This is a genomic window from Halobacillus amylolyticus, from assembly GCF_022921115.1.
GTDB lineage: Bacteria > Bacillota > Bacilli > Bacillales > Halobacillaceae > Halobacillus_A > Halobacillus_A amylolyticus.
The window spans coordinates 634,386-1,095,758 of record NZ_CP095075.1; the positions used below are offsets into that span (position 1 = coordinate 634,386).

The window sequence follows — 461,373 nt, forward strand, 5'->3', positions numbered from 1 at the left end:
CCTGCTACAATAATTCTCATAATCTACCTCCTAGTTCCATATCAGCAAATATTAATTTTTTTGAATTTAACATCCTTATATAGGATAACATTCTTTTAAAAGCGATGGTAATAAAAAATGTTTACAGACTTAACTGGAAATATTCGTTATTAACCCTCAGTCTACTTTCGATTTGACTTTATCACTAAATGAAGGACAAAACAATAAATTATACCTTTGCAAATGAAAAATATAATCAACTTACGATTTACAACAAAATATTTTGCAAAAATACTGAACTATCATTCATTTATGTAGTGTTTTTAGTTATACTTAAATTAGCATATTTCTGATAATTTACACCCTTTAGGAGGATGATTATGTCTACATATGAAGCTGCATGGTTTCCTAGTGATAAACAAAAAGAAAACACTCGTCTATACAAGTGGATGAAGAAACATGGATATGAAAATTATGATCACTTTCAAAAAAAATCCACAGAAGATATTGCATGGTTCTGGGATGAAGCAGTTGCTGAATTAGGCGTTGAATGGGAACAGCCCTATACACAAACACTCGATCTTTCTTCAGGTATCAAATACCCGGAATGGTTTTTGAATGGAAGAATGAATGTTGTGCATAATGCCCTCGATAAATGGGCTAGTATGGAAGGGAAAAAGGATGATGTCGCCCTTTACTGGGAAGGTGATGATGGCACGAAACGCACGTTTACTTATGTAGAGCTTTACGAAGAAGTGAATGCGTTTGCAAATGGACTTGAAAAGCTCGGCATTGGAAAAGGCGATGTCGTCACAATCTATCTGCCCATGCTTCCTGAAACATTGATTTCAATGCTTGCCGTTTCAAAAATCGGCGCGATCTTCTGCCCTACTTTTTCTGGATACAAAGCAGAAGCCATTGCGACGAGAATACAAGCAGCTAAATCAAGGATACTCATTACGGCCGACGGATTTTACCGAAGAGGAAAATCCATTAATATGAAGGATGAGGCTGACCTGGCTGCGAATCAGTGTGACAACCTTGAGAATGTCATCGTTGTTGAGCGTACGAAACAGGATACGTCCTGGAATGAGAATCGCGATCTTACATTTGAGCAGGTCAAAGATAAAAATCAAATCTATAAGACGAAATCGACAGACGCAAACGAACCCTACATGCTTATTTACACATCTGGTACAACTGGCAAGCCTAAAGGGGTCCTACACACGCATGCCGGCTTTCCGATCAAGTCTGCCTTTGATGCCGGTCTCTGCATGGACGTTACCTCTGACGATACGATCTTTTGGTTCACCGATATGGGCTGGATGATGGGACCTTTCCTCGTTTACGGGGGGTTAATGAACGGAGCTGCGATTGTCATGTTCGAAGGCACGCCAGACTATCCGCAGCCTGACCGTTTATGGGAACTGGTTGATCGTTATCAAGTCACTCACCTGGGGATCTCCCCTACTTTGATTCGTTCGATGAGCAAGCACGGGATAGGGTGGATTGAAAAACACGACATATCTTCACTAAAATTGATCGGATCAACAGGTGAACCGTGGAATCCTGAACCGTGGCATTGGTTATTTAAAAATGTTGGCAACTCTAGTATTCCGATTTTTAATTACTCTGGTGGAACAGAAATTTCCGGCGGTATTTTCGGAAATGTTCTCGTTAAGCCAATTCAACCGGTTACCTTTAATGCAGCCTTGCCCGGCATGGATGTAGATGTATATGATGACGAAGGAAATTCACTTACAAATGAAGTCGGCGAACTCGTCCTTAAACAGCCTTGGGTCGGAATGACGAAAGGTTTTTATCAGGACAACGAACGTTACGAACAGACCTATTGGAGCAAGTTTGACGATACGTGGGTTCATGGAGACTGGGTAACCGTTGATGAGGATGGATATTATACAATTACCGGCCGATCTGATGATGTTTTAAATGTTGCAGGAAAACGGCTTGGACCAGCTGAGGTTGAATCTGTCCTTGTATCACATGATGCTGTTATTGAAGCAGGTGTCATCGGCGTGCCCCATGATGTTAAGGGGGAAGAAGCCGTTGCCTTTGCTGTATTAAAAAATGACCAAACGGAATCATTGATCGATGAGCTCAAGCAGTATTTGGCGCTTAAATTAGGGAAGGCTCTTGCCCCTAAGAAGGTTTTTGCTGTAAGCGATTTACCAAAAACAAGAAACGCCAAGGTGATGCGTCGCGCGATTAAGTCAGCTTATTTGAATGAACCTACAGGCGATTTAAGTGCCCTTGAAAATCCGCAAGCCGTTGAAGAAATCCGCTCCATTGGACATGATCAACCGTTAAATAAATAACAAAAAAATCCACTGCCTTTTTCATTGGCAGTGGATTTTTTCTATTTAGATCTGTTTAGAAGTACCAGGGACAACACCTCAAACACTTGGCTTTATACAGGATAAACCCCATGTTTACGCTCTGTGAAGGTTATATTTTTACTTTCGTAAGCTTCAAATCGTAAGGATAACTCATCTCTTAAACGGTCTGGCTGGACAATTTCGTCAACAACCAATTCTGAAGCTAATCGATAGATATCGATATTTTCTTTATATTCCTCATGCTTCGCTTTTATAAAGGCCGGCCGATCCGCTTCATCCAGCTCAGCAATCTTATTTGCATAAACCGCATTAACAGCTGCTTCAGGCCCCATGACAGCAATTTGCGCTGAAGGAAGCGCTAAGCAGGCATCTGGTTCAAATGCTGGTCCTGCCATTGCATAAAGTCCCGCTCCATAGGCCTTCCTAACAATCACAGAAATCTTAGGTACGGTCGCTTCACTCATGGCCGACAGCATCTTCGCTCCGTGGCGAATAATCCCTGCCCGCTCGACTTTCGTGCCAATCATAAAGCCTGGAATATCCACAAGAAACAATAGTGGAATGTTAAAAGCATCACACAACTGCATAAATTTGGCTGATTTATCAGCTGAGTCTGGGAACAAAACGCCTCCCTTAGCACGTGGCTGATTGGCAATGATACCTACGGTGCGTCCGTCAATCCGTGAGAGTCCTGTGATAATCTCCGGAGCAAATTTCTTTTTTATTTCACAAAAAGAACCTTCGTCGATCAAGCGCTCAATCAGATCGTACATATCAAAAGGCGCATTTTGATTTTCAGGGATGATCTCTGAAATCGTTTTTTCGACTGTAGCAGGGTTCAGCGGTTCTTTTCGCTTTGAAGCATTTCGGAAGTTCGCGGGGAAATAAGACAAATAGTTTCGAGCATAAGCAATCGCTTCGGGTTCATCTTTAGCAAGCACATCCCCGCATCCAGAAACGGAACAATGCATATTCGCTCCGCCCATTTCTTCAAGACTGACCTTCTCACCAATTACTTTTTCAGCCATACGAGGTGATCCTAAATACATCGAAGCATTACCGTCAACCATAACGACAATGTCACAGAAAGCCGGTATGTACGCTCCTCCTGCAGCGGAAGGGCCAAATAACAGGCACACTTGCGGTACACGTCCTGACAGTTTAATTTGATTATGGAAAATCCGACCCGCTCCTCTGCGGTTAGGGAACATCTCAACCTGATCTGTGATCCTCGCTCCAGCTGAATCGACGAGGTACAGCATCGGTAGTTCAAGCTTCATAGCCGTTTCCTGAATACGAATAATCTTTTCAACTGTCCGTGCTCCCCAGGAACCCGCTTTGACAGTCGAGTCGTTTGCCATCACACAAACTTTCTCGCCATTGATTTTGCCAATCCCTGTGACAACACCATCTGCAGGCAGGGAACCATCCATACAATTTGCAAAAAATGCATCCTCCATATTTAAATCATCGTCAAATAATTGTTCCAGACGTTCGCGGACAAACATTTTTCCTTTTTCACTATTCTTTTCGTGATATTTTGCCGAACCACCTGATGCTACTTTATCTCTGATATTCTCTAAAGTTTCATTCATTTTTGTTCCTCTCCTCCCTTTTATTTTCCTGTATAATTAGGTTTTCGTTTTTCCTTAAAGGCCTGCAATCCTTCTTTACGATCTTTTGTCGGAATCGTTTTTTGGTAACACATCCGTTCGATCTCAAGTCCTGTTGTGATATCCGTTTGGATCCCATGTTGAATCGCTTTTTTAGCTTGTTTTAAGGCAAACGGACCGTTTTTCGTAATTTGGGCGGCAAGAGCATGGGTTTGTTCCTTTACTTCTTCTTCGTTTGCATAAACCCCTTCTACTAAGCCAATCGTCAATGCCTTGTCAGCGTCGATTGGCTTGGCCGTAAAAATCATTTCTTTGGCCCTGCCTAACCCAATCAACCGTGTTAACCGCTGTGTGCCGCCAGCGCCTGGAATAATAGCAAGTGACGTTTCAGTTAACCCTACCTTCGCGTCAGATGTCATCACCCTTAGGTCGCAGGCAAGAGCAAGCTCAAGTCCCCCGCCATACGCTGCACCATTGATCATAGCAATCGTCGGGATTTCAATTTGTTCCAGCATACGGATGGTGTCACCAATTTTCTCAACCGTACTAACTACCTCATCCTCTGACATCCCAGCTCTTTCCTTCAAATCAGCCCCGGCACAAAACGCTTTCTCACCACTTCCCGTTACAATTAATACATTAACATTTGATTGTTTTACTTCTTCAAGCGTATTGGCAAGTTCATCTAGTAAAATAGTAGATAGACTATTTGCCGCCTCTGGTCTATTTAACGTAAGATATCCGATTTGTTCATCGGTGATTTCAAGATTGACTAGTGGACTCAAAAAAAGCGACCTCCTTAACTAGATTCGGTTGTTCACTTGCATTTGATGACTTGGCAGAGCTTTACCAAGCTTCTCTTGGATGTAGCTTGCTGCTTCTAGTAGTTTTCCTTGATGAATCCCTGTCTGAATCCCCATGGAATCAAGCATATAAACTAAATCATCTGTAGCTAAGTTCCCTGAGGCACCTTTGGCATATGGACAGCCGCCAAGCCCCCCTAATGAACCATCAAACAACGAAATATCGTGCTGCAGCGAAACGAGCACGTTTGCAAGTGCCATCCCCTGCGTGTTATGAAAATGCATCGCCACTTTTGAAAAATCAAGCTTATCTTTTAAGTAATGAAGCGTTTGGTCCACTTGCTTCGGATCAGCAACACCGATCGTATCACCTAGGGATAGCTCATCAATTCCCATATCAAACAGGCGGTTAGATACTTCCAACACTTGACTTGGCGGAATGTTCCCTTCATATGGACAGCCGAACACTGTTGAAACGTAGCCGCGTACCGGTTTATGATTCGACTTCGCCTCTTTGACCACTTCTTCAAGCACAGGATATGTCTCTTCAATGGTCTTATTGATATTATTTTTATTATGAGACTCACTTGCAGACATGAAGACAGATACTTCATCAACATTTGTTTCAAGTGCCACTTCAAGACCTTTCATATTTGGCACGAGGGCCGCATAGGTGATTCCTTCTTTACGTGTAATCCCTTCTGCCACTTCTCTTGCATCTTTAAGCTGTGGAATCCATTTCGGATGAACAAACGAACTGATTTCAATATAGTCATAGCCTGCCTCAGATAATTGATTGATCCATTCAATTTTATCCTCAGTAGCGATGCTTCCTTTTTCGTTCTGCAGTCCATCGCGAGGCCCCACTTCTTTAACTGTGACTTTATCCGGCCACTTCAGCATTCTACCCGCTCCTATTTATTCAATGATCGCAATAACGTCGCCTTCATTAACAAAATCGCCTTCAGCTACCTTCAGCTCTTTTACAGTGCCGTCTGCCTCAGAAGGAATCGGGATCTCCATTTTCATCGATTCTAAAATAGCGACATCTTCACCGCTTTTAACTTGTTCCCCTTCTTTTGCAACAATCTTCCATACACTACCTGCCATCGATGCTTTTACTTCGTTCATTGTTTCATCCTCCTTAGTGATTCGTTAGTGTCGGTAAATAGTAGTTTTCAATAAATGATGTCTTCGTTTCGCCCTGTTTGAACTTTTCGTGTGTAATGATACGTTTTAACATCATGACATTACTCTTTATTCCTTGAACTTCATATTGGTGAAGCGCTGTTGTCAACCTTTCAATAGCTTCCTCTCTCGATGTTCCTGTAACGATAAGCTTTGCTATCATAGGATCATAGAAAGGAGTAACCTGTGATTGGCCATGAACAGCCAACTCATGGCGTATTCCTTCTCCTTGTGGCAGTACTAGATTGGTTAACTGGCCTGGAGATGGAAAGAAAGTATTGGAGTCTTCGGCATAGATACGAACCTCAATGGCGTGACCATTGATAGATAGGTCTTCTTGTCTGATAGCCAACTTCTCTCCAGCAGCCACACGCAGCTGTTGTTCAACAAGGTCGAGCCCAGTAATTTCTTCGGTAACAGGATGCTCCACCTGCAATCGTGTGTTCATCTCAAGAAAGTAGTAATTCTCCTGTTCATCAACTAAAAATTCAATCGTACCGGCATTAGCATATCCAAGCGTCTGCACAGCCTTTAGGGCACTTTCTCCCATGCTTTGTCTCGTTTGATCTGAAAGAAATGGGGAAGGGGCTTCCTCCACTACTTTCTGATGCCTGCGTTGAATTGAACACTCCCGTTCAAATAAATGAACCGCATTTCCGAACTCATCTGCTAGCACTTGTATTTCGATGTGGCGCGGGTCAACAATTTGTTTTTCCATAAACATTTTTCCATCGCCAAAAAAGGTTTCGGCACGTTTTTGGTTGCCTTCAAATGCTTTCTCAAGCTCTCCGTCATTTTTTACAGCCTGCATGCCAATTCCACCGCCGCCCGCTGCTGCTTTAAGCATAAGAGGGTACCCCATTTGTTTGGCGATTTCTTTTGCTTCTTCTGTATCAGCTACGGCTGCCTCTGTACCAGGTACAATCGGGACACCTGCTTGTTGCATTTCGCTTCGGGCTGCGATCTTATCACCCATTTTAGCAATAACTTCTGAAGAGGGGCCGATAAAAACAAGTCCAGCTTCCCGTACTCTTTTTGCAAAATCAGCATTTTCACTTAACAGCCCATAGCCAGGATGAATCGCTTCAGCGCCTGATTTTTGTGCGACTTGTAAAATCTTATCGACATTTAAATACGATTCATTAACGCGCGGCTTCCCGATTAAGTAACTCTCATCTGCTTCCTCAACATAGGGTGCTTGTTGATCGGCCTCAGAATAAACGACCACTGTTTTAATATTTAATCTTGCACATGTACGGATAATTCGTGAGGCGATTTCACCACGATTGGCAATTAATACCTTTGAAAACAAAGCTATCCCTCCTATTTATGAATGAGCATTAATAAAGTCAACGGCATCTTCTCTAAGCTTGAATTTTTGGATTTTACCGCTGGCGGTCATCGGATATTCATCTGTAAACCGAATGTACTTGGGAATCTTATGTTTAGAAATTTGCCGTTCACAAAAAGCACGGATGTCTTCTTCACTGACTTCTGTTCCTTCTTTCGTAATGATAAAGGCCATGATTTCTTCACCAAACTTCTGATCAGGCACACCGATGACTTGGACATCCAGTACGTCAGGATGTTGGTATAAAAATTCTTCGATTTCACGTGGATAGACATTTTCACCACCACGGATGATCATATCTTTCATTCTACCAGTTATCTCCAAATAACCTTCCTTATCCATCACAGCAATATCACCCGTGTGCAGCCATCCATCTTGATCAATAGCTGCCTCCGTAGCTTCTTCATTCTTGTAATAGCCTTTCATAACTAAGTAGCCACGGGTGCACAGCTCCCCTGGAATACCAGGTTCGATTTCCTCCCCTGTAGCGGGATCCACTACTTTCACTTCTACATTTGGATGGACACGACCGACCGTTCCGACTTTTCGTTCAATTGGATCATCTGTTCTCGTCTGGGTAATAACAGGAGAAGATTCAGTTTGTCCATAGGCAATCGTAATTTCACTTGCGCCCATTTTATCAATTACATCCTTCATTACTTCCATCGGACAAGTCGATCCTGCCATGATCCCTGTTCTCAACGTTGTCGGCTTATATTTTTCAAAACTAGGATCATTTAACTCGGCAATGAACATTGTCGGCACACCATGAAGTCCTGTACACGATTCTTCACTTACAGCTTTCAACACTTTTTCCGGGTTAAACTGTTCTAAAATAACCATGGTTGACGCCTTCGAAACAGCCGCCATTGTACCTAACACACACCCGAAACAGTGGAAGAATGGAACAGGAATACAAAGACGATCCTCTGGGGTTAGTTTCATAGAATCAGCCACTTGGTTCCCGTTGTTGACAATGTTGTTATGACTGAGCATAACCCCTTTAGGAAAACCTGTTGTTCCAGAGGTGTATTGCATATTGATCACGTCTTGATAGGATAAAGAGCGTTTCCTCACTTCTAGTTCTTCTGTTGATGTTGAACGGCCCATATCAACGAGGTCCTGCCAAGAAAAGCAACCTGGGTACTCTTTATCACTCAGTACGATGATATTCTTCAAATGCGGCAAGCGCTCACTTTGTAAATCACCTTTAACAGATGAGTCCAGTTCCGGACAAATTTCTTTTAAAATATTAATATAGGAAGTACCCTTAAACTCTTCGGCCAGGATAAGTGTTGTCGCATCCGATTGTTTAAGCAGATATTCAAGTTCCTGGGCTCGATAATTTGTATTGACGGTTACTAGGACTGCACCCATTTTCCCTGTGGCAAATTGCGAAACCAACCATTCAGGTTTGTTATCTGACCAGATAGCAAGATGTTCCCCCTTCTCGACACCTAAAGCCATCATTCCTTTAGCAGCTTGATCTGCCATTTCATTAAATTCCTGGTAAGTTTTCCTTATCTTTAATTCCGGGTAAACCATCGCTTCGTTGTCTGGAAACATTTCAGCCTGTTTCTCTAATAATTCACCTACTGTCATTTGTAAAAGGGACATGTATGAACCTCCTTAAAATGTGTGTTCAAAAAGTTGCCAAATTAGAAGCAAGAAGGTCGAGGCGGCATAGCTTTGAGCAACGGAACGTATGCTTCATGATACGTGAGTAGCGGAAAAGCAAGCCAACGAAGAGATTCGCCGCTTATCATTTGGTGACTTTTTGAACATCCTCTTAAATGTATTAACAGCCTAACTGACGAGCAATGACCAATCGTTGAATTTCGGATGTACCTTCACCAATCTCAAGTAATTTCGCATCTCTTAAATACCTTTCCACTTCATACTCACGCATGTAACCATAACCGCCATGAATTTGAATGGCTTGGTTGGCTGAGCGAAAGGCCGTTTCCGAGGCAAATAATTTGGCATAGGCCGATTCTTTTGTAAACGGTTTCTTTTGATCCTTCAGCCAAGCTGCTTTTAACACCATATTGCGGGCAAGCTCTACTTCCATTGCCATATCAGAAAGCTTAAATTGAATAGCCTGAAAATCTGAGATTGGTTTTCCAAACTGTTTTCTCTCTTTTGCATAAGCAAGCGCTTTGTCTAAAGAGGCCTGTGCAATACCAACCGCAAGAGCAGCAATTGAAATTCTTCCTCCATCAAGTGTATGCAAGAACTGTTTGAACCCACCCTTTTCATCACCGAGGATATTTTCTTTAGGAACTTTTACATCTTCTAAAATAATTTCACACGTATTGGAACCGCGGACCCCCATCTTTTCATATGGACTGCTGATCTTCATGCCAGGGGTATCTTTAGGAATAATAAAAGCAGAGATAATGTTTTTACCATCTTCTCTTTGACCTGATACGGCTGTTACGGTAATAGTTTCGGCATATTCAGCATTGGTGATCCAGCATTTTTCTCCATTGATAACATAATGATCTCCTTGTAAAACTGCACGTGTTTGCGTCCCACCGGCGTCAGATCCAGCATTAGGCTCTGTTAAGCCGAAAGAACCAAGCGTTTCCCCTTTGGCTAACGGCGTTAAATATTTTTGCTTTTGTTCTTCGGTTCCGAAATAGTAAAGCGGACTAGCGCCAAGAGAAACAGCAGCTGCATAACTTAACCCCGTCGAACCGCAAACCTTAGCGATTTCCTCAACAGCTAATGCATACGTAATCGTATCTCCACCTGAACCGCCATATTCTTCAGGAAAAGGAATTCCGAGCAAACCAAGCCTGCCCATTTCATCAAAAATATCTTTCGGAAACTCTGCATTTACATCAATATCAACCGCTCGCGGACGAATCACACGATCAGCAAAATCTCTCACCATTTTCCTTGTCATTTCCTGTTCTTTCGTTAATTCAAAATTCATGGAGCTCCTCCTTTATGAAAGACCGACTGGTTGGTCTGTTTGAACCAAAAAAATAATGTGTAAGCGTTTACTTTGCAGCGTAAAAAAAAGGGGCTTTCAGCATTGTCTGTTGATATTCGTCTTCCTTTTCTGAAGGAAGCAAAGAATGAAGAATTAAGTCAACATACACATCGGCAATTTCATCAATCGTGTATTGTCCATCATCTTTATACCATTTGTAAATCCAATTCACCATCCCTAGGATCGCCATACTTGTAATGATGGCAGGCAGCTCTTTTCTAAAGTCTCCTAATTGCTGACCTTCCTCAATCACACGTAAAACCATCTGCTTAAATTGATCACGCTTGTATTTAATCTGTTCTTCATATTTCGGCTTCAAGTACAGGTTCTCTTGATAAAAGACGGAGATATGAGGTTTATACAAATCAAACACCTTTACGAAAGCACGAATGATCGATTGGATTTTATCAACAGGGGAAGTGTGTGTGTGATTAGCTGTCTTTGCTTCTTTGAGAACGTATGTAATAAAGGTATCGTGGATGACAAAAAGAAGCTCATCTTTAGATTTAAAATGGTGATAGAACCCTCCCTTTGATGTATTCGAAGATTTTACAATTTGATTGACGGTTACACCATGGAAGCCATTTTGTTCAAATAAATTGAGAGACGTTTGGATGATCGTTTCTCTTAAATTAGCCATACACCTACCCCTCATTTATGAATATACATTCAGCTTATCACATTTTTCAGAAAAAACAATAGAAAAGCGGAGGCGTCTTGGTCAGACTCCAAAAGCATAAGCAGAGCGGCACAGTCAGGCGGTCTTCCCCCACGTAGGCGAACTGCTTATATAGTCTAGTCGCCGGTGCTAGATAATAAGAAAAGCAGAGGCGACCGGGAGACACGACAAGCATAAGCGAAGAGGGGCGTTTAGACCTTTCTTACATATTTCCAGAAGCCATTCATATAAAAAACCCCTCTCAGTGAGAAGGGTCAGCTTACTATTCATTGTTTTCATCCGCAAAAGGAATCTCATACTCAGGCTGTACCCAAGCTTCAATGACTTCACCGCTTTGTTCCGTATCCATAACATATGATCCATTACTGTAACGGTCATTTGCTTTAAAATCCATTGGGTTTACAGTTATCAATTCCTCTTTTGCTGTTTTTAACACCAGTTGATCCTGAGCTGAAACCATATGCAAATCAATGAGTCTATGAGGATTACTTTTCAACTCTCTTAGCATGACGACACCACGTTTCGCTCTGGAAGTTTGTTCAAACTCCTTCAATCGCATCCGTTTTACTGCTCCACGATGGGTCGTGATGATGATTGAAGGATCTCTTGAGGCATCAAATGTTTGACCGGAAACCACTTGTTCTCCATCTTTTAGCTGGATGGCTTTCACACCGGCTGCCCGTTGTCCAACGGCGTTTACTTCTTCTTCATGATACCAGAGACCATAGGCTTTATTTGATGCAATGAACAAATGTGAGTCCCCTGAAGTCACGTGGACATCAACGACCTCATCCTCCCCTTTTAAGTTAACCGCTACTAATGGTTTAGAATGGCGCTGTGCATGGTACAGTGGTAAATCACTCTTTTTAACCATCCCGTTTTTCGTAAAGAAGATTAAATAGTTTCCTTCTTTAAATTCACGAATCGGAATCGCTTCGACAATAAACTCATCTTTCTCAATCGAAACAAGGTTAGCGATGTGTTGACCGAGGTCTTTCCAGCGGATATCTGGCAGCTTGTGCACAGGAATAAACAGGTATTTTCCGAGGTTCGTAAACAGAAGCAGGTTATCAGTTGTATTGATTTCAAAGAGCCTGAGGATATGATCTCCATCTTTCATAGCAAAATCCTTGCCATTTGAAGCCGCATAGGAACGCAGGCTCGTCCGCTTAATGTAACCATCCTTAGTGACAGTAACGAGAATGTCTTCACTCGCAACGGTTACTTCGAGATCGACCTTCAATTCTTGCACCTTTTCTTCGATTTGGGTTAGACGATCATCGTTGTACCGCTTCTTCATTGCTCGAAGATCTGCTTTAATGACTTTAAATAATTCGTGCTCACTAGCAAGTAGTTTTTCTAAATAGCTGATCTGTTCTTTTAGCTCATCTGCTTCCTTTTGCAATTCTGTAATATCCGTGTTTGTTAATCTGTAAAGCTGCAAGGTTACAATCGCTTCAGATTGCTCTTCCGTAAAGTCGTAGGCTGCAATCAATTGCTGTTTTGCATCCTGTTTATCATTTGAACTACGAATTGTGGCAATCACTTCATCTAGTATGGAGATCGCTTTAATAAGCCCTTCAACAATATGCGCACGGCGTTTCGCTTTATTTAAATCGTAGAGGGATTGTCTTGTCACGACTTCCCGCTGATGCTTAATATAAGCATCTAACATCAGCGGCAGGCCAAGTAATTTAGGTGTACGTTCATGGATTGCAACCATGTTAAAGTTGTAAGCAATTTGAAGGTCAGTATGTTTGTAAAGGTAATTTAAAACCCCTTCACTGTTGGCATCTTTTTTCAGTTCAACAACGATTCTCATCCCTGTCCGATCGGTTTCATCGCGAACCTCTGATATTCCTTCAACCTTACGATCAATACGTAACTCATCCATTCGTTTTACTAATGTAGCCTTGTTTACCTCATATGGAATCTCATCAATTACAATCTGCTCACGTCCGCCGCGTACAGAATGGACAGCTGCTCGCCCGCGCAGGACAATTTTACCTTTCCCCGTTTCGTAGGCTTTTCTTAGACCTTCAATCCCTTGAATCGTTCCACCTGTGGGAAAATCAGGTCCTTTTAACTTCGTCATTAACTCTTCAACTGAAGCACTTGGTTTATCAATTTTCATAATAACAGCATCAATGACTTCCCCGAGATTGTGTGGAGGGATTTCAGTTGCATACCCCGCTGAAATTCCTGTCGATCCATTGGCAAGTAAATTAGGAAACTTTGCTGGCAATACGGTTGGTTCTTGAATGGTATCATCAAAGTTCGGAATATGTTCAACGGTTTCCTTCTCAATATCTCTTAGTAATTCAGAGGAAATACTTGATAATCTCGCCTCAGTATAACGCATGGCGGCAGGTGGATCTCCATCCACACTCCCGTTGTTCCCGTGCATTTCAATTAACGATTTACGAACTTTCCAATCTTGACTTAGCCTTACCATCGCCTCATACACAGATGAATCCCCGTGCGGATGATAATTACCAATCACCGTACCGACGGTTTTAGCTGATTTCCGGTACGCCTTATCATGTGTATTCTTTTCCTGGTGCATCGCGTATAAAATTCGGCGTTGAACAGGCTTCAAGCCATCTCTGGCATCAGGAAGCGCCCGTTCCTGAATAATATACTTACTGTAACGGCCAAATCGGTCGCCCAGTACTTCCTCTAATGGTAAATCTAAAAACTTTTCTGCCTCAGCCAACAGAAAATCCCCCTTTTATGTCTGAATTTTATCGTTTTCTAAAATGTTTGCTTCGTCTTCAAGACCAAAAGCAACGTGGGATTCAATCCATTTGCGGCGAGGTTCCACTTTATCCCCCATCAGCGTTGTCACCCGACGTTCTACCCGAGCAAGATCATCAATCGTTACACGAATGAGCGTTCTCGTTTCCGGATTCATTGTCGTTTCCCATAGCTGACCGGCGTTCATCTCACCTAGACCTTTATATCTTTGAATCGTATAACCATTTTTAAACTCTTTCAGGAGTTTTTGCATGCCTTTTTCATCCCAGGCATATTCGGTTCTCTCTTTCTTTCCCTTTCCTTTTGATACTTTAAAAAGTGGTGGGAGAGCAATAAATATTTTGCCTGCTTCCACTAATGGACGCATGTACCGATAAAAGAACGTCAGCAAGAGCACTTGAATATGCGCCCCATCCGTATCGGCATCAGTCATGATAACAATCTTATCATAATTGCAGTCTTCTAACGTAAAATCTCCCCCGACCCCTGCACCAATGGTATTAATAATCGTTGAGATCTCTTCGTTTTTGAATATATCAGCAATCTTCGCCTTTTCAGTATTAATGACCTTACCCCGTAAAGGAAGCACGGCCTGAAACTTGCGGTCACGTCCTTGTTTAGCAGAACCGCCTGCCGAATCACCCTCAACGAGGTACAATTCATTCTTCTCTGCATTTTTCGATTGAGCTGGAGTCAGCTTTCCGCTCAACAAGGCATCCTTCCGTTTCTTTTTCTTCCCTGACCTGGCATCCTCCCGCGCCTTTCTAGCCGCTTCTCTTGCTTCCTTAGCCCGAATCGCTTTTTTAATCAGCATGGATGCGATATCTGGGTTTTCCTCAAGGAAGTAGGAAAGTTGTTCTGCGACGACAGCATCGACGGCTGAGCGGGCTTCCGATGTACCAAGTTTACTTTTCGTTTGTCCTTCAAACTGCAAAAGCTCTTCAGGAATTCTTAATGAAATGATGGCTGTGAATCCTTCACGGATATCGTTTCCTTCTAAATTTTTATCTTTTTCCTTTAACAACTGTGCTCTTCTTGCATAGTCATTAAACACGCGCGTTAGAGCAGATTTAGAACCTGACTCGTGTGTACCGCCATCTTTTGTGCGTACATTGTTAACAAAGGAAAGAATGCTTTCTGCAAATCCATCATTGAACTGAAAAGAAAAGTCTACTTCAATAGTTGCATGTTGACCCTCAAACGAGACAATAGGATGAAGGGTATCCTTCTCCTCATTCAAGTAGGCGACAAAGGATTCGATCCCGTCGTTATATTGATAAGATTCTTTTATGTCCTCACGCTCATCTACTAAATTTATCCGAAACCCTTTCAATAAAAAAGCGGCTTCCCGCAATCGTTCCGATAATGTTTCAAAGTTGAATTTTTTCACTGAAAAAACCGTTTCATCGGGCTTAAACCGAATCGTCGTCCCAGTCTTTCTTGTGGCACCCTTATTTTCAAGGGAAGTTACAGGAATTCCACCACGCTCAAATCGTTGATAAAATTTCTCGCCGTCCCGGCAAATATGCACTTCTAACCACTCGGAAAGAGCGTTGACAACGGATGCGCCAACACCATGTAATCCTCCGCTTGATTTATATCCACCTTGACCGAACTTACCACCTGCGTGAAGTACGGTAAGAATAACTTCAGGTGTAGGCTTCCCTGTTTTGTGCATTCCTGTAGGCATTCCACGGCCTTCATCCTTCACAGATACACTTCCATCTTTATGAAGAGTGACCGTCATTTGCTCTCCGAACCCAGCCAATGCCTCATCAACAGCATTGTCTACAATTTCAAAAACTAAATGATGCAAACCTCGTTGATCAGTGGACCCGATATACATCCCTGGCCGCTTCCGTACGGCCTCCAGCCCCTCTAATACTTGTATGGAATCATCTGAGTACGTCTGATTTTGTTTCGACAATTTTCCATCGGCTCCTTTCTAAAAACGACACGATCTACATCTATAATAGAACAAACGTTCGTTCATGTAAACGTCCATATAAATACATCACTTGTTATATTGTAGCGGTTTTATTGAAATCCGCAAATACAATTATCAATAATAACGAGAAAAAATCCCTGCCACAGCAGGGATTTCACCTAAAATATTTCATTTTTCGCCCAAAATCGCGTGGGCCACTTTGATACACATATCCATAATGACGAGGCCGTCATGATTTTTTAATGCTTCGTAGGCCTCTTCATGAATGACACCTTGCTGCCCCCAGAATGCCTTAAAATCAATATCAGCTGCTTCTTGAGCTATCTTAGGCAAGAAATCAGATCTTCTGAACACATTAACAATATCAATCGGCTGATCTACGTCACTCAGCCGTTGATAAGATTTTTCCCCAAGAGATTCTGTAATCGTAGGATTTACTGGGATTATTTTATAACCGGCACGCTGCATAGCTTCACTTACTTGATAGGACGTTCGATGGGGCTTATCAGACAGTCCGACAACAGCAATGGTTTTTGAATCCCTCAACAGTTTCTTTATTTGCTCCTGATCTGGATTGGTAAACATCTGTTCATCCTCCTTATTCCTCAAGTAATCCTTCACTAACAAGGTATTCACGTGCTACTTTAGCTGGGTCACGATCTTCAAAACTTACCTCATAGTTCATTTGACGCATTTGATCCCCTGTGATTTTTCCGCCTAATTGATTTAGCACATCTGCAAGTTGAGGATATTTATTAAGAGTTTCCTGTCTCATCAATGGTGCACCTTGGTATGGCGGGAACAAATTTTTTGGATCTTCTAGTACTTTTAGATTAAGGTCAATCATATACCCGGCAGTCGCATAAGCGTCAATGACATCGACTTCACCGCTTGAGATCGCCCCTTGTCTTAAGCCAGGATCCATCGTAATGACTTCCCCAAAATTAAGATTATAGACTTCTTTCATCCCTTGATAACCATCCTGCCTATCCTTAAATTCCAACGTGAAACCGGCAGTAATTTGATTTTCTATAGGCTTTAAGTCGCCGATGGTCTCTAAATTATACTGCTCAGCCAACTCTTGAGTTGTAGCCACCGCATACGTGTTATTAAATTGCATCGGCTGCAGGAAGGCTAGGTTATATTCCTCAGCCATGCCCTGTTTCGCTTGCTGGTAAACTTCCTCGGGATCGTTGCTCTCCGCCTGTTGACCTAACAAGGAAACAAGCGCCGTTCCCGTAAACTCTGGATAAATGTCAATACTCCCTTCCTGCAGGGCACTAAACACAAGGTCAGTTTTACCTAAATTGGGTTGTAATCCTACATTCAAATCTGTTTCTTCCTCAATCAGCATTTTATACATATTAATTAATATGGCTGGTTCTGAACCGATTTTCCCACCGATAACGAGATCATTCTTAGCTTTCCCCCCAAAGGCAAGTGGACCAACTGCAACAAGCGCTGCAATAACGAGTAAACTGACAAGGGAGCGGAAGCCGGATTTCGCAGAGGTTCGTTCAAACAAACGAAGAATAAAATCTAGTATGATGGCTAATAATGCTGCTGGTATGGCACCTAAAAGAATTAAGTTAATATCACCGCCTCGGTCAAGTCCGAGCAGGATCAAATCACCCAATCCTCCCGCCCCGATCAATGCTGCAATTGTTGTTGTTCCAACTATTAATACCATTGATGTACGAATACCAGCCATAATAACTGGCATAGCTAACGGAAGTTCAACCTTTGATAATCGTTTAAATGAACTCATGCCCATCCCTGTAGCCGCTTCCTTTAAAGCGGGACTGACTTCTTTAATACCTGTGTACGTATTCCTTATAATAGGCAGAAGCCCATAAGCTGTTAATGCAATGATAGCTGGTGTTTTACCAATTCCAAAAAACGGAATAAGAAAGGCTAATACGGCTAGGCTCGGTATGGTTTGCATAATAGCAGTGACCCCAATAATAGGCTCAGCAACCCGTTTGTTTCTTGTCAATAAAAGACCAAGTGGAACAGAAATTAATGTGGCGATGACTAATGCAATAATAGAAATTTGCAAATGCTCCCATATTTTTTCATAAAAAACATCTTGTCTTTGTTGATATACTTCTATAAATGTATTCATGTCTGCACCACCCCGTTAGTCACCTTCATTTGTTTCTTGAGGTAAAGCACCATGTCCCTATACGATAACGTTCCAATCAATTCCCCATGATTTACGACTGGGAGAACTACATAGTCTGTATTTTCAAAAACCTGGGTTGCCTCTCTTAAAGTCATTCCATGCTGCAGGAGCGGCAGATCTACTTTATCTCCATTGTGGACACCGTAAGCAAGCTGATCTTCCCTGTCTTTAATTGCATACGTCCCTTGATTCGGAACGATCCCTGCTTCATGATCTTCTGTCGTATAGACTTGTGACCTCGTCTGATTAATAATGACATCGATAGCTGTTTGCCATGGAGACTTTCTTTCACCTATGAAATCCTCAACAAAGGAACTTGCGGGGTGTAAAATTAAATTTTGTGGTTTATCAAGCTGGATGATCTCTCCTTCTTTCATTAAGCAGACGCGATCACCAATAGCCATCGCCTCATCAATGTCGTGGGTAACAAAAACAATTGTTTTTTTAATTTCCTGCTGCAACTTGCGAATATCCTTTTGCAGGTGTTCTCTGCTGATAGGGTCTAGTGCGCTAAAAGGCTCATCCATTAGGATAATGTCTGGATCAGCCGCTAAGGCACGAAGCACCCCCACTCTTTGCTGCTCCCCTCCAGATAGTTCGCTCGGCTGTCGTTTTCTATAAGTCTCAGGCGCGAGCCCGACCATATTCATTAATTCGTCAATCCGATTTGTGAGCTTTTGTTTTTTCCACTTCTTCATTTCTGGGACAATAGAAATGTTCTCTTCTATTGTCATATGTGGAAATAGTGCAATTTCCTGTAATACATAACCAATATTCCAACGGAGCTCATGGATGTTATACTCCCTTATATCTTGATTATGTATCATAACAGCTCCTTCTGTAGGCTCTATTAAGCGATTAATCATTTTCATCGTTGTTGTTTTGCCGCATCCACTAGGACCAATTAAAACAAGTAGTTCCCCTTCCTGAACCTCCAGTTGAATGGATTTGATGGCAGTGGTTCCATCAGGATATGTTTTTGTTACATCATTGAACGTAATCATGCCCTTCCCCCTAACTTAGTAAATAAATATCAAATATATGTTCCCACATTTTCAGGATTCGAAACATTTTGTGCCGTTTCGACAAAAAGCCTCATTCCTAATAGGAAAAAGGCTTCCGATTCATTCACTTAATTTTAATTGTTCATCTATAAAGGCCCATGTGTCTTCATTAGCAAAATATACACTCCAAGAAGCAATTCCTCCCAGATCGTACTTCCTCATTAATTCAATGCGCTTTTTCAATGACGTTTCATTCTCAAGCCACATCTTGTAGGTCGTCCCATCTTTTGTTGTATGAACAAAATGTTGGCCGGACGACTCATCAAGTTCAGGTGTAAGCCCATTGGCCTCCACCCACTGTTCTGCTTCATCCATTGTCATCGAGGTTGAACTCACTTCCCCATTCTTTTCCTCCCATAACCGTGTGTATAAAGGGATGCCAAGAAGTAATTGCTCATTTGGAACTTCCTCAAGTAAGGTTTGCAAGTTGTTTTCAACCCATGGAAGACTAGCGACACTGCCTGCCGTAGACGATGTTGCCCAGTGCTCGTCGTAAGCCATCACCGCAATAAAATCAGCTGCTTCAGCAAGTTCCGCTCGCTCATAAAATCCAGACCACTGGCCGCTGCTCGAGATAAAGGTTACATCGACAGATACCACTAACCCTTGCTTATGGGCCCGAGGAGTAAGCTCCCTTACGAATTGAGTAAACCACTTTCCGTCCTCTTCATATACATTTTCAAAGTCTAAATTCAGTCCATCCAGCTTGTATTGCTTTGCATACTGTAAAAGTTGTTCAATCATGTGTGACCTCTTTTTGTATGAAGGCAGTACCATTGAGGTAAGCTCTGGATCAAAGCCATTAGAGAAAAGCGCCCAAACTTTGTCGCCATTTGCGTGAGCAGATTGAACGTATGAAGCGGCAGCTAAACTTTGGATATCTCCATTCTCGTTCGAAAGGGTAAACCATGTAGGCGCCAGCACATCTACACTTGGATATTGCCGGACCTCCTCAGGATTTGCCTCTTGTGTATAAATGCCATCCCATGCTAAATGAATCGGTGGCGTGAGCTCGGTTACCTTCACCGTTTCCTCAGGAGCTATACGTGTTTTCACAGTTGCTTCTCCTTCTATTGTAAGAGCATCTTGTGAAATGTAGCCTGTGTACCCCTTATTCGTGACAATAAGATAAAAGCCACTGTCTTCTTGCAAAACTTGTACCTTGTCTAATGCCTGAAGACTGGTATAATAGGGTGTCGTTACGGTAGGATCACTTCTTATATCATACATATATTCTTTTAGATCACTTTTAACGGTCGCAGTTTTCTTTTCAAATCCATGCGGTAAAATATGAACGGCCCCGTTTGTGTACGTTTTTACCGAGAGGGCATAGATGTCTTGCAAAAAATCAGCTGCCAGCCATCGCTGACCGTCCTCCCGAATTAATGGCTGGTAAGGGTGATCTATCTTTCTATCGTTCTTTCGGTAAAAGACTTCCGACTGCGGGATTTGATAGACATTTTGTGCCTTAGTTATAATTAAAGATTGGCTTTTCTCATCGTAGACGATATGGGGATCAACCACATTTTTGATGTAATCAACTGGTACATATAAACGATCTTTTTTTATCATACCGTTGAACTGTTCGGAACGATCTCCTTCGTAAAAGAGCGGATAGGCTGAAGGGGAAAAAGCAACCTTTTTTGACGAAGGAAAAGGGTATAGCCATAAAATAAGACAGGTAATAAGCATGCCTAACGTGACGACCCAGATCAATGTTTTCTTACGTGATGATTTCATTTCATTCAACTATCCTTTCTCGGTTCATCATAAAGGAAATTGTCGAATATTAAAATCAAAACATGTATTCATGCTTGTTCATTTTTTTGTTCTTTATTGCTAGATATAATGATAAACTTACTATAAGTGAGTGTTCAAAAAGTTGCCAAATTAGAAGGTCGAGGCGGAACTTCAGAGGATATTCTTCTTCGCTGCCTTGCACCGAAGAATTTACTTCTTGAATAGGCGCGTAGACGCAGGTGCTCACGCTCTTCAAAAGTAAGCCAACGAAGAGATTCGCCTCTTATCATTTGTGACTTTTTGAACATCCTCTATAAGAACTACCTTAAAGAAGGAGTTAAGGAGCTGTACACATATGGACTACGTCATTTATATCCTCATTGCTTACTTACTAGGAGCAATTCCCTCAGGTCTAATTGTTGGTAAAGTTGGCTATGGTATCGATATTCGTGAACACGGAAGCGGAAATCTTGGGGGAACAAACACCTTTCGTGTATTAGGGGTTAAAGCTGGGTTGCTTGTTACCAGCGCTGATATATTAAAAGGAACGATCGCGACGGCCCTTCCTTTCTTTATGGGAGCGGATGTCATCACTCTTATCATCGGAATATTTGCTGTTTTAGGGCACATGTATCCAGTATTTGCCGGATTTAAAGGTGGAAAAGCTGTAGCAACGTCTGGCGGGGTTATTTTAGGAATCAACCCTATTATTTTTGTTATTATTCTTGCTACCTTCTTTCTTGTCCTTTATATTAGCAAATATGTATCGTTATCCTCTATGATTACGGGGACTGTCGCTGTAGTTGTTTCTATTCTGTTTCAAGACTACGGACTATCTATTCTCATCACGCTTTTAACTATATTCGTTATCTACCGTCACCTCGCAAATATTAAACGGATCATCAACAAAACCGAACCTAAAATTACATGGATGTAATACAGTCTATGACATGATACATGTCGTAGACTTTTCTCTTTGAAAGAGGAACAGCACTAACCTTAAAGCATTAAATTGTATAATTAATGTCACATATTGTATACTTTGTCGTATAAAGAAGGATAAAAAGGAGTCATAGCTATGAACAAAACCGAATTAAACAAAAACAAGCAACTCCCTTCTAAGAAGGAACGCCATAAATTATTCGGATCAGTAGACCCAGGTCCTCGCACGAAACCAGAAGAAAAAGACAAGATGGTAGACCTGCAAAATTCTAGGGAAGATTTCTTATTCAATATCGATATGGTCGGGATTTCAAATGTAAAACACCCGATTCAAATACCTAGTCAGCTTGCCCCACAGATTCAAACGACGATCGGAACGTTTTCTTTTGGCTCTTCTATTGCTCAAGGAAGTAAAGGAACAAACATGAGCCGATTTACTGAACAGCTTGATAAATACCACAATGAGGGCTTTGCGATTGATATAGAGACACTGAAGAAGTTTACCAAAGAACTTGCAGGTCGATTAAAACAGGAAGATTCTGAAGTTGAAGTATCCTTTCCTTGGTTCTTTGAAAGAAAAGGTCCTTATTCCGACCTGACCGGCATGAACCATGCAGATGCTACGATTAAAGTGCTCTATGATCAAGCAACGGGCTATGATATTACGGTTGAACTAACAGGGAAGATTACGACACTATGCCCATGTTCTAAGGAAATCAGCGAGTACAGTGCCCATAATCAACGTGGAAATGTTACGATGAGCGTGAAATTAACAGAAGACTTTGATGAACAGCAAGTTGACTGGAAAGCAGTCTTACTTGAAGCTGCTGAAAGCAATGCAAGCGCCCGTATTCATCCTGTATTAAAACGTCCAGATGAGAAAATGGTGACAGAGCAAGCTTATGAAAACCCACGCTTCGTCGAGGACATCGTACGCTTAGTTGCTGCTGATTTATACGAATATGATTTTGTTGAAGCATTTGAAGTAAGCTGTCGTAATGAGGAGTCGATTCATTTACATGATGCTGTAGCAACTCTGAGTTATGATAAAAAACAGGAAGATTCTGCCGAGTAAGGTGATTTTATGAAGCAAGTCTTGATTGGGCTGATTACGTTTTATCGCAAGTTTATAAGCCCTATGACCCCGCCGAGCTGCCGCTTCCAACCAACTTGTTCTGAATATGGGATAGAATCCTTAAAACGGTTTGGCTTTTTAAAAGGAACCTATTTAACGATAAAACGTCTGGGGAAGTGTCACCCCTTTCATAAGGGTGGTTTTGATCCTGTTCCCCTAAAGCACGACGACCAAAAAGATGTTCCGTACCGCTAAAGGGACGGGACATTTTCTTTTATCGATGTTTACAGTGCCATGGTTAAGGATAGACAACAATTACACGATCTGTATTTAGGAGATGAGTCCATGAACTTACATGTAACAGAAGCAGCAGCTAAGTGGTATGAGAATGAATTAGATATAGAAGGTGAGACATCCATCCGCTTTTATGTACGCTATGGAGGAGTTGGCGGGTTACAACCGGGTTTCTCCCTGGCTATTCGCGAAGACGTAAAACAAGAACCTATCGCCTCAACGAAAGTGAATCAAATCGAATATTTCGTTGAAGAAGACGATGAGTGGTATTTTGATAACCTCTCATTAAAAGTACTGCTTAATGAAAAATGGGATGAACCCGAATTTGAGTATGAATGAAAATAAGACACCTTTATAAAAGGGTGTCTTATTTTGTGTCTAAGGAAAATCGCTTAATTTGTTCCCATTGTTGTTCTTTTTTTAAGATATTATATTGCCTGTCGCCGAAAAGATCAAAATGCGGGAAGTTAGGGTCATGATGAATCCATGCCTTCTTTAAATTGTATCGTTTCCCCCACGCAGCCAGCTTATCTACATTTGCACAGCCTACCTTTGTTACTGTATCACAACCTGGAAATCTATCATCAAGCCAATAATGTGTCAGAAAAGCAATATGACCATTTTGAACTTGACTTTTCCACCTTTGCAGCTCTTGTCTTTTTACACCAAAGGCCATTATTCGTAAGACTCCATTGCCTCTATATAGGCATCATGCCAATCAGGGAAACTTCTGCGAATGGATACCGGCCGAAAGCTGTCTTGTTTAACGATGACATGCTTCGTTGTACCTTTCACAGCCACTCCCCCTTCCTTATACCTCACTTCATAGCCATACGTAACTCTAAGTCCATCATAGTCATCGACCCATGTAACAACATGAACATCATCTCCATAGCGAACGGGTTTTTTATAGTTGATCGTCACATCTACGACTGGAGAATAAACACCTTGCTGCTCAATTTCATGATACTTAAATCCCAAATCCTCAATAAAGGCTGTCCGACCTATTTCAAACCAGACTAAATAATTGGCGTGATAGACTACCCCCATCATATCTGTTTCCTGATAGCGAACATTAATTGTTGTTTCGTTTATTTTCATCCTTAAGACTCCCTCCGAACAATGCGCCAAGCATTTGTGATGTCACCATGTGTGATTGTGTGCAAGTCTTCTTCTTCCTTGTCTATTAAGCGAATCGCTTGATATTGGATCGCTTCATTAACTAAATTGTTGATGAATCGTCCATTTCCTTCTACTTCGTGCGATTGAAATAAGTCCAGTAAAAGCTGTTCAACATGATCACCAAGCTTATAGCCGTACTGCCCTGTTTGGTAAGCGAGCATGTCGAAGAGCTCGTGTTCGTCATAATCAGGAAAGGTTAAATACTTTTTAAATCGAGATGATAATCCAGGGTTGCTAGCGATCAGTTGCTTGATTTCCTCCTTATACCCAGCCAAGATGACGACTAGGTTTTCATTATGCCGTGTCATCTCATCAACGAGGGTTTCGATCGCTTCTTTTCCAAAATCATCACGTCCCCCGTTATATAAGGCATAGGCTTCATCGATAAACAGCACGCCGCCGAGAGCTTCACGTACTTTACGTTTCGTTTTCATTGCTGTCTGCCCAACATAGCCCGCAACAAGATCACTTCTTGAAGCCACGACCATATGTCCACGTTTCAAAAGACCGCATTCCTTTAGAATCTGTGCATAAATGTCGGCAACAGTGGTCTTACCCGTACCAGGGTTTCCTGAAAATACCGAATGAAGCTGAATCGGTACTACAGGATACCCGCGCTTCTTCCTCTTCTGCTGGGCCTGTACAAAGGAGGAGAGTTTTTCAACTTCTTCTTTCACACTGTTTAATCCAATAAGTGAATGAAGTCGATCTATGGGTGAAGAGGATTCGTCATCGCTTGTTTCGTCAAAATTTAAATCCTGCTCACTTATTCTCATGTGATCTAACCAATGCCGCTTATCCTCTAGCTGTTCGGAGGCACCCTTTTTAAAAATCGTTTTCAACACGAGGTTACGAACGGTTCGTGCGTTCCCAAATGAATCATCAACCCGTTCTTTTTCAATAAGGGATTCAAATAACATCAGTGCACGTTCAGTAAAGAAAAAGTCATTCTCAAGCGCCGCATCCTCAGCAATTTGTAAGAGCTCATGAAGCTGATAATCAGGCAGTTCAATGTGATTTTGTTCGGGAAATCTGCTGCGAAGACCAGGGTTAGACCAAAGAAATTGACGCATTTCTTCTGGATAACCGGCTAAAATAACGGCGAATTTTCCGCCATATTCCTTACTGGTCATGGCAGATACTAGGGTATCGATAACAGCTTGTCCATAATCATTCCCTGTCTGCCCTTCTCTCTTCAAACTATAGGCTTCGTCGATAAACAGAACCCCGCCAACAGCTTGCTGAACATAATTCATCGTATTCTCTTCACTTTGCCCCACATATGAACCAACAAGATGGGAACGATTGACTTCGACCACCTCTTTTGTATCCAGGATTCCGAGTTCATAATAAATGTTCGCCAGTAATCTAGCGATTGTTGTTTTACCTGTACCAGGATTTCCAGTCATAATCATGTGGAGGCCGGGGGCATCAACCATAGAAAACCCAATATGACGCCGATATTGTTGATATTTTAAAAACTGATAATAATGCTTAATATATTTCTTCACATCAGATAAGCCCACCATTTGGTCAAAGGACTCAAGTGGATTCTCATTTACTGACAATGTTAAAAATTGTGGAAGGCGTTGATACAATTCATCTTGATATTCAGTGAGTTTTCTCGTTTTCTCATTAACTTGTTTAACCGGAATATTTATCCGCCGATGTTCAATTGAATCGAGGGCTTCCGTTAGTATTTCTTTTAAAGATAGTAAGTGCTCGTACACTTCTTGATACAATTTAAGACGACGGCTTGTCGCATCAACAATATTTTTAGTGGCAAGCTCTTCATTCCACTGTTCCTGCACAACCTCCACTTCATCATACATGACCTGTGCTTTTTTTCCTTTTGCGGAATCATGATCGGTTTCATGAAGGATCCATTGTTCATATGGTGTTTCCTTTAAAAGTGTATAAGCTTTAAGGAGCTGAATCGACTCATATAAATCACGAACTAAAGGATTGTCAGGATCGATCACCCGTGCTTCATCAATAAATTGATCAGCAAGTGGATCCTTGTCTCTATGTCGCTTCATCCGATGATAGGCAAGGACAATATAAAGGAGTGCTTTTATTTCTTTATCCATAATTTGCTCATCATTCATCAAACGTAATGCTTCAATTTCTGTAACTTGTGGCTCTTGATCAAGGCTGTTCCACGTTTTAAGAATTGATTTATCCACGGCTTCACTTCCTTCCATCATCACTTTTTCAATTTTATCATAGTCTATTTCTTATGTAGATTAACATGCCCATACCAATCACCCCTTCAAAGAACAAGCGCTGTAACTGGTTATAATCAACATCATGTAATCATGCCCACAGTCAAATATTTTTATTGTACGCTAAAAGTAAAAAAGCAGATCCCTTATTTTACGAAGGGATCTGCTTCATACGATTGTGATGACGTTGTTCAATTCGTTCATCAATTTGGTCGAGCAGCTTTTGGTCAGCTTTTATTAAGCGAATATTCTCTTGAACACGCTCGCTATAGGTTATTTTTTGTCTTCTTCTCATAAGAATCGCTCCTTTTGTTATAAAAGGATTCCCATGTTTAAAACAAAATATTCCTAATTTAACGCATTCTTCATTTTCACCATAAAGTCATAAGTCATCGGCCCGACCTTACGTGGCTGTTGAATGACACCATCCGTCCCGATGAAATATGTAGTCGGAAGGGCGATCGCTTGATAATCGTTGTTCACGTTAAGTTCCTTGTCTAATACGACTGGAAAAGTATATCCACCCTCTTCTATATAATTTCTCACTTTTTTTATACTGCTTTCGGAACCTGTGGCATTAACAGCGACAATTTGAATTTCGTCACCGTATTCTTGCTGAAACTTTTCCATTCTCGGCATTTCTTCACGACATGGGGGACACCATGTTGCCCAAAAGTTTAATATCACCTTCTGTCCACGTAAGTCGGATAAACTTAAAGTCTCCCCTGCAAGGGTCTCTAAAGTGAAATCAGGAGCTTTTTCTCCTACTTCGAGGCCATCTGGAGCGTTGGGTGGTGTGATACTTGTCCCTTCCTGTGAAGAATCTCCCGTGACGTTATACTCGACAACTTCACCTTCTGAAGATTCTCCCTGGTCCTCACTAAAAACATTAAACACTACAACACCTATTAAAACCATTAAAAAGAGCCCCGCTCCGATTTGTTTAATCATTCTAACCCATCCTTTTTAAGTATAAAGTTCAAAAAGGCAATAAAAGGAGTACCCCTATTATACATATCACACCAAGCGAGCAGACATGCCTTTACAATCCTTAAAATTATTTTTAACTGAATCAATTTCATGATTTAGGTGCCACGTGCCCCAAGGGATTCAAAACGTAAAAAAGAAAGCACCTCCCCAAGTTTAGTCAAGTTTTTGAAATCATTTTTATTAGGTTAAGGGCAGTAATCTGGAAGGCTCAATCTCAAGAGAGGTTTCCGTTGCCTTGGATGAAAAGGAAGGTCCGGGAAATCACTCGCTTTCCGGGGCGATGTGGAGCAACACGGATAGAAAAGTGATCAGACCTCTTTATAAAACTGAAACTAAAATCTGCTGGATAAGAATCCATTTTGAACCTTTTCGGAAAAGAGCCTTCTATTCTGCCAGTCTTTGGCATTTCAAAAAAGAGCAATTATTAAATTGATTCACCTGGTAAACTATTTATCCTTTATACATAACAATATAGATGTTTGCAATGTCTTGTAAAGCAGTCAGACCCATTGTTTGAAAAAATGTCATGAGGAAAGTCCTTGTGTTCATATTAAAAGGCCGCTCATTGAAGAGCGGCCTTTTAATATATTATTTAGCTTAATTTGTTACGTAACACCATTTGGAGAATTCCACCATGACGATAGTAATCTACTTCTACCTCACTATCAAAACGAGCAACGACGTCGAATTCCTTCTTATTCCCCTCTTCGTCTGTTGCCGTTACTTTTACAAGATCATGAGGCTTAACAGATTCATCAACTTGAACATCAATCGTTTCACGACCTGTTAATCCTAGAGATTCAATCGTATCTCCTTCTTTGAACTGCAATGGAAGAACACCCATCATCACAAGGTTTGAACGGTGAATACGCTCAAAGCTTTGAGCAATAACCGTTTTAATTCCTAGAAGATCTGTTCCTTTAGCTGCCCAGTCACGAGAGCTTCCCATGCCGTAATCATTACCAGCAATAACAACTAGAGGCGTTTGATCCTCTTTGTATTTCATTGCTGCCGTGTAAATAGGCATAACTTCCTCAGTCGGCCAGTACGTAGTGTAGCCACCTTCTGTATCTGGAGCTAACCCATTACGGATACGGATGTTACCAAACGTTCCACGCATCATCACTTCATGGTTTCCTCGGCGTGAACCGTAGGAGTTGAAGTTACGAGGTGACACGTTATTCTCCTGAAGGTATTCCCCTGCCGGCATATCTTTAGGAATAGCACCAGCTGGAGAAATGTGGTCAGTTGTTACGGAATCACCAAATTTACCAACAACGCGCATGCCATTAAGAGGTTTAACGGTTTCTGGATCACGAGATAACCCTTCAAAGAACGGCGGGTTCTGGATATACGTAGAATCATCGTTCCAATCATATAGAGGCTCATCTGTTGTGTCGATCTCATTCCATTTTTCGTTCGAGTTGAAGACATTCTCATACTCTTTACGGAAAATTTCAGGTGTGACCGCACGAGAGATTTCAGCTTTGATTTCCTCTTGTGTTGGCCAAATATCGTCGAAGTAAACAGGCTCGCCATCCTTATCAGTACCAAGCGCTTCCTTCTTGAGATCTATATCAACCGTTCCAGCCAGCGCGTACGCGACAACAAGTGGCGGTGAAGCCAAGTAGTTTGCTTTAACAAGCGGGTGAATACGGCCTTCAAAGTTACGGTTACCTGAGAGAACAGAAGAGGCTGTTAAATCATTATCAGCAATCGCCTTTTCAATCTCAGGAAGCAGTGGACCGGAGTTCCCGATACAAGTTGTACAGCCGTATCCTACTAAGTTAAAGCCTAACTGGTTCAAGTATGGCATTAACCCGGCATCTTCAAGGTAACGTGTAACAACTTTAGAACCTGGGGCAAGTGACGTCTTCACATATTCAGGCACATCAAGGCCTTTTTCAATTGCCTTTTTAGCAACTAACCCTGCTCCCAGCATAACGTGCGGGTTAGAAGTGTTTGTACAAGAAGTGATGGCGGCAATGGCTAAAGCACCTGTTTTCATAACTGCTTTCTTGCCATTGGCAAATTCAACTTCTGCCTCTTTATCAAACTCAGACTTGTCTAAGCCAAAACCGTGGTTTCCGGCTGGACCAGTAATCGCTTTAGTAAAAGATTCTTTCATTTGAGAAAGTGGAATTAAGTCCTGTGGACGCTTAGGGCCAGATAAGTTTGGCTCAAGGTCACTTAATTCAATTTCAACCAATGATGTGAATTCAGGATCTTCTAGAGACGGGTCATACCAAAGATTGTTCTCTTTGCAATATTTTTCGACAAGATCAATTTGCTCTTCACTGCGTCCTGTTAAACGCATGTACTCTAGAGATTCGCCGTCGACCGGGAAGAAACCACACGTCGCGCCATATTCTGGTGCCATGTTTGAGATCGTTGCGCGATCGGCAAGCGGCATTTCCTGTAAACCAGGCCCGAAGAATTCAACAAATTTACCAACAACGTTTTGTTCTCTTAGCTTTTGTGTAACTTTTAACGCTAAGTCAGTAGCTGTTGTTCCTTGCGGGAAACTTCCGTTAAGTTTAACACCGATAACTTCAGGTGCAGGGAAGTAGGACGGCTGTCCTAGCATGCCCGCTTCCGCTTCAATGCCGCCAACACCCCATCCAAGCACGCCAAGACCATTGATCATTGTCGTATGGGAGTCTGTCCCGACAAGTGTGTCAGGGTAAGTATCAACAGTACCTTCATCGTTCTCTTTCGCATGAACGACGTTTGCAATGTATTCTAAGTTTACTTGGTGAACGATACCAGTTGCTGGTGGAACAGCACGATAGTTATTAAACGCCTTTTGAGCCCAGTGTAGAAATTCATAGCGTTCCTGGTTCCGTTCGAATTCTAGCTCCATATTTGCATTTAACGAGTCAGCTGTACCGTATTTATCAACCTGTACAGAGTGGTCAATAACTAAATCTACCGGAACCTCTGGATTAATCTCATCCGGGCTTCCTCCCATATCAACCATTGCTTTACGAAGTGAAGCAAGGTCAACAACAGCTGGAACACCAGTGAAGTCTTGTAAGATTACACGGGAAGGTTTAAATGGAACATCTTCCCCTTTTGATTTACTAGTTCCCCAGTTTGCTAGACTCTCCACGTGACCATCATGAATCACACGTCCATCATGCTGACGAAGCAGAGATTCAAGCAGAATACGAATGGAGAAAGGCAGACGGGAAATCTTGCCATGTCCCGCATTTTCTAAGGCTTTTAGATCGTAATAGTTGTACGTTTTGCCATTTAAGTCAAATTGTTTGCGAGCATTAAATGCATTGCTAGCCATATTCCTTTTACCCCCTCATCAAAATTAAACGGCGAGGCTGTGTACCAGCTTCCCCATTCCCCAAAAAAAATGTTCATTTGTATCCTTTTATATAAAAGTTCACAAATATGCACCCTTTATTTTAAATGAAAACGATTAATATGTAAAATATTTAGACATCATTTTTATAACTTCGACAATCCTCTTACCATGACACCTTATAAAGCTCACACTTCTTCTTGTCTTTCCCTGCCTAAACTTTTATAATTATAATTGTAATCTACGTTAAACTATTTAAATTATGAAACAGGTGATATTATGTCAGGTGGCTTTGCCCTATTTATTGTCGGGTGGATTGTCATCATGGTCACGCTTATGGGAATTGGCGGTTTTTTCATGTTTCGCAAGTTCCTTAAGCGAATGCCAAAAGAAGATGGAAAATCAACCATTGATTGGGAAGAACACTATATAGAGCGGACGCTCCATATGTGGAAACCAGAACAAAAAGCATTGCTTGAAGAACTTGTTTCCCCTGTTCCTGAGTTATTCCGAGACATTGCTAAGCAGAAAATTGCCGGGAGAATTGGACAAGTGGCCATAGAAAAGAAATGCTCCAAGATCACACAAGACGTCATCATAGAAGGGTATATTCTCGCTACACCTAAACGTGATCATAAATTTTTAATCAAAAAGCTTAACGAAAAAGAAATTGACATTACACCATACCAGCCTTTATTTGACCGCTAAAAAGCTCATGCTATTGAAATAGCACGAGCTTTTTTAAATTCAAAAAAGTATATTCTGCGAGCTGAGAAACCTCCTGTCACGGTCAAGAGGCTTTAATTTAACTAGTTATAATGTTCTTTCTAGTTGTAAGTATTGCCTGAGCATGGCTAAACGCCATGTTACGATCATGCCAAGGGCCAGCAGGAAGAACATCCCGCTCATTTGCCCGAAAGCTATCGTCTGCCCGATGATAAGCTTAAGTACAATACGCAATATAAGTAGTCCAAATAAAATAAAGACGAACGCTTTTGACGGCTTTAAATAAATCTGATCCTCCCGCACTTCAAATTTTGATGTACGGATGAGAAAAAATGAAAAGAGAATCCCCACACAAACTGCCTCAGCAACCTGGCTCCACTGCACGCGAAAAACCGGAAATAAAAACATGAGCGCCCCCGTACTCATAAAAAGTGGAGGTAAGATAATCTTTTTCACGCTGGCAGGCCTTCTAGCGGCCCGAAGCCGGACAAATATCATTACAGTAGCCATAAACGCAGCTACCACTGTGCTTGCAATAATCCAAAACATAAAGATTTCACTCTTTCTAACAATTCCATAATAAGTTAATTCAACACTCGTTCGATCGCCTCTAACACATGCGGTTCATCAAATGGCTTCACAATGAAATCTTTTGCCCCCATTTCAATCGCTTCAACGACCATCTTCTGCTGTCCCATAGCTGAACACATAATTACTTTTGCACCTTTAAAAGCAGACTTAATTTGTTTGAGAGCATCGAGGCCGCTCATCTCAGGCATGGTTATATCCATCGTTACTAAGTCCGGATTTAATTCATGAAACATCTCAACAGCCTCTTTGCCATTTTCTGCTTCCCCAACTACATGGTGCTGAGCTTTCTGTAAAATATTAGTCAATGTAGCCCGCATAAACTTTGCATCATCTACGATTAGTATTCTAGCCATCCTGCCCCTCCTTACCGAATATTACTCGGTATCATTCGCGACCGTTAAAATGATGGTCATGGAGATACCAATTACGGTCAAATACACCCCTAAATCAAATAATAGAGCGGTAGCTAATTCTGTTCTCCCTAAAATAGGCAGCTGGAAATAAGCGAAAGTTTGGCTTAAGAATGGTTCGCCAAAGGCAAACGAGCCTGCACCTGTAGCAACAGCAATTAGCAGCCCGGTAAAAGTCATGTAGCGAAAGTTAACGCGAATCACTTTTTCCATCGCATTCAGGCCATAAGCCATATACATAAGAACAAGGGCCGCAGCAGCCATCAATCCTCCGATAAAGCCTCCACCAGGAGCATTGTGCCCAGCAAAAAATAAATAGACTGAGAACCCAAGAAGGATAAAAGCAATAATGGATGTCGTCGTTCGTAGTATTAAATCGTTTGTCCTAGTCATAAACAAGCTCCTTCAAAAAGTTTCAATATGTTTATCATAATACAAAGTTCATTGAATTGCCATCTAATTAAAAACCTTGGAAGCCGAATAATCCCGCAAGATAGGAAGTTAGTTTCGTCATCCAATCGAAATACAACGCGATCCCCATGAAAATCATAATATATCCGCCAATTTTCATAATTTTGCCGCTATGTCGTTTGATCCAGTCCAATTTCCCAATAAAGAAAGAGAGGACTAAAAATGGAATAGAAAATCCGAGGGAGTAGGATATCATCATCACAAGAAATAAGTCCGGATTATCAGCTGCAAGCGCCAATACGGAAGCTAATATCGGCCCCATACAAGGTGTCCAACCTAGTGAAAATGTCAGCCCGATAATAAATGAACCAAGATAACCGGCAGGACGGTTTTTAAAAGTGATTTTGCGATCCTTCATAAGAAATTGGAAGTTGAACACCCCGATGATCACAAATCCGAAAAAGATGATCAGAATGGCTCCCACTCTCCGGATAATCTCCTCATTTTGAATGAAAAACTGGGAGAATAAAGATCCTGAAAATCCTAAAATTATAAAAATAATTGTAAAACCAAGCAGGAACAATATTGTGTGAGTGAGGCTCTTCTTCTTAAGCATTCCATTATCTTCTTTTAATTCATTTATGCTCATCCCCGTTATGTAGGATAGAAAAACTGGATACAAAGGAAGAACACATGGTGATATAAAAGAAAGAAAGCCTGCACCAAATGCTAAAAATATATTTATATCTGACATAACAACACCTCCACGTTCAGACTCGAGTCCTATTGTATCAAAACAAATTCAAAAAAACGATTATTCAGTTGTGAACATCTGTTGACGTTCGTTTAGAAAAAAGCAGAAATAGGCACTAAGTATTCTCTATGGCTTTCTCCCTTTTAATGCTAGGGGATCTGGATCGCAGCTAGATCCCCTTTTGCAAATCAAAAACCCTCTCTTCCATATGTATGGAAGAAAGGGCTTAGCAATTATCATTTATTCTGTTGATTATTCATCGAACGCATCATCTGATTAATCTTCTTCTGTGATGGCTTTTGACCCATTTGCATCATCATTGTGCGCAACATTTGCTCATTAATTGGCGGGTTCTTCTTTAAATAGTTCATCATATATCTTCTCGCTATGAAAAAGCCCAAGGCTACTCCGCCAATGAGAGCCAAAACGGCAATGATGATCACCCATACTATGCCCAAAGTCATTTAAACGTCTTCCTCCTTCGTATTGTCTCCCATAACAGTATAGTAAAATGCTCATAGGAATACAATAGGGCATTTTACGATAACAGACGCTGACTTGAAAGAGGGGAAACCCATCCATAATGCTCTCCGTTTTCCTCTACAATAAAAAACGTTTGATCACACATTCTTAGTGGTTGAAATAGAACCCTTTCTGCCTGCCAGAGGCTGTCACACTGCAATAGACAACAGCTTTTCTTATTTACGATTATATCATAATTTTGTTCATAATTGAATAAATGCCCATTCTTATTTATAGAGAATGGGGTTACCTTTGATCCCTTACAAAGATCTCCCAGCCATTCATTAAAAGAGAAATCTTCGGTTATATAATCCAATTGTTTTTGATGTAATTTTGATTGAGGGAGACGCATGCACTCCTGGAAAAATCGTTTTAACATTTCTACTTTATAGTAATAGTGTTCACAGACTTCTTGTCTAATTGCATAGATCACAAATTGCATAGCTCCATCACTCCTTGTTCTTGATTATACAGAGCCTCGAGCGAACAATTTGTCACAATATGACTAACTAGTCCAACGATTTTTGTCAAAACTGAAAAACTTAAAAGCGGACTACTGTATTTTGATATACAGTAGTCCAATTCTATTTATTTATTCATTAAGCTTTCCGCGTGTTTGACTACATTTTCTACGGTAAAGCCATAATTTTTAATGACAGTCTCTCCTGGAGCGGACGCGCCGAATGTATCGATGCCGATGATAGAGCCATCAAGGCCGACATAACGCTCCCAGCCAAAAGATGCACCCATTTCAACCGCAAGACGGTTTCTCACTGCATTCGGCAATATTTTTTCTTGATATTCTCTTGATTGATTATTAAAACGATCGAATGATGGAATACTTACCACTCGTACATCATAACCTTTGGTCTTGAGTTCTGATTGTGCTTGTACAGCTAGCTGTACTTCAGATCCCGAGGCCAGCAAGATCCCATCAGGTGTTTGTTTATCGGAATCACTTAGAATGTATGCCCCATGTTTCACTCCCTCGTAAGCTTTTTCACTTGTACCTTCAAGTGTCGGCAAGCCCTGGCGAGTCAGTACAAGTGCTGTTGGAGTTGTATTTGACTCAAGAGCAATTCTCCAGGCTGCACTTGTTTCATTTCCGTCTGCAGGACGAATTAAGGAAAGGTTTGGCACGGCTCTTAGGGAAGCCAGTTGTTCAACAGGCTCATGAGTAGGCCCATCCTCGCCAACAGCTACAGAGTCATGCGTAAATACATAGTTTACAGGCAGATTCATAATAGCAGATAAACGCAAGGCTGGACGGAGGTAATCACTGAAAACAAAGAACGTACCAGCATAAACTTTTAACCCACCATGCAGTGCCATACCGTTTAGCGCACAAGCCATGGCAAACTCACGGACACCAAACCAAATATTACGACCTGCATAATTTTCACGTGAGAAGTCCTCTTCTCCTTCTACCGCCGTTTTATTGGAGCCGGCAAGATCGGCACTTCCACCAAAGAAGTAAGGTACAACTTCGGATAATGAATTAATGACCTTTCCTGAGGCTGCACGTGTTGCCGGGCTATCCTCTGCAGTAAATGTTGGCAGGCTGTCTTGCCATCCTTCAGGAAGTTCGCCATTAATGGCTTGTTCCAATTCTTTACCAAGTTCAGGATATGATTCCTTGTACTGTTTCATTAAATCATTCCACTGTGCTTCTTTATCTTCACCATTCGCTTGTACTTTCTTTTTGAAATCTTCATATACTTCTTCAGGAACTTGGAACGGTTCATGTTCCCAGCTATAATGTTGTTTCGCTGCTGTAACCTCTTCTTCTCCGAGCGGTGCCCCATGAGAAGCAGACTTACCAGATTTATTAGGTGAGCCATAACCGATCACTGTTTTAACTTCAATCATTGTCGGCTGTTCGGTGTTTTGTTTTGCTTGTTCAATGGCTTTGCTAATATCTTCTGTATTCGTTCCATCTTCTACACGAATGACTTGCCAGCCATAAGCTTCATAACGTTTCTCAACACTTTCACTAAAAGAACGATCAAGATCCCCATCCAATGAAATATCATTAGAATCATAAAGCACGACTAATTTCCCTAAGCCTAAGTGACCTGCTAAGGAAGCGGATTCTTGAGATACGCCTTCCATTAAATCACCATCGCCACAAATCGCGAAAGTGTAGTGATCAACGACGTTGTATTGTTCACGATTATATTTAGCCGCTAGATGTGCCTCTGCCATAGCCATTCCTGTTGCCATTGAAATTCCCTGGCCTAATGGTCCAGTGGTTGCTTCCACACCGTCTGTATGATGAACCTCTGGGTGACCGGGTGTTTTTGAATCCCATTGACGGAACGATTTAATATCATCTATCGTTACGTTATATCCTGAAAGGTGCAGCAAGCTGTATAACAGCATTGATCCATGACCTGCTGATAAAACAAAACGATCACGGTTAAACCAGTGTGAATTTCCTGGATTGTGGTTCATAAATTTTGTCCAAAGGGTGTAAGCCATTGGGGCCGCTCCCATGGGCATCCCTGGATGACCTGATTGCGCTTTTTCAACTGCATCAATAGTAAGTGTTCGGATAGTATTAATAGATGTTTGTTCAAGGCTTGAAGCCATGTCAACATTCTCCTTTCGTCTTCCCATATATGTATCATGTATTATCCTATAATGAAAATGAGCAAGTGACAAGCATTGTTATTGTTATTCACCAATCTTCTTAATAGACATCCATTACTTTTCCCTAGATTCACAAAGCTAAACAAAAAACCGTACCCACAATGAGTACGGTATATGATTTAATGTTTTTTTTCATTTTCCTGCATTTCTTTCAGCTTTTTCGGTGTAACGTCCTTCCCGTTTGGGTCCACAACAGTCATACCTTTCAACTGATTTTTAAAGGATTTACGAACATTCTTTAAATATTCTTGACGAAGTTCTTGCTGCTCCGTCTTTTCAGCTTTATTTAAACCTTCACCTTTAGATTTATTAGCTAATTCATTAATTCGTTTCAGTTTTTCATCTGCTAACATTTTCACATACCTCCTTAACTGGTATTGGCCATGAAAAAGACAAGCGTCATATGACACTTGTTATATAGTAATATTACCTATTTTTCTGTTGTTTTTCAAGCGTAATGAACTCTTGGTATCGACGATGCACAGTAGCCTTAGAGACATCGTAACCCAGTCCTCTTAGTGTCGCTGCGATCTCGTTAAAGGTTAGTTTGTTGTTTCTTAAGCGAACAACTTCTTCAACTGGAAAATCAACCCGTGCTCTGCCGGGAGCAAGATGTTGATTCGATAAGTTCTTAGATGGATCGTATCCACTCTCAACGGCCTTCTTCATCCCTCGCCTAATCTTCATATTATGTATTTTGCGCTGGTATTCTTCAACAACTCCTACAATCTGCAGCACCATGGAATCCGATTCAGAAAATTGCAGTTCCCCTTCGTGTGATAACGAATAGATACGAACATCCAGCTTTTGAAGTTGATGAAAAAGTGCAATTTTGGTATTTCCTCTGCCCAATCTCGTCTCATCTTGAATAATAAGAACATCTGCTTTTCCATTTGAAAAATGGTCCAGCAAGCGGAAGACCCCTTCACGTTCAATATCATATCCGCTTGCTTGCTCTTCAATACAATCTACCACTTCGATTGATTGGTGTTCGGCCATCGCCATTAATTCAGTCCGTTGTCTTTTTAATGAAGAAACTTGTGCTTCTTTCTCCGTGCTTACACGGCAATAGAGAATTGCTTTCATGCTGTACCACCTCTTGTTTTTTCAACCCAAGGATAACTGATTTATATACTTGTGACCATAGAGTAATATAAAAAGGCTAGACCAGCGGCAAATAATAGAATATACGTGATATCGAGTTTTGAAAGTTTGTTGAACATATAATATACCCCCTATTAAGGAACAACCGTTCTTAGAAACGTTTGTTCGTGTTTGTTAATTTTAATTATATACGAACAAAAGTTCCTGTCAACTGTTTTTTCGAACGCTTGTTTGTATTTTTTGAAAACGCATGGTACAATGTGGTTATTATAATTCTATGTACGAGGTGGCAATCTATGAATAAACTTTCGAAACGTCAACAAGCAATACTAGACTTTATTAAAGAGCAAGTCTTACTAAAGGGGTACCCCCCATCCGTAAGAGAAATCGGACAATCCGTCGGGCTTGCTTCGAGTTCAACCGTGCACGGACACCTTTCCCGCTTAGAAAAAAAAGGCTACCTTCGACGGGACCCTACGAAACCCCGAGCGATAGAAGTCATTGATTTAGAGGAGAACCAAAGCGTTCCCCGCACCGAAGCATTTTACGCACCGGTAATAGGTAAAGTTACGGCTGGCTCCCCCATTACAGCAATAGAAAATATCGAGGAATACGTCCCTCTTCCTGACTCATTAGCAGGGTCAGATGACAATACGTTTGTTTTAGTTGTACAAGGTGATAGTATGATTGAAGCGGGTATCCTGAATGGAGATATGGTGATCGTTCGCCATCAACAGACAGCCGAGAACGGGGATATTGTTGTGGCTATGACAGAGGATGAGGAAGCCACAGTGAAGCGTTTTTTCAAAGAAAAGAAGCATATTCGACTACAGCCTGAAAATGCAACCATGGAACCGATTATATTAAATGATGTTTCAATACTAGGTAAAGTAGTCGGTCTTTACCGCACCGTTCATTAAAAAAATCCGAGAGCTAAATCAATTGCTCTCGGATTTTTAGTTTAGGAAAATTTATCACGCTAACGTGGTGACTTGTAATATTGCTGACCTTTATAGTTTTTTCCGCATCAAGTTAGCAGCTTAAATTGATGCATAATCTATGCCTCTGGTTCAATTGCTGATATTTTATGAAAGTCTGACAAATGCCCTCTACATTGCTATAGTCATTACATATAATGAACTATTAACTGATAAAGGAGGTATAGATATGAGTTACGGCAATTACGGATCAGGATTTGCCTTGATCGTGGTTCTTTTCATTCTTTTGATCATCGTAGGTACTGGCTTTAACCGCGGTGGATACGGTGGTGGATTTGGTGGAGGTTTTTAATAAAAACTCTCCAGTAGTTTTTGAGGATAGATCTATTATCCTTCCTTCATAACTAGTATTTTAGCCTATCCAGAGTAACAAGTAACCCCCTAAGCTTAAACATTTCCGTTGAAACGTTTACCTTCTCTCACCTTTGACGATGGTACAGACGATAAAGGGACAGTGACCCGCATCCTCTGTACCATCTTTTGCAATGATAGCTTTATACCTGGCCCTCCCGCAAAAATCCAGAGCTCTGTTGTTATGCCTGCTTTTGTTAGCGATTTAATTAAAAAACCTTGACGCTCCCAGCGCCAAGGCATTTCAAAGTTTAATAAGTTTGTAGATATTGCTCGCGCTCCCATGGATGTACCTGAGTACGGAACATATCCCACTCTATTTCTTTCGCTTCAATAAAGTGTTCAAACAAGTGCTCTCCAAGCGCTTTTACCATGACTTCATCTGATTGCAGCTCAAGAAGTGCATCAGAAAGTGTTGCAGGCAGATCCTTAACGCCGTGGGCTTCACGCTCTCTTTTGTCCATTACATAGATGTTACGATCAACTGGTGCTGGTGCCTCAAGCTTGTTCTCAACACCATCAAGACCAGCAGCAAGCAGCACTGCCATAGCCATGTATGGGTTTGCCGCAGGGTCAACACTACGCACTTCAATACGCGTGCTTAACCCGCGAGATGTCGGCACACGAACGAGTGGACTACGGTTTTGACCTGACCAAGCAACATAACAAGGTGCTTCGTAACCAGGTACAAGACGCTTATAGGAATTGATAGTCGGGTTGGTTACGGCTGTGAAGTTAGTCGCATGCTTTACAATTCCGGCTGTAAATTGATAAGCGACATCAGATAACTGCTCTTTTCCATTTTCATCAAAAAAGGCATTGCCATCCTCAGTGAATAGTGACATGTTGGCATGCATACCAGATCCGTTCACACCAAACAATGGTTTAGGCATAAAGGTTGCATGTAATCCATGCTGGCGTGCAATGGTCTTAACTGCCAGCTTAAAAGTTTGAATATCGTCGCAGTGTTTTACTGCATCAGAATATTTGAAATCGATCTCATGTTGTCCCGGAGCCACTTCATGGTGAGAAGCTTCGATTTCAAAACCCATCTCTTCAAGCTCAAGCACAATATCACGACGGCAATTTTCACCTAAGTCTGTTGGTGCTAAATCAAAATACCCGCCTTTATCATTAAGTTCCATCGTTGGTTCGCCATTTACATCCAGCTTGAAAAGGAAAAATTCAGGCTCTGTTCCGATATTAAAGGCCGAGAAACCTAGTTCTTCCATTTTCTTTAAATTACGCTTTAGATTGTAACGTGGACATCCTTCAAATGGTGTCATATCAGGGTTATAAATATCACAAATAAAGCGTGCTACCTTACCTTTTTCAGATGACCACGGGAAGACAACAAATGTATCAAGGTCTGGTACTAAGTACATGTCTGATTCTTCAATACGAACAAATCCTTCGATGGACGAACCATCAAACATCATCATTCCATCAAGAGCTTTATCTACTTGACTTACTGGTATTTCAACATTTTTAATCGTGCCTAGCATATCCGTGAATTGCAAACGGACAAACTTTACATTTTCCTCGTCAATCTTCTTGAAAATTTCTTCTCTCGTGAATCCCATTTGTCTCCTCCTATGCTACTTTAGTGGAAGAATCGTGATAATTCTCCCTGTCTTATACTTGCCTTCCCTTGCCTTCCCGCGGTGAACAGTTCTCGCTGTAACATACGGCGAAGCTCTTTGTCAGTGAGTTCATTATGAACTTCTTCCATTTGGTCTCCACTGTATGGCTCATTCTCCGGCTGATGGGTAAGCGTAAGCACCTGTTTAATTCCAGCCATATTCACGCCCTTTTCAATAAGCGCTTTAATCTCAAGCAAACGATCAACATCATTAAAGGAAAAAAGCCGTTGATTGCCGTTTGATCTAACTGGATTAACTAACTGATGCTTTTCGTAATACCTGATTTGCCGGGCTGAAAGATCAGTCAAGGATTGTACAATCCCCATCGGGAACAACGGCATCGAACGACGAACTTCATCACTCATCGATTTGCCACCCCCAAAAGAAATTCTAATTACATTATACGACAGTCATTATAGATGTCAAGAGATGTTAAGTAAGTTAACATGGAAATTCACAGAAAAAACTGAAGAATGAATGTCCTTCAGTTTTTATGTATTGATCAACATTCTCTTAATTTAATTGTTGCACTGCCTGTGAGACAGCGATTTTAACGTGAGCATACGTGAGCCCACCTTGAACAAAGGCGGTATAAGGAGGGCGCAGCGGACCATCTGCTGTCAATTCGAGACTCGCACCTTGAATAAAAGTTCCCGCGGCCATAATAACATCACTATCATAACCAGGCATCGGGCTTGGATGTGGCTTTACATGGGAGTTGATCGGCGACGCCGCTTGGATAGCTTGGCAGAAACGGACCAGCTGCTCATCCGTATCGAAGTTTACAGATTGGATCAAATCTGTTCGCTTAGCATGATAACTTGGTGTTGTTTTAAAACCAAGAGTTTCCAGCAATTTAGCGGTAAAAATCGCTCCTTTTAATGCTTCTCCGACAACATTCGGGGCCAGAAAAATACCTTGGTACATTTCCTGTAAAGTATTCAAACTAGCCCCCGTTTCTTTTCCTAGTCCAGGAGCTGTTAAGCGATTTCCGCACAGTTCGATTAAATCCCCTCTACCTGCGATATACCCACCTATCCTAGCGATCCCGCCACCTGGATTCTTAATCAGCGATCCAGCAATCAAATCCGCTCCAACTTCAATCGGCTCATTCTCCTCAACGAATTCGCCGTAGCAGTTATCGACAAAGATGATGACATCTTCTTTTATTGACCTGACAAAAGCGATCATCTTCCCTATTTCCTCGATTGAAAAAGAAGGACGATCCGCATAACCTTTGGACCTTTGGATGGCGACAACCTTTGTACGTTCTGAGATAGCAGCCTCTACTTTAGGCTGATCAATCTCTTGATTATTTTTTAAAGGGATCGCTTGATAGGTCACGCCAAAATCCGTTAACGAACCCTTATCTTCTCCACCTTGTTTTCCGATAACTTCCTCGAGCGTATCATACGGTTCACCAGTAATATACACCAGCTCATCCCACGGACGCAACACACCAAACAACGCCGTTGTAATGGCGTGAGTTCCTGAAATGAGCTGGTGTCTGACTAAAGCATCTTCCGCTTTAAAAATTTCAGCATATAATTCCTCTAAAGTATCTCTGCCGAAGTCGTCATATCCATAACCTGTGGTGGGGTTAAAATGCGAGTCTGACACCTTAAGCTTTTGAAACGCGTCTAATACTTTTCGCTGATTTTTCTCAACTAAGGCTTGTACGTTTTCATGCTGCGAGCGAATTTGTTCTTCTACAGCTGACACTAGTTCGTTCATCTTACTCTTCCTAACTATTGTAATATCTTGTTTTTTAGAGGGTGTTCAGGATGGATATACCCATGCAAAGCGTACCCTTCTCTATCTTCGTGAAATTTTATCGTTGTTACAATGCTCCCACTCTTGAATTGTTGCAGACGTTTACCTTGGGAAGCAGGAATGAATAAGCTGTATTCATACCATTCCTCTTTAAGTACTTCTTCTACTTTATCAAGGATACGCTTTATATCAATGCGATCATGCACACTTACAGAGAGTGATGGAAACGTACTAGGTATAAAATCATCACGAAGTAAATCTTTTTTATTGTAAACAGTAAGTGTCGGCAAATGATCTGCCTGTAAGTCTCTGAGCAACTTGCCGACCGTTTTTTCCTGTTCTTCGTGATCAGGATGGGAAGCATCGACCATATGAATGATAAAGTCAGCTTCCGTTACTTCTTCTAATGTTGAACGGAAAGCTGCAATTAATGTTGTCGGCAAATCCTGAATAAAACCAACCGTATCGGAAATCAACGCCTTAAATCCAGAAGGAAGGCTGACTTGCCGCGTTAAAGGGTCAAGGGTAGCAAACAGTAAGTCTTCTTCAAATGAATCGCTGTCTGTTACTTTGTTAAAAAACGTGGATTTCCCGGCATTCGTATAACCTACGATCGCTATTTGGAACGCATAATTATCTTCACGCCTTTTCCGATATTGATTCCGCTGTTTAACAACAGTTTGCAAACGGCGCTTAATATCATCAATCCGGCGCTGAATATGACGGCGGTCTGACTCGAGCTTCGTTTCCCCGGGACCTCGTGTACCAATCCCCCCACCAAGCCTCGAAAGCTCCGTTCCTTGCCCAGCGAGCCTCGGTAATAAATATTGCAGCTGGGCAAGTTCTACTTGAAGCTTTCCTTCCTTCGTTCTTGCACGGCTAGCAAAGATGTCTAATATTAACTGACTGCGATCGATCACCCGCCGCTCTAAACGATCGGAAATATTTCTTAACTGCCCCGGTGACAATTCATCATTATAGACAACGATTTCTGCTTCACTTTCATCGATTTCTTCCTTGATCTCTGACAGTTTTCCTTCACCAATATACGTGGCGGGGTGAATGCGTTCCCGTTTTTGAATCATCACTTTGCATACTTCGCCCCCGGCTGTTTCGGTTAACGATTTAAGCTCCTGAAGCGAGGAAGTGAACCTTTCTTCCTGCTGCGCAGGATCTCTTCTAGCGACTAAGACGACTTGTTCTTTCATTGTTATTGGATTCATCCTTTTCATTATGAAAACCGTTTGCTTCTATCATACCAAAAAGCCGTGAAGAGAGCACATTCCCTCTCTTAATGATAGTTAGTTTTTTCATTTATTTGTTGAAAATCTTCCGCCTCAAGCGTAATCAAGGTTGTTCTTTCATGGTCCGAACTCCCAGCCACTCTATAGGCATGTTTTCGTATCGCTTCTTCGATTACATTCCTAACATATCTCGCATTTGAAAAATTATGCTGCGATTGGTAACAAACAGTCACTAAATGTTCGTATAATTTCTTACTTGCCTGAGGAGAAAATACATAATCCCTATCTTGCACCATGACATCTGCAATGGCAGATAATTCCTTCGCTGAATAATCATCAAATTCAAGTTGGATAGGGAAACGTGAAGCTAAACCTGGATTTATATTCAGAAAATCGTCCATTTCATACGGATAGCCAGCCAAGATAATCACCAGTTCATCATGATGATCCTCCATACACTTAACGATGGTATCAATGGCTTCCTTGCCAAAGTCTTTATCGCCGCCCCTGGCCAGGGAATAGGCTTCATCGATAAATAATACGCCGCCAATTGCCTTCTTTATTAAATCTTTTGTTTTTTGAGCGGTATGACCAATATATTCACCAACGAGATCACTGCGGTCAGCCTCAATAAAATGTCCTTTTTCTAATACTTCCATCTCCTGAAATAGTGTAGCAACCATTCGAGCAATCGTCGTCTTTCCCGTTCCAGGGTTACCTTTAAAGATCATGTGTAACACTTGACCATTTGACTTCAAGCCCAAATCCTTTCTTTTCTGAGCAATGAGTACTTGAGCATAGATCTCTTTTACACGGACTTTCAATTCCTGCATCCCTATAATCGGGTTAAAGTATTGGTCAATTTTGCGAAAAGGTGCCATATGCTTCCCTTTGACAGAAGGAGAATTTACGGCATCAGCCTTCCCTTTTGCATCGTTTAATACAATGTTAATCGTTCCCGGGCGCGCCGCTTTTGCTTGTGGATACACATTGATCCCTCCTCATTTCCAAGTATCATACGCGAAAACACAAGAATTTGTGACATCCGCCTATTAAGAAAAGCGAAAAGGGACGCTTAGATCTGCCCGCTACGGCTAAACAAAAAGCGAAATGTTCCGATGATAATAATTACATGTCCGTCTGGTGGCGCGAAGTATTATCGCAGTTAACCTCCATTATTGTACAAATGGCGTTGATGGTTGCCATAACAGAAATTTTAACGAGTGACAGTTTTACATGGTGGAAATTCATGTTGTTGATTGGAATGTCTGTATTACTTATTCGTGGACCATTTGTACTTCGTCATATGTGGTATGGCACAGGCTCTTCAAGGGGACTCATTAACGGAGGGAAAATGGCTACTCGCTTTGCAATGGCTAAAGGGCTCACGAGATAGTGTTTTCTTATCTGTTTTCAGGTGATTTGACGGAGGTTCTTGCTAAGATCATTCTCTTAGGAGCTGTGGCTATCGTTTTTGGAAAACGGATTAAAGCCCATATTCGGATGATTAAAGAGGATAATGAAGAGAATCACACATGGGAGAAATTCAAGACAGATATTCATATGATGAGAGAATTTGTTAAAACGCCGGAGTTTAGGAAAGAGTGTCGGAAATTAAAAGAACATTACATGAACAAGTTGAAAAGCTTTTTTCAAAATAAATAAAAGGAGAGATTTAAGATGAATCAAAGAATTATGAATGAAGCTATGGAGCAGCACGGTCAGGAATTAGTGAACGTCATTAACCGTCAGTTGGAAGCAAAAGATAACGGTCAATCTTTATTAAGTGAAAATCAAGTGAATCCATGCTAGATAAGCATTTCGAGAAGGTTGAGAGTTTGCTTGAATCTTATACACAACAACAGCAAAAAAATAAAGGGGTTTCCGTATCAGAGTGGATTCAAGATTTTCAAGAAAAATTAAAAGAACTGGCCAATGAATTTGCCAAAACGTTTAAGGCAAAGGTTTTGGAATCGAAGAATAATGTTGCTGAAAAGACCCGAGGAAAAGTCGAAGACGTACAAGAGAAGGTTAATGAGAAAGTAGACCATGTTAAAGAGCGTGCTCAAAGCAAAGTCGACAATGCAGTTTTAAATTTGAATGATAGAGTGAAAAAAAAAAACTCGAAATGTAGAAGATCACTTCAACCATAAGGAGGAAGTGCAGCCACAACAAAGTCAATCAAATAATGACGAACAAACATCTAAGGCTTCGGAAATTGCAGATTTAAAAGAAGAGATCAGGAATTTAAAAAAGGAAAATGAAGCCCTCTCTAATGCGAATAAAGGGCTTCAAGGTAAGATGGATAAGGTTCAGGAGTTTTTTAACGAAGATCAGAATGCCCGTCAAAGTTTAAATCAGTTTTTAACAGGCAACGAGCCGAAACAGGAAAAACAGCAGGATAGGAAAAGAGAAGTGACGGAGGAAGTCAAGCAAGGTATCAAATTGTAATAGAAGGGGTGCAGCTCTTGTGATACCAGCCGTATCTTTGTGATATATTACACTTAACAATCGGGGCGCTTTTCTGTAACAAGATCAGCGCCCACTTTTTATTTTTCGGGTCATATTTGAAGTGTTATATAGAGGAGCTACAATATAGAGCAGACTTGGAAGGCAAAGGCATAAATGGTCAAGTTCATATAAATAGAATCAAAAGCAGAACCAATATTCTTCTGATCCCTTAAAAAATAAAATGACTTGATCAGTTTTTTCCAAATAGAATATGACTGAAAAATCACCTTTACGGTCAGTTACTTGTTTCCCCGAAGGATAAGCTGGATAAGATTGGACACTTACCTCTTCAAGGTCGAAACAATTTTCAATGCACTCGGTTACTCGTCGATGTGTATAAATAAGTATCCCCCGCAATATTTTTGTTCGTATCTATCTTTTCCCTAAGAATAGAGGAGGTAACCATGAAAGATACGGTGGATAAAAAGCAATTTATTTTATTCAATAATACGAAGGGCGTGATTGTTGAGCAGCACAGGTAGAAAATAATCAACTTTTTTATAAAAACCAAATTGAAATCTGGGGCCGGCAACAGTTTGATGGCTTATTCTTTAGCGTTTTGCAGTTCACTCATTTCATTACCTCGCCTTATTATTATTTTTTGTCTCCTAAATACTTCTAGCTTTCCTTAATGTCATCCTCTTTTTTGTCGATTCTTCCATTCTTGCAGCAAGGTTTTGAATATAGGATTCTGTTAATTTGTGTGGGATGTATCCAATCCGTTCGCGTATCAGATTTTCTAGTACAAGGCACTTTCTTGTCCAGTAATCATACATATCATAGGTGTAACGTTCACCGTTTTGAAACTCATCAGCACCCGTTTTCATGGCTTGAATAAACGTATGACGAGTATGGTAGGTGTCTGATCGCTCTTTACGAGCGATTTTGAGCATAAACATAAGTTCAATGGTTGTATAGGTCATTAATTCAGGTGTGGACTTCTCTGCATCAATATTGGATGGTTGGGATTCTTGCAAGAAGTTTTTGCGCTTGCCGTCTTGTTGTACATTTGCCTTTCCAATTTTCATTTCACAAAAATCACAGTAGTAATGTTGTTCGTTGGGTTCAATCTGACTTCCGCAGTAACAGCACGTTTTCATCATATCAAAACTCCTTTTTATTGTAGTAGAACAATTTAATTTGCTTTAGATTTGTACAATGTTCGTCTTTCCAGCGCAATTTTGTTGTTTTTGTCCAGGAATACCAGGACAATTTTATTCAAAAAGACGAACAATATTTTGCCCTGGTTGATTGGCCACGTCCGAAAAAGCGAACAATGATTTTTGGCCATGATTCCGAGATAGAAAAGTCGAATGTTTAATGCTTTTCTAGGGTTATATCACAGTCACCACATTTTACATTCACTTCTTGTTTTGATGACCGCATAATAAGCCCACAGCCAGAACATACCCATTTGTAGGATGATGGTTTGCCTGCCGATGACGTTTCCCTCCCTGATTGGGTTTAAAGCGCAAATCTCACTCCATAATTGTAAATTGTACTCTTTACTTAAATTATTTTTTCATAGTGGCCCCTCAATCCTCGAATCGTTTCCGTACCCCATTTTTCGTTGATAAGCAAATCACCAAAAACACTTCCCGATCACCTGAAGGCGATGCTTGCACCGTCTTCAGGTGATCGAATAGCATCGACATTCGATAATTCTGCTTCCCTTACCACTTGCTTAATTCGTACAATTTCATTAATCGTTTCCATTCATAACACGCTCCTAAAATTTGTAATAAACTAAAGTACATGAGAAAAAGGGAAGTTGCACCTTCCCCTCGTTGGATTACAAGTTGTTTAACTGATACAAGATGTAATCCGCAAACCAATAAAATAGCATGAAAACAGTAAACAGTCCGTATCCTACAATCAATAGGGTGCGGACTGTTTCATTTTCAAAGAAATCATACAGCTGCAAGAAAACTAAACACCCTGCAACTATGAGAATGACTGTGATTAATAATTCGATAATCATTTGATTCACCTCACTTTCTTTTTTGATGGCTCCCCACCACATTTTTGTGAGAACGTAATCAAGGGTCGGCTTGAATTGTAGCCGACTTGCCAGAAAAGCATAGGAGACGTATGCACAAATCAACATATTAGCTCTCATATGGTGTGTCCGTTGGAAAACAAGCAAGACCCAATGACTTACTGGCAATTGACAAAGCGTACTTTGCTTTGCCAGTGCCAGTTAGCCAACTTGGTTTTGCCGATTTCCTTTGCTTTTCGCCTGCCCTTGATGGAGTTACGAACAAAGAATGTAGAATTGGGAGACACAAAGAAGAAAGGTACAAAATCACAAGCATACAAAAACCGTAAAGAGACAGCTTTTTTCTTTTTCAAGGGTTCGATGCCCGCAGAAAAAGAATGAAAGCGAAAAAATAATGCTGCAGCCAATGGTTTTTATTGGCCGCAGCATTACGATTTTGAGTGAACTATTTCAGCGCACTTTTGAAATAGTCGGTTTTGTGAGGGTCCGATGCCCGAAACAAAGCGTATAAAGTTTTTAGTTCAATAATTGGAATCAAATTAGAGTAAACGACACGATTCCTGACGTAAGGAAGTTACCATGCCTTACTAAAAATAAAAAGTGCACATGAAAACACACCCCATAAATCATTTAAAAAAATGTAACTGGGTAAATGAATGATGCAGAGGCGTAATTATTCACGTAAGATAAATAGAACAAAAGCTGTTTAGCATCGGGTTATTATTTAGTCAACGAAGTGGAGGGTTAGCCCCTCCACTTTGCTTTAAAGAAAGACCAAGAAGTATACCGTTCTAGCGCCCCTATCGTATATATGGAAGACTCAGTATCAAAATAGATTGCAAAACAACTATGTTGATTTTCCTTTTTTCCTGTGTGAGAGGATGTTTGGAGAAGGAACATTCGTTTAAAAAACTTCAATAAAGCCAATAATTGTAAGGTGGATGGAGGAGAGGAACAAAATGAAAAATGGCAACTATAAATCTCCCATATCAGCATTATTATGGTCAATGGCTTTTCCAGGTTTGGGGCAGTTATATAATAAAGAGTATGTAATAGGACTTGTTTTCATTGGACTAGAAGTTTACTTCAATCTGATGTCTAACATAAATATGTCTCTTATTTATACCTTTAAATGGGAGCTACATAAAGCCTTAGCAGTAGCTAACATTAAATGGGGGCTTTTTTACCCCTCTATATATGCCTTTGCAATGTGGGATGCCTTCAATAAAGCAAAGAACATCAATCATACCCTTGATATTAAAAATGGTAGTTCAACTATGGCTGAAAAAAGAACTTACTACACAGGGTTATTTTTTGGGCTAGTCGTTGGTATGGTTTTTGGCTTGAGTATTAATTTTCTAATTAGTCCAGTGTTAAGTGGCATTTCAACTGGTATCGTTGGGGCAATTTTGGGAAACCTCATTGAAAATTTGTATATTAAACACAGAAAGAGATAGGCTTTTTGCATGTCGTTCTACCTGCCTCCTCATATTATGCAACTTTTCTTAACTTTTAACAGCCTCTTTACTTGTGAATCCCCTATTCAAAGTTACCTTAATCATTTCCCGTCTTGTTTTGTATATATACTGTAATAACTTTTCTTCTGCTTTCAAAATATAAAACCCTTTTCCTTGAGATAACATAAGAATTAGGGAGTACGGAGTACTTTAGTTTTTAATTGAAATAGCCTAGACAAGAATAGTCATTCTTAGACAAAATCAGATCATAAAAAAGTCTTAAAGACATTCACTTACAAATATGCTCTTCAAAAACCACAGCTTCTCTGCGATTATTCTGCATCTCCAGTGTTTGAATATATTCTCTTAAAGAACCATTTATAATATGAACGTGCCAAAAAGAATGTTACAAATAAAGTTATCCAAGTCCAGTACCAAGACCAATGGATATACTCAATTAAATTAGTATTTATTTCAAGTATTACCTCAATGACTGTAATGACTGAAGTATATAGAGCATAGTAACCAAATTTAGCTATTTTATTTTTTCCTTCTGGATAATAAACATTAAAGATGGCACAGATTGCAGGGTATGCAAAAAATTCAAAAGTAAAACTTGCCTTGGTTGCATAATCAAACAACCTGACAGGATATTTAATCAGCCTCATCTCAACAACAATAATACCAAACAACCATGTTATACACTGCTTAATATGAAAGGCTACTAAGGCATGAAGAATCTTATCTTTTGGAATGAGTATTAAGAGGGCAGAGAAAGCTACTATCCAAACCGTTAATAAAATAACATGTTCTATGGACATTACAAAACTGCCCCCCTCTAAAAGTACTGGCCGAACTAGTATGCCCATTATTTACCTTTATTATGAAAAAAAGAAGGGTATATCTTTTCCTTGCTTATCTTTAAAACGTTCGTTTTTGATACTTTCCAACCTCAAAAAATGCAAAAATGAAAATCCCATAAATTCCACCTCCCTACAGTTTCAAAACCCGTATCAAAAATAAAGTATTAGTATGTACACTAAATAACCTTTTTGATAACATAAAAGTAACGAAATTCAAGGGAGTTACAAAATATGTTATTTGGATATGCTCGGGTCAGTACAAAAGATCAAAATTTACATATGCAGTTTGACGCGTTAAAGCAATATGGATTAGAAGAGAAAAATATTTACTCAGAAAAAATCACGGGAACGAAACAAGATCGGCCGGCATTTTCGGAAATGATTAAATATCTACGTGAAGGAGATACGGTGGTTGTTTATAAACTCGATCGAATTGGTCGTAGCACAAAACATTTGGTGGACCTAATCAATGACTTCCAGGATAAGGGCATTAACTTTGTTTCTATTAATGAAAATATCGATACGACCACAGCAATGGGGAAGCTGGTCTTTACGATCTTCAGTGGTCTGGCTCAGTTTGAGCGTGACATTATCTCAGAGAGAACCAAATCAGGATTGGATGCAGCGAGAGCACGTGGAAGAAAAGGTGGCCGACCAAAAAAAGACCAATCCAAGTTGGATATGGCCTTTCGGATGTATGACAGTAAGGAATATAGTATTCAGGAGATCTTGGATGCTACTGGTGTAAGCAGAGCCACATTTTATCGTTACCTTTCTAAGAAGGGGTAAATTCATCTAATTTTATTAGTTTACTGTTACTATCTGAACATTACTTATTTCACACAGTTATGCAGCATTAGTCCACTTATAGTCGTTCTTTAGGAAAGCTAGTTTTGTTTCCATAAAGGTTGTTTAGCTTTTTTTCAAACAGCTTTAAATCGGTTACTTCCATGATAATGTCTAAATCAGATTTTTCTAAATCAATACCAATATAACTTAAAGGAATGAATTCTTTTCAACCCAATTACCATTTTCATCAAAGTTTAAAGACCTTTCAAAACCACAGTGATTCCATAAATAATCAAAACTATCTTTCATTATTTCGTCGATATTATCTCTAGAAGAATTTAGTATAGCAACAGGTAGTTTTAAAGTGTCTACTTTTATCTTTTCTCTAGGGTACTTCGGATTAGCAGAAACGAAGTAATCACAAATATCTAATAAAGAAATGCTGATCGCAACAGGAAATTTAAGACCTACATTATTTATTGCTTCAATATAAGTTTTAATATGCTTTAGAATGTCTTTTTCAAACTTTACATATGGTATGAATTTGTCACTGTTAGCTTCTAAAATGCCTGTATCCACAGCCTCAATAATCCCATTTCTGAAGAACTGAACATAACCATGAGGCAATTTACTTTGTGGCCATTTTGCAAAAGTACAATATCCGTCTTTATTAACTTTGTAATCCCAGCCAGTAGTATAAAATGGCATTAGATTTCTCGGCTGCTTTAATTCTTTAATTGGTATGTTAAATTCTTTGTTTATGGATGCTAATGGGATTATGTGTAGCACTAACTTTGCGCCTTCCATTATCTCATTAGAAAATTGATCATCATTAAGCGAATCAATTCTATTATCTAACCATTGTTGGTACCAATCTGTAGGGATTATTTCAACAGGCTTTTCTACTGCAGGAATTTTTCCTGGAAATTTAGGAGCTTCTAATGGTTTCTTTCTATCCATTTGAACTCCTTTTAGAAGTTCTCTCTTTGCCTCACCTTCATCTTTTCCAACAAGATCAATATGAATAATCTGCGGCAACAATCCATCTAGTTTAATATCTTGTATTCTTACAGGAATAAACTTTCTATTGGTGCCTTTAGGGTCAGCTCCAAAGGCTGCAGCCCATTCTGGTTGAGTGAAATCTGAGGATAAATAACTTTCAGAGAGTAGCGCTAATGTTTTGTCAGCATATGTGGCACCTTCTTGCATAGCAAGAATGAAGTTGTTTCCAGCAGTAAAATCCCAGGCTTGGATATATGTACTATATCCTGCATCTTCGAGTAGCCATGCAATCCACTCCGCGTAACCTTTATCTTTATGATTATAACTAATGAAAAAATCATATTTAGGTTCATTTAACATACAAAATCAACTCTTTTCTAAAAATTATTATGTATCTAGGCAATTACAAAATAGCTTGTATCCATAAGACACACATTGTAAACAAAACGGTAATCCTTTCATCCATCTACCTTCAAAGTACTCGAATCAGTTAATTTTAGTCGTCTGGCATATAAATTAGAAAAGGGACAAACCATTGGTTCTAGATTTGCCCCCTTACAGAAAAACTTGATTTCAATGCCTTTCTTATTTCATTTTATTTCTAAGCAGGTTCATAATTTTTCTACTAGAGGATAAGACATTACTTTCACTAAATTTTTTTGAATGTCTCTTGCATTTTCAAAATGATTTATAACTTTACTCATTTTTTCAAAAATCCCATTTTCCTTAAGATAGATTCGATCATCTTCATTAAAATTCTTAAGTTCTTCTGTGTAAGTTTGCTCTAGTATTTTTAATTTAGCCTTTTCAGAAAGTTCTTTATATTGTATGACATTATCGAATCTAGAAAATAAAGCTGCACCTAACTTATCTTTTATATCTTTTTCAGATTGATAATTTGATGTACAAAATATTATAGTATTATCCAAATTTACCTTATAGTACTTGTCTTCAAATTTTCCTTCATCAAACATTTCAAAAAATGCGCTATAAAATAAAGGATGTGCTTTATCGAACTCATCAAGGAGTATTATATTTGTTCTTCGATCGATTAAATCTTTCGCCAGAGAGTACACTTTATCTCCAAATATATATGAGTAAATATTATCGTTGTGAAACATGGACAGCTGTTTTCTAAAGAGTGTTCCCTTATCTAATACTCTGTTAATCAATTTTGCAGTCTCTGTTTTACCAACACCTGGTGGACCATATAGCATCATAACCTTTGGCCTGTTATTTCTCAAGTTTGTTAAAGGATATATTGTTTGAAGGATTTCATTTTTTACATGTTCCTGACCAAAAACATTTAAATCAAACTCTTCTTTGACCTTCCTTAATTTTTCTTTTGTCATACTTTTATACTGATGGTAATTAATGTCCAATGTAGTATCTGAATTGTGATTCTCCAATTGCTCTAAAATCTTTTTAGGAGGGTTATGTAAAAACACCTCTTCAAAATCTAAGCTACTTGAATAAAGAAGTATGTAATTTATAAACCCCTCAATGAAATGCTCTTTTACACCCGAATATTCGTTAGAATACACTACAAGAGTATCAAATACATCGAGGTCTAAATCGTTCCCTCTTAGGGCTGAATCCATAGTAGTAACGACACGAGTAAGAGAATTGGTACCATCTTTAGGTATAAACTTTTCAAATTCTTCTAATGGTCCAATAAATGCGTTAAACTTCATTGGTATCACCAGTGACTCCAGTTAATAAAATATCAAATATTTCTAAGTCCTTACTTTTCTCGTCAGCGATCTGTTCATTAAATATGTCGCCAGCTGTAAATGTATTAGTTTCCTCTTCTTTCGGAAATTCATTTTCTACAAATAAGTCCTCGATATTGCATTCTCCAACTTTTATCCCGTAATATGTCAACCTCATTTTTGTTAAGTCTGTTAATGTGTAACTATTTCTAAAAGCGTTAATATTAAAGCGGAAAATTGCCCTCTCGTCCCCTCTAACTGCTAATAATTCATAGTACCCTTTTGCACCATCTAAAATTTCGCCAATGTCAATAAAGTTAAAATCAGCTAAATCCTGAGTATATTCAGTGTCTTCTTTTAAAAGTTTTATATACGGGGCATACATTTTTATGAAGGCGAAAGAATTACTTATGGAATCCACTTTATAACCTTCAAAAACCTTTATTTTGTTTTCATTTTCTTCACTTTTTGCAAAATCAACAAAATCCGATAATAATGTATTTGTAATGGTCGATTTTAAAATTGAGTCTTTTCCCTTCTCAATACTGCCACTACCACTCAAGGAGAAATTTGCCTTTATTAATGACAAGAAACTGTTTCCTACACCAACCTTAGCATCAGTAGATCCTTTTAACTGATAAGAAAACTTCCCACTATCCTCATCTACAATTTCAATATTACCCCCGTAATGAATTTGAATAAAGTCTGTGGCAGACCCTTCATCAAAATATACTACTTTATACAAAACACCACTCTCCTTGTAAGAACAAACATGTAAAGTTAATGTGATAATCCATCAAAATATACCACCATTTTATCACACTAATAGTAATTAATAATTATGTTTTTACAACAATATGTAAAATTCAACTTAACTAGCGAAAACAAAATGATAAATTCAACTCAAAAAAATTGATAACTAAAGAAGGCAAACCTTTGACACACAATGGTTTGCCTTCTTTCTATCTAACGAAACAAAATGTCTATTTTGTTAAGTTCGGTTACGACGATAAGTATGTTATTTCACACAAACACAAAAAACATTTTATAATTAGGTTTCGATCTTCAACAATCGCCCCCAATTCTGGAATACTTGGTTTCGAGATATTCAGTTGTGTGCCTACTACTTATTTAACTTGTACAATTCAGATTTGCCAAGGTAATTGATTCCATTCTGCTCACAAAACATTCTTAAGGTGCCATTAAACCACTCTGGTGCAAAGGGGTTTAGCATAACTGATTTAATAAAATTATCAATATGTCCATAGTAAACCTGAAACGTTTTATCCTTTTGATTTAAATTTAACTTTGATATTATTCTTTCTACTTCAGTAGAAATTTCTTCAATTCCAGAATTCTTATTTGATTCGTAGTCTCCACTTAGCTTTAAATAGTCTTTTATGTGTTCTTTAGCGTCTTCGGTCCCATTAAATTTATAATGAGTCAGTAATCTAATTTCATTTTCATGTGCGAACGCTTTTCTTTTGATTTTAATCAAATCATAAAAGGAGTCTTTTTCTACTATTGTAATAGGGTCGTCCACATACTCTACTTCTAAATCTTCAACATTTTCGAGTTTTGAAATGTCATTTAAGTCAACTTCAATACGTACTGAAGTGTTATTATTATTATAGATTCTCCATAAAGCATCGCTCTCATTTAGTTTTGTCCAAGATTGGCAATATAACTTATTCGTTATAATTTGTTGAAGTATAGTCTCTAAAGCACGTTCTGTAGATATTGAATCGGAAGAATCGATTGTTTTTTTAAATTTAGATTCAATTAAATTTAACTCATATGGATCATCCCAAAGAGTGGGATGCACAAAAGTTAATGATTGTTTCATTATCATATCAACAAAAGACTCAAAACTGATAAATCTATAAATTTTAGACATGACTTCCTCCTGTTTATTACGTAACAATTTGTCAGAGACCAATACCTTTTGTTAAATTGCCCCCATTACTTATAGCCTTGAAGACTTGAAACCAAGATATTTATTCGAATATTATGCCTCTTCCTTCTCTTTTTCCAGAAGAAACTTCTTGGAAACTAAGTACCCAATATCTATTAAGGAATTTTCCTCTCTACAAGAAATAAGATGTTTTTGTAGTTCTATGTTGCCAGGTGTATTCAGAATACACTCCCTCAACCATACGTTATACCTGTCTATATCTCCTTCATTGTGAAATTTGTTTACTAAATTTAACATTATTAGTAACTCAAAATATTTCGGTATCTTAATTGAAGAAGGATTATATTTACTTTTATCGTACTTTAGGTAGACATCTTCTGATTGGAAAGTATCATAGGGTAACTCATGACTCACTATCGCATAGGTTAATAACCCCTCGATTGAAGGATCATCTAAGGCACTTTGGTTTGATTCAATTACCTTTTCATAACCACTAACCCTTAGTTCCTCTTTTAATTGTAAGTTGTACAATATATAAGTAGAAATCATAGGAAGCTTATATTTCTTTTTGCTTTGAGGAATCTTTTCCTGATATATTTTCATTAAATCAGTTAATTCAGTTAATGGTTGCTCATAAATAAACGCCATCTCAAGTTGAGATAAGAAACCATTTAGTTTAGGAATTGATTGCTCTTGAGAAAACTCATCAGTATTACCTATCCAATATTTTGCGTCTAGTTCTACTTGTACAACTCCTGGAAGATCATCCCTCCAATTATAGCTTTCCGATTCAAGACATTCTTGGGACTCAAAAAAATTTTTAATTACATGATGGGTTAATCTAAGTAAACCTTTATAGGTAATCTGAGGATTACCTCCCCAACTATATACTTCACCTGAACCTATACTTGGCATCTTCAGTTGTTTCATTATTGATTGTAAAGAATGCACATACTTAGACCTTATACCATAAGCGTTTTTTAACAATTGGTTAATGTGTGACTTTCTTAACGGGACATTAATGCCCTCTGCTTCTTCAACAAAAAAGGAATCGTCTATATTTGAAGTAATAAATGTAATGAATCTTTTCTGTAGTTTCAAATGTCTATTTTCAAGTAATATACTTTTAATTGCATCTGATTGCTCTTCTTCGAGTTCGCTAAGAACTTCATCTATCTTTAATTTTTCTCTTTGGTCATAGTCATCCCATGTGGGTTCATAACTATCAAATGATTGGCTTATCGATTCTAAACAATAGATAAGTAAAGAATATGCTAACTCAAAATTATAGTTTAATGCTACTAAAGAATTATTATATGCTTCTAAGCATTGAACTAGTTGTTTATATTTGTCTCTTTCTAATCCCATCAATCTCTCCAAAAAGACATTAAACTCTTTTACCTCCTGTTCGTTACCATTAATTTTAGGTTCAAAATTTCTACCAGCGAATTCATAAGGTAGAAATTCATCATTCATATTTCTTTTATTTTTCCGACAGTTCATTTCAACTGCATTTCTATCCGGATCAGTAAAACACTGAAAGAAAAATGAAAATATCAATTGGAATTGTTCTATAATCTCATGATCCCCTGTCCTTACTAAAATACCGCCTTTCTCCATCCTGTTCTCATAACAAAAAACATATGCTGATATATTCCCGTGATTATCGACAGGTTCTACTTTACCTACACAAGTATCAATAGAATCTCTCCAAGAGTAATTTGAATATAAAATCCCCTTACCATCATTGATATATAAATCATCTTTCTCAAAAAATTTCCCTGTAGAAATCTGTAACAATATAACCTCTCCTTTTAAAAGTGGTGATTTAATTATTACATAAAAATCCAGAAACGAGTGTGTATATTTAGTAGAATGAGGAGTTTAGGTGTTACTAAATATAAATATAACGATATATTCATTAATTTTATTTACAGCAATATTGCACATAAAGATATTCTTATTTATTAATTATCTCGAAACTGAGTCTTCCGCAATCCTGCCCGTTTACTGTTTATGGCACACTAGAAATGTAGGAGATGGCATGCCTTTCATGTAGGCCCCCGCGGGGCCTACATGAAAAAAAGCCACTTGCGAACATTCCTTAAATTAAATACACTCCTGTTGGACCCAATTAAGGCAGGAGGTAGTTTTAAGGAGATGTTACAAGTGACCGATATTAAGTATATCAGACAAGAAGTAAACACAAAAGGGCATTCCTATGCGGAAGTGGCTAGAAGAACAAACACTGATTATCGAACCGTTCAAAGATATGCGGACCAAGAAGAATTTCAACCTAAAGGGCAAAAGAAAAAGACTCAGCCCTCACCGGTGATGGATCCTGTAAAGAATATCGTAGATCAATGGTTAAAAGAAGATTTGAATAAGAAAAGAAAGTATCGTAGAACTGCCAAACGTATTTGGCAGTTACTAGAGAAGGAATACCATTTTAAAGGTTCTGATCGAACAGTTCGATCCTATGTCTCTCATCGAAAAAGGGAGCTTCTAGAAGAAAGTGATGAGGCAGCTATTCCATTAGAAGCTAAACCAGGAGAAGCACAAATTGACTTTGGGGAGGGACCTTTTAAGAAGAAGGGAGAGATCGTTGATCTTCCATATCTTGTTCTTTCGTATCCGTATAGTAACGCTTTTTATGTTCAGGTCTTTGAATCACAGAACCAAGATTGTTTCCTTGAGGGAATGAAGCGATTCTTTCATCACATCGGCAGTGTGCCAAGAACCATTCGATTTGATAATCTATCACCAGCAGTGAAAAAGGTGTTATCACATGGGCAACGAGATTTGACGGAAGGATTTGAACAATTCGCCCTTCATTATGGTTTCGGTTATGAATTTTGTAATCCAGGTTCCGGAAACGAAAAAGGTCACGTGGAGGCGATGGTGAAATATGCGAGGAATAATTTCTTTCTACCAGAGCGGACCATCTATGACGTCGAGGATCTGAACCATGTGCTATGGCAGGAGATAGAAGCAGACCGTCATCGTCCTCATTATGAAAAGAAAAAAGAGATTGCTAGATTACATGAGGAAGATAAAAACGCGTCACTAGTTCTTCCAGCCAAGGAGTATCAATGCATTCGGTACGAGACCTTGACAGCGGACAAATTTGGTTATGTAAAGGTAGATACGAAAAAGTATTCTACATCTCCAAGGTTCGCTAAACAGAAAACGCTTGTAGGGATTACCTATAATCGAATTGATATTTTAACCGATGATCACGAAGTTATTGTCCGACATGATCGTTTATATTATGAGGATGCCAAATCTATGAATTGGCAACCCTACCTTACTCTGATGGCTAGGCGGCCTACAGCTCTAAAATATACAACATTCTATGATCAACTTCCGGTAATTTGGCAACGTTATTTACAAGATTGTACCAAGGTAGAAAAGAAAAAAGCGCTGGACCTCCTTTCCAAGATCCTGAAGGATCATGATTTTAAGAAGGCAGAAGAAGCTCTTCAAGTCGCATCGGAGTTTGGTCATCCTTCGTCAGAAACGATCCACCAAGTCTATCATCAAATCGTTCATGGGCGAGGGTATCGCGAAACGCTAAACATGAAACATTCGGTTCCAGAAATGCCTCTGGCATCTAGAGGCATGAATCAGTATGATGTCTTCTTTTCACAAGAGAGGGGGCACTTAGAATGAACGATTTAATTCAAGAGTATGCGAAGAGACTGAAGCTAAGTTGGGTCCGCGAGCACTATCATGAAGTGGAAGCCGCAACTCAAGAGGAATTTTTGCTTAAGCTCTTCGAGAAAGAAATTGAACAGCGAGAGGAGCGAAAAGTTAACCTTCTATTAAAGGCGGCAACCCTGCCAGAGTTATTTGGCAAACCTTTTGACTGGACAGAGATTGAGTTAGGTCAAGAGTTGAACCAGGAGTCACTTTTAGAGGGAACGTTTATCGAGGCTAAGGAGAATATGATTTTCTATGGAGGGGTTGGAGCCGGAAAGACCTACTTATCAACGATAATTGGGTTGAACGCGATTCGGAATCAGGGAAAGCGTGTAAAGTTCTACACTGTGGCTTCCCTCGTGAATCACCTCTTAGATGCCCATGAAAAAGGAACCACGAATAAACTGTTTAAGCAGATTGAGAAACTAGATTTGCTTATCCTCGATGAACTGGGCTACATTCCTTTGCATAAGCAAGGGGCTGAACTCCTTTTTCAGGTGATTACCTTGTGCTATGAAAAGCGTAGTCTTATCATCACAACCAATCTACAGTTTGGTCAGTGGAATCATGTCTTTGGTGATCCGATCTTAACGGAAGCTGTTGTCGACCGCTTGATCCACCATTCACACCTTGTGCTATTCAAAGGTGACAGTCATAGATTAAGGGAATCCATGTTTAACAAAGAGTAAAAATGGAACGTTGGTAAGTGGCTACAAAAAGGGTTGCCGTTTTATACATATTTCTCTTGCCAAATACACCGTTTACGGAAGAACAAACCCATTCATAAGAATCCAATTAAATATCCTTCTCCTTAAGCTCATCCTTAATTGAGTAAATCGTATTACGAGAAAGACCTGTCCTTCGGTGAATGTTCATCACGGATTCTTTTTGATTAAGCAAACGAACGACTTCATCATAAATCACTTTATCCTTTCCTTTAGCCCCCGCATAATATCTTTTCTTTCCACCTTTATACGCCCCTTTCTTTTTGGCAATTTCAATCCCTTCACGCTGGCGCTCTTTAATCATTTTCCTTTCAAATTCTGCTGTTGCAGAGAAAATAGAGACAATTAAGTCGCTATATGGATTATCCTCTCTTGTATCAATTCGTTCTTTTAACGTTACTAATCCTGCTTTCTTTTCACGTAATTCTTGAATCACTTGTAAAATATGAATCTGTGATCGACCAAAACGTGTTAAATCATGACAGACCACCACATCATGTTTACGAATCTGATATAAGAGCTTTTCAAATTGTGGTCTCTCCATAACTCCACTTTCTTTTTCAATAACAATATCTTCACAACCGTAACCTTCTAATTCTCTAATTTGACGTTCTAAATTTTGCTCATTAGAACTCACTCGTGCGTAGCCAAATATCATTATTTTCACCTCAGTTGGGTTGAACAACCCTGAATGAACATTTTATACCTTGATATTACAGGATTTTATTATGTATGTACAGGGTGTACTCTAATTGAACATAAAAAAAGACTGGATGGCAAAAACCAGTCAGTCTTAAATATACTTTATTCAACTAAAGTGAGGACGGTATTTAACCCTGCATAAAGCACATTTAATTCCAAATAATAACTAGCAAGAAAGTTATTAAAAAAGGAGGGTTTTATGTGGAACAGGGAAAACAAATAAGACTCACAGCATCAGAAATCTCCCAGCTTTGGGCGCAATACATGAATGATTCTGCAAGTATCTGTCTGTTGACATATTTCTTAGAAAAGGCTGAGGACACTGAAATAAAGCCGATCATAGCTCATGCCTTAGAATTATCTCAGGCCCATATTCAGAAGATAACTTCTATACTTACAGAGGAACAGAATACAGTCCCTCACGGTTTTAAATTAGATGAGGATGTTGATTTAACTGCCCCTAGACTGTACCCTGACAGTTATGTTTTAAGCTTTATATCTCAAATGGCTCAAATTGGGCTTACTACTTATTCAGCTAGTGTAAGTCTTTCTTCAAGATCAGATATCACTGCTTATTATAATGAATGCCTAAAAGAAACAATGGAGCTATATGAAATGTCAAAGGATTTACTATTACAAAAAGGTCTTTACCAGCGGCCACCAAATATATCTAACTTAGAGCAGGTTGAATATGTAAAGAAGCAAGGGTTTGTTTGGGACTTATTTGGAGAAAAAAGACCTTTATCAGCATTAGAAATAGCTAATTTAATTCCTAACATCGAAAGGAATGCTTTAGGCGTAGCCACCTTAATTGGATTTAGTCAGGTGGCAAAGTCAAAAGATGTTACACAATTTTTTATTAGGGGCATAGAAATTGCAAAAAAGCATATTCAATCTTTTGGGAAAAAATTAGGGGACAACAATCTCCCTGTACCAATGACAAGGACAGATGTAACAAAAAGCACGGCCTACACATTTTCGGACAAAATTATGATGTTCTACACCACTGCTCTGATTGGCTTGAGTATTGGTTACTATGGCACAGCTATTGCCCAAAGTCCTAGATTGGATTTAGGGGTAATGTATAATAAGTTGGAACTAGAAATACAGAAATATGCAGAGGATGGTTCTAATATCATGATTAAAAATAAATGGTTAGAACAGCCTCCTATGGCTGCAAATCGTAAAGATTTAGCAAAAGATAATTGAGGTTAAGGTGGTTCAATGAAATGATATGGCAAATAAGGACGCAATCGAAAAACTTTTATGGAGTATTGCTTTACCAGGCTTTGGTCAATTATTAAACGGAAAATATATCAAAGGGATTGTATTGATTTTTTTAGAGTTTTTGATTAATGTTCAGGGAAATTTTAACAAAGTCATCCTTCTAAGTTTTCATGGGGAAATGGAAAAAGCGATTCAACAAGCCGATTTCCAATGGCTCATGTTTTATCCTTGTTTATACTTTTTTGCAATGTGGGATGCTTACAAAGATGCAGGTGGAGGGAAAAAACCTTACTCGTTTTTGCCGTTTGTATTTTCAGCCTATTTCGTGACGGTAGGAACTATCTATTCGTCTAAACTCACTCTATTCAGTGTATTGCTCGGACCAATTTGGCTTCCGATATTATGTGTGATACCAGGTTTGCTTGTGGGATTTTTATTACAAAGGATTCTAAGAAAAAAGCTGCCCATTTAGTGATCAGCTTTTTTACCATCATCAAAAACTCTCCCTTTGTTAAAAAATTACCTTATCCCTTTTCGCTTTCGTTGATTTTGCAGACGGTTCATTTCTTGTAGCTTTTCTCGTTCGTCATAATCAGCTTGCTTTAAACTATTTTCCACAATATTTTGAGTCGCTTGAATCATGTTAGATAGCGATGTCACTTGTCTTGTATCATTGAAGGAAGTATACTCCTGATGCCTATCGTCATAAGAAGATAAAATATCCTCTAATTTAGATTGCGTGTCCGCGTCAAAGTCTTTTGTCTCCAAACATTCAGCAATAAAGAAATGTTGAATAGATGCGCTTCCGGAAAGAATGTCAGCGAACCTTGTTTCTGTGTCGAGTTCTGTGTTCAGATGACCGTTTTGATAATCATGCAGCAAGTCAATGATTTGTGCTTTTTCATCGGTGCTAAATTTGAATATTTCGTTAGAATGATCTTCACTATTCAATGGCACGGTCTTATTAAAATACTCATTGTAGCCGACAACTAATTCTTTTTCATTGATGGTCATTTGCTTGCTAACATCTTGATCATACATCCGTGTGATCTGGTCATTATAATGCGTTTCCAAAAAGGTAACAGCTTTCTTTGTAGATTGGAGCATTTCATGCGTTGATCAGATGTCATTTTGTACATTTTTCGTTAAAGTGGAGTGTTTCCATCTTGCTAACATCTTTTCTTTTTCATTAATATTTCTAAAGGACACAAACATTTTTAGTGATTTGGCTGCTTTTGAAATATCCTTCTTTTCTTTTGGAGAAAAAGAACGTGAAATCTGTTCAGCTTTTTCGATTTTTTTTCTTGCTTATATTCATTTAGCAATTGAACTTTGTCATTATGTTTTTTCACTCGTTCATTGATTACTACACGATCTGATTGATCCCCCATTTGTCTGGCTTGATAACCCTCATGAATGGACGGCAATTCTTCTTTGTTTAATGACTCATGAGAATGATGCGTTATTTTTTCATTAACTCCATTTTGTTCTAACGATTGATTCGCATAATTTGCCCATTCTTTACGCCATCTATTGAATGTTTCACGGTCGCCCCAGTTGTTTTTATTAATACGTTGTTGTTTACCATTATCTAATTTAATTTTGATGCTTTAGCATCCCATTCTCCATTTTCTTTAAACCCTCTTGTAGTCAGCATGACATGAAAATGAGGATTATTAACATCATCCCTATGAATGGAAAGATCAGCTACCATACCTTCTTGAACAAATACTTCTTGAACAAATTCCTTTGCTAATTTACTTTGTTCTTCTCGATTTATTCAACTGGCAAAGCTACGTTAAATTCTCTTGCTAACTGAGAATTCTTTTGCTTTTCAATTTTCTCCACTTCATTCCAAAGACGCCCTCTGTCATTTGCCCATTCAGGCGCATGTTTAGGCTTCATCATATAAGTTTCAGGTTGTACTAGACGTTTGTATTCATTGGTTTTATTGTATCGTTCACTATGTAATTTCTCACCAGAACGATAAGCAGCAGCAGCTGTAGCCGACTGCCCCTTTCCTCTCGAAATCATTTGACCTGAAAAATGATAAATAGCCATACATGAGCCCTCCTTTCTCCTCAACATGAGCGAAGCGAATTTTACCGCAAATCTTTTGAAGGTGTTAGCCTTCTCAAACGATAGTTTTGACAGGCACGGTGCATAAGTGCGAAAAGCATTTGTATAAAAAACCAACAGTAGAAGTCAGCTTCAAATTTTCCCCAAGAAAAAACGAGCGCGAATTCTGCACTCGTCATTATCCTCTATTCTTTATCAAGAGCAATATTTTTCGCGGGTGCGAAAGTTGAAATTGCATGCTTGAAAATTAGCTGTTGTTTACCGTCTGTCTCAAGTAGAACAGTAAAATTATCAAAGGCTTTAATGACACCGCGTAACTGAAAGCCATTTAGCAAAAATACTGTTATTTGCATACGTTCTTTTCTTAATTGATTTAAATAATTGTCTTGAATGTTTACGGATTGAGCCATGAATCTTCCTCCTCTTTTCTATCTATATTAATACCATTCTAGCTTTTTCCCAGCATTCCTGCTAAATCATGTAATATTTTTTCAAATTTAATCTCATAGTTATCTGGCTGAATGTCGTACCAATGAACATTCAGCTTATTCCTGAAATAAGTGTATTGCCGCTTAGCGTAGCGTCTGGAATTACGTTTTAGCAGCTCAACAGCACGATCAAGCTCATATTCTCCCTTAAAGTACGGGATGAATTCTTTATAACCGATCGCACTCATCGATTGACACCCTTCCAGGCCGCGCTCATATAAGCTGCGGACTTCATTTACTAAATCTTCTTCGATCATTTGGTCAACACGGTTATTAATCCTTTTATAAAGAAGCTCCCTATCCATCTCAAGCCCAATTAAAATGGGATGAAACGGGGAAACGGAACTTTGTTGAGACTGAAGCTCACTCATCGTTTGACCTGTTGACTCATATACTTCAAGGGCTCTTAGGACGCGTCGCCCATTATTCGGGTGAATCTTGTCTGCTTGAACAGGATCAATACTCACCAACCGATTATACATCACTTGAATCCCTTGCTCTTCCGCTTGCTTTTCAAGCTTCCTCATGATGTGTTCGTCTTTTTCTTCTGATGAAAAATTGTAATCAAATAGTGTCGCTTGTATGTATAACCCTGTGCCTCCTACTAAAACAGGCACCTTCCCCCGCTCATAAATAGCAACAATAAGTGATTGTACCTTTTTTTGAAATTCAGCGACAGAAAAAGATTGATCAGCATCCTTTATATCAATCATATGGTGAACAACTCCATCCATCTCTTTCGCTGTCACTTTCGCCGTCCCAATGTTCATATCGCGATAAATCTGCATTGAATCCCCACTTATGACTTCTCCGTTGAAACGCTTAGCTGTTTCAACTCCAAGTTTTGATTTCCCAACCGCAGTAGGGCCGACAATACTGATCACCTTAGGTTTCAAAAAATCACCCTCCTTTCTTATATCGATAATTATACACGAATCGCTCTATGTTCCCATATGATTCAGCCGACTAACTAAACCCGTTACCTAAACTAACGTCCTACGTTAGTCAATTTCAAAGAATCCGTTATTTTTTATATCGATTTTCGTTAGTTGTGTGGTATAATCAAGGAAAGGTGGTGTTGACGTGATTAATCAACGCATTCGGTCATTAAGAAAAGAGAGACGTTTAACTCAAACGATGTTAGCAGAAAAGGTAGGCGTTTCCGCACAAGTTGTATCGAATTGGGAACGTCATTACACCTCACCAGACCTTGATGATCTCTCGAAAATTGCTTATGCACTGAACACAACGGCTGATTACCTATTAGGGCTAAGTGATGAAAAGGAAGATGAAATGAGGGAAATTAAGTTATTCTTGAAGGATAAAGGCTATGAGAAGACGGTTATTTTTGATAAAGAAGCATGGCTTAATGTGCAGCCGGAAGAAATAAATCAAATCGATAACTACTTTCGTTTTCTATTACAACAAAAACATCCATCATAATTTCCGTGAAATGTATTATGTAAACAGTTGGTCATAAAAAAAGAAGCTGAACTCCCATCGAAGAGACTTCAGCTTCTTTTTAGTGTCTATAATTGTTTTGCGAATAATAAAAACCATGCTACTCTATCTATTGCGCCTATCCAGACTCCGCTAAACCCCCTTGCGTTTTTACTTTAAAATTAATAAGGATCGGCCTCGTGGCTTTTCTTCACAGCATCTTTTGTTGCTTCGTTCTCAGCTAATGAACCTTGACCATATTTCGATTTACTTGCTTCGCGGCCCGGAACTTTGTTATCCGTCTCCGTCTCTTTCATTTCTTTCATTTGCTTTTCGATACCTTTCTTCACACGGCGACCATAGTCTTCATCGGCTTGTGTGAAGTGCTCAATCATGGCATCTTGAATTCGTTTGTCACATACTGCTAGCGCTCCGGAGAGATTGTTGATCAATTCATCGCGCTCCCAATCTTCAAAGCTGCGGTACGTTTCGCCCGCTTGTCCGTAGTTGTTAGGACGATCAATTGGCTCACGCATAGCCGCTGCATTATACGTTGGACGGTGCTGTGGAGGATCTTCAGTACCTGCTTCCTGATAGCCTCCGGTCATCGATGGCTCATAGTCAATATGTGGATTATCTCCAGACTCTTTCGGGTCACGGATATCCATTTGACCGCGATGCTGGTTCGTACGAACAGGCACTTTCGGTGCGTTCACAGGTAATTTTAGATAGTTCGCACCTACACGATAGCGCTGCGTATCGGAGTACGAAAAGGTACGACCTTGCAGCATTTTATCGTCTGAGAAATCCATTCCATCGACAAGAACCCCTGTACCAAACGCGGCTTGCTCAATCTCCGCATGGAAATCCACTGGATTGCGATCAAGGACCATACGACCGACCGGCAACCAAGGAAACTTATCCTCCGGCCAAAGTTTCGTATCATCGAGCGGATCAAAATCGAGTTCCGGATGGTAACCATCTTCCATGATCTGCACAAAGAGCTCCCATTCCGGATAATCTTCACGCTCAATCGCTTCGTATAAATCTTGTGTCGCATGGCCGACATTCTTCGCTTGAATAGCGTTTGCCTCTTCTTGTGTTAAGTTACGGATACCAGGCTTCGGCTCCCAGTGATACTTCACCAACACAGCCTCGCCTTTGTCATTTACCCATTTATAGGTGTTTACACCAGAACCCTGCATGTGGCGATATGTCGCGGGAATACCCCATGGAGAGAATACGAATGTAATCATATGCGTAGCCTCAGGTGAACGGGAAACGAAATCAAACATCCGCTGAGGATTGGGTACGTTCGAAGCCGGATCAGCTTTAAACGCGTGAATCATATCAGGGAACTTCATCGCATCACGGATAAAGAAAATTTTTAGGTTGTTCCCAACTAGATCCCAGTTGCCATCTTCTGTATACATCTTTATCGCAAAGCCGCGTGGGTCTCGTTCTGTTTCCGGCGAGTCTTTCGCTCCTGCCACTGTGGAGAAACGTACCATTAACGGCGTTCTCTTCCCAGCACCCGAAAATACTTTTGCGCGAGTATACTTCTCTACCGGTTCATCTCCAACTTTTCCGTACGTTTCAAAATATCCAAATGCTCCAGATCCACGCGCGTGTACTACACGCTCCGGTACCTCTTCCCGGTCAAAGTGGGAAATTTTTTCAATGAAATCGTAATTTTCAAGGGTGGCTGAACCACGATTACCAATTGTACGGATGTTTTGGTTATCCGTTACAGGACGGCCCTGGCGCGTTGTCAACGTCTCACGTTCCACATCTTGTCTGTTTGAAGCATTCTTATCTTTGTTCTCTGCCAAAATGAAAACCTCCTAAAAATTTGCTCCCCCTATCTTACCTCTTATTAGAAAAATTATGCAGAAATGACAGTGCTCAATGTTTACAAAATATATCCACGCTCTTCATTATACTCGGCAACAATTATGCTTCAGTGAGGAGAATATGCTAAGGTTGTTTCTGATAAGTTGGGCCACGCTTCGTGCTCCAAACACACAAATATATTCGGCAGTGAGATTGAAGGAGCATCGAAAAAACTAATTTGAAATGAATGTAGTCAATTGATAGTCACTTATAAAGTAAAACAAGCGCAAACCCATAGTAAATCAAGGGTTTGCGCTTTAAGTTCTTACATCACTCTTTTAAACATCTTTTCCATTTCGTATTCAGAGAAAAACACAATGATTGGTCTCCCATGCGGACATGTAAAAGGATCCGTTGATAATCGTAAGTCTTCGAGCAGTTGAAACATGTCGGTTTGATTCAAGTAATGATTCGCTTTAATGGAACGTTTACATGACATGAGGATCGCCGCTTCTTCTCTTAGTTTCGTCACGTTAATCCGCTCATCGCTCATCAATTGTTCTACCATTTCCTGTATAACCTCCTCTTCAAAACCTTGAGGAAACCATTGAGGATGTGATCGGATAATGTAACTGTTATCCCCGAATGTTTCAAAAAAGAGGCCGACCCTTTCCAACTCTTCTTTGTATTCTTCGATTCGTAGGGCTTCCTGTTTTTGGAATTCGAACGTCAGCGGTACGAGCAATTCTTGTACTTCTTGAACGACTTCACCAATTTGATCCCGAAAAAACTCATATTTGATGCGCTCTTGAGCTGCATGCTGATCTACGATGTACATGCCCTCTTCATTTTGCGCTAAGATGTATGTTCCGTGAAGCTGGCCGATTGGATACATCGTCGGTACACGCTTTTTGTCCTCCTGCTTTTCTTCAGCATAGGATGCTTCCGTTTCTAATTCCTCCATCCGCGGCTCTGGTTGTGCTTGCATTTCTTTGACAACGGAATGCTGCTGATCAACAAACGAGCTGGCTTCAGTTGTCGGATTCGCAGAGGTCGCAGTCGCTGGTGGTCTGTTCTCAGGCTGTGCCTGGTAAAGGTCGAAACTCCCTTGTTCATTGGATGGTATCGGTGGATTTTTTTCCTTTTTTTGTTCTACTTTGGGAATCAATGTCTGTTTCCTGAAGGTTTCGCGAATCGTCGTCTCAACAATCTCGTAAAGTTCTTTCTCTTTAGAGAATCGGGCTTCTAGTTTCGCGGGATGAACATTCACATCAACCAAGATCGGATCCATTTCTACTTTTAAGACAACAATTGGACTTTTCCCGATTGGAAGCAATGTGTGGTACCCTTGCTGAATGGCCTTGTTGAGGGCAATGTTTCGAATATACCGATCATTAATAATGGTAGATATATAGTTTCTCGATGCTCGGTATACTTCTGGTTTAGCGATATAGCCAGTTACCTTAAAATCGAGCGTCTCCGCTTCAATCGGCACCATATTTTTTGCTACATTCATACCATATATTTTTGCAATAACTTGCAGTAGATCTCCTCGTCCATTTGTTCTAAATAATTCCTTATCATTATGGGTGCATGTAAATTTAACATCAGGATGAGCTAGGGCCATGCGATTCAATACATCTGTGATATGGCCGAGTTCTGTATGGATCGTTTTCATATATTTTAAACGAGCGGGTGTATTGAAGAAAAGTTCCTCGACAAATAAATCTGTACCTTGCCTAGCGTCACTTTTCGATTCTTCAATGACCTTGCCGCCTTCAAATTTAATTTTTGTTCCAGCTTTTTCCCCTGTTGAGGTTTGAACCGTTAGTCGGCTGACGGCAGCTATACTTGCCAGTGCTTCTCCTCGAAAACCTAGGGTACGTACATGGAATAGATCATTTTCATCCTTTATCTTACTTGTCGCATGACGGTGGAAGGCCTTTTCGGTATCTTCTTGATCCATGCCATACCCATTATCGGTAATCCGAATCTGCTGCAGGCCGGCTTCTAAAAGCTCAATATTCACCCATGTACTACCGGCGTCAATGCTGTTTTCAACTAATTCTTTGACAACAGAAGCCGGGCGTTCCACCACTTCGCCAGCAGCGATTTTGTTAGCTAAGTGGTCAGGCATTAATTGAATTCGTGCCATGAAAGGTCCTCCTTCCTTACGACTTAATCTGCTTTTGCAAGCGGTGAAGTTCATTCATCGCATCCATAGGGGTCATTTGCATTAAATTTAAATCCTTGAGCTGTTTCTCAATTCCCGAAGGCTTGCTTTGCCTGGTAGGCTTCGGTTCTTCAACAAACAAACTTAATTGTCCGTCATCGGTTGAAGCGGCCACTTCAGAACTGCCAGCTTCCAAATGGCTTAACAAGTACGTCGCTCGTTCAATGAGCGAATCCGGTAAATCGGCTAATTTGGCCACATGAATCCCATAACTCTGATCAGCCGCCCCTTCTTGAATTTGGTGAAGAAATACGACATTTCCTTCATATTCTTCCGCCCGTACATGAATATTTTTCAAACGGTCCAGCTGATCTGTAAGGGAAGTTAGTTCATGGTAATGGGTGGAAAACAGTGTCTTCGCACGAATTTTTTCATGAATATGTTCAACAATCGCCTGCGCAAGAGCCATGCCGTCATACGTACTTGTCCCACGGCCAATCTCATCTAGTAAAATCATACTTTGCTCTGTCGCATGGCTGAGGGCATGATTAGCCTCAAGCATTTCTACCATAAAAGTACTCTGCCCTGAGACAAGGTCATCCGCCGCCCCTATCCTTGTAAAAATCTGATCAAACACCGGCAGTGAAGCAGCTTCACACGGTACAAAACTGCCCATTTGGGCCATAATTGCTGTTAAAGCAAGCTGCCTCATATAGGTGCTTTTCCCTGACATGTTCGGGCCAGTAATCAGCAAAACATCTGTTGAGTCATCCATATAAATATCGTTCGGGACAAATGACTCTCCCTTCATCACTTGCTCCACAACTGGATGTCTACCTTGTTTAATGTCAATGATACGTTCATTAGTAAATAAGGGACGGCTGTAGCCATTCTGATCAGCACTTTGTGCGAAGCCTTGCAATACATCAATGCGGCTGATTTGTTCGGCTAATTTTTGCAATTCCTGGACATAGCTTTTTACTTGCTCGCGGACGTCTAGAAATAGCTGATATTCAAGGTCAACACTTTTTTCTTGCGCTTCCAATATTAATGTTTCTTTTTCTTTAAGCTCTGGGGTAATAAACCGTTCAGCATTTGTTAACGTCTGCTTGCGCTCATATCGATCTTCCGACAGGTGGGGCAGGTTTGCTTTTGTGACTTCAATATAGTAACCAAACACACGGTTGTAGCCGATTTTCAATGATTTAATTCCAGTTTCAGCACGTTCTTTCCCTTCAAGCTCAGCAATCCACTTCTTGCCGTTTTTTGATGCATCTCGGTATTCATCAAGTTGACGATTGTAACCATCACGAATCATGCCGCCCTCTTTAATTGTGATAGGCGGATCATCAGCTAAACTTTCTTCCAGCAGTTGTTTTAAGGATTCCTGTTGATCAATTTCCTTATAAAGATTCGTAAGAGAGGGATGATCAAATTGCCCAAGTGTTGTTAAAATCTCTGGAATTTTTGCCAGAGAATTTCTAAGCTGAATTAAATCCTTAGCATTGACATTACCAAAAGCAACGCGTCCTGCTAATCTCTCCAAATCATAAACAGAGGTAAGTTGTTCACGCAGTGTTTCCCGTTCAAAAAACTGTGCTAGCAAGCCCTCGACCTGGTCGTGCCTTGTATTCATCTCATTTCCGGACAACAACGGTCGCTCGAGCCACTTTTTAAGCGTACGAGACCCCATCGCTGTAATCGTATGGTCAATAACAGAAAGAAGGCTGCCCTTTTTCCCCTGTTTCCTTAACGTTTCAACAAGTTCAAGGTTACGCTTAGAATACATGTCAAGCGACATATATTGCTTCAACTCAATGGGCTGAACCGGGCGCAGGTGGTCTAATGAACGCTTCTGTGTATGTTCAATATAATGAAGCAGACGTCCAAAGCCCTGCACGAATTTGTCTTGATGAATCGCTTCTATTAAATGGTTAAACTCGTCTTGGACTTCGGTTTGATCACAAAAAGAAACCGTATAGCCTAGCCGCTCCTTGAGCAGTATCTGACGGTCCTCATCGAAATCACTGGCCACCACCACTTCTTTAACAGGCCTGTTGAACAGTTCACTCATGACGGCATCAAACCCATTTGAAATGAGGGCGATACTATTCTCCCCGTGGTTAAATCATTATAGCTTACCGTGAACGTACCATCGTTGAATTCACTTACAGAAGCAAGATAATTGTTCTCTTTTTCATCAAGCATACTCCCTTCCATTACCGTTCCTGGAGTAATTAATTGAACAACCTCTCGCTTCACAACGCCTTTTGCAACCTTGGGATCTTCAACTTGTTCACAAATCGCTACTTTAAACCCTTTTTCTATCAGCTGCTTTATGTAATTTTCTGCAGAGTGATACGGAACACCACACATTGGAATCCGATCCTTATCTCCGCCATCACGACTCGTTAATGTAATTTCAAGCTCTTTTGACGCGTTGAGCGCATCGTCAAAAAACATTTCATAAAAATCTCCTAATCTAAAAAACAAAAAAGCATCCTTGTGCTCCGCTTTCACCTTCAAATATTGCTGCATCATAGGCGTGTATTGTGCCATTACTACAATCCTCCAAAACGTACGAAATTCTACATATCGTCATTATATCACATCAATCGCCACCTCTTGAACGAAAGACATACGTAAATGATGGTAAAAAAAAAGAATGCCCCGCTGAATCAGCAAGGACATTCATATTCACTCTTCACTGCTGCTACTGCTGCTGCTTGGCAGGAAATCAGTCTCAATATCAGAGAAATCATCAGAAGATAAATCATACTCGTAGTCATCGTCTTTTTCACAACCGTTTGGATCCACTTTTACGCATAGCTTCGTTTCACCAATAACATCAACGATAAATTCGCGTTCAACTTCAACAACAATTTTCTGTCCTTGGGCTGCAATCTTGCATTCTAAACAATTAGGCTGTTGAACAGCTTTGGCAACAACTTCTAAATCATCGCTGATACAATTCTCGTCTTTCACGGATAATCGCACATGATCACAATAATTGACGCGTTCCGTTACAACTTCTGTCTTTGTATTATCATTATAAGAGTACCAAACGTTTATATCGTAACTTCCCGTGACTTCAACATGGTCGCCTTTCTTCTTAGCATTGTAAATATGATTGATTACCCAGCAGCCTAAAATACTAGTTGGACGATGAGATGGGCTGATCGTGTTGGTTGCTTCGGTGAATTTTTTACCTTTTCCACATACAGCCTTTGTAATAATTTCGCGATAATCCCGTTCAAAGAATGACATAGCAACACTCCTCCTTAATCTACGACCCATTTTATGCAGGTCATGGGCGAATGGTGATACAAAAAAAGAATCGATGACTACAAAACGTTTGTACTCCCATCCTATGCAAACGCCCAGGAAATTGTACCAAAAAAAGCGAAAGTGCCTTGGGTAGGCTTTAAAAAGAATAGGCAGATGCCGCAGCGGGGCGGTCCCATAAGGAGTTACATAAGTAAAAGTGTGAAATATATGTTTTCGTGTAAACACATTCAAAAAAGAAATGGGAGAACCAAAACGACACTAAGATCGACCTAATCTATGGAGCGCCTATTTGGGTCACAAGGTTGTGTCATAAAAAAACCGCCGGATAGAGGACTACCCGGCGGTTTTTTCTAATTAATGTCCACAAGCTTCATTCTTTTGTTTTGAACCCGTTTCGCCACTTAGTAAGTCTCCACCAGTTGAACGAATGACTTCGTTTGTCACTTCACGCGAAATGGTGCTTGAGATCATTTGCAAAATATCATTAATGACCATTTGCGAATCCTTAAATTCAGCTACAACAGGAATGCTGTCAAGCTCATCTTGCAAGCGATCAATTTCTTTTTCTACTTTTTCAAGGGCTTCTGTTTTACCATAGGCTTGAAAATTGACGGCTTGTTTTTGCAGGGCTTTTATTTTCTTAATATAGCTCTGGACTTTAGTGTTGTCATTTAATTTCGCTTCCAGTTGTTTAAAGCGGTCGATCTCTTCAATGTCTGCCATCATCTTTGCAAGTTTATGGGCTTCGTCTACCACTTGCTTTCGTGTGTATTGTGCCATTATTTCACCTCTATCGTTTCTTCGACCATCACACCATCTAAGGACCATGTCTTCGCTTTATTGATTTTTACTTTTACGATGGTTCCAATAGATGAACGTGGACCTGTAAAGTTTACCATTTTATTTCGTTTCGTATAACCAGCTAACACTTCACTGTTTTTCTTACTTTCGCCTTCCACAAGAACTTCAACGACTTCGCCTTCATACTTCTTCATTGCTTCAGCAGATTGATCATTGACGAGCTTGTTCAGACGCTGAAGGCGATCTTTCTTCTCTTCCATTGATACATTATCTGTCATACGAGCAGCCGGCGTACCTTCACGAGCTGAATAAATAAACGTATAGGCCGCTTCAAATCCTACTTCTTCCATAAGTGACATCGTATCCTGGAATTGTTCTTCCGTTTCATTTGGGAACCCGACAATAATATCTGTAGTCAGTGTAGCATCAGGCATGGCTGTACGAATTTTACGAACAAGCTCTAAATATTCTTCACGCGAATATTTCCGTCCCATAATTTTCAATATATCAGAGTTTCCAGACTGGACCGGTAAGTGAATATGGTCAAGCATATTCCCGCCTTTAGCCAGTACTTCAATTAGACGATCATCGAAGTCACGCGGGTGTGAAGTTGTGAAACGAATACGTGGAATATCAATTCCTGTCAACTCGTCCATAAGGTCGCCCAGTCCATAGCCAATATCGAGGTCTTTTCCATAAGCATTGACATTCTGTCCGAGCAGGGTGATCTCCTTATAGCCTTGGGCAGCCAGATGACGTACTTCTTGAATAATATCTTCAGGTAAACGGCTGCGTTCCTTTCCTCGCGTATAAGGAACGATGCAGTACGTACAGAACTTGTCACACCCATACATAATGTTGACCCATCCTTTAATTTTCCCTTTACGGGAGCGAGGAAGGTTTTCAATGATATCGCCCTCTTTAGACCATACGTCAATAACCATCTCTTTGCCAAACATCGCTTCTTTTACAAGCTGTGGCAGACGGTGAATGTTATGTGTTCCAAAGATCAAATCAATGAACGGATGTTTCTGCAAAATTCGATTAACGACAGATTCCTCTTGAGACATACATCCGCAAACACCGATGATCAAGTTCGGATTCTCAAGTTTAAGCGGCTTGAGATGACCGATTTCTCCAAATACCTTATTTTCGGCATTTTCACGGATGGCACACGTGTTAAGCAGAATGATATCCGCTTCTTTCGTGTCACTTGTTGATTCATAGCCCATTTCCTCAAAAATTCCGGCCATGACCTCGGTGTCGTGTTCGTTCATTTGACAGCCGTATGTGCGAATCATATATTTGCGTCCGTGACCTATGTTATCCAAATCTTCAGGAATCGTGAAATCATAGTGAACCTTTACATCTTCTTTCCTGCGGCGCTGCGCCTTTCTTAAGGAAGGAGGCTGATACGTCGTTTCAAAATATTTCGTAAAGTCTTCACTGCTCTTCTGTTGAATTCGCTCGAGGTTGTCCTGGTCGGATTTTACGTCCGCTGGCGTCCCTTGACGAATTTGCGACATTTCTTTGCGTTGTTGTTCGTTCATTACGATCTCCTTTCAAACAGACCATGCTAACTGTCTCATTATATCAATTTTACATGCAAATATTAAGGGCTAACCATAATTAATAGGATTTGTCACACAATCGTACGCTCGCTAGCATAAGGAAAGCCACTATGCTCTCTATCATAGTGGCTTTAGACCCTTTTTACAAAATATCTAATCTTTTTCCAACGGTTTCAAACGCATGTAACGCTTCTTGAAGCTCTTCCTCCGTGTGTTCAGCTGTTACGATTGTACGTATCCGTCCTTTTCCGCGTTGTACTGTTGGGAACACAATCCCTTGGGCGAACACACCTTCTTTAAACAGTTCATCAGAGAATTTATGTGTTAAGGCATCATCACCAATCATAACAGGGGTGATCGGTGTTTCACTAATTCCTGTATCAAAACCTAACTTTTCCAAGCCATCTTTGAAGAATTTTGTATTGTCCCATAGCTTTTCAATCAACTCCGGTTCTTCAAGCAGCACATCAATCGCCGCATCGTTAGCTGCTGTGACGGCAGGGGGATGTGAGGTACTGAATAAGAACGGGCGACCTTTATGAATTAAATACTCACGGAGTGTCTTTGTGCTTGCCACATAACCGCCTAGCACGCCAATCGCTTTACTTAATGTCCCTACTTGAATGTGGACACGGCCATCAAGACCGAAATGGTTAACGGTACCACGACCGTTATCCCCTAACACACCACTGGCATGAGCATCATCGACCATAATAAGTGCATCATATTTTTCGGCAAGCTCAACGATTTGTGGGAGTGGTGCAATGTTTCCATCCATGGAGAACACACCATCTGTTACTACTAGACGTGTTCTGAAGTCTGAGCTTTCTTTCAGGGCCTGCTCCAATGAATCCATGTCAACGTGCTTGTAAATTTTACGGGATGCTTTCGTCAGACGAATGCCATCGATAATCGATGCGTGATTCAACTCATCAGAGATCACGACATCTTGATCACTTAAGATGGATGAAAGCACACCCTGGTTTGTTGTAAAACCAGATTGGAACACAAGGGCCGCTTCGGTATGCTTAAATTCTGCCAGCTTTTCTTCAAAATCTTCATGCATTTGCAGTGTCCCTGCAATCGTACGAACGGACCCTGTACCTACACCATACTTTTCGTTGGCTTCATCGGCCGCTTTTTTCATTTTTGGATGGGAGGTTAACCCTAAATAGTTATTAGAAGAAAGCTGGATCACTTCTTTTCCTTTAATGACGACTTTAGAGCCTTGTGCCGATTCTAACGGGATCAGTTTTCTGAACGTGCCTTCATCCTTCATTTCATCCAGCTGTTCCTGTAAGTATTCAAAACCTTTCATGACGATCATCCTCCTTCATAGTTATGGGTGTAACACTACTTTACCGCATTTTCCATCATTCATTAACTGAAAGCCTTTCTCAAATTCTTCAAGGTCAAAGTGGTGTGTAAGGATCGGCTTCACATCCACTTGCCCTGAATCTAGCAAACGGGAAACTTGCTGCCATGTTTCGTACATTTTACGTCCGGTAATTCCCTCAACATGTACGCCTTTAAATACAACATCATTGGTAATATCAAGCGTTACAGGTGTAGTTGGAAGACTCAAGATTGAGACTCTTCCTCCATTTGTAATCATTTTAAACCCTTGATCCATCGCTACCGGGTGTCCGCTCATTTCACAAACGACATCGACACCATGTTGATTCGTCCGTTCTTTCGCTTCCTTTACGGGGTCTGACTCGCCAGAATTGATGGTCGCCGTCGCTCCCATTTCTTTTGCTAGTTCCAAGCGGTAGGCATTTAAATCAAACGCGAGCACTTGAGAGGCACCTGCTGCCTTCGCCACACCTACAGCCATTAAGCCAATCGGTCCGCACCCGATAATAGCTACCGTTTTACCGGCTACATCACCGCTTAACACCGTGTGAACAGCATTTCCCATTGGCTCCTGGATGGAAGCGATATCTGTCGGTAAGCCCTCCGGATTTCTCCAGAGGTTGCTTGCAGGCAAGGCTACATATTCAGCAAAACAACCCTGGGTATCGACACCGATGATTTGTGTATTTTCACAAATATGGGATTGGCCTGTTAAACATTGGGGGCAATGACCACAGACGAGGTGTGTTTCTGCACTCACATAATCACCGATAGAAAAGTTATTGACCTTTGAACCAATCTCAACGATTTCACCAGCAAATTCATGACCAAATACATAGGGTGGATTCACCCGGCTCGCTGACCATTCATCCCAATTATAAATATGAACATCTGTACCACAGATGGATGTAGCTTTTACACGAATAAGTACTTCACCCTCCTGAATGCTGGGTATAGAAACTTCACGAAGTTCTGCACCAGATCCATGATGATGCTTCACAATAGCTTTCATTGTTCCATTCACAGAGAACACTCCTATCTACTCAAACAAGGATTTATTCCTTTTATATTAACTATAATATCATGGATCGGTAAAACAGCAAACCGTACTGTGTTTTTTGAGTGGACATTTGGTTTCTTTGTGAAACGCTTACATTTATTCGATTTAAATAAGGAGCCGAGATCCGTTTTCTCACACTAAAAAAACCGCACATACTCACCATTTGAGCGTGCGGTTTTACTACATTTTTATTTGTAATTATGAAGACGATGAAATTAACGTGGCTCGACAATCAGTTTAATCGCCGTACGTTCCTCCTCATCAATCATGATATCGGTAAATGCGGGAATACAAATGAGATCAATTCCGCTTGGTGCAACAAACCCCCGAGCGATCGCAACCGCTTTCACAGATTGATTAAGTGCACCTGCCCCTATAGCTTGAATCTCGGCTGTTCCACGTTCCCTGATAACATTTGCCAGGGCTCCTGCTACTGAATTAGGTACGGATTTAGCTGATACTTTTAATACTTCCATTACTAGCTCCTCCTTCATTCACTATGGTTGTTCCATAATTACTATATTCTGTGCAGATGTAGAATATTCCCTTTTCATTATGCAGGAATTTTTCACAAAATTCAAACAATCAGCCAAAGAACGGATGATCCTCATTAATCTGAATCCGTTTTACTTTTGTTGCACGGCCAGTCGCTTCATCCACATCTACTAAAAATCCACTTAGTTGTGTTCTTCCCTTCTTTGGGACTTCAAAACGTACCGGCAAATTGGTTAGAAATCTTTTTAAAACGGCTTCACGCTCCATACCGAGAATGCCATCATAGGGTCCAGTCATACCGACGTCGGAAATGTAAGCTGTCCCGTTTGGTAAAATGCGCTCATCTGCCGTTTGGATATGTGTATGTGTTCCAACGTTTATACTGACACGTCCATCCACATACCATCCCATTGCTTGTTTTTCACTTGTAGCTTCCGCATGAAAATCCAAGAAAATGATAGGCGTTCTCTTTCTTGCTTCTGCAATCAGGTCATCAATTTTTCTAAATGGATCATCATTGGGAGCTAAAAAGGTACGTCCTTGTAAATTGATGACGGCCACTTCTGTTTTCGGTGTTTTTACATAGGTAATTCCTTTCCCTGGCGTGCCTTCTGGAAAATTGGCAGGACGTACTAAGTAGTCCGCATGATCAATAAACTCAAAGATTTCTTGTTTATCCCATGAATGATTTCCCAGTGTAACCGCTTGAGCACCTTTTTCCAAAAATCTGCGGTAAATTTTTTCCGTTATTCCTTTTCCAGCTGCTGCGTTCTCCCCATTAATAATCGTCACGGCTGGCTGATACTTTTGTTTTAATTTTGGTAGATATTCATCAACCATGTCCCGGCCCGGGGACCCTACAACATCACCTATAAAAAGTATTCGCATTGATCGATTCCTTTCTTCATACGATAGAATTCTGTGTTATAAAATGAAAATGAAGCGGCCAGTGAAGACCGCTTCATCTACTATTTCGCATATTCCACTGAACGTGTTTCACGAATGACTGTCACTTTAATATGACCTGGATAATCGAGTTCACCCTCGATCTGATTACGTATATCCCTAGCCAGGCTTGTTGCTTTTAAATCGTCAATTTCATCCGGGCGGACAATAATTCGAACTTCCCGTCCCGCTTGAATAGCAAACGATTTTTCAACACCGCCATAAGATTCACAAATCTCTTCAAGCTTCTCAAGACGTTTAATATAGTTCTCAAGTGTCTCACTTCGTGCACCTGGACGTGCGGCTGAAAGGGCATCAGCTGCAGCAACAAGGACAGCAATTACAGACGTAGGTTCTTCGTCACCATGGTGAGAAGCAATCGCATTAATTACGACATCGTTCTCTTTATATTTGGTAGCTAATTCCTTACCAATTTCCACGTGACTTCCTTCCACTTCATGGTCAATCGCTTTACCTATGTCATGCAATAGTCCTGCACGGCGAGCCAGCGTTTCATCTTCCCCTAGCTCTGCTGCAAGAAGACCAGATAGATAGGCCACCTCTGTCGAGTGCTTAAGAACATTTTGTCCGTAGCTTGTACGATATTTCAGGCGACCAAGAATTTTAACGAGATCAGGATGTAAACCGTGTACCCCAATTTCAAAGGTCGTTTCTTCCCCAACCTCGCGAATGTAATCATCCACTTCGCGACGCGATTTATCAACCATCTCTTCGATGCGTGCTGGATGAATTCTACCATCCTGAACGAGTTTCTCTAAAGCCATCCTTGCTGTTTCCCGACGAATAGGATCGAAACCTGATAGTATAACAGCTTCAGGTGTATCATCAATAATGAGATCAATACCAGTAAGTGTTTCTAACGTACGGATATTACGTCCTTCACGACCAATAATCCGCCCTTTCATTTCGTCGTTAGGCAAGTTAACTACTGATACAGTAGTCTCAGCCACATGGTCAGCGGCACAGCGTTGAAGGGCAAGTGAAAGAATGTTCTTCGCCTTCTTATCAGCTTCTTCTTTAGCACGATTTTCTGCTTCTTTAACCATAAGTGCTGATTCATGAGAAACTTCCTGCTCCACACGCTCGAGAATGACTTGTTTCGCTTGGTCTGATGTTAGACCAGAGACACGTTCAAGCTCTGCTTGCTGTTCTTGAAGCATCGCTTTCACTTTGCTTTCCATTTCTTCAATTTGTTGTTGTCTTTCGGCAAGAGTCCCCTCTTTCTTTTCGAGTGATAAGTCACGTTGATCTAAAGTTCCACTCTTACGATCAAGATTCTCTTCTTTCTGTGTTAATCGATTTTCAGTTTTCTGCAATTCCAAGCGGCGTTCACGAATCTCGTTTTCTGCTTCTTGACGAAATGTCTGATTTTCTTCTTTAGCTTCTAGAAGAGCCTCTTTCTTCGCAGAATCAGCATTGCGTCGACCTTCTTCAACAATTTGTTTTGCAAGGTCCTCCGCACTTGAGATTTTCGCCTCCGCAATAGATTTCCGAACGAGATAACCAACAACAGAACCGACGATAAGGGCAAGCAAACTGAAGATGATGGATATCATATCCATAGTTTCACCTCCTCTTGCTATAAACTTGGTCCGTTTGTCGGCATGTACAAACGATTCATTTTCAGTTTCATTACGTTTTAAATAAGATATAAATATGAAAATGATACACATTCATTTTATGCCTGAGAGTAAGGATTGTCAAGGAATCGTCAAATCTCCACCCCCATTAAACAAAAAATTGTAAACAGTCTGTCTACTTTAAAGAGAAACGGGAGGCATCCTCACTGACACGTTAGAGGAATTTCGACTAAATACGGCACGTGTTACGCTGAACAACTATACTCAAAATTTATAGCTTTTTTGTAGAAAACAAAAATAGCCCCTCTTTTCAAACAAGTGCGATAGGCACGCGTTTGTTTAATCAAGGGACTATCCATCTTTCATCTATACATCGAGAGATTCTTGACTCTCAGAAGCTTTTTCATTCTTCTCTTCGGCAGAGGAGCCATCCATATCATAATGCGCACGGACTAACCCTTTAATTTCTTGATATACCTCTTCATTTTCCTTCAAGTATTTTTTGGCATTTTCTCGTCCCTGACCCATTCTTTCATTATTATAAGAATACCAAGATCCACTCTTTTGAACCAAATCTAGATCAGTACCGATATCTAGTAATTCACCTTCTCTTGAGATCCCTTCCCCGTACATAATGTCAACTTCAGCTTTCTTGAATGGAGGGGCTACCTTGTTTTTAACAACTTTTAATCTAGTTTTGTTCCCAACCATTTCATCGCCTTGTTTTAATGTTTCAGCACGGCGTACTTCTAGTCTTACAGATGAATAGAATTTAAGTGCACGGCCACCAGGTGTCGTTTCAGGGCTCCCAAACATCACACCGACTTTTTCCCGGATTTGGTTAATAAAAATTGCTGTCGTTTTCGATTTATTAATTGCACCGGATAGTTTTCTCAAAGCTTGGGACATTAAACGTGCCTGAAGACCAACGTGGGCATCGCCCATCTCGCCTTCTATTTCAGCTTTTGGTACAAGTGCAGCTACTGAATCAATGACAACCATATCAACAGCACCGCTGCGTACTAATGCCTCGGCAATTTCCAATGCTTGTTCTCCTGTATCGGGCTGTGACAGCAAAAGCTCCTCAATATCTACACCAAGTGCTCGTGCATAAACAGGATCAAGGGCATGCTCGGCATCTATGAAAGCCGCTTGTCCACCTTGTCTTTGAGCTTCGGCAATTGCATGCAGTGCAACTGTCGTTTTACCAGAGGATTCTGGTCCATATATTTCAACAATTCTGCCGCGAGGATATCCACCTACACCTAGTGCTACATCAAGGGCAAGCGACCCGCTGGAAACTGTACTTATTCTTTGTTCAGCTTGTTCCCCAAGCTTCATAATTGATCCTTTACCAAATTGCTTCTCAATTTGTCTTAATGCCATATCTAACGCTTGCTTACGATCACTCATAATATTCCCCTTTCAAAATTACTATCCTCATCATAACTTGTTTTTTACTATTTGCCAACTAAAACGCGAATAAATGTTCCCTTTTTAAACCTGGGCATCCCTGTGACTTTTCATTTTTCCCTTAGCAAAAGAGCATGTATTTATTCCAAGGTGTGGTGAATCATTGCTTTTTTAAATGACGAAAAATAATTTCATACCCTTTTTTTACAGCACGAGTGCGAACTTTATCTCTTCCGCCTTCAAAATGATGCCTCTCAACAATAGGATCTCGCCCGACTATTTGAAGGGCAATATAAACCACCCCTGGCTCCTGGCCTTCACTATTGTCTGGACCTGCCACTCCTGTGAAACTGATCGCTGTATCTACGCTTAGACGCTTTTGCACCTGGGAGGCCATTGCTTCTGCACATTCCTTGCTAATCGTACCATGTTGTTTAATAAGATTAGCAGGTACACCGATCACATTTTCTTTTGCTTGAGCCGTATAAGCAACGAGGCTGCCTTCGCAGACAGACGATGCTCCAGGCAGTGCTATGAGCCGTTCGATAAACTTACCACCTGTCAGGCTCTCGGCAGAACCTAATGTCATCCCTTTGTCCTTAAGCAGGTCCCTGACTTTTTCTTCAATTGTCATGTCATCACTGCCATAATAATAACGGCCGACCCTTTGCAAAACGTCTGCTTTTAAAGTCGCAATCTTGGCTTTTGCATCCGCTCCTGAAGCCGTGAGCCTTAGCCCAACCTCTCCTTCTGCCGCAAGTGGGGCAATCGTCGGGTCTTGTTGATATTTGATGATATCTTCTAGTTTATGCTCAAGTGTCGATTCGCCAATGCCTATAAACCTGAGCATTTCTGAAACAATTTCTGACTCCAGCTGAAAAGCATCGATTAAATAAGGGAGGACATGCTCTTCCATTAAACTTTTCATTTCAGAAGGCACACCAGGAAGAAAAACAAATAAAGTCTGATCATGTTCAACTAGTTGCCCTGGAGCCATCCCTTCTGCATTTGCCAGTACCCTAGCATGCTCGAACACCAATGCCTGCTTACGATTATTCGCTGTCATCTGCCGGTTGTTTTTCTTATAAACAGCCTCAATTTTCGCAAGTGTGTTTTCATGAATCACTAAGTTTTGTTTCAACAAAGGTTTAACCGCGTCGCGCGTTAAATCATCTTCTGTAGGACCAAGTCCACCTGTGACGATAATCACGTCTGAACGTTCACTCGCCACCTCAAATGTTTTAATAGCACGCTCCATGTTATCTCCCACCACACCATGGAAATACACCGGCGCCCCATACTTGGCTAGTTTTTTTGAAATCCATTGAGCATTCGTATTTGCAATTTGTCCTAATAAAAGCTCTGTACCTACGGCTATAATTTCTGTTCTCATTTTGAATCCCTCATGACGTGCCAGTTTTTCACAAAATAATCATATCCAGAAACAACCGTAATGATTAAAGCCGCATAAAGTGCGATCTGTCCGAGCGGAAAGCCAACATAAGCGAGCGGCCAGTTGTGCAGTAAGAGAATAGAGATCGCAACAATTTGAATCCAAGTTTTGAGTTTTCCCATCTGACTTGCGGCAAGAACACTGCCTTCCCCTGCAGCCACAAGCCGCAATCCTGTGACGGCAAACTCACGACTGATAATCAAAATGACAATCCAGGCTGGAGCCAGACCTATCTCCACTAATAGAATCAAAGCAGCACTTACTAGCAACTTGTCTGCCAGTGGATCAAGGAATTTCCCTAAATTGGTAACAAGATTATGTTTCCGCGCAATATAGCCGTCAATCCAATCCGTTGTAGAAGCAATAATAAACAGCAACGCCCCAGCTAAATGGGAGATGGGCAAAGATTCATCCCCCATTTGGAAGGATCCCCATTGAAAAGGGACACTCATTAAAATAATAAATACAGGAATTAGAAAAATTCTTGATAATGTAATCTTATTTGGCAAATTCAACTGTACTTCCACTCCTATCGAAAAAACAGAAAGCTGTCCTTCATGGGATAAAAAGAATCCCCCATTCGTTTAAAGGACAGCATCATGTTCATCTGTTTATTTAAAGTTAATTAATAGTTTTTGTGTTACGACATCTGCAGGAAACTCGATGACTTCATCATTTATTTTCACAGTCAGACCAGGAGCTGATCCTGTACGGATATAAACCTGATCGTGCTCGGATACGTCCACATTCACAGTCTCATCATCCGCGGAATATTCTTTAGCGGTTATAAGATCCTCACCGCCTTGTGGAGCGGTGACTGCTAAATAAGTTCTTCCTGAAAATTCAATGGTAAGCTCCCTCTCCTCAGCGCCGGTGATTTCATACGTATGCTCAGGAAAGGAACCCGTCCCTGTTTCTACAAGATTCGCTTCAAGTGCTGGCTCCTCCTCAGCAGGTTCTTCTTTCTCTTCTGCCGGTTTCTCTTCCGGCTGATCATCCGTTGAATCATTGGATCCTTCTTGTTGTTGACTATTTTCAGAATCAGACACTTGAGCGTCCGTACTCGTCCTCACATCCACCTGGTCTTCACTTTCCGTTTGAGTTGTACCTTCATTAGAATTCGTTGCTTCTGTATAAAAATAATAAAATACAAATAAAGCACCAATAATTAATACGATTGATATAATTCGCGGAAAAGCTTTGGCAAAACCACCTGCTTTATTCGAAGATGATTCATTTTTTGATCTTTGCACACGACTGTACGTGACAACAGGTTCCTCTTCTGTAGAAGGGAGCTCACTTCTGTGCTCCTCCATTACCTGTTCAGGGTTGAGACCAACCGCAGAAGCATATTCTCTAATGAAAGCCCGTGTATAAAACTTTCCAGGGAGTGTCCCAAATTCGTTGTTTTCAATTGCTTGAAGATATCTTTTTTGAATCTTCGTCGTACTTTGTATTTCTTCAAGCGTTAACTTCTTTTCCTCTCTAGCTTCTTTTAGTCGAGATCCTATCTCCATGTGTAACACCATCCATTTTTAAAAATCAAACATAGAAAAGCCGTCTTTCTCCATTGCCTGCTTCTCCACCGGCTCATAAGTGATTTCCTCATCTTCATTACTTCTGAGCTCGATAATATAATCAAAGTCATCCATTTTATACTCGGTCTCTTGGACGAAAATATCCGGATGCTCGATCACTTTAGTTGCGGGAAGGCGCATAATTTCTCTTACAAGCTGCCAATGTCTCTCATTTGCTCTTTTTGCGGAAACAATCCCATCTATGATATATAAATTATCTTCATTATATTCCTCTTCTATTAACTGATTCCTTACTGTCTGTTTAAGCAATGTACTCGAGACAAATAACCAGCGTTTATTTGCAGACACACTGGCAGCCACGATCGATTCTGTTTTTCCGACACGGGGCATCCCGCGAATTCCAATCAGCTTATGCCCTTTTTTCATAAACAGTTCTGCCATAAAGTCGACTAGCAATCCAAGGTCTTCACGGTTGAAGCGGAAGGTTTTTCTATCATCAATATCACTATGTATATACCGACCGTGCCTTACCGCTAAACGATCTCTTAGTTTCGGCTTCCGTAATTTCGTTATTTTAATTGTGTCCATTGTATTTAATATCGATCGAAGCCGGGTAATTTGGTCTTCGTCTTTACAAAGCAGCAGCATCCCGCGATGCGAATTTTCCACTCCGTTTATTGTAACAATATTGATCGCCATCATTCCAAGAAGTGACGAGATATCCCCAAGCAGACCAGGACGATTATACTGGATTTCATACTCTAAATACCATTCTTTTTTCTCCATGATACATCTCCTCTGGAAAAAATGTCGCATTTTGCCAAATTAAAAATCATTCTCCCTCTATATATCATAAATCATTTTACCCTAATAAGAAAGACTGGAAACAAACATCTTGGAAATTTCACAAAACACAGGATGCTAAACGGTTGGAGACGGGTTTTGCTAAACATTAGATTAAGGATCAGCTACCAAAGCAAATTTTAAAAACCGCCCAGAAGATCTGTGGCGGTTTTTGTCTAATTACTGTTGATTTCCGTTATTTTGAACAAGTTTAACCATCATGTTCGCAATAGCGTGCTGCTCTTTATTATCAGCAACACTCCATAATTCATGAAGGACAGTTTCTTGGTCATTTTTAGCATCCACATTATTGGATAAATAGTCACCAATCTCATAAGCAATCTCATTTACAGAGTTCTTGTTCATCCCTTGTCCTTCTGCTTGATTTAGACGGTCACCAAGGAAAGATTTAAAAGAATCGAAGTTGTCAAGTACAGACATTATCGTTACCTCCTACTGTAGATTTTTTTCATTCTTAGTATGAGGTGAACACAATGTTTCTATACACAACATTTAATACCAGCCGCCGTTTACCCTCAGGGTGTGCCCCGTAATATAGCCTGACTGTTTATTTAGTAAAAATAAAATCGCCTGAGCTACTTCTTCACATGTCCCCGGACGGCCTAATGGAATTTCATTTTTCAACATATCCATATCCTCAGAAGACAAGTGATCATTCATTTTGGTTGCAATCAATCCCGGAGTCACGGCATTCACACGAATGTTGCTTGGAGCAGCTTCTTTTGCCAATCCTTTAACAAAACTGATTTGCGCCCCCTTGACGGAGCTATATACTACCTCAGTGCTTGCTCCCTCTTCTCCCCAAACAGAAGATACCACAACAATGGCCCCTGATTTGTTTGAAATCATCGAAGGCAGCAATTTGTTTGTGATCAGCCATAAGGATTTGACATGTACATAATACATCTCATCCATTTCTAAAGAGGTAAGGTCCTGCAGCAGTTTGCTTGAGTGATTTCCTTGAGCAAAAACAACTGCATCGAAGTGAGCAGGAAGCTTGTTAAGCAAGTCATCTAGCCCGCTCGCTGTAGACAAGTCTCCCTTATAGGCCCCAAGCCACTTCTCACTTGCAATCCGCTGCTTTAACTCATCTATTGCCTTGTCATTTAAATGGTAATGTACAGCTACTTCATATCCTTCCGCCGCCAATAATTCTGTTGTTTTACAACCAATTTCGCCACTTGCTCCGATAATTAAACAACGCTTAGGCATTGGGTTGGGGTTTCACCTGGAATACAGAAATACACTCTTCTTTAATCCAGTTTTCAACGTACTGATCTACGTCTTCTGTCGTTAATGACTCAATCACTGGAAGGACGTCGAATAAATCCACACCTAACGTATGATAATGGGTAAATTGATTGGCAATGAACTCTAAGGAATTCAATGCACGCATGAATTGACCGATTTTTTTACGTTTCATTCGCTTAAAGTCTTCTTCAGAGATGCTTTCTTCTCTCAGTTGATGCAGCATTTCTTTCACGCGTTTCGCTAACTCGTCAGGCTTCCTTGAATCCCCGCCGAGAATTGTGAAGCCGAATTGACGGTCTAATTCCGTTTCATATTGAAAACTTGAGTCAATTAAATCTTCTTTATAAAGTTGTTCATAGAATGCACCGCTTTTGGAGAAGTAAAAGTCAAGAATCATTCCTGATAACAATTCTGCACGCAAAAGTTCTTCGCCTGTAAGGGAGGAAACATTTTCTTTTACACCTATCATTGCTTTGGCTGTCGTGACAGGCATGGTAATCGAGTCCTCAGCCTTCGCCACAGCCACAGGCTCATCAGGATAGGAGCGTTCGATAGTCGGAATCTCCTTAAACTCTTTACTATTTTGATTGGTGCGAATTTGTTCCATCATTTTTTCCGGATCAATGTTACCGGCGACAAATAGAACCATGTTGGACGGGTGATAAAACGTTTCATAACAAGTGTAAAGGTCATCCTTCGTAATATCCTGAATCGAGTCAACCGTTCCTGCAATATCCACCTTGACCGGATGCTTATGATATAAGCTTTGAATCGTCCCGAAAAAGGAGCGCCAATCTGGTTGATCATCATACATACGAATCTCTTGACCGATAATCCCTTTTTCTTTTTCAACAGATTCTTCAGAAAAATACGGATCTTGTACGAAATCTAACAGGGTCTCCACATTTTTTTCAATTTGACTTGTTGCTGAAAACAAGTATGCCGTTTTCGTAAAAGAAGTAAAGGCGTTTGCCGAAGCACCCTGTTTAGTAAAATCCTGAAATACATCACGGTCTTCTTTTTCAAAAAGCTTATGTTCTAAAAAGTGGGCAATTCCCTCTGGAACCGTTACTTTTTCATCTTTCCCAATCGGTGTAAAAGTTTGGTCAATGGATCCGTAGTTTGTTGTGAAAATGCCGAATGTCTTGGCCATCTCAGGCTTAGCAAGCAAAAATACTTTTAGTCCATTATCCAACGTTTCCTGATACACCGTTTCATTCAGCTGCTTATACGTAAGTGTCTCCATTATGCTTCCCCTCCCTCTTGACTCGTTAAGAAGTAAATCGTATCAAGTTCAATTTTTTCTGCGACTTTGACAACATCCTCTTTTGTTACCTTTCGAATGTTCTCCATAAGTTCATGAGCTGGAATTTCAGCACGTGAAAGCATTTGGTGATATAACACTTCAATTAAACCGTTTGCATTATCCATCGTTTCTTGAAGTTGATTCACGACCTGCTCTTTCCCATCCTCTACTTGCTCTGTTGTGAAATCTCCTTGCTTCATGGCTTCCATCTGTTCTAAGATAATCGACTTGGCCTGATCATAGTCTTTCGGATCAACCCCACTGAAAACGAGTAGCAGCCCTTTGTGGCTTTCAAAGCGTGAGGCAGCATAATAAGCGAGACTGTGTTTTTCTCGTACATTCATAAATAATTTGGAGCTAGGAAAGCCCCCGAATAACCCATTAAAAATTTGCAGGGCGAAATAATCATCATCGCCAAATTTAATGTGCGTGCGGTAACCAATGTGAAGCTTTCCCTGGTTTACTTCTTCACGTTCAACAATTTCTTTTGCTTCATTTGGAGTAATTGATTTTGAATCCTGGTGATCACTGCGATTATCGCTGTCTCCACGTGAAAACGTTTGGTCTGCAAGGGAAACAATTTCCGTATCATCTACTTCACCAATTATATAAACATCCAGCTCATCATTGTTAATCATGGACTGGTAATATTCATATAAGGACGTTGCTGTAATCTTCTGTAAATCATCAAGATACCCGTGTACATGAAGAGAATAAGGCTCTCCTTCACACATATGGTCAATAAGGCGTAGGTTAGCATAGCTCATTTTATCATCTTTAATGGAGGTAATCTTTTGTTCAAGTGTTTGCTTTTCTCTATTTACAATTGACTCATCAAAACCGCCATTCACCACTTTTGGATCGAATAGAACGTCACGGAAGATGTTTAATGCTTTTTCAAGGATCGGTTCACTCTCATTCAAGTAAGATTCATTAACCACTTCCATCCTAAACGAGATGACATGGTTCTCACCTTTTTTTGCCCCGTCGCTTGAAAAGCCGGTGCCGTAGAGATCTTCTAAAGCAGATTGCAGTTTCCTTACATTAGGAAGATTATTTGTTGCTTTGTGAAGAACATGAGGTAATAGAGCTCGCTCTGTTACCCCCTCTCTTTTAAGCGGCGCTTTAAATTTAGCTACAATCGAGACGGTCTTATATTTCGAAGTTGGTAAAATATGTAGTCTATACCCTTGTTTCTTGTGCACGGTTTCTTTCGTTATTTTCATTTTTCCATCCTCCTCATCATTACTCTTATATTATGAACGTACTTCCGTTTATTCATCCATATGAGGTTAATTCTTATGCTAAGATAAATCATGGAAAAAGTAAAAAATAAAACCCGGCACAACCAATGGTACCGGGTAAATCAATTAGCGGTTTCCTTTAACATAGGATTCTCCAAGTGCTTTAGGTGCTTCTGCTCTGCCAATGAAACCTGCTAAAGCTAGGATTGTCAGAACATATGGAGCAATCAGTAAGAAAATTTGTGGTACATCACTTAGTAATGGAATACCTGAACCAACAATGCTTAAGCTTTGTGCGAAGCCAAAGAACAAAGCGGCCCCAAGCGCCCCCAAGGGATGCCATTTTCCAAAAATAACAGCTGCAAGAGACATAAAACCTTGCCCAACTATCGTAGCATGGGAAAAGTTTAAAGCGATCGTTAAAGCAAAAACTGATCCACCTAGACCACCTAAAGCACCAGAGATCATTACGGCCACATAACGCATGCCATATACGTTAATTCCGTTTGTATCTGCCGCCATCGGATGTTCACCAACAGACCGTAAGCGCAAGCCAAATGGTGTTTTAAATAATATGAACCAGGCAGCGAATGCCAATATAATAGCCAAATAGGAAGTTAAATACATTCCGGAAAAAAATAAGTCGCCAATAATCGGGATTTTACTTAACACAGGAATATCTGTCGTATAAAAAGGACGCTCAACCATATCCGTCTGTCCTTTATCATACCATTGCTTTGTTAAAAACAGCCCGATCCCTAAAGCCAGAAAGTTAATCGCTACGCCACTAACTACTTGATCTGCCCTAAAGGTAATGGATGCGACAGCGTGCACAAGGGCGAAGATGGCTGATACAACCATGGCTGCCAAGATGGAGACCCATGGTGTCCAGTTCCCGAATACATCGACAAACGCCAGGTTAAAAACAATTCCTACAAAAGCCCCCATAACCATTAACCCTTCAAGACCAATGTTTATAATACCCGAGCGTTCACTGAACACCCCGCCTAAAGCTGTAAAGATAAGAGGGGCCGCAAAGAAGACGGCTTGCGGAATAATGGATTGTAGTATCTCAAAGAAGCTCATTTATTTCCCCTCCTTCTTAAAGCGCAGGATTATCCAACGAATCATATAGCTTGAAGCTACGAAAAATATAATTAAGGCAATAACAATCTCAACAAGCTCTGTTGGAACTCCGGAGGCTGTCGGCATGTTTAAGGCACCAATTTTTAATGTACCGAATAAGAAGGCAGCTAACACTACCCCGAGTGCTGTGTTAGCACCCAGCAACGCTACAGCAATTCCATCAAACCCAATATTGGTAAACCCAGATTTTACAGAAAGATACCCAAATGTGCCGAGCCCTTCCATTGCGCCGGCAAGTCCTGCAAATGCTCCTGAAATCACCATGGCTAAAATAATGTTTTTACTTACATTCATCCCCGCATACTGTGACGCATTTTGGTTAAAACCGACCGAACGCAATTCAAATCCTGTTGTCGTTTTATTCAAAAGGAACCACATAATAAAAGCCACAAACAGGGCGATAAGCAGCCCATAATGAAGGCGGGAATAAAATGTCATTTCAGCTAGCCAAGGGGATGCGAGTGATGCTGTCTCCGCAATTCTTTCTGTTTTATCTTCCCCATCCGTTATCACATTTCGAACGATTTCATTGGTAACATATAAGGCAATGTAGTTCATCATGATGGTTACAATAACTTCATGCACGCCTAATTTTGCTTTTAAAATACCTGGGATAAACCCCCAAAAAGCACCCGCTAGTGCTGCAGCAATAATAGCAAGTGGCAGGTGGATAATGCTTGGAAGCTCAAAGGCTACCCCGACCCAAACTGATGCAAGCCATCCTACAAATACTTGCCCCTCTACACCGATGTTTAATAAACCGGTACGAAGGGCAAAAGCAACCGCAAGGCCTGAGAGGATATATGGTGTCACCTGTCTAAGCGTTTCTCCAAAGAAATACAAATCTCCAAAGGCACCATTCCAAAGTGCTGCATAACCAGCAACTGGGTTATAGCCAAAGGCAAGCATGATAATCGCTCCAGAAAGCAGGCCTAGCAGCACCGAAATAATCGGTATTAAGATATTTACTGTTCGATTTGAAAACATCTACTCAGCACCTGCTTTCTCAACCGTGTTCCCCGCCATAAGGAGACCAAGATTTTGTTCATCTGTCTCTTCAGGCTTGACGTCGGCGACGATTTGACCGTCAAACATAACAGCAATACGATCACTTAAATTCATAATTTCATCTAATTCAAAAGAAAGGAGCAATACTGCCCTGCCTTTATCACGTTCTTCAATTAATTTTTGATGGATAAATTCAATCGCCCCAACGTCCAGGCCACGCGTCGGCTGGGCAGCGATAATTAAGTCTGGGGAACGATCAACCTCACGACCGATGATCGCCTTCTGCTGGTTACCGCCCGAAAGAGCACGGGCCTTTGTGTATTCATCAGGTGTGCGCACATCGTATTCTTCTATGAGTGATTTGGCCTTTTGATAAATATTTTTGTAATTCATAACCCCTTTTTTCGAAAAAGGTTCTTGATAGTACGTTTGAAGGACCATATTCTCACCGATTGGAAAATCTAACACCAACCCAAATTTGTGGCGGTCCTGAGGGATATGGGAAATACCCGATTGTGTAACTTTTCGTGGTGATAAATTGCTGATCACTTTATCATGTAAAGAAATTTGACCTGAAGTGCTTTTACGCAGACCGGTTATGGCTTCGATTAACTCAGATTGACCATTGCCGTCTACACCAGCCACCCCTACAATTTCTCCTGCCCTGACATCAAGATTTAGACCTTTTACCATCTCTACACCACGTATATCTTTGACACGCAAATCCTTAATAGATAAATAGATTTCCTTAGGGTCTGCTTTTGTTTTTTCAGTTGAAAAATTAACTTCACGTCCTACCATAAGGGAAGCTAGTTCATCCGGATCTGTATCTTTTACATCAACTGTCCCTATTCCCTCACCTTTTCTAATAACCGTACAACGATCACAAACTTCCATTATTTCTTTAAGTTTATGAGTGATCAATATAATCGATTTACCTTCATTTACTAAGCTTTGCATAATCCCAATCAATTCTTTGATTTCTTGCGGTGTTAAAACAGCCGTTGGTTCATCAAGGATTAAAATGTCTGCACCTCGATAAAGTGTTTTTAAAATTTCCACACGCTGCTGCATACCTACAGAAATATTACGAATTTTAGCCTTAGGATCCACATTCAATCCGTAACGTTCAGACAGTTCCTTCACTTGCTTTTCGGCCTTTTTAATATCAACTGACGCGCCTTTACGCGGTTCGCTTCCAAGCACAATATTTTCCGTCACTGTGAACGTATCTACGAGCATAAAATGTTGGTGTACCATTCCGATCCCCAACTTGTTCGCGATATTAGGGTCTGTAATAGCAGCTTTTTCACCTTTCACTCGAATCTCGCCTCTTTCCGGCTGGTAGAGACCAAATAACACATTCATTAATGTAGATTTCCCAGCACCATTTTCCCCTAGCAACGCATGAATTTCGCCTTTTTCCACTTGAAGTGTGACATTATTATTTGCTACAACACCGGGAAATTCTTTCCGAATATTGAGCATCTCTATAACGTAATCCATTTTTTCTCCCCCACTCTCTATTAACCCATTCGTCTTGAAAAAATCATCAAATGAAGAGGGCCGGAATATGCTCTTCATTTGATGATTTCATATATTCGGCTTTTGGGGCTTATGTTTCACGAACCCCAAAAGCCAAACTTTCTTGCCGAAAGAAATATCTAGTTTTACAATCTAATTATCTATCTTGCCTCTGATTTTAGTTCATTGGTAAAAGGGCTGACCTTAATACATAGACGGATTAGATCTAAGCTTTCCTTTACATTTACTTATAATGAATCTACATATGTTTTTAGTTCGTCGCGAGTGCTTGGTACCTCTACCTCACCGTTAACAATCTTAGCTTTCCACTCTTCGATAGCAGAAAGAATGTCCTCTGTCAGTGCTTCTTCATTCGTACGTGCGATACTGATGGCATCATCAGCTAAACCGTACTCAATGACTTCTCCACCAGGGAATTCGCCATTCATAGCTTGTGTAGCTACGTCTTGAACGGCAATATCAACGCGCTTAACCATAGAAGTAAGTGTTACGTTGTTTTCCCCGATTTGGCCTTCTTCATACTGGTCACGGTCTACACCAATCACCCATACGTTCTCTTCTGGATTGTTTTTCTTAATGTCTTTTGCTTGGGCAAATACACCGTTTCCTGTAGCACCTGAAGCGTGGTAAATAACATCAATACCTTTAGAATACATATTTGAAGCAATCAGTTTCCCTTTATCCGCAGCTGCAAAGCTTTCCGCATACTGTACATCCACTTCGATATCAGGGTTTACGGATTTAGCACCTGCAACATAGCCAGCTTCAAACTTATTAATTAGATCTCCATCTACCCCGCCAACAAAACCAATTTGGTCAGATTCCGTTTTGTGTGCTGCCGCTACACCAGCCAAAAACGAACCTTGGTGCTCTTTGAAAGTGATACTAACAATATTATCTCCTTCAGCTACAGCATCAACAATTGAAAAGTTTGTGTCCGGATATTGTCCGGCAACCTCTTCAATGGCAGGCTGGAGAAGATAGCCAATTCCGAAAATAAGGTTGTAACCTTGACGCACAAGACGGTTTAAGTTTGTTGTATAGTCAGCATCACTTTCTGACTGTGCATAGTCAAACCCTTCACCCTCGGTAAGACCATTTTCTTCACCAAAAGCTTGTAGGCCTTCCCATGCAGACTGGTTAAATGATTTATCATCAACACCGCCTATATCTGTAACCATGGCCACAGAGAAGTCCGAGCCTCCACCTTCACCGGACTCTCCACCTTCGCTGCCACCATTATCTCCGCCTGATCCCTCTTCATTAGAAGATCCTCCACAAGCTGCAAGAACTAAACCTAAAGACAGTAATAGTGCAAAAACTAATATAAAGCGACGATTTTTCAACATGAATACCCCCTAATTTGTTAAGTATTAAAAAAATTCAAACAATCAAAATTTTTTACCCCCACCGAGCAGCAGCCTGCCTCACCCCCTCAACTACTATAAATGTTACATACTATTGAAAGCCCTTACACCCTTTTTCGTAAAACGTGGAAGCTAAACTTATCTGCCCTAAAGTAGTTGGAAGATAGTAAGATAGGTTCGTCTTCTTTCGTATAGTGCATCTGTTTCAATAATAGTAAGGCCTGATCAGGTTCACTGTTTAATATCGGCGAAATTTTTTCATGATAGCCGATCGGTTCAATATGAGTAACAGCATAGCTGATCGTCTTCCCGGTGTACCTTTCTAAGATGCCAAATAGGGAGTCTGCTTCTCTAACATGTTCAAGTGGAATAAGTCCTTCGGGGATTCTGTCTGTACAATAAACAACAGGCTGTTCATCAGCTGTTCGGACTCGTTCCACTCTCGCTAATTTATGTAAGTCAACTGGCGAGAAGCGTTGGCGGTCGTCCTCTGTCGGCTCCACAAGTTCAGCTGAAAGGTACTGGGATCCTGGGGTCATGCCGGATTTTCTAATCATGCCGGTCACACTGTCCAGTTCTTCGATTCCAGAAGTGAAAACAGGTTTAGGGTTTACAAAAGTACCCACACCATGTCTCCTCGTTACAACGCCTTCTTCCTCCAGAATTCTTAAGGCTTCTCGTAAAGTTGCTCTGGAGACACCTAATGTTTTGGAAAGCTCAAACTCTGATGGGAGTTTTTCTTTTTCCAGAAAGATACCATTTTCAATATCGCGCTTAATCTGCTCGATCACCTGTAAATACAGATGACGAGTATCTTGCCTGATCGACATAACCTTCACTCCAAGTCTAATTGCCTATAGGTAAGAGATCTGACATCTGACGTTCGACACATCATATTCGTGAATAATATAACACTATTATCAAAATAAATAAATAGAATTAGGACATTTTTATCGAATAATGTACATGTTTGTTTAATCCGAATTTTTAGACTCTTTATTATTATAAATATTCCTTTACTTGAACAGATTTGCTAGCCAAATAGGTAAATACTTCTATAAGAAAGCTGCCGTACATAAGTACGACAGCTTAGCTTGGTTGTTCTTCTTTTAATTCAGAAACAAGCACATTTCTAGGTTTACTTCCTTCATACGGACCTACAATTCCATTGTCTTCCATGGCATCTATTAAACGTGCCGCCCGAGTATAACCTACTCTGAATCGGCGTTGAATCATGGAAACACTTGCACTTTGCATTTCAATGACCATTTGTACGGCGTCTGGATACAGATCATCATCTACTTCCTGTTTTACTTCACTTTCTTCTTCAGGAATCATCTCTTCCTGGTATTGGGCTTTCTGTTGTTCCACACAGAAATCGACGACTCGTTCGACTTCTTCATCTGACAAAAAGGCCCCCTGAACCCGTGTTGGTTTTCCAGAACCTACAGGAGTAAACAGCATATCGCCTCGGCCAAGCAGTTTCTCAGCCCCACCCGAATCCAAAATCGTTCTCGAGTCCGTTTGCGAGGAAACACTAAATGCAATACGCGAAGGAATATTTGCCTTAATAACCCCTGTGATAACATCAACAGATGGACGCTGCGTGGCAATGATCAAATGGATTCCTGCTGCACGCGCCATTTGCGCTAATCGGGTAATGGCATCTTCGACATCATTTGAAGCAACCATCATTAAGTCAGCCAACTCATCAACGAGCACAATGATGTAAGGTAAAAATGGCTGATCGTCCTCATTCTCTTTATTATGCTTACGAATATATTCATTGTAACCTTCTATATTTCTTGTCCCTGAATCGGAGAACAAGTCATATCTTCTTTCCATTTCCGAAACGACTTTCATTAATGCTCTTGAGGCTTTCTTAGGATCAGTTACTACAGGTGCTAATAAGTGCGGAATCCCGTTGTACACATTCAGCTCAACCTTCTTAGGATCGATCATCATCATCTTCACCTCATGAGGCTTTGCTCTCATTAGTACACTCGTAATAATTCCGTTAATACAGACACTTTTTCCGCTTCCTGTTGCACCAGCTACAAGCAGGTGGGGCATCTTATTCAGCTCCGCCATCACGGCTTCACCAGAAATATCTCGTCCTAAAGCAAAGCTGAGTTTCGTATCTGGCTTCGCTCTGCCTGTTTCTAGTACTTCACGTAAAGATACCATGGAGACTTCTGTATTCGGCACTTCAATTCCAACAGCTGATTTGCCTGGAATGGGTGCTTCAATACGAATATCCTTCGCAGCAAGCGCTAAGGCGAGATCGTCATTAAGGTTCACGATTTTGCTAACCTTTACGCCTACATCTGGATAAACTTCATATTTCGTAACGGCCGGGCCAACATGAACCTTGGTAACTTTTGCCTTAACACCGAAGCTTTGGAACGTTTTTTCAAGCTTTCTGACTGTCGCCTGAATATGAGAACGTCCTTGGCTCTGGGTACTTGATGTCGGTTCATCGAGGAGGTCCATTCCAGGAAGCTTATAATCTGGATTTTCAAGTTCAGCTGTTGAAACTGACTTTTCTAGGGCCTGTTCCTCTTGCGCATCACTTGCCTTAGGTTCACTCTCCTGTGGCTTTTGGTAGGCTTGTTCGGTGAAATCCTGAATGATCGGCTCAGGATATTCTTCTTCTATATCAGTTGGATTGTTTTCAATCACATCGATCGTACCGACAGCTTCGTCCTTAGGTTGTTTCTCTACTGTTTTTTTTGCTTCCTTATTTGTTCTATATTGTTCTCTAGCATGGATATAGATTTCTTTTGACTTAGCACCTATTTTTGCAAGCAAGTCACCAATTGAACGTTCAGTGACAAACATGGTGCCGACAAGAAACAAAAATATAGAAACGATAATAGAACCTATCGATGAAAATAAATAATACGTGATAAGCAAGAGAAAAGCCCCAACTAAACCGCCGCCAATACTCGTAATAGATGCCTCACCTGCCATCATTCCAATTAAGCGATTCCACGTGAGTCCAAATACCGATCCAGTACCATTTTGCAAATCATCTGCCAACGTTTCAACGTGCGTAAACAGCAGCAGAGATGTAAAAATAAAAAATAACCCAATCATCCGTTTATGTAGAAAATATGGCCATTTCCGTTTAACCATTAAATAAATCCCTGTAATTAGGAAAAATAAAGAAGCAACAAAATACCATACCCCAAATATAAATTGCCAAAAGTGTTCTAGCCCCCCGGGATAGCACCATCACTAATAACAGAAGCCCCGCTCCCAAATACGGCAATAAACAAAAACAATAACCCGATCAGTTCAAGTTTGACTTGCTCCTTCCATGCTGACCGTTTTTTCCTTGATTTACTTTTCGCTTTTTTCTTTTTAGCCATTGATCTACACACCTCCTATGCCACTGAAAAGAACAAGATGTCGCTTGCTACTGCATAGTAGTAAAAGCGACATCTCGAATTCCATTCTATCTTACCCTATTATAGCATAGGCGGGCATTTGTTACGAGCCCAGCCATTGTCCTGGCTGTAAAGTAGGATCCATGTAATCGTTCGGATTTGTAGAGAACACTTGAATAATTTGTTTTTTGCCATCCCCTTGATCCAAGCACTTTACCTTGCAATTTTTATAGTTCTCATAAACAACTTTCCCGTCTTTATTTTCCTGTGGGAATATATCATGTTCACTTAAAGGGGTGTACAGAGTCATTGGATCACCTGCTCTTGGTTTCCTTTTTGATCATTAATAAGTTCATTAAGTTTAGCCATTGCTTGCTGAACTCCACCTACATCGTCAATTAAACCAATGTCAACAGCCTGTTGCCCGACAACGTTTGTTCCGATATCACGCGTTAAGTTACCTTTATCAAACATGAGTTCTTTAAAAGCCTCTTCCTCAATATTGGAATGACGAGTAACAAAATTTATGACCCGATCCTGCATTTTTTCCATGTATTCAAAGGTTTGCGGTACGCCTATGACTAAGCCATTCATTCTTATTGGATGAATGGTCATCGTTGCAGTTTCGGCAATGAACGAATAGTCTGATGCCACAGCAATAGGCACACCTATTGAATGGCCGCCTCCAAGCACGATCGAAACGGAAGGTTTGGACAACGATGCGATCATTTCTGAGATCGCAAGCCCTGCTTCGACGTCTCCACCTACCGTATTTAATAAAACAACCAACCCCTCAATCTTGGGGTTTTGTTCAATAGCAATTAATTGGGGAATAAGATGCTCATACTTGGTCGTTTTATTTTGCGACGGGAGCTGCACATGGCCTTCCACCTGTCCAATAATCGGAAGTACATGAATATTTGAATCTCCTGGCTGTGGAACATTGGATTGGCCAAGCTGTTGTATTTTATCTACTAGCGAGGATTTGGACTGATCATTCTCTTCTTGTTGTTCTTTCTCTTTCATGATTCATTTGCCCCTTTCACACTTTTTCTTAGTATGAGACAGAACAAGCGAGGACATACCAAGAAAAGAGGAAAGAAGCGGTTAGATATTACACGTATAAGTAAAGCGGTGTATGAAGAAAGGATTCAGGGTGTCGTCTTAAACTGAAACGACCTGTTTTAAGACAAAATAGTCCACCTCCTGCACTGTGGGGAATAAATTTAGTGGAATCTCAGGGAAAGCTTCGGTTCTCAAGAATGCTAAAGCACAACGAAAAAAGTTATTAGCTAACCTTCAGAAAGATTATAGTCAACATTCGAAATTCCTGTTAATATATAGTCAAAATCATTGGAGGAATAGCCCGATGGAAAACAAATCCGCATTACTATTTATTGGTGTCGGGGCATCGTTATGGGGTTTAATCAGTGTATTTGTAACGTATCTTTACAAAATGGGCTTTACCCCAACACAAGTTGTTACAATGCGTGTTCTATCCGCAACTTTATTTCTAATCATTTACGTCTTTTTTAAGAACCGTCAGCTTCTGAAGATTAAAATATCAGATAGTAAATACTTTGTAGGAACCGGAATCTTTAGTATTGTCCTTTTTAATTGGTGTTTGTTCAGTGCAATTGAAGAAACATCAATTTCCATTGCATCCATTCTTCTTTATACGGCACCTGCCTTTGTTACTCTTTTTTCAAGACTCATATTTAAAGAATCACTAACAACACGAAAAATTACAGCTTTAGTTATAACGTTTGTTGGTTGCTCTTTTGTTATTGGTATATTACCAAAAACAAATGGATCGATATCTTTATATGGGTTAATCCTTGGTCTTGGTTCAGGATTCTTCTACGCGCTTTATAGTATATTTGGAAAGTTCGCACTCAGAAAGTATAACTCTTTGACCGTTATTGTCTATACCTTTTTGTTCGCAACTATTGCAATTACACCTTTCAGTGGGTTGTGGTCTGTCATACCTTTATTTTCAGATAATACAGTATGGATTTATATAATAGGTCTCGGCTTTCTCTCAACGATGCTACCATTCATCTTTTACACAAAAGGATTAAACACGGTAGAATCAAGTCAAGCATCTATAATTGCAACAATCGAACCAGTGGTTGCCTCTCTAGTAGGTTTTTTAATCTTCAAAGAAAAATTAGATTTGTGGCAGTATCTTGGTATAGTTATGGTGATTGCTGCCGTTATTATTGTTCAAGAATCAAAAAGGAGCTCTAACAGGAAATCATTGATATCCAATGCATCTTAGTCTAGATACAATATATCTGATTCAACCGCCTCCGTTTATACAATCCCTTACTGTTAATCTAATGCAATTACAATAATATATAATGCCCAGCAAGAAGCAAAAATAAGGAGCCTTCTTTATTTAAGAAGGCTCCTTATTTCCATTCTGTTTGAAGGAGTGAAAATATCAAAGCGTCGTGAGATTGATTATTCTGGTATAGATAACCCCTTAGCAGACCTTCTTCTGTAAATCCCAGTTTCCTCAGTAACAAAATAGACGGTTCGTTCTGAGGATAAGTAATAGCTCCCATCCTATACAATTCTAATTCATCAAAAGAATATTTTAACACTGCTTTTATTGCTTCAGATGTAAAACCTTTTTTCCAATGGGAAGGATGCAACTCAAAGCCAATCTCAGCCTTTTTACTCCATGTACTAAGGTTATTAAGACCTAGTGTACCAATAAAATCTTCTGTCTCCTTTATTACTATCCCCCATCTGATGCCACGTCTGTTCTCAAAAGTATTCTGGAAAGACTCTACGATTTGTGAAGCATCCTCAATACTTTTCAGACTCTCCATCCCATAATATCTTGCAACTTCATCTCGTGCCATTATTTCATAAAAACTCTTTATGTGTTCCTTACTTACTTGAACCAATTTTAGTCGTTCTGTTTCTAATTCAGGAAACTTCAATTACTTTGTCCTCCCCAAAACTTTTTCGAATGCCACTTCAACGGAACTAAGTCTGGTTTTTCACTTTTCATTTTCAATATTATATTTCTTCATTAGCTCTTGAGCTTGTTTAATACCATCCTCAGTTAAATGAACAGATTTAGAACGTTTGCTTCCAACAATATATTTATTCTCGTTCAATTCGTTCAATGATTCAAAAGGATAACCTTTCCAACTCCTTTGACCTTCTCCTAAACCATAATCATCTGTAAATGAGGTTAAATACAATAGCAGCAATGTAAGTTCATCAATTTGATCTTTCATATTAATAGCTCCCTTATTTTTTACCACTCATCCTCAATGTTATATAGTGCCATTATACAAAAGTCTAATTGTTCAGTGCTATCTGAAAAAATTAGATTGTCGGCACCCGACTAGTTATGAGCGTTATTAGTATCACTTAAAGTTCAAAAAAGGAACTTCAATCAAAGTTCCCTCTGTTTAATTAATTTTTTATTTTCACCTTTTTTGGATAAGGCCAAAGCCAATACCCGTAGGATCAACTAAGTAAGCAAGGAAAAATTCATCAAACTCCATCTTATCTCTAACCACTACTGCTCCATTGTCTTCTGCTTTAAGCATGGCATCATCTAAGGAAACTACCTCTAATTGAATGCGTGTACCGTGAGGATAATCAGCAGGACCTTTACTTATTCCACCGTTTAAAGAAGTTGTAGTATCTTGGTTTGGAAAAACAGTTCTATAATCCCATTGAGGGTCAGAAATTCCCCACCCAAAAACTTCGGAATAAAATTTTGCTGCTTTATCCGGCTCTTGGCTATTTAGTTCAAATCCAACAACCTTCCCCATTTTTCATTTCACCTCTAATAAAATCTAAGATTATCCATTTTATATACTTCTCTATACTAAGTCGAACACCTTTTTATTTATTCGAGTAACCCACCAATTTTTTAATGGAATACAACACTTGCCCAGATTTTGTTTAAATCAAAGGTCTGTTTCTTCCCTCATTAAACATAAAAATTTTGGGATCAGAGAGTCATTTTGCCAACAAGTATTTATCACTTACATGTAATAGACGAACTGTTCCCTTAACCTTTTGAAATAACATATTGTTTTCCCCACCTTCTCAAATTGGTGAATGAAATTAAACAGTTAATCCAAGGGGTTTATAATAGCTAACACCTGATGATCTTCCCATTTTCCATTTATCTTAACATTTTTTTTAGCTATTCCTTCTTTATGAAAACCTGATTTCTCTAACACTCGAATTGATCCAATATTGTGAGGCATCACTCCTGCTTCAATTCTATGCAACTTAAGATTAACGAAACCATATCTTACAATCAATTGGACAGCTTCTGTAGTGTAACCTTTACCATTATGTAATCTATCTAAAAAATATCCAATAAAGGCACTTTGTAGCGACCCACGAACTACTTGAAATAGGGCTATCGTCCCCACTAGACAATCATTATCATTTTTAAATATCCCAAAGTTATAATCTTTATCTTCACTCCTATTGTTTTCAAACACTTGGATTCTTTCTTTCTGAGATTCAAATGTATAGAAGTCGTCATCACGCGCCATAGAAAACTTTTCGAAAAAATCTCGGTTATCTTTTTGTAATTTAAGCAACACCTCAGCATCTTCTGGAATAAGTTTTCTTACATAAATACTTTCTCCTTTAATGCTCATAACCCCCTATGTTTAAATTTCAAAAAAGAATAGGTATCTAGCAAAATATGCCTCTATTCAGACAGCAAAAAGCTACGATCTTACAAAGCAATCGCGACTCTACTCTTGAAAATCATAGCCCACTATCTCTTCTACTTTCTCTTTTACGTAATCCTTTATTGATAATAATTCATGCGCCTCAAAAGGCTCGTTATATTTGTGGTTTTGATAATGACTTATGACTTTTCGAATAATGATCTTGTATTCATTTGGTAAATGGGAAAGCCCCCATTCACCACCTTCTAGTTTGGAAGAGATCTCATGTTCTTTAAAATAACGATAAACTCTAAGTAAATTTAACGTACAGTAAACAGGATCCTGTTCAATGTTTTGTAAACAGCTTTGGAAATCACCCAGTATAGAAGATATATAGTGTTCACGAGGGATTCGGGGAAATACGTCGATAATCGGATTTCCTAATAAACAAATTCCTCTGTAATTTGTGATGGTAATATGAGCGGCTAAATCCTTATCCTTCCTATCACCATCATATAAATAAACTTCTGCTCCAGTTTGTGATTGATTCTCAAAGTAACTTCTCCAAAATTCACTAAAGTGAAAGTCAAAATGGCTAGGATGCTGCCACTCTCTCAGTTGCTTCTTATTCAAAAAACTTATTTCAATCGGAAAAGGTTGATTCGAGCACTTCAAAAGTAACTTTTTCAACTTCAAGGCGTCCTCATTTGCCAATGGAACTTTTGTTACTCCTAAAAGGTCGATATCACTGTTTGCAGGGTTAAATCCTCCCATAGCCAACGAGCCATGCAGATATAACCCAATTAAGTTATCAACTAAGATATATTTTATTTCATCCATCAAAGAATGGACAAATTCATATGTAGCCGGTTGGCATGTGTCCAAATGATCACTCATTAACTAAACTCCTCTATTGATTAGCTTGTTATTATTTAGCCACATCCTCTTTGTTACATGAAAGCACCCCGATTGCTAAGATGAACAACTAAGGATTTCGATTAGTTCATCAAGGACTTCATTTTATTTAATGACCACTCAATAGTTGTAGTGCAAATACTGATTCCTCTTTTGACTCTGCTTTCTATAAAAGGTCTAGTAAGGATATACGACAGTATGCAAGAAACAAGCACATAAATAACTATTGATACGGTGGATACACTCGATGAGATAAGCGTGCTGCTGATTATGTCAACATCATAAAGACTCCACCAGCTTCGCGGATCAACAAATCCAGATGAACTACAAAATAATACGATAAAAACCAATACAAAGTACGAATATAACCTCATATTTGATCAACACCTCCTCCCGTTTAATACATTATTCACTTCTGTTTTCATCCTAAAAATCCCTTCTTTTAATTAAAAATGATCCCATTATTTAGAAAGCTCGTTGGATTTTATATTTATAAAAACCGTTCCACCCCTGGATACTTTTCACCCAAGCCTGTTATTTCGAATCCAGATCCATAATTCCAATAAGACTTTACTGCGTCTGAAGGAAATTAAAGCCTTTTCCCTAAGTGATCCGTTCTCAGACCCTCAGCGAGCCACGGAACCCTCTGGCACCATAGTAAGAGGACGCACCGTTGTGATACACGAAGACGTGCCCGAAGCGATAATCGCAAAAAAGGGCACCGCCGAGTTCTCTAATATCAGAGGGGGTTTGCACCCAACTTGACGTTTTCTTATCGAGGTTTTCATGTTTCTGCAACGCGCGATATTGTTCTTCCGTTAAAAGTTCAACACCCATGGCAGTTGCCATATCAATAGCGTTATTATCCGGTTTATGCTTTTTCCTTGACTCCAGCGCTTCACGGTCGTAACAAACACTTCTGCGACCTTTAGGACTTTCCGCTGAACAATCATAAAAAATGTATTCGCCCTTGTTTTTATCATAATCAACAACATCTGGTTCACCGCCAGTTCTCTCCATTTCATTAAGCGACCACAGCTTTTCAATATTATCATCCAGCTTTGCTTGGACTTTAGCCCATTCAAGGCCTTTATGGCGGTTCATGTTTTTCTCAAAACGGGCTTTCAATACTTTGAGTAATTCTTCACGTTGTTCTAGTGACAACTCCTTTTTATTGCTGATTTTACTTTTCTCTGTCATGTTAGTTAGTTTCCCCCTTATTGTTTTTACTCATAATGGTTTAAGTATATATAAATACTTGTTTTGTAATAAAGCGTTTACACAATAGTGTGAATTCAGTTTAAAATAAATTATGTGATTAAGTAAATCAATTCCTCATGAACATAAGAAAAGCGGAATAAAGATTTAAATACAAAAGCCAGCAGCCAATATCACAAGCTGCTGACTCCTTATTAAATCGAGTCCACCAATTGTTGAATCACTTTTCGCTCATCTGGAGTAAGCGGAACCAAAGGAAGCCTGACTCCACCTGTATCTAGCCCTTTCATTTGCAAAGCCGTTTTGATTGGTGTTGGAGAAGGAGCGCTGAACATCCCTTTTAAAACCGGAAGCAGTTTTCGGTGAAGCGCTGCAGCTTCCTTCGTTTTTCCTTCATCAAATAACTTAAGCATGTCACCCATTTCACGCCCGACGACATGTGCTGAAACTGAGACAATGCCATTCCCGCCAATTGCATAAATCGGTAATGTCATATTGTCATCTCCACTATAGAGTGAAAACGAGTCATCTGTACTTTCAATGATCTGAGCAGCTGCATCCAAGTCTCCTGTTGCTTCTTTCACGGAAACGATATTGTCTACTTCAGAGAGTTTAACAATGGTTTCCGCGTCCATCCGAACAGCTGTACGCCCGGGGACATTATATAGCATGACAGGTTTATTGACGGATTCGGCTATCGTCCTAAAATGTTCATAGAGTCCGCGTTGACTCGGCTTATTGTAATATGGGGCAACGAGCATAATGGCATTTACTCCAGCTTTCTCCGCCTTCTTTGAGAGCTCGATGGAAGCTTGCGTATTATTACTGCCGCTGCCTGCAATGACTGGAATTCTGCCGTTGACAACTTTGACCACATGTTCCCAAAGAGCCACTTTTTCTTCTGAAGTAAGTGTTGGTGATTCTCCTGTTGTTCCAGCCACAACTAACCCTTCTGTACCATGATCGATTAAATAATCCACCAAAGTCGATGTTTTATTTAGATCAATGTTTCCGTGGGTGTCAAAGGGTGTCACCATAGCTGTTAGTACTTTACCAAAATCCACGTCCTAAATCCCCTTTCATTGTTCCATATTCAATTGAAAGATATCATGCAGGGCATTGACAGCTTCAATTAAATCTTCTTCTTTTATCAGTACCCAAATCGTCGTATGTGAATCCGCGGATTGCAGAATTTGCACACCACGTTCAATTAACGTCTGAACGATTTCAGCTGTAACCCCAGGAACCCCTGTGATACCAGCTCCGACGGTCGATACTTTCGCACAACCTTCTTTCACTTCTGGTTTATAGCCAAGATTGTTTAGAATGTCGACTGCTCTTTCGGTAAACATTCCATCAATCGTATAAATCACTCCACTCGGCGAAATATTAATAAAATCTACCGAAATGTTTGCCTCAGCCATCGATTTAAATACTTCCGATTGCAGCCTTGATGGATCTTCTTTTGATTGAACCTTAATTTGAGTGATCCCGGACATGTGGGCAATTCCTGTCACGAGGCGATCGGGAAGGTCGTTACCTGCCTCTCCTTCTTTCGATGCCGCCACAAGTGTTCCAGGTAAATCTGAATAGGTGGATCGTACACGAATCGGTACTTTTGCGTGCATCGCAATTTCAACCGCACGCGGGTGAATAACCTTTGCACCTTGATAGGCTAGATTACAAATTTCATTATATGTTACCACGTGAAGAGCACGTGCCGATTCTACCAACCTTGGGTCTGCCGTCATAATTCCTTCGACATCCGTAAAAATATCAATGTAATCCGCATTGAGCGCGGCACCGAGCGCAGCCGCACTCGTATCACTGCCCCCACGGCCAATTGTCGTCGTATCCCCTACCTCTGTTTTTCCCTGGAAGCCAGCGACAACCACGACATCGCTCTTTTCAAGCTCCGCTAAAATCCTTGTAGGATCCATGCGTAAAATCTTCGCTCGTGTAAAATCATCCGTCGTTAAAAAACCGGCTTGGGCACCTGTTAAGGCGGCGGACGTGATCCCTTCTGAAGCAAGTTCATTTGAAAAGACTACAGATGATATTGTTTCACCGCATGACAATAGCATATCCTGCTCTCGTTCAGATACACTTGTATGAGGGAATTGAATCAAATCAAGTAATGTATCTGTTGCATAAGGATCACCTTTACGTCCCATCGCCGAGACCGCAACGACAACCTTGTATCCTTCTTCCCGTGCCTTTTTAATATGGGAAATGGCCCGTGATCTGCCTTCTTTATCACGGACCGATGTTCCTCCAAATTTTTGTACGAGTAATTTCAATGTAGACACCTCAACCTATTAGATTTACAGCCATTGATTGGCAACGACTCGTTCAGCGATCTGAACTGAATTCCAGGCAGCTCCTTTTAATAGATTATCAGAAACTACCCAAAGATGAAATCCATTCTCTTGGTCGAGATCTTTACGAATACGGCCTACAAATACATCTCGCTTTCCAGCCGAGCTTAATGGTGTAGGATAGACTTGAGTTGCCGGATCGTCTTCAAGTACTACACCTGGAGCCTTGCCAATGAGATCTTTCAGTTGTTGTACAGTAACGGCCTTCTCCTCTACCTCCACATACACACTTTCGGCATGGGAAGTAAATAACGGCAGGCGAACACACGTAGCTGAAATATGAAGAGCAGGCGTGTGCATGATTTTTTTCGTTTCATTAATCATTTTCATTTCTTCAAACGTGTAGCCATTCTCCTGAAATTTATCAATTTGCGGCAGTGCATTAAACGCGATCGGATAGTGTTTCTCATCACCTTTAACCGGTAGAATGCTAGCTTCCAAGTCTTCCCCATTTAAAAACGACTGTGATTGCTCACGAAGCTCTTCCGCTGCTTCATTGCCGGCACCGGAAACCGCTTGGTACGTTGAAACAATGACACGACGCATACCAAGATGCTGTTTAACTGGCTCTAGGGCAGCAACCATTTGAATCGTTGAACAGTTTGGATTAGCAATAATACCTTTGTGGTTCTTAATGTCGTTTTCATTGACTTCCGGTACGACTAGAGGTACATTCTCATCCATTCGGTAAGCACTCGTGTTATCGATTACAAGGGCGCCTCGTTTTACAGCTTCAGGAGCCAATTTTTTTGATACAGACCCCCCAGCAGAAAATAAGGCAATATCGATCTTTTCAAAGCTCTCAGGCGTTGCTTCTTCCACTGTATATTCCGTTCCTTTAAACATCAACTTTTTTCCAGCGGAACGACTTGAAGATAATAGTTTCAATTCATTTATTGGAAAATTTCTATCTTCCAGGGTTTCTAACATTTTTTGTCCTACAGCACCTGTTGCACCTACTACTGCAATATTGTATGTCGTTGCATGACTCATGATCATATCCCCTTTCTCTAATTAAACTTTGTGTATTTGCCTCGTTTATCGAGTCACTATTGTGTTATTTTATCACATTTCCTGTCACATCTGTTATCAAAAAGTGAATTACTCCGAGTATCTTTCAATCAGTAAAGGCTGAAGCTGCTTTCCAGAAATCGCCGCTTCGATTGTTTTTGGAATGAATGTCATATCGGCCACTAGTGAATTCGGCTTTTTATATGGGTGATCTTGCCCTAAGGGAACGAAATAAATATTTTTCGCAGCCATTAACTTCATAATGTTTACCCCATTCATCCCTAAAGCATCATTTGTAGAAATGGCAAGCACGACTGGGCTTTCATTCCTTAATGTTGCTTTTGCTGCCATTAACACAGGGGAATCCGTCAGGGCGTTGGCAAATTTACTTGTTGAGTTCCCTGTCATCGGTGCAATCACCATACAATCAAGCGGATTCTTTGGACCAAGAGGTTCGGCATCAGGGATGGTCATAATCGCTTCTTTTCCTGTAATCTTCTCAATTGTTTTCAAATGCTCTGCCGCTTCCCCGAATCTTGTATCCGTTTTTTGAACGGTATGGGATAAAATTGGAATCACATCTGCTCCAAGGTCCATAAGCTCCTGCAGCACAGGGAACACTTCATGATAGGTGCAATGGGAACCTGTTAAGCCAAATCCTATTTTTTTACCTTTCAAATTAACCATTAGTCATCCACCTTTCGATTACTTCTTAACAATTGCTGTGAAATCACATTTGCAATAATTCTTCCTGCTGTTTTTGGTGCAACAATCCCCGGCAACCCAGGAACTAATATCGATTTAATCCCTCTTTTTTCTGCATAGCGAAAATCTGTTCCGCCTGGTTTTGAAGCAATATCGAGGATTAACGCATGGGTCGGCAGCTTCTTGATAATTGAAGCATCCACCACAGAAGCAGGAACTGTATTGAGTACCAGATCAAACGTGAGGTCGTGTAATGGCAGCGTCTCTATATCAAGTGGGGTCATCCCCATCTCATAAGCCCTGGCAGCATCTTTTGACGAATGAACGGCTACCGTAACCTCTGCTCCTAATTGGTCAAAAGAACGTGCTAAACTCATTCCAACTCTTCCTAAACCTAATAGAAGTACGTGTGATCCATGAATGGTGAAATCTGTATGCTGGATTGCCATCATAATCGTGCCTTCTACTGTCGGTATCGAATTATATATCGCCACATCATCACGATTCATTAGCGGGATGAGCGACCTTTTTGACTTGTGAACAATTTGAGTAAGTGCCTCGTTTGTAATACCAGTAAATACCATACAATTTTCAGGGGTACGACTTAACCATTCTTCCTTTAATGGGATGGAGCGATTCGTAAAGACGCCATCTACACAGCCGTTTTCATCCGTTCCCGAAACAGGAAGAATGACAGCATCAAGCCTTTCTACCTGATCACTGTCAAATTCAAGTTCGGTCGCTTCTGTAAAACTCCCGTTTAATTGGTCAAATCCGGCTAAATAGACTTGCACACCCCACTCATTTAATCTTCGTATGATCTCAATTTGCCGGGCATCGCCCCCTATGACCGCTACATGATATCCTGTAAGCATGCCGGATGTCTCCTTTATAAGTGGTGTACTCTCCTTTTATCGTATGCAGAAAACCATTCTTAGTGATTTGCAAATTTTGCTCAAAAAAATAGCCGCAACATTGAGTTGCAGGCTTTTAGCGATGTTTCTTTAATAAAATTGTGTCTTCACCTATAATCGATATTTGCTTCCACTCAATCTCGATGCTATCGCGACTCTTGAATAACCCCTCATTCAAAATAATTAGCGACTGTATCAAACCGTCTGGGTCAACAATTAAATCCGCCTTACCGAGGATTCCAAGTTTCTTTCCTTCCTCAACATCAATCACTTCTTTCTGGGAAAGTTCTCTTAGTCGCAACGTTTATCATCCTCCTCTTTTTTCACTCATCAACTCGTTCAACGTACCAATTTTATAGTTTTTTTGAATAGCTGTAACCAATTCCCCAAGACCCGCCGCAGTAACTGCTGTAGGATGCAGTAAAATGGTGGCGCCATTATGCAGCTTGCTGGTGACACGATGGAGAAACACCTCTTCCGTTGGATTTTTCCAATCGATGGAGTCGACTGTCCAGAGGATTGTGTGCATATTCTGCTCACGTGCTGCTTCAACGGCAGCCATCGTAAAACTTCCTGAAGGCGGAGCAAACCATTCAATATCCTGATCAATTAAACTTGACAAAATACTGTTCGCTTTTTCTAGATTTGCTGAGGCTTCAGCTTTTGACATCTGGGCAAAGTCTTTATGGTTATAACCATGACTACCAATCAGATGCCCTTCCTCTTCAATCATTTGAATAAGGTCCTTATGCTTAGCAGCAAAGGCACCATCGATAAAAAAGTTGGCCTTAACATGGTGATTCGATAACGTTTCAATCATATCAGGGATATATTCAGCCCCCAGGAAACATTAATCAGCAAGGAGACCATCTCTTTATCAGGGTGGCCGCGGTAAATCGGAGATGCTTCCAAATCATCTAAAGAAACTTTTGGTGGTATCTGATCGAAAACGAGCTTATCTTCATCAAACTTGCCGTCTTTTTTCATTTTTTTATAAGATTCATCTACATTTACTTTCCTGCCATTCATCCCAGGTGTTTTCTTCCATACCGGATCAATTTGTGCATTCTCAGGTTTTACATAGTAGTCCTCCTGCTTACTTTTAATAAGTTTGTATAAGTCATTTGATGAAGAGACGGGGTCGCTTCGATCTAAAGTTTGAAATGTGACATAGCATGTACAGAAGAGTAGTACGGCAGCTAAGATTTTTATGTATCCATTCATAAGTAATTCACCCCTATTAAGAATGATATGCTTAATAAAGGCCATTTAGACTTTTAGAGGTTGTTCAAAAAGTCACCAAATGATTAGAGGCGAATCTCTTCGTTGGCTTGCTTTTCCACCATTCACGTATCAATAAGCAGCAGCGGAACTTCTACTAAAACCGTGCACAGTCCTGTGCACGGTTTTAGTAGAAGTCAGCACGTCCAGTGCAAGTCCGTTCCTGGGAAAAGAAGGAAACTTTTCTTTCCTTCGTGCGATGCCAATTCGGGGAAAATTTCCTTGATGCTTAAAGCTACGCTGCCTCGACCCTCTTTCTTCTAATTTGGAAACTTTTTGAACACTCACTTTTAAGCAAAAAAAAGAGACTGGCAAGCCAGTTTCTTTTTTACTCATTTGCTTCTTGTGCTTTCTTTTCGTCAACAAGGATCGCTTTACGAGAAAGATTAATTCTTCCCTGCTTATCGATCTCCTTGACTTTTACTTTAATTGTATCTCCTAGAGAAACAACATCCTCAACTTTTCCAATTCGCTCTTCAGCTAGTTCAGAAATGTGCACAAGACCTTCTTTCCCTTTGAACAACTCAACAAATGCGCCAAACTTCTCGATTCGTTTTACTGTTCCATCGTAAATCTCGCCTGCTTCCACTTCTCTGACAATATCTTCAATGATTTTCATGGCTACTTTGTTCATTTCAGCATCCGTAGAAGAAACAAATACGGTACCGTCTTGTTCGATATCAATTTTTACGCCGGTGTCATCAATGATTTGATTAATTTGTTTTCCGCTTGGACCAATCACATCGCGGATCTTATCAGGATTAATCTTCATCGTCATAATTTTAGGAGCATATTGGGAGAGTTCACCTCTCGTTTCTGAAATTGTCGCAAGCATTGACTTCAGGATTTCTTTACGTCCCTTTTTCGCTTGTGCCAGCGCCTCTTCCAAGATTTCGCGAGATAACCCATCAATTTTAATATCCATTTGAAGCGCGGTTACACCTTTTTCCGTACCTGCTACTTTAAAGTCCATGTCACCAAGGTGATCTTCCATGCCTTGAATATCTGTAAGGATACTGTAATCATCGCCAGATTTGACAAGGCCCATCGCAATACCGGCTACAGGAGCTTTAATCGGTACACCTGCGTCCATCATAGCTAATGTACTTGCGCAAATACTTGCCTGGGAAGTCGATCCATTTGATTCAAGAACTTCTGACACAAGACGCATCGTATAAGGAAATTCTTTTTCAGAAGGAATGACTACTTCAAGTGCGCGCTCACCTAAAGCACCGTGACCAATTTCTCGGCGACCCGGACCACGTATCGGTCCTGTTTCCCCTACAGAAAACTTAGGGAAGTTATAATGGTGCATAAACCGTTTTGATTCTTCCAGATCCAATCCGTCCAGAATCTGGACATCACCTAAAGCACCTAATGTACAAATGCTTAGAGCTTGGGTTTGTCCTCTTGTAAAGAGCCCGGAACCGTGTGTACGAGGTAGTACACCTACTCTGGAGGATAATGGACGAATTTCATCAACGCCACGTCCATCTGGGCGGATTTTGTCTTTGGTAATTAGACGGCGAACTTCTGCTTTTACAATGTCTTCCAAAATCGATTTGACTTGCTTAATCGTATCTTCATCTGCTTCCATTTCTTCATAGTCTGCAACAATAGCCTTTTGGGCTTCGGCAATGGCCACTTCTCGTGCTTTTTTCTCTTCTGTTTTAATCGCAGCAACGATGGAGTCAGTTGCTTCAGCTTCGACTTTATCTTTTAAGTCCTGATCATGATCGAACAGCTGCACGTCCATTTTTTCTTTTCCAACGGCTGCAATGAGCTCCTCCTGGAAGGCCACTAAACGTTTAATCTCTTCATGACCAAACATGATGGCTTCAAGCATGTCCTCTTCGGATACTTCATTTGCTCCTGCTTCGACCATGTTAATCGCATCTTTTGTTCCGGCAACGGTTAAGTCGATATCACTATTTTCTTGCTGCTTGGTCGTTGGATTAATGATCAGTTCACCATCAACTCTTCCAATAATCACACCGGCAATCGGACCGCCAAATGGAATATCAGATATTCCCAAAGCAATAGAGGATCCAAGCATCGCAGCCATTTCTGATGAACAATCCTGATCAACACTCATGACTGTACTAATCACTTGTACATCATTTCGGTAACCATCAGGAAACATAGGGCGTATCGGGCGGTCAATTAATCGGGAAGCCAATACAGCCTTATCACTTGGGCGCCCCTCGCGCTTAATAAAACCTCCTGGGATTTTACCGACCGCATATAATCGCTCTTCATAATTAACGGTGAGCGGGAAAAATGGTAAGTCCTTTGGCTCTTTGGAACCTGTTGCGGTTGAAAGAACCGATGTATCACCATAGCTGATCATAGCGGCTCCACTAGCCTGTTTAGCTAATTCTCCTACTTCAACAGAGAATGTGCGACCTGCTACGTCAATCGAAAACACTTGTTTTTCTTCTGCCATAAAGCACTTTACTCCTCTCAAAAAACAAAAATTGTAGAAATAGGGCCTATCTTAAAGTTTACACCCTTCTGTATGTAAACATACAGAAAAAGCGGGAATAACTCCCGCTTTTTCTTCATACATTAGCGACGTAAGCCGAGACTCTTAATTAACTCACGGTAACGTGTAATGTCTTTATTACGTAGGTAGTTAAGCAAGTTACGGCGTTTACCTACCATTTTAAGCAATCCACGACGAGAATGGTGATCCTGCTTATGTGCACGCAGGTGTTCGTTCAGGCTCGTGATTTGTTCAGTAAGTACAGCAATTTGTACTTCTGCAGAACCTGTGTCGTTATCATGAGTTTTGTACTCATTGATTAGTTCATTTTTACGTTCTTGTGTGATAGCCATTATAGCTACACCTCCTAAAAATTTTCAGATTCCCTTTCCCCGAGCGGACGTCGGAGTTACGTGCCGCCAAGCGAAGGTTCCATATTAAAGCGTACAGTTTTTGCGTCTAAAATGCAAGGAGAAACTGCTTTTACCGGTTAAAAAAGCGACGGATTTCCGCTTCATCCTTCTCAAGCTGTGCAACAATCTGGTCAATACCTTTGAATTTTTGCTCAGCTCGGATATATTTATGAAAATATACTGTGAGCTCAGTCCCATATAAATCCTGATCGAAGTCAAAAAGATATACCTCTAGCATTGGCACTGCACTGTTTTCTTGAAAGGTTGGCTTGACACCAAGGTTTGCCATCCCATAAAATTGTTCACCCTGATAGGCAGCTTCAACTGCATAAACACCGGACTTCGGTAAGTAATATTCCTTCATGTTTGCCATATTAGCTGTTGGATAACCAATTGTTCGCCCACGCTTATCGCCTGAAACGACGGTTCCCCTGACATTGAATGTTCGTCCAAGCAGTTCACTAACCTCTATGACCTCTCCATCATCCAAAAGCTTACGAATTCTTGTTGAGCTCACTTTTGAGCTTTCCTGCTCCACTTTTTCAACAACGGTATAGGTTAACCGCCCCTGGGCATGTTCAGGAAGTGTCTCCATGGAACCTTTTCCTTTATGACCATAACTGAAATCAAATCCTGCAACAACATGCTTAATGTTTAAACCAATGAAAAAATCATCGACAAACTGTTGTGGGGATAAAGCAGCTAATGACTGATCAAATCGTACAACAAATAAGTAATCAACTTCCATCGTTTCTAAAATATCTTGCTTCTCAGACAAGGGAGTAATGTACCTCGCATGCTGAACAGCTTTATTTAAAACGACAGAGGGATGGGGATCAAATGTCATAACTGCACTGGCTAAACCAAGTTGATCTGCTTTGTTTTGAGCGGTCGTAATTACTTCTTGATGCCCTTTATGCACACCATCAAAGAATCCCACAGCAACAGCGCTCGGGTTAAGGTCAAAAGAAAAATCCGAATCTGATGCAGATAATTCAATTGTCTTCATATCACTCACCTGCTTTACTAAAAAAAATTTAAAGTATATGTTCAAAAGTTGCCAAATGAGAAGGTTGACTAAGGGCGCTACAACACGCGAGCGACGTCGACACTAGCACGTCCTGTGCGTCGCAAGAAGGTCGAGGCAGCGTAGTTTTGAGCACCAAGGAAATCTTCCCCGAATTGGCTTCGCACGAAGGAAAAGGGTCCTTCTTTTCCAAGGAACGGACTTGCACAGGACGTGCACGGTTTTAGTAGAAGTTCCACTGCTGCCTAATAATACGTGAGTAGCGAGGCCACTTCAGAGAATGTCCTTCTTCGCTGCCTTGCCCCGAGGAATTTACTTCTTTGAATAGGCTCGTAGACACAAGGGCACACACTCTTCAAAAGCAAGCCAACGAAGAGATTCGCCGCTCATTTGGTGACTTTTTGAACAACCTCTTAAAATACGCGGATGGGCTTTATTTTATTTGGTTTCGTTGGGTGAACCTGGTACATGGCTATCACTTCATGATTACAAATGACGCTAAATTCAGGTGCTGTTACTTCCTTTGGCTTTGGCAGTACTTGTCCATGCAGAATAGCCTGCTTATCCTGTTCAGAAACTTGAAAGGAAGACATATGTTCGAGACCTTTAGACAGAGGTAAAAGCAATTCTTCTTGCCGCTCCAGGTCAACATAATGCTGGACTTGTTCAAAGGTAAGGCAATCTTTTTTCCTAATCGCACCTGTTTGAGTGCGGATAAGTGCTGACATATGGGCCGGAAACCCAAGCTCCCTGCCAATATCCACACAAAGTGTTCGAATATATGTACCCTTGGAACAAACGACCCGGATCGGAACCGACTGCCGTTCGTCTTTTACTGGGAATGGTCTGTCAAGAAGCTCTATCGTTTTTATGGTTACTTTTCGTTCAGGCCTATCTACTTCTATGCCTTCCCGTGCATATTGGTATAAACGTTTTCCCTTAACCTTTACTGCTGAATACATCGGCGGGACTTGTGTAATCTCTCCAATGAAAGATTTTAGAACGGACTGGATTTCACTGGCAGGAATTTCATCAACAACGGGCTTCTGGTCAACAACATCTCCAGAGGCATCTTCCGTTTCCGTTGACGAACCTAACGTAATTACTGCTTCATAAACCTTCTCTGTATCTGTTAAAAAAGGGACGATTTTTGTTGCCTTGCCGACACAAAGCGGCAAGACCCCTTCAACATCTGGGTCCAGGGTTCCCGTATGACCGATCTTTCGAGTCTTTAACATGCCCCGTGCTTTGCTCACACAGTCATGTGATGTGTACCCTTTTTCCTTCCATAATGGGAGAATACCATGCATGAATTCCACCCCACAAACTTTATTATTGTACATAGAGAATCCGTGCATCCAAAGCACGGATTCCCCTGTTGTTCACCTCTAGGGCGAAAGCAGACCTTTTTATCTTCATAAGGCGCTTTTACCTTTGTACTTAGCTGTCCGTATCGTTCAGATCCTTAAGAATCGTTTCAATGCGATTTCCACGTTCGATCGCTTCATCAAATTCAAACATGATCTCTGGAGTCTTACGTAAACGGATCCTTTGACCAATTTCCGAGCGAATGAATCCTTTCGCTTTAGCTAAGCCAACAAGTGTATCATGTTTTTGCTTGTCGTCCCCAAGCACTGAAATGAAGATCTTGGCTTGTTGAAGATCACCGGTTACTTTTACTTCCGTAACGGTAACAAAGCCTACTCTGGGATCCTTAATCTTCTTGCTGATGATATCGCTCATTTCTTTCTTCATCTGCTCACCGACACGGTTTGCACGTAAATCATTCATTCTACCTTCACCTCTTCGAAACTAAAACGTCTACAACCATTCTTGGACTGTTTCTGTTCGTTCTAATTCAGGAAATGAGTCAACGAAAGCTAAAGCCTGCTGGATTGTCTGTTCAGCAATCACTTTACTGCTTGAAATCGTAACAATTCCGATACATGTGCGCTGCCACAGGTTTTGATGGTCAAGCTCACTGACAGCTACATTGAATTCATTCTTCAGCCTCGTTTGTACTCTTTTAATAACAGAACGCTTTTCTTTTAAGGACTGGGCTTCATAGATTATCGCTTCCACCTCAGCACTTAAAATCATTTACGTTCAATTTCCTGCATAACATAAGGCTCAATCATGTCGCCAACTTTCAAATCGTTAAAGTTCTTTATGGTCACTCCACATTCGTACCCTTGTGCTACTTCTTTGGCATCATCTTTATAGCGCTTAAGGGCATCTACTTCTCCTTCATAAATAACTACACCATCACGGATAACACGGATCCCTGAATTACGGGTAATCTTGCCATCTGTAACGTAAGAACCGGCGATGGTACCAATTTTAGAAACTTTGAAGATTTCGCGGACCTCCACTTGACCAATGATTTTTTCTTCATATTCTGGGTCAAGCATCCCTTTCATAGCCGCTTCAATTTCTTCCATGACTTTATAGATGATGTTGTGCAGACGAATTTCAACATCTTCAGATTCTGCTGCTTTTCTAGCATTTCCATCTGGGCGAACGTTAAACCCGATAACAATTGCATTTGAAGCCGAAGCAAGCGAAATATCAGATTCTGTAATCGCTCCTACACCGGTATGAATGATTTTCACCTTCACACCTTCCACTTCAATCTTCTGAAGTGAACCTGCCAGCGCCTCAAGAGATCCTTGCACATCTGCTTTCAAAATTAAATTGATGTCTTTAATGTTTCCGTGTTTGATTTGTTCAAATAGATCATCAAGGCTTACCTTAGCGGTAGAACTGCGGTCTGCTTCAATTTGTTTCTGCTGACGTGCTTCACCAATCGAACGTGCCTTCTTTTCATCTTTAAAAGCAAGGAAACGGTCGCCAGCTTGTGGAACATGATTTAATCCAGTAATTTCAACTGGAGTAGAAGGGCCGGCTGTTTTTACTCTTCTGCCAATTTCGTTCACCATTGCCCGAACACGCCCGAATGTGTTGCCCACAACCACAGCGTCACTGACATTCAGTGTACCATTTTGTACAAGAAGCGTGGCTACAGGGCCGCGTCCTTTATCAAGCTCTGCTTCAACGACTGTACCGGAGGCCAGGCGATCAGGATTTGCTTTAAATTCTTCCATCTCAGAAACGAGAATAATCATTTCAAGCAATTCATCTATCCCTTTCCCTTCAACTGCGGACATTTTAACGAAAATGGTATCTCCGCCAAAGTCTTCAGAAATTAGCTCATATTCCATTAATTCCTGCATGACTCGATCAGGGTTTGCCCCTTCTTTATCCATCTTATTAACAGCTACAATAATTGGTACCTCGGCCGCTTTTGCGTGGTTAATTGCTTCCCGTGTTTGCGGCATAACTCCATCATCTGCAGCTACGACTAAGATGGCGATATCAGTTATTTGGGCTCCACGTGAACGCATGCTCGTAAAAGCAGCGTGACCTGGTGTATCTAGAAACGTGATTTTCTTTCCGTTTTCCTCAACTTGATAGGCCCCAATATGCTGAGTGATCCCGCCAGCTTCGCCTTCCGTTACTTTTGTATCACGAATCGAATCAAGCAACGTCGTTTTTCCGTGGTCAACGTGGCCCATGATGGTAACAACCGCTGGACGCTCTTGCAAGTCTTCTTCTGCATCCTCGGAAATCATGTTTTCAATGTCCGTTTCATCTACAACGACTTCTTCCTCAACTTCCACACCAAATTCTGCACAGATTAATTCTATAGAATCACTGTCAAGATCCTGATTTTTTGTAGCCATCACACCTAAGCCCATCAATTTTTTGATAATCTCTGAAGACTCTTTGCTTAATTTTTCAGCAAGTTCTCCGACTGTCAATGAACCTAAGTAAGTAATTTTCTCTGGTGTTTGCTTCTTCTTAGGTTGCGGTTTTTGATTTTGCTGTGGCCTTTGCTGCTTATTATGCTGCGGACGACGATTCTTTTTCTGGTTTTGATTATTTTTTTGTGCCTGATTTTGTTGCGGCTTTTGATTACTTTTTCCTTTGGCAGCAGGCTTGTTTTCTTTCTTTGCGCCCTTTCCAAAGGCCTGGTCAAGTTTGCCTTTTACATCATCCTCAACCATAGACATGTGGTTAGAAACTTCTACTTTCATGTCCTTTAATTTATCAATCACTTGTTTACTGGATAGTTCATTTTCTTTTGCATATTCATATACGCGCATTTTACTCATTCTTTCACCCCCGAATAGATTCATCGAGTAGCGATTGCAACTTTTTCGCAAATCCTTGGTCAAGAACTGCGATCGCGACTCTCCCTGACTTCCCCATGGCTTGTGAAAGGGTTTCTCGATCATCCACCACATAGCAGGGTATATGATAAGAGCTACATTTATCTGTAAGCTTCTTCATCGTTTGTTTTCCTGTATCATTTGCAACAAGGACCAACTTGGCACGTCCACGTTGAATGTCTTTAACAATATGTTCCTCACCGAGCGTAACCTTGCCTGCCCGGAGTGCTAGCCCAATTATATTTAAATAAGAGCCTGACATTAATGGCTAGCTCCTACAATTGTTTTTAATTCTTCATAAATTGTTGCATCCACTTTGGTGTTTAAGTGACGGTTCAGCACCTGCTGCTTCTCTGCTTGCTCAATAACCTCAAAGCTTTTAGAAATGTAGGCGCCTCTTCCATTCTTTTTGCCCGTTTGATCAACGAATACCTCTCCATCTTTGTTACGCACAACTCGAATGAGCTGTTTCTTTGGCTTCATTTCTTGCGTAACCACACATTTCCTTAATGGAATCTTTCTAGATTGGGCCATAGCTTTTGCCCCCTTATTCTTCAGTTAATTCATCAGCCTCTTCATCTTCTGAAGCTGATTCTTCTGTAATCACACCTTGTTCAAGTGCTTCACTTTCGCTCTTAATATCAATCTTCCAGCCTGTTAGCTTGGCTGCAAGTCGTGCGTTTTGTCCTCTTTTTCCAATTGCAAGCGATAGTTGATAATCGGGAACAATGACAGTTGTAGCCTTTTCTTCTTCATCAACGAGGACTTCAACCACTTTAGAAGGACTAAGTGCATTTGACACATACTCGATAGGATCCTCTGACCATTGAACAATATCGATTTTTTCGCCTTTTAACTCATTCACAATCGCTTGGACCCGCTGGCCACGCTGGCCGACACACGACCCAACTGGATCTATTTCTGGATCATCAGCATAAACTGAGATTTTTGAACGATCTCCTGCTTCACGAGCAACTGACCTCACTTCAACTGTGCCGTCATAAATCTCAGGCACTTCCATTTCAAATAAACGCTTGAGCAGACCCGGGTGTGTCCTTGACACATAAATATGTGGTCCTTTATTACTATTCTCTACCTTTGTAACAAAAACTTTTAAGCGGTCATGCACTTGATAAGATTCAGTAGGCATCTGCTCGCCTTCAGGTAGTCTTGCTTCAATTTTCCCTAGATTTACATAAACAAATCTTGGATCTTTACGCTGGATAATTCCTGTCATCACATCTTCTTCACGGTCAACATACTCTCCGTAAATAATCCCGCGTTCTGCTTCTCGAACACGCTGTGTGACGACCTGCTTTGCAGCTTGGGCAGCAATTCTGCCAAAGTCCATTGGCGTCACTTCTACCTCGATGACATCGTCTATATCATAGTTAGGATCTATTTCCTTGGCTTCTTCTAAAGAAATCTCCTGCTGAGGATCCATAGACTCTTCAACAATCGTCTTTCTCGCAAAAACCTTCATACTGCCTTCGTTTTCATTAATATCTACACGAACGTTTGTAGCTGAATTGAAATTCTTCTTATAAGCTGAAATTAACGCTGCATCAAGCGCTTCCAACAACAAATTTTTGTCAATGCCCTTTTCCTTCTCTAAATAATTCATGGCATCAAAAAGTTCACTACTCAACAGTTTTCTCCCCCTTAGTTAAAAGTGACGGCCAAATTAGCCTTGGCAATTTTGTTAAAAGGCACCTCTAGTTGCTTTGTGCGTGTTTTAATACGGATATCTATGGTTGCCGTTTCGCCTTCGAATTGTACGAGTGTACCTTCGAACTCTTTCTCATTATCAATAGGTTCATATAATTTCATATAAATATGTTCACCTACATACTTCTTAAAGTCCTCCTTCGTTTTCAGAGGACGTTCAGCGCCAGGAGAGGAAACCTCTAAAAAGTATGGAAGATCAATTGGATCGATTTCATCTAATTGTTCGCTCAACCTTTCTGAAACTTGACCACATTCTTCAATGTCAATCCCTTCAGGTTTATCAAGGAATACGCGAAGAAACCAGTTCTTACCTTCTTTTTTAAATTCGATATCTACAAGTTCAAGATTCATCTCTTTAACAATAGGTTTCACTAGTTCTTCTGTAATCTCTGTTACATTTTTACTCATATGGAATCCCTCCTTTTTACTCCTGTTTATTGCCGAATTGCTGCAATCATATACTTATTTTGCTAAGGAAAGGACTAATTTAACCCTTGTTCCCGTTTCGAAAGGAAACCGCTATGATGAAATCATAGCGGTCTTCTCGTGCAAGAACAGATCACTCCTACGGGCAAGTTCTAAGTAAAAGTGAGCCGTAAATATAAACGAAAGAGTGGGTTTCCCCACTCTTTCGCTCGTCTCTATCGCTCTTCTCACCATAAAAAATATACCATAGATACTACATTTATGCAATAGGGGGCCGAAAAGCGGAAAGGGGCGCTTAGACCTGAAACGCATAAGCAGAGCGGTGCAGTGGGGTGATCTTCCCCCACGGAAGCGAACTGCTTATGTCGCGAAGGTCTGCCCCTTGCAGCTAGACAGAGAAAAGCGGAAGTGCCCGGGTAGACACGACAGAGGAAGTTCGACTAAGATCGGCACGTCCTGTGCCAACGTCGAACTGACCCGCGTCCTGCGGGCCCAAGCAGAGCGGTGCAGTGGGGTGATCTTTCCCCACGGAAGCGAACTGCTTATGTCTCGAGTGTCTGGGCACTGCAGCTAGACAGCCATTCCACTTTTTAAAATAGCGATAGTTGGTTCTCATCAGGCATACCAGCCAGGCAGCCTTGATTATCCAAATATTCAAGCACCGTTTTCGAAATACGGCTGCGTTCTCTTAAATCCTGCTTGGAGAGAAACTCCCCTTCTCCACGGGCATTAACAATATTAATCGCTGCGTTTGTACCTAAACCATCGACAGCATTGAATGGAGGAATCAGTTGATTACCGTCAACAATGAAATCTGTCGCGCTTGATTCATAAAGATCAACACTCTTAAAGCCGTATCCTCGTTCACACATTTCTAGAGACAATTCAAGCACTGTCATTAAGCTCTTCTCTTTAGGTGTAGCATCCAGGCCCTTCATTTGGATCTCTTCAATTCTTTTTCGAATCGCATCAGAACCCTTAATCATCGTCTCTAATTCAAAGTCACTTGCTCTTACCGTAAAGTACGCAGCATAAAAGTAAATCGGGTAATGAACCTTAAAGTAAGCAATCCGGACGGCCATTAATACGTAAGCCGCCGCGTGAGCCTTCGGGAACATATACTTGATTTTTTTACATGAATCAATGTACCAATCTGGAACACCATTCTTCTTCATTTCTTCGATCCATTCATCCTGAAGACCACGCCCTTTTCGGACAAATTCCATGATTTTAAAGGCTAAGGATGGCTCAAGGCCTTTATGCATGAGATAAACCATGATATCGTCACGACAGCCGATCACTTCAGGCAATGTACAAATACCGTCATTTATGAGCTGCTCGGCATTGCCAAGCCATACGTCTGTACCATGTGACAGACCAGATATGATGACGAGTTCAGCAAAGGTCTTTGGCTTTGTATCTTCAAGCATCTGCCGGACAAATCGAGTACCAAATTCAGGAACACCAAGCGTACCAGTTTTACACATAATCTGTTCAGCGGTTACACCTAAGGCTTCAGGCCCACTGAAAATTTTCATTACTTCAGGATCGTCAACAGGGATTTCTTTTTGATCAATGCCGCTTAAATCTTGAAGCATGCGAATCACTGTTGGATCATCGTGTCCGAGAATATCAAGCTTCAGTAAATTATCATGAATCGAGTGGAAGTCAAAGTGGGTTGTTTTCCACTCTGACTTCGTATCATCTGCCGGGAATTGAATCGGTGAAAAATCAAAAATATCCATGTCGTCAGGCACAACAATGATGCCCCCTGGGTGCTGTCCTGTTGTTCTTTTGACGCCCGTACAGCCTTGAACAAGACGATCGACCTCTGCATTTTTATATTGCAGCTGGTGGTCACCTGCGTATCCTTTCACGTATCCATAGGCCGTTTTTTCAGCAATTGTACCAATCGTTCCAGCCCTATACACATTGTCTTCCCCAAATAAAGTTTTCGTATAATTATGGGCATGTGGCTGATACTCACCGGAGAAGTTCAAATCAATATCGGGTACTTTGTCACCTTTAAAACCAAGGAACGTTTCAAAAGGGATATCCTGCCCGTCTTTTTTATAGGCCGTCCCACATTCAGGACAATCTTTTTCGGGAAGATCAAATCCGCTGCCGATGGACCCATCCGTGAAAAATTCATGATGTTGACAGTTTGGACAAACGTAATGGGGCGGCAAAGGGTTCACTTCAGAAATATCTGTCATTGTTGCAACCAACGAAGACCCTACCGATCCACGTGAACCGACTAAATACCCATCCTCAAGAGATTTCGTTACGAGCTTTTGCGAGATTAAGTAAATAACGGCAAAACCATTGCCAATGATACTCTCAAGCTCTTTATCTAATCTTTTTTCTACAAGCTCTGGAATTGAATCCCCATACAGTCTCTTCGCTTTATTGTAGGACATTTCCCGGATTTCTTGATCGGCTCCTTCAATGTTTGGTGTGTACAAATCTTCCTTGACTGGATTGATCACATCAATGTTATTATTCAATCTATTTGTGTTAGTGACAACAACTTCTTTTGCTTTCTCTTCCCCTAAAAAGGAAAACTCTTCAAGCATCTCGTTTGTGGTTCTAAAATGAACATCTGGCAATGTTTGACGATTGAGCGGGTTCCCATTTTGTGAAGAGATAAGGATTTGCCGGTACATCTTATCATGGGGATCGAGGTAGTGGGTATTCCCTGTAGCAACAACAGTTTTCCCCAAACGATCACCCATATCGACAATCTTTTTTAGAATGTCATAGACTTGCGCCTCATTTTGGACTAAATCCTTTTCGATCAAGTGTGCATAATTGCCCGGAGGCTGTATTTCAAGATAATCGTAGAATTCAGCAACCTTCTCTGCTTCTTCTGCGGATTTCTGCATCATCGTCTCAAAGACTTCCCCTTTATCACAGCCTGATCCAATCAGAATACCTTCACGAAGTTTAGCAAGCCGTGACCTTGGCAGACGTGGAACACGATAATAATAGTTTAAGTGGGCCTCTGAAACAATTTTGTACATATTTTTAAGACCTATACTATTGACAGCAAGTAATGTGACATGAGAAGGCCGTGACCGTTGATAGGCTTTGCCTTCACCCATGTAATCATTTAGATTCATATGGTTGGTAATTTCTCGTCCAATAGCTTTCTTTACCAGTTTCCACATTAAATAACCTGTTACCTCAGCATCATAGATCGCTCTATGGTGTTGAGTTAGTTCAATATCAAAATGCTTACAGAGTGTATTTAATCGGTGGTTCTTAAGCTCGGGAACTAGAAATCTAGCAAGTTCAAGTGTATCAATGACAGGGTTAGGAGCTTTCGGATAATCGATCCTTTGAAAACCAGCATTAAGAAAGCCCATGTCAAAACTAGCATTGTGGGCTACTAAAATGTCATTGGCCATCCAATTATGGAAATCCTTCAACACGTCATCAATTTCAGGGGCATCATTCACCATGTCATCGGTAATTCCTGTTAAATCAATAGTTGTCTGGGATAGAGGATGATGCGGGTTGGCAAAGGATTCAAACCGATCAATGATTTCCCCGCCTTTTACTTTGACTGCAGCGAGTTCAATAATTTTGTCATACACAGCAGACAACCCTGTCGTTTCCACGTCAAAAACGACATACGTATCGCTTTCAAGGTCGCGATCCTGCTCTTCATAAGCAATCGGTACTCCATCATCAACTAGGTTTGCTTCCATTCCATAAATCACTTTAACGCCATGTTTTTGACCAGCAGCATGTGCCTCAGGATAGGCTTGAACAACAGCATGGTCGGTTATAGCGATCGCCTCGTGACCCCAGTTTGCAGCTTGGGCGATCAGTCTGGGAGCTGAAACGGGTGCATCCATTTGACTCATCGTCGTATGGGCATGCAGCTCTACTCGCTTCTCTCCTTCTTCCGCCTCATCTTTACGAAGTTTTGGAGCCATTTCATTAATATCATTGGCCATCATCGTTAATTCACTTGTAAAGTTATCTGTTTGGATACTCCCTCGGGCCTTGATCCACATTCCTTTTGTGACGTGCTTAAACATCTCAGCATGATCATCCCCGCGCGAGAACATCTTAATTGAAAATGAATCCGTGTAATCGGTCGCTTTTATAAGTAAAAGGTGGCGTCCGGAACGTAATTCTTTAATGTCGGCATCAAAGACATATCCTTCAATAATTTTCCTTCGTTCTTCCTCTTCAATGTTTTCCATTGGCTCTGCATCTTCCTGGATCTTATAGCCAATTTCAATGGGCCCTTTCGGTTTCGTATCCTCTTCTTTCTCCTTCGCACGTTCTTCCTGTTCTTTGACAGCTTTTTGAACAAGCTGTTTATCTTCTTTCTGCCGCTCTTCCTGAAACCTTTTTAATTCTTCCTGTTCTTCCTTCACACGTGTAGACAGCATCAGTGATGGCAGACCAGATTGAACACAAAAACTCTGCAATGGAGTGTCTAATTTCTTCTTCACTGCATGACTCTCCGCCAAGTTTCTACAAGTTAACATAATTTTATTTCCGTTAATTTCTGGCTGTTGCTCCATAAGTAAATCCTTGTAACCAGGATTTAAATTGGGCATGGACTGGATAAATCCTTTCCAGTACTCATTAATAGCGTCTGGATCTACACCTTTATCTGCTGCTTCAAACGTCCAGTCCACTTCTGCAATGGAACGGAACGCGCTCTGCAGCTTACTAATAAACAATTGATAAACAGAAGGTGGCAGTACACTTGGAATACTAAAGTGAAAATGCCACTTTTTTTCTGCTTTATATACGATCAGTTTCTCAAGTGAGCTATCTTTAAAATGAGGCTCAATCAGATCTTGTGGAAACTGGATTTGCTCCAATAAATAATGCATTTTTTCCTGATTGGTCACACCCAATGTGATTCCTCCCTGTAGGGGTAAATAAAACAAAGTGTCTATGCCCTCACTATTTGACTCGGGATAGACATACTTAAAGAGGATGTTCAAAAAACACCATGATAAACGGCGAATTTCTTCGTTGCTCGGTTTTTTCCGGTCCTCACGTATGAAAGGCATACGGCTTGCGATCCTCAAAACTTTCGCGGCTCGAACTTTGCGACGCGCAAGGAACGTGCTAGTGTCGACTTTGTCACAGGAGGTGACGATCTTTGTCGACGTTCTCATTCGTCAACTTTTTGAACACACACTTAAAGACATTATACTTCATGATTCTACATAAAAGATACCCTTGCTTGATAAACATATACGCAAGGGTATCTGAAGATTTTATTGCTTTAACCAATTTGATACGACAGATAAAATTTCGGATTGCTCAAGCTCTGATTGATTACCTGTTACGCGTTCTTTCATTTCAACAATTCCTTCTCCAGCTCGTTTCCCTACAGTCAAGCGAAGCGGAATTCCAAATAGGTCACTATCGGCAAATTTGACCCCGGCTCTCTCTTTACGATCGTCATATAATACTTCAATCCCAGCATCGATAAGCTCGTCATATAGTTGATCTGCTAATTGCTGCTGCTCTTCCTTTTTAGAATTTAGTGAGAGCAGGTGAACTTGGAATGGCGCGATATTAGCAGGCCATGTTATGCCTCGTTCATCATGGTACTGTTCAACGATCGCAGCAACAGTACGAGACACGCCGATTCCATATGATCCCATTACCATTGTCTGTGCTTTCCCTTGATCATCTAAGTAGGTGGCATTCATCTTCTCCGCATAGAACTTGCCTAATTTAAACACATGACCTACTTCAATGCCACGGGCAAATGTAATCAGTCCTTGACCATCAGGTGACGGGTCCCCTTCTTGAATAAAACGAAGATCCGCATACTGTGTGACCTGGAAATCCCGCTCAGGTGTGACATTGACATAATGATAACCTTCCTCATTGGCACCACAAGATACGTTGACAAGCATTTCTACTGCCAAATCGGCAACGACCTCAACTTCTTCAGGTACGTCAACAGGTCCTAGTGAACCAAAGCCTGTCCCAAGCAGCTCTTTTGTCTTTTCCTCACTTGCCAGCTCAACAATATCGGCTGAGTAAAGGTTTTTAAGTTTTACATCATTCACTTCATGATCCCCGCGGGTTACGACCATAACAAAACGATCATCCACTTTAAACATGATTGACTTTAATCCTTCTTCTAAGCCATGCCCCAAAAAGTCAGCAACCCCCTGCATTGTCTTCTGATCAGGTGTAGCTACTTTTTCCATATTTTTAAGAGCCGCTGTCGATTTTTCATAGGTTGTCACTACAGGTGCCATTTCTATGTTAGCCGCATATTCCGAAGTGTCAGAGTAGGCAATCACATCTTCTCCTACTTCAGAAAGGACCATAAACTCATGGGTATCCTTGCCGCCCATTTGACCGGAATCTGCGATAACAGCACGAAAGTTAAGCCCTAGCCGGCGGAAAATATTCGTATAGGCGTTAAACATCTTGTCGTAGCTCTCATCCAGGCTTTCAAAGGACTCATTAAACGTATAGGCATCCTTCATTAAAAATTCACGTCCGCGCAGCAGTCCAAAACGAGGCCGCTTCTCATCACGAAATTTATTCTGAATTTGAAAAACTGTCAAAGGAAGACGCTTGTAGCTTTTCACTTCATCGCGAATAAGGCTAGTAACCACCTCTTCATGCGTGGCACCGAGAGCAAACTCACGCTCATGTCGATCATCAATGCGCATTAGTTCAGCACCATATGTGTTCCAGCGTCCGCTTTCTTTCCACAGTTCCGAAGGCTGCAGACTGGACATCATCATTTCATGTGCCCCGATCTTTTCCATTTCCTGGCGCACGACTTCTTCTACTTTACGCAGCACACGGCGGCCAATTGGGAGAAAGCTGTATATACCAGATGCGATCTGACGTATGTATCCTGCTCGAACGAGAAGCTGGTGACTTTTTATTTCAGCATCGGCAGGGATTTCCTTTAACGTTGGGATTAACATTTGACTTTGTTTCATTTTTTCCACCTCTTTTTAAAAATGAAGCTGGAAGCGTATAAGAGAACGATCACTCCCTCCGCTTCCAGCTCGGTCATTTACAAGAATAAGCGTTGAATGTCATTCCATGTCACAACTAACATTAATAACATCAATAGAGCAAATCCAATAAAATGGACAATTCCTTCTTTTTGTGGATCGATCGGCTTTCCGCGTATCCCTTCAAGGCCAACAAATAGTAAGCGGCCTCCATCTAGAGCAGGGAGCGGCAATAAGTTTACGATCCCAAGGTTAACACTAAGAATAGATGTCCACATAACAAAGTTCGTCAAGCCTGTTTGAACGACACGGTCTGTTGCGTCATAAATCCCTACAGGACCAGACAGCATATCTAATGAAAATTGACCTGTGACAAGTTTTCCTAAATTGGTCAGAATTAACGTACCCCACTCATAGGTTTGCGTAAAACCATAGGTGAGTTTCTTAACAAATGAATCTTCAAAGGCACGTGCCACACCTACTTGACCAATGGTGACTTCCCCCTGTTCAATTTGTGCCGGTGTAACATCAACCTGTATCGTTTCCTCATTACGCTCAACAGATAAGGTCACTTGCTCCTCTGGATGATTTCTTACGATTTGAGTAAACTCATCCCACGTATTCACTGATTCCCCATCAATCCCAACAATTTCGTCTCCAGCCTGTAATCCCGCTTCTTCTGCAGGGGAGTCAGGCTGGACGTCACTAATAAGTGCATTATTTACGGGGACGCCTTGGATAAAGCCTAGAATCATAAACAAAATGATGGCTAGTACAAAGTTCATCATCGGACCGGCAAACAATTGCATCGCACGTTTCGGCACAGATTTTGAAGCAAACTGGCGATCATACGGGGCAATCTGTGTTTCTTTTTCATCCATGACAAACATCGCTTTAGGATCTACATCAAAGTAAAGCTTCTCTTCTTCGTCAATTTCATATCCTTCAATAATTAAACGATGATCGAGGTCAGCCCGTTCTACTTCAACGACACGAGCATAAGGATGTTTCGATTTATTGTTGACGATGATACGATTGACTTTACCTGCCTCATTGAATTCAAGTCCAATATGATGACCAGCCTTCAGTTCAACAATCTCAGGATCCTCTCCTGCTACTCTTACGTACCCACCAATAGGCAATAAACGAATGGTATAAACGGTTTCGTTTTTTGTGAAAGCGAAAATTTTCGGACCAAATCCGATAGCAAATTCTCTAGCAAGCATTCCTGCTCGCTTTGCAAAAATGAGATGCCCCCACTCATGGACAAACACTAACAGTCCGAACATGAGTATAAATGCTATTACTGTCGTCAAATGAAGCACCTTCCTTTTAGAGGTTGTTCAAAAAATCACGGTATCACTTGCGGTCAATCCTGCGTCAGCTAGGTCTAAAAATAGCTGTGTTCCTGCATCTACAAGCCTGTAACTAAGAAGAGCAACTTTCTAAGGTGCAAGACAGCCTACAGGAGCCCTTCAAGTGGCCTCGTTACTCGTACAACTTAGCATACGTTCGGCAACTCAAAATTACGCCACCTATCCAGCAATTTTTGAACATGACTTTTAGTTTAAATGGACACGTTTTCTCGTTTCCTCATCGATAGATAGTATGGTAGATAAGTCTGGGTTATGAATTGTTTTATGCTGTGAAAGTTCTTGTTGAATTAATTGTTCGATTTCAAGGAAGGAGATTTTACCTTCTAGAAATAATTGGACGGCTACCTCATTGGCAGCGTTTAGAACTGTCGTCATCGATCCACCCTCACGCCCAGCTTCATAAGCCATTCTGAGACAAGGAAAACGATCCATATCCATTTTCTCAAAATGTAGTGTAGCCATTTCTTCTAGATTGAGCTGCTTTGTATTTTCTAAAGAATAACGTTTCGGATACGTTAATGCGTATTGGATCGGCACTTTCATATCCGGAGTGCCTAACTGTGCCATGACACTTCGATCTACATACTCTACCATAGAATGAATGACGCTTTCTCTATGAAGAATAACATGAATTTGCTCATAAGGCACATCAAATAGCCAATGAGCCTCTATCACTTCTAATCCTTTATTCATCATAGAGGCAGAATCCACCGTAATTTTCGCCCCCATACTCCAGTTTGGGTGATTAAGGGCATCTTCAACCGTGACTCCTGCAAGTTCTTCCCTTTTTTTATCGCGGAAGCTTCCCCCAGAGGCTGTAATGATTAATTTGTGAATATCCTTTTTACTTTCGCCATTTAGTGATTGGTAAATCGCTGAATGCTCACTATCTACAGGTAAGAGAGCCACATTATGTTTCCTAGCAGCCTCCATAACTAAATGTCCTGCAGTGACAAGTGTCTCTTTGTTAGCAATGGCGATTGTTTTTCTTGCTTCAATTGCTTTAAGTGTAGCAGGAAGTCCAATACTCCCCATAACAGCATTTACAACCACATCCACCTGATCAGCAACACTCGCTTCAATAAGTCCGCCGCTGCCAAATAAAATAGTGCTTCCCTGCCACTCTTTTTCAAGCTTGTCCTTAGTTGCTTCATCCTGAACAACAACTAAAGCAGGTTGAAACTCCTTAATGAGCGGGAGAGCCCTGTCTATATTTTTTCCAAATGCCATAGCATATAGAGAAAATTCTTCTTTATGCAATCGAAGCACTTCAAGCGTTTGTATACCAATTGAGCCTGTAGACCCAAGTAATGCAATTTGTTTCATCCTGGGAACTCCCCTTTTACTATCGGTAATCGTTAATAAATATAAAACACAAATGAAAGAACCCAGTTCATAGCAAGAGCCTTTTCTTCCTCTGGAATGAAGCCAACTAAATGCAAGATCGGCAGCATAAAAATCAAACTGTCGAAGCGATCCAACACACCGCCGTGCCCTGGAAGAATTTTGCCGGAATCCTTTACAGCATAGTGACGCTTAAACGCTGATTCCACTAAGTCACCGATCTGACCTGTTATAGAAATAAGAATTGTTACGAGCAGTACAATCAGCAGAGAATGCTGAAGCGGTTCTATCATATGAAAGATATAGGCGACCACACAAGCAAGTACAACACCGCCGACCGAACCTTCAATGGTCTTCTTCGGACTGATTTGCGGCCATAATTTATGCTTGCCAAGTAATCGGCCAAATATATACGCCCCTGTATCTGTTGCCCAAACAACAAAAAGAGCATAGAACACGTACTCCAAACCGGCCTCTCTCGTTACAATTAGATAATAAAAGCCCATCCCGATATAAATAGCAGATAATAAAAGGAATCCAACATCATCGAAGGTAAAGCGGTTTTTCACAAGAACCGTATAACTCAGCAAGATTAAAACAGCTAACAAAGTGAGTTCAGATTTGGTTATAGGTAAATTATAACCAAAAAACATCCCCTGCTTATACATCAGTGTCCACATAAGCAGTAAAGTAATACCTGAGGCAATGGAATACCGAGCAATTTTTTTCATACGCATGAGTTCATATATAGCTATGCTTGCAATTAAATAGACAAAAGCCTGAAAGATTAGATCGCCAAGCATAACAATAGGCAGAAAGATTAATGCCGCGACTAATGCTGTAATCGTTCGTTGTTTCATAGTACGTTCACACCTTATATTCCGCCATAACGACGTTTGCGGTTTTGATAATCGTAGAGTGCTTGTTCAAATAGATGTTCGTCAAAGTCTGGCCAAAACACATCTGTAAACCAGAATTCGGCATAGGCAAGCTGCCATAATAGAAAGTTGCTTAACCGTTGTTCACCACTTGTTCTAATCAGCAAATCTGGTTCTAATAGTTCTGATGTGTATAGATGTGATGAGAACAGCTGTTCATCAATATCACCTGTTGAAAGTTCACCCTTTTCAACTTGTGTTGCTATTTGCTTCACTGCATTGACCATTTCAAAACGGCTTCCATAGTTAAGTGCGAAATTTAAAATAAGACCGCTGTTTTCAGAGGTACGACTGATGGCTTCTTCCACTGCTTTACGGGTATGTTCTGGGAGTAAACCAGTATCTCCAATCGTTTGGACTTGTACATTTCTTTCAATGAGTTCTGGCAAATATGTAGTTAAAAAATCAACAGGTAATTTCATTAAAAAATCAACTTCATTTTTTGGTCGTTTCCAATTTTCTGTTGAAAAGGCATAGAGTGTAAGGACATGAACCCCTAAATCTGATGCACGGCGAACAATTTTCTTAACGACACTCATGCCTTCTTTATGGCCAGCAATTCTTGGCAAGCCCCTCTTTTTAGCCCAACGACCATTTCCATCCATTATTATCGCCACATGATTAGGAATATGATCATGATCGAGACTCAGAGATTGCTGTGTCGTATGTTTCTTATTTTTGGTAAATGGAATCTTGATTGGCATGACATTATCCCCCAGTCCGTTGGTTCCACTTTTCTATTATATACTATTATCCTACACCATGCCGCCATTCACATAAAGAGTATTTGATAGCAAAATAAAAGCCGCACTGCCAAACAGCGACAGTGCGGCTTTATACACCTAATTGGCCTATCAGATCAAACTTCCATAATTTCGTCTTCTTTAGTCTTAGCTAGTTTATCAATAGAGGTAATATTATTATCTGTCACTTTCTGAACATCATCTTGATATTCACGAAGATCATCCTCAGTCAGGTCCCCGTCTTTCTCAAGTTTCTTCAGACGGTCGTTTGCGTCACGGCGAATGTTACGGACTTGTACTTTGGCTTCTTCTGAATATTTACCGACTACTTTAGCTAAATCTTTACGGCGCTCTTCTGTAAGTGCTGGGATGCTAATACGCACAACGTTACCATCACTTGACGGTGATAGACCTAGATCCGCTTTTTGAATAGCTTTTTCGATCTCTGAAACAGCAGACTTATCATATGGTGTAATAACAAGCAGACGCGGTTCAGGTGCACCCACTTGAGCTAATTGGTTTAAAGGTGTAGCCGCACCATAGTAATCTACATAAACATTATCCAAAATAGAAGGGTTCGCTCGACCAGCTCTAACCGTAGCTAATTGACGTGAGTAAGCTTGAACAGCTTGTTCCATTTGTTGTTTCGTTTCATTAATCACGGCATCTGACATGATTATTTCCCCCTAACAATAGTTCCAATATTTTCGCCCATTACGGCCTTTTTAATATTACCTTCTTCTGTAATAGAGAATACCAATAAATCGATATCGTTGTCCATACATAAAGAGGAAGCTGTAGAATCCATAACACCCAAACCTTCATTAAGCACATCCAGATAGGAAATTTGGTCATATTTCTTTGCGTCGACGTTCACTTTAGGATCGTCTGAGTATACACCATCGACATTATTTTTAGCCATCAATATCACATCTGCTTCCACTTCAGCTGCACGTAATGCTGCAGTTGTATCCGTAGAAAAATAAGGATTACCAGTTCCAGCAGCAAAAATAACCACCCGTTTTTTCTCTAGATGGCGGATCGCTTTTCTCCGTATATACGGTTCTGCAACTTGTCTCATTTCAATTGATGTTTGGACACGTGTTTGAATACCCATGTTTTCCAAACTGTCTTGAAGAGCCAAAGAGTTCATTACTGTAGCGAGCATTCCCATGTAATCTGCATTAGCCCGGTCCATACCCATTTCGCTTCCTACTTTCCCACGCCAAATGTTTCCACCGCCAACAACCACGGCGACTTCTACACCTAACTCGGCTACCTCTTTAACTTGACGGGAAATGGATTGTATAATCGTTGGTTCAAGACCGAAACCTTCTTTGCCACTTAAGGCTTCTCCACTCAGTTTTAGTACGATGCGACGATAGCGAGCTGTAGTCATAGCAACCTCCATTTTTTCCTAATCTATTTTTGTGTCGATCATGATGTTATTTTTAGCCATTGTATGTAACGTGTTTTAAAATAGGGAACACAATGTGTCCCCCGTTTTAAAATTCGCTTATTTTTTAACTTGGCTCATTACTTCGTCAGCAAAGTTTTCTTCACGTTTCTGCATACCTTCTCCAACTTCGAAACGGACGAACCCTTTAATCTCACCTTTAGAAGAAGCTACATACTGCTTCACCTTTTGATCTGGATCTTTAACGAAGCTTTGCTCAAGCAGGCAAATCTCTTCGAAGAACTTGTTCAAACGACCTTCAACCATTTTTTCAACAATTTTTTCTGGCTTTCCTTCGTTGAGAGCCTGTGTTTTCAATACTTCGCGCTCGCTGTCTACTTCTGACTCAGGAATTTCGTCACGGGAAACGTAACGAGGGTTAACAGCTGCTACATGCATCGCTACATCTTTTGCAACGGCTTCGTCTGTGGACCCTTCAAGTACAGTTAGAACACCAATGTTTCCGCCCATATGCATATAAGCACCAAATGCATCGTTATCCGTTTTTTCTTTAATAACAAAACGACGAAGAGAGATCTTCTCCCCAATTTTAGCAACCATATCTGTAATGTATTCATTAATCGTGTTGCCTTCACCATGAAGCTTTTGCTCAAGTGCTTCTTCAACTGTGGCAGGCTTTTGGTTCACAAGGTGTTGACCAAGCTCTTGAAGCAGTGTTTTGAATTGGTCATTTTTTGTAACGAAGTCAGTTTCGCAGTTCACTTCAAAAAGAGCTGCTGTATTGCCTTCGACTACGATATGTGCAGATCCTTCAGCAGCAATACGATCCGCTTTCTTCTGTGCTTTAGAAATACCTTTTTCACGGAGCCATTCCATTGCTTTTTCCATGTCACCGTCATTTTCAGTAAGTGCTTTTTTACAATCCATCATACCAGCACCTGTTTTTTCACGAAGTTCTTTTACCATTTTTGCATTAACAGCCATTGTGTAGCCTCCTTATTTATCTAGACCTTTACGATTAAGAAAAGCTCGAAGCGCCCTGATAGACAGAAAAGCGCAAGAGTTTATAGTTTCTTCACTCTTAAAAAAGGTGATAAAAGGTCTGCCCCCTTATCACCAATTGAACCGTCACCTACTCTTGAACAGCTTCCGCTTCCGCTTCTTCTGTTTCTTCAGTTTCCTCGCCTTGCTTCGCTTCAAGAACAGCATCTGCCATTTTTGAAGTAAGCAATTTAACAGCGCGAATTGCGTCATCGTTCGCTGGGATGACATAATCGATTTCATCCGGATCACAGTTTGTATCAACAATACCGATTACCGGGATATTTAATTTATGAGCTTCCGCGATAGCAATGCGCTCTTTACGAGGGTCAATGACAAACATTGCATCTGGAATTGAAGTCATTTCTTTAATACCGCCCAGGAATTTAACTAGACGATCTTTTTCTTTAAGCATATCAACAACTTCTTTTTTAGGAAGCACGTCAAATGTACCATCTTCTTCCATACGCTCAATGTCAATTAGACGGTTGATACGCTTACGGATCGTTTGGAAGTTCGTTAGCGTACCACCTAACCAGCGTTGGTTAATGTAGTACATACCACAGCGATTCGCTTCATCGCGAACTGTGTCTTGTGCTTGTTTTTTCGTACCTACGAAAAGGACATTTCCACCATCTTCGGCGATTTGTTTTACGTAGTTGTACGCTTCATCTACCTTTTTAACTGTTTTTTGCAGGTCGATGATATAAATTCCGTTACGCTCTGTGAAGATATACTTCTTCATCTTCGGGTTCCAGCGACGGGTTTGGTGTCCGAAATGCACACCAGCTTCTAGCAACTGTTTCATAGAAATAACAGACATGTTTTTGTTCCTCCCGTTTGGTTTTAATTAGTATCCTCCGCCCTCATCATCTCTCATTACTAACTCTTATCAGAAAGAGCAACCATTAATGAAATCAAAAGACGTGTGTATTGACACCGACAGTAAATATATCACAATGGACCTATTCATTCAAGTATATTTGATTATTTTATATGTTGAAACTTTACAAGCAGCTCAACTTCTGTTTTACCCATGTTTAATTCACGGGCAATTTCCTCCATACTAGCCCCATTTTGGTACATCACTATCACACTAGACTGAAGGGATGGTTGATAATCTTCTTCACCTTCTAATGGCAGCGGAGGAGTGTAGTCTGGTTTCTCCTCTGTATCGATACTATTTTGTTCTGGGCGCTGTTTCGACTGCTGGGATGTATGCTTGAGCCACCCATCCATTTTTGCGTTCTCTTCTTTTATTTCCAAAAGATAAGCATTAAATACCTCTTCAATTTCACTAGATACCTGTTTTTGACGCAATTCTAATTCCTCTGTCTGTTTCACTTTATTAAACAAGACCATAATAGTTAAAATCAAAACCCCATGCAGAATAAAGCTAATCGCTAATAGAAAGTACACCATTTCCTTCACTCACCTGTTAAAATCTATTGTCACACCTGGAGTCCCGACTAATCGTCGATAATCGAAATCTCATTCTCTCTAATCTTTTAAGTAGACTTTCACTTTTAGTCACATGAGCCTGTTCTAATTGCGTTTCCATCTTTACGAATTTCAACCTACAACACTCATTAGTGAATTTCTCAGCTTAAAAATGGCTTTAGCATGAATCTGTGATATTCTCGATGTCGTTAAATCCATGATCTCACCAATTTCTGTTAAGGTTAGTTCTTCTGTGTAAAATAAACTCACGACCAGTTGCTCTTTTTCATTCAATTTTTTAATATGCTGGGCTAGTTCCTTGTAATTCTCTTCCCTTATAAGGCTTTCAGTTGGTGTAGGTGTAGTCTTATCAGGTATGGAATAACCAATACCCTCTTTATGTTCATCAGGGCTGTCTTTTACTTTTTCTTCGATTGAGAGCACGTGGGCATAGAGGGCATCCTTCATAATTTCTTCAACATCGATTATTGACATGTTAAGCTCTTCGGCAATTTCTGTTGAGGTTGCAGGTCTGTGATACTGCTGTTCAATATGTTCAGCTGTATGTTCGATTTTTTTTGCTTTATCACGGACGGACCGCGGAAGCCAGTCCTCTTTCCGGAGCCCATCCATTATTGTCCCCCGTATTCGAAAAGAGGCATAAGTCTCAAACTTTAAGTCGCGGGTGATATCGAATTTTTTTAACGCATCGTATAAGCCTAGCAGTCCAAGACTCTTCACATCATCTTTACTAACGCTTCTGGGTAGATGGACAGCTATTCGCTGGACGTGAAAAAGAACTAAATAATAGTATTGTTGCACTAATTCATTTGCTGCTTCCATGTTTTGCTCGTTTACCCAAAGGTCCCACAGCTCTTGTTCTTGAGGAGATATAGAGCCTGCCATGATCATCCCTCCTCACTTTGTCATTAATAAAAATAGATTGGGTATGATTATCATCTTCGTTTCCTGCACGCCAATATCAGATCATTGACTCTCCCTTGTTAACCGTACGAATATGTAACAGGCTTGTTGCCGGATTAAACTCTATTGTTCGTCCACTCTTCCCGCCTGTATCCTCAGATTCAACAGGAATCATTAATTGAGAAAGTCTTTTCTTAACCGATTCTACATTTCTCGGACCTATTCTCATCGTATCACTCGCTGTTGAAAACTGAAACATCTGTGCGCCCCCCGCAAGTTTAGCAAGTAGACGGTGTTTCTTCACACCTTCTATTATCATTTTGTCAACCAAAGCATCAATAGCTGTGTCCGCATATTTAGCTCGGTTTAATGAAGCTTCTTTGCTTAATGTTGAATCCGGCAGCATAATATGTGCCATCCCTGCTATTTTTGATGATCGATCATAAAGGACAAGCCCCACACAAGAACCTAGACCTGAAGTGCGAATCAATGTATCATGTTTAACTATCTCAAGCTCAGCGATACCTATTTTAACCGTCCCTGCTACTCTACTCATGACCAGAGACTCCTAACGATGCGAATAAAGTATTGTAAGAGGGCGGATCAGGAATCAAAAAGAAATGTCCCTCTATCGATTCATTGGCAGCTCCCTTTTCACTTAACGATGTTTCGATGACAATCGCTACATCACTAACTTGAGCAAGCTCTATTAGGCCAAAGCTTAGAACAGAGCCTGCCATGTCAACTGTTAAAGACGGTACTGATGGTTGCAGATCGAGATTTGTTAGGTCCGAGAGAGCCGAGAGATACGATCCTGCTAAAATATTACCGAGCTCCTGTAAGGCAGAAAAAGCTACCTTAGGAGGATCAGTGTCATCTAGATTAAAGCTGGTTATACCAGTTATTTGGCTTACGAAACGTTCGGATTGTGTCGGGGTTAAAATGAAAAACATATTCCCCGGAGCATCCCCACTTAAACGGAGCATGATACTAACAATCCTAGTCTCTGATCCGCCAGCTAGTTCCATTACCTCCTGAAAATCTACTAATCTAACAGTAGGGACATGCATATCAATTTTCTTATGGAGCAACTTAGATAATGAAGTTGCAGCATTCCCCGCACCTATATTGCCAATTTCCTTAAGAACATCTAAATGAAAGCTGGTAAACTTCTCACTAAACTCCATCTGCCTATCCGTTGACCTCATGCAGTTCTCTTACCTCTTCCCTTGATAACACCTTATCTAAGTTGAGCAGGATGAGCAGCCGTTGCCCGACATTAATCACCCCTTGAATATACTCCGCTTCTATCCTTCCAACTACTTCTGGTGGGGGCTGAATAGCCTCCACTTCTATGTCCATAACATCATTCGCTCCATCCACAATAAGCCCGATATCCATCTCCTCAATGGTTGCGATAATAATTCTCGTACGCCCACCCTGCTCATATCCTTCTAGGCCAAATCGCTTTCGTAAATCGATAACAGGGGTGACCACACCTCGCAGGTTGATCACACCTTCCACAAATGGTGCAGTTTTCGGTACACGTGTGATGTGCATAACCCGTTCAATTGATCCTACATGATGAACCGGTATGGCATATTCTTCATCTTCTATTTGAAAAACGATCACTTTCACTTGTTGTACATTCTCATACGACATAAACATAACTAAGCCTCCCTATTATTTGATCAGTGCATTTGAGTCTAAAATTAAAGCGACTTGACCATCACCTAAAATGGTTGCACCTGATATGGCGAACCCCCCAGATAAATAATCACCCAATGATTTAAGCACAACTTCCTGCTGGCCAATAAAGGAATCGACGACGAACCCGGCCATCTTGTCCCCTTTACGAGCAATCACAAGTAAATAGTCATCATCCTCTTCTAGAGTTTGTGGTGTCTCTAAAATATCTTTTAAAAATACTAGCGGGATTATATTTCCTCTGAAATCAATGACTTTCTTATTATGTGCATGCATAACATCCCTTTTATTGACGATCGCTGTTTCTATAATAGAAGAAAGTGGGATCGCGTATTTCTCTTGTTGCACCTCAACAAGCATGACCGAAATGATAGAGAGAGTGAGGGGGAGTTGAATCGAGAATATGCTTCCCTGATCTAACTCAGAATCAATCTCTATCCTTCCACCTAATGATTCGATGGTATTCTTAACCACATCGAGACCTACACCTCTGCCTGACACATCGGAGATCGTCTCAGCTGTTGAGAATCCGCTTTCCATAATCAGTTCATATACTTGCTTGTCAGATAAATTAACAGCTTGTTCCTCCGTGATGACATGATTTGAAATCGCTTTTTGAATTACCCGTTCACGATGGATTCCTGCACCGTCATCAGTGATTTCAATAAATACATGATTGCCACTGTGATAGGCCCTTAGCTCCAGTTTCCCTGTCACCGGCTTGCCTTTTTGCCTCCGATCCTCTGGACTCTCAATCCCATGATCTAATGCATTGCGAATCAGATGAACAAGCGGGTCCCCGATTTCATCAATCACTGTTCGGTCAAGCTCTGTTTCCGCCCCAACTATTTGCAAGTCTATATCTTTATTTAAATCACGTGACAGTTGTCTCACCATTCTAGGGAAGCGGTTGAATACCTGCTCGATAGGAACCATGCGCATATTCAAAATAATAGTTTGCAAATCACCTGATACACGAGACATCCTTTCTACCGTGTCCTTCAAATCATTATGATCCAACTCATTGGAAATTTGCTCTAAACGTCCGCGATCAATGACAAGTTCTTCAAACAGATTCATCAATACATCGAGTCGGTCTATATTAACGCGGATCGTTTTATTGGCAGCTTGCTTCCCTTTTTGCTCAGGAGCTGTGGATTGCTCCTCAGGCTTCCCTGCCCCTTGTTTTGCTATTATCTTTTCCTCTTGTTCTAATGAAGATGGCGAATCGCGATCTGATTGGGCTGATGTGTATGTATCAACATCAAATACTGAAATGTGAACATCGTCAATTTCAGAGATTTTCATAATCTTATTTTTAAGGTTGTCAGCTTGATCATCCGTAACAAATAACACCTGAAAACTCGTTCCAAAATTCTCATTTTCAAGTTCCTCCACAGCTGGTGTAGACTGAATGACTTCACCAGCTTGCTCGAAAACATCAAACACCATATAAACACGGGCTGCCTTTAACAAACAGTCCTCTCTTAGAGCAACGCGGACGATCCAGTTATTTAGTCCTTGCTCACTCGATTGTTCAAGAACTGCAAGCGCAAATTCATCCAATTCCACGGGGTTACCTACATTTGTTTTATTTGTTGCTTGATGACCAGCTACTTTAACTTCGGCCGTTTCTTTGTTTTCAATCGTTTGTAATAAAGCAACGACCCGGTTGACATCCCGTTCCCCTGTACCGCCACTTGCAATGTCCATCACCATGGCCTCGAGATCATCGACTGAATCGAATACGACATCGAGCATGTCAGAATCGACGTAAATTTTTTCGTTTCGAACCCCATCCAAAACATTTTCCATCTTATGTGTAAGGTTAGACAAGTCTTGATAGCCCATTGTTGCAGACATCCCTTTTAAAGTATGGGCAGATCTGAAAATCTCGCCAACGATGGCTAGATCTTTAGGGTTCTTCTCCAAATCTAATAATCGATCATTTATCGACTGTAAGTGTTCTTTACTTTCATCAATGAAAATTTCTAAATATTGATTGGTCTCCACATTCAATTCCCCCTGCCTAAAATGGCCTGTACTATTCTGTGATTTATATCGTCAAGTGGAGCAATTTCATTAGCTAAATTTGCTTTAATGACCGCTTTTGGCATCCCGTACACAACACAAGTTTCTTCTGATTCGGCAATACAGTAGGTTTCTGGGCACTGTGTTTTCAGTTCGATTAACCCCTCCATACCATCTGTCCCCATCCCTGTCATGATGACAGAAACCGTTTTGTACTGTTTCACCTTGGCTAGTGATTGGTATAAATAATTCACTGAGGGGCGATGTCCATTCATCGGTTCGCCCTGGCTGAGAGAAATTTTCAAGTGCTCGTACGTTGCTTCAACACCCATATGAAGATCCCCTGGGGCAATGTAGGCCACGCCACTTTGTAACTGTTCTCCGTGTTCTGCTTCTTTTACATGTATAGAAGCTAATTGACCAATACGCTTAGCCAAAGATTTCGTAAACCCTTTAGGCATATGCTGGACGACTAGAATCGGCGCCGGAAAACCTTTAGGAATCGCTGTAAGAACTTCCTGTAAGGCCCTCGGTCCACCAGTGGATGTCCCAATCGCAACAACGGAACGACCGTTTCCCCTTGATCCCTTTAATGGTAATCTCTGCATCAATTTTACTGGGGATTTTTTTGCAACGTTTGCTTTACTAGCAGTTATTATTTTTTGAATGATTTCTGTTTCTACTTGATTTATGTCAAGGGAAATCGCCCCTGAAGGTTTTAATACAAAATCAACGGCACCAAGACTGATGGCTTGGAGTGTGCTTTCCGCCCCTTTCCCCGTTAAGCTGGACAGCATCACGATAGGCTTCGGATCCTCCTGCATTAGACATCTTAATGCCATAAGCCCATCCATCACAGGCATTTCGATATCCATTGTAATGACATCAGGAGAAAGATCTTTAACTTTCCGCAAGGCATCTTTCCCATTTCGAGCCGTCCCAACAACCTCCATTCGATAATCCTTGTTTACGATGTCAGACAGGACTTTTCTCATGAACGCTGAATCATCTACAATTAATACTTTTACTTTGTTCAATCTATATCTACCTTTCTCCTTGAAAAACGGAGGATCTGTGGTACCGAGTTAGCAGCAAGTGGACACGATTAACCATTCTTACTTCAAAACAAAGCGCTTTAATTTTGAAATAAAAGATTCAGCTTTCTCATTATTTGGTCTCTTCAATGCGAGGTATTGTGCTGCAATTTGTCCGACAGCCCTACTCGCCTGACTCTTTGGCTGGGCAAGAACAAAAGGAAGCTGATTCGTTACAGCTTTTAAAACCGCGCGATCATCTGGAACCACACCTAAATTAGAGAGCTGTTTATTAAGAAACTTCTCCACGGCAGCCTCAAGTCTTCTAAATGTGCTCAATCCAGCTTGATCACTCAGTGCCCGATTAATCAGCACATGAATAGGTAAGGCAGGATCATGTCTTATTAAATGCTTGATCATTGCATAGGCATCGGTGATCGATGTGGGCTCGGCTGTTGTTACAACGATCGCCTCATCGGCAGAAGTGATAAAATGCAAGCTCTCCTCTGTGACACCTGCTCCCATGTCGAACAAAATAAAATCGTACTCAGTGGTAAGCTGCTCAAATGCTTGTTGAAAATAACGAAAGCTATTATTATCTAATTGGAAAAGTGTAGTTAACCCCGAACTCCCAGCGATATAGGCCAGATTATTTGGCCCCGATTCAATAATATCGCGAATATCTTTCCGCTCTTGAAAAAGGTGGACGATCGAGTATTTTGGTGTAACACCAAGCAGAATATCTACATTCCCCATACCAATATCAAGGTCGAAAATTAATACCTTTTTCCCTTGCTCTATAAGCTTTAAAGCAAAGTTTATCGTGAAGTTCGTCTTGCCGACACCGCCTTTTCCACTGGCGATGGCCATCGTTTTCGCCTTGGGCATATCCATTCTAATCAGACGGCTGCGAAGTTGTTCAGCTTGATCAGCCATTCGCTGCAGCCTCCATGACTGAGCGAACGAGTGATTTTCTGCTCGCAGGCTTTATATCATCAGGAACATTTTGACCATACGTAACATAGGCGACACCGATATTATGATTCACCGCCATGCTGATGGCACCGCCCATTCTTGATGTCTCATCCTCTTTCGTAAAGATAAGCTTCTTTATCGGAATATCTGCAAACTGTTGATAGATATTACTCATGTCAGGGTACTTAGATGTAAGCGATAGCACTAAGTACGTCTCTGTATCCTCTGTAAAATCAACCACTTTTCTCAGTTCATTTACATAATGGGCATCTCTAAAGTTACGACCTGCGGTATCGATGAGTACGAGGTCATAGTCTTCAAATTTTTCCCTCGCCTGAATATAATCTTCTAAGCTATAGGCAACTTCGAGCGGGATATCTAGGATTTTCGCATAGGTTTTCAACTGGTCAATGGCTGCAATCCGATACGTATCGGTTGTAATGAATGCGACCTTAAGATGTTTATTTAACAGGGCATCAGCCGCTATTTTGGCGACTGTGGTCGTTTTCCCTACCCCTGTTGGTCCCACAAGATGTACATACTGTTTCTTAAAAGACTCATGACCAAATGAGAGATGTGTCAGCTTCTTTTGCAGTTCATCTTCAGCAAGATTCGTCCACTGTTCATCAGAGATATCTCGATTTGCTGTCAGCTTCTGCAGTTCATCTGCAAGCTCCTTAGCGAGCATGGGCTCAACTTCCTGTGAAACAAGATGCCTATGTATAGATTCAATTGCGGCTGGATAAGAAGGTTGATGATGCTGTGTTTGAATCATAGCTTTTAACGACTTTAATTCCTTCAATAATTCATCGTTAGGAGCGTTTTGTCCTGAGAAGTCTCCTTTCATTTCAGTTTTAGTTTCCTTCTTTGGAACATGTTCGATAGTGGGATCGACTGCTGCAATTACTTCCACGTGACTCTTTTTAAATAGACCTAATACTCCTCCAACCTTAATCGGTTTGGAATTCAATATGACTGCGTCTGTTCCAAGCTCTTTTTTTACTTTCTTCATCACTTCCGGCATTGTTCCAGCTTGAAATTTTTTCACCTTCATGCGACATTCACCACTCCCACGCTTTGTACTTCTACATTAGGATCGAGCTCGTTATAAGATAATACGACGACTTGTGGAAGGAAACGGTCGAGCAACTGCTTCACATACATTCTCACTGCAGGTGAACATAATAAAATAGCCGTTTCTTCCTGTAACGATACTTGTTCCACTTGGGCAGCTATCGACTGTACGATCGTTGCTTGCGAGTCTGGATCAAGCGATAAATAGCTGCCATGCTCCGTCTGCTGGATATGATCAGCAATCAGCTTTTCTACTTTACCCGAAACCGTAATGACACTTAGACTGTTATCTTCTTTTCGGTATTGGGTTGTAATTTGCGATGATAAAGCTTGTCTTGCATATTCCGCTAACAGCTCGCTGTCATTTGTCATTTTTCCAAAGTCAGCTAGCGTTTCAAAAATAACCGGTAAATTTTTAACCGAAACATTTTCCCTTAGAAGTTTGGCTAACACCTTCTGTACATCACCAATTGCTAATGGCTCAGGAGTAACTTCATCTACTAAAATGGGATACGACTCTTTCAAATGGGTGATGAGCTGTTGTGTTTCCTGACGACCGAGTAGCTGATGGGCATTTTGCTTAATCACTTCAGTAATATGGGTAGAAACAACGGACGGGGGATCCACTACGGTGTAGCCGGAAAGTTCCGCTTCGTCTTTAAGCTCCTCCGTAATCCACTTCGCCGGCAAACCGAATGCCGGTTCTTGTGTATCAATGCCTTCCATCGTGTCATCAGCAACACCTGGACTCATGGCTAGAAAATGATCGAGCAGCAATTCCCCTTGAGCTACCTGATTCCCTTTGATCTTCAAACGGTATTCATTCGGTCCCAATTGGATATTATCCCTGATTCTCACAACAGGAATCACAATCCCAAGCTCGATTGCAAGCTGTCTTCTTATCATTACAATCCGGTCAAGCAGATCTCCACCTTGATTCGTGTCAGCAATCGGAATAAGCGCATACCCAAATTCAAACTCGATTGGATCCATACTTATCAGACTTACGACATTTTCGGGTGACTTCATTTGATCACTTTCCGCTTCATCCAACTGTTCGTCCTCAACAAACTCAGGCTCCTCACTTACACGAGACAACCAATAACCGCCGAAAATTAAAACCGATCCAATCAATCCCGTTAGAAAGAATGGAATAGGAGTCAAGCCTAAAAGCAAGATCGTTCCGCCGGCGATATAGAGCAGTTTCGGGTACCTTAACAGTTGAGCCGTTACATCTGTTCCGAGATTTCCTTGTGAAGCAACACGGGTCACCACAATTCCGGTTGCAGTCGAAATTAGCAAGGCAGGAATTTGACTGACAAGTCCATCCCCAACCGTTAAACGCATATACACATCGACCGCTTCCCCAAATGACATGCCCATCTGAACCATTCCGATGATTAAGCCAAAGATAATATTAATTAGGACAATAATAATTCCCGCAATGGCATCACCCTTGACGAATTTACTCGCACCATCCATCGCCCCATAAAAATCGGATTCATGTTCAATTTTCTCTCTACGCTCTTTCGCTTGATGTTCATTAATCAAACCTGCATTTAAGTCTGCATCAATACTCATTTGCTTCCCTGGCATAGCATCAAGTGTGAAACGAGCTGCGACTTCAGACACACGTTCAGCACCCTTCGTGATAACTAGAAATTGAATAATTACTAATATAATAAACACAACAAACCCTACCAGCGGATTTCCCCCAATTACGAAAGTTCCAAAGGTAGCAACGACTTCACCTGCCTCGGCTTCCGATAAAATCGAACGTGTAGTCGATACATTCAAAGCTAAACGAAATAAAGTCAACAATAAGAGCAAGGTTGGAAAGACGGCAAATTTCAATGCTTCATCCATATTCATTGAAACTAAAATAACGAGTAAAGCCAGGGCTATATTAACTAATATTAAAAAACTAAGAAGCCACCCAGGTAATGGTATGACAAGCATGATGATGATTAAAATAACACCTAATAAAACGGATAAGTCCCGTGCTGACATAGTGGGGCACTCCTTTGTTTACACTTTTTTCTCTAATCGATACACGTAAGCCAGGACTTCTGCTACAGCCTTGTAAAACTGTTCATCTATCGGTTGATCCATCTCCGAATGTTGGTACAATGCTCTTGCTAAAGGTCGATTCTCTACCATAATGATGTCATTCGCCTTTGCTACTTCTTTTATTTTCTGTGCTACAAAATCGACACCTTTAGCAACAACAAAGGGAGCATCTGATTTAGCCTCATCGTATTTAATAGCAATGGCATAATGCGTCGGGTTCGTTATCACGACATCTGCACCAGGCACTTCATTCATCATTCGCGATGCTGACATTTGTCTTTGCTTTTCTTTGATCTTTGATTTAATCAAAGGATCTCCTTCCATATTTTTGTGCTCATCTTTCAAATCCTTTTTAGACATCCGAATGTTCTTCTCATGGTCATAGCGCTGGTATAAATAATCGAGCACGGATAACAAAAGAAGGGCCAGGCCTGAAGCCAATCCCATCAAAATGGTGATTCGTGCAAAGAAAGCTAATGCAGCCTCGACTGATTTTTGAGAAGTCATCATCATTTGACCTTTGTTTACCCAGATAATGGCATAGGTGATGACACTAATCATTGTAATTTTTAGTAGCGATTTCACTAACTCTACTAAGGCCCGAGCTGAAAATATTTTCTTAGCACCTTTAATTGGATCCATTTTCTTCAAATCAAACTTTAACGGTTCTCCCGTAAACATAATACCGACTTGTAATAGATTTGAGGCAATACCAGCAACCATTGCTACTCCCATAATCGGTGCTAATGCCTTTGCCATTTCAATCGTCAACTCTAGAAAGAGCGTAAAAACATGCTCCTCCGAAACATTCCAATGAATATATTCAGTAAATGATTTTTCATACATTGCCATCATAGCCTCTTGGATCTGACCGCCAAACAAGTACAAACCGCCAAATACCATAATTAATAGGAAACCTGTATTTACATCCTGACTTTTCGGAACTTGCCCTTTTTTACGTGTATCTTCTCGCTTTTTCGGGGTTGCCTTTTCTGTTTTCTCATCAGCGGCGAAATACTGTAAATGAAGCTTTAGGTATGGCATCGATTAAGCACCTCCAAAAATCTGCATCAAGCCGCGCATCGTCGCAAGCATCGTTTCAAATAAAGTCCGAATTAACATAATATAGAACGTCATAGCAATGACCAATACGGCTAGAGCGATGAAAATCTTTAAAGGAAGTCCGACGACAAATACATTTAACTGTGGTACAGTACGTGCCACAATTCCGAGCGCTACATCTACTAGAAACAAGCAGCCAACAATCGGGACAGCCATTAAAAAAGCAATGACAAACATTTGGTTAAAAGCATCTATGACGTACATAATCCAAGTCTCATCCTCGAGTGAGATGAATTGATCAAGTGGGATTAAGTTATAGCTGTAAAACACACCGTCAAGCATAAGATGATGGCCATCCACTGCTAAGATAAATAAGAGGGTAATCATATATAAATACTGACCGACCAGCGGACTTTGTGCCCCTGTTCTTGGGTCAATGACATTAGCAATGGCAAAACCCATTTGGAAGTCTATGAAACCACCTGCAATTTGAATAGCCGCTAAAATAATATAAGCTAATAGTCCAATGGCGATTCCAACAGCGGCTTCTTTAAATAACAGTAAAAAATAGTTTTCATCAATTTGGATCGGGGGTATATCTATCGTGAAATACATCAGCAATGCCAGAAAAAAGCTAAATCCTATTTTGTGTTGTGTCGGAACGTTTCGATAGGAAAAAATCGGCAATGTAACGAAAAAAGACGTTACCCTTACAAGGATTAATAGAAAAGCGGGCAAATTGAGTAAACTTAACGATTCAAGCATATTATCCAACCAGCATGTTCAAGTTTTTAAAAATATTAGCCGTAAACTGTACCATGTTTGTCAGCATCCATGGACCAAAAAAGATCAATCCGATCAGAACAGCTACAATTTTAGGAATAAACGCCAGTGTTTGTTCCTGGATCTGTGTAGTTGCTTGAAAAATACTAACGAGCAATCCAACAGCCAGGGCCAATATTAGCAGCGGACCTGAGACGATCAACACAGTATAAATTCCTTCCTTAGCAAAAGATATGACCATTTCACTATTCATGCCTACCCATTCCCTTCACTTTTTGAACAACCCTAAAATCCTTCTAGTAACGATTTCGAAATTAAATACCAACCATCCACCAGGACAAACAGCAGAATTTTAAATGGCAGCGAAATCATAACAGGTGGCAGCATCATCATCCCCATTGACATAAGCACACTGGCTACCGCCATATCAATAACTAAGAATGGAATAAAAATCATAAATCCCATTTGAAAAGCTGTTTTTAATTCACTTATGGCGAAAGCAGGAACAAGTGTTGTCAACGGAATGTCTCGGACTGTTTCAGGCCGTTCCATACCTGAATAATTCATGAATAAGGCTAAATCCTTTTGCCTTGTGTGCTTGGCCATAAATTGTTTCATCGGGACACTAGCTTCTTCGTACGCTTCATCTAATGTGATTTCTTCATTAAAAAGCGGTGTCAGTGCTTCCTCGTTTACCTCTTGAAAGGTGGGTGCCATAATAAAAAAAGTTAAAAATAGTGCAATTCCTACGAGCACCTGATTTGGAGGCATCGATTGGGTTGCGAGTGAGGTTCGAACAAAGGACAGTACGATTAAAATCCTCGTAAAACTCGTCATTAAAATTAGAATCCCCGGTGCAAGCGATAAAACGGTCAAAAGTAGAAGGAGTTTTACTGATGTAGCAATATTTTCCGGATCAGATCCTGAGAAGATATTTATGAATTCATTCATTAGGATCCTCTCCTTTCTTCTTGCCCGTAACACGCATGCGCTTTTCCTTCATCTCAGCCAGTTGTTGTTCAAACAAGGACTTAAAGGAAGAATCTGTTGTTTTTGACAATCCATGATGATCACTTTTCTTCCTATTTAATATCTGACTCAGGCCTTTGTTTACAAGATCATCGTTTTCCTGGTGTAAAAGACTCTCCTTTGTTTTGTCTTCCGTAATTTCTGTAATGACCTCAATACTGTCTCCCACACCTACCACAAATACTTGATCACCGATTCTGACAGCCTGAATCGATTTATTAGGAGCTAATGTGAGCCCTCCCAAGTTTTCCATCGTACGATTCTTATTGAACACCTTACTCCGTTTGTTAAAAAACTTAAGCAGACCATAAATTAATGCTAGAACAAACAGCAGGACAAATATAAGCTTAATGACATTCCATACAATTGATGGAGAAGGCCCATCGTTTGAAACCACAGGCCTTTCGCTATTTTGTTCATTCTGCTCTACAGGGGTAGACGTATCACACCCCTCAAGCTCTGGATCTTTTGCACATTCACTGACAGAAGGGCCTAAGGCTGATACTGAAGATCCTAATGACAGCAAAAGAAAAGTAACTAGTAGTGTTGCTGATATCCATCTCATCACTAAAACCATTGAAATCCCTACTCTTTAATTAAGTGCTTTTTGTATCGCTTCAATTACACGCTCTGCCTGGAAAGGTTTGACGATAAAGTCTTTCGCCCCCGCTTGAATGGCATCCACCACCATGGCTTGCTGGCCCATGGCTGAACACATGATTACTTTTGCATTTGGATTATATTGCTTTATTTCTTTCAATGCTGTGATGCCATCCATCTCAGGCATCGTAATATCCATCGTCACGAGGTCCGGCTCATGTTCTTTATAAAGTTCAACCGCCCTTTGGCCATCTTCTGCCTCTGCGGCAATTTCAAAACCGTTTTTTGTCAAAATATCTTTCACCATCATTCTCATAAATGCTGCGTCATCCACAATTAAAATTCTCTCAGCCATTTCCCATTCTCCCCTGTTCTTATCTTAGTTTTTTCAATCGATCTTTTGGACTTAAGATGTCTGTTACTCTGACACCAAAGTTCTCATCAATGACAACGACTTCTCCTTTAGCCATCAACTTATCATTCACATGGATATCAACAGGTTCCCCAGCTAGTCGATCTAGCTCGACAACCGATCCTGAAGAGAGTTCGAGAATTTCTTTAATTGTGCGCTTGGTTCTCCCTAACTCAACCGTTACTTTTAACGGAATATCCATCAACATATCTAAGTTGCGTTGTTCCTCATTACTTAATTGCACCTGTTCTATATCTGAAAACTGAGCGGATTGGATGGTGGAATTGTTCATATTTTGTCCGCTTGCTCCTCCGACCAATTGTGGTTCAGCCTCCACTTTATCCACCTGCTCAGGCGTATGAGCCGCTTGCTTTGGCTGAGGTCGCGGCGTCTCGACAGGCTGTTCCGCGCTATTTTTTTTCGAGGATTCATCTATTTCTTCTTCAGGCGGGTTCAAAAGCTCATCCACTAGCTCCCGGGCAAATGTAACCGGCAGCAGTTGCATGATATCCGAGTCGATTAATTCACCGACCTTAAGATTGAACGACACCTTCATAAGTACTTCATCTTCAGGAATTTGATCTGTTCCTTGGTCTTCCTCCAAGTTCAACACATTAATCGTCGGCGGTGAGATGTCTACTTTTTTATTAAAGACTGTTGACATACTTGTCGCAGCTGAGCCCATCATTTGATTCATGGCTTCCTGGACAGCACTTAAGTGGATCTCATTTAGTTCATCAGCCGGTGAGGTTCCATCACCGCCAAGCATCAGGTCTGCAATTACCGCTGCGTCCGGTTCTTTTATAACTAAAAGATTTTCCCCTGAAAAGCCATCGGTATATGTAACGTTAATCGCAACGTGCGGTTTTGGAAATTCATCGGATATGGATGACCTCTTGACAGCAGAAATCGAAGGAGTGGTGATATCGACCTTTTGATTGAGTAAAGACGATAACGCTGTCGCAGAGCTTCCGAATGATATATTGCCAATCTCACCTAATGCGTCACCTTCTAAGCTAGATAGATAATCTTCCACCTTGTTCGAATCGTCTTCTCGTTTACTCGCACCTTGCTCATCATCACTCCCATTCAAAAGTGCATCTATTTCATCTTGTGATAACATCCCATCATTCATTGTAGTCAGCGCCCCTCGGTACTCTTCTAACACTTGTACGGCTAGCTTATTTTTTCTCTTACCTGGTTGAATATAAAACTTTTCCTGCTCATCAATTTTAAGTTTCATAGGCTCATCAACGAGCTGGTCTAATCGAATAACATCGTTTGTGTTTAACTTAAGAAACTCTTCAATCGACATATCTGACTCACCCAAAATCGCACGTACATCAACCTGTGCTGTACGCACCGTTTTTGACAATGCCGCATATTCCTCAGGTTTGCTTTCTTTTGTCTGCTGATTCTGCATCCAATAATGAACGGACAGCTTAGGTATGATTGGTTCTAAGACAACGTGCGGAATACATATGTTAATCATTCCGCTTGCCTCTCCAATTGAAGTATTTAAGGAGACGACCACAACTGTTTCATTTGGTGAAACCATCTGCAGAAACTGTGGATTAACTTCAAGTTCCTCAAGCAATGGTTCAATTTCAACGATCGACCCCCAAGCTTCCTGATAGTTTTCCAGAGAGTTCTCAAAAAGCTGTGACATGATCGTCGTCTCAATTTCCGTCAAATTATCCACTTTATTCACGCTTGATCCTCTTCCACCTAGCACGCGATCAAGCATGGCATAGGCAATATTCGGATTTGTCTCAAGCAATATCCGGCCGTCAAGCGGCGGGACACTGAAGATATTTAAGATCGTCATCGCAGGGATTGAGCGGATAAACTCTTCATACGGCAATTGATCTACAGATGCTACGCTGATATTTACATAAGTTCTTAACTGTGCAGAAAAATAGGTAGTTAATAACCTGGCGAAGTTTTCATGAATACGGGAAAGACTTCGAATTTGATCTTTAGAAAAACGGAGGGCCCGTTTAAAATCATAAACGCGTACTTTTCCCTTACTCTCTTCAACCTTTAAATCCTCAGCATCCATTTCACCTGTTGATAATGCTGATAGCAAGGAGTCTATCTCACTTTGCGAAAGAACCTCATCTGCCAAAAACGTCACCTCCATCTAAAAGTTGTTACTTCGTTACTGCAAGACTTTGTCAACGGTGTACACTTCCGTTATTTTCCCTTCGTTCATTAATTCATTAAGTTTAAGCTTTATGATTTCCTCTAATTCACCTAGCCCTCCCTGAAAGGCTTCGCCTTCCATAGTGGCTAGTTCTTTGATTAGAATGTTCTTCATTTGAAAGTCACGCTTCTCTAATTCTTCAAGAGCACCTTTACTGTCTGTTACAATTCTAAAACTGATACGGACAAAATGACCGTCCACTAAATCTGTTGTTATTTCTTCTGTTAGAAGTGAGGCCTCCCGGATCTCATCAATCGGACGTTCTCCATTAGCTTCACTACTATCCAAATTTAAAACAAAAATGAGAGCAGCTACGCCAACTATAGTTATCGTCCCCATGATAATCATTACGGTCTTAAACAAACTACTTTTCACTTCCGTCACCCGCCTTATCAGCGACCCGAAGCAATCCAATTTCACGATAAAACTGTTTCATCCTTTTGATGACGACTTCTTCCTCTTCCTTAACTACGAAGTTCCGGCCCTGGGTCGTTGTAATCGTAGTGTCAGGGTTAGCCTTAAGCCTTTCTATGTAAAGAGGATTAAACCAAAATGTCTCGCCATTGAGTCTCGTTAATGAAATCATATGAATGAGTGAGGACTCCTTTTTGTAAAGAGCCCTCCTCCCCCTTTACTAACGTTTTAGATTGACTAGCTCTTGTAAGATTTCATCAGATGTTGTGATGATTCTTGTATTGGCTTGAAACCCGCGCTGGGCTGTAATCATTTCAGTAAAAGCCTCAGCCAAATCAACGTTAGACATCTCAAGTGCGCCTGAAACCATTTGTCCAGTACCGTCTTGACCTGCTAACGAAAGGTCTTCTATAGTGTTTAGCCCAGCACCATCATTAGCACTGATGAACCCAGAGTTATCAGTTATCTGGAATGTACTTCCACCTATCTTTTGCAAACCGCTGGGGTTCGAAAATTTAGCAAGTCTAATTTGACCTGCAATCGCTGGTTCACCTTCAGCTGTAACATAATTAACTACACCGTTTGATTGGATGCTGAAACTTTGGGCATCCTCGGGGATTGTAATGATGCCTGAAGAAGGAACCTCAACAGTATCAGGGTTACCATCGTCATCCCATTCTCTAGCAACACCATTATCATAGGGTTGTCCAACTAAATAACGACCATCTGGACTAACTATTGCTCCATCATCATCCAAATAGAAGTTCCCTGCTCTCGTAAAGCTCAAGGTAGGGTTCTGGCTGAGTAGATCCTCCCCCTCATCAGAGTTAATGCCCTCACCAGCACCTTCTGCCAGCACAAACATGCCGTCTCCTTCAAGCGCTAAATCGAGTGGCCTGTTCGTTGTTTGACGATTCCCTTGTGTGTGAATGGTATCAATCGAACCAATTTGCGATCCTAATCCTACTTGAGAAGGGTTAACGCCTCCACGCATATTTCCGCCGTTTGCTCCGGCAATCGGACCTTGAGCACCTGACACTGTCTGGCTCATCATATCCTGAAACGTCACGCGTCCCTTCTTAAATCCGTACGTATTCACATTTGCAATGTTGTTCCCAATTGTGTCGAGCTTTGTCTGAAAACCTTTCATACCAGAAATTCCTGCGTACATTGAACGTAGCATTGTGCTATCATTCCTTCCCTTTAAATGTGTGTGCTTACCTCAGTCGGTTGGTAAACATATAAGGCTTCCCATATTCGGGGCCAGCCTACTGGTCAATAATGATCGTTCCGTTAATATTTGTAAAAATATGTGAACTCGTATCTTCGCGCCCCATCGCTGTTACAACTGTATTATTTTTGGTACTGACAACAAGGGCTGCATCGTTCATGACAACTAGTGAATCCGTAACACCTTTTGATTTGGCCTCAGCCATTTTATCGGAAATGACCTGCCACTTGCTTTCGTCTATAGAAATATTGCGCTCCTCGAGACGTTGTTTGGCGTGTTTGCTTACATGCAGACCTCTCGTTTCATTTAAAACATCTCGAAATGACTGGGATGACTGCTGAACCTTTTTTGTCTTCGGAAAAGGTAATGGCTGATGCATCTGATGAATTCGAGGTTCCATAACTACCCCTGCTTTCTATTCCTCTGTTGTTGTTTCACTCACTTTGGTGATGTCATAAACATAAACAGATTGCCCGTTTTGAAGTTCAAGCTTTGTCTCGCCACCTTTTTGACTAACAGCCTTGACCACTCCTGTTGTTTCTGGCGCGGCTCCTGTTTCATCATCATGCGCTGGGAATGTCACTTCTTTTCCAATCAAGCCGCTGTACTTAACAACAGGGGTCACGCTTTGCGAAGTCATGAAGCCCTGCATGGCCTGAGACAAGTTTGTCATTTGCTCTAAACTTGAGAACTGTGTCATTTGTGCAATGAATTCTTTATCCTTCATGGGTTCTAGCGGACTTTGATTTTGGATTTGTGCCATGAGAATTTTCAGAAAAGCGTCCTTCCCAAGTGTATTACTTTCCGTTCCGCCCGCTTGCTGTTGATTTTGTAAATAAAAGGACGAATCTATTCTTGTCATTTCAATCACCTACACCTTTTCATTCATTAATAGCTCATGAAAGGATACTTCCTCTTCACTATGATCATCCTGTTGCTCCTGTGACTGATCGGATTGACTTTCCCGCCCATTAAACTCACCGGACTGTTTATCATCTTGTGTAAAAAATTGTCCAGTCGCTGTTTGCTCATACTTTTCTATAACAACCTGCTGTGGTGAAAACATATGCCTCAGCTGCTGCATATTGCCCTCGAGCATTTCCTTCGCTGCTTGAGTGCTGACAAGAATTTTCACGGCCATATCCCCATTCATTTGAACCAGCTTTACTGTCATATCACCTAAATGCTGAGGTCTTAGACGAATGTTCATCTCCATGTTCCCTGCTTTGTTTGTAAACAAGCGATTTGATTTAATAAGCTGTTCCAATTGATCGATAAGCTGCTGATGCATCCCCGCGTTTGATTGACTTTGATTAACATGGATCACATACTGTTCAACTTTAGATATCATTTGCGTAAAACCTTGCCCTAGTGAGGGTTCAGCAGTACGTTGTTTGTTTAAGAACTGACCTACCCACTTAGCTACATCCTTACTCGTTACTGTCGAATGTTGCTGGTATGCGACTGGCAAAGATTGTTTCAATTTATAGTTGTTTAATAGATTTGCCATAAGCTGTTGAGGTGGTTCTTGACCGCTCAGCTGGGTTAGCTTATTTAACTGGCTTGAACCTGTCTCAAGTTTCGACATTTGCTGGATGATTTGCTTTACCTTCAGCATAAGCGTTTGGTCGAGCTGCTCAAGCTTGATTGGCTGGTTAGTAGGAAGCTGCCCTGTTACCTTTTTAGCTAATTTCTCAAATCGGAACCAGAGCTCATCCACTTGCTTCGCTTGACCTGTGTCGGTTAAAAGGTTTCCTTTCATACCAGCTGGATGGACTGCCTCCACTACGGGTATAGCTACAGTGTTTAATAGGCCGGCCGTTTGATTTTCAAAAGAGGAGATTTCTTCAAGAACATCTTTCAATACATCGATTAGTTTCTCTTTACCTTCCCCTGAAATTTCAGCAACTTCCTGTGGCACGGCATGGATTAACTTGCTTAATTCTTGCGGCAAATCTCGCTCAGTAGGAATCATGCGTAACACTTCGAGTTCTTGAACGACCTTGTTTACGTCAATAGGCATAGCCCCATCCATCCTTGGTGGACTTGACAGCCCCATTTGATTCAATAGCTTCTCCATCTTAGCAACCAGCTGTTTCAACTCATTCGTCATGTTCTCAGTTGGCTGATTAGTCATACCTGTAAGCAGTACATTAAATGCCTGCATGGGAGCCGTGTTAATAGATGTTAAATTTGCAAGCCCCCTCATTTGCTGAGCTAGTGGTTTAGGTAAGGTAGAAAAAGGTGTCATACTATTCACGTTTTCTCACCTCCTTTCAAGTTACGGGCAATCAGTTGTTTGCCGAAGAATTGGCGATTGAACTTGCTATCTCAGCAGCCAATTCAGGCATCATCGCACCTAGTATGGCTCCTCGTTCACTGCTCGCTACCTCACTAAGTACTTGTACAGCTAAATCCCGCTTCATATTTTCAATGATCGGTGCCGCTTCCTCTTCGTCCATTTCCTCAAAAGATACCGCCATTTCCTTAACCATATTGGTCTCAGAAGACAATTCCTCTTCTGGTTGTTCAGACGAAACATTTAATTCTGCGTCAAGATCTGCCTCAAGTTGTTCAATCTGTTGGTTCAACTCTTCGATGGTCATTTGTTTGTCATTTACTTGCTGTTGTAGCTGATCGATTTCTGTATTATGCTCCGCAATCACAGCTTCAAGCTGTGCCGTTTGCCTTGTGCTCTGTTTTTCTTCTGAAGTTGACACGAGACTTGATAGGCCTGGGATTTGGTTAGCATAATCTTCTGCCTTATCAAATACATTGACACCCATAATCGTTAACACAACAAGGGTTAACGTAAGGGCGAATAAAGCAGGTACAACGACCACCAGGAAAAACCATTGCAGCTTACTGCCCTTCACCTGTTCACGGTTCACTTTCTTTGCCATGTCATCACCTGTTCTTATAAGTTAAATACTGTCTGGTTGATAGCTCGTCCATCTGCTTATTCTCTTCTTCTTTAAGCCATTGCCTATGTCTTTCAAGCTTGTTGTCGATAAGTTTCTCAAATTTCTTCACTTCCATATGGGCAGAGGATAACCTTGCTTGTGCGCTCTCCATCTGAGCCCTTGCCTGCTGAACTTCTGGCTGCAGCCGAATAATTTCGTTCTCTAGCTGATCCACATACCTGCGATGGTGCATAAAGGATTGAGCTTTCACCTTCGAATGAGTGAGACCTTCGTGAAAGTTTTGTTCAGCTGCTTCTTTTTTTTTCAACATTTCATAGAGGTTTGTTGCCACAGATTCAAAAGCATCCACCTGTTCCTGATAATGTTTTTGTTTTTCCTTTTTTTCTCGTTCATGTAAGTCTTTTATTTTATGAAACGCTTGAAGGCTTGTCATTGATCCTCACTCCTATGTAAAAAGCTTTTCAAGTGAATCGATGGAGTGCTCGAAACTTGATTCCTCATGTACCCCTTGCTTTAAAAAGCGAATAATGGATGAATGATGAAGAATCGCTTCATCGACCTCCCGGCTGCTGCCTTTTTTATAAGCGCCGATTTGAATCAACTCACTGTTGTCCTCATAAGTAGCCAGTAGTGAACGCATCCGCTCAGCGGTTTGTCTGTGTGCTGGTGTCGTCACCTGGTTCATTACTCGGCTAATAGACCTTAGGATATTTATAGCAGGGAACTGTCCTTGTTCCGCCAACTTCCGGTCCAATACGAAGTGCCCATCCAAGATCCCGCGAACAGTGTCAGATATCGGTTCATTTAAATCATCACCGTCTACAAGAACTGTGTAAAAAGCAGTAATTGTGCCTGAACTGCTTGTCCCCGTTCGTTCTAACAGCTTCGGCAGCATAGCAAAAACTGATGGTGTGTAGCCTTTGGTTGTGGGCGGTTCCCCAGTAGCCAGACCAATCTCCCTCTGAGCCATAGCAAAACGGGTAACGGAATCCATCATTAAATTGACGTTATAACCAAGATCCCGAAAATACTCACTGATTGCTGTAGCCGTATAAGCACCCTTCACACGCATCAGAGCAGGCTGGTCTGATGTGGCTACAATGACAACCGATCGTTTCACCCCTTCTTCCCCGAGGTCATTTTCAATAAATTCACGTACTTCCCGTCCCCGCTCACCTATTAACGCAATCACATTGACATCTGCTGCACTATTTCTTGCGATCATTCCAAGGAGTGTACTTTTTCCTACACCACTTCCTGCAAAAATACCAACTCTTTGTCCTTTACCTACTGTTAAGAGCGAATCGATAGCTCTGACACCAACTTGGATTGGCTCTTTAATGGTAGGCCTTGATAACGGATTAGGGGGATGCTGCTCAGTTGGATATGTCTTCAACCCTTTTGGCAGTGCAGTCTCATCCAACGCTTGTCCCATTGCATCAATGGCTCTACCAATCAGCCCTAAGCCCGCTTTAATTTGCAATGGCTCCCCCGTTGCTTCAACTAAACTTCCCGGTCCAATTTCACGTATTTCACGAAAGGGCATGAGTAGCACATTCTCATTGTTAAACCCGACGACTTCTGCAGCTATCTTTTTTTGTGTATAGGAAGAAGTATGAATATAACAAAGGTCACCGATTGATGCCTCAGGACCTTTCGATTCAATCATTAAACCGATGACACGATGAACCTTACCATAACGCTTGTATGTATCCATTCGGTTAATTGCATCCAGATAAACTTGTTTATTCATCATTCTTCTCCTCTTGCACAAGTTGATAAAGTTTTTCGCGGAGCTGCGTAAGTTGATGGTCAACTCCGGCTTCCACTCGTCCAAACGGTGATTCTATCACACATCCATAACGGGTAAGTGAATCGCTTATGTAGATCGTCAGTGTTGCTTTAAAACCAGTAATCGATGTTAATTCATTCTTTTGTGTATGTATGAGTTCATAGTCGTCCGGATGTACGTATACAGTAATCTCCGGGTGATCCTGCACTTCCTCAATTGCCTTTTTTACTACAGGCAAAAATGTTTCAGGTTGAGTCGCCAATTGTTGATTGATGATCTTTTCAGCACTGCTGACAGCTAGTTCGAGTATCATCTCTTCACTAGATGAAACAGTGTTGACGTAATCCTTGTTGGCAAGGGAAAGGATATAGTTTATATGTTGAAGCTGTTCTGAAAACTCTTGATAACCTTTCTCCCTGCCAACGCGGGCCCCTGATTCAAAACCTTCATTATAGGCTTGCGTGATCAGGTTCTCCCTTTCTTCTTCCCAGGATTTCCGCATAGTTGCCACATGCTGTTCAGCCTCTTCCAGTTTTCTTGCTGCCTCTTCATGTGCTTGCCGACGTTCTTGTTTAGCAGCCTCAAATAACTCCTGAGCTTTTTCTTTATGCTTTTCTTCTAAGATCTGCTTTTCTGTTTCAGACTTGCTAATATACACAGGCTTTAGTCCAATGACCCGCTTCTCTGTCGAATTCTTATTAGACAATAATGTCATCTCCCCCGCCGCGAGCGACGACGATTTCACCTACTTCTTCTAAGCGCCTGATCGTTGCAACGACACGTGTTTGAGCTTCCTCCACATCACGCAGACGAACAGGGCCCATAATCTCCATCTCTTCCTTAAAGGTCTCAGCCATTCGTTCAGACATATTATTAAAGACAAGCTCTTTCACTTCATCACTCGATACCTTCAATGACAGACGGAGATCGTCATTATCGACTTCGCGGATCACACGTTGGATGGCACGATTATCAAGCGAAACAATATCTTCAAAGACAAACATCCGTTTCTTAATTTCCTCAGCAAGCTCAGGATCCTGAATTTCTAATGCATCAAGGATCGTACGCTCAGTGCTTCTATCCACACCGTTGAGCACCTCGACTACCGCCTGGACCCCGCCTGTTTCCGTATAATCCTGCGTAACCGTAGCAGATAATTTCTTCTCTAAAATGGTTTCAATTTGGCTGATGATTTCCGGAGAGGTCGAATCCATTGTAGCGATCCTCCTCGCAACATCTGCCTGTAATTCCTGTGGCAGTTCAGAAAGAATTTGCCCCGATTGAGCTGCGTCCAAATAAGATAAAACGAGTGCGATCGTTTGCGGATGTTCGTTTTGGATAAAATTTAATATTTGGCTGGGGTCAGCTCGCCTTGCAAAATCGAATGGTTTCACCTGCAAAGAAGAGGTTAATCGATCAATAATGTTCGAGGCTTCCTGTTCCCCTACTGCTTTCTCAAGGACTGTTTTCGCATAGCCAATCCCACCTTGTGAAATATAATCTTGCGCCATGGCAATTTGGTGGAACTGTTCCAGAATTTCTTCTTTTTGCTTTGAATCGACTTTTTGGACTGAAGAAATTTCTAATGTCAATCTTTCCATTTCTTCCTCTGTAAAATGTTTGTACACTTGAGCAGCCACATCCGGCCCAAGAGAGATTAACAAAACAGCAGCCTTTTGCTTTCCCGTCAATCCTGACTTCTGATAGGCCATATAAGGACCTCCTTAATCTTCCGCAATCCACGAACGTAATAATTTAGCAAAGTCTTCCGGTTTTTCTTTAGCCATCCGCTCCAGTTGCTTACGTCTTACCGATGACTCTGTTTCTTTTTCCTCTATGTCCGGCACAGTGATCGGCTGTTGCACAGGAATTTCTTCAAATACTTCTTCCTCTTCTTCCTCATACTGATTTCTTCTCCTAAACAATAACCATAGCAGTGCAGCAATAATGAGGAGCAGTACACCTCCTGTAACATACATCCAAACAGGTATTCCTGTTGTTTCCTCTGGGAAGTTTGGCTCTCCGCTGAATTCCTGGAACACAATCGAAACTTTTTCCTCAGGATTCACTTCTCCATAGCCTTCATTTATGGAAGTTGTGATCATCGAGTTCAAGATCGACTGCACACTATCTTCCACCGTTTGCTGCTCTTGTTGGGTGAGCTGTTGCACTTCCCCCTCAGGATTGGTTCCTTTTGTATTATCAATCGCTACTTGTATCCCCAAGTCACGTACTTTGTAAGGACTTTCCTCGATATTGCGCCGGATTCTGTTAAACTCATTATTGATCGTTTCTTTCGTCATTTCATAGTCGCCAGCATCACCCTCACCTTCAGCTAGATAATTGGCAACATCCTCTTCCCCAGCCCCCGGTATACCACCTTCAGGAGCTCCCCCGTGTACGTTTCCTCTATACGTTCCACACTGACAGGCAGCCCTTCCATGTTTTCAGGATCAACTGGTTCTACTAACTCTTCCACACGGTTTTCTTTTGTAAAATCAATATCTGCTGTGACTGTTGCTACAACCTTGTCTTGTCCAATCATCATTCCAAGCATTTTTTGGACACGTTGCTGAATATCCCGTTCGATATCTTGCTTAATATTTTGTTGATATGTATAAGCATCAGCACCATTAGCAACATTTGACTGATTTGTGTCAAAATAGTTAAAGTTTTGATCCATGATGACGATATTATCTTTAGAGAGATTTGGTACCGATTTTGAAGCTAAATTGTAGAGTGCTTCCACTTGATTTGGCTGAATGTCATAGCCGTGTTGAATATTTAATACGACGGAAGCAGAAGCCTCCTGGTTTGTTTCGGACATAAACACCTGTTCTTCAGGGATATTAATCATTACTTTTGCATCTTCGATTCCAGTGATCCCTGTCATTAGGTTAGCTAATTCTGTCTGCATAGCATCAAGTTTGATTACGTCAAATTCATTATCCGTCATTCCCCATGAAACGTTGCCGCTAAAAAAGCTATAGTCAATACTACCGCTGTTTGGCAAACCCGCAGCTGCCAGATCGACTAGTAGTGATTCAGCTTGCACTTCAGGAACGGAAATTGTTGTTCCCCCTTGATCAAGCTCGTAAGGAACACCGCGTGTATCAAGTTCAGCTTTCACTTGACCCACTTCTTGTAATGATAAATCTCTATACAGCGGCACCATATTTGTACGAGTTGCAAAAAAACTAGCGATACTTAATAACAAAATGATCCCTGCTACAGATCCAATGAGTAGTCCTTTTTGTTTTGAACTTCGCTCACTCCAAAATGCTGTCATTCGATTCTTAAAAAATATTAATTTTTCTTTCATAATTGCCCCCATAAAACGCACAAGTTAAGAGAATATGTATGGTAATAAGATAAATAGGATGATCTTTAAACTTGCATACGCATAATTTCTTTGTAGGCATCAATCACTTTGTTCCGTACTTCTATCGTTGTTTGCATCGTGATGCTAGCCTTTTGGGACGTGATCATTACATCATGAAGATCATCTACTTCCCCTCGAGCAAGCGCCTTCGTCTTTACATCGGAGGCAACTGCAGCATCGTTTACTTGATTAATAGCTTCCTTCAGACTATTTGCGAAGAACGAGTGTGCTTCACTAGGTGTGACTGTTGTTGTTTTTTGAGGCTGTACTGGTTTAACTAAAGATTCATTTGTTATTTGTGACCAATCGACCATATAAATTCCTCCCCTTACTTACCGATTTCTAAAGCTTTCATTAACATTCCCTTTGTCGCATTGATGGATGTCACATTAGCCTCGTAGGAACGTGTTGCACTCATGATGTCAACCATCTCCTGAAGAGGATCAACATTTGGAAGCTGTACATACCCCGCTTCATTAGCATCTGGATGTGATGGGTTATACATTTGTTTAAACGGCTCCTCATCCTCAACAATCGCTGAGACCTCCACACCTTGTCCAGGTGTACTTGAGCGGTTTGCAGCCGACTGTAAAAAAGATTGAAATGATTTTTCCTGAGGTTCAAACACAACCATCTTTCTTCGATATGGCTCCCACTGGCCATTTTCATTTACGGTTGCCCTCGTAGTGTTTGCATTTGCTATATTTGAAGAAGCAATATCCATTCTTAATCGCTGGGCCGTTAACGCGCTCGCACTTGTATTCATGCCATGAAATATACTCACTGGTTTACCTCCCTCCTTTTATAACACTTTCAAGACTTCTAAATTTCCCGCCGATGCGATCAACTAATGCTTGATATTGAATTTGATTTTTGGCAAGTTGATTCATTTCCTTATCGATATCAACGTTGTTTCCGTTGTGATTATATGTAGTGCCTTGTTTGGTAATTGTTTTAAATGGCATCGTTGTATTGTCTGAAAATGGGATATGACGGGGGTTTGTTCTCTTTGTCTCAAATCCGCTCAACTCCCCGTTTAATACATCTTTAAAGACGACATCCTTTGCTTTATAACCAGGGGTATCGACATTAGCAATATTATTAGATATGGCTCTATTTTTAGCAGTTGCATAGTTTAAAGAGTTTTCAAGGGTGGTAAACGTCTCACTGAATAATTTCAAATCCTGTAACCTCCATTCGACACAATGTAACACAGTTATTTTAACTATTGTAGGACGAATTGTCCAGATTGGATAAACTTTCTTTACATAAACTTAACTTTTAGTACGTTTCGCTTAGGATAATTGAATGAGTTTAGTGGCAATCCTCACCACTTGTCGAAAAAACTACTATAATGAACATTATTACACATTTATGTCATAAAAAAAATAACTATTATACCTCCTTAAAAAAAGCGTACTAAAGAAGGATAATCTAATACTTTTATGTATACATTTTGTTATATTTTACAAATAGTATAGTTCTGTTAACCTAAAACACCCCCACTACCTTATATAAGTAGTGGAGGGTGTTTTATTTTCCTTTTAATTTGAACGAAGTTTTTGAAGTTCTACTAAGAAGTTATTATTAAGAACCTTAATGTACGTACCTTTCATACCTAAAGAACGGGATTCAATAACTCCTGCACTCTCTAATTTGCGTAAAGCATTTACAATAACAGAACGGGTAATACCAACACGGTCGGCAATTTTACTTGCTACAAGCAATCCTTCATTTCCTTCTAATTCTTCAAAGATATGCTCAATCGCTTCTAACTCACTATAAGATAAGGAACTGATCGCCATCTGGACAACAGCCTTGCTGCGCGCTTCCTGTTCAATCTCCTCCGTTTTCTCATGAAGAATTTCCATTCCAACCACTGTTGCCCCATATTCAGCTAATAGCAGGTCATCCTCCTTAAAGCTTCCATTAAGGCGGCTTAGAATAAGTGTACCTAATCGCTGTCCGCCTCCAATAATAGGAACGATCGTTGTTAATCCTTCTTCAAACAGTTCTCTGTTTTCAACAGGAAAAGCTGTATATTCACTATTGATATCAAGATCTGCCGTTGTTTCCTGAATGTTAAATAGATTTTGTGTGTACTCTTGAGGGAATTGACGTTCAGACAGCATAGCCTGCATACGTTCATTCTCAATTTCCTGTTTAATAGCAAATCCCAGCAGCTTTCCTCGACGGCTTAAAACAAAGGTATTTGCGCCGATAACGTCCCTCAGTGTTGCAGACATGTCATTAAAGTCCACCGATTTCCCTGTTGTTTTTTGCAGCATTGCATTGATTCTTCTTGCGCGATTTAATAATTCCATTATTGTTCCTCCTTGCGTATATTCACTACAGTATAAATCTGCTTAAATCTTTATTTTTAACAATTGTAGATAATTTGCTATCCACGTATTGAGGGGTAATATCTATCGTCTCTAAGGTTACATCCGAAGCTTCGAACGACAAGTCTTCTAATAGTTTTTCAAGAATGGTGTGAAGACGCCTTGCTCCGATGTTATCTGTTTCCTGATTTACTTCATAGGCAATTTCAGCGATTCTAGTAATAGCATCGTCAGAAAATTCCACCTTTATACCTTCTGTTTCTAAAAGAGCTTTATATTGCTTAAGTAAAGCATTAGAAGGTTCAACTAAAATACTTCTAAAATCCTCTATTGTTAATTTATTTAATTCTACCCGAATCGGAAAACGGCCTTGCAGCTCGGGGATCAAATCAGAAGGTTTAGCCATATGAAAGGCGCCGGCAGCTACGAATAAAATGTGATCTGTAGAGACAGGACCATATTTTGTAACGATCGTTGAACCTTCTACAATCGGTAGAATATCGCGTTGCACACCTTCACGTGATACATTAGCCTGGTTATCCCCTTTAGCAGCTACTTTATCAATCTCATCGATAAAAATAATGCCAGATTGCTCCACTTTCTCAACAGCTTGCTGCCCCACTTCATCCATATCGACAAGTTTCTGTGCCTCTTCTTGAGTCAACACTTTTCTCGCTTCACTTACCGGCAGCTTTCTCTTCTTTTTCTTCTTCGGCATAAATTGACTAAAGGCATCCTGCATATTCATGCCCATTTGTTCCATGCCAGAGCCCTGCATCATATCAAACATAGAGGATTGGGATTCTTCAACTTCAATCGTAACCATGCGGTCCTCAAGCTCTCCCAAATCGAGCTGATGTTTGATTCGCTGCCGTTTGTTCTTGATTTCTGTTTCATCCTTATCTTCGGATGATTCCGATTGCTGTTGATTCCCTTGTTGGAACAACATTTCCAGAGGGTTTTTAAAATTGCTGTTCGATTGTTTCTCTTTGGACGGTACGAGCAGTTTGATTAACCGCCTGTTTGCCTGCTCCTCTGCCGCACCTTTTACAGACTCAATCTTTTCCTCTTTTACCATGCGCACTGCCATTTCTACTAAGTCACGAACCATTGATTCTACATCACGGCCAACATAACCTACTTCCGTGAACTTGGTTGCTTCCACTTTTACAAATGGCGCTCCGACCAGTTTCGCCAGACGACGCGCTACTTCTGTTTTACCAACACCCGTTGGGCCCATCATCAGAATGTTTTTCGGTACGACCTCATGTTTAAGGTCATCGGTTAATTTCATTCTTCTATAACGATTTCTAAGGGCAACGGCTACGGACTTCTTGGCATTAGTCTGGCCGATGATATAGTGGTCAAGCCGCTCGACAATTTCCTTAGGCGTTAAATTTAATGACATTCCAGGCGACCTCCTTATTCAAGAACCTCAAGTGTGATTTGGTCATTCGTGAAAACACATATTTCCCCAGCTATTTCTAAAGCAGCTTGAGCAATCTGATCAGCTGATTTTTCAGGTGAGTATCTCTTTAACGCTCGACCCGCACTTAACGCATAGTTGCCACCTGATCCAATTGCTAGTATTCCATCATCCGGTTCTATTACTTCCCCAGTTCCGGAAACGAGAAACATTTTATCTTTATTTAAGACGATTAACATGGCTTCAAGCTTTCGTAAAACTTGGTCGCTTCGCCATTCTTTTGCAAGTTCAACAGAAGCCCTTGCCAAGTTTCCATCATACGTTTCAAGCTTTGCTTCAAACTTTTCAAACAAAGTAAATGCATCCGCCACAGACCCAGCGAATCCTGCTAGTACCTGTTCATTAAAAAGCTTTCGTACTTTTACTGCTTTATGCTTCATAACGACTTGGTTGCCTAACGTCACTTGACCATCACCGCTCATCGCACTTTTTCCATTGTGTTGAACAGCGAAGATCGTTGTTGCATGAAATTGTTGCTCCACTAGAATCACCTCGTTACTTTTTGGCTCTTGGATGGCTGCCCATATATACCTGCCTGAGCCTATCTTTTGTTACGTGTGTATAGATTTGCGTTGAGGATAAATGCTCGTGTCCGAGTAATTCCTGAACTGACCGCAAATCTGCACCTTCATTCAATAAATGTGTGGCAAACGAATGTCTTAACTTATGTGGATGAATATCAACCGTTAATGCAGCTTCCTTCACCATTTTGTTTAGAATCGTGCGAACACCTCTTGCCGTTAAAGGCCCTCCTTTAGCGTTTACAAAAAGCTTTTCAGTTGGCTGTGCCTGATTCTTAAGCAGCTTGGGTCTCGCCTCTTTTATATAATGCGTCAACGCTTCTTCGGCAAGCTTACCGAATGGCACATACCTTTCTTTACTGCCTTTTCCGTAAACGAGCATTGTAGTAAGTGAAAAGTCGATATGCTTCTCTTCAAGATGGACACATTCACTTACGCGTATACCTGTTCCATAAAGCACTTCGAGTATGGCCTGATTTCTTTGACCCAATGGTGTAGAAGAATCGCTTACAGAAAACAACTGTGCAAGCTCTTCTTCATAAAAGAAATCGGGGATAGGGTGTTCACTCTTAGGTAATCTTACGTTTATAAACGGATTTTGTTTCACTATTTCTTCCCGCTCTAAAAATCGATAAAAACTTCGCAAGCAGGAAACCTTTCTGGCAATACTTCTTCGGGAAAGCTTTTCATGAAGCTTCGATAAATACACGCGAATAAACGGGTGATCAACGTCTTGCAGCTTTGTAAGGGCTTCTGATTCCATAAAAAGAAGAAACGCATCTATATCTTCTGCGTAATGACTTACTGTTAAGGGAGATGCATTTTTCTCTATTTGCAGATATTCTAAAAAGAGTTGTTTATAGCGAGTCTGATTTGTCATAGTTCACCTCACAAAGGCGTTTAAATTTTATCACAATTGGCCGATGAATAACAACGGATTTAATAAAACTGTAACAAAATTCTGAATTGTTCCGAAGCTTTTACAAGTATAACATGCATCAGGGCCTGTTTGTTAATATAGACACGCATAGAGCCATTCAACAATTTTTCACAGTATACCTTATCATTTTGATCAGCTCGTATATCCAACTGTGAATTTGCTTCATTTATGGTATGGAAAGTCGTTGATCATAAGTAAATAACCAAAATCGCTGTCAAGTAAACATACTTACCAAACCGTAATTATAGCCTTCACAATGCCCTGTGTCAATTCATTCATGAAAAGAAAGAGCCTGCAGCTCGGTTTTCGGCTGCAGGCTCTTTAAAAAGCAATTCATTATGATTGCTGCTGTTCCTTATAATCACATTCTGTGCACTGAATTTGCGTTCCTTTTTTAGCCCGTTTCTCAACCAATAAGGACTGGCATCTCGGACAAGGTCTAGTAATCGGTTTATCCCATGAAATAAAGTCACATTCGGGGTACCGATCACAACCAAAGAACTTACGATTCTTCTTGCTTTTTCGTTCGACAACTTCTCCTTCTTTACATTTAGGACAAGTGACACCGACCTTTTTAAGAATCGGCTTTGTGTTTCTGCATTCCGGGAAGTTCGAGCAGGCCAAGAACTTACCGTAGCGGCCCATTTTATATACCATTTCGTGTCCGCAATTTTCACAGTCAATTCCAGCCGGTTCATCTTTGATTTCGATTTCTTCCATTTCTTTTTCTGCTTTCTCAAGCCTTGGTTCAAAGCCTTTATAAAAGTCAGCGATAATCGATACCCAATTTTGTTTCCCTTCTTCAATCGAATCTAGATCATCTTCCATTTCCTTCGTGAAATCCGCATCAATAATTTCTGGGAAATATTCTTTGAGCTGATCTAGGACGATCTCTCCAAGTTCTGTCGGTACAAAGCGTTTATTATCAAGCGCTACATAGCCACGACGCTGGATAACATCTAGTGTTGGAGCATAAGTGGAGGGTCTGCCAATCCCCAGTTCTTCAAGTGTTTTTACTAAGCGTGCTTCTGTGTAACGTGGAGGTGGCTGTGTGAAGTGCTGATTGGGTTTGATTTCATCGGCCTTCACAGTCATCCCTTCCTCTAAGTCTGGCAGCATTTTATCCTTCTCTTTTTTATTATCATCATTGCCCTCAATATACACTTTCATAAACCCTTTGAATTTAACTTTTGAGCCTGTAGCTCTAAATTCAACACCTTGGTTTGTTAAATGAACCGTCATCGTATCTAATACAGCCGGCGCCATTTGACTGGCCAAAAACCGATCCCAAATTAGTTTATAAAGACGGTGCTGATCCCTTGATAAAGCCTTCTTCATTGACTTCGGATCTCGCGCAGCACTTGTTGGCCTGATTGCCTCGTGTGCATCCTGAGCTCCTTCTTGCTTTTTTGATGCTTTACTTTTACCCAAGTATTCTTTGCCGTAGGTTGAATCAATGTAATTCATTGCTTCTTCCTTAGCTGTGTTTGAAAGTCTAGTGGAATCTGTACGCATATAAGTGATCAAACCTGCAGTACCTTGTTTCCCGCCAAGGTCGATCCCCTCATAAAGCTGCTGGGCAATCATCATCGTTTTCTTTGCACGAAAGTTCAGCTTTCTCGCTGCCTCTTGTTGAAGAGATGATGTGGTAAATGGTAAGGAAGGATTTCTGCGGCGCTCGCGTTTATTAACTTTATCAACAGAATACGAGTCACCTTTCAGCTTACTTTTAACCTCTTCCACATCTTCTTCAGTTTTAAGCTCCTTCTTCTTTCCGTCTACTCCATAAAAAGAGCCTTCAAATGTTTCTTTTCCCTTTAGAAAATTAGCTTCGATTGTCCAATATTCTTCAGGATTGAATTTTTTAATTTCATTTTCCCGATCGATGATGATTTTGACGGCTACAGACTGGACACGACCTGCACTGAGTCCTTTTTTAACCTTTTTCCAAAGAATCGGGCTGATATTATAGCCAACCAGTCGATCTAGAATCCGTCGCGCTTGTTGTGCATCAACAAGGTCGGAATCAATCGTTCGTGGTTGTTTAAATGAGTCTTTAATTGCTTCTTTAGTGATTTCGTTAAACACGACTCGGCACTTTGATTGGTCATCAATATCTAAGCTATGAGCCAAATGCCAGGCAATAGCTTCCCCTTCGCGATCGGGGTCGGCTGCTAAATAAACGCGTTTCGCTTTTTTGGCTGCCGCTTTTAAATCTTTAAGCACAGGGCCTTTGCCGCGGATAGTAATATATTTCGGTTCAAACTCTTCCTCAACATTGACACCCATCTGACTTCTAGGCAAGTCACGAACGTGTCCGAGGGATGCTTTTACTTTATATTTTTTTCCAAGATATCGTTCAATCGTTTTTGCTTTTGCTGGTGATTCAACGATTACAAGATAGTCTGCCATGTAGGTTCCTCCCATAGAGGTGTATTTCTGTTTGCTCTTTAGTTTTCATAAATCTTCCCTATTATTAAATACAATGAAACCGTTTGTCAAACTTCACCGTTTCATTTCTTTTCCTCACAAGACGCTTAAACCATAGGTGCAAAGCCATTTATAGGAAAAGTTATTTTAATTTTTCAGCGTAGGCATGAATAATATCTTGATAGCCTTGAAGGAGTGTTGCCCCTTCTCGAATCATATAATGGCACCCTTCACTCGTTTTACTGTCAATTGGACCTGGCATCGCAAAAACTTCCCTTCCTTGTTCAAGGGCTTGGTCCACAGTAATAAGTGAACCACTCCTAAGCCGTGCTTCGATGACAAGTGTCGCTTCCGATAAACCTGATATAATCCGATTTCTTTCCGGGAAGTGATATTTTCTAGGGGGACGATCAGGTGGATATTCACTTATAATAAGTTGGGTATCACCCATATGTTTATATAGTGCGAGGTTATTCCGCGGATAAATGTGGTCAAAACCTGATCCAATCACAGCAATCGTTGTTCCACCGTGTTGAATGGCTAATCGGTGTACACACTGATCTATGCCCATGGCCATGCCGCTAACCATACAGAAGTTTGATTTAATGAGAGGGATCAGAATTTGCCGCATGGCCGGAAGCGCATAATTTGACGGGGTTCGCGTTCCAACAACACTTAATGTTAATGGATGCTTCAGTAACTTTTTATTGCCCTTTATGTAAAGGACGAGCGGGGGATCAGGAATGGTCTTTAGTAACTCAGGATAGTCTGTGTCAAAAATGGTCACACATTCATACCCCTGTTCATCTGTGTCGAGTTTCTTCATTATACTAGTGCCGTGTAAATATTTGTAGATGACTAAGGAATTTTCACTCGGGAGACGGAAGGTTGTCGAAATTTTTTCGGGGGTTATTTTCAGGAGGGTTGCGAGATCAGGATCTAGCTTTAGCCACTTGTTTAAAAGGGAGCGGGAAACCTGAGGGCAAGCATGTAAGTGGATCAAACGTTGTTTAAAGGTGTTCATGTACCAGCCTCTTTTCTTATATAATGTTTTCGTTAAGTATAGCGAAAACCGCACCACGAAGGCACGGTTTCCTCTATATAATGAATTAATGTGTTTTGCACTTGTCATAAAGGTTTTCTTTTTTCAAGACGTTGATCAGCGTTTCACCCATGACAGAAGGTGTTTCAGCTACTTCGATTCCACTTTCATTCATGACGCGGATTTTCTCATCAGCTGTTCCCTTACCGCCTGAGATAATAGCCCCAGCATGCCCCATCCGTTTTCCTGGAGGTGCTGTACGCCCACCAATAAAGCCAACGACAGGCTTATTCATATTTTCTTTTACCCACTCGGCCGCTTCCTCTTCAGCTGTTCCGCCGATTTCACCAATCATAATCACAGCTTCTGTGTCCGCATCTTCATTAAATGCTTTCAATACATCGATAAAGTCCGTGCCGTTGACTGGGTCTCCACCGATACCTACAGCAGTACTTTGACCAATGCCAGATTCAGTCAACTGGTGTACCGCTTCATACGTAAGGGTACCAGAACGGGAAACAACACCAACATGACCTTTTTTATGAATATATCCAGGCATAATACCAATTTTGCATTCGTCTGGAGTGATAACACCTGGACAGTTAGGGCCGACAAGACGTGTTCTCTTACCTTCCATGTAGCGCTTGACTTTAACCATATCAAGAACAGGAATATGTTCAGTAATACAAATGGCTAAATCCATATCCGCATCTGTCGCTTCCATGATCGCATCAGCAGCGAATGGAGCGGGCACATAAATGACAGAAGCGTTGGCTCCAGTTTGTGCAACGGCTTCTTCTACAGTATTAAATACAGGAACACCTTCAACTTCAGTGCCGCCTTTACCTGGCGTTACACCGCCAACAATTTGTGTTCCATATTCGATCATTTGCTTTGTATGGAATAGGGCTGTAGAGCCGGTAATTCCTTGAACAATAACCTTTGTATCTTTGTTAATATATACACTCATCAGATTCCCCGCCTTTCCTACTTAACTAGTTCTACGATTTTTTGAGCGCCATTTGCCATTGAATCAGCAGATGTAATATTTAGTCCTGATTCTTCAAGAATCTTCTTACCAGCTTCTACGTTTGTACCTTCAAGACGTACGACAAGCGGCAAGGTTAAGCCGACTTCTTTCGTTGCTGCAACAACTCCTTCGGCAATTACATCACACTTCATGATACCACCGAAGATGTTAACGAAAATCCCTTTGACATTTTCATCTGAAAGGATCAGTTTGAAGGCTTCCGTTACCTTCTCTGTAGTAGCGCCGCCTCCAACATCAAGGAAATTGGCAGGATCACCGCTATAGTGATTAATCGTGTCCATCGTAGCCATAGCCAGTCCAGCACCATTTACCATACAGCCGATATTTCCATCCAAAGCAATATAGCTTAAGTCATATTTGGATGCTTCTACCTCTTTTGGATCTTCTTCTTCAAGATCACGCAATTCGCCAATATCCTTCTGACGGTATAGAGCGTTATCATCAAAGTTTAATTTGGAATCAAGAGCTAGTACATCGCCATCCCCTGTTGTAACAAGCGGGTTGATTTCCGCGATAGAACAATCTTTTTTAACGAAAACGTCATATAAGCCAAGCATGAACTTGACAGCTTTGCCTAATGATTCTTTCGGAATATTAATATTGAAGGCTAGTCGACGAGCCTGGAAAGGTGTCAGACCAGTTACAGGATCAATAACCTCTTTGAAAATTTTCTCAGGGGTCTTTTCTGCCACTTCTTCAATCTCTGTTCCACCTTCTTCGGAAGCCATCATCGTTACTTTACTCGTTGCACGATCTAACACAAGTCCAACATAGTATTCACTCTTAATATCGCAGCCTTCTTCAATTAGCAGACGCTTCACTTCTTTACCTTCTGGTCCGGTCTGATGGGTTACAAGCGTCTTACCTAAAATTTCTTCTGCGTATGTACGCACTTCATCAAGATCTTTAGCAATCTTAACTCCACCGGCTTTTCCGCGTCCGCCCGCGTGGATTTGTGCTTTAACTACAGTGACCTTGCTCCCCAGCTTCTTAGCTGCATCTACAGCTTCATCTACGGTATAAGCCACATGGCCATTTGGCACTGAAACGCCAAAGTCGCGCATAATTTGTTTTCCTTGATACTCGTGAATGTTCATGTTTCATCCTCCCATCAAATTTCACTGCATTTCCATTGTATAAAAAAACGCTGTCAATTGTCCACAGTAACCTCTTTTTATGTCGAAAGTTCCCAGTTTGTTTTCGTCCATTATATTATGTAAACCTGTTTTTCTTTTCTACTTCCTGATCTGCACGGTAGATAAAAGCAAAAACGTCTGCCACAACGTGATACAAATCTTCAGGGATCTGCTCGTTAATGTCCAGCTCCGTCAACAGCTCAACGAGGGTGGCATCCTCTTGGACTGGAATATTGCTTTCTTTTGCTTTATCAAGAATGTTATCGGCTATGATCCCTTTCCCTTTAGCAAGAACTTTTGGCGCCTGATCCTTTTCCTTCTGATAACCAAGCGCAATGGCTTCCTTTCGTTTGTTCTTCATATACGGATATCTACTCCCTTATGTCCTTTATTTGCCCGAGAGGTCTGGCTCGACTGGTTGTGATCACTTGATTGTTGAACTTTAACAGAGGTTAATTCATAACCTAACTCCAAAAGTCCAGACGCAAGTGCTGACTTCTGATTTAAGACAAGGCTTTCTGCTTCTTTCATCTGGTTATAGATCGTAACAGACACCCGGCGCTCAACAATTGATAAGTCAATCACTGTTTCCTGTAAATGCTCTAAATCTAAAAAGAACATAATATGGCAATAATCCGGGTCAATTTCGCCTTCGCTATTCTGCTTTCCTTCCATGTTCACATGAATATCCTTACTAACGTTTAACAAATCACCAGGGAAAGTAAGAGCAAGCTGAAGCATCTGCCCGGTTTCTTGATGGGAAGTAAGCTGTACACCATTAAGCAGCTGTATAAGCTGTCTCGCAGAATCTTGTCTCAACGATGGGTGATCCTGAATGTTTCGCAGCAACAACGATTTAACGGTTTCTTCTTTGACAATCTGCCCATTCTTAGCAAGCTGATTTTTTACGGTCGATTCATAATTGATGCCTGACAATAAGTGCATCATTTTCATTTTAGCAAGAATGGTTTCCTTCCTGCCCATGTTTGAGGGTGATGTATGAGTGCGGACAACCCACTCAGTGAGGGCTGCTTTACTTGTATCAGGAACTTGTTTTGCAAGTAAAGTTTCAAGGCTTGATAATGCTTTTAGTGCCGTTTCAGCGCTTCCTAAAGGATAATTTGAACCTTGGGAAAGAATCGAAACTGTATGAGAACCTAAGAAAGGTGTTAATTTATCAAATACACCGGATTGAAGTATTGATTGATGATTAGCATGAAATTTATTAATGGAGGCGGGCACTGTGTGTGAGCTTGTAATGATTCGTTTTAGCTGTTTGCTCCATTCCGCGAGTACGTTATTCTCCCTTGATGAGAGTGGCAGCTGCTGCTCAAATAACCTTCGTAATGCCGTTCCAGCTTGATGACTGGAAGGCAAGAAGGGGACAGACTTCCCCATACTACTATGATTCCTTACGGTTGATTGGGCATCAAACTCAAGACCTGCCTGTGGATGAAAAGTACGCAGGAGAGATTGCTTATATTGTTGATAACCCACATGGTTCGGGATGACCCCTGCTTGCTTAAAAAGCAAAAAAGTACTTTTTCTTCCTTGACTAGCTTCAGAGACTAGCTTCGTTGCTGCGGCTTCTTGAAACGAACGAGACAATTGTTTTCCAGATAATAATCCAAGCAAATTGACGAGCTGTTTTTGTAGAGGATCTTTCGATTGAGACAGATGCTCATACACACGTGATAACTGATCTGTTAACGATAGGGTCTGTCTTGCCATGAGTGCATCGAACACCCCTGTTTTTATTGGCATTTGCTTCTGAAACATTTGCAGCATTGTCTGGTTCGCTTCGACTGTTCCTTTATGTTGCTGCAATATTTGGAAGGCATCTGTCAGGGCTGATTTTGTAAACGTACTCCCTTGTTTAATAAGCTGCATGAAAAAATCAACGTTTCCCTTCGTTGCTGTTAACCCTAGTTGCTTTAACAAACGCAGACCATCGCTTGCGCTTGAGGGGGCGCTTGTGAGGAGATCATTTTCAGCTTTAATGCACTGCCTCCTGTAGATGTTACTTGAAACATATACCTCTCACCGTCTTTTAAAGGAACCTCAAGCTGTGCCTGAAGCTGACGGTTGCCCATTTGAATCATTGCCCGTTGACCAGGCAGAAGTTCTACAATCTTGCCCGGTATCATTTGTCCGACTTGAAGCGGCTGCTCCCGTTTTCGGACGGCAGTTTGATAAAGTGCTTTAAAAAGTGGATGGGAACCTAGGCTCATCATGAATCCCCCTCATGAAAAAATGATATCTTTAAGTGAGTGTTCAAAAAGTGGCCAAATGAGAAGGCCGCTACGATCGTCACGATACGCGAGCAACGTCGACACTAGCACGTTCTGTGCGTCGCAAGAAGATCGAGGCGGCGTAGCTTTGAGCATCAAGGGAATCTTCCCCGAATTGGCATCGCACGAAGGAAAAGTGCCCTTCTTTTCCAAGGAACGGACTTGCACAGGACGTGCACGGTTTTAGTAGAAGTTCCACTGCAGCTTCATGATACGTGAGTAGCGAGGCCACTTCAGAGAATATCCTTCTTCGCTGCCTTGCACCGAGGAATTTACTTCTTAAATAGGCGTGTAGACACAGGGCACACGCTCTTCAAAAGCACGCCAACGAAAAGATTCGCCTCTTATCATTGGGTGACTTTTTGAACAAGCTCTTTAACCGGTGCAAAACTTTTACGATGATAGGGTGTGGGTCCATATGTCTTTAGTGCCTGTAAATGCACATGTGTGCCATAGCCCTGATTTGATGCAAAGCCATAGGTAGGATAGTGTTCACTGATTTCTTTCATCATAAGGTCCCGAGTTACTTTTGCCATAATACTTGCTGCAGCTATGGAAACACTGCGTTGGTCCCCTTTAACAATTGATTCTTGTGTGGAGGAAACATTCTCAAGTCTCATTGCATCGATTAGTAAATGGTCTGGAGTTTGAGGTAACTGTTCAACAGCACGCTTCATCGCAAGTTTCGTCGCTTGATAGATATTCCACTTATCAATCTCGTCATTAGTTACGATGCCGATCCCGTAGTCAGCCTCCTGTTTAATCACTTCAAAAAATTGTTCCCGCTTTTTAAGGGAGAGTTGCTTCGAATCATAAAGTCCTTCTAAATAAAAAGTAGAAGGCAAGACAACCGCAGCGGCCACAACCGGACCCGCCAGTGGCCCTCTTCCTGCTTCATCAATACCCGCGATCAATGTTTTTCCAGACGCCTTTGCCTCCTTCTCATAGGAAAGCATACGTTCATATTGCTCCTTTAACTCTCTCTCCCTTTGCTGCAAGACATCATATTGCTTGAGAAGCTTATGTACACCTTTACGCTTATCTTCTCTCAACAACTCTAGTTCAGATTCCGAAAATTGGTCTGTATCCAATTTGTATTTTATATCCTTAATCGTTGAATCTCTCATTATGTCATTCCCTCTTTATTGGTTTATCGGCTGCTTCTATTAAATATGTAATTCAAAAAGAGCATGAAGGCTTGACAGACAACCTTAGCCCAGTATGAATTTTTTAATCTATAAGAAAAACGCAATCTGGAGTCATTGACCCCTGTTGCGTTTCTCGGTGTTTATTCCGGTTGATCAAAGCTAATCAAACCAAGCTTTCCGCCTCTTAAATCTTGAAGAATAACATCTGATGTTTTATCAAAGTTTACGACACCACCACTCTCCAGGCAGCCCCTTTTTTGACCAATATGTTCAAATGCATTCATAATATCGTCGTACGTAGCAAATCCGTAGCGTTCTTTTAGTAAATCAGGGTAACTGTTTTTCATAAAATCCAATATATAAGCAGCTACATCTTCCTTCGGTAAAATTTGATCCTTAATTGTTCCTATGGCTGCAAGCCTGTATCCAATCTCCTCTTCCTCAAACTTAGGCCAGAGGATACCTGGCGTATCAAGCAGCTCAAAGTCTTTCTTGACCTTAATCCACTGTTGTTTTTTTGTAACCCCAGGGCGATCTCCTGTTATGGCAGCTTTTTTATTAGCAAGCCGATTAATCAATGTCGACTTTCCAACGTTCGGAATCCCCAGTATCATAGCTCTGGCGGCACGCGGACGGACACCCTTGGCACGCAGTTTGTCCATCTTTGTACGGGCAAGATCTTTCCCCATCTGAATAACGCGTTGAACATCCTTTTTATTATTTGCTTCTATCGCTAAGGCATTTATACCTTTGCGTTCATAGAAATCCAGCCAAGCTGTTGTTATGGCCGGATCAGCTAAATCTTTCTTCATGAGTACAACCATTTTCGGTTTATCTTGCAGCAAACCATGGAGGATTGGGTTTTCTGAAGATATCGGAGCTCTTGCATCGACAAGTTCGATCACAAAGTCGACTAATTTAAGCTTTTCTTCAGCTTCCCTTTTCGCTTTAGCCATGTGACCTGGATACCATTGTATAGTCATCTTCACCCTCCTTAGTTAACGAAGCCAATCCGATCAAAAGGCCAATAAATAAATACAGCTTCCCCTACAAGCTGCTCCTCAGGAACCATTCCGATGGTTCTACTATCTGTAGAATTGTCACGGTTATCCCCTAAGACAAGAAAATGCCCCTCAGGTACCTCTTCATACCCTCCTGGAAGCTGGCTGATCGTAAAATCCTGTGTTAGTGAATCCCCATTTTGAAGCTCGCTTTTCTCTTCACTCAAGAATGGTTCTTCTATTGGCTTCCCGTTGACATAAAGCTGATCATCACGTACAGCTACTTTATCTCCAGGCAGACCGATTATTCGTTTTATATAATCCTTTTTCTCTGTTGCATGAAAGACAAGGATATCGAATCTCTCAGGTGATCCGAGAGTGTAGTTAATTTTACTGACAATTAAATGGTCCCCATTATGTAAGGTTGGTTCCATGGACGGGCCTTCTACAACAACAGGCGCGAAAAGAAATACTCTTACGACGATGGCTAAGACGGCGGCGATGGCAAATGCTTTTATCCATTCTAACCATTGCTTTTTCATGGTAGTGTCCCCTTCACAGTTAGAAAAAAGGAGCTTGGCAGATGCAAGCTCCTCTCTTACTTGATTAGATAATTTCTTTAATACGTGCTGCTTTACCACGCAGATTACGTAGATAGTAAAGCTTCGCGCGACGGACTTTACCGCGACGAGCTCGTTCTATTTTAGCAAGACGTGGAGAATGTAGCGGGAATGTACGTTCAACACCTACACCGTAAGAAATCTTACGCACTGTAAATGTCTCGCTGATTCCACCATTCTGACGCTTAATGACAACACCTTCGAAAACCTGAATACGTTCACGGCTACCCTCAACTACTTTCACGTGAACCTTAACAGTGTCACCTGGACGGAAGTCAGGGTGATCCGTACGAAGCTGTTCTTTAGTAATGTCATGAATAAGTTGTTGCATTTTCCTTCACTCCTTCTTAACTAATGCTCTTGGCTTCTAAGAGGCAGCGGAACATCGTTTTTCACTTAAATCGAACGTTTAAGCACAACTGATAATATACCATAGTCTACTTGATTTCGCAAGGCTTATCAGCTATTTTGCCACTCATCAATCCATGCTTTTTCCTGCTTCGTTAACTCCCGTTGTTCAAGAAGGTCCGGACGCCTTAGAAAAGTTCTTTTTAAAGATTCATAGTGTCTCCACTCTTCAATTTTAGCATGATTGCCTGACATGAGAATCTCGGGGACCTGATGCCCTCTGAACTCTGCTGGCCTCGTATAATGGGGATGTTCTAATAAACCGCTTGAGAAAGAATCTTCGGGTGCAGATTGTTCGTTACCCAGCACCCCAGGGAGTAGGCGGACAACTGAATCGGTCACAACCATCGCCCCAAGTTCACCGCCAGTCAACACGTAATCGCCAATTGAAATTTCGTCAGTGATGAGTTCCTGCCGAATTCGTTCATCATAACCTTCGTAGTGGCCGCAGATAAAAATCAAATGTTCTTCCTTAGCCAGTTCCTCAGCTTTCTTTTGGGTAAAGGTCTCGCCCTGGGGACACATAAGGACAACACGCGGCTTATTGTTTTGCGGGGTACGAATGTCGTCGATTGCATCAAAAATCGGCTGTGGTGTGAGCACAAGGCCAGCACCGCCTCCATATGGATAATCATCAACCTTTTGATGTTTATTCGTTGTGTAGTCTCTGAAATTAACCGTTTGATAACTAAAGGCACCTTTATCTGCGGCCCGTTTTAAAATCGACTGATTGAACACACCCTGAAACATTTCCGGGAACAAAGTTAATATATCAATATGCATTAATCAAGCAGCCCTTCTATTGGATCAATGATCACCATTTGCTTATCTACATCTACTTCCTTCACGACGTCTTCAATATAAGGAATCAATATATCTTTATGATTTTGACGTTGAACAACCCAGACATCATTCGCCCCCGGGGTAAGGATTTCTTTGACCACACCAATTTCCTCACCTGAAACCAAAACCACTGTTGAACCAATAATCTCATGGAAATAAAATTCATGCTCGTCCAATGGTAGATGTTCACTTTCAGCCACCTTAAGAAAACCATCACGATAATCTTCCACATCATTGATGGAAAAGTGATCTTCAAATGTTATTAAATCAAATCCTTTATGGATTCGATGGCTTTTCACGATTAATTGTTTCGGTTCTTCTTGATCATGTACCCAATACAAAAGCTGTCCCGTCTGAAATCGTTCATCAAAGTCAGTAATCCGGCGTACTTTGACTTCACCCTTAATGCCATGTGTATTAATAATTTGCCCGACATTGTATAATTGTTCTTCCATGAATAACATTACCTCGCTCTTATGACGATACCGTCTTTAATGATTATTTGGGGATCAAACACTTGCTCGTCAAATCGATCCCCCACTTCAATAGTGACAAGAGACTCGACTTCATCAATCACAAGTTCACTGTCATTTGGCAATACATTCAATTGTTCCAGCAACTGTTCAGATTGTTTCATTTTGTCTTTACGCTTTTTGATTTCTGCTGAGAAACGCTTCCCTACATCGATTTTAGAAAACTCTCGTTTCTTTTCAAGTTTCTTCTGTTCAAATAGAAGTTGCTCACATTCTTGCTTGAGACGCCCATATTCTCCTTGAAATCGATCCTTCAATTTCTGTCTGCTCGCTTCTGTCAACACTTGCTTTACAGGTATTCGTTGAATGATCTGCATGATATTTACCTGCCTTATTGTTAAAATAGGCTGTTTTCTAAAAGATTGTTGTTTTTGACACAAAAACTATAAACTGCACAAAACCGCTTCCTGTGGGATCTTCAGCTGTTGTTTTTCCCGCGGGAGTCGACTGGCCTACGCTTCAATCAACCGCCATACTAGCGAAGAAATACACGAAGACGATGAGACCCCATAGTGAGCGTTCTTTGACGAAGGTTTATATCAACTTCGAGGGGGAAAGAGCAACAAAATTTACGAAAAGAGCCTTAAAGTGAGTGTTCAAAAGGATGCCAAATTAGAAGGTCGACTAAGATCGCCACGACACGCCAGCAACGTCGACACTAGCACGTGCTGTGCGTCGCAATAAGATCGAGAAGGCGTAGCTTTGAGCATCAAGGAAATCTTCCCCGAATTGGCATCGCACGAAGGAAAAGTGTCCTTCTTTTCCAAGGAACGGACTTGCACAGGACGTGCTGACTTCTACGTTGTGCACAGGACGTGCACGGTTTTAGTAGAAGTTCCACTGCTGCCTCATGATACGTGAGTAGCGAGGCCACTTCAGAGAATATCCTTCTTCGCTGCCTTGCCCCGAAGAATTTACTTCTTTGAATAGGCTCGTAGACAGGGGCACACGCTCTTCAAAAGCAAGCCAACGAAGAGATGCGCCGCTTATCATTTGGTGACTTTTTGAACAACCTTTTAAAATTAGATGGAAAAAAAGGGAAAGGTTTTCCCCCTCTCCCTTTTTACATGATATCTAAATAGATTCGTTTATTTGAATCAGACCCTGCCGCATATACTACCGTACGAATCGCTTTGGCAATTCGGCCGTTCTTCCCAATAACCTTACCAACATCTTCTGTATGGACGGTTAAGTGATAGACAATCTTTCTGTCTTCTTCCTTTTCCGCAACAACGATCTCTTCAGGATGATCTACGAGCGGCGTTACGATTGTTTCGATCAAGGCTTTCATGATATCACACTACTTTACTTTTGGTTTTTCTTGTCGTGAAATTGCTTCATGATGCCTTCTTTTGAGAATAAGTTACGAACTGTATCACTTGGCTTAGCACCATTGGACATCCAGTCGATCGCTTTGTCAGCATCGATATCAACCGCTACCGGGTTAACTACTGGGTTATATGTCCCGATTTGTTCAATAAAACGTCCATCACGAGGTGAACGTGAATCTGCTACTACTACACGATAAAATGGGTTACGTTTAGATCCCATTCGTTTTAGGCGAATTTTTACTGCCATGTTTGAGCACCTCCATCATTCTTAAATAAATGTTTAACACAAGTTTAGATTTTAGCAGATGATTGAATGTCTGTAAAGGTTTTTTACATTACATAAAGGGAAAATTCATTCCTTTTCCTTTTTTACCCTTTGTATTACTCATTTGCTTCATCATTTTTTTCATGTCTTCAAATTGTTTTAACAGTCTGTTGACTTCTGAAACAGACCTTCCTGAACCTTTTGCAATCCGCTTCTTGCGGCTGGCGTTCATTAAGGAAGGATCTTGACGCTCATTTTTTGTCATCGATTGAATGATCGCCTCAACGTGAGAAATTTGTTTGTCGTCGAAGGAAGCATTCTTTAAGCCTTTCATCTTGTTGGCTCCTGGAATCATGTTAATGAGTTCATCGAGCGGTCCCATGTTTTTCACCTGTGCCATTTGCTCAAGGAAATCCTCAAACGTAAAGGAAGCATTGCGCATTTTAGATTCAAGCTCTTTTGCTTGCTTCTCATCCACCTGCGTTTGAGCTTTTTCAATTAATGTGAGCATATCGCCCATTCCTAAAATACGAGAGGCCATACGTTCTGGATGAAACGGCTCGAGTTCGTCCAGCTTTTCACCCATACCGGCAAATTTAATCGGTTTGCCTGTGACTGCTTTAATAGATAAAGCGGCACCGCCACGGGTGTCACCGTCAAGCTTAGTCAGCAACACACCTGTCACATCGAGTTGTTCATCAAAACTTTCCGCCACATTGACTGCATCCTGACCAGTCATGGCATCGACAACTAAGAAAATCTCATCTGGAGTAACCGCTTCTTTAATCCGCTCCAGTTCCTCCATAAGATCACCGTCAACATGAAGACGCCCAGCTGTATCGATGATGACATAGTCATTGTGCTCTTCCTTAGCTTGTTCAACGGCTTGCTTCGCTATATCAACAGGATCTGCCTCTGTCCCTTGTGAATGAACAGGCATATCAAGCTGACGGCCTAACGTTTCAAGCTGCTGGACGGCTGCTGGACGATAAACGTCTGCCGCTGCTAATAGCGGTTTTCGGTTATAGTTCTTACGAAGCAAGTTCGCGAGCTTTCCAGTGGTGGTCGTTTTACCTGCACCTTGAAGACCAACCATCATAATGACAGTTGGCGGACGGTTGGCAACGGCAATTTTACTTTCATCCCCACCCATTAAGTCGGTTAGCTCTTCTTTTACAATCTTGATCACTTGCTGACCTGGTGTTAAACTCTCCATTACTTCCGAACCGACAGCTCGTTCGCGAATTCGCTTAACGAAGTCTTTTACAACTTTAAAATTAACATCGGCCTCAAGGAGGGCAAGTCGTACTTCACGACTCATTTCCTTAACATCTTGCTCGGAAACCTTCCCTTTTCCTTTAATTTTCTGGATGGTTTGCTGTAAACGGTCGGATAAACCTTCAAACGCCATCGAAGGACCCCCCTATTCTAATTCTTGTAGTTGCTTGAGACGGTCTCGAAGCTGATTCTCAACATCAGATTCCGGGACTGCCTCCAACATTTGCTGGATCAGTTGCTGACGCTTATAAAACTTTCCGTACAAATATAACTTGTTCTCGTATTCCTCAAGCATCGCTTCTGTACGGCGAATATTATCATAGACTGCTTGTCTTGATACATTGAAGGTCTCTGATATCTCACCAAGCGAATAATCTTCTAAATAATAGAGCTCCATATAGTTTCGCTGCTTTGGGGTTAGCAAGGATTGATAAAAATCAAACAAATAGTTGATACGTGTTGTCTTTTCAAGCACGTGTGAAGCACTCCTTGTTAAGTGAAATACCTTTACATATGAATACTAACGGACACAATCCTTTACTGTCAAGGGCTTAGTTACACCTCATCGTCTTCCTCTTCTATCATATCAGCAAATAGACCGTAAACGAAGGCGTGTGCATCAAACGTCTCTAAATCACTTACTTTTTCCCCTAAACCTACAAGTTTGACAGGGATGTCCAATTCATTACGAATCGCTAGCACAATGCCGCCTTTAGCTGTACCGTCGAGTTTTGTTAGAACAATGCCCGATACATCTGTTGACTCTGCGAACGTTTTTGCCTGGCTCATCGCATTTTGACCTGTGGTCGCATCCAATACGAGCAATACTTCATGTGGCGCTCCCGGTACTTCGCGTTCAATGACACGTTTAACTTTAGCTAATTCATTCATTAAATTAACTTTATTTTGCAAACGGCCAGCCGTATCACAAATGAGTACGTCGGCTTTTTTTGATTTTGCCGATTGAATGCCGTCATAAATAACGGCTGCCGGGTCGCTGCCTTCACTATGCTTAATCACATTGACACCAGCACGCTGTCCCCACACATCTAATTGATCAATAGCTCCTGCTCTAAATGTGTCGCCTGCAGCTAATGTGACCTTTTTTCCATCTGCTTTTAACTGGTGGGCAAGTTTGCCGATCGTTGTTGTCTTCCCTACCCCATTCACGCCAACGAAAAGATAAATCGTTAAGCCATCCGGATTCATTTTAAGCTCTTCTACTTCGCCTTCATCCTCAGCACCATAGTAAAGCTCGACAAGTTTCTCAGATATGACTTCCTTCACTTGCCTTGTGTCTTTAATATTTCTACGCTTCACTTCCATCTGAAGCTCATCAATCATTTCCATAACAGCATTGACGCCAACGTCTGCTGAAATAAGCACTTCCTCTAGCTCTTCGAAGAAATCCTCGTCCACTGTACGATAACGTGCAACTAGATCATTTATTTTGCTTGTAAAAGAGTTTCTAGTTTTCGCCAACCCCATTTTGAACTTGGAAGCAATCGATACTTCTTTGTCATCGACTTTCTCAGCACCATGAGCTTGATCTTCATGGCTCTCATCATTATCTTCAGATTCGTCAAACTCCTCAGGACTCTCAGCCATGTCTTCAGGTTCTTCGCTATCAGTGGTTTCCACAAATTCGGGTTCTTCTGTCTCATCATCTGTTGCTGTTTCTCCTTCAAGGTCTTCAGTATATCCTTCATCTGGCTCAGCATCATAGGCTTCTGCTGTTTTACTTTCCTCCTTTTCCATAGATTCTTCTACTGCTTTCTCCATTGGTTCTTCAACAAATTTTTCTTTTAACTTTTTAAAAAAGCCCATTTTATCTTCCTTTCTATATGTGAGTGTTCAAAAAGTTGCCAAATGAGAAGGTCGACTAAGATCACCACGACACGCGAGCAACGTCGACACTAGCACGTCCTGTGCGTCGCAAGAAGGTCAAGGTGGCATAGCTTTGAGCACCAAGGAAATCTTCCCCGAATTGGCATCGCACGAAGGAAAAGTCTCCTTCTTTTCCAAGGAAAGGAATTGCACAGGACGTGCACGGTTTTAGTAGAAGTTCCACTGCTGCCTCATGATACGTGAGTAGCAAGGCCACTTCAGAGATATCCTTCTTCGCTGCCTTGCCCCGAGGAGTTTACTTCTTTGAATAGGCTCGTAGACGCAGGGGCACACGCTCTTCAAAAGCAAGCCAACGAAGAGATGCGCCGCTTATCATTTGGTGACTTTTTGAACAACCTCTATATATCAACTAATTCTGCTGTTTCCTCTAACCGCACAGAAACCAGCTTAGATACCCCGGATTCCTGCATCGTAACACCATATAGCACATCCGACTCTTCCATCGTTCCTTTTCTATGAGTAATGACGATGAACTGTGTACGTTCACTAAATTCTTTAAGGAATTTGGCAAAACGGTCCACATTCGCTTCATCTAAAGCTGCTTCCACTTCATCAAGCACGCAAAAAGGAACAGGACGTACTCTCAGAATCGAGAATAGAAGAGCAATAGCAGTCAGGGCTCGCTCCCCGCCCGATAACAGGCTCAAATTCTGAAGTTTCTTTCCTGGCGGCTGCGCCACAATATCGACACCCGTTTCAAGCATATCGTCAGGTTTCGTTAATTGCAGATCTGCTTTACCTCCACCGAAAAGATCTTTAAACACTTCCCCAAACTCGGAACGAATTTTTGTAAACGTATCGTCAAATCGACGTTCCATTTCACTATCCATTTCGCGGATGATTGAATGAAGGGTTTCTTTAGCTTCTAGTAAATCTGTTTGCTGACCTGTTAGAAAATCGTAGCGTTCAACGATCCGGTCGTATTCCTCTATGGCACCGAGATTTACTGTTCCGAGTTCTTCGATAGCTCGTTTAATTAACTTCACTTTTGTCGATGTTGTTTTTACATCTTCTACCCGGCTATAATCATGCTGCGCTTTTTCAAATGTAATCACGTATTCCTCTTGTAAATAGTTCAACATGTTCTCGAGTTCAACATCGAGACGATTAGCTTTTACTTCTTTCTGCTGAATATCTTGAATGTAATTCTGATGCCTGCGCTTGATTTCCTTAAGCTTTTGCTCTTCCTGTTGAACAGAGATGGCAAATTGATTCCTTTCTTCCCGTCTTTCTTGAATAAGTGCAGAAGTAGTCTCTTTTCTAATTTTTGTTTTTTCTATCTCTTCCATCATTTCTTCTTCAGTTTGATTGGAATCAACCACTTCAACTAATTGCTGGTAGGAGTGGCGATTCTTAGTCAACTGCTTCTGAATAATACGTAAATCTTCCTTTGCCCGATCTGCCTTCTCCTTTTGATTAGCAACGGCTGAATCCTGTTCAGCGAGCTTAATTTGCAAGCTTTGATAGCGTTCTTTTTGGTTTGCTTCATTCTTCTGCCTTTGTTCCTTAGCCGTACTTAACTGGTCGATTCGCTCCTGCAAGTCTTGCAGTTGTTTACTTAGTGAAGTCAACTCTTTTTCAAGTGCTTTCAAACGTTCTCTCGTGTGCTTTTCATCATCGTTAAACTGCGATTGATCTTGGTCATACAACTGGAGCTGGTCATTTAAATGATCCACCTTCACCTGCAGCTCTCTTGTAGCCGATTGCTCTTCATGCTCCGCATTACGATAAGAAGACACTTCGTCTTTTAATTGCTCTCTTTTTTCCGTATCAAAAGCAAGCCTTTCTTTAAGCTGCTTAACCTTTTGTTCTACATCTCTTGCTTTCTCATCGAAAGAAGTAATCTTTTCGGATAACTCCTGCAGTTCTTTTTCACGTGTGAAAAGGGATTGATTCGTTTTCTTTTGTGCTCCCCCAGACATCGAACCACCTGGGTTGACGACATCTCCTTCTAACGTGACAATCCGGTATTTTCTATTGACGACATTCGCAAGCCTATTGGCCTGTTCCAGCGTGTTTGCAATCACGATATGGCCTAACAAATGTTGAATGGCCTTTTCATAACGCGTATCGTATCGAATGAGCTGGGCTGCTATCCCTACAAAACCCTCTTGCTCAGTTAGTTGATTCGCCGCTTGTCCATATACAGAACGCGGTTGGATCGTTGTTAAAGGGAGGAAAGTTGCCCGTCCATTGTTATTTTGCTTGAGCCACTGAATCGCTTGGCGGCCTGCTTTCTCATCTTGAACGATGACATGCTGAGCTTGAGCACCTAAAGCAGTTTCGATAGCAGTGATCAATTTCGCAGGGATATCAATCACTTCGAGAATGGCACCTTCCACTCCCTGGACAAGCTGTTTCTCCCTTGCTTTTAGCACCTCACGAACACCTTGGAAATAGCCCGAGAAATCTTCCTTCATCTCTTCAAGCATTTCTTTTTTCGAACGCAGCTTTTCTAAGTATTGATAGCCCTGGTAAAGTTTTTGCTGCCATTCCTGATAGGATTGATCATCCTTTTTAATTTGGCTTGTAAGCCTATCCAGCTGCTGCTCCTGATCCTCCCGCTTTTGTGTAAGTTCTTGAAGATGGCTCGTCCGTTCCTTCAATGAGGCAGCCATAGAGCTTCGATCATCCAACAGTTCTTTAAACTTCCCTTGCTGCACTCCTTTTTTGTTATCCAGCTGAACGAGCTGTTGGTCAAGAGTTTGCTTTTGATTCCGTTTGGCTGCCTGTTCATTTAATAAGTCAATGTAGTCACTCTTACAATCCTCAATTTCAGCCTCCATATCATGAACGTCATCGTTGAGTTCGTCTTCCGTTTGTTTGAGTGAGTCTTTCGTTTGCTTACGTCGCTGCACGTCAGCTTTTAGTTTATCCGCTTCTTCTCTTGCTGTTTGCTTTAAAATGTCAAGCTGAGAGTTCAAATCCTCATGTTCTGTTTCTAATTTGGTCTTATTCTCAGAATAATGTTTGTGGCGTTCCTTCATTAGCTCTTTTTTACCTTCTAAATTCTCTAACTCCTGGGTAAGAACTAACAACGTTTCCTGTAAATCTTCAATCGATTCCTCAAGTGCTTCCATATCGCCACGCTTTTTCGCAATCGATGCCTCGTTCTTTTGGAGGGTGCCCTTTAATTCTTCTTCCTGCTGTTTCACTTCATCCAATTGCGTCAGAAGGCCTTGCCAGTCTGCATGAAGATTCTCAATTTGAGTCACGAGCAAAGAAATCTCCACTTGCTTAAGTTCTGCTTTTTTCTCTAAATAATCTTTAGCAACAGACGCCTGCTCCCTCAGTGGTTCAAGCTGTCCATCAATCTCATGAATAATATCCTCCACACGATTTAAATTTTCTTGTGTTTCGAATAGCTTATGTTCGGCTTTTTTCTTACGTTGTTTATACTTAAGTACACCGGCGGCTTCTTCAAAAATTGATCGCCGTTCCTCCGCCTTTGAGCTTAAAATCTCTTCAACCTTCCCTTGACTTATAATAGAGAAGGCTTCTCGCCCCAGACCTGAATCCATGAACAAATCGATAATATCTTTTAAACGGCAAGTTTGATTATTTATATAAAATTCGCTATCACCTGAGCGATACACCCTTCTTGTTACACTTACTTCCTGGTAGTCAAGAGGTAACGTATCGGCCTCATTATTTAACGTTAACGTAACCTCAGCCATATTTAACGCTTTTCTCGTATCACTACCCGCAAAAATAATATCTTCCATTTTCGCTCCGCGTAGTGACCGGGCAGACTGCTCCCCGAGGACCCAGCGAATCGCATCGGTAATATTACTCTTTCCACTGCCATTTGGACCCACTACGGACGTCACTCCGGAAACAAAGTCTACAGTTACTCGTTCTGCAAATGATTTAAATCCTACTGTATCTAGACGTTTGAGGAACATATACATCCTCCTGTTTTATTAACAAAAATACTTGATTTCAACTTACTTATTTTATCATAAACTATGACTGAGCGGTAGGATACTTGAGAAGTGCAGTGCTTTTGTTCTCAGAGGAAACTATAAAAATATTTGCCTGTGTATAAACTTACAAAAAGTTAGCCACATCCAGCGCAAGCAGTCCAAGAGACGCAAGACTAGTCAATGCGGGGTCTCGCCAAGTCAGGTGTTCCCACAGTCTCATTGTTTCCCCGCTCCCTTATGATTATTAAGATGAACAGAACCTCCGCTATTAGATCGTGATAGGTGAATCCTGTGATAAGAAATCACTTGTTATAGGTATTTCATTCCCGCAACATTTTCACTCGTACATCCTTAACGTTTAGCTTAAAGTTCTTAGCTGCCATACACACGACTTATAGTGGTGGAGCTGGTAAATTAGGCTCAATAGTAATAAAAATGTTGCCAAAACATACATAGTTTAAATGACAAATACAAACGGGGCGCACCGCGCTTTTGTTCTGAGGAATGAGAAAGAGGGTTTTAAAAAGGAAGAATTTAATTTATGATAATAGATAGTAGATTATAGAGATGCTTAAGGAGGCTTTGATCGTGAGTTTACAAGAACCCACTCAAGAGAATTTAAATACCATTATTAATGACATGGCTGAGCGCCTGCAAGTTGTCAATCGCTCACTCATGGATCCAGAGGACTATGACCTTAACAAGTACGAGGAAATTAAATCCCTGCACGATATTATCGAAATGAAAGGTCAGTTGAGTGTTTCTGAAACCCAAGCCTTTGTGACTGAACTAGGTAACTATCGTAAGTAGAAAGCGAAAGAAGGCGCTTTAGGCCTTTCCCTATAGATAGTTTGATCGATAAAGTTCCAACCATATTTTAAAAAAAGACACTCCAACTTTAGCGAATGGGTGTCTTTTTTATGTGAAATGGGACTCATAATTGTTATGATTCACATATCAATGAAAAATAGTACCTTACCATTACATAGAAGTATTCAGAGAATGAGAAGAGGAAAGATAACTCATGAATTTATTGAGCCACCCTTTAGTCTCTGTCAGTACAAAGAGTAAGCATTTAAATCGCCTATCATAAAAAAAGTCATTAATTTCAACTGCATAATAAACCCGATTGATGCTTCATCGTTTTCCAATTAATGGCTCCCCCCTGCCCGTTCCCGAATCTTAAGTGGCATCGACGTTAAGGCATTTTAAAATCTGGCGGCTGATAGTTCATTTTTAAGAATCGCGATTGTTGCCAGTCAAATCGCTTGTTATTTTCAACAGCGTAGATGTATGCACTATATAAACTGAAACCATAAATCGAAGGCATAAACATGAGCCACTCCGGATTAAAGACCACGGTTGCTTGATGAACTTCTCCCGATAAAATAAGTTGTAGTCCTACGAAAAAGTTTGAAAAGTAACTGAAACTGACCCAAGAAATCAGCAAGATAACAGCCTGAACGACTCTCCGCGTGGACAAATGTCCGGTTCCTGGCATGAAAAGTGACCACACCACAACGGTCCAAGGCTTCCTTTTTTGTAAATTATAATGCCCGCAGGAACTGATTCGAGAATGAATCAACTGATCATTATTTTGTCGATGAGCCAAAAGACAAATTTTATTGAAGTCCAGCGTATTACGGTAACTGTCCCACATTACAAAGAAATATAAAGGGATATAAAGAAAGATCAGTTGGGGTTCAGCGATTTGCCTAACCCTCTCGAATTGTCCCGTAAACGAATACACCATAGCAAGGTTCAAGTGTCCACTGATATTTAAATAAATCTCCAATACAATAAATGCAATGGCTTTAAGGTTTTGGGATAGGAGAAGATGTCCGAATCCTGGGAAAGCAGCAGACCACCACAGAACTATCCAAGGGTTTTTTAAAGACAACGTGGTTGTATCCTGCTTATCTGACCAGAGTTGTTTCGATGAATTTAATTTCGTGCTAGGCCGCATTTGTTTCATACATATCATCCTTTATTAAACTGCTTTCAACATATTTTCCAACAAAGCCTGGACAATATTCTTAGATGAAACATAAATTCACCAATACTCTACTAATCCTCCACACCAAGATGGGAGCTTATCCCACTTAAGAAAAGCATCCTATTTGGCACTTTTTGGCTAGTGTTTTAAATCCAATTTTTTAATAAAACACAACGTTTAAGGAAAACTAATAACTATTACAGCCATAGGAATAAAACCCAGGGAGGAATGTTATATGCCTGAAAAGCCTGCAATTACGTCATCAGAACTTGGTACGTTATGGCTTACTTACCAACAGAAAACGATGATTTTGCGGATGTTAGAGTATTTCATAGAAAAAGCTGATGACGAAAAAGCAAAAAACATTATGATTAGTCTATACGATGAAATCGACCCTTATGTAGAGAAAATAACAGTCATCTTTCAAAATGAAGGAGCCGCCATACCAGTCGGATTTACTTCCCAGGACGTTAATAAAGAAGTGCCTAAGTTATATGATCATGGGTTCGACATCATGTTCGTTCGCTTAATAAAAGAAATTAGTATGGGCATGCATACGTTAAATATAACTATGGCATCTCGTGAAGATATTGTGCTGATTTTTAAAGACCTTACCGCTATTACCCAAAAGTACTACAATGCTTGTACCCAATATTTGATTGAAAAAGGAATGCTTGCCCGACCACCTTATGTTTCGATGCCAAATTCAGTTGAGTTTGTTAAAGATACCTCCTACTTGGGCGGACTTAATCCTTTTAGTTCCAAACGGACCGTCAATACAGTGGAGGTTGCAAATCTGTTCCATGCTATTGAAACAAATATTACCGGGATGCAAATGATTACGGGTTTTGCTCAATGTGCTAATGAACAGGAAGCAAAAAAATATTTCTCTAAAGGAGCAGAACTTGCTAAAAGCATGATTAAAGAGCTGAGCGAAACCCTTCTTCAAGACGATATTCAGACACCTTCTCCATCAGGTGGCATTGCCACTCGTTCAACAGTCGCTCCGTTTTCTGATAAATTGATGATGTATTGTACCAGTCTTTTTTGCAGTTTTTCTATGGGAGGGAATTCTTTGGGAACCGCTTTTAGTTTACGGAATGATTTATCAGCCAAAATCATGGTTTTTATGAAAGACATCTTCGAGTATGCCCATGAAGGTGCAAAAATCATGATTAGGAACGGATGGATGGAAGAACAGCCTCAGATGGAATCACGAGATAAACTTAAAAAATAAATGCCAGCGCATCTCCTTAAACATAGGAGGAACAAACGATCAAATAAGCGAATCAATTAGGAAAGGTGGGCAATGCTGAATTGCGTTGCCTCCCTTCTGTAGGACGAAGAAGGAGAAATGGCTTTAGAACCATTCATTTACAATCTTTTTGGGACGGGTAATATGAATCGAAATAATAAGTATGAAAAATTACTCTGGAGTATTGCATTACCAGGATTTGGACAAATCCTTAACGGTAAATTTCTCAAAGGTTTTCTTTTCATTGCATTGGAATTTCTAGTAAATGTTCAATCCAATTTTAATGAAGTCATCTTTTTAAGTTTTCATGGGGAAATTGAAAAAGCAATTCTACAAACGAATTATCCATGGCTAATGTTTTATCCTTGTTTGTACTTTTTTGCGATGTGGGACGCCTACAAAGATGGGGGTGGGGGAAATCTCCATTTTCATTTTTACCGTTTGTATTTTCTGCCTATTTTGTAACGGTTGGTCTAATTTTTTCGTCATCTTTCAAGATGATGGGAATATTACTCGGTCCCATTTGGTTACCCATATTGTCCGTTGTGCCTGGGGTAGTAATCGGTCTTCTACTAAAAAAAATGATAACTAAAGCCCTCCGTTAACCAATATTTAAAGGAAAAACATACACGAAGAGAACCTATAGAAAGGGTCTCTCTGTGTATGTTCCTATAAATATAACAGGGTTATTTGTTGATAATACAAGCACTGATATCTATAACTGATTATTTGCTACTATTCCTTCTCAATTCAATATTCCTCGATATAAATGCTCGTTTGGGGGGAGAAAACCTTTTTACTGTAAAGATTCTTTTCGAAACCAGTTGGAGCTATACAGCAAAAAAGACGGTGCAGATAAGTTCATCTGGCCGTCTTTTTTACATCGCACCCTGATTCATAAGGGCCTGCCTGGCTGCTTTTTGTTCCGCCTCTTTCTTCGTACGTCCGATCCCAATGCCTGCATTTTCGCCCTGAACACGAACGTGGGCAATAAATTCACGGCTATGCGCCGGACCTCTTTCTTCAACGATTTCATATTCAATCCTGCTGCTGCGATCTCGCTGAATAAATTCCTGAAGCTGACTCTTATAATCCATCGCATGAGAAAAAGCACCATCTTTAATCTTCGGGTAAACATATTTTTCAAGGAAAAGGACGACTTGATCAAAGCCTTTATCTAAATACAAAGCTCCAATGAACGCTTCAAAAACGTCAGCTAATAAAGCTGGACGGTTGCGCCCGCCTGTCATTTCTTCGCCTTTACCGAGCAAAATCAAATCTTGAAAATTTAAATCGTTCGCAAAATTGACTAAGGAGATTTCACAAACGATGGATGCCCTCAGTTTAGTTAATTCACCTTCAGCCATTTCTGGGAACTCACGGTATAAATACTGAGAAACACCAAGTTCTAATACGGCATCTCCTAAAAATTCAAGACGTTCATTATCTTCTCGGTCTGTTTTACGATGCTCATTCACATAGGATGAATGGGTAAAAGCTTGTTCCAGCAACGCTACATTTTGAAATTGCACATGAATTTTGTCTTGGAAACTGGAAAAATCCTCCATAAATCACCTTGTCCTTTTCTAATATAATCATAAATATAGGAAAGGCTGCCTGAAAAACAGGCAGCTATTCAATGTTTACGATACACTGTTTATGTAGTTCACAGCGTCGCCAACAGTATTGATTTTTTCAGCTTCTTCATCAGAAATTTCCATATCAAACTCATCTTCAAGCTCCATTACTAATTCTACAACGTCAAGTGAGTCTGCTTCTAGATCTTCTTTGAAGGAAGCTTCCATTGTTACTTTAGATTCGTCTGCATCGAGACGATCGACAATGATTTGTTTCACACGATCAAATGTATCTGCCATAGGAACTTCACCTCCCTTCAGTTATTATAGTAGATTTCACTTACAGAAACCAGATTAATTTACATGACCATACCGCCATCAACATGAAGCGTTTGACCTGTAATATAGGCAGCATCTCCTGAAGCCAGGAAACGCACAGCTCGAGCAATATCCTCCCCTTCTCCTAGACGGTTCAATGGGATCAAGGCAAGCATTTGTTCACGCTGGTCATCTGTCAGCTGATCCGTCATATCTGTTGTGATATACCCTGGGGCAACAGCATTGACCGTAATATTTCGTGAAGCAAGCTCTTTCGCATTAGACTTTGTTAATCCGATAACACCAGCCTTAGCTGCAACGTAATTGGCCTGCCCAGGGTTCCCGGAGACACCTACGATGGAAGAGATATTAATGATGCGGCCAAACTTTTGCTTCATCATTTGTCTCGTTACACCTTTTGAACACATAAAGACGCCTTTTAAATTTGTGTCAATCACATCGTCAAATTCCTGCTCTTTCATGCGCATCAGCAGGTTATCCCTGGTTATTCCAGCATTGTTGACTAAAATGTCTAAACGGCCAAATTCCTCAACAACTGTCTTCACCATTCGGCTGACATCATCTCCTTGCGAGACGTTGGCTTGAATTTTAATCGCTTCACCGCCGTTGTCTATAATTTCTTGAACAACTGCTTCTGCCTTTTCTTCACTGCCCGAATAATTCACGGCAACTTTTGCGCCGTTTTTAGCAAGTTCGAACGCAATTGCCCGGCCTATTCCACGCGAAGCACCTGTTACAAGTGCTACCTGTTCATTCAGCATTATTGATCCTCCTTGTACCATTCAACGAATGAAGCAACCGATTCAGAATCCTCAATCGCAAATGTCTTCATTCTCCGTTTTACTTTTCTAACCAGTCCACTAAGAACTTTGCCCTGTCCCACTTCTACAATAGCATCGATGTCTTCTTCGACAAACGCCTCTAGGATTTCTTGGAAGCGTACAGGAGAATAGAGCTGCTCTACTAACAAACTTCTTATTTGATCCGCATCGGTTACAGCCTCTGCAGATACATTTGCATAGACAGGAAGCGAAGCATTACGGACCTTCGTTTTCTCTAAAGATTGGGAGAAGCTTTCACTAGCCGGCTTCATTAATCTCGAGTGAAAAGGACCGCTAACATTAAGTGGAAGAACACGCTTTGCGCCGGCCTCTTTCAGCTGTTCAGATGCTGTTTCTACACCTTCAGCTGTTCCAGATATTACGATTTGCCCCGGACAGTTAATGTTAGCTAAATCAACAGGTTGTTCTGAATCCTGCCCAGATAATACTTGCTCAATCTCTTCTTTACCTAATCCAAGGACGGCGGCCATGGCACCGAGGCCCGTCGGATACGCTTCCTCCATCAGCTTGCCGCGTGTGTGGACGAGTTTGACAGCATCAATCGCATCCAACGCCCCCGCGCTTACTAATGCACTGTATTCACCTAGACTGTGACCAGCTGTCATCACGGGGGAGATGCCCTCTTTTTCTAATACTTGAGTGATCGCCACACTATTTAGTAATAAGGCTGGCTGTGCATTTTCTGTTTTCGTTAACTCCTCGGAAGGCCCTTCAAACATGAGAGAGGTTAGTGAATAACCTAAAGCTTCATCGGCTGCATCAAATAATTCCTTTACTTCCGGAAACGTTTGATACATTTCGTGTCCCATCCCTACTTCTTGAGATCCTTGTCCTGGAAAAATAAATGCCGTACGTTTCATTCGCTCTCCTCCTTTACTTGTAGTTCCTTCATTGAATTCGCGATTGTAGAGGATACATTTTGTTCAATCATATGACAAGCCTGGCGAATCGCATTATACACCGCACGTTCGTTGGACGATCCATGTGCTTTAATTACAGGTGCAGCCAGACCGAATAAGCCCGCCCCACCATACTCTGAATAATCAAGCTTCGTTTTTAATTGCCGTAAATCATTTTTAGCGAGACCCGCAGCGAGTTTGGTTTTAAAGTTTGACATAAACGTTTGTTTGATCATGGAAAACATCGTCAAGGCCGTGCCTTCAATCGTTTTTAATGTTACATTTCCCGTAAAACCATCTGTGATGACAACATCTGCTGCCCCACTCAATAAATCCCGCGCTTCAACATTACCAATAAAATTGATCGGGGCATCTGAAAGCAATTTATAAACCTGCTTCGTTAAATCACTGCCTTTGCCTTCTTCTGTACCGACATTTAATAAACCCACTCTTGGTTCATTTAGTCCGCGAACTTTTTCACTATAAATCGACCCCATGATCGCGTATTGCAGCAAATGATTCGGTTTAGCATCTACATTCGCTCCAACGTCAAGCATTAAGAAGCCTTTTCCATCTTCTGTTGGAAGAGTTGGGCTCAGTGCTGGACGATCTACCCCTTCCATTCGGCCGACAATAAACAAACCTGCACTCATAAGCGCACCTGTATTTCCAGCAGAAATACAGCCGTCTGCTCTGCCTTCTTTCACTTCTTTGGCCATTAAAACCATAGAAGCCTTCTTTTTTCTTCGGACAGCCCGTACAGGTTCATCCTCTGAAGTAATCCTCTCATCTGTATGTATAACCGAAATATTAGGAGTATTGCCTAGTAACGGATGAATCTGTTTCTCATCACCAATTAACGTGATCGCTAATCCATCAATAGCAGATGCGGCTTCAACCGCGCCTTTCACAATAGCGTCTGGTGCATGATCCCCGCCCATGGCATCTATCGCTAATTTCATTGCTTATTCACTCCCTTTAACATCTTGCTGACGGAACATTTCAAACGTACCCGCAAACACTTCTTCACTATCTACAAAGCTATGGACATCGACAATGGTACGTCCCTTATCGTCGTCCCCTTTTACAAAAGCTTTGGCTACAACACGCTCTCCTCGCTTCACCTGCCGCATAAAACGAATTCTTGACTCAGCAGTAAGGGCTAATTCTTCGTTGATCACCGCAACTGCAAGCGAGTTAGCTTGGGCAAAGATGTGATGTCCGCGAGCTATATCGTTTCGAGAAAAAACATGCTCTGATTTAATATCCAAAATCGAAATCGCCCGCAGGTCCAGTTCCAAATCAACCACTTCCCCTATGACTTCCTCTATAGGCAATGCTTTAACCGTCTCATTCCACTCCTGTGTGGCTACAGATCTAATCCGCTCCCTTAACTCTGGAATGGCTAACTCCATCCGGTCAAGGCGGATCGTCTGAATACTTACACCAAACTGTTTAGCCAATGCTTCATCTGTTATAAAAGGAGTTGCTTCGATTGTCGACTTTAACTCATTTTGCCTCATTTGCTTCGTGCGTTTCATTTGCGCTCTCCACCGTTCGTTTGTCACAAATATTATGACTAGGTACTAACAGTAATATATAATACCTGAGACGATTACGCAACACTTTCCGTATGAGTATGTGTTCAAAAAGCTGCCAAATTAGAAGGTCGACAAGAACGCCACGTCCTGTTCGTCGCAAGAAGGTCGGACGGCGTAGCTTTGAGCACCAAGGAAATCTTCCCCGAATTGGCCTCGCACGAAGGAAAAGTGTCCTTCTTTTCCAAGGAACGGACTTGCACAGGACGTGCTGACTTCTACGTTGTGCACAGGACGTGCACGGTTTTAGTAGAAATTCCACTGCTGCTTCATGATACGTGAGTAACGAGGCCACTTCAGAGAATATCCTTCTTCGCTGCCTTGCCCCGAGGAATTTACTTCTTTGAATAGGCTCGTAGACGCAGAGGCACACACGCTCTTCACAAGCAAGCCAACGAAGAGATTCGCCGCTTATCATTTGGTGACTTTTTGAACTACCTCTATGATAAGCGAATGAACGATAAAAACATACATAATGAGCAAGACACCCTCACATCCCTTCAAGGTGCCTTACTCATCATTTAATCAAGGATTTCTCCATTTACATGTTCATCTTGTTCAATGATGTCTCTTAACGCTTTAAAACGTTCATCTTTTATTAGTGAATCATTCTCAATGATCTCAGCTGCATCTTGTCTTGCCGTTTCAAGAGCGCGATAATCGTGCACCATATCACCGACTTTAAATTCAGGCAAGCCGCTTTGTTTCCTGCCAAAAAAATCTCCAGGACCTCTTAACTTTAAATCTTGCTCTGACAGTTCAAAACCATCATTTGTTTCTGTCATAATCCTCATCCGTTCTTTGCCCACATCGCCTTTGGGATCAGCTAATAGAATACAATAGCTTTGCTCACTGCCACGCCCGACCCGGCCGCGCAGCTGGTGCAGCTGAGAGAGTCCAAATCGTTCGGCATCATGGATCACCATTACCGTGGCGTTAGGAACGTTCACTCCGACCTCCACAACCGTTGTCGAAACAAGGACTTGCAGTTCATTTTCCGCAAAGCACTTCATCACTTCTTCTTTTTCATCATTATGAAGTCTTCCATGCATAAGTCCGACGGAGATGTTCGGTTCATATACACTAGCTATTTGGTGATATAAATCAACGGCATTTTGAATATCTAACTGGTCAGACTCCTCTATTAAAGGACAGATGACGTAAGCCTGGTGCCCTCCTTCAACTGCCTTCTGAATAAAGGCTAACACACGATTGGTCATTTCTCCTTTAATCCAATACGTATCAATCGGTTTCCGGCCTGCTGGCATTTCATCAATCACAGACACGTCCATGTCGCCAAAAGCAGTAATCGCAAGGGTACGTGGAATGGGGGTAGCAGTCATAAACAGGACATCTGGGTCGAGCCCTTTATCCCTTAAAGTTCGGCGCTGTTTTACTCCAAAGCGGTGCTGTTCATCGACGATAACAAATCCTAAATTATTAAAATCTACCTCATCCTGTATAAGGGCATGCGTACCGACGATAATGTCAACTTCATGGTCAATGATCGAACGAAGAATTTCTTTTCGTTTTTTCCCTTTCACCGATCCTGTTAATAGAACAACATTAGCCCGGCCCGCAAACATCTCTTTCAGTGAGTGATAATGCTGGTCAGCTAGAATTTCCGTAGGCACCATTAATGCCCCCTGCTTCCCTGTTGTGATCGAAGCATATAGACCAATGGCCGCCACAGCTGTTTTTCCTGATCCTACATCCCCTTGAAGCAGACGATTCATGCGATAAGGACTCTTCATATCTTTTAAAATCTCAGCAAGCGACCGTTTTTGTGCACCTGTCAACTCAAAAGGAAGCGTTTGAACAAAATCAGTTAACCGATCATTATCATAGTTTTGGGCATTTCCTTTGGTAGATTCTCGATGAAGTTTTCTGAGTAACTGCATTTTTAATTGAAAAAGGAGAAATTCTTCATAGATAAATCTTCTCTTGGCATGCTTAAGCATTAGCGGGCTTTCCGGATAATGCATTTGGTGCAAGGCTTGCTTACGGTCAGGCAGTTTATAAGTAAGCATAGTTTCTTCAGGCAGAATTTCTTCTACCTCGTCCGCATATTCTTCTAACGCTGCCTTAATCACCTTTCTTAACGTCAGCAGTGTAACACTTTCCTTAAGTGTATAAACTGGCTGAATCGGATCCTGGCTTTTCGCTTCGCCCTTTTTAAATTGACTGACCGTAATTTGCAGACGGTGCTGGTCCCATTTCCCCGTAGCTGTTATGGTATCCCCTTTGTTCAATTGTTTTTTTGCAAAGGAACGGTTAAACATTACTGCTTTGACCGCAAATTGCTCGACTTGCAATGTCATGGTTAATCGTGATTTCTTTTTCCCATAAAAGTTGATAGAGGGTTCTGAGGTAAGCACACCCTCTATCGTTGCCTTCTCATTGTGGACAAGCTCTGTTAATGGCTTTATTTCATATGTATCATAACGATAGGGAAAGTAAAAAAGTAAGTCCTCAATTGTAAAAAGCCCAAGCTCATGTAAGTGAGCTTGAAGCTTCTCCCCAATACCTTTCACTTCACTTATGGATTGATTCAACATGTCACTCACTCTTTTCCAAGTGAAATTCCGTACACTTTAGCCTCAAGTTGTTTCCCTGTTGGGGTAGCTGCAAGACCACCCTGTGCCGTTTCACGAAAAGCTGTTGGCATCCGCTGACCTACTTTGTGCATCGCGTCAATTACTTCATCACAAGGAATCCGACTTGTAACACCGGCTAGAGCCATGTCAGCGGAAACGATAGCATTTGTAGCCCCCATGGCATTTCTTTTCACACATGGAACTTCGACAAGACCAGCAACAGGATCACAGATAAGACCGAGCATGTTTTTTAGTGTAATCGCCATTGCCTCAGCGGATTGAGCTGGTGTCCCGCCAGCCATCTCCACAATAGCCGCAGATGCCATTCCCGCAGCAGAACCGACTTCTGCCTGACAGCCTCCAGCAGCACCCGAGATCGAAGCATTATTGGCCACAACAAAACCAAAGGCTCCTGATGTGAACAAATAACGAATCATTTGATCACGCGTCGGGTTTAATTTATGTTTCACAGCAAATAATGTACCTGGTACACAGCCCGCACTCCCTGCTGTTGGTGTGGCGCAAATCGTCCCCATTGCTGCATTCACTTCATTCGTTGCCATCGCTTTACTTACGGCATCCATTAAAAGATTACCAGAGAGAGGTTCATGATCTCTCATATAGTCCTGAATAAGGACGGCGTCACCTCCCGTTAACCCGCTATGAGACTTGACTCCTTTTAACCCATCTTCAACGGATTTCTCCATGACATCGAGGTTACGTTCCATTTGAGCATAGACTTGCTCACGCGAAACTTGTTTAACCTCCATCTCTTGCTGGATCATAATTTCAGAAATTTGTTCGCCTTTACTTTCCGCCAGTTGTACTAGTTCTGCAACATTTTTAAACAAATGACTACCCCTTTCTCTCCGTTAGTCTGATATTCTAGCTACTTGGGTAATATGGTCGGCACGTTCTAATTCGCTTAAAATGGAATCATCGACATTTTGATCTACTTCGATCACCATTATCGCTTGTTCTCCTTCGGCTTTTCTTGCCACTTCCATCCGTCCAATATTTATTTCATGGCTTGCTAAGATCGTTGTAGCCGATGCAATCGCCCCATACCGATCATTATGAATCAGCAGAATAGCAGGATGACTTCCAGAAAGCCGGAGTTCAAAGCCATTTAACTCCATGATCTCCGCTTTCCCTCCACCAATTGATATTCCAACTAGTTCGAGGTCTCCATTCTCATCGCCAATCTTGATACGCGCGGTATTAGGATGATCAGTCACAGCATCTTCTTCGAAAAACTGTACCTCCATGCCATGATTTCGAGCGGTTTCTAAAGCTGTACTAATTCTTGTATCATCTGTATCGTAATCTAGTAATCCACCAATGATCGCGACATCTGTTCCATGACCTTTATAAGTCTGAGCAAATGAGCCATATAAGTGGATGTTCGCATAGTTAGGTTCCCGGCCAAATAAATGTCTGGCTGCCCGGCCAATTCGAGCGGCTCCAGCTGTATGGGAGCTTGAGGGTCCAATCATAACTGGGCCGATTATATCAAAAACTGATCTATATTTCATGACTATCACCATCCCCTCTATTACTCTCTTCTATAATAACGAGAAAACGCTTACTTTAACAAGTTATGCCCCATTTATTTTACCACATCATTGTGAATTTGCACTAAATATCACCTTTATAACTTGATTCTCATTTTCAATAAGAGTAAAATGATTGTTTGTGGGTTACACGGTAACCGGGTGGGAGAGGGATAATTTCATAGAGGCGATTACCTATGCTTAGCAAGCATAATCATAAGCCCGGCTTGCGACAGGATGTGATGGCAGGATTCATCGGCTATTTTACAACCGTCTACATCGTAGCGGTAAATAGCCAGATTCTCCAAGCAGCCGGCCTTCCTTTGGAAAAAGGGATGGTTGCTACCATTCTAGCAAGTGCTGCAGGCTGTTTGATCATGGCCTTATACGCAAATGCGCCTATGGTGCTCATTCCCGGCATGGGAGTGAACGCCTTGTTCGCTTATTCGATTATCGAAGGAAGCGGCTTGGCATTTCGGGAGGGATTAGCTGTCGTCATCGTGGCAGGCTTGATCTTTCTCGTTACCGCATTTACACGATTGGGTGATTGGCTGAAAACAGCGATTCCAGAGTCGCTGAAGCATGCGATTACAGTGGGACTTGGAATGTTTTTAACGTTAATTGGACTAGAAAAGGGCGGCCTTGTCGTTCGAGGTGAACATTCACTGATCACACTCGGCAACCCCTCCTCTGCTTTAGTTATTACGAGTTTATTAACGTTATTCATAGCCATTTTCCTTTTTGCCAAAAACGTTCCTGGCAACTTTCTGATTACCATGATCGTTGGTACAATTATCGCGCACTTCACAGGTTTACTTGAAGGTCCTGGTGAGTCACTGTCATTAGCCAATCAAGAATGGATTATGATCCCTTCCTTCAGCGGGATTACAGAATTCGGCTTTTGGATGGCGGTCTTTCCATTAACAATTGTTCTCATCTTTGAGAATATGGGATTGCTCCACGGACAGCTATCTATGTTGAAGCAAGAAGATAAGTTTAAAAAATCTTATCAAGCGACAGCATTTTCGGCCATCACAAGCGGATTCTTCGGAACATCACCTACCGTTTCATCAGCAGAAAGTGCGGCAGTCATTGCATCAGGAGGAAAATCAGGACGCGCAAGTCTTACGATGGCTGGATTGTTTTTGGCCACGCTTTTGCTCATTCCATGGATTTCGATGGTTCCAGCAACTGCCATTAGCCCGATATTAATTATCGTTGGGGCACTGATGGTGCAGAACATTAAGGAAATTCCACTGGACAATTTATCTGAAGCGATGCCAGCATTCCTCATCATTGTGATGATCCCGTTTACCTACTCGATCGCTGATGGAATGGCATTCGGCTTCATAGCTTATCCTATCGTTAAATTTGCAATCGGCAAGCAACGAGAGTTAACGACGCCCGTTGTATGTATAGCCATGATCTTTCTTCTTGAATTTATCATGAGAACACTCGGACATTAAGAAAAGCGGAGAAGCCCGTTTAGCCCCGTACGCATAAGACAAGACGCGTCGTGACGTGGTTTTCGTCACAGAGTGAATTGACTTATGTCGATAGGGGCTGGGCTTTGCAGCTAGACATTAGCAGAAAAGCGGTGAGGGCGCTTAGACCTGAATATAGGAAGTTCGGTTAAGAACGGCACGGTCCTGTGCCAACACCGAACTGACCCGCGTCCTGCGGGCCCAAGCAGAGCACCGAAGTGAAGTGATCTTCCTTCACGTTGGTGAACTGCTTATGTCGCGAAGGTCTGCCCCTTGCAGCTAGACATTAAGAAAAGCGGAAAAGCCCGGCTAGGATTTGCAGCTAGAAGAAGGCGAAAACTCATTTGGGCAGAATCTTCACTTTTTTGGGTAGAATAACTTTGGTTTTGGGGAGAATTCTCGTATCTTCGGCAGAATAACTATGCTTTTGGACAGAATTGGAGATCTGTCAATATAGTGGACATTCATAGACCGGTATTTGAACCATTCTTTTTCTTCCGCGCGTCCTCTTTCGAGACGCTTGGATGCCTCCGCCTAAAGGAAAGAATCAAAAACCAATTCATTCCTTTAGGCAGAGGACATTTGGTTCTTTTTGAGCTTTTTATCATGGTTCATTTTATAGCTCTTTTCTTTTTCTAACGGAGTTAAATAGTCCAATGTAGAATGGATTCGTTTTTGGTTATAAAAATTGATGTAAAACTGAATGGCTAGTTTGGCTTCTGCTTTTGTCTCATAAACATGTTTGTACAGGTATTCTTTTTTCAGAGAGGCAAAGAAACTCTCTGCACATGCATTGTCGTAGGGGTTTCCCTTCCGACTCATACTTATGGTCGCTCCTGCCTCCTTAAGTGTATCTAAATAAGCCTTAGAACAGTACTGAGAGCCACGATCTGAATGGTGAATCCAACCCGACTTAGGGTTACGAATGGCCAAAGCCTTTTCTAAAGCTTTTAAGCACAGGGTGTGATCCATATGATCGTCTAACTGATAACTTATGATCCGTCGGGAAGCAAGATCAATAACAGGATTCAGATATAAAAAGCCTTCTCCTGTGTGAATATAAGTAATATCAGTAGCCCAAACCTGGTCTGGGGCCTCTGGAAGAAAGTCACGGTTTAAATGGTTTGAGTGAATGGTTTCATCGTGATCAGAGTCTGTCGTATTGATGAACTTTTTAGGTGGTGTGGCATAAAGGTCCAGTTCTCTCATTCGATTCGTCACTTTCTTTTGAGAAACCTCCACCTGATCCACTTCTCGAAGCATAAAGTGGATGCGAGGGCTGCCGTAACACCCATAATTATCATGATAATGGAAGAGGATCCGTTCATCGATATAACGGTTCCAAGCCTCTCTTTCCGTTTCTTCTCTGTCCAGACGATTCAAATAATCATAATAACCAGATTTAGACACACCAAGAACTTGGCACATCCTCGAAATGGTGTGTTCGTGTCGGTGTTCATGAATGAACTTGAACTTCACTACTTTTCCTGATTGAAGATGTGCATGGCCTTTTTTAAAATGTCGACTTCCTCCTGGAGCTCTACGTTACTTTTTTTCTCTTTTTCATACATTTCCTTGTACTCAGAGGCGGTCAACAGTTGATTCTGTGCTTCTTTTTCTTCCTTCTTTTTTTGGTCACGATACTCCGTCTTCCATCTTTTAAGGTTACCGTAGGGAATATCGAGTTTCTGACTAAGGTCCGTCATTTTGTGTCCGTCCAATTCCATTAACTTCACAACATAAAGCTTAAACTCAGGGTCATAATTTCTGTACTTTTGGGTCAATGTGAACACGTCCTTTAATGCTTTGTGATGATTAAAACATGGTTCAATACTTGTGTCCACTTTTTATACTAACTCTAGAATCCCCATCATTTCGGGTTGAATCCCGCAAGTTTTGGGTAGAATCCTTATTCACGAAGACCCTTTCAAACGAACAAAGGAATGTTAAAAAAGCGGAGCTGCATTGGCTCCGCTTTTTTATCGCAGGAAATTATAACATGAAGTTAGCTACATCCAGCTCCAGCGCGCAAGACACGAAAGACTAGTCAATCGCCTCCGTGGAGGAAAACCACTCCACTGCGCCGCTCGTCTTGGGCCCGCAGGACGCGGGTCAGTTCGACGTTGGCACGAGGAAGTGCCGATCTTAGTCGAACTTCCTCTGTCGTGTCTACCGGGGCGCTTGCGCTTTTGTTCCTACAATCATTCCACTGAAAATATGAAAGAATAGATAGGCTGACCACCGTTATGAATCTCCACTTCAATATCCTCAAAGTGTTCCTCAAGGTAGGCTTCTAGCGCTTCTATTTCTTGCTGATCCGCTTCTTCCCCACTAATGATTGTAACGATCTCATCTTCCTCTTCATCAATCATTTCACTCAGTAGAGCCTTCGACGTTTCCAGCTTATCTTTTTGTGCTGATGAAATCTTTCCTTCAAAGATCCCCATGAAGTGGCCTTTTTCAATCGACAAGCCATCAATTTGGGTATCACGGACGGCATAAGTGATTTGCCCTGATTTTACATGTTTCATTAATTCAGACATTTCTTCCTGGTTCGTGGAAATATCCGCTTCAGGGTTAAAACCAAGCAACGCACTCATACCTTGAGGAATTGTTTTTGACGGGATGACGGCAGCCTTTACGTCAGCCAATTCTGCTGCTTGTTCTGCAGCCATCGTTATGTTTTTATTGTTAGGCAAAATGAATACGTTGTTTGCATGTGCTTCCACAATTGCATCAGAAATATCCTGCGTGCTTGGATTCATGGTTTGTCCGCCTTGGATGACGACACTTGCGCCAAGGCTTTCAAATAATTTTTTAATCCCTTCGCCCATTACAACCGTTACAATCCCATACTCCGCTTTCTCTTTCGGTTTCGTTTTGTCACCAACGATGGACGTATGCTGTTCACGCATGTTTTCAATCTTCATATTAATTAAGCTTCCATATTGCTGGCCTAAGTTCATTGCATTGCCTGGATACTCTGCGTGTATGTGGACTTTAATCAAATCTTCATCAGACACAACGAGCAGGGAATCACCTTGTTCACTTAGTGTTTGCCGGAAAGCTTCTTCATCATAAGGATTTTCAGCTAGCTTATCTTCTTCAAACTTGACCATGAATTCCGTGCAATAACCGAATTCGATATCCTCGGTATTCATAAAGTCTTGTGCCAGCTTATGATGTTCAGCATTGACCATGTCTCCCATTGAAATGGTCGAGCTTAGCTCAGGAAGTTCTTCTCCTTTTAAGTTAGCTAGAAAACCTTCATAAATGGTTAGCAGCCCTTGTCCACCGCTATCGACCACACCCACTTCTTTTAAAACTGGGAGCAGCTCAGGTGTTCCTTTTAACGATGTACGTGCTGCATCGACAACTCCTTGGATAAATGGAAGAAAGTCTCCTTCCTTCTTTGCCAGCTCTACAGAGGTCTCTCCTGCTTCCCTTGCCACAGTTAAGATCGTTCCTTCAACAGGCTTCATAACCGCTTTGTAGGCTGTCGTAACTCCACCTTGAAGAGCTTCTGCAAAATCTTTTGTTGTTACAGTTTCTTTATCCTCAAGCGTTTTAGAAAAACCTCGGAATAACTGTGAAAGGATCACACCAGAATTCCCGCGGGCTCCCATTAAAAGACCTTTTGCAAGAGCCTGGGAAACTTTTCCGGCATGATTCTCCTCTACCTTCTCTACCTCTTCGGCTCCAGAACTCATGGATAAATTCATGTTTGTACCCGTATCCCCATCTGGCACAGGGAATACGTTTAGCGCATCAATCATTTGTGAGTTGCTTTTTAAATGATGAGCACCTTGCAGAATCATTTCTGCCAACGTTTTACCGTCTAGCTTTCGTAACGTCACGCTTACTTCCTCCTTTGACTAACAACTGACATTATTCGCTGATCACACGTACACCTTGTATGAAAATATTTACCGAGCTTACGGATAAACCTACTGTTTTATTCAATGTGTATTTTACTTGTGATTGGACGTTATGTGCTACTTCTGATATTTTGGTTCCATAACTTACAATAATATACATATCAATATGGAGTTTCTCTTCTTCCTGTCTTACGACGACCCCTCTTGAGAAATTCTCCCGGCGAAGCATTTCAGCTATACCGTCACGAAGCTGATTTTTAGATGCCATGCCTACAATTCCATAACACTCTACTGCGGCACCCCCGGCAACTGTAGAAATGACTTCATTGCTAATGGTAATATGACCAAATTTAGTACTAAGATCAACGGACATAGTAAATCCTCCTTTATACTCACCATCTTCGTGAACCCATTATAACATAGAACATACTGGTAAAATGTATGTTTAAAAAGCCTCGTTTTCAATACAATGAACCCCTATCATACTTTGAAACAATTCCTTCCTTCTGTCAAGATAAAATTCTTGATATTATCTTCTGACTATATTGCATTTAGCTGCCTAATATGATACATTAATTAAGTATTTCAAGATTTATGCATCGTAACAGGAGGGAATTATATGTCACGCAAATGTGTCGTTTCGGGACGTCGTACACGTTCAGGAAATAATCGTTCACACGCAATGAACGCTAATAAACGCCAATTTAAAGCTAACGTACAAAAGGTACGTATTCTCGTGGATGGCAAACCTAAAAAGGTCTATGTGTCTGCACGTGATTTGAAGTCAGGTAAAGTAGAACGAGTATAATTACCTTACAAAAAAGCACCCATCACTTGGGTGCTTTTTTGTTACTCTTTTTTGAATGTGCCAATCATAGCCCGTACAATTCCCCCGAGAAAGCGTGGGAGTTTAATTGTATAAAATTTCATGAGCCCCCTCCTCAAATGTAAAGCTGCTCGCGAAAGATCCCTTCTATTAGATGACATCATTGCTTCTTACTACTAAGAGTATGCCTTCCGTAAACGAAAAAGTACCTTGTTCTTCAATCAATTGATTAGAAATGCAACGCGTCGATCCATAGGAAAGGTGAGCACCTTGTAATGGATAATAAAATCCGGTTAAGCACAACCCCTTCACTTCTAACGTTATCGGTAAAAAGGATACATATAAATACTTGTCGATCTTCTTCAGTTTATGCATCCCCTCCCCCACTAATTCCAACTGATTTTGCCGATCAATAATTGTGGCTTTAATTCCTTTGTTTAACAAGGGATACAGCAATTGAATATTTATTAAGGAATGATCAAGTCGTCCGCCCGTTACTCCGAACAACAGGATTTGTTCAGGCTCAAGCATGAGCGCTTCTTGAATCGCGATTTCTAGATCTGTTTCGTCTTTCTCATTAGGATATGTATCTGTTCTTGCCGCCGCCTTTTTAATGGCAGCAAAGGACCTTTCGCTGACGGAATCGAAGTCCCCAACGGCGATATCAAGTCGCCCGTCTTGTTCGATAATCACTTCGGCTCCTTGATCCGCTCCGATCCATAGCATATCCTTACCATCATATTCAGAAAGCTCGGGTATATATTCCTTTGGACCTCCTGCAACAATCCCAATTCGCTTTTGCATGACTACACTCCCTCTCCCATTGAAAAAAGCCAAAATATTGGTAAGAAACCATCTATTTTGGCTAGAAGCACACGTTCAAAAAGTAGATAAATGAAAGCTAGCGAAGAGAGTGGCAGCTAATCCATTCAATGACTTATTGAACAGCTTCTTACATTATTTTATATGGATTGACGAATGGTGGTGATAGCCTGCGCGCGATCCTCGTGTTTGAAGACAGCACTGCCAGCTACAAGGACATCGGCCCCAGCTTCTGTACAAATCTTGGCTGTTTCCTTATTAACCCCACCATCGATTTCAATTTCAAATTCAGCGCCTAGTTCCTCACGCCACGCTGCAATTTGACTGATTTTTGGTACGACACTTTTGATAAAAGACTGGCCGCCAAATCCAGGGTTCACGGTCATTAACAGGACGAGATCAACATCCTGTAAGACTGGTTTTATCGTTTCGGCTGGTGTGGCTGGATTGATCACCACACCCGCTTTCACTCCATGGCTCTTAATCAGTTGTATCGTACGGTGAAGGTGTGGACAGGTTTCCTGATGTACAGTGATAATATCTGAACCTGCCTTAGCAAATTCAGGTATAAAAGCATCAGGATTTTCAATCATAAGGTGGACATCCAATGGTAAGGATGTAACCGGGCGAATCGCTTCAACGATCAATGGCCCAATTGTGATATTAGGCACAAAATGACCATCCATAACATCAACGTGAATATAGTCAGCGCCCCCATGTTCCACGTCTTTAATTTCAGCTGCTAAATTTGCAAAATCAGCTGCCAGTATTGATGGAGCAATTTTAATCATGTTAATACCTCGGCTTTCTATTGGAAATTTCATCAACGAATTGTAAGTAATGCTTGTATCTTTGTTCCGCTATTTCTCCACTCGCAAGGCTTGATTTAACCGCACATTTCGGCTCTTTATTATGAAGGCAGCCTCTAAATTTGCATTCATCCTGCACAGCTACAAACTCTGGAAAACATTCGCTCAGCTGATCTAGTTCCAATTCACCAAATTCCAAAGAGCTAAAGCCTGGTGTATCAGCAACAAATCCGCCCGCGATTTCATAGAGTTCTACGTGTCTCGTCGTATGTTTTCCACGTCCCAGGCTCTCTGATATTTCATCTGTATCAATAGCCAGGCGAGGATCAATAGAGTTTAATATCGAGGATTTTCCTACCCCTGACTGGCCCGCTATCACCGTTGTACGATTTGCTAAATGGGATTGTATATGGTCAATGCTTTGTGAATCATTTACTGAGGAAAGGATCACAGAATAGCCAATGTTCTCGTATATTTTCTTGTGTGTTTCCATTTCTTGTAACACATGTTCAGACACTTGGTCCACTTTTGAAATAACAACTAATGGTTCAATACGCTTGGCTTCAACAAGGACAAGAAAGCGGTCTAATAGTAAAGAGTTAAAGTCAGGATGGACGGCAGAGGTAACAATCAGCGCCTGATCCACATTTGAAATTGGCGGTCTTACGAATTCATTCCTTCTTTCCTCAATCGAAAGAATATAGCCTTCATCCACCGTTTCTGCTTTAAAGTCCACTATATCTCCAACGAGTGGAGTAACTTTTCTCTTTCTGAATATCCCTCTGCCTCGACATTGGTAAACTGTTCCTTCTTGGAGGACATAATAAAATCCGCTTAATGCCTTTATTATTTTACCTGTTGCCATCTATTCACCTTCTTCATAAGGAACCGTTTCTTCTTCAATGACTTCTTCGCCTAGCTGCACCTTATAGGAGGCTTCGCCATCTGACGGAATCGTAACAGTAAACTCGACCGTTGTATCCTCTGTAATGGTTTCTTCACGGAATACTTCTGAGATTTGATTGTTCAAGTCATTGACATAAATCAGTACCTGTTGTTCTTTTTGTTCTGCTTCTTCATCATAAGGAACTTCAACCTGCACCGTTTCTTCCCTTGGTGGCTGATCTTCTGGGCCCAACGAAACGACCAGATTAACAGTAGAGCCTACATCTACTTCACTTAAAGCTTGCGGTTCCTGTCTAATGATGCTGCCCTTAGGAATATCCTGTGAATGCTCCTCTGTTACAGATGATTCCAAATTGTTCTCACTTAAATAGTTTTCTGCCGACTCCAGTGTCTCACCTGCGAGTGACCTTATCGTAACGGTTTGCGGTCCGATGCTGACTTTAAAGATGACGCTCATTTCCTCAGGCACAACTTCTTCACCAGGCTTCGGCTGCACATGCGCAATGATTTCTCCTTCAGGCTGGTCAGAATTTTCCTCAATAGCTAACACACTGCCATATCTTTGATCCTCAAGTTCCTGCTTCGTTCTTTCGTAATTTTCGCCAATATAATTATCGAAAGCGACACGTTCCTTTCCACGACTTGTGTAAACGGTAACCTCACTCTCTTCCTTCACAGTCATCCCTGCCTCAGGTTCAGTTCTAATTACAAGTCCTTCTGTAACGGTATCGGAATTGATCGGTTCAGATTTCACTTCAAAACCTAATTCACTTAAATCACTGTACGCTTCCTCATACTCCATTCCTTCAACATCAATCATTTCAACATCATCAGGTTGCAATAAAGTTGGCACAATAAACAGTGCTGCTACTCCTGAAGCCGAAAGGATGAGAAAGGTGAGGAATAACCACAATAACGGTCTTTTCTTTTTTTTAGACTTTTTACTAAGCTTCTTAGCCTTCTTTTTTTCTTTTTTTGAAAGATCCTTTTCGCTATTCACCTTTGTTGTATTTAGAACGATCGTGTTCTCTTCTGTTTCATCCCCATAGTTTTCTTCGGTAATGACAGGAATGGCTTTTGTTTTCTCTTCCTCCCCTTCATTTGGAATAGCAAAAACAGGCTCGTCCAATCGATTGGGTTCAAGAGCTGTTTCTAAATCGTATTCCATATCCATAGCAGAATCATACCGATGAAAAGGGTCTTTAGCTGTTGCTTTTAAAACAATATTCTCTACACTCTGAGGTAAATCAGCAATCCACCGCTTTAAGGAAGGTGTATCATGCTGCAAATGTTTGAGGGCGATGGCTACAGGTGATTCTCCTGAGAAAGGGAGACGCCCTGTTAATAATTCGAACAGCACAATCCCTAAAGAGTAGATGTCCGATTTCTTTGTGGCCATCCCTCCCCTTGCTTGCTCGGGGGACAAATAATGGACGGAGCCGAGTACAGAATTCGTCTGGGTTAAGGCAGTAGCACTTAGAGCCATCGCGATACCGAAATCTGTCACTTTAACACGACCATAATGATCAATTAAAATGTTTTGAGGTTTTATATCACGGTGAACGATCCCATTATCATGGGCATGTGCCATGGCTGATGTGATCTGGCGGATAATATCAATCGCATCTGCCGCATCAATCGGGCTGTTTTTTTGAATGTATTGCTTAAGGGTCATTCCATCTACATGTTCCATCACCATAAAGTATAAATCCTCTTCCTCACCTACATCGTATATATTTACAATGTTAGGGTGGGACAAGCTCGAGGCAGACTGGGCTTCGCGATGAAAACGCGCAATGAATTCTTCATCGTCTCCGTGTTCAAGACGCAGTACTTTAATAGCAACATCACGATTTAAAATCATGTCATGAGCCAAGTAGACGTTGGCCATGCCTCCCCCGCCTATCATCTCCAATATTTTATAGCGTTCGTTTAGGAGACGATTGTTCAACATTAGTCAGCACCTTCTTTCAGGTCTGGGTGACTATTGTGAATCACGGCTAGAGTGATGTTATCTTCGCCGCCTCTTTCGTTGGCAAGATCAACTAAAGACTGGCAGAATTCCTGCCATTCCCCGTTGAAGTCAGCCACCTTTTTAATTTCTTCATCATGAACTTTATTGCTTAACCCGTCGGAACATAACAATAGCCGATCATCCTGGTCAAAAGTAATCGTCAGAATATCAGGTACAATCTCCTCATCCGTCCCTAGCGCCTTTGTGAGAACATTTTTTCGCGGATGATGTTCTGCTTGCTCTGATGTGATTTGACCTGACCGAACTAATTCGTTAACCAATGAATGGTCCTCCGTGATCTGTTTGAAGCCAAAGCTGTTCGCCAAATAGCATCGGCTGTCACCGATATGGGCAATCGTTGCAAATCCGTCTGTACATATAGCAGCCACAAGGGTTGTTCCCATCCCGTGACATTCTTCGTTCTGTTTTGCATGCTCTTGAATTTTATTATTTACTTCAATAACAGATTGTTTTAGCCATTCTTCTGCATCGTCTGGCTTGTTAAAATCACCAGCATCTTTCCACTTATTATGTAAAACGGACACTGCTAGTTGACTAGCTACATCTCCTGCACGGTGGCCCCCCATTCCATCTGCAACAATGGCAAGGCTTTGCCCAAACTCACGGGTGAAAATGCCGCCAGTATCCTCATTATGATTTCTGACTTTTCCTTGATCTGTCATAAAGCACTCAAACATGATCTTCACCTCATTTCTTCGTTACACTCTCTGGCGCGAAAGCTGGTCACATGCTGCATCGGTGTGACCTTGCAAACGACGAATGGTTACATTGATCCCCTCATCTTTTATTCTTCTTTCAAAAGTAAAGATTTGATCTTCGAAGTATTGACAAAGTCTCTCTGGTACATAGTTTACAGGAATTGAGTTAACATGACACTTTAATTTTTTGGGTCGCCTGAGATGGTAATGTAACGAAACGCAAAATATATAACACAGCCATTTCTCGGTTATACACACAGAGTAACCATAATCTTTCTTCATTAGTACAGTTTCAGATGAATTATCCATCATTCCATTTGGGTTGCTGCCACTTAAGCTATTGCCTATCACTCACTTCTTTTTTCTTCACCAGTCTTGTTAAAAAGAACCCATCCGTATCCCATTGGTGTGGGAACAATTGAATTCCGTATGCTGTATGCCCTGCAGATCCTTGCATCTCTTCTGGAAGATCTTCTGCGAAAGTCGGATCCAGTTCAAATTCATGATGATTGGTTAAAAATTGTTTCACTGCTTCTTCATTTTCATGGCGATCAACGGTGCAAGTGCTGTACACGAGTTTTCCCTCCACTTTTAATAACGGAGCAACACTGTGCAGCAATTCATCCTGTATTTTTCGAAGAGCGAAAATATCAGATTCACTCTTATGATATTTAATATCCGGTTTTCCTCGCAACACTCCAAGTCCTGAACATGGGGCATCAAGCAGAATTCGATCAAAGGTTTCCCTTTCATGAAGATCGTGCAGTTGTCTAGAATCTGCTTGCCGGGCTTCAATTGATTGTAATTGAAGAAGGGTTGCTTTGTCATTTACAAGTTTTGCTTTCTTTCCATGTAAATCATACGCAATCACAGAGCCCTGGTCCTCAAGCTTCTCCGCAATGTGTGTCGTTTTCCCTCCCGGTGCACTGCAGGCGTCAAGTACCGTAAGACCAGGCTTAAGGTCCATCATTTCACCTACAAGCATAGAACTTTGGTCTTGGATTGTAAGGAAACCTTCTGTGAACAAGCGGTCATCAATGATTCGTCCTTCTTCAATCAACAGCCCTTGTTCAGATACACTGCTTTTTATTGCGGTGATATGACGCTCCTTCAAGTTTGTGATCGCCTCATCACGAGATATTCTTAATGGCTGCACTCGAACAGACATCGGGAGTCTTTTTAAATTCTGGTGACACATTGCCTCCGTTACCTCCCAGCCGTATTGCTCGACCCAGCGGCTTACAAGCCATTCAGGATGACTGGTTTCAATAGAAATGCGTACAGCCTTAGCTTCAATTGTAGAAGGGTCCTGGACTCCTTTGCGTTGGACATTACGAAGAACACCGTTCATAAGGGAGGAAATTCCTTTATGCCCCCTCTTTTTAGAAATTTCAACGGCTTCATGGATGGCCGCATGATCAGGAATCCTTTCTAAATACACCATTTGATAGACGGACATATAAAGAAGCCATTTGACCCACGGCTTTATTTTCTTCTGTTTTGCAACATAGGGCTGAATTTGAAACTGGATTTTCCGTTTATTTTGCAGTGTTCCGTAGACAATTTCGGTTAATAATGCCCCATCCTTAGCCGACAATCTACGCTTATTCATTTCTTGATCTAACAATACATGGCTGTAGCCGCCTTGTTCTCCAATCCTTTCAAGCAAGTTTAAAGCGGACTCTCTGAGTACAAATTTAGTCATTTTGCTCCCCCAATACCTCTCCAGCCTGAAGCGATTGTCCGGTACCATTCAAGAAAGCTTGTCCGTCCATCCGCTTTTTGCCTGCAGGCTGTACATCAGTAATTTTCACAGCCTTTTGCTCTCCTGTTTGCACGATAAAACCATCTTCATCTAATGATAAAACTGTCCCGGGGGTTTTATTGTATCTACCACTTACCTTATTCGCCCACCACACCTTCATTGGCTTGCCTTTCCAATATGTAAAAGCTACAGGCCACGGGTGTAAACCACGAACATGGTCATAAACAGATTGCTGACTTAAACTCCAGTCAATCAATTCTTGTTCTCTCTTAATATTTGCAGCAAAGGTAGCTTGTTCATCGGCTTGCCTTTGAGGTGTAATCTCCCCATTTAAAAGAGGAGGCAGTGTTTCAAGCAACAGCTTCGCACCAGCCTCTGAAAGTTTATCATGCAATGTACCAACGTGGTCTTCATCATGTATCGCCACACGCACTTGTGTAAGAATATCCCCTGCATCAAGCTGCTTCACCATATACATGATGGTTACACCTGTTTCTTTTTTTCCTTGGATGATGGAATAATGGATTGGTGCTCCACCTCTAAGTTCTGGCAGGAGCGATGCATGGACATTGATACAGCCGTGCTTTGGAGCGGTCAGTAAGGCCTCTGGCAAGATTTGACCAAAAGCTGCTGTGACGATGAGGTCTGGCTCGTACGTTAAGACTTCCTCATACTCATTTTTAATTTTTTCAGGTTGAAAAACAGGAATGCCCCATTTGTTCGCTGCTTCTTTCACAGGTGGAGGGTGAGTGTACGTTTGCGGCCTTTCGGGCGGTCTGGTTGTGTAACAGCTAGGACGATTTCATAATTATGTTCTACTAGCTGATCTAGCACAGGGACGGCAAAGTCTGGTGTCCCCATAAAAGCAATTCTTGTCATATCGTGTATGACTCCTTTCCTACATGAGCTGATACGGTTGGAAATCTACCGTTATCTGCAATCCGTTCTCTTGTTTCATTTCATCTTCGTAATAATGCAGGATGCGTTGGACTAATTTCCGTTGCTCTGGTTCCTTCTTGTATTTTACCATGCATTGGTAGCGATATCTATCATTGATACGTGTTAACGCAGAAGGAGTCGGTCCTAGCACATCGGCTTCATCGGTTAACTTTTGCCTCATAAATTGAACGATCTTTTGCGTTACTTCCTGCACCTTTAATTGGTTCGGATGGGACACCGTAAATAACGTTAGAAAATAGTAGGGCGGATAACGAAAAGCCTTTCTTAACTTCATCTCTTCTGCAAAGAACGCCTCGTAATTATATTCGCTCGATAATTGAATACTATAATGCTCCGGTGTATAGGTTTGGACAATCACTTCGCCTGGAAGGTTGTGTCGGCCTGCGCGCCCGCTTACTTGAGTTAATAATTGGAATGTTTTTTCCGATGCACGAAAATCGGGCAGGTTAAGCAATGAGTCAGCTGCTAACACGCCGACAAGGGTCACGTTGCCAAAATCCAATCCCTTAGCAATCATCTGTGTACCTAATAAAACATCTGCCTGCTTCTCACCGAATTGATTGAGAAGCCGTTCGTGAGCCCCTTTTCGTCTCGTTGTATCGACATCCATTCGGATAACGCGTGCTTCAGGGATTAGTTGCTGCAGTGCTTCTTCCACTTTTTGGGTCCCTGTGCCGAAATAACGGATCGTCTTGCTCTCACATTCGGGACATTGATTTGGCATTGGCTCCTCATGTGAGCAATAATGGCATTTTAGTCGTTCTTGTCTTCTGTGATAGGTTAAGGCAATATCACAATGGGGGCATTCCTTGACATGACCACAATCACGGCACATTACAAACGTGGCATAACCACGACGATTTAAGAACAGCACAACTTGTTCGCCTTTTGCTATCCTATCTTCTATTTTCTCCTTTAACACACGTGAAAACATCGACCGATTGCCATCATGAAGTTCATCCCTCATATCAATCAACTCCGCCTTAGGCATCGTCGCATCATTCATCCGTTTAGAAAGTGTTAGCAGATGATAGTTCCCTTTGACTGCGCGAGCATACGTCTCAAGTGCCGGTGTTGCACTGCCGAGAATGATCGGGCAGGAGTGGATTTTTCCTCTTTCCACTGCCACATCCCTCGCATGGTACCTCGTTCGATCCTCCTGCTTGTAGCTTGATTCGTGTTCTTCATCAATAATAATGATTCCGATATTTGTAAAAGGGGCAAAGATGGCCGAACGCGCACCAACAACCACTTGAACTTCCTTACGCTGAATTTTACGCCATTCATCATATTTTTCACCAGCTGATAAGGCACTGTGTAAGACAGCGACATTGGAGCCAAAACGTCCCTTAAACCGTTCCACCATTTGCGGTGTCAGGGCTATTTCAGGAACGAGCATGATCGCCTCTTGCTCGTCATCGATCACCCGTTGGATCGATTGTAAATAAACCTCTGTCTTCCCACTACCTGTCACGCCATGCAGCAGGAACACATCATGTTCTTTCCGCTCAATCGTGGCCAGGACAGGTTCTATAGCTGTTTGCTGTTCAGCAGTTAGCGGAAACGGTTGTGTGCGTTCAAAGCTGCGATGACCATAAGGATCTCTAAGAATTTCCTGCTTGTATTCTCTTAAAATTCCTTTCTCAATCAATGGTTTCAGTGCAGCAGCTGTTGTGTTCAACGTTGTGAGCAGCTGTTTTTTCGGAACAGGCTGTTCGTACTCCAGGAAATGCTCAACAATCACCCGCTGTTTATTCGCCTGCTTAGGCAAATCCACAAGGCTCTCCTCAAGCTCGATGATATCTTTGTTTGATTCGATCATACTAGTTGTCCGTCGCGTTTCCCGGCTTTTCACTTCATAATGGACATCAATCCAGCCCTCATCCACAAACTTCCTTAGTTTCTGATAGGTGACCTCAGACTGTTCAAACTCTTCGTAATCCATCACATCTCTACCTGCAAAAACAAGCGCTAATTCCTCGGGCAGCGCTTCCTCTGTCGTCTTCCACAGTTCTTTCCGGTATTTGGCTTTTAATACTTGTGGAAGCATGACTTGCAAGCACGAAATGTAAAAACTTAACGTTTGGTTTGATAACCATTTCCCGATTTGAAGCAGTTCCGTCGTTAAAATCGGTGTAATATCAAGTACATCAACGATATCTTTAATCTTGTCAAAATCACTTTTATCTGTAAGGGAGACAACATAGCCCATAATCTTCCTCGGCCCAAATGGAATGATCACTCGTACGCCAGGCTGTACAACCCCTGAAAATTGTGGTGGGATCCCGTAATCAAACGGACGATTGGTATTTTGAGAGGGAACATCCACTATCACTTTTGCGATCGTCAAGAATCTTCACCGATAAGTTCCGTACTCGTCTGCTGTAAAATGTTTGCTGCCAAATCGTCCTTAGACATTAAAGGCCACTGAATTCGTTTCCCATGTTTCGTTAAATAAATCGAGGCGTTTGTATCATAATTAAAGCCGGAGCCTTGTTCAGAAATGTTGTTCATAACGATGGCATCTAAGTTTTTCCTAGCCAGCTTCTGCTCACCATAATGCTCAAGATCATTTGTTTCAGCAGCAAAGCCAATTAAATATTGGTGCTCTTTTTTGTCGCCAAGCTCTTGTAAAATATCGCGCGTTCGCTCCATCTCAACCGTATAATCACCAGGAGACTTTTTCATTTTTTTATCAAAAACCTGTTTTGGCCGGTAGTCTGCTACAGCAGCAGATTTAATGACAACATCACTACCCTTATAATAAGTAAGTACCTGCTCATACATTTCATCTGCTGTCGTTACATCTACTCTATGAACGCCCTGTGGTGTAGGCAACGCAACAGGCCCGGCGATTAAAGTAACCTCAGCTCCAAGGGCTTTAGCCTGTCGGGCTAAAGCAAAGCCCATTTTACCTGAAGAAGGGTTTGTAAAATATCTGACAAGGTCAATCTTCTCCCTGGTAGGGCCAGCTGTGACAAGCACTTTCTTCCCTTTCAGTAAGGATTTTTGAACATACTGCTGCTCAAGGAGGGAAACGATGGTTTCAGGTTCCTCAAGCCGGCCTTTTCCTACATACCCACACGCCAAATAGCCGTCACCCGGTTCAATGAAACGAAAGCCCCACTGATCGAGCTGCTTTAAGTTATTTATGACCGCAGGATGGCTGTACATATGCACATTCATAGCTGGTGCAATATAAACCGGTGCTTCTGTAGCCAATAAGGTCGTCGACAAGATATCATCAGCGACTCCATTTGCCAGTTTGCCAATTGTATTGGCTGTGGCTGGTGCTAACAAAAATAGATCGGCCCAATCAGCTACATCAATATGTTGAATTTGAGTTGAATCATGTTCCTTGAATGTATCTGTGTACACAGGCTGACGTGATAGGGCTTGAAACGTAGTTGAACCAACGAAATTCAGGGCACTCGCCGTCATAATCACTTTAACCTCGGCCCCAGCTTGTACAAGCTTACTCGTTAAAGCTGCAGCTTTATAAGCAGCTATTCCACCAGAAACACCCAGTACAATCTTTTTCCCTTTCAGCATGTTCACCATTCCCTTTCATTAAATAAGGAAAAAGCCGCGCTCATTTCACCTGATCAGCGCGGCTTCGTTACTTTTTATAGTGTTTCCGTTCTGGATTGAATCACATCAGAATTTATATAAGTGAGCTTTCCTGATTGAATTTCTTCTAAAGCTACGCCTACCTTTTGGCTTGAAGTCGGTTTGTCGACCATTGGTGCACTTCCTTGCTTCAACTCACGTGCGCGTCGTGCGGAGAGTGTGACAAGTGTATATTTTGATTTAATCTTCTCTTGCAGTGAATCAATCGATGGTTCTAGCATCATGTTTGATCAGCCTCCAGTGCTTTTTTATATTGATGGGAAACACGTTCCCGCTTACAGTGTTCACTAGCTACGATGGATTGAATTTTATTAACAGCGTGATCGACCTGGTCATTAACGACAACATAGTCGTAAGCGTCCATCATGTCAATTTCTGCTTTTGCCGCTAGAAGTCTATTTCTTACTTTGTCCTCTGTCTCTGTCCCACGACTAACGATCCGGTCTTTCAGTTCTTCCAGGGAAGGCGGAATCAAAAAGACAAACACACCTTGTGGGAAGTTCTCCCGTACCTTAAGGGCCCCCTGTACTTCAATTTCTAAGAAAACATCTTTTCCTTCATCTAACGTCTGTTCCACGTATTGCTTTGGTGTGCCGTAATAATTTCCGACATACTCGGCATGCTCAATTAATTGTCTGTCATTGATCAGTTTTTCAAATTCTGCTCTCGTTTTGAAAAAATAATCAACCCCATCTACTTCGCCTTCTCTCGGATCCCTCGTTGTCATTGATATGGAATAACGTAAATCAGTGGACTGTTCAAATAACGCTTTTCTTACCGTTCCTTTCCCAACACCAGAAGGTCCAGAAAGAATGAATAATATCCCTTTTTCATCTATCACAAATGGAACCTCCTAATTATCCTCTGACATCTCATCATTACTAAGTACACGCTGTCCCACTGTTTCTGGCTGCACAGCTGAAAGCACAACATGATCACTATCCGTAATAATCACGGCCCGCGTCCTTCTGCCGTATGTAGCGTCTACTAATTTATTATTATCTCTAGCCACCGTAATAATACGTTTAATCGGCGCAGATTCAGGTGAAACGATTGATATGATACGGTTGGCAGATACAACATTACCAAAGCCGATATTAATTAACTTTAAACTCAACAGCGGTTCCTCCTTCTAAGAAACAGATCTATTACTATATGCTCAAAAAAGTTGCCGAATTAAAAGACAACAAAAAGATTCACCGCTTATATTTTGGTGACTTTTTGAACAACCTCTATAACTATTATATGAAAAAATGATAGCAAGTCTCAATCTTTATTCAATATTTTGTAATTGTTCTTTCATCTTCTCTACTTCACTCTTCAAAGCAACGACCTCATTCGATAGCTGACTGTCATTTGATTTTGACCCAATTGTATTAATTTCACGATGCATTTCCTGTACGATGAAATCCAATGTACGACCAATTGCACCTGGTTTTTGCAGTGTTTTCTCAAACTGGTCTATGTGAGAATATAGCCTTGTAACCTCTTCTGTTATATCTCCTTTTTCAGCAAGCAGGGCCACCTCTTGAAGAACTCTCGTCTCCTCAGGATTAATCTCCTCCCGCAAAAAGGTCTCTATTCTAGTAAGGATCTTATCTCTATATTCATTCATCACAACAGGTCTACGGTCTTCGATATCCGCTACAATATGTTTAACGGCGGCAAGTCTGCTTATTAGCTCCTCGGCCAGCCGCTTCCCTTCCTGTCTTCTCATCTCAACTAAATCACTTATAGAATGACTCAAAGCCTCTAGAACCGCTTCTTTCATTTGATCACTCTTATGATCCCGCTCCTGTACGGTGAAGATACCGTCTAACCTTGTTACCATATCAATTGAGATTTCTCCAGTCAACCTGTATTGCTCTTGGATGCTGTTCAGCTTGTTTATGTATTGATCTAAAAGCAAGTCATCTGCTTCAAGACGTTTATCAAGCAAGTTCTCCCCTTCGACAGTAATGTAAAGGTCAATTCGTCCTCGGTGAAGCTTATCTTTTATTTGACGCTTCATAGCTTCTTCAAGAAACAAAAAACTGCGGGGAATCTTAGGAGAAATATCTAAGAACCGATGATTGACACTCCTTAGTTCAATTGTCAGCGCCGTATTCTCTGCTTCCACAGTGTACCGCCCATATCCCGTCATACTTTTTACCACCCATGATCACATCCACGTTCGGTTTTTACTTACTCTTTTAGTTTATCAAACCTTCCTATCTTTAAGCGAATCTTACACCTCTAACAAATGAGTTCTTAGAGATTACCCTAGGAAACATGCTATACTTAAACAAATAGAGAGGTGATGTGCTATGTCATTTGACGGCATTGTAACCCGGGCAATCACTCACGAAATAAATGAAGAAGTGAAAACCGGAAGAATCGTTAAAATATATCAACCAACCGAAACAGAACTTGTATTTACAATCAGAAAAAACCGGACCAACCATACGCTTTTGTTATCCGCTCACCCGAGCTACGCGCGTTTTCATCTAACAAACGATCAATACCACAATCCTAAAGAACCACCGATGTTATGTATGCTGCTCAGAAAGCACCTTGTCGGTGGATTTCTTGAAGAAGTGGAGCAAGTAAGCATGGAGCGTATCGTCAAATTCCATGTCAGATCCAGAAACGAAATTGGCGATGAAACGATGAAGACATTAATTATCGAAGTCATGGGGAAACATTCCAACATTTTACTTGTCGATACAGATCAAGGGCACATTATCGACAGTATTAAACACCTGCCCCCTTCGCAAAACCGTTATCGGACCGTCATGCCTGGACAGCCATATAAGCTGCCGCCTGAACAAGGAAAAACCAATCCCATAGAGCTTGAGGCCGATCAATTGGTGAAAAAGCTTGACTTCAATGCAGGGAAAATGGATAAACAAATCCTTCACACGGTCATGGGATTTTCGCCTGTTCTTACAAAGGAAATTGTTCACCGTGCCCATTTAGGAGGAACGGAAGCGCTTAAGGATGTCTATTCTTCCATAAGAGCGCAAATCATTGATCACACTTACCAGCCGATCATTTATAAAGGTGAGCGCGAACAGTTCTACGTCCTTCCACTTACCTATCTGCAGCAGGAAGGGAAAACATTTTCCACGGTAAGTGACATGCTCGACCGCTATTATTCCGGTAAAGCCGAACGTGACCGTGTCAAACAACGTGCTGGCGACCTTCATAAATTTTTGAAAAGTGAACGGGAAAAAAATAAACGCAAAATCAAAAAGCATGAGTCAACACTTAAGAAATCAGAATCAGCTGACGATTACCAACGAACTGGTGAGCTGCTCACAGCACATATGCACATGGTAAAGCAGGGCGATGAAACAGTCACAGTCGTTGATTATTATGACCCTAATCAAGGCGAGCGAACCATTGAACTCAACCCGAATAAAACACCAAGCGAGAACGCCCAAAGCTATTTTCAAACCTATCAAAAGCTTAAAAAATCGAAGCAGGTTGTGCAAAAAGAAATCGTGAAAGCAGAAGACGAAATTGACTACTTTGACCGTCTTATTCAGCAAGTGGAGTCAGCAAGAGAAGAAGACATTGAAGAGATTAGAGAAGAATTAAGAGAACAAGGCTACATGAAGAAAAAGCGCTCGGCTAAGAAACAGAAAAATAAACCAGCAAAACCTAAACCAGAACACTATACAGCAAGCAATGGAACATCCATTTACGTCGGCAGAAACAATAAGCAAAATGAATATTTAACCAATCGTCTGGCAAATAAAAAAGATACATGGCTGCACGCCAAAGACATTCCTGGCTCCCATGTCGTTATTCAGGATGAAGCACCGACAGAAGATGTATTGTTTGAAGCGGCTCAGCTGGCAGCCTATTTTAGCAAGTTCAGCCAATCTTCCTCTGTCCCGGTGGATTATACGCTCATCAGGCATGTGAAAAAACCTTCTGGTGCAAAACCCGGGTATGTTACCTACGACAATCAGCAAACATTATATGTAACTCCTGACATTGATATCATTCGGGAAATGAAAAAGTAATTATTAAGCCGTTTTAAAAAAGAAGTGGCTTCAGCTTGTAGAGAAACTCTTGTTTTTCTACAAGTTTTTTTATTCTTCGCTCGTGGGCGAACGCCGAACCTTATGTTTATTAAGATGAACCGAACCGCCACTAGTAGCTAGATAGGTGTAGCTTCGGAATAAAGTTTAATCAAAAATATTCCACAAAAACTCATTTTGGGGCAAATAAAGCTTAAAAACCTTGTCCAACCATAACTTTCCAGTCGCTTTCTTGTTTTTAAATTAGAAATGTAAGTTCATTTAAGTTGCCACCTGAAACCCAACGGTTGCCTCGTTCTGAAAGGTGCTTTATTCAGCCTCGAATTATTAGGTTTTAGGGTTTTCTTTCATTTCAATCAATAAAACGACTGGTTTTTGAAATAATAAAAGTGAAGGGAGTGAAAATCATGGCTCAAGGAAACAAAAAGCTCTCAAATAAAAACGCACAGCAACATGCAAGGAAAGAAGAGAAACAACCAAGAAAACGCCAGCCATAAAGAAATGATCTAGAACCAAATGCAAAAAAATGATGGGAAGTTCCTCAGGCTGTCGAGAAAGTCTCGACAGCCTGTAAGTTTTTTATTCACTTTATAATATTGGTTGTGGTTATGTGACTAAGATTCTCATAACCACAACCAATTTACAATTTGGCCAATGGAATCACGTCTTTGGGGATCCCATATTAATAGAGGCGGTCATTGATCGCTTTAACCATCATTCACATTTAGTTGTTTTTACTGGAGAAAGTGTTAGATACAAAAAGTCCTTATTACATCGATAAAATTGAGGTGGCAAGTGGCATGCATTTATGAATGCCATTTCCTACACATTTTAGTCCAGTTAATTTCTTGGTTCTTCTTATAATTACATATGCATTAATTGATGGCATTCCTTCTAGTGTAACGGAGATTTTCGAGCTCTTAAGTACAGCTTTCTTTATAGCATTATTTATGTTTATTGTGTGCTACACATCTCTCAAGAAATCATTCAAGAAAAACAGAGATTTATTAGATGATTGATCAGATGAGCAATCTATTTTGAAAGATTGCGCTCATCTCGCTTCCGATACTAAGCCTAAATAGCCCTGTTTAAGATTGTTCAACAAGCGCGCCCTTCGTATTAATGGAAGACTTTCTATCAAGATATATCACCGAAATGTTTCAGCCTCCGTTTCTGTTAGCCACTTATCTATTGCTTTAACAAGAAAGTAATACTCATAACCAATTTTTATGTAAGGAATTTTACTTTTTGTAACATTACCATCTTTCTTTGGCAATATTTTTTCTAATTGCTTGCCACTTACACCTAAATATTCCTTTAATTCTAAATGACCCATTAATTGTTCCTCTGATTTTGTATTCACGTTAACTTGTTCAAGTCCTTTTTGAAAGCTAGCACTATTATTTATTGCACTAGAAACCATCCAAGCTCCAGCAAAAATACATACTCCTAAAATTATAAGAGATAAACTAATTGTTATTTGTCTCATAATATCCCCCTCTAAATTACTTAAGTGGACCATTACAAATGCCAATTATTTCAAAGCATCCCCAAGAACTCAATGCTTTTCCACAAAAAATAGGCTTATCTTTACTACAGATAAGCGCCCTTTTACTGAAGGATTGATATACAGCATTAATCTTATTTTTTAATATTACTTATCCCAATTCTACTGTTACTTTTCCTGTAACTGAACAGTAAATGGCTTTAACTTATAGGACTTAGCAACCTTCTCAAAGGTTTGTTGTATATCCTTTTTTGTTGCCTTTCCTTTATTTTCAGCTTCCGAAATTATAACAATATAGTTTATCCCATTTTCGTAGTCTTGACTCATGATTAAACCAGTCGAGCTATAGCCTTTAGATTCCAATTTTTCAGCAACCTCTTCTACAAATTCAGATTGTTTCCTAAGATCAAATTGAGTTTTATCTACACTTTCAACTTCTGTAGAGTCATCTGCATTAACTTGTTTCTGCGGTGTCTCATTTTTATTCATAAAGAAGAATATGACTACAAGAATCGAACTAACTGCCAGAACTCCAAGAAGGACTTTTTTCATTCTAAAACCTCATTTTATTCGGATAGTTAGTATATAGTATGTCCAAGAGTTGTTATTGAGAAGTAAAAGAGAGCATGGTAGTAAAAAATGAAGAGGTTTGCTTTTACTTGGTAGAAATGTGTTATTTAATCAGTCTGCATGGCTACAAGCTGGGGCTTAAACCAACACAGGCTTCATGACACCCCATCTGACACTGTACATGACACGGTATGGATCCTCGAAAACTCCCGTCCTGAAGCGGTTCAACGGATGGAAATATAGGCGGAAGCAAAGCTGAAAAAACGTTTATAAAAAAGAATTGAAAAAAATACAGAAACAGAAATCCAACATCGGCACCAAATAAAGTCACATTTTCAGACCAGAAGCGACACCAACCTGCTCCCTCATTTCGATTATAAAAGTAGACCAACTGAAATGAGGATGAATGGAAGATGAATATAGAAGCTGTTCGCAACCTTCAATCGTTTCCAAATACGAAAGAACTGAACCTCCGCGTTCGAGGGTTCTTATTCCACCACAAACAAGAACTTTCAGAAGGAACCCTTGCCGTCTTACGTTATATTTGGCGGCATTCCGTAAAATATCCAGGTGTTTCCTTCGCAAAACTAGAAACCATCCAGAAGAAAACGAACAAAAGCCGGAGCACCGTAATCCGGGCGATCAATTGCTTAGTAAACAAACAGCTACCCACACGCGTACCCACCATCCGGCCAAACGGGAAACGAGGAGTCAACATCCTTGTATTTCGTGCAGATGGGGATGAACGATTACCAGAAACAGAAATCAAACAAGAGTCCGCTCCCGTCTCCCAAGCCTCTTCTCACCAAGGCGATGCCCCTAAGGAGAATCTCTTACCTGAAACGGAAACGGAGCAAAGCAAGACTCATATAGAAAAAAGCGCACCTGTGTTCGACACGGACTATTTACCTTCTTACATACCTGAAACCTTTATTGAAGTCGCTCGTCCATTTTTATCACCGAAGGAGATTTTATCAGCCTGGCAAAGTGTACAACGTGCCTATAATAAAGCGAACCTGAATCAACCGATTGAATATTACATCGAGAGGATTAATAAGACATTCAAACAATCCGTTTTTGCAAAGCATCATGGATTAATCAGGAAAACATTTCTTGGCTATTTTTACGGAAGCCTAAAAGAAACCTTCATTCAAATCGTTCGGGAAGAGGTCATGGCCGACCCATCGAACGTTTATTATGACTGGTTAAATGAAGAAGCTTGATTTTTTAATTCTATTTGTTGAAATCTATTTTATTAAGCTAAATTCTTTAGTTTGTACATTAGTTCAAATCCTGTTTTTTTTCGAACTACCTTCACAATGATATGACAAGTCCTCAGACATCCACACTTGACATCTAAAATATTCCATTAAAATAACTGATGGACTCTTGTTAATTTTTAAAATACTTGATATATTTAAGAAGACAATTGTATAGGTGTAGAAATAGGTGCAGCTCAGTGAATTCATTTAGCTGCTTAAAAGGGAAGTTCGGTTAGAACCCGACGCTGTCCCGCAACTGTATTTGGGAGCAATTCGAATAAACCACTGTTTTCATGGAGTATGGAAATGGGAAGGTTCGAGGAGCGATGATCATAAGCCAGGAGACCTGCCTGTTTTTAGCGAACACTAAAACCTACGCGGACAGGAGGTGTTAAGGGCGAGAATAGCAGGAATGCTACATGGTTTGTTTCATTACCATGTTTTATTTTAATATACGCAGCTTAACAACTTCTTTTGGAAGTTGTTTTTTTAATGGTTAAAAAATCTAGTGACCATCATGCTTGAGGAGGTACCCTTTGTTTGGTTCAGTCGAGTATTATTCCCAATTATTTAAAGCTTATATTATGAACAATTTAGCTACAGATCAAAGCTGTCCATTGCGAACAAAGTATTCACAGTGGAGAGCTGAGGTTATGAACCAGGAATATAAACCCGAGAAAAAAGAAGTGTACTTACAAAATCTCGAAAAGGCTTATGAGAAAATATATGAAGAGGTATTTAGAACCCCTAAAAAGGAAGATGGGGACTTATAAAGGGATAAAGGATTCATCTCTTTTGTAAGCGGTTTCCTAGCGTTGACAATATTAGGAGGGTCATTGATGGCAGAACAAACTGTGTATAAACCCGGTCTAGACGGAGTCATTGCTGCAGAAACGGGCATTTCTTATTTGGATGTAGAAGCTGAAGAAATTGTGATCAGAGGGTATGAATTAATCGAGTTGGCGGAGGAAAAGAAATACCTGGATTTGGTCCATCTTTTGTTACATTGTTCATTACCTAATGATAGCGAACGAGCATCACTTCAGCAAGAACTAAAGCAGGAATATCGTCTTCCTCCCAAATTCTTTAGGCTGTTTGAGCAGCTTCCGGAAAAAACGCACCCCATGGATGCATTACGTACGGGGATTTCAGCGCTTTCAGGATATGATGAGAGGTTAAACGAGCGCAATGAAGAAGAAAACTTAAAGAAAGCGATTCTTCTTTTGGCAAAAATCCCAAATATCGTTGCAAACAGTTACCATATTCTTCATGGCCAAAAGCCAGTAAAGCCTAAACAAGACTTACCTTATAGTGATAACTTTTTATATATGATTACTGGAAAAGAACCGAATGCACGTGAAGCAGCTATTTTCGATCAGTCATTGATGGTCTATAGTGAACATGAAATGCCGAACTCCACCTTTGCTGCACGAGTCATCGCCTCCACGAATGCTGATATTTGCGGGGCTCTAACTGGGGCCGTGGCATCTTTAAAAGGAAACTTACATGGCGGTGCCAATGAGGCGGTCATGTATATGCTGCTTGAAGGAGAAACGATCGAAGGTTTCCGTTACCTGCTCTATAAGAAGCTGAAAAACAAAGAAAAAGTGATGGGGTTCGGTCACCGAGTTTATATGAAGAAAATGGATCCAAGGGCTGCATTGATGAAGGAAGCCTTACGCGAACTTGCTGAGGACAAAGGGCGTATGGATTTATTCGAAATGTGTGAAGCAGGAGAAACCCTTATACGTGAAGAAAAAGGTTTATATCCAAATTTGGATTATTACGCAGCACCTGTTTATTATTTGCTTGATATTCCAATCGAACTGTACACACCGATCTTCTACGCATCCCGTACATTAGGTTTGTGTGCTCACATTTTTGAACAACATTCCAATAATAAATTGTTTAGACCTCGCGTACATTACACAGGACCACGTGGGCTTCACCCTTAAAAAAGCGATAGTTGACTTTTCTTTCTCTCCGATCGGCTGCGACCGGGCGGAGAGGCACTGTACATATTTTTAAAGAGAGGTGGAGAATGTTATGACAGAAGTGAAAATGAACACAGCTCAATCAACAGATCAAGTAGTGGAACAAATTGCCGATTATGCGGTCAATGGAACGATTTCGAGTGAGGAAGCGCTCAAGACAGCGCGTTATGTATTAATGGATACCTTAGGGTGTGGTTTACTGGCGCTTCGTTACCCAGAATGCACCAAACACCTTGGCCCGATTGTACCTGGGACGGTCGTTCCTAACGGCGTTCAAGTGCCAGGAACACAGTATAAACTAGACCCTGTCCATGCCGCGTTCAACATTGGATGTATGATCCGCTGGCTCGATTACAACGATACGTGGCTTGCAGCCGAATGGGGGCATCCTTCTGACAACCTTGGGGGCATTTTAGCTGTGGCCGATTACTTAAGCCGCGAGCGTGTCGCTGAAGCCAAGGTACCTCTTACGATGGACTCTGTGTTGGAGTACATCGTAAAAGCGCACGAAATACAGGGCGTTCTGGCATTAGATAATAGTCTGAACCGTCAAGGCTTAGATCATGTTTTGTATGTAAAAGTGGCAACAACCGCTGTCGTTACGGCGATGTTAGGCGGAAGCAAAGAAGACGTCGCCAATGCCGTTTCCCAAGCGTGGGTGGATAACTCCAGCCTTCGAACATATCGTCACGCACCAAATACGGGTTCAAGAAAATCTTGGGCTGCTGGGGATGCGACAAGCCGCGGAGTTCGACTGGCCCTTATGACGATGAAGGGGGAAATGGGATACAAAACCCCATTATCTGCACCAGGCTGGGGTTTCCAGGATGTACTTTTTGACGGGAAAGAATTGACGATTGCCCGCCCATTTGACTCCTATGTAATGGAAAATATCTTATTTAAGATTTCTTATCCAGCCGAGTTCCATGCGCAAACGGCAGCCGAAGCAGCGATTCAACTTCATGATCAAGTGACTGATCGATTGGATGAGATTGAAAAAATAGAAATAACAACCCACGAGTCTGCTATTCGAATCATTGATAAGAAAGGTCCTCTGCATAATCCAGCGGACCGCGACCATTGCTTGCAGTATATTACAGCGACAGGCTTAATTTACGGCTCGTTAACAGCGGATCATTATGAAGATGAAACCGCCCACAACCCTCAAATTGATCGATTAAGAAGTCTGATGGAAACGGTAGAAAATGAACAATACAGTCAAGATTACCTCGATGCTGACAAACGATCGATCGCTAACGCCGTACAAGTCTTTTTCAATGATGGATCGAAAACAGAACAGGTAGCGATTGAATACCCGATCGGACACCGCCGCCGTCGTGAAGAAGGAATCCCGCTTCTATTAAACAAGTTCCACGACAACTTAAAAACGAGTTTCCCTGCTCGTCAAGTCAAAGATATTTATAGGCTGTGTGAAGATCAAAAAGAACTTTCACTTAAACCTGTTCACGAATTTATGAACTTGTTTAGAATTTAATTATGTATATTTAGCCAAGGAGGCATTGTAATGACTTGGATTGTGGAACCAAAATCAACACAGATCGAGCGTGCTGAAAAACTCAAACACCTTATTAAGAAAAGTGAAATAGTAAGAATCCCTGGCGCCCATGACGGAATGTCAGCTAAAATTGCAAAGGATGTCGGTTTTCAGGCATTATATCTTTCAGGTGCTGCTTACACAGCCAGTCGAGCTCTGCCCGACTTAGGAATGATTTACTCCAATGAGGTAGCAGACAAAGCTACCGAACTGGTGCGTGCGACTGACCTCCCCCTTTTAGTCGATATTGATACCGGCTACGGCGGTGTATTAAACGTGGCCCGAACGGCGAGAGAGATGGTAGAAGCAGGAGTAGCTGCTGTTCAGATTGAAGATCAGCATCTCCCTAAAAAATGTGGACATTTAAACGGTAAAAAACTGATCGACCCGGAAGAGATGGTACAAAAAATTAAGACGATTAAAGAGGTGTCCCCTACCCTTGTGATCATCGCAAGGACAGATGCAAAGTCAGTAGAAGGCATCGACAAGGCCACTGAACGCGCCAATCTATATATCGAGGCAGGAGCCGACGCCATTTTCCCAGAAGCGCTGACGAGTGAGGAAGACTTCCGCAGAGCTTCGCAAGTGATTGCTGCACCGTTATTAGCCAACATGACTGAATTCGGAAAAACACCCTATTTTACTGCCGAAGAATTCGAGTCGTTTGGTTTCGGCATGGTGATCTACCCGGTCACTTCCTTACGTGTGGCAGCTAAAGCATACGAACGCGTCTTCACGGAGATTTTTGAAAAAGGTGCCCAGGAGGATATGCTTGACGATATGCAAACGCGTGAGGAACTGTACGAAAAGATTCGCTACTATGATTATGAACAACTCGATCAAAAGATCGCCCAAACCGAACTACCTGAAATCGGTAAAGAAAGGAAGTAAACTTAAATACAAAAGTCCCGTTCTCTGCATGATGCAAAGAATGGGACTTTTGTACGTTTATACATCTCAATCTATTTCGAAAAGTTGAAATCTTCCCACTCCCAAATACAGTTACGGGACAACCTCGGAGTCTAACTGAACTTCCTTTTTAAGCTCGCTAATTATTCAGAATTGCGACCTTCCTGGAAGCCTATTTATTTTGTTTTCATAGTTTGCTTTTTAAAGTCCCTCTTCTAGTTTGTCTCCATTGTACTCGTGATCTCAATTTCTTTTAAGGCTTGTGATGCTAGTCTGTCCGCTTCCCGATTCCCTTTTCGTGAAATTAATTCATAATCTGGATGAATACCTAGCAGCTTGAGCTTATTCTCAACTCGGTCAGCCCATTTTGACAATTCCTCTTCTAAACACGGCCACTCTCCATTTAATTGATTGATAACAACCTGGGAATCACCGACAAACTTAACATTCAAATGATGAACATTTAAAAGCTCTAATTCTCGTAATCCTAGATGAAGGGCAGCATACTCAGCCTCGTTATTTGTATCAAGTTCTTCAACTAAGGCGTTTTTTCGCAACCGAAATGATTTTCCATTTTGCTCATAATAAATGGCACAACCTAAACCTGATTTTTTTGTTTCTAGGTCGAAACCACCGTCAAAATAAACGGTTACGTTGTGTGGTTCCGTTTGAATTCCCTCCATATATTTCTTTAATTCCTTCAACGTCCACGAACTTTCAAGGCTGTCGATGAACGTTACATTCTTCGTGCGCCCTATGCTCTCTAAATCTTCAGCGATTAATATGGCTTTTCCTGCATGGACATCATCAGAACTAAATGTTGTATCTGTCCCTTTTGGTGTTTTATATGTTAATTCGATTCTAACCTTCATAATAAGACCACCTTTTCTAGGATATAATGACTCTACAATTGTGCCCTACCTTAGGCAAAATTATTTCATTTTAAACTGACTTTCACAATAGCTAGACTCCATACTTATACGTTCCCCACCAAAATTGATTTAAAATTATGATAATAGCTTCTTGGTTGTTTACTCCTTCGAAATCGATTATTATAGGAATAGCGATTTTTTAAAAGAGGGGCGTATTTATGAAACGATCCATTTACGGATTGACGTTTGAACAACTGACAGACTGGCTTACGGATCACGGAGAAAAGAAGTTCCGCTCCAAACAAGTGTGGGACTGGCTCTATCAAAAACGTGTCACTGAATTTTCGCAAATGAAAAATGTCAACCAATCCAGCATCGATCTCCTCGATGAACACTTTACGATCGAAACGTTAACAGAAGAAATCAAACAAGAATCGAAGGACGGGACGGTTAAATTCCTGTTTAAATTACACGATGGAAACGTCATTGAAACCGTGCTTATGCGTTTTAATTATGGACTTTCGGTTTGTGTGACGACACAGGTCGGCTGTAATATCGGCTGCTCGTTCTGTGCGAGCGGAGTGTTACGTAAAAATCGTGACTTATCAAGTGGTGAGATTGTCGAACAAATTATGCAAGTACAGCAGCACCTCGATCAACAGAACAAAGACGAACGCGTCAGTCACATTGTCGTCATGGGCATTGGCGAACCATTTGATAACTATGATAACTTGATCGACTTTTTACACGTAGTCAACGATCAAAAAGGGTTATCGATCGGTGCCCGTCACATTACCGTTTCCACAAGTGGGATCGCACCGAAGATGTACGAGTTTGCGGATGAAGGGATCCAGATTAATTTAGCCTTATCAATCCACGCTCCGAACAACGAGCTGCGAACAAAAATCATGAAGATCAATCGGGCGTATCCGCTGGAAAAATTAATGCCTGCGATCGATTACTATTTAGAAAAAACGAACCGACGCATTACCTTCGAGTATATTTTGTTGAAGGACGTCAACGATCATAAGAAAGAAGCCGAACAGCTCGCTGATCTCCTCGCCAATAAACGTCACTTATCATACGTCAACCTAATACCGTATAACCCAGTCGCAGACAACCCGTATGAACGAAGTGAGAAAGAGGCAATTCTCACCTTCTATCAAACCTTGATGGATCGCGGGATTAGATGCGGTGTTCGTACCGAGCACGGAACTGACATCGATGCGGCATGCGGCCAACTCAGAAGCAAACAAATTGAAAAAGAAAAAGCCCGTAAAAAGAAAAAATTACAGGCAAACTAAAAGCATGAGGCTCCTAGCCTCATGCTTTTTATATCCACTTATATGGGGACCTCATTAAATCTAATTTGTTTGGCCTGCATTTGTCTTGGAATCAACCTTAGGTTAATTGTATTGCAACCTTAAGATCCCGCCATAATGAGATATGTAATCAATTAAAATGAACAACGACGATTACCCAATATACCCCTTTTGTTTCAAATAGTTGACGATTAGCTGGACGGATTCCTCCAACGTTTGTTTATCCGTTTCTATCGTAACCTCTGGATGGATAGGCTCCTCATACGGTGCATCAATTCCAGTAAAACCTTTAATTTCACCAGCACGTGCTTTTTTATATAACCCTTTAGGGTCACGTTCTTCACATGCTTCTACGCTGCATTCCACATAAATTTCAATGAATTCCTTCTCTCCAAGTAACTCTCTGGCATGATCCCGATCCTCTCGGTAAGGAGAAATAAATGCCGTTAGAGTGACTAGTCCTGCATCAACCATAAGATTGGCTACTTCTCCAATGCGACGAATATTCTCCTTACGGTCTTCAGGGCTGAAACCTAAATTTTTATTTAAACCGTGACGAACGTTATCTCCATCCAAACGGTACGTGTGGACACCCAATCCATGAAGTTCTTTTTCTAATGCTACAGATACTGTAGATTTCCCTGATCCAGATAACCCCGTGAACCATAAAACGACACTCTTATGTTTTTTTAGCTCTCGTCTATCTTGCTTCGTAACTTCTGACTCATGCCATACAATGTTTGTTGATTCACTCATCTTTTTCCTCCTAAAACCATCCGTAATAGACAATCGTGACGGTAATCGCCATCACGATTAAACTTAAGGGGGTTCCTACTTTAATATAATCAGTAAACTTATATCCGCCTGGTCCATAGACAATAAGGTTTGTCTGATAGCCAATAGGTGTGATAAAACTAGCAGATGCTGCAATAGCGATCGTAACGGCGAACCCCATAGGATCAAGTTGCAAGCTGCTGGCCATTTTTAAGCCAATTGGAATCATTAATATCGCGGCAGCACTATTTGTAATTAACTCGGTAAAAATGTTCGTTAGCAGATAAATGAATAGGATGATCACAAACAATCCTAGCGGCTCTCCTATCGCCAATAATCCATCCGCAATCCATTGAGCCAGCCCCGTTTTCGTCATAGCCACCCCGACCCCGAAGGAACTGGCAATCAGGAGCAATACCTGAAACTGGATATACTTCTTGGCTTCCTCCGCTGTAATCACCCTTGTTACTAATAACAGAATCACTGCTATAGCCATGGCTTTAAACATACTAAATACACCCAGTGTCACCAGCGTGATCATCGTTAGTAGTATGATGATAGACAACCAACCTTTAACAGGGTTTCGATTAAAGGGATGCGGGGTATCCAAGGGAGACAACACATAGAAATCACTCGACTGTTGATATTTTTCAATAAAATCTGTACCCGCTAGCAGTAGTAATATGTCCCCTGGTTTAAGCACAATATCACCAATTTTACTTTCAATCCGTTCATTATTCCGATGGACGGCAATTACACCAGCATCATACCTTGATCGAAACTGTGCTTGTTTAATAGACGCAGTTAATAAAGAAGATTGATGCGAAACAACAGCTTCGACGAGCTGCGTATTGCCGTTGTTTAAATCATCAAGATCTAAGTGGGTCCCTGTCTTTAAGGTTAACCCTTTCGTATGCTGTAAATCCGCCATTGTAGAAATTAACCCCGTAAAAATCAATCGATCTCCCGTTTGGATGACAGTGGTAGAACGGACAGGAGATATCCGTTCCTTTCCACGAATAATTTCGATTAAATAGAGTCCTTCCAAGCCTCTAAGTCCGGCTTGCTTAACACTTTGATTAATAGAAGGAAAAGTTGATTCAACGATTAACTCCGAAATATACTCTCTAGAATCCTCTTTGACTTGCTGGCGAAGCCCCTTGTGTTCAGGTAATAATTTATAACCCACTGTAAAAATATAGACAAGTCCCACAATTGCTATGGGGATCCCAATAACAGCTAACTGGAAGATAGAGAAACCCTGATAACCATAATCAACTAACATGCCATGAACGACTAGATTTGTAGATGTTCCCATCAAGGTAATTGTCCCACCGAGAATCGTTGCGTAGGATAGGGGGATCAAAAACTTTGAAGGTGCAATATCATGTTCCTCACACCATGTTTTAATCATGGGTGTAAAAGTAACGACAATGGGCGTGTTATTTAGAAACCCGGAAAGAAGAGACGTAGGAACAAAAAAACGCACCATGGAACCTAGCAAACTTTTACTTCTACCAAGCCAGGATTTCATCATGTCTTCAATGATCCCACTTTTCTGTACAGCCCCTGCCACAACAAACAAGAGGGCAATGGTGAGCATTCCTTGATTGGAAAATCCCCTCAGTGCCTCCTCTGGAGTGAGGATACCCGTTATCAAAAAAATAGTAAGCACTGAGAAGACGACTATGTCAGGTCGCGCTATTTCAAAAAGCAGCCCGCCTAACATAGCTATAATCATGACTAAAACAAAGATCATCTCGAATGACATGAGATAACATCCATTTGATTAATTTTCTTTCATGCCTTTAATGAGCACGGCGGCAACTTCTGGACGAGAAAACTCTTTCGGCAGTTCCTCCCCATTACGAAGTTTTTCACGGACTTTTGTCCCGCTAAGATGAACGTGATCATCTTTCCCGTGCGGACACGTTTTTGCTGTACCCATGTTCTCACACTTGGTACAAAAGAACGCGTGTTCAAATTTGAAGATTTGAATACCTAGTTCTTCTTCAAACTGAGCAATAAATTCTTGCGCTTCGTATGTGCCATAATAGTCACCAACACCGGCATGATCACGCCCGACAATAAAATGCGTACAGCCATAATTTTTGCGGACAATTGCATGCAAAATCGCCTCTTTTGGACCCGCATACCTCATTGCTGCAGGATAGATCACAAGCCGAGTCCGATCTTTTGGATAGTAATTTTTCAAAATTACTTGATAGCTCTCCATACGGATTTCCGCAGATATATCATCCGACTTTGTTTCACCCACCAATGGGTTTAACAATAAGCCATCTACCGATTCAAGCGCACATTTTTGAATATATTCATGTGCACGGTGGACCGGATTACGTGTCTGAAAACCAACGACTGTTTTCCAGCCTAAATCAGCAAACATTTTCCTTGTTTCAGATGGATCAAGATAAAAGTCCTCAAACCCACCATGACTAGGACGGTTTAGTAAATGAATCGGGCCCGCAAGATGGATTTCACCTTTATCATAGAGATTTTTCACACCGGGATGGGCTGCATCCGTTGTGCCGTAAACCTGACTTGCTTCTTTTTCCTTGTCATATGTGTACTTTTCTTCCAATTCGAGCACACCATAAACGACTTCGTCTTCTCCAACAAGCGCAATATCTGACCCAATCTCATATTTATCCGCTTGCTCTTGAGTCACGTGTAAGGTTATAGGGACACTCCAGACTGTTCCATTCTCGAGTCGCATCTCCTCAACAACTCGTGTGTAATCGGCTTCTCCCATAAAGCCAGTTAACGGGCTGAAACCGCCAATAGCGATCAGTTCTAGATCTGATAAGCTCCAGGCATTCAATTTTAGTGATTTCAATGAACTTGCTTTATTTAAATAAGCTTCTCTTTGTGAACCAACCAATTCCCGGTTTACGAGCTCTCCCCCGTGCGGCTTAATCATTGTGCGTTCTGTTTGCGTTACTGTCATGATTGAAACCTCCCTGTAGTCATAATCATTTGAAAACAATTTGTTTGAAAAGCTTCTTTTCCTTTATTTATGAAAATTAACGCCTGAGCTCACTTCTTCCACATAACCAGCACGGACGACATAATCACCAAAGTGCTCATTTTCCTGGCGTTGTTTGGCATATTGAAACAGAATAGGCCTTAGTGTCTCTAAGATCTCTTCCTCTCCGATATTCTCTCGGTACAACTTGTTCAATCGATCCCCCGTGAATCCAGCCCCCAAATACATGTTATATTTTCCAGGTGCTTTGCCAATAAAGGCGATTTCACCTAGGCCCGGACGAGAACAGCCATTAGGGCAGCCTGACATACGGATGACAATTTCTTCTTCCCTGAGTCCAGCCTCATCAAGGATCCCCTCGATCTTATCGACTAGTAAGGGAAGATAACGTTCTGATTCGGCCATTGCCAGTCCGCAAGTCGGAAACGCTACACATGCCATCGAATTTCTGCGCAATGCTGAATTGTGTTTCCCATCCGTCAGCCCATATGCGCTGACCAATTCAACGATCTCCGGTTTCATCTCCTCAGTGACGTCAGCAATGATGAGATTCTGATTCGGAGTGAGCCGGAAGTCTCCAGTATGGATTTTAGCAATTTCCCTAAGCCCTGTCATAAGTTGATAGTCTTCTAAATCTTTGATGCGTCCATTCTGAATAAATAGAGTCAGATGCCATTTACTATCGCCCTTCATCCAGCCATAGCTGTCGCCGTTGTGCTCGAAATGATAAGGACGCGCCTCTCCAAGATTCCACCCTAATCTGGCCTGGAGTTCATTGATCAGCCAATCGATCCCTCTTTTATCAATCGTGTACTTAAAGCGAGCATTCTTTCTTTCGGAGCGGTTTCCATAATCGCGTTGAATCGTGATGACCTTCTCTGCTACCTCTACGATTTGATCGGCTGGACAGAAGCCGATCACTCGAGACACTTGAGGATAAGTATTTGTGTCGCCATGGGTCATCCCCATGCCCCCACCGACAGCAACGTTAAATCCTAGTAATTTCCCTTCTTCCATGACAGCAATAAAGCCAAGATCTTGAGAAAAAACATCTACGTCATTGGAAGGGGGAACAGCAATGCCAATTTTGAATTTTCGCGGCAAATATAAGGGACCGTACATCGGCTCTATTTCACCTTCGGCTTCGCGGCTATCTATCACTTTTTCTTCATCAAGCCAAATCTCATGATAGGCTTTGGTTCTTGGTAAGAGCTCATCACTTAATTTTTGTGCCCATCCGTATACGTCAGAATGAACGTCTGATTGATTGGGATTAACATTACACATTACATTCCTATTCACATCACCACAAGCAGCCACCGTGTCCAGCAAGGAATGATTGATTTCCTGCATGCTTTTTTTCATGTTCCACTTTAGAATTCCGTGCAGTTGAAACGTTTGTCGGGTAGTCAGCTTTAGTGTCCCATTCCCATAGGTGTTTGCGAGGTCATCCATCGTAAGCCACTGCTCGGGCGTGGCTACTCCTCCAGGTAAACGCACGCGTACCATGTATTGATAGGCTGGTTCTAGTTTCTGCTGTTTCCGTTCATTTCGTACATCTCTATCATCCTGCTGATAGCTCCCATGGAATTTTAGCAGCTTTGTGTCATCATCAGGAATTCCTGAAGTTATACGTTCTTCAAAGCTCTCTGCAATGGAACCGCGCAGATAGTTGCTATCGTCTTTAATCCTTTCCATATCGCTTGGCGGTCCATCCTGGTGCGTAAGTTCTTTGTTTGTCATGATTTAACTCCTTTCCTATGAAACTGTCATTTTTGTTAATAGTGTGTGTTCAAAAGTTTCCGAATTAGAAGGTCGACAGAGATCGCCACGTCCTGTGCGTCGCAAGAAGATCGAGGCGGTGTAGTTTTGAGTAACGGACTTGCACAGGAAGTGCATAACGTAGAAGTTCCTCAAATGCTTTAGATACGTGAGTAACGGAAAAACAAGCCAACGAAGAGATTCAACGCTTATCTGACAACCTCTAATATACGTCGCGTTGGTAACGTTTCTGCTTACGCATATCAACAAGATACGCTTCCGCTTCTTCTTGGCTCATGTTTCCCTCTTGCTCAAGAATAGTTAATAAGGTCGTTTCTACATCTTTTGCCATATACTTTTCATCACCACATACATAAACAGCCGCTCCTTCTTGTAGCCACTGATAAAGGTCACGACTCTTCTCAAGCATACGATGTTGCACATATACCTTCTCAGAGCTATCACGAGAAAATGCGACATCTGCCCTTGAAAGCACCCCTTCCTTAAGCCACTTTTGCCATTCAACCTGATAAAGGAAGTCTGTGACAAAGTGCTGTTCGCCGAAGAATAGCCATGTGTCTCCTTCTGCCTCGATCTCTTCCCGTTCCTCCAGGAAAGCTCGATAAGGTGCGACACCGGTCCCAGCCCCGATCATAATGACGGGTATGTCTGGGTTCTCAGGAAGTTTGAAATTCGAATTACGTTGGATAAAAACTGGTAACAAGTCGCCGGGCTGTGATCGTTCCGTACACTGTCCAGAACAGACACCTGTTCGTTTACGTCCGTGTGCGTCATATCTTAGCGCACCAATCGTAAGGTGTACCTCATCTGGGTTCGCATGTAAACTACTCGCAATCGAATAAAGGCGTGGCGGAATCTTTCGTAGAATCTTAATAAATTCTTCTGCTGAAACATCCCTAAGTCCAAAATCCTGTACCAAATCAATAAGATCTCGCCCATATAGATAGGCTTTTAGTTCCTCCTGATCTACTATTAGCTTATTCAGCTCCTCATTGGCAGAAAGCTGTGCCACCTTCTCAAGCAGCGGTTTCGTCAAGGCTGTGATCTCGAAGGTAGAGGTTAAGGCCTCCCGCAATGGGCGCAATTCCCCTTGCTTATTCACTGGGACCTGGTCTTCTGGATTCCACTTCATCACTTCAATGAGCTGATCCACCAAGACAGAATCATTCTCTGGGAAAATGCCGAGGCTGTCACCCGGTTCAAACTCTAAATTAGATCCTTCAAGATCTAGCTCAAGATGGCGGGTTTCTTTGTTCGAACCACGACCATTGAGATTCAAATTTTCTAGAATTTCCGCCTTAAACGGATTTGTCCTTGAATAGGCTGGCTGATTTGTTGACGCATCTGACCGCTCTGATTGGGAGGGTTGCTCACCTTCGCGGTTAACCTCCTTGGAATTATTTAATGTAGCTAGCACGCCCTCAAACCATTCTTCTGCTGGCTCCTCAAAATCGAGATCGCAATCAACACGGGGATAAATCCTTTTCCCCCCTAATTCCTCCAGTCGTTTATCAAATTCTTTGCCGGTTTGACAATAGAATTCGTAGGAGCTGTCACCCAAGGAGAGAACTGAATATCTGAGGTCTTCAAGCTCTGGAGCTCTTTTGCTATGTAGGAAATCATAGAAAGCCATCGCATTGTCTGGCGGATCTCCATCACCATGAGTGCTCGTCAGAATGAGTAAGTCCTCAACTTTTTTTAATGCCTTTGGCTTAAAATCATCCATCATTGAGAGCGTTACCTTGTAATCCTGCTGCTCTAGCTTTTGCGACATCTCCCCAGCCAATGCTTCGCAATTCCCAGTGTGCGAACCAAAGAGGATCGTCACTTCGCGTGTTACATTCTCTGTTGCATTTTGAGAGGAGACCCCGGCCTCCGAGACATTCTGTACAACAGGCTCAGCTGTAGCAGTAGATGCTGTGGACTGAGAGCTAGCTAAATACCCGCTAAGCCAAATTTTTTGATTTTCTGTCATAGTTGGGAGCACCTGATTTAGTAGCTCCGCTTGTTCTTCTTTAAAAGGACTGTTCATCACCTGGAACTGCAAATATACCCACCTCACAAAAAATTTCTGTTTTTATTTTTTATCCTGAATCGCTATCTTCGTTCACGACCTAATGTGAACAAGAGTTTATTCAATTGTTTACCTGCTGGTAGTAACGATCAAGCGCCACTACCATCGGCCCCATTTTAGGATGATCGGGCTGAAGGACGTTCAAGATCCCATTACGTTTCAGTTCATTTGCTGTAACTTTTCCAACAGCCACTGCTAGCACTTGCTTATTGAAAGCCTGAATGATCTTTTGGGTGTCAGGATAATCCGCCAATAAATTTTTGACCTGTGTTTTACTTGTGAAGACTACCGCATCAAGGGATTGTTCAATGACAGCTTTTTTTAATTCATTAAGGATTTGCGGAATAGGAGCTTCATAGAAATAAGGCTGTGACAAGTAAACCGAACAGCCAATCTTCTCTAGTTCATCCTTTAGCTTTGCATCATCTTGATTATAAGCTTGCAAAAAAACACGTGGCCGTTTGCCAGCTATTTGTTCGTCAGCAAATGTCCTCAAGAGATTTTCCATTGTTCCATCTTCGGACACCATACTGACTTGGACAGCATTGTTCTTGCACCAATTCAGTGTCTTCTTTCCACGGATTGCCAGATTCGTTTCGTTTAATTTTTCAATAAATGCAGGGTAAAGTCCCGCTTCTACTGACGAGTCGGCCAAGGCTTTAGCTCCTATCCCTGTCGTAAAAATTGTCCAATCAAATGTTTCGGATAGATAATCTTTTATATTCTGACAGCTAGTCTGTTCGTTTAACGTTTGTTTCCCTTGGATGGAATAAACTACTGGGTTACCGCCTTTTTTGTGGATCAAGTTGCTTAGTGGTTCAGCACTCCGATCAGCAGCCACTCCAATTTGCTTTCCATCTAAACCATTCATACCTCGTCCCCCTATCATTGGAATATCCATCTCCTCCTATGGATCACCACTTCAGCCTTAGGAGCAATGTATCATTCATATATGATTCATCATTGGCTCAAGCTGTGCTCATTTTGCAAGGCTTCATGAACTCGGTCAGTCAATGCGTCGATCATTATAGGATGGTTCCCAAGATATTGACACAGGACCACCTGTTGACTTTTCTCCTGCATCCCATTGATTTTGTCCTGCATCGACCTCATAAGCAGCCCGGTAAACCAAAGGTAGGGAATCACGAAAGTTTGTGACCACCCTTCTTTCAGCGAAGTTTGCAATCCTTCATCAAAAGAAGGTGAACAGGCCGCTAAATAGCTGACATTTACATTAGCGACGTCCATTTTCGAACATAATTTATGTGCAATTTGTTCCATCGATTCTTTGGTCTCTGAATGACGGCTGCCTCTTCCAACTAGCAAGATGTTCGCATCTGAATGGCGGACCACCTTTGTTTCCTGCACACGTTGGACTAAAATATCAATCACCCGATCCTGGATTCCGATCGTTCTTCCATAAACAAAATGGATGTGCGGATGGCGGAGCTTCGCACGATTAATCTCTTCCGGTATATCCGTATAGTAGTGACCCGCACTCAACAATAAGACGGGGATAATAGCAACCCTAGTGGCTCCTCGCTCGACGAGATTCTTAATTCCTTGAGCCATATCCGGTTCCGCCAGTTCTAAAAAACAGGTTTCCTGAAGAGGAACGTCTATACGCTCCTGGACGGATTGAATCAAGGAAACGGCTTCCTTACGCGCCTTCTCAACACGGCTACCGTGGCTTACATATAAAACTGCTTGCATGTAACCATCCCCTTCCTTTTAACCAACAATAGAAGGAACAGGCATTTCTTCCTCGTCTTTCATCTGTTCAAACCATTGCAGCTGCTCCCTCAGCTTCACGACTTCTCCTACGACTATCATCGAAGGATTCTCGAGATCCTCGACCTTCCCTACAATGTCCTCTAGTGTTCCTGTTACGGTACGTTGATGTTCCATCGTCCCCCACTCCACCAGAGCGATCGGTGTACTGGGAGCGCGGCCATGTCGAATCAGTCTCGCGCAAATTTCCGGAAGTTTTTTGACACCCATATAAATGCACAAAGTGTCCATGCTTTTCACTACATGCTCCCAATACTCTTCCTGATCATGTCCGAATTTGCTTACTCCTGATAGGAAGGCTACAGACGAACTATAGTTACGGTGTGTGACTGGAATACCAGCATAAGCAGGAGCAGCTACACCAGATGAGATCCCAGGGACGATTTCATAAGGAATATCCCTTTTTGCTAATTCTTCGGCTTCCTCTCCACCTCTACCAAAAACGAAGGGATCCCCGCCTTTTAAGCGGGTTACTGTTTTCCCTTGTAAGGCAAAGTCACAAAGAAGCCCATTAATGGTTTGTTGGTCTAAAGAATGATTATCCGGACGCTTACCGCAATAAATCAGTTCAGCTTCGTCCCTCGCTTCATCAAGTAAGTCTTTGTTAATCAATCGATCGTATAGAATGACATCCGCCTGCTGAATGGCCTTCAAGCCTTTCACTGTAATTAAATCAGGATCACCGGGTCCTGCACCGACGATATAAACTTTTTTCATAAGCCACCTCCTCCCCTTGTTGCAATGAATTTTTAAATCAGCTTACAGAAATAATCTACTTAATTTTTATGACTGGTTTCCTGAAGTGTGGAGACCGCATTCTGTTTTATTAAACCCTTGCCATCTCCCAGAACGATCGTCCCCCTGTTCAGTTACTGGCTCAGTACAAGGCATGCAACCGATACTTGGATACTTTTGATCATGTAATTCATTGTAATCCAAGCTATTTACTCGGATATAATCCCAAACGTCTTCCCATGTCCAGTAGATTAGGGGGCATACCTTAATCGACTGAAACCGTTCATCCTTATTTACAAAATCAGTGTGACTTCGACTCGGAGACTGTTCTCGCCTCAGCCCTGAAATCCAGGCTGTTGCCCCACTAAGCGCATCCTCAAGCGGCTTGATTTTTCGAATATAACAACATTGGCCTGGCTGCTTTTTCCATAATGCTGGACCATACTCGTTCGCTTGCTCATCTAAAGTCAAATCCGGTTTCTTAATATGAATGTGAAGCTGCGGGTATCTCCGCTTCACTTTTTCGATCAGTTCATAAGTTTCTGGAAAGTGAACATCTGTATCAAGAAACACAATTTCTGCATCTTTCTTCACTTTAGAAATCAAATCAATCAACACAATACCTTCCGCTCCGAAACTACAAGCATAGACGATTGATTCACCATAAGACTGATAAGCCCATTCTAATACACTGGCAGCGCCTTTTGTGTCATCCGAAGGGTGCCAGCTTTCAAATGGATCACCAGAGAAATTCTCATACGAAACGATGTTATTGCTCATATTTTCCTCCTTCTAACTAAAGCAAGCTCGTAAATTTAACATTAAAAAACCTCTCTTCTTAGCAAAAGTAAGAAGAGAGGTGTTCGATGCGAACATATAACTACCTATCTTCTTATCTTTCAAGTGCCTAATGCACCCGCTGGAATTGGCACAGTCTCTGATAAATGATCCATCAGACCCGTTGCCGAGGCTTCAAAGGGCCAGTCCCTCCACCTCTCGCGATAAGAATTAAATTGTGAAATTGTGGTATTTGATATTGGTAAATATATTATTCCCTTTTAGAAAAAATGTCAATGGTTTAAAGGAAAATTATTAATTTTTCATACTTTCTGAAAAAAGACCGTTTCATAAAGTTTTGACATAAAGACAATTATTTACATCTATTATTAATCCCAAATATCAGCTCTAGGAACACCTGCTGTTCTCAAATAGTCTAATAACTGACCAGTATGTATCGATTCATGATAGGCAATCCGTAAAAGCATGTCCCCCAAACTTCGTATGTATCCAACATTAGAGCGATCAATCTTTATATTTGAAAGGTCTTCTGCTTTGTAAGTTGATATCGTTTCTAAAAAAGCTTCACGATAAGGCTCTGCAAACTCCAATTCCTTCTGAACAGATTGTAAAGGGACATTATCAAAGGGAGATTCAAAATTGCTTAAGCTGCCTTTATTTTTAATCGCCATATGGTAATAGTGTTCGCTCTCTAATACGTGCCGAATCATCTCTAAGGAGGTCATTGCCTCTTCATCAGGTCTCCATTGTAGTACATCGGATGGAATAGAGGACCATACCTTAATACTTCGTCTTCTTACTTCAGTCAAGTTTAGCTTCACTAGTTCTATAGAATTCATTTCATCCCGTCCTTTTGTTTATCTTTTCAGTGCACTCGAATAAATTTTTGAGACCTTCTTATAAACATTGGTTTACAATTTCCTTGCCAATTCCGGAGGCTGCTCCTGTGATAATAACCTTTTTATTTTTGAGCATGTAAACATCCTTTTATTTATGTAAATTGATGGACTCGACTGTTTTATAAGGCCTCATTCCTTAAATCTTCCCATAATAATAGTATTATAGTATTTACCGTCAGAAAGAATTTTGTCTTTTTTTAATACACCTTCTATTTCAAAGCCAAGCTTTTTATACAGTTTAATGGCTTTATCGTTTGTTTCTAAAACATTCAAAGCAATTTTTTTAATGCCATTTGCGTCCGCCCAAGAAACAGACTCTTTTAAAAGATTTTCCCCAATCCTATATCCCCAAAAATCTTTTAATATGCATACCCCAAATTCTACTTTATGAGAAAATCTATTCAAATAAATTCCTTCGCATCTTGAAAACCCAACGATCCGATCATGAGCTACAGCAACTAAAAATAAGTTTCTTGAATGCTCAGTGTCCGTTTTTATAATCTGTTCAAATCCCGGTATATCTATGAACGCCTCCCCTTTTTCTCTGTCCAAATTTTCGGTCTCGCCGTCAATCTGTAATCTTAGTGCGGACAATTCTTTTGCATCTCTATCGATTGCAGATCTAACAGTATAATTTATCCCCTTAACGTAAAAATCTCGTTTGTTTATTATCATGATATACTCCATTCATAATTTAAAAATGATTCTGGCCTACCTAAATCTCTGTCGCGTTAAATATCCCGGCGAAACCCTTTCCTTAAAAATGCGCACAGCAAATGAAGCGCTTGTTTTGACTAGGACACAGAGTAAATATGTACCTCTTGCCCTGATAGCACGGTACGCTTTTCAAAGTCCATCCTAATTTTCTTAGCCACTTCTATCGATCCTACATTTCCAGGTTGAATTAAAGCAATAAGTCGCTGTTTACCGAATCGTTGAAATCCATGCTTCCTAAGAGCTTCGGCAGCCTCGCTCGCGTAACCTTGCCCCCAATATTTCCGGGATATCCAATACCCTATTTCGAGCTCTTCTACTCCATCAATCATTTGCGGAACAAGGCCAGCGTGGCCAACTGGGATATTTTCCTCCCTTCTAACCAGCACTCTTAATCCGAGATCAGACCCAACTCTGTATGTACTATAAATCCAGTCCAAAAACTGCCTTGCACCTTCTCTATTTTTTGTATGGCCATTACCGATAAACCGAACCATTTCAGGGTCTGACAACATAGAAATAAGAAACTCTAAATCTTTATCTTCGTATCGACGAAATGATAATCTTTCCGTAAATATTTTCACGATTAACCCCCTCTTATATTTAGAGATTACATTGATGAATCCTTTGAAGCGATACCCCCATGTTCTAAAAACAGAACCTAGTACGGAAGGAATGTGGCTTATAAGAAGCGTGCCCGATTGGAGAATAATCTGAAAAAGATCAAATTTTTCTTACGAGTCTTAAGGAAACATAATTTTCATCAGATGTATTAGAATAAGCCATCTTCTCTGAGTTCTTAGTAAAACCCTTAGCTTCGTAAAATGGAATCCCTTTATAATTTCCTTTTTGCACAGAGACCCATTGTTCTTTTGCGCCTTTTTCAATCTGGACTTCCGTTAAGTAACGTAGCAGTTGGGTACCTATACCTTCCCCACGACGAGTAGGGTCTAAGTACAAGACATAGATCTCGCTTTTATTAAGATCGATCCTCCCTCCACCAATAGCCCCAACTACTACACCATTATCAAGCTCTACAATATAACCGTCCCAGCCCTCGGATTCACTTAATTCACGATATATTCGCTCATGATTATAAAATCTCTTATTATTCCTTCTTATATTTTCGTCACTTCTGATACCTTTATATGTATCGAGGCACCCCTCAGAGCAAACTCTAGAAATACCTTCAACATGTTCGGTAGATGCCCTTTTTATCTCAATCATATAATTCTCCTTTTCATCTGATTATTAAACTATCTGTCTATGTGTCTGGGGTAATGTCATCTTTACATTCTTCGACTTAATTCCTCGAAATTCCTTTTCCACTTAAGAATCCGGCTCTTCGTACACAAAGAAAAAAGCGCAACCATTACTCCAGATTTGCGCCATTAGATTATCAGATCGTCGTTTTCATTAAAGTTCTAGACTGAGAAAAGCTGCTCTTTATGACAAATGGCTGCACCTAAGTGTCGCTCTCATATCATTAAATCGTTTCTAAGCTGTTTCATAATTTTATTTTCTTCAATTAATTGCCGGATACGAAGATCATTCTTGTACTTTTGAGCCGGTTCAGGGGGCGGCTTGTGTCGACAGAAATCAAAATGGTATTGAAAAAAATGAAGTTAAAACATGCATCCCCCTCCTTCATTCACAGGGAGTTTTTTCTTATGCAAACAACTTCCACCTTTACTTTACAGGGATCCAGATTTCTGAATATAAATCAGGACTGGAGGTATCTTCATCAGAATACACCTCTAATTCCGGTGTACCTGCGTGCTTATAACCACTAGAAGGAAACCATTCTGAAAAGATTTGTTTCCAAACTTTCGGCATCGCATCCGGCATCGGCCCGTGAACTTCAAATACAGCCCACTTGGATGCAGGGATTTCCAATTTCAATAACCCATCAGGCGTATCACCTTCATGTGCTGTACCTATCCAATAATCAATTGCTTCGGAGCTTTTATCGACACACACACCCAACACACCTTCGACCGGACCATTGTTCAATTTAAATAATAAATCGTTGGTTCCATCTTCATGTACGTCATCCCACATTATTGGAATCCCTACCTGATTTTGCTCATTAACCAATGAAAATTCTCGCTTAACCCCTACGACCTGGAATCCTTCAAGTTCGACAACTTTGTACTGCATTGGCTCTGCTCCTTTTAGACTTACCTGTATCACCAGGCGGTTATAAGATTTTAACTTTCCCGTGTACTTTCGTGCTTCACTTGGGGTTACACCATGTTGCCGTCGAAAAGCCTTTGAGAAAGCTTCGGGAGTGTCGTAACCATATCGTAGGCGAGATCAATGATTTTGACGTTTGTTCTATTTAACTCATGGGCAGCTAATGTTAAGCGGCGGCGTCTGAGATATTCGCCGACAGATATGTCCGTCAATATCGTAAATGTACGCTGGAAGTAAAATACTGAAAAATTCGCCTGATTGGCAATGCTTTCTATCGACATATCATCTAGTAAATGCTCTTCCATGTAGTCTATGGCCGTTTGTAACGATTCAACCCACGTCATTTCGCTCACTCCCTTATTTAGATTCTAGCAAGGCTTTACTTTTGAATCCTGTCAATCTGTGCTTTGTTTTGACAGGGTTGCAGTGGGGCGATTTCGCTTACTGTTTTTTCTTGAAGGTCTCCTATGCTGGTGATAATCAAAAAGATCCGTTTCAAAAAATCTTCATATAAGAAAAATACCACAGTATTGGCAACTGCGGTAAGCTAGAGCTTATTTACTTTTTTAAAAGGTCAACGTTCCATTTATAAAAGCTGTAATAGGTTCATAGCCGAGATTCTCGAGTCTCCTGTTTAATTATCTCTAAACGGGAGATTATCCCAATACGTGGCAGGTACGAATATCGATGCTGTAAAGAGACAAAATGAACGCTCCGGCATGTCTTATAATGAAGCAAAAGAATTTATTGCTGAAACACCCGGTGGACACAGCACCGAAATGTATAGTGGTACCAACATTGAAGCTGTTAAAAGAAAGAATCAGCAGCACTCAAGGAACAAGAAAATTAAAAATAAGCGTTATGCCCGCTGATTATCTAGATTCAAACCAGCGGCTTCATTAATTCTTGCATCATTTTTTCTTAAGCCATTTTGACCATTTCCTTGACCATATTCCCGCCAATAGACCCTCCTACTTTTCCTGCCTATTCTGTGGTTATTTGGCAGCTACCCTTTTTTAAACCCGTTAGCGAAAGAAGACGGAATATACTATAAACCCTAATACTATTACAATAATAAGGATTCCAGTCCCTTTCCAACCCAGCCCCCCGACTAAATCAACCAGACTTCCGTTATTACCCCTATTTAACGAATCATTCAAATTACCACCCAGGTTATCTTTCCATTCTTCTTGCCTTAGTCTTTCTCTTCTTTCTTCAGGAGTTTCACTATCTTTACTCAATGAAAAACACCTCCACTTCAAAGTCTAAAATTTATTTTATTGATCTTCTTTAATAATTCTGCTGGGTAAACAGAAGAAGCAACTACCCTTGTTGAATAATCGCTCCCAAGATGAATATGACTTTTTATGGCTGTTGAAAACCATACATTGCAACAAATAATACAAAGAGTGAAAGGAGCCTATAATATTTAACAAAACAAGGCTTACTTTTACGTTACCCTTTCTTCCTAACAAACCAAATACAAGTCCTGCTCCTCCAAGAATTAAAGGTAAATAGATGCTGATGTCGAGGACAAAGACAAATAATCCATTCCCCCAACGAGTTGGGCCAGCTATAATAGGAAATACGGTTAATATGAACAATAATGCTGATAAAATTGAAAAAGCCTTTTTTGACATAATCAAGACCACCTTAATTTTCATAAAAATTCCTTTTTATAAATTCAACTACTTTCTAACTAACCCCCTCATTTTATCGTTTTTTGCCATTGATAACTCCTATTCCAGATGCCTGGAATAACCAGCTGACCGCCTTATTGAAATAAATGATGCAATAACCGATCCTTATCTTCAAAAAATTGCTTCATTATATTGAAGTGGTCTGTTCTTTCCAATTTTGTCTCGTTCATACCTTCTTCACTAAGCTGAATAATTTTAGAACTTGGATAAGCCATGATTATTGGTGAATGGGTAGATATTATGAACTGAGAACCTTTATTAACAAGTTCATGGATTCGAGTAAGCATAGACATTTGTCTTAGAGGAGATAAGGCTGCCTCTGGTTCATCCAAAATGTATAGCCCCTTACCTTGAAAGCGATTATTAAATGCCGCAAAAAAAGACTCTCCATGAGATTGTTTATGTAACGATTTCCCCCCAAATGAATCTACAACCTTAGGTCCCGAAAAGGGGTCTTGATCTAATTCCTCAATATTTGTAGCTAAATTGTAGAACGTTTCAGCCCTAAAGAAAAAGTTATCTTTTGCCTTATAAACGCCTTTAGACAAACGTAAATATTGCTCTAAGATGGAATGAGAATCATAATTGGAGAAATTAAAATTCAGAGTACCTCCTTCAGGATTAAAGCCATACTTTATGGCAATACCTTCGAGCAACGTAGATTTCCCCAGACCGTTCTCTCCAACAATGTAGGTAACATTAGGGTGAAAAAACAGTTCCGAGAAATTCCTAATAACGGGTAGATTAAAAGGAAAAGATTCGTGCGAGTGTATACTTTCCGATTTTAGATGGAGACTTTTAATATACTGAGTATCTTGATTTAATATCACTGTACAAAATTCCCCTTTCCGATTTCTTATTTAGAAGAAAAAAATTAATAACGGAAGCCCAGCTTTGAAATCGATGTTGCATGGTATTCCAAAAACTCATCAATTTATGTAAGGTTTGCTCCTCGAACTCGCGCCAGTATTAGATTCATCCCCGTGATTGTCAAAGTTTGAATGCACCCTGTCGGAAGATGATTACTTACCGACTCTAATCTTTTGAAAATTTGATTTGGTATTAAGGCTCATTCCAGAAAAAAGTTGTGACTATAAAAGGAATAAGTACAGTAACAAATATAATGAGGCCATTGCCAATTAAACCAATCTTTTTATAAATATCTTTTTCACCAAATAACGCTAAAATGAACCCGATTACTGAAACAATAACTCCGCCTAAAAGAAAAGTATCATAGCCAAATAAAACTGCAATGTAAAACGCTAATCCAATGAAAAATAAAACACTGGAAAAAATGCTAAATATTCTTTTCATTTTATTTCTTCCCTCCTCGCCTTATCTTTGTTTATATGTAGACCGAAACCTACCCATCCCCCATAATCTAAGTTAATTCTTCTCATTTACTTCTAACAATCTCTCAAGCTGATAGGCTATAAAAACCAAAGCTGAGGCGCCAACCCCTATCATTATCCCATCAGTTAGAGCGCCTATTAATCCTCCAATTAAAACAAATGTTGTGATTTTTAATTTCATCATAATATCCTCATCCTTTTTTGTTCAACGTTATTCAGCTAAGCATATCTTACTGTGCAAACAACTCTTTGTGTTTACAGCCATCGAATTGACCCAGGTCTGCCATCTTTTTGATCCACCTCTGCCATAATATGGGTCAAATTAAGACAGAACGGATCCACCAATTCCAGTCAAAGCAGCGCAATTTACTTGGAGAAACGTACATGCTAGCCTCGATAAAAACGGCGTGACTTTTCCTGACGGGCGTTTATCATAGAGGCATGTACGTAGAGGCTCCAAGTCAATTGACTTAATTCAAATGGTTCACTAATGTCACAGGTGGATCATTTTCTTGTCCGGCTCGGGTCAAAAAGATGGCAGTGGTGGATCTAACCCATGTCTTTCTACACTTTGAACCGGCCCCATAATTTAATTACCGTAATATGTAAAATAAACTGATCAAAATACAGAAAAAGCCGCGATCTTATTCGTCCATCGCAGACCGCTTGTTTAATAGTTTACTGGTTGGCAAAAGTCATAGCTATACAAATTGAATAAAATGTATTTGGCATTTAACTTATGTATGAAAATGGCAGTATGTTTTTTGTATATTAAAAAGACCGCAGAATCAAAGTCTTGTATAAAACTTTGCATATTTTATGGTCTTTATATTTACTATTTAAGCGCCCGTTAATTGAATACTTGAATTCAAGATAATTTAAAGGAACACTCATATAGATAATCAAAACATAGTGAAGTGATCTTGTATGATCCAATATGCAGATAATAAATTCATTTACTTGCCACATAAGAAAGCCACATTCCAATTATAGAATGCAGCTTTTTGCAATTTGTTATTGGATATAAATAAAAATTCTGTCATGAGTGTGCTAGAAGCCTGATCCACCGCCAAATGTATTTCTATTTGCTTCCGCGTACGCCCGACTTTTAGCCTCTGCTTGGTTTAGGGAATCTGGTTTTCTTCTGTCTAACCGATAATCTTTGTTGTTTTTGTTGCTTTTGAAGAATAATTTTTTGACAATCATTCCAATTAAGCCAGGTAAAAACAATACAAAGAAAATTCCAAATAGTGTTAAGACTGGGCTTAGTATAAGCAATCACTCCCGTTTGGATTGGTAAGAAGTTGAAAACACTTTCATATTAACATAAAACCGTAAGTATGTAACACTCTCTATGTTCCCAACTAGGGGGTGATTCTATGGTTGCTTAACTTTCCTTTCCTCCAAGGCGTCGCGAACTTCTTCAAAGTTCATATATCGAATGCTTGTGAGTTTTCCATCTTCATTCGTGTACGCTCTACCTTCAACGTTCATTGTTTCACTTTCGTCACTTTCCTTATTCGTATAGGATACTTTCACAGTGAAGTCGTAATCGCCCTCGTTACTTTCTCTTTCCTCAAGTGTGATTTCATCAACTTTCAACTCATAATTAGGATGCGCCATCTGTAAAAATTTCAATGCCCCATTAGTATTTACAAAACCCTCGAAAAACTTTTCGGTCGTGTAGGGTTTGAAAGTTTCTTGATACTCAGAAAGTCTCTTGGCGTACTTATCCAAATCTTCAATAGAACCTTGCAATATCTCTTCCTGTTCCTCATTAGGTCCAGTAAAGATCTTTTCTAAAACGGCCCGAACATTTTGCTCGCCTTCGCTTTTCTCTGCACTATTTCCCGTCTCTTCGGAGTTTGTACAACCTACAGTAAATAGTATAATTCCAGATAATACAAAAAACTTAAAATACTTCGTGATTTTTTCCATTGAATAACACCCTCCAATTCTCTGATTTACATTTTAGAGATTCTGCTAGCGTTAGACCCAGTTAGGAAAAGCAACTAATTAATAACCAGCAGCCCCAAATCGTATGAATTTTTTCGAGGGTGCTGACCCCTTCTCATTACTTTTAACAGTCATAAATGCAGGAATAACTAACGTCAAAAATATAATTGCTCCTACAACTACACCAAATATTAGTGAAAATGTGAGTACCGTCACTCCTTTGGATTGATGAGAATATGGAGCACCTTCACTTTAACATAAATATCCAATTTAGCTACCAGGTGTTATTCCATTAGATGGCCCTTCGTATTATGAGGTTAGCCAGTCATTTCTGGTTAACCTATTTTTTATAGGTTATTCTTTAGGTATCCGGGTAGGACGTAATGGCCCGTGGGACTTGATCCCGTTGTGAATACTGTCCACCCCTACTTGTAGAAACATGTTTGAGGCTGGTTGGGACATCGATCCCGTATAACAAGAGAAGCTATGAAACTATGAGATAGGTTAGGGGTTACCGGTGAATTTTATAAAGGGAGATGTCGTAACTTATGGATCCAGTCATTGGCCTGGATATCGCAAAAGGAGAAAGCCAACTCCAAGCCTTTTTACAGAAGAAAAATCCTTACAAGAAGAGCTTTAAATTTACTCATGATGTATTAGGTTTGCATGAATTTCACAGGTTCTATCAGGAGGTCGAACAGGCTTCGGGGCAACCTCCGGTTGTCATTTTTGAATCGACGGGACATTATCATGAACCCGTTCTTCAGTTTTTAGAAGAACAGAAAATCACTGACTATTTAATCAATCCAGTTATCTCTCACGAAGTTAAGAAGACAAATCTGAGGAAGGTGAAGACGGACGTCATCGATGCTTTTCATTTGGGGGAGTTATACTACAAGGAAGACGATCTCGAAGCCTTTCAGAAGAAAAGTATACGAACGATGAATTTGCGTAATTTATCTAGGCAACATGATTCCCTGACTGGGACGTATGTCCAAAATAAACTCCAATTTCAAACCATATTGGATCAGGTATTCCCAGAGTATAAAAGGGTCTTCGGAGCTCTATATTCACCCACATCATTAATAACTTTACGCCGTTACCCAACTTCTAAAGATGTGAGGGATGAAAAAGTAGAGGATATCGCCCAAGTAATTCGTCAAGGAGGAGCAAAACGCTCTCAATCCTGGTGTTTAGAGAAAGCTCATAAACTAAAAGAGGCAGCTAAGCGTGACCCTTTCAAATGTAATTTATACAGGAGTCATACCGTGAGTCTAAATATGTATATTCAAATGCTTCTCCAATACCAAGAGCACCTATCCAATCTGGAAGAAGAGATAGATGCCCTGGCTGAAGAATTTGAGGAATATAGATTGATCCAATCGATCCCAGGTATCGGTGGAAAGATTGCCGCCACAATCATCTCCGAAATTGGGGAAATCGATCAGTTTAATCACCCCAAGAAACTCGTTGCCTACGCGGGAATTGATCCCAGTGTTCACGAATCTGGCAAGTTCAAAGCAACGATCAATACCATTACAAAAAGAGGTTCATCCCGTCTTCGTCAAATACTCTATACAGCTGTCCAATGCGGCTTAACCAAAAACCGCAACCCCAAGCTGAAAGAGTTCTATGAAAAGAAACGTGAAGAAGGCAAACCACACAAAGTCGCTATCATTGCATGCGCAAACAAGCTCATTCATTGGATATACGCATTATTAAAACGTAAAGAGGTTTTTAAAGTATAGCAATTAACAAATAATATACATTTTACCCAAAAACTTCAAAATCATTTCTTTGAAGTTTCTTTGGCGTGGTCAATTTTATTGTAACATGAATTTTTTATCTTTTTTAGTCCTACCTGTTGACCTTCTATTAGCTGGTATTACGGAAGATCGTTATATTATGTTGGCGGTAGTGATCTTCAACACCTATCGATTTCTCCAATTTTAAACTCTGTAATTTCTTTAACCCTCTCTTCAGATGTATATCCTTGAAAATACTTTTCAATTTCCCAAGCTAACATCATCGTTGTATGGTCTATGTACAGGTGATTAAAGTCACTTCTATAATCGTCCTTACTTATATTGAGGTTTTTAACCTCTAAAATTCCTCTATAAGAATTAAACGCAAATTGAATTAGTTCAAGCTCATAAATATCTTGTAACATTATCGTTATATCCCTTAATGGTGAACCAATTGCTGCCCACTCCCAATCAATAAACCAAATATGCTCTTCAAAATAAAAAATGTTTTCCAAGTGTGGATCACCATGAGTTAAGGTTAAAGGGCTTCTAAACATGTAATTAGTTAGGCCTAATTGCTCGTAAGGATAATCTATTGTTTTTATCCACTTTGATTTTGCCCACTGATGTCTTAAACACAATTTCTTTATTTGATCTAAACCCCATTCGCGCCATTCCGATGTTATGAAATGAGTAGGCAACTCATTAGCAGCTTTTCTAGGGTTTAAACTATGTAAATAAGATAACTTCTGTAAGATACCTTCAATTAACGTTTTCTTGTGTCTTATAGGTAATTCCTTGAATGTCTCTTTTAGAGGCATTTTAAGATCAAGCATAAGAATGGCTTTCGGAGAAGAGTTCCATACTTTAACCAATTTACTGAATGGCTTAATATAACTTTTTAACTTCCCGTATACATCCACTTCATTATTGCGATCGCCAGCAAATTCCTTATAGATATACTTAGCTTTATTGTTTTCTTGATCTATTACATCGATTCTGTATATACTCCCTGCGTGGGCACCATTGATAACCTCAATATTTAGTAGCTTCCAGCCCATCTCACTTAGTCTTCGGTCTAAAGTTGTCAAAAAGGCTCCCCCCTTTATGAAAATACCAATTCTGCATTCTTAATACCAATTATTTCAAAATTAGGTATTTAACTCAATGACTGTTTTCACAAAAAAGAAGCTTATCTTTATTTAAGATAAGCGCCCCGATAATTGAAGAATGTTCTATGACTATCACGCTGCATAGATCTTGATCTTCCAGTTAAGCCTCTCGTTATTTGGAGGGGTTTTTTTCAGTAGCTAGCCAAATACTTAGTCCTATCATAGAAAAGCCAGAAATTCGGTTCATTAGTTTATCTTTATCAAATCCCGCCCCTTTTTTGTATAAAAAGCCTCCCGTAAATGCATATCCGCAAGAACAGATGAATTCAATTATTATATATAGTAGTCCTACAGTAAATAAGAGACCAACTGTATTAGTAGCATTAGGATCTATAAATTGGGGTAAGAAAACAGCAAAAAGAATGTAAGCTTTGGGATTCGTAGCAGCTACAATGAATTCTTGTTTAACTGATTCATAAACCGGGATTGATTGCGCTTTGGCAACGACTTCACCACGAGAAGGAGGGGCTGAGACCCCATCCTGACGTTCGCTTTTGGGAGAACGTCTAAGCATTTGAATTCCTAAATACATCAAATAAATGACGCCGATCCATTTTACTAACTGAAAAAAAAATCGAGGACGAAGCCATCAGAGTTCCAAGACCTAAAGCAACGGCCCCAATCATTAAAATAAATGCAAAAAATCGCCCAGAAACGGCTTTGGTTGCTACGGAGGGGCCTTTAACATAACCATTTCTTAACGAAAGAATCTGATTTGTCCCTGGGGTTGCAGCCATTACAATGGCGGCAGGCACAAACGCATACCAACTGATATCTGAACCTAACAAATCCGTTTGAAAATACATCCATAAAATTAAACTAGCCATTATGAAAAAACTAACGAGTGAGATTTTCCATACCTTTTTCATAAGATATACCCCTCCAATTTGTGCAATGGACATGATTCCTTATTACAGAAAAGCGCCCCTATTCTGGAACAAATCTAGATGGAAATCATATAATAACCCCCCCATTTCCGAGGTTAAACCAATCAATCTGGTAGTTTCCTTGAATATGAAGGATTTCATCTTTTTGTCCAGTTGGTTTACTGACTTCTCCATGTAAAGCTTTATGATTTCGAAAATATGCATAGATACCATCTATTTTTGAACCACTATAATATAGTTTATCTTGCACATATGTGACCGCATACGTATTCGTAAAGCCCATTTGTTTTACTTGTTCCATAAACTGAATATCTTTGATGAAGTTAAACATTGATTCAGGATACTGACCATTTTTCGGGAGCTTTAGTTCAATAGCGTATTTTTCGTTCTTATCCGAAGAGTAAATGACGATATCTATTTCACTTTTTACACACTTGGCTTCGTTATTAAAAAAACCAATATTACGTTCAAATTCAACTTTCATTGGCTTCGGAATTACGTTTCGCAAAAATAATCCTAGTTCGTGTTGTAAAGAAAATTCATTATAAATTTCAACTGCATTATTTTCGACTTTATTAAAAAACATTTGTATGTATTTTTCAAAATCCATCTGCTTCACTCCTCAAGGGGTACATCCTTATTCAAGAATGGCGCCCGATAATGAATTAGGTAAAGAATCAGTCTCTAATTACCACTCAATCTTTTTTCTTATGGTTTTAGCAGTATCGTATCTATTCCAAGTTGTCTGGGTATCTAAATTGCAGCCCAATAAATTCTTCAAACCTAATTTACTAAATGCATTATCCTCTTATCACACATCCAATAAGATGCTTATTAAAAAAGTCATATAGTTGTTTATCACTACTGTTGTTGCCTAGTATTTTAAATGTTTCATATCTTATTACATCTCGGGGTACAACATGATCATGAATTAGTCCCTTTGTCCTTTTTTCTTTTCCTGTGGCGTATTGTTCGTAAGCTTTTTCAGACCACCATTTACACCCCCTATACTTCCCATCAAATTCCGTCCACGTCCACATAAAATGATCAAGCAATATATGTACATTGGCTAAAGGTAACTCGGATAAGGTGTAGAGTTGATAAACTTTTGAAAACGATTTGACCATGTCTGTTTTGGTTATATACTTTCTATTCTTCTCTGATATCCTTCCCACAGCTATGGCCTCCTTCAAATTCTTATTCTGTTAAATGGCCCTTCGTAAATAAAGAGCACAATTCTTACTCCAGAAATGCGCCCCAATTGTGGAACACGAGAACAGGATAGTAGTCTTATGACTGTAAATTACTAACTACCCTAATTCTTGTGTCATTTTATGAATTAGTATTATACATTCCTTATATTCCTTGTACGCCAGACTAAATTTATATAGAGTATCTTTCTCATAAATTTTTATTCTCGCTAATCTTTCCGTGACTGATTTTATCTGTTCATTAATGACTTCATTATCAATTAAGTCATTTGCATCCCTTAATATTACGATCCTTTGAACAATGTTAGTCGCCAGTTTATTATTCCTTAACTTTATCAACTTTCGTAATTGTTTATCAGTGGGTTGGAAGAAGTCTTTTTGATTTTCAAGTTTTGGTATTCCCAATTTGCCTGCTGCGCTTATAGACTTCTTTGCTTCCAGAAGTAACCCTAATGCTACCTCTTTGTGATTTTCTGGGGGGATGTTTTCTGTCTTTGTAGCCACACCCTGTTGACCTTCAAATATATTTTTTTTAGCTTCTACACTTGAAAAGTAATCCCTAAATTCACTTATGTTAATTGTGATCCCATATGTTTCAGGTGGTTTGAATACTTCTGTTGAACCCAGGCTTTTTTCTACGTTTTGTGATTCCTGAGTATTCTTCTCATTATTTGTATAATTGAATGTAACAAACAAGGTTAGCGTTAATAAAGCTATTATTGACAAGTATATTTTTTGCATATAACCTCCTAAAAACTAAAGGCTAGCCGTAATCCAAAGTGTATTAAGTTTATGTCGCAGCAGTTGACCACCACAATAATACTGCCTGATAGTTCCACAAGCGCGCCCTTTGTTATTGAACAAACAGATACTTCTATTAGCTGGTATTACTGAGTATTATATGTAATTAGAGCTACCAGCTAGTTGAATAGAAAACAACAAAACACTAACCTTTTGTTTCGTACAGAGTGTTTTCATCTTCATCATAAACATTCAATTCAAAGTCTTCTATGTTTAAGTTTTTTGCTTTCTTATCATAAAATAAAATAAATCCTCGACTGTCTTCCACTAATTTTGAAACGGATGTTCCATCGTTAAACATAACTTCCACTTTATATGCTTGTTCAATCAAAGTTTCATCCTCTAGGATTAGATAAATATAAGGACTCCCTGTGCTTCGAAAGCCTAACTGTACTTCTTTTTGACTACCATCCCATCTAGTGGATCTCTTTACGACTTCCCCATTGTCACTCCTTTTTGAAAGAGAGTAAGTCCCTCCATCAACTAAAATAATTGATTCATTCTGGGTATTTTCAGTGGCCAAAGGCTCAATATTTCTTTCTTCTACAAACTTGTTAATTTCGCCTTTAGATAAAGAAGCATAATTAATTCTCTTTGTATCATTTGAATTATTTGTAACTATTACTGCTATAAACAGTAAAAGAGAAAAGATGAGTACATAAAAAAGTTTCAATCTAAACCTCCTAAAATATAAAACCCATTCTGTAACAGTCTCGAATGCTAATTACAATTGTTTCAAATTTACACCATTTGTACAATGCATTACTCAAGAATCTAGCCCTATACAGAAGGACGCGTTATTCGATAAACGTTAGCAATAGGTAAGCGTTTGATGTTATCTCCGGCTTTTCCCCTGCTCCACACCGAACGTGCTAGTTTCCCAGCATTCGGCGCTCCATCTAACGATATGTACTAGATTATAAGTTCCTTGTTACTCTTCGAGACGGGATGATTCAATTTGATCCAGCTCACATACCTTTCGGTATTGGTTGATCTTCTCGAGCTTAAATTGATTAACCCCTAACTTGTAGAGGAAAAACTTAATCCTTTTAGCATCCTTCATATGAATTAATTGATGAACATCTTCATGGAGGATTCGAAGGTTACGGAACTGGTCGCTTCCTCCAAGATGTTTCGGTATGTAATGGTGACAATGGACATTATAGGAGTACAAGTATTGTCCTGTAATTTCACATTTCCCCATCTTCATACTGTATCGACTAATCCTGTTATCCAAGTATTCAACACTTCGATTTGGTAGGGTAGCCTTCATTAAGAAACTAACTTCCTTTTGAATATCGGGTCGCAGTTTCTTATACAAGTTTTCCCTACCCTTCTTTGTATAAAGCGAAAGCTTTGGACTGAAGTTCATAGTATTGACCGTTTTAACACCGCCAATGGGAAAAAGATACATATCTCTTATTCTAAACGTTTTCGTCCCTAAGCTAAAAAGCTTTTTATAAATCGGGGGTGGATTAAATGGATGCTCCTGTTTTCCAACTGGTCGAAGACGGTTATACAGGAATGGTTTAAGATCGAATGCAAGACGTGAGAACTCCAGGTTTACATGTGTCGCTCGGTTGAAGTAGTGATGGATTCCTAAAACAAAACTATTATAACGGTGTACATTTTCGGCGGTTGGAGAAGCCTTCATTCTTCGAATGAGTTTTTTGGCTTCCTGTTTCATTTTTTCTCTTTTTGAAGAAATGATGCCTGTATGTGCCACCCGTTTCTTACCCTTTTTATTCGCACGAATAGTGAAACCTAAGAACTCAGATTCTCGTTTTCTCAAGTTTACAATTTGAGATTTCTCAGGAGAGATGTCCAGCTTTAAGCGCTCTTTTAAGTAAAGTCGTACCGCATGGTACCACCGTTGAGCAATCTTTCCATCTCGACATAGGATTTTGAAATCATCGGCGTACCTAACCAAGTATCCCTCTTTCAAATTTGTTCGTTTTCTAGCCTGCCTTTTAGAATCATCAGAACTGTATGATTTGGTAAGAGGAAATACCTCCCATTGGCCTGCAACCCATTGGTCCAGGTCATTTAAAACCACGTTTGATAGTAGAGGGGATAAAATTCCACCTTGCGGGGATCCTTTCTCTGGTACGCCTTCTCCATCAATTTCTGACTTTATCATTTTCGAGATACAAGTAAGAACCTTGCGGTCATGAATACCCATATTCCAAAGCTGTTTATTTAACAATGAGTGATTTACATTATCAAAGAAGCTCTTAATATCTATATCAACCACAAAATGAAATTGCGCTTGATTAATCAAGTATTGTATCCTAGCCATAGCATGATGAGCAGACCGGAGAGGTCTGAACCCGTAGCTATGCTTGAAAAACTGAGATTCTACAATAGGTTCGAGAACTTGTTTGAAACATTGTTGGATGATTCTATCCAAGATACATGGAATCCCAAGAGGTCTCCATTTACCATTTTCTTTTTCAGTCCATTCTCTGCGAACTTTCTTCGGGTGATAATTTCTTAGTTTGGTCCGTACTTCTGTAACGAGTTCATTTTCTGATAGTTCTTTCATGTCGTCGATGGTTTTCCCATCGGTACCTGGTGTTTTAGAACCTTTATTGGTTTTTATCATGCGAAAAGCGAGGAGGATGTTTTCTCTTGATATGATGGTGTCATAGAGATGAGAAAATACTTGTACTCGGCTCGCTTTTTCGTATAGTTCTGTAAATGTCTCCGTCATATTGTAATAATCCCAGTTTCGTAACGTTGGCACTGTGGCATCCCTCCTTATGGAGTAATGTTCCCACGTTCCTACCCGATCGGTGCCATTCACATTAGGAAAATAATCGTTTCATTCATTAGACTTGGGGTTGTTCCTCCACTCCCGTTACAGGAGGTTCATCAGTCATACCCCTACCCTCACAAGGATAAATGCTTTTCAGCATAACTTTATAGCAAACGTTTCGGGTGACAGCCCTTGATTCAACGTTCCTTGCTTTCCAAGTCCCTTACAACGTAGCTATCCTTACTAACATAGGTGCTTCCTTTAAGCCTGTGAGCTAGATACCGCCATGGTTCGGTATAGCGTCTTTCAGAGGGCGCAATTTTACTCCACACCACTCACCCCATCGTGAGATGGGACATAAGTTTCCTTATGTTCGAATCTTTAGACCCTTACATTCGGAAGTTCGTCAGTTCCTATTTCAAAGAACTATTCTCACCTTATCCAGTTTTTCAGCCGTGCGGCATATCCGTTAGCATACCTTTTCATAAGAATGGCTTCAGCCTTCGTTCTGCCGAATCCACCTGTGCTTCATACCCTAAGACCTGTCAGCCTTAACGCATGCAGGAGTATTGACGGGATGGTTTCAGGAAACATGGTTCCGTCATTCCCATCCTCCGTTGCAAAGTTGAAATTTTAAATGCTTAAAACTTCCTGTATTTTCACGCTGAAAAGCGTTTATAACAGAACTTGTCGCGCGCGCCCGATTGCTTAAGATGCTTGACTAACGCTTTAGTGAAAGAAGGAGAAAATATTAAAAGGCTTTTGTAATCATAGGTTTACTATCAGTTTGAAAAAGTGAATTTATTACTTTTATATAACTTACATCTGAAATCTCCATCAAACCCCATTTTAAATAGGAATTAGCATTATCGACTCCCATGACCAAAGAAGAAAACACTGCTATATTCATTCTTAATTCTACATCGGCTGGGCCATCTTCTTTTATGTCTACAATTCTTCCTCCTTTAATGTCCAAAATAAAGGGCAAAGAATTAATGGGAAACAAATCATCTTCAATTGCAAGTTTAACTGAAATTGTAATACTAGGGTTAAAAATGTGATTGCTTTCCTTAAGTTCTTCAAAAAAGCCAGAACAATTAATAATCCTATACATTATCCCGGTTCCCACATTTGCGATGTGTTTATAGTCAGGGGAGGAAGTAAAATCAACCATTGTTGTTTCTCCACTTTCTGGAGAGTCTAAAAAATGTAAAATTTCGTCAAAATTAGAGTTAATTATTACTCGCTTAATTTGATCTGATTGACTATTGAGGAAAGTTGAAAACTCTCTTATCACATCTGGAGACTCAAAGAACAGTTCGTGAATATGCAAATCTTTTTCCTTGATACTATACACAAAATAACCCTTAACTTCTCCCTCGATTACATAACCAATTACCCTACCAAACCAAAAAGGTCTATTCAATTCTCTTTCAAAAGGAAATCTCTTCGTCATACCGTGCGTTCGGGAATAAACCCTATTATAACAATCAAGAATTTGTCCTCTTTCATCAACAGTTAACTCCACCAAGTGGCTCTTTTCTTTATAGTTAGGAAACTCATTTGGATCTAAGTAGAATTGATAGTTCTTTGTACCGATACCAAATCCCATTTTTTTATAGAAACTAACTTTAAATGGGTTTAACATAACAAGATTAACTTTTGCGTCTGAATTTAAATTTAAAAAATACTGCAATAATTGATAAGCATTTTTTTCTTTCTTATGTAACATATCAACAGCCAACATTCCGACTCCTCCAACGCGTATGGGAGTTGAGGAATAATTCATTTCAAAATCAAAAGTCCTCATACCTGCTAATAAATTCTTGTCTTTAAATACGCCATATAAATTTTCTTTTGTGGTTTCTTCAATGTGGTTTTCGAGCCATTTATCAGCATTTAAGCCTTCGAATGCTGAATTTGCTATTTTATTAAACTTTTCATAATCGCTTCCAGTTATCTTTCTAATATGTTTTTCCATCGAAACCTCCAAAATAATTTCTTATTCAATTCTTGCGCCCGATAATTGAACAGTCATTTATACCTATTCTTGTCGCATTCTATAGCTTTCTTGTGGGCATCCTCGATGGAAAGATGATAGAAATCTGGTTCTTCGGATTGCTTTGTTTTAGTTACAGAATAAATAGAATCCGATTTTTGCTCCATCTCGTAATTTAGATATCGAATACTTTCCCATACTTCATTTTCATAAGGTCTATCTCCCGGAAATGGCACTGGGTGATATCCTCTATAAGGTTTAAAGTGAATTTTGTTATTCTCACAATTACTCTTGGTCGTTTCGTATCTTTTTACTGTATAAGCCTTTCCTCCATTAAATTGTATAATGTCACCAACACCAATTACATCAAATTTCCCCTTTTTTAGTAAGTTACTTTTTAACTTACGAAACACGTCACTGCTCCTTTCTGTTCATCCTGTTCAACTCTTCTTCCCTACTTCACCAAGAATCACAATGGACTGCTGACAGCCCATCTTGTTCAATTCTTGCGCCCGTTAATTGAATAACACATCAATTTTAATCAATCGGAAAAATGTACACTAAATAATTTAAATAATTCTCTAATCCTATATTTTTAGCAATTATATTAGAAGGCTTATTTGTCTCCTCACAATCCCAATATGGAATCATACCCTTACTCACACAATCTTTCACAACACAGTGGGCTGCTTTCTGACCTAATTTATTCCCCTGATGATCCTCTATTGTTTCTATATCTATACCGTGGACATTTTCAGCTACAAAACCTGTAAAACATAAACTCACAATCTTATTTTGGCAGGCAATACAGTAACCAATACCCTTACTAAAAAAATCCTCAGAAGAAGACCAGAATTCTGATATTTTTGAGCGTAAAAATCCTGTGTTTTCAAGTGAATTGTACTTATTCTCAAAAAGTTCTTTGTTGATTTTTAATACGTTATAATCCCCTTTAATTGAAGGTTCATTATTCTCTTTATAATGACCTTTTTCCAACTTATAAACAATTTGATTAGATTTCTGCACGTGACGATGTTCAAAGATCCTCTCTATCGTCTTATCCCATCCTGAATGATTGCCAATGGCTATAAAATTATTTAATCTCAACTTCTTTGATTCAGGGAAAATTACCTTATCAATGAATTCATTTATATGGTTATTAAATACCTCATTTTCCTCATCTCCAATAAAGAAAAAACCATCATTATTGCCCAACCAGATAAGTCCTGTTTTAGGAGAATGGATATGATCTACAAAAATTCGCCCCGGGTTATTACCTTCTATTACCGCTTTAACTTCTAAATGTCCCGCATCATTTATTAACTTTTCGCATTTATAGAATTTAGTTTTATCAAGTTCACGAATCATTTTTAACCCTCCTACCGAAATAACATTGTAACTTAAATCCATCCAGACTTTTCCAACATTTATGCTTGGCTATCACAACTAATGATAACCACTGTGGAGCTATCGCCCCTATACTGGTTCATCTATTGACTCATAAAAATTCTAGACTTAGTCCTACATAAATTAAAACTGAAACAACCGCAAAGCCAGAAAAGAATAATCCTTTCTGAAACTTTGTCCAATTTTTCATCCACCCCCAACGTTTTCGATCTACATCCAACCAAAAGAAATCGAATAATACTGCTAATATCACAATCAATAAAGCTGCGAAGGTACCCAAAGAACAGCCCTCCATTTTTATTCTTATTTTAACTATACCATTATTAAACCAAATAATTCCAAGTGAATTGAGTAGTCTTTTTATTGAGTTATCTCGAAATCAAGTCTTCAAGATAATGGCCCTTAAATGTAAAAAGGACGCGTTATTCGAGAACCGCGCCCCTTATCATGAAGACTCGACTTCAAAATAATATTAAAACGATCTTCCATTTTTGCCCCCTTTAACGGAAGACTCGAAATCAAGGTATGTAATTTAATATTTCTTTTTTGTTCTATTTTGAAATAAGTCTATAGCTCATACATTTGATTTAGATATCAGAGTTATGAACCCTGTAAGTTAAGCCTTACTAAGCTTTACATTACACCCGAATCAATCACCAATTTGGGTGGAGACGTTGTAAGTTTCACATTTACGTCCAGCGGTACACCATAATTTGGCTGGCAATGACCAAAGGGAAAATTCTCAACAACAGGAAAAGGAGAACTAGCGAAGAAGTTTTTAAGCACTTTTCTTAATTTCAATTCTTCGTCCGAATCCACCTGGAAGTTACCTAAGACTACACCTTGAACCTCATCGAACACCCCTGCCTGTTTGAGATGAGTAAGCTTCAAATCCACAAGAAACGCTGGTTCTGCAACTTCCTCTATTAGTAGGATTGCTCCATTTGAATCTACTTGATAAGGTGTGCCCAGTCCATTAGTTAGTAGTGTTAAATTCCCTCCCACTAATTTCCCTTCTCCTGTACCATGAGCTAGCGTGTTGAGAGACGATTTATGAGAATCATAGGTCATAAATTCTCTTGTGAACAGAGATGAAAACGAGCATTCCGTCTCCATCGTTCTTTGTTCGTCATTCAGATCGGATGCCACCATCGGACCGTGGAAGGTAACCATTTCACTTGATTTCTGAATGGCATTAAGCAGATATGTAATGTCGCTGTACCCCCAAAATATTTTAGGATTACTTTGTATCTTTTCGTAATCAATCATATCAGCAATTTTTGCTGTCCCAAATCCTCCATTTGCGCAAAAAATTCCACGGATAGTAGGATCACAAAAAGCCTCATATAAGTCAGTAAGTCGCTTTCGATCGACAGCTGCAAGATCTTCCTCAATATCGAACACGTGTCGTCCAATGACCACATCTAGCCCCATTTCTTCTAATACACGTTTTCCCTGAATCAGGTGCTCTCTGTCTGGTGGCCCGGCCGGTGCAATAACTGCTACCCGATCACCCTCTTTTAAAGCAAGTGGTTTAATCATAAGCTTTCCTCACTTTCCTTAGTTCTGAAATTTGAATGTTGTTGTCGGACTATTTCAGCGTGAAATAATTTATTAAATAATAGTTCCCTTTATTGAAAACGTAATTTCAAGATAATAAAATAAGTATTTCTTACGATAAACTCACACTATTTCCATGGAAGAGAATCGTATTCGCCTTCCCACAAAGGAAATTTAAGACGATTAGAGAATTCACCTTCGTATCCAATTAAGTATAAAAGAAGCATTTCAGTATAATACAATCCCAACTGATTTATTAAGAACTTATCATGTATAAAGTAACTATCTATACTTGAATTACGTTTTGGATGAGCTATATGATTTCTGTAATTTACTAGTAAATGGGAGCCGGAATCAAAATGAGTACTGAATTTCTTATGTTCACCACTGAGAACAGTTTTTATTGAAATTTCATCTAATATAGTTTCTAGATTTATTTGAAAATTGTTTTTATCGAACTTTGATTTACTAATGATTTGCGGTGTCTGTTGGGTTAGTAAAACAAAAGATAGTTTTTCTAAAGCAATTTGGGAATTGATTGTTTTATTCTCTATAAATGTTGCGTTTAATGATTCAACATACCAGTGTATAGTTTCTTTTATAGTCCTCCTTAAAAACTTGTCCTTAAACCTAGAAGCAAAATTTTGAAACAGACTTTCAATAACTTTGCCTTTTTGCTTAGGAAACCAGTTAGGAATTTCTCCATAGGGGCTCATTAAAGGTACTGAAAATTCCTTGTGTACCTCCCCCTCTTTGTTCTTGCAAATTTTTATTGGCATACCTATATGCCTACCTGCACACAGTGTAAAAATCCATACAAGTATCTCTTCTATATCAGTAACGTCTGATTTCTTAAACTTACTCCCATCTTTTTTGTCAATTTTTATAATGTGGGTAATACCGTGTCCATTACTATCCTTTAAGTTCGAAAAGATCCTCTTATCTTTATAATCATGACGATGTTGCAATTCTATGTTCCAGTTTTCATGTTCTATAGTAACTCCACCTCGATAGTGAAAGTTATCTTTTGTGATGTTGTCACCGAGATTTTTACGAAATTATTTACATGAATGTAGTAGCTGTCCATATAAAAATCTTTATCATCCTGTAATTTGTATAACACTATACCTTTAGCAACATGATTATTTTGAACAGAATCTAAACTTGCTTTAGTTGGTATCATCCCAGGAACTTCTAAAATGATTTCTTTCTTATCCATGAGTGATAGAATATCTACTTTTTCAGTTTTTCCAAAAAATCTTATAGCTGGTTTTGAATAAAAGTTAAACTCAACAGTCCCGTTTAGTTGGATTAACTGACTATCACTTATTAAACTGTAATTACCTTCATAAATTGTAAATTTCTCATCAACATTAAAAAATCTAGAACCAATAGCTCTAGTTGAATTCAAATTATCACTTCCTTAATAAGGAAACATAAAATAACATTCCATTTAATTAGAATCATAACACAAAATGTTATATTATCTCGAAACTGAGTCTTACACAATCCTGTCCTTAACTGGAATGAAATTCACATTTATCTCGAATTCAAGTCTTCCAGATAATGGCCCGATTCAAAAAGGACGCCTCGTTCAAAAAGCGCGCCCCGTTTGCTTAATATCAATTATTTCAAGTCCAAAGAATTAACTCAATCCTTTATTTCATAAAACATAAAAAGCACGCCCTCTAAAGAGCGTACTAACTAAAAGTATTTGCTATATAAATCCTGCCTCAACTTACCACTAAGTTGGGCATATATTTTCGTAGTCTCACTCTTCTCATGACCAAGTAAACTCTGAATGACTTCAAGTGGTGCTCCATTGTTGATCATATGAGTCGCATAACTATGTCTTAATTGGTGCGGATGTATGCTCTTCTTAATACCAGCTCGACTAGATATACGCTTAATGATGTATCTTATAAGGTCGATACTCATCCTTCTTTTAGGCTTTCTCTCCGTTATAAATAAGCAGGATCATGGTCATCACGTTCGTCTACGTAACGCTTCAACCAAAGGGAGCAACGAGTATTGAAGTACACTTCCCGTTCCCTATCCCCTTTTCCATGTACAATAACAGAGTTTGTGGTGAAGTTAATATCATTACGATTAAGCTTTACAACTTCTCCAATGCGACAACCGGTTGAATAAATGAATTCAAATAATGCGTTTTCCATAGAGTTTTGGCAAGCTTCTCTAAGGTGTTCAATTTCGAGTTCGGAAAGAAACTTTGGAATTCTCTTCCCTAGCTTTGGTTCTTTCAACTTAGCTGCAGGATTTTTATGAATGAATCCCTCATCATATGTCCATTTGAATATAGATCGAATACACCGAACGCGGTGCCCTAAACTGGAGGGCTTTAAATGGTTTCCTAACTCAATAAGATAACCTTTTAACTGGTCTGTAGTTATGTCATTCATAAGTACGTCACCAAAATAGCCTAGTAACAGGTTGTACTGAAAACCATACGTTTTCAAGGTTAGAGGTGAATAGCCCTCAATCTTTTTATCAAGTTGGTATTTCTCCCAAGCTTCTGATAATAACATTTCGCTTCACTCTCCTAAGGTTATGAACCAAGTAATCTTGATTCTATTATAATCAGGAGGAGTAAATTTCATACTAGAGTTATTCAACAATCTAATAGTTTCACTTAATTTGTAAAGCTAAGAGTCGTTGGTACACTTGAAACGGGCGCTTTCTCTAATCTGAACTGCGCCTCGATTGTTTAACTTTCAAAAGTTTAAAACGGCAGCTTATTGGCTACCAAGTATCTCCGCCAGAAGGGGGTGGCCATTCTCCTATTATTCGTCGGGTTAATGCTACCTGACCAGTATGATAACTATTGTGGTTTACAAGCATGACTAAAAAGTCACCACGAGTACCTTCGGATTTCCCGAATCCCCGTTCCTCCAGGTCCTTTTTTGCTTCGTTTTCAGCTTCCTTTAACCCTTCACTGAACTTAAAAACAGCGTCATTCCACTCGGTTTCATTTGATGGAGATGTTCCACCGGGCCAAGATTCTTCTGCATGATCTGGGAAATTGGGTACCGTTCCTTTAAGGTAATCAAGAATAAAGTCCTGCCAAAAAATCATATGATTGAGAATTTGCCAAACCGAATGCGGACATTCCTCTGGTTTTTTACCAACCACTTCCCACTGTAAACCCTCAAAGACCGATAGGGGATCAACATGGGCGTCTTCTCCATGTAGTCCATTTTGAAAGAAATAAGATGACAAAAATAACCCTCCCTATCATTATTGAATAAAGTTTTTACTCGGGTACCGCGCCTCGTTTGTTATACTGCTAAGGTGCTACAAGTTCCACTTTTATTCTGTCAGGGTCTTCAAAATAAACAGCAAGCGCAAATCCTTTATTCCGGAAATGCTCTCCTTATACGGAAGACTCGATTTCAAGATAATCTTAAATACATAGCCATTTGCTGTTTTGCTTTCCTAATTTGGAATATCAACAAACTCCTATTAGCTGGTATTCCGGAATAGTGTATTTACAACACCTCTGTTACAATTCCTTCTTCAACTCCAAATTGGATAAGGCCTTCGTAAGGGTCACCAGGAATGTCTAACAGTGTACAAAATGCTGGTTCGGTCTTGTATCCTTGCATTTTAAGATTTATCACTTTCTCTTTAAGAATGGGGTCTTTTTTTAATAGTTTGTATTCTATTAACATATGGAGATATGCATTTTGTTTCTGTACAGGTTGAGATTGACCAAACAACTCAAACTCAAAATTACTGAAGAAAAAATTTGCTTTAACGACCTGGTTACCTCTTATAGTTGCTCTTTTCAGCGTGAAATTGCCTTTATTATTGTATAGAGTTTGTAGCCGTTCTTCAAAATGATCTAAATCTTGTACTTCCATAACAATGTCTAGGTCTGATCCTACTACATCTATACCGATGGGCAGAGTTCCGCATAGAACTGGATTGTATGTACTTAAGTCATTACAAATATCCAGTTCCTTGATTGCTGCATAAGCTTTTTGCTGCTTTTTACTTCCCATTTTCATCCCCTCAAATAAATTAATCAATGCAGCACCTTCCTCACTTGAAGATATAACCTTTAGGCCGTTTCTTGTTCCAGAAAAGCTTCCTTTTCATGAAGACTTGATTTCAAGATAATATTAATAACGGTCTTCCCGTTTTGCCCCGATGTTACATGCTCTTTAAACCTTTAAATACATCTCCCATCAAGAAATCATTTTCTATAGTAGCTTCTTCAATCTCAACGATGTCTCTAGTTAAGTAATAATCAACTCTAGAAAAAGGATCATTTTCTACATATTGTTTGGCAAGCTGGTATGTAGGTACATCTATAATCATTAAGGCTGTACCATCCTTACATGGACCACAAAAAGGTAAAACACCTTTTCCCTTTAATTTTCTTAAATAAGAAGCATGTTCGCGCATTAAATCTTCGTTCATTAATTCCTTTTGCTTGTTGGATAAACGTACAATGAACTTTTTCACTTTAGCTCCCCTCCAAAATTAAATCTTTTTATTTAATTCATCAATAGCTACCTTTATATTGTTTAATTTACCCTCTAATGTTTCGTCAAGCTCATAGTCACATTCTCGAAGTATCTGTAATGCTTGGTTTAAGATCCCCCTCCCTTTGTCACTTAATTGTATATTCAATGACCTCCTTTCATTTCCATGCAGCCTTTCAATAAAACCTCTCGTTCCATTCTTCTAAGTAAGTTGCTAACCGTAGTACGTTCAAGTTGCAGATGCTCAGCAATACTAGTTAGGGTGCTTGGGCCATAATCTTTAATAACCTCCATGACATACACATAGGAGGTATTAAGCTCCAATGGTTCTAAATGTTCTTCATAAAACTTTTGTATTTTTTTCCTAGCTAAACTTATTTGAAATGCTAAACAATTTATTGTTACTGAATTTTTCTCCATGTTAGCATGCTAACAATCAATTAAAATTTTACTTCCTCTACTAATCAAAACATTACTTCTTCATCATTTTACTCGACAATCTAGCCCTTTTCACAAAGAAAGAGCGCAAGTCTTATTCCAGATTTGCGCCCCGTTTCATGAAGATTTGATTTCAAGATAATATTCATAACGGTTGCTCCAGTTTGCGGAATGGTTTCTTAATCATCCCCTGTTTCAGCTAGAAACTCTTCAAGTATAAGCGTGTACATTTCAGGATTCTGTTCATGTACCAAGTGGGAACAGAAAGGAATTACGCTTACGTGTACATTTTCATGCATGCCTTGGTATTTTGATGCTGACGCAACTTCTGGTTTATTGCCTTCTCCTACCATTACCAATATTGGTGCATTAATATTTGCTAAATCACTCGTGTATTCAAAAGGGTACCAATCTTGGTTTTGGGCCATGTAAATAAATTGTTTCCAGTCAGACTGATGCATATTATCAAGCTGATTTACTACATCAATATTCTGTAACAACTCTTTTTGAAATTGTATGTCTTGTGCATGCATCTCTTCCCAATCCTCTGGTTTATCAGCCGTAATACCAGATAGAGTTAAACTTATTAACTTATCCGGGTTTTTCTTTGCAAATACTAAGCCGACTAATCCACCTAACGAGCATCCAATTAAATGTATATTATCAAACTCTAAATGATCCAGAGTTTCTTTTAAATCATTCGCTGCATCCTCAAAGTAATTACTAAAATCTTCATGATATGATTTTCCGTGTCCTCTTAAATCAGGGGTGATAACCTTTTTACCTTTCTGGAGAGCCTCTCTTTGTGCTACAAAATCCGTTAATCCTGTTTGTAATCCAGTATGTAAAAAGACAGCTGGTTCCCCTTTTCCTCGGATTTCAGTATGTAATATCAAAACTTTTCCCCCTTATGTTTTTATCCACAACGTGATACTTATTAGAGAAAAGAGCCCTATTCAAGCGCATTGGCTTATGCTACATTTTACTTTGTCATTTTGGATGCTCTATTCACAGCAAAAAACATTAGCAGCATCGAAAAAACACCAAATAGTACCCAGTAACTATTATTGACAACTGCTAATGTTATTCCAATGGCTGCTAACAACATGGATGTTAGTTGAAACACCAACCATTTGGTGTCTTTTATTACCAGCCAGTTCATTACTATACCCCCTAAAAATTTCTACACACCATATTGTTAAAGATAAGTGCCCGTTACTTCAATAACTAAATAGTTTTAATGAACTATATCCCATAACAATACCTCCACCAATGCCTATCAATATAGCAAAGGGAGTCCATTGTGAAAGAGTAATGCCAGATAAAAATAATAGTAACCCGAATAATCCTAATAGACCCATTTTTTTATTCATTATATTGCCCCCAGTTTCTTCACAATCTTTATCTTAACATAAAATCCCATTTGACTTACGAAGCGTTGTTAAACAAAATCAAGGACGCAGATCCTTATTCCGGAAATGCGCCCATTTATGGAAGGCTCGATGTCAAGATAAATTATCTAAAAATGAGAACCAAGCTTCTATTAGCTGGTATTATTAAATATCTATATTACTGCCTTATTTAAGACAGGCTTAAGTTAGTCGACCTTCGCTTGATTCCATGCTTTTTTAAAAGCATTAACACTTTCAAATCTCAATTCTCTTTTTTTACTAACCGCGTGCAAAGCTACGTCATAAAGTTGTTTCCCAGCTTCCCATTTTGAGAAGGAGTGATCCATTTCTCCACCTAGAATACCAAATGCAATAGCTCCCATAGTGAAAACGTTAGTTCTTGCATCTATTGGAGATCCCAAGTTAAATTCTTCCGGCGATTTTGACCGACTTGATCCCCAAAATTTCTCCCCCATATCATTTATAGTGGGGGCTTTTCTATAAAAATCTATATCGCATATTTTTGTTATACCATTAGAAAAGTCATATAAAATACTTCCGTCATAAAAGTCTACAGCTACATACCCTTTTGATTCCACAAAACTATGAAACGATAAAATGACATCTAGTGACTCTAATCGTTTTTCAATGGGCAAATTTTTATACCTATAGTATGGTGATTCAGGGTGAGTGTATTTTGCGGGAGGTGGAAAAGACCAATGTGAATGTAAGCACTCTCCTTCGAACCATTTGAATACAGCTGCATAACCATGACCTGTTTGAAAGTAATCAACTAAAGTTATTAGGTTAGAATGTCTTAAATGATTGTATAGTGGTATTGCCTTTTGTAATCTGGCTACAGCATCTTGTGGGGCACCCGAAAAATCAATTGGTCTTGAACCAGCATACTTAACAAATCTCTTTTGGCCATTATTTTCAATCCCAAAACAAATATTACCTGAATCTTGTTCATCAAATACGCAGAACACATGCCCAAGAGAACGTAACCATTCAAAATCATGTGATTCCTGAAGTTGAAAAGTAACATCATCTAAAGAAACAGTAACTGGAGAACTTTCTGATTTACTAGATATAAATTTCATTTATACCCCTTTCCATAAAAGGGATAATACGTGGTTTATAGGGCCAGCTATACGTATATCCCCTCAGTTTGGTTAGCCCTATGTCGGATTAGATTTATATACATATTACAACGCCTCCTTTCAATAATTGTGAATAGTCGCTTTTTGAATAAACGCAGCAATATATAATCGCCAAGATAACGTTCAATTTCCTAGAGTGCTTATCCAGTAAGAATTTGGCCTTTTGTCAATTTCCTTTAATAACTGTTCTAAGGGTTGAGGCTGTAAATTATATTTATGTATATTATCCACCCTCACCCAAATGAACTCTAGATGATTCTCGTTACTATAAATTTTCTCTTCACTATTTTTCAATTCGACCTTAAACAGGTGATTAATCTCAATATTCTTTCGACCTCTTGACTCCCATTCATGTTCAATATCACCTATAAAACCTTTTAACGTAACAGTAATTCCTAATTCTTCTTTTATTTCCCGAATAAGAGCCTCTTCAGCTCCTTCCCACACCTCAACGTGTCCTCCAGGTAAAAAAGTATGACCATACCCTTTGGCTCTTGCTAATAGTATGTGACCACCCTTAAGGATAACCCCCCTACTTAATCGATGAAATTTCGCTATAATAATGCCTCCAATCTTATTCCAGCTATTCTACCTGAACATTAACCTTAAATTTATATTTCGATCAATAACTTGGAAACTCCTTCCTTTCTTAAACATATTGGCCCGATAAAAAAGCGCAATCCTTTATTAAAGAAAAGCGCCCCTTATCATGAAGACTCGGTTTCAAGATAATAATCTTACTCAATACAATTACCAAACTTTTATTAGCCAGTATTCGTTAACAGGCGTAGAATCAACCAAATTAATAGGAAGGTTTATTGTGAAGGGCTAATAGTATAAGAAGCTATAAGCACCAAAAATAAATCTAATAAAACGGTTGATGAAGAAAGTACAAGAGGAAAAATGTATATTGCTGTTTTATCAGAAGACCTAACAAGTCCAATTAAATTTATAGTAAATACTATTAAAGATATGTACAAAAAGACCGTTACATGATTCACCCAAAAATTTGTTGCCGGATCGACACCTGTACTCGATATAATATTAAATATAAATAAACTAAAAGCGTCTACAAACAAAAACAAAGCAAACAAAATAGACCAAATAGCTGACAAGAGGAAATTAAAAAAAGAAAATTTCATAGTTTTTCACCCCTTTTTTATGTATTGATCAGGCTAACGTAAACGATACGTGAAGTTACAAGTTTTTAAGATAATATTAATATGGATCGCTCGCTTTTGCTTCCTATTGTAAACGCTAGAATAAAGTTGACAGTTTTCGCTTGATAGGATTTTACACTTTTGCTCTATCAACCTAATACTTTAGTAAAATAGTTGGTGACGTTATTTTACTGGGGGTTAGGATTTTGGAGGAGAAATTAGTGTTGTATTTAAAAATTAAGGACCTATACAAACGGAAGTTTAAAGTAGCACAAATCGCTAAGGAGCTTAAGATCTCAAGACCAACTGTCTATAAATATTTAGAGATGACTTTTGATGAAGCAAAAGCTTATACAGAACTGCCTATTGGGAAAAAAAAGAAATTAGACAGCTACAAAGACTGGATCCTTGCCTGGTTAGAAGAATACCCTCACTTGAGTGCTGCACAAATACATGATTGGCTTCTAGAGAGATACCCGAACCTGGCGGTCGGTGGAAGTACGGTGAGATCATATGTTAAAGATATCAGGGAATTCTACCAGATTGAGAGGAAGGTAACGGTTCGCCAATACGAAGCAATACCTGAACAACCAATGGGGAAACAACTTCAGGTAGACTGGGGTGAAACAAAACAGAAGACAACGGAGAGCAAAGAGATCAAGTTGTATTTCATTGCGTTTGTCCTCGCTCACTCCAGACAGAAGTATATGGAATGGCAAACAAGGCCATTTACCACGAGAGATGCGATCCGATGTCATGAAAATGCATTTCAATTCTATGGAGGATGTCCAGAAGAAATCGTATACGATCAGGATCACTTAATTACAGTGAGTGAAAATGCAGGACAGCTGCTTTTAACAGCTGAGTTTCAAAGTTATGTGAATGAACGTAAGTTTAAGGTTCATTTGTGCAGAAGAGCTGATCCGGAGTCTAAAGGTATGATTGAAAATGTAGTGAAGTACATAAAAGGTAACTTCGCAGACAGTCGAGTGTTCAGTGATATAGAGGATTGGAATCAGCGGGGGCTACAATGGCTAATGCGTACCGGAAATTATCAAGTTCATCAGACAACGAAAAAAAGACCAGCTGAAGTGTTTCTCGTCGAAAAGCAACACTTAAAGCCAGTCTCTTCCCTACTTTCATTTGAAAGTACCAATAATCAAAGTATAACAAGAAGTGTGAGCAAGGACAATACAATCCGGTATAAGTCCAATCGATATTCCGTCCCTCTCGGGACTTATCAAACAAATGCTGATAACCATGTTTTGATTGAAGTTACAGGTGAAGAACCACCGACGCTCGTGATTCGAAAAGAAGCAGAAAGTGAAATCATTGCGGAACACGTTATCAGCTTAGAAAAAGGGAAACTCATTCAAAATCGCAATCATATCCGTGATCGATCCAAAGGTGTTGAAGAGTTTAAACGACGTTTGATCTCCTTTTTTGAAAATAAAACACAGGCATCTGGTTACTTTGATGAGATCAGCCAAAGATACCCAAGGTATCGTCGAGACCAGTTTGCGATCATTCATCAGGTCATCAAACAGTATCCAACGGTAATCGAGACCGTATTGACCAAGTGTATGAGAGAAAAGCTGTTTAGTGCAAATGACTTTCGTGATATGGCCAAGCACATTAATAGATTGCCTCATGAGCCGGTAAAAGAGGCAAAATCCTTTTATACCTATCCCGCAAAATATAGTCACATCAAGACCTCTACCCGTTCTATAAATGCTTATACCAGCATTTTAGGAGGTCTATCATGATGAAGAAGACCGTGAATGAATTACAAGATCAATTTCGTCAGTTACGTCTATCAGAAACTGCGGAGGAGCTTCCACAGCTTCTTCGCGAAGCTGAAAAATCTTCATGGACCTACTTAGAATTCTTAGAATCTATTACGCGATATGAACTAGCAAAACGGGAAGCCAAAAGCTTTGAAAAAAGAATGAAATGGGCACGATTCCCTTTCGTGAAGTCCTTAGATGAGTTTGAACTGAATGGTCAAAACGTGCTGACTGCCCGCCAGCTAACACAACTCAGAGAATTAAGCTGGCTGGAACAGCAGTATAACCTAATTATTCTTGGGCCACCTGGCATTGGGAAAACGTACATCGCAATTGGACTGGGTCTCGAAGCTGTTTCCAGAGGATTCAACGTTTACTTCGCTACAATGGGTGAGCTTGTACAGCTCTTAAAGACGGAAGAATATCTGAACAAATCAAAGGTACAACTGAAACGAATGAGAAACGCTGACCTTGTGATTATTGATGATTTGATGTACATGGCGATGGATCAGCGAGAGGCAAATCTGTTTTTCCATTTGATTAACCATTTATACGAACGAAGTTCGATCATCTTAACCTCAAATAAAAGTCCAGAGGAATGGGGGAATATGATTGGTGATCAGGGGATTACGACAGCGATTTTAGATCGTTTACTCCATCGTGTGGAAGTTATACAGGGCGGAGAGAATGAGGAAAGTTATCGTATGAAAAACAGAAAAAGCATCTTTTAAGCAGAAGTGTAAAAGGGAAACGAGCAAAAAGTGTAAAATTCAACTTGACGTCTACACCTATTCTAGAGTAAGCAAAAGTTAATCCTGTGGTAACTATTGCTAATCCATTTACTAATCATTTTACTCACAAAGACAGGGTGTTCCCACTACAACTCATGTGAAGACTCATTTACATCCACCACCTGAGTTGTTAAAGTGATGTAGTAATCGTTTTGTTTCTTTTTCCTGTAAACATTTAATTGCTCTGGTAAAGTGCTTCTCATTATGCTGAGGATATTTATTGTCGGATTTCCAAGTTAGTTTAACTTTTGTTTCTCCCCAATTCACGTACATTGTTGTCATATATACTCCCCCTAACCTTTTCAATTAAATGGCCCTATACTGAAGGACGCGTTATTCGATAAACGTTAGCAATAGGTAAGCGTTTGATGTTATCTCCGGCTTTTCCCCTGCTCCACACCGAACGTGCTAGTTTCCCAGCATTCGGCGCTCCATCTAACGATATGTACTAGATTATAAGTTCCTTGTTACTCTTCGAGACGGGATGATTCAATTTGATCCAGCTCACATACCTTTCGGTATTGGTTGATCTTCTCGAGCTTAAATTGATTAACCCCTAACTTGTAGAGGAGAAACTTAATCCTTTTAGCATCCTTCATATGAATTAATTGATGAACATCTTCATGGAGGATTCGAAGGTTACGGAACTGGTCGCTTCCTCCAAGATGTTTCGGTATGTAATGGTGACAATGGACATTATAGGAGTACAAGTATTGTCCTGTAATTTCACATTTCCCCATCTTCATACTGTATCGACTAATCCTGTTATCCAAGTATTCAACACTTCGATTTGGTAGGGTAGCCTTCATTAAGAAACTAACTTCCTTTTGAATATCGGGTCGCAGTTTCTTATACAAGTTTTCCCTACCCTTCTTTGTATAAAGCGAAAGCTTTGGACTGAAGTTCATAGTATTGACCGTTTTAACACCGCCAATGGGAAAAAGATACATATCTCTTATTCTAAACGTTTTCGTCCCTAAGCTAAAAAGCTTTTTATAAATCGGGGGTGGATTAAATGGATGCTCCTGTTTTCCAACTGGTCGAAGACGGTTATACAGGAATGGTTTAAGATCGAATGCAAGACGTGAGAACTCCAGGTTTACATGTGTCGCTCGGTTGAAGTAGTGATGGATTCCTAAAACAAAACTATTATAACGGTGTACATTTTCGGCGGTTGGAGAAGCCTTCATTCTTCGAATGAGTTTTTTGGCTTCCTGTTTCATTTTTTCTCTTTTTGAAGAAATGATGCCTGTATGTGCCACCCGTTTCTTACCCTTTTTATTCGCACGAATAGTGAAACCTAAGAACTCAGATTCTCGTTTTCTCAAGTTTACAATTTGAGATTTCTCAGGAGAGATGTCCAGCTTTAAGCGCTCTTTTAAGTAAAGTCGTACCGCATGGTACCACCGTTGAGCAATCTTTCCATCTCGACATAGGATTTTGAAATCATCGGCGTACCTAACCAAGTATCCCTCTTTCAAATTTGTTCGTTTTCTAGCCTGCCTTTTAGAATCATCAGAACTGTATGATTTGGTAAGAGGAAATACCTCCCATTGGCCTGCAACCCATTGGTCCAGGTCATTTAAAACCACGTTTGATAGTAGAGGGGATAAAATTCCACCTTGCGGGGATCCTTTCTCTGGTACGCCTTCTCCATCAATTTCTGACTTTATCATTTTCGAGATACAAGTAAGAACCTTGCGGTCATGAATACCCATATTCCAAAGCTGTTTATTTAACAATGAGTGATTTACATTATCAAAGAAGCTCTTAATATCTATATCAACCACAAAATGAAATTGCGCTTGATTAATCAAGTATTGTATCCTAGCCATAGCATGATGAGCAGACCGGAGAGGTCTGAACCCGTAGCTATGCTTGAAAAACTGAGATTCTACAATAGGTTCGAGAACTTGTTTGAAACATTGTTGGATGATTCTATCCAAGATACATGGAATCCCAAGAGGTCTCCATTTACCATTTTCTTTTTCAGTCCATTCTCTGCGAACTTTCTTCGGGTGATAATTTCTTAGTTTGGTCCGTACTTCTGTAACGAGTTCATTTTCTGATAGTTCTTTCATGTCGTCGATGGTTTTCCCATCGGTACCTGGTGTTTTAGAACCTTTATTGGTTTTTATCATGCGAAAAGCGAGGAGGATGTTTTCTCTTGATATGATGGTGTCATAGAGATGAGAAAATACTTGTACTCGGCTCGCTTTTTCGTATAGTTCTGTAAATGTCTCCGTCATATTGTAATAATCCCAGTTTCGTAACGTTGGCACTGTGGCATCCCTCCTTATGGAGTAATGTTCCCACGTTCCTACCCGATCGGTGCCATTCACATTAGGAAAATAATCGTTTCATTCATTAGACTTGGGGTTGTTCCTCCACTCCCGTTACAGGAGGTTCATCAGTCATACCCCTACCCTCACAAGGATAAATGCTTTTCAGCATAACTTTATAGCAAACGTTTCGGGTGACAGCCCTTGATTCAACGTTCCTTGCTTTCCAAGTCCCTTACAACGTAGCTATCCTTACTAACATAGGTGCTTCCTTTAAGCCTGTGAGCTAGATACCGCCATGGTTCGGTATAGCGTCTTTCAGAGGGCGCAATTTTACTCCACACCACTCACCCCATCGTGAGATGGGACATAAGTTTCCTTATGTTCGAATCTTTAGACCCTTACATTCGGAAGTTCGTCAGTTCCTATTTCAAAGAACTATTCTCACCTTATCCAGTTTTTCAGCCGTGCGGCATATCCGTTAGCATACCTTTTCATAAGAATGGCTTCAGCCTTCGTTCTGCCGAATCCACCTGTGCTTCATACCCTAAGACCTGTCAGCCTTAACGCATGCAGGAGTATTGACGGGATGGTTTCAGGAAACATGGTTCCGTCATTCCCATCCTCCGTTGCAAAGTTGAAATTTTAAATGCTTAAAACTTCCTGTATTTTCACGCTGAAAAGCGTTTATAACAGAACTTGTCGCGCGCGCCCGTTTACCGAATAAGGATTGAATTCTAATTGGCTCCCTACTAGGAGAATTTATTATATTACATACTGTCCCAGAGCCAATAAAATTAGAATAACAGAGATTACAGTTACAGGAATTATCCACTTCCTTATTAGTAAGAAAATAAATTCGACTGCCGAAACCCCTGCTATAACTAAAATTAAGGTGATATAACTTGTTTCTGTACTTTCGGCAATACTCATTGCTAATGATAAACCAAATAACGTTCCGATCGTTAAGAAAGGTAATACCCATAAAAAAGTCTTACGTGTATACTCCAGATTATCCACTCAATCAACTCCTAGTCATAATTCAAAGCCTATAAACAACTCTTTCAAATTTCCACCATTTGAGCAATAGCTTACTCAACAATTATGTCCCTGTATATAAATAACGAGCGCATTTCTTACTTTAGAATTGCGCCCGAGTATGGAATATCCACACTTGAAATTTAAAAGCCGTTTTGCAATTAAAACGTCTATTTTCTCAACCTTGATTTTTGTTACATCAACCAATTTACAGTTTCGTAATTACCAGTTCACTACTCCCCAAATAACAAAAATTAAGCCAATAAGTATTGTTATGTATCCTACCGCTTTTAAATTGATTCTATTTCTCTTGGAACCTATGAATATTAGAATCAAACTTTCAATTAAAAAAAGGATTCCCACGATAAATTTAAAAATCGTTTATACCCCCATACATTTAAACTTGGACTATATAAAATGCTAATAAAGTGATTTTCTTCTAGAAAATCACCTAATAATGAGAAATTTATTTATGAAAAAAATATATATCTACTATAAGGCTCATTGCTATTAAAGCAAAAGAAGTCAAACTATCTTGGTTAGTGTTATCAATATAATATCCATCATCATTTAGTAGGTTCTCTTTAATGGTTGTCGATACCAATGAACGTCTTTTGATAGTTGATATTTGTTTATTAGTTCTACAATCAATTACGGAGAAGTCAGTTGCACCATATACTCCGACAGCTTTGATTAAGTTATTTTCGTTTACATCAATTACATTCATCAAGGGTGACTTTATTTTTATAGTGGGTTTTATGGTTGCCATATGCTCACCATTACTAGAGAAAAGTAAAAAATCTTTATAAAAACCCTTCTCTTTTTTTATAGTTCCTAACACCTTTGCCTTATTATCCATAACATTTAATTCTAAACTGGTTACACTAAAAAGAGTTATCAGATTTAATAACTGATTCACTATGTTTTTGGTAGATTCAAGAGTCTCTTCTATTGTTCCAATCATCTTATTAGTAGAAGTTAGAGAATAAATTCTCCCTTGACTTTTAAGGTACGTATCTTTCTTTAGATATATTTCATTATATTTCTCAAACATTATAGAACCTCCAATAAATCCACTCATTCATAATATTACGAATGACTGGATTTGAAAGTTTCAGTGCAAAATTATTTTAACCTTTATTCCGGAAATGCGCCCCTTTTCATGAAGACTTGATTTCAAGATAACCTTAAAAGACAACAATACTGATCTTCCACTATTGCCCCCTTATATGAAAAAAGCAAAGCACTATTATTAGACTTGCTTTTCGATTGTCCTTTGTGATTAGTCATTTGTGTATTATTTCAACTTTTTCGATATCCAAATAAGTATTACACCAACTAAAAGTGCTGAAGACGGAATAATAATAAATAACCCACCAGCCAAAAGTGAAGCTACTAAATAGCATAGACTTACGACTACTATAAACCAGCCAATTACAAAGGAAAAACTTGAAACTATATCATTGAAATGTTTCATAAAACTTATCTCCTCAAAATCGTACAATACTAGACAAACGCGCACCTTATGTGGAAGACTCGATGCCAAGATAAATTATCTAAAAATGTGTGCCAAGCTTTATTAGCTGGTGTTCTTTAATAAAGACTCAGCATATATAAGTTTACTCATTTGACTGTATAATTTTTAACCGGTCATAATCCATATTAATATCAAAAAACATTCTTTCCTAAGAAATAAAAAAGAGAGCTTTATGTTCTTTTTCCATCTTCCCGTCCTTACCGTGGGTTTTAATATGGATCAGTAATTTACTATTCCATCCCCCTAGTATAGACTCTTTATATGCATTGACTTGCTTTATCGTATAGCTATAATTTTTATCCTGTAGATGAATTCCAGAAACCACTAGATCCGTTACTGCCCCCGATATGTTTTCACCGTTAAAATTTGCATCACCACTGCTCACTGCTAAAACCTTATCTACAAATTCATCGCCTTTCTTTAACATAGTTTCGTCTGAAATCCGACCATAGAGTAATAGTTATAGTCCCAATTATGCTGATTACTACAAGAATAAAAATCACGCTAGAAATTAGGAAGATGCGTTGACGTTTTAGAATTATCTTCGTCTCCTTTCCATCAAAACAACATACAAAAGCAGTTTTTTACCCTCCAAATGACCAACCATATAGGAAGTAAAAAAGCAGAAATACATAAACAATCCCTATTGACAACGTAATTATAGGAGTAGTCTTATTTTTTCCGCTTTCTTTTTGAATCCCTATAATTCCAAACATAATCCCTAATAAAGCTGTAAATGGAGTAATCTGAATAAACCTTACAATAGCACCAAATCCATTAACAGTAGCTGATATTATAAAAAACACAAGTTGAACGAAAAATATAACTATCATGAATGCTGATAATTTACCTGATATTGTTTTTGGGATTCCTAACCCCTCCCCATAATAAGTGGAATCTAAATATAGTCATAATTTTAACATATTATCCCAATTAAAACGCATTATTTAGCGTATTTATACTATTTTAAATTAAACCTTATTCAACAAACTGGCCCTTAAATGTAAAATGAGCGCTGAACCTTATTACAGAATCGCGCCCTCGTATATTATTATTAGTCAGATTTCTTCTGGCTTTTAATCCTCTATACCTTTATCAAAAGGTATAATGGGGATAAATCAGATAGAGGTTGTCGTTCTGCGCCCTTGAAGCATTGTCTTCGTGTTAAAGACTGACACCTCTTTCTTTATAGAACTATTCGTATGAGCTGGATGGTACGTAGTTGCCGTATATCGAACGAGGTTGAGTATCTATAAAGTTAAGAGGATTCCTTCCATCTGATTAATTTTATATGGGTGGTATAGTTTATGATTTATCTTGGAATTGATATTGGAAAACGTCATCACGAAGCTGGACTGATCAATGAAAAAGGGGATTCTATCGGAAAGACATTACGCTTTGCCAATACGAAAAAAGGCAGCGAAAAGCTTCTTAATTTCCTAAATCAACACCAGGTTACACCTGAAGACTGTGCTTGTGGTATGGAAGCCACAGGTCACTATTGGTTATCTCTCTTTTCTTTCCTTCATCAACTTGGATTTAAAGTGACAGCTTTTAATCCTATGCAGTCTGATGCACTACGCAATTTTTATATTCGCAAGACCAAAACGGATATTAAAGATGCGTACTTAATTGCTCAGGTTATTCGAATTGACTCTCCAGAAGCGACTCCTTTTGTTCGAGAAGACCTACTTGAACTCAGACACCTCGAGAGGCTTCGTTATGCCTTGGTAGATCAAAGCTCAGATGTTAAACGTAAAATCATCGCTTTATTAGATCAGGTTTTTCCTGAATATGAAAAAGTGTTTTCTGATGTTTTCGGGCTATCTTCCACAGAAATTTTACTAAACTATACATTACCAGAAGATCTTTTAGACATTGATACTGACAAGCTGGCAGATGTCCTTTACCGTGTCAGTAAAGGACGGTACGGGGTTACAAGAGCTCGGTGGAAAGCTGAACACTTGAAAGAAAGTGCCAAAAATACCTTTGGTATTTCAATAGGCACAGATGCATTTAAAATGCAGATCCATCTTTTACTGGAACAAATAGCTCTTTTTGAAAAACAATTGGCTCAAATAGAAATAGAGTTAAGTGAGCTCTCGAATCGGCAACATCATTATTTAACCACCATAACAGGTGTGAGTGATGTCACAGCGGCAGTGATTTTAGGTGAAATTGGTTCCATTGATCGCTTCGAGCAACCAAAACAATTAGTCGCCTTTGCAGGCCTGGATGCTTCTGTACACCAATCCGGTGAATTTAGAAGCTCTAATACGAAGCTTTCAAAAAGAGGTTCACCTTATCTTAGACGTGCTATATGGCAAGCAGCCTTCGTGGCTAGCTTTAATGATCCTGCCCTATCCCTTTATTATCAAAAGTTACGAGAACGTGGAAAAGCTCACGGTACTGCAGTAGGAGCCATAGCTCGTAAATTAACACACATCATATTTGCAATTTTGAGAGATCAAAAGCCTTATGTACCTCGTCCTCAAACAAACGATGATTAATAACCGTTTATTGCAATTTTAATAATTAGAAGGGTAAGGTTTATTTGGCATGCCAAATTTTTTACAGTGAATTTATAAAAGAATCATTTAATTAGTTACTTGACATTTTATAGCTGGTCTTTTCAAGAAGACTTGATTTCAAGATAAAATGAATAACGATTATCCGCTTATGCCCCCTTTTACAGAAGACTCAATTTTAAAATAAGTCTTCTATTGCCCTGACTAAGACAAAAGTAAAGAAAGGGTGACTACCTCTAATTAGATAATCGCCCCTATTCTTAGAATATTTAATTCTTAACTAAATTAGAAAAAACATCTTCTAGTTCAGCTAAGTCATTGATTACTATATCTGCTTGTGTAAGCTCGTCTTCTTTGGCAAAATCAAATTTACAACCTATAGAAATTAATTCATTATCTTTAGCTGCATTAATATCTGATAATCTGTCCCCGACAACAACGGCATTGTCGATATTATATTTATTAATAATTTCTCGGACTAAATCTGATTTATTTAAAGAGTCAATCTGTTGGATACTAAAAGTCTCGGTAATCCATTCATCCAAGCTATAATAATTAACAATTGCTTTTAAGTATTCGGTTAGCCCATTACTTGCTATATAAATAGAATAATTCTTCTCTGTAAAATAGGTGAAGACACGCACTACGTTAGGATATAGATCACCTTTACCACTACTTATATTCTCAACTAACCTTTCTAAAAAATATGAATCTGTTAATTCTCTAACTTCAAGAGAATGTTTAGGCAATAATGCCTCCCATACTTGCGGTAAGGGGACACCCATAATTTCTCGATATTTTTCGATAGGTGTTTCTGTCTCCCATTCACCAATAGACCTTAAGTAATTAAAAGTATCATCCAATGACAATTCTAGGATTTTTTCAGTTTGAAATAGTGTTCCATCCATATCAAAAATTAATGCCTTTGACATTACTTTCTCTCCCTTATTATCAACTCTTACTTGTTATGTTTAAAAGTGAATTATAGAACGAACCATAAGCATTATATCTGAGGAAAAAAGATTGTATTTAAATTCAAACAACCTCTTCAAGAAATTAGATTACTAAAAAGAAGTGACCACATTCATAATTCTTTAGATGTAATAAGTCACCATACTTCCGTTGCCATTTCCCACTTTCTAGATCTTCTCGTAGCCTATTAAGACAACTACTTACCGTTTTAGAATTACCTTTAGCGAGAGATGACGTTCCATTTTTAAAGCTCTCCTCAAAATATAATTCGGGATTATTCCATCCAGAGAAGAAAAATTGATCTTCTAAATCATTGGGTAATGCAAATGGTTTAACCTCTACAGGGCCCCTAACTTCTTCTAGCAAATTGGAGAGAGTATGTATAGGTGGATGAATATTATACGCTTCTTCTAATATTGGACTGAAATATTCAAACAACCAAAAATCATCGGCACACAACCGTGGATCTAAAGTGAAAATAATAATTTTTCCATTATCTCTTAATACTCTTTTCATTTCACTAAAAGCTAATCTTAAATCTTTAAAATGGTGGGACGCTAGAGTACAAACAATGCCATCTACTGACTTATTAGGAATTGGAATATCCTCAGCTATTCCTTCTTTCCACGTTAAATTCTGATGGTCTTCACCTTGATTTCTCATAACTTCTGAAGGCTCCATAGCAATTACAGAATACCCTCTTTCTGCCAGCTTACAACTATAATTTCCTGTCCCAGCTCCAATGTCCAATATTGTTGCAGGTGTTTTTACATTAAGTTCTTCGACAATTCTTTGAGTAATCCGTGGATCTGCCCTTCTAGTACTATTATAGGTTTTACCTATATTGTTATAAATTGGGTTAGTGCACAATATATTCAACTCCTTAAATTAATCAACATCACTTTAACATACAATTGGTTAAAATTATTTCGAATTTCAATAACTTTCAACCTTTCATGGTATTTATCTCGAAATCAAACCTTCCACAATCCTGACCATTTAACTTAACACCAACTATTTCAAATTTCCATATTTTCCACAAGAAGTTACCCAATTATATGGCCTTAATCATGAAAAAAGCGCAAATCCTTTATTCTGGAAATACGTCCTTTTCCGGAATAAATATTCACGCTATGGTAGATGCATAATTAAGTATTTCTTGATATAGTTCGTGCCAATCGTGGTAATAATTACTAACCTCCATAGGGTCTATAAAAAGTCTTTCCGATGCTTCATATTCCCCTTCAAAGCTATGTATTTTCTCAACATCCATACGATAAAACAACTGATACCCAACCTTTGGATAGGAACTATTTTCATTCCAATTTGGGTTTTCATTATGGTCTACTACAATATATCCAAGTATATGACATTTACCTTCAACGTAGCCTTCTTCCATAGCTTCACGTTTAAAACCTTCTACTGGGGTTTCATTTAATTCAATGTGACCTCCTGGAAAGTCCCATCCCCTATGATTTAGGTTAACCAATAGCAACTTATTCTTGTAAAAACAAAATCCGTGAACACTTGTAATTAGATTATATTGTGGACATTGTTTTTCAGGCTTCCAAGTTAATTTAACTTTTGCTTCTCCCCATTTTACATAGGTTGTTGTCATATACGTGCTCCTCTCACTTATTCAATTAAATGGCCCAACAACCAATAATGAGCGTATTTCTTATTCCGTTCTCGCACCCGTTAATTTAACAGTTTAGTAAGAAGGATTTCGTCGTGAATTGGGATACCATCATTACTAGGTCGGGAATTTCAGGTTTTAGTTTTCTTGCCTCAACAACAGCACCTCTATAAAGTTCTGTTAAATAATAACCTCGTTTTTGATAAAACTTTAGTGAATATAAATTATCGTTCGTGGTAATCAGCTTTACCATATTGCAGCCTTCTTCTTTTGCCGCCTGTTCCGCCTTTTGAAGTAAAGATGACCCAATCCCTTTACCTTCTTCAATGCTATCTAAGGAAATTATTTCACACTCATTCGAGACAATAACATATGTTATGTAACCAACTATTACTTCTTTTTCATTCAATACCGCAAATCCTTTTAATTTTGTACAATCAAATATTCCACTTGAAATAACCATTTCTGGGCTTCCCCAATGCTCGATAAAAAAATCACTAATCTTGTTTTCTTGTAATTGGTTGGCTAATATAATTCGCATTTTCTTTCCCCTTCTTGCTTAATTATTCTACCTCAAAAAACGCACGTTCAAAGAATATACCTAATTTGTTATTCCATTAAATGGCCCTATACTGCAGGACGCGTTATTCGATAAACGCGCCTCGATTGATGAACATCGTAATAGGATGTTACTTAAATATAGCTAATCAAGTCACTAATATTAGTAAGCTTAATTACGTTTGAGTGAGAAGAATCTACTTCTATGCCAAACCCTCTCATATTCATATTTATAGCTAAATCTATATCAACCTTTGAGTCACCGATCATAAATGATTCATTGATCTTAATATTAGGGTATTTCTCCATTGCCTCCGTAATCATTCCAGTTTGAGGTTTTATGCAATTGCACCCTTCATTCCTTCTATGCGGACAATAAAACACATCGAGAATGTTTATTCCCTGACCTGATAGTTCGCTAAGCAACTTTTTATTAATTTTTTTATACTGTTGCAAAGATATAAATCCTTCATTTATTAGGTATTGATTCGTAATGATGATTATCTTATATCCCCTCTGCTGTACTTCCTTTAACGTCCGTATTGCGTCGGCAAAAAATACAGGGTTGTCTATATATGACCACTTGCTATCAGTATAATCTTCTATAATGGTACCGTCCCTATCAAAAAAACCAACTTTCAAATTTCTCACCTCAACGCTCTTTTAAATAAAGCGATTGCTTATATTGGACAATCGCGCCCCGTTTATGGAATGACCTTTGTTAATTCTCTTTAACCATAGTAATGAACTCTGCAAAGTCAGTAGTGAACTTGTCTTTTTTTATGAACCCTAATTTTTCATATAAATGAATAGCTCTTCTGTTAAATGTTGCAACTGATAGTCTTATGGGAGTTCCGGCATAGTTTTCTTTTATGTAGTTAATTATAAATTCACAAAAATCATACCCGTATCCTTTTCCTACATAATCAGGGTCCATACCAAGACCCATATCTACAAATTTAACATTATATACACCATATTTATGTCCAACCGGTATTTGAGCTGGCTCACCCGTACATAAGAAACCAAACACTTCACCATTACCGTCAGTTATAGCTTGATAAGAACCATCGAGCCGTTCTTTTATTTCCTCTTCATTCACTTCATTATTATAAAAGTCATATGGCTTTTCATATCTCCAACTTAGTATTGTTCTAGCTGAATTTAAGTCCATACTTTTAACGGTTAAATTCATAATACCCCTCATTTTATTAGTTTATTTAGTACCAAAGCTTGTTCCATTAAACTCCCTTTAACTGAATACCAATTATTTCAAATCCTCTTATTTCGTAAACCGTTTATTAAAGAATCTGGCCCTTATTACAAAGAAGGGCGCAAGTCTTATTCCAGATTTGCGCCCGTTTCTATAAGACTCAGCTTCGAGATGAATCCACAAAACAACAAATATCTTGCTCCATTTTGTTTTACTTAGTAAGCATAAGGTAACTAAGTATTGTAGAGAGTCATTCTTATGGAAGTACTAGCTGTCGTTTTAGTGGCTATCGGCATAATAGCTCTCCGAGTTATCAGTTTTTTCTATCCTAGTTGGAAAGAGATAAAAGGGGAGCATTTATCGGAACGTAAACGCTTTGGCTATGGCGTATTAGGAATCGGTATTTTACTTCTAATGTTTATACTAAGTCAATTTATCATCAAAATATAGGCCCATTACTTTTTATTAAGCAATCGCGCCCTTAACAGAAGACTTGATTTCAAGATAATCTTAAAAGAAAGATCATAACTTGCTTGTTTATTCAAGTGTTAATTCGATAGTTCATTCATAATAATACTTATCCTTTGATTAATACTATATATTTCTTCAATTAAGTCACTTAAGCTAACAGCTATAAATATTGAAATACCTGTTAATATAACTAAAGATAACATTACAACCCATTTAAATAGTTGGTCAAAGCTCATAGGATAAACCTCCATATATGCAAAAAATTTTTAGGGGGGATATTAAGACATCTTTATCAATTAAAAACTCCCCCGAGATGTGTCTATGTTAACGACCCTCATGGGAGATAGAGGTAAATTGTCTTCCTATTCTACTATTCTTTAATTAATTTGAAACTTTCCTCTTTATTATTCCAGGAGATTGTAACAGGTATGGTAGAACCTTCATCGAATGTAGCACAACCAGAGCATTGAGTAGTGGTTTCAATGGTTTTCTTAGTAGATGCTTGGTCTTGTTTCAATATAGTTTGACCACCATTAATGTTTATAGTCAAGTTATCTACTTCATCTATTTTATCATTAGTCAGTCTAAAAGAGTATTTACCTGTTACATCGGTTTCATCATTAACCAGTTGAAGTTTACCTTCCCAATTATTACTTTCTCCTTCAAATGTAATATAATTTTCACTACTACATCCTGAAAGAAATAAAATAAGTAAAAGAAAAAATAAAATTAGTTTTTTCAAAATAACCCATCCTTACTCACGATGATATATTATATAATACTAAGAATGATAGGGCTTATAATAAGCTACCATTTTATTACTAATATCTGGAGCACAAAGAAAGAGCGCTAATCTTTATTCAAATTTAGCGCCCGTTTGTTTAACATGGCTTTCTTAACTAGAAGCCAACTTCAACTTAATAAATTTTCTCTTTCCTACCTGTAAAACAAGTCCATCACTAACGGATACAGTAAAGGCAGGATCCATAACTTTTTCTTGGTTTATTCGAATGCCGCCATTCTTAATCATCCGTCTAACCTCACTCTTTGATGGTAGCAACTCAAGATACTTTACTAAGTCCACAATACCGATTTGGTCTTCTTTATCCCAGATTACCTCGGGCATATCACTAGGAATCTGATTTTTTTGAAAGACATTAAAAAAATGTTTCTTGCTTTGTTCAGCCGTTTTACTATCATATAGCATTTCAACAAAAGAAAGAGCTAAACGAATTTTTGCATCCCTGGGGTGAAGCATATCCTTTTGTAAATGTTCTTTTATCAACGTCACTTCATCTATGGATAAGTTAGAAGCCAACTCAAAATATTTCACAATGAGTTCATCAGGAATAGACATGGTCTTTCCAAAGATATCGTTCGGTCTTTCATCGATTCCAATGTAATTATTTTTCGATTTTGACATTTTTTCTACTCCATCTAATCCCTCAATCAACGGGAGTAGCAACACCACTTGTTTCTCCTGGCCAAATTGTTCTTGAACTTGTCGACCAAATAATACATTAAATTCTTGGTCGGTGCCGCCTAATTCGATGTCTGATTCTAAAATATGTGAATCATACCCTTGCATTACTGGGTAGAAAAATTCGTGAAGATAGATAGGTTTGTTGGCGTTATACCTATTATGGAAATCATTTCGTTCTAGCATCCGGGCCACAGTTACATTGCTTGCTAGTTGGAGAACTTCAGCAAAGTCAACTTTAGATAACCACTGAGCGTTATAATGAAGTTCAACAGCATCCATATCGATGACTTTCCCAAATTGTTCAAAATAAGTTTTAGCATTATAGCGTACTTCATCGTCTGTCAAAGCTTTTCTAGCTGTTGCCTTTCCAGTTGGGTCTCCTATTTTCCCGGTGAAATCTCCAATAATCAATTGAATCGTATGACCCAACTCTTGAAATTGTTTTAGCTTATTCAAGACCACAGTATGTCCAATATGTACATCCGGTGCTGTTGGGTCTAATCCTAATTTGACCTTAAGGGGCTGATCTTGCCAAATGGATTTAGCAATTTTTTGTTTAAACTCTTCTTCCGGAATAATGGCATCTACTCCATAAGATAAAATTTTATATTGCTTTTCTAGTTCTTTTAACTGTAGTTCATTCAATTGTTCTAAGTAGTTCATTCAGAGACCCCCTTTTAATATAAAAAAGACACATCCCAAATCAAGGGACGTGCCTTTGTCACGCGTTACCACCCAAGTTAAAGAATGAGGGTTACCTCATCTTCCACTCAAAAAGATAACGGATTTACCGTCTAATACTAATCACCAAAAAGTTTTCGTAGTAGAAGCTCAAGAAAGTAATTCATATAGATATTTGTATCGATTCGCAGCAACCATCGACTCTCTGAAACATTGACATCTACACTACTGGGATTCTATCAGTGCAATTTTTATTAAATTAAGAACAATAATACTTTTGATCTTACTTATTGTCAATATAATGTTTATTGAATTAAAGCGCCCCGTTTCCTGAAGACTTGATTTCAAGATAATCTTAGACTTTTACCTATTGTTAAGAGTCATTTTTTAATGACGTCATTACTGAAACGTCTAATTCTTCACTTTCTATTACAATAGCAGTTAAGCCTACTTCTGTTTTGGTTTCATGCCATTCATCCTTTTCCCAATATACAGCTTCACCACTTTTTACAGGGGTAAAAGTTACTTCTTTACCTCTTACTATACCTTCTCCTTTTACTATTAATAAAAGCTGAGGCACTACTGCTTGATGATAACCAATTACTCCGTTTTCCTCTAAATGCATACACCCAATATGAGCACCTTTTTGCGTTTGGGTAATGCGAGACATAATAAAATTTGAATCGAACTTTGTGATTTTCTTTCCATTTTCCTTATTGAATTGATAAACTTCCATCTCATGCCTCCCGATTTTTTAACTAACCATTCTATTCTATATTTCAATATAGATAGAAGTAATCCTGCAAGTCTTATTCCAGATTTGCGCCCTTATGCAGAAGACTCAATTTCAAGATAACGCATGGATTGTCTAGTTTTGTGTTGACGATCCCCCCTTAAAAAAGGTTGTTTCTATCGTTTAGTTGGATTTTAATTTAGCAATAAAGCTATCGGAAAATTTCATTCCATTTTCATATATCGCTTCTTCGCTATTATTTTCTAGGGTGTCATAAACTAATTGTATATCTTCCGGCCCCAACTTAACATTTGTACCTAGACGTAACGTGTCAATGATCCCCATAAATGTGGGTTCACCCTGTGTAAATTTCCGCAATAAATCCGGATTTTCCTTAATATATTCCCTGGTTTCCGCTGGTAACCGTTCAAACGCGCCCTTGGTATGGCCGTCTGTTTTCTCTAGTAATTTATTCGCAGTTTCTAGCTGCTCTTCCTGCGATTCTACTTGTTCTACATCCAATTCATTGCCGCAACCGCTTAATAATAGCCCAGCTGCCAGCAACATTATAAAACCTTTCACTATCTCAACTCCCATCCATTATTCCCCCCTAGAATACCTAAAAATATAGGGAAAAAGCGCTTTGCAATTCAAGAAAAGTTAGCAATAGGTAAGCGTTTGATGTTATCTCCGGCTTTTCCCCTGCTCCACACCGAACGTGCTAGTTTCCCAGCATTCGGCGCTCCATCTAACGATATGTACTAGATTATAAGTTCCTTGTTACTCTTCGAGACGGGATGATTCAATTTGATCCAGCTCACATACCTTTCGGTATTGGTTGATCTTCTCGAGCTTAAATTGATTAACCCCTAACTTGTAGAGGAAAAACTTAATCCTTTTAGCATCCTTCATATGAATTAATTGATGAACATCTTCATGGAGGATTCGAAGGTTACGGAACTGGTCGCTTCCTCCAAGATGTTTCGGTATGTAATGGTGACAATGGACATTATAGGAGTACAAGTATTGTCCTGTAATTTCACATTTCCCCATCTTCATACTGTATCGACTAATCCTGTTATCCAAGTATTCAACACTTCGATTTGGTAGGGTAGCCTTCATTAAGAAACTAACTTCCTTTTGAATATCGGGTCGCAGTTTCTTATACAAGTTTTCCCTACCCTTCTTTGTATAAAGCGAAAGCTTTGGACTGAAGTTCATAGTATTGACCGTTTTAACACCGCCAATGGGAAAAAGATACATATCTCTTATTCTAAACGTTTTCGTCCCTAAGCTAAAAAGCTTTTTATAAATCGGGGGTGGATTAAATGGATGCTCCTGTTTTCCAACTGGTCGAAGACGGTTATACAGGAATGGTTTAAGATCGAATGCAAGACGTGAGAACTCCAGGTTTACATGTGTCGCTCGGTTGAAGTAGTGATGGATTCCTAAAACAAAACTATTATAACGGTGTACATTTTCGGCGGTTGGAGAAGCCTTCATTCTTCGAATGAGTTTTTTGGCTTCCTGTTTCATTTTTTCTCTTTTTGAAGAAATGATGCCTGTATGTGCCACCCGTTTCTTACCCTTTTTATTCGCACGAATAGTGAAACCTAAGAACTCAGATTCTCGTTTTCTCAAGTTTACAATTTGAGATTTCTCAGGAGAGATGTCCAGCTTTAAGCGCTCTTTTAAGTAAAGTCGTACCGCATGGTACCACCGTTGAGCAATCTTTCCATCTCGACATAGGATTTTGAAATCATCGGCGTACCTAACCAAGTATCCCTCTTTCAAATTTGTTCGTTTTCTAGCCTGCCTTTTAGAATCATCAGAACTGTATGATTTGGTAAGAGGAAATACCTCCCATTGGCCTGCAACCCATTGGTCCAGGTCATTTAAAACCACGTTTGATAGTAGAGGGGATAAAATTCCACCTTGCGGGGATCCTTTCTCTGGTACGCCTTCTCCATCAATTTCTGACTTTATCATTTTCGAGATACAAGTAAGAACCTTGCGGTCATGAATACCCATATTCCAAAGCTGTTTATTTAACAATGAGTGATTTACATTATCAAAGAAGCTCTTAATATCTATATCAACCACAAAATGAAATTGCGCTTGATTAATCAAGTATTGTATCCTAGCCATAGCATGATGAGCAGACCGGAGAGGTCTGAACCCGTAGCTATGCTTGAAAAACTGAGATTCTACAATAGGTTCGAGAACTTGTTTGAAACATTGTTGGATGATTCTATCCAAGATACATGGAATCCCAAGAGGTCTCCATTTACCATTTTCTTTTTCAGTCCATTCTCTGCGAACTTTCTTCGGGTGATAATTTCTTAGTTTGGTCCGTACTTCTGTAACGAGTTCATTTTCTGATAGTTCTTTCATGTCGTCGATGGTTTTCCCATCGGTACCTGGTGTTTTAGAACCTTTATTGGTTTTTATCATGCGAAAAGCGAGGAGGATGTTTTCTCTTGATATGATGGTGTCATAGAGATGAGAAAATACTTGTACTCGGCTCGCTTTTTCGTATAGTTCTGTAAATGTCTCCGTCATATTGTAATAATCCCAGTTTCGTAACGTTGGCACTGTGGCATCCCTCCTTATGGAGTAATGTTCCCACGTTCCTACCCGATCGGTGCCATTCACATTAGGAAAATAATCGTTTCATTCATTAGACTTGGGGTTGTTCCTCCACTCCCGTTACAGGAGGTTCATCAGTCATACCCCTACCCTCACAAGGATAAATGCTTTTCAGCATAACTTTATAGCAAACGTTTCGGGTGACAGCCCTTGATTCAACGTTCCTTGCTTTCCAAGTCCCTTACAACGTAGCTATCCTTACTAACATAGGTGCTTCCTTTAAGCCTGTGAGCTAGATACCGCCATGGTTCGGTATAGCGTCTTTCAGAGGGCGCAATTTTACTCCACACCACTCACCCCATCGTGAGATGGGACATAAGTTTCCTTATGTTCGAATCTTTAGACCCTTACATTCGGAAGTTCGTCAGTTCCTATTTCAAAGAACTATTCTCACCTTATCCAGTTTTTCAGCCGTGCGGCATATCCGTTAGCATACCTTTTCATAAGAATGGCTTCAGCCTTCGTTCTGCCGAATCCACCTGTGCTTCATACCCTAAGACCTGTCAGCCTTAACGCATGCAGGAGTATTGACGGGATGGTTTCAGGAAACATGGTTCCGTCATTCCCATCCTCCGTTGCAAAGTTGAAATTTTAAATGCTTAAAACTTCCTGTATTTTCACGCTGAAAAGCGTTTATAACAGAACTTGTCGCGCGCGCCCGTTTCTTTAATGGTATTATGCAATTACTTCAGTTACGGTACAAAAATAAACCTAAAATCCCCCACCGCCCATTGGAGGACCACCTCTCCGAGACTTTTCTTTTTCAATAGCCCTTTCAACTTCTTTTTCTTGCTCTGTCTTTTCACGATAAGGGGTGTGGAATTTCCTTTTTTGCTTTCGTTTATCAAGGTAAACCATGAGAATTATAAATAAAACTAAAAACAATCCCCATAAAATGTTAGAAAGCAATGTATCTTCTCCTTTCGATAATTGCTAAATCAAGCTATTAGTATATACGCTGAATAACAAAATAACTAAGAGTGCTTAAGCCGACGTTTTGAAGATAATAATTTAACAATAAATCCTGATACAAGAGATAACATCGTATATATAACTACCCAAATCCAAAATGAAGAATTAAACACTACAAAAGTTGAAATGATTGCAGCAATTGCAACTATAACGGGGGTAATATAGATATTTTTAAAAATAAAATACCCAACTGCTCCTAATATAAGAGAGACAACTGGTAGAACAAATATGACAAGCTGAACTAAGTAAATATTCATGCCCCCTTTCTCATTCAACCGATTATTCAAATCCCATCCTTTTACTTAAAACAATTATTTCAAACTTCCATCACTTCCACAATAAGGGTAATCCCGGAATATGCCCTTAAATGTAAAATGAGCGCTGATCCTTATTACAGAATCGTGCCCCGTTTACGGAAGATCGTACTACAAGTCTTCCATCCTCTTTAATTGATTATAGTTTGTTCACTATTTCAAACTCATAAAATGGGTGGATTTCGGATATGCATTTTTTCTTAAAAATCCAAGTGAAGTATAAAACTTATTAGCTTGTTCTGTATCTGTATGAAGTACTAAAACATTATAATAGGTTTTTGCATTTCTAATTATTTCTTTCAACAAGACCCTACCAATACCAATTCTTCTATAAGCCCTAGAAACGTAAAACCTTCTCAATCGACCGATATTTTGTTTCTGTGAATACGGGTCTACATTAACCCCACCGATAGCAATTAGTACACCATCGTTATTAAATACACCATATATGGATTCACCCACGACTTTAAATGTGTTAGTACCATTTTTATAATCAGTAACTAACCTTTCAAGAAATTGAAATCCCTCTTCTTTACTTTCGCTTACCAAATAAGTTATATCGTATTGATATAGGTTCTTAATCTTTTTAACACTATATCCTTCCATACCTACCTCCAAAAAAAGCTGACAGATGTTCAAGAAAAACGCTCTTCTCACAAAGAATGCAAGTCTTATTCAAGATTTGCGCCCGAGAATTGAAGACTCCTCTGAAACGGAATTAAGACTATACCCAATCGTTAATACGTTTATATTGGCATAGGAATAGTTATGTGGCTAGGTTAAATCCTATCCGGATACCTAGTGGAATTGATGCCCATGTGATGATAATAGAAGTGAGTAGATACATTCCGGGAGCTTTGCTTTTGTAAATGAACAATCCAGCCAATACTCCTGCAAACCATATTGGTAACACCCAAAGGAATTCCGGTGATACAAACGTTTTATCAGATGTATTTTCTGCAATCGTACCTGCCGCAAAAAAGGTTGAAATTAGTATTGCAAGAAGTCCACTTACAATCGTGTTGATTATGAAGGTTGTCTTTATCTTCCCCATATACACCATCCTTTCTATATCAGTAGATTCCACAACATTCCAAATTATGTATCTTCAATCATTCTCTACAAAATTCCTGTCCCTTAACATTAACATAAATAACCATATTTTCTCGTTCAATATTATAGTAATATGGAACATTTTCCATCTTGAGGAATCCATTGTCTTGAAGTCAAGTCTTCAAGATAATGGCCCGATACATTAATAAAAGCGCAATCCTTTGCTCCAGAATTGCGCCCTATAATGGAAGACTTGATTTCGAGATATATTCGAGTATGTTTTTAACTTAACCGTTAGTCAAATAACTCTTCATCTTTGTATGCTTTAGACCAATGGTAAGGCTGAACTTCTTCTAGTGTTTTGAAAAGTAATGGTTTCTCGTCATTTGAAGATACCGCTACCTTTACATCTCTTCCCCAGTAAATCAACCTTTCCTGACAGACCCCACAAGGAGTTAATACCTTAAATCCTTCATTTTCATCGTCTCTTACAACACAAATTGAATGAGTAATTTTTGTATTAAATTTATGTGCTTCCAAAATCGCACCTGTTTCTATACATAACTCTGTTGAAGCATTTATGACCTCTGGAGCAACACTCGTCAATATTTCATCCTCGTTAGTGCACATTGCTGCTGCACCACCCCAGCCAGTTGGGTATCTTTTTTCAAGCAGTTCTTTTGCTGCCTGATATAATTTTTGTTCAATATCCAATTTTGCTTCCCCCTAGTTACTCCTTTTCTTTCCAAACATAATTGTAACACCTTAAACCGTTCTTGAACTAAACTGCTCCGTGAAAAAAAGCGATCGTCTTTATTAGACAATCGCGCCTTTAACGGAAGAACCGTTAATAACTCAAACAGTTTACTTTGTCCATTCGTACTCCATCTTCAAAAATTCAACCTGACTACCATCCTCGTCTTGCTGCATAAAGGTCTTAACAGATTCAAAACCTGCTCTTTTATAGACCTTTATAGCCCTTTTATTAAAAGTAGCAACCGAAAGCGTTATTTCTTTAGGGTTAAATTTTGAAATAGCAAAGTTTAGTCCAGCTTTAAAGAAATCTAAACCCATTCCCCTTCCAGTTAGTTCGGGTTTCATACCTAAGCCAATCTCAACGGAATCTTCCTCAGTTTCAAAACAAAAGAACCCGATTTCTTCGTTACCCTTTTTAACCATGTAATAAATGTCCCCACGTGGACTCAAGAGTTCAGCTATATCCTCTTCATCATTCTCATAATCATAAAAAGAATATTCCCCTTCATAGTGCCAGTTTGAAATTTTCTCTGCTTGCTTTTTTGATATTTCACTAAAATTGTAATCCATGATAACTCCTCCTATCACATCTCTAATACCCATCTGATCTTCCGCAAAATGGCCCTATAACGGAATAAAGCGATTTTTAAAATTTGAATAAAGATAACTGTTTATTCATCTGGCGAGAGGAGTATTTATACCACCACTTTAATAAACATACTACCAAAACATACATAGATTAAATGCCATATACAATAAAATAAAAAGTTCACCAAAACCATTAAGCTTGAAGAACAAAATGCAATTCAGTCACCTATTAGTTCATTTAGACTTTATCCATTAACCTGTAACCCTAACAATTTTGCAAATCCAATGGCTTGTTCAGGAGAAACTACACACCCGTCCAAATTTCCTATATTTACATTGATACGATCAAATGTACATGTACTAATATCTATACCCTTAAGTACCGTATTAGTAAAATTGACACCGTCAATATTGCATTGATCAAACTTAACCTTGTTAAATTTACATTCATAATAGTTAGCGTTCTGCAGAGATGAATGGTCAAATATCACTTGTTTTAACTGAGCATCTACGAAATCACTCATATTTACTATACAATTTTCAAAAGAAACGTTTCCTTGATTGGACCCCGAAAGGTTTAAGCCCATTAATTTACAGTCTTTAAAAGTGACCCTATGTATAATGCCTTCACTAAAGCTAGCATTAGATAAATCACAGTTGTCAAAAGCTACATCCGTCATATCAATCTTAGTAAAAGCAGCATTTATAAACCTTACATTTTTAAAAGTGACTTTAGATAGAACTAATTTATCAATCTCCTCTTCAATGTCGGTGTTAGTAATTATGCTGTTGGCTAAGTATGGGTCTTCTTCGTAATAAATGTCTTGAAAATTTGCCGCTTTTAGATGTGACGGTATATTTGGGAGTTCAATTTTAAATCTTTTTGTCATAATAATACTGTAACACCCTTCAATTAGTTATTTGGATAACTACAAAAATAACTCAGAGAAACTCTAACATAAAGAAATGTGAAGAATAAGTCTTTAATTCTATATGAAACTTTGTACACGATTGGACAGTGCGAAAATATCCTCAGTCGTGAGAAAGGTATCTTGCTGTTTAGATAACACTTCATACGATCATCCGTATAATCCCCCCATACGATAGGGGTTTATGAAGAATCTTTCATCCCAAACAGTCCACAATGATCAATAACCAGAGAAAAGACGCGATTTTCAAATGAATCGCGTCCCCAATATTAATATATTTCATAATGAGTAAATTCCGACTTCTTCCCGCCCATTTTGTTATATAGAGATTTGGCGATATGATTATCTTCTGCCGTTTCCCAAATCATGCTGCAAAAATTATTCTCTCGAATATGGTCCAAGCACTTTTCAAATAGCCTTTCCCCGAGACGCTGTCCTCTCACTTCAGGGTTTACAAAAAGATCATTAAGAATAGCCTGCCTACCAACACTTAACGTACTAAATGTATAATATAAAGTAGCAAAACCAACCAATTCATCACTCTTCACGGCCACAAATTGTAACCCCTTGGTAGGATTTTCGATTAAATGATGAATTAAATTAATTAGCGCCTCGTTATCAGGTTGTGGTTGTTTGTAAAAATCAACGATATATTGATTCATTAAATCTAACAGTTTTGTGGTGTCAGACTTATTGACAGAACGAACCCTGATTTCATCCATATCCTTCACTCCTTTGTAATTTTGACCTTGTAATTTGTTGTGATAATCTTACAAATAAACAAGGTCAGTTGAATGAAATTAATTATATAAACAATATGTATCCAGTAAAAGGGACAGTTGATTTAAACTTTTCAGGGTCAGTTATGAGAGGGACAATATCATGATAGAAATCACTCCAATTTTAAACAAGAACACGGATTCTCCACTGTATTTCCAACTATATATGTATATTAAAGAAGAAATTCAAGGGGGAGAATTGGATGGATGATGAACTGCTATCATGACCCAACCTGGAAAAAAGCCAGACCCTGTTGCAAGCCTTTTTTGATGCTTTACATGCCCATTGATCGATTGACGACGATCCCATTTTCTTTAGTATAGAGTTAGGTGAACTTATCTTTTACTAACTTTTCAGCAAATAATATTTACTACCAGTTGGGTGGTGAGAGAAATGTGCAATGAGGAGGGCAAGAAAATGAGTGCAACAACCAAGTTGAAAAATCAACACGCTCATGCTCATTATAAACCGTCCCGTGCCGAACGTTACAAGCATTCTATAAATCAAGAAAGACAGAAAAATGCACAAGTTGCCAAAGATCATGGTTTCTCAGTCTTAGAATATATGGAATCAACAGGCAAGAAGCCTCTGCCAACAGACGAAAATGGTGTAATTCTCATTGATCCCAACGATCCTAATCAGAGAGGGGGGATGGAAGACTTTCCTTCCAGAGAACTGATGTAGCGTCTGACAGATCTCTGGACCGCTTCATTTCCGTTTTTTTGTACAATATTACGAAAGACATTGTAGACTCGGTTGAAATGAAGCTTACCCACTCAGAATCTGCAACAACCTGGATGATGTCCCCGCTCATCAGAATTCCTTTACCCGCATTTCCTTTAAAAAGTATTGCCCTAACTCAATGTTCGTTTAATTTCATCCACTCACTTAGATACATTCTTCCTGTTACTTTATTTTTGTTTTCCATTGTACTAATAAATTCTAGACTGTTACCATCTGGATCATCAAAATGTATCTTGGCATGTGCATACGTATCATAAGACATAACAAATGGTTCAATTGGTGCGAAACCAAATGCCTTCCTTGGTTTATAACCTTTCTCTTTTAACCATGTTATCGAATTCTGCAAATCCTTGAAGGAAACCTCAAATGCTATATGCCTTAACGATGGATGATAGTCTACTTGTACATTCTCTGTTTCCCATAAACCCAGCCAACTTTTATTTCTATCAATCCATAAAAAAGCCAACTTTTTGTCAACTATATGGTCAACCTCTAAACCAAGTCCTTCATAAAAGTCGATTGATCGTTCTAAGTTGCTTACAGGTAAGTGTGCTTCATATAAACCTTTAATCACGTGATCGCCTCCTTATGTTTAGAATACGATTTTCACGTAATGATTACTTCAGAGAAAGGTCTAAAGTAATCTACAACTTTTGATGTATAGTCAAGGGAAGTTGAGAATAAACTGCTCCCATCATTCATCTATAAAACAACTTTCTTAAAATAGTAAAATTCTATGTTATGACTGATTTCAAACGCTCTCATTCAAAGAGATCGATAGAAAAATGGTTAGGTTTCTATCCAAATACTTGAGCTGCAATCCCGTACAAATGGTTATTTCTTTTAGGTATGGATTCAGCATTCAACATCATTATTGGAGGTTGACTCACTTGGTCGAACCCAGCTGCTTTCAAAAAATGGAGAAAGTCATCCTGGCCAGAGGGAACATCTATCCTAAGTTTGCCATTATGGTTTTTGCTCAATTCATTTATTAACAATGATGCAGCTTTACTGCTGGGAGCAACAATTGGCCCCAGTATTAAATTGACTGGCCCTAGAACGGAAAGACCGTAACCTATCATTTCATTTTTTTGGTCTTTCAAAATTAAACACTCGTGAGACTGATTTATTCGCTCTCTTAAAAACCTCGACCTTGAATCTCCGAAAGCACCTTGATCCAACTGTATGACCTTGGTTATTTCATTTTTTCGAAGTCGATCTACTTTGTGGTTTTCTTGTGTGACAGCTAGCTTCTTATAGTTATCAACTAGCAGTTTGTGAACATGGTCTACTATTTTAAAACCCATGCGTTCATACAAGAACTTTCCTTCAGGCGTAGCAATGAGCATAACAGGATTAATCCCAGTGGAATTATTTACACACACCTGGGTAACCTGTCTTCCTAAGCCTAAACCTCTGTGGTTTTGATCAACGATAATCATTCCAATTGATGCCAACTCAGTATCATAAGTTATTAGCGCTCCACACGACACTACATGGTCATTTCGCTTATGTCCAAATACCTTTCCTGCCGACATTACTGTGCTAATTTCACGGTAATCATAGTCCCAACCAATAGATTGTGAAAGAGCTATGATGCAAGGTATATCATTTTTATATAACCGCTCCAAACTAATCTCTTTACTCTTTATCTTTCTCATAACTAACCTCACCGACCCTCTTAACAACTTATCACTGAGATTTTATAATTAAGAAACGTTTCACTACCAGTATTTCCGATCAAAAAGCATTTCTTATTTAACTACGGTTCCTGAGGGGTTTTATGAACATTGGGTAGGGAGCCTAGAAGGGTAAACACGAAAGAAGTGAACTTTAACACTTCGGATCATCTCTTAACATATCAACCACTTTCCCTGTTAATTCCCCCTATCTCTATCCGATTCCCATCTGGATCATTCAATACAGCAATCTTTCCCCAAGGAAATTCCAGTTGTTTCTGTGTAAAATGAACCCCTCGTTTTTCAAGCTTACTCACCTCACTGGATAGGGAATCAACATCAAAACGAAGAACAGTAGGGTTTCGTTCCCTAGTTTTCTCATTATCAGTACCTACGCCGCCTTTCTCGACCATTAAATATCCGTGAGCAAGTTCAAGAGAAACCAAGGTTTCCTTGACTGATCTTACCTTGAAATTCAAAACTTCTTTGTAAAAATCAATACAATCCTCATAATGTTCAACAAATAAGATCAACCCAAATTCACGAAAATTCACTATTTATCCCCCATTAGTTAATATTGGTTCCTTATTAACTATATAGGGTTGATTCCAAATTTTCTTCGTTTCTTTGAATGATTATGTTCTACGACTTTTGGATGAAGACACCCAAAAGATCTTACTGCTGTACGAAGGATTTCTCTTAACTTAGAGCCAAATAGCCGTAAAACCGGAGATCAAGCACAGTTAAAACATAGCCAGCTAAAGTTAAAATTCTTCTTTTGCCAGAAACCTCCCCAAGTACACCCCACTCGCTGCTGCTTGCGAAAGCGAATGCGTTTCTCCAGAGCAATCCCCAATCAGAAAAAATCCAGGAACTTCAGTCTCAAAATGCTCATTTGTGTACAGTTTCGGTTCATAGAATTTCGCATCCATTCCATATAATAGCGTTTTCGGGTCAATCGGCTCTCCAATTAAACCTTCTAATGCTGAGAAAAACTCGAGTAAGGCCTTCGTATAAAACGCGGGAACTTCATCCAGAAGATTGCCTCCCTCTCCTTTCAAAGAAGGCGAGATCGGATTTTGCTCAACATCTTTAGTCGTCTGACCTAGTTTTAAATCTTCTAGACGTTGGACGACAATGCGTTCCTGTCTGCGGTTGATGTTTCCAATGATTCTTTTTCCTTCGTTGATCGCTTCTTCATATGTATCAAAATACTGAGGCACAAAAAGTGTGAAGTTCAAGTTGGCACTTGGAACATCCTTTTCGTTTTGGTTCTGTCCATCTGGCATAACTAAACCGTGCTGGTGTTTGTGAATGATCCTGCCCCGTGGATTCATACAATAGGTCGTGGCAGAATATCCTTCTCCTTCATATTTCAGTTTCGTTTCAAACGTCTGCTGTAAAATTGAATCCAGCTGGTCACCTCTCATCTCTACACGCACCCCCAGATCAAGCCGAGTCTGTCCAGGGTACAGTCCTAAATTGGCCGTTTGCTCGCCCAACCACTCACTGCCACTCATTCCTGTCGCCAGAACCACACGATTACTTACAAACGTGCCGCGATCCGTTTCTACTTTATAACCTTCTTCGTAGTTGCTAATTTTTCGAACATCAGCTTCGAACGTAAACATTATGTGATTTTTTAAAGCATTGTACATCTGTTGAAAAATATAGGCAGCAAGGCTTGTGCCGAGATGTCGTACTTCTGTTGAAAGAACCTTTAACGAATGTCTCATAGCCCTTTCTGAAAGCTCCCGATTTTTGGTGCTGTACGTCTCCACTTGATCGGCACCAAATGAACACAATATATTGTCCACCTCTTTCATAAGTTCAAGAGTTTTTTGCTCACCAATTTTCTTAGCAAGGTCTCCACCGAAATCATTCGTATAATTGAACTTTCCTTCCGATTTTCCAAGCCCAGCAAACCCGATATACTTACTGCAGCCTCCTTCACACGTGCATTCTTTACCATCGTCCAATCCACATGTTCGCTCACTTAGCTTTTTTCCTTTATCAATCACGTGAACCGATAGCTGATCATTTTCTTTGATCAATGTATAAGCCAGAAAAATGCTGCTTACTCCGGCACCGATGATCGTAATGTCATTCATGGAAATCTCCCTTCTAAAACATAATCATTCTCTGCTTTTTCCTACTCCGCAATCTTAAGTTAACATACATATGTTGTATGTTAACATAGATATAAGAATTATTATCCAGGGGGATTTTATGAGGAAAATTCGCGTTATACTCGGTATTTCTGGTTCATTACTGCTTTGCTTTTTAGGAATTTATCGATTGTTGAACGAATCGCTGAGCACGGGTCCATTAATTTTCTCCATTTTCTTTGTGATTGCCGGGCCTATTTCAGCTATAGCTATGGTAAAAGATTATAAAAGACAAAAAGAAATACTGTATAGGCAATAGGCGTATCCCTTATTTATGCGGATGCGCCTTTTCATTATTGTTCTTTTGGCAAATACCGTCGTATTGTAGATTTTAAATAACACCGAAATATTGTATCTTTTTTTAGCAATAATCAGCCAGACGATCACTTTATTTCCTTTTACGATAAAGGAAGAGGTGATTAATTTTGTATAAAACGTTATGGAAAAATAAAAATATACGGTATTACCTGCTGGCTGGGGGTGTATCGCGGCTTGGGGATGTGCTGTCTGGCATGGCATTTCTATTTTTGGCGTACGATTTAACGGGGTCTAGTCTTCATACAACTGGTATGGCTATGGCCGAGACCTTGCCGTATCTATTATTTGGATTAATAGGCGGGGTTATGGCAGACTGGCTACCGAAAAAAAGTTATTAATCTACCTGGATGTTGCTCGTATCCCATTAATGTTGTCGATTGTAGGATTGTACTATTTTGATATGCTTTCTTACCTATATTTATTAATCGTAAGCTTTCTTATTCAAAGCATCGGGTGCTTCTTCAATCCAGCTCATAGATCCGTGCTACCCTCCATAACAATCGAAGAAGAACGAACAAAAGCCAACAGTTTAAATGATACATTAACGAGAAGCGTCACTGTTCTTAGTCCTGTTTTATCAGTATGGTTATTACATTCCTATGGTGCGGTACATTTCTTCACCTTTGACGCATTAACCTACGCTATTAGTGCGCTTTGTATTGCTCAAGTACATTTAAAAGAAAGTAAACCTGTAGTCAACAAATCAATCAAAGCGGTATTTGGAGCTATCATAGAGTTTGCTTCCTGGACCAAAGCTCACTCCACCGTAAGACAGTTATTTTTATTTACCTTTATTACGGTATTTTTTAACACGTGGGTCTGGGAAGTTGGACTATTACTCGCTTTATCAGAAATGAGTTCACAAAGCGAGGAATTATATAGTATCTTGCAGGGCGTATTTGGTGGTGTAGTGATTTTGACGAATATCGTCCTTCCTTATTTCATTAAAAAAATGACTCTTCGTCTCTACTTAGTTGGAGCATTTATTTGGGGGACAGGAATCACCTATTATGGACTGCTCTATGACATTAAACATTTTTTTATCGGCTGTGCCATAGTAGGTGTCGGGCTGCCAGTCGCTGGGCTGGCGCGTGTATATCTTCTGCAATCCCTTGTACCCGAAGACAAAATGGGACGCGCCTTTAGTTCTAATGCCGTTCTATTGTATTTTTCCAACACCATTTCATTAGGGCTGTACGGTCTATTGGTATTGTTTATTCCTATCCAACACTTAATGATTGGCAGTGGTTTCCTCATCGTTATCGTGAGTGTTGTAAGTTTACTTTTTAAAACCGTGAATTCTGCGAAATTCACTCGGCGTTTTCCGATAAACTTTCTTAAATAGGTGGTTGTAAGAAGATACACTTTTAAATCCATGTTGAAGAGCAAGAGAAAGAATTGAATCATTTGTATGTAAGAGGGAATTCTGACTGCGAAATAGACGGTACAGCTGTAACCAAGAATACGGAGAGAGTCCCAGTTCTTCCTTAAAAAGGTGTGCAAATTGATATTTGTTTAACCTTGCAGCTGCAGCCATCTCGTCCAACGTCCAATCTTCATTATAGCTCTCTTTAAGAGCCTTAATGGCATCATTGATATTAGCTTGACTATTTATTATTGGAAATTCACTTTGGTGGGACCCAGTACCATATTGGAGCATCATGATCGAGAGCTGGGTCAAGCTATGATCAAGAAAAAACTGATTAGCCGCTGAGCTAGCCCCATCATTAAGTGATAAAAAGTCTCGAACAAATGATACCCACTGTCGGATTTGAGGGTGTTTATAGGAAACCATTGAAAACTCAGGATCCGTGTGTTTAAATCCTAAGTGATCGGCTGCATCCCGAAGTAAAGAGGGCTGGATCTCTACAAGAAATTTTTCTTTAGTAGCCTTGAGCTGTTTATGTACTTCATTCGGATTAAATATGAAGAATTCCCCATGATCAATAGTGATGTCACCACGCTGCGTCTGATAATCTCCCCTGCCAAATGGAGAAAAAATCAACTTATAACAATCATCACTTCTCCAGTTGCGCTCATCTAAATGATCATTGCGCATAAGCAGTAAACCATTCTCGCTATCCAATATCATAAATCTATCCTCCAGTATTAGTTTTTTTTAGTTTATCATAGAAAAACTAATATGGATTTCTTCACTTTCTCTTTTTCTCATACCCGCCACAAAATAAAACGATGGTGCCGTCCATCAGAAAAGGACGGCACCATGATTTCATCATGAATTATTAAATACTTGAGAAATTTCCTTTTGAGCAATATCTTCATTAGCAGCTTCTAATTCGTTATGTTCATCAACGGAATCGCCTGTAAACCTGTCCTCCGTGTCAGAAGGCTGATTAGCTTTCAGCCCACTTTCCACACCTATCTCACCACTGGTATTCGTCTGCGTGGGAAAATCAAATTTCTTTTTAGGTTGCTTTTTCATTTTCGTCACCTCCACTACATAGCTTGGCTGTAACGTTGATTTTAATTCTTGCATCTTAAACAGTTATTTTAGTGGAAGATGTCTCTTCATTGTAGGATTATGAACTTCAAGCCAATTCCCGCCTCTTCTACCAACCAATCCCCAAAAGAATCTAAGAACTATAATAAATCCTCTGTATTCGAAGAAGGAATAATCGCATACTCGATCGTCTTTCTTATTTCCAATTAATTCAATGTTTATTTTATCTAGGAAAAAAGCGTTTGTCCTCTATCACTTTTTCAAAACTCTACAAAATGACATTTTCCGAAAGGGGTTACCAAACAACGTGTAAATAAATTCTCTATAATACGTATTTAAGAGTAGTCACGATCTTGGAATCGCTTAGAATTGCTGCGTGAAGAAGGGATACCCAGTAAGACACGCATAACCCCTATAGTAATAAAGGTGATGACTATTCCTAACGCAATACCCATAAATAATACCTCCTCTTTTCAACGTATTTCATACACTATTTTAAGACTCCTTTCTTATCTTTCGAATTGAACTTTAGAAAATTATACGTTACATTTCATCCAACTTTCTCAATAGCAATTTGGTGTAGTCCCCATTCAACAGTAGTCGTGTCCGGATTCATACTTATTTCTTGAATCTCCGAAGCGATTTCATTTAAAAAATCTTGATTATAATGGTCTAATATGTACTGTTCATTGCGCCATACATCAAAATTTAATAGAAAATTTCGTGCTACTAGCTCTATAGGTGGTGTAATACTCACAATTTCTCTATGCTGAATTTTATAATTAGAATTGTCTTCTAATTCTCCAAATCTCTTACCTACATATAAATCTCCCCCATTATGCTTGATCAATTCAGCTGCTAATTTAAAATAAGTTTGAATAGCAGGATGGTTACTGTGTGTCCATTCATCCTCTTCACAAAGTAGTGAGCCGCCTGGTTTTAATTCTCCTATCCATGCTTCCATACATTCCAAAGGATTTGGTAAATGGGACAAAAGGAATCTTGCAAAAATTACATCTGCAGGACTATTGGGTAATGGAGTGCTTGTAACATTATGTTCTACAAATTCGAAATCATTATTTTCAATAGCACGATTTAGATGCGACCTTGAAACATCAACGCCAATGATCTTATCAGGATTTATCTCCTCAGCTATCATTTTTGTCGTATTTCCAGGACCACAGCCGAGATCTAAAGCTAGTTTTGAATGAATCTTAACAGTATTTCTAATAAATGATCTGCTAGTTGGCCCAAACATTCTCTCTACAAGGTTAAGCCTTTCTACTGCGATATTTGAATCACCGAATGAATAGTGCTCTTTCTTTTTGGAAAAGCTCATTTACTTTCATTCCTTTCTATAGAATTGAGTACAAGGAGCCCCAAAAAAAGAACTCTATACTTTGCAGTTATTTTGTATACTCAACCTGAACACCTAACTGGTTCAACAATTCAAAATAAGATGGGCATGTCTTGGATACGCACCCTGGATTATTAATTTGAACACCTGGTACTTTAGCTCCGATCAAAGCTAATGACATGGCTACCCTATGATCATCGTAAGAATCTAAAGTTGCGGCAAGTGGATTTCCAGGAAAAACAGTTAACCCATCTTTATATTCCGTTACTTCAATACCTAGTTTCTTGAGCTCAGTACAAATCGCACTAATTCTATCTGATTCGTGATGACGTATATGTTCAACGTCCTTCAATGTAATAGGGCCTGAAGCAAACGGTGCGATTGAAGCAAGTGTTAACGTTTGATCAGACATTTCTTTCATACTTATTTCAAATCCCCCTTGTAAAGTTGGGGCACCAGTTAATTCTATATAATCCAGACCTCTTACAATTTTGCAGCCCATTTTTTCATAGACATCAATCATTTTTATATCGGGTTGGTCTGTTTGCACGGAAAGATTGTTAATTCTAATCCGACCATTCATTATTGCTGCTAATGCTAAAAAATAGCTTGCTGTGGATGCATCAGCTTCTAATTGAATGTCACGACCAAGATACTCTGATTTTGGAACAACCATCTGGGTTAGATCATCTGAATAATGTACGTTTACTCCGAACTTTTCCATCAGATTTAAAGTAATTCTTACATAGTCATGCTGAACAATATAGTCTGGGATTGAAACGGTTACTTCTTTTTTGGCATATGGGCTTGCCATAAGTAAACCACTTATAAACTGACTAGAGATCTTACCAGATATACTCACTAAACCTCCCTCAAGCCCTCCTCCCTTTATTTGTATGGGATAATATCCTTCGTTACTTAGATATTTAATATCGGCACCCAAATCGGTAAGAGCTTTTATTAAAGGCTGGACAGGACGCTCACTCATTCTATTACTTGCCTCCAACACCCAATTTCCTTCCTTACTTACTGCTAATGCTCCAGGGAGAAAACGAGCAATGGTACCCGCAGCACCAATATATAAATCTGCTTGGTGAGTTGGCCATACTGAATTGCAACCTGAAACCGTAACGACATCACCATCAACCTCAGTCCTAACGCCAAGTTTATTTAGGACATCTATGCACCAATAGGAATCATCACTTTTAAGAATTCCAGATAAGGTGGACGTTCCCTTTGCCAAAGCAGCCATAATCAATGCTCTATTGGTAAAACTCTTACTTCCTGGAATTCTAATATCACTATTCATTTGTTTTTCCACTGGGGAAATGGTCACCGTTTGAACCTCATTTAATGTCGACCAAGGGGATCTAGCTTTCATGTCAGTGTTACTCAAGTAAACACTTCCTCTCTTTATTATGTTCGGAATGATGCCTGTGTTCTATCATAAAAATCTTTTTGTCGTGACAGTGATTTTTACTTATTCTTCTTTACTTTTCTTGCCATTGTAATCATAGCCTGACTTCCCCCAATAATAGAGAAAGACTGCAGGACATAATATAGACAGTATTGCTATTATGAAATGAATCTTAATCACTCCTTATGATGGTTTAGTTCCACATATGATTTAACTAACTGAATCATAACACTTTATGTAAAATTACGAAATTTCCATCTTTTATTATTCCTACTTTTCAATTCTGTATAGCTACCCATAATGTTAACCCTGCACTATAGTACAGGGTTAACATACAGCAGATGAATCTTCATTTGTTAATCCGAAGCCTCCAGTATACAAACACTAAACTGACGATCGGCATCTGACAATGTTGTCATCAACGTAAAACTACTCTTCCTACTTAGCGTCTCTATTTCTGCTTCAGAATACTTGTAAGAATTTTCGGTATGAATCGTTTCCCCCTTTTTAAAGGTGATGGATTCTCCTTCGATTGATATCGTTTGGTCCTTTTTACTTCTTAAGTGCATCTCGATACGGCCTGCGGTTGAATTATAAAAAGAATAATGTGAAAACGCCTGGATATCGAGATCTGTTTCCAGTTCACGCTTGATCCGGGTTAACACGTTTTTGTTAAAGGCTGCCGTTATGCCTGCCTGATCATTGTAGGCCGCTTCTAACGTATCGATATCTTTTTTTCTGTCTACTCCTAAAATCATTCGATCACCAGTTCCAAGTAAAGCTCGGATGCTCTGCAAGAAACGGATCGCCTCTTCTGGTTCAAAATTACCGATTGTTGAACCTGGAAAAAAGACGACCTTTTGTTCAGCATCCGCATCCAAATCAGGAAGTGAGAAGGCTTCAGTATAATCTGCACTTACCCCTGTCACTTGAATATTTGGAAAGCTCTTCTTTAATTGGTCCACTGTATTCGACAGCATCTCGGGAGAAATATCAATTGGTACGTAGGCTTGAATACCAGGAATGTTTTCTAAAAGAATTCTTGTTTTTGTACTACTTCCGCTACCCAATTCGATTAAAGCCGTCGTTTTTTGAAAGGAATCTTTCAACCATTCAATATTGCCTGATAAGATTGTTGCTTCGGTCCTTGTCTGATAATATTCAGGAAGTTCGGTTATTTTTTCGAACAGTTGAGAGCCCTTTTTATCATAAAGAAATTTAGAGGAAATATACTTCCTTTCCCTCGTTAGCCCTTTCAAAATTTCTGTTTTAAACGTTTCGAATTCTGTGTTGTGATGGGCTATCTGCTTTGCATAAGTTATTGAGTTCATACATCATCCGCCAATCGAAACCCACTAAATTGCCACCTCATATGTGGATAGAAAAAATTCCGGTAAGTCAGACGGATATGGGACCGGGGGGTTACACATGAACCGCCTTTTAGAACGAATTGATTGGCCATAAACTTGGCATTATACTCCCCTAGTGCACCCTCCAAAGGTTTACTTCTTGGATAGGGAACATAAGGGCTTTGCGTCCATTCCCATACATCACCGTAGGCCTTATCAAAGGATTTATTCGAGTAGTGAGAGTGTGGTTGGAAGTGACCATCTTCCATGAAATGTCCATCCGTTGATTGATCCTTCACCGCGTGCTCCCATTCTTGCTCTGTAGGTAAACGCCTGCCAGCCCAACGCGCATAGGCATCCGCCTCATAAAAACTCACATGAGTGACAGGAGCTCGTGGATCGACGACCTGCAAACCACTTAATGTATAGGTGTACCACTCTTCATCCTTTTTCATCCAGTATTGCGGGTGTCCCCACTGTTCCTCCTTCACTTTCTGCCAACCATCAGACAACCAATAGTCTGGTGTTTCATACCCTTGGTCATTGATAAACTCGATGAATTCTCCGTTCGTTACCGGGCGATTCGCTAACTGGTAAGGGGCTAAATAAGTTTTATGCCGAGGACCTTCATTATCAAAAGCAAATCCAGCCCCCTCATGACCAACCTCCACGAGGCCCCTTCTATTTCGTGAAACACAAGCTCCGGGGTGTGGGAAGAACATTCATTGGAACCTTCCTGAAACACGGGGTAAAGAGGATTAAATGAAAAGTTATACTTTATATCCATTAAAATCAGTTCTTGATGCTGTTGTTCATGCTGTAAACCGATCTCAACAAGCTTCCCGATTTGATCTTCATTTCCCTTCTCCGATAACAAATGCTCCATATGGGTATCGACATATTTACGATAATCCATCGTTTCCTTAACCGTTGGACGTGTGATAAGCCCTCGTTTTGCCTGAGGATGAGGTGTCCCAACGGTTTCATAATAAGAGTTAAACAGGTAGAGGAACTCAGAATTATAATATTGATATCCAGGAACATAGGCTTCCAAAATAAATTTTTCGAAAAACCATGTTGTGTGAGCCAAATGCCACTTCGTAGGACTAACATGGGTGGCCGCCTGGACGATGAAATCTTCTGTTTCCAAATTTGAAACTAACCTTTCACTATAAGTTCTGATTGATTGATATTCCTCCTGTATTTCTATATCTTCAGTTAATTGCAAAGTTATCTCTCCTTTTTAGGTTGATCAATTGGGATCACAGTGATTTTCTATTCCCAAGTGTCTTGGGAGAACACCCCTTTAGGAGGCGATTTAGGCATTGCTTTTAATAAAGCACTAAAAACTATTCATTGTGACTCGACTCCCCCATGATTATGTCTATAAATATCTCATACCCCAAATTTCAACGTAACAATCACAAATTCAGAACAGTTGTAATAGCTCGCTTACAAATTTCAAATTAAGATTAACACTGTATAAAATATCATGAGCATTTCATTACCTATTTGCTGGTCAGCCTTTAACAAGATGTTTAGAATGATAACAGGGCAAATATCATTTACATGTGACAAAAAAAGAAGCTGTTTCAAAGGGGTGACCCTTTTGAAACAGCTCCTAAACGTTTCGTTCTTTCTTGACTAAACTGATTTGCAATATTAATTTCTAGTTGTTTCGCCTTCCACTTCCTTCTAAGGTTGTGATACTTCTTACTTCACATGCGCCCTATCGTATAATGGAATAACCTTAATTCAACAATGCTCATTAACCGTCTGTTACTTCTGCGCTATCTGAATAAGGTTTCCGCATGTATCGTCAAAGACAGCTATTGTGACTTCGCCCATTTCTGTTGGCTCCATAGTAAACTTCACGCCGTGTTCCATTAATCGTTTGTACTCTTTGCGAACATCTGCAACTCCAAACATTGTTGCCGGGATGTCATCGGCAAATATCTTCTTTTGATACTCTTTGGCTACCGGATGGTTATTCGGTTCGAGCAAAAGTTCGGTACCGTCTTGATCATCGGGAGAAACTAGCGTTATCCACCTAAATTCTCCGGCGGGAACGTCCTGCTTTTTTAAAAAGCCCAGGGTTTCTGAATAAAACTCCAGTGCCTTGTCTTGATCTTGTACGAATATACTGGTAACAATGATTTTCATACTATTATTGCCTCCTTTGATATTTGCTACGTATGGTGCCCTGCTAACAATCTGGCTGCAAGCAAAACCACCCATACATTCTTCAGAAGTCCTGTTCCGATTTTGTTACTTGTTTTTTTATTAAATTACTCTATCCATCCTTTTAGCAAGTTAGAGCGCTCATTATAATCTGTACTTAAGAGAGAAAATATTTGAGTATCTCTGAACTCGCCTTTAATAAGTTCATTTTTTCTAAGCGTTCCCTCAAAAGTCATTCCAATTTTGCTCAGAACTTTTTGAGATCCTATATTATCCGTGTCACATCGACCTTCAATTCGATTTGCACTAAGATCATGAAATCCATACTGTATTAACTCCTTTAAAGATTCGGTTGCTATCCCTTGGCCCCAATAATCTTCTGCAAGAAAGTAACCTATCTCTATACAGCGGTGCTTGTTACTCCAGTTTATGAATGCTACTACACCAACTACTTTTCCCGTCTTTTTCATTTCAATTGCCCATTCTCCTGAGATACCCGTTTTATAACCGGTTATTACTTCATCCAAGAATTTTAACGTATCTTCTTTTGTCTTATTCGTCTCCCATGTCATTGGGCGTGCCACATTAAGATTCGAACAGAAATCGTAGACGTCACCTAAGTCACCGTATTTTAATTGTCTTAAAAGTAGCCGTGGTGTTCTAAACTCTTTTAAATTTATAAGACTTTCATTGAAGTTCATAATTGTAAGACCCCCAAGTGCTTTCCATATAGCCATATCCGAAATAAGAATCTAAGTATTTTTTTACATATAAAGGTCTATGAATTAGCAAATACATAGATTGAATAAGCTGGGAGAGATTAAATTTCTCTTGCGAATTGTAAGGAAACATAATCCTCATCAGATGTATTTCCTCTCCGGGTCTCTAGTAAATCCCTAAGCTTCATAGAATTAAATTCCTTTATAGTTTCCCTTTTATACTGCCACCCCTTTTTTTTTGCGCCCTTCTCAATTCTCTTGTATCAAACAAGATTAGTCGAAAGGGAAACCATAACCAGTATAGTTAAATATATTTGTGAATCGAATACTTTCTGCTATTGCGAAGGGGTATTGACTTGCATACAGTCCCAGTACGGAAATGAAGCCATGTTTCAGACATTCTTTTACATAAGTGTGTGCTACCTTTTGAACTAGTTTCTTCCCTTGATTCTTTTCTAATCTTTCAATATCTGCTCCGTGAATATTGCCTAAGATCAATGCTGAAAATCAAAGAAATAGGTATGGAAGTTCTTTCTCTTATACCATTAAAGCTCTCTTCAGCTCAATAAGGACTTCTGTTCTTTAGTGGTCCCTTTTATCTCTCTCATTTTAAACTCTACAATTTCTTTTATTTTCTTTTCTGAAATATACCCTAGAATATACTTTTCAATCTCCCAAGCAAGCATCATTGAAGTATGATCTATATACAAATAATTAAAATCTTTTCTATACTTTCCTTCATCAATATACAACCCTTTTTCAGTTAATAACTTTCTATATAACTTTTTAACGAAAAGTATAAAATCCAAATCATATATGTCTTGGAGCAGAATAGTTAAGTCTCTTAAAGGTGAGGCTAGTGCTGTCCACTCCCAATCAATTAGAAAAATAGATCCATCATACTCGAATGTATTCTCTAAATGTGGGTCACCATGTGTTAAAACTAAAGGACCACTAACTTCATAATCATATATCCCAAGTAATTTATAAGCCTTCTTTACTGTTTCGCTCCAACTAGATTCCGTCCAATTTAAGTTTAGTGCACATAACCTGTCTAATTGGCTACAGCACCAATCCTGCCACTCAGTTGATAAGGTATGTTTTGGTAAGTAAAGACCGGTTATGTCTAAGGTACTAATTGTATGTAAATCGGATAGTTTATCAAGAATTTTTGTTAATAAATATCTTTTATCGTTGCTTGACAATCCTTCAAAATTCTCTTTTAATGGAACTCCAAGGTCTTCCATTAGGATAGCTGCTGGATTTGAGTTCCAAACCTGATTAATACGGAAGAAGGCTTCCACATAGGGGAAGAGTTTATTATATATCCCCACTTCATTATTTCGATCAGCAGCAAACTCTTTATATACTAACTTCCTTTTGTTATTACATTCATCCAGTACTGTTATTCTACTAATGCACCCCGCATGTACACCATTCATCATTTCGTGGTCTAATAATTCCCACCAATTTTCACTAATTCGTTTCTTTAAATATTTCATTTCCAGCCACCCATTTATGTATAGTATTACCACCCACCAAAACGTTTTCCTCGTAATCTTCCCAAGATGAAAAGCAATAACCTTCACATTGCTGCTCAGTCATCTCCATTTTAGTAAAAATGTCCCTTGTAGAATTTGTCATTTAATCCTCCCCCTTAACGTTGGTCAATGCTTATTTTCGGATCTGAAAGTGTGCCATCCAAGTCAAATAAAATAATTTCTATTTGTCTATATTAAATTCCGCACATACCTCCTTAATTTTACCATATAAAACCCAGAATAAGTTAAAATTATTATTAAACCGTCCAGTTTGCTTATACTCCTTTACTCCATTATGGCCTTTTTCATAAAAAGAAAGAGCGCAAGTCTTATTTAAGATTTGCGCCTCGTTTACGGAAGATTCTATCTATAAAATCTATGCTATTCACTTACAATCTTTAGCTGAACTGTTTTCTGTAATAATAAATTGATGAAATAGCACCAACTAAAAATGACAGGGAGACACCCATTACCAAATACCTCCTGAAGAAAACTGTTCCACTAGGCACAAAAAGTATATATAGTGCCAACATGAATACATAATTCATCTACTACATAAGGACGATTTTCTATTCTGAGACTTAAAACTTTATTCCAAATCTTCGTTTTCCATAACAATGAGTTATTCCACAATATGGCCCGTCGTGGTAGATACATTATCCTCAATTACTTCTTTGGATTAAAAAAGTTCATACTTAAATCCCTAGCATATTATTTTTCTTTTAACACTGAATACTTCCGATAAGCCCTGTAGAGACTGCTGCCAAATAAAACAACCATAAATGCGGGAAGCGACCTCAAAAGAACAAATGGTGTTTCAAATATAAGCGCTTTCCAAAATAATGCCCCTTCCATACTCCAAAGACCTTCAGTTAAATATAATCCCGAATCCTTGTAAATCGAATAAGAAAAAAACAAACACAGTACACCCAACCAAAATGAATAACCCATTAATCTTCTATAATAAATACCCTCTGATTGACGGTCCGAGAAGATTTCATTTTGATCATCTTCTTCTTTTTGCCAATACTGTCTTCCACCCAGCCGGTGCCCCTCTATGTGGCTCCAACCAAAATCTTCATATATCGCTTCGTATTCCTTGAATTTTTTCTTTGGTAAATAATCTTGATAATCAAGTCGCATAACATATCTTTTGTCCGTTTTTTTGAAAGTGTATATTCCTAATCCACTAATATTTGTACAGCGATAGCCCTCTTGTAATTGCTCATTCAGCCATTGCTCTTCTTTTTCAATATCAAAAAACATGTTAAACATCTTCATTTGAATCATCCCTTCCGTACAAGGATAAAATATGCGATAGCCTTTCTTGTTCCATTTTCAAAATGGCGCTTCCTTCCGCAGTTATCATATAAATTTTTCTCCGTCCCGAACTTCCAACAGGTTCAATCCAACCATGCTTATTCAAGTTTTCAATTGCACCGTATAATGTACCAGCCGCTAAACTAACAGTACCATTACTTATTTTTTCTATCTTCTGCATTACGGCATAGCCATGAAGTGGTTCACGTAACGCCAATAAAATGTAATGCATGGTTTCAGACAATGGCAATAATTTATGTTTCATGTTCTCACCCTCTAATCAGTTCAACTATATAGTCTGACTTTATAAAAATGTAATACAGTTCAACTGAATAGTCAACAGCATTTTTAAAGATTAATCGAAGGAACTTAAAATAAAAACTTAATAACAAAGCAAAAGTTTAATCCAAAAAAGTCGATTTCCATTACGCAGGAAATCGACTTTTTGTGTTAATTTTATTCAATTAAATGGCCCGTTCATAAGAAATGAAGCAAATCCTTATTCAGGAAATGCGCCCTTGTGATGGAATAAGCAAAAACCTTCCATAAACTGGGGCGGGCAAGGGCGCGCTCTTTTATTTTAGTAGGGTATTTCCACAGAGATTCTTAAATAACATGAGAGGATTCTTAAATAACTAGCTAGGATTCTCAAATATCAGGTCTTAGCTTTGAGAAGAACCATATTTTCGTCATTTCTCACAATGTATTACTCAATAATATGACCCGATCGTATTGTTGAATTGTCACAATCGAGCTTATCAACTCTATCAAACTTTATTTCAAAGCCACAAATAGCCCTCTTTTTTCAAGAAAAGTGCCCTATTGGGTAAGATTGTTCAGGTATAATAGGTCAAAACCCTCATGTTTGATCGATTTCTTTTAGAATCTTATTTTAATAATTCAAATTAGTCATAAATGAAAGACCAATTATGTCTAATACCCCTTGACTAAGTGGAGAAAAAAGAAAGTTCAAAACCGATAAACCAATTACCATATATAAAAAGAACCAAAAATATTTCAGCACTTATTCACCCCATTTTTTTGCTCCAGATAAGCGCCAAGTTGTTAAATAATATTAAGTAAGGACCTCTGCAGATAAATTCCAATCAAACCATCTTCCATGTCCATCCGTCTCACCAACCGTTTTATGCTTTACCTTTCCGTTTATAATTGAATCAACATGAAGCTTTCTATCATCAATATTATTGTAAATATGGAAGATATCTCTACAGCTGCCTATTTCACTGACTATTTGAATTAATTCGTTTTTAACACTCTTTGACATCTGATTAGCTACATGGGTATGAAAGATGCAAATTGTATTATCAGCAGGAATATCCTCTACTACTTCCGAAAGTAAAGCTACTCCATCTCCTTTCATTAGATTTGGAGGATTTAACCTTAATTGCTTAACTGAATCTTCAAAATGTTTTAGTCTCTCTTTATGTTCTGGCCATATAAGTGCTTTTAACCATAAATAATCTTCTTCATTGGTAAGATCGCTAATATGTAGGTCTATGCCTAACCGATCATTTACTGGAGGGGTTAGGGACAATAAATTGTGAGATATATCTCCTTCACGTATTTTAGAGGTTAAATGAACAGAAGAATTTTTATTCCCATATAGTTTATTACTCTCATAGGAGTAAGAATAATGGTCCCATAATAACTGCAGCCCCGCACTGGTACCGATTTCTATGAGGAAGAGAGGCTTATTGGTTTGCTGGTATATGTAACAAAATACCGGATACAGATAAGCACATCGTCGTACTTCATTTGTTTGGACAAGCTTGTTTTCTAGGATTAACTTTATGTTTTTGGTGTTTTCAATGCAAAAATCTTTAAATAATGGGAAAGCGTTATAACCCCTTTTCACCTCATTCACTACACTTGGATAGAATTCTTTCAATTCATGATCTGTACCTTGGAGCAGTAAATAATGAACAGCTCCAAAGAGTAAATTTGGAATAGGTTGACCTTCTCTAGCATGTAAACACAGATTCAATAATTCATTATCCTTAGCGATTTGTAAGGACAAGTTTTTATAAAGCTCACTTGAACCTTCACATTCTAAAACGGCGAAGTTCTCAAACCTTTCAGCTACCGATTTAGTATTCATATTTCTCCCCTCGTATTGTTAACGCTATCATTTATAACTTTTTTTATTCAAGAATATGGTCCTTTTAAGAAGGATCAACACTTATCCCTTATTCAAGGGAAGCGCTTTTTCCATGATAAGCTTATATTAGCTGGTATTAGCTGGTATTAGTTTAACGAGAATGCTCTTCTAGGTAAGTTGAGAAGCCCTTAAGAATTTTATTGTATTTATTCTCTATCTTTTCTTCATTAACTGTCATCAATTTCCTTTCCTTCATTATCCATTCCCCGTCAACCATTACATTTTGGACGAAATACTCTTCACTATAAAACAGGACATTGTGGAGATAAGTTGAAAAGTTCTCTTCGGCAATCAATGGATTTAAGGATGAATCTTTTTTGATAAAAACTAGGTCTGCTTTGTGACCCTCTTTTATTTCACCTATATCTTCTTCTAACTGATAAGCTCTTGCTCCGTTTATGGTTGCCATTCTAAAAATATCCTCGGCAGAGAACTTATCAATAGAATTATTTATTTTTAGTAAGTAATAGGTTAATCTCATTAATTCCCACATGTTAGTGTGAGCGTAATCAGTACCCAAACAAACGTTTATACCCTTTTCATGCATTCCATTAACATCTGCTAGACCAGCGCCAGTATTTAGATTTGAAATAGGACAGTGAACAACAGAGCTCCCATTCTTTGCTATCAACTCCATATCTTTTCCCGACATAAATACGCCGTGAAAAAGTACAGCGTTTTCGTCCAAAAGATTTCCTTCATTGTATAACTCGACGCTCGACTTGCCATATTTGGAGTTTACAATATTGAATCTCCACTGATTCTCTAAACAATGAGTCATCATTATGGGATTATATTTATCCTTAACACCTTGCAAATTACGTAGTTCTTCATTCGTGATGTCTTCTTCCTCTAACAAATGAGTTCCAAATAATACATTACCATTCGTTTTGCTATGGTAATCTTCAATTTCCTCATAAGTATCGATAATTCCTCGAATTCCAATTTCGTTAATTGCATGACTCAGTAGCTCTGGTGAATCTCCAGGGTCAGAGTCGCTCACAAAGGTCACTCCATTTTTAACCATGTCAATATAACTCTTTTGAGCAACATAAACAAAATCCTCTTTAGCAACTTCGTTATCCAAATAATCAAAGAACAATTGTTGTATTTTCCCTTGTTCCGAATCATTGCACCAATCTTGAATTGCCATTTCTTTAGTTAATCCTTTAGTAAGAGGTGAGTAACTATGAAAATGAGCATTGATTAAACCAGGGATTACAAGATAATCCTCACAGTTTATAGAATTTTCTTTATTGTCTCTATTAAAATCAAAACTGATTTTTCCGTCCTCTATGGATAGATCCCGTGTTTCCAATCTCATATCACTATTTAAAAACGTTACATTTTTTAGCCTCATTTAATTGCTCCTAACTCCCTTTATATTAGTTCTTTACAGAATTACTTATTTATTTAAAAAATCCAGTATAATAACTACTTTGACAGCCTTTAACAAATTCCTACTAGTTTCACAATCTAGATACTACTCTAACTTATTGTTAAGATAATTTATTTAATATCTCATTTTCCCGTTTTTGGTCTAAACCAGCTTTTCTGTCTTTTATCACGCGTGTTTTGTCCCAGTTATATGTATCTCTTATTGTCTCTTTAACATGTCTAAAGGTTAAACCATCTTCTATAGCCTTGTTACTATCTAACCCAAACTCTTGTTTGGTCGGAATCCATAAAGGTAATTCAATCCATGGTTTTATATTATTTTCTAAGAGAGCCTCCTCTGATACCCAAACAAATTCTGAATCATTGTTAAAAGCCTTCTTGCACTCACCTGGAATTCTTCCATGGTAATTTTGTTTTTTGGCCCATTTACATTGTATACACTTGTTTTGTTTCCCTCCGCCATTACTATAACCCATTTAGCTAAGTCTCTTACATCAATAAATTGTACTTTTTTTGATCGAATATCCGGTGCTATTATATGGCCACCCAGTGAAGTCCGATAAGGCCAGTAAGTAAACCGATCTGTTGGATCATGAGGACCTACAATTAAACCCGGGCGAACAATCAGCCAACGGTTTTCCATTCCCTTAGAAACTACAGATTCACTTAAATATTTCAAAGCACCGTAATAGCCACCCTCAATCCTTCCTGATTTACCTTTAGTTACTCTTTCCAACTCTTCACTGGTTAAAGTTGATGCCTCTCCATTTTCATCGATGTTATCTTCACTTATAAGGTTTTTATAAATAGAAGCGCTAGAGATATAAATATATTGTTCGACCTTATTGTTAAGTATTTCTAGTGTTTTGGATACAGTTTGCGGTGTAAACCCACAAGTATCAATAACTACATCCCATTCTCTATTTTTTAGTTGTTCCAAGTCATCATCATTTTCTCTATCCCCAATTATTGTTTCTATATTATTAAATAATGCTGGGTTTGTTTTTCCTCTATTGAATAATGTGACTTCATGGTTCTTCTGTAATGCATAATCAACTAAGAATCGACCCAAAAATTGTGTCCGCCTATTATAAGTATTTTAATAATAAAGCTCTCCCATCTTTATGGATTATCAAACTTTTTGCTACACATTAGGGCGAAATTCTTCTTCCAATAATTTCTTCGAGTCCGTAGTGAAAATAACCTTCTCTTATTAAAATAAATCGCCTATAGATCAATAAAGAGCGCAATTCTTACTCTAAGATTGTGCCAGATAATTAAAGACGATGATCAGTCTCTACAGATTTTCTATATAGGTTCTCTTTAATCGAATATAGTTTTATTTCGCTATTTCAAGTTCATAAAATGGGTAGATTTCGGATATGTATTTTTTCTTAAAAATCCAAGTGAAGTATAAAACTTATCGGCTTGCTCTGTATCTGTATGAAGTACTAAAACTTTGTAAAATAATTTCGCATTTCTGATTATCTCTTTCAACAAGACTGTTCCAATTCCATTTCTTCTATAAGCTCTAGAAACGTAAAATCTTCTCAATCGACCTATCTTTTGTTCGTGTAAATACGGGTCTATGTTAAGACCACCAATAGCAATGAGTGCACCATCGTTATTAAATACCCCATATAAAGATTCCCCCGGGGCTTTGAATGTGTTAGTGCCAATTTTATAATCATTAACTAACCTTTCAAGAAATTGAAACCCCTCTTCTGTACTTTCGTTCACCAAATAAGTTATATCGTATTGAAATAGGTTTTCAATCTTTTTCAGATTATATCCTTCCATATCTACCTCCAAAATTAGTTAACAGATGTTAAGGAAAAACGCCATTATCCAGAAAATTTGATATCGAGATAATCTAAAGAACATACATAGCCATTCCCTGTTCTGCTTTCCTTCTTTTTTAGATGAGCATCAAACTCCTATTAAGAAACCCTTATCTTAAATTGTACCCTCAATTTTATTTGATGTAGCTTTTATTATAAGGAAATGAGGGTTAGTCATTAGGTATTGAAATGACTTTTCATCCACGTCCCTCATCCTTTCTTGTGGTTGGGGTTCTATTAGCTTAACTAGATTGAAACTATGTGTCGTATCATTTATCATATCTTGCAGAGATCTTCTGTAAAAGCTGACATCAACATTAATATTTGGTTTGTTCCAGGTTTCCGTCAAAAGTTGAGTTTTAAAGTAATCCTCACAATGATACCTCGTATAATCCATAAATGGATGATGAACAGAAAACAAAAGGGTTCCGCCAGCTTTCAGAATACGACTAAATTCGAAAAGCGTTTTCATCCAATCTTTTAGATAATGAAGCGTAAGGGAGCTTACTATTATGTCAAAAGAATCGTCTTCAAACGGCAAAGTTTCTTGAAGGTCATGACAAAGGAATGCTGCCTCACTTAAACGCTGTCTCGCTATTTCCACCATATCAGGACTTACATCTATACCAGTCACTTCTGCTCCCTGGTGTAATAATTGAGAAGAATACCACCCCGCTGAACAACCAGCATCAAGCACCTTTTTCCCTTTTAATGTTGGGGGCAAAGCCGCCATCATAGCTGGGCGCTCATAATAAGCATTGTAAGGGCTCCCCTTATCAACATCGTTTTTATATGTATTGGCTAACTTGTTATAAATGTCCCTTGTAGAATTTGTCATTTAATCTTCCCCCTTAACGTTGGTCAATGCCCATTTTCTGATCCGAAAGTGTGCCATCTAAGTCAAATAAAATAATTTTATATTTATCCATATTAATTTCCGTACCTACCCCCTAAATTTACCATATAAAATCCAGAATAAGTTAAAATTATTATCAAACCGTCCAGTTTGCTTACACTCCTTCTCCATAAAGAAAAACGCGCCGTTGCTTTACTAAGCAAGGAATTCCTATTGGCTTGTATAACGGAAGATTAATGTAGTAGATCAAACACCATTATTACTTGTTTTACTGTCTTTTTCATAAAACAGATAAAAGACAGAAATAGCTGTTAAAGCCAAAAAGCATAGACTCGCTATATTATTATTAGCTAATGCAAATATAAAAAGTACATTAATCACCATCATTACTGAAGCTAAAACTTTAGCCAAAATAGTAATCACCCTTCCTAAGCCCAATTGAACGTTCCTTTAGGTTAAACAGAAAACCTTAAGCTTCAATTATTTTGATATGTTTTTCAAACTGCTTAACCCCATTAGGATACCTCCACCAATACTAAATACTGCTCCGAAAAGCGACCACAGGGAAATATAAATTCCTGATATAAAGACCACAAGACTTGAAATAAGCATCTTTTTATTCAAAGCCCCCATCCCTTCTCAAAAAAACTGCCTCCTAATATCTTTACACAATCCCTATTCTATATTAACATAAATATCCATTTAATCACTTGAAAGTTATCCAATTATCTGGCTCTATCCATGAGGATCCTTCCCCTTCAAGAAAGCTTCATCGATTTTATAATTTTTTTCAGAACTAAAATTCCTTTCTCCATTTGCTCATATGTAGGGTATGCATAGGAAAGACGCACACTTCCATCAGTGTCTTGATAGATCGTCCCCGGATTAATTAAGACATTACGTTTGTAGGCCTCTGCAAATAAATACTTTGCGTTAACCGGTTGGTGGAAGTTTACCCATATAAAGAGTCCACCTTTTGGAACGTCCCAATGAGCTTCTCCTTCAAAATGCGTATGTAACAGTTGAGGTAAGTAATCTCTCTTTTCTAGAAGCTTCTCTCGCGTACGATGCATATGTAAGTCGTATAATCCTGATGTTAGCATCTGTTCAGCAACCGCTTGAGATACCATACTCGTGCCATAGTCCATTTGCATCCGAATGTCAGCAAGCCGCTGAACAACATCTTCTGGACCTACCATCCAACCAATCCGCAGGCCAGGATCGATTGTTTTAGAGAAACTGCCTACATACAGTGCACGGCCTTGTTTATCTAATGATTTAAGAGTTGGAGGAGGTTCTTCAAACCAAAGATCTTGATAAATATCATCCTCTATCACAGGCAGTTGATGAACTTCACATACGTTAAGAAGATCTTTCCTTCTTTCTAATGGCATCACTGTACCAGTCGGATTATGAAAAGTGGCATTGGTGTATAAAATGGACTTGTTTGTCATTAAACTCTGCTGACGAAGATCATCAATATTCATTCCTTTATCGTCAACTGGGATGCCTTTTAGTTTCATTCCAGCAGAACGAATTACATGTAGTGAGTATAAGTAAGAAGGCTGGTCTAAAAATACTGTTGATTCTGGCTGAAGCCCCCTAAAGAAATCAATTGTAAGGCTTGATGCGAACCTGACACAATTAAAACAGAATCAGGACTTGTTGACACACACCGAGAAGCTAAGTGATGACTCAAGGCTTTTCGTAGAGAAAGCTTTCCCCTGCCATCTCCGTATCCAGCATAAGAAATATTTCTCCCCACTGTCATAAAAGCATCAGAGAGTTCTTTCGCAGGATGTAACTCAGAACCCATCTTTCCTTTGCTTAGGTGTAGGAAAGTATGATCTGTCTCTGCTTGGTTAATCTTTTGTACGGTAGAATCGTTTGATGGATGCAGGGACCATTGTACATAATCATTCCAATGTGGAGTGCTATTTGTCAATGCTTGCCATATACTCTGCACGACCTTAATCGAACTCCCCATCCGTCCCTTTATTAATCCCTGTGCTTTTAATTCATCTAATACACCGATGATAGTACTGCGATTTACTCACAAAGTAGAAGCTAATTCACGCTGAGAAGGCAACTTGCTGCCAACCGGCCATTCACCATCTCTAATTTTCCCTTTTATATAATCTTTGCCATAATATGTTTTGGTTGATACGAAAATAAAGGAATTGGTTGAAGCTAATTTATTCTTGATATTTTACCATAAACGTATTGTTTTCTAGACACAATACGAGGGGGAAATAACATGAATGTTAGGGTCCTTATTGCTTATAGCCTAACAGTAATACTCTGGGGATCAGCATTTCCAGGAATACGTGTTGCACTACAATCTTTTAACCCTTTTCATCTTGCTCTTCTACGAATGATGATAGCTACAAGGGTCCTACTCGCTTTTGCTTTTATAGTAAAAATGAGAATTCCTGAGAAGAAGGATATTTCAATTATCTTATTGTTGGGTTTTCTTTGTTTTTCAATTTATCATACACTTCTAAATATAGGGGGAAAAGACAGTCGGCGCAGGAACAGCAAGTTTATTGATATCAACGACTCCTTTATTATCCGCTCTACTTGCAGCACTCTTTTTGAAAGAAAAATTCAATCGTTTCGGTTGGATCGGTTCTTTCACATCGTTTATGGGTGTAGCCTTTATATCCATTGAATCAGGAGGAGAGTTTAGCATTGAGTTGGGTGCGCTGATGATTTTACTTGGTGCTTTAGGAGAAAGTTTCTATTTTGTTTTTCAATCATCATATTTAAAGAAATACGGTTTTTTACCTTTTCTACGTACACAATTATAGCCGGAACTCTATGTATGGTGCCTTTTTCCGGAGGGTTATGGACATCGATCCAACACGCTTCTGTGGAGAGTACACTTACTGTGGTTTACTTAGGACTACTTCCAACAGTCATCCCTTACTTTGCTATTGCTTATGCCATCGCTAAACAAGGGTCTTCAGAAGCAACAAGCTCCCTTTATTTAACCCCAGCGGTAGCAATTTTAATTTCTTGGCTATGGCTTGGAGAAGCACCAACAAATACTATCACTTAGAGGGAATATAATACAAAATTTAGAAACTTATGATACACTTAGGTTAACTAAATTTAAGATATAAACATCGTTTCTTATTCAACTAACGAGGCAGGTTAGTGGAACAAGAAATCATATATAACCCAAATAAAATGAAAAAATATTTTCTATAATTTATGGTTTTATTACATTGGGGGTTTTTGTATGAATCGTTATCAAAAAATATCGTTAATTATTTTAATAGGTAGTCCACTGTTGTTCTTGATTATTTCCATTATTACTGGACAATGGAGGTTCTTCTTGTGGAGCTTGTCAACTATTGCAATCGCATTAACATTATGGAAAACAGGCTCAAAACTCAAGCATTAGAAGCGAAATTGCAAAATAATTTAAGGGAGAATTTGTGAATAGTTGTACTTAAAGTAATGGTGGCTTTAGTTGAATAAGACTATACTACGAATTAGAACTTCCAGATAATTGGAGGTTCTAATTTTTTCACATAATATCAACATTAAAATTTAACAGAGCCTTTTATAACTGTATCTAAGCAGTCCGTTATTCAACTCTTGCGCCCCGTTAGTTTAGCAAGCTAAACTAAAAAGAAACTATGTTTTGAATTTTTTGGTTTAAGTTATGTTCTCACCAACAGCTACTACTCCAATAACTGCCAATAATACCAATAAAATCCCCAACGCTAGGGTTCCTAAGTGAAATAATTTCAATATCATACTTTCTTTTTTGAATCCCTTAATTGTCAATAAGCATACGGTAATTAACAAAATTCCGGTTAATAATATGTAACCCATTCAATTATCACCTCAACAGTTCAGATTTAACTCGAATAAATTATTAAGTTAAAATAGTCCGTATATGTAAAAGAGCACAATTCTTGCTTTAGAATTACACCCGTTTTTTATCTAAAGTTGTTCAAAAACTGTTTCTACAGGATCGTTAACAGCAATTACATTATAGAAATTCCACTAGCGAGAACGCTAAATAAGAAGCTTATGGTTGTTAAACCAGCAACAGGTATGGCAAAACCTTTGTTATTTTTAAATTCATAAGCAGCAACAAATACTCCCGCCACACATAACACCAACCATACAGGAATAAATATTAGCTCTGCTATGTTCATCGGTAATAAATCGTAGGAACTAGTTAAGAAAAGCAACCAATTAATAACCAAGAGCCCCAAAATTCCATATGAAAATTTTCGAGGGGCTGGCCCCTTCTCATTTCTTTTAACAGCCATAAATGCTGGGACAACAAACATTAAAATTCCAATCGCTCCTACAACTAATCCAAATATTGATGAAAATGTGATTGCCAACACTCCTTTGGATTGATGAATATGAATGCACCTTCATTTTAACACAAAATGGAAATTAAAATCCCTCTTTCTTTTAAATTCTTATTCAATTATCTGGCCAGTTCGTATTATTAAAGAAAACGCTTGTTAGTCTGGAGACAGAAACCAGCAATTAGTCAAAAGATAAAAGGAGAGCACATAGTAGTATATACGACTACTATGTGCTCTCCTTTTTCTGCAGTGCTTTATAGTTCAGATCTTCACCACTCAGTAAACAACCTGACATTCTCATTATTTACAACTGGGCTCCAAACCTCTTGATCTTACCCGCTAAGGAAATACACAAAGATCAATATCGTTCCAACATATGAAAAAACAGCCTGGGCCCAGTAACGATTGCTTTCTTTTCTTAACATCCACTTATTCCAAAGAAAGAAAATCGCTAGACAAGTGAACAGGCTTAACAGTGGTTCAAAAGACCACATTGAACCCATAAAAGAAAAGGCAAGCCAAGTATAAAGGTAAACCATACAAGTTATAAGACCGTGTGAAGCATTCACCAAAAGAAAAATAGTATGTTTAGTTGAATTCATCGTTATCACCAAAGCTTTCCGATGTACCTATCGTACTAGCCCCGCGGAGGATTCGCAACTATACCCTATTAGTGTGTGTTCAAAAAGTTGCCAAATGAGAAGAAAGAAGGTCGAGGCGGCGTAGTTTTGAGCACCAAGGAAATCTTCTCCGAATTGGCATCGCACGAAGGAAAAGTGTCCTTCTTTTCCAAGGAACGGAACGTATGCTTCATGATACGTGAGTAGCGGAAAAACAAGCCAACGAAGAGATTCGCCTCTTATCATTTGATGACTTTTGAACAACATTATTAAGATTGTGTAAAGATGGAAGGGTTCTCTCGCCACTGCATTAGTTTATCGTGATGTTCTTTACTTAATAATCCTTCACTTTCCATCGTGTCAATCAGCTGATTGTATCCTGTTAGTGAGTGGGCGGGGAGTTTGCGGCTTTGAAAAGCTTCATCAGCCGCCGTTAGATTATAATGAAAGATGGATAGGACAGCAACTACTTCAATCCCCTCCTTTTCTAGGGCTTCTGCCGCTTCAATTGACGATTTCCCTGTAGAGATTAGATCCTCAATCACAACGGCTTTCTTCCCTTTTTCGTAGGCTCCCTCAATCTGGTTGCCTTTGCCATGCTTTTTAGCGGAAGAACGGACATACACCATCGGTAAATGTAAACGATCGGCTACCCAGGCTGCGTGGGGGATGCCTGCCGTTGCACATCCTGCGATCATGTCAATTTCTGCTTCCATATTAGTAATATATGTGGCAAACTGAGCGGAAATTTCATTACGAATGGCTGGATAGGACATTGTTAAACGATTGTCACAATAAATAGGGGAACGGAGTCCAGATGTCCATGTGAATAAGTCTTCCGTGCTTAGTTGGACGGCTCCGATATCAAGTAGATGTTGAACGAGTGATTTGTCTGCCATGCTCAAATTCCTCCTTTATTTTTTGATAGGCGGCTGAAGGTTGTTCTGCTGCTGTGATGCTTCTTCCGACAACAATGGCATCACTGCCTGTTTTCCCTGCTATGTTCGGAGTAGCCACCCTTTTTTGATCTTGCACTTCACCTGACGTGAGACGAATACCTGGTGTTAGTGTAAGAAAAGAATGACCACAGCTTTGTTTGATCGTTTCTACTTCTTGGACGGAACATACGACGCCGTCTGCCCCTGACTGTTGAGCCGTTTTTGCGTAATGCCCGACAACCTGAGGCATAGCTTTATGTACAAGCAACTCATCCTCAAGCATCGTTTGGTCTGTTGACGTAAGCTGTGTGACGGCGAGTAAAAGTGGTCTCGTTTCACTGCTTGCTCTTTCTAATCCTTCGCGAGCCGCTTCGATCATTTTTCTTCCGCCTTGGGCATGGACATTGACGACATCGACATCAAGTTTTGCCAAATTGCTCATTGCCCGCTTGACTGTTGCTGGGATGTCATGAAGCTTCAAATCTAGGAAAATGTGATGACCTCGTTCTCTCAATTCGTAAATAATCTCCGGGCCCTCTCGGTAAAATAGTTCCATTCCTACCTTAACTGGGACGCCCTTCAATTGATGTTGTTCGATGAAATCAGTGACATGGCTTTTATTTTCTAAATCTAATGCCAGATAAAGTGGATCAAGTTGACGTTGTTTGATGGTGGACACCTCCAATGATTTCCTTAACCGAGCTAAACTGGTGAGCTGACAACGCATCAGGCAATTGGTCGATTAATTCCTTGCATATATAAGGGTTTTTGAAATTAGCACTTCCCACTGCAACAGCACTTGCTCCTGCCAGCAAATATTCGATGATATCATCTGTGGTTTCAATGCCGCCCATGCCAATGATTGGCAGATTAACAGCTTGATAGACTTGATGAATCATGCGGATCGCAACAGGTTTAATTGCTGGGCCAGACAGTCCACCGGTTTGATTGGCAATGATCGGCTTCCTAGTAAAGGGGTCTATTCTCATCCCAGTCAACGTGTTGATCATCGATAATCCGTCAGCACCTGCCTCCTCTGCTGCTTTTGCCATCGTCACGATATCGGTCACGTTAGGAGAAAGCTTCACATAAACGGGTTTAGCACTTGCTTCTTTGACTAATTTTGTCACGGTATAAGCAAGTTCGGGGTCGACGCCGAACTGTACGCCGCCTTCTTTTACATTCGGACAGGAGATGTTTAATTCGAGTGCTGACACCGTGCTTTTTCCAAGCTTTGCTGCTACTTCTTCATAGTCTTCCATCGTGCTTCCTGCTACATTGGCCACAATCGGTGTATTGTACGGCTCAAGAAAAGGAAGTTCCTCATCGATGATCGCATCCACGCCAGGATTTTGCAGACCAATGGCGTTCAGCATACCGCTTGCTGTTTCAGCGACTCTTGGTGTAGCATTTCCAAAGCGTTTCGTTGCCGTTGCGGCTTTGATCATGATCGCCCCTAACTGAGAGAGATCATAAAACTGGGCAAATTCACGGCCGAACCCGAAGCAGCCTGAGGCAGGCATGACCGGGTTTTTCAGCTGTAAACCGGGTAAGTCAACTTTCGTGTCTATCATAAAATGACCTCCTCTGGGCGGAATACAGGACCGTCAGAGCAGATCTTGCGATAGCCCTTCGTATCCTCTTCGTCTGCACATTCAACGACACAAGCAAAGCAGGCTCCAACCCCACAGCCCATCCGTTCTTCAATCGATATATAACCAGGGACACCTTTTAGCTGTTCCTTGACACCTTTTAGCATCACGGTCGGACCGCAGGAAAAATACGTATCATACCCATCGACTTGCGGGATCACGTCGGTTACAAATCCACGCGTCCCCATGCTCCCATCGTTTGTCGCGACATGAACATCGCCTAGGGATTGAAATTTTTCCGTAAAAAATACGTCTTCCCTTGAACGGAAGCCTAAAATACTCATCACTTCAATTCCTCGTGCTTTTAAGTTTTTTGCCAAACAATACAGTGGCGGTACACCAATGCCGCCACCGATGAGCAGGGCCTTGTTCGTCATGAGCTCATCTATGGGAAAGCCTGTCCCGCTTGGACCAAGCACATCTAACTTGTCGCCAATCTGTTTCTTGGTCAGGGCATCGGTCCCTTTGCCCATAACCTTATAGAGCAGGGTCACGCTTCCTTTATCGCTGTCGACATCAGCAATCGACACTGGACGTCTAAGAAAAAAATCATCACTCACTTGAATGTGGACAAATTGCCCGGGAGTCTCAACGAATTGAGGAAGACTCCCTTGTAATTCCAACAGATACGTTTGGTTGGCAATCGACTGATGGGCAACGATCGTCATCCATTCTCGTTGCATTAGAGAAACACCGCCTCTTTTTTCGCAATTGTCCGAGCTGTAAATGTCATTGCATCAATGACTTCTACAATCGTTTTAGCCGTATCAAGACTAGTTAACGAGGCAATCCCATGTTCAACCGCTTCACGTCGGATTTGGAAGCCGTCCGAACGGGCCCGCCGTCCTTTGTTCAACGTATTGACAACGAATTGAACATCACCACTGCGAATCAAATCGACCACATCACGCTGGCTTGAACCGAGCTTGCCAACTGCTTCAACTGGTAAGCTTGCCTCCTCAATTGCTCGCGCTGTCCCTTCCGTAGCGTATAAATGGAAACCGAGCTGATGGAACGTTCTTGCAATCTCAATCATTTCCTGTTTATCTTTATCCGCTACTGTTAATAACACAGATCCTTCTGTCGGTATTTTTAATCCTGCTGCCGTCATGCCTTTGTACAAGGCTTTTTCAAGGCTTTGATCATAACCGATCACTTCTCCTGTCGACTTCATTTCAGGTCCAAGCGTCGTATCTACACTGCGTAGCTTTTCAAAAGAAAAGACAGGAACTTTCACATAAACACCATCAGGCTTCTCAGCGATTCCAGACGTATAACCTAGGGAAGCAAGTGTCTGCCCCATAATCGCTTTCGTAGCAAGCTGGGCCATGGTAATTCCAGTTATTTTACTTAAGAATGGAACGGTTCGGCTGGCACGTGGGTTCACTTCCAGTACATAAGCTATTTCATCAAAAATAACGAACTGGATGTTGATTAATCCCTTCATGTTCAGTTCACGAGCAATTTTAACTGTGGCATCAATGCACTGTTGTTCGAGTCGATGGGATAGACGCTGAGGCGGGTACACTGCCATCGAGTCGCCTGAGTGGACGCCGGCCCGCTCGATATGTTCCATGATGCCGGGAATGACTACATCCTGTCCGTCTGTAATCGCATCAACTTCAATTTCCATGCCTGTTAAATATTTATCGATAAGAATCGGGTGGCCGTTGTGGACGCGGACATTTTCCTCCATGTACATCAGCAGCTCTTCTTCGGAGTAGACGATCTCCATCGCCCGGCCGCCAAGAACATAAGATGGACGTACAACAACGGGATAGCCGATGTGACTAGCTGCTTGTATGGCTTCTTCCATACTTGTCACACTTTCTCCGCCAGGTTTAGCAATGTCAAGATTCGTTAACAATTGTTCAAACAAGTCACGATCCTCTGTTTGGTTGATGGCGTCCATCGTTGTGCCAAGAATCTCAACACCTTGGCGGCTGAGTCCTTCCACTAAATTAATCGCTGTTTGTCCGCCGAATTGAACGATGACCCCTTCAGGTTTTTCAAGATCAATGACATGCATCACATCTTCTAGCGTCAACGGCTCAAAGTAAAGCTTGTCAGAAACGCTGAAGTCTGTAGATACGGTCTCAGGGTTGTTATTCATAATAATGGCCTCATAGCCCATCTCTTTAAGTGCTAAAACAGAATGGACGGTCGCATAATCAAATTCGACCCCTTGGCCGATACGAATCGGACCTGAACCGATCACGAGTACTTTTTTAGCATCACTGACAACCGATTCGTTCTCATCTTCATAGCTGCTGTAGAAATAAGGTGTTTCAGAAACAAACTCACCTGCGCACGTATCGACCATCTTGTACACGGGAGAAATCTGATGCTGTCTTCTAAAGCTCATCACTTCATCAATCGACGTATCGAGCAGCCTTGCAATTTGCCGGTCAGAAAAGCCGGTTTCTTTTACCTCACGGATGACCTCAGTTTCCCATGGTCGTTCTTTGACGACATGCTCAAGTTGAATGATATGCAGCAATTTGTGTAAGAAAAAGTAATCAATCCCTGTAGCCTCATGAAGTTCTTCTAGCGTCACCTTTCTTCTTAAGGCTTCTGCCAAGATAAAAATTCGTTCATCATCAGCACGGCGCAGCCGCTGGAACATCTCTTCATCGGAGAGCTCAGTCACCGACGCCACAAATAAGTCGTCAGTTTCGCCTTCCAAGGAGCGTATCCCTTTTAACAACGACTCCTCAATGGTGCGTCCGATCGCCATCACTTCACCAGTTGCCTTCATTTGTGTGCCGAGCTTACGATTCCCTTTGGCAAACTTATCAAAGGGCCAGCGCGGAATTTTCGTTACGACATAATCAAGGGCTGGCTCAAAGCAAGCATACGTCGTTTTCGTAATCGGGTTTTCGATTTCATCAAGCGTCATGCCGATCGCGATCTTGGCAGCAAGTTTGGCAATCGGGTAGCCCGTCGCTTTTGATGCAAGTGCCGACGAACGGCTGACACGAGGGTTGACTTCAATCACATAGTATTGAAAGCTATCGGGATCCAAAGCAAGCTGCACATTACAGCCACCCTCAATCTCAAGCGCCCTGATGATTTCTAATGATGCATTTCGCAGCATTTGATACTCACGATCACTTAACGTTTGTGAAGGGGCAACGACGATCGAATCACCTGTATGAATCCCAACAGGGTCAAAGTTTTCCATGTTACAGACCACAATAGCCTGGTCATTCGCATCACGCATCACTTCATATTCGACTTCTTTAAAACCAGCAATATTTCGTTCAATTAAGCATTGATGAACAGGGGATTGCGCCAGACCATTCCGTGCGATATCCCGAAGCTGTTCTTCGTCATCACACATCCCGCCGCCGGCTCCGCCCATTGTATAAGCCGGACGAACGATGACAGGGTAGCCGATTTGATTGGCAAAGTTTACCGCTCCATCTACAGAACTAACGATGTCACTTTCAGGTACAGGCTGTTCTAATTTGTGCATGAGATCACGGAACTTCTCCCGATCTTCGGCACGTTGAATCGCGTCTAGCGGTGTCCCGAGCAGTTCTACCTGATTTTGTTCTAAAATACCGGATTCGCTTAGTTCGACCGCTAAATTCAAGCCTGTTTGGCCGCCGAGTGTTGGCAAAATCGCATCTGGAGATTCTTTACGTACGATTTTTGTTAAAAACTCAAGGGTGAGAGGTTCCATGTACACCTTATCCGCAAACGTGTGGTCAGTCATAATCGTTGCCGGGTTGGAGTTCGCTAAAATGACTTCATAGCCTTCTTCTTTTAAGGCCTGACATGCCTGTGTCCCAGAATAGTCGAACTCTGCAGCCTGGCCGATGATGATTGGACCAGAACCGATCACTAGAATACGTGTAATATCTGTTCGTTTAGACATGAAGAGCCTCCTTTGTTTCTTTTTGTGATTGAGTAATTCGTGTTAAAAATTCGTCAAACAATGCTGCGGTATCGTCTGGGCCTGGTGAACTCTCTGGATGGTACTGTACAGAGAAAGCATTCTGTGTCTTGTGCTCAAGCCCTTCTACGGTTCCATCATTTAAAGAGATTTGTGTAAGTGATAGACTTGTAGATTGCAGTGATTCTTCGTCAACGGCATAGCCATGGTTTTGTGAAGTAATCGCGGTCTTGTTCGTTCGGATATCCTTAACTGGTTGATTTCCACCCCTATGGCCGAACTTCATTTTCACTGTGTCTGCCCCAGATGCCAAAGCAATCAACTGGTGCCCTAAACAAATCCCGAAGACCGGAACGCGCCCCATTAACTTACGTACGGTTTGAATCGCCTCAGGTACGTCTTTTGGATCTCCCGGACCGTTTGACAGCATGATGCCGTCAGGACGAAGCCGTTCAATTTCTTCTGCAGATGTATGGTAGGGAACGACCGTCACGTGACAGCTTCTCTTCGTAAATTCTCGTAAAATCCCATGCTTCATCCCGAAGTCGATCAGCACGATACGATAGCCGCGTCCTGGCACAACATATGGTTTCACAGTCGATACTTGTTTAACTTGATCCGTTGCAAGCGGAGTTTCTTTCATAATGCTGACGAGTTGTTCTACTGGACGATCAACAGATGTAATCATCGCTTTCATCGTGCCATGCTTGCGAATAATCTTCGTAAGTTTTCTCGTATCTACTCCGCTGATTCCTGGAATTCTTTTGGCTTGCAAAAATTCATCCAACGTCTCTTCACTTCTAAAATTAGAAGGGTGTTCACAATGCTCTTTAACGACGACACCTAAGATCGCAGGGTTGACGGTTTCAAAATCATCTCTGTTGATGCCATAATTGCCGACCAAAGGATAAGTAAACGTAACAATTTGTCCGCAATAAGATGGATCCGAGATGACCTCCTGGTAGCCCGTCATCCCTGTATTGAAGACAATTTCACCAAAGCTTTCGCGATCACTGCCAAATCCTTTTCCTACAAATACTGTGCCATCCTCAAGAACGAGCTGCTTCATATACATCCTCCTCAAAAACTAGTTTTCCATTTGCGATTGTAACCACTGGCCACCCTGTTAAGTTTTCTCCATGAAAAGGACTGTTTTTCCCTTTTGATGCAAGATTGTGGCGGTCGATTTCTTTCGAATGTTCAAGATCAATGAGTGTCAGGTCTGCAACTGCACCAACTTCAAGTTTCCCATAAGGCAGCTGGAAAATTTCGCTCGGGCGAATCGTCAGCCAATTAATGAGCTGCTCTAAGCTGAATACTTCTTTTTCTACTAAATGGGTGTTCAAGAGCGGGAAAGCTGTCTCAAGTCCTGTAATCCCAAAAGGCGAGTGCACAAATCCTGCCTGCTTCTCTTCCTCTGTATGTGGGGCATGGTCCGTCGCAATGCAATCGATCGTGCCTTCAAGCAGCCCCTCTAGTAATGCTTGCTGGTCTTCTTTTGAGCGGAGCGGTGGATTCATCTTAAACAGTGCATCATCCTCTGTGATATCCTCTTCGTTTAGCAGTAAATGGTGAGGAGTCACTTCAGCTGTTACCCGAATACCCGCTTTCTTCGCATCGCGGATCACTCGTACAGATTCTTTCGTTGACACATGGCAGACATGATAGTGACAATCAGCGGCTTCCGCTAACAGAACATCCCTCGCGATGTGGACAGACTCCGCGATGTTTGGAATTCCAGGGAGATCTAGCCGCTTGCTGACCTCCCCATCATGGGCAACACCGTTATAGACAAGGGAATTGTCCTCACAGTGTGCAACGACGGCTTTATTTACCCGAGCAGCTTCCTTCATGGCCTCATACATTTTTCCTGCCTGCTGCACGCCGACACCGTCATCTGTAAAAGCAAATGCCCCATTTTCACTTAGCGCCTCCATATCCACTAACTCACCGCCAAGCTGTCGTGTTGTAATCGATGCGTACGGTAGAACACGGACACGAGCGTCCTGAGCGATTTTCTCAAACAGATTAGTCATGGTTTCCTTTGAATCCGGGACAGGCCTTGTATTCGGCATCGCACAAATCGTTGTAAATCCGCCTCTAGCCGCGGCTTCCGTACCTGTTGCGATCGTCTCCTTCGCTTCCCCGCCTGGCTCTCTTAAATGAACGTGGACATCAACGAACCCAGCTGATAATAAACGACCTTTGGCATCGATTACTTTGTCTGCTTCCCCGTCAACTTTGACAGCTAATTCACTTACTTGTCCCTTCTCTACCAAAACTTCACAATCTTCAAGTTGTCCATTAACCAATCGTTTGCTGTTGATAATTTTTATACTCATTCGCAATTTCCCCCTTTAACAGTGTTTGGATGATCGCCATTCGCATCACTACCCCATTGGCCATCTGATCAAAAATTCTCGACTTTCTGCACTCTACAAGTGAAGATTCAATTTCTATTCCGCGATTTACAGGTGCGGGGTGGAGAATGATCGCATCGTCTTTCATGCGTTGCTCGCGTTCTTTTGTTAAGCCAAATTCTTGTAAGTAGTCTCCTTGCTGACCACTTATGACATGTCGTTCATGTTGAATACGCAGCAACATAACGACATCGGATTGCGCGCAAGCCTCATCCATCGTTATGTAATCTGTTGAGATCGACTCATCCTGCCATGGTACTGGTGCAACGAAGGACACCTTCGCCCCCAGTTTTTTCAAGGCACACGCATTGGAGCGGGCCACCCGGCTATGCTTAATATCACCAGCTATCGTTACGCGAAGACCTTCAAAGCTAGGATGCTCTTTTGAAATCGTATAGAGATCTAGTAGAGATTGGGTGGGGTGTTCACCTGTCCCATCACCTGCATTGATGATGGATAAGGAGAGCCCTTTGGCCGCTTGTTGTAACACTCCAACCTCCGGCTGACGCACAACGGCCAGCTGCACACCAATCGCTTGTAACGTCTTCAACGTATCCTCAAGCGTTTCTCCTTTTGTTACGCTTGAATCTGCTCCATTCAAATCTAATACATCCATTCCTAACCGCTTCTCTGCAATGTAGAAGCTATTTTTCGTTCTCGTACTAGGCTCTAGAAAAATATTGCTGGCGAAAGTGCAGGGAACTTCCAACATGCGTTTACCAGATTCGATCCTTCGTGCTGTTTCCATAAGGTGTTCAATCTCTTGCTTCGTAAGCTCATTCATAGATAATAAATGCTGCATTTGACCCCTCCTTTATTAAAAAAAGCACCTCCGGGTACACCGGGGGTGCTTTTTTCGCCGCCATGGACGAACAAGCTAAGCCCTAGGTACACCCTTCAAAGTCTCACAGGACCTTGTTAAAACGTGTATAGGTTTAGATTATGCTGCTCCATCATTTTGCTGTTCATCCAGCTCCGTTGCTTCAAACATACGACCATTGCCTTGACTCTTTTCTTTTCCAGGAAGGATGAGATTTAAAAGCACCCCTACGATTGCTGCCAGAGCCATGCCTGCAATTTGCACATCATCAGTTACTTGGATAAACGCGCCGCCTACACCAAGGACAAGGATGACAGAGGCTATAATTAAATTTCGTTTTTCCCCAAAATCTACTTGATTATCAATTAACATGCGCAAGCCGCTTGAAGCAATTGTTCCGAATAGTAGAATGGAAACCCCGCCCATGACTGCAGCAGGAATCGAGCCAATGATCGCAGTGCTCATCCCCATAAATCCAAAGAAGATCGCTACCACGGCTGCACCGCCGATCACAAACACACTGTACACTTTCGTAATGGCTAGCACACCGATATTTTCACCATACGTCGTATTTGGAGGACCTCCTAAGAAAGAGGCAATCATTGTCGCTACTCCATCCCCCATAATCGACCGATTAAGGCCCGGATTTTTTAAGAAGTTGTTGCCAACCACCTTGGATAATACCATTTGATCACCAATATGCTCGGTTATCGTCACGAGGGCAAAAGGTACCATGATAAAGACGATATGCCAACTAAATACTTCTGTTGGTGAAAAATCTTTAAATGGGATAAGAAATTCCGGTATGTGGAACAGGGCTTGCATGAAACCGCCGATTGATCCGGCAGAAGTTATGTTTTGCCATTCTGCTTGAATTTCAGTTGTATCGACAATGCCTTGAGTAAGGGCAAATACATAGCCGCCAATGATTCCGAAAAGGATAGGAAGTAAGCTTAAAAATCCTCTTAGGAAAACCGTTGCAAGGATGGTAATTCCTAACGTTACGAGTGCTACTGTGAAATGTGTCGCACTATATACTTGTTCTTCACCAGGCAGGTACATTGCCATATCGATAGCCGTTGAAGCCAGTCCTAAACCAATAACGATGATCACCGGTCCTACCACAACCGGGGGTAACAGCTTCAGCAGCCAGTTCAGACCAAACATTGTGATTAATAAGGCAATCACCCCATAAACAAGTCCTGCTAAGAAGCTTCCGATCATCGCTCCAGCTACCCCACTCGTTTTCGATACTTCAACAATGGGGTAGATAAAGGCAAAGCTTGACCCTAAATAAGCCGGAATGCGTCCACGTGTAATGAGAAGATAGGCCAATGTCCCAAAGCCGCTTGAAACTAAGGCAACGGCTGGTGATAACCCAGTTAAAAATGGCACAAGAATGGTCGCGCCAAACATGGCGAATAAATGCTGTATGCTCAAGGTAATCCATTTGTGTGCTTTAGGTATTTCTCTTATTCCGACTGTTGCTTCTGTTGATTTCATGCAATCTCCTCCTCTATTTGCTCTCGATGTCTGTTCCTCGCGTGTAGTGGGTTCGTTCAAGATTTGAAACAGGATGTTTTGTTTTTTAGTCGAGCACCCTCTAAAAGGGCGCTTCCGCTTTTCTCATAAAAAAACCTCTTTGCTTAAAGGTACGCAAAGAGGTAGACGCATCTTGGTGGACGCGTGCTGCACTTACGACCTTTTAAGCCTCACGGGACTTTATTTAAAGGTGTAATATATTTACTTTTCAGAAATAAACACTTCATCAGCCTCATCTGTCTCTGACAAAGCCACTGTCACAACCTCATTTAACGAGGTTGGAACGTTTTTCCCTACGTAATCAGCACGTATTGGCAGCTCGCGATGGCCGCGATCAACGAGAACAGCTAACTGTATTTGTGACGGTCTTCCATGATCCATGAGCGCGTCCATTGCGGCCCGCACCGTGCGACCTGTATAAAGCACGTCATCAACTAAGATGACTTTCTTATTCGATATATCTGCTTCGATCTTTGTCGCTCTAACGTCTGGGTCAACTTGACTGCCCATTTTTGATAAATCATCACGATAGAGGGTAATATCAAGTTCACCACCAGGGATCTTCTCCCCTCAATGCCCTCGATCTTTGATTTTAAGCGATCAGCTATAGGAGCTCCACGTGTTTTAATGCCGACAAGCACTACATCTTCAACGCCTTTATTTTTCTCAATAATTTCATGTGAGATTCTAGTAAGCGCACGACGAATCGCTGCATCATCCAGTACGGTTGCTTTTCTTTCCATGCTTTCACCCCTATACATAGCAAAAGCCCTTTTCCACATGAAGGCAGAAAAAGGCTTAGGCACACAAATGTTGTGTGTTTCCGAATACCTTTCTAGCCTCACGGGACTATCTTTAAAGGACTATTTTATTCTACTAATGATTATTGCAAAGATGATGAGTTTTGTCAACTTCTGTTCTTAAGATATTGAATCATTTCTGTAAAATCTTCAGGCGGCTCAACTTCGAATTTTAGCCACTTTCCTGTGGCAGGATGTTCAAAACCTAATGATTTAGCATGGAGCGCCTGTCCATTTAAATCAAGAGTTTTCCGTGGGCCGTACTTAGGATCCCCAGCCAAAGGATGGTTAATGTAACGCATATGAACACGGATTTGATGCGTTCTTCCTGTCTCAAGCGTGCATTCCACAAGGGTAAACTCAGGAAAATGCTCAAGAACCCTGAAATGCGTAACTGCATCACGCCCTTCATCAACTACAGCCATACGTTGACGGTCTTTCGTGTCACGTCCAATTGGCGCATCAATCGTTCCGTATTCGTGGGCAATAGAGCCATGGACAACCGCGATATATTTGCGTTCCACTGATTTTTCCATAAGTTGTGCGACAAGCGATTCATGGGCTCGATCATTCTTCGCCACCATCAGCAGGCCGCTTGTATCCTTATCAATACGATGAACAATTCCTGGCCGCTCCACCCCATTTATACCCGATAAATCGTTACAATGATACAAAAGAGCATTAACGAGCGTCCCATTCTCATGCCCTGCAGCTGGGTGAACAACCATGCCAGAAGGCTTATTTACAACAATAACGTCACGATCCTCGTAAACGACATCAAGTTCGATATTCTCCGCCTTCAGTTCGAGCGGTTTAGGCTCAGGGATCGTCCATGTGACAGTATCTCCCTCTTGAATTTTATAGTTGCTTTTTACAACTTCATCATTTACAAGAACGAGGTTTTCTTTTAACCAGCCTTGTACTTGGGAACGGGAAGCATCCTCAATGATGTCAGCTAGCAATTTATCAACACGTTTTGATTGATCGGTATCTTTTGCCTGATATTGTTCATTCATGCTTTACTCTCCTTTTTCCTGCGGCGTTCATCAACAAATGTAGCAATCAAAACAAAAATAACCCCTATGACAAGGGATGAATCCGCCACATTAAAGATCGGGTAGTTGTAACTTCCAATGTAAACATCAAGAAAATCAACGACCTCTTTACGAAATAAGCGGTCAATAAAGTTCCCGATCGCACCGGCAAGTATTAATGCAAGGGCTACACCAACGAACCGGCTCTGTCTGGCATACTGCCCCATATAATAAATAAGGATACCAACAACAATGACAGTCACAATATAGAAGAACCACATTTGTCCCTCAAGAATACCCCAAGCCGCTCCGCGATTCCGATGTGAGGTGATGTAGAATACATTCTCAATCACGGGGATCGATTCGCGTATCTCCATTGTTTGGACAACAATCCATTTAGTAATTTGATCTACTATGACGATCGCAGCAGCAATCAAATAATATATGTACATAAACTTCCCCCAAGTATCAATTTCCTATGCTATTGTACCACAAATTTAAGAAGAGCGGAGAGAGGGCTTAGACCTGACGCGCATAAGTGTCCCCTAAATCAAAAGACCTACCTTGGTCCGCACTGTTAAGAGGCGTGGCAGGTTTTGTTATCATGATTATACCCGTTATACTCGGATCGTGAATATAATTTTTATTCATCTGGATATTTCAGCCATTTATTCATAGTTTCCTTTACCTCAATATGGGAGAGTGATTTACCTTCGTTTAACTCACTAATCCCTTTTTCTATTCTTATCCGCTCATAAAGTTTACGCATGATATCCTCAGTGGTCACATTCTCAGGTAATTCTTCGGTAATTTTTATAACGCCTTCTTTTGTGCTCCTATCGTACCTCCTACACACCTTTATCAACATTATAAATCAAACCATGTAACCTCTGCAGTATAAAATCTCCCTAAATCCTTTGTGACCAAGGAAATGTTGCTTTCGCTAAGTAACCTTTAGGTAAGATACTGAAAAAGGCATTATCATTGATAATGCCTCGAGTCTAAATATATTCTAGACTTAATCCAACATAAATGATAATAGAGACAGCGATGAATCCTGAGAAAAATAATACCTTATGAAACTTAGACCAATTCTTCATCCATCCCCAGCGTTTTCGATCTACATCAATCCAGAAGAAATCAACAACAGCTGCTAGCAAAATAATTAATAAAGCTGCAAAAGAACCCATAAGGTTGTTCCCCCATTCGAACTCTTTTTAACGTCACTCAAAAAACTCCTTAGAGTTTCTTACTATCATTTGACTGCATTTTGCTTAACTCTTTTTAGAACTAATTATCCATAATAGCCGACAGCATTTAAGATTATAACGCCAACGACGGTAAAGCTTAATCCCCCTGCTATTATACAAATAAGTGTTCTAATTTTCCTCGTATCAAACCACACAATGAATCCCATTAGAATAGTGAAAATAACTCCAAAAAATACTGAAGCATAGGGATTAGTCGGTTGAATCCAATCATACCAATTTAGGAAATCCATTCTCAATCGACCTTCCTCTCGTATTAAAAGCAGGCTAGACTAATATTGAAATTGTTCTGCATTCATTCTCTAACCATTTCGCTACTCAAAAGATATATATTTCACACCCTTAATGCCCTTCTTGTGTAGATAATTTGTTATCAGAACTTATTCCTTACCTATGACTATATAGTTCACAAAATTCCTCCAGGGCCGTTTATCTTTCTTCTTCCCGGAATTGATTAGCCACATTTTCGACACGACCCATATTAAAATACCAAAAGATGCTCCCAAAAAAATAACAGATAGCTAGGATAGAAAGAATGTCCGTAATACTTTGTCCAATAGGGTCATTTGAAATAAAATACTCCCATGCTATGAATCCAGTTACATTAACAAAGGGGATAATTATAAAAAACCAACCGTACAGGAATCTCCTGAAGTTTTTCATATCGTGCTCCCCCTCGTACCGACCTAACTCCCATATAGTCCAAAAATGAATGTTATTCAGAAAATAAATAACGCCAAAGTCGGCAATGCAATCATTTTGTTACTCTCTCGTAAGTAATTACTAAATATACGATTACAATTTGTGTAAAGTTTCATTTTAAAGAGTATTATTTGACAACATAACCCAATTTTATCTTTTTAGTAAACTAAGAGCCCTAAAGTTCCCCAGTAAATGATTTTTTAAAAGAATCGCATCCCTTTTTCCATAAAAAATGCACCCTGACTTGTTAGTTGTTTCTAACAAGTCAGGGTGCAGTACACTACTTGATAAGCTTCCTTTTTCGGAAACACATCTTAAAAGCCCGATAAAAATCCTGCAGTAGGGGGCCTAAGCTTCTTCCACTTGATTTTTCGTTGTTAATTTAAAAAAGGTTATCGAACCAATGAAAGAGGTAATGAATAATGTTGCCCCCATCGGTACAGCTGTCGTCTCGTCAATCCCAACAAGAGGAGAGACCATGGAGCCGAATAGTAACGGAAGCATACCTAACACAGCACTTGCACTTCCAGCTCGATGGCCTTGTTTTTCCATCGCCAGTGTGAAGGTACTTGTCAGAATCATTCCCATAGAGGTCATGTAAATAAATATAGGGATCACAAGAGTGGCTAATGGCCCTTCAATAATCGTCATGATTAGAAGTATTGAAGTTGCACTTACAGCAATAATTACAGCAGTTCGAAGCAAGCTTCTTTCATGTATGATTCCTCCAAGGCGCCCGATGATAAAACTCCCGGTAATTATAGCTAAGCCATTAATGCCAAATAGAATACTAAATACCTGTGGCGACACATCATAGATCCCCTGATACACAAAAGGAGTTCCTGATACATAAGCAAAGCTTCCTCCGTGAATGAACCCGATCGTCAGAGCATAACCAATAAAAGAACGATCCTTTAACAAGCTGCCAATTGTACGAACCGAATTCCCAATCGAACTCGGAATCCGCCTCTCCGCCGGCAATGTTTCCGTTAATTTGAACGCAATAACTAAAACAATGATAAGTCCCAAGAAACCTAAAAAGAAAAAAATTGTATTCCAGGTTGCAAATGGCAAGAGTAAAATGGCTCCACCAGCCATTGGTGCAATCATTGGTGCAGTCGCATTGATGACCATTAAAAGCGCGAAGAACTTTGTAAGCTCTCTACCGCTAAACACATCACGTACTACTGCACGAGAAAGAACTACTCCTGCTGAGGCCGTGAAGCCTTGTAGAAAGCGGGCTGCCACTAATGTAATAATATTCGGTGCCAGTGCACAGAAAAGGGATGATAACGCAAATAAGGAAATGAATATCAATAAAGGTTTCTTTCTGCCCTGGGCATCACTGATTGGTCCAACAACGATTTGACCGATCGCAAGGCCAATCAAACAGGCCGTTAAACTGAGCTGTACAAGTGAAGCGCTAGCTCCTAAGTCTTCGGCAATCCCAGGGAAACTTGGTAAGTACATATCAATATTAAGCGGGCCTAATACACCAAGCATGCCGAGTAGAAAGGCCAATCCTAAACGTTCTTTTCCTGTTGGATTATGTAACATGAATCTCAAACACCTTTCCTAACTAACTCTTCTTTTACATTCGTTTTTGATACAACCTCCCTCCTCCGAAGTTTTAATTCATTCGGTTGCAATAGGGAAGCAAGTTGTTTAGGAAACATACCAGTACCCCGCAAGCCACACACTTATTGATTCACCTTTTTAAGGATCGAGATTAGCTAGCTAAACACCTGCGTTCGCCTCATTCTAATTAAAACAAAAGGGATAATAGGAAACAACCGATTCCATTCGTCCTTTCGTTATATTAGGTGTATATATCATCGCTTAGCCTATGTTTATGGATTATTAGACTAAGATCATGACAATCACTGATTCTTTTGCAAACTTCTAATTGTAAAAACAGCGAAAATAAAAAGTACAATTCCAATCGCTATTTGATAACGCAGGAGTAATTAACACTCCCTTTAATATTGATATCTTATCATAATCGATTCATAAAAAGTTACGTAAAGTGAATAAAAAAGCCAAACTCAAATAAAAGAGTTTCGCTTTTTTATCATATGATATGACCACTCTCCACAACATTTCCAACCGAACCATGCGGCTTAAGCTGCAATCGTAACTTCATTCGCTTTTATTCCAGCTTATTCACCATTCTTCTATTAGGTGGTATATTTTCAACTTCCTAGCTTGCTCAACCAAATAGTCCAGATCCAAATCATTTTTATGTATGAGGAACATTCTATAGGCCCATTCATAGTCTTCATCTTCTTTGGGGTATTTTAGAGTGAAAGCAACCCCCTCTATACGATGAATAATGATATCTTCTATACCGATAATATAGAGAGTTTTACCGTTAGGGAGAACTAATTCAAATACATGATCAAGACTACCTTCAAGGTTGTTGGAAGGGACCTCTATAGCCATTTCCGATTCAACATGATACCACTCTCGTTCTGTACGGGTAAACCCTAGTTTGGTTAGGAGATCGTTATATAGATTCCAACCATCACTTACAAGGTCAATATCATGAGTATGGTAGTCATTCCGTGTATATATTTCAACGGATAGACCACCTACAACAATAGGTTTGATTCCTTTACATTTAAAATACTCTGTTAAAAGTGCAGTGAATTCGAGTTGACGCTCAAACTTTGGTCTATCTTTTAGATAAGTGAGCGCTTCTTGGAGGTCCTCAACTGTAGTCATAATACATGGACCTCTTGCCTAATTTTTTTACCTTGCCTCTTCTTACAGCTTTCTGCCACCTGGCAATAGATATTTCATCTAAGGCTTTTACTTCTCCAGGTGTACGGGTGCGAGATTTTTTTTTGCGACCGCGAGTTCGAGAGGACGTGCGAATAATTGCATTAGCACGTTTGCGATTTTCAATAATGTTGTTGTCAATTTTCTCAAGGGTTATTGTTCTCATTCACCTCATACCACCTTCCGCCAGAAGTTTATATTTATATAATACAATACCTTTCAACAGTTGAGAAGTCAGATTGATTTTTCTTTTTTACTAGATAGAGTTTGCCCTTACAATCTTAAAATAGTCCTATGGGATCGTCTTGATAAGAAAATCCCCCTCTTAGACTTTTACACAAACGTAAATAAGCAAAGTAAAACGAAAACGCCGCTTAACTAAGCGGCGCCTTCCTTTTAAATTTCATAATGTTCTTTTACAACTGTTGCACAACGCACACATAACTCTGGATGATCGTCATCTTTTCCAATATCATCTGAAGACACCCAGCAACGTTCACATTTATCACCAGTATGCTTTGTAACCTCAACATCGACATGATCATAAGACTTTGCATCGTTCGCTTCTGTTGCAACTGTTGCATCAGAAACAATCAACAGCTGATGGATATGATCAATGCTCGTTAACACGTCACGAGTTTTATCATCTTTAGGAACTAGTGTGACTCTGGCTTCAAGTGATTTGCCGATCACTTTTTCATTACGGGCCACTTCAAGTGCCTTTAATACATCATCACGAATGTCCATAAAGTGATCCCATTTTTCTACAAGGGCAGCATCAACTTTATCGTTTACTTCCGGCATATCTGTCAGCTGAACACTTGCCGTTTCAACACCTGGAATATAGCTCCACACCTCATCAGTGGTATGCGGAATAATCGGTGACATCATCTTCACAAGTGACGTTAAAATCTTGTAATAAACGGTTTGGATGCTGCGGCGGTACGGATGATCTTTCGCTTCAATATAAAGAATATCTTTTGCAAAATCAAGATAGAAGGAGCTTAGATCAATTGTACAGAAGTTGTGCACTTTGTTATAGACAGTAGAGAATTCATAGTCATCATAAGATTTGCGGACATCAGCAACAAGTGTATTAAGCTGATGCAGCATATATTGATCGACTTCTTGTAAGTCTTTGTCCTCGACCATGTCTGTATTTGGATCAAAGTCGTGCAAATTCCCTAGCAAGAAGCGGAAAGTATTACGAATTTTACGATAGACCTCAGCTACTTGTTTCAAAATATCGTCAGAAATACGCACATCTGCCTGATAATCTGCTGAAGAGACCCATAGACGAATAATGTCAGCACCGAGCTGCTTCATTACTTTATCAGGGATAATTACGTTTCCGACTGATTTACTCATCTTACGCCCTTTTCCGTCAAGAGCAAATCCGTGGCTTAAAATACCCTTAAACGGTGCCTTGCCTGTAACAGCAACAGATGTGGATAAGGATGAGTTGAACCAGCCTCTATATTGGTCAGATCCCTCAAGGTAGAGGTCAGCTGGGCGGTTTAAGCCTTCTCTCTGATGAAGTACCCCCTGGTGTGATGATCCTGAATCAAACCAAACATCCATTATATCCGTTTCTTTTGTAAACTCTCCATTTGGACTGTGTTCAGAAGTAAACCCGTCCGGCAGTAAGTCTTTCGCTTCACGTTCAAACCAAACATTTGAACCATGCTCACGGAACAGCTCAGAAACATGTAAAATGGTTTCATCCGTTATGATCGGGGTACCATTCTCAGCATAAAACACAGGAATCGGCACGCCCCATGTACGCTGACGCGAAATACACCAGTCTTGTCGGTCACGAACCATATTATACAAGCGGGTTTCTCCCCATTTTGGTGTCCATTCTACTTGATTGATTTCCTCAAGCAGCTCTTCTCTGAAATCTTTGATCGAAGCAAACCATTGGTCCGTAGCTCGGAAAATGGTCGGCTTTTTCGTCCGCCAATCGTGTGGGTAAGAGTGGGTAATGAATTCAAGACTGAGCAAAGCACCCGCTTCCTTCAACTCATCGGAAATCGGTTTATTCGCTTTATCATAAAATAGCCCTTCATATCCAGGTGCTTCCTCTGTAAAGACTCCCTTGTGGTCGACAGGGCAAAGAACGTCAAGACCGTACTGCTGACCAACCCAAAAGTCATCTTCCCCGTGGCCTGGTGCTGTATGGACACACCCTGTACCGCCATCGACGGTAACGTGATCACCTAAAACAACAAGTGATTTACGATCATATAATGGGTGCTTAGCTGTGATTCGATCCGCTTCTTTCCCTTTGAATACTTTCGTAACCTGGTAGTCTGACCACTCAAGTTTACCTGCGACAGTTTCTAATAAATCCTGGGCAACGATAAATTTCTCGTTGGCTACTTGTACGACAACATAATCATATCCTGGATTTAAAGCAATTCCCAAGTTAGATGGAATCGTCCACGGGGTTGTCGTCCAAATGATAAACTTCTCATCCCCTTCAAGGAGGTCTTTCCCGTCTTCTACTTCAAAAGCTACGTAAATAGATGGAGAACGTTTATCTTGATATTCAATCTCAGCCTCTGCCAATGCCGATTCAGAAGAAGGGGACCAGAAGACCGGCTTTAGACCTTTGTAAATATATCCCTTCTTAGCCATGTCACCAAAGACTTTAATCTGCTCTGCTTCATAATCTTTATTAAGCGTAATATATGGATTCTCCCAGTCGCCCCGAACACCCATCCGCTTAAATTCATTTCGCTGGTTATCGATTTGCCCTAAAGCATATTCTGCGCAACGCTGACGAAACTCAGCAATCGACATTTTTTTACGATCTACCTTCTTCTTAGCTAAAGCTGATTCGATCGGCAGCCCATGGGTATCCCAGCCAGGTACATATGGAGCGTGGTAGCCTGCCATTGATTTATAACGAACGATAAAGTCTTTTAACGATTTATTTAACGCATGCCCCATGTGTAAACTTCCATTAGCATACGGTGGTCCATCATGCAGGACAAATAACGGACGCCCTTCCGTCCGCTTCTGTACTGCTTGATAAATATCTAAGTCTTCCCAAGTTTTTTGCATTTCCGGTTCACGATTCGGTAAATTGCCCCGCATCGGAAAACCTGTTTTAGGCATTAATAGTGTTTCCTTGTAATTCATTGATGCTCCTCCTTTTCAAATAAAAAAGCCTTCCCTCCCCTGTAAAGGGACGAGAAGACTCGCGTTACCACCCTAATAAATTAGCAATCCATGCTAATTCACTTATCTTATTCGTATCGTGAATGACTCGACTACATCTACTACATAAGGTTCGACATAGCAACTCAAGGGGGATCTTCCAGCAGAGGTAAGCTTCGGTCTCACACCATCACCGAATCGCTATCCTAGCTATTCTCTCTGTACTTTCCCTGTCAACGTTTTATCATTATTTATTTATGCTTATGCATTATATGTAATCATTGCCATTCAGTCAAGTGTTATTATTTGCAAGTTCTTTTTTCAAGTCGATTTCTTCATCAAATTCTGTTTCAAAGAGGTGGTCCCAATCATCATTATCGATCATATCAATTTGAGCCTCAACGAGCATGCGCAGCCTCATTTTGAACACTTTTGCCTGTTTTTTCATTTCTTCCACTTCGATTGAAATACGACGGGATTTCTCAAGGGCCTCATTAATAATGCGATCCGCATTCTTTTCAGCCTCTTTTACAATAAGCTTAGACTCTTTCGTTGCACTATTCTTCACTTCCTCAGCTGTTTCCTGGGCAACAAGAATCGATTTATTCAAAGTAGTTTCAATTGTATTAAAATGTCCTAAGCGTTCATTCATTTGCTCAACTTCACGTTCGAGATCTTTTTTCTTACGAATCACAATCTCGTAATCTTTAATCACTTGATCGAGAAATTCATTCACTTCATCTTCATCATACCCTCTAAACCCGCGTGTAAACTCTTTATTGTGGATATCAAGTGGTGTTAAAGGCACACCGGCCACCTCCTTAAAAGTGTCGATACATATTGGGGTTGTTCAAAAAGTCACCAAATGATAAGAGGCGAATCTCTTCGTTGGCTTGCTTTTCCGCTACTCACGTATCATGAAGCATACGTTCCGTTGCTCAAAGCTACGCCGCCTCGATCTTCTTGCTTCTAATTTGGCAATTTTTTGAACTCACATATATGACAGTTACTACTTCTTTCGACATAACTTTGTGTAATTCCTCTAAATTAAGCCAATTAATTTAGTTTAGATGTTGTCACACGATACTTTTCTTTCTTCGTCATTCCATTTATTTGATCAAGTCTGCTTCTACCTTTACCTCTAACTGATAGTAGGTCGCCTGTTTCTAATAGAAAAGAAGGATTTTCTACCGTTTTAAAGTTAACTTTTACGTGTCCTGCTTCAACATACATGCCGGCTTTTTTTCGTGAAACACCGTAAATTTCTTTCACGAGTACGTCAAGTCGTAATGAACTTAAGGTAGAATCTTTTGTTTGCCACACTTCCTTACTTTTCATTAACGAGGGAAGCGGTTTTTCCTGGAAGGTCACGTTTGCTTTCTTAACTCCGGTAAAATTCATCCGTATGTAATCGCTGATTTCAGAGGCCACAACAATTTGAATCACGCCATCTTGGACAATTAAATCCCCAAGCTTTTCCCTGCGAATCCCTAGTGACATAAAGGCTCCGAGCACATCCCTATGCTCTAGTGCAACAAATTTACCAGGGTACGTTGCTTCTAGCAGAACAACACTAAAATCTTGATCCGCTATTTCTTCATATTCAGGTGCAATGATGGCCCGTTTTCTTTCCGGATCATTTGGACCGCCATACAACTCCCATTTCAGATTAGGATCGTTACCCATTATAGCACGGACAATCTGCTGCTCCCTTGGGTTTAGAAAATCACTTTCCTTGCGTTCAAAGCGCATTTCAACATCGCTTTGCCAGGACAGGACTTGATCAATAAACGGGCGCTCTTCTTCTCTAAAATGCTGATAGATCTCCATGGATTTACCCCCCAATCGCGACAAAAAAAGAACAGATGAGAGGCTGGCTGCTTACGGCTAGCATCTAACCTGTTCCCATTCGGTTATAACAACATTTGAAACAAGACTCGAAGACCTTCTCCTGCAAAACGAAGAACAAAAATGGCAACGAGTGGAGATAAGTCAATCATCCCAAGTGGGGGAATAATTTTTCGAAACGGCTCTAAGAACGGTTCACACATTTTGCTAAGGATCTCGCCGAAGCTTGATTCCCTTGCTCCGGGGAACCATGATAAAAGAATGTAAATAATTAAGAGCCAACTGTAAATATTGAGCGCAAAAAGCAAGACATTGAACAACTCAGCCATCGTTTACCACCTTCTACTCATATCTTCATCATCTTGAGCCATTAACATTTCCGAAATTGAACCAGAAATTTCCACATTGTCTGGCGTACAAAGAAATGTTTGGGAGCCAAGTTTTTGAATGTCTCCCCCTATAGCATAAACGGTACCACTCAGAAAATCCACAATTCGCTTTGCTTGGCCATGATCAACCCGCTGGAGATTAATCACAACCGCTTTACGATTAACAAGCTGATCCGCTATTTCCTGGGCTTCATTGTAATTTTTTGGTTCACTTAATACCATTTTAGATGAAGACTTGGCACTTTTTAAGCTTACGACATTTTGCCCTTCATGACGCTGCTTATTTCTTTGCATGGGGGCAATCTCTTCCTCCTCTTCCTCGCTATCCATTCTATCTTCTTCGATGTATTCATATTCATCTTCGAGTGTAAAAAATGATTTTAGTTTATTTTTCATACCCATTCTAACCACCTCTAGATTAAGTTATTATCCTACAAGACTTGAACCGACACGAATATGTGTAGCCCCTTCCTCAATGGCTATCGCATAATCATTGCTCATTCCCATTGACAGGTATTCACATGGAGCATGAGGCAGCTGCTTGTCGCGAATACGATCACGCAAGGCACGGAGCTTTCTGAACACAGCTCTTAGTTCTTCCTCCTGGTCAACGTGAGGCGCCATTGTCATTAAACCGACAACCTTTACTTGCTCATAGACTTTAAGATGATCTACAAAAGCTTCAACATCATCTGGTGAAAGTCCATGCTTGCTTTCTTCGCCGCTTGCATTTACTTGAATAAAACAAGGGACGGGGTGTTCAGCGCGCTTGTTAATCTCTTTTGCTAACGATTTTCTATCCAAAGAATGGATCATATCAACTTGATCAATGACCTCTTTCACTTTGCGGGATTGCAGTGAACCGATAAAGTGCCAGTTCGCTTCGTTCCCAAGGCTTTCATATTTTTCTAAAAGGCCTTCTTTACGGTTTTCTCCAAGATCTTTAATCCCTGCTTCAAGTGCTTCTTTCGCCCTTTCCACAGTCACATATTTAGTCACAGCAATGATGGTAATTTCATCTTTGTCGCGGCCACAGCTGCGACATGCATCTTCAATCGTTTCCATCATGTTTGTCAGATTGTCTGCTACTGTCATATATGTATCGTTTCTCCTTTCTCGAACTACTCTAAACCGATATAAGCGAGCATTCTGCCTGTTCGCCCATGGTCGCGTCGATGGGAGTAAAACAGCTTGTCTTCTTCAAAAGTACATAGGTCGGTTTGATAAATATGGGATTCATTTAATCCCGTATCTAGAGCTAATCGCTTGTTCAATTCTTTCAGACCCAATAAATATTTATTTCCCGTTTTAGAGATACTCACTTCCTCTTTATACTCTTCGGGAATATGATCGATTACATGCTGGTCTACCTCATAATTTCGTTGACTAATCGATGGACCGATCACCATGATTATGTCGTTAAGGGAAGCACCTTGTTCCGTAAGTTTAGTGATCATTTTTTCCGCCATTCCATGAACTGTGCCTTTCCATCCTGCATGGGCCAAACCAATCCATTGAGTTTTAGGATCAAGAAAGAGAAGAGGGACACAGTCCGCATAAAAGGCTGCCAAGAGCAGATTTTTCTGATTTGTAATTAAGCCATCTGCATTTGCTATCGATTCATTTTTATCAAAGGCTCCTCTTCCCCCATCCTCCTTCTTCACAACATGGATATCTGTCCCGTGAACTTGTTCAGCCATCACCCATTGGTTTAAAGGAATTTGCAATTCATCTGCAAGTGACTCGCGATTACGAAGCACATGGTCTTTACAATCTTCTACATGTAATCCCATATTCAGTGAATCATACGGCACTTCACTATACCCGTTCTGCCTTGTTGTTATTCCTGCTGTAACACTGTATTCACCTAAACACATCATTTGTCGTGGCGACTTGTGTTTGAAGGGCTCGGTCATTCTACCACCTCAATTTCCCTCCATTTTACCACACCATTCACGCTTTTTCCTATCTTATTCGTGAGATTTTGACTTCTCATCCGCCAGGGCTCCACTATAACCCGATTTTTTCACTAAAATAACGTCAGCCCCTATATTTACAATTTGAGTCCAAGGAATGACGATCTCTTCATCTTTGCCAAATAGGCCCATTGCTTTTCCTTTTAACGTAATGACTAATCCCTTCAATTGCCCCCGTTGTGTGTCGATATCTAAATCGGATATATGCCCTAGGCGTTCGCCTGTTTCCATTGCAATGACATCCTTCATTTGCAGTTCAGATATTTTCATCGTTAACCACTCCTTTGTAGAGTATATGCATAAGACCTGGAACACTTTCTTTTAACAACAAGAAAAACGCCGCTTGCAAAAATTGCAAGCGGCGTTTTCCCTTAACTTATTGAAACATGGATGAATTCATTTCTTTAATAGCTGCTTTCTCAAGCCTTGAAACTTGTGCTTGTGATATTCCTATTTCATCTGCAACTTCCATTTGTGTTTTTCCTTGAAAGAATCGCTTCGTTAGGATCATTTTTTCTCGATCATTAAGTTTTTTCATACCTTCTCTCAACGACAGCTCGTCTAACCAATTCGAATCTTTCTCGCGATCATCCTTCAACTGATCGACAACAAAAATAGGGTCACCGCCATCATTGTAAATCGGCTCAAATAATGAAACGGGATCTTGAATAGCATCCATAGCAAATACCACATCTTCATGAGGAACACCCATCTTCTCAGCAATCTCGCTAGGAGCGGGATCCTTTGATGTTTCACTTATTATTTTTTCACGCATTTGCAGAGCTTTGTAAGCCGTATCCCGTAGCGAGCGAGAGACACGGATTGGATTATTGTCCCGTAAGTAACGGCGGATTTCACCGATAATCATCGGAACAGCATAGGTAGAAAATTTCACGTTATGACCAAGGTCAAAATTATCAATCGATTTCATCAATCCTATGCAGCCAACCTGGAACAAATCATCCCCATATTCGCCGCGATTATTAAACCGTTGAATGACTGATAAGACGAGTCTCAAATTTCCGTTAACAAGATCTTCACGAGCAAACTCATCTCCACTTTGCATTCGTTCAAACAGGGCCCGCATTTCTTTATTTTTAAGTACAGGAAGCTTTGATGTATCTACACCACATATTACTACTTTATGACGTGTCAATGTAAGACCCTCCCAAGAAGCTGATATCAGTTTTCAGTATCTCCTTGGAAGGAAAAATTATGCATGGCCACATGGAAAAAAATCTACACCATTTTATCAAATTCCCTTTGCAATCGACGGATGATTTTCTTCTCAAGCCTTGATATATAGGACTGGGAGATCCCCATCATATCTGCCACATCTTTTTGCGTTTTTTCTTTTTTTCCGATTAAACCAAACCGAAGCTCCATAATTTCTTTCTCACGATCATTGAGATGCTGAAGTGCGGACTTCAACAAAGTTTTATCTACTTTCTTTTCCATCCCCTTGGTAATTAAATCTTCCTCTGTACCAAGAATATCTGAAAGCAGAAGCTCATTCCCATCCCAGTCGACATTTAATGGCTCATCAAAAGATACTTCCGTTTTCAGCTTGTTGCTTTTGCGAAGATGCATGAGAATTTCATTTTCAATACATCTTGACGCATAAGTCGCAAGCTTGATCTTTTTCTCCGGATCAAAGGTATTGACGGCCTTTATTAAACCTATCGTGCCTATACTGATTAAATCCTCTATATTCAGCCCAGTATTTTCAAATTTGCGAGCAATGTAGACGACAAGGCGCAAGTTTCGTTCAATGAGCATCGCCCTTGCAGCCTTATCGCCTTTTGGAAGAAGTTCAAGTAATTCCTTTTCCTCTTCCCGTGATAACGGCGGTGGCAGTGCCTCACTTCCGCCAATATAATAGATTTCTTTTTGTTTAATGCCTAGCTTGATTAATAATTTATAAATCCATAGCTTTAGTCTAAACTTCCACTTCATTTTATTTCTTCCCCCTTCTCTATGCCGTAATTCCTTTTAACGAAGCATGTGGATGAATTAATATTTGATACATTTGGTCATGTGCCAAATCATGATGTTGAATACCTAGGAGCGGCCGATCTACCTTTAGCTGTCCATCTTTTGTATGAATAGTAATGGATTCGACGGTAAACGTAACCATAAGCTGCCCAAGTGAACCTGCTCCTTGATAGGGAACGATTCGGAGGGCTGATTGGATGGCAGGAGATAAATCATCCAAGTGATCATAAACTTGATCTGACTTGAGAAATTCCAGTTCCTGATCCGAAAGAAGCTGCCGCCAAACTTGAAGATCAGCTAAAAAAACCATCTTCTTACTAATAGGATCGATCAGCTGATTTCCACTATCCACTAAGCCCGTGCAGTCCACCTTTTTTCCGTTAAAACGTATCGTGACATTGTACAAATCCTCAACCTTCATCTGGTGAGCCTGAACTTGCTCCATGCGCCACTTTGTAAACACCCATGACACCGGAAAGCCGATACACACAAACACCCAGCTGACAGGGTCCCCATAACCTGAAGAAAAGGTAATCATACTGCTTCCATCGAATTCGATATGGCTGTTTAGAAAAAAGTGAATTCCGAGCAGTCCCCCGCCAATAGCAAAGGTTACAAAATAAAACGTCAACCATTGGATAAAAAAAGATTGAATAGACTTAACAGAGAATGCAATATAAATGATAATAAGCGAAAAGAATAACTTCCCAATTGCTGAAGTCAGCCACACGTTTGGCATTAATACCGTGATCGGCACAATACATGAGGCAAAAAGCGCTGCCGCAAACAGCCTTTTATTCGTAGTCTTCGCCCTCGTTAACCCTTGAGTTAAGTATAAAATCATTCCATCCATGAATACATTTAATGTCCATACAGCATCAAGGTAAATCCTCCCCTCTCCTCTCTTATTTATTTATTAGTCAGTATAAAGCCTGTCTATGTAAAAAGTCTGTCAGATTATGAATGGATTCCAAGCTAGTTTTGTTAGATTCTGTCTAGTGTTTTTCGGAAAAGTTTAAGGTGATTATAAGAGGGGATATAGAACAATCTTAGCGGGTATGTTCTCAGTAATTATGTTATGTAAACAATATTGAAGCCTTCCTTATCTATTACAAATTAATTGGGCGAAATTATAGTTAATTGCACGAAATGTGAGCTTAATTGTACAAAAAATCAATTAATTGCACATATCAGCGATTAATTGCATATTTCCAGTAAATGGACATAACCAAATGACTGCTGTGTAGTTTATTTTTGCTCCCTTAACTACAAAAAACCGCTGCCCCTTTCAGGACAGCGGTTCTCAAACTTACCTTATCTACGGCGATTACGGTTACGTAAAAACGTCGGAATATCTAGTGTATCTTCTTCTTGCGGAGTTTGTTTAGGTGGTGCTTGATGTGAAGCCTCCCGACGTGATTGCGGTTGTTCTTCACGTACACGCTCTTGAGGAGTTGGCTTCGCTTGGTTCATCATATTCCCACGAGGTTTTTTCTGAGCTTCAGCAAGCTGGGCTTCATCAAACCCAGTCGCAATAACGGTTACGACAATCTCATCTTTGAGGTTTTCATTAATGACAGAACCAAAGATCACGTTTACCTCTTGGTCTGCAGCTGAAGTTACAATATCTGCAGCTTCTTGAACTTCATAAAGACTAAGGTTCGTTCCACCGCTGATATTCATTAGCACGCCGTGTGCACCATCAATAGATGTTTCAAGCAACGGAGAGGAGATCGCTTTTTTAGCTGCCTCTGCTGCACGGCTTTCACCTGTGGCAATTCCAATCCCCATCAGTGCTGAACCTTTATCAACCATAATTGTTTTCACATCGGCAAAGTCCACGTTTATAAGACCAGGTACTGCAATTAAATCAGAAATCCCTTGTACACCTTGACGAAGCACATTATCTGCTTCACGGAATGCTTCAAGCATTGGCGTATTTTTGTCAACAATTTCTAATAAGCGATCATTCGGAATCACGATTAGTGTATCGACGCTTCCTTTTAACCCTTCAATCCCGCCTGTTGCTTGAGTTGAACGTTTGCGGCCTTCAAATGTAAACGGACGAGTCACAACACCTACAGTCAGTGCGCCAAGCTCTTTTGCCACTTGTGCGATGACAGGTGCGGCGCCTGTACCAGTACCTCCGCCCATTCCAGCTGTTACAAAGACCATATCGGCCCCTTGTAGTGCTTCTTCTAGCTGCTCTTTACTTTCTTCCGCTGCTTTACGTCCTACTTCTGGATTAGCCCCAGCGCCAAGTCCACGGGTTAATTTTCCGCCAATCTGCATTTTCACTTCAGCCTTTGATAGATTCAAAGCTTGTGCATCCGTGTTCACGGCTATAAACTCTACTCCTTGAACACCGTGTTCGATCATTCTGTTAACGGCGTTGCTTCCTCCGCCGCCAACACCAATTACTTTGATTGTTGCTAGTGAATCCATACTCGTATCAAAATCTAACATCTTCCGTTCCTCCTAATACACAAGATTACAAGATTTACTATGTTGAACGTTCACATCGATCTTTTCTTGTTCCATTAATCAAAAAAGTACTTTAATAGGTTTTGGAAACCTGACTCTTTTTTCTTTTTTTCTGGCTTTTCCGTTTCTTCTTTTGGCTGCTTCACTGCCCGCTTCTGTTTTTTAGGAGCAGGTTGTTCATAACTCATAGAAACAGACGGAAATATCTCTTTCCCTTGTATTTTCGCATTACGGTAAGCGAATTGCAATATCCCGACACCACTTGTATATTGCGGTTCACGCACTCCAATATAATCTGGAATCGCTAAACGGACATTGGAATTGAAAACATCCTGTGCCAATTCCAAGACACCAGGCATATTCATCGCACCACCAGTGAGGACAAAGCCCCCCGGTAAATCTCTTACACCCATACGCTGCAACTCTTGAGCAGCAAAAACAAGGATTTCTTCCAACCTTGCCTCAATCATATCAGAGATTTGCAATTGATTGAATGATTGTTCGCGATTACTTCCAATAATCGTGACAGAAAAAGTCTCTTCCTCATTCGCATCATCAAAAAAAGCATGACCATGATCGATTTTTATTTTCTCAGCCTCTTCTGTAGAAGTCCTTAACCCAATGGACAAGTCCTTCGTAAGGTTATCCCCGCCATACGGCAGCATACTTGTCCCTCTTAAGTATCCTTCCTCGAAAATAGACACTGTTGTCGAACCGCCGCCTACATCAACTAACGCAACACCTAAATTTGTTTCATCTTCAGATAAAGAAACAGTTCCTGTAGCAAGTGGCTGCAGGCATACATCCAACACTTCTAGACCGGCTCGTTCAACACATTTTAATGTATTATGTAAAACGGTTTTAGCACATGTAATAATCATGCCTTCCATTTCTAGACGAACACCGATCATTCCTCTTGGGTCTGTGATTTCATCTTGTCCATCAACGATAAACTGCTGTGGGATCACATCGATGATTTCACGTTCTGGAGGCACAGAAACAACCTGTGCGGCATCTATCACTCTCGCTATATCCTCATCACCAATTTCACGTGTATCACTTGAAACAGCTACAACACCATGACATGGCTGAAGTTGAACATGGTTGCCATTCACACCGACGACGACACGGTCAACCTTCATATCTACCATTCGCTCTGCCTGTTCTACCGCAGATTTAATTGAATGAACCGTTTGGTCAATATCGACAATGGCACCTTTTTTCATCCCATTTGATTTGGATGATCCTACACCTATTATATTAAGAGAATCATTCATCACTTCTCCAATAATGACTTTAATTCGACTCGTTCCTATATCTAAACTTACTAATATTTCATTTTGATTCACCAGTGACGCACCTCCTGTAACAAGCCATATAAGTACCCAAATCATATCGAATTTACAATCAAAAAACAATCCTTGCAATATAAACGTAAATGAAATGATAACTTGCGTAATTAAATGAACTTATTTTTATGAAAAATAGTATATTTATTGCTTTCCACAGATTTTCTTGAATCCCTTTTTATTTTTGCTTCATTTTTTCAAATTTGCGCGCAATCAGCCGTTGATCAATCACATGTCTTCTGATGATGGCTATATTTTGAAACAACCGTACACCAAATGCAAAGACAGCTGCAAGGTATAAATCCACTCCTAATTGTACACCTAGAAAAGCTAAGAGGGCAGCTAAGGTAACATTTGAGAAGAAACCCGTAATAAATACTGTTTCATCAAATGTTTTCTCTAAGTTTGCACGGATCCCTCCTAACAGTGTATCAAATGCGGCCAAAACAGCAATAGACAGGTAATCCGTATATTCTTCAGGTACACGCAAGTCTGTCATCAGACCAACAGAAATCCCAATCACTAAAAACAACACGGGGAGCCACATCTTATTCACCTGTCTTTTCCATTTCTACTTCTTGTAAAACTTCTAAATGTAAAGGATCTTCAAATTTTGGCAAAGTGATGTCTTGCCCTATTTTTATTTGCAGATCTAAATTTTCAATAGCAAAGTAATCATTAGACTGACTCACTTCCATATAATCAGAAAGTTTCTCCGGATTATCGGCAAGAGCGGTGATCGTTACAGGAAGAGGAGGCAAAGGTCTGTTATTTACATACGTGTAGCCATTTACCCCTCTTACCGGTGATAAATTTGTCACCCGTTCATTTCCGATGACAATCTCACCCGCTCCAAACTCATTGAGGTCATTTATTAATCGGCTCAATAGTTGTGGTGAAATAGATGGGTAGCTTTGCACCTCATCACTTTCTACAAAAATCGGAACAACTTCAATCATAATTCCGGCTCCTGTTTGTTCCGTTAACCCGGCCTTTCGCTCTAAAGAGCTTATTGAAGCTTTAAGTGTTTCGATTTGCTCTTGTTTACTCTGTTGTTGGTAATTTTCAATCGTTTGATCAGCTTTGGAGATTTTTGTTAAAAGATCTTTTTGTTGATTTTGCTGCCTTTCTATAGCCTTTCTAATTTCCCATTTATCTCTCGTTTCTCTTTCCTGTCCAGGACCTGCTTTGGTCGTTTGAAATTGGATCGCAATCATAAATCCTATGACTAAAAAAATAATTGTGATCACCCATGTTGTCCATTTACTCATGTAGTTCACCTTTCAGATGTCAATCTTGCTTTCATCTTAACTTCCCCGTCCTTCGTCAGTTGAACATCCACATGCTCATTTTCCAATTGGTCAATGACTCCGCGCGTTAAATCAAGACTTGAGTATAAAACGTCTGAATCACCGATCGCAGAGATCACAAACGGGGCAGAATGTTTAACGCCATCTACTGTAATGACTGGACCCGTACAGGATATATAGCTGTCACTGAAGTAGCGCTGGCCATTTATCGATACAGCTTTTGCCCCAGCACTCAGCAGTTCATTGATTACGAGATGGATATGACTTTCATGAACAATGTAATTATTGATATTGTCCTCTTCAGGTACATATTGGGCATCGCTAAGGGTCACTATCACTCCTGGTCCTTTTACAGGTAATTCTCCTGCCAATAGTTGAAGTTCCTTCTTTTCCTCCACATAATCGGCAACCATTTGCTCTGATTCAGCTAGATTACTTTCGAACTGTTGAATCTGACCGCGCTTACTTCGCAGTTCATCTCCCAGCTGCTTATTCCTTTCCTCTATTTCTAACAACTTTTGTTGATAAAAATATTCCTGTTCCCATTGCGTGTCATTTAGCTGAACCATTTGCGGACCACTTTTTGTTTGTTGGTAGCTATAGGCAACCAAAAATCCTGTAACGAGTAAAACGATAGAAAGAAGAAGAGGTTTACTCCTGATTCTCATCGTCATTCACCTCTGCTGATTCTTCCTTATTCTCCTCAGCCGGGTAGGCTTCAAAATAAGTACCTACATCTATATGTATGATTCCTTCCTGATCCTCGCTCAGCTGTGAAACAATGGAAGGATAGGCAGGCATCTTACTAGAGAAGGTTCGAAGGGAAGCCTGTACTTCATACCCATCATTCATATATAGAGTAATCAAATAGGGATTGTCCTCTTCTGGTGTCCAATGAATTTCAGAGATCAAACGAGCGACACTGTTCGGTAATTCTTTTAATTCCTTAGACATTTCCTTTAAATACGTTAGTTTTGTAAAGCCTTTTAAAATCGGTGCGTCTCCACCTGGTACGTTCATTTCTACATCCAGTCGGGTCCCATTTTCTAAAATAGGCTGATACTGACCATTTACTTGAACATATCCAATTCGTTCAGCTTCTTCTACTTTAATATGGACGGTACTTGGTAGTTCTCGACTGACTTCCACCCCTGTAATCTGATTGTGTGAAGCAATCTTTCCCTCCACTTTTTCAGGGTCGACTTTCCAGAAGTTCGTATTCTCCGTAAGGCCGGAAAGCTCTCTGATTTCACCGGCCTCAACATGCTTCTCTCCCTCTATAGCAACGTTTCGAATGTGACTAAGAGGAGATTGTAAATAAACGACAATAGCAATTAACAAAAATAATATAGTCAAGTATTGAACTAATCGTCTGTTGGCTTTCTTTTTTCTAACTTGTTTTAATTTAGGAATTCGATCTTCTATGGAAACAACTTTCTTTTCTTCTTCCATACTGGGCATGTCTCCTTGCTGCTGCCATGTGCGAAAGCTTCACTGCAGGAAACTGCAGTTGATAAATTGAACCTATTTTCTATACTTTCTGCAACTCCCATTATATCACATATCCGCATGCGAATTAGGAACTAGTTTGCAATTATTTCAGCTTTATTTACAACGGTTTGTGATTAGTTTAACACTGAACAGACTACATTGTGAATAACCTGTAGAAAAAGACAAAAACCGTACAGGACATAGGCCTGTACGGTTACATTTGCATCATTTTGAGGAATATCGACTGACACTTAATAGCAAACCAAGTGAAGCTAAAGTTAAGGTTAGAGAAGATCCTCCATAACTTACCAATGGAAGTGTGATCCCGTAACAGGTATTAAACCTGTTACGACACTTACGTTTATCATCACTTGAATGGAAATCATTCCAACTATGCCAAGAGCCAGCAGACTGCCAAATAAATCCGGGGCATACAAACTGGCCCTTATCCCTCGCCACAACAAGATGAAGAATAGAATGAGAACAACGCTTCCCCCGATGAATCCTAACTCTTCTGCTAATACGGCAAAGATAAAATCTGTTTGCGGTTCAGGTAAATAAAAGAACTTTTGCATACTGTTTCCTAAACCAAGTCCAAGTAAGCCACCCGGACCGATCGCATATAAGGACTGAATAATTTGGAAGCCGCTCCCGAGCGGATCCTCCCAGGGATGCAAAAAGGATGTAATTCGTTTAATTCGGTATGGAGCCGATGCAATTAACCCAACCATACCAACGGCTCCGGCCGCAGCAATCCACATAAAGTGGCCGATTCTCGCCCCAGCCGTAAACATCATTACAAGACACGTCGTTACCATCACGACGCCTGTCCCTAAATCTGGCTGCAGCATGATGAGAGCAAAAGGTACAAGGATCAGGGCTAGACCTGGAAGAAAGCCTTCTTGGAAGGAAACAATTTTCTTTTGTCTTACCGATAAGAACCTTGCTAAATATATAATCAAGCCAAGCTTCATAAATTCAGAGGGCTGAATACTGAACATGCCGATCCCTATCCAGCTCCTTGCCCCCCACGAACCATCCCTACTCCTGGGATTAAGACTGCGATTAAAAAAACAAGACAGATAATGCCAATCCATTTCGCATGCTTAAACCAGAAATAATACGGGATACGTGATAAGGCAATCATAGCCGCAAGACCAAGCACAGCGAACAATATTTGTCGTTTGGCATAATACCATGCGTCATCAAATTTATACTCTGACCAGATGCTTGAGGAACTGTACACCATAATAATCCCAATAATTAATATACTAAGAATTGTACATGTCAGCCATACGTCCGGCTTTTTTTCAACTTTGTCCATAAAAAAGCCCTACCTCCCATATCATTTGGAAAACAGGGCTAACAGCTTGTCACATAAGCCCTTACTTTAGCTTATGCACAGCTTGTTTAAACATATGACCTCTTTCTTCAAAAGTACCGTATTGATCCCAGCTCGCACAAGCAGGAGACAAAAGAACGACTTCCCCTTCGTGTGTAAGGCGGTGAGCGGCCTGCACGGCTTCATCCATTGTGTTCACAGCACAAACATACTCAATATTTGCCTGCTTTGCTGCCTCAGCAAGCTTGTCTTGGGTCTCTCCGAAAACGACCATGGCTTTTACGTTTGTTAAATAGGGAACTAACCCATCAAAGTCATTACCTCGGTCCAGCCCCCTGCTAATAACACAGTTGGCTGAGTAAAGGATCTGAGCGCATAGGATGTCGCTAAAATATTTGTCGCCTTTGAATCATTATAAAATAGAACACCTTGCTTGCGGGTAACGAATTCGAGACGATGCGGAACACCTGCGAAACTCGTTAAGACTTCGTGGATCGCACGGTTTGAAATGCCTCTTATCTTAACGGCTGCCACAGCTGCTAAGATGTTTGCCAGGTTATGCTCACCTACCAGCACAATATCGCTTCGTTTGATCACTTTTTCACCTTTAAAGTAAACCCATTCCTCATCGGCAAAAGCTCCATCGACTTTTTCTGTAATAGAAAAAGGAATTTTCGTTGCTGCCGCAGTCGAAAGAAAAGATACTATAGAATCATCATCTGCGTTATATACGAGATAATCATCTTCTGTTTGCATTTTAATGATATTCGCTTTTGCTTGATAATAATTTTCTAGTGAGTGGTGATAATCCAAATGAGCCTCGAATAAATTTAACCAAACCGCAATGTTTGGTCTAAAGGTTTCGACACCCATCAACTGAAAGGACGATAATTCAACAACCATCGTTTCCATATCTGTTGTTGTACGAGCAACCTCACAAGCCACTTCTCCGATATTTCCTGCAATCGAAACAGGCCTATGATCGGCTTCTAAAAAAGCATCAATTAATGTTGTCGTCGTAGTTTTGCCATTTGACCCTGTTACCCCGATTAAATCTCCTTTATGAAGTCGGCCAGCGAGTTCAATTTCAGTCACCACAGCTATCCCGCGCTTTTGCCCCTCCACAACTATCGGATTTTCATATCGAATGCCCGGATTCTTAACGATTAAATCGATGTCATCAAGGGTGTGTAATGGATGTCCGCCTGTGATCACTTCGGCTCCCTTCGCTTTAAGTGACCTCACCTGCTCACTGTTTTCATCTGCTTTATAGTCATTGACACGCACATGGACACCACTATCTAAAAGTAATTCAGCGGCTGCTGTGCCACTTTTCGCAAGTCCTAGCACTAATACGTTATTGTAATCAAATGATTGAAAGGTTCTCATCCGAACATCACCTCAATGTAGATCCCGAGCACCGCAAAAACTAAACCAACTGCCCAAAACGTTGTAACCACACGCCATTCGGACCAACCTTTTAGTTCATAATGGTGGTGTAACGGACTCATTTTGAACACGCGCTTGCCGGTTGTTTTAAATGATATGACCTGAATAATGACGGATAGGGTTTCAATGACAAATACTCCACCAATTAATACAAGCAAAAGTTCAAGCTTCGTTAAAATCGCAATAATGGCAATCGCTCCCCTAGAGCGAGCGATCCTGTATCTCCCATGAAAACTTTGGCAGGGTGGGCATTAAATACAAGAAAGCCTAAAAGAGATCCTACGACTGCAAGTGAGAAGGTCGCTACCTCTACATTTAGTTCCCCGCTCCAGGCTAATATTCCAAATGCTCCAAAAGCAATGGCTGCTGTACCAGCAAGCAGCCCATCTAATCCATCGGTAAGATTCACAGCATTGGATCCGCCAACAAGCATAAACAAGATTAAAAGCCCATATCCCCATCCCAGTTCAAGCTGAAATGAGGTTCCAGGGACAGCAATGTACGTTGGAAAATCATTTTGCTGTAAAATAATATAAACAACAATGGCAATAATAATTTGTCCAAGCATTTTTTGTTTAGATGTAAGCCCAAGGTTTCGTTTAAGGGCCACCTTAATATAGTCATCAAGAAACCCTAAAAGTCCGTAGCCTAAGAGCACAAATAGAACTAAAAAAATTTGCACACCCTCTGCTTCAGGCAATAACCAAAAAGAGATGATTAATGTCGTGACTGTAATGGCGACAAGAATCATGACTCCCCCATTGTAGGCGTACCTGATTTCTTTTGATGAGATTCTGGACCTTCATCCCGAATGCTTTGGCCAAATTTAAGCCGTTTTAAAAACGGAATAATGATCGGCGATATTACGACGGTAACTGCGAATGATAGAGCCATGGTTATAAATAGTATGTAGTCGTTCATTTTCTTCCTCCTTTAGCGTGATCGCCGTCGCCTCTCATCAGTTCGTTAAATCATTCATTATTTCTTCAAGTTTCATTCCACGCGAAGCTTTAAGTAATACAACGGTCTCTGATGTTAGTTTATCCTGAAGCTGATCACTCAATGATTGTTTTGTTTGAAAATGCTTGGATTCTATTTCTGGATGAGTAGCTTTAAGTGCTTTAATAATCATGCCAGCATGTTCACCGATCGTGTAAACGGTATGGATTTGTTCAGTTATGGCAGAGGCCACACTTGCATGTAAGTCGGCTGCATGATCACCTAACTCAAACATATCTCCAAGCACAAGCACTTTATTTTTCTTATCTTTCAAATGACAAACGACTTCAATGACGGCTTTCATTGAAGTTGGTGAAGCATTATAGGCATCATTGATAATCAACGCCCCTTGTTTACCCTTATGCTTTTCAAAACGCATCCCTGACATTTCTAAATGATTAAATCCACGATTAATCTCTTCTGCAGTTAGACCTAATGAAGTCGCAATAGCTATAACATATGATGCGTTTTTAATGTTATGCCTTCCTGACATCGGGATATGATAGGGAACGTTATCTAATTTGAAAGAGCTGTCATCGTCCGTCATTTCTATGTGCTGAATGGGTTTAGATGCTCCTTCAGAAAAACCGCAGGATACGGACGAAGATCCTGACACAAGAGAAGTAAGTAACGGCTCATCACCATCAAATACAAACAGCCCACGCTTGCTCCAACCATCTAATATTTCCAGTTTAGCTCTAGCGATGTTTTCACGGGAACCAAGATATTCGATGTGGGACTCACCAATATTTGTAATCATCACATGATCGGGCTGGGCAAGTTTTGATAACAGGGAAATTTCCCCGAGCTTATTCATACCCATCTCAAGTACAGCCACCTCCGTATCGAGCGGCATCGCAAGGATCGTCAGAGGTAAGCCAATATGATTATTATAGTTTCCTGCGGTTTTATGTGTTTTATACTTAACCTGAAGGATCGATGCTGTTAAATCCTTCGTCGTAGTTTTCCCATTTGATCCGGTCACACCGATCACTGTCGGTGCAACTTTATCTAAGTAAAACTTTGCTGTCTGCTGGAGGGCAGCTGTCGTATCATCAACGAAAAGCACAGGAAATTCAGTAGGTACTGCCTCTGGCAGAGAACGACCTTTTTGCCAAAGGGCCGCTACTGCTCCTTGTTTAATAGCCTCCGTTAAAAACTGATGCGCATCAAAAGATTCTCCTACAATAGGGACAAATAAACTTTGTTTCACTTCTTTTCGTGTATCGGTCATCATACCACGGATAAGAATGGAGTCATTAGCTGCTCCTCTGTACTCAGGAAAGACCTTGGTTAATTCCTTTACTGTAAACATTACGAACGTCTCCCTTTAACCTTCAATAAAATATCTCTTGCTACTTCGCGATCATCAAAGTCATAACGCACACCGTTAATTTCTTGATAAGTTTCATGACCTTTCCCAGCTATAAGTACCATATCTCCATCATTTGAGCTTGAGATCGCAGTTTCTATTGCTTTATCCCTGTCTAGCTCAACATCAAATCCTCCATTAAGGTGTGATGTCATATCATTTAATATCTGCTTTGGACTTTCAGAGCGCGGATTGTCTGATGTAAAAATAATATGGTCACCATATTTCATGGCTACATCAGCCATTAACGAGCGTTTAGAGCGATCACGGTCTCCCCCGCAGCCAACCACAACTCGAATAGATCCACGGCAAAAGTCCTTCATTGTCTCCAATACATTTTCCAAAGAGTCAGGTGTATGAGCATAGTCCACGACCACACCGAAGTCCTGTCCAGCAAGTACAGGTTCAAACCGGCCGCGTACACCCTCTGTCTGGGCAAAAGATTGCTTGATCGTTTGCAGATTCACTCCTGAAGCAAGAGCCGTTCCTGCAGCTGCCAACATGTTATAAATGCTGAACATCCCCATTAACGGACTCGCTATTTCGATCCTGCCTTTAGGTGTTAACATCGTAAACGACGTTCCTTTTTCATGGAGAGAAATGTTCGTTGCCATCACATCTGCTTGTTTTTCGACCCCATAGGTTAAGGTCGGCTTTGCAGTTGAACGGATCAGTTTTGCAGCAACGGGCGAGTCGATATTAATGATTGCAAATTTTGTCCGCTCCACATTATACCCGTTTCCAAGCTGGGCAAACAATAGGGACTTAGCACGAAGATAATCATCCATATCTTCATGATAATCTAGATGATCCTGACTTAAGTTCGTAAAAATGGCGATATCGAAATCACATCCGTACACCCTCCCCTGATCAAGTGCATGTGAAGAAACCTCCATAATGGCTGTCTCCACACCACGATCAGCCATTTTTCGGAAGCTTCTTTGTAAAGAAAGAGAATCAGGGGTTGTATTTTTTACTGGATACAGATCCCCTGCAATATTCATTTGGATCGTGCCAATCGTAGCAGTCGTTTGTTTTTCAAGATTGAAGATTTCATCGAGCAAGTACGTAATCGTTGTCTTGCCATTGGTACCAGTAACACCTATCGTATATATCTTTTCGGTTGGATAATCATAAAAGGTTGAAGCTACCATGGCTAGAACCTTTGTTGTATCATTCACGATTATAACTGGAAAATCAATATCCAGGTCTTCTTCAGCAATGATGACAGTCGCTCCCTGGTCAATGGCTGAAGCCACATAGGCATGACCATCTGTTTCACTTCCACGAATACAGACAAATACATCCCCTTGCGAAACCGTTCTAGAATCCATGGCGACACCAGATATCGTTATCGATTCAATCGATTGATTTGTTCTATAAAATGGAACTAATTCTAATAATTTAGTTACTTTCACTCTAATCATCCTAACTTTCCCACATTCACATTCATTATAGCAAATATATAAACAGCTGTACCGTGCTATCCTAAATTTCGACAACTTATTCTTCACCCAGATAGACACGAATGGTAGAACCACTTGGAACTTTAACCCCTGCCTCCGGGGCTTGAGTAATGACAGTTGAGCCTTTCCCATTTGTTTCAATTTTTAATGTTGTTAAAAATTGGGTTAACTCATCTTTTTCCATTCCCGTTACATTAGGAACTTCAACTAGCGGTTCCTCCGGCCATGCATATTCTTTTTCCAAGCCGTCCTTCCTTGGTTTCACTCCCAGAGAACGTAAGCTGTCCGCCATAATATTCCCGACGATTGGAGCAGCAACGACACCTCCAAATTGAACTGTGTTCTTCGGGTTATCAATGGCAAGGTAGACAACAAGTTCTGGATCATCTGCCGGGCAAAGCCAATAAATGAAACGATATGATTGTTGCTCATGTACTGTCCATCAGGCCCGACCTTTTGTGCCGTACCGGTTTTTCCCCCTATTCTATATCCATCAACATATGCTCCTCGGCCCGTTCCTTTCGCTACAACACTTTCAAGGGCATTTCTTACTTGTTTTGATGTCTCTTCAGAAATGACGCGCCTTTCCATTTCGGGTTCATTCTTCTGTAATACTTCACCATCGACAGGGTCAAGCCATGCTTCCTGAACATATGGCTCGTAATAATAGCCCCCATTTACGGCGGCAGCTACAGCCATAACCTGCTGAATCGGTGTAACAGATACACCTTGGCCAAAGGCAGTCGTTGCAAGTTCTACAGGCCCCACTCGTTCAGGTTTGAATAAAATCCCCTTTCCCTCACCTTGTAAATCGATCCCTGTCTTCTGACCAAAACCAAAACGGTTAATGTACTCAAATAAATTCTCTTCTCCTAACCGTTCTCCTAATTTGACGAATCCGGGGTTACATGAGTTTTGCACGACCTCTAGAAAAGTCTGTTCACCATGACCGCCACTCTTCCAACAATGTAGCGTCGCACCTCCGACTTTAATGTGTCCAGGGTCATGAAAATGGTCATCGTGTAAATCAACGACATTTTCCTCAAGAGCAGCTGCCAGCGTAATAATCTTAAAAGTAGAACCGGGCTCGTAGGTGCTCCAGACAGGTAAATTTCGATTATATACGGAAGCTTCGACATTTTGATAATTGGCTGGATGAAAATTAGGCCGGGATGACATCGCCACAACTTTCCCATTATCCGGGTCAACCGCGATAGCTAGTGCACCATCTGGATTATATTTTGCCACAGCTAGATCTAGCTCTCGTTCAATAATCGACTGGACTTTATAATCGATCGTTAGCCGCAAATCCTTCCCATCTACAGGTGGTGTGTACGTATCAGCTATATCCGGCATTCGCTTCCCTTTCGCATCCGAGAAAAAGGAAAGTGCCCCTTTCTCTCCGCTCAGCTTTTCATCATAATAGGCCTCTAACCCAAGCAGTCCTTGATTATCAATCCCGCTGAATCCGAGCACATGTGAAAGGAATGCACCATGAGGGTAATAGCGCTTTGAGTCTTCAGCTATGTAAACACCTGGAATATTTAGTGATTGAATAGCTTCAGCCTGATCTTCCGATATTTTTCGCCCTTCAGGATTGATTTTTTCTATTGATACATTTTTCGTTAAATGATCATAGGCTTTCTCTGCAGTCATATCTAGAACCTTGGACAGCTCTTGTGCCGTTTGATCAGGATTTTTTATTTGTCTAGGCACAACCATTACCGTCGGTGCGGACTGATTACCGACTAAAACCTTACCGTTTGTATCCAGGATCTTACCTCTTTCAGGTTCAAAGGTAATATCCCTCCCCCACGACTCTTCTGCTTGAGCAATTAAAAAATCACTTAATACAAATTGAACGTAACCTAAGCGACCTGCAATCGTTGCAAAAATAATTAAACCCACTAAAAAAACAGTGACTAAACGCTTTCTGACAATTACTTGTGATACTCTTCTCATATCCATAACTCCTTTAAAATCGATAGAGTAAGCTTGTATCACTATATGCAATCACAGAACGATTAGAACACTGCTTGTTTAGTGTTACTGTGGTGGCGAAAGTTCTACCACAAGGTAACCATCATCTTTTAATTTCGAACCTTTGGCTATACTTTGCTTAACGACATATCCACTTCCCATTGTTTCCATCTTCAAATTAAAATGTTCAGCAAGGCGTTGAACATCACGCAGCGCCCAGCCAGTAATATCCGGCATCTTCGGCTGATCCGTGACGACGATGACTCGTTGACCACTTAAGATGGAGGTACCTGCATTCGGCAGGGTGGCTGTCACTTTTCCACCATTTCCAACTACTGATACATGGTCATAAGTTTTTTTCAAAGTATCAACTGCCTCTTTTGTTTTCATGTCAGTCACGTCTTTCAACTGATCTGCATCAACCTGTTGGTCATTACTCTTATCTGGATTGATATCCAGATAATGCAGGCTGTTCTCCATGACTGTATTAAAGATATAAGATACTGGCGCTGAACCAGCCTCCGTAGGTTCAAGCTCTGGCTGCTGCACAGCCACATACATCAGAAGTTCTGGGTCCTCTTTAGGTGCCATCCCTAAGAATGAAAAGGTATAGTTTTCTCTTCCAGTCAAGTAGGCGCCGTCAGGTCCAGGAATTTGCGCCGTCCCTGTTTTACCTGCTACAGAATAGTCCCCCAGCTTATACGGAGCCCCTGTCCCATCTTCACCCGTGACGACACTGCCCAGTAAATCTCTCATTTTCTTGGCTGTGTGCTCTGAGATAGGCTTACCCAAGACCTCAGGCTCACTGACTTTTACCGCCTTATCTGAGTCACTTCCGGTAATTTTTGACAACACATACGGTTTCATGATCTTGCCGCCATTCGCGATAGACGTAGCTGCTGTCATTAACTGTATAGGAGTTGTTGTTGTACCTTGCCCAAAAGAGGTGGTGACCTTTTCAATTGGATAATCGTATAGAATCTTACCGGATGCTTCTCCAGGAAGATCAATACCTGTTTTCTGATCCAAACGGAAAGCTGATAAATACTCTCTAAACTTATCAGGGCCTAATTTCTCCATTGCCAAGATGGAGGCAGCAACGTTGGATGAACGTCTGAACCCTTCATTAAAAGTAATTTTGCCCCATCCTTCAGGCTTATGGTCATAGATCGGCGGGTAATCTTCACCTACTTTATAGGAGCCTGATTTAAATTTATCCTTTCCATTATAGACACCCTCTTCAATCGCAGCCGCCCACGTGAACATTTTCATTGTTGAGCCTGGTTCAAATGGGTTCGATATCACATCATTGTACCAATTCTCAACATCACCAATATCATTAGGGTTATAGCTTGGACGATTACTCATGGCGAGTATCTCGCCAGTATCCGGGTCCATTACTGCAGCCATGATCTTCTTAGGTTTGTATTGTTCTTCAACAGATGACATGGCATCCTCTAAGAAAGTTTGAATTTTCTGGTCAAGCGTTAAATGAACGTTTTCTCCGTCATCCGGCGGCTTTAAAATTTCCTCAGGATCTAAAAGTTTTGTTCCATATTTATCACGTTTATATGAAATTTTGCCTTTTTCACCTTCTAAATACTCTTCCATTTGTTTTTCAACGCCTGTTACACCATTAATATGACCGTCTTCTGTACGGGCAAATCCGATAATATGGGAGGCGAATTTCCCGTTAGGATAATACCGCTTAGATTCTTGATCAAATCCTATCCCGCTTAGTTCGAGTTCCTTTATTTCCTTCATTTTGGCTTGTGATAAATCGCGTCCTTTGTTGCCAAACTCTATTTGGAACCTTCCGTCTTCCTTAGCCTCTTTCATAGTTTCTGCCATCTCAGCTTCGTTCATATCTATCAATGGGGCCAGTTTAGATGCCGTTTCTTCTATATCATCAACGTGTTTTGGATCCGCTTCGTTGGTTGTGAATGAGGGATCAACAATTGCATGCAGTCGGTAGGTTGGGCGATCATAAGCTAAAACCATGCCGTTTTTATCATAGATTTTCCCGCGATTTGCGTCTAACTGATAAGAGGTTGTCCGAGTGTTTTCGGCCCATTCTTGTAGATTAACCCCTTCAACTTCAGCTGTTGTTTCAATGTAAAGGAAGCGTCCAGCAATGATAAGGAACATGATCGAAAATAGGATGATCAACAAAGCGGCACCTTTATGCGTATTTGGACTTTTCATAAAGACACCACCTATAGTTATATTAGTTTTCTAGAAAGCCAGCCTGCTTCACTTTTGCATTTTGAATGTCTAAGCCATGTTCTTTGGCAATCTCTAATATGCGATCAGGGTTACTTAATTCTTTCACCTGATAGGCGAGTGTTTCATTATGGGATTGTTGTTGCTGTACTTGCTGTTCAAGCTCTTGAATGTTCCTATTAAGGGTGTCTGTCGATGAAGTGAAATTCACCATAAAGATCGAAGCTGCCATAACGGCGCCAGTAAAGACGGTGTATAAAAATTTCTCTCCTGTACTAATCCATTGTTTTTTGTGTACTTTTACTTTGGATTGTTGTTTCTTTTGTGGTTCTTGAACAGGTTGCTGTAAATCTCGTACTCTCTCTGTGCTCATGTTTGCTTCCACCCTTCTTCAAATTTAAATTCTTCAGACCATGGCTTGACCTTCTCGACAACTCGCAGTTTAGCTGATCTTGAGCGACGATTGTCTTCAAGCTCATTATTCTCAGCAACAATGGGCTTTCTCGTTATTAATTTAAATGGAGGCAGCTTGTCCTCGGGTATGACTGGAATATTCTTAGGTAAAGGGGGATTCGAACTCCATTTTTTAAACGCTTGTTTACAAAGGCGATCCTCTAAGGAGTGAAACGTTATGACAGCGATCCTTCCGTCAACACTAACCATTCTTGCTGCTTGATGGAGCGTATCTTGAAAGGCACCTAGTTCGTCATTGACAGCGATTCGTATGGCTTGAAACACTCGTTTGGCAGGATGTCCTCCCTTTCTTCTGGCTGGCGCAGGAATGCCCTCTTTAATCAGCTCGACAAGCTCATTTGTTGTATGAATCTCCTTTACTTCTCTAGCTGCTTCAATCTTTCTTGCAATTTGTTTGGAAAACTTTTCTTCCCCATACTTAAAGAAAATTCGAACAAGACTCTCGTATGGCCATTCATTGATTACATGCCATGCTGACAACTCATCCGATTGATTCATTCTCATATCTAGTGGTGCATCATTATGATAGCTGAACCCACGCTCCGCCACATCAAGTTGAGGACTTGACACACCAAGGTCATACAATATCCCATCCACTTGTTCTAAGCCAAGTTCCGCAAGTTTTTCTTCAAGCTGACGAAAATTCGCATGTACAAAGGTGATTCGATCTTTGTATGAATCAAGCCTTGTGCGAGCAGCTTCGAGTGCATGCTCGTCTTGATCAAAAGCGATTAGCTGCCCCTCTTCATTAAGTCGGGAGGCAATTTCTTCTGCATGACCTCCTCCGCCTAAAGTGCAATCAACATACACACCATTCGGTTGAATATGTAGCCCTTTTATTGTTTCCTCTTTTAACACACTATAATGTTCAAACATGTACTCACTCGTTTCTCTATCTATCAAATATCAATATCAAAATCCAACATATTTTCCGCAATCTCTGAGAAAGATTCTTCTGATGCTTCGAAGTATGTTTCCCACTGATCTTTACTCCAAAATTCAATTCGGTTGGATACACCGATAACCACACATTCTTTATCCAGCATGGCATGCTTCCTAAGCGGTGGCGGAATATTAATTCTTCCTTGCTTGTCCACTTCACATTCCACAGCACCAGATAAGAAGAATCGGGTGAAGGCCCGGGCATCTTTTTTTGTTAAAGGAAGCTTCTTAAGCTTTTCTTCAAGCAGCTTCCACTCATTCATAGGGTAGGCAAATAAACATTGGTCCAAACCTCTTGTCAGCACAAAGCCATCTTGAAGTTCTTCACGAAATTTAGAAGGTACGATAATCCGCCCTTTCGTATCAATGTTATGTTGAAATTCCCCCATGAACATAGACTCTTCCCCACCTTCTAAATTCATCCTACCACATCGCCCCACTTTTCACCACTCACTTTTTTATCATTCTTTATATAATAAAAAAATCCTGCCTCTCTAGGCAAGATTTTCGATGTTTTCTATCTTTTTATCCATGTGGGGGATTGTGGGGGGAATTACACGTATACGACATAATGTGGGTACTGAAATGATAGCTGATGTTTATTTAACTGCTGGAAAACATCAATGCCATACGTGTTTATCCACGGAACAACATTCCATACTCTTTCCTGCAATCCTCCTTCTGGATGCAGCAATACATCAAGCTCTGTAAATGCAGACATTTCCCGCTCGTATTTTTCTTCAATAGATTGAAGCATACGCTGTTCTAGAAACTCAATCATCTGATTGATATAACCCATATTTTTCTCAGCCAGAGCCCCAATGTCAGGGCCAAGTTCAGCTGCCTTATCCCTGAGCGGTTTGTGAATCCCATCCATTTCCTGTTGAACCTGTTCACTTAACCGCTCTATGGGAGGGTTGCTCGTCGCAGCGAGCCACTTCATTTTTTCCCTTGCTGTCCCATGCTCAAGAACTTGTTTAAGTTCAAGCTGAAGACTAGAAAGGGCAGCCTCCGCTTTGCGATCCACAAGAGTAAAGGAAAGGCGCGGGTAAATAGGAGGCATTTCTAATCCGACCACTTGAAAAGCTGGCTTCAGTACTGACCAGTAGCTAATCTCACCAGGGCCACCAACAAAAGCAAGCACTGGGAAAATAAATTCTTGCATGAGCGGTCTAGTCACCACATTATTACTAAGCTGCCATGGTTTCTCCTTTGCTACTTGAAGCAGCTCTGCCTCAGTCAATTGCACTTCGTCCCTCTTCCCGCTATAACTTCCATCTTCATTTTTTGATAGTAAAATACGTTCTTCATTATGATGATAAAATAAATGAGCATCACCTGGCTCACTGTCGAGCGGAACAGGGTAGCCTTGCTGCCGATTCTTTTGCAGTGCAGCATACACTCCTTTTGAGATGGCAGCATTCTCTTCGATCAACATTTGAAAATGATTAGATTCAAGTAAACGAATATCTCTATGATGGGCGTCAACAATGATTAGTCCCTCTTCATTAAATAGTTGATAAATCATGCGCGCAAAAAATTCACTGTAACTCTCAGAAGTATCGACTATTTTAACTATAGTTTGATAAAAGTCACGGGTGATCTCTGTTTCTTTTACTTCGGCAAAAACCCTTTTCAGCCAACTTGCTACCGCTTCCCGATCGAAAGGCAAATCTGAGACAGACGATTTCTGGTCAAGATTCGATTGAAGCTGGATCTTCTTCATCCGTTGTTGACTCTTCATCATAACATGATTAATTTCAGCAAAATCATGATCTTCTCCTGCAATCCAAAATACGGGGACGACAGCTGTTCCCAAATGTTCCTCCTGCTGCTTAGCCAACTGGATAACAGAGATAATTTTGTGGACCGTATATAAAGGACCTGTGAGCAATCCGGCTTGCTGCCCGGCAACGACAGCAGATGTCGTTTGGTCTTTAAGCTTATCTATCATTGTGAACGTTTGTTCAGGGGCCCCCCAATGATCGTTCATTTTTGTAAGCGCCTCTACAAGGCCATCACGATTATAGGTTTGCTGCTTTAAAAAGGTCGCACGTTCTTTGATTGTTTCTTCATCATAAGGGTTGTATTCAAATTTATTTTCCACTTTTGTAAAGTCATTTAAATAATCATCTACTAAAACATTCTTTTGTTTTAAATTGACGGGATCGATTCGCATTTATGAACTTCTCCTTCTATGCTTAGGTTGATATGTACCCTTATGTATTGTACAAAAAAGCGCCGAAGAGTTCACCTAATCTGTTTCTCATAGGAACAGCCTATCCACTAATCCGTATACTGTCAGCCCCATATACACCATCATAAGCAGCAGAAAACTAATCCTCAGAAAGCCTTTGAATGCCCGCCTAAGTTGGATTTCTTCATAGATTTTATATTGGATAACGATAGATAGGCTTAAAATGACCAGTAAAAAGATTAAAATCCATGATAAAAAGTTCTCCTCAAATAAAACGAGTAACAAAATATGAATAGCTAAAACTAAAAATGGCACAGTAGATTGTGTGCTTTGCCGGACTGCCTTTTTCTTTAAGCGATGCCATTTCATTGCAAAAAAATAACTAATAAATAAGAACAATACTGGTACAGTAACTAACGAGGCAACAATATAAATGAATACGTCTGTCATAAAGTTTCTCCCTTATGATATTGAGATTCTAGTGCATGGATCGCCTCCGTAACAAACTCATGATGGGGGGATTCTGTATTTGGCAGCAGGGAGACAAAACCGCAAATAGCGTCCACCTCTGTCTCTCTTCCTGCCATAATATCCCTAAGCATGGATGATTGATTATCCCCTGTATTCGCAGCAACCGAAATCACATGCTCCCACTCTTCGGGGAAGGATAAATCAAGAGCTTGACATGCTTCCATACAAATTTTTTTTGCTAATAAATGAATAGAGGGGTTCTCAATGATCATTTTATTTTTCACTTGAAAAAGCGCAGTTAGAGGGTTGATCACAGTGTTCGCGACTAACTTTTTAGCAAGCATTGTGTAGTAATCGTCTTTCGAGGCCAAGGGAAATTTCTCAGTAGATAACTGTTCGGCCCAGTCCGAGACGCTTTTAATACCGTGATGTGTGGCCAGCTGTATGTGACCTCTGCCTGTGTGACGGATCGTTGAGTCATTATCCTTGATAGCACCATGCTCCACTACTCCTACTAAACAGGGGTTTGGAATTCTCTGTAAAGTATCCAAGTGGGTCATTCCATTTTGCAGGAAAAGCAACGGAGCTTCTGACTTTAAATGGTCAATAACTGTACTGACATGGTGCTGTTTTACAGTAATGATAACTAAATCATGTTCTTCTTTTTGTTCAGTAAATAAGTGAATAGCTGGTGTGGCTTTGTTTGGTAACGAACTGCAACTTATACCATTCTCCACCAATTTATTTCGTTGCTCTTCCCTTCGCACATAAAGTGATACTTCATGCTCTTCATCTAAGTGTGCTGCGATGAGCAAACCAATAGCTCCGCCGCCAATGATCCCCACATTCATAAATGTCCCCCATTTCGCTCCAGCATCTTTTTTCCTATTGTAGCAAAATTCCCACCGAAAAGGGGAGGCCACTGAAAAACTGAAGAATATTTTCAATATAGGTCGGTGGGACAATTAAAACGCTCCGATGTTGGATAAGAATCGAATGGCAGTATTTATTCATTTCATTCTGAAAATTTTTATATTATAATTAAGGTTAGATACAGATTATTGAAAGGGGTTACATTATGATGACGAAAACAAGTGTTCAGCCATTATTAGTTAATTATAAAACATTGGAAGAATTTAAGCGTTTCAAGGAATATGGCAATCAAGAGTTAACGATGCTCGAAGATTTAGAGAGCAACATAGTGGAGAATGACAGTGAGTCACCTTTTTTTGGCGTCTATTTTGGGAACGCTTTAGTGGCCCGAATGAGCCTATACCGTGTTCAGGCTAAATATGACAATTACTTCCTCCCTCCTCAAGACTATTTAGAACTTTGGAAATTGGAAGTGCTTCCAGACCACCGTAACCAAGGCTACGGAAAAGCATTGGTAGACTTTGCGAAAAGTTTTAACTTGCCTATAAAGACAAATCCAAGAATTAAATCCCATTCGTTCTGGGAGAAGATGAGCTTCCAAAAGGCTCACTATGATGTCGGGCGCGATCTTGGCGAGAACCCTCTGATTTGGTTGCCGTCAGGTGTTGAAGAAAGGGAAGTCTAAAAAACGATATGTAAGAACAAACAAGGCCGCTACAGTATCTATGTAGGGCCTTTTTTCGTTTATGTGTATGTTTGATGGCGATTCCTCTTTACAAAGGTTACTAACTTATCCATCTCATTCCATGCTTCCTCAAGCTGCTTTAATTGATCTTTTAACTTTACATTATCTTCATTGAGCTTGTGCAACTGACTTTGCAACTGCTCGTGATCTTGTGTCGAGTACTGGTTCGTTTTCATCTCCTTTAGAAAAGAAATCGCATCATCAAGTGAGATAGGAGTATCTTTTTGTAATGAGGCTTGCGCCAGCACAGATCTCGACTTTCTATTCTGCTTCGCCTCACGGATATCTTTCTGATAGCTCTTTCTAACTGTGGCATTCCACCGAAACCCACATGCTGCTGGTGTACGTTTAAGCTGCTCAGCGACTTCTTGAAAAGCTTCTAGCTGTGTTTTTCCATCCTGAATATGGCGCAGCACGGTCCTAGCTAGAAGTACATCTTCCTCGTCCTTCCAGGCATCTTGTCTTGGGGCGTCCATTTGATCCCTCCTCTATCGTTTGCTTATAGTTATGCAAGAGGAAAGGTTGATAGAATCGTATTTATGACTTTTTTCTAGACGAAGTAAACCTTCTAACTGCCTGAACATGTGCCTCTGACTCCCACAATCCGGAACATTGTTGAACTTCCTCGTCCATTTGCTGTAATAACCCCTCAATAGATAGATGTTCACTATATTGTTTTTTAAATAAACGAAGTTGCTCTTGAGACTTTTCTAAAAATGGCTGTAAAAGTTCTTCTCCTGCCAGTTGTTGCTTGCTAACCACTTTATGTAACCACCCCATTCGACTCACTTCTTCTGTCCCATACATGCGGGCATCCATTAGCCAGTGAGCCGCGAAATGTGCTGCGATCTTTTTATATAACAACACACCACCGCCCCATCCAGGCAGTATCCCAAGCTGCCCTTGGACAAACCCATAGGAGCTATCAGCCAATCCATAGCGAAAATCACAAGCAGTCGCAATCTCACACCCACCACCTCTTGCCTGCCCATTTAGAAAGGCGAATGTCGGTAGAGGAAAACACGCCAGTTCGTAAAGAGCATCTTTCATTGGTGAAAGCATTCGGTAAGCCTCTTCCTTCGTTAGTTCACCGTGGAATTCTTGTAAATCTCCTCCGGCACAAAATGCTCTGTCCCCTGCACCGCTTATGACCAGGCATTTTAAATTTTCTATTGCACGTGCTTGTTTTAAGGCATCGCGTAGTTCTGAAATCACCTTTTGTGTAATCGCATTCATTTTTTCTGGGCGATTTAGTACAATATGGGCATATCCCCTGTCACTAACTGATAGAATCACTTGTCCCATGTGAAGCTCCCCTTGCTTAGAATTTTTCAAGAACGCATTTGCCATCCCGATTAAACGTAAAAAAAGAGCCTGAAAAAAATCAGGCCCTCTCATAAACAATTTCTACTGTTCAACTACTTGTTTTCCGTTATATTGTCCACAAGATTTGCAAACATGGTGTGGTTTTGAGTACTCGCCACAGTTCTGGCATTCTACCATACCAGGTATGTGTAGTTTTTTGTGAGTACGACGTTGGTTTTTAACCTTTTTGGATGTTTTACGCTTAGGTACTGCCATGTTGTACACCTCCTTTTATTTACGACCGAGAAAACCGTGATGATTTTCTTATTCGTTATTTTCTTCTTCATTCAATAATGATTGCAGCTTAGCCATTCGAGGATCCACTTTCTTTTCCTCCGGTTCCTCTGTAACCACCTGCCAACCCTTACCTTCCGTAAGAGCTTGATCATGTGCCTCTTCATCATCTGAAAATACCCGAGTCGGAACCTCTAATATTACATTTTCCTTGATATAGGGCGTTAAGTCAAGCATTTCTCCACTTATTGGATGAATCTCACTGTCATCTTCCTTTTCATAATACGGCGAAAGATTAAATTCCTCCCTTGCCTCGATATGAAAAGGATAGTCCACATCGACTAATGTTCTTGCACAAGGCAAAACCATTTCACCTTCAATGGAAAATGTTACTGAAATATCATCACCGCGTCTTCTCGCTTGACCCTGTACATGAACAGGAGGAATCCTGCGAATGTCGTTATTCATATTCTCTAATTCGCGAATATCTACATCATCTTCAAATACAAACGGCTCATCGCCTGCTTGATTAAGTTTTTGTAGAGGAAATTTCATAGTTATCACCTCATGGCAACAAGAGTTATTGTAAAAGGATTTAGGCTATTTGTCAATATTTTTTCTTTACACCCTTTCACAATGACGCTTATTTCTATTTTGGTTTAAGATATACTTTTCTCGTTCATCTTCGGTTATTTCCACTTCTTCATGATAAAATAAAAACAGCATTCATTCAATAGTTCTGTTATGTTCTAGTATTAAACGAAGGAGGACTTTCATACGATGAAATCTTGTGGAGTTATTGTAGAGTATAATCCCTTCCATAATGGTCATGCCTATCATATCGAGCAAAGCAGGGAAACGGCCCAGGCAGACTGTATGGTTGCTGTAATGAGTGGGAATTTCCTACAAAGAGGGGAACCCGCCATTATTGATAAATGGCAGAGGACACGAGCTGCTCTTCAATCAGGAGTGGACTTAGTCTTGGAACTTCCTTATTTATTCGCCGTCCAACATAGCGATTACTTTAGTCGAGGTGCTGTACAAACCTTATCTAATGCTGGGGTTGACGCGATATGTTTCGGAAGTGAAAATGGCGCGATTACACCATTTATAAAAGCTCACGAAACGCTCACAGCTCATGGTGAGGTGTTTAATAACAACTTGCGCAAACATTTGGATGAAGGTCTTTCGTATCCTGAAGCGGCTCGATTTGCTTACGAGGATATTGGAATTGCCTCTATTGATCTTGGACAACCAAATAATATTCTTGGGTATAGCTACATAAAACAAATCCTTGATCATCATAGGCATGTCACACCATTCACCATTGAAAGAACGGGGAGTCAATACCACGACCAACATATGGACGGCTCAATCGCAAGTGCCACAAGTATTCGTAAAGAACTGCTTGCCCACGGCGAAATGACCGAGAAAGCTCTTGATGCCATTCCTTTACCTACATTAGATGGCCTAAACGAATATTATCAAAAAAATAAGGTCTGGCATCACTGGGAACATTACTTTTCTTTATTGCAGTACAAGATCTTGACAACACCGGCTGAACAATTACAGCTTATTCATGGTGTGGATGAAGGGTTAGAACATCGTTTTAAGAACGCCATTAAAAAAGCAACGAGTTTTCACCAGTTAATCGAAAACGTTAAAACCAAAAGATACACATGGACACGTTTACAGCGTACATGTGTTCATATTCTAACTGGGCTTACTAAAGAAGAGGCACGGCATTGGTTACATGAAGGGACTGCCTATGTCCGTGTGCTTGGTATGAACAAAACCGGACAAAGCTATTTGAATGTACAAAAAAAGCGGATGAATGTTCCATTGCTTACACAGCCCCAGCAATGGTCTCATCCTGTTCTCGACATGGAAGAAAGATCCGTAGCAGCCTACTATAGTGCCCTCCCTGCTCAACAAAGGGTGGAATGTATGTCAAAGGAGTATGGCTCACCCGTACGTATATAAGCGTAAACCCTTAGTCAGCAATAACATAACATAAAGGGAGGGCCAACATTTTCTTAGCAGCTCACTGACCGTGGAGAAAACATCAAATCATATAACGAGCAGCATATAGTTTAGCGGTGTTCTTAACACATATTTTAACACTTGACTGAACAAACAAAACCGCCTGGAAAGGTAACTTATCCAAGCGGTTTTTGAATACCTTATATTTGATTGTTAGGTCAATAAACTTAAAGAGAATAAGGGTCCGTTTATGGAAATAGTAGAAGTGGAGTCACTGTTGTTGCAGGGATAATGGGAATTTGATTATTGAATTAAAAAGCCGTTATCTGAAATAAAGGTTAGGAACAGAATCATGTTATAGAAACAGAGATACGGGTCAAGGGAACGGCTACTAGTAGCGAGAGTACATGTTATCAGCCATGACTACTATAATCGTGCGCATCACACTAAGAACTTAAGCTAAACGTTAAGGATGTAGGCGTGAAAATGTGTACCAATACATGCGGGATTGGCTACTATTACAAGTGGTTCCGTTCACCTTAATAATCATAAGGGGGAGGGGAAACGGCGAGACCCCGCAGGCGAGGAACGAGCTGAGGAGGCTCGGCACTTGCCCGCGGAAAGCGAGTCGTTTCCCCACCCCCTTTCTGCCTTTTATAACGGAACCCATACGAGAAGAAACAACTAGACTGCAATTTAGCAATAAAAAAACATAGCACAATTTCTGATGTTAAAAATAATGTTACATTGATATACAAGCAAAAAATAGCATACCAATCACAATACGCTTTGGTATGCTATTACACTTGTTCATTCAATTTTTCTCCACCAAAAGTGAGCTGTTTTAACTTTTCAGCACTCCTTTTACTTATTCCTTTGGTTCCAACTCTTTTAAATAATCCAATGCATCTTGAAAGGTATCAACAGGAACAATTTTCATATCTGTCCCTATCTCTTCTGCTGCTTTTTTAGCTACTTCATAATTGGAGCCTTCCCTTCCACCTTCATTTGGTGCAAAAAAGATATCAACACCATCTTGATCAGCTGCTACGACCTTTTTATCTATCCCGCCGATTCTTCCTACCTGACCTTGATAATTGATTTCACCAGTACCGGCTATTTGATAGCCTTTTGTAAAATCTTTCTTTGTTAATTGATCATATATTTCAAGTGAGAACATTAATCCCGCACTTGGACCGCCAATTTCACCGCTCTTAACCGTTACTGGCGGATCTACCTCAACTGTACGGTCCGTTACAAGTGATATTCCTACCCCTGCTTTATCTGGATTATCAGGAAATGTGGCAAGTTCAATTTCCTTCTTGAGCGTTTCCCCAGCTCTTTTAACCGTCAGGGAAACCGATTCTCCTTCATCAAACCCACCCACATAATTCACAAGTTCAGTCGATTCATTAATTTTTTCACCATCTACTTTAATGATCTCATCACCAGCTTTAAGCTGGTCTGCAGCAGGCATACCTTTAAGGACATTCACGACATAAACGCCTTCATAATTAATATCAATATCTTCTCCTGCTGCTTCATAGGCAACAACCTTTGCAGCTTCTTGAGAAGATTCCATCATTCTTAGCTGGGCATGAAAATACTCTTCTTCAGATATTCCTTCTGGCCTGATTTCATCTAGTGGATGGATCTGTTGAAATGGCCTTACTTTCGCCATAAGCCATTGAATAGGTGTGGCCTGTCCGCCCCTGACGGTAACCAAATGCATATCTCCTTCACTTGGATAGTTATTTGTTACTTCAACAAAAGGATCTAACGCGTCCGCATTCCCCGGTTTATAAATATAATAAGGTAAACGGTAGGCCCCTAAAAAAGCAACAATTAAAATTGTAATAATTCCCGTTATTATAATCCGTTTATTGGCTTTCATACTATGATGTCTCCTTCCAGTTGGCAATCTTCTGTTTTATTGCGTCCATCTGTAATAGGGCTGCTGCTTCCCCTGCTTCAATGATTTCCTTACTATTTGTAAAAGCGCGAGAACTATATGTCGTTACATTTGGACGAATCATAATATCTGCATCTGAGGAGATCCCCATCGCAGTAGTAAGCTCATCTTGCATAATATCGATGCTTTGGATAATGACATCATATATAGAGTGGATGTTTGGGTCCGCATCGAAATGAGAGCAGTCAACAGCAATAACGATATCAGCCCCCATTTGTTTTACGACAGAAACAGGTACTCGATCAATCACACCTCCGTCAATATACAAACGGTTATCAATCTTCTCAGGAACAAATATCCCCGGGATCGCAATACTTGCTCTTACAGCATCACTCGCAGGTCCGCTTTGAAATACTTTCTTTTTACCAGCCGATAAATCTGTAGCAATAATCGAGATGGGCAAGTTAAATTCTTCAATTGATTTACCAAACGTAAACAAACGGATATACTCCTTAATTCTTCGTCCCTGAATGAAACCCATTTTCGGAACAGTAAAATCAAGGTAATACTTCCGTTTGAACGTGAAGGCTAATTTATATAAGTCTTCAATCCGTTGTCCCGCTGCATAAAATGAACCAACGAGAGCCCCCATACTGCTTCCTGCAATCATACTTATAGGCACTCCATGATCGCTCAATACTTTAAGTACTCCTAAATGCGCAAAGCCTCGAGCACCTCCTGAGCCAAGAGCCAGCCCTATTTTAGGATGCGGCACACGACATCTCTCCCTTGCCAAACAATCGATTGATTCTATTTTATGGTATATCTACGCCACTTATGAGCGTACATATAAGAGGGGACAACCATTACGCTTTAAAATCTACCCCCATTTTACTATGGATGATTTTAGAAGTACAGAAAACGACTGTGTAAAGGTGTGATTGATATTGCTAAATTAACAACGGCCGCTTTCACTCTCTTATTGCTCTTTTTTACATTTGCACTCATTCTCTTTCCAGGGGCTGCCTTAACCGCAAGCTTACGAGGACTGGACTTGTGGGCGACTAAAGTCTTTCCGTCTTTACTTCCCTTCTTCATTATTGCGGAATTGCTATTTGGTTTCGGTGTCGTTCACGGTGTGGGCGCTCTTTGCGAACGGTTCATGCGCCCATTGTTTAATGTACCAGGGACGGGTGGATTTGTTTGGGTGATGGGTATGGTTAGTGGTTATCCTGCCGGTGCAAAGTGGACAAGGGATTTGCGAGAAAATGGGCATATTACGCAAATTGAAGCTGAACGCCTCGTTTCATTTTCAAACGCTTCTAGTCCGCTCTTCCTTATTGGGGTTGTTGCCGTTGGATTCTTTGCCGACCCCGCATTAGGTCTTTTCATCGCTGCTGCCCATTATGGAGGTAATTTATTGGTAGGTCTTGGGATGAGATTTTACCGATACAGAGAGGAGCCGCCATCAGCCAAAGCTCAAACAAAGTCTATATTGGAAGCACTTAAGCTGATCCACTATACAAGGATGAATGATGAACGTTCATTTGGTCAGCTGCTCGGTGATGCTGTTGTACGTTCAGTACAAACACTATTACTAGTAGGCGGATTCATTATGTTATTCTCTGTGCTTACAGAGCTTCTCAAACAAACAGAAGCGATTCAGTTATTTTCAATTCTATTTACACTAGTCGGCATCCAGGAAGTCTATCAAATCCCTCTCACCGCAGGATTATTTGAAATAACGACAGGGATTAACGCATTAACAGATACTCACACTCCCTTATTGACACAGCTTGTTTTCGTCAGCTTTATTCTTGGATTTCATGGTTTATCTATCCAAGCACAAATCGCGAGTGTTCTATCGGATACCGATATACGTTTCGCCCCTTATTTTTGGTCAAGGATTGCACAAGGAACTTTTGCAGCCATTCTCATCTTCATTTTTTATCAATTCCTCGATATTAGTAAAAGCTCTGTTGATGCTTGGACTGGCAGCCACACTCAGGAGAGCGTCCTTTTTTCATTTCTAGACTATTATGGTCCACCTTTCACCTTTTTCATGCTTGCCTATACTATGTATTTGTTGTTGAAAACAAAATCGCCCCGGTAGATCGTTTCTAATGACGAACCGCTTACATGTCACTGGCGCCTATTCAAGCAGAACATAGAAAAGGCAGCTGCATGCCATGCAGCTGCCTTAATTATTTATATTTATCTCGTAACGCTTCCTCAACTGGCGGTGGAACTAAATCCGCTATATTAGCTCGGTATTTAGCCACCTCTTTGACAATGCTCGAACTCAGGAACGAATACTGATTATTCGTCATCATAAAAAATGTTTCGATTTCTTCATTAAGCTTCCGATTCATCGAAGTGATTTGCATCTCATATTCAAAGTCACTGACTGCTCTCAATCCACGAATAATAGCTTGGGCACCCTTTTCCTCAGCATAATCCATTAGGAGTCCATCACAACCATCGACGGAAACGTTGGGCAAGTCCTTCGTTACTTCTTCTAACAGAGCCACACGCTCATTCACATTAAACAACGGGGCTTTGCTTTGATTATTGAATACCGCTACTGTCACATGGTCGAAAACTTTCGCTCCGCGTTGAATAATATCTAAATGTCCGTATGTAACGGGATCAAAGCTGCCTGGACAAATCGCTAACCTTGTCATATTGTCACCTCAGTTCGAAAAATAGAAACACCTATATTGCTTCCATACTTCTCGGATTTTATTTGCTTAAGATTCCCTACTTGTTCGGGAATATCCTCTGATGCATCATGCTCACAAACAACGATCCCGCCATCTGCAATGAGCGCTTCATTTAACAGCGCTTCCATTAATTCCTTATAAGAAAATTTTTTATAAGGGGATCTAAAAATATGTATTGAAAAGAAAGCCCTCTCTTTCCAGCCGCTTTAATCGCACGAAATGCGTCCGTTCTGAAAACTTCAGCCCGATCCCTTAACTTAAGAGCATCAAGATTCTCGTGAATAACCTGTACGGCCTTTTGCTGCTGATCAACAAACACACTGTGCTCAGTGCCGCGGCTTAGTGATTCAATGCCTAGACCACCGCTTCCTGCAAATAGATCTAACACTTGTCCACCATCAAAGAAAGGCCCAATGATTTGAAACAATGACTCCTTTACCTTATCTGTAGTAGGTCTCGTTCTATGATTAGGTACAGGTTTAAGCTGTCTTCCCTTATGTACGCCTGCAATTACCCTCATAACTTGCCACCTCTCTCATCCGCATTCACAACTATCCTACCACAAATAGATAGGAGCAGGAAACGTTTCACATGAGCTACCTGTTTAAAAATAAATACTAAGATTTTCGTATAATTTAAAAGAGAAGTGGTGATACTGATTTGTGAAGCAGGAATTCTGCTTCTGAAAACGGAGAAGGCTTAATTCCCCATAGGTCCTTCTTCCGGTTTCTCCTCTCCCTTTGCTTTTTGTTTCCATATAGAAGCAAAAAGAAGGGCTGTCCCAAGTAGGACAGCCCTATTTTTTTATTCAAGAAAACTTTTCATCGCTCCCTGTTCCGTGCTAGAGTAATGAATAGAACAATGGAAAGGGACGATGCAAATTGATCCAAAAATTTATTGAACTCGGAGAAGGGTATGCGGATATTTACGAACTTACTGAATTAGGCCGGCAAATGCCTGATCGAATACAACACGCGATTGCTTTTTACAGTGAAAAGTCAAATCGTCCAGTTGCCTCTCTCGCACTCATTATGAAACCTACCCCTGAGCAAAAGTTTCAACCAATCTATCTATGCAGAGAAGGGATCCCTAACCCGCATGAAAGGCCGAACCAACGTTTTGAACTTTTCAAGGAGATGGTGGAAAGCAGTGAGAAGAAAGTGAATGAATTCACGGTTAAACCTTCAAATGCCTTCCCCGAAACCGAGTTGTATTATCAATATTTAATCGGTATCCTTAGAACGAACAAATTTATTCCTCCACTCTCATAATAGACGTCGAGTGCGCATTTTAAAAAATAGACGTTCGCAGTATGGCGAACGCCTATCAAATCCCCATCTTATAATCATACTGCTTTGCTTTATCCGGTTTGGCATTTTCATAATCCGTTCTAATATCGGGTTTGTGTGATAGAATGACCCGGGAAACAAACGGCATACGTTCGAGTTTCTCCATTTTAAACTCCGTGTCCTCCTGATCCACATATAGGAGGGCATATTTTTGCTTTTTTGAAGCATGAATTAAATGACCGTGCTTCTTAATTTGACGGATATTTTTCATATGTTGAAAATATACGATGATTCCTTGTCTTTTTACCCTCATAAGATTCCCTACTTCGTTTAGTATTTATGATGATTTTACCAAAAAATTTCATGTTCTTCAATCAAACCACAAGATATTTATAGAAACTCACTTGGAAAATATAAAGAAAACGCCTGTCCCCTTGCACATATATCTTTACGCAAGAAACAGGCGTTCTATGTGTACTGATGCACGTTTTTACGTACCCAGTAAATAATTATGTTAATTAGCAGGCTTATGAAGCACAGCCACAACCTCCGCCAGAACCGCAGCCACAGCCTGAATCAGTAAACACCATACCATTTCTTGGTACCTTAATCTGCTCACTCACGCTAAAAGCAACACTTTGGCTAATTTCGTCCAAGAGCTTTTGAACTTCCCGCTCAGCCTTTTTATAGTGAGCCACTGTTTCATGCATGTCCATTTCACGCTTAACCCCACGTACACTCTTCATTATATTATTGTAATCAGGGTGATAGCGACCAAAACGTTGCACATCTTCATATTGCTCTTTCATATTATTAAAATCGCGGATTAATTTTTGAGCGTCAGCATCAGATTCCAGATCTTGTTTGGCTTGTTGATAATTTTGCATCACTTCTGATTCCATTACCATTTTGCCAATAGATTCGGAATAGTCTAATACATCGACAATTTCCATTGTTGCTAACATAGTTGGTGTCACCTCCAACCCTATTGTACCAAATGGAAAGGCAGAATGAAATATGTGAAATCATTCTGCCCAGTCTCCTCTAATAATAGGGGTACCCCATCGTTTCTTGTCTAGTTTTCTTCTGGTTTTCACGTTGTACGGTTGTAATAAGCTGCTGAATCTGGCCTATGGCTCCATCCAGATCGTCAATATGCTTTGAGACATCTTCCCAATTCACATCCTGCATAAGATCTCCAAACTGTTTCATCCAATCCTTTTTATTACTATTCGTTTGTGACTTGGCTTTAGGTAACGACTTCCAGAAGGAATCTTCTTCTCCTAAAATCATCCACTTCTCATAATAACTTTGGATCAGATTATGGTTCTTCCTTATTTGACTTTTCACATTTGGATTGGCATCAACAAAATTCTTGAATTGCTGAACACTTGGGTGCAAGACTTTTTCACTCATATTACTACACACCTCACTATAGAAATCTACTCTATAGCCTATGCGCCAGCCTAAAAACTGTTCATGGCAGTGATAAGAAGTTCTGCGTGTAATACAGATGATCTACGCCTACCCCGATATGTGTGTATCGTTTATCGAGTAATGATGCACGATGTCCTTCACTATTCAACCAGCCATGAATAGCGGCAGTAGCATCAATGTGCTGTGCTGCAATGTTCTCCCCAGCTCTTACAAAAGGGACATCTCCCAGCCTCAACCTTTCGCCGACACCGTTTCCATTTTGTGAATGATGAGAGAAATAATTATTCTGATTCATGTCTCTGCTATGGCTAAAAGCAACTTTTGCGGCTTCCTTATGTTTCTTTAACCTATCAACCCCCTTGCTCGAACGAATATAATTCGTCATCTCGTAAATTTGTCGTTGAGACCCTTCATTAATTTCACGCCAGTCATCCTCTGTAAGTATCTGTTGCTGCGGTAATTCACCCCTATAGGTTAATTGATAGGGCTGAAGCGTTAATAGAATATCGTTTCTTACTGCACGGATCGCCGAAAGTTTATCGGTAAAGGTATCAAAGTATAGTTGAGCAGACCATTGATCATTTAAGGCAATAAGAGGTCTCTCATTAAGATCTTTGGCTGTCAACTCAAAAGAAAACATTCCATCCTTGAGTGGGAACTTGTTTTGAAAAGCATACTCTTGGTTTAACCGATCATAGCTCTCACCAGTCTTCAAATGCTCGTTTAAATATTGATCGTAAGTAACACTCGTAACCACAGTATCGTCCTTGATGCCAATTTGAAAGTATTGTTCATCTTTGGAATATACCCACCAGTCATATCCATATGAACTTTTATCGATCCTCTCAGGTTCCCCGAATTTTGCAAGGATCTCCTCACTTGATGCCCCTAACCATTTAAAAAAGCCCTCTTGTAAGTGCGCTTGGGACTCTCCATTTTCTAAGTTCTCCTCACCAATAGGCGGTTTGGATGTTTCTTTACCTTCTTCTGCTAATTCACGTGAGGATGTTGTCTCTATCATAAAATAAATCACCCCACATAGCAGAAAAAACAACAGTAAGCCCGTTACCTTTTTCCCCATAGCCTACTCCCCTTTCAACCCTCTTCTATACAATATAAGCTAGACAACCCCCTTCTATGAAAAAAAATATAAAACGACCTTCTATAAATGAATATAGAAGGTCGTTTTAAAAAGCTTATTAATGGAGCTCAGGACGCTCCGAAATATCTTGTAAAGCAACACCAGCAGCATGATCAGACATATCATCCTTAGATAAATCGCCTAGGGAGATAATCCCTGTCAACTTCCCATTCTCTACTACGGGAAGCCGACGAACTTGATGCTTAGCCATTAACTGGCTGGCTTCTTCTAGAGATGTCTCTGGACTAACATGATAGAGATGATCACTCATGACTTGTTGAATAGGTGTAGTATCAGGACTCTTTCCTGCGTACCCTCGAATGACCAAATCACGGTCAGTTACCATTCCCATTAATTGTCCATTTTCATCAGCAATGGGGATGGCACCAACATTTTGTTGTTTCATCATGCTAGCAGCATCATATAAAGTTTCATTAGATTGACAAACAGATACGTCACTTGTCATCACATCTTTTACAGTCTTCATGGAATATCCTCCTTAAAAAAATCAGCTGTCGGTATGTATTGTTCCCGAATTCTTAAATTTATTACATGCACGGCTATGCAATTTATAGTATAATTAAGTGACTGTCAGTAAAGTATGTAAAGTAAATGGAGTCGTTAATGACGACCAAGTGGCAACTTGTTCTTTTTCATACTAAGCTTATGAAAGATACATAATAATTGTGAGGTGTATGCAATGAAATTGGAAGGTACAGGAATCGACGGCCTACTCATTGATGTGGAGCCGCTTACTACAATCATGGAAAGTAATGGATTTATTTTAGGTGGATCCTGGGATTATGAACGAGTAAGCTACGATTATAAAGTAGATTCTCCAGAGAAAAACATTACGTATTATATTCGTATTCAAGGGTACGCTATTGAAGGTGATGTGGATAAAAGGAATGCTGTTATCCAACTGGTGACCCCCCTACTAGGTAAGCATCATTATCCACACGGCGTTGAATACGGCGAGCAAGAAGGATTCTCTTCAAGTATGATTGATAAAGCAACTAATGCAGTTAAAAAAATACAAGAACAAGTCGCACAACATCAAAAATCATAATAAAGACCAAGTGATTCAAGAGTCGCACACCGCTCTGGTGAGCGGCTCTTTTCAGTTACATACTTTTAAAGGCTAAGAAGGGAGTAACGTGATAAATTGTTCCGCTATCTAACTAAACGTCAATGGATGCTCATCCTACTCGCTTTACTTTTTATTATTGCAGGGTATTTCATTCTGCCGATATCAATTCCGCTCATAATCGCACTGATTACCGCCTTGTTTTTAAGTCCTTCTGTGCGATGGATTCAATTTCGATTTCGGATTAACAGAAAGATGTCAGTTACGATCGTCTTTCTCTTATTTCTATTGTTAATTAGCTTGTTGGGTACATACGCAGTAACTGGAGCCATTACACAGATCGTCCAACTTGCAGATAATGCACCATCCTATATTAATCAAATCAATAATGTGTTTATTAATTGGGAAAATAACTTAGATAGCTTCACACAAAATATGCCGCCAGAATTTGTTGATAAAGTAACTAGCGAACTACTGAGCACTTTGGATGCGACAACACAGACGGTTTCACAGAAATTGCAGCTTGGAAATATTGCTGCAATTGCGGCAAAGATCCCAGAGTATCTCGTAAGTTTCCTTGTTTATCTTATTGCTTTATTCTTGTTTATGTTAGATATGCCACGATTAAGAGAGAAGATGCATAATCAATTGACCGAAGCTACATCAGAGAAGGTTAAATTCATGAATGCCCGTTTATCTTATGTAGTTTTCGGTTTTTTAAAAGCACAATTCTTAGTCAGTATTATTATATTTATCGTATCTCTGATCGGACTTTTCTTGATTGCACCAGAGGTAGCCATTGTAATGTCACTGGTTATTTGGGTCATCGACTTCATACCAATTATTGGTTCGATCGCCATATTAGGGCCGTGGTCTTTGTACATGTTCATCACCGGAGACATCACTTTAGGAACAAAACTTGCGATACTGGCTATCATTCTGTTAGCCATTCGTAGAACCGTGGAGCCTAAAGTAATGGGTAGTCACATTGGTTTATCTCCGCTTGCTACATTAATTGCAATGTATCTAGGCTTACAACTAATCGGATTAATGGGCTTTATCCTCGGTCCGCTTACACTGATTGCTTTTAACTCAGCTAAAGAAGCAGGTATCATTAAGTGGAACTTAAAAATATAACCAAAGTTTTTTAAGCATAGACCTTTGTTATACATTTTCTCATAAAATCCCGAAGTCAACGATTTGACTTTCGGGATTTTTATTGTTGTTTTTTAGGAGATGTCGTTCCTTTATCATGAGAGATTTTTTCTATCTTAAAAGTAATGATATCTTCTTTTCTTGAAGTTTGATCGAATCCACTATTGATGAGCACTCTTTGTGAGGGAATATTTCCTTTAGCACATTCGGCTTCTACACCTTTAACACCTGGTTGTTGAAAAGCCCAGTTACATATTGCCTTTACAGCCTCTGTAGCAAAGCCTTGATTGCGTTTTGAGATAACAACCTGGTAACCAATCTCAAGTACCCCATCCCTTCCCTTCCCTTTAAATCCAATATCACCAAGAATCTCTTCTGCGTTTCGGTCAACCATCACCCATGGCCCATAACCCAACTCATTTTGGTTTTTTTCTAACATCTCTACGTATAGAGGTAATATCGCTTTTAAACCATCGTGCGGCCAGTTCTCATCCCACGGCAATTGAAAAGTGTGGTAAAAAACGAGAGGCTTTTTTATAATCAATTGCGCTAAATCAATTGAGATGGGTATAAATCTTATACGACTCGTCAAAAACTCCATCTAATGTCACTCCTTTTCAGCTGATACAGTGCTATCTACTTACTCTTACGATCCATTTACCCTTTTATAAGTTATTAAAAAAGCAATTAGATTACAATAATAATCTAATTGCTATCTTGTCAGCCTAATTTGATAGAGTGTCCTGTGCTTCTGTTCTTAAAAGCCAAAAATAGCTTTCAGCATACTAGTGGTCGTCCCACCATCATAAATAATATATAACAGAAGGTACACCATAACCCCCGTAACGGCTGTACTAAACCAAATAATACTCGTTATCGGCCCAACTTTACGGTGTTTAGGGATTTTCCTTTTGAAGCCTAACGTTAGCGAAACGATTCCAAATACTGCTCCTACAGTTGCCAGGATAATATGGAAAATCAGAAAAATCGTATAGAAAATTTTTAAATCATCTGGACCGCCAAAGCTCGTATTTCCTACCAAGATCGTTCGGCTTACATAAATAACAAAAAATGTTAATGCACTAATAGAGGCGGCAATCATTGTAGCTCGATGTGCCTGAGGCCTATTTATAGCAATTAATCGCCATCCAATAGCTACTAAAATGGCACTTAGTACGATGAAGAACGTACTTAATGTTGGTAATAATGGCATGTGCTTTCTCCTTTTACAGTAAATCTCTAATGACTGGATATAATCATTTTATAAGACTGCTACCGGCATCATGTATCGGTTTGGACATGAGTTGGCAATGGATCAATTGTATCCCTTTCACGATTAAACCAGCTGAAAAAGATATGGGCAATAATAGCACCAAAAATAATCTCTTGTGTAACCTTCATAATGATTCCACCAAGCTGCTGATCTTGAGTTATCGGCATTGAGGTAAAGTATTCAGGACCACTTAATTGATTTGATAAACCAGCCAGTACATCTGTCGGTACACATAAGCTCATCGCTTGGAGCCAGGCACCTGATTGTGAATAAGTATCATAGAGTGGTGTCCCGGAGAAAATAATTAAACCACAGGCTGGCGTAATTAATACTCCATTAGCAAAAATAAAACCAATTTTTAAAATCGGGCTCATCCGATCAGTTTCTTCAATAGGAGGATAGACAGCCAACCACATACAAAAGGCCGTAAACAATATAACCGTAGTAATCACCGCATGGGCAATTTCGCTTGATTTAGCGTAATCGAATATATCTGGCATATGATAGATGGAAAACAATCCATTAAATAATAATAAAGAGATTAACGGCCTTGTTAACAGTCGTAAAACGGAACTGAGTACTGGAACATCAAAAACCTTTTTCCAAATCCACACAGGAATACCTTTAATGACTAGGAGTGGGAATAGTAAGTAATATAGTGCCATTTGAATCATGTGTGCTGTAAACATGATATGGGCCATTAAATCTATTGGAGCTCCTTTTATAATGTATAACAGAACCATGCCACTATAAAACATAACCTGTTGAAAAGTGGTAGGCTTTGATTCTCCTTGCTTCCGTTTTGGACCAGTGATTATGAAGTAAACGATAGAAAGTACTAAAACAAATAGCAAATAATAGGGACTCCACAAAGCTCGAAACCCGAATATTTGAAGTTCTAACCACATAGGTATCTCACCTCAGATTAAGTATATACTTGATACTCTTCCATTTTATCTAACTTTCGCCTAAAACACGAGTCTTGTCTGCTATCTTTTTTATTGTTCATAATTTAGACATAACTAAACGCTGGAAAGGTGTAAGCACACACTCTGGAAGTAATGACAAATAGGAGGAAATTCATCTTTTCTCACACCTTCTAACATAAGAAAAAGACCGGAAAATCCGGTCTTTTTTTCTCATTTACCACCAAATAATAGTGGTAAAAGTAATAATCGTTAACGTTGCAACACCAATACCGCCATACATCATTACAGCAACCATATCATGTCCTTTATTCTTCATATGCATGAAATAGTACAACTGGAAAAGCACCTGCACCACGGCTAGTAAGAGCAGTGTAGGAATAAGGAAATAGGAGTTAACTTCCAACAGAACCATACCAAAAGCAACGAATGTGAACAGAATCATCATAATAAAACTAATCACTTGCTGTTTCATTTCTTCTTTATTCTGCTTTTTTTCAAAGTCCATTTGTTGACTAGGGGATTTTGAGTGATTTGCCATCATTTAACCCACCTTTCCCATCAGATATACGACAGTAAAGATAAAAACCCAAACAACATCAATGAAGTGCCAATAAAGACTGGCAATATAAAACTTTGGAGCATTGTAAAGGTTAAGTCCACGCTTTGAATTACGGATCATCAGTGCAACAATCCAAGATAACCCAAATAGTACGTGGCCACCATGGAAGCCAACTAAAGTATAGAAGGCAGATCCGAAGGCTGAGGATTGAAATGTAAATTCATACTCGTGTACATAATGCATGAACTCATAAATTTCGAAGCCTAAGAAAGCTAAGCCCAATAGTACGGTAATGCCGAGCCACAGCTGCATCTTACCAAAGTCGTTATTTTTCATGTGGTACATTGCATACACACTAGTTAGAGAACTCGTTAACAGGAGCATCGTCATAATAAATACGAGCTCAAGTCCAAATAAGTTCTCAGGTGTATTCTCTCCCATTGTTGAACCATTTAATGCAAGATACGTACCAAATAAACTTGCAAAAAGTACGGTTTCACCGCCTAAGAAGAACCAAAAGCCAATAAATTTATTTTTTCCTTCAAGGGTGGCTTTTTCCGGCTCATGTGGCATTTGTTTAGGATTCAATACATCCTCATTACTCATTATTCGCCAGCCCCCTTCTCAAGATCTTCTTTATGAATATGGTGTCCAATGTCATCTTTCACTGAACGTGTAAGCATAGATCCAAGGGTGATCCCCATTCCAATAAACACGGCAATCAGCCACATTTTATTGTCAACTTGGTAGATGAACCCAAAACCTGCTATAAACAGACCTAGTGACATCATGAACGGCAGAATGGATGGATTTGGCATATGAATATCACCAAGTGGTTCAGCTGGTGTCATACCCTTCTTACCTTCGCTTTTTTCCACCCATAATGCATCGAGCCCACGAACGAGTGGGGTTTGTTTGAAATTATAATGTGGTGGTGGTGAAGGAATCGACCATTCTAATGTACGCCCATCCCATGGGTCCCCACTTGCCTGTTTTTCCTTTACGGCAGTGTAAACAATATTAATTAAGAAAACGAGTGTACCGATCGCCATTAAAAAGGCTCCTAATGTACTCACTAAGTTTCCTGTGTCCAGCCCCTGATTTGTTTGGAAAGTCCAATAACGGCGTGGCATTCCCATTAAACCTAAGAAATGCTGAATAAAAAATGTTAGATGGAAGCCGATGAAGAATAGCCAGAATGTCCATTTACCTAATTTTTCATTTAGTACTTTGCCAAACATCTTCGGCCACCAGTAATGAAGGGAGGCAAAGATTCCAAAGACTAAACCACCAACGATTACGTAATGAAAGTGAGCTACAACAAAATAGGTATCATGGTACTGGTAGTCAGCAGCAGCTGCTGCCAGCATAACCCCCGTCATACCACCAATGGTAAAGGTAGGAATAAAAGCTACCGACCACAGCATTGATGTGGTCATGCGAATACTTCCGCCCCACATCGTAAACATCCAGTTAAAAATCTTTATTCCGGTAGGGACTGCGATCGCCATTGTTGCTACAGCAAAAATGGAGTTAGCTATCGGTCCCATTCCAACGGTAAACATATGGTGTGCCCATACCATGAATCCTAAGAATCCAATCAGGACAGTTGCAAATACCATGGCTGAATATCCGAATAAACGCTTTTTAGAGAATGTAGAGAAAATTTCACTAAATGCCCCAAATGCTGGCAGTATCAAGATATATACTTCTGGGTGTCCAAAGATCCAGAATAAGTGCTCCCAAATAATAGCATTACCGCCTAGAGCGACGTCGAAGAATGCAGAGCCAAACATACGGTCAAACATCATTAGGAAAAGCCCGACAGTTAGTGCTGGAAATGCAAATAAGATAAGTGTACTTGTTACAAATACTGTCCATGTAAATAACGGCATACGCATAAAGGTCATACCAGGAGCACGCATGTTAACGATCGTAACAAGAAAGTTGATACCACCAATAAGCGTCCCCGCCCCTGATATTTGAAGACCCATTACATAGTAATCTACACCATGACCCGGCGAGGTCGTCGAAAGTGGTGCATAGTTGGTCCATCCTGCATCTGGAGCTCCTCCAGTGAACCAGGAAACGTTAAGAATTAACCCACCAAATAAAAACAACCAAAATCCTAGTGAGTTTAAAAAAGGAAATGCAACATCACGTGCTCCGATTTGTAATGGAACAACGGCATTCATAAAAGCAAATATAAGTGGCATGGCTGCTAAGAAAATCATTGTCGTACCATGCATTGTTATCATTTCATTATAAAGTCCAGCAGATATGAAGTCATTACTAGGCTCCATAAGTTGAATTCGAATTATCATCGCTTCAAGCCCACCGATTAGGAAGAAGAAACCACCTGAGACCAAGTAAAGATGTGCAATCTTTTTATGGTCCACCGTAGTTAAGTAATCCCAAATAGCAGCGCCGAGCCCACGATTTTGTGCAACAGCAGTACTCACGCTTTAACCTCCCTTAAAACCTCTTTCTCACCATTTAAAGTCATTATTCGTTACTACCTTCGTTGTTACTTCCCCCTGCAGATTCAGGAGTAATTTCAGAATGGTCTAATTGCAGCAGATAGTCTGCGATTTTACTTGCTTCCTCTTCAGAAACTAAGTTTGCCGGCATTTGGTTACCAGGTTTAATTTCATGTGGGTTAGTAATCCAATCCACTAAGTTTTCTTTTGTAGGATCAAGAATGCCTGCAATCATCGTACGGTTCCCAAAATTACTTAAATTGGGACCTACACCGGCAGCCGCGTTTCCAATCGCATGACAGCTCATACAGTTGTTTTGGAACAATTCTTGACCTTCTTGAGCAGAAGCCGTTTCAGGTTGTGCTTCAGGATCGATATTTTGCATATCTTCCTTCCACTGTTCAAATTCTTCTGGACTTACCGCTATTACTTTGAAGTCCATTAATGAGTGGGAAGGTCCGCAAAGTTCAGCACATTGCCCCCAGTATACGCCTTCCTCAAAGGCTTCTAAGTACATCGTGTTTACGTTCTCACCCGGGTTAGTATCCATTTTCCCAGCTATGGATGGAACCCAGAATGAGTGAATAACATCACTCGATTTCATGTCTAAGTACACACGTTCACCAGTTGGTATATAAAGGTCCTGGCTTGTAGCTATTTCCTGATCAGCATAATTAAAATGCCACCAGTATTGATTTCCAGTTACTTCAATAGTCAAAGCATCTTCATTACTCTGACCAGATTTGTCTGCTAAATCAAATGTCGCCTGAACAGTAGGAACAGCCAAGACTAGAAGTAAAATAATCGGTATAACTGTCCAAATTATTTCTAAGGCTTTATTTCCTTCTGTTTGTTTAGGAATGAAATCTTCCTGTCCCTTCTTTCGACGATACCGAATAAGTACAAACGTGTAAATCGCCATAACGATAACGAATACAAAAAGCATGATCGCAATACTGATCATCATTAGATCAAATATTAATTCCGATCCGTATCCTTCTGGCTTAAGTGCACTAATGTTATCAACTCCACATCCTGATAGGATGAGAGTTAATGCACCGAAAAAGATTAAAGAACGAAAATTTCGCATCCAACCTCTCATTGAGTGATACCTCTCTTTCTCTTTTGAAATCAATCTTATATTTTGGAACTAACTCCTATAGGAGATAGTTACATTAAAAAGGAAATGATAATGTGACTAGCACCATCGTTAAGAATAGGATTGTCAAATAGTTTAAAGAATAAACAAACATCCATTTTGCCCACTTATAGTCGTCTTTCATTATGAAGCCGGCCATTCCTAAAACTAACCAACCAAAAGACAGTGCAAAGGCCACACCTAAAAATATACTTCCTAATGAAACTAAGTAAATTGGCAATGGCAAGAGGCACGCCACGTAAACGACCATTTGCCGTTTCGTCATTTTGAAGCCATGTACAACAGGCAGCATTGGAATTCCCGCTGCTTTGTAGTCATCTTTCTTTCTCATAGCTAAAGCTAAAAAGTGCGGTGTCTGCCAAATAAACATGATCAAAAATAAAATGATAGCTTCTAATCGCAGTCCCGGTTCAATAGCAGCCCAGCCAATTAGAGGCGGAACAGCACCAGAAAAGCTACCGATAACTGTGTTAATAGTGTACTTCCTTTTGGACCACATTGTATAAAGGACAACATAGACAAACCAGCCGAATGCCCCGAATAGCGCGGCTTCGACAGTTGTGAATAACAGAATAATAAAACCAAGGCTTGTGACACTAATCCCCATCCATTTAATTACGTTTAACGGAATAGTTCCAGTAACGGTTGGACGAGTAACTGTACGGGACATTAAGTGATCAATATCTCTATCATACCAGTTATTTATGATACATCCACCAGCAATTAGGAAAGCGGTTCCGAACATTGTCAAAATAAATGTCAGCCAGTGTTCAGTAAAGCTTGCTCCTGTAAAATACATCGCAAGCCAAAAACCTGTAAAAGTTGTAATTAAATTGGAGTTTATAATTCCGACTTTAATTAAGCTTTTTATATCAGCTATCATAGAAGTTTCACGGACAGTCGACTTATTTATCATCTGTGAAGCTGCAGAATCAACTGTTCTTGGATTATCCATCGAAATATCTTCCCTCCTTCTACCTTTTATAGCATAGTCAAAAAAGCTATAAAAAAGTCATGATTCCCCATATTAGTAAACATTTCATGAGAAACATCAAAATAATTGTATCATGGAATTTAAGTTCTATCTATTTCTATATCACAATTTTATTAAAATGTGACAATTATGTGAACCACCTCTGAAGGGGCTTTACAGCTATTTATATAATAAAGCTAAAATTACACACCTTTATATTTCTAGCAAATTAATGGAAACAATGCAAGTTTTTTTGGGATAAAATTTAATTTAAAAACCCGGCTCATTTTCGGAGCCAGGTTTTTATTAGTTTTATTTAAATTCAATGAGTAAATCTCCGACATGGATCGCTTCATTGTTTTCTACATAAATATCTTTAATTTCACCATCGAAAGGTGCTTGGACCGTTGTTTCCATCTTCATTGCCTCTGTAATCATGAGATGGTCACCTTTTTTGACTTTCTCACCTTTCTCAGAAATTACTTTAACCACTGTTCCAGGCATGCTCGCTCCAATATGCTTGGTGTTGGATTTATCAGCTTTCGGCCGTTCCTGAACCGTAGCTTTCACATTTAAGTCTTTAATGACCACTTCACGAGGCTGACCATTCAACTCAAAATAGATCGTTCTCGTTCCATCAACTTGTGCCTCTCCAATAGAAACAAGTTTCACGATCAATGTTTTTCCTTGTTCAATTTCAACTTCAATCTCTTCACCCAGACGCATCCCATAAAAGAACGTTGGAGTATCGAGAACTGACATATCTCCATACTGCTCTGTAAACTTCTGGTGATCCATAAAGACTTTTGGATACAAAGCATGACTGATCAAATCAAAACTCGTCACTTGTCTGTCTAAGGTGTGGAACAAAGTTTCTTTTAGTTCTTTGAAATCTACAGGATCTAGTAGTTCACCAGGACGAACTTTTATCGGCTGTCTTCCTTTTAAGATAATTCCTTGCAGTTCGGATGGGAACCCTTCATGTGGTTGACCTAAATGACCTTGGAAAAGTTCAACAACACTATCAGGGAATGCCAAGGATTCCCCTTGCTCATATACGTCATCTTCATTTAGGTCATTTTGTACCATAAACAAGGCCATGTCCCCGACAACTTTTGAGGACGGCGTAACTTTTACGAGATCACCAAACATATCGTTTACTCTACGATACATATTCTTTACTTCATCCCAACGATCGGCTAAGCCCACAGCACGTGCTTGCTGCTGTAAATTACTATATTGTCCACCAGGCATTTCATGATGGTAAACCTCTGTATGCGGAGCCATCATGCCACTCTCGAAGTCTTTGTAAAACTTCCTCGTATCTTCCCAGTAATGGCCTAACTGTTCATAGGCGGATATATTTACATTCGGCTTACGCTCATTACCTTCTAGCGCGTAGTAGAGGCTGTTTGCACTTGGTTGAGAGGTAAGACCTGCCATAGAGCCGGTTGCGACATCGACAACATCCACACCAGCCTCAATCGCTTTTGCGTACGTAAAGATCCCATTACCGCTTGTATCATGTGTGTGCAAATGAATAGGTATATCAACTGTATCCTTCAAGCTGGAAATGAGCTGGTAAGCTGCCTCAGGTTTAAGCAGCCCTGCCATATCTTTAATTCCAAGAATATGAGCACCTGCATCTTGCAGTTCTTTTGCTAAGTTTTGATAATATTTAAGGTCATACTTTGGTCTAGAAGCATCCATAATATCTCCTGTATAGCACATGGCCGCCTCTGCCACCTTATTATTTTCACGTACAGCATTAATTGTCAATTTCATGCCTTCGACCCAGTTTAAACTATCGAAAATTCTAAATACATCAATTCCTGCATGTGAGCTCTTTTCCACAAACTCACGAATGAGGTTATCTGGATAGTTTTTATATCCTACAGCATTAGAGGCACGCAACAACATTTGGAAAAGGACATTAGGAGATTTTTCTCTAAGTTTAAGCAATCTTTCCCAAGGATCTTCATTAAGGAAGCGGTAGGAAACATCAAAGGTTGCCCCTCCCCACATTTCAAGGGAGAATAGATTAGGCAATAATCGTGAAGTCGGCTCTGCGATTGTTTGCAGATCCTTCGTTCTTACTCTAGTTGCAAGTAACGACTGATGAGCATCACGGAAAGTTGTATCTGTTAAAAGGACTTCATTCTGCTGCTTCAGCCATTCTGCCAAGCCTTCAGGGCCTCTTTCATCTAAAATTTGCTTTGTACCCTTAGGTATCTCTTCTGAATACTTTACTCGCGGAATCCGAGGTTTAGGGATCGTAGGCTTCTTCCTGCTCCCCTGACCTTCAAACCCATTTACAGTGCGGTCAGCAATATAAGTGAGCATTTTTGTTCCACGGTCTTTCCGCTTAGGAAATACAAATAATTCCGGTGAGCGATCAATAAATGTTGTATTATATTCACCTGATTGAAACTGATTATGCTGAATCACATTTTCTAGGAAAGGAATGTTTGTTTTAATTCCACGAATACGAAATTCTTTTAAATTACGTACCATTTTATGTGCTGCTTGATCAAAGGTTAATGCCCATGTTGATAGTTTCACAAGCAAGGAATCATAGTAGGGAGAAATGACAGCACCCTGGTATCCATTTCCAGCATCAAGACGAACACCAAATCCACCGCCTGTACGATAGGCCATTATTTTCCCAGTATCAGGCATGAAATTGTTAAGCGGATCCTCTGTAGTTACACGTGACTGTATCGCATACCCGTGCGTACGGATTTTCTCTTGCACAGGCACACCGACTTGCTCACTATGTAGGGCATGACCTTCTGCAATTAAAATCTGTGTCTGAACAATATCGACACCCGTGATCATTTCAGTAATGGTATGCTCTACTTGAACACGCGGATTCACTTCAATAAAATAAAATTCTTCGCCGGTAACTAGAAACTCCACAGTACCAGCATTTACATAGTTCACATTATTCATTAGTTTAACAGCTGCATCACATATTTTCTCTCTTATCTCATTACTAACAGATACACTAGGTGCAACCTCAACCACTTTTTGATGTCGGCGCTGAACAGAACAATCTCTTTCATATAAATGGACAATTTGCCCATCAAAATCACCAAGTATTTGCACCTCAATATGCTTAGGTTCTTCGATAAGTTTTTCAACGTAGACTTCTTCACTGCCAAAGGCTGCTTTTGCTTCAGAACGGGCTCGGTCATACGCATCCTCAAGCGTTTCCGCATTTCGGACAATCCGCATTCCACGACCGCCGCCTCCCATTGAGGCTTTAATCATCAACGGATAGCCGTTTTCTTCACCAAATTCACGCACAGCTTCTAATCCATCAACAGGACCATCCGTACCTGGAATGACTGGGATATCAGCTCTTACAGCCTGGTCTCTCGCTTTTACTTTATCACCGAACATATTTAAGTGCTCACTCGTTGGCCCGATGAAAATAATTCCTTCTTCTTCACATCGCCTAGCAAAGTGGATATTTTCTGATAAAAATCCATAACCAGGATGGATGGCATCCACTCCAACGCTCTTGGCTGTTTCAATCATTGCCTCGATATCTAAATAGGCATCAATCGGTTTCTTCCCCTCACCTACAAGATAGGCTTCATCGGCTTTATACCTATGGTAAGACCCTGAATCCTCTTTAGAATATACAGCTACTGTACGAATGTTCAACTCTGTACAAGCTCGGAAGACGCGAATCGCAATCTCCCCACGATTGGCTACTAGAACTTTGTTAATTTTCTTTAACTTTGCCATCTTCTCACTCCTTGTTGTTTTGTACGGTGGACTGGTTGTTCTCTTAATGGTTCATAAGTTTCTTGCCTTACTTCTTCTTTTACCTTTACGGTTCTTGCAATATTGTTAAGGATGCCCAAGGATGCCATCATGATTAATAATGATGAGCCTCCATAACTAACGAGTGGCAGAGTGACCCCGGTAATGGGTAATAATCCACTCATGGCTCCTAAATTAATGAAGGCCTGAATAGCAAATAATGATGATATTCCTAATGCCAGCAAGGAACCAAATGCATCTTTACAGCGCCAGGATATGTACAATCCTCTTAAAACAATGGTCGCTAACAACCCTACTGTAATAACTACACCTATAAAACCTAGCTCCTCTGCAATAACTGCCATAATAAAATCTGTATGGGGTTCAGGTAAATAACCTAATTTCTGAACACCTTGTCCTAACCCTTCCCCCGTTAACCCACCTGTAGCAATAGCCACGTAAGATTGAATTAAATGATAGCCATCACTTTGTGGGGACTCAAACGGTTGATAAGCACCTGAAAACCTGTTGAGCCTTTCATCAGTAACAAGTTGTGAACCCGCCATCAATAGGATTCCGCCCGTAACGACGACCAGAAGTACTATGTGCTTCCCCTTTATCCCCGAGCTCATAATCATGACACTTGCAAGTAAACCAATAATGGCAGCTGAGCCAATATCCGGCTGCATAATGATCAAACCTAATATAAGCGAAATGATCACCAAAGGTGGGAGCACCGCCTTGGCAAAATCTCCTATATACTTTCGTTTGTTTGCATATACAGAGGCTAAATAAATAATAATTCCGATTTTAACAAATTCAGCTGGTTGAAAATTCATCGGGCCTAAATCATACCAGGATTGAGCGTTATTCACCTTAATTCCAAAGAAAAATAGTCCAACTAATGAAATGACCATCAGTAACACGGACAGCTTAGAGAGCCGCTTCAAGTGCCGATACGGAAACATCGATATCAGGAACAAAACGATGATTCCCAGCACCATCCACTGCAACTGCTTAATTAAATAATAATTGCTTGGCACATTAAGGACGACTGGACCGTAAACCATACTTGCACTATAAACCATGACTGTACCGAAAGAGACAAGTGCAATAGGTGCAAACAGCAGTGTGAAGTCATAGGTTTTTAAACGTTGTAGCATATCATTCATCCCTACTATGTATATTTTCTCTAAAAGTTGTCACAATTCCTGCAAATAAGACAATTCTGATTATTTACTTGCAAAAAAATAAATGTAAGCGCTACCTGTACAAAAAAACTCAAATCACAACAAATACGTCGCAATTTGAGTTCGTCCGTCACGAATTTTGAGCGGCTTCATGTAAGACATTAAGTTGTTTTTCTAAGTTATCTAGTATTGCTTTGCCTTCCTCTTCACTGATTAAGTGCAAGCGCACAGCAAAATGTATCTCGCGTGACAACCCAAACATTTGTGTATCTAGAACTTCCTCATATAAAGGACACTGAGGCATAGTCAAGTTGTCCATTTGTACTTTTATTAAACGTAAAATTTTATCAGCATCAGCTTTTAGAAGGGCATAGGCCTTTTCACGATGATCCACAGCCACATCAGACAACATTAAGATCCCCTCCAGTTACAAACTATCTTTTATTAATAGTATCGTTTCATTTTAAAAAATGCAACTAACTAATGGAGATTCTACTAAAAAATCGAAAGATCGTAACGGTTCGACAGCATCTCAATTAACTTCAATCCGACCACACTATTTCCTTTAGTGTCAAGTGCGGGACCATAAACTGCAATCCCGCCAAACCCATTCACCGAACCCAAGACTCCGCCTGAGACACCGCTTTTCGCTGGAATTCCAACTTTAATTGCGAAAGCACCTGAGGCATCATACATTCCACATGTAACCATAAATGTCTTACAAATTCTCGCAAAATGCTTAGGTATAATTTGCCTGCCCGAATGTAAGTCCTTCCCCTCATTAGCAAACAGTGCACCAATTTTTGAGAGATGCCTTACATTTAATTCGATCGAACACTGTTTTGTATAGGCATCTAACGTTTCTTCAACACTTCCTGTTACAACTTTGTGTTGCTTCAAATAATAAAGCAAAGAACGGTTTAAAAAAGCTGTTTCAAACTCTGAAGAGGCTACCTCTCGACTAAAACTGATCGAATGATCGTCCGTCATCTCATGGATGAAACTCAATAACCTGCCCACCTTCTCGTCAGGTGTAACTCCACGAATCATATTCGACACGGCAAGAGCACCAGCATTAATCATCGGGTTTAAAGGTTTGGACGGACGGTGCTGCTCCAAACGGTAGATCGAATGAAATGGGTCACCTGTCGGCTCCATTCCTACACGGCCGAAAACATAATCCTCTCCATTATCAATCAGTGCTAATGCAAGGGCAATAACCTTTGAAATACTCTGTAGTGTAAAGCAGTTCTCCACCTTTCCGGCATGGATACACTCTCCGTCTAGATAGTATATCGAGACAGCCAAATCTTCAGGGTCCTGCTTAGACAAAGCTGGGATGTAATCAGCAACTTGACCATCATAAGCAAAGGGTCTAACGTTCTCAAGCCATTCTTCAAGGATTTCTTTCGTTAATTTTTTTCTCATCTCAAAATCCTCCTTGTATGAAATCATTTTCATTTTTTGCTATGCTTTATACGGAAAGATTTTAATTTGAAAGGTGGCGCATCACTTGATAGTACAATTGTCAGGTCAAGTAAAATTTCCTATCACCCTCGATCCAACCGTGTGGATTTTTGATGACCGTAAACTTACTTACGACGAGGTTTTCAATGGTTCAGAAGCTCCTGAACAAGAAGAAGTTGAAGACGAACTGAAAAGAAAGTCCCTTCGATTTGACCGGGAAGTATATCAACAAAAAATAAATCCTCCAGTTAACAAAAGTCTAACCCGAGCAGAAAAGGAACGCATTAAGACAGAAACTTTCTTAATGCCTTTACAACCTTTTATTCACACCAGTGAACCTGATCCCATGGTTAAAAAGGCTGTTTTAGTTACAGATAATGGAGATCATTCCATCGATACCGATGATTTATCCAATGCTTTATTATTATTTTCAATAGAAGGAAAACCATTAAAAGAAAATGGTCCTGTTCACCTGTATTTTGAAGACGGATCCAACAAAGAAGCACCGATTACAGGAATTAAAAAAATTATATTCGAATAGTTGGAGAGGACAGCAAACAAGCTGTCCTTTTTTGTGTATAAAACACCCGTATTTGCCACAAGCTATAAAAAAAAGTGAGTGTTCCGTATGAAAATGACAATGTTAATTATAGGTTTGATCCTGTTGTCTGCATGTCAGCAAACAGGTGAGAAACAGTTACTTCAAGAGCGCGAAGGCAGCAACTCTCATATGCAGTATGTAACCGACTCTGATCCAGTCGAAGAACCTGACAAGTCAAACCAACAGACAGCCAGACATTTAGCCAAGCTAGCTGTAGAAGTTCCTGGAGTTCACGACGCAACCGCTGTTGTGCTCGGATCTTACGTAGCCGTCGGGATTGATGTAGATAAAGACCTGGACAGATCACGAGTTGGTGTCATTAAGTTCTCGGTAGCCGAGGCTTTAAAGCATGATCCTTATGGCAAGGAGGCCGTTGTCATTGCAGATGCAGATGGTGTAGAACGCCTCAGGGGAATTGGAGAAAAGGCAGCACAAGGACATCCTGTAAAAGCCATTACAGAGGAACTAAGCGAAATTGTTGGTCGTTATATGCCAGAAGCTCCAATCGAAGATCAACCTGCACCGCCTGACACAAACAAACAGACTATTCCTAAAGAAGAAAAAGAAAAACTAGAACAGATTGAAGAAAAACAATCCAAGGAAAATTAGTTCAATTAAACGTTCAGTGCAAAAAACAGCTAAATCCTATGAGGATTTAGCTGTTACTTCTTTCTAGAATTTCCCGTTCCTTTTCTGTGAGCTCATTGTAGTATTGAACACCAAACTGTGAACCTTCGGAAACCATTTTTGAGTTTTCCGGATTTGAAGCCTCTGGCTGACCAGCCTCTTCAATTGGCATATCGCCTTGTTCACTATCTTGCGTCAAGTTTGCTTGAAAGGACTTGGCCTTATCTGTCACACGCTTACGGTTGTCTTCATCCTTCATAAAATAGGCTAATGTTCCCCCAGCTGCTGCACCTACTGCAGTAAAAATCCAACGCTTCTTCACAAAATCACCCTTTCCTTTCTTCTAGAGGATGTTCAAAAAGTCACCAAATGATAAGAGGCGAATCTCTTCTTTGGCTTGCTCTAATTTGGCAACTTTTTGAACACTCACTTCTAGCACTAATGTTCCCCAATTATTTTTATTAAAACATAAATCACAGTAGAAAATGCGCACTTTCTCTAAACATGTTATCATATAAGCATGAAAAGGTAGAGGTGATTACTATGCGTGTAAAGTGCGTGCTGTGCGATGCAATTGAAAAAATAGACAGCTATTGTTTACAAGCGAAAAGATTAAGAAACCGCAGGATCCACACGTACATGTGTCCATCCTGTCATGATCGGATTGGGGAAAATACCAAAAAACGTCTAAATACGGGTCATTTCCGTTTTAATCGGGAGAGAAAGCGCGAAAAGCATTTATCATAAAGAAGACTAAGATTACCTTAATGATGTACAAGGTTCCTTTCTATACGAAAAGCCCTGCTCTTTACGTCAGGGCTTTTCGTATATTGTTAACTTTCTTGACGGCCTTCCCGTTCTTTATGTAAACGGACACGGTATACTGCCAATATTAGTGCAGCTACAAGTAAACTTTCGGCGATCGGCAAATTTAAACCTAAGATTAGTGTAAGGATAAATGTACCTATAACAAGAACGGCGTAAACAACAGCCGCTTTAGCAATCGGCAGCTTCTTAGCAAAACCAAGTTTAAACGTAATAATCGCCAGAATAACTGTGGTTAGATATAATAGAAAAAACGAACGAAACAATACCGCTACTTCCGCTTCGTTATTCATATTTACTTCACTTCCAAGCCCTCTAAAAAAGAAATCAGCAATCGGCCATAAATCTGTAGGCACAGCTAATGTAGACATATCTGTCATAAGGATCCCCCTTACATCTTTCTCTTCCTTATTCATCATACTAAATCATAGAATTCAATGCCACTAGTATTTGCTTATGTATCCTTAGTTACCCGTTTTCAAATCCAGTCGTTATCGATTATAATAGTAGAGAATGGGGTGAACCTTTTGAAAAATTTTAGCTGGAATATGTTTTTACTTGCTTTTTGCGTGATTTTATCGTTTTCCTTTGTCGGCTTTGCACTTGGCCAGCAGCTCTTCTGGCTTGCCGGTTTATTTTTAATTGCAGGCTTTGCCATTATGGGCTTTGGTTTAACAAAGAAAAGAAAACAACAAAATGCATAGGAAAAGCTGCCTCACCAGGCAGCTTTCTTATTTCTTCAAATCGACAAAAGTTTCAAGGACTTCATCATGGAGCATAGGATGGCATGCTAATATCGTTGTCTTGTTGAGCATATCTACATCTTGACCACCCGCAGTTGTGACCGTGCCCCCAACTTCTTTAAGGATAACCATGCCCGCCGCAATATCCCATGGCATCAGTGTCATCGTCAAATAGCCATCTATAACTCCTTCAGCAACAAAAGCGAATTCTAAGGCTGCTGAACCGTAAGTACGTGTACTTCTTAATGTTTTCACAAGTTCATGAATACCTTGATGTGATACGTAAGGGTTCTCAGGCAGCATCCACGTCGTATTTAAAGCAAATATAGCTTGTTTTAACAAACTTTCCTCAGGAAGCTGAGCCAGCTGACGATTATTTTTGTATGCTCCCTCGCCTCTTTTAGCGGTATAGATTGTATCTTCCATCACATTATAAATGATGCCTATTTCGCCAATTCCGTCCTGATATATTCCAACTGAAATAGCAAAATTCCTCTTTTGATGAACGAAATTCATTGTCCCGTCTATAGGATCAATAATCCATATGGTCCCATCAAGACTCTTAATTTCATCACCAAAGCCCTCTTCACCGAAAACGAGATGGTCCTCATATGTTTCTCTAATTTTCTCGGCAAAAAATTGTTCTGTTTCCTGGTCCATCTCTGTGACTAAGTCGTTCGCATTGGATTTCGTTTCAATTGTTCTCGGATCATCTATTTTACTTCTAATTCGCTGACCTGCTTCCAGGACCCATTCCTTGGCCTGTGTATATAGTTGGTTTCTGTGAATTTTATCCATGGTGGAAAGCTCCTTCAATCGGTAGTATTCCTATATCGTACCAGATCGATTCACAAACTGCACATAATTAACTGACTTCAGGTGAAAAACAAGTGCGGCCAAAAAAAGAGCAACCGCTCCGTTGCTCTTTTCTAAGATGACCATTCAATTAATTGTTTTCTAAGTTCGGTAAGCCGAACTTTACTTGCCTTGATCTGCTCCTTATCTTGAGCCAGTATTGCATCATGCAGTGTGACTAATTCATAATCAATCTCAAGACGGATGACTGGGAGCCTTTCTTCAGCTTCTCTTTTACGCAACGTTTCCATTACATGTTTCACTGCCTTTCCTCCCCTTCCAATCCTTATTTATATATATGTCCAAAACCTTCTAAAGTTTACTTATTAATAACCCATTTTCATATAATCCAAACCATCTAAACACATTACTTAGAGATCACTGCCCATTATGATAAACTTTCATTAGAAAATAGAGGAGTGAGAACATGAGTGATTTTACAGGATTTACACAAGAGGACTTTGATGTATTTGCTATATCAGGACTTGAAGCAAGGATGGAGGTGTTAAGAGAACAACTATCCCCTAAGCTTGATGCCATTGCTTGTGAATTAGCCCCTGACCTCACAGCGATGACAGGAGATGAAATGTTCGTTCATGTAGCGAAACATGCTAGAAGGACGACTAATCCTCCCAATGATACGTGGGCCGCACTAGCTTCAAGTAAACGGGGGTATAAGAAACTGCCCCACTTCCAGATAGGATTGTGGGAAAGCCATATCTTTATTTGGTTTGCCGTTATTTATGAAAGTCCAATAAAAGAATCATTTGCACAAAAATTGTTAAAAAATAAGAAAGAAATCCGGTCGATGATCCCAGATCACTTCGTTTGGTCGATTGATCACACAAAACCTGAAGCTTTCATACAGGAGGAAATATCTGATCAATCATTTACCGAAATGTTTGAACGACTGCAGAATGTTAAGAAAGCTGAAATCCTCTGTGGTTTAAACCTAAGCAGGAATGACGAGCGTTTAAAGGATCCTGATTCCTTTTTAGAATTATGCCGGGAAACTTTCCAAACCCTAGAACCGTTATATCGTTACGCGAAATCAATTTAAATAATCCCCGAGGTCCTCATAAGGCGGATCTCGGGGATTATTTATCTATTTCATACTAATTTTTTCACCTGAAGCAGCTGACTTAGCCTGATTAACAGTACGATAACAGGAATAACCTGATTCTTTTTCAAATTGGCTACAAAGCTGTTTCTCTTCACTTTTTGATGGAACGATTTGTTTAAACCTCGTGTAAGCAAGCAACAGCTCATCCTGTTTCACACCAGACTCATAAGCTTGCTCTACCATTGAGTAAAAGTTGACCACATCAATAATCTCTTCCTTTGACCAGTAAGTCTCATCAATCGGATAACTATAACTCACTGTATTCCACTCCTTTTATTTAGACCAAGCTGTCCGGATAGTATCCGCCTCTGTTATGATTCGATTCATTAATTCCGCTACTGATGGGACGTCTTTAATACGAGCCGTGACTTGACCAGCCCAGGCAAAGCCATTCCCTTCCCCATTATGAATAAACCGCTTATTCGCTTCTCCACTAATATAGGATTTTAACACGTCATATCCAGGCTGGTCCTTTTCTAACTCAAGAATCTGATCTGTCCATGAATTTTTCAATGCACGCGCAGGTGCTCCAAGAGAGCGTTTAATGACTACCGTTGAATTTTCATCGGATTCAATTAAAGTCCGTTTATACACGTCATTGGCATGTACACACTCTTTTGTTGCAATAAAACGGGTGCCCATTTCAATTCCCTCAGCACCTAAGGCTAGAGCAGCCATTAACCCTTTCCCATCACCAATTCCCCCTGAAGCAATGACAGGGATCGATACTGATTCAGCGACTTGAGGGGTCAAGATTAATGTACTCGTATCCGCTCTGCCCAAATGACCGCCACCCTCGTGGCCCACCACCATCACAGCATCTGCACCAAGCTCCTCAGCCTTTTCTGCCTGTCTCTTTGCCGCTACTAATACTAATATTTTAATCGGTTTGTTCTTCACCATATCAATGACAGGTTTAGGATTTCCACCTGTAATTGATATAACCGGCACCTCCTCATCGATTGCTACCTGAACCATTTCTTCAAAAGGTCTTCCATGCTGACCGATAGCAAAATTGACCCCAAATGATTGGTTCGTCATGGTTCTAAGTTTATGTATTTCTTCACGAAGTTCTGGTGCATTCTCCATACTCATCGCTGTAATTTGCCCAAGTCCTCCCGCATTTGAAACAGCTGCAGCTAATTCAGCGTAAGCTAAATGCGCAAGGCCTCCTTGAATAATAGGGTAGGTAATCTTCAACGTTTCCGTTACACGATTTTTCCATTCCATCATACATCCCTCCTTCTCTAATACTACCATGTAACAAAACAGTCTTACTAGCCACCTGCCTCTGATTTATCGACGCTCAGACTGATTTTATCAGCGCTCAGCCTAACTTTATCGGCGCTCAGTCTAACTTTACCGGCGCTCAGTCTAACTTTACCGGCGCTCAGTCTAACTTTACCGGCGCTCAGTCTAACTTTACCGGCGCTCAGTCTAACTTTACCGGCGCTCAGTAAAAAAGTTCCGCGCCAGCGCGTCCTTTTTTACTGAATAATAAGGCTAGCCACAAATGCTATCCTTTGCTATAATTCATTTGCTCTCACGCTTAATGAAGAGGTGGTCAATTATGAATCAAAACCAAACCCCCTTGTACACAGGGGTAAAAGAGCACACTGAAAAAAATCCAACACAATTCCATATTCCCGGACATAAAAAAGGAAAAGGAATGGACAGAGAATTCGCTGAATTTATCGGTGAAAATGCGCTATCCATCGATTTAATAAATATTGAACCTTTAGATGACTTACATCACCCCCATGGAATGATCAAGCAAGCGCAGGACTTGGCTGCAGAAGCCTTCGGTGCGGATTATACTTTTTTCTCTGTACAAGGTACTTCCGGAGCAATTATGACTATGGTTATGAGTGTCTGCCAGCCTGGCGATAAAATTATTGTACCTAGAAATGTGCATAAGTCTGTTACATCGGCGATTATTTTTTCAGGGGCAACCCCAATCTTCATTCACCCTGAGCTTGATGATCGATTAGGTATCTCTCACGGTATTACACCTGAGGCTGTTCAAAAAGCTTGTCAGGCTCACCCTGATGCCAAAGCATTACTCGTTATTAACCCAACCTACTTTGGCATATCAGCGGATCTTAAGCAAATTGTAAACATTGCCCACTCATTTACTATACCGGTACTCGTTGATGAAGCTCACGGTGTGCACATTCATTTCCATGAACGACTCCCGGCTTCTGCTATGCAAGCTGGTGCCGATTTAGCAGCAACGAGTGTCCATAAGTTAGGTGGAGCACTCACGCAAAGTTCGGTTTTAAATTTAAAAGAAGGTCTTGTGTCACACGAACGGGTTCAAGCTATTCTTTCGATGTTGACGACAACCTCTACCTCTTATCTTTTACTTGCCTCCTTGGATACAGCAAGAAGGCAGTTAGCAGTTAAAGGGAGAGATCTACTTGAACAGTCTTTAATATTGGCGGATTACGCTAGAAGTGAGATAAACAAATTAGCACCACTCTATTGCCCAGGAAATGAGTTACTAGGAAGTGATGCCACGTTTGATTATGATCCAACCAAGCTGATCGTTTCAGTGAAGAACCTCGGATTGTCCGGGTATGATGTGGAAGTATGGCTTAGAGAAAGATATAAAATTGAAGTTGAATTATCAGATTTATACAATATCCTGTGCATCATTACTCCTGGAGACCGGGAGCAAGATGTACAACTCCTTTTAGAAGCGTTACAAGAACTTGTTTTAGAAAATAAGCCTTCTCTTATGCAAAAACAAATCACGGTTCAAGTGCCTGATATTCCTTCACTTGCACTTTCTCCGCGTGATGCCTTTTATGCAGCAACAGAAGTTGTTCCATTTAATGAATCAGTTGGAAGGATTAGTGCGGAATTCATCATGGTTTATCCTCCAGGCATTCCAATCTTTATTCCTGGTGAAATTATAACAGTTGAAAACATTAATTATATTCGTGAAAATATTGAGGCTGGTCTACCTGTCCAAGGCCCAGAGGATGATTCCTTAAAAACTCTACATGTCATAAAAGAACATCGTGCATTTAAATAGGTTCTGGAGATAAGACGAGGCATCCAATGCTATCGCTCACACCTAACGCCCTCATTAGCCGTTTAACATAAAAAATCCACTGTCCTTAAGTGAACAGTGGATTTTTTATATCTTTATTTTTTCTTTGACTTATTGCAAGATGGACATTTGCTGTAAAGGGTTGATACTTTTTCATTTTCAAAGTGTTCGATAACCTTTTGACAGTTTTGACATACTATTGTACCCATGTTGTACACCCCACCTTTATTTGTAATCGGTTTCAATGTACTTTCATTTTAATATGTCACATTAAATAAATCAACCCCAAAAGTATAACTCTTTAAAAAATGTGACATACTAAATGGCCTTCTTTTAATTTTACGGGTTTATAACTAAAAAAAGAACCGAAAACCTCGGTGGTTTTCGATTCAACTGAATTTATTATGGAGTTTTGATTAACGATGGATCTAATAATTCAAATCCTTTATCTCTTATTCCTTTGACTATAGCGGGGATAGCTTGTGCTGTCCACTCGCGATCATGCATAAGCAAATTGGCTCCAGGCGCTAAAAGCTCGGTATTTACCATAATGTCAGCAAGCGCCCCAGCATTTTGATATTCAGCATTCCAGTCATATCCGTACGTCCAGTTCATGACTAGCATACCTTCCTCTTCTGCAAGTCGCATAGAGAAATCCGTGTTTTGACCAAACGGAGCTCTAAAGAACTTTGGACGCTCTCCAATAATTTCTTCTATCTTATCATTCAGGCCAACGATTTCCTCTCTCTGCTGCTCTTTTGAAATATCCCTCAATGAGGCATGTGTAGCTGTATGGTTGCCTATAGGGAAACCGAGCTCATGAATTTGCTTCAATACTTCTTGCTCTTCTGGACTACTTATAAAATGACCATTCACAAAAAATATTGCAGGAGCATCCAGCTCTTTAAGCTTCTTAGCTATATCTAATGCGTGTTCATCTGGAGCGTCATCAAAAGTTAGTAATGCAACTTGTTCATTAGCATCGTTAATAGGTTTAAATGACCATACATCCGTTAGCTCGTATTCTGGTTCTAAGGCACTTGCTACTACTGTTTCATCCTTTTCTTCCTTTGTATCCTCTTGCTTATCAGCTTCATTCGATTCTGCCTCATTATTCTTCTCTTTCTCAATCTGCTCAGCTGATGATTGCTCGTCCATTGCTTGCTCTGGCTGTTCCGGTTCCTTTTCCACTGCAGCCTGCTCCCCTGCACAAGCTGTGAGCAATAAAACTAACAATAGCATACCGGTCATTTTTTTCATGTTCCTTCCCCTGTTATGTAATTCCACATCCTCTATTATAGTATAATGTTTTCCATTATTACTATCGTTTTGACAAAATTTAAGTTATAATTAGAAATTGTTGTTTAGTAACCACTTGAACTCATTTAGGTGATAAACGTGCTTAACTCTTTAAAAGGTTTTTATTTATTCGGTGGGCGTACAATTAAAATAGGTATTTCCGTGTTTCTAACCGCACTTTTCTGTGGTTTTTTTAATTTTCCTATCATTTTTGCAGTCATTACAGCGATTGTTACTATCGGGCACACAGCTGCTGATTCGATAAAAAAAGCAATGATCCGCTTTCCTGCTTCAGCCATTGGAGCGTCATCAGTGACAGGCTTCTATGCTCTTGTTGATAAAGGGCATTAACATATGCTTTAGCCGCTATGGTCACCATGCTGTTTAAACTTGATGATAGAATTTTAGTTGCGACAATAACAGCAACTGCCATGATTCCCGACTTTCAAGATGATTATTTTGTTTCGTTTATCACAAGATTGGGTACTACATCTATTGGTATCGTCATTTCAACTTTTGTTAATTTTTCTTATTGCCGCCTAATTATTCTCCGTGTATTTACAAATGCATTAACGAACTGTTCGTCCATGCCTCACAATTGATCATTCGCATAATATCGGATGGTAAAGGAGAATCTAACGGAAAGAAGAATACCAGGATTTCGGGGCCTATCGCGAATTGACTGTACGCCTAGAAAGAACCTTTCAACTGTCGCAGTTTCAAAGGGGAGAATGGAAGTTTTACACGATACAATTGAGCAAATGCAGGCTTTTCAATTGGCCAAAAAAACTTCGCGCCCTGCAGCAAATCACCTATCACATAGGTAATCTACAGTATGTACGTATCGCACCAAATGATTTTAGTGCGGAGGATAAGCAGTTACTTAACAAGCTCGTGCAATCCTTTGCGAGAGCATTAGAGGTCCTGCACACGGAATTGACAAAGTACACCTACAAAAAGTTGAAAAGTTCGATTACCTATTTTGGAGGTGGAAGGAGTTGCATGTAGTACATTCCAATTATTATAAACATCAGCTGCCTCCACAAACGATTCTTATGTACGAGCTGCTCTGTTTTCATGAGGTCCTGGGGAATTAAAATCTCCGCCGCACATATGAAAACCGTACTGCAATACTATAGCGAGTAGATCTACTGTAAGATATAAAAAAGAAGAAAGGATGATAATTGTGAAACAGGTATCAAAAGTGTTTTACATTTCATTAGTTGCAGCTGTATTATTTATCATTTGGGGAGTAATCCCTGAAGATATACTAGGTACAGCAAGTTTATCTAATGTGACAACAACTGTTCAAGGATTTATAACAGAAAAGTTTGGATGGTTTTACTTACTGTCAGCTACTGGCTTTTTAATTTTTGCTATTTATTTAATTTTTTCTAAGTATGGAAAACTTAAATTAGGAAAGCCAGATGATGAGCCAGAATATCCTTATATCACTTGGTTCGCCATGTTGTTTAGTGCAGGTATGGGAATCGGGCTTGTATTTTGGGGTGCGGCTGAGCCACTATCTCACTTTCACAATACACCTACCATCGGCCAGGAACCAATGTCTCAAGGTGCTGCAAGAGAAGCCATGAAATATAGCTTCTTCCATTGGGGTTTACACCCATGGGGAATATACGCTGTACTAGCCTTAGCGCTTGCTTATTTCAAATTTAGAAAAGGAGCCCCTGGTGTTATTAGTGCCGCTCTTATCCCACTATTAGGTGAAAAGCGAATTAAAGGCGGATTAGGTACTCTTATCGACTTTATTGCTGTATTTGCCACTATTTTTGGTGTAGCCACTTCTCTTGGCTTAGGTGCCTTGCAGATTTCGAGCGGGCTTTCCTACTCTATAGATGGACTGGAAGATACCTTCGGATTACAATTAATCATTATTGCAATTGTTACTGTTTTGTTTATGACATCTGCCATGACAGGGCTGAATAAAGGAATTAAATATTTAAGTAATGCTAACATTGTGCTGGCTTTACTGCTCATGCTTATGGTTTTATTCTTAGGTCCTACAGGCTTCATTATGGATTACTTTACTACGACGTTTGGTTCGTACGTACGCGATCTGCCATATATGAGTTTCAGACTGAATCCATTTGCCGATGAAGAGTACACATGGATTAAAGATTGGACGATTTTCTATTGGGCTTGGTGGATTTCCTGGGCACCGTTTGTAGGAACATTTATTGCGCGTGTATCCAAGGGACGTACCATTCGAGAATTTATTTTAGGTGTTTTGTTAGTACCAACGGTTTTCGGCGCATTATGGTTCTCAGTATTTGGCGGAACAGCCATTTCACTAGAATTCTTTAACGGTGTAGACATATTCTCAGATGTATCAAACCTTGGTACAGAAGTTGCGCTCTTCTCCATGCTTGAGCATGTTCCACTTGGTGGTATCATGACTGTTGTTGCCCTGCTGTTGATTAGTACATTCTTTATTACATCTGCTGACTCTGCCACCTTTGTATTAGGCATGCAGACGACACACGGAAGTCTTAACCCGAAAAACCAAGTTAAGTTTGTATGGGGGATTATTCAGGCAAGTGCAGCAGCTGTATTACTTTGGACAGGTGGACTGACGGCGTTGCAAACAGCAGCCATTATCGCCGCTTTCCCATTCACCATTATCATGATTCTGATGTGTTTCTCCCTATTTAAAGAATTTAAAGCCGAAGCAAAAGTAGTTGATCTTAAAAAGAAAAAATAAGCAAACAAAAAGGGCGCCTTTCAATAAAGGTGCCCTTTTGTTTTTAATTAAATATTTTGGCTGGGCGGCATATCCTTAGACGCTATGTAGAAGTTAATCTCACCTCTATGACAATAATAAAAGCTCCTAACTCATTTTAAGAGTTAGGAGCTTTTTAAATTTCACTTATTATTTAACGATATGAATAGGTTGTCCCATCGCAACTTCTGCTGCTTCCATCGTAATCTCACCTAATGTTGGATGAGCATGGATGGTTAGAGCCAAGTCTTCAGCTGTCATGCCTGATTCGATGGCAAGGCCAAGCTCAGCAATCATGTCACTAGCATTCGGCCCAGCGATTTGAGCACCAATAACTAGTCCATCATCTTTACGAGTGATCAGCTTCAGGAAGCCGTCACTGTCGTTAAGGGATAGCGCACGTCCATTGGCCGCGAATGGGAATTTAGAAGCTTTTACTTCATACCCTGCGTCTTTCGCTTCCTGCTCTCTATAACCTACAGAAGCTAGTTCTGGCTCTGAGAATACAACTTCAGGGATTCCTAGGTAGTCAATTTCAGATTTCTCACCAGAAATTGCTTCAGCGGCAATTTTACCCTCATAAGAAGCTTTGTGAGCAAGTGGCAAGCCTTCCACAATATCACCGATTGCAAAGATGTTATCAATGCTTGTACGGGATTGTTTATCAGTTTGAATGACACCTTTATCATTCATTTCAATTCCTAATTCCTCTAAGCCAATTTCATCTGTGTTAGGGCGACGACCGACTGTTACAAGAACGTAATCAGCTTCAATTGATTTCTCCTCGCCTTTTACTTCATATTTAACAGTAACACCATCTTTTGTTTCCTCAACACCTTGAGCCATGGCGTTTGTAACTACTTCTACACCTTTTTTCTTCAGACGACGTTTAACGAGAGTCGACATTTGCTTCTCGAAACCGCCAAGAATATCTTTCGCGCCTTCAAGGATGGTTACTTCTGTATCGAAATTAGCATAAGCAGTCCCTAGCTCTGTACCAATGTAACCTCCACCGATGACAACTAGTTTCTTAGGAACTTCTTTTAGATCAAGAGCTCCTGTAGAATCTAGTACACGGTCAGAAAATTTAAAGGAAGGAAGCTCGATTGGGCGAGATCCTGTAGCAATAATACAGTTATTGAATGTGTAAGTTTGAGAGTTTTTCTCGTCCATTACGCGTACTGTATTTTTATCTACAAAATACACTTCCCCTTTAACGATGTCGACTTTGTTCCCTTTAAGTAGTCCTTCAACACCGCCAGTCAGCTTGTCAACCACGCCGCCTTTCCATTCTTGAACCTTGGAAAAGTCAACGGTTGTTTTTTCAGACTGAATCCCCATGTCCTCTGCACCTTTTGCATGGTCAAAGCGATGACTCGCTTGAATAAGTGCTTTAGAAGGGATACAACCAACGTTTAGACAAACACCGCCTAGAGTACCTTTGTCTACAATTGTTACCTTTTGACCTGTTTGGGCGGCGCGGATGGCAGCCACATAGCCGCCAGGACCCGCCCCTATTACCAACGTATCTAATTCAATTGGGAAATCTCCTACTACCATACTTTACGCCTCCATCATAATTAGTTGTGGATCGTTCAGTAAACGCTTGATGTTATTCATTGCATGCTGAGCTGTGGCACCATCGATCATACGGTGGTCAAAGCTTAATGAAATAGCAAGTACCGGAGCAACGACTACTTCCCCGTCAAGTACAACTGGTTTCTCGGCAATACGTCCAATTCCTAGAATCGCTACTTCTGGGTGATTAATAACGGGAGTGAACCATTGTCCACCAGCTGAACCGATATTTGTGATTGTTGTTGAAGCACCCTTCATTTCTTCTGAAGAAAGTTTCCCGTCACGTGCTTTAACAGCCAATTCATTCACTTCACTTGAAATAGAGAAGATTGACTTGCGATCAGCATCTTTTACAACAGGTACAAGTAATCCTTTATCCGTATCAGCTGCAATACCAATATTATAGTAGTGTTTTTGAATAATTTCATCCGTTTCATCATCCAGTGATGTATTTAGAACAGGATACTTCTTAAGAGTTGAAACGAGTGCTTTCACTACATAAGGAAGATAGGTCAGCTTAATATCTTGTTCTGCTGCAACGGCCTTAAATTTCTTACGATGAGCTACGAGCTCTGATACATCCACTTCATCCATAAGTGTAACATGTGGGGCCGTGTGTTTAGAGTTAACCATTGCCTTAGCAATCGCTTTACGCATGCCGCTCATCTTCTCACGAGTTTCAGGATAAGCTTCGCCAGCTGGTTCCGCTGTTGCTTTAGTAGAGGTTTCTGCCTTTTCTTCTTTAGCCGCGTCTTCTTGGCTGTCCTCAGCTTTGGCTTGTCCACCATCTAAGAAGCTGTTTACATCTTCTTTAAGGATTCGGCCATTCTTTCCTGAGCCCTGCACTTTACGGATATCAACATCGTTATCACGTGCATACTTTCTTACTGACGGCATAGCGATGACACGTTTATCTTCATCAACATCACTATCATCGGATTGAGCTGCAGGCTGTTCTGTTGATTTTTCTTCTTTTGAAGCTTCTTGTTTTTCTTCTTTTGCTTCATCTTTTGACTCTTCTTTAGGTTCTTCTTTAGGTTCTTCTTTTGATTCCTCACCAGAATCCTCAGAACCGTCGTCAATCGTAATAATGACTGTACCTACTGTTGTCGTTTCACCTTCATCAACGTGAATCTCTTTGACTGTACCGTCGACTTGGGAAGGGATCTCAACAACTGCTTTGTCGTTTTGCACTTCACAAAGTACGTCATCTTCTTTTACTTCATCACCAGGTTTAACAAACCACTTTGCGATTTCACCCTCGTGGATACCTTCACCGATATCAGGCAGTTTAAATTCGAACGCCACGGTTATTACCTCCTATTAGTAGAGATGATTAAAAATTAACTACTTTATTTGCTTTTTCAACAATATCGTTATGGTCAGGCAGCCATATTTCTTCAGCTTGTGTGAAGGCATAGACTGTATCCGGCGCTGTTACACGCAGAACAGGTGCTTCAAGGTGAAGAATAGCTTTTTCTTGAATTTCAGCAGCAACACTCGCAGCAATTCCTGCTTGTTTCTGAGCTTCTTGAACCATTACGGCACGATTAGTTTTCTCAACTGAAGCTAAAATAGTCTCGTAATCGACAGGACTTACTGTACGAAGATCGATCACTTCAGCACTAACACCGTTTTCCTCAAGCTCCTCAGCTGCTTTTAGACAAGAATGTACCATAGCTCCATAAGCAATCAAAGTAACATCTGTACCTTCCCGCTTCACTTCGGCTTTTCCAAGTTCAACTGTATATTCTTCCTCTGGAACTTCTTCACGGAATGAACGATAAAGTTTCATATGCTCAAGGAAAATAACAGGGTCGTTATCACGGATCGATTGGATAAGAAGACCTTTTGCGTCATAAGGGTTAGAAGGAATGACGACTTTAAGACCTGGCTGCTGAGCCATTAAACCTTCCAAACTGTCAGCGTGAAGCTCAGGTGTGTGAACACCCCCGCCAAATGGTGAGCGGATGGTAATCGGCATATTCCTCGTGTTCCCAGTACGATAACGGTAACGAGCCATTTGACCACTAATCGCATCCATTGTCTCGTAAACGAATCCAAAGAATTGGATTTCTGGAACCGGACGGAAGTCAGTTAAAGCAAGACCGATGGACAAACCACCGATTCCTGACTCGGCAAGTGGTGTATCAAATACACGGTCTTCTCCGAATTCATCCTGAAGACCTTCTGTTGCACGGAATACACCGCCATTTTGGCCTACGTCTTCACCAAAAATGAGCACGTTTTCATCGTTCTTAAGTTCTGTGCGCATCGCATCAGTGATGGCTTGAATCATTGTCATTTGTGCCATGATCTACTTCGACTCCTTTTCTTTATATTCTTCCATTTGTTCTTGAAGGTTGGATGGAAGTTCTTCATACATGTTACCGATAAGATCGGTTACTTTTTGTTTTGGAGTATTGTCTGCTTCTTTAATGGCAGCTTTAATTTCCTCTTTTGCCTTTTCAATGACCTTGTTCTCTTCCTCTTCAGACCAAAGATCCTTGCCTTCAAGGAAAGTACGGAAACGGACGATAGGATCTTGTTTCTCCCATTCGCTATCCATGTCCTCGGTACGATACCTTGTTGGATCGTCACCAGCCATTGTGTGTGGACCATAGCGGTACGTTAACGTCTCGATCAATGTTGGACCTTCTCCATCAACAGCACGCTTACGGGCCTCTTTTGTAGCTGCATAAACAGCTAAAACATCCATTCCGTCAACCTGAATTCCTTCAATGCCGACTCCTACAGCTTTCTGTGCGATCGTTTCAGCCGCAGATTGTTTTTCCACAGGTACTGAAATAGCGAAACGGTTGTTTTGGACAACAAAAATAGTTTGAGCGCCAAATGCACCAGCAAAGTTCATTCCCTCGTAGAAATCACCTTGTGAAGCACCGCCGTCACCTGTATAAGTAATGGCTACTGCATCTTTACCACGCTTTTTAAATCCAAGACCCACGCCTGCAGCTTGAGTAATCTGAGCACCAATGATAATTTGCGGGCTGACAGCATTGACCCCTTCAGGCATTTGGTTCCCTTTATAATGACCGCGGGAAAATAGGAACGCCTGAGTCAGCGGAAGACCATGCCAAATCAATTGCGGAACATCACGATATCCTGGCAAAATAAAGTCTTCTTTTTCAAGAGCAAAATGGCTTCCTAGTTGTGAAGCTTCTTGACCAGCTGTTGGAGCATAAAAGCCTAAACGTCCTTGTCTGTTTAGTGCAATAGAACGCTGGTCTAAAATTCTTGTATAAACCATACGACGCATAATTTCTTTTAAATCATCGTCTGAAAGATCAGGCATCGCATCTTCATTGACGATTTCGCCCTTCTCGTTAAGGATTTGAAACATTTCGAACTGATTTTCGATATTCTCGAGAACTCGTTTCAAAGTCACTCACCTCTTCCTTTCTTCTTTTAAAATAGATGCTGTTGAGTAGCATTCCCAAAACTCCGAAAAAAACTGTACCGATTTGCTCTTATACGTTTTCCCTGTACACATCTTTGCTAATCATAGGTGCGAATATAGTTAAAACTGTTACATTTTAAAAGCAATATTTACTGGTACAATGATATTTCCATATGTAGTTTAGCTCAATACTACAGGATTCGTCAAACACTCTGCAATGAAATGACTATTATTGATAAGTGGAGCCTACATTATGGTAGACCATTTCAAAAAACAATAGATAATCAGATTATGACTGTACCATAATTTTTTTAAGCCTGTATTAATTTTACGACTTTTATAAAAGGGATGCAAATAATTTATAAGTGATTCACGCACGCTTCTCATAACTTTAGCTAAAAAGTCTCTATCTCTCTGTCTAGGTAGCTATATGGGTATCCTTCTACAAATTCTACCGCGTAACTCAATAAGTTTACTAACTAAAAAAACGACCAAAAAGGTCGTTTTTTATTTGGTTTCTTCAGATTGATCGTTACTTTCTTTTGCTTCACTCTCAGCAGAATCTTCATAGGTGACATTTAGTCCAGAAGCATCGTAAAACTGTTTCTTAAGCTCATTGTATTCATTTGTATAAGTATTAAACTGCTTATTCGCTTCAATCACCTTATTGTAGCTTGCATTAATACTTTCCACTTGTTTTTGAAGCTCTTCTTGCGTCAAATCCTTTTGTTGAAGCATTTCATATAATTCCAAGTCTAAATCTAGCGCATTCTGATAAGCCTTGTACAAATCTTGATAAGCTCCGTAGCGATTTTCCATTGTTTCTACAAGTTGGTTAGCCAATTTTTTTGCTTCACTTTGCTCTTCAGTCAGATCCTCGATCAAAGGCTTAATCTTATCAAATTCCTCTTTAGCTGCGTCAATACTTTCTTTTTCTAACTTAAGCTTCTCTTCACGTTCCTTCACGATAGAAGCTGCTTCCTTTGAAAGTTCCTTTATTTTGTCAAATTCCTCCATACTTAAATCAATAATCTGATTGTACAGGTTCTCTTCTTTTTCCTCTAACTCCATTAACGGCTCTTGCTGTTTACGAAACCCATCTTCAAGCGATACAGCTTTTTCCAAGTGATTATATATTTTCTCCTGCGCAGATTGATTTGAGCATGCAGACAAAATAAAAGCCGTTGCTAAAAGCAACGAAACAATTCTTCTAAAACGCACTTCTTCTTCCCCTCCCATATGTTCAATGACTTTATTATTTTTTGATCATATGTACAATAGTATAATAAATAATATTAATTTGAAAGGTTTCTTTTTCATATGTTTCCATTTTTCAAGGATCATTAAAATGGATCATTTTATGCTAAAATAGAATTCGGAATTTATGTTGGTGGATAGGAAAGGATGAATCTCATGATTACAATGAATGATATTATACGTGAAGGGCACCCCGCACTTAGGAAAGTAACAGAAGAGGTGGAAATTCCGCCTGCGGAAGAAGACAAAAAGATTCTGGAAGAGATGCTTGACTACTTAAAAAACAGCCAAGATGAACAGGTCTGCGAACGATATGGGCTCCGTCCTGGTGTTGGATTAGCTGCACCACAAATAAATGTGAACAAACGGATGGTTGCCGTTCATTTCACGGATTTAAATGATAAGTTTTACAGTTATGGATTATTAAATCCAAGAATTGTTAGTCATTCAGTGGAGCGAACCTATTTGTCATCTGGAGAAGGCTGTTTATCCGTAGATCGGGAAGTCCCTGGTTATGTGCCAAGATATCGAAGGGTTACCGTTAAGGCGACAGATCTAGAAGGAAAAGAAGTAAAGCTGCGTTTGAAAGATTATGCTTCCATTGTTTTCCAGCATGAAATCGACCACTTGCACGGCATCATGTTTTATGACCACATTGATTCAGATCAACCATTCAAAGAACCAGAAAACGCAAAACCCGCTGATGCTTAAGAAAAGCGGAGGCGTCTTGGGCAGGGGAAGTTCGGCTAAAACCGAAACGTCCTGGTTCAACGCCGAACGACCCCACGTCGTGTGGGGCCAAGCATAAGCAGAGTGGCGCAGTGGGGTGATCTTTCCCCACGGAGGCGAACTGCTTATGTCTCGAGAGTTTAGACGCCGGAGCTAGACAACGAAAAATCACTACTAGATACCAAAACGCCCGCAAAATAATTGCAGGCGTTTTTATCTTAGGATGTTTTCTTGTTGCTATTCAGAGTGATTTTTTGACGTATAGAAAAGGTCGGATTACATGTAGCAAAGGGAAATATACGAGGCTCCACAGTGTGGGACGAACGGGGAGGATTGAGAACATAGACGAGGAAGTTCGGCCAAGTTCGGCATGTCCTGTGCCAACATCGTACTCCCCCACTCGCGCGTTGCTGCGGAAAGCAAGTATATTTTCCCTCTGTGGTCTTCCTATACAAATACAACAAGCGTTACTAAAAGAGCCTTATCTTAAGACAATAGCTTTAAATCATAAATCGCTTTAACGAGCCCTCCATCATCAACATCAGTGGTTATATGATCACTGACAGCTTTCGTTTCCTCTACCGCGTTGCCCATAGCTACACCTGTGCCTGCTTCACGAATCATTTCCACATCATTGAGGCCATCACCAAATGCATAGGTATCTTCCATCTTTAAACCAGCTGCCTCAATTAACTTTTTAATTCCTTTAGCCTTAGACCCCCCTGCAGGCAAAACATCGCAGGAGTAAGGATGCCATCGGATAAAATCAAACGAGTCATATTTTTTGTCATAGTACTCGATTTCTTTCCCTTCACAAAATAGCAACGACTGATAAATTTCTGTATTATGATAGAAAGTCGCATCAATAGCCGGGTACTCAAAGTGTAAAGAAGCAAGACTTTCTTTTATGTACACTTGCTCACGGTCAGAGGCTTTCATTTCACTTTGATTCATAAATACCATTGGATGATTATTCTCCTCAGCCTCCAAATATAGTTTTTCTAACTGTGTTTTTGGTAAAGGATTTTTGTAAACAGGTTTTCCTTCAAAAACGACATATTGTCCATTAAAGCTTACAAATGAATTTATTCCGAGAGTTTTTCTTAAATCTTCATACATAAACGGAGCACGTCCTGTTGCAATCGCGCAATAAACTCCGCTCTTCTGCAAACTCTTCACTGCTTCGATCGTAGCCTGAGATAATTCTTTACTATGATTGAGCAATGTTCCGTCTATATCAAATAAAGCAATCTTTTTGGTCATCTTCATTCCTCCTTTGATGGTAAGGGTGCTGTGTTTGTGAAATTACTTTTATCCACTTTGTATGCTGGCTATACTTTAGCATGCATGGATATATTTGAGAAGAAAAACGAAAGATATTCATAAATGATTATACGTATATGTTTCATTCTGAACGAAACCGTATTATACTAGAGATAACAGGGATTGGGCGGTTTAACGTTTTTGGCAACTTTCTTCATCATCGAAAGGAGATGGCTCACGTGATGAAGCGTCTAAGAAGAAAGCTTAGAAAACGTTGGAAAAAACTTATGGAACGAAAAACATACGCGTAAACAACCGAATGTCATATGGCGGAGTATGACCCATTCAATTATGAAATGTATTCCCATCTTCAAAACAAACGTGCTATCATTATCAACAGAACAATTATGTGGAAATTATATCTAGTAAGGAGCGATAATAAATGATTTTTAAAGTATTGTATCAGGAATTTGCAAGTGAAGTTCCTGTTCGCGAGCGTACACAATCCATGTACGTAGAAGCGAAGACAGAGAGAGAAGTACGCAAAAAATTGGCTGAAAAGAATGTAAACATTGAATATATCCAGGTGCTTAATGAGGACCACTTGGCTTATGAAAAGCAGTCTGAAGATTTCCAAGTGGAGAATGTGTAACACATGAAGTTTGTTAAAAATGACCAAACAGCTGTGTTCGCCTTAGGTGGACTCGGTGAGATTGGTAAAAACACATACGCTGTTCAATTCCAGGACGAAATCATCCTCATTGATGCTGGAATCAAATTTCCTGAAGACGAGCTTTTAGGAATTGATTACGTAATCCCTGATTACACCTATTTAGTTCAAAACCAGGACAAAATAAAAGGGTTATTTATTACTCACGGTCACGAGGACCATATTGGTGGTATCCCTTATCTGTTGCGTGAAATTAACATCCCCATTTATGCTGGAAAGCTTGCAGCAGGACTTTTACGTAACAAATTAGATGAACATGGATTACTTCGAAATACCAAAATGCACACGATCCAAGAGGACGATGTGATTAAATTCCGCAAAACATCCGTTTCCTTTTTCCGTACGACACATAGTATCCCTGACTCGTATGGAATTGTAGTAAAAACTCCTCCTGGTAACATCGTCCATACGGGAGATTTTAAATTTGATTTCACCCCTGTTGGTGAACCGGCTAACCTTGCAAGAATGGCTGAGATTGGTAAGGAAGGTGTACTCGCACTATTATCCGATAGCACGAATAGTGAAGTACCTGGATTTACTAAGTCAGAACGAGTAGTCGGACAGAGCATCCAAGATATATTTACGCGTGTGGATGGCAGGCTAATATTTGCAACATTCGCATCAAATATATACCGCCTACAGCAGGTTGTTGAGTCCGCTGTTAGAAATAATCGTAAAGTTGCTGTGTTTGGCCGAAGTATGGAATCTTCTATCAGAATTGGGCAAGAGCTTGGGTATATCCGCGCACCTAAGGAGACATTTATTGACACTCAGCAACTCAATCGTCTGCCTGCTCATGAAGTGGTTATTTTATGTACAGGATCTCAAGGTGAACCAATGGCAGCACTATCTCGTATTGCTAACGGAACTCACCGTCAGATCCAGATTATGCCCAAAGATACAGTCGTGTTTTCCTCTTCCCCAATCCCTGGTAACACGATTAGTGTAAGTCGTACAATTAATAAGCTTTATCGTGCAGGTGCCGATGTTATTCACGGACCTTTAAATGATATTCACACTTCTGGGCACGGCAGCCAAGATGAAATGAAGTTGATGCTGCGTTTAATCCAGCCTAAATTCTTTATGCCGATTCACGGTGAATATCGTATGCTTAAAGAACATGTGAAGCTAAGTGAAGAATGTGACATTGATCCAGACAACTGTTTTGTAATGGACAATGGCGATGTTCTGGCTCTTGGCAAAGACGAAGCAATGATTGCAGGTAAAGTTCCTTCTGGTGCCGTCTACGTTGACGGAAGTGGAATCGGTGATATTGGCAACATCGTACTTCGAGACCGCCGTATCCTATCAGAAGAAGGACTAGTTATCGTTGTCGTTAGTATAAACATGAAGGAATTCAAGATTGCCTCAGGTCCCGATATTATTTCTCGTGGCTTCGTTTACATGAGAGAATCAGAAGACTTAATTAAAGAGGCCCAAAAGCTTGTAAGCACTCATGTTGAAAAAGTAATGGACCGTCGTACAACTCAGTGGTCTGAAATTAAAAATGAAATTACTGACACCATTGCACCTTTCCTATTTGAAAAAACAAAACGTCGTCCAATGATCCTTCCTATCATTATGGAAGTTTGATGACGAGAAGCTGGCTAAGACGTAGAAGACCCCGCTAATATGACCTAGCGGGGTCTTCTTTATTCTTTATTCTTTACTTTAACCTTTTCAATGATTTACCCATGTCAAGTAAGTCAATGTCACCTGACTCAAAAAAATTCTTAATGATATATTTTGAATAATTGAAAGCTGACTGATAATCAATGCGGCCTGGGAGCGGAGCCTGCTCTTTTATCACTACATCCATAATTGCCGGCCTATCAGACAAAAATGCCTGTTGTATACGGGTTGACAGCTCATATAAGATTCAATTCTATACCCCTCTCCCCCCGCATGCTTCAGCAAATTTAGCAAACATGAACCGCTCATCCTTTCTTATAAAAAGTGTACCTCCCTTTTATCCTTAAATGATTGAATATAAACAAAAAACACCCGATAGGAAGGGTGTTTTCAATCTAACCTTGTTCTACAACTAAGTTTTTCTCAAAACGGCTGATGTCTTTATCAGCCCCTATAACAATCAATACATCTCTCTCCTGTATTTCCTCTGTAGCCATAGGGGATACAATAATATCTTTATCTCTCTTTATAGCAACAATGTTACAACCGTATTCAGCGCGGATATCTAAATCAACAAGAGTTTGTCCACTCATTTTATCGCCAGCTTTCACCTCAACAACACTATGATCATCTGATAACTCGATATAGTCTAGTATGTTATTGGAAATAATGTTATGGGCGATCCGTTTACCCATATCGCGTTCGGGGTGAACGACGTGATCAGCACCAATTTTTCTTAGAATTTTTTCATGGTAATCATTTTGTGCTTTTACAGTAATCGTTTTAATTCCTAATTCTTTTAGGATAACTGTTGTTAAGATACTAGACAAGATGTTGTCACCAATAGCAACAATAACATGATCGAAGTTACTAAGCCCTAGTTCTTTAAGTACACTTTCATCTGTTGAATCTGCAATCACTGCATGTGCTGCAATATCTCTATATTCATTAACTTTATCTTCATCCATATCTAATGCCAAGACTTCCATGCCTTCTTTATTTAACTCCCGGCATATACTTCCTCCGAAGCGGCCTAGACCGACGACTGCATATTCCTTTTTCATGCTTCATCCTCCATAGTCTCAAATGTATCCATATTTTATCATAGTTTTTCAAACGATACATAGGAAAAATGAAAAGGTACGTGTACAGCAGATCAGATCCATTTTTACGAAAAATTTTCCTAGACCCTTTATTTTTTCCCTTTCACATAGTCGGCATCGAATAAAAACATACGCATGAGCATAACCAATGAGGGGATAAGCAAAAACAAGCCAGCTACAAAGGCAATAATAAGTGTAACCCCCATTGTTTCATTTGTAGCCCCACTTGTGATTGTGACAAAGGGTTGCAAAATATACGGAAGATGCGAGGCCCCGTAACCAAAGAAGGCGAAGAAAAACTGAAACATCACAGCTATAAATGCCCACCCATAATATTTACCTTGATAAGCAAGAAACAGACCTATCATAAAGAAGGCAACTGAAATTCCAAACATCCACCAAAGGTCGATCGCTTTTTGGTAATGCTCAGGATTGTGCTGGCTTAGCGCAATAAAGGTAGTCAAACTCGCTATAATCGTCGGTGAACTCCAAAATAGGGCGTATTTCCGGACGATCTCAAGTGCCGGTCCATCATCTGCACGATGTGCATAGTAAGTCAGGAACATCGAACTTATATACAAAACAGAGACGATGGCAAGCAGGACAACACTCCATGAATATGGGCTTGAAAGTAACTTTCCGATCATAAGATGGACTCCATTAGCAGTTTCTTCAATAAAGCCTCCTTCAGAAATCGTCATCGCTGTTGCCAGTGCAGCTGGGATCAGTAAACCAGTGGCACCGTAAAGAAACATGTACACAGAGTTATCCTTCGACCCATAACTTTCAAATGCATAAAACGACCCTCGTATCGCTAACAGAACGATAGCGATACTTCCTGGAATGAGCAGTGATTGTCCTAAATAATAGGCCGTATCAGGGAAAAATCCTACAAGACCAACAAAGAAAAAGACAAAAAATACGTTCGTTACCTCCCAAACAGGTGACAGGTATCTGGATATCAGCTTATTAATAATGTGATCCTTTTTCGTCAGTTTGGCATAGTAAGCAAAGAATCCAGCTCCAAAATCGACTGATGCAACAATTAAATAGCCATATAGAAAAAACCAAAGGACCGTGATGCCAATATATTCATAACTCATTCTTTGTCACTCTCCTTTACATTAGGGTAGCGACTTTCAAGCTCTAGTTCTGCTGGATTATTTTTAAATATCTTACGCAGCACAACAATACACCCAATTCCTAAAACCATGTACAGCCCTAAGAACAGCAGAAACATTAATCCAACGTATGGTGATGTTGTAGCTCCTTCTGCCACTGTCATGAAACCTCTTATAATCCATGGCTGCCGTCCGACTTCTGCATAAATCCAGCCAAATTCAATAGCAAGCATGGCTAGTGGTCCGATTACAGCTAACCCTGTTAACAGCCATTTATTATACTCATTCCACTTTTTCACCTTCCAGAAAATGAGGAAGAGCATGGATATACCCACTAAATAGAAACCTATAGAAACCATCAAGTCGAACATATAATGGATCCATAGCGGCGGTCGCTCATCTTTAGGTGTTTCATATAAACCTTCGACCTCTGCATCGAAATCACCATGAGCCAGGAAGCTGAGTGCACCCGGAATGCGGATTTCGTTCTCCACTTCATTGTTTTCGTTTAATGTGCCAAAGATCACCAAGTCCGCGCTTTTCTCTGTTTCAAAATGCCATTCCCCAGCAGCCAGCTTGTCAGGCTGATATTCAGCTAAATATTTCGCTGAAGAATCACCAGCTACAGCCGTAGCAATCGCGAAGATAAACGTGGCGGTAACCGTCATCTTTAAAGCTTTCTTATGATAAGTCGTCCCTTTTTTTATCAAAATTATAAATGCGGCAATGGTTGCTAAGATCGCTGCAGATGTTAAATAAGAAGATGTAATTACATGAAACACTTTTGACGGTGTTGCCGGGTTAAACATGGCCGCAAAAGGCTCTACTGCGGTTAGTTTACCTTCCTCAACATCGAATCCTCGCGGTGAATTCATAAACGCATTGACAGTTGTAATAAAGAAAGCGGACAGGGTTGAACCTATAACAATAGGGATTGATAATAACCAGTGAAAGATCGGATTCTTAAAACGATCCCACGTATAAAGATAGGCCCCTAGAAAAATAGCTTCAAAAAAGAAAGCAAATACTTCCAAGAATAACGGCAAACTAATAATATTTCCTGCGAACTGCATAAAGCTCGGCCATAATAAAGAGAGTTGCAGTCCAATAGCTGTACCTGTGACCACACCGACAGCGACTGTGATCGTAAATCCTCTCGTCCATCTTCGTGCTAACAATGTATAATGCGGGTCCTTCTTCTTAATCCCGATGAACTCAGCCATTGATATCATGATAGGTATGCCGACCCCAACAGTTGCAAATATAATATGAAACCCCAGAGTTAAGAAGGTAAGCAGTCGACTCATTAGCACACTATCTTCAAAAAACATTTGCTATCCCCCTGCGCTATTCATTACTATCTAAAGTATAAAACATAAAAGCGATACATGTTTACATGATCGTTGACTATTTTGTGACAAACTTCACAAACTCTGAATCTATCGTATCTCATTGTAAGTCTAATGTCTACATTTTTGACTGCTATTCACTCTACAACACATTACCCTATAGTTGATGAAAAAATCCTTAATTGTATCAAAAATCCAATTTATTCTTCGGAATCTTAATAAATAAAGGCTCTTTTAGTAAAGATTGTTGCCTTTATGTATAGGAAGACCTCAGAGGGAAAAATCACCATAAATGAGCAACAAATTTTCGAAAACAGCCTAGAGAAAAGAGAAAAATGCCCTCGCTCAAAATAGAGAACGAGGACATTTTTTTAAATAGCATCAAGCATTTGAAATTGCGCTTTAATTAATTCGAAATATTCGCCTTCTTGATCCATCAACTGGTCGTGGGAGCCGTGCTCGAGGATCTTGCCATGTTCGAGTACATAAATGCTGTCAGCTTCCCTGATCGTTGACAGTCTGTGTGCAATGATAATAGCTGTTCTGCCTTTCAACAGTCTTCTCAGCGCCTGCTGAATTTTCATTTCGGTTTCTGTATCAATACTTGCTGTTGCTTCATCTAAAATTAAGATTCTTGGGTCAGCAAGTAACGCTCTCGCGAAGGATAGAAGCTGCCGCTCGCCGGCGGATAAAATACTCCCCCTCTCTTCTACCTCGGTTTCATAACCACTATTTAAACGACTAATAAAATCATCTGCTCCAACCACCTTAGCCGCTTCAATCACTTCTTCATCAGAAGCTGTCGGCCGGCCGAAACGGACATTTTCCATAATCGTACCGGAGAAAATAAATGTATCTTGTAAAACGACACTAATTTGCTGCCTGACACTATCAATCGTAGCATCCTGAAGATCTGTCCCATCAATCTTAACTGCCCCTTTTGTCGGGTCATAAAAACGACTGATTAAGTTAGCAATCGTTGATTTACCAGAACCTGTGTGACCGACTAATGCGACAGTTTCCCCTTGTTTCATTTCAAGTGATATATTATGCAAAGCGATCCGCTTCTCATCATAGGCAAATTGTACTTGATCAAATTCTATGTGCCCCTTCATATCTGAAAGGTCCTGAGCATTTACTTTCTCTTGAACGTTTGGTTGTTCGTCAAGAAACTCAAAGATTCGCTCAGAGGCGGCCATCGCCATGAGAAGCTGGTTATACACTTGACCAAGTCTTGAAATCGGCTCCCAGAACATGCCGAGGAAAAAGGCAAACGACACAAAGGTTCCGATTTCAATGTCACCTTGTAAAATAAGAAACGCACCATATGAGATCAAGATTACGGTTCCGACCGCGTTACTCATTTCAACAAACGGACGAAACATCGCACTTTTCCTCGTGGCGGTATTCCATGATTGGAAATTATCCGTGTTTATTCCATTAAAGTATTCGGCATTCTCCGTTTCCTGTGAAAAAGACTGTGTAATACGCACTCCCTGAAGACTCTCATTTAAATGAGAGTTCAATCTTGATTGTTGAATTCGGACATCCTGCCAAGAGCGGCGTATGTTCCTGCGCAGTTTCGTAGAAATATAGAACATGAGCGGCATAATTACCAAGATAGCAAGAGCCAGCTTAGGACTTAATGCGAATAAAATAACCACAATCCCTGTCAACATGACAATATCCATTAACAGATTGATAATTCCATTCGTAAAGAGCTCCTGCAATGAATTAATATCATTCATAATTCGAACTAAGATCGATCCCGCTGACCTTGAATCAAAGAATTTATGTGAAAGTCTTTGCACATGAGAAAACAAGTGTTGACGCAAATCGTATATGACATTTTGACCTAGTATATTGACATACTTGATACGCAAAGCGTTACCTATATAACTTAATACATACAGGATAGCAATACCCACTACGAGCTGAATGAGTAGATTCGTATTATTTTCAGCTATCGCGATATCAATCGCGACTTTACCAATCAGAATAGGTACTACGAGTCGGACGATTGTTGATACGAGCATAGCGATTATAGATATGGGCAAAAGGCGTCTCGTATATGGTTTTACATATTTGAGCAAACGAACCATTTGGGCCCAATTAAACGGCTTTTCAATAGCTTGATCCTGCGTGTATTTAAACCGGTTCAAATGTTTATTCGTCTCAGGTCTGTGCTTAGGTTTACGAGCCATCTGTTCTCCCCCTTTCGAATATTTTATTCAGGATATTTTTGAGGAATTTAATATTTTTTCCTTATCCTGATATTGAATATCATAGATACGTTGGTACGGTCCGCCATTTTTTAAAAGATCATCATGGACTCCGCGTTCTTTAACCGCCCCATCTTCAAGCACAAGAATTTCATCTGCATGTTTAAGAGAAGAAATCCGGTGAGCGATAATAAATGTTGTTCGACCTGTCATCACTTCACGCAACGCTTTTTGTATCTTAAATTCAGTTTCCATATCTACCGCTGATGTTGCGTCGTCGAGAACAAGAATAGCTGGGTCAATCAGAATCGCTCGAGCTATGGCAATCCGTTGCTTCTGGCCGCCGGACAAGCCCATTCCACGCTCTCCTAGTAAAGTGTCATATCCCTCAGGCATATCCATAATGAAGTCATGAGCCTGCGCTCTTTTTGCAGCAGATACGACATCTTCTATTGTTGCGTCAGGATTTCCATACGAGATATTTTCTTTAATGGAAGTCGAGAATAAAAAGGATTCTTGCAGCACAAAGCCAATATTTTTACGTAACGTTTTCAATCCGTAATCGGCCACAGGTTTCCCATCAATAAGGACTTGGCCCTTCTCAGGCTCATAGAAACGAGTAATCAACTGGGTAATACTCGTTTTTCCAGAGCCCGTTGCACCAATGAGGCCGATCGTTTTACCTGGTGGAGCATCAAAGCTGATGTTTTTCAAAGCTGAATCGTCATCCTTTATATACGTAAGCGTTACGCCATCAAAGGTTACATGCCCCGCAAGTCGATCTAGAACAATCGGGTTTTCTTTTTCACTAATATCTTCATTTGCTTCTAAAATTTCAAGCAAACGTTCCCCAGAAGCTTTTGATTGAGAAAATAAATTAATGACAAAGCCAAAGTTCATTAGAGGACCTAAGATGTACCACACAAGGCTGAAGAAGGCAACCAGCTCCCCTAATTGTAGGGAACCACTAATGACAAGAGAACCCCCGTAAGCGAGTAAGGCAACGACACTCACATTCCCGATAAACTCCATTAAAGGGAAATATCGTGACCAGATATTCGACGTATTAATGTATGTCTTCTTGTAATCCTCACTACGATTTAAGAAGCGGCCCACCTCGAAATCCTCTCTCGAAAGTGATTTCACCGTGTTCATTCCACTTATATTTTCCTGAACACGCGTGTTTAGCTTACCAAATGACTTTCTGATTTTGCGAAAAGCTGGATGAACTTGTTTATCGAATCGATAAACGACTATGGCTAAGAAAGGCATCGCTGCCATCGTAACGAGAGCTAATGGAACAGAATAATAAAACATAACACTGAGACTAATTACGATCAATAAAACAATTCGAATAAGTTCAGAAAAACCGACAGATAAAAAAAAGCGAAACCCTTCTACATCGGCTGTCAGTCGTGACATGATGTCACCCGTCTTCGCGTTGTCGTAATACTTAAACGGCAGCCTTTGTAACTTTTTATAAAGGGCATCTCTCAGTGTGTACACGGATCTGATTCCGAAGTAATCGCCAAGGTACTGGTGAAAATATGTAGCCGCTCCCTTGACTACCATAAGCAGAACAAAGGCAGTTCCAATATAAGGAATCAAATTGTACCTTTCACCTCTTACTACCTCATCGATCGTAATTTGAAGCACAATAGGATAAATAACGGTAATTCCTGTCACAAAAAGCAGGGCAAATAGTGACCATAAAAAGAAAGACTTGAATGGCCAATAAAATTGCTTCAGTTTTTTAAACGTCTCCATGGTGTCTCCCTCCCTTTATTTTTCACGTAATTAATAATATATCGGGAAACGAAATAAATTTCCACCTATTTGGCTAACTTTTTCAAAATTTCCTATTTTTTAGATAAGTACATGTCACTTGAAAACTCAAGTGAGTTGACCTTTTACGAAAAACCTTAATGGATATTGTTCGACTAAGAATGTCCTATACCAACTCTGAAGCTCGGCACAAATCTTTCCAAGGGGATTCCTAGACTACTTACTTATGCGCCTTCTTACAGCTGGTGTGACTTGGACAATTAGCGATAAAAAAAGCAACCCCCCTATTTTACTAAGGGAGTTGCTCTCTATGACTGTTATTTTTGGTTAACACCCAGCACGCGGTTCACACGTTTGCGAAGCATTTTCATGCCGCCTCCGCCTGCTTGGAAGTGCCGCAGATTGCCTTCTTCATCAAATACGTAATAAGCTGGTACATATTGGTTTTCAAACGCATCTGTTAGGGCATGCTGGTTATCTACATAAATAGGCTGTGTGATGCCGTGCTCCTCAGCCACCTCTTTAATTTGTTCAAGATCTAAATCTTTCTCTGAACGTGGCATGTGAACAGCAACGACATTTAAATCATCACTATATTCATCCCTAAACTCGTTCACATTTGGCATGGCTTCTTTACATAAACCGCAGCTCACAGACCAAAAGTGAATAAGTGTGGGTTTATCGCCAGTTAAGTTTTCTTTCGTTAAAGCATCACTGTTTAACCATTGTGTAGCTTCAGGAAGCTCTGGCATCGGTGTTCTTAAACGCATTCATGACTCCTCCTTGATAACGATCTCACATTTTTAGTGTGTTTTCAAAAAGTTGCCAAATTAGAAGCAAGAAGATCGAGGCGGCGTAGTTTTGAGCAACGGAACGTATGCTTAATGATACGTGAGTAGCGGAAAAACAAGCCAACGAAGAGATTCGCCTCTTATCATTTGGTGACTTTTTGAACAACCTCTTTTAAAGAAAAAGGTCTAACACTACGGTTAGACCTTCATTGTTCCATTTACAACTTAAAGTGTTTCTTGACCTGGCTTCCAGTTTGCCGGGCAAAGTCCACCAGTTTGTAGTGCTTGCAGGACGCGAAGTGTTTCTTCTACGTCACGGCCGATATTATTATGGTTAACTACTTGATACTGAAGTTCACCTTCAGGGCTGATGATGAATAGACCGCGCAGGGCAACACCTTCTTCTTCTATTAAAACACCGTAGTCTTTAGCAACTTGGTGATTTGTATCAGCAGCTAGTGAATATTCAAGATCACCTAGACCATTCTCATCACGAGAAGTATTGATCCATGCCAAGTGTGTGTGGATCGTATCTGTAGAAACACCCACTACCTCTGCATCAAGATCTTCGAATTCGTCAAAACGATCTGATAGAGAAGTGATTTCAGTTGGGCATACGAAGGTAAAGTCCATTGGATAGAAGAAAAGGACTGTCCATTTATCGTTCTTCATATTTTCTTCAAGTGAAACTTTACCAAATTCTTTGTTTGGAAGCACTGCATCCATTTCGAAGCGAGGTGCTTGTTTTGCTACCATGCGTTCTGCCATTTAAAAATCCCTCCAAATATTTTATACATCGGTTCGTTATGCTTCATACTTTTGAGCACACATTATAGTATAACTAGTTAGTCTATTAGAGTCAATCTAAACTAATAATGAGTGTAAACTAGTTTAATTCTCTTAAAAATGCACATGTACTAATAATATGTACTATACCGATTCTCATTAAACATGATTTGTTGAGGGAAGTAAACTAATATGCTTGTCATCACTTCGACAATATTCTTCAAAATAACATTTAATCATTGAAAAGACTTAGTATTTTCGGCTATTATAATGGGGAACATGTATGAAAGGAAAGGAGTCAATTTATGAATTTGTTCGAAGAGGGATTTGAATTCAACCCTTCTGTGGTTGTCGAATGGCTAATCACAGGCGGATTGAAAATACTTATTATTTTAATCGCATTTGCGATCCTGAGTCCACTTGGGAAAAAAGCAATTAGTGTTGCCATTAACCGAATGGGTAAACAACGCAAGCTATCTGAACCACGCACGAAAACTTTGGAGAAAATTTCCGTCAATTTATTTGGCTACGTATTACTGTTTGTTTTAATCGTTATGTTATTAAGCGCCATCAACATTAATATTGGACCGCTTCTCGCTGGAGCGGGTATTGTAGGCCTTGCAATTGGATTTGGGGCTCAAGGGCTAGTCTCAGATATCGTCACAGGTTTTTTCATTTTACTTGAGCGTCAAATTGAAGTGGATGATTATGTGACCGCTGGAGGTTATGACGGTATTGTTGAAGAAGTAGGTATTCGCACGACTAAACTTAGAGGCTTTGATGGCACACTTCACTATATACCAAACCGTAATATCGCTGGAGTAAGTAACCATTCACGAGGAAACATGCGCGCACTCGTTGATATTGGTATCGGTTATGAAGACAACATTGATGAAGCCCTCGAAGTTCTTACAAAAGTAGCTGAGGATTTCGCTGAAGACCCACGCTTTAAAGAAGGGCCAAGCGTTCTTGGTGTACAAAGCATTGGAGCTTCTGATATTGTCATCCGAATTCTCGGTAAGACGGCAAACATGGAACAGTGGGGTGTCGAGCGTGATATGAGAAAAGCAATTAAGGAAGCACTAGATACAGCAGGCATCGACATACCATATCCTCATCAAGTAAACGTTGATAAACAAAAAGCAAATTAAAGAAAATCCCGGACTGTTTAGCAGTCCGGGATTTTCTTATACTAAGGAAACACAATAATAAGCTTCTCAGTCGATAATCAAGAAAAACAATTATCGACTTCCTGGCAAACCTCATCTGCGGTCCTTCCGTGAGCGTTGATAACCACTCCGTTTGTAACTGCGTCCTGCATCCCCATTACATCACGGTCCTGTCCAGAAATGACACAACAGTCACAACCTTGTGCATCCTGATTGTTTTGCAATGTGACAAGGTCATATCCTTTTTGTTGAAGTGCTGAACGAATATCGCTCAAATTTTCCTCAATCGCTACTTTTTTCACGTGAAGTCCTCCTCGTTTAAGATTCACGTGGTTATTATTGCCAGAAAAGCCTCAAGTATGCATATGAATTAGAGTTCCCGCAGACCTTTCACAACAAGTTTGGCCCCGATAGATAGGGCTTCTTCCTTTGGCGATAAACGTGAAGTATGAAGCCCCGATTGTGAGTCTACACCAAGCCAAAACATAAATCCGGGAATTTCTTTTAGCATATAGCCAAAATCTTCTCCCGTCATCGCTGCAGATGCTTCTTGATAGGTAACATTTAAGCCCTTAGTCAGATTAGCAAATTTCTGTACGTAGTCAGCATGATTGTTTACTTGATAGTAGTTTGAACCATAATCAATCGATGCGCTGCAATCATGCGCCAGCTCAATGCCTTGGACAATTTTCTCTATTTCTGCTTTCACTCGATCCATGGCTTCTGGTGACATCGTTCGAATCGTCCCCTCGAGCCTTGCTTGTTCAGCCACAATATTTTGCACAGTGCCGCCGGCAATTTTTCCAACGGTAATCACAGCACTATCGAGCGGATCTACTCTTCTTGCAACAATTTGTTGAAGTTGGGTCACGAGGAAACTTGCCGCAACGACCATATCTTTCGTTAGGTGCGGATAGGCAGCATGGCCACCTTTTCCCGTTAGATCAATAAATAATTCGCTTGTATTCGCAAAAAGCAAGCCCGCCCTTGATGAGACAACACCGACAGGAAGCTCCGGAGCAATATGAAGGGCAAAAATACAATCTGGTTTAAAACGGTACATAGCTTCAGAGCGAAGCATCGGCTCCGCACCGCCCGGCCCTTCTTCAGCTGGTTGAAAAATAAATACTACGTGATTGCTTGCAGGCTCATTAGCTAAGGATTCTAAGGCAGCAAGGGCTATCGTCATATGGAAATCATGTCCGCATGCATGCATTTGACCCTCATGAGTAGAAGCGTACTCATAGCCTGTTGCTTCGGTTAAAGGGAGTCCATCGATATCTGCCCGATACCCTATCGTTTTCTTCGGCGCTCTACCTTCCACCTTTACAAATATACCAGTCTTCCACGTTTCCACAGTTAAATGATCCTGTGGCAATTCTTTTATAAATTCTAATAAATAGCTATGAGTTTTATACTCCTCAAATCCAAGCTCCGGAATTCGGTGCAGGTCTCTGCGTATGTGAATCAGTTCTTTTTCTTCCAACATAATTTCTTCCTCCTATTGATAAGAAAGACCTTGCTCGATAAGCAAGGTCTTAAGAAAAATTAATTATCTAGTTTTCTGAGTTCTTTCTTAATCTCTGTCTTAGATTTTGTTTGATCATCGATTTTCTTAATAACTTTAGCTGGAGTTCCTGCCACAACCGTATTCGGTGGCACGTCTTCTGTCACGATTGCACCTGCAGCAACAACAGAACCTTTTCCGACTGTTACCCCTTCAAGCACAACTGCATTTGCCCCAATGACTACTTCGTCCTCAATAACTACAGGCTTTGCAGAAGGCGGTTCAATCACACCAGCCAGTACAGCCCCAGCACCGATGTGGCAATCCTTTCCTACTGTAGCTCGTCCACCTAGTACAACGTTCATATCGATCATCGTGCCTTCCCCAACAACAGAACCAATGTTGATGGATGCACCAATCATAATAATAGCGCCATCACCGATTTCTACCTGGTCGCGGATAACTGCACCGGGCTCAATGCGGGCGTTAACCTTTTTCGTGTCGAGCAACGGAATCGCTGAATTTCGGCGATCACTTTCAAGCACATAATCTTCAATTTGTGAGTTGTACTTTTCAAGGAGAGGTTCAATTACCTTCCATTCACCGAAAAGAACGCCCAACTCTCCCATAATAAAATCCTTTACATCCTGACCAAAGTCAATGCTGGAAAGGTCCTTACCTTTTACATATACTTTAACAGGTGTAGATTTTTCACTATTTGAAATAAATGAGATAATCTCATTTGCATCCATTTGTTTCATATGTATCCTCCTTAAAACGTAGTTGCATATCTCACTCTTTACTTTATCAAAGCACTTTACCCGTGACAAGAATTTTACGTTTGTTTTCCTTTAGGTAACCGTAAAATAAGGAAAAAGCTTATGATTGCAAGTATCAGCAATCCGGTATAAACAAGCTGCAGACCTGATGTCAGTCCATCCTTTAGCACATGAAGAGCCTGCTCCCCCAACTGTTCTCTTCCTTCTTCATTCAATAGTAAATTGGTCGAATCAACGGAAAACTTATGATCTAAATTAGATTCAGAAAGGGCTGTTTGTATTCTATTGTTCAGCAACCCGCCTAAGAGGGCAGCTCCCACTGCGCTTCCTAGTGTCCTCATAAACATATTGGTAGCTGTGGCTATTCCACGCATCTCCCAGTTCACAGCATTTTGAATCGATACAATAAACGATGTGGTTGAAAGCCCCATGCCAATACCGATGAATAACGATCCTGTTGCAGCAAAGACAGGACCGCGTTCGGGTGATAACAGTGAGAAAATCCCGCCACCCATAATTAATGATAAGCCACCGAGAATGGAAGTCGTTCTAAATCCGATTGTCAATATGAGTCTTCCCGCTAGTGTGGAAGCGATCGGCCAGCCTATCGACATCGTCGTTAAAGTAAAACCAGCAACTGTTGCTGACCTTTCCATCACCCCTTGAACAAAGGTCGGTAAATAACTCGATACCCCCATTAAGATCATACCTGAAGTTAAAGAAGTTAAGTTCGCATATTTAATCGAACGTATCCGCCATATTTTAAAAGGCATCATCGGGGAGGCAGCGCCCCGTTCATGCATCAAAAAGGTGACAAAACTGAACATAGTTAAGCTGATCAGTATGCCCATTTCCCACGATATCCAGGATACACCGACACCGCCTTCAACTAAAATAAACATAAATAAACTTACAGCAATCGTGACTAACAGAGACCCTTTTAAATCAACCGCTTGTTTTTCATTAGAACTCTCTTCTTTAAAAAATAGAACAATTCCTATAATCGCGAGTAGTCCCAGAGGAATATTCATCCAGAATACATAAGGCCAACTTAATACATCAACAAAAAAACCACCTAATAGCGGACCTGATACAGCTGAGATCCCCCAAACACTCGACAAATAGCCTTGAATTTTAGCACGTTCTTCTTTAGTATAAATATCCCCAACAATGGTCGTTGCAATCGGCATCAGTGCCCCAGCACCAATTCCCTGAATTAATCGTGCTGCAATTAAAAATAACATCGTTTGCGACAAAGCAGCCATGGTGGACCCGACTAGAAATAAACTGATGCCAATTAAAAAGATTGGCTTTCGACCAACAATATCAGCCAGCCTGCCAAACAACAGAACCGTAGCGGCGTTGGTTAATAAATAAGCGGAGAACACCCAGCTATAAAGACTAAATCCACCTAAATCAGCTACAATGCTGGGCATTGCGGTGGAAACGATCGTTGCTTCGATAGCCGCCAGAAACATGGCAAGCATAATTGATGCTAATACAAGCCCACGTTTTTGCCTTTTATAAAGTTTCTGAACCGACTCGATAAGCTATCACCCTTTTTGCAAAGAGAAGACGCCTTCAAGAGGCGCCACCTTTCATTCACTATATTTCTGTCGTTTCGTTTATACTCGCTTCAATGTTTCATGATAGTGTTTGCTAAACTGTTTTAAAATAGTTCTTCTCGTTACAATCCCATCAAATTCATCGTCGTCGTTAGTCACGCAAACAAATGGATGATCGATGAGTTTGTGTAACGCATCAATCATTGTATGGGTTTGCTTCAGGCAAGGAACATCCGTGTCGACAACTTCACCTACTGACATATCATTTAATCGATTCAATTCAAATTGTTCCATCCCAAGAGTCTCTTCAAGAATGATTGTTTTGCTAATAACCCCCTGAAATTTATACATTGGGTCTACGACGGGTACGGCAGAGTAACCGCTTTTGACTAATACCAGTAAAGCGTGGTCTAAAGGATTTCCAATTTGTACATGGGCTACTTTTTCTGCTGGGATCATTAGTTCTTCAACCAGCGGGATTTCAAGTTTTTTACTTTGTACACTTACCATCATCAACACTCCTCTCTAACATACAATTGAAGGAGCAAAAAAGAAACGCTGACACGCATTTAATGTTAGTTTAACATAGATTCACACCGCAAACGAATCGCAATTTTCGACATTCACCAACCATAGATGATGACTCGTTTCAGCCTATAATACACCTAATTGATCTAAGCATAACCCGATAACATGATTTCCTTTATAAAATGGATTGAAAGACTTATACTAAGAGAAATGACCATAGATAGGACTGAATAAATTTATGGACACACACACTTTTTCAAAACGTGAAGAAATTGCTAATGCTGTTACTCATGGGATTGGTGCGATACTAAGTGTTGCTATGCTCGTTTTATTAATTGTATTTGCAAGCTTAGGTGGGAATGCGTGGGAGATTGTTTCGGTGACCATTTATGGGGTTACGATGCTAACTTTATATGTCTCCTCAACACTTGTCCATAGTTTCCCACCGGGTAAATTTAAAGATCTTTTCGAAATCTTTGACCACTCAGCTATTTACTTATTTATAGCAGGAACTTATACGCCTCTTCTGCTAGTCCCATTACGAGGTACCCTTGGATGGACGTTGTTCGGAATTGTCTGGGGAACCGCGATTTTGGGGATTATTTTTAAAATCTTCTTCGTAAAGCGATTTGTTGTGTTATCCACTGTTTTTTACGTTCTCATGGGGTGGTTGATCGTTCTTGCCTGGGAACCCTTAACAATGGAAATGCAAACGGCAGGCATCCTCTTTTTAGTTTTCGGTGGAATTTTGTATTCTGTAGGTGCGATATTTTATGTTTGGAGAGGCTTTACTTATCACCATATGGTTTGGCATTTACTTGTTCTCAGCGGATCGATCCTTCATTTCTTCACCGTGTTTTTCTATATTATCTAAGGAAACCTGATAGACACGACAATGGGGTACCGTCCTGGGCACTTGTGTTTGCCCCATCTATAATCGAAACAAACTATAATACTGATTTAAGTAAACTCACTATATACTGGAATACTAAGTGCAGGAATAATGGGAATGTGGTTATCGAATTAAAAGTCGTTATCTGGAATAAAGGTTAAGAACGGTGACAGGGGTCAGTGGAACGACTCACCATCATTGATAGGAACGAAACCGTAACTAGTAGGGGACGTACATGTTATAAGCCGTCACTACTATAAGTCGTGCGTATAACAGCTAAGAACGTTTAGCTAAACGTTAAGGATGTACACGTGAAAATGCACACCAATGATTGCGGAAATGGAAGACTTATAACAAGGGTGTCCAGGAGTCACTTATCACGATCTTTCACGAACATCCATTTCTATTAAAAGTACGTTCTCCTCTTTATCACTAGCGATCTGCTCTCTTACCTGCGCTCAATATTCCTGCCGGTGATCGCTGCACTTGCTCCTTCTTCAATAAACCTCTTGGCCATGTGCAGCCCCATACCACTTGAACCACCTGTGACAATTATGACTTCATCCTCCTATCCTCATACTTAAACATTCCATACAACCAAATTGAATTCCTGTTCACTTTTCTTTTTTTCACATCCAATTATTCATGAAGGTTCTAGGGTAAAAGTGGTATAATGACGAAAGTATTCAAGAAGAAAGGATCCGTGTCATGATATTAACGCGACGTGGTTTTATAAAAAAATTTCTACTAAGCGGCCTTGGCCTAGTAGGAATCAGTGGCGGTGGTTATTATTACGCCCGTTATATTGAGCCCCACATGCTGCAAAGGCAGGAATATACCCTTTCTAATGACAAAATACCGCACTCATTTGACGGCAGTAAGGTTGTCCAATTTTCTGATACCCATATAGGTTTTAACTATAATCTTGAACAGTTCACACAATTAATACAGACAATTAACCAGGAAGAGCCTGATCTGATCGTTTTCACTGGAGATCTCGTCGACGCACCTCATACGTATCGATTCGACCAAAGCATTCCTCAATTGCTTAAAAAGCTGAAGGCGCCCCTTGGGAAGTATTGGATTTACGGTAATCATGACCACGGCGGGTATGGGACAGAAACGGTGAAAGCTGTAATGGAGGCTGGAGGATTTAAACTACTGCAAAACAGTGTTGCGCTGATAGATAATGGACAAGACAACTTTGCTTTAGCGGGGTTAGATGATGTCATGCTTGGGTCACCAGATATCACAGCAACGGCTAAACAGATTAAAGGAGAACCCTTTACAATCCTGCTCGTTCACGAACCAGATGTGGCAGATCAGATGAAAAACCACGGAATACATGTACAGCTTTCAGGGCACAGTCATGGTGGTCAAATCCAATTGCCCTTTATTGGGGCAATTGTCACTCCACCCTATGCTGAAACATATATCGAAGGAAAACATACGATTAGTGAGCAGTTGACTCTCTATGTAAGTAAGGGAATTGGTACAACTCGTCTCCCTTATCGGTTTATGTGCCGCCCAGAATACTCTGTTTTTCATCTCAATACAAAGGATTAACATTTTTGTGACATGATGATCTTGTGCCGTCAGAAATGGAAGCACATGTTAGAATAGAAGAACTACCTTGTTTGGAGGATGAAGCATGAAATATTTCACATTGGTCAATCTACTTATCTTATTGTTGCTTACAGCATGCGGCTCTCCTATTGAAGAAAATATGTCGCGCGAAGTAAAAGAATTTACAGCAACAACCCAAAGCGGTGAAAAAGTGAACTTGCCTGAAGACTTAAAAGGGGAGTATTGGATCGCTGACTTTATTTTCACCAGTTGTGAAACCGTTTGTCCGCCAATGACAGGGAATATGTCTCGTCTCCAACAGCAGTTAAAGGAAGAAAATATGGATGTTGAACTAGTCTCCTTTTCTGTTGATCCTAAACAAGATACGAAAGAGAAGCTAAAAGAATTTGCTGATGCCTATCAACCTGATTATGAGCAGTGGAGTTTTCTAACGGGTTACACCTTCCAAGAAGTTAAAGAGTTGTCAATCAAATCATTTCAATCCCCTCTTTCCAAAATGGAAGACTCAAACCAAGTCGCACATGGAACAAGCTTTTATTTAGTTACCCCTGAAGGCGACGTCATCAAGCGGTATAGTGGAATTAAGGCAGCAGAGATGGATCAAATCATTTCAGATTTAAAAAAATTAATGTAGTTATGAGCGGCTTGCTTTTGCAAATTTTTGCTAATTATCATACGATAGAATGACTACTTGGAAAGGAGAACCCGTATGAGAGAAAATCAGACATCGAGTCGAGAACTCGCCGAATCACTGTTTATCGTTAACCGACATGCGAAAACAGCTCCAGAGCCCAAGCACTTATATGAAATTAAAAAATCTACTATCACCAAATTACTTCAGGAACGTAAAGCTAAAAAAATCGGTCTGCATTTTTCTGATCATCCGAAACTTAGCAAACAACATTCTACCCTTCTCATTGAAGTTGGCGGTTACTATTTTCATATCCCTGCTGAAAAAAAAGATTTTAACCAACTGAAACACTTAGGGAAGGTTGATCACTCTTATCGAAACCCCAAACCGAAACTATCCCTGGCCAAAGCCAAACGGACACTTTACAAATATTTAGGATGGGACCAGCGTAAGTCCCCCGCCCCCCACTCGCTTTCATACCGCTCCCACACGTCCATGCTGGGACAACAACATATCACTCCTTGGAACCAACGTCCAAAGCGATAAGTAAGCAAAGAAGCCAAATAAAATGTTCGGCTTCTTTGTTTTTCATGTTTTGACTCTTCGAAAAAAAGGAATAGCCTTTAGCAGGAGGGTGATAGAATGACAATGAATCCACTGGACGACTTCTTGTATCAGTTGAATAAGTATGTAGAGTATTCAACTGAATTAAGATCTTCTTTTGAACATTTAACAGAACATGAAAAAAATATTATCCGCGACTCACACCCGACCGGTTCAGACCCTTTAACGGTTACGAAACAAGCCTATGATTGGCATGATGTTTTATTTAAAAAAGTCGAAAATGAAAAAAGCCGCTCATAAGGAGCGGCTTTTTCAGAGAATATGCTGGTCAATAACTTGAATAAGTTCAACAATTTCCGGTTTTGAAATTTGAGCGTCGGCACCAACTTTTTCACCTTTGTGTCTAAGGTCTTCGGTTATTAATGAAGAAAAAATAATCACAGGTAAGATATTGAGTTCCTTATCCTCCTTGATTGTCTTCGTTAAATGGTGACCGTCCATTCTAGGCATCTCAACATCTGTAATCACCAACTGGTACTCTTCTGCAACTTCCCTTCCCTCAGCTGCTATGGATCGAAGGTGATCATGAGCATCTTTGCCATCTTCAAATAGCACGGTATGAATATAGCCCGCTTCTTCCAATGTTTCTTGTAGCAAGCCACGCAATAGACCCGAATCTTCTACCACCAGGATCTTCTTATTCGAACGTTCCCGTTCACCAAGGGTATGGATCTCACTTTTGTTCAAACTTGATTCTGGGCTAATATCTGAGACTATTTTTTCAAAATCAAGCAAGAGTAGCATCTCATCATCTTTTTTAATGACACCTGTGATTTCAGTTTCCAGTCCTTGATACATTTTCCCTGGTTTTTCAATGGATTCCCAGGAAATACGGTGGATTTGCGTTACTGTATGTACGTGGAATACAATTTTGGTCTGATTAAACTCTGTTAAAATAAATTTGTCCTGTTTAGGGTTAGCAGAAGCTTCAAATCCTAGTGCATGTGCCACATCAACGACAGGAACAACCTCTCCCCGAATATCTACAATCCCCTCAACTGCCGGATGTGAGTGAGGAATTTTTGTTACAGGTACAGGGTTCAAAATCTCCTTTACCTTAATAACATTAATCCCAAAACGATTTTCAGCAACACTAAATTCAACAATCTCGAGCTCATTTGTACCGCTTTCCAGTAAAATCCCTTTATCCTTTTGCATATAATGCTTCAACCCTCTCTATAATCATTCTTTTACTTAAACCATACCATAATTTACAGGATGATCGTACATAAGTTTGAGGAGTTTTGTCGCATTATAGGCTAGGCCGCCCGTTTCTTCGAGCGAATCTTCACTCGTGTCATGATCATTCTGCCTATGCCGGTTAAAACACGGACGGCACCGTAACTGCTTATCGCAAGTAAACTGATCGACCAATAGTAGGAAGGTAAAAAAGTAGATTCTGTCCCCATAGCATAGCGATCTACCATTTGTAGAAAAGAAATGGCCAATATAGAACTAATACCGTAACCAAGCAGGGTGAACCATTGCTTGACGAGCAGCCATTCCATTATAGGTTTCATGACAAACATAATACTGGCTATAAGCAGAAAGACGAGCAGAAATTGAATGTGTAAACCGTTTAAACCAAATATTTGCAGGATATCTTGATCCAGCCACTGAATCACCCGATCAAGAAATGAAACATTAAACCATTGATTCATAGAGGATCCCTCACTTTCAGGTGTTTATCCCCATTATGATCGATGGTTTTCCATTCTATACCTTTCAGACAGGATACATCCCTTTATTCTTCATCCATTTTAATCCTTCTCTTTGGCTGAGAGGTCTTAATTCCGTAGATTCTATGAATGATATCACAGTTTGTGGCGCCGTTTTACTATATTCTCGCAAGATCCAGCCAATGGATTTCTCTATAAAAAACTCTTTTTCATGCTTCAATTTATTAATCGTCTGAAATAACAGCTGCTCATTCGTCTTCTCTTTAAACTTCAACTGATTGAGCAAACTAGCTCTTCGCACCCACATATGTTCGGAGTTTGACCAGTTGACGGTAATCTCCGATAATTTATCGCTATAACGGAGTAAATAGCTGCCACATAAGTTTGCAGAGATCGAATCAACGGTATCCCACCACGGCTTACTCGTTAGGAACTCTTTATATACATCAATAGCTTCCTCAGGTGGCTGCTTGGAATCTATATCTAACAAAGCTAATGCGGCATAATGGCACTCTCTTTCCTCCTCTTGAAAAAGTAAGTACGCCGTCTCTACCCGCTCTGAAAATGTCATAGGAGTAAATGATTTCAACCACTTCTTCACAAGCTTCGAACGCTCAGGCGTTTTGATTCCATAGAAAGGAAATTGGTTTTTCATATATTTCTCCATAGCTTCATTCTGAGTCGTATCTCTATTTGCACTTAATTCCTTTACAATCGAGTTTTTTATAACATCACTACGATTCATATCTTCCTCCGTTAACTTTGAACGAATTTTGCTAATTCATCACTTTGCTGCTCTGCTTCTTGATAGCCTTGCATATATAACTGATGCAAGCGGTCCCTATTTTTCTCAATTCGGCTAACTTGTAAAGGGCGTAAAGGGCGTAAAATAAAGACTTGTTGATCCTCTTCCATCTTTTTAATTTGTGACATTGTGTTATTGTATTTTTGATGACGATTTCTTAAGGCTTGTGCAAACTTCGGAAAGTTTTTGTATTTACGATTAAAATACCAGTTCAGTTTTAGCTTCTTTTTTATATGACCGTCATTACGCGTCAACACAACCACATGTTTACGATTACCTGCTTCAACAGAAGGCTGTAGTGGAATCGGATCAGCTATACCGCCATCCATTAGCTCTTCCCCTAAATACGATATACTAGGAGCAATTAATGGTAATGAACTTGAGGCTCTCATCACCTTAAGCAAGCTTATCCGATCAGGAAAATGATCAAAGAATTGCGGCTCACCCGTTCGCATATTTGTTGTGCCTACTACAAATTCTGTCGTTCTTGCTAAAAATGAATCATAATCGAAAGGGACTAGTTGATTCGGCAGTTTATCAAAAATAAAGTCCATTCCAAACAGCTGACGGTTTGTAAACATACGCTTGAAGGATATGTATTCGGGATGATCCCCGTATTCGACCATTACTTCATAATTTCTTCCACGCTGACCGGCCACATAAGAACTGCCGTTACAGGCTCCTGCCGATGCTCCTACAACATAAGGAAAATGAATATCTTCATCTAGGAAGAAATCCAAGACCCCTGCTGTATAAGCTCCGCGCATTCCTCCTCCTTCTAAAACTAAACCAGTTTGATCCACAAACGTCTACCTCCTTTTTTATAGTAGAATTATAACGCTCTTTTCCGTCTCTTTGAAGTAAACCGAATCATCCTGCCTAAGGTGGAACAATCGTATCTTATTTACAGCAATGACAGCCTTGTATGCTGATTATTTTGCAGATAATGAGGAGTTTCTGATTTATGTCCCAAAAGCTTTTTTACTTATAAAACAAGTGGCAGAGTTTTCCTTACGTAAAAAAGTAAAGCAGCCACGCTATGCGGCTGCTTTTACTCTATGATATGATCAATTTACAATTTTAGTTTTATCTACCGTTTTTGCTCTTTTCTCATCGATTTGTTTGTCGATTTTTTCCAAAGCTTGCTGATCATTCAAGAGCTGTTCCTTATTTTGGTTCACTAGCTCTTCAAAAGAGATTCGATTTGGCCTCATGACTCAAACTCCTTTCTCACATTTACATGGTACATATTCATTATAACAAATATGAAAAGGGATAAATCTAAATTGTTTGAACATTTTGTTAACATTTAATCGGAGGGTGACTACATGGAACATTTAATTAATAAAAACCTATCAACTATTCAAATATCCGGTATTCGACAATTCTTTAATATGGTCAGCCACTATGATGACGTGGTTTCCTTAACAATCGGCCAGCCAGACATGCTAACCCCAGATCACGTGAAGGATGCTGCGATTCAAGCACTTCATGACAATCATACGAATTATACCCACAATGCTGGACTGCTTCAGCTGCGAGAAGCGATCAGCCGGCACGTTGCTCAGCGGTACAACCTATCTTATCATGCCGAGGATGAAATTATTGTTACCGTTGGTGCCTCACAGGCGATCGATATTACCCTTCGGACCATTTTAGAAAAGGGGGATGAAGTTCTTTTACCTGGCCCAGTCTATCCTGGTTATGAGCCTCTCATCAAATTAGCAGGGGCTTCAGCTAAACACGTAGACACAAGACAGCACGGGTTTAAACTTACTGCTGAATTACTTGAGCAAGCAATCACACCAAAGACGAAATGTATCATTTTGCCTTACCCATCAAACCCTACAGGCGTATCTTTATCAAAAGAAGAGTTAAAAGAAATTGCGGCCGTAATCAAAAAACATAACCTATTTATGATAGCGGATGAAATTTATAGTGAGCTTACTTATGGTAAGGAACACACATCTATTGCTGTCTTTCCCACTATACGTGATCAGGTTATTGTTATAAATGGTGTATCCAAATCACACTCTATGACTGGCTTTAGAATCGGCTACTTGTTAGCTCCTGCGTGGTTAGCTGCACATATACTCAAAGTACATCAATATAATGTCTCCTGTGCGACATCCATTAGTCAGTACGCAGCCTTAGAAGCCATAGACAATGGCAAAACCGACTCCGTTTATATGAAAAAAGAATATGATCAAAGAAGATCTTATGTAATGGAACGCCTTGATAAAATGGGGTTAAGCTATCAAATACCTGATGGCGCGTTTTATGTCTTTCCTAAATTCCCGCTAGGGGACATGTCATCTTTTGAAAAAGCGGTACAGCTTGTTGAAGAAGCGGGAGTTGCCCTAGTTCCAGGAGATGCTTTTTCCCAATATGGAAATGGATATATGAGGCTCTCTTATGCTTACAGTATGGAGACGCTGCAGAAAGGACTTGCACGCTTAGAACAATTCTTAGTATAAGAAAAGAGCGAAGGGATCTTCGCTCTTTTTTATGCATCCTTTTTTTGTTGTATTTGATTCAGTAAATGATCTAGTTCTTGACTCATTCGCACCGATTTAGCACTTGAAAATCCTTCTTTTATAGCTGTCTCTGTCATACGATTACGTAACTCTTCTATTCTTAATGTGAGTTGATCTTGCTGATCTATTTTCATCATCGTACCTCCTATCGTATGCGAATATAAACTATATTTTACCATACTCTAACACACCCCCAAAGAAGAAAAAGAATAAAATCAAAATATTCACAAATTTTTCAGGTTTTAGTATGTATCATATTAAAATTAGATTACAAATCTCATCATTGTTTCATTTTTATACCCTTATGATAAAATAAAAGTTGTCTAGAGCATGTTTAAGAGAGGAAGATTCAGATTGTCTGAACAAGCTAAAAAAGAATGGTTAGAATGGATTAAAGCGATAGCCATCGCTATTGTTCTTGCCTTTATTTTACGTACTTTCTTTTTCGCCACTTCCATCGTTGAAGGTTCCAGCATGGATCCTACACTTGAGAGCGGTGAACGAGTGATGTTTAATAAGATTATTTATTACGTTGATGAGCCCGCCTATGGAGATGTTGTAATCATTGAACGGCCTATGAAGAATTATGTAAAAAGGGTCATTGGAAAACCAAATGATACAATAGAAGTTCGAAACCACCAGTTATATATTGACGGTCAAAAAAAAGAACAGAATTTTTTAAGTCAAGAAGCCATTATGGCGACAAGAGATTTCGGCCCTGTTAAAGTTCCCGACGACACTTATTTCGTAATGGGTGATAATCGTTCAATCAGTAAAGACAGCCGTAATGGACTGGGATTTATTAAGGAAGAAGAAATTATCGGCAGAACAGAACTTATTATTTACCCATTTGATGAAATCAGTTTAACTTAATAATGGAAGACGCCCACTTTCAAAGTAAAGCTAAAAGGGATATTTAGACGTTCTTAGCTTGACAGGATTGATAGTGGGCGCTTCTTGTTATCCTTTCACTTTATCAGGAAGATGGTGGATCGTTTCAATCAGATCATCAAGTTTCCCTTCTATACGGTGCAATAAATAAAAAGTTACCGCTATTGGGAACCCGACATCTGTCAAGAACGGAAGCCATGTGTCCACGTTTTTCACACCTCCTCTTAGGAAAAAAGCCGCTTGTAACCACCCTGGCGACAATGATAGAAAAGCCACTATGAAGCAATCTTCATAGTGGCTTTCGTGTGTCAGAAGCTTCTATAATTCAATATCGAATACGTTACGCTCTACAATTCGTGCCTGCTTTTTCTCTACTAAATTGCCACCGCTTGAGTAAAAGCAGCTTTCAGCGATTATCGCATCCATTGCAGCATGAATAGCTATCTGGTCAGTTGGTTCAACTGGTTCATCAAGCGAAATCGTTACAGTACTTCCCTCTTCATTAAGAAATTTGAGTTCAAGCTTTTTCATCCTTGTTCCTCCCCTTTACTCTTTATAGATCAACTAAAATGGATGAATCGTTGCGTTCAATTGTTGATAGCAAACGTTGTTGCAGAGGAGCTAATGCAGTTGCCACTTTATACAACTGCTCTGATGTTGCCTCCATCTTGACGTTATTGAAAGACTTTGTACGGAATTTAACATTACCCTTCTCGTCTGTCCCGTTTTCAAATACAAGTTGTAGCTGAGTGTTTACCTTATCCGCTGTTACCGCCATGGTGATCACCTCCCTTCACTCTTATAATCGAAGGTGACCCCATGGGAGGTGTCTATGTGTATTTGGTATTTTTTATGTATGGAATGGCCGGATGATTTTTGTATAACAAAGACCTTAGATAGACAAGCTGATGAATCAAAACATGTATGTATATCTCTGCTCTCTTGGTGATTTCCTTATAAAAAAGAGCAAGCATCCTTTTATCCAGATGCTTGCTCTTTACTTCCTGTGTATGCTCGAAAAAGACTTATGTGATTGGTTTTATCCTCGATCAAAAATACAAAAACCCATTAGTGCAAATAATATAACAAGACAGACGAGAAACATAATGATCTCTCCCATACACTCACCCCCTCATTCATTATATTTTATCAAAAAATCAACACCCTCGCTTCCCTTTTTCTATCTTTAGGTTACCATTAATCCATTAAAAGCAACCTTAGCTTCGTGATTTCAACAAAATCCAGCTAATTTTACTCTATTGTACACTATTTTGCTTCACTTAGCCTGCTTCATTCCCCGGGAAATGTTTTCAAATTTTTATCTATTTATTACATCATAAGTAGCTCGGACAGCCACAAAAAGTTCCAGACGAGCTTATCACAAACAGTAAATAGAACAGAAGTACTAAGGGCATAATGAATAAGAGGAGGCGATCATATGAATGCAAACCAGCGTCTTTCAAGTCCAAATAATCTGGCTGTACCGCTCCTAATTAATGAAATGAAAAATGATCATGTCAATCATTGGTGTAATGAGCTGGAAGAAGAAAATTCATTTAGTAATGTTCAGAAGCTTAATAACCAACAATCCAAAATCATGACAGTATCTAAACATTCATTCATAAACGAAACTTAACTAAAAATGGGTGAATGACCATACAACCACATTTTTTCCGCATAGGCTGACATTGTATTTAACTGGAGGTGTACTTATGTACGGAAGCAACCTTTATCAATGTAGATGTGGTGGCTGTGGCGGCAGAGGTCAAGGCAATAACTTCACCCTTATCGTAGTCCTCTTTATCCTATTAATCATTGTAGGTGCGGCAATTTATTGTTGATTATGTACACAGCTATGAGCTGTGTACATTTTTCTTACCATCACCATATGGAAAGTAATCCGCTATCCAATAATAATTCTCTCTTTTGGATAGTGATAATTACTTGCCTTTCTATCTTTTTTCAAGGTGAACAAAAAGGTTAGTATCCCAATACGCCCTATAAACATCAACAGCATGAGGACGACTTTACCAAACGGAGACAGCCCTGCCGTAATCCCAAGCGATAACCCCGTTGTTCCGAATGCCGAACACACTTCAAAAATGATTGCCTTTAAAGAGTAAGGTTCACTAATCGTTAACACAAGAACAGCAACAAAGCAGGTTAGAACCGCCATAATTGTAACGGCAACTGCACGGTTTAAATCCTCGTTATGGACCTCTCTTTTAAAAATCTTAATGGTACTCTCACCCCTTGCAAAGGTTAGTACAAAGATAATAACTAAAGCGAAGGTCGTTGTTCGAATTCCTCCCCCGACACTACTTGGGGAAGCCCCGATAAACATTAATGCAGACATGAATAGTTGGGTATGCTCTGCAAATTCGTTGATGTCCATAGTCGCCAAGCCACCGCTCCTTGTGGTAACGGATTGAAAAAGGGAAAAAAATAAAATCTCATGCCAATCTTTGTCGGCAAAAAAATGATTGAATTCTAAGATAGCAATCATTAAGGCACCAAACACAACTAATGCAAAAAACGTGAAGGATGTAAGCTTAGCAAATAAAGAAAATTGTACCCTTTTAGTGGTCGGCTTAAAAAGATACTGCTTCACTTCAATAAGAACAGGGAATCCAATAGCTCCTGCAATGATTAACACCATATGGATAAATTGAACAAAATAATCATTTTTAAAGGGAATTAATGACTGTCCTGTAATATCAAAACCACCATTTGTTGTAGCGCTAATCGAACTGAAAAACCCGTGTAAATAAGCTTCTGCAGGCTCATAATATTGTAAATAATACGTTCCTAATATTAGAAAACCTATTAATTCAATAATTAACACAACAATGACGATCTGTTTAACCATTCGGACCATTCCCTGGAAGGAAGTCTGGTTTTGATCAGCCATGATGAGCCGTCTTTCTTTCATTCCTATTTTTTTCCCTAAGACAAGCCAAATCATTGTCCCAAGGGTCATAACGCCTATGCCGCCAAATTGCAGCACAAAAGCCAAAATAAAAATACCAGTCGTATTAAATGTCTCTACCGTAGAGACTGTTGTGAGACCGGTTACACTCACCGCACTTACTGCAGTAAATAAAATATCAATAAACGCAAGATTAACACCAGGTTCATGTGCGACAGGCAGAGCTATTAAAATTGATGAAATCGTCACTGCAAATAGATAGAACAACGCTATCAACTGAAATGGTGAAAGCTTGTTAAGCCACCGCAGGCTACGTTTTCGCACCCACATCATAAAGCATGTACTCCTTTTAACAACAACTTTTGATCTTATGTAATGAGAGAGTTATTCTCTCTGTTTATCGCCACGACGTTTGAATTCTTCGAGTAATTCGTCACCTTGAAATCCTTCATCCATAAGAATCTTTAACACTTTTTCTATTTGTTCTCTTTGACGATCGACAATGCTCCCCATAAAGATAACATTCATATGATCTCCAATTATATTAGTATCAATAACCTTCACGAGAAAGGTCGCCAAACGATTACTGCTCTTAGTTATCTTCACTTGAATCATTAATTCTTCCTCATGTTCAAGAATCGTTTGAAAATATTCATCGTAATCACGATCGACATAGGCTTCAACGACCCAGCGCCCCTTATCATCTTCACGGTTAATGATTAGCCCGTCGTATAACTTGATTCTCCGTTGGGTTAGATCTTCATTTTTTTCCTCCACGATATCAAGCGACACAAGCTTAAACGTTTTCACAATCTGGCACCTCCAGGTTAGCTTTCTATCTTTATTATTATAGAGCACGAAGCTCAACTGAGTAAAGTGGACATGCAATTTAGAATATAGTCAAAAGTTTTTGGCAATAGAAAAGCGAGTGCAAGATAGAACTGCACCCGCTTTGAATGAACCGCCTAACCGCCAATATAAGACATTTCAATCTTTTCCTTTTGAGGTTTTCCTTCTGCCCTTTCTACGGAATATTGATCATCACGTTTCGTCCATATTTTAATTAGATACAAGATAATTTCATGATCACTCATATGGCTTCTTAACATCTGTCTAATATCATAGCCTTCACTAGCAAATAAACATGTATATAGTTTACCATCTGCTGATAATCTTACACGTGTACAACTACTGCAGAATGCGTCTGATACAGAAGAAATAATTCCAATTTCGGCATCACTATCTTTATACTTGTATCTCGTTGCCACCTCGCCAAAATAATTAGCATCTAATGGTTCAAGCGGCATTTCTTGATTAATTTCATCCACGATCTCTTTTTTCGAAACAACTGTATCCAGATTCCAGCCATTGTGATTGCCGACATCCATAAATTCAATGAACCTTAAGGTGTCCCCCGTCTCTTTGAAATACCTCGCCATCGGCAGGATTTGACTCTCATTCATCCCTTTTTTCACAACCATATTTATCTTAATCGCAAGCCCTGCTTTACGAGCAGCTTCAATTCCTTTTAGTACCGGACTGGTCTTGATACCGCGGCCGTTCGTTTGTTTAAACACTTCATCTTCAATGGCGTCTAAACTAACATTTACACGGTCAAGCCCCGCCTCCTTCAATTTCTGTGCTTGCTTAACTAAAAATATAGCATTCGTCGTAATGGCTATATCATTTATCCCATCGATTTGCTTGAGTCGAGACACTAACTGATCCATATTCTTTCTCATTAACGGTTCACCGCCAGTTAACCGAACCTTTTCTGTTCCAAATTTAGCAAAAATCTCCACCAGTCGTACAATTTCATCGAAACTCAGTAATTCCTTAGCAGGCATAAACCGGAAATCATCACCAAAAATCTCCGCAGGCATACAATATGTACACCTAAAATTACACTGATCTATTACAGAAATTCTTAAATCTTTCATTGGGCGATCGTACTTGTCTAAAACATAGTTGACCATTCTAATTTCTCGCTCCCTTGGATAAGTTAATCTATAGATGAAATTCCTGCGCGCCTTGATTATCCTCTAATAATATAGCATAAACACCATCGCCTTGCTTATAGCCTCTAGTCCCTCCGCTTAGAACAATAAGTACATTTGAATAAGCTAGAGATGTTACCACAGCAGATTTATCCATTCCTGCTGGATACACACAAACCTTTCCTTCCTCGTAAACCATAAACCCTCTAACAAAACGGGTAAATGGGTTCGGTTTAGGGAAGTCTGATCCAAGCTCAGCATCAATCACTTTATGATAGGGATTTGTATTGCCTAAATAACTTTGAATAAACGGATGCGTATAAAGCTCAAAGCCAACATAACAGGCAGAAGGGTTCCCTGACAAGCCAAATAATAGCTGATTGTCTAATGAAGCAACGGTTGTCACACTCCCAGGCCTCATCGCAATTTT

Annotated in this window: 474 protein-coding genes, 19 pseudogenes, 2 riboswitches and 2 other annotated features (2 of these 497 running past the window's edge); of the genes and pseudogenes, 76 read left to right on the forward strand and 417 right to left on the reverse strand. The window is 40.2% G+C overall.

The window, feature by feature from the left end; genetic code table 11:
- Window positions 1–20 carry the beginning of an NAD-dependent epimerase/dehydratase family protein gene (locus MUO15_RS03405; RefSeq protein WP_245033425.1) on the reverse strand. 1,129 nt of this gene lie to the left of the window's left edge, so only the first 20 of its 1,149 coding nucleotides appear in the window; its start codon is at window positions 18–20; its stop codon lies beyond the left edge, outside the window.
- A 339-nt stretch (window positions 21–359) separates the two neighbouring features.
- Between MUO15_RS03405 and MUO15_RS03410 the strand changes: the two genes are divergently transcribed.
- Entirely contained in the window at window positions 360–2,315 is a 1,956-nt protein-coding gene (locus tag MUO15_RS03410) for an AMP-binding protein (RefSeq protein ID WP_245033427.1), read from the forward strand.
- Window positions 2,316–2,407: 92 nt separating this feature from the next.
- Here the strand turns inward: MUO15_RS03410 and MUO15_RS03415 are convergent, their stop codons facing one another.
- The 14 genes from MUO15_RS03415 to MUO15_RS03480 form a co-directional block, all read right to left on the reverse strand.
- The gene (locus tag MUO15_RS03415) at window positions 2,408–3,931 is read right to left on the reverse strand and encodes an acyl-CoA carboxylase subunit beta (RefSeq protein ID WP_245033429.1); all 1,524 of its coding nucleotides are present in this window, start codon (window positions 3,929–3,931) and stop codon (window positions 2,408–2,410) included.
- A gap of 20 nt (window positions 3,932–3,951) precedes the next feature.
- Complete coding sequence (locus tag MUO15_RS03420) at window positions 3,952–4,734, reverse strand: enoyl-CoA hydratase-related protein (RefSeq protein WP_245033431.1); 783 nt, start codon at window positions 4,732–4,734, stop codon at window positions 3,952–3,954.
- 18 nt (window positions 4,735–4,752) lie between these two features.
- Window positions 4,753–5,655 carry a hydroxymethylglutaryl-CoA lyase gene (locus MUO15_RS03425; RefSeq protein WP_305853267.1) on the reverse strand — a complete coding sequence of 301 codons (903 nt, stop codon included), beginning with the start codon at window positions 5,653–5,655 and terminating at the stop codon, window positions 4,753–4,755.
- A 15-nt stretch (window positions 5,656–5,670) separates the two neighbouring features.
- The gene (locus MUO15_RS03430) at window positions 5,671–5,883 is read right to left on the reverse strand and encodes an acetyl-CoA carboxylase biotin carboxyl carrier protein subunit (protein ID WP_245033433.1); all 213 of its coding nucleotides are present in this window, start codon (window positions 5,881–5,883) and stop codon (window positions 5,671–5,673) included.
- A gap of 13 nt (window positions 5,884–5,896) precedes the next feature.
- Window positions 5,897–7,252 (reverse strand): acetyl-CoA carboxylase biotin carboxylase subunit, encoded by a 1,356-nt coding sequence (locus tag MUO15_RS03435; RefSeq protein ID WP_245033435.1) that lies wholly within the window; start codon window positions 7,250–7,252, stop codon window positions 5,897–5,899.
- A gap of 15 nt (window positions 7,253–7,267) precedes the next feature.
- Window positions 7,268–8,908, reverse strand: a complete 1,641-nt coding sequence (locus tag MUO15_RS03440; RefSeq protein ID WP_245033437.1) for an AMP-binding protein — start codon at window positions 8,906–8,908, stop codon at window positions 7,268–7,270.
- Window positions 8,909–9,089: 181 nt separating this feature from the next.
- Window positions 9,090–10,232 carry an acyl-CoA dehydrogenase gene (locus MUO15_RS03445; protein ID WP_245033438.1) on the reverse strand — a complete coding sequence of 381 codons (1,143 nt, stop codon included), beginning with the start codon at window positions 10,230–10,232 and terminating at the stop codon, window positions 9,090–9,092.
- Between the two features lie 67 nt (window positions 10,233–10,299).
- Window positions 10,300–10,932: a TetR/AcrR family transcriptional regulator gene (locus MUO15_RS03450; RefSeq protein ID WP_245033440.1), complete on the reverse strand. Its 633-nt coding sequence runs from the start codon at window positions 10,930–10,932 to the stop codon at window positions 10,300–10,302.
- 301 nt (window positions 10,933–11,233) lie between these two features.
- Window positions 11,234–13,687, reverse strand: coding sequence for a DNA topoisomerase IV subunit A (parC, locus tag MUO15_RS03455; RefSeq protein ID WP_245033442.1), 2,454 nt, complete (start codon window positions 13,685–13,687; stop codon window positions 11,234–11,236).
- Window positions 13,688–13,702: 15 nt separating this feature from the next.
- Window positions 13,703–15,655, reverse strand: a complete 1,953-nt coding sequence (gene parE / locus MUO15_RS03460) for a DNA topoisomerase IV subunit B (RefSeq protein ID WP_245033444.1) — start codon at window positions 15,653–15,655, stop codon at window positions 13,703–13,705.
- A 189-nt stretch (window positions 15,656–15,844) separates the two neighbouring features.
- Window positions 15,845–16,261, reverse strand: coding sequence for a CoA-binding protein (locus MUO15_RS03465; RefSeq protein WP_245033446.1), 417 nt, complete (start codon window positions 16,259–16,261; stop codon window positions 15,845–15,847).
- 13 nt (window positions 16,262–16,274) lie between these two features.
- Window positions 16,275–17,801, reverse strand: coding sequence for an ABC transporter permease/substrate-binding protein (locus MUO15_RS03470; RefSeq protein WP_245033447.1), 1,527 nt, complete (start codon window positions 17,799–17,801; stop codon window positions 16,275–16,277).
- Complete coding sequence (locus tag MUO15_RS03475) at window positions 17,798–18,865, reverse strand: ABC transporter ATP-binding protein (protein WP_245033449.1); 1,068 nt, start codon at window positions 18,863–18,865, stop codon at window positions 17,798–17,800. Before MUO15_RS03475 ends, MUO15_RS03470 begins: the two co-directional genes overlap by 4 nt.
- Window positions 18,866–18,985: 120 nt before the next feature.
- Window positions 18,986–20,665 carry a glycosyl hydrolase family 18 protein gene (locus tag MUO15_RS03480; protein WP_245033451.1) on the reverse strand — a complete coding sequence of 560 codons (1,680 nt, stop codon included), beginning with the start codon at window positions 20,663–20,665 and terminating at the stop codon, window positions 18,986–18,988.
- 355 nt (window positions 20,666–21,020) lie between these two features.
- Between MUO15_RS03480 and plsY the strand changes: the two genes are divergently transcribed.
- The 4 genes from plsY (at window position 21,021) to MUO15_RS03500 (ending at window position 23,315) form a co-directional block, all read left to right on the forward strand.
- The gene (plsY, locus tag MUO15_RS03485; protein WP_245033453.1) at window positions 21,021–21,602 is read left to right on the forward strand and encodes a glycerol-3-phosphate 1-O-acyltransferase PlsY; all 582 of its coding nucleotides are present in this window, start codon (window positions 21,021–21,023) and stop codon (window positions 21,600–21,602) included.
- Window positions 21,603–21,743: 141 nt separating this feature from the next.
- The gene (gene folE2, locus MUO15_RS03490; RefSeq protein ID WP_245033455.1) at window positions 21,744–22,682 is read left to right on the forward strand and encodes a GTP cyclohydrolase FolE2; all 939 of its coding nucleotides are present in this window, start codon (window positions 21,744–21,746) and stop codon (window positions 22,680–22,682) included.
- Between the two features lie 9 nt (window positions 22,683–22,691).
- Window positions 22,692–22,937, forward strand: coding sequence for a membrane protein insertion efficiency factor YidD (yidD, locus tag MUO15_RS03495; protein ID WP_245033457.1), 246 nt, complete (start codon window positions 22,692–22,694; stop codon window positions 22,935–22,937).
- A gap of 90 nt (window positions 22,938–23,027) precedes the next feature.
- A complete protein-coding gene (locus MUO15_RS03500) occupies window positions 23,028–23,315 on the forward strand; it encodes a HesB/YadR/YfhF family protein (protein WP_245033459.1) in 288 nt (95 codons plus the stop codon).
- Between the two features lie 28 nt (window positions 23,316–23,343).
- On the opposite strand, the gene MUO15_RS03505 is transcribed toward MUO15_RS03500, so the two are convergent.
- From MUO15_RS03505 to acnA, 6 genes are all read right to left on the reverse strand, one after another.
- The gene (locus MUO15_RS03505; protein WP_245033461.1) at window positions 23,344–23,652 is read right to left on the reverse strand and encodes a hypothetical protein; all 309 of its coding nucleotides are present in this window, start codon (window positions 23,650–23,652) and stop codon (window positions 23,344–23,346) included.
- Window positions 23,652–24,077: an acyl-CoA thioesterase gene (locus MUO15_RS03510; protein WP_245033463.1), complete on the reverse strand. Its 426-nt coding sequence runs from the start codon at window positions 24,075–24,077 to the stop codon at window positions 23,652–23,654. The genes MUO15_RS03505 and MUO15_RS03510 overlap by 1 nt, the downstream gene beginning before the upstream one ends.
- A gap of 2 nt (window positions 24,078–24,079) precedes the next feature.
- On the reverse strand, window positions 24,080–26,344 hold the full coding sequence (locus MUO15_RS03515) for an AAA family ATPase (RefSeq protein ID WP_245033465.1): 2,265 nt from the start codon (window positions 26,342–26,344) through the stop codon (window positions 24,080–24,082).
- Between the two features lie 190 nt (window positions 26,345–26,534).
- Window positions 26,535–26,678: an FbpB family small basic protein gene (locus tag MUO15_RS03520; protein ID WP_245033467.1), complete on the reverse strand. Its 144-nt coding sequence runs from the start codon at window positions 26,676–26,678 to the stop codon at window positions 26,535–26,537.
- Between the two features lie 53 nt (window positions 26,679–26,731).
- Window positions 26,732–27,334 (reverse strand): TlpA disulfide reductase family protein, encoded by a 603-nt coding sequence (locus MUO15_RS03525; RefSeq protein ID WP_245033469.1) that lies wholly within the window; start codon window positions 27,332–27,334, stop codon window positions 26,732–26,734.
- A gap of 631 nt (window positions 27,335–27,965) precedes the next feature.
- Complete coding sequence (gene acnA / locus MUO15_RS03530; protein WP_245033471.1) at window positions 27,966–30,671, reverse strand: aconitate hydratase AcnA; 2,706 nt, start codon at window positions 30,669–30,671, stop codon at window positions 27,966–27,968.
- 297 nt (window positions 30,672–30,968) lie between these two features.
- Here acnA and MUO15_RS03535 point away from each other — a divergent pair, with 297 nt between their 5' ends.
- Window positions 30,969–31,397, forward strand: coding sequence for a DUF2621 domain-containing protein (locus MUO15_RS03535; protein ID WP_396266318.1), 429 nt, complete (start codon window positions 30,969–30,971; stop codon window positions 31,395–31,397).
- Window positions 31,398–31,502: 105 nt separating this feature from the next.
- On the opposite strand, the gene MUO15_RS03540 is transcribed toward MUO15_RS03535, so the two are convergent.
- The 9 genes from MUO15_RS03540 to MUO15_RS03580 all read right to left on the reverse strand — a co-directional run bounded on the left by MUO15_RS03540 (window position 31,503) and on the right by MUO15_RS03580 (window position 37,841).
- A complete protein-coding gene (locus MUO15_RS03540; RefSeq protein WP_245033473.1) occupies window positions 31,503–31,964 on the reverse strand; it encodes a CcdC family protein in 462 nt (153 codons plus the stop codon).
- Between the two features lie 35 nt (window positions 31,965–31,999).
- Window positions 32,000–32,359, reverse strand: coding sequence for a response regulator (locus tag MUO15_RS03545; protein ID WP_245033475.1), 360 nt, complete (start codon window positions 32,357–32,359; stop codon window positions 32,000–32,002).
- Between the two features lie 21 nt (window positions 32,360–32,380).
- Complete coding sequence (locus tag MUO15_RS03550; protein WP_245033477.1) at window positions 32,381–32,809, reverse strand: Na(+)/H(+) antiporter subunit B; 429 nt, start codon at window positions 32,807–32,809, stop codon at window positions 32,381–32,383.
- 67 nt (window positions 32,810–32,876) lie between these two features.
- A complete protein-coding gene (locus tag MUO15_RS03555; protein WP_245033479.1) occupies window positions 32,877–33,581 on the reverse strand; it encodes a cytochrome c biogenesis CcdA family protein in 705 nt (234 codons plus the stop codon).
- 236 nt (window positions 33,582–33,817) lie between these two features.
- Entirely contained in the window at window positions 33,818–34,045 is a 228-nt protein-coding gene (locus MUO15_RS03560) for a YneF family protein (protein WP_396265782.1), read from the reverse strand.
- A 74-nt stretch (window positions 34,046–34,119) separates the two neighbouring features.
- Window positions 34,120–34,545, reverse strand: a complete 426-nt coding sequence (gene sirA / locus MUO15_RS03565; RefSeq protein ID WP_245033481.1) for a sporulation inhibitor of replication protein SirA — start codon at window positions 34,543–34,545, stop codon at window positions 34,120–34,122.
- A gap of 146 nt (window positions 34,546–34,691) precedes the next feature.
- A complete protein-coding gene (tkt, locus tag MUO15_RS03570; protein WP_245033483.1) occupies window positions 34,692–36,695 on the reverse strand; it encodes a transketolase in 2,004 nt (667 codons plus the stop codon).
- A gap of 179 nt (window positions 36,696–36,874) precedes the next feature.
- Complete coding sequence (locus MUO15_RS03575; RefSeq protein ID WP_245033485.1) at window positions 36,875–37,108, reverse strand: DUF896 domain-containing protein; 234 nt, start codon at window positions 37,106–37,108, stop codon at window positions 36,875–36,877.
- A 73-nt stretch (window positions 37,109–37,181) separates the two neighbouring features.
- Window positions 37,182–37,841 carry a YneB family resolvase-like protein gene (locus MUO15_RS03580; RefSeq protein ID WP_245033487.1) on the reverse strand — a complete coding sequence of 220 codons (660 nt, stop codon included), beginning with the start codon at window positions 37,839–37,841 and terminating at the stop codon, window positions 37,182–37,184.
- Between the two features lie 314 nt (window positions 37,842–38,155).
- On the opposite strand from MUO15_RS03580, the gene lexA reads away from it, so the two are divergent.
- On the forward strand, window positions 38,156–38,779 hold the full coding sequence (gene lexA, locus MUO15_RS03585; RefSeq protein WP_245033489.1) for a transcriptional repressor LexA: 624 nt from the start codon (window positions 38,156–38,158) through the stop codon (window positions 38,777–38,779).
- Between the two features lie 247 nt (window positions 38,780–39,026).
- The gene (locus MUO15_RS03590) at window positions 39,027–39,149 is read left to right on the forward strand and encodes a YjcZ family sporulation protein (RefSeq protein WP_245033491.1); all 123 of its coding nucleotides are present in this window, start codon (window positions 39,027–39,029) and stop codon (window positions 39,147–39,149) included.
- A gap of 310 nt (window positions 39,150–39,459) precedes the next feature.
- Here MUO15_RS03590 and glnA read toward each other — a convergent pair whose 3' ends face one another.
- From glnA to MUO15_RS03615, 5 genes are all read right to left on the reverse strand, one after another.
- Window positions 39,460–40,791: a type I glutamate--ammonia ligase gene (gene glnA / locus MUO15_RS03595; protein WP_245033493.1), complete on the reverse strand. Its 1,332-nt coding sequence runs from the start codon at window positions 40,789–40,791 to the stop codon at window positions 39,460–39,462.
- Window positions 40,792–40,811: 20 nt separating this feature from the next.
- The gene (locus MUO15_RS03600; protein WP_245033495.1) at window positions 40,812–41,216 is read right to left on the reverse strand and encodes a MerR family transcriptional regulator; all 405 of its coding nucleotides are present in this window, start codon (window positions 41,214–41,216) and stop codon (window positions 40,812–40,814) included.
- Between the two features lie 148 nt (window positions 41,217–41,364).
- Window positions 41,365–42,585 (reverse strand): methionine gamma-lyase family protein, encoded by a 1,221-nt coding sequence (locus MUO15_RS03605; RefSeq protein WP_245033497.1) that lies wholly within the window; start codon window positions 42,583–42,585, stop codon window positions 41,365–41,367.
- A 14-nt stretch (window positions 42,586–42,599) separates the two neighbouring features.
- Window positions 42,600–43,832, reverse strand: coding sequence for a GTPase HflX (gene hflX, locus MUO15_RS03610; protein ID WP_245033499.1), 1,233 nt, complete (start codon window positions 43,830–43,832; stop codon window positions 42,600–42,602).
- 83 nt (window positions 43,833–43,915) lie between these two features.
- On the reverse strand, window positions 43,916–44,857 hold the full coding sequence (locus tag MUO15_RS03615) for an AAA family ATPase (RefSeq protein WP_245033501.1): 942 nt from the start codon (window positions 44,855–44,857) through the stop codon (window positions 43,916–43,918).
- Between the two features lie 143 nt (window positions 44,858–45,000).
- Between MUO15_RS03615 and MUO15_RS03620 the strand changes: the two genes are divergently transcribed.
- Genes MUO15_RS03620 through MUO15_RS03635 form a run of 5 tightly spaced genes read left to right on the forward strand, consistent with a single transcriptional unit; the run spans window position 45,001 to window position 46,319 of the window.
- Window positions 45,001–45,264, forward strand: a complete 264-nt coding sequence (locus tag MUO15_RS03620) for a hypothetical protein (RefSeq protein ID WP_245033503.1) — start codon at window positions 45,001–45,003, stop codon at window positions 45,262–45,264.
- Window positions 45,264–45,533 (forward strand): hypothetical protein, encoded by a 270-nt coding sequence (locus tag MUO15_RS03625; protein ID WP_245033505.1) that lies wholly within the window; start codon window positions 45,264–45,266, stop codon window positions 45,531–45,533. Before MUO15_RS03620 ends, MUO15_RS03625 begins: the two co-directional genes overlap by 1 nt.
- Window positions 45,534–45,548: 15 nt before the next feature.
- Window positions 45,549–45,680, forward strand: a complete 132-nt coding sequence (locus tag MUO15_RS21580) for a hypothetical protein (RefSeq protein WP_256464161.1) — start codon at window positions 45,549–45,551, stop codon at window positions 45,678–45,680.
- A gap of 26 nt (window positions 45,681–45,706) precedes the next feature.
- Entirely contained in the window at window positions 45,707–46,021 is a 315-nt protein-coding gene (locus tag MUO15_RS03630) for a hypothetical protein (RefSeq protein WP_245033507.1), read from the forward strand.
- Between the two features lie 7 nt (window positions 46,022–46,028).
- Complete coding sequence (locus MUO15_RS03635; RefSeq protein WP_245033509.1) at window positions 46,029–46,319, forward strand: hypothetical protein; 291 nt, start codon at window positions 46,029–46,031, stop codon at window positions 46,317–46,319.
- A 668-nt stretch (window positions 46,320–46,987) separates the two neighbouring features.
- Here the strand turns inward: MUO15_RS03635 and MUO15_RS03640 are convergent.
- Both MUO15_RS03640 and MUO15_RS03645 read right to left on the reverse strand, forming a co-directional pair.
- Window positions 46,988–47,482, reverse strand: a complete 495-nt coding sequence (locus MUO15_RS03640; RefSeq protein ID WP_245033511.1) for a hypothetical protein — start codon at window positions 47,480–47,482, stop codon at window positions 46,988–46,990.
- A 689-nt stretch (window positions 47,483–48,171) separates the two neighbouring features.
- Window positions 48,172–48,486: a hypothetical protein gene (locus tag MUO15_RS03645; protein WP_245033513.1), complete on the reverse strand. Its 315-nt coding sequence runs from the start codon at window positions 48,484–48,486 to the stop codon at window positions 48,172–48,174.
- 24 nt (window positions 48,487–48,510) lie between these two features.
- Here MUO15_RS03645 and MUO15_RS03650 point away from each other — a divergent pair, with 24 nt between their 5' ends.
- Together MUO15_RS03650 and MUO15_RS03655 are read left to right on the forward strand one after the other, a co-directional pair.
- Window positions 48,511–48,759: a hypothetical protein gene (locus MUO15_RS03650; RefSeq protein WP_245033515.1), complete on the forward strand. Its 249-nt coding sequence runs from the start codon at window positions 48,511–48,513 to the stop codon at window positions 48,757–48,759.
- Window positions 48,760–49,337: 578 nt separating this feature from the next.
- Window positions 49,338–49,835 (forward strand): DUF5683 domain-containing protein, encoded by a 498-nt coding sequence (locus MUO15_RS03655; protein WP_245033517.1) that lies wholly within the window; start codon window positions 49,338–49,340, stop codon window positions 49,833–49,835.
- Between the two features lie 332 nt (window positions 49,836–50,167).
- Here MUO15_RS03655 and MUO15_RS03660 read toward each other — a convergent pair whose 3' ends face one another.
- Window positions 50,168–50,656 carry a CBO0543 family protein gene (locus MUO15_RS03660; RefSeq protein ID WP_245033519.1) on the reverse strand — a complete coding sequence of 163 codons (489 nt, stop codon included), beginning with the start codon at window positions 50,654–50,656 and terminating at the stop codon, window positions 50,168–50,170.
- A 273-nt stretch (window positions 50,657–50,929) separates the two neighbouring features.
- On the opposite strand from MUO15_RS03660, the gene MUO15_RS03665 reads away from it, so the two are divergent.
- Complete coding sequence (locus MUO15_RS03665; RefSeq protein WP_245033521.1) at window positions 50,930–51,487, forward strand: recombinase family protein; 558 nt, start codon at window positions 50,930–50,932, stop codon at window positions 51,485–51,487.
- Window positions 51,488–51,563: 76 nt separating this feature from the next.
- On the opposite strand, the gene MUO15_RS22080 is transcribed toward MUO15_RS03665, so the two are convergent.
- The 6 genes from MUO15_RS22080 to MUO15_RS03690 all read right to left on the reverse strand — a co-directional run bounded on the left by MUO15_RS22080 (window position 51,564) and on the right by MUO15_RS03690 (window position 57,916).
- Window positions 51,564–51,704, reverse strand: a complete 141-nt coding sequence (locus MUO15_RS22080) for a DUF4269 domain-containing protein (RefSeq protein WP_396266340.1) — start codon at window positions 51,702–51,704, stop codon at window positions 51,564–51,566.
- Window positions 51,695–52,849, reverse strand: coding sequence for a toll/interleukin-1 receptor domain-containing protein (locus MUO15_RS03670; protein WP_245033523.1), 1,155 nt, complete (start codon window positions 52,847–52,849; stop codon window positions 51,695–51,697). The genes MUO15_RS22080 and MUO15_RS03670 overlap by 10 nt, the downstream gene beginning before the upstream one ends.
- Window positions 52,850–53,100: 251 nt before the next feature.
- Window positions 53,101–54,183, reverse strand: a complete 1,083-nt coding sequence (locus MUO15_RS03675; RefSeq protein WP_245033525.1) for an AAA family ATPase — start codon at window positions 54,181–54,183, stop codon at window positions 53,101–53,103.
- Window positions 54,173–54,946 (reverse strand): DUF6414 family protein, encoded by a 774-nt coding sequence (locus MUO15_RS03680; protein WP_245033527.1) that lies wholly within the window; start codon window positions 54,944–54,946, stop codon window positions 54,173–54,175. Before MUO15_RS03680 ends, MUO15_RS03675 begins: the two co-directional genes overlap by 11 nt.
- Window positions 54,947–55,324: 378 nt before the next feature.
- Complete coding sequence (locus tag MUO15_RS03685; protein WP_245033529.1) at window positions 55,325–56,098, reverse strand: hypothetical protein; 774 nt, start codon at window positions 56,096–56,098, stop codon at window positions 55,325–55,327.
- A 111-nt stretch (window positions 56,099–56,209) separates the two neighbouring features.
- A complete protein-coding gene (locus tag MUO15_RS03690; RefSeq protein ID WP_245033531.1) occupies window positions 56,210–57,916 on the reverse strand; it encodes a hypothetical protein in 1,707 nt (568 codons plus the stop codon).
- A 360-nt stretch (window positions 57,917–58,276) separates the two neighbouring features.
- Here MUO15_RS03690 and istA (MUO15_RS03695) point away from each other — a divergent pair, with 360 nt between their 5' ends.
- Both istA (MUO15_RS03695) and istB (MUO15_RS03700) read left to right on the forward strand, forming a co-directional pair.
- Window positions 58,277–59,788, forward strand: coding sequence for an IS21 family transposase (gene istA / locus MUO15_RS03695; protein WP_245029860.1), 1,512 nt, complete (start codon window positions 58,277–58,279; stop codon window positions 59,786–59,788).
- On the forward strand, window positions 59,785–60,507 hold the full coding sequence (gene istB / locus MUO15_RS03700; protein ID WP_245029858.1) for an IS21-like element helper ATPase IstB: 723 nt from the start codon (window positions 59,785–59,787) through the stop codon (window positions 60,505–60,507). Before istA (MUO15_RS03695) ends, istB (MUO15_RS03700) begins: the two co-directional genes overlap by 4 nt.
- 106 nt (window positions 60,508–60,613) lie before the next feature.
- Here the strand turns inward: istB (MUO15_RS03700) and MUO15_RS03705 are convergent, their stop codons facing one another.
- A complete protein-coding gene (locus tag MUO15_RS03705) occupies window positions 60,614–61,201 on the reverse strand; it encodes a recombinase family protein (protein WP_245033533.1) in 588 nt (195 codons plus the stop codon).
- 245 nt (window positions 61,202–61,446) lie between these two features.
- On the opposite strand from MUO15_RS03705, the gene MUO15_RS03710 reads away from it, so the two are divergent.
- Complete coding sequence (locus tag MUO15_RS03710) at window positions 61,447–62,454, forward strand: DUF3231 family protein (RefSeq protein WP_245033535.1); 1,008 nt, start codon at window positions 61,447–61,449, stop codon at window positions 62,452–62,454.
- A gap of 25 nt (window positions 62,455–62,479) precedes the next feature.
- Window positions 62,480–62,944 (forward strand): hypothetical protein, encoded by a 465-nt coding sequence (locus tag MUO15_RS03715; RefSeq protein ID WP_245033537.1) that lies wholly within the window; start codon window positions 62,480–62,482, stop codon window positions 62,942–62,944.
- A gap of 47 nt (window positions 62,945–62,991) precedes the next feature.
- Here MUO15_RS03715 and MUO15_RS03720 read toward each other — a convergent pair whose 3' ends face one another.
- From MUO15_RS03720 to miaA, 7 genes are all read right to left on the reverse strand, one after another.
- Entirely contained in the window at window positions 62,992–63,546 is a 555-nt protein-coding gene (locus MUO15_RS03720) for a hypothetical protein (RefSeq protein ID WP_245033539.1), read from the reverse strand.
- Window positions 63,547–63,591: 45 nt separating this feature from the next.
- Window positions 63,592–63,768, reverse strand: coding sequence for a hypothetical protein (locus tag MUO15_RS22085; protein WP_396266341.1), 177 nt, complete (start codon window positions 63,766–63,768; stop codon window positions 63,592–63,594).
- A complete protein-coding gene (locus MUO15_RS22090) occupies window positions 63,690–64,079 on the reverse strand; it encodes a MobA/MobL family protein (protein WP_396266342.1) in 390 nt (129 codons plus the stop codon). The genes MUO15_RS22085 and MUO15_RS22090 overlap by 79 nt, the downstream gene beginning before the upstream one ends.
- Window positions 64,064–64,252 carry a MobA/MobL family protein gene (locus MUO15_RS21585; protein WP_396266343.1) on the reverse strand — a complete coding sequence of 63 codons (189 nt, stop codon included), beginning with the start codon at window positions 64,250–64,252 and terminating at the stop codon, window positions 64,064–64,066. The genes MUO15_RS22090 and MUO15_RS21585 overlap by 16 nt, the downstream gene beginning before the upstream one ends.
- Window positions 64,249–64,533 carry a MobA/MobL family protein gene (locus MUO15_RS21590; RefSeq protein ID WP_256464163.1) on the reverse strand — a complete coding sequence of 95 codons (285 nt, stop codon included), beginning with the start codon at window positions 64,531–64,533 and terminating at the stop codon, window positions 64,249–64,251. The genes MUO15_RS21585 and MUO15_RS21590 overlap by 4 nt, the downstream gene beginning before the upstream one ends.
- A 203-nt stretch (window positions 64,534–64,736) precedes the next feature.
- On the reverse strand, window positions 64,737–64,961 hold the full coding sequence (hfq, locus tag MUO15_RS03730) for an RNA chaperone Hfq (RefSeq protein WP_245033541.1): 225 nt from the start codon (window positions 64,959–64,961) through the stop codon (window positions 64,737–64,739).
- A gap of 38 nt (window positions 64,962–64,999) precedes the next feature.
- On the reverse strand, window positions 65,000–65,935 hold the full coding sequence (gene miaA, locus MUO15_RS03735; protein ID WP_245033543.1) for a tRNA (adenosine(37)-N6)-dimethylallyltransferase MiaA: 936 nt from the start codon (window positions 65,933–65,935) through the stop codon (window positions 65,000–65,002).
- A 187-nt stretch (window positions 65,936–66,122) separates the two neighbouring features.
- Between miaA and MUO15_RS03740 the strand changes: the two genes are divergently transcribed.
- The gene (locus MUO15_RS03740; RefSeq protein ID WP_245033545.1) at window positions 66,123–66,482 is read left to right on the forward strand and encodes a helix-turn-helix domain-containing protein; all 360 of its coding nucleotides are present in this window, start codon (window positions 66,123–66,125) and stop codon (window positions 66,480–66,482) included.
- A gap of 179 nt (window positions 66,483–66,661) precedes the next feature.
- On the opposite strand, the gene MUO15_RS03745 is transcribed toward MUO15_RS03740, so the two are convergent.
- From MUO15_RS03745 to MUO15_RS03880, 28 genes and pseudogenes are all read right to left on the reverse strand, one after another.
- Entirely contained in the window at window positions 66,662–68,311 is a 1,650-nt protein-coding gene (locus MUO15_RS03745) for a catalase (protein WP_245033548.1), read from the reverse strand.
- Between the two features lie 326 nt (window positions 68,312–68,637).
- On the reverse strand, window positions 68,638–70,467 hold the full coding sequence (mutL, locus tag MUO15_RS03750; RefSeq protein WP_245033550.1) for a DNA mismatch repair endonuclease MutL: 1,830 nt from the start codon (window positions 70,465–70,467) through the stop codon (window positions 68,638–68,640).
- A 16-nt stretch (window positions 70,468–70,483) separates the two neighbouring features.
- Window positions 70,484–73,044 (reverse strand): annotated as a pseudogene (gene mutS, locus MUO15_RS03755) (DNA mismatch repair protein MutS).
- Between the two features lie 138 nt (window positions 73,045–73,182).
- Window positions 73,183–73,752, reverse strand: a complete 570-nt coding sequence (locus tag MUO15_RS03760) for an outer spore coat protein CotE (RefSeq protein ID WP_245033552.1) — start codon at window positions 73,750–73,752, stop codon at window positions 73,183–73,185.
- Window positions 73,753–74,127: 375 nt separating this feature from the next.
- On the reverse strand, window positions 74,128–74,553 hold the full coding sequence (locus MUO15_RS03765; RefSeq protein WP_245033554.1) for a YlbF/YmcA family competence regulator: 426 nt from the start codon (window positions 74,551–74,553) through the stop codon (window positions 74,128–74,130).
- Complete coding sequence (gene miaB / locus MUO15_RS03770; protein WP_245033556.1) at window positions 74,553–76,124, reverse strand: tRNA (N6-isopentenyl adenosine(37)-C2)-methylthiotransferase MiaB; 1,572 nt, start codon at window positions 76,122–76,124, stop codon at window positions 74,553–74,555. Before miaB ends, MUO15_RS03765 begins: the two co-directional genes overlap by 1 nt.
- A gap of 163 nt (window positions 76,125–76,287) precedes the next feature.
- Entirely contained in the window at window positions 76,288–77,463 is a 1,176-nt protein-coding gene (locus MUO15_RS03775) for a glycine C-acetyltransferase (RefSeq protein WP_245033558.1), read from the reverse strand.
- A 21-nt stretch (window positions 77,464–77,484) separates the two neighbouring features.
- Window positions 77,485–78,525, reverse strand: a complete 1,041-nt coding sequence (tdh, locus tag MUO15_RS03780; protein WP_245033560.1) for an L-threonine 3-dehydrogenase — start codon at window positions 78,523–78,525, stop codon at window positions 77,485–77,487.
- 251 nt (window positions 78,526–78,776) lie between these two features.
- A complete protein-coding gene (locus tag MUO15_RS03785; protein WP_245033563.1) occupies window positions 78,777–79,037 on the reverse strand; it encodes a stage V sporulation protein S in 261 nt (86 codons plus the stop codon).
- A 109-nt stretch (window positions 79,038–79,146) separates the two neighbouring features.
- The gene (locus MUO15_RS03790; protein ID WP_245033565.1) at window positions 79,147–79,944 is read right to left on the reverse strand and encodes a TIGR00282 family metallophosphoesterase; all 798 of its coding nucleotides are present in this window, start codon (window positions 79,942–79,944) and stop codon (window positions 79,147–79,149) included.
- A gap of 80 nt (window positions 79,945–80,024) precedes the next feature.
- The gene (gene rny, locus MUO15_RS03795; RefSeq protein ID WP_245033567.1) at window positions 80,025–81,584 is read right to left on the reverse strand and encodes a ribonuclease Y; all 1,560 of its coding nucleotides are present in this window, start codon (window positions 81,582–81,584) and stop codon (window positions 80,025–80,027) included.
- Between the two features lie 384 nt (window positions 81,585–81,968).
- A complete protein-coding gene (gene recA / locus MUO15_RS03800) occupies window positions 81,969–83,015 on the reverse strand; it encodes a recombinase RecA (RefSeq protein WP_245033569.1) in 1,047 nt (348 codons plus the stop codon).
- Window positions 83,016–83,175: 160 nt separating this feature from the next.
- Window positions 83,176–84,408, reverse strand: a complete 1,233-nt coding sequence (locus tag MUO15_RS03805) for a competence/damage-inducible protein A (protein ID WP_245033572.1) — start codon at window positions 84,406–84,408, stop codon at window positions 83,176–83,178.
- On the reverse strand, window positions 84,405–84,983 hold the full coding sequence (pgsA, locus tag MUO15_RS03810; protein ID WP_245033574.1) for a CDP-diacylglycerol--glycerol-3-phosphate 3-phosphatidyltransferase: 579 nt from the start codon (window positions 84,981–84,983) through the stop codon (window positions 84,405–84,407). Before pgsA ends, MUO15_RS03805 begins: the two co-directional genes overlap by 4 nt.
- Before the next feature lie 96 nt (window positions 84,984–85,079).
- The gene (locus MUO15_RS03815; protein ID WP_245033576.1) at window positions 85,080–85,985 is read right to left on the reverse strand and encodes a helix-turn-helix domain-containing protein; all 906 of its coding nucleotides are present in this window, start codon (window positions 85,983–85,985) and stop codon (window positions 85,080–85,082) included.
- An 18-nt stretch (window positions 85,986–86,003) separates the two neighbouring features.
- A complete protein-coding gene (locus MUO15_RS03820) occupies window positions 86,004–86,792 on the reverse strand; it encodes a DUF3388 domain-containing protein (protein WP_245033578.1) in 789 nt (262 codons plus the stop codon).
- 237 nt (window positions 86,793–87,029) lie between these two features.
- Window positions 87,030–87,290 (reverse strand): DUF3243 domain-containing protein, encoded by a 261-nt coding sequence (locus MUO15_RS03825; protein ID WP_245033580.1) that lies wholly within the window; start codon window positions 87,288–87,290, stop codon window positions 87,030–87,032.
- Window positions 87,291–87,362: 72 nt separating this feature from the next.
- Window positions 87,363–88,082 carry an elongation factor P 5-aminopentanone reductase gene (ymfI, locus tag MUO15_RS03830; RefSeq protein ID WP_245033582.1) on the reverse strand — a complete coding sequence of 240 codons (720 nt, stop codon included), beginning with the start codon at window positions 88,080–88,082 and terminating at the stop codon, window positions 87,363–87,365.
- The gene (gene yfmH, locus MUO15_RS03835; protein ID WP_245033583.1) at window positions 88,075–89,367 is read right to left on the reverse strand and encodes an EF-P 5-aminopentanol modification-associated protein YfmH; all 1,293 of its coding nucleotides are present in this window, start codon (window positions 89,365–89,367) and stop codon (window positions 88,075–88,077) included. The genes ymfI and yfmH overlap by 8 nt, the downstream gene beginning before the upstream one ends.
- Window positions 89,367–90,653, reverse strand: a complete 1,287-nt coding sequence (gene yfmF, locus MUO15_RS03840) for an EF-P 5-aminopentanol modification-associated protein YfmF (RefSeq protein WP_245033585.1) — start codon at window positions 90,651–90,653, stop codon at window positions 89,367–89,369. The genes yfmH and yfmF overlap by 1 nt, the downstream gene beginning before the upstream one ends.
- A 144-nt stretch (window positions 90,654–90,797) precedes the next feature.
- Window positions 90,798–91,757, reverse strand: a complete 960-nt coding sequence (locus MUO15_RS03845) for an ABC transporter permease (protein WP_245033587.1) — start codon at window positions 91,755–91,757, stop codon at window positions 90,798–90,800.
- A complete protein-coding gene (locus MUO15_RS03850) occupies window positions 91,758–92,804 on the reverse strand; it encodes an ABC transporter permease (RefSeq protein ID WP_245033589.1) in 1,047 nt (348 codons plus the stop codon).
- Window positions 92,805–94,331: an ABC transporter ATP-binding protein gene (locus tag MUO15_RS03855; protein WP_245033591.1), complete on the reverse strand. Its 1,527-nt coding sequence runs from the start codon at window positions 94,329–94,331 to the stop codon at window positions 92,805–92,807.
- A 266-nt stretch (window positions 94,332–94,597) separates the two neighbouring features.
- A complete protein-coding gene (locus MUO15_RS03860; protein ID WP_245033594.1) occupies window positions 94,598–95,719 on the reverse strand; it encodes a BMP family lipoprotein in 1,122 nt (373 codons plus the stop codon).
- A gap of 122 nt (window positions 95,720–95,841) precedes the next feature.
- Window positions 95,842–96,567: a GntR family transcriptional regulator gene (locus MUO15_RS03865; RefSeq protein WP_245033597.1), complete on the reverse strand. Its 726-nt coding sequence runs from the start codon at window positions 96,565–96,567 to the stop codon at window positions 95,842–95,844.
- 259 nt (window positions 96,568–96,826) lie between these two features.
- Window positions 96,827–99,111, reverse strand: a pseudogene (locus tag MUO15_RS03870) (DNA translocase FtsK).
- 121 nt (window positions 99,112–99,232) lie between these two features.
- Window positions 99,233–99,439: a YlzJ-like family protein gene (locus MUO15_RS03875; RefSeq protein WP_245033599.1), complete on the reverse strand. Its 207-nt coding sequence runs from the start codon at window positions 99,437–99,439 to the stop codon at window positions 99,233–99,235.
- Window positions 99,436–100,155: a ClpP family protease gene (locus MUO15_RS03880; RefSeq protein WP_245033601.1), complete on the reverse strand. Its 720-nt coding sequence runs from the start codon at window positions 100,153–100,155 to the stop codon at window positions 99,436–99,438. Before MUO15_RS03880 ends, MUO15_RS03875 begins: the two co-directional genes overlap by 4 nt.
- 343 nt (window positions 100,156–100,498) lie before the next feature.
- Between MUO15_RS03880 and MUO15_RS03885 the strand changes: the two genes are divergently transcribed.
- Entirely contained in the window at window positions 100,499–101,410 is a 912-nt protein-coding gene (locus MUO15_RS03885; RefSeq protein ID WP_245033603.1) for a DMT family transporter, read from the forward strand.
- A gap of 133 nt (window positions 101,411–101,543) precedes the next feature.
- Here MUO15_RS03885 and MUO15_RS03890 read toward each other — a convergent pair whose 3' ends face one another.
- The 93 genes and pseudogenes from MUO15_RS03890 to smc all read right to left on the reverse strand — a co-directional run bounded on the left by MUO15_RS03890 (window position 101,544) and on the right by smc (window position 189,934).
- Window positions 101,544–102,083, reverse strand: coding sequence for a GNAT family N-acetyltransferase (locus tag MUO15_RS03890; RefSeq protein WP_245033605.1), 540 nt, complete (start codon window positions 102,081–102,083; stop codon window positions 101,544–101,546).
- Window positions 102,084–102,143: 60 nt separating this feature from the next.
- Window positions 102,144–102,386: a DUF6429 family protein gene (locus MUO15_RS03895; protein WP_245033607.1), complete on the reverse strand. Its 243-nt coding sequence runs from the start codon at window positions 102,384–102,386 to the stop codon at window positions 102,144–102,146.
- Window positions 102,387–102,581: 195 nt separating this feature from the next.
- Window positions 102,582–102,932, reverse strand: coding sequence for a VOC family protein (locus tag MUO15_RS03900; RefSeq protein WP_245033609.1), 351 nt, complete (start codon window positions 102,930–102,932; stop codon window positions 102,582–102,584).
- A gap of 306 nt (window positions 102,933–103,238) precedes the next feature.
- The gene (locus MUO15_RS03905; RefSeq protein ID WP_245033612.1) at window positions 103,239–103,781 is read right to left on the reverse strand and encodes a GNAT family N-acetyltransferase; all 543 of its coding nucleotides are present in this window, start codon (window positions 103,779–103,781) and stop codon (window positions 103,239–103,241) included.
- 99 nt (window positions 103,782–103,880) lie between these two features.
- Window positions 103,881–104,693, reverse strand: a complete 813-nt coding sequence (locus MUO15_RS03910; RefSeq protein ID WP_245033615.1) for an aminoglycoside adenylyltransferase domain-containing protein — start codon at window positions 104,691–104,693, stop codon at window positions 103,881–103,883.
- A gap of 636 nt (window positions 104,694–105,329) precedes the next feature.
- Complete coding sequence (locus MUO15_RS03915; protein ID WP_245033617.1) at window positions 105,330–105,911, reverse strand: DUF4256 domain-containing protein; 582 nt, start codon at window positions 105,909–105,911, stop codon at window positions 105,330–105,332.
- Window positions 105,912–106,123: 212 nt separating this feature from the next.
- On the reverse strand, window positions 106,124–106,993 hold the full coding sequence (dapA, locus tag MUO15_RS03920; protein ID WP_256464164.1) for a 4-hydroxy-tetrahydrodipicolinate synthase: 870 nt from the start codon (window positions 106,991–106,993) through the stop codon (window positions 106,124–106,126).
- A 15-nt stretch (window positions 106,994–107,008) separates the two neighbouring features.
- A complete protein-coding gene (dapG, locus tag MUO15_RS03925) occupies window positions 107,009–108,229 on the reverse strand; it encodes an aspartate kinase (RefSeq protein ID WP_245033619.1) in 1,221 nt (406 codons plus the stop codon).
- A gap of 24 nt (window positions 108,230–108,253) precedes the next feature.
- A complete protein-coding gene (gene asd, locus MUO15_RS03930; RefSeq protein WP_245033621.1) occupies window positions 108,254–109,300 on the reverse strand; it encodes an aspartate-semialdehyde dehydrogenase in 1,047 nt (348 codons plus the stop codon).
- Between the two features lie 108 nt (window positions 109,301–109,408).
- The gene (locus MUO15_RS03935) at window positions 109,409–110,005 is read right to left on the reverse strand and encodes a dipicolinate synthase subunit B (RefSeq protein ID WP_245033623.1); all 597 of its coding nucleotides are present in this window, start codon (window positions 110,003–110,005) and stop codon (window positions 109,409–109,411) included.
- The gene (gene dpaA, locus MUO15_RS03940; RefSeq protein WP_245033625.1) at window positions 110,005–110,898 is read right to left on the reverse strand and encodes a dipicolinic acid synthetase subunit A; all 894 of its coding nucleotides are present in this window, start codon (window positions 110,896–110,898) and stop codon (window positions 110,005–110,007) included. Before dpaA ends, MUO15_RS03935 begins: the two co-directional genes overlap by 1 nt.
- A 115-nt stretch (window positions 110,899–111,013) precedes the next feature.
- Window positions 111,014–111,238: a YlmC/YmxH family sporulation protein gene (locus MUO15_RS03945; protein WP_245033627.1), complete on the reverse strand. Its 225-nt coding sequence runs from the start codon at window positions 111,236–111,238 to the stop codon at window positions 111,014–111,016.
- A 6-nt stretch (window positions 111,239–111,244) separates the two neighbouring features.
- Window positions 111,245–111,757, reverse strand: a complete 513-nt coding sequence (locus tag MUO15_RS03950; protein WP_245033629.1) for a polysaccharide deacetylase family protein — start codon at window positions 111,755–111,757, stop codon at window positions 111,245–111,247.
- Window positions 111,754–112,161 carry a hypothetical protein gene (locus MUO15_RS03955; protein ID WP_245033631.1) on the reverse strand — a complete coding sequence of 136 codons (408 nt, stop codon included), beginning with the start codon at window positions 112,159–112,161 and terminating at the stop codon, window positions 111,754–111,756. The genes MUO15_RS03950 and MUO15_RS03955 overlap by 4 nt, the downstream gene beginning before the upstream one ends.
- Before the next feature lie 385 nt (window positions 112,162–112,546).
- The gene (gene pnp, locus MUO15_RS03960; RefSeq protein ID WP_245033633.1) at window positions 112,547–114,664 is read right to left on the reverse strand and encodes a polyribonucleotide nucleotidyltransferase; all 2,118 of its coding nucleotides are present in this window, start codon (window positions 114,662–114,664) and stop codon (window positions 112,547–112,549) included.
- Between the two features lie 122 nt (window positions 114,665–114,786).
- Entirely contained in the window at window positions 114,787–115,056 is a 270-nt protein-coding gene (gene rpsO, locus MUO15_RS03965; RefSeq protein ID WP_245033635.1) for a 30S ribosomal protein S15, read from the reverse strand.
- Window positions 115,057–115,186: 130 nt separating this feature from the next.
- Entirely contained in the window at window positions 115,187–116,125 is a 939-nt protein-coding gene (locus MUO15_RS03970; protein ID WP_245033637.1) for a bifunctional riboflavin kinase/FAD synthetase, read from the reverse strand.
- Window positions 116,126–116,556: 431 nt separating this feature from the next.
- Window positions 116,557–117,453: a tRNA pseudouridine(55) synthase TruB gene (truB, locus tag MUO15_RS03975; protein ID WP_245033639.1), complete on the reverse strand. Its 897-nt coding sequence runs from the start codon at window positions 117,451–117,453 to the stop codon at window positions 116,557–116,559.
- Window positions 117,454–117,583: 130 nt separating this feature from the next.
- On the reverse strand, window positions 117,584–117,934 hold the full coding sequence (gene rbfA / locus MUO15_RS03980; RefSeq protein WP_245033641.1) for a 30S ribosome-binding factor RbfA: 351 nt from the start codon (window positions 117,932–117,934) through the stop codon (window positions 117,584–117,586).
- Between the two features lie 30 nt (window positions 117,935–117,964).
- Window positions 117,965–118,243 carry a DUF503 domain-containing protein gene (locus MUO15_RS03985; protein ID WP_245033643.1) on the reverse strand — a complete coding sequence of 93 codons (279 nt, stop codon included), beginning with the start codon at window positions 118,241–118,243 and terminating at the stop codon, window positions 117,965–117,967.
- Complete coding sequence (gene infB / locus MUO15_RS03990) at window positions 118,240–120,318, reverse strand: translation initiation factor IF-2 (RefSeq protein WP_245033645.1); 2,079 nt, start codon at window positions 120,316–120,318, stop codon at window positions 118,240–118,242. Before infB ends, MUO15_RS03985 begins: the two co-directional genes overlap by 4 nt.
- 4 nt (window positions 120,319–120,322) lie before the next feature.
- A complete protein-coding gene (locus tag MUO15_RS03995) occupies window positions 120,323–120,637 on the reverse strand; it encodes a YlxQ family RNA-binding protein (protein ID WP_245033647.1) in 315 nt (104 codons plus the stop codon).
- Window positions 120,637–120,909 carry an RNase P modulator RnpM gene (rnpM, locus tag MUO15_RS04000; protein ID WP_245033649.1) on the reverse strand — a complete coding sequence of 91 codons (273 nt, stop codon included), beginning with the start codon at window positions 120,907–120,909 and terminating at the stop codon, window positions 120,637–120,639. Before rnpM ends, MUO15_RS03995 begins: the two co-directional genes overlap by 1 nt.
- Window positions 120,910–120,922: 13 nt before the next feature.
- Window positions 120,923–122,023: a transcription termination factor NusA gene (gene nusA, locus MUO15_RS04005; protein WP_245033651.1), complete on the reverse strand. Its 1,101-nt coding sequence runs from the start codon at window positions 122,021–122,023 to the stop codon at window positions 120,923–120,925.
- A 14-nt stretch (window positions 122,024–122,037) separates the two neighbouring features.
- Window positions 122,038–122,511, reverse strand: coding sequence for a ribosome maturation factor RimP (gene rimP, locus MUO15_RS04010; RefSeq protein ID WP_245033653.1), 474 nt, complete (start codon window positions 122,509–122,511; stop codon window positions 122,038–122,040).
- A 608-nt stretch (window positions 122,512–123,119) separates the two neighbouring features.
- Window positions 123,120–127,415, reverse strand: a complete 4,296-nt coding sequence (locus MUO15_RS04015; RefSeq protein ID WP_245033654.1) for a PolC-type DNA polymerase III — start codon at window positions 127,413–127,415, stop codon at window positions 123,120–123,122.
- A gap of 369 nt (window positions 127,416–127,784) precedes the next feature.
- Window positions 127,785–129,488, reverse strand: coding sequence for a proline--tRNA ligase (locus tag MUO15_RS04020; protein ID WP_245033656.1), 1,704 nt, complete (start codon window positions 129,486–129,488; stop codon window positions 127,785–127,787).
- A gap of 77 nt (window positions 129,489–129,565) precedes the next feature.
- The gene (gene rseP, locus MUO15_RS04025) at window positions 129,566–130,822 is read right to left on the reverse strand and encodes an RIP metalloprotease RseP (RefSeq protein ID WP_245033658.1); all 1,257 of its coding nucleotides are present in this window, start codon (window positions 130,820–130,822) and stop codon (window positions 129,566–129,568) included.
- A gap of 246 nt (window positions 130,823–131,068) precedes the next feature.
- Window positions 131,069–132,208, reverse strand: coding sequence for a 1-deoxy-D-xylulose-5-phosphate reductoisomerase (gene dxr / locus MUO15_RS04030; protein WP_245033660.1), 1,140 nt, complete (start codon window positions 132,206–132,208; stop codon window positions 131,069–131,071).
- A gap of 32 nt (window positions 132,209–132,240) precedes the next feature.
- Window positions 132,241–133,086 (reverse strand): phosphatidate cytidylyltransferase, encoded by an 846-nt coding sequence (locus MUO15_RS04035; protein ID WP_245033662.1) that lies wholly within the window; start codon window positions 133,084–133,086, stop codon window positions 132,241–132,243.
- Between the two features lie 14 nt (window positions 133,087–133,100).
- Window positions 133,101–133,868, reverse strand: coding sequence for an undecaprenyl pyrophosphate synthase (locus tag MUO15_RS04040; RefSeq protein ID WP_245033664.1), 768 nt, complete (start codon window positions 133,866–133,868; stop codon window positions 133,101–133,103).
- A 155-nt stretch (window positions 133,869–134,023) separates the two neighbouring features.
- Window positions 134,024–134,581 (reverse strand): ribosome recycling factor, encoded by a 558-nt coding sequence (gene frr / locus MUO15_RS04045; RefSeq protein ID WP_245033666.1) that lies wholly within the window; start codon window positions 134,579–134,581, stop codon window positions 134,024–134,026.
- 2 nt (window positions 134,582–134,583) lie between these two features.
- Entirely contained in the window at window positions 134,584–135,306 is a 723-nt protein-coding gene (gene pyrH, locus MUO15_RS04050) for a UMP kinase (protein WP_245033668.1), read from the reverse strand.
- A 117-nt stretch (window positions 135,307–135,423) separates the two neighbouring features.
- Window positions 135,424–136,308 (reverse strand): translation elongation factor Ts, encoded by an 885-nt coding sequence (tsf, locus tag MUO15_RS04055; protein WP_245033670.1) that lies wholly within the window; start codon window positions 136,306–136,308, stop codon window positions 135,424–135,426.
- 148 nt (window positions 136,309–136,456) lie between these two features.
- The gene (gene rpsB, locus MUO15_RS04060; RefSeq protein WP_245033672.1) at window positions 136,457–137,188 is read right to left on the reverse strand and encodes a 30S ribosomal protein S2; all 732 of its coding nucleotides are present in this window, start codon (window positions 137,186–137,188) and stop codon (window positions 136,457–136,459) included.
- Window positions 137,189–137,352: 164 nt separating this feature from the next.
- A complete protein-coding gene (locus tag MUO15_RS04065; RefSeq protein WP_245033674.1) occupies window positions 137,353–137,787 on the reverse strand; it encodes a DUF6115 domain-containing protein in 435 nt (144 codons plus the stop codon).
- Window positions 137,788–137,937: 150 nt separating this feature from the next.
- Complete coding sequence (locus tag MUO15_RS04070) at window positions 137,938–138,711, reverse strand: FliA/WhiG family RNA polymerase sigma factor (protein WP_245033676.1); 774 nt, start codon at window positions 138,709–138,711, stop codon at window positions 137,938–137,940.
- Window positions 138,712–138,787: 76 nt separating this feature from the next.
- Window positions 138,788–139,285: a chemotaxis protein CheD gene (locus MUO15_RS04075; RefSeq protein WP_245033678.1), complete on the reverse strand. Its 498-nt coding sequence runs from the start codon at window positions 139,283–139,285 to the stop codon at window positions 138,788–138,790.
- Window positions 139,278–139,916 carry a chemotaxis protein CheC gene (locus MUO15_RS04080; RefSeq protein ID WP_245035836.1) on the reverse strand — a complete coding sequence of 213 codons (639 nt, stop codon included), beginning with the start codon at window positions 139,914–139,916 and terminating at the stop codon, window positions 139,278–139,280. Before MUO15_RS04080 ends, MUO15_RS04075 begins: the two co-directional genes overlap by 8 nt.
- Before the next feature lie 4 nt (window positions 139,917–139,920).
- Window positions 139,921–140,397: a chemotaxis protein CheW gene (locus MUO15_RS04085; protein WP_396266319.1), complete on the reverse strand. Its 477-nt coding sequence runs from the start codon at window positions 140,395–140,397 to the stop codon at window positions 139,921–139,923.
- A gap of 15 nt (window positions 140,398–140,412) precedes the next feature.
- The gene (locus MUO15_RS04090; protein WP_245033680.1) at window positions 140,413–142,449 is read right to left on the reverse strand and encodes a chemotaxis protein CheA; all 2,037 of its coding nucleotides are present in this window, start codon (window positions 142,447–142,449) and stop codon (window positions 140,413–140,415) included.
- Window positions 142,450–142,451: 2 nt separating this feature from the next.
- The gene (locus MUO15_RS04095; RefSeq protein WP_245033682.1) at window positions 142,452–143,504 is read right to left on the reverse strand and encodes a protein-glutamate methylesterase/protein-glutamine glutaminase; all 1,053 of its coding nucleotides are present in this window, start codon (window positions 143,502–143,504) and stop codon (window positions 142,452–142,454) included.
- Window positions 143,505–143,582: 78 nt separating this feature from the next.
- Window positions 143,583–144,437, reverse strand: a complete 855-nt coding sequence (locus MUO15_RS04100; protein WP_245033684.1) for a MinD/ParA family protein — start codon at window positions 144,435–144,437, stop codon at window positions 143,583–143,585.
- Window positions 144,430–145,530, reverse strand: coding sequence for a flagellar biosynthesis GTPase FlhF (flhF, locus tag MUO15_RS04105; protein WP_245033686.1), 1,101 nt, complete (start codon window positions 145,528–145,530; stop codon window positions 144,430–144,432). The genes MUO15_RS04100 and flhF overlap by 8 nt, the downstream gene beginning before the upstream one ends.
- Entirely contained in the window at window positions 145,527–147,560 is a 2,034-nt protein-coding gene (gene flhA, locus MUO15_RS04110; RefSeq protein WP_245033688.1) for a flagellar biosynthesis protein FlhA, read from the reverse strand. Before flhA ends, flhF begins: the two co-directional genes overlap by 4 nt.
- A gap of 18 nt (window positions 147,561–147,578) precedes the next feature.
- On the reverse strand, window positions 147,579–148,664 hold the full coding sequence (gene flhB, locus MUO15_RS04115) for a flagellar biosynthesis protein FlhB (protein WP_245033690.1): 1,086 nt from the start codon (window positions 148,662–148,664) through the stop codon (window positions 147,579–147,581).
- Window positions 148,665–148,667: 3 nt separating this feature from the next.
- Window positions 148,668–149,447 carry a flagellar biosynthetic protein FliR gene (gene fliR / locus MUO15_RS04120; protein WP_245033692.1) on the reverse strand — a complete coding sequence of 260 codons (780 nt, stop codon included), beginning with the start codon at window positions 149,445–149,447 and terminating at the stop codon, window positions 148,668–148,670.
- A gap of 1 nt (window position 149,448) precedes the next feature.
- Complete coding sequence (gene fliQ, locus MUO15_RS04125) at window positions 149,449–149,718, reverse strand: flagellar biosynthesis protein FliQ (RefSeq protein WP_245033694.1); 270 nt, start codon at window positions 149,716–149,718, stop codon at window positions 149,449–149,451.
- 32 nt (window positions 149,719–149,750) lie between these two features.
- Entirely contained in the window at window positions 149,751–150,416 is a 666-nt protein-coding gene (gene fliP / locus MUO15_RS04130; RefSeq protein ID WP_245033697.1) for a flagellar type III secretion system pore protein FliP, read from the reverse strand.
- Window positions 150,409–151,071 (reverse strand): flagellar biosynthetic protein FliO, encoded by a 663-nt coding sequence (locus MUO15_RS04135; protein WP_245033699.1) that lies wholly within the window; start codon window positions 151,069–151,071, stop codon window positions 150,409–150,411. Before MUO15_RS04135 ends, fliP begins: the two co-directional genes overlap by 8 nt.
- Window positions 151,072–151,086: 15 nt before the next feature.
- A complete protein-coding gene (locus MUO15_RS04140) occupies window positions 151,087–151,449 on the reverse strand; it encodes a response regulator (RefSeq protein WP_245033701.1) in 363 nt (120 codons plus the stop codon).
- Window positions 151,450–151,468: 19 nt separating this feature from the next.
- Complete coding sequence (gene fliY, locus MUO15_RS04145) at window positions 151,469–152,641, reverse strand: flagellar motor switch phosphatase FliY (protein ID WP_245035840.1); 1,173 nt, start codon at window positions 152,639–152,641, stop codon at window positions 151,469–151,471.
- A 12-nt stretch (window positions 152,642–152,653) separates the two neighbouring features.
- Window positions 152,654–153,634 (reverse strand): annotated as a pseudogene (gene fliM, locus MUO15_RS04150) (flagellar motor switch protein FliM); the annotation flags it as partial.
- Window positions 153,635–153,667: 33 nt separating this feature from the next.
- Window positions 153,668–154,087 (reverse strand): flagellar basal body-associated protein FliL, encoded by a 420-nt coding sequence (gene fliL / locus MUO15_RS04155; RefSeq protein ID WP_318036190.1) that lies wholly within the window; start codon window positions 154,085–154,087, stop codon window positions 153,668–153,670.
- Window positions 154,077–154,298 (reverse strand): flagellar FlbD family protein, encoded by a 222-nt coding sequence (locus tag MUO15_RS04160; RefSeq protein WP_245033703.1) that lies wholly within the window; start codon window positions 154,296–154,298, stop codon window positions 154,077–154,079. The genes fliL and MUO15_RS04160 overlap by 11 nt, the downstream gene beginning before the upstream one ends.
- A gap of 48 nt (window positions 154,299–154,346) precedes the next feature.
- The gene (gene flgG, locus MUO15_RS04165) at window positions 154,347–155,309 is read right to left on the reverse strand and encodes a flagellar basal body rod protein FlgG (protein WP_245033705.1); all 963 of its coding nucleotides are present in this window, start codon (window positions 155,307–155,309) and stop codon (window positions 154,347–154,349) included.
- A gap of 85 nt (window positions 155,310–155,394) precedes the next feature.
- Complete coding sequence (locus MUO15_RS04170) at window positions 155,395–155,757, reverse strand: TIGR02530 family flagellar biosynthesis protein (RefSeq protein ID WP_245033707.1); 363 nt, start codon at window positions 155,755–155,757, stop codon at window positions 155,395–155,397.
- 15 nt (window positions 155,758–155,772) lie between these two features.
- Window positions 155,773–156,219: a flagellar hook assembly protein FlgD gene (gene flgD / locus MUO15_RS04175; protein WP_245033709.1), complete on the reverse strand. Its 447-nt coding sequence runs from the start codon at window positions 156,217–156,219 to the stop codon at window positions 155,773–155,775.
- Window positions 156,220–156,228: 9 nt separating this feature from the next.
- Window positions 156,229–157,608: a flagellar hook-length control protein FliK gene (locus MUO15_RS04180; RefSeq protein WP_245035844.1), complete on the reverse strand. Its 1,380-nt coding sequence runs from the start codon at window positions 157,606–157,608 to the stop codon at window positions 156,229–156,231.
- Between the two features lie 40 nt (window positions 157,609–157,648).
- Window positions 157,649–158,260, reverse strand: a complete 612-nt coding sequence (locus MUO15_RS04185; protein ID WP_245033711.1) for a MotE family protein — start codon at window positions 158,258–158,260, stop codon at window positions 157,649–157,651.
- Between the two features lie 4 nt (window positions 158,261–158,264).
- Window positions 158,265–158,714 carry a flagellar export protein FliJ gene (fliJ, locus tag MUO15_RS04190; RefSeq protein ID WP_245033713.1) on the reverse strand — a complete coding sequence of 150 codons (450 nt, stop codon included), beginning with the start codon at window positions 158,712–158,714 and terminating at the stop codon, window positions 158,265–158,267.
- A gap of 12 nt (window positions 158,715–158,726) precedes the next feature.
- On the reverse strand, window positions 158,727–160,034 hold the full coding sequence (gene fliI, locus MUO15_RS04195) for a flagellar protein export ATPase FliI (protein ID WP_245033715.1): 1,308 nt from the start codon (window positions 160,032–160,034) through the stop codon (window positions 158,727–158,729).
- Window positions 160,027–160,779 carry a flagellar assembly protein FliH gene (gene fliH, locus MUO15_RS04200; RefSeq protein WP_245033717.1) on the reverse strand — a complete coding sequence of 251 codons (753 nt, stop codon included), beginning with the start codon at window positions 160,777–160,779 and terminating at the stop codon, window positions 160,027–160,029. Before fliH ends, fliI begins: the two co-directional genes overlap by 8 nt.
- Window positions 160,772–161,785, reverse strand: coding sequence for a flagellar motor switch protein FliG (gene fliG, locus MUO15_RS04205; protein ID WP_245033719.1), 1,014 nt, complete (start codon window positions 161,783–161,785; stop codon window positions 160,772–160,774). The genes fliH and fliG overlap by 8 nt, the downstream gene beginning before the upstream one ends.
- Before the next feature lie 12 nt (window positions 161,786–161,797).
- On the reverse strand, window positions 161,798–162,448 hold the full coding sequence (locus MUO15_RS21845; RefSeq protein WP_318036219.1) for a flagellar M-ring protein FliF C-terminal domain-containing protein: 651 nt from the start codon (window positions 162,446–162,448) through the stop codon (window positions 161,798–161,800).
- The gene (fliF, locus tag MUO15_RS21850; RefSeq protein WP_318036191.1) at window positions 162,409–163,395 is read right to left on the reverse strand and encodes a flagellar basal-body MS-ring/collar protein FliF; all 987 of its coding nucleotides are present in this window, start codon (window positions 163,393–163,395) and stop codon (window positions 162,409–162,411) included. The genes MUO15_RS21845 and fliF overlap by 40 nt, the downstream gene beginning before the upstream one ends.
- Window positions 163,396–163,460: 65 nt before the next feature.
- Window positions 163,461–163,769 carry a flagellar hook-basal body complex protein FliE gene (gene fliE, locus MUO15_RS04215; RefSeq protein WP_245033721.1) on the reverse strand — a complete coding sequence of 103 codons (309 nt, stop codon included), beginning with the start codon at window positions 163,767–163,769 and terminating at the stop codon, window positions 163,461–163,463.
- A gap of 14 nt (window positions 163,770–163,783) precedes the next feature.
- On the reverse strand, window positions 163,784–164,239 hold the full coding sequence (gene flgC / locus MUO15_RS04220; protein WP_245033723.1) for a flagellar basal body rod protein FlgC: 456 nt from the start codon (window positions 164,237–164,239) through the stop codon (window positions 163,784–163,786).
- Window positions 164,240–164,243: 4 nt separating this feature from the next.
- The gene (gene flgB / locus MUO15_RS04225) at window positions 164,244–164,636 is read right to left on the reverse strand and encodes a flagellar basal body rod protein FlgB (protein ID WP_245033725.1); all 393 of its coding nucleotides are present in this window, start codon (window positions 164,634–164,636) and stop codon (window positions 164,244–164,246) included.
- A 363-nt stretch (window positions 164,637–164,999) separates the two neighbouring features.
- The gene (codY, locus tag MUO15_RS04230) at window positions 165,000–165,779 is read right to left on the reverse strand and encodes a GTP-sensing pleiotropic transcriptional regulator CodY (protein WP_245033727.1); all 780 of its coding nucleotides are present in this window, start codon (window positions 165,777–165,779) and stop codon (window positions 165,000–165,002) included.
- Between the two features lie 25 nt (window positions 165,780–165,804).
- On the reverse strand, window positions 165,805–167,205 hold the full coding sequence (gene hslU, locus MUO15_RS04235; protein WP_245033728.1) for an ATP-dependent protease ATPase subunit HslU: 1,401 nt from the start codon (window positions 167,203–167,205) through the stop codon (window positions 165,805–165,807).
- A gap of 14 nt (window positions 167,206–167,219) precedes the next feature.
- On the reverse strand, window positions 167,220–167,765 hold the full coding sequence (gene hslV / locus MUO15_RS04240) for an ATP-dependent protease subunit HslV (RefSeq protein WP_256464165.1): 546 nt from the start codon (window positions 167,763–167,765) through the stop codon (window positions 167,220–167,222).
- A gap of 13 nt (window positions 167,766–167,778) precedes the next feature.
- Window positions 167,779–168,684 carry a tyrosine recombinase XerC gene (xerC, locus tag MUO15_RS04245; RefSeq protein ID WP_245033730.1) on the reverse strand — a complete coding sequence of 302 codons (906 nt, stop codon included), beginning with the start codon at window positions 168,682–168,684 and terminating at the stop codon, window positions 167,779–167,781.
- A gap of 396 nt (window positions 168,685–169,080) precedes the next feature.
- Window positions 169,081–171,156 (reverse strand): type I DNA topoisomerase, encoded by a 2,076-nt coding sequence (gene topA / locus MUO15_RS04250; protein ID WP_245033732.1) that lies wholly within the window; start codon window positions 171,154–171,156, stop codon window positions 169,081–169,083.
- Window positions 171,157–171,316: 160 nt separating this feature from the next.
- Entirely contained in the window at window positions 171,317–172,198 is an 882-nt protein-coding gene (gene dprA / locus MUO15_RS04255) for a DNA-processing protein DprA (RefSeq protein WP_245033734.1), read from the reverse strand.
- A gap of 85 nt (window positions 172,199–172,283) precedes the next feature.
- Complete coding sequence (gene sucD, locus MUO15_RS04260) at window positions 172,284–173,186, reverse strand: succinate--CoA ligase subunit alpha (protein WP_245033736.1); 903 nt, start codon at window positions 173,184–173,186, stop codon at window positions 172,284–172,286.
- A gap of 17 nt (window positions 173,187–173,203) precedes the next feature.
- Window positions 173,204–174,364 carry an ADP-forming succinate--CoA ligase subunit beta gene (gene sucC / locus MUO15_RS04265; RefSeq protein WP_245033738.1) on the reverse strand — a complete coding sequence of 387 codons (1,161 nt, stop codon included), beginning with the start codon at window positions 174,362–174,364 and terminating at the stop codon, window positions 173,204–173,206.
- 115 nt (window positions 174,365–174,479) lie between these two features.
- Entirely contained in the window at window positions 174,480–174,764 is a 285-nt protein-coding gene (locus MUO15_RS04270; RefSeq protein ID WP_245033740.1) for an EscU/YscU/HrcU family type III secretion system export apparatus switch protein, read from the reverse strand.
- Window positions 174,761–176,344, reverse strand: a complete 1,584-nt coding sequence (locus MUO15_RS04275; protein WP_245033742.1) for a hypothetical protein — start codon at window positions 176,342–176,344, stop codon at window positions 174,761–174,763. The genes MUO15_RS04270 and MUO15_RS04275 overlap by 4 nt, the downstream gene beginning before the upstream one ends.
- A complete protein-coding gene (locus MUO15_RS04280) occupies window positions 176,338–176,634 on the reverse strand; it encodes a hypothetical protein (RefSeq protein ID WP_245033744.1) in 297 nt (98 codons plus the stop codon). The genes MUO15_RS04275 and MUO15_RS04280 overlap by 7 nt, the downstream gene beginning before the upstream one ends.
- A gap of 407 nt (window positions 176,635–177,041) precedes the next feature.
- Window positions 177,042–177,821 carry a ribonuclease HII gene (locus MUO15_RS04285; protein ID WP_245033745.1) on the reverse strand — a complete coding sequence of 260 codons (780 nt, stop codon included), beginning with the start codon at window positions 177,819–177,821 and terminating at the stop codon, window positions 177,042–177,044.
- A gap of 161 nt (window positions 177,822–177,982) precedes the next feature.
- Window positions 177,983–178,825, reverse strand: coding sequence for a ribosome biogenesis GTPase YlqF (gene ylqF / locus MUO15_RS04290; RefSeq protein ID WP_245033747.1), 843 nt, complete (start codon window positions 178,823–178,825; stop codon window positions 177,983–177,985).
- An 11-nt stretch (window positions 178,826–178,836) separates the two neighbouring features.
- Complete coding sequence (lepB, locus tag MUO15_RS04295; RefSeq protein WP_245033749.1) at window positions 178,837–179,385, reverse strand: signal peptidase I; 549 nt, start codon at window positions 179,383–179,385, stop codon at window positions 178,837–178,839.
- A gap of 64 nt (window positions 179,386–179,449) precedes the next feature.
- A complete protein-coding gene (gene rplS / locus MUO15_RS04300; RefSeq protein WP_245033751.1) occupies window positions 179,450–179,794 on the reverse strand; it encodes a 50S ribosomal protein L19 in 345 nt (114 codons plus the stop codon).
- A gap of 128 nt (window positions 179,795–179,922) precedes the next feature.
- Complete coding sequence (gene trmD, locus MUO15_RS04305; RefSeq protein ID WP_245033753.1) at window positions 179,923–180,654, reverse strand: tRNA (guanosine(37)-N1)-methyltransferase TrmD; 732 nt, start codon at window positions 180,652–180,654, stop codon at window positions 179,923–179,925.
- Window positions 180,654–181,169: a ribosome maturation factor RimM gene (gene rimM / locus MUO15_RS04310; RefSeq protein WP_245033755.1), complete on the reverse strand. Its 516-nt coding sequence runs from the start codon at window positions 181,167–181,169 to the stop codon at window positions 180,654–180,656. Before rimM ends, trmD begins: the two co-directional genes overlap by 1 nt.
- A gap of 8 nt (window positions 181,170–181,177) precedes the next feature.
- Entirely contained in the window at window positions 181,178–181,564 is a 387-nt protein-coding gene (locus MUO15_RS04315; protein ID WP_245033757.1) for a YlqD family protein, read from the reverse strand.
- 746 nt (window positions 181,565–182,310) lie between these two features.
- Window positions 182,311–182,538, reverse strand: a complete 228-nt coding sequence (locus MUO15_RS04320; protein ID WP_245033759.1) for a KH domain-containing protein — start codon at window positions 182,536–182,538, stop codon at window positions 182,311–182,313.
- Between the two features lie 14 nt (window positions 182,539–182,552).
- On the reverse strand, window positions 182,553–182,825 hold the full coding sequence (gene rpsP / locus MUO15_RS04325; protein ID WP_079529822.1) for a 30S ribosomal protein S16: 273 nt from the start codon (window positions 182,823–182,825) through the stop codon (window positions 182,553–182,555).
- Window positions 182,826–182,913: 88 nt separating this feature from the next.
- Window positions 182,914–184,254, reverse strand: a complete 1,341-nt coding sequence (gene ffh / locus MUO15_RS04330) for a signal recognition particle protein (RefSeq protein ID WP_245033761.1) — start codon at window positions 184,252–184,254, stop codon at window positions 182,914–182,916.
- Window positions 184,255–184,266: 12 nt separating this feature from the next.
- A complete protein-coding gene (locus MUO15_RS04335; RefSeq protein WP_245033763.1) occupies window positions 184,267–184,596 on the reverse strand; it encodes a putative DNA-binding protein in 330 nt (109 codons plus the stop codon).
- Between the two features lie 80 nt (window positions 184,597–184,676).
- Window positions 184,677–185,903 (reverse strand): signal recognition particle-docking protein FtsY, encoded by a 1,227-nt coding sequence (gene ftsY / locus MUO15_RS04340; RefSeq protein WP_449727931.1) that lies wholly within the window; start codon window positions 185,901–185,903, stop codon window positions 184,677–184,679.
- A gap of 464 nt (window positions 185,904–186,367) precedes the next feature.
- Window positions 186,368–189,934: a chromosome segregation protein SMC gene (gene smc, locus MUO15_RS04345; protein ID WP_245033767.1), complete on the reverse strand. Its 3,567-nt coding sequence runs from the start codon at window positions 189,932–189,934 to the stop codon at window positions 186,368–186,370.
- Between the two features lie 609 nt (window positions 189,935–190,543).
- On the opposite strand from smc, the gene MUO15_RS04350 reads away from it, so the two are divergent.
- Window positions 190,544–190,765, forward strand: a complete 222-nt coding sequence (locus MUO15_RS04350; protein ID WP_244752796.1) for a DUF1128 domain-containing protein — start codon at window positions 190,544–190,546, stop codon at window positions 190,763–190,765.
- Window positions 190,766–191,153: 388 nt separating this feature from the next.
- On the opposite strand, the gene MUO15_RS04355 is transcribed toward MUO15_RS04350, so the two are convergent.
- Window positions 191,154–191,930 (reverse strand): hypothetical protein, encoded by a 777-nt coding sequence (locus MUO15_RS04355; protein ID WP_245033769.1) that lies wholly within the window; start codon window positions 191,928–191,930, stop codon window positions 191,154–191,156.
- A 256-nt stretch (window positions 191,931–192,186) separates the two neighbouring features.
- On the opposite strand from MUO15_RS04355, the gene MUO15_RS04360 reads away from it, so the two are divergent.
- Window positions 192,187–193,188 (forward strand): DUF3231 family protein, encoded by a 1,002-nt coding sequence (locus MUO15_RS04360; protein ID WP_245033771.1) that lies wholly within the window; start codon window positions 192,187–192,189, stop codon window positions 193,186–193,188.
- A gap of 162 nt (window positions 193,189–193,350) precedes the next feature.
- A pseudogene (locus MUO15_RS04365) lies at window positions 193,351–193,811 on the forward strand (hypothetical protein).
- 273 nt (window positions 193,812–194,084) lie between these two features.
- Here the strand turns inward: MUO15_RS04365 and rnc are convergent.
- The 9 genes from rnc to sdaAB form a co-directional block, all read right to left on the reverse strand.
- Window positions 194,085–194,774: a ribonuclease III gene (gene rnc, locus MUO15_RS04370; protein ID WP_245033773.1), complete on the reverse strand. Its 690-nt coding sequence runs from the start codon at window positions 194,772–194,774 to the stop codon at window positions 194,085–194,087.
- Window positions 194,775–194,849: 75 nt separating this feature from the next.
- Complete coding sequence (gene acpP / locus MUO15_RS04375; protein ID WP_245033775.1) at window positions 194,850–195,083, reverse strand: acyl carrier protein; 234 nt, start codon at window positions 195,081–195,083, stop codon at window positions 194,850–194,852.
- 59 nt (window positions 195,084–195,142) lie between these two features.
- A complete protein-coding gene (fabG, locus tag MUO15_RS04380) occupies window positions 195,143–195,883 on the reverse strand; it encodes a 3-oxoacyl-[acyl-carrier-protein] reductase (protein WP_245033777.1) in 741 nt (246 codons plus the stop codon).
- Entirely contained in the window at window positions 195,883–196,824 is a 942-nt protein-coding gene (fabD, locus tag MUO15_RS04385) for an ACP S-malonyltransferase (protein ID WP_245033779.1), read from the reverse strand. Before fabD ends, fabG begins: the two co-directional genes overlap by 1 nt.
- Complete coding sequence (gene plsX / locus MUO15_RS04390) at window positions 196,821–197,825, reverse strand: phosphate acyltransferase PlsX (RefSeq protein ID WP_245033781.1); 1,005 nt, start codon at window positions 197,823–197,825, stop codon at window positions 196,821–196,823. Before plsX ends, fabD begins: the two co-directional genes overlap by 4 nt.
- Window positions 197,826–197,828: 3 nt before the next feature.
- A complete protein-coding gene (gene fapR, locus MUO15_RS04395) occupies window positions 197,829–198,404 on the reverse strand; it encodes a transcription factor FapR (protein WP_245033783.1) in 576 nt (191 codons plus the stop codon).
- A 578-nt stretch (window positions 198,405–198,982) separates the two neighbouring features.
- Window positions 198,983–201,019: an ATP-dependent DNA helicase RecG gene (gene recG / locus MUO15_RS04400; protein ID WP_245033785.1), complete on the reverse strand. Its 2,037-nt coding sequence runs from the start codon at window positions 201,017–201,019 to the stop codon at window positions 198,983–198,985.
- A 5-nt stretch (window positions 201,020–201,024) separates the two neighbouring features.
- A complete protein-coding gene (gene sdaAA / locus MUO15_RS04405; protein ID WP_245033787.1) occupies window positions 201,025–201,909 on the reverse strand; it encodes an L-serine ammonia-lyase, iron-sulfur-dependent, subunit alpha in 885 nt (294 codons plus the stop codon).
- 21 nt (window positions 201,910–201,930) lie between these two features.
- Window positions 201,931–202,593, reverse strand: a complete 663-nt coding sequence (gene sdaAB, locus MUO15_RS04410) for an L-serine ammonia-lyase, iron-sulfur-dependent subunit beta (protein WP_245033789.1) — start codon at window positions 202,591–202,593, stop codon at window positions 201,931–201,933.
- Between the two features lie 215 nt (window positions 202,594–202,808).
- On the opposite strand from sdaAB, the gene MUO15_RS04415 reads away from it, so the two are divergent.
- Entirely contained in the window at window positions 202,809–204,077 is a 1,269-nt protein-coding gene (locus MUO15_RS04415; RefSeq protein WP_245033791.1) for an NCS2 family permease, read from the forward strand.
- A gap of 585 nt (window positions 204,078–204,662) precedes the next feature.
- On the opposite strand, the gene MUO15_RS04420 is transcribed toward MUO15_RS04415, so the two are convergent.
- The 4 genes from MUO15_RS04420 to MUO15_RS04435 all read right to left on the reverse strand — a co-directional run bounded on the left by MUO15_RS04420 (window position 204,663) and on the right by MUO15_RS04435 (window position 208,346).
- Complete coding sequence (locus MUO15_RS04420; RefSeq protein ID WP_245030908.1) at window positions 204,663–205,574, reverse strand: IS3 family transposase; 912 nt, start codon at window positions 205,572–205,574, stop codon at window positions 204,663–204,665.
- A complete protein-coding gene (locus MUO15_RS04425) occupies window positions 205,574–205,879 on the reverse strand; it encodes a transposase (RefSeq protein WP_245029473.1) in 306 nt (101 codons plus the stop codon). The genes MUO15_RS04420 and MUO15_RS04425 overlap by 1 nt, the downstream gene beginning before the upstream one ends.
- Before the next feature lie 417 nt (window positions 205,880–206,296).
- On the reverse strand, window positions 206,297–207,952 hold the full coding sequence (locus tag MUO15_RS04430; protein WP_245033794.1) for a DAK2 domain-containing protein: 1,656 nt from the start codon (window positions 207,950–207,952) through the stop codon (window positions 206,297–206,299).
- A 31-nt stretch (window positions 207,953–207,983) separates the two neighbouring features.
- Entirely contained in the window at window positions 207,984–208,346 is a 363-nt protein-coding gene (locus MUO15_RS04435) for an Asp23/Gls24 family envelope stress response protein (protein WP_245033796.1), read from the reverse strand.
- 246 nt (window positions 208,347–208,592) lie between these two features.
- Between MUO15_RS04435 and rpmB the strand changes: the two genes are divergently transcribed.
- Entirely contained in the window at window positions 208,593–208,781 is a 189-nt protein-coding gene (gene rpmB, locus MUO15_RS04440; RefSeq protein ID WP_079529802.1) for a 50S ribosomal protein L28, read from the forward strand.
- Window positions 208,782–208,822: 41 nt separating this feature from the next.
- Here rpmB and spoVM read toward each other — a convergent pair whose 3' ends face one another.
- The 15 genes and pseudogenes from spoVM to MUO15_RS04515 form a co-directional block, all read right to left on the reverse strand.
- On the reverse strand, window positions 208,823–208,903 hold the full coding sequence (spoVM, locus tag MUO15_RS04445) for a stage V sporulation protein SpoVM (protein ID WP_245035848.1): 81 nt from the start codon (window positions 208,901–208,903) through the stop codon (window positions 208,823–208,825).
- A 46-nt stretch (window positions 208,904–208,949) separates the two neighbouring features.
- Window positions 208,950–209,603: a thiamine diphosphokinase gene (locus MUO15_RS04450; protein ID WP_245033798.1), complete on the reverse strand. Its 654-nt coding sequence runs from the start codon at window positions 209,601–209,603 to the stop codon at window positions 208,950–208,952.
- Between the two features lie 158 nt (window positions 209,604–209,761).
- Window positions 209,762–210,412, reverse strand: coding sequence for a ribulose-phosphate 3-epimerase (gene rpe / locus MUO15_RS04455; protein ID WP_245033800.1), 651 nt, complete (start codon window positions 210,410–210,412; stop codon window positions 209,762–209,764).
- A gap of 1 nt (window position 210,413) precedes the next feature.
- The gene (gene rsgA, locus MUO15_RS04460) at window positions 210,414–211,295 is read right to left on the reverse strand and encodes a ribosome small subunit-dependent GTPase A (protein WP_245033802.1); all 882 of its coding nucleotides are present in this window, start codon (window positions 211,293–211,295) and stop codon (window positions 210,414–210,416) included.
- Window positions 211,296–213,290: a Stk1 family PASTA domain-containing Ser/Thr kinase gene (gene pknB / locus MUO15_RS04465; RefSeq protein ID WP_245033804.1), complete on the reverse strand. Its 1,995-nt coding sequence runs from the start codon at window positions 213,288–213,290 to the stop codon at window positions 211,296–211,298. It abuts the gene before it with no gap.
- A complete protein-coding gene (locus MUO15_RS04470) occupies window positions 213,290–214,048 on the reverse strand; it encodes a Stp1/IreP family PP2C-type Ser/Thr phosphatase (RefSeq protein WP_245033806.1) in 759 nt (252 codons plus the stop codon). Before MUO15_RS04470 ends, pknB begins: the two co-directional genes overlap by 1 nt.
- A gap of 5 nt (window positions 214,049–214,053) precedes the next feature.
- Window positions 214,054–214,258, reverse strand: a pseudogene (locus MUO15_RS04475) (23S rRNA (adenine(2503)-C(2))-methyltransferase RlmN); the annotation flags it as partial.
- Between the two features lie 148 nt (window positions 214,259–214,406).
- Window positions 214,407–215,774 (reverse strand): 16S rRNA (cytosine(967)-C(5))-methyltransferase RsmB, encoded by a 1,368-nt coding sequence (gene rsmB, locus MUO15_RS04480; protein WP_245033808.1) that lies wholly within the window; start codon window positions 215,772–215,774, stop codon window positions 214,407–214,409.
- Window positions 215,767–216,713, reverse strand: a pseudogene (gene fmt, locus MUO15_RS04485) (methionyl-tRNA formyltransferase). The gene rsmB and the pseudogene fmt overlap by 8 nt, the downstream one beginning before the upstream one ends.
- 19 nt (window positions 216,714–216,732) lie before the next feature.
- Window positions 216,733–219,144: a primosomal protein N' gene (gene priA / locus MUO15_RS04490; protein WP_245033810.1), complete on the reverse strand. Its 2,412-nt coding sequence runs from the start codon at window positions 219,142–219,144 to the stop codon at window positions 216,733–216,735.
- Window positions 219,141–220,346, reverse strand: coding sequence for a bifunctional phosphopantothenoylcysteine decarboxylase/phosphopantothenate--cysteine ligase CoaBC (gene coaBC, locus MUO15_RS04495; protein WP_245033812.1), 1,206 nt, complete (start codon window positions 220,344–220,346; stop codon window positions 219,141–219,143). Before coaBC ends, priA begins: the two co-directional genes overlap by 4 nt.
- A 74-nt stretch (window positions 220,347–220,420) precedes the next feature.
- Complete coding sequence (gene rpoZ / locus MUO15_RS04500; RefSeq protein ID WP_245033814.1) at window positions 220,421–220,648, reverse strand: DNA-directed RNA polymerase subunit omega; 228 nt, start codon at window positions 220,646–220,648, stop codon at window positions 220,421–220,423.
- Window positions 220,645–221,265 carry a guanylate kinase gene (gmk, locus tag MUO15_RS04505; RefSeq protein ID WP_245033817.1) on the reverse strand — a complete coding sequence of 207 codons (621 nt, stop codon included), beginning with the start codon at window positions 221,263–221,265 and terminating at the stop codon, window positions 220,645–220,647. The genes rpoZ and gmk overlap by 4 nt, the downstream gene beginning before the upstream one ends.
- 12 nt (window positions 221,266–221,277) lie before the next feature.
- The gene (gene remA, locus MUO15_RS04510) at window positions 221,278–221,541 is read right to left on the reverse strand and encodes an extracellular matrix/biofilm regulator RemA (RefSeq protein ID WP_244752771.1); all 264 of its coding nucleotides are present in this window, start codon (window positions 221,539–221,541) and stop codon (window positions 221,278–221,280) included.
- A gap of 156 nt (window positions 221,542–221,697) precedes the next feature.
- Entirely contained in the window at window positions 221,698–222,567 is an 870-nt protein-coding gene (locus MUO15_RS04515) for a YicC/YloC family endoribonuclease (RefSeq protein ID WP_245033820.1), read from the reverse strand.
- Between the two features lie 163 nt (window positions 222,568–222,730).
- On the opposite strand from MUO15_RS04515, the gene MUO15_RS04520 reads away from it, so the two are divergent.
- Window positions 222,731–224,437 carry an Rqc2 family fibronectin-binding protein gene (locus MUO15_RS04520; RefSeq protein WP_245033822.1) on the forward strand — a complete coding sequence of 569 codons (1,707 nt, stop codon included), beginning with the start codon at window positions 222,731–222,733 and terminating at the stop codon, window positions 224,435–224,437.
- Between the two features lie 625 nt (window positions 224,438–225,062).
- Window positions 225,063–225,236, forward strand: a pseudogene (locus tag MUO15_RS04525) (ATP-binding protein); the annotation flags it as partial.
- 366 nt (window positions 225,237–225,602) lie between these two features.
- Here MUO15_RS04525 and MUO15_RS04530 read toward each other — a convergent pair.
- Both MUO15_RS04530 and MUO15_RS04535 read right to left on the reverse strand, forming a co-directional pair.
- Complete coding sequence (locus MUO15_RS04530) at window positions 225,603–225,944, reverse strand: hypothetical protein (RefSeq protein ID WP_245033824.1); 342 nt, start codon at window positions 225,942–225,944, stop codon at window positions 225,603–225,605.
- Between the two features lie 186 nt (window positions 225,945–226,130).
- On the reverse strand, window positions 226,131–226,514 hold the full coding sequence (locus MUO15_RS04535; protein ID WP_245033826.1) for a hypothetical protein: 384 nt from the start codon (window positions 226,512–226,514) through the stop codon (window positions 226,131–226,133).
- A 431-nt stretch (window positions 226,515–226,945) separates the two neighbouring features.
- Here MUO15_RS04535 and MUO15_RS04540 point away from each other — a divergent pair, with 431 nt between their 5' ends.
- From MUO15_RS04540 to prpB, 5 genes are all read left to right on the forward strand, one after another.
- Window positions 226,946–227,755, forward strand: coding sequence for a helix-turn-helix domain-containing protein (locus MUO15_RS04540; RefSeq protein ID WP_245033828.1), 810 nt, complete (start codon window positions 226,946–226,948; stop codon window positions 227,753–227,755).
- A gap of 207 nt (window positions 227,756–227,962) precedes the next feature.
- A riboswitch (cobalamin riboswitch) is annotated at window positions 227,963–228,162 on the forward strand.
- A 168-nt stretch (window positions 228,163–228,330) separates the two neighbouring features.
- Window positions 228,331–228,567, forward strand: a complete 237-nt coding sequence (locus MUO15_RS04545) for a hypothetical protein (RefSeq protein ID WP_245033830.1) — start codon at window positions 228,331–228,333, stop codon at window positions 228,565–228,567.
- Window positions 228,568–228,633: 66 nt separating this feature from the next.
- The gene (gene mmgD / locus MUO15_RS04550) at window positions 228,634–229,749 is read left to right on the forward strand and encodes a citrate synthase (RefSeq protein ID WP_245033832.1); all 1,116 of its coding nucleotides are present in this window, start codon (window positions 228,634–228,636) and stop codon (window positions 229,747–229,749) included.
- 91 nt (window positions 229,750–229,840) lie between these two features.
- Window positions 229,841–231,283 (forward strand): bifunctional 2-methylcitrate dehydratase/aconitate hydratase, encoded by a 1,443-nt coding sequence (locus tag MUO15_RS04555; protein ID WP_245033834.1) that lies wholly within the window; start codon window positions 229,841–229,843, stop codon window positions 231,281–231,283.
- A gap of 30 nt (window positions 231,284–231,313) precedes the next feature.
- A complete protein-coding gene (gene prpB / locus MUO15_RS04560; protein ID WP_245033836.1) occupies window positions 231,314–232,234 on the forward strand; it encodes a methylisocitrate lyase in 921 nt (306 codons plus the stop codon).
- A 233-nt stretch (window positions 232,235–232,467) separates the two neighbouring features.
- Here prpB and MUO15_RS04565 read toward each other — a convergent pair whose 3' ends face one another.
- Window positions 232,468–233,124, reverse strand: coding sequence for a reverse transcriptase-like protein (locus tag MUO15_RS04565; protein ID WP_245033838.1), 657 nt, complete (start codon window positions 233,122–233,124; stop codon window positions 232,468–232,470).
- Window positions 233,125–233,342: 218 nt separating this feature from the next.
- Here MUO15_RS04565 and rlmN point away from each other — a divergent pair, with 218 nt between their 5' ends.
- On the forward strand, window positions 233,343–234,428 hold the full coding sequence (rlmN, locus tag MUO15_RS04570; RefSeq protein WP_245033840.1) for a dual-specificity RNA methyltransferase RlmN: 1,086 nt from the start codon (window positions 233,343–233,345) through the stop codon (window positions 234,426–234,428).
- Between the two features lie 171 nt (window positions 234,429–234,599).
- Here the strand turns inward: rlmN and cysC are convergent, their stop codons facing one another.
- The 14 genes and pseudogenes from cysC to MUO15_RS04640 form a co-directional block, all read right to left on the reverse strand.
- Entirely contained in the window at window positions 234,600–235,202 is a 603-nt protein-coding gene (cysC, locus tag MUO15_RS04575; protein ID WP_245033842.1) for an adenylyl-sulfate kinase, read from the reverse strand.
- 10 nt (window positions 235,203–235,212) lie between these two features.
- On the reverse strand, window positions 235,213–236,991 hold the full coding sequence (locus MUO15_RS04580) for an SLC13 family permease (RefSeq protein ID WP_245033844.1): 1,779 nt from the start codon (window positions 236,989–236,991) through the stop codon (window positions 235,213–235,215).
- 18 nt (window positions 236,992–237,009) lie between these two features.
- Window positions 237,010–238,185: a sulfate adenylyltransferase gene (gene sat, locus MUO15_RS04585; protein WP_245033846.1), complete on the reverse strand. Its 1,176-nt coding sequence runs from the start codon at window positions 238,183–238,185 to the stop codon at window positions 237,010–237,012.
- Window positions 238,186–238,248: 63 nt separating this feature from the next.
- Window positions 238,249–239,967 carry an assimilatory sulfite reductase (NADPH) hemoprotein subunit gene (gene cysI / locus MUO15_RS04590; protein ID WP_245033848.1) on the reverse strand — a complete coding sequence of 573 codons (1,719 nt, stop codon included), beginning with the start codon at window positions 239,965–239,967 and terminating at the stop codon, window positions 238,249–238,251.
- A 241-nt stretch (window positions 239,968–240,208) separates the two neighbouring features.
- The gene (locus tag MUO15_RS04595; protein ID WP_245033850.1) at window positions 240,209–242,053 is read right to left on the reverse strand and encodes an assimilatory sulfite reductase (NADPH) flavoprotein subunit; all 1,845 of its coding nucleotides are present in this window, start codon (window positions 242,051–242,053) and stop codon (window positions 240,209–240,211) included.
- An 88-nt stretch (window positions 242,054–242,141) separates the two neighbouring features.
- The gene (locus MUO15_RS04600) at window positions 242,142–242,951 is read right to left on the reverse strand and encodes a uroporphyrinogen-III synthase (RefSeq protein ID WP_245033852.1); all 810 of its coding nucleotides are present in this window, start codon (window positions 242,949–242,951) and stop codon (window positions 242,142–242,144) included.
- A gap of 89 nt (window positions 242,952–243,040) precedes the next feature.
- The gene (locus MUO15_RS04605; RefSeq protein WP_245033854.1) at window positions 243,041–243,793 is read right to left on the reverse strand and encodes a sirohydrochlorin chelatase; all 753 of its coding nucleotides are present in this window, start codon (window positions 243,791–243,793) and stop codon (window positions 243,041–243,043) included.
- Between the two features lie 18 nt (window positions 243,794–243,811).
- Window positions 243,812–244,588, reverse strand: coding sequence for a uroporphyrinogen-III C-methyltransferase (cobA, locus tag MUO15_RS04610; RefSeq protein ID WP_245033856.1), 777 nt, complete (start codon window positions 244,586–244,588; stop codon window positions 243,812–243,814).
- 66 nt (window positions 244,589–244,654) lie between these two features.
- Entirely contained in the window at window positions 244,655–245,386 is a 732-nt protein-coding gene (locus MUO15_RS04615) for a phosphoadenylyl-sulfate reductase (RefSeq protein WP_245033858.1), read from the reverse strand.
- 109 nt (window positions 245,387–245,495) lie between these two features.
- A riboswitch (SAM riboswitch) is annotated at window positions 245,496–245,614 on the reverse strand.
- A gap of 158 nt (window positions 245,615–245,772) precedes the next feature.
- Entirely contained in the window at window positions 245,773–246,243 is a 471-nt protein-coding gene (locus MUO15_RS04620; protein ID WP_245033860.1) for a DinB family protein, read from the reverse strand.
- 189 nt (window positions 246,244–246,432) lie between these two features.
- On the reverse strand, window positions 246,433–246,978 hold the full coding sequence (locus MUO15_RS04625; protein WP_245033862.1) for a GNAT family N-acetyltransferase: 546 nt from the start codon (window positions 246,976–246,978) through the stop codon (window positions 246,433–246,435).
- A 119-nt stretch (window positions 246,979–247,097) separates the two neighbouring features.
- The gene (locus MUO15_RS04630) at window positions 247,098–247,601 is read right to left on the reverse strand and encodes a GNAT family N-acetyltransferase (RefSeq protein ID WP_245033864.1); all 504 of its coding nucleotides are present in this window, start codon (window positions 247,599–247,601) and stop codon (window positions 247,098–247,100) included.
- Window positions 247,602–247,740: 139 nt separating this feature from the next.
- The gene (locus MUO15_RS04635) at window positions 247,741–248,244 is read right to left on the reverse strand and encodes a GNAT family N-acetyltransferase (protein ID WP_245033866.1); all 504 of its coding nucleotides are present in this window, start codon (window positions 248,242–248,244) and stop codon (window positions 247,741–247,743) included.
- Between the two features lie 462 nt (window positions 248,245–248,706).
- Window positions 248,707–249,557: pseudogene (locus tag MUO15_RS04640) on the reverse strand (AraC family transcriptional regulator).
- A gap of 324 nt (window positions 249,558–249,881) precedes the next feature.
- Between MUO15_RS04640 and MUO15_RS04645 the strand changes: the two are divergent.
- Entirely contained in the window at window positions 249,882–250,085 is a 204-nt protein-coding gene (locus MUO15_RS04645) for a gamma-type small acid-soluble spore protein (RefSeq protein ID WP_245033868.1), read from the forward strand.
- A gap of 153 nt (window positions 250,086–250,238) precedes the next feature.
- Here the strand turns inward: MUO15_RS04645 and MUO15_RS04650 are convergent, their stop codons facing one another.
- From MUO15_RS04650 to MUO15_RS04680, 7 genes are all read right to left on the reverse strand, one after another.
- Window positions 250,239–250,454, reverse strand: coding sequence for a DUF6366 family protein (locus MUO15_RS04650; protein WP_245033870.1), 216 nt, complete (start codon window positions 250,452–250,454; stop codon window positions 250,239–250,241).
- Window positions 250,455–250,490: 36 nt separating this feature from the next.
- Window positions 250,491–250,853 carry a hypothetical protein gene (locus tag MUO15_RS04655; RefSeq protein ID WP_245033872.1) on the reverse strand — a complete coding sequence of 121 codons (363 nt, stop codon included), beginning with the start codon at window positions 250,851–250,853 and terminating at the stop codon, window positions 250,491–250,493.
- Between the two features lie 134 nt (window positions 250,854–250,987).
- Window positions 250,988–251,743 carry an AAA family ATPase gene (locus tag MUO15_RS04660; protein ID WP_245033874.1) on the reverse strand — a complete coding sequence of 252 codons (756 nt, stop codon included), beginning with the start codon at window positions 251,741–251,743 and terminating at the stop codon, window positions 250,988–250,990.
- 232 nt (window positions 251,744–251,975) lie between these two features.
- Window positions 251,976–252,227: a hypothetical protein gene (locus tag MUO15_RS04665; protein WP_245033876.1), complete on the reverse strand. Its 252-nt coding sequence runs from the start codon at window positions 252,225–252,227 to the stop codon at window positions 251,976–251,978.
- A 72-nt stretch (window positions 252,228–252,299) separates the two neighbouring features.
- Window positions 252,300–252,449 (reverse strand): hypothetical protein, encoded by a 150-nt coding sequence (locus MUO15_RS04670; RefSeq protein WP_245033878.1) that lies wholly within the window; start codon window positions 252,447–252,449, stop codon window positions 252,300–252,302.
- Window positions 252,450–253,315: 866 nt separating this feature from the next.
- Window positions 253,316–253,543 (reverse strand): hypothetical protein, encoded by a 228-nt coding sequence (locus tag MUO15_RS04675; protein WP_245033880.1) that lies wholly within the window; start codon window positions 253,541–253,543, stop codon window positions 253,316–253,318.
- A gap of 99 nt (window positions 253,544–253,642) precedes the next feature.
- Window positions 253,643–254,203: a hypothetical protein gene (locus MUO15_RS04680; protein ID WP_245033882.1), complete on the reverse strand. Its 561-nt coding sequence runs from the start codon at window positions 254,201–254,203 to the stop codon at window positions 253,643–253,645.
- A 566-nt stretch (window positions 254,204–254,769) separates the two neighbouring features.
- On the opposite strand from MUO15_RS04680, the gene MUO15_RS04685 reads away from it, so the two are divergent.
- A complete protein-coding gene (locus MUO15_RS04685; RefSeq protein WP_245033884.1) occupies window positions 254,770–255,969 on the forward strand; it encodes an IS110 family RNA-guided transposase in 1,200 nt (399 codons plus the stop codon).
- 176 nt (window positions 255,970–256,145) lie between these two features.
- Here MUO15_RS04685 and MUO15_RS04690 read toward each other — a convergent pair whose 3' ends face one another.
- The 25 genes and pseudogenes from MUO15_RS04690 to MUO15_RS04815 all read right to left on the reverse strand — a co-directional run bounded on the left by MUO15_RS04690 (window position 256,146) and on the right by MUO15_RS04815 (window position 276,403).
- Complete coding sequence (locus MUO15_RS04690; protein ID WP_245033886.1) at window positions 256,146–257,057, reverse strand: phosphotransferase family protein; 912 nt, start codon at window positions 257,055–257,057, stop codon at window positions 256,146–256,148.
- A gap of 193 nt (window positions 257,058–257,250) precedes the next feature.
- Entirely contained in the window at window positions 257,251–257,670 is a 420-nt protein-coding gene (locus MUO15_RS04695) for a LysE family translocator (protein ID WP_245035849.1), read from the reverse strand.
- Window positions 257,645–258,007: a hypothetical protein gene (locus MUO15_RS04700; RefSeq protein ID WP_245033888.1), complete on the reverse strand. Its 363-nt coding sequence runs from the start codon at window positions 258,005–258,007 to the stop codon at window positions 257,645–257,647. Before MUO15_RS04700 ends, MUO15_RS04695 begins: the two co-directional genes overlap by 26 nt.
- 85 nt (window positions 258,008–258,092) lie before the next feature.
- Window positions 258,093–258,635: a hypothetical protein gene (locus tag MUO15_RS04705; RefSeq protein WP_245033890.1), complete on the reverse strand. Its 543-nt coding sequence runs from the start codon at window positions 258,633–258,635 to the stop codon at window positions 258,093–258,095.
- 190 nt (window positions 258,636–258,825) lie between these two features.
- Complete coding sequence (locus MUO15_RS04710) at window positions 258,826–259,200, reverse strand: hypothetical protein (protein WP_245033892.1); 375 nt, start codon at window positions 259,198–259,200, stop codon at window positions 258,826–258,828.
- 135 nt (window positions 259,201–259,335) lie between these two features.
- Entirely contained in the window at window positions 259,336–259,977 is a 642-nt protein-coding gene (locus MUO15_RS04715) for a hypothetical protein (RefSeq protein ID WP_245033894.1), read from the reverse strand.
- Window positions 259,978–260,182: 205 nt separating this feature from the next.
- A complete protein-coding gene (locus tag MUO15_RS04720) occupies window positions 260,183–260,710 on the reverse strand; it encodes a hypothetical protein (RefSeq protein ID WP_245033896.1) in 528 nt (175 codons plus the stop codon).
- 258 nt (window positions 260,711–260,968) lie between these two features.
- A complete protein-coding gene (gene ltrA, locus MUO15_RS04725) occupies window positions 260,969–262,783 on the reverse strand; it encodes a group II intron reverse transcriptase/maturase (RefSeq protein ID WP_245033899.1) in 1,815 nt (604 codons plus the stop codon).
- 763 nt (window positions 262,784–263,546) lie between these two features.
- Window positions 263,547–264,776 carry a GNAT family N-acetyltransferase gene (locus MUO15_RS04730; protein ID WP_245033901.1) on the reverse strand — a complete coding sequence of 410 codons (1,230 nt, stop codon included), beginning with the start codon at window positions 264,774–264,776 and terminating at the stop codon, window positions 263,547–263,549.
- A 53-nt stretch (window positions 264,777–264,829) separates the two neighbouring features.
- The gene (locus MUO15_RS04735) at window positions 264,830–265,207 is read right to left on the reverse strand and encodes a hypothetical protein (RefSeq protein WP_245033904.1); all 378 of its coding nucleotides are present in this window, start codon (window positions 265,205–265,207) and stop codon (window positions 264,830–264,832) included.
- Window positions 265,208–265,331: 124 nt separating this feature from the next.
- Window positions 265,332–266,162: a GNAT family N-acetyltransferase gene (locus tag MUO15_RS04740; protein ID WP_245033906.1), complete on the reverse strand. Its 831-nt coding sequence runs from the start codon at window positions 266,160–266,162 to the stop codon at window positions 265,332–265,334.
- 672 nt (window positions 266,163–266,834) lie between these two features.
- Window positions 266,835–267,743, reverse strand: a complete 909-nt coding sequence (locus tag MUO15_RS04750) for a S66 peptidase family protein (protein WP_245033910.1) — start codon at window positions 267,741–267,743, stop codon at window positions 266,835–266,837.
- A gap of 146 nt (window positions 267,744–267,889) precedes the next feature.
- Window positions 267,890–268,729, reverse strand: a complete 840-nt coding sequence (locus MUO15_RS04755; RefSeq protein ID WP_245033913.1) for a YopA family protein — start codon at window positions 268,727–268,729, stop codon at window positions 267,890–267,892.
- A gap of 23 nt (window positions 268,730–268,752) precedes the next feature.
- The gene (locus MUO15_RS04760; RefSeq protein ID WP_245033915.1) at window positions 268,753–269,172 is read right to left on the reverse strand and encodes a hypothetical protein; all 420 of its coding nucleotides are present in this window, start codon (window positions 269,170–269,172) and stop codon (window positions 268,753–268,755) included.
- Window positions 269,173–269,465: 293 nt separating this feature from the next.
- Window positions 269,466–270,307: pseudogene (locus MUO15_RS04765) on the reverse strand (tyrosine-type recombinase/integrase).
- Between the two features lie 214 nt (window positions 270,308–270,521).
- Window positions 270,522–270,998 carry a DinB family protein gene (locus MUO15_RS04770; protein WP_245033917.1) on the reverse strand — a complete coding sequence of 159 codons (477 nt, stop codon included), beginning with the start codon at window positions 270,996–270,998 and terminating at the stop codon, window positions 270,522–270,524.
- Between the two features lie 269 nt (window positions 270,999–271,267).
- Window positions 271,268–271,810, reverse strand: a complete 543-nt coding sequence (locus tag MUO15_RS04775; RefSeq protein ID WP_396266320.1) for a DUF4269 domain-containing protein — start codon at window positions 271,808–271,810, stop codon at window positions 271,268–271,270.
- A gap of 124 nt (window positions 271,811–271,934) precedes the next feature.
- On the reverse strand, window positions 271,935–272,249 hold the full coding sequence (locus MUO15_RS04780; protein WP_245033919.1) for a YciI family protein: 315 nt from the start codon (window positions 272,247–272,249) through the stop codon (window positions 271,935–271,937).
- A gap of 164 nt (window positions 272,250–272,413) precedes the next feature.
- Complete coding sequence (locus MUO15_RS04785) at window positions 272,414–272,689, reverse strand: MarR family winged helix-turn-helix transcriptional regulator (protein WP_245033921.1); 276 nt, start codon at window positions 272,687–272,689, stop codon at window positions 272,414–272,416.
- Window positions 272,690–272,886: 197 nt separating this feature from the next.
- Window positions 272,887–273,603 carry an alpha/beta fold hydrolase gene (locus tag MUO15_RS04790; RefSeq protein ID WP_245033923.1) on the reverse strand — a complete coding sequence of 239 codons (717 nt, stop codon included), beginning with the start codon at window positions 273,601–273,603 and terminating at the stop codon, window positions 272,887–272,889.
- An 86-nt stretch (window positions 273,604–273,689) separates the two neighbouring features.
- A complete protein-coding gene (locus MUO15_RS04795) occupies window positions 273,690–273,869 on the reverse strand; it encodes a hypothetical protein (RefSeq protein WP_245033925.1) in 180 nt (59 codons plus the stop codon).
- Between the two features lie 58 nt (window positions 273,870–273,927).
- Window positions 273,928–274,080: a hypothetical protein gene (locus MUO15_RS04800; protein ID WP_245033927.1), complete on the reverse strand. Its 153-nt coding sequence runs from the start codon at window positions 274,078–274,080 to the stop codon at window positions 273,928–273,930.
- Between the two features lie 224 nt (window positions 274,081–274,304).
- Entirely contained in the window at window positions 274,305–275,201 is an 897-nt protein-coding gene (locus MUO15_RS04805) for a serine/threonine protein kinase (RefSeq protein WP_245033929.1), read from the reverse strand.
- A 183-nt stretch (window positions 275,202–275,384) separates the two neighbouring features.
- Window positions 275,385–275,834: an NUDIX domain-containing protein gene (locus MUO15_RS04810; RefSeq protein WP_318036220.1), complete on the reverse strand. Its 450-nt coding sequence runs from the start codon at window positions 275,832–275,834 to the stop codon at window positions 275,385–275,387.
- Between the two features lie 242 nt (window positions 275,835–276,076).
- Entirely contained in the window at window positions 276,077–276,403 is a 327-nt protein-coding gene (locus MUO15_RS04815; RefSeq protein ID WP_245033931.1) for a hypothetical protein, read from the reverse strand.
- 239 nt (window positions 276,404–276,642) lie between these two features.
- Between MUO15_RS04815 and istA (MUO15_RS04820) the strand changes: the two genes are divergently transcribed.
- Both istA (MUO15_RS04820) and istB (MUO15_RS04825) read left to right on the forward strand, forming a co-directional pair.
- A complete protein-coding gene (gene istA / locus MUO15_RS04820) occupies window positions 276,643–278,187 on the forward strand; it encodes an IS21 family transposase (protein WP_245035852.1) in 1,545 nt (514 codons plus the stop codon).
- Window positions 278,187–278,939 carry an IS21-like element helper ATPase IstB gene (gene istB / locus MUO15_RS04825; RefSeq protein WP_245035853.1) on the forward strand — a complete coding sequence of 251 codons (753 nt, stop codon included), beginning with the start codon at window positions 278,187–278,189 and terminating at the stop codon, window positions 278,937–278,939. Before istA (MUO15_RS04820) ends, istB (MUO15_RS04825) begins: the two co-directional genes overlap by 1 nt.
- 165 nt (window positions 278,940–279,104) lie before the next feature.
- On the opposite strand, the gene MUO15_RS04830 is transcribed toward istB (MUO15_RS04825), so the two are convergent.
- The 6 genes from MUO15_RS04830 to MUO15_RS04855 all read right to left on the reverse strand — a co-directional run bounded on the left by MUO15_RS04830 (window position 279,105) and on the right by MUO15_RS04855 (window position 284,283).
- Window positions 279,105–279,281, reverse strand: coding sequence for a hypothetical protein (locus tag MUO15_RS04830; protein WP_245033932.1), 177 nt, complete (start codon window positions 279,279–279,281; stop codon window positions 279,105–279,107).
- A gap of 185 nt (window positions 279,282–279,466) precedes the next feature.
- Complete coding sequence (gene ltrA, locus MUO15_RS04835; RefSeq protein WP_245033934.1) at window positions 279,467–281,281, reverse strand: group II intron reverse transcriptase/maturase; 1,815 nt, start codon at window positions 281,279–281,281, stop codon at window positions 279,467–279,469.
- 765 nt (window positions 281,282–282,046) lie between these two features.
- Entirely contained in the window at window positions 282,047–282,301 is a 255-nt protein-coding gene (locus tag MUO15_RS04840) for a hypothetical protein (RefSeq protein ID WP_245033936.1), read from the reverse strand.
- Between the two features lie 484 nt (window positions 282,302–282,785).
- Window positions 282,786–283,373 carry a hypothetical protein gene (locus tag MUO15_RS04845; RefSeq protein WP_245033938.1) on the reverse strand — a complete coding sequence of 196 codons (588 nt, stop codon included), beginning with the start codon at window positions 283,371–283,373 and terminating at the stop codon, window positions 282,786–282,788.
- 243 nt (window positions 283,374–283,616) lie between these two features.
- Window positions 283,617–283,796, reverse strand: a complete 180-nt coding sequence (locus MUO15_RS04850; RefSeq protein ID WP_245033940.1) for a hypothetical protein — start codon at window positions 283,794–283,796, stop codon at window positions 283,617–283,619.
- Between the two features lie 208 nt (window positions 283,797–284,004).
- Complete coding sequence (locus MUO15_RS04855; protein WP_245033942.1) at window positions 284,005–284,283, reverse strand: hypothetical protein; 279 nt, start codon at window positions 284,281–284,283, stop codon at window positions 284,005–284,007.
- A gap of 880 nt (window positions 284,284–285,163) precedes the next feature.
- Here MUO15_RS04855 and MUO15_RS04860 point away from each other — a divergent pair.
- Window positions 285,164–286,366 carry an IS110 family RNA-guided transposase gene (locus tag MUO15_RS04860; protein ID WP_245033944.1) on the forward strand — a complete coding sequence of 401 codons (1,203 nt, stop codon included), beginning with the start codon at window positions 285,164–285,166 and terminating at the stop codon, window positions 286,364–286,366.
- A 287-nt stretch (window positions 286,367–286,653) separates the two neighbouring features.
- On the opposite strand, the pseudogene MUO15_RS04865 reads toward MUO15_RS04860, so the two are convergent.
- The 6 genes and pseudogenes from MUO15_RS04865 to MUO15_RS04890 form a co-directional block, all read right to left on the reverse strand.
- A pseudogene (locus MUO15_RS04865) lies at window positions 286,654–287,334 on the reverse strand (HAD family hydrolase); the annotation flags it as partial.
- Between the two features lie 106 nt (window positions 287,335–287,440).
- Window positions 287,441–288,226, reverse strand: coding sequence for a class I SAM-dependent methyltransferase (locus MUO15_RS04870; protein WP_245033948.1), 786 nt, complete (start codon window positions 288,224–288,226; stop codon window positions 287,441–287,443).
- 256 nt (window positions 288,227–288,482) lie between these two features.
- Window positions 288,483–288,974, reverse strand: a complete 492-nt coding sequence (locus MUO15_RS04875; protein WP_245033950.1) for an NUDIX domain-containing protein — start codon at window positions 288,972–288,974, stop codon at window positions 288,483–288,485.
- Between the two features lie 85 nt (window positions 288,975–289,059).
- Window positions 289,060–289,533: a GNAT family N-acetyltransferase gene (locus MUO15_RS04880; RefSeq protein WP_318036192.1), complete on the reverse strand. Its 474-nt coding sequence runs from the start codon at window positions 289,531–289,533 to the stop codon at window positions 289,060–289,062.
- 152 nt (window positions 289,534–289,685) lie between these two features.
- Window positions 289,686–290,192: a D-glycero-alpha-D-manno-heptose-1,7-bisphosphate 7-phosphatase gene (locus MUO15_RS04885; RefSeq protein ID WP_245033951.1), complete on the reverse strand. Its 507-nt coding sequence runs from the start codon at window positions 290,190–290,192 to the stop codon at window positions 289,686–289,688.
- 79 nt (window positions 290,193–290,271) lie between these two features.
- A complete protein-coding gene (locus tag MUO15_RS04890) occupies window positions 290,272–290,745 on the reverse strand; it encodes a GNAT family N-acetyltransferase (RefSeq protein ID WP_245033953.1) in 474 nt (157 codons plus the stop codon).
- Between the two features lie 276 nt (window positions 290,746–291,021).
- Here MUO15_RS04890 and MUO15_RS04895 point away from each other — a divergent pair, with 276 nt between their 5' ends.
- Complete coding sequence (locus tag MUO15_RS04895; protein WP_245033955.1) at window positions 291,022–291,213, forward strand: hypothetical protein; 192 nt, start codon at window positions 291,022–291,024, stop codon at window positions 291,211–291,213.
- 391 nt (window positions 291,214–291,604) lie between these two features.
- Here MUO15_RS04895 and MUO15_RS04900 read toward each other — a convergent pair whose 3' ends face one another.
- The 13 genes from MUO15_RS04900 to MUO15_RS04960 all read right to left on the reverse strand — a co-directional run bounded on the left by MUO15_RS04900 (window position 291,605) and on the right by MUO15_RS04960 (window position 302,114).
- On the reverse strand, window positions 291,605–291,976 hold the full coding sequence (locus tag MUO15_RS04900) for a hypothetical protein (RefSeq protein ID WP_245033957.1): 372 nt from the start codon (window positions 291,974–291,976) through the stop codon (window positions 291,605–291,607).
- A gap of 153 nt (window positions 291,977–292,129) precedes the next feature.
- A complete protein-coding gene (gene tyrS, locus MUO15_RS04905) occupies window positions 292,130–293,380 on the reverse strand; it encodes a tyrosine--tRNA ligase (RefSeq protein WP_245033960.1) in 1,251 nt (416 codons plus the stop codon).
- Between the two features lie 40 nt (window positions 293,381–293,420).
- Window positions 293,421–293,650, reverse strand: a binding site (T-box leader).
- A gap of 121 nt (window positions 293,651–293,771) precedes the next feature.
- On the reverse strand, window positions 293,772–294,134 hold the full coding sequence (locus MUO15_RS04910) for a cupin domain-containing protein (RefSeq protein WP_245033962.1): 363 nt from the start codon (window positions 294,132–294,134) through the stop codon (window positions 293,772–293,774).
- A gap of 180 nt (window positions 294,135–294,314) precedes the next feature.
- Window positions 294,315–294,728 carry a hypothetical protein gene (locus MUO15_RS04915; protein ID WP_245033964.1) on the reverse strand — a complete coding sequence of 138 codons (414 nt, stop codon included), beginning with the start codon at window positions 294,726–294,728 and terminating at the stop codon, window positions 294,315–294,317.
- A gap of 183 nt (window positions 294,729–294,911) precedes the next feature.
- Window positions 294,912–296,726, reverse strand: coding sequence for a group II intron reverse transcriptase/maturase (gene ltrA, locus MUO15_RS04920; protein ID WP_245033899.1), 1,815 nt, complete (start codon window positions 296,724–296,726; stop codon window positions 294,912–294,914).
- A gap of 765 nt (window positions 296,727–297,491) precedes the next feature.
- Complete coding sequence (locus MUO15_RS04925) at window positions 297,492–297,689, reverse strand: hypothetical protein (RefSeq protein ID WP_245033966.1); 198 nt, start codon at window positions 297,687–297,689, stop codon at window positions 297,492–297,494.
- A 65-nt stretch (window positions 297,690–297,754) separates the two neighbouring features.
- Window positions 297,755–298,009, reverse strand: coding sequence for a DUF2651 family protein (locus MUO15_RS04930; RefSeq protein WP_245033968.1), 255 nt, complete (start codon window positions 298,007–298,009; stop codon window positions 297,755–297,757).
- A 210-nt stretch (window positions 298,010–298,219) separates the two neighbouring features.
- Entirely contained in the window at window positions 298,220–298,672 is a 453-nt protein-coding gene (locus MUO15_RS04935) for a GNAT family N-acetyltransferase (protein WP_245033971.1), read from the reverse strand.
- A gap of 160 nt (window positions 298,673–298,832) precedes the next feature.
- Window positions 298,833–299,120, reverse strand: coding sequence for a hypothetical protein (locus tag MUO15_RS04940; RefSeq protein WP_245033973.1), 288 nt, complete (start codon window positions 299,118–299,120; stop codon window positions 298,833–298,835).
- A gap of 293 nt (window positions 299,121–299,413) precedes the next feature.
- Window positions 299,414–299,833, reverse strand: coding sequence for a cytidine deaminase (locus MUO15_RS04945; RefSeq protein ID WP_245033975.1), 420 nt, complete (start codon window positions 299,831–299,833; stop codon window positions 299,414–299,416).
- A gap of 150 nt (window positions 299,834–299,983) precedes the next feature.
- On the reverse strand, window positions 299,984–300,445 hold the full coding sequence (locus tag MUO15_RS04950) for a GNAT family N-acetyltransferase (protein WP_245035854.1): 462 nt from the start codon (window positions 300,443–300,445) through the stop codon (window positions 299,984–299,986).
- 263 nt (window positions 300,446–300,708) lie between these two features.
- On the reverse strand, window positions 300,709–301,353 hold the full coding sequence (locus MUO15_RS04955) for a pentapeptide repeat-containing protein (RefSeq protein WP_245033976.1): 645 nt from the start codon (window positions 301,351–301,353) through the stop codon (window positions 300,709–300,711).
- 308 nt (window positions 301,354–301,661) lie between these two features.
- Window positions 301,662–302,114 carry a GNAT family N-acetyltransferase gene (locus MUO15_RS04960; protein ID WP_245033978.1) on the reverse strand — a complete coding sequence of 151 codons (453 nt, stop codon included), beginning with the start codon at window positions 302,112–302,114 and terminating at the stop codon, window positions 301,662–301,664.
- Between the two features lie 475 nt (window positions 302,115–302,589).
- On the opposite strand from MUO15_RS04960, the gene MUO15_RS04965 reads away from it, so the two are divergent.
- Window positions 302,590–302,856: a hypothetical protein gene (locus MUO15_RS04965; protein WP_245033980.1), complete on the forward strand. Its 267-nt coding sequence runs from the start codon at window positions 302,590–302,592 to the stop codon at window positions 302,854–302,856.
- Here MUO15_RS04965 and MUO15_RS04970 read toward each other — a convergent pair.
- The 5 genes and pseudogenes from MUO15_RS04970 to MUO15_RS04990 form a co-directional block, all read right to left on the reverse strand.
- Window positions 302,811–303,013, reverse strand: a pseudogene (locus tag MUO15_RS04970) (hypothetical protein); the annotation flags it as partial. The gene MUO15_RS04965 and the pseudogene MUO15_RS04970 sit on opposite strands and share 46 nt — an antisense overlap.
- 18 nt (window positions 303,014–303,031) lie before the next feature.
- The gene (locus tag MUO15_RS04975) at window positions 303,032–303,490 is read right to left on the reverse strand and encodes a VOC family protein (RefSeq protein ID WP_245033982.1); all 459 of its coding nucleotides are present in this window, start codon (window positions 303,488–303,490) and stop codon (window positions 303,032–303,034) included.
- A 223-nt stretch (window positions 303,491–303,713) separates the two neighbouring features.
- Window positions 303,714–304,577: a GNAT family N-acetyltransferase gene (locus MUO15_RS04980; RefSeq protein ID WP_245033984.1), complete on the reverse strand. Its 864-nt coding sequence runs from the start codon at window positions 304,575–304,577 to the stop codon at window positions 303,714–303,716.
- Window positions 304,578–304,777: 200 nt separating this feature from the next.
- Complete coding sequence (locus MUO15_RS04985; protein ID WP_245033986.1) at window positions 304,778–305,149, reverse strand: VOC family protein; 372 nt, start codon at window positions 305,147–305,149, stop codon at window positions 304,778–304,780.
- Window positions 305,150–305,359: 210 nt separating this feature from the next.
- Window positions 305,360–306,706, reverse strand: coding sequence for an NAD(FAD)-utilizing dehydrogenase (locus tag MUO15_RS04990; protein ID WP_245033988.1), 1,347 nt, complete (start codon window positions 306,704–306,706; stop codon window positions 305,360–305,362).
- 118 nt (window positions 306,707–306,824) lie between these two features.
- Between MUO15_RS04990 and MUO15_RS04995 the strand changes: the two genes are divergently transcribed.
- The 3 genes from MUO15_RS04995 to MUO15_RS05005 all read left to right on the forward strand — a co-directional run bounded on the left by MUO15_RS04995 (window position 306,825) and on the right by MUO15_RS05005 (window position 308,426).
- Window positions 306,825–307,022 (forward strand): hypothetical protein, encoded by a 198-nt coding sequence (locus tag MUO15_RS04995; protein ID WP_245033991.1) that lies wholly within the window; start codon window positions 306,825–306,827, stop codon window positions 307,020–307,022.
- A 166-nt stretch (window positions 307,023–307,188) separates the two neighbouring features.
- Window positions 307,189–307,419 carry a hypothetical protein gene (locus MUO15_RS05000; protein WP_245033993.1) on the forward strand — a complete coding sequence of 77 codons (231 nt, stop codon included), beginning with the start codon at window positions 307,189–307,191 and terminating at the stop codon, window positions 307,417–307,419.
- A 62-nt stretch (window positions 307,420–307,481) separates the two neighbouring features.
- Window positions 307,482–308,426 (forward strand): MFS transporter, encoded by a 945-nt coding sequence (locus MUO15_RS05005; RefSeq protein ID WP_245033995.1) that lies wholly within the window; start codon window positions 307,482–307,484, stop codon window positions 308,424–308,426.
- On the opposite strand, the gene MUO15_RS05010 is transcribed toward MUO15_RS05005, so the two are convergent.
- The 21 genes from MUO15_RS05010 to MUO15_RS05105 form a co-directional block, all read right to left on the reverse strand.
- Window positions 308,361–309,173, reverse strand: coding sequence for a helix-turn-helix transcriptional regulator (locus tag MUO15_RS05010; protein ID WP_245033997.1), 813 nt, complete (start codon window positions 309,171–309,173; stop codon window positions 308,361–308,363). The two genes, MUO15_RS05005 and MUO15_RS05010, sit on opposite strands and share 66 nt — an antisense overlap.
- A 141-nt stretch (window positions 309,174–309,314) precedes the next feature.
- A complete protein-coding gene (locus tag MUO15_RS05015) occupies window positions 309,315–309,524 on the reverse strand; it encodes a hypothetical protein (protein ID WP_245033999.1) in 210 nt (69 codons plus the stop codon).
- A 568-nt stretch (window positions 309,525–310,092) separates the two neighbouring features.
- Window positions 310,093–310,881 carry a class I SAM-dependent methyltransferase gene (locus MUO15_RS05020; protein ID WP_245034000.1) on the reverse strand — a complete coding sequence of 263 codons (789 nt, stop codon included), beginning with the start codon at window positions 310,879–310,881 and terminating at the stop codon, window positions 310,093–310,095.
- Between the two features lie 67 nt (window positions 310,882–310,948).
- A complete protein-coding gene (aroA, locus tag MUO15_RS05025; RefSeq protein ID WP_245034002.1) occupies window positions 310,949–312,295 on the reverse strand; it encodes a 3-phosphoshikimate 1-carboxyvinyltransferase in 1,347 nt (448 codons plus the stop codon).
- A 377-nt stretch (window positions 312,296–312,672) separates the two neighbouring features.
- Complete coding sequence (gene egtD / locus MUO15_RS05030) at window positions 312,673–313,647, reverse strand: L-histidine N(alpha)-methyltransferase (protein WP_245034004.1); 975 nt, start codon at window positions 313,645–313,647, stop codon at window positions 312,673–312,675.
- The gene (locus MUO15_RS21855) at window positions 313,644–314,336 is read right to left on the reverse strand and encodes an SUMF1/EgtB/PvdO family nonheme iron enzyme (RefSeq protein WP_318036193.1); all 693 of its coding nucleotides are present in this window, start codon (window positions 314,334–314,336) and stop codon (window positions 313,644–313,646) included. The genes egtD and MUO15_RS21855 overlap by 4 nt, the downstream gene beginning before the upstream one ends.
- A complete protein-coding gene (locus tag MUO15_RS21860; protein WP_318036194.1) occupies window positions 314,267–314,893 on the reverse strand; it encodes a DinB family protein in 627 nt (208 codons plus the stop codon). The genes MUO15_RS21855 and MUO15_RS21860 overlap by 70 nt, the downstream gene beginning before the upstream one ends.
- Window positions 314,894–315,444: 551 nt before the next feature.
- Complete coding sequence (locus tag MUO15_RS05040) at window positions 315,445–315,828, reverse strand: VOC family protein (RefSeq protein ID WP_245034006.1); 384 nt, start codon at window positions 315,826–315,828, stop codon at window positions 315,445–315,447.
- A 125-nt stretch (window positions 315,829–315,953) separates the two neighbouring features.
- Complete coding sequence (locus MUO15_RS05045) at window positions 315,954–316,547, reverse strand: GNAT family N-acetyltransferase (RefSeq protein WP_245034008.1); 594 nt, start codon at window positions 316,545–316,547, stop codon at window positions 315,954–315,956.
- Window positions 316,548–317,122: 575 nt separating this feature from the next.
- Window positions 317,123–318,067, reverse strand: a complete 945-nt coding sequence (locus MUO15_RS05050; protein WP_245034010.1) for a phosphotransferase — start codon at window positions 318,065–318,067, stop codon at window positions 317,123–317,125.
- Entirely contained in the window at window positions 318,042–318,209 is a 168-nt protein-coding gene (locus MUO15_RS05055) for a hypothetical protein (protein WP_245034012.1), read from the reverse strand. The genes MUO15_RS05050 and MUO15_RS05055 overlap by 26 nt, the downstream gene beginning before the upstream one ends.
- Window positions 318,210–318,817: 608 nt before the next feature.
- A complete protein-coding gene (locus MUO15_RS05060) occupies window positions 318,818–319,387 on the reverse strand; it encodes a DUF2812 domain-containing protein (RefSeq protein WP_245034014.1) in 570 nt (189 codons plus the stop codon).
- Window positions 319,374–319,691, reverse strand: a complete 318-nt coding sequence (locus MUO15_RS05065) for a PadR family transcriptional regulator (protein ID WP_245034016.1) — start codon at window positions 319,689–319,691, stop codon at window positions 319,374–319,376. Before MUO15_RS05065 ends, MUO15_RS05060 begins: the two co-directional genes overlap by 14 nt.
- An 810-nt stretch (window positions 319,692–320,501) precedes the next feature.
- Window positions 320,502–321,545, reverse strand: a complete 1,044-nt coding sequence (locus MUO15_RS05070) for a DUF2332 domain-containing protein (RefSeq protein ID WP_245034018.1) — start codon at window positions 321,543–321,545, stop codon at window positions 320,502–320,504.
- A 151-nt stretch (window positions 321,546–321,696) separates the two neighbouring features.
- Window positions 321,697–322,965, reverse strand: coding sequence for an amidohydrolase family protein (locus MUO15_RS05075; RefSeq protein ID WP_245034020.1), 1,269 nt, complete (start codon window positions 322,963–322,965; stop codon window positions 321,697–321,699).
- Window positions 322,966–323,325: 360 nt separating this feature from the next.
- The gene (locus MUO15_RS05080; protein ID WP_245034022.1) at window positions 323,326–324,075 is read right to left on the reverse strand and encodes an NAD-dependent epimerase/dehydratase family protein; all 750 of its coding nucleotides are present in this window, start codon (window positions 324,073–324,075) and stop codon (window positions 323,326–323,328) included.
- 275 nt (window positions 324,076–324,350) lie between these two features.
- Entirely contained in the window at window positions 324,351–324,803 is a 453-nt protein-coding gene (locus MUO15_RS05085; protein WP_245034024.1) for a GNAT family N-acetyltransferase, read from the reverse strand.
- Between the two features lie 156 nt (window positions 324,804–324,959).
- Window positions 324,960–325,682, reverse strand: a complete 723-nt coding sequence (locus tag MUO15_RS05090) for a class I SAM-dependent methyltransferase (protein ID WP_245034026.1) — start codon at window positions 325,680–325,682, stop codon at window positions 324,960–324,962.
- A 264-nt stretch (window positions 325,683–325,946) separates the two neighbouring features.
- On the reverse strand, window positions 325,947–326,111 hold the full coding sequence (locus tag MUO15_RS05095) for a hypothetical protein (RefSeq protein WP_245034028.1): 165 nt from the start codon (window positions 326,109–326,111) through the stop codon (window positions 325,947–325,949).
- A 347-nt stretch (window positions 326,112–326,458) separates the two neighbouring features.
- Window positions 326,459–327,316 carry an aminotransferase-like domain-containing protein gene (locus tag MUO15_RS05100; protein WP_245035855.1) on the reverse strand — a complete coding sequence of 286 codons (858 nt, stop codon included), beginning with the start codon at window positions 327,314–327,316 and terminating at the stop codon, window positions 326,459–326,461.
- Window positions 327,271–327,666: a hypothetical protein gene (locus tag MUO15_RS05105; RefSeq protein ID WP_245034030.1), complete on the reverse strand. Its 396-nt coding sequence runs from the start codon at window positions 327,664–327,666 to the stop codon at window positions 327,271–327,273. Before MUO15_RS05105 ends, MUO15_RS05100 begins: the two co-directional genes overlap by 46 nt.
- Before the next feature lie 291 nt (window positions 327,667–327,957).
- On the opposite strand from MUO15_RS05105, the pseudogene MUO15_RS05110 reads away from it, so the two are divergent.
- The 3 genes and pseudogenes from MUO15_RS05110 to MUO15_RS05120 all read left to right on the forward strand — a co-directional run.
- Window positions 327,958–328,206: pseudogene (locus MUO15_RS05110) on the forward strand (EamA family transporter); the annotation flags it as partial.
- A gap of 40 nt (window positions 328,207–328,246) precedes the next feature.
- A complete protein-coding gene (locus tag MUO15_RS05115) occupies window positions 328,247–328,510 on the forward strand; it encodes an EamA family transporter (RefSeq protein ID WP_245034032.1) in 264 nt (87 codons plus the stop codon).
- Window positions 328,504–328,761 (forward strand): DMT family transporter, encoded by a 258-nt coding sequence (locus MUO15_RS05120; RefSeq protein ID WP_245035856.1) that lies wholly within the window; start codon window positions 328,504–328,506, stop codon window positions 328,759–328,761. The genes MUO15_RS05115 and MUO15_RS05120 overlap by 7 nt, the downstream gene beginning before the upstream one ends.
- A 940-nt stretch (window positions 328,762–329,701) precedes the next feature.
- Here MUO15_RS05120 and MUO15_RS05125 read toward each other — a convergent pair.
- The 50 genes and pseudogenes from MUO15_RS05125 to MUO15_RS05365 form a co-directional block, all read right to left on the reverse strand.
- Entirely contained in the window at window positions 329,702–330,070 is a 369-nt protein-coding gene (locus tag MUO15_RS05125; RefSeq protein WP_245034034.1) for a hypothetical protein, read from the reverse strand.
- 859 nt (window positions 330,071–330,929) lie between these two features.
- Window positions 330,930–331,559 carry an orotate phosphoribosyltransferase gene (gene pyrE / locus MUO15_RS05130; RefSeq protein ID WP_245034036.1) on the reverse strand — a complete coding sequence of 210 codons (630 nt, stop codon included), beginning with the start codon at window positions 331,557–331,559 and terminating at the stop codon, window positions 330,930–330,932.
- Window positions 331,525–332,277 carry an orotidine-5'-phosphate decarboxylase gene (pyrF, locus tag MUO15_RS05135; RefSeq protein WP_245034039.1) on the reverse strand — a complete coding sequence of 251 codons (753 nt, stop codon included), beginning with the start codon at window positions 332,275–332,277 and terminating at the stop codon, window positions 331,525–331,527. Before pyrF ends, pyrE begins: the two co-directional genes overlap by 35 nt.
- Window positions 332,249–333,172 carry a dihydroorotate dehydrogenase gene (locus MUO15_RS05140; RefSeq protein ID WP_245034041.1) on the reverse strand — a complete coding sequence of 308 codons (924 nt, stop codon included), beginning with the start codon at window positions 333,170–333,172 and terminating at the stop codon, window positions 332,249–332,251. Before MUO15_RS05140 ends, pyrF begins: the two co-directional genes overlap by 29 nt.
- Window positions 333,169–333,933: a dihydroorotate dehydrogenase electron transfer subunit gene (locus tag MUO15_RS05145; RefSeq protein ID WP_245034043.1), complete on the reverse strand. Its 765-nt coding sequence runs from the start codon at window positions 333,931–333,933 to the stop codon at window positions 333,169–333,171. Before MUO15_RS05145 ends, MUO15_RS05140 begins: the two co-directional genes overlap by 4 nt.
- Window positions 333,933–337,133 carry a carbamoyl-phosphate synthase large subunit gene (gene carB / locus MUO15_RS05150; protein WP_245034045.1) on the reverse strand — a complete coding sequence of 1,067 codons (3,201 nt, stop codon included), beginning with the start codon at window positions 337,131–337,133 and terminating at the stop codon, window positions 333,933–333,935. Before carB ends, MUO15_RS05145 begins: the two co-directional genes overlap by 1 nt.
- On the reverse strand, window positions 337,126–338,226 hold the full coding sequence (locus MUO15_RS05155; RefSeq protein WP_245034047.1) for a carbamoyl phosphate synthase small subunit: 1,101 nt from the start codon (window positions 338,224–338,226) through the stop codon (window positions 337,126–337,128). Before MUO15_RS05155 ends, carB begins: the two co-directional genes overlap by 8 nt.
- Window positions 338,201–339,493, reverse strand: coding sequence for a dihydroorotase (locus MUO15_RS05160; RefSeq protein ID WP_245034050.1), 1,293 nt, complete (start codon window positions 339,491–339,493; stop codon window positions 338,201–338,203). The genes MUO15_RS05155 and MUO15_RS05160 overlap by 26 nt, the downstream gene beginning before the upstream one ends.
- Window positions 339,456–340,373 (reverse strand): aspartate carbamoyltransferase catalytic subunit, encoded by a 918-nt coding sequence (locus MUO15_RS05165; protein ID WP_245034052.1) that lies wholly within the window; start codon window positions 340,371–340,373, stop codon window positions 339,456–339,458. Before MUO15_RS05165 ends, MUO15_RS05160 begins: the two co-directional genes overlap by 38 nt.
- A 138-nt stretch (window positions 340,374–340,511) precedes the next feature.
- Window positions 340,512–341,894: a solute carrier family 23 protein gene (locus MUO15_RS05170; RefSeq protein WP_245034054.1), complete on the reverse strand. Its 1,383-nt coding sequence runs from the start codon at window positions 341,892–341,894 to the stop codon at window positions 340,512–340,514.
- A gap of 240 nt (window positions 341,895–342,134) precedes the next feature.
- Window positions 342,135–342,676: pseudogene (gene pyrR, locus MUO15_RS05175) on the reverse strand (bifunctional pyr operon transcriptional regulator/uracil phosphoribosyltransferase PyrR).
- A gap of 164 nt (window positions 342,677–342,840) precedes the next feature.
- Window positions 342,841–343,749 carry an RluA family pseudouridine synthase gene (locus tag MUO15_RS05180; RefSeq protein ID WP_245034056.1) on the reverse strand — a complete coding sequence of 303 codons (909 nt, stop codon included), beginning with the start codon at window positions 343,747–343,749 and terminating at the stop codon, window positions 342,841–342,843.
- The gene (gene lspA, locus MUO15_RS05185; protein ID WP_245034058.1) at window positions 343,746–344,219 is read right to left on the reverse strand and encodes a signal peptidase II; all 474 of its coding nucleotides are present in this window, start codon (window positions 344,217–344,219) and stop codon (window positions 343,746–343,748) included. Before lspA ends, MUO15_RS05180 begins: the two co-directional genes overlap by 4 nt.
- A 191-nt stretch (window positions 344,220–344,410) precedes the next feature.
- Window positions 344,411–344,536, reverse strand: coding sequence for a hypothetical protein (locus MUO15_RS21600; protein WP_256464166.1), 126 nt, complete (start codon window positions 344,534–344,536; stop codon window positions 344,411–344,413).
- Window positions 344,537–344,768: 232 nt separating this feature from the next.
- A complete protein-coding gene (locus tag MUO15_RS05190; RefSeq protein WP_245034060.1) occupies window positions 344,769–344,957 on the reverse strand; it encodes a hypothetical protein in 189 nt (62 codons plus the stop codon).
- Window positions 344,958–345,061: 104 nt separating this feature from the next.
- The gene (locus tag MUO15_RS05195) at window positions 345,062–345,268 is read right to left on the reverse strand and encodes a hypothetical protein (protein ID WP_245034062.1); all 207 of its coding nucleotides are present in this window, start codon (window positions 345,266–345,268) and stop codon (window positions 345,062–345,064) included.
- Window positions 345,269–345,464: 196 nt separating this feature from the next.
- Window positions 345,465–345,698 (reverse strand): hypothetical protein, encoded by a 234-nt coding sequence (locus MUO15_RS05200; protein WP_245034064.1) that lies wholly within the window; start codon window positions 345,696–345,698, stop codon window positions 345,465–345,467.
- Window positions 345,699–346,085: 387 nt separating this feature from the next.
- Complete coding sequence (locus tag MUO15_RS05205; RefSeq protein WP_245034066.1) at window positions 346,086–347,294, reverse strand: Bcr/CflA family efflux MFS transporter; 1,209 nt, start codon at window positions 347,292–347,294, stop codon at window positions 346,086–346,088.
- A gap of 606 nt (window positions 347,295–347,900) precedes the next feature.
- The gene (locus MUO15_RS05210; protein WP_245034068.1) at window positions 347,901–348,461 is read right to left on the reverse strand and encodes a hypothetical protein; all 561 of its coding nucleotides are present in this window, start codon (window positions 348,459–348,461) and stop codon (window positions 347,901–347,903) included.
- Complete coding sequence (locus MUO15_RS05215; RefSeq protein ID WP_245034070.1) at window positions 348,448–348,684, reverse strand: hypothetical protein; 237 nt, start codon at window positions 348,682–348,684, stop codon at window positions 348,448–348,450. The genes MUO15_RS05210 and MUO15_RS05215 overlap by 14 nt, the downstream gene beginning before the upstream one ends.
- A 230-nt stretch (window positions 348,685–348,914) precedes the next feature.
- Complete coding sequence (ileS, locus tag MUO15_RS05220; protein WP_245034072.1) at window positions 348,915–351,665, reverse strand: isoleucine--tRNA ligase; 2,751 nt, start codon at window positions 351,663–351,665, stop codon at window positions 348,915–348,917.
- A 42-nt stretch (window positions 351,666–351,707) separates the two neighbouring features.
- Window positions 351,708–351,929 (reverse strand) — a binding site (T-box leader).
- 46 nt (window positions 351,930–351,975) lie between these two features.
- The gene (locus MUO15_RS05225) at window positions 351,976–352,491 is read right to left on the reverse strand and encodes a DivIVA domain-containing protein (RefSeq protein ID WP_245034074.1); all 516 of its coding nucleotides are present in this window, start codon (window positions 352,489–352,491) and stop codon (window positions 351,976–351,978) included.
- A 248-nt stretch (window positions 352,492–352,739) separates the two neighbouring features.
- Window positions 352,740–353,513: a YlmH family RNA-binding protein gene (locus tag MUO15_RS05230; RefSeq protein ID WP_245034076.1), complete on the reverse strand. Its 774-nt coding sequence runs from the start codon at window positions 353,511–353,513 to the stop codon at window positions 352,740–352,742.
- An 83-nt stretch (window positions 353,514–353,596) separates the two neighbouring features.
- Entirely contained in the window at window positions 353,597–353,860 is a 264-nt protein-coding gene (locus tag MUO15_RS05235; protein WP_245034080.1) for a YggT family protein, read from the reverse strand.
- Between the two features lie 3 nt (window positions 353,861–353,863).
- Complete coding sequence (locus MUO15_RS05240; RefSeq protein ID WP_245034082.1) at window positions 353,864–354,322, reverse strand: cell division protein SepF; 459 nt, start codon at window positions 354,320–354,322, stop codon at window positions 353,864–353,866.
- A 24-nt stretch (window positions 354,323–354,346) separates the two neighbouring features.
- Window positions 354,347–355,015 carry a YggS family pyridoxal phosphate-dependent enzyme gene (locus MUO15_RS05245; protein ID WP_245034084.1) on the reverse strand — a complete coding sequence of 223 codons (669 nt, stop codon included), beginning with the start codon at window positions 355,013–355,015 and terminating at the stop codon, window positions 354,347–354,349.
- Window positions 355,016–355,041: 26 nt separating this feature from the next.
- Window positions 355,042–355,836, reverse strand: coding sequence for a peptidoglycan editing factor PgeF (gene pgeF / locus MUO15_RS05250; RefSeq protein WP_245034086.1), 795 nt, complete (start codon window positions 355,834–355,836; stop codon window positions 355,042–355,044).
- Window positions 355,837–355,890: 54 nt separating this feature from the next.
- A complete protein-coding gene (locus MUO15_RS05255) occupies window positions 355,891–356,166 on the reverse strand; it encodes a YlmC/YmxH family sporulation protein (RefSeq protein ID WP_245034088.1) in 276 nt (91 codons plus the stop codon).
- A gap of 106 nt (window positions 356,167–356,272) precedes the next feature.
- Window positions 356,273–357,052, reverse strand: a complete 780-nt coding sequence (sigG, locus tag MUO15_RS05260) for an RNA polymerase sporulation sigma factor SigG (protein WP_244752695.1) — start codon at window positions 357,050–357,052, stop codon at window positions 356,273–356,275.
- Between the two features lie 83 nt (window positions 357,053–357,135).
- On the reverse strand, window positions 357,136–357,852 hold the full coding sequence (gene sigE, locus MUO15_RS05265; protein ID WP_244752694.1) for an RNA polymerase sporulation sigma factor SigE: 717 nt from the start codon (window positions 357,850–357,852) through the stop codon (window positions 357,136–357,138).
- A 19-nt stretch (window positions 357,853–357,871) separates the two neighbouring features.
- Complete coding sequence (gene spoIIGA / locus MUO15_RS05270) at window positions 357,872–358,804, reverse strand: sigma-E processing peptidase SpoIIGA (protein ID WP_256464184.1); 933 nt, start codon at window positions 358,802–358,804, stop codon at window positions 357,872–357,874.
- A 401-nt stretch (window positions 358,805–359,205) separates the two neighbouring features.
- Complete coding sequence (ftsZ, locus tag MUO15_RS05275) at window positions 359,206–360,357, reverse strand: cell division protein FtsZ (RefSeq protein WP_245034092.1); 1,152 nt, start codon at window positions 360,355–360,357, stop codon at window positions 359,206–359,208.
- A gap of 74 nt (window positions 360,358–360,431) precedes the next feature.
- Window positions 360,432–361,724 (reverse strand): cell division protein FtsA, encoded by a 1,293-nt coding sequence (gene ftsA / locus MUO15_RS05280; protein ID WP_245034094.1) that lies wholly within the window; start codon window positions 361,722–361,724, stop codon window positions 360,432–360,434.
- 178 nt (window positions 361,725–361,902) lie between these two features.
- Window positions 361,903–362,271, reverse strand: coding sequence for a small basic family protein (locus MUO15_RS05285; protein ID WP_245035857.1), 369 nt, complete (start codon window positions 362,269–362,271; stop codon window positions 361,903–361,905).
- A gap of 1 nt (window position 362,272) precedes the next feature.
- The gene (locus tag MUO15_RS05290) at window positions 362,273–362,995 is read right to left on the reverse strand and encodes a DUF881 domain-containing protein (protein ID WP_245034096.1); all 723 of its coding nucleotides are present in this window, start codon (window positions 362,993–362,995) and stop codon (window positions 362,273–362,275) included.
- A 5-nt stretch (window positions 362,996–363,000) separates the two neighbouring features.
- A complete protein-coding gene (locus tag MUO15_RS05295; RefSeq protein WP_245034098.1) occupies window positions 363,001–363,702 on the reverse strand; it encodes a DUF881 domain-containing protein in 702 nt (233 codons plus the stop codon).
- Window positions 363,686–364,486, reverse strand: a complete 801-nt coding sequence (locus tag MUO15_RS05300; protein WP_245034100.1) for a cell division protein FtsQ/DivIB — start codon at window positions 364,484–364,486, stop codon at window positions 363,686–363,688. Before MUO15_RS05300 ends, MUO15_RS05295 begins: the two co-directional genes overlap by 17 nt.
- Window positions 364,487–364,750: 264 nt before the next feature.
- A pseudogene (gene spoVE / locus MUO15_RS05305) lies at window positions 364,751–365,849 on the reverse strand (stage V sporulation protein E).
- Between the two features lie 61 nt (window positions 365,850–365,910).
- Window positions 365,911–367,256 (reverse strand): annotated as a pseudogene (gene murD, locus MUO15_RS05310) (UDP-N-acetylmuramoyl-L-alanine--D-glutamate ligase).
- Window positions 367,253–368,237: pseudogene (mraY, locus tag MUO15_RS05315) on the reverse strand (phospho-N-acetylmuramoyl-pentapeptide-transferase). Before mraY ends, murD begins: the two co-directional pseudogenes overlap by 4 nt.
- A 37-nt stretch (window positions 368,238–368,274) precedes the next feature.
- Window positions 368,275–369,630, reverse strand: a complete 1,356-nt coding sequence (locus MUO15_RS05320; protein ID WP_245034102.1) for a UDP-N-acetylmuramoyl-tripeptide--D-alanyl-D-alanine ligase — start codon at window positions 369,628–369,630, stop codon at window positions 368,275–368,277.
- Window positions 369,630–371,105 carry a UDP-N-acetylmuramoyl-L-alanyl-D-glutamate--2,6-diaminopimelate ligase gene (locus MUO15_RS05325; protein ID WP_245034104.1) on the reverse strand — a complete coding sequence of 492 codons (1,476 nt, stop codon included), beginning with the start codon at window positions 371,103–371,105 and terminating at the stop codon, window positions 369,630–369,632. The genes MUO15_RS05320 and MUO15_RS05325 overlap by 1 nt, the downstream gene beginning before the upstream one ends.
- A gap of 85 nt (window positions 371,106–371,190) precedes the next feature.
- Window positions 371,191–373,115: pseudogene (locus tag MUO15_RS05330) on the reverse strand (stage V sporulation protein D).
- 84 nt (window positions 373,116–373,199) lie between these two features.
- Window positions 373,200–375,338 (reverse strand): penicillin-binding protein, encoded by a 2,139-nt coding sequence (locus tag MUO15_RS05335; RefSeq protein WP_245034106.1) that lies wholly within the window; start codon window positions 375,336–375,338, stop codon window positions 373,200–373,202.
- Between the two features lie 22 nt (window positions 375,339–375,360).
- Window positions 375,361–375,729 carry a cell division protein FtsL gene (gene ftsL / locus MUO15_RS05340; protein ID WP_245034108.1) on the reverse strand — a complete coding sequence of 123 codons (369 nt, stop codon included), beginning with the start codon at window positions 375,727–375,729 and terminating at the stop codon, window positions 375,361–375,363.
- Window positions 375,726–376,706 (reverse strand): 16S rRNA (cytosine(1402)-N(4))-methyltransferase RsmH, encoded by a 981-nt coding sequence (gene rsmH / locus MUO15_RS05345; RefSeq protein ID WP_245034110.1) that lies wholly within the window; start codon window positions 376,704–376,706, stop codon window positions 375,726–375,728. Before rsmH ends, ftsL begins: the two co-directional genes overlap by 4 nt.
- 23 nt (window positions 376,707–376,729) lie before the next feature.
- The gene (gene mraZ / locus MUO15_RS05350) at window positions 376,730–377,167 is read right to left on the reverse strand and encodes a division/cell wall cluster transcriptional repressor MraZ (protein ID WP_245035858.1); all 438 of its coding nucleotides are present in this window, start codon (window positions 377,165–377,167) and stop codon (window positions 376,730–376,732) included.
- 158 nt (window positions 377,168–377,325) lie between these two features.
- Complete coding sequence (gene bshC, locus MUO15_RS05355; protein ID WP_245034112.1) at window positions 377,326–378,951, reverse strand: bacillithiol biosynthesis cysteine-adding enzyme BshC; 1,626 nt, start codon at window positions 378,949–378,951, stop codon at window positions 377,326–377,328.
- An 87-nt stretch (window positions 378,952–379,038) separates the two neighbouring features.
- A complete protein-coding gene (locus MUO15_RS05360) occupies window positions 379,039–379,419 on the reverse strand; it encodes a DUF3397 domain-containing protein (protein WP_245034114.1) in 381 nt (126 codons plus the stop codon).
- Window positions 379,416–380,291 carry a 2-dehydropantoate 2-reductase gene (locus MUO15_RS05365; protein WP_245034116.1) on the reverse strand — a complete coding sequence of 292 codons (876 nt, stop codon included), beginning with the start codon at window positions 380,289–380,291 and terminating at the stop codon, window positions 379,416–379,418. The genes MUO15_RS05360 and MUO15_RS05365 overlap by 4 nt, the downstream gene beginning before the upstream one ends.
- 227 nt (window positions 380,292–380,518) lie before the next feature.
- On the opposite strand from MUO15_RS05365, the gene MUO15_RS05370 reads away from it, so the two are divergent.
- Window positions 380,519–380,998: an N-acetyltransferase gene (locus MUO15_RS05370; RefSeq protein WP_245034118.1), complete on the forward strand. Its 480-nt coding sequence runs from the start codon at window positions 380,519–380,521 to the stop codon at window positions 380,996–380,998.
- 59 nt (window positions 380,999–381,057) lie between these two features.
- Here MUO15_RS05370 and MUO15_RS05375 read toward each other — a convergent pair whose 3' ends face one another.
- From MUO15_RS05375 to MUO15_RS05390, 4 genes are all read right to left on the reverse strand, one after another.
- Window positions 381,058–381,534, reverse strand: coding sequence for an RsfA family transcriptional regulator (locus tag MUO15_RS05375; RefSeq protein WP_245034120.1), 477 nt, complete (start codon window positions 381,532–381,534; stop codon window positions 381,058–381,060).
- A gap of 61 nt (window positions 381,535–381,595) precedes the next feature.
- The gene (locus MUO15_RS05380; protein ID WP_245034122.1) at window positions 381,596–382,363 is read right to left on the reverse strand and encodes an enoyl-CoA hydratase/isomerase family protein; all 768 of its coding nucleotides are present in this window, start codon (window positions 382,361–382,363) and stop codon (window positions 381,596–381,598) included.
- 102 nt (window positions 382,364–382,465) lie between these two features.
- Window positions 382,466–382,639, reverse strand: coding sequence for a 50S ribosomal protein L32 (gene rpmF, locus MUO15_RS05385; protein ID WP_245034124.1), 174 nt, complete (start codon window positions 382,637–382,639; stop codon window positions 382,466–382,468).
- 48 nt (window positions 382,640–382,687) lie between these two features.
- On the reverse strand, window positions 382,688–383,212 hold the full coding sequence (locus MUO15_RS05390; RefSeq protein WP_245034126.1) for a YceD family protein: 525 nt from the start codon (window positions 383,210–383,212) through the stop codon (window positions 382,688–382,690).
- A 225-nt stretch (window positions 383,213–383,437) separates the two neighbouring features.
- Here MUO15_RS05390 and MUO15_RS05395 point away from each other — a divergent pair, with 225 nt between their 5' ends.
- Window positions 383,438–384,640 (forward strand): nucleotidyltransferase, encoded by a 1,203-nt coding sequence (locus tag MUO15_RS05395; RefSeq protein WP_245034128.1) that lies wholly within the window; start codon window positions 383,438–383,440, stop codon window positions 384,638–384,640.
- 868 nt (window positions 384,641–385,508) lie between these two features.
- Here the strand turns inward: MUO15_RS05395 and MUO15_RS05400 are convergent.
- Together MUO15_RS05400 and MUO15_RS05405 are read right to left on the reverse strand one after the other, a co-directional pair.
- Window positions 385,509–386,534: a SepM family pheromone-processing serine protease gene (locus MUO15_RS05400; RefSeq protein ID WP_245034130.1), complete on the reverse strand. Its 1,026-nt coding sequence runs from the start codon at window positions 386,532–386,534 to the stop codon at window positions 385,509–385,511.
- A 1-nt stretch (window position 386,535) separates the two neighbouring features.
- Window positions 386,536–387,327, reverse strand: coding sequence for a patatin-like phospholipase family protein (locus tag MUO15_RS05405; RefSeq protein ID WP_245034132.1), 792 nt, complete (start codon window positions 387,325–387,327; stop codon window positions 386,536–386,538).
- Between the two features lie 162 nt (window positions 387,328–387,489).
- Here MUO15_RS05405 and ylbJ point away from each other — a divergent pair, with 162 nt between their 5' ends.
- Window positions 387,490–388,665: a sporulation integral membrane protein YlbJ gene (ylbJ, locus tag MUO15_RS05410; protein ID WP_245034135.1), complete on the forward strand. Its 1,176-nt coding sequence runs from the start codon at window positions 387,490–387,492 to the stop codon at window positions 388,663–388,665.
- A 91-nt stretch (window positions 388,666–388,756) separates the two neighbouring features.
- Here ylbJ and coaD read toward each other — a convergent pair whose 3' ends face one another.
- A complete protein-coding gene (gene coaD / locus MUO15_RS05415; protein WP_245034137.1) occupies window positions 388,757–389,236 on the reverse strand; it encodes a pantetheine-phosphate adenylyltransferase in 480 nt (159 codons plus the stop codon).
- A pseudogene (rsmD, locus tag MUO15_RS05420) lies at window positions 389,233–389,795 on the reverse strand (16S rRNA (guanine(966)-N(2))-methyltransferase RsmD). The gene coaD and the pseudogene rsmD overlap by 4 nt, the downstream one beginning before the upstream one ends.
- Window positions 389,796–390,156: 361 nt before the next feature.
- Between rsmD and MUO15_RS05425 the strand changes: the two are divergent.
- On the forward strand, window positions 390,157–390,546 hold the full coding sequence (locus tag MUO15_RS05425; RefSeq protein WP_245034139.1) for a DUF7147 family protein: 390 nt from the start codon (window positions 390,157–390,159) through the stop codon (window positions 390,544–390,546).
- A gap of 55 nt (window positions 390,547–390,601) precedes the next feature.
- Here MUO15_RS05425 and MUO15_RS05430 read toward each other — a convergent pair whose 3' ends face one another.
- The 5 genes from MUO15_RS05430 to MUO15_RS05450 all read right to left on the reverse strand — a co-directional run bounded on the left by MUO15_RS05430 (window position 390,602) and on the right by MUO15_RS05450 (window position 393,629).
- Window positions 390,602–390,877, reverse strand: coding sequence for a YlbG family protein (locus tag MUO15_RS05430; protein WP_245034141.1), 276 nt, complete (start codon window positions 390,875–390,877; stop codon window positions 390,602–390,604).
- A 214-nt stretch (window positions 390,878–391,091) separates the two neighbouring features.
- Entirely contained in the window at window positions 391,092–391,529 is a 438-nt protein-coding gene (locus MUO15_RS05435) for a YlbF/YmcA family competence regulator (RefSeq protein ID WP_245034143.1), read from the reverse strand.
- A gap of 79 nt (window positions 391,530–391,608) precedes the next feature.
- Complete coding sequence (gene ylbD, locus MUO15_RS05440) at window positions 391,609–391,980, reverse strand: YlbD family protein (protein WP_245034145.1); 372 nt, start codon at window positions 391,978–391,980, stop codon at window positions 391,609–391,611.
- A gap of 61 nt (window positions 391,981–392,041) precedes the next feature.
- On the reverse strand, window positions 392,042–393,082 hold the full coding sequence (locus tag MUO15_RS05445) for a CAP domain-containing protein (RefSeq protein WP_245034147.1): 1,041 nt from the start codon (window positions 393,080–393,082) through the stop codon (window positions 392,042–392,044).
- Window positions 393,083–393,200: 118 nt separating this feature from the next.
- Window positions 393,201–393,629 carry a CBS domain-containing protein gene (locus MUO15_RS05450; protein ID WP_245034149.1) on the reverse strand — a complete coding sequence of 143 codons (429 nt, stop codon included), beginning with the start codon at window positions 393,627–393,629 and terminating at the stop codon, window positions 393,201–393,203.
- 213 nt (window positions 393,630–393,842) lie between these two features.
- Here MUO15_RS05450 and MUO15_RS05455 point away from each other — a divergent pair, with 213 nt between their 5' ends.
- Both MUO15_RS05455 and ytvI read left to right on the forward strand, forming a co-directional pair.
- A complete protein-coding gene (locus tag MUO15_RS05455; protein WP_245034151.1) occupies window positions 393,843–394,211 on the forward strand; it encodes a YugN family protein in 369 nt (122 codons plus the stop codon).
- Between the two features lie 96 nt (window positions 394,212–394,307).
- A complete protein-coding gene (gene ytvI / locus MUO15_RS05460; RefSeq protein ID WP_245034153.1) occupies window positions 394,308–395,366 on the forward strand; it encodes a sporulation integral membrane protein YtvI in 1,059 nt (352 codons plus the stop codon).
- Window positions 395,367–395,445: 79 nt separating this feature from the next.
- Here ytvI and MUO15_RS05465 read toward each other — a convergent pair whose 3' ends face one another.
- The 12 genes from MUO15_RS05465 to glsA all read right to left on the reverse strand — a co-directional run bounded on the left by MUO15_RS05465 (window position 395,446) and on the right by glsA (window position 409,149).
- Complete coding sequence (locus tag MUO15_RS05465; protein WP_245034155.1) at window positions 395,446–395,985, reverse strand: GNAT family N-acetyltransferase; 540 nt, start codon at window positions 395,983–395,985, stop codon at window positions 395,446–395,448.
- 156 nt (window positions 395,986–396,141) lie between these two features.
- The gene (locus tag MUO15_RS05470) at window positions 396,142–396,597 is read right to left on the reverse strand and encodes a DUF420 domain-containing protein (RefSeq protein WP_245034157.1); all 456 of its coding nucleotides are present in this window, start codon (window positions 396,595–396,597) and stop codon (window positions 396,142–396,144) included.
- Between the two features lie 68 nt (window positions 396,598–396,665).
- Entirely contained in the window at window positions 396,666–397,565 is a 900-nt protein-coding gene (gene ctaG, locus MUO15_RS05475; protein WP_245034159.1) for a cytochrome c oxidase assembly factor CtaG, read from the reverse strand.
- A gap of 235 nt (window positions 397,566–397,800) precedes the next feature.
- Complete coding sequence (gene ctaF, locus MUO15_RS05480) at window positions 397,801–398,124, reverse strand: cytochrome c oxidase subunit IVB (protein WP_245034161.1); 324 nt, start codon at window positions 398,122–398,124, stop codon at window positions 397,801–397,803.
- Window positions 398,125–398,127: 3 nt separating this feature from the next.
- Complete coding sequence (locus tag MUO15_RS05485; RefSeq protein WP_245034163.1) at window positions 398,128–398,751, reverse strand: cytochrome (ubi)quinol oxidase subunit III; 624 nt, start codon at window positions 398,749–398,751, stop codon at window positions 398,128–398,130.
- Window positions 398,751–400,607, reverse strand: coding sequence for a cytochrome c oxidase subunit I (gene ctaD / locus MUO15_RS05490; protein WP_245034165.1), 1,857 nt, complete (start codon window positions 400,605–400,607; stop codon window positions 398,751–398,753). The genes MUO15_RS05485 and ctaD overlap by 1 nt, the downstream gene beginning before the upstream one ends.
- Before the next feature lie 43 nt (window positions 400,608–400,650).
- Window positions 400,651–401,727 (reverse strand): cytochrome c oxidase subunit II, encoded by a 1,077-nt coding sequence (gene coxB / locus MUO15_RS05495; protein ID WP_245034167.1) that lies wholly within the window; start codon window positions 401,725–401,727, stop codon window positions 400,651–400,653.
- A gap of 73 nt (window positions 401,728–401,800) precedes the next feature.
- On the reverse strand, window positions 401,801–402,739 hold the full coding sequence (gene cyoE, locus MUO15_RS05500; RefSeq protein WP_245034169.1) for a heme o synthase: 939 nt from the start codon (window positions 402,737–402,739) through the stop codon (window positions 401,801–401,803).
- A 330-nt stretch (window positions 402,740–403,069) separates the two neighbouring features.
- Window positions 403,070–406,513 carry a pyruvate carboxylase gene (gene pyc / locus MUO15_RS05505; protein ID WP_245034171.1) on the reverse strand — a complete coding sequence of 1,148 codons (3,444 nt, stop codon included), beginning with the start codon at window positions 406,511–406,513 and terminating at the stop codon, window positions 403,070–403,072.
- Window positions 406,501–407,694 (reverse strand): putative lipid II flippase FtsW, encoded by a 1,194-nt coding sequence (ftsW, locus tag MUO15_RS05510; protein ID WP_245034173.1) that lies wholly within the window; start codon window positions 407,692–407,694, stop codon window positions 406,501–406,503. The genes pyc and ftsW overlap by 13 nt, the downstream gene beginning before the upstream one ends.
- Before the next feature lie 157 nt (window positions 407,695–407,851).
- Window positions 407,852–408,133, reverse strand: coding sequence for an Fpa/YlaN family protein (locus tag MUO15_RS05515; RefSeq protein WP_079529716.1), 282 nt, complete (start codon window positions 408,131–408,133; stop codon window positions 407,852–407,854).
- 83 nt (window positions 408,134–408,216) lie between these two features.
- Window positions 408,217–409,149: a glutaminase A gene (glsA, locus tag MUO15_RS05520; protein ID WP_245034175.1), complete on the reverse strand. Its 933-nt coding sequence runs from the start codon at window positions 409,147–409,149 to the stop codon at window positions 408,217–408,219.
- An 85-nt stretch (window positions 409,150–409,234) separates the two neighbouring features.
- On the opposite strand from glsA, the gene MUO15_RS05525 reads away from it, so the two are divergent.
- Both MUO15_RS05525 and MUO15_RS05530 read left to right on the forward strand, forming a co-directional pair.
- Window positions 409,235–409,729: a hypothetical protein gene (locus tag MUO15_RS05525; RefSeq protein WP_245034177.1), complete on the forward strand. Its 495-nt coding sequence runs from the start codon at window positions 409,235–409,237 to the stop codon at window positions 409,727–409,729.
- 87 nt (window positions 409,730–409,816) lie between these two features.
- Window positions 409,817–410,398, forward strand: coding sequence for a YhcN/YlaJ family sporulation lipoprotein (locus MUO15_RS05530; RefSeq protein ID WP_245034179.1), 582 nt, complete (start codon window positions 409,817–409,819; stop codon window positions 410,396–410,398).
- Between the two features lie 46 nt (window positions 410,399–410,444).
- Here the strand turns inward: MUO15_RS05530 and MUO15_RS05535 are convergent, their stop codons facing one another.
- Window positions 410,445–410,738: a hypothetical protein gene (locus MUO15_RS05535; RefSeq protein WP_245034181.1), complete on the reverse strand. Its 294-nt coding sequence runs from the start codon at window positions 410,736–410,738 to the stop codon at window positions 410,445–410,447.
- A gap of 221 nt (window positions 410,739–410,959) precedes the next feature.
- Between MUO15_RS05535 and MUO15_RS05540 the strand changes: the two genes are divergently transcribed.
- Window positions 410,960–411,163, forward strand: a complete 204-nt coding sequence (locus MUO15_RS05540) for a YlaI family protein (RefSeq protein WP_245034183.1) — start codon at window positions 410,960–410,962, stop codon at window positions 411,161–411,163.
- Window positions 411,164–411,249: 86 nt separating this feature from the next.
- On the opposite strand, the gene MUO15_RS05545 is transcribed toward MUO15_RS05540, so the two are convergent.
- Window positions 411,250–411,621, reverse strand: coding sequence for a YlaH-like family protein (locus MUO15_RS05545; RefSeq protein ID WP_245034185.1), 372 nt, complete (start codon window positions 411,619–411,621; stop codon window positions 411,250–411,252).
- Window positions 411,622–411,759: 138 nt separating this feature from the next.
- On the opposite strand from MUO15_RS05545, the gene MUO15_RS05550 reads away from it, so the two are divergent.
- Window positions 411,760–411,945, forward strand: coding sequence for a DUF5325 family protein (locus tag MUO15_RS05550; RefSeq protein WP_245035860.1), 186 nt, complete (start codon window positions 411,760–411,762; stop codon window positions 411,943–411,945).
- Window positions 411,946–411,972: 27 nt separating this feature from the next.
- On the opposite strand, the gene MUO15_RS05555 is transcribed toward MUO15_RS05550, so the two are convergent.
- Window positions 411,973–412,782 carry an inositol monophosphatase family protein gene (locus tag MUO15_RS05555; RefSeq protein WP_245034187.1) on the reverse strand — a complete coding sequence of 270 codons (810 nt, stop codon included), beginning with the start codon at window positions 412,780–412,782 and terminating at the stop codon, window positions 411,973–411,975.
- Window positions 412,783–412,913: 131 nt separating this feature from the next.
- Window positions 412,914–413,102 carry a hypothetical protein gene (locus tag MUO15_RS05560; RefSeq protein WP_245034189.1) on the reverse strand — a complete coding sequence of 63 codons (189 nt, stop codon included), beginning with the start codon at window positions 413,100–413,102 and terminating at the stop codon, window positions 412,914–412,916.
- Window positions 413,103–413,266: 164 nt separating this feature from the next.
- Here MUO15_RS05560 and MUO15_RS05565 point away from each other — a divergent pair, with 164 nt between their 5' ends.
- A complete protein-coding gene (locus MUO15_RS05565) occupies window positions 413,267–413,899 on the forward strand; it encodes a YktB family protein (protein ID WP_245034191.1) in 633 nt (210 codons plus the stop codon).
- Window positions 413,900–413,944: 45 nt separating this feature from the next.
- On the opposite strand, the gene MUO15_RS05570 is transcribed toward MUO15_RS05565, so the two are convergent.
- Together MUO15_RS05570 and MUO15_RS05575 are read right to left on the reverse strand one after the other, a co-directional pair.
- Window positions 413,945–414,220, reverse strand: coding sequence for a UPF0223 family protein (locus MUO15_RS05570; RefSeq protein ID WP_245034193.1), 276 nt, complete (start codon window positions 414,218–414,220; stop codon window positions 413,945–413,947).
- 15 nt (window positions 414,221–414,235) lie between these two features.
- Entirely contained in the window at window positions 414,236–415,192 is a 957-nt protein-coding gene (locus tag MUO15_RS05575; protein WP_245035862.1) for an NAD(P)H-dependent flavin oxidoreductase, read from the reverse strand.
- A 340-nt stretch (window positions 415,193–415,532) separates the two neighbouring features.
- Between MUO15_RS05575 and MUO15_RS05580 the strand changes: the two genes are divergently transcribed.
- On the forward strand, window positions 415,533–417,002 hold the full coding sequence (locus MUO15_RS05580; RefSeq protein ID WP_245034195.1) for an aminotransferase class I/II-fold pyridoxal phosphate-dependent enzyme: 1,470 nt from the start codon (window positions 415,533–415,535) through the stop codon (window positions 417,000–417,002).
- A 113-nt stretch (window positions 417,003–417,115) separates the two neighbouring features.
- On the opposite strand, the gene MUO15_RS05585 is transcribed toward MUO15_RS05580, so the two are convergent.
- Both MUO15_RS05585 and MUO15_RS05590 read right to left on the reverse strand, forming a co-directional pair.
- On the reverse strand, window positions 417,116–417,229 hold the full coding sequence (locus MUO15_RS05585; protein ID WP_244752638.1) for a GapA-binding peptide SR1P: 114 nt from the start codon (window positions 417,227–417,229) through the stop codon (window positions 417,116–417,118).
- A gap of 193 nt (window positions 417,230–417,422) precedes the next feature.
- Complete coding sequence (locus tag MUO15_RS05590; RefSeq protein ID WP_245034197.1) at window positions 417,423–418,280, reverse strand: polysaccharide deacetylase family protein; 858 nt, start codon at window positions 418,278–418,280, stop codon at window positions 417,423–417,425.
- A gap of 138 nt (window positions 418,281–418,418) precedes the next feature.
- Here MUO15_RS05590 and MUO15_RS05595 point away from each other — a divergent pair, with 138 nt between their 5' ends.
- The 3 genes from MUO15_RS05595 to MUO15_RS05600 all read left to right on the forward strand — a co-directional run bounded on the left by MUO15_RS05595 (window position 418,419) and on the right by MUO15_RS05600 (window position 421,041).
- Window positions 418,419–418,670, forward strand: coding sequence for an aromatic acid exporter family protein (locus MUO15_RS05595; RefSeq protein ID WP_245034199.1), 252 nt, complete (start codon window positions 418,419–418,421; stop codon window positions 418,668–418,670).
- 26 nt (window positions 418,671–418,696) lie between these two features.
- Window positions 418,697–418,921: an aromatic acid exporter family protein gene (locus MUO15_RS22095; RefSeq protein WP_396266344.1), complete on the forward strand. Its 225-nt coding sequence runs from the start codon at window positions 418,697–418,699 to the stop codon at window positions 418,919–418,921.
- A 584-nt stretch (window positions 418,922–419,505) separates the two neighbouring features.
- A complete protein-coding gene (locus MUO15_RS05600; protein ID WP_245034201.1) occupies window positions 419,506–421,041 on the forward strand; it encodes a glycine betaine uptake BCCT transporter in 1,536 nt (511 codons plus the stop codon).
- 168 nt (window positions 421,042–421,209) lie between these two features.
- Here the strand turns inward: MUO15_RS05600 and lpdA are convergent, their stop codons facing one another.
- The 5 genes from lpdA to MUO15_RS05625 all read right to left on the reverse strand — a co-directional run bounded on the left by lpdA (window position 421,210) and on the right by MUO15_RS05625 (window position 427,276).
- Window positions 421,210–422,619, reverse strand: coding sequence for a dihydrolipoyl dehydrogenase (gene lpdA, locus MUO15_RS05605; protein ID WP_245034203.1), 1,410 nt, complete (start codon window positions 422,617–422,619; stop codon window positions 421,210–421,212).
- 3 nt (window positions 422,620–422,622) lie between these two features.
- The gene (locus MUO15_RS05610) at window positions 422,623–423,945 is read right to left on the reverse strand and encodes a dihydrolipoamide acetyltransferase family protein (protein WP_245034204.1); all 1,323 of its coding nucleotides are present in this window, start codon (window positions 423,943–423,945) and stop codon (window positions 422,623–422,625) included.
- A gap of 28 nt (window positions 423,946–423,973) precedes the next feature.
- Window positions 423,974–424,951, reverse strand: coding sequence for an alpha-ketoacid dehydrogenase subunit beta (locus MUO15_RS05615; protein WP_245034206.1), 978 nt, complete (start codon window positions 424,949–424,951; stop codon window positions 423,974–423,976).
- Window positions 424,952–424,954: 3 nt separating this feature from the next.
- Window positions 424,955–425,998 (reverse strand): pyruvate dehydrogenase (acetyl-transferring) E1 component subunit alpha, encoded by a 1,044-nt coding sequence (pdhA, locus tag MUO15_RS05620; RefSeq protein WP_245035864.1) that lies wholly within the window; start codon window positions 425,996–425,998, stop codon window positions 424,955–424,957.
- Window positions 425,999–426,562: 564 nt separating this feature from the next.
- Window positions 426,563–427,276: a YkyA family protein gene (locus MUO15_RS05625; protein ID WP_245034208.1), complete on the reverse strand. Its 714-nt coding sequence runs from the start codon at window positions 427,274–427,276 to the stop codon at window positions 426,563–426,565.
- A 192-nt stretch (window positions 427,277–427,468) separates the two neighbouring features.
- Here MUO15_RS05625 and def point away from each other — a divergent pair, with 192 nt between their 5' ends.
- Window positions 427,469–428,023, forward strand: coding sequence for a peptide deformylase (gene def, locus MUO15_RS05630; protein ID WP_245034210.1), 555 nt, complete (start codon window positions 427,469–427,471; stop codon window positions 428,021–428,023).
- A 504-nt stretch (window positions 428,024–428,527) separates the two neighbouring features.
- On the opposite strand, the gene MUO15_RS05635 is transcribed toward def, so the two are convergent.
- Complete coding sequence (locus MUO15_RS05635) at window positions 428,528–429,310, reverse strand: Cof-type HAD-IIB family hydrolase (protein WP_396266321.1); 783 nt, start codon at window positions 429,308–429,310, stop codon at window positions 428,528–428,530.
- 436 nt (window positions 429,311–429,746) lie between these two features.
- Here MUO15_RS05635 and MUO15_RS05640 point away from each other — a divergent pair, with 436 nt between their 5' ends.
- On the forward strand, window positions 429,747–429,956 hold the full coding sequence (locus MUO15_RS05640) for a DNA-dependent RNA polymerase subunit epsilon (protein ID WP_245034214.1): 210 nt from the start codon (window positions 429,747–429,749) through the stop codon (window positions 429,954–429,956).
- A gap of 3 nt (window positions 429,957–429,959) precedes the next feature.
- Window positions 429,960–431,627, forward strand: coding sequence for a ribonuclease J1 (gene rnjA / locus MUO15_RS05645; protein WP_245034216.1), 1,668 nt, complete (start codon window positions 429,960–429,962; stop codon window positions 431,625–431,627).
- 434 nt (window positions 431,628–432,061) lie between these two features.
- Here rnjA and MUO15_RS05650 read toward each other — a convergent pair whose 3' ends face one another.
- The 7 genes from MUO15_RS05650 to MUO15_RS05680 all read right to left on the reverse strand — a co-directional run bounded on the left by MUO15_RS05650 (window position 432,062) and on the right by MUO15_RS05680 (window position 440,805).
- Entirely contained in the window at window positions 432,062–432,730 is a 669-nt protein-coding gene (locus MUO15_RS05650; protein WP_245034218.1) for a potassium channel family protein, read from the reverse strand.
- A gap of 128 nt (window positions 432,731–432,858) precedes the next feature.
- Entirely contained in the window at window positions 432,859–433,872 is a 1,014-nt protein-coding gene (locus MUO15_RS05655; RefSeq protein ID WP_245034219.1) for a cytochrome d ubiquinol oxidase subunit II, read from the reverse strand.
- A complete protein-coding gene (locus tag MUO15_RS05660) occupies window positions 433,869–435,221 on the reverse strand; it encodes a cytochrome ubiquinol oxidase subunit I (RefSeq protein ID WP_245034221.1) in 1,353 nt (450 codons plus the stop codon). Before MUO15_RS05660 ends, MUO15_RS05655 begins: the two co-directional genes overlap by 4 nt.
- 389 nt (window positions 435,222–435,610) lie before the next feature.
- A complete protein-coding gene (locus tag MUO15_RS05665) occupies window positions 435,611–437,443 on the reverse strand; it encodes an ABC transporter ATP-binding protein (protein ID WP_245034223.1) in 1,833 nt (610 codons plus the stop codon).
- Window positions 437,444–437,470: 27 nt separating this feature from the next.
- On the reverse strand, window positions 437,471–439,228 hold the full coding sequence (locus MUO15_RS05670; RefSeq protein WP_245034225.1) for an ABC transporter ATP-binding protein: 1,758 nt from the start codon (window positions 439,226–439,228) through the stop codon (window positions 437,471–437,473).
- Between the two features lie 335 nt (window positions 439,229–439,563).
- The gene (locus MUO15_RS05675; protein ID WP_245034227.1) at window positions 439,564–440,016 is read right to left on the reverse strand and encodes a TlpA family protein disulfide reductase; all 453 of its coding nucleotides are present in this window, start codon (window positions 440,014–440,016) and stop codon (window positions 439,564–439,566) included.
- Window positions 440,017–440,262: 246 nt separating this feature from the next.
- Window positions 440,263–440,805 (reverse strand): peroxiredoxin, encoded by a 543-nt coding sequence (locus tag MUO15_RS05680; RefSeq protein ID WP_245034229.1) that lies wholly within the window; start codon window positions 440,803–440,805, stop codon window positions 440,263–440,265.
- A 323-nt stretch (window positions 440,806–441,128) separates the two neighbouring features.
- Between MUO15_RS05680 and MUO15_RS05685 the strand changes: the two genes are divergently transcribed.
- The gene (locus tag MUO15_RS05685) at window positions 441,129–441,974 is read left to right on the forward strand and encodes a mechanosensitive ion channel family protein (protein ID WP_245034231.1); all 846 of its coding nucleotides are present in this window, start codon (window positions 441,129–441,131) and stop codon (window positions 441,972–441,974) included.
- A gap of 77 nt (window positions 441,975–442,051) precedes the next feature.
- Here the strand turns inward: MUO15_RS05685 and MUO15_RS05690 are convergent, their stop codons facing one another.
- From MUO15_RS05690 to cbpB, 5 genes are all read right to left on the reverse strand, one after another.
- On the reverse strand, window positions 442,052–442,294 hold the full coding sequence (locus MUO15_RS05690; protein WP_245034233.1) for a YkuS family protein: 243 nt from the start codon (window positions 442,292–442,294) through the stop codon (window positions 442,052–442,054).
- Window positions 442,295–442,362: 68 nt separating this feature from the next.
- Entirely contained in the window at window positions 442,363–443,478 is a 1,116-nt protein-coding gene (locus MUO15_RS05695; protein WP_245035866.1) for an N-acetyldiaminopimelate deacetylase, read from the reverse strand.
- Window positions 443,479–443,540: 62 nt separating this feature from the next.
- Window positions 443,541–444,260 (reverse strand): 2,3,4,5-tetrahydropyridine-2,6-dicarboxylate N-acetyltransferase, encoded by a 720-nt coding sequence (dapD, locus tag MUO15_RS05700; protein WP_245034235.1) that lies wholly within the window; start codon window positions 444,258–444,260, stop codon window positions 443,541–443,543.
- A 74-nt stretch (window positions 444,261–444,334) separates the two neighbouring features.
- On the reverse strand, window positions 444,335–445,765 hold the full coding sequence (locus MUO15_RS05705) for an MDR family MFS transporter (protein ID WP_245034237.1): 1,431 nt from the start codon (window positions 445,763–445,765) through the stop codon (window positions 444,335–444,337).
- A gap of 138 nt (window positions 445,766–445,903) precedes the next feature.
- Window positions 445,904–446,353: a cyclic-di-AMP-binding protein CbpB gene (gene cbpB, locus MUO15_RS05710; protein WP_245035868.1), complete on the reverse strand. Its 450-nt coding sequence runs from the start codon at window positions 446,351–446,353 to the stop codon at window positions 445,904–445,906.
- Between the two features lie 256 nt (window positions 446,354–446,609).
- On the opposite strand from cbpB, the gene trhA reads away from it, so the two are divergent.
- Window positions 446,610–447,245 (forward strand): PAQR family membrane homeostasis protein TrhA, encoded by a 636-nt coding sequence (gene trhA / locus MUO15_RS05715; RefSeq protein ID WP_245034239.1) that lies wholly within the window; start codon window positions 446,610–446,612, stop codon window positions 447,243–447,245.
- 472 nt (window positions 447,246–447,717) lie between these two features.
- Here trhA and MUO15_RS22100 read toward each other — a convergent pair.
- Window positions 447,718–447,792 (reverse strand): annotated as a pseudogene (locus MUO15_RS22100) (2,4-dienoyl-CoA reductase); the annotation flags it as partial.
- A 179-nt stretch (window positions 447,793–447,971) separates the two neighbouring features.
- Here MUO15_RS22100 and MUO15_RS05720 point away from each other — a divergent pair.
- The 4 genes from MUO15_RS05720 (at window position 447,972) to MUO15_RS05735 (ending at window position 450,345) form a co-directional block, all read left to right on the forward strand.
- On the forward strand, window positions 447,972–448,829 hold the full coding sequence (locus MUO15_RS05720) for a metallophosphoesterase (RefSeq protein ID WP_245034241.1): 858 nt from the start codon (window positions 447,972–447,974) through the stop codon (window positions 448,827–448,829).
- A gap of 85 nt (window positions 448,830–448,914) precedes the next feature.
- Window positions 448,915–449,484 carry an SCO family protein gene (locus MUO15_RS05725; RefSeq protein WP_245034243.1) on the forward strand — a complete coding sequence of 190 codons (570 nt, stop codon included), beginning with the start codon at window positions 448,915–448,917 and terminating at the stop codon, window positions 449,482–449,484.
- Between the two features lie 75 nt (window positions 449,485–449,559).
- Window positions 449,560–450,027 (forward strand): YkyB family protein, encoded by a 468-nt coding sequence (locus MUO15_RS05730; protein WP_245034245.1) that lies wholly within the window; start codon window positions 449,560–449,562, stop codon window positions 450,025–450,027.
- A 96-nt stretch (window positions 450,028–450,123) separates the two neighbouring features.
- Window positions 450,124–450,345, forward strand: coding sequence for a hypothetical protein (locus MUO15_RS05735; RefSeq protein WP_245034247.1), 222 nt, complete (start codon window positions 450,124–450,126; stop codon window positions 450,343–450,345).
- Window positions 450,346–450,357: 12 nt separating this feature from the next.
- Here the strand turns inward: MUO15_RS05735 and MUO15_RS05740 are convergent, their stop codons facing one another.
- The 5 genes from MUO15_RS05740 to MUO15_RS05760 form a co-directional block, all read right to left on the reverse strand.
- Complete coding sequence (locus MUO15_RS05740) at window positions 450,358–451,263, reverse strand: chemotaxis protein (protein WP_245034249.1); 906 nt, start codon at window positions 451,261–451,263, stop codon at window positions 450,358–450,360.
- A gap of 101 nt (window positions 451,264–451,364) precedes the next feature.
- The gene (locus MUO15_RS05745; RefSeq protein ID WP_245034251.1) at window positions 451,365–451,766 is read right to left on the reverse strand and encodes a hypothetical protein; all 402 of its coding nucleotides are present in this window, start codon (window positions 451,764–451,766) and stop codon (window positions 451,365–451,367) included.
- A 64-nt stretch (window positions 451,767–451,830) separates the two neighbouring features.
- On the reverse strand, window positions 451,831–452,529 hold the full coding sequence (locus MUO15_RS05750) for a DNA alkylation repair protein (RefSeq protein WP_245034253.1): 699 nt from the start codon (window positions 452,527–452,529) through the stop codon (window positions 451,831–451,833).
- Window positions 452,530–452,540: 11 nt separating this feature from the next.
- Window positions 452,541–453,392 (reverse strand): patatin-like phospholipase family protein, encoded by an 852-nt coding sequence (locus MUO15_RS05755; RefSeq protein WP_245034255.1) that lies wholly within the window; start codon window positions 453,390–453,392, stop codon window positions 452,541–452,543.
- 264 nt (window positions 453,393–453,656) lie between these two features.
- Window positions 453,657–453,803: an FbpB family small basic protein gene (locus MUO15_RS05760; protein WP_245034257.1), complete on the reverse strand. Its 147-nt coding sequence runs from the start codon at window positions 453,801–453,803 to the stop codon at window positions 453,657–453,659.
- A 114-nt stretch (window positions 453,804–453,917) separates the two neighbouring features.
- Between MUO15_RS05760 and MUO15_RS05765 the strand changes: the two genes are divergently transcribed.
- Window positions 453,918–455,066: an aminotransferase A gene (locus tag MUO15_RS05765; protein WP_245034259.1), complete on the forward strand. Its 1,149-nt coding sequence runs from the start codon at window positions 453,918–453,920 to the stop codon at window positions 455,064–455,066.
- A gap of 29 nt (window positions 455,067–455,095) precedes the next feature.
- Here MUO15_RS05765 and MUO15_RS05770 read toward each other — a convergent pair whose 3' ends face one another.
- Window positions 455,096–455,260: an aspartyl-phosphate phosphatase Spo0E family protein gene (locus MUO15_RS05770; protein WP_245034261.1), complete on the reverse strand. Its 165-nt coding sequence runs from the start codon at window positions 455,258–455,260 to the stop codon at window positions 455,096–455,098.
- Window positions 455,261–455,480: 220 nt separating this feature from the next.
- Between MUO15_RS05770 and lepB (MUO15_RS05775) the strand changes: the two genes are divergently transcribed.
- Complete coding sequence (gene lepB / locus MUO15_RS05775) at window positions 455,481–455,999, forward strand: signal peptidase I (RefSeq protein WP_245034263.1); 519 nt, start codon at window positions 455,481–455,483, stop codon at window positions 455,997–455,999.
- A gap of 87 nt (window positions 456,000–456,086) precedes the next feature.
- On the opposite strand, the gene MUO15_RS05780 is transcribed toward lepB (MUO15_RS05775), so the two are convergent.
- From MUO15_RS05780 to MUO15_RS05790, 3 genes are all read right to left on the reverse strand, one after another.
- Window positions 456,087–456,224 carry a YvrJ family protein gene (locus MUO15_RS05780; protein WP_245034265.1) on the reverse strand — a complete coding sequence of 46 codons (138 nt, stop codon included), beginning with the start codon at window positions 456,222–456,224 and terminating at the stop codon, window positions 456,087–456,089.
- 111 nt (window positions 456,225–456,335) lie between these two features.
- Window positions 456,336–456,548, reverse strand: coding sequence for a DUF2922 domain-containing protein (locus MUO15_RS05785; RefSeq protein ID WP_245034267.1), 213 nt, complete (start codon window positions 456,546–456,548; stop codon window positions 456,336–456,338).
- A gap of 22 nt (window positions 456,549–456,570) precedes the next feature.
- Window positions 456,571–456,795 (reverse strand): DUF1659 domain-containing protein, encoded by a 225-nt coding sequence (locus tag MUO15_RS05790; protein ID WP_245034269.1) that lies wholly within the window; start codon window positions 456,793–456,795, stop codon window positions 456,571–456,573.
- Window positions 456,796–457,455: 660 nt separating this feature from the next.
- On the opposite strand from MUO15_RS05790, the gene MUO15_RS05795 reads away from it, so the two are divergent.
- Window positions 457,456–457,653 carry a hypothetical protein gene (locus MUO15_RS05795; RefSeq protein WP_245034271.1) on the forward strand — a complete coding sequence of 66 codons (198 nt, stop codon included), beginning with the start codon at window positions 457,456–457,458 and terminating at the stop codon, window positions 457,651–457,653.
- Between the two features lie 76 nt (window positions 457,654–457,729).
- The gene (locus MUO15_RS05800) at window positions 457,730–457,858 is read left to right on the forward strand and encodes a YjcZ family sporulation protein (protein ID WP_245034273.1); all 129 of its coding nucleotides are present in this window, start codon (window positions 457,730–457,732) and stop codon (window positions 457,856–457,858) included.
- A 62-nt stretch (window positions 457,859–457,920) separates the two neighbouring features.
- Here the strand turns inward: MUO15_RS05800 and MUO15_RS05805 are convergent, their stop codons facing one another.
- The 4 genes from MUO15_RS05805 to MUO15_RS05820 all read right to left on the reverse strand — a co-directional run.
- Complete coding sequence (locus MUO15_RS05805; protein WP_245035870.1) at window positions 457,921–459,276, reverse strand: TrkH family potassium uptake protein; 1,356 nt, start codon at window positions 459,274–459,276, stop codon at window positions 457,921–457,923.
- 54 nt (window positions 459,277–459,330) lie between these two features.
- Entirely contained in the window at window positions 459,331–459,756 is a 426-nt protein-coding gene (locus MUO15_RS05810; protein WP_245034275.1) for a YwpF-like family protein, read from the reverse strand.
- A 155-nt stretch (window positions 459,757–459,911) separates the two neighbouring features.
- On the reverse strand, window positions 459,912–460,922 hold the full coding sequence (moaA, locus tag MUO15_RS05815; RefSeq protein WP_245034277.1) for a GTP 3',8-cyclase MoaA: 1,011 nt from the start codon (window positions 460,920–460,922) through the stop codon (window positions 459,912–459,914).
- A gap of 31 nt (window positions 460,923–460,953) precedes the next feature.
- Window positions 460,954–461,373: the 3' end of a molybdopterin molybdotransferase MoeA gene (locus MUO15_RS05820; RefSeq protein ID WP_245034279.1), read on the reverse strand. The gene runs 849 nt beyond the window's last position; the window shows 420 of its 1,269 coding nt (coding positions 850–1,269); the start codon falls outside the window, past its right edge; its stop codon occupies window positions 460,954–460,956.

Bases quoted from the DNA above. Each gene is read 5' to 3' on its own strand.
- MUO15_RS05580 (WP_245034195.1), top strand. From the start codon at position 415,533: ATGAATCAAAACCAAACCCCCTTGTACACAGGGGTAAAAGAGCACACT.
- istB (WP_245035853.1), top strand. From the start codon at position 278,187: ATGAAGAAGACCGTGAATGAATTACAAGATCAATTTCGTCAGTTACGT.
- MUO15_RS05155 (WP_245034047.1), bottom strand. From the start codon at position 338,226: ATGTATATGAAGCAGCTCGTTCTTGAGGATGGCACAGTATTTGTAGGA.
- MUO15_RS05635 (WP_396266321.1), bottom strand. From the start codon at position 429,310: ATGAAGATGACCAAAAAGATTGCTTTATTTGATATAGACGGAACATTG.
- MUO15_RS04750 (WP_245033910.1), bottom strand. From the start codon at position 267,743: ATGATTAAACCACTTGCTTTAAAAGAGGGTGATCGGGTAGCAGTTATT.
- MUO15_RS04160 (WP_245033703.1), bottom strand. From the start codon at position 154,298: ATGATTTCATTAACGAGACTCAATGGCGAGACATTTTGGTTTAATCCT.
- MUO15_RS05790 (WP_245034269.1), bottom strand. From the start codon at position 456,795: ATGGCGGTAACAGCGGATAAGGTAAACACTCAGCTACAACTTGTATTT.
- prpB (WP_245033836.1), top strand. From the start codon at position 231,314: ATGACTTGGATTGTGGAACCAAAATCAACACAGATCGAGCGTGCTGAA.
- tkt (WP_245033483.1), bottom strand. From the start codon at position 36,695: ATGGCTTCAAGCCTTGAACAAACATCTATTAATACTATCCGAACACTT.
- lepB (WP_245033749.1), bottom strand. From the start codon at position 179,385: ATGAAAAAGCAATGGTTAGAATGGATAAAAGCATTTGCCATCGCCGCC.
- MUO15_RS04180 (WP_245035844.1), bottom strand. From the start codon at position 157,608: ATGACACCTTTTTCTACCTTACCTAAACCACTAGCTCAGCAAATGAGG.
- codY (WP_245033727.1), bottom strand. From the start codon at position 165,779: ATGGAATTATTAAATCGCGCAAGAAGAATCAATGCAATGCTGCAAAAA.
- MUO15_RS05335 (WP_245034106.1), bottom strand. From the start codon at position 375,338: ATGAAAAGTCCAAATACGCATAAAGGTGCCGCTTTGTTGATCATCCTA.
- MUO15_RS03995 (WP_245033647.1), bottom strand. From the start codon at position 120,637: ATGTCAGGCTCTTATTTAAATATAATTGGGCTAGCACTCCGGGCAGGC.
- sucC (WP_245033738.1), bottom strand. From the start codon at position 174,364: ATGAACATTCACGAGTATCAAGGAAAACAAATTATGCGCGACTTTGGC.
- MUO15_RS04170 (WP_245033707.1), bottom strand. From the start codon at position 155,757: ATGGAACCTCGAATTCATCAGATGCATCAGCCATTACCTTTTCCGAAG.
- MUO15_RS04040 (WP_245033664.1), bottom strand. From the start codon at position 133,868: ATGCCAATCAAGATTCCATTTACCAAAAATAAGAAACATACGACACAG.
- MUO15_RS05640 (WP_245034214.1), top strand. From the start codon at position 429,747: ATGATTTTTAAAGTATTGTATCAGGAATTTGCAAGTGAAGTTCCTGTT.
- folE2 (WP_245033455.1), top strand. From the start codon at position 21,744: ATGAACAAAACCGAATTAAACAAAAACAAGCAACTCCCTTCTAAGAAG.
- yfmF (WP_245033585.1), bottom strand. From the start codon at position 90,653: ATGAAAATAACGAAAGAAACCGTGCACAAGAAACAAGGGTATAGACTA.
- MUO15_RS05770 (WP_245034261.1), bottom strand. From the start codon at position 455,260: ATGAAAATAGATCAGCAAGATCAACTCACATTAAGAATAGAAGAGTTA.
- MUO15_RS03685 (WP_245033529.1), bottom strand. From the start codon at position 56,098: ATGTCTAAAATTTATAGATTTATCAGTTTTGAGTCTTTTGTTGATATG.
- fliR (WP_245033692.1), bottom strand. From the start codon at position 149,447: ATGCTTGAATCGTTAAGTTTACTCAATTTGCCCGCTTTTCTATTAATC.
- MUO15_RS04605 (WP_245033854.1), bottom strand. From the start codon at position 243,793: ATGCAAGCAGTTTTATATGTAAGCCACGGTAGCCGTGTTGAGAAGGCG.
- trhA (WP_245034239.1), top strand. From the start codon at position 446,610: ATGGACACACACACTTTTTCAAAACGTGAAGAAATTGCTAATGCTGTT.
- acpP (WP_245033775.1), bottom strand. From the start codon at position 195,083: ATGGCAGATACATTTGATCGTGTGAAACAAATCATTGTCGATCGTCTC.
- pnp (WP_245033633.1), bottom strand. From the start codon at position 114,664: ATGGCAGAAGAAAAACAAGTGTTTTCGATTGACGTAGCAGGTCGCACA.
- MUO15_RS05240 (WP_245034082.1), bottom strand. From the start codon at position 354,322: ATGGGTATGAAAAATAAACTAAAATCATTTTTTACACTCGAAGATGAA.
- MUO15_RS04450 (WP_245033798.1), bottom strand. From the start codon at position 209,603: ATGCAAAAGCGAATTGGGATTGTTGCAGGAGGTCCAAAGGAATATATA.
- MUO15_RS04950 (WP_245035854.1), bottom strand. From the start codon at position 300,445: ATGGATTACAATTTTAGTGAAATATCAAAAAAGCAAGCAGAGAAAATT.
- MUO15_RS05455 (WP_245034151.1), top strand. From the start codon at position 393,843: ATGAAATTGGAAGGTACAGGAATCGACGGCCTACTCATTGATGTGGAG.
- sdaAB (WP_245033789.1), bottom strand. From the start codon at position 202,593: ATGAAATATAGATCAGTTTTTGATATAATCGGCCCAGTTATGATTGGA.
- MUO15_RS04520 (WP_245033822.1), top strand. From the start codon at position 222,731: ATGTCATTTGACGGCATTGTAACCCGGGCAATCACTCACGAAATAAAT.
- MUO15_RS03845 (WP_245033587.1), bottom strand. From the start codon at position 91,757: ATGAGCTTCTTTGAGATACTACAATCCATTATTCCGCAAGCCGTCTTC.
- MUO15_RS05650 (WP_245034218.1), bottom strand. From the start codon at position 432,730: ATGAAAAAGGAATATGCAGTCGTCGGTCTAGGCCGCTTCGGAGGAAGT.
- MUO15_RS04855 (WP_245033942.1), bottom strand. From the start codon at position 284,283: ATGTTAAAGAAAGGCGATGAATTTGTAGATAAGGTTTTAGCAGTGAGC.
- MUO15_RS05055 (WP_245034012.1), bottom strand. From the start codon at position 318,209: ATGACAAATTCTACAAGGGACATTTTTACTAAAATGGAGATGACTGAG.
- tyrS (WP_245033960.1), bottom strand. From the start codon at position 293,380: ATGAACTACTTAGAACAATTGAATGAACTACAGTTAAAAGAACTAGAA.
- MUO15_RS21600 (WP_256464166.1), bottom strand. From the start codon at position 344,536: ATGCGTAAACTTTATGAGCGGATAAGAATAGAAAAAGGGATTAGTGAG.
- MUO15_RS04085 (WP_396266319.1), bottom strand. From the start codon at position 140,397: ATGTTTATGTCGTATGAGAATGTACAACAAGTGAAAGTGATCGTTTTT.
- flhF (WP_245033686.1), bottom strand. From the start codon at position 145,530: ATGAAGGTGAAAAAATTTCAAGCTGGAACAATGCCGGAAGTGATGAAG.
- MUO15_RS05040 (WP_245034006.1), bottom strand. From the start codon at position 315,828: ATGAAAATCATTGTTACCAGTATATTCGTACAAGATCAAGACAAGGCA.
- MUO15_RS04740 (WP_245033906.1), bottom strand. From the start codon at position 266,162: ATGATTCGTGAACTTGATAAAACTAAATTCTATAAATGCGAAAAGTTA.
- MUO15_RS03580 (WP_245033487.1), bottom strand. From the start codon at position 37,841: ATGAAAGCAATTCTCTATTGCCGTGTAAGCACGGAGAAAGAAGCACAA.
- MUO15_RS04535 (WP_245033826.1), bottom strand. From the start codon at position 226,514: ATGAAAAAAGTCCTTCTTGGAGTTCTGGCAGTTAGTTCGATTCTTGTA.
- lexA (WP_245033489.1), top strand. From the start codon at position 38,156: ATGAATAAACTTTCGAAACGTCAACAAGCAATACTAGACTTTATTAAA.
- MUO15_RS05555 (WP_245034187.1), bottom strand. From the start codon at position 412,782: ATGGATAAAATTCACAGAAACCAACTATATACACAGGCCAAGGAATGG.
- lpdA (WP_245034203.1), bottom strand. From the start codon at position 422,619: ATGGTAGTAGGAGATTTCCCAATTGAATTAGATACGTTGGTAATAGGG.
- MUO15_RS04355 (WP_245033769.1), bottom strand. From the start codon at position 191,930: ATGAAACAAATGCGGCCTAGCACGAAATTAAATTCATCGAAACAACTC.
- MUO15_RS03430 (WP_245033433.1), bottom strand. From the start codon at position 5,883: ATGAACGAAGTAAAAGCATCGATGGCAGGTAGTGTATGGAAGATTGTT.
- MUO15_RS05190 (WP_245034060.1), bottom strand. From the start codon at position 344,957: ATGGGTTCTTTTGCAGCTTTATTAATTATTTTGCTAGCAGCTGTTGTT.
- MUO15_RS04845 (WP_245033938.1), bottom strand. From the start codon at position 283,373: ATGTTTGAGAAATATAATGAAATATATCTAAAGAAAGATACGTACCTT.
- spoVM (WP_245035848.1), bottom strand. From the start codon at position 208,903: ATGAAATTTTATACAATTAAACTCCCACGCTTTCTCGGGGGAATTGTA.
- MUO15_RS03790 (WP_245033565.1), bottom strand. From the start codon at position 79,944: ATGCGAATACTTTTTATAGGTGATGTTGTAGGGTCCCCGGGCCGGGAC.
- MUO15_RS04915 (WP_245033964.1), bottom strand. From the start codon at position 294,728: ATGGGAGTTGAGATAGTGAAAGGTTTTATAATGTTGCTGGCAGCTGGG.
- MUO15_RS05545 (WP_245034185.1), bottom strand. From the start codon at position 411,621: ATGACAGATATGTCTACATTAGCTGTGCCTACAGATTTATGGCCGATT.
- MUO15_RS04965 (WP_245033980.1), top strand. From the start codon at position 302,590: ATGAGTGCAACAACCAAGTTGAAAAATCAACACGCTCATGCTCATTAT.
- fliI (WP_245033715.1), bottom strand. From the start codon at position 160,034: ATGAATAAACAAGTTTATCTGGATGCAATTAACCGAATGGATACATAC.
- MUO15_RS03520 (WP_245033467.1), bottom strand. From the start codon at position 26,678: ATGAGAAGAAGACAAAAAATAACCTATAGCGAGCGTGTTCAAGAGAAT.
- MUO15_RS03450 (WP_245033440.1), bottom strand. From the start codon at position 10,932: ATGGCTAATTTAAGAGAAACGATCATCCAAACGTCTCTCAATTTATTT.
- MUO15_RS05760 (WP_245034257.1), bottom strand. From the start codon at position 453,803: ATGAGGCCAAATCGAATCTCTTTTGAAGAGCTAGTGAACCAAAATAAG.
- MUO15_RS03545 (WP_245033475.1), bottom strand. From the start codon at position 32,359: ATGGCTAGAATACTAATCGTAGATGATGCAAAGTTTATGCGGGCTACA.
- MUO15_RS03970 (WP_245033637.1), bottom strand. From the start codon at position 116,125: ATGAAGACAATTGAATTATCTGCATCAGATTCGGATTTTTCTTTTGAC.
- MUO15_RS05285 (WP_245035857.1), bottom strand. From the start codon at position 362,271: ATGTGGCTCCCCGTGTTGTTTTTAGTGATTGGGATTTCTGTTGGTCTG.
- MUO15_RS05060 (WP_245034014.1), bottom strand. From the start codon at position 319,387: ATGAAGATGTTTAACATGTTTTTTGATATTGAAAAAGAAGAGCAATGG.
- MUO15_RS05375 (WP_245034120.1), bottom strand. From the start codon at position 381,534: ATGGACGCCCCAAGACAAGATGCCTGGAAGGACGAGGAAGATGTACTT.
- rpmB (WP_079529802.1), top strand. From the start codon at position 208,593: ATGTCACGCAAATGTGTCGTTTCGGGACGTCGTACACGTTCAGGAAAT.
- MUO15_RS05010 (WP_245033997.1), bottom strand. From the start codon at position 309,173: ATGATATTGGATAGCGAGAATGGTTTACTGCTTATGCGCAATGATCAT.
- MUO15_RS04910 (WP_245033962.1), bottom strand. From the start codon at position 294,134: ATGGAAGTTTATCAATTCAATAAGGAAAATGGAAAGAAAATCACAAAG.
- rlmN (WP_245033840.1), top strand. From the start codon at position 233,343: ATGAAACGATCCATTTACGGATTGACGTTTGAACAACTGACAGACTGG.
- MUO15_RS03440 (WP_245033437.1), bottom strand. From the start codon at position 8,908: ATGTCCCTTTTACAAATGACAGTAGGTGAATTATTAGAGAAACAGGCT.
- MUO15_RS05295 (WP_245034098.1), bottom strand. From the start codon at position 363,702: ATGAGAATCAGGAGTAAACCTCTTCTTCTTTCTATCGTTTTACTCGTT.
- MUO15_RS05665 (WP_245034223.1), bottom strand. From the start codon at position 437,443: ATGGCTCGTAAACCTAAGCACAGACCTGAGACGAATAAACATTTGAAC.
- rpmF (WP_245034124.1), bottom strand. From the start codon at position 382,639: ATGGCAGTACCTAAGCGTAAAACATCCAAAAAGGTTAAAAACCAACGT.
- MUO15_RS04320 (WP_245033759.1), bottom strand. From the start codon at position 182,538: ATGAAAGCCTTGATCGAAACAATCGTAACGCCGCTCGTAGATCATCCT.
- MUO15_RS05725 (WP_245034243.1), top strand. From the start codon at position 448,915: ATGAAATATTTCACATTGGTCAATCTACTTATCTTATTGTTGCTTACA.
- pgeF (WP_245034086.1), bottom strand. From the start codon at position 355,836: ATGACCGAGCCCTTCAAACACAAGTCGCCACGACAAATGATGTGTTTA.
- pdhA (WP_245035864.1), bottom strand. From the start codon at position 425,998: ATGTTTCAAATCCTTAACGAGAAGGGCGAAATCGTCAATGAAGATGCG.
- MUO15_RS05085 (WP_245034024.1), bottom strand. From the start codon at position 324,803: ATGGAAGGATATAATCTGAAAAAGATTGAAAACCTATTTCAATACGAT.
- MUO15_RS04680 (WP_245033882.1), bottom strand. From the start codon at position 254,203: ATGGAAAAAATCACGAAGTATTTTAAGTTTTTTGTATTATCTGGAATT.
- MUO15_RS03885 (WP_245033603.1), top strand. From the start codon at position 100,499: ATGGAAAACAAATCCGCATTACTATTTATTGGTGTCGGGGCATCGTTA.
- flgD (WP_245033709.1), bottom strand. From the start codon at position 156,219: ATGACAAGAATAGATTCGTCCTTTTATTTACAAAATCAACAGCAAGCG.
- MUO15_RS05015 (WP_245033999.1), bottom strand. From the start codon at position 309,524: ATGAAAAAGCAACCTAAAAAGAAATTTGATTTTCCCACGCAGACGAAT.
- MUO15_RS04880 (WP_318036192.1), bottom strand. From the start codon at position 289,533: ATGCGAATTATATTAGCCAACCAATTACAAGAAAACAAGATTAGTGAT.
- cysC (WP_245033842.1), bottom strand. From the start codon at position 235,202: ATGAGTGAATCAACAAACATTGTATGGCATGAGTCAGAAGTTACGAAG.
- MUO15_RS04625 (WP_245033862.1), bottom strand. From the start codon at position 246,978: ATGATAATAAACAAACGAGATTTTTACGTTAAGGGGATAAATTATACT.
- fabG (WP_245033777.1), bottom strand. From the start codon at position 195,883: ATGCTGAATGAACAGGTAGCACTTGTAACAGGTGCTTCGCGTGGAATA.
- dpaA (WP_245033625.1), bottom strand. From the start codon at position 110,898: ATGCTTACAGGATATCATGTAGCGGTCATAGGGGGCGATGCCCGGCAA.
- recA (WP_245033569.1), bottom strand. From the start codon at position 83,015: ATGAGTGATCGTAAGCAAGCGTTAGATATGGCATTAAGACAAATTGAG.
- MUO15_RS05485 (WP_245034163.1), bottom strand. From the start codon at position 398,751: ATGAGTAATGAGGATGTATTGAATCCTAAACAAATGCCACATGAGCCG.
- rsmB (WP_245033808.1), bottom strand. From the start codon at position 215,774: ATGACTAAATTTGTACTCAGAGAGTCCGCTTTAAACTTGCTTGAAAGG.
- MUO15_RS04615 (WP_245033858.1), bottom strand. From the start codon at position 245,386: ATGAGCAATAACATCGTTTCGTATGAGAATTTCTCTGGTGATCCATTT.
- recG (WP_245033785.1), bottom strand. From the start codon at position 201,019: ATGTTGAATCAATCCATAAGTGAAGTGAAAGGTATTGGGGAGAAGCTT.
- MUO15_RS04795 (WP_245033925.1), bottom strand. From the start codon at position 273,869: ATGAACTGGCTGGTAATAAAAGACACCAAATGGTTGGTGTTTCAACTA.
- MUO15_RS03760 (WP_245033552.1), bottom strand. From the start codon at position 73,752: ATGTCATTCTTTGAACGGGATTATCGCGAAATTATTACAAAGGCTGTA.
- cbpB (WP_245035868.1), bottom strand. From the start codon at position 446,353: ATGGTAAGTGTACAAAGTAAAAAACTTGAAATCCCGCTGGTTGAAGAA.
- MUO15_RS05235 (WP_245034080.1), bottom strand. From the start codon at position 353,860: ATGGCTGAGTTGTTCAATGTCTTGCTTTTTGCGCTCAATATTTACAGT.
- MUO15_RS04670 (WP_245033878.1), bottom strand. From the start codon at position 252,449: ATGATGAAATTAAAAATCACAACATTTGTTTTAATTGGAGGATTAATA.
- MUO15_RS05660 (WP_245034221.1), bottom strand. From the start codon at position 435,221: ATGTTTTTTGAAGATAGTGTGCTAATGAGTCGACTGCTTACCTTCTTA.
- sigE (WP_244752694.1), bottom strand. From the start codon at position 357,852: ATGAAGTGGAAGTTTAGACTAAAGCTATGGATTTATAAATTATTAATC.
- MUO15_RS04280 (WP_245033744.1), bottom strand. From the start codon at position 176,634: ATGAGCCTAGGTTCCCATCCACTTTTTAAAGCACTTTATCAAACTGCC.
- MUO15_RS04850 (WP_245033940.1), bottom strand. From the start codon at position 283,796: ATGAAACATTTCAATGATATAGTTTCAAGTTTTTCCTTTGTAATTGGC.
- MUO15_RS03955 (WP_245033631.1), bottom strand. From the start codon at position 112,161: ATGAATGGATACATAAAAATCTTAGCTGCCGTACTACTCTTCTGTACA.
- MUO15_RS03605 (WP_245033497.1), bottom strand. From the start codon at position 42,585: ATGAACGAACTAGTGTCAGCTGTAGAAGAACAAATTCGCTCGCAGCAT.
- MUO15_RS05670 (WP_245034225.1), bottom strand. From the start codon at position 439,228: ATGGAGACGTTTAAAAAACTGAAGCAATTTTATTGGCCATTCAAGTCT.
- sat (WP_245033846.1), bottom strand. From the start codon at position 238,185: ATGACAGTAACGCAAACAGAACGCACAATGATTAAGCCGCACGGGGGA.
- MUO15_RS05470 (WP_245034157.1), bottom strand. From the start codon at position 396,597: ATGCCATTATTACCAACATTAAGTACGTTCTTCATCGTACTAAGTGCC.
- acnA (WP_245033471.1), bottom strand. From the start codon at position 30,671: ATGGCTAGCAATGCATTTAATGCTCGCAAACAATTTGACTTAAATGGC.
- MUO15_RS04565 (WP_245033838.1), bottom strand. From the start codon at position 233,124: ATGAAGGTTAGAATCGAATTAACATATAAAACACCAAAAGGGACAGAT.
- miaB (WP_245033556.1), bottom strand. From the start codon at position 76,124: ATGAACGAACAACAACGCAAAGAAATGTCGCAAATTCGTCAAGGGACG.
- cyoE (WP_245034169.1), bottom strand. From the start codon at position 402,739: ATGGATAATCCAAGAACAGTTGATTCTGCAGCTTCACAGATGATAAAT.
- MUO15_RS03900 (WP_245033609.1), bottom strand. From the start codon at position 102,932: ATGGGGAAGGTTGTTGGATTTGAACTAAATAGCCAAGAGCCGGATAAA.
- MUO15_RS03500 (WP_245033459.1), top strand. From the start codon at position 23,028: ATGAACTTACATGTAACAGAAGCAGCAGCTAAGTGGTATGAGAATGAA.
- MUO15_RS04020 (WP_245033656.1), bottom strand. From the start codon at position 129,488: ATGAAACAAAGTCAAATGTTAATCCCAACGTTAAAGGAAATCCCTGCC.
- MUO15_RS04990 (WP_245033988.1), bottom strand. From the start codon at position 306,706: ATGAATGACATTACGATCATCGGTGCCGGAGTAAGCAGCATTTTTCTG.
- MUO15_RS05180 (WP_245034056.1), bottom strand. From the start codon at position 343,749: ATGAATGAACAATATCAGGCAAAAGATACCGATCAATCAAAACGTGTT.
- rny (WP_245033567.1), bottom strand. From the start codon at position 81,584: ATGGATATGATATCCATCATCTTCAGTTTGCTTGCCCTTATCGTCGGT.
- MUO15_RS05045 (WP_245034008.1), bottom strand. From the start codon at position 316,547: ATGAACTTCAATGAAAGTCTTATAAATTTAAAAGAGTTTAGAACACCA.
- MUO15_RS04955 (WP_245033976.1), bottom strand. From the start codon at position 301,353: ATGACAAAAAGATTTAAAATTGAACTCCCAAATATACCGTCACATCTA.
- MUO15_RS04890 (WP_245033953.1), bottom strand. From the start codon at position 290,745: ATGAATTTAACCGTTAAAAGTATGGACTTAAATTCAGCTAGAACAATA.
- MUO15_RS04135 (WP_245033699.1), bottom strand. From the start codon at position 151,071: ATGGTTTTAGTGATGAGATGGATATCAGCAACACTACTAGTTACTTTT.
- yfmH (WP_245033583.1), bottom strand. From the start codon at position 89,367: ATGGAGACACTTACGTATAAGCAGCTGAATGAAACGGTGTATCAGGAA.
- rsmH (WP_245034110.1), bottom strand. From the start codon at position 376,706: ATGTTTGAACATTATAGTGTGTTAAAAGAGGAAACAATAAAAGGGCTA.
- fliG (WP_245033719.1), bottom strand. From the start codon at position 161,785: ATGGCCTATCAGAAGTCAGGATTGACGGGAAAGCAAAAGGCTGCTGTT.
- MUO15_RS05365 (WP_245034116.1), bottom strand. From the start codon at position 380,291: ATGAATGTGGGGATCATTGGCGGCGGAGCTATTGGTTTGCTCATCGCA.
- MUO15_RS03875 (WP_245033599.1), bottom strand. From the start codon at position 99,439: ATGACTCTGTACACCCCTTTAAGTGAACATGATATATTCCCACAGGAA.
- MUO15_RS03550 (WP_245033477.1), bottom strand. From the start codon at position 32,809: ATGACTAGGACAAACGATTTAATACTACGAACGACGACATCCATTATT.
- MUO15_RS05445 (WP_245034147.1), bottom strand. From the start codon at position 393,082: ATGGGGAAAAAGGTAACGGGCTTACTGTTGTTTTTTCTGCTATGTGGG.
- MUO15_RS03540 (WP_245033473.1), bottom strand. From the start codon at position 31,964: ATGTTTTGGATTATTGCAAGCACAGTGGTAGCTGCGTTTATGGCTACT.
- istB (WP_245029858.1), top strand. From the start codon at position 59,785: ATGAACGATTTAATTCAAGAGTATGCGAAGAGACTGAAGCTAAGTTGG.
- MUO15_RS04730 (WP_245033901.1), bottom strand. From the start codon at position 264,776: ATGGAAAAACATATTAGAAAGATAACTGGAAGCGATTATGAAAAGTTT.
- MUO15_RS04940 (WP_245033973.1), bottom strand. From the start codon at position 299,120: ATGGGGAAGATAAAGACAACCTTCATAATCAACACGATTGTAAGTGGA.
- flhA (WP_245033688.1), bottom strand. From the start codon at position 147,560: ATGTCAGCACGGGACTTATCCGTTTTATTAGGTGTTATTTTAATCATC.
- MUO15_RS03505 (WP_245033461.1), bottom strand. From the start codon at position 23,652: ATGGCCTTTGGTGTAAAAAGACAAGAGCTGCAAAGGTGGAAAAGTCAA.
- asd (WP_245033621.1), bottom strand. From the start codon at position 109,300: ATGAGTCATGCAACGACATACAATATTGCAGTAGTAGGTGCAACAGGT.
- pyrE (WP_245034036.1), bottom strand. From the start codon at position 331,559: ATGGCAGACAAATCACTCGTTCAACATCTACTTGATATCGGAGCCGTC.
- MUO15_RS03655 (WP_245033517.1), top strand. From the start codon at position 49,338: ATGAAAAATGGCAACTATAAATCTCCCATATCAGCATTATTATGGTCA.
- ftsZ (WP_245034092.1), bottom strand. From the start codon at position 360,357: ATGTTAGATTTTGATACGAGTATGGATTCACTAGCAACAATCAAAGTA.
- MUO15_RS04600 (WP_245033852.1), bottom strand. From the start codon at position 242,951: ATGAATGGTTTAGATGGAAAGCAAATTGGAGTGGCTGCTGATCGGAGT.
- pknB (WP_245033804.1), bottom strand. From the start codon at position 213,290: ATGTTGAACAATCGTCTCCTAAACGAACGCTATAAAATATTGGAGATG.
- ileS (WP_245034072.1), bottom strand. From the start codon at position 351,665: ATGAATTACAAGGAAACACTATTAATGCCTAAAACAGGTTTTCCGATG.
- MUO15_RS05530 (WP_245034179.1), top strand. From the start codon at position 409,817: ATGAAAATGACAATGTTAATTATAGGTTTGATCCTGTTGTCTGCATGT.
- rpsB (WP_245033672.1), bottom strand. From the start codon at position 137,188: ATGTCTGTTATTTCTATGAAACAGTTGCTAGAAGCTGGTGTGCATTTC.
- MUO15_RS04620 (WP_245033860.1), bottom strand. From the start codon at position 246,243: ATGAATTCTATAGAACTAGTGAAGCTAAACTTGACTGAAGTAAGAAGA.
- dprA (WP_245033734.1), bottom strand. From the start codon at position 172,198: ATGAACACCTTTAAACAACGTTTGATCCACTTACATGCTTGCCCTCAG.
- ctaF (WP_245034161.1), bottom strand. From the start codon at position 398,124: ATGGCAAATCACTCAAAATCCCCTAGTCAACAAATGGACTTTGAAAAA.
- MUO15_RS04580 (WP_245033844.1), bottom strand. From the start codon at position 236,991: ATGTCATTCGAGATGATCTTTGTTTTAGTCATGATTATAGCTATGTTA.
- sirA (WP_245033481.1), bottom strand. From the start codon at position 34,545: ATGCAATTTGTGATCTATGCAATTAGACAAGAAGTCTGTGAACACTAT.
- MUO15_RS05435 (WP_245034143.1), bottom strand. From the start codon at position 391,529: ATGTTAGCAACAATGGAAATTGTCGATGTATTAGACTATTCCGAATCT.
- MUO15_RS03765 (WP_245033554.1), bottom strand. From the start codon at position 74,553: ATGGCACAATACACACGAAAGCAAGTGGTAGACGAAGCCCATAAACTT.
- MUO15_RS05735 (WP_245034247.1), top strand. From the start codon at position 450,124: ATGACAATGAATCCACTGGACGACTTCTTGTATCAGTTGAATAAGTAT.
- MUO15_RS05210 (WP_245034068.1), bottom strand. From the start codon at position 348,461: ATGACTACAGTTGAGGACCTCCAAGAAGCGCTCACTTATCTAAAAGAT.
- MUO15_RS22095 (WP_396266344.1), top strand. From the start codon at position 418,697: ATGCTGTTTAAACTTGATGATAGAATTTTAGTTGCGACAATAACAGCA.
- MUO15_RS03950 (WP_245033629.1), bottom strand. From the start codon at position 111,757: ATGATTGAAACGTTATCGAATCACCATGTTAAGGCCAACTTTTTTATC.
- MUO15_RS05140 (WP_245034041.1), bottom strand. From the start codon at position 333,172: ATGATAGACACGAAAGTTGACTTACCCGGTTTACAGCTGAAAAACCCG.
- MUO15_RS03560 (WP_396265782.1), bottom strand. From the start codon at position 34,045: ATGACTTTGGGCATAGTATGGGTGATCATCATTGCCGTTTTGGCTCTC.
- MUO15_RS04415 (WP_245033791.1), top strand. From the start codon at position 202,809: ATGCTTAGCAAGCATAATCATAAGCCCGGCTTGCGACAGGATGTGATG.
- fliQ (WP_245033694.1), bottom strand. From the start codon at position 149,718: ATGAATAGTGAAATGGTCATATCTTTTGCTAAGGAAGGAATTTATACT.
- MUO15_RS03915 (WP_245033617.1), bottom strand. From the start codon at position 105,911: ATGACAGAGAAAAGTAAAATCAGCAATAAAAAGGAGTTGTCACTAGAA.
- MUO15_RS04875 (WP_245033950.1), bottom strand. From the start codon at position 288,974: ATGACAACAACCTATGTAAAATGGGGAGAAGCAAAAGTTAAATTAACT.
- MUO15_RS03895 (WP_245033607.1), bottom strand. From the start codon at position 102,386: ATGAAAGATCAAATTGATGAACTTACATTGCTGCTATTGTATTTAACC.
- ylbD (WP_245034145.1), bottom strand. From the start codon at position 391,980: ATGAGTGAAAAAGTCTTGCACCCAAGTGTTCAGCAATTCAAGAATTTT.
- rpe (WP_245033800.1), bottom strand. From the start codon at position 210,412: ATGATTAAAATTGCTCCATCAATACTGGCAGCTGATTTTGCAAATTTA.
- lspA (WP_245034058.1), bottom strand. From the start codon at position 344,219: ATGTACATATATTATTTGATTGCTGCTGCGATCGTCATAGTAGATCAA.
- MUO15_RS05360 (WP_245034114.1), bottom strand. From the start codon at position 379,419: ATGACAGACGTATTCATTTATATTGTTGCCTCGTTAGTTACTGTACCA.
- MUO15_RS04185 (WP_245033711.1), bottom strand. From the start codon at position 158,260: ATGGCAAAGAAAGTGAACCGTGAACAGGTGAAGGGCAGTAAGCTGCAA.
- MUO15_RS05720 (WP_245034241.1), top strand. From the start codon at position 447,972: ATGATATTAACGCGACGTGGTTTTATAAAAAAATTTCTACTAAGCGGC.
- rpsO (WP_245033635.1), bottom strand. From the start codon at position 115,056: ATGGCTATCACACAAGAACGTAAAAATGAACTAATCAATGAGTACAAA.
- MUO15_RS05515 (WP_079529716.1), bottom strand. From the start codon at position 408,133: ATGTTGTCTGATGTGGCTGTGGATCATCGTGAAAAGGCCTATGCCCTT.
- fliP (WP_245033697.1), bottom strand. From the start codon at position 150,416: ATGAATGAATTCATAAATATCTTCTCAGGATCTGATCCGGAAAATATT.
- xerC (WP_245033730.1), bottom strand. From the start codon at position 168,684: ATGACAAATCAGACTCGCTATAAACAACTCTTTTTAGAATATCTGCAA.
- MUO15_RS05730 (WP_245034245.1), top strand. From the start codon at position 449,560: ATGAGAGAAAATCAGACATCGAGTCGAGAACTCGCCGAATCACTGTTT.
- MUO15_RS05005 (WP_245033995.1), top strand. From the start codon at position 307,482: ATGCTTTCTTACCTATATTTATTAATCGTAAGCTTTCTTATTCAAAGC.
- MUO15_RS03475 (WP_245033449.1), bottom strand. From the start codon at position 18,865: ATGATTACGTTCAATGATGTAACAAAAACATATCCTGATGGAACCACT.
- MUO15_RS05675 (WP_245034227.1), bottom strand. From the start codon at position 440,016: ATGCGTTTAAGAACACCGATGCCAGAGCTTCCTGAAGCTACACAATGG.
- MUO15_RS03665 (WP_245033521.1), top strand. From the start codon at position 50,930: ATGTTATTTGGATATGCTCGGGTCAGTACAAAAGATCAAAATTTACAT.
- MUO15_RS05395 (WP_245034128.1), top strand. From the start codon at position 383,438: ATGAAATCTTGTGGAGTTATTGTAGAGTATAATCCCTTCCATAATGGT.
- MUO15_RS05165 (WP_245034052.1), bottom strand. From the start codon at position 340,373: ATGCAGCATTTATTATCTATGAATGAGCTTACGAAGCAAGAGATTGAA.
- MUO15_RS05070 (WP_245034018.1), bottom strand. From the start codon at position 321,545: ATGAATACTAAATCGGTAGCTGAAAGGTTTGAGAACTTCGCCGTTTTA.
- MUO15_RS04815 (WP_245033931.1), bottom strand. From the start codon at position 276,403: ATGAAATTTTCTTTTTTTAATTTCCTCTTGTCAGCTATTTGGTCTATT.
- MUO15_RS05450 (WP_245034149.1), bottom strand. From the start codon at position 393,629: ATGAAGACTGTAAAAGATGTGATGACAAGTGACGTATCTGTTTGTCAA.
- MUO15_RS03985 (WP_245033643.1), bottom strand. From the start codon at position 118,243: ATGATTTTAAGTGCTGAGGTGGAAGCGATAATCTATGAAGCCCAGTCC.
- MUO15_RS03935 (WP_245033623.1), bottom strand. From the start codon at position 110,005: ATGGTTAATTTGAAAGGTAAAAAAATAGGATTTGGCTTAACAGGTTCC.
- MUO15_RS03445 (WP_245033438.1), bottom strand. From the start codon at position 10,232: ATGAATTTTGAATTAACGAAAGAACAGGAAATGACAAGGAAAATGGTG.
- ftsY (WP_449727931.1), bottom strand. From the start codon at position 185,903: ATGGAGAAAGCAGTAGAAGAATCTATGGAAAAGGAGGAAAGTAAAACA.
- MUO15_RS05615 (WP_245034206.1), bottom strand. From the start codon at position 424,951: ATGGCACAAATGACAATGATTCAAGCCATCACTGATGCGATGCGCACA.
- MUO15_RS03645 (WP_245033513.1), bottom strand. From the start codon at position 48,486: ATGTTGATTTGTGCATACGTCTCCTATGCTTTTCTGGCAAGTCGGCTA.
- MUO15_RS04800 (WP_245033927.1), bottom strand. From the start codon at position 274,080: ATGAATAAAAAAATGGGTCTATTAGGATTATTCGGGTTACTATTATTT.
- MUO15_RS05075 (WP_245034020.1), bottom strand. From the start codon at position 322,965: ATGAGGCTAAAAAATGTAACGTTTTTAAATAGTGATATGAGATTGGAA.
- tsf (WP_245033670.1), bottom strand. From the start codon at position 136,308: ATGGCTGTTAATGCAAAAATGGTAAAAGAACTTCGTGAAAAAACAGGT.
- ctaG (WP_245034159.1), bottom strand. From the start codon at position 397,565: ATGTGGTTAGAACTTCAAATATTCGGGTTTCGAGCTTTGTGGAGTCCC.
- infB (WP_245033645.1), bottom strand. From the start codon at position 120,318: ATGAGTAAAATGCGCGTATATGAATATGCAAAAGAAAATGAACTATCC.
- MUO15_RS04980 (WP_245033984.1), bottom strand. From the start codon at position 304,577: ATGAGAAAGATAAAGAGTAAAGAGATTAGTTTGGAGCGGTTATATAAA.
- MUO15_RS05200 (WP_245034064.1), bottom strand. From the start codon at position 345,698: ATGAAAAACTTCAGGAGATTCCTGTACGGTTGGTTTTTTATAATTATC.
- MUO15_RS03705 (WP_245033533.1), bottom strand. From the start codon at position 61,201: ATGATATTTGGCTACGCACGAGTGAGTTCTAATGAGCAAAATTTAGAA.
- MUO15_RS05230 (WP_245034076.1), bottom strand. From the start codon at position 353,513: ATGGAGATCTATCAGCATTTTAGAGAAGAAGAGCGCCCGTTTATTGAT.
- MUO15_RS05390 (WP_245034126.1), bottom strand. From the start codon at position 383,212: ATGAAATTTCCTCTACAAAAACTTAATCAAGCAGGCGATGAGCCGTTT.
- MUO15_RS04635 (WP_245033866.1), bottom strand. From the start codon at position 248,244: ATGATTGAGATAAAAAGGGCATCTACCGAACATGTTGAAGGTATTTCT.
- carB (WP_245034045.1), bottom strand. From the start codon at position 337,133: ATGTCTAAACGAACAGATATTACACGTATTCTAGTGATCGGTTCTGGT.
- MUO15_RS03670 (WP_245033523.1), bottom strand. From the start codon at position 52,849: ATGTTAAATGAACCTAAATATGATTTTTTCATTAGTTATAATCATAAA.
- MUO15_RS03905 (WP_245033612.1), bottom strand. From the start codon at position 103,781: ATGAGCATTAAAGGAGAAAGTATTTATGTAAGAAAACTTATTCCAGAA.
- MUO15_RS03820 (WP_245033578.1), bottom strand. From the start codon at position 86,792: ATGGAGAAAAAAGAATGGTATTTAGAGTATGAAATCCAGTATAATCGT.
- MUO15_RS03590 (WP_245033491.1), top strand. From the start codon at position 39,027: ATGAGTTACGGCAATTACGGATCAGGATTTGCCTTGATCGTGGTTCTT.
- MUO15_RS03480 (WP_245033451.1), bottom strand. From the start codon at position 20,665: ATGAAATCATCACGTAAGAAAACATTGATCTGGGTCGTCACGTTAGGC.
- mmgD (WP_245033832.1), top strand. From the start codon at position 228,634: ATGGCAGAACAAACTGTGTATAAACCCGGTCTAGACGGAGTCATTGCT.
- MUO15_RS05540 (WP_245034183.1), top strand. From the start codon at position 410,960: ATGCGTGTAAAGTGCGTGCTGTGCGATGCAATTGAAAAAATAGACAGC.
- MUO15_RS03465 (WP_245033446.1), bottom strand. From the start codon at position 16,261: ATGTTTACCAATCCAGATCAGGAGCAAATAAAGAAACTGTTGAGGGAT.
- rplS (WP_245033751.1), bottom strand. From the start codon at position 179,794: ATGCAACAACTTATTCATGACATTACTAAAGAACAGCTTCGTACGGAT.
- MUO15_RS04655 (WP_245033872.1), bottom strand. From the start codon at position 250,853: ATGTCAAAAAAGGCTTTTTCAATTTTATCAGCATTATTGTTCATATTA.
- dxr (WP_245033660.1), bottom strand. From the start codon at position 132,208: ATGAAACAAATTGCATTACTTGGGTCTACAGGCTCAATTGGTATACAA.
- MUO15_RS05290 (WP_245034096.1), bottom strand. From the start codon at position 362,995: ATGAGTAAATGGACAACATGGGTGATCACAATTATTTTTTTAGTCATA.
- MUO15_RS03510 (WP_245033463.1), bottom strand. From the start codon at position 24,077: ATGAAAATAAACGAAACAACAATTAATGTTCGCTATCAGGAAACAGAT.
- pyrH (WP_245033668.1), bottom strand. From the start codon at position 135,306: ATGACTACAGCTCGCTATCGTCGCATCGTACTAAAACTGAGTGGAGAA.
- MUO15_RS04540 (WP_245033828.1), top strand. From the start codon at position 226,946: ATGAATATAGAAGCTGTTCGCAACCTTCAATCGTTTCCAAATACGAAA.
- MUO15_RS04555 (WP_245033834.1), top strand. From the start codon at position 229,841: ATGACAGAAGTGAAAATGAACACAGCTCAATCAACAGATCAAGTAGTG.
- MUO15_RS03620 (WP_245033503.1), top strand. From the start codon at position 45,001: ATGTCCGTCTGGTGGCGCGAAGTATTATCGCAGTTAACCTCCATTATT.
- MUO15_RS03880 (WP_245033601.1), bottom strand. From the start codon at position 100,155: ATGAAAGAGAAAGAACAACAAGAAGAGAATGATCAGTCCAAATCCTCG.
- MUO15_RS04270 (WP_245033740.1), bottom strand. From the start codon at position 174,764: ATGAAGAACAAACGAAAGGAAGCCATTGCGCTTGGTTATCAGAAGGAA.
- glnA (WP_245033493.1), bottom strand. From the start codon at position 40,791: ATGGGATTCACGAGAGAAGAAATTTTCAAGAAGATTGACGAGGAAAAT.
- MUO15_RS04895 (WP_245033955.1), top strand. From the start codon at position 291,022: ATGGAAGTACTAGCTGTCGTTTTAGTGGCTATCGGCATAATAGCTCTC.
- MUO15_RS03715 (WP_245033537.1), top strand. From the start codon at position 62,480: ATGGCAAATAAGGACGCAATCGAAAAACTTTTATGGAGTATTGCTTTA.
- MUO15_RS03470 (WP_245033447.1), bottom strand. From the start codon at position 17,801: ATGAATACATTTATAGAAGTATATCAACAAAGACAAGATGTTTTTTAT.
- glsA (WP_245034175.1), bottom strand. From the start codon at position 409,149: ATGAGAAAAAAATTAACGAAAGAAATCCTTGAAGAATGGCTTGAGAAC.
- MUO15_RS05065 (WP_245034016.1), bottom strand. From the start codon at position 319,691: ATGAAACATAAATTATTGCCATTGTCTGAAACCATGCATTACATTTTA.
- MUO15_RS05575 (WP_245035862.1), bottom strand. From the start codon at position 415,192: ATGGAATGGAAAAATCGTGTAACGGAAACGTTGAAGATTACCTACCCT.
- cysI (WP_245033848.1), bottom strand. From the start codon at position 239,967: ATGACAAACAAAGAACTTACGCACCAGGATGGACCGCCAAGCGATATG.
- MUO15_RS04360 (WP_245033771.1), top strand. From the start codon at position 192,187: ATGCCTGAAAAGCCTGCAATTACGTCATCAGAACTTGGTACGTTATGG.
- moaA (WP_245034277.1), bottom strand. From the start codon at position 460,922: ATGGTCAACTATGTTTTAGACAAGTACGATCGCCCAATGAAAGATTTA.
- MUO15_RS03805 (WP_245033572.1), bottom strand. From the start codon at position 84,408: ATGAGAACAGAAATTATAGCCGTAGGTACAGAGCTTTTATTAGGACAA.
- cobA (WP_245033856.1), bottom strand. From the start codon at position 244,588: ATGAAAAAAGTTTATATCGTCGGTGCAGGACCCGGTGATCCTGATTTA.
- coxB (WP_245034167.1), bottom strand. From the start codon at position 401,727: ATGAGAGGTTGGATGCGAAATTTTCGTTCTTTAATCTTTTTCGGTGCA.
- plsX (WP_245033781.1), bottom strand. From the start codon at position 197,825: ATGAAATTAGCGATAGATGCCATGGGCGGGGATCATGCACCAGACGCT.
- MUO15_RS04140 (WP_245033701.1), bottom strand. From the start codon at position 151,449: ATGGCTGAGAGAATTTTAATTGTGGATGACGCAGCATTTATGAGAATG.
- MUO15_RS03575 (WP_245033485.1), bottom strand. From the start codon at position 37,108: ATGTTAGCAGATGAAAAACTGAAACGAATTAATGAATTAGCTAATAAA.
- ymfI (WP_245033582.1), bottom strand. From the start codon at position 88,082: ATGCCTAAGCGTTGTTTAATTATCGGAGCAAGTGGCGAAATTGGTTGT.
- MUO15_RS05145 (WP_245034043.1), bottom strand. From the start codon at position 333,933: ATGCAACGAGAATGGATGACGATCGTTGCCCATCAGTCGATTGCCAAC.
- istA (WP_245029860.1), top strand. From the start codon at position 58,277: ATGTTACAAGTGACCGATATTAAGTATATCAGACAAGAAGTAAACACA.
- egtD (WP_245034004.1), bottom strand. From the start codon at position 313,647: ATGAACTCAATAACTTATGCAAAGCAGATAGCCCATCACAACACAGAA.
- MUO15_RS05785 (WP_245034267.1), bottom strand. From the start codon at position 456,548: ATGAAAAAGCTTGAACTCAAATTTCTTAATGAAGAGGGAAGTACTGTA.
- frr (WP_245033666.1), bottom strand. From the start codon at position 134,581: ATGTCAGATGCCGTGATTAATGAAACGAAACAACAAATGGAACAAGCT.
- MUO15_RS04285 (WP_245033745.1), bottom strand. From the start codon at position 177,821: ATGAGAGATTCAACGATTAAGGATATAAAATACAAATTGGATACAGAC.
- MUO15_RS05170 (WP_245034054.1), bottom strand. From the start codon at position 341,894: ATGAAATCAACAGAAGCAACAGTCGGAATAAGAGAAATACCTAAAGCA.
- MUO15_RS03525 (WP_245033469.1), bottom strand. From the start codon at position 27,334: ATGATTAAACAAATCGGAGCGGGGCTCTTTTTAATGGTTTTAATAGGT.
- MUO15_RS04100 (WP_245033684.1), bottom strand. From the start codon at position 144,437: ATGGCTGATCAAGCTGAACAACTTCGCAGCCGTCTGATTAGAATGGAT.
- hslU (WP_245033728.1), bottom strand. From the start codon at position 167,205: ATGTCATTAAATTTAACGCCTAAGGAAATTGTCGAGCGGCTTGACCAC.
- rpoZ (WP_245033814.1), bottom strand. From the start codon at position 220,648: ATGATGCTAGAACCATCGATTGATTCACTGCAAGAGAAGATTAAATCA.
- fliJ (WP_245033713.1), bottom strand. From the start codon at position 158,714: ATGACAAGCCTTCAAGCGTTTCATAAAATAAAAGACTTACATGAACGA.
- MUO15_RS05400 (WP_245034130.1), bottom strand. From the start codon at position 386,534: ATGAAAGCCAATAAACGGATTATAATAACGGGAATTATTACAATTTTA.
- flhB (WP_245033690.1), bottom strand. From the start codon at position 148,664: ATGCCATACCTAAAGCTTCATTTACAGTATTTCGCCGCTGATGAGAAA.
- fliY (WP_245035840.1), bottom strand. From the start codon at position 152,641: ATGAATGATGGGATGTTATCACAAGATGAAATAGATGCACTTTTGAAT.
- MUO15_RS03825 (WP_245033580.1), bottom strand. From the start codon at position 87,290: ATGTCTGTACTTGACAACTTCGATTCTTTTAAATCTTTCCTTGGTGAC.
- MUO15_RS05745 (WP_245034251.1), bottom strand. From the start codon at position 451,766: ATGAATCAATGGTTTAATGTTTCATTTCTTGATCGGGTGATTCAGTGG.
- MUO15_RS05320 (WP_245034102.1), bottom strand. From the start codon at position 369,630: ATGTTTACAGTAAAGGAATTAACCAAGGTCTTTCCTGAGTACAGAGGA.
- MUO15_RS04995 (WP_245033991.1), top strand. From the start codon at position 306,825: ATGAGGAAAATTCGCGTTATACTCGGTATTTCTGGTTCATTACTGCTT.
- MUO15_RS04665 (WP_245033876.1), bottom strand. From the start codon at position 252,227: ATGAAAAGAATATTTAGCATTTTTTCCAGTGTTTTATTTTTCATTGGA.
- MUO15_RS05705 (WP_245034237.1), bottom strand. From the start codon at position 445,765: ATGCTTGCCATGTTTCTGGCGGCTATCGAAGCAACGATCGTTTCCACC.
- MUO15_RS03600 (WP_245033495.1), bottom strand. From the start codon at position 41,216: ATGAGTGATGAAGTTCGTCGTTCGATGCCGTTGTTCCCGATGGGGATT.
- MUO15_RS04070 (WP_245033676.1), bottom strand. From the start codon at position 138,711: ATGGCAGGCTCTATATCTCCTCAAGAACAAGAGCTGTGGGACCTTTGG.
- rbfA (WP_245033641.1), bottom strand. From the start codon at position 117,934: ATGAATGATTTACGTGCAAACCGTGTCGGTGAGCAGATGAAGAAAGAA.
- hfq (WP_245033541.1), bottom strand. From the start codon at position 64,961: ATGGCTCAATCCGTAAACATTCAAGACAATTATTTAAATCAATTAAGA.
- MUO15_RS05465 (WP_245034155.1), bottom strand. From the start codon at position 395,985: ATGGAGTTTTTGACGAGTCGTATAAGATTTATACCCATCTCAATTGAT.
- ftsW (WP_245034173.1), bottom strand. From the start codon at position 407,694: ATGCTACAACGTTTAAAAACCTATGACTTCACACTGCTGTTTGCACCT.
- MUO15_RS05370 (WP_245034118.1), top strand. From the start codon at position 380,519: ATGATGACGAAAACAAGTGTTCAGCCATTATTAGTTAATTATAAAACA.
- MUO15_RS05050 (WP_245034010.1), bottom strand. From the start codon at position 318,067: ATGAAATATTTAAAGAAACGAATTAGTGAAAATTGGTGGGAATTATTA.
- MUO15_RS04830 (WP_245033932.1), bottom strand. From the start codon at position 279,281: ATGACAACAATGTACGTGAATTGGGGAGAAACAAAAGTTAAACTAACT.
- MUO15_RS04515 (WP_245033820.1), bottom strand. From the start codon at position 222,567: ATGACGGGATATGGGCGGTACACTGTGGAAGCAGAGAATACGGCGCTG.
- mraZ (WP_245035858.1), bottom strand. From the start codon at position 377,167: ATGTTCATGGGGGAATTTCAACATAACATTGATACGAAAGGGCGGATT.
- ffh (WP_245033761.1), bottom strand. From the start codon at position 184,254: ATGGCGTTTGAAGGTTTATCCGACCGTTTACAGCAAACCATCCAGAAA.
- MUO15_RS03415 (WP_245033429.1), bottom strand. From the start codon at position 3,931: ATGAATGAAACTTTAGAGAATATCAGAGATAAAGTAGCATCAGGTGGT.
- MUO15_RS03775 (WP_245033558.1), bottom strand. From the start codon at position 77,463: ATGAAAGGTTTTGAATACTTACAGGAACAGCTGGATGAAATGAAGGAT.
- MUO15_RS05090 (WP_245034026.1), bottom strand. From the start codon at position 325,682: ATGACAAATTCTACAAGGGACATTTATAACAAGTTAGCCAATACATAT.
- MUO15_RS03675 (WP_245033525.1), bottom strand. From the start codon at position 54,183: ATGAAGTTTAACGCATTTATTGGACCATTAGAAGAATTTGAAAAGTTT.
- MUO15_RS21580 (WP_256464161.1), top strand. From the start codon at position 45,549: ATGAATCAAAGAATTATGAATGAAGCTATGGAGCAGCACGGTCAGGAA.
- MUO15_RS04705 (WP_245033890.1), bottom strand. From the start codon at position 258,635: ATGGATTTTGAAAAATACATACAAATGTTTTTTAATAAAGTCGAAAAT.
- MUO15_RS05590 (WP_245034197.1), bottom strand. From the start codon at position 418,280: ATGAAAAAAATGACCGGTATGCTATTGTTAGTTTTATTGCTCACAGCT.
- rnc (WP_245033773.1), bottom strand. From the start codon at position 194,774: ATGGAGGATTTTTCCAGTTTCCAAGACAAAATTCATGTGCAATTTCAA.
- MUO15_RS04035 (WP_245033662.1), bottom strand. From the start codon at position 133,086: ATGAAACAACGAACGATTACAGCATTAGTCGCGGCATTAATCTTTCTG.
- pyc (WP_245034171.1), bottom strand. From the start codon at position 406,513: ATGGCAAAGTTAAAGAAAATTAACAAAGTTCTAGTAGCCAATCGTGGG.
- MUO15_RS03410 (WP_245033427.1), top strand. From the start codon at position 360: ATGTCTACATATGAAGCTGCATGGTTTCCTAGTGATAAACAAAAAGAA.
- trmD (WP_245033753.1), bottom strand. From the start codon at position 180,654: ATGCATATTGATATATTAACTTTGTTCCCGGAAATGTTTCAGGGTGTG.
- MUO15_RS03660 (WP_245033519.1), bottom strand. From the start codon at position 50,656: ATGTCCATAGAACATGTTATTTTATTAACGGTTTGGATAGTAGCTTTC.
- fabD (WP_245033779.1), bottom strand. From the start codon at position 196,824: ATGAAACGTACGGCATTTATTTTTCCAGGACAAGGATCTCAAGAAGTA.
- rnjA (WP_245034216.1), top strand. From the start codon at position 429,960: ATGAAGTTTGTTAAAAATGACCAAACAGCTGTGTTCGCCTTAGGTGGA.
- MUO15_RS04470 (WP_245033806.1), bottom strand. From the start codon at position 214,048: ATGTTTGAGTGCTTTATGACAGATCAAGGAAAAGTCAGAAATCATAAT.
- MUO15_RS05565 (WP_245034191.1), top strand. From the start codon at position 413,267: ATGAGTGATTTTACAGGATTTACACAAGAGGACTTTGATGTATTTGCT.
- truB (WP_245033639.1), bottom strand. From the start codon at position 117,453: ATGCATGGTATTCTCCCATTATGGAAGGAAAAAGGGTACACATCACAT.
- ylqF (WP_245033747.1), bottom strand. From the start codon at position 178,825: ATGACTATACAATGGTATCCAGGTCACATGGCTAAAGCGAAAAGGGAA.
- rsgA (WP_245033802.1), bottom strand. From the start codon at position 211,295: ATGGCAACAGGTAAAATAATAAAGGCATTAAGCGGATTTTATTATGTC.
- MUO15_RS03855 (WP_245033591.1), bottom strand. From the start codon at position 94,331: ATGGATTACGTTATAGAGATGCTCAATATTCGGAAAGAATTTCCCGGT.
- MUO15_RS05205 (WP_245034066.1), bottom strand. From the start codon at position 347,294: ATGTTACATAATCCAACAGGAAAAGAACGTTTAGGATTGGCCTTTCTA.
- MUO15_RS05380 (WP_245034122.1), bottom strand. From the start codon at position 382,363: ATGGGACAAGTGATTCTATCAGTTAGTGACAGGGGATATGCCCATATT.
- MUO15_RS03860 (WP_245033594.1), bottom strand. From the start codon at position 95,719: ATGTTGAAAAATCGTCGCTTTATATTAGTTTTTGCACTATTACTGTCT.
- MUO15_RS03850 (WP_245033589.1), bottom strand. From the start codon at position 92,804: ATGTTTTCAAATCGAACAGTAAATATCTTAATACCGATTATTTCGGTG.
- fliF (WP_318036191.1), bottom strand. From the start codon at position 163,395: ATGAAAGAAAAATTAATATTTTTTAAGAATCGAATGACAGCATTTTGG.
- MUO15_RS04860 (WP_245033944.1), top strand. From the start codon at position 285,164: ATGATTTATCTTGGAATTGATATTGGAAAACGTCATCACGAAGCTGGA.
- ftsL (WP_245034108.1), bottom strand. From the start codon at position 375,729: ATGAGCACAGAGAGAGTACGAGATTTACAGCAACCTGTTCAAGAACCA.
- MUO15_RS05740 (WP_245034249.1), bottom strand. From the start codon at position 451,263: ATGCAAAAGGATAAAGGGATTTTACTGGAAAGCGGTACAAATGAGCTC.
- MUO15_RS03425 (WP_305853267.1), bottom strand. From the start codon at position 5,655: ATGCTGAAGTGGCCGGATAAAGTCACAGTTAAAGAAGTGGGGCCTCGC.
- flgG (WP_245033705.1), bottom strand. From the start codon at position 155,309: ATGCTACGTTCAATGTACGCAGGAATTTCTGGTATGAAAGGTTTTCAG.
- MUO15_RS03865 (WP_245033597.1), bottom strand. From the start codon at position 96,567: ATGTCGATCAGGCAAGATACTCGTCATCTGTATTTACAGGTGATCGAG.
- MUO15_RS04075 (WP_245033678.1), bottom strand. From the start codon at position 139,285: ATGAGTAGAGTAGCAGGGACGGTTAAAATAGGTATCGCTGAGCTTGAG.
- MUO15_RS04785 (WP_245033921.1), bottom strand. From the start codon at position 272,689: ATGGAGAAAAATTCAGTAACAATAAATTGTTTAGCATTTCAAATAAGT.
- rimM (WP_245033755.1), bottom strand. From the start codon at position 181,169: ATGGAAGAACAATTATACAATGTCGGGCAAATTATTAATACACATGGC.
- MUO15_RS03815 (WP_245033576.1), bottom strand. From the start codon at position 85,985: ATGGAGATAGGATCTCGACTAAAAGAAGCTAGAGAGGAAAAGAAGTTA.
- MUO15_RS03910 (WP_245033615.1), bottom strand. From the start codon at position 104,693: ATGAGTGATCATTTGGACACATGCCAACCGGCTACATATGAATTTGTC.
- MUO15_RS05685 (WP_245034231.1), top strand. From the start codon at position 441,129: ATGAATTTGTTCGAAGAGGGATTTGAATTCAACCCTTCTGTGGTTGTC.
- MUO15_RS05750 (WP_245034253.1), bottom strand. From the start codon at position 452,529: ATGAATCGTAGTGATGTTATAAAAAACTCGATTGTAAAGGAATTAAGT.
- plsY (WP_245033453.1), top strand. From the start codon at position 21,021: ATGGACTACGTCATTTATATCCTCATTGCTTACTTACTAGGAGCAATT.
- topA (WP_245033732.1), bottom strand. From the start codon at position 171,156: ATGGCAGACTATCTTGTAATCGTTGAATCACCAGCAAAAGCAAAAACG.
- MUO15_RS04695 (WP_245035849.1), bottom strand. From the start codon at position 257,670: ATGTATTTAGGAATTCAAATGCTTAGACGTTCTCCCAAAAGCGAACGT.
- MUO15_RS05020 (WP_245034000.1), bottom strand. From the start codon at position 310,881: ATGAGCTTTTCCAAAAAGAAAGAGCACTATTCATTCGGTGATTCAAAT.
- dapD (WP_245034235.1), bottom strand. From the start codon at position 444,260: ATGAAACAAATGGATGCAAATGAGATTATCTCATTTATTTCAAATAGT.
- MUO15_RS05255 (WP_245034088.1), bottom strand. From the start codon at position 356,166: ATGAAAATATCTGAACTGCAAATGAAGGATGTCATTGCAATGGAAACA.
- MUO15_RS21590 (WP_256464163.1), bottom strand. From the start codon at position 64,533: ATGGCTATTTATCATTTTTCAGGTCAAATGATTTCGAGAGGAAAGGGG.
- MUO15_RS04435 (WP_245033796.1), bottom strand. From the start codon at position 208,346: ATGTCCGTTGATCTTAGTACTAAATTTGGTCATATTACCATTAGCAAT.
- MUO15_RS04805 (WP_245033929.1), bottom strand. From the start codon at position 275,201: ATGAAATTTATATCTAGTAAATCAGAAAGTTCTCCAGTTACTGTTTCT.
- MUO15_RS04935 (WP_245033971.1), bottom strand. From the start codon at position 298,672: ATGGAAGGATATAGTGTTAAAAAGATTAAGAACCTATATCAATACGAT.
- MUO15_RS05160 (WP_245034050.1), bottom strand. From the start codon at position 339,493: ATGAGTATAAAAATTATCAACAGCAAACGATTGGTTAATGGACAACTT.
- MUO15_RS05245 (WP_245034084.1), bottom strand. From the start codon at position 355,015: ATGACAGTAGCAGACAATCTGACAAACATGATGGAAACGATTGAAGAT.
- fapR (WP_245033783.1), bottom strand. From the start codon at position 198,404: ATGAAACGCACGAAGCAAATGAGGCAAAATGAGTTAAAGTCGACAATC.
- MUO15_RS04065 (WP_245033674.1), bottom strand. From the start codon at position 137,787: ATGGTGTACTTTCTATTAGCGATTAGCTTTATTCTGCATGGGGTTTTG.
- MUO15_RS05300 (WP_245034100.1), bottom strand. From the start codon at position 364,486: ATGGAAGAAGAAAAGAAAGTTGTTTCCATAGAAGATCGAATTCCTAAA.
- MUO15_RS05585 (WP_244752638.1), bottom strand. From the start codon at position 417,229: ATGGGTACAATAGTATGTCAAAACTGTCAAAAGGTTATCGAACACTTT.
- yidD (WP_245033457.1), top strand. From the start codon at position 22,692: ATGAAGCAAGTCTTGATTGGGCTGATTACGTTTTATCGCAAGTTTATA.
- sucD (WP_245033736.1), bottom strand. From the start codon at position 173,186: ATGAGTGTATATATTAACAAAGATACAAAGGTTATTGTTCAAGGAATT.
- rimP (WP_245033653.1), bottom strand. From the start codon at position 122,511: ATGAGTAAAAATGTAACAGAGATTACAGAAGAACTAGTGAAACCTATT.
- MUO15_RS05215 (WP_245034070.1), bottom strand. From the start codon at position 348,684: ATGAGAACAATAACCCTTGAGAAAATTGACAACAACATTATTGAAAAT.
- def (WP_245034210.1), top strand. From the start codon at position 427,469: ATGATTACAATGAATGATATTATACGTGAAGGGCACCCCGCACTTAGG.
- fliE (WP_245033721.1), bottom strand. From the start codon at position 163,769: ATGGTCGATTGGTCACAAATAACAAATGAATCTTTAGTTAAACCAGTA.
- MUO15_RS05805 (WP_245035870.1), bottom strand. From the start codon at position 459,276: ATGTGGGTGCGAAAACGTAGCCTGCGGTGGCTTAACAAGCTTTCACCA.
- MUO15_RS03785 (WP_245033563.1), bottom strand. From the start codon at position 79,037: ATGGAAGTATTAAAAGTATCAGCTAAATCCGTACCTAATTCAGTAGCA.
- MUO15_RS04700 (WP_245033888.1), bottom strand. From the start codon at position 258,007: ATGAAAAAGGTATGGAAAATCTCACTCGTTAGTTTTTTCATAATGGCT.
- MUO15_RS05195 (WP_245034062.1), bottom strand. From the start codon at position 345,268: ATGGATTTCCTAAATTGGTATGATTGGATTCAACCGACTAATCCCTAT.
- mutL (WP_245033550.1), bottom strand. From the start codon at position 70,467: ATGGCACGAATTCAATTAATGCCTGACCACTTAGCTAACAAAATCGCT.
- rpsP (WP_079529822.1), bottom strand. From the start codon at position 182,825: ATGGCAGTAAAAATTCGCCTAAAACGAATGGGATCTAAACGTAACCCA.
- MUO15_RS04930 (WP_245033968.1), bottom strand. From the start codon at position 298,009: ATGAATATTTACTTAGTTCAGCTTGTCATATTTGTTCTACCAGTTGTC.
- MUO15_RS05795 (WP_245034271.1), top strand. From the start codon at position 457,456: ATGAATGCAAACCAGCGTCTTTCAAGTCCAAATAATCTGGCTGTACCG.
- smc (WP_245033767.1), bottom strand. From the start codon at position 189,934: ATGTTCCTCAAACGTCTAGATACAGTAGGATTTAAATCATTTGCAGAA.
- MUO15_RS04960 (WP_245033978.1), bottom strand. From the start codon at position 302,114: ATGGATGAAATCAGGGTTCGTTCTGTCAATAAGTCTGACACCACAAAA.
- bshC (WP_245034112.1), bottom strand. From the start codon at position 378,951: ATGCGAATCGATCCCGTCAATTTAAAACAAAAGAATGTTTTAGTAGAT.
- MUO15_RS05430 (WP_245034141.1), bottom strand. From the start codon at position 390,877: ATGAGGGTAAAAAGACAAGGAATCATCGTATATTTTCAACATATGAAA.
- coaBC (WP_245033812.1), bottom strand. From the start codon at position 220,346: ATGCTGAAAGGGAAAAAGATTGTACTGGGTGTTTCTGGTGGAATAGCT.
- coaD (WP_245034137.1), bottom strand. From the start codon at position 389,236: ATGACAAGGTTAGCGATTTGTCCAGGCAGCTTTGATCCCGTTACATAC.
- MUO15_RS03640 (WP_245033511.1), bottom strand. From the start codon at position 47,482: ATGATGAAAACGTGCTGTTACTGCGGAAGTCAGATTGAACCCAACGAA.
- MUO15_RS04080 (WP_245035836.1), bottom strand. From the start codon at position 139,916: ATGGAGTTTAGTGAGAAGTTTACCAGCTTTCATTTAGATGTTCTTAAG.
- MUO15_RS04715 (WP_245033894.1), bottom strand. From the start codon at position 259,977: ATGCAAAAAATATACTTGTCAATAATAGCTTTATTAACGCTAACCTTG.
- MUO15_RS04530 (WP_245033824.1), bottom strand. From the start codon at position 225,944: ATGAGACAAATAACAATTAGTTTATCTCTTATAATTTTAGGAGTATGT.
- MUO15_RS04685 (WP_245033884.1), top strand. From the start codon at position 254,770: ATGGATCCAGTCATTGGCCTGGATATCGCAAAAGGAGAAAGCCAACTC.
- MUO15_RS05680 (WP_245034229.1), bottom strand. From the start codon at position 440,805: ATGGCAGAACGCATGGTAGCAAAACAAGCACCTCGCTTCGAAATGGAT.
- MUO15_RS04315 (WP_245033757.1), bottom strand. From the start codon at position 181,564: ATGCAGATCATTCAACGAATACCTGTAAAGCAAGTGTTGACAGAAGCG.
- MUO15_RS05800 (WP_245034273.1), top strand. From the start codon at position 457,730: ATGTACGGAAGCAACCTTTATCAATGTAGATGTGGTGGCTGTGGCGGC.
- MUO15_RS05765 (WP_245034259.1), top strand. From the start codon at position 453,918: ATGGAACATTTAATTAATAAAAACCTATCAACTATTCAAATATCCGGT.
- MUO15_RS05655 (WP_245034219.1), bottom strand. From the start codon at position 433,872: ATGAGTTATGAATATATTGGCATCACGGTCCTTTGGTTTTTTCTATAT.
- rnpM (WP_245033649.1), bottom strand. From the start codon at position 120,909: ATGGCCCAATCTAGAAAGATTCCATTAAGGAAATGTGTGGTTACGCAA.
- hflX (WP_245033499.1), bottom strand. From the start codon at position 43,832: ATGAAAGAACAAGTCGTCTTAGTCGCTAGAAGAGATCCTGCGCAGCAG.
- MUO15_RS03555 (WP_245033479.1), bottom strand. From the start codon at position 33,581: ATGTCAGATATAAATATATTTTTAGCATTTGGTGCAGGCTTTCTTTCT.
- MUO15_RS03535 (WP_396266318.1), top strand. From the start codon at position 30,969: ATGTCAGGTGGCTTTGCCCTATTTATTGTCGGGTGGATTGTCATCATG.